The following is a 456,921-nucleotide window of genomic DNA, read 5'->3' as shown; positions in this document are numbered from 1 at the left end:
ACAGCTCCACGGCCTCGAAGCCCGCGGCCGCGGCTGCGGCCGGGCGCTCCAGGAGCGGGAGTTCGGTGAAGAGGATCGAGAGGTTCACATCGCAGCGCGTGGAGTCGAAGCCCATCCCGTGCGCCCCTTCCGTCCGGTGTTCCGTCCGGTGTTCCGGCCGGTGCGTTGCCATCCCTTACTTCCGCAATACGGAATCTGTTTTCTACTTACCGGAAGACTGGATCACCTGGCCGGGGACTGTCAAGAGGGATGTCCCCGAAAGCCGCTGACCAGCTAGGTTGAAGACGTGCGCCTGAGACTGGAATTCACCACCGAGCCCTTCGACCTGGACGTGCTGCCGGAGCACGCCGCGGTGGCCCGGGACGTCATCGGCTCGGCCGCACTGGAGAAGGTCGACGTCGGGCCGTTCGGCAACACGGCCGAGGGCACCGCCGACCAGGTGGTGGACGCCGTCGGCGATCTGCTGCGGCGCACCCTGGACGCGGGGGCCACCCGGGTGTCGCTGCAGATCAGCGTCATCGGTCATGAGGCGGCGGATCGATGACCGCGCCCGGCGGGCACCCGCACCCGTTCAGTGCGGCCATCACCCCGCTCGTCGCCGCCATGGGCGCGCAGATGGTGCCGCCCGGTGAGGCCCGCGGCGACGACGTCGTGCTGAGCTGGGAGGGCGAGGCGGTCGTCGCCGTACGCCTGCCGCACCTGGCCGACTCCCTCGACCACCTCCTGGCGGACCTGGAGCGCCGGCACGGCAGGGCGCTGGCCGAACTCGGCCGCAAGGAGAAGCAGACGGTCGTGCGCATCCTGGAGGAACGCGGCGCGTTCTCCGTGCGGCACGGGGTGGAGACCGTCGCCTCGGCCCTCGGGGTGAGCCGCTTCACCGTCTACAACTACCTGAACCGGGAGAACGCGGCGAGGGAGCGCGAGTAGCCGCTGTCCGTCGCACTTCCGGCCGTGTCGCGGCCGCCACGGGGCGGACTCTTTTCAACAAAGTGTTGACGCCGGTCGGGGCGCGCTCCTAGCGTGCTGCTGTGACCTCCCGTCCCTCCCCGGGCCTGGCCCGGTTCAACTCCGCCGACGCGGTGGAGGCGGCCGCCCTGCTGCGCGAGGTGTGCGCGAGCCGCTCCTGGGGCGCGGAAGTGGCCGCCGGCCGCCCCTACGGCAGCGCCGAGGCGCTGCTCGCCGCGAGCGACACGGCGACGGCCCGCCTGGGTACGGACGCACTGGCCGAGGCGATGGCCGGGCACCCGCCGATCGGCTGCCCGAAGCCCGGCGACCGGGTCTCTGCCCGCGAGCAGAGCGGCGTGCGGGACTCCCTGCGCGCGCGGCTGCTGGAGCTGAACCTCGCCTACCAGGAGCGGCACGGCCATGTCTTCCTCATCTGCGCCACCGGCCGGACCGGCGACGAGATGCTGGCCGCCCTCTCCGAGCGGATCGGGAACGACGCCGCCACCGAGCGCGGGATCGTCCGTGCCGAGCTGGGAAAGATCAACCGCATCCGGCTCGCCCGGCTCGTCGCGCCCTTCGAGGAGGCCCCCTCATGACGTCCGTGTCCACCCACGTCCTGGACACCAGCGCAGGCCGTCCCGCCGCGGACATCGCCGTCCACCTGGCGGTCCGCCCCGCCGGCGACGCCCCCTGGGTGCCGCACGGCGCCTCGGCGACGGACGCCGACGGCCGCTGCAAGGACCTGCCCGACCTGCCCGGCGGCACGGCCCAGGTCCGCCTGGAGTTCGCCACCGGGCCGTACCTCGCCCGCACCGCGGCCGGGGGCGGCGGGGCGTTCTTCCCGGAGGTGGCGGTCGTCCTCGCCGTGGAGCCGGGCGAGCACTACCACGTACCGCTGCTGCTCAACCCGTTCGGCTACTCCGTATACCGAGGGAGCTAGCACCGACATGTCGCCCACCCGCCTCGGCCAGAACCAGTACGGCAAAGCGGAGACCCGCGTCGTCCGGGTCTCCCGCGAGGGCCGCACGCACCACGTAAAGGACCTCAACGTCTCCGTCGCGCTGTCCGGCGCGATGGACGAGGTCCACTACTCCGGCAGCAACGCCAGCGTCCTGCCCACCGACACCGCCAAGAACACGGTGTTCGCGTTCGCCCAGCAGTACGGGATCGAGTCCGCCGAGCAGTTCGGCATCCTGCTCGCCCGGCACTTCGTCACCAGTCAGGACGCGATCGGGCGGGCCAGGATCCGCATCGAGGAGTACGCCTGGGAACGCCTCACCGAGGAGCACTCGTTCGTCCGCAAGGGCCAGGAGACCCGCACCGCCGAGATCGCCTTCGACGGCACGCGGTGGCAGGTCCTCGCGGGCCTGAAGGACCTCGTCGTCATGAACTCCACCGACTCCGAGTTCCGGGGCTTCGCCAAGGACCGCTGGACGACGCTGCGCGAGACCCGGGACCGCGTCCTCGCCACCGAGGTCGCCGCCCGCTGGCGGTTCCACTGGACCCGCGAGGAGGACCCCGCCCCAGACTGGGAGGAGTCGTACGCCGAGACCCGAAGGCACCTCCTGGAGGCCTTCGCCGGCACCTACTCGCTCTCCCTCCAGCAGACCCTGTACACGATGGGCGACCGGGTCGTCGAGCACCGCCCCGAGATCGACGAGGTGCGGCTGTCGCTCCCCAACAAGCACCACTTCCTGGCCGACCTCGAACCGTTCGGTCTGAAGAACGACACCCCCGACAGCGCGGTGTACTTCGCCGCCGACCGCCCCTACGGCCTCATCGAGGGCACGGTCCTGCGCGAAGGGGCAGAGCCCCGTATCCCGGTGACGGACTGAGAGGCCCGCCATGACCGCCGCAGCACAGCGCACCGTCATCGAGAACTGCGCCGTCGCCACCGTCGACGCGCACGACACCGAGTACGCCGACGGCCATCTCGTCGTCGCCGGCAACCGCATCGAGTCCGTCGGCCCGGGCCCCGCCCCCGCCGGACTGGAGGGCGTCGTCCGCAGGGTCGACGGCACCGGCCATCTGCTCACCCCGGGCCTGGTCAACACCCACCACCACTTCTACCAGTGGCTCACCCGGGGCCTGGCCACCGACCACAACCTCTTCGACTGGCTCGTCGCCCTCTACCCCACCTGGGCGCGGATCGACGAGCGGATGACCCACGCGGCCGCCCAGGGCTCCCTCGCGACGATGGCGCGCGGCGGCGTCACCACCGCCATGGACCACCACTACGTCTTCCCGCGCGGCACCGGCGACCTGTCCGGCTCCATCATCCGGGCCGCCGCCGCCATGGGCGTGCGCTTCACCCTCGCCCGCGGCTCCATGGACCGGGGCGCGTCCGACGGCGGCCTGCCGCCGGACTTCGCCGTCGAGACCCTGGACGGCGCGCTCGCCGCGACCGAGGCGACGATCGACGAGCACCACGACCCCTCCTTCGACGCCATGACGCGGATCGCCGTCGCACCCTGCTCCCCGTTCTCGGTCTCCACCGAACTGCTGCGCCAGGGTGCGGAACTGGCCCGGCGCAAGGGCGTTCGCCTGCACACCCACGGCAGCGAGACCGTGGAGGAGGAGCAGTTCTGCAAGGAACTGTTCGGCATGGGGCCGACGGACTACTTCGAGTCCACCGGCTGGCTCGGCGAGGACGTCTGGATGGCGCACTGCGTCCACATGAACGACGCCGACATCGCCGCCTTCGCCCGCACGCGGACCGGCGTCGCCCACTGCCCCTCCTCCAACGCCCGCCTCGCCGCGGGCATCGCCCGCGTCCCCGACATGCTCGCGGCCGGCGTCCCCGTGGGGCTGGGCGTGGACGGCACCGCCTCCAACGAATCGGGCGAACTGCACACCGAGTTGCGCAACGCCCTGCTCGTCAACCGCCTCGGGCCCCACCGCGAGGCCGCGCTGACCACCCGTCAGGCCCTGCGGCTGGGCACCCACGGCGGGGCCCAGGTCCTCGGCCGGGCCGAGGAGATCGGCTCGCTGGAACCGGGCAAGCTCGCCGACCTCGTCCTGTGGCGGATGGACACCCTCGCCCACGCCTCGATCGCCGACCCGGTCGCCGCCCTGGTCCTCGGGGCCGCGGCCCCCGTCACCCTCTCGCTGGTGAACGGCCGCCCGGTGGTGGAGGACGGCCGGCTGGTCACCGCCGACGAGGACGCCATCGCCCGCACCACCCGCGCCGAGGCCCGGCGACTCGCCCGCATCGCGGGCCTGACCGGCTGACACTCAGGGGCCCGGCGGGAATCGGGTGGAGCCGTTCGTACGGGCTCTGTTACGGTCCCGGTGCCGGCCGCGGGACTTCGGTGCGACTTCCGGAACCTGCCTCTGAAGCAATGATTCGCTGCTCGTGCCCCCATTCCCCGGCCGGCGTCCACGACCGGGGGGAGCACACGACATGGGCGAGCGGGGGGCGGCCGTCGCGGCCGAGGACGTGCTGCTGTTCGTCAACGCGGCGATCACGGCCACCGGTCAGCGCGAGTTCCGGGACAGCGCCGGACAGCAGCGGCTGTCCCTGGACTTCCTCCACGCGTACATGCTGGGGAACTACCGCGACCTGTACGCCGGGGTGCTCGCCCTGGACATCAACGACCACAACGCGGTTCTGATCATCCGCCGGCTGCTGGAGACCGCGAGCGAGGCCGACGCCGCACAGCGCCGCCGCGAGGGCCGGCTGATCGCCGCACGGCTGGCGCTGCTGCCGCCGCAGCGGGCGTACGGGCTCTTCGGGGCGCTGCGCCGGGCCGGGGTGAACAACCGGCGCACCCGCGCCATCGTCCGCGACTGGCTGGCCGCGCGCCCGGACCTCGCGTTCGACGCCGTCAAGTACCGCGGCGGCCTGCGGGAGACCCTGCGGCACACCCATCTCGTCCCCGCCGGCGACGAACTGGGCACGTTCGTCTTCCGGCCGCTGACCCGGGCCCGCTATGCCACGCCCCTGCTGGAGGCGTGGCGCCGTGCCCACTACGAGCAGGGGGCCCTGTACGACCTGCCCTACACCGTCGCCGAGGGCTTCGCCGCCAAGCACCGCATCCCCCGGGACGTCTTCCTGGAGCGCATCGCCCCGCGCATGACGCGCCTGGAGACCCTGCGCCTGCGGGAGTCCGCCCGGGAGCGCGGTGCCGCGCCCGTGCCGGGCGAACTGGACCGTATGCCGCTGACCCGGCTGGCCTCGTACGTCCTGGCACTGCCCCTCGACGAACGCCGGCGCCGTCGCGACGAGCTGACCGGCGCCCTGGAGGCGTCCGCGGTACGGCTGGCCGGACGGCACCGGGGAAGCTGGGGCCGGGTGACCGCCGTCCTGGACGACAGCTTCTCCGCCTCCGGCTCGGGCACCAAGCGCCGCCGTCCGCTGGCCGTCGCCCTGGCCTGCCACTATCTGCTCGCGGCCCTGGCCGGGCGCTACACCGGGCTGTGGACCTCCGGTCAGCAGGACGCGCTCCTGGTACATCCCTACGGTCCGACCCCGCTGGGACGGCGCGTGCTCGACGCCCTGGAGACCGCCCCCTCCCGGCTGGTGATCGTCTCCGACGGCTGGGACAACGCGCCCCCGGGCCTGGCCGCCGAAGTGCTGCGGGTGTGGCGCACCCGGCTCGATCCCGCCGGGCGCACCGCCGTCGTCCACCTCAACCCCGTTTACGACGCGGACGCGTTCGACGTGCGCCGGCTGTCGGCGACCGTCGCCACCGCCGGTATCCGCGACGCCGAGGACCTGCCCGCGCTCGTGGAGATCGCCCAGTTCGCCGAGGGCCGCACGGACCTGGCCGAACTCACCGCCTACCTGGACGCCCGCGCCGACCGCATGACGGCCGCCGACCCCCGGGAGCGTGCCCGGTGACCGCGATGGACCTGACCGGCCTGGAGACCCGTCCCTCCCAGGTATGGGGCGCGGTGCGGCTGGTGCCGCTGGTGCGTCCCGCGCCCGTGGAGGACCTGCGGCTGCATCCGCGGATCCTGGGCGACGGCCCCTCGGTGGTGAGCGTGGGCCCGCGCGCGGCCTACTTCTCGTACATCCCGCACGCCTTCGTCGCCGACTGGACCGACGACGGCACTCCGGCGGCCGCCTACGGCACGCACCTGGCCGCCGCGGCCGACGCGGCGGCGCCCGCCACCACCGCCCTGCGCTTCCACCGCAGGATGGCCCGCCGCGAGGAGAAGCACCGGCTGCGCTTCCTCCCGCTGCACATGGCCCTGGAGGGCTATCTGGCGCTGCACTTCGGCGGCCCCTCGTTCGCCTGGGAGGAGTGGTCGCACCGGGCGCTGCGCAGCGGCCTGTCGCCGCGCGCCGAGCAGGCGTACACCGGGGCCGAAATCCCCGGACTGGCCGACGCGCTGCGCGTCTTCGAGATCCACCCCGGGCAGTGCGGGGTGCTGTTCTACGTCGCCGACGCCCTGGCGGCCGTGTTCGTCGTGCCGCACCCGGACGACTACCGCGTGCTCCACCCCACCCTCGTGCAGGACCTGTACGGCGAACTCGTCCACCACTACGCGCTGCTGATGCCGCCGGTGCAGGAGTTCCGGGCCCACGTGGCCGACGAGGGCATCGACTCCCTCGCCGGGCTGCGGGCGGCGGCCGGGGAACAGGAGCGCGCCTGGGCCGCCTTCCACGACACGACGATGGCGGCACGGGCGGCGGAGCTGGACGGGACCTGGCGCAGGGTGCACCGGATGGGGCCCTTCACCCTCGCCCGCTTCCTGCCGGAGTTCCGGCCCCGGCAGGAGAACCACATCGGCGAGGCCATCACGGACGCCGCCGGCCGGACCGTCTACCTCAAGACGTTCCGGCTCTCGGAGAGCCAGGTCCGCCGCGGCCACCTCCTCGACCGCCTCGCCGCCCACGACTGGCATCTGGCGGACACCGCCGCCGGCCTCGGGATCGACGAGGCGGCCCTCGGCCTGCGGCTGGAGTCGGCCGGCTTCGGCTTCCTGCTCCGGCAGGACGTGCTCGACGGGTACCGCAAGCGGGCCGCGCCCCGCGGGCAGCGGAGCCGGCGGTAGGCGTCACCGGCCCCCGGCGCCCCGCCCGGCGTACAGTGACAAGGGAGTGCGGATCACCGCCCCGACGGTCCTGAGCAGGGAGAAGACCGTGCGGCTCCATGTCGGCCAGCGCCACGAACGGGTCATCTCACTGGTCCGCGAACGGGGCAGCCTGCGGGTCGCGGACCTCGCCGAGGAACTGGGCGTCTCCCCCGTCACCCTGCGCCGGGACGTCGAGACGCTCGCGACCCAGGGGAGACTGCGCCGTGTGCACGGCTCGGTCGTCTGGCCGTGCGCGGAGACCGGCGGCCGCGGTACCCCGGTCGACACCCCTGCTCCCGCTCCCCTTCCCGCCAAGGCCCGCGACGCCGAGGGCCTGGTGGCCGGGATGCTGGTCCCCACGCTCGACCACCCCTTCGACCGGATCGTCCAGGGTGCCCGGGACGCCCTGGAGGCGCGCGGCGGGCGGCTGGTGCTCGGACTCTCCGGCCACGCCGAGGGCGACGCCCAGCAGGCGGGACGACTGGTCGCCGCCGGCGCGGACGGAGTGCTGCTCGTCCCCGGCCCCGACGGCGACGGCCGGATCGCCGGGAGCGGGGTGCCCGTGGTCCTCGTGGAGCGGCAGGCACCGCCGGGCAGCCCCGCGGCCGACCTGGACCACGTCCGCTGCGACGACGCGCACGGCGCGGCGACGGCCGTGCGCCACCTGGCCTCGCTCGGCCACCGCTCGGTCGCGCTGGTGCTGCGGGACGCCGCCCGCGCGCGACAGCTGGCCGCCGGCCACGCCGCCGCCGTCGAGGCACTGGAGCTGACCCCGGCGCCCGGCTCGCCCTACAGCGCGCCCGCGCCGCTGCCGGAGGCCGAGCGGACCGCGCTGACGGCCGACCACCTGCGTGCGCTGGCCGAGGAGCACGGCGTGCGCGCGGTGCTCCTGCACGACGACCAGTTCGCGGTCGTGCTCGTTCCCCGGCTGCGGGCACTCGGTGTGCTCGTGCCCGAGGACCTGGCGATCGTCGTCCACGGCGACCGGGTGGCGGGCCTGGCCGACCCTCCGCTGACGGCCGTCGCACCGCCGGAGCGCGCCGTCGGCGAGGCCGCGGCGGCGCTGCTGCTGCAGCGGATCGCCGAGCGCGGCAGCGGCGACTCCCGGCCGCGCGGGCACCTCGACCTGCTGCCCTCCTTGCGGGTACGCGCCTCGTGCGGGGCGCTGCTCAGAGCCGCGGGTCGTGCGTGACGGCCAGCAGCGCCATGTCGTCGTTGCGGGGGCCGCCGGTGTGCAGATGGACGTCGTCCAGCAGCGTCTGGAGCAGTTCGACGGGGCCGTCGTAGCGCACCCCGGCCAGCCGTGCGACCGGGTCGTAGAAGGTGCCGTCGGCATTGCGTGCCTCGGTGACGCCGTCGGTGTGCATCAGCAGGGAGGCGCCGGGCGGGAAGGGCAGGGTGTCCACCGCGGCCACCCCGGTCTCCAGGCCCATGCCGAGGGGCAGGGCGTGCTGCGAGGGCTCGGCGTAGTGGACCCGGCCCTCGCGGAGCACCAGCGGCGGCGGATGACCCCGGTTGACCAGGCGCAGCTCCCCGTCCGGGGCGATCTCCGCCAGGACCGCCGTGGTGAAGCCCTCCAGCCGGTCCAGGCCCTCGCGCCGCTCGGACTCCCGCCACAGGGCGCGGTCCATGCGCGCGGCCAGCCCGGCGAGCGTCGGCTCCTCGTCGGCCGCCATGCGGAAGGCGCCCAGGACCACCGTGGCCGCCTCGACCGCGTCCATCCCCTTTCCGCGGACGTCGCCGATGACGCAGCGCAGCCCGAACGGCGTCTCCTGCACCGCGTACAGGTCGCCGCCGATGTCCGCGTCCTGCTCGGCGGCCTCGTAGCGGGCGGCGATCCGGAACGGCCCGGCGCGCTCCGGCGGCTCGGGCAGCACCGCCCGCTGCACCGCGGCCGCGATGCCCCGCGCGGAGCGCAGCCGCTCCTCGCGGACGTGCAGCACCCGGTTGATGAAGACAGCGACCGCCGCCACCGCCGTGATCGACAGCAGTTCGCTGACCCCGCCCGCCCCGTTGATGTAGCCGAAGTGGTTGAGGATGCCCGCGTCCGCCGCGATGGCCCCGAGACCGATCAGGCACGTGCCGCCCAGCGACATCAGCGGCGCGGCGATCATCGGGGCGACGGAGTAGAAGGCGGTCCCGCTGAACTCGGCGGGGGTCAGGTAGTCCACGAGGAAGCCACCGACGAGCAGCACGACGGGCAGCAGCCGGATGTAGCGGGCCACGTCCCTGCGGTCGTCGGTGCCGCCCTCGTCGACACTTCCCACGCGCGCGCTCCTGCCGTCCGTCCCGGCCCGCCGGGCTGTCGTCCCAGACTCCCCGGGTCCGTGCCACCCGGCCAGCGGTGGCCGCCCCTCGGGTGAACGGCCGTCCGCCGGGTGGCGCAGGCCGCACCCGACGGCCAGGCTGGTGGCCAGTACACCGGCACAGGGAGTCCGACGATGATCCGCACCGACGCTCTCAACGAGCCCGCCGTCCGCGCCTTCGTCACGGCGGTCAACGCAGGTGACCGCGAGGCCTTCCGCCGGGCGCTCACCGAGAACGCGACCATGTCGGACGACGGCTCCGACCGCGTCCTCGACGAATGGGCCGACCGGGAGATCTTCGACTCCCACGGCCACATGGACGTCCAGTCGCAGGACGCCGCGGGCCGCACCCTGATCGCCGACTACGGCAACGACACCTGGGGCGAGATGCGCACCAAGTGGCACTTCACCGTCGACGACGGGAAGATCAGCCGCTTCGACACCGGCCAGGCCTGAGGGGCCCGCCTCAGCGCGTCGCGTCCTCGTGGAAGACCAGGAGGTAGCGCCAGAACAGCAGCCGGCGCACCCGGCTGCCCGGCAGGAGGCGCTCCGCCTCGGCGCGGATCTCCGCCAGGGACATCGTGGGCGGCCGGACCGGCGCGCGAACGGCGGGGCGCGGGCGGCCGCGCAGCCGCTCCCAGACGGCGACGCAGAGCCGGGCGACGGCGTTGACCGGGACGGCGAGCAGGCTCACCGCCCGGTCGGCGGCGCTGCGTTCGCGGTAGCAGCCGAGGACGAGGAGCACTCCGTCGGGGGCGAGCGCGGCCCGCAGGGCGGTGACCGTGGGGAACGGCACGTGGTGCAGGCTCGCCAGGCAGGTGATCACGTCGTAGCGGCCCTCGGGCAGGCGCACGGCCGTCACGTCGGCGACCCGGAAGTCCACCCCGGGCGCCGCGCCGGCCGCCGCGACGGCCTCCTCGGAGACGTCGAGCGCCTCCACCCGCAGCCCCCGTTCCGCCAGTTCGCGTGCGAAGCGGCCGGTGCCGCAGCCCACGTCCAGCGCGGTGAGCGCGCCGGGCGGCACGTGGTTCAGCAGCAGCCGGTGGTAGTGGTCGTTGTGGTCGAAGGGCATGCCCGGACCCTTCCCCTGCCGCCGGTCGGGCGAACGGCGGATCGGCCGGCCGCGGGCGGACGGGCCCCGGCCCGTGCGGCCGGGACCCGGGGCCCGCGGCCGGTCAGTCGAGCAACTCGTAGGCGGGCAGGGTGAGGAAGTCGACGTAGGTCTCGTCGAGCGCGGTCCTCAGCAGCAGGTCGTGGGCCTGTTGCCAGCGGCCCGCCGCGAACGCCTCGTCGCCCGTCTCGGCACGGATGGCGGCCAGTTCCCGCCCCGCCACGGCGCGCACCAGGTCGGCGGTGGCCTTCTCGCCGTTGTCGGCGAAGACGACGCCCGCGTCGACCCACTGCCAGATCTGCGAGCGGGAGATCTCGGCGGTGGCGGCGTCCTCCATGAGGTTGAAGATGGCGACCGCGCCCATGCCCCGCAGCCACGCCTCGATGTAGCGGGTGCCGACCTGGACCGCGTTGCGCAGCCCCTCGTACGTGGGCTTCGCCCCGATCGAGTCGACGGCCAGCAGGTCGGCGGCGGTGACGTGGACGTCCTCCCGCAGCCGGTCCTTCTGGTGCGGCCGGTCGCCGAGGACCGCGTCGAAACAGGCGCGGGCGATCGGCACCAGGTCGGGGTGGGCGACCCAGGAGCCGTCGAAGCCGTCGCCGGCCTCGCGGTCCTTGTCGGCCTTGACCTTCTCGAAGGCGACCGCGTTGACCTCGGCGTCGCGCCGGGAGGGGATGAAGGCGGCCATGCCGCCGATGGCGTGGGCGCCGCGCTTGTGGCAGGTGCGGACCAGCAGTTCGGTGTAGGCGCGCATGAAGGGGGCGGTCATCGTCACGGCGTTGCGGTCGGGCAGCACGAAGCGCTCGCCCGCGTCGCGGAAGTTCTTGACGATGGAGAACAGGTAGTCCCAGCGGCCCGCGTTGAGGCCGGAGGCGTGGTCGCGCAGTTCGTAGAGGATCTCCTCCATCTCGAAGGCCGCGGTGATCGTCTCGATGAGGACGGTGGCGCGGATCGTGCCCTGCGCGATGCCCAGGTGGTCCTGCGCGAAGACGAACACGTCGTTCCACAGCCGGGCTTCGAGGTGCGACTCGGTCTTGGGGAGGTAGAAGTACGGGCCCTTGCCCTTGGCGAGCAGCCGGTGCGCGTTGTGGAAGAAGTACAGCCCGAAGTCGACCAGGGCGCCGGGGACGGGCTCGCCGTCGACGGTGAGGTGGCGCTCGTCGAGGTGCCAGCCGCGGGGGCGGGTGACGACGGTGGCGAGTTCGGCCTCGTCCTTCAGCGCGTACGCCTTGCCCTCGGGGGAGGTGAAGTCGATGCGCCGCTCGTAGGCGTCGATCAGGCTGATCTGCCCGCCGACGACGTTCTCCCAGGTGGGGGCGGAGGCGTCCTCGAAGTCCGCGAGCCAGATCCTGGCGCCGGAGTTGAGGGCGTTGACGGTCATCTTGCGGTCGGTGGGGCCGGTGATCTCCACCCGGCGGTCGGTGAGCGCGACCGGGGCGTCCGCGACCCGCCAGTCGCCCTCGCGGATGTGCGCGGTGTCCGGGAGGAAGTCCAGGGTGCCGGTCCGGGCGATCTCCGCCCGGCGCTCCCCCCGGCGGGCGAGGAGTTCGGCGCGGCGCGGCGCGAAGCGGCGGTGGAGTTCGCCGAGGAAGGCGAGCGCCGCGTCGGTCAGCACCTCCTCCGCGCGCTCGACGGGAGGCGCGGTGCCGGCGACGACGGCATGCGGGGAAGGCCCTGCTCCTGCTGCGGACATGAAGCTGATCTCCTCTGGCTGCGGCTGCTCCCGCCGCGCGGGGACGCGGCACGGCGGAGGTGCGGGCGGCCCGGATACCGGGCGGCTGCCGGGGCGCGGCGTGGCACGCGGTGCCGGGCCCGCCGGGAGTGGCCGCGGGGCGCCCTGGCCGACGGGCGCTTCTGCTGCGTGGAGCATAGTTTTTGCATTGCGGAACTTCAACGTTTTGTGGCACCGGGCGCGGGGGGCCGCGGCCCCCCGCCGAGGCGCCACAGGTCGTCCGGGGTGTCGATGTCGCCGGGGAGCGCGACGTCCGCGCACTCCACGAGGACGATCTCCGCCTCGTGCCGCCCCAGGTACGAGCGTGCCCCCTGGTCGCCCGCCGCACTCGCCGCGATCGCGGGCCAGTGGCCGGCGCCCAGCAGGATCGGATGCCCACGCCTGCCGCCGTACGCGGCCGCGGCCAGCGTCGCCGGCGAGGCGTACGCCGCCGCCACCCGCGCCACGGCCCGCGCGCCCACGCCTGGCTGGTCCACGAGCGTGACCACCGCGGCCCGCGCCCCCGTGCCCGCCAGCGACGTCAGACCGGCCCGCAGCGAGGAGCCCATGCCCTGCTCCCAGTCCGGGTTCCCGACCACCGTGCAGCCGTCGAGCACCGCCCGCGCCCGCACCTCGGCGGCCGCCGCGCCCAGCACGATGTGCACCGGGGCGCAGCCGCCCTCGCGCAGCGCCCTCGCGGCGTGCTCCACGAGCGGGCGGCCGCCGTACTCCAGCAGCGCCTTCGGCCGCCCGCCGAGCCGGCGGCCGCCCCCGGCGGCCAGCAGCAGCCCGGCGACGGCGGTGCCCGTTCCGCTCGAACCGTCCCGTTCCACACTCCCTGGATACCGTGGATGGCGGGCGAGGAAAAGGACCTCCCATGACGAACTGGCTCATTGCTGTGCGGCACGGCGAGAGCACCGCGAACGCGGCGTTCGCGCGCGGCGTCTCCCCGGAGGGCGTCCGGGACGCCGATGTCGGCCTCACCGATCGCGGCCGCGACCAGGCGGCGCGCCTCGCCGGGGAGCTGCTGGCGCTCGGCGACGGCACTCCCGGCACGGTGCTCTGCTCCCCGTACCGGCGCGCCCGGCAGACCCTCGACGTCCTCGACGCCGTCCACAGGGCCGCCGGTCACCCGCTGCCCCCGGCGTCCTACGAGCCCCGGCTGCGCGACCGCGGTACGGGCGCGCTGGAACTGCTCACGCCGCAGGCGGTCCGGGAGCGCTTCCCGCAGGAGGCCGCCCGGCGTGCGCGGGAGGGCGAGCAGGCCTACCGGCCGCCGGGCGGGGGCGAGTCGATGGACGACGTCGCCCTGCGCGTGCGGTCCGTGCTGGACGGGCTCCCCGCGGGCGGGGACGGCGCGCCGGTGCTGCTGGTCGCCCACGACGCCGTCGTGCTGATGATCCGTCATCTGCTGGGGCCGCCCCTGCCGGAGGAGGGAGCGTACGTCGCCAACGGCTCGTTCGCGCGCTGGGGGCACGGCGCCGGCGGGTGGCGGCTCGCCGACTGGAACCGAACGCCGCCCGCTGTTCGTTGAATGTCGGCAAGTCGTCTCGCGCGAGGAGAACTTGGGGCTGATTTCGCTGTCCGTATAGCGAGGGGAGCGCTCCGTCGCGTTTACTGTCCTCCCCGATGCGGCCCGGGTGGGGCCGGACCCGCACGGGTGCGTACAACGGGGGTCGAACAATGGGGGACACAGCAGTGGTCAAGGACATGGCGGCCCGTGCGGCCCTGGACGGGGACGGCGCCGAGGACCCGAGGGCGGCCGCGCTGCGTGCGGCGGTCTCCCACTGCCGTCGCGCGCTCGCCGCGTACCGCTCGAACTTACCGGACCGCCACATCGCGGAGGACGAGCTCGCCGCGCTGGCGTCCGCGGCCGCCGCCGGTGTTCCCGACGTCCCGCGGCTGCGCCGCGGGCTCCTGGTCGTCACCAGCGCCCTCGGCTCCGTCAGCGCCCTGTCCGCCGCCCTGACCGAGGTGCGGCGCGCGATCGAACTCTTCGGCGCCCCGCCTTCCGCCGACTGAGCCCGGCTCAGCCGAGTTCGGCCAGCCGCCGCGCGGCGGCGCCGCACCGGCTCTCGATCCACCCGGCGGACGCGGCCTCCGGCGGCATCACGATCACGCTCTCGACGCCGAGGGCGGCGTAGCCGGTCATCTCCTTGGTGAAGGTGTCCAGGTCCCCGTCGCGCAACGCGCTTCCCGCGTACAGCATCGTCTTGCGGACGGAGTCGTAGTCCCGGTCCGCCTCGTCGCAGTGCCGGCGCAGCACGTCCAGCTTGTGCGCGACATCGGCGTGCGAGGAGCTGAACAGATTGCACGCGTCCGCGTAACGGGCCACCAGCCGCAGCGTCTTGCGCTCCCCGCCACCGCCGACCATGACCTCGGGGTGCGGGGCGCTGACGGGCGCCGGGGTGCAGCGGGTCTCCGCGAGCCGGTAGTGCTTGCCCTCGAACGGGCCGTCGTCCTCCTGGTCCCACATCTGGAGGCACACGCGCAGCGTCTCCTCCAAGCGCTCGAAGCGCTCCGCGAGGGGCGGGAAGGGCACGCCCAGCCCCAGGTGCTCGCGCTCGTACCACGCGGCGCCCAGCCCCAGGGTGGCCCGGCCGCCGGACAGCACGTCGAGCGTCGTGGCGATCTTGGCCAGCAGCCCCGGGTGCCGGTACGTCGTCCCCGTGACCAGTACCCCGAGCCGCACGGAGGAGGTGCGGGCGGCGAGATAGCCCAGGGTCGTGTAGCACTCCAGCATGGCCGCCTCGGCGCCGCCGTTGTGCTCCATCTGGAAGTAGTGGTCCATCACCGACAGCCAGCCCACCCCGGCCGCCTCCGCGGCGGCCCCGGCCTCCGCCAGCGCCGGGCCCAGCGCGGCGGGTCCTTCCGGATGGTCGAACTTCGTGAGATGCACGCCCAGTTGCACGGTCACTCCCGCCTCGGGTCGTTGTCGCGGACCCGGACGACGCTAGTTGTTGGAGCGCACTCCAGGTCAAGCCCTCACGTGGGGTCCGCGGCACCGGCGAGGGCCGCGGACAGGGAGCGGGCCGCGGCCTGGAGGACGGGGACGATCTTCTCGGTGGCGGCGTCGGTGACGCGGCCCGCCGGTCCGGAGACCGAGATGGCGGCGGCGGTGGGGGAGCCGGGGACGGTGACGGCGAGGCAGCGGACGCCCATCTCCTGCTCGTTGTCGTCCACGGCGTAGCCCTGCGCGCGGATGTGCGCGAGTTCGGCGAGGAAGGCGTCCGGGTCGGTGATGGTCCGCTCCGTGGCGGCCGGCATGCCGGTGCGGGCCAGCAGCGCGCGCACCTCCTCGGGCGGGACCTGGGCCAGCAGCGCCTTGCCGACGCCCGTGGAGTGGGGCAGGACCCGGCGTCCGACCTCGGTGAACATCCGCATGGAGTGGCGCGAGGGGACCTGGGCGACGTAGACGACCTCGTCGCCGTCGAGCAGGGCCATGTTGGCGGTCTCGCCGGTCGCGTTCACCAGTTCGGCGAGACAGGGGCGGGCCCAGGTGCCCAGCAGGCGGGAGGCGGTCTCGCCGAGGCGGATCAGCCGGGGGCCCAGCGCGTAGCGCCGGTTGGGCTGCTGGCGGACGTAGCCGCAGTCGACGAGGGTCCGCATGAGGCGGTGGATCGTGGGCAGCGGCAGCCCGCTGCCGGTGGCCAGTTCGCTGAGGCCGACCTCGCCCCCCGCGTCGGCCATCCGCTCGAGCAGGTCGAAGGCGCGTTCAAGTGACTGGACGCCCCCGGCGCGGTCTGACGCCACGGTTCCTCCCCAGGCGGACGATGTGGTGGTGCAGCCTACCGGCGGTCGCGAGGCGGCGATCGTCGTCGGCCGCGTCCTTGTGCGGAGCGACGCAACGGCCGCTGCGGAAGCCGGATTCCGTTGTGCGGAATCCGTCAACCCTACTCCGGAAGCCCCCGGCCCGCGCGCCGTCCTCCCGTCCCGGGCGGCCGGCCGGGTCTTGACGGGTCGTACGGCTGGGCGGAGGATCTGATTCAACAGAACGTTGAATTTCCGTGCGACGCCGGTGGAACCAGGGGAAGGGGAACGGGTGTCCGAGGCCATTGCCGCGACCTCCCTGGTGCTGCGCTCGACGCGGGTAGTCACCCCCGAGGCCGAACGCCCCGCCGACGTGGCCGTGGCCGGCGGCAGGATCGCCGCCGTCCTGCCGTACGGGAGCGCGCCACCACCGGGCGCCCGCCTGGTCGACCTGGGGCACGACGCGCTGCTCCCCGGCCTGGTCGACACCCACGTGCACATCAACGACCCCGGCCGCAGCGAGTGGGAGGGCTTCGCGACCGCCACCCGCGCGGCCGCCGCGGGCGGCGTCACCACGCTGATCGACATGCCGCTCAACAGCGTGCCGCCGACCACCACCACCGCGCACCTGGACCTCAAGCGCGACACCGCGCGCGGCAGGGTGCACACCGACGTCGGCTTCTGGGGCGGCGCCGTCCCCGGCAACGCCAAGGACCTGCGCCCGCTCCACGAGGCCGGCGTCTTCGGGTTCAAGTGCTTCCTGCTGCCCTCCGGAGTCGAGGAGTTCCCGCACCTGGCGCCCGCGGAACTGGCGGAGGCGATGGCCGAGATCGCCCGCTTCGACGGGCTGCTGATCGTGCACGCCGAGGACCCCGCGCTCATCGACGGCGCCCCGCGGCCCACGGGCCGCGCGTACGCCGGCTTCCTCGCCTCCCGTCCGCGCGCCGCCGAGAACACCGCGATCGAGGGCCTGATCGCGCTCGCCCGCCGCCACGACTGCCGGGTGCACGTGCTCCACCTGTCCTCGGCGGAGGCACTGCCCATGATCGCCGCCGCCCGCGACGAGGGCGTACGCCTGACGGCCGAGAGCTGCCCGCACTACCTGACGCTCACCGCCGAGGAGGTGCCCGACGGCGCCACCCAGTTCAAGTGCTGCCCGCCCATCCGCGAGGCCGCCAACCGCGACGCCCTCTGGCAGGGCCTGCTCGACGGTGTCGTCGACTGCGTCGTCTCCGACCACTCGCCGTCCACGGCCGACCTCAAGCACCTCGGCACCGGCGACTTCGGCGCGGCCTGGGGCGGCATCTCCTCCCTCCAGATCGGTCTGCCCGCGATGTGGACCGAGGCCCGCAGGCGTGGCGCCTCGCTCGGCGACGTGGTGCGCTGGATGGCACAGGGCCCCGCACGCCTCGCGGGCCTGAGCACGAAGGGCGCGATCGCGCCCGGCTACGACGCCGACTTCGCCGTCCTGGCGCCCGACGAGAGCTTCACCGTGGACCCCGCCGCACTCCACCACCGCAACCCGGTCACCGCCTACGCGGGCCGCACCCTCCAGGGGGTCGTCCGCGGCACCTGGCTGCGCGGCGAACCCGTCGCGGGCGACGGCGCCCCGGCCGGGCCCTCCGGCCGCCTCATCGCGCGGGAGGACGCGTGAGCGCCGTGCCCCGGTACACCGGCGCCGCCCAGCCCTACCCCGGAGGGGACCCCTGGGCGGACTACCGCGGCGCCGACCTGCCGTTCACGGGGCTGCCCGACCTCGCCGACCGGCGCCTGGGAGCCGCCGTCATCGCCGCCAACGACGAGTTCTTCGCCGAGCGCGAGAACCTGCTCGTCCCCGGGCGCCCCGAGTTCCGGCCCGAGCACTTCGGCCACAAGGGGCAGGTCATGGACGGCTGGGAGACCCGCCGCCGGCGCGGCACCGGCGCCGACAGCCCGCACCCCGGCGACACCGACCACGACTGGGCGCTGATCCGCCTCGCCGCGCCCGGCGTCGTCCGCGGCCTGGTCGTGGACACGGCCCACTTCCGGGGCAACCACCCCCGGCAGGTCTCCGTCGAGGCCACCTCGGCTCCGCTGTCCGCCGCGCCGGACGACCTGCTCGCGGGCGGCGTGGAGTGGACCGGACTGGTGCCGCGCACGGATGTCGGCGGCCACGCCGCCAACGGGTTCGAGGTGGCCGTGGAGCGCCGCTTCACCCACCTGCGGCTCCGGCAGTTCCCCGACGGGGGCATCGCGCGGCTGCGCGTCCACGGCGAGATCGTCCCCGACCCCGCGTGGCTCGCGGCGCTCGGTACCTTCGACCTGGTCGCCCTGGAGAACGGCGGCGCCCCCGAGGACGTCTCCGACCGCTTCTACTCCTCGCCGGTCAACCCGATCCTTCCGGGGAAGTCCCGCCGCATGGGCGACGGCTGGGAGACCCGGCGCCGCCGCGACCAGGGCCACGACTGGGTCCGCTACCGGCTCGCGGAACGGGGCGTCGTCCGCGCCGTCGAGATCGACACCGGCTACTACAAGGGCAACGCCGCCGGCTGGGCCGCACTGCTGGGCCGCGACGGCGGCAGCGGCGAGTGGTTCACGATCCTGCCCCGCACCGCCCTGCAGCCCGACACCGTCCACCGGTTCCTGGTCGTCGCGCCCGCCGCGACCCATGTGCGGATCGAGACCTACCCCGACGGCGGCGTCGCGCGGCTGCGGCTGTGGGGCTGCCTGACGGACGCCGGCGCGGCGCGGCTCGCCCGGCGCTGGGAGGCACTGGCCTGACGCGGCGTCGGGGTCGGCGTGAGGCGGCCCATCCCGGGACCCACCGCAGATACGCCGAGGCCGCCCCGACCTGACGGTCGGTCGTGTCGGCGTGCCACGTCAGGGGTTGGCGGGCACCAGCCGCACCAGGCCCAGCGAGGTGCGGTCGCCGGCCTCCACCTCGACGGTGCGGACTGCCCAACGTCCGGGAGGCAGCGGGACGCAGGCATGTTGGGGCAGGCCGCCGCCGGGGTGTTCGACGCCCTGCGGACTGCCCGCTTCGGCCGAGTCCATGAGCACCGCGGACCCGTCGGTGTCCCATGTCCCGCACTGCTCCCACGTGATGGCCGGATCCGCGAGTACGGCCTCGGCCGCCTCGGTCAATTCGGCCTCGGAGTCGGCACCGAGCCAACGCAGGAAGGTCCGGTGTGCCGGGAGGTAACGCGTGGTGGCGGGCTGGTCGCCCAGGACCAACGCCACGGCGCCGTCCCGGCCGACGGGTATCACCCCCGCCAGGTCGTCCACGGCGCAGGCCCGGTTGTAGTCGTCAGGGACGTCTCCGTCGCCCACGACCGTCCCCGCTTTCGTGCAGCCGCCCCAGGCGGGCAGCGCGGAGACGGGCACGACGATCAGCGGACCGCCCGTCGACTCGACCCACTCGGGCCGGCGGCGGGTCCCGGCGGCGGCGTCGGGCGGGAACACGTTCATGGCGCAAGTGTGCCGCCCGCCACTGACAGCGCCGCTGTGAGCCCGGGCGACGTGCCCGCCGCACACGGAGCGGCCGGTCCTGGCCCCGGGGTGGCGTACCGCTCGGCCGCCCGCTCAGGGCGTGGTGCCGCGCGGCGCCGGCGTCTCCCTCGAACGTCGGCGCCGCGCGGGTCTGGTCAGCCCACCGGGGTGAGCCGGAAGGACTGGGCGGCGGTGCCGTTGCAGGTGTACTGCTGGATCCGGGCCCCGTCGGTGACGGAGGCGGCGGCGACGTCCAGGCACTTGGCGCTGTGTCGGGCGGTGAACACGTAGGAGCCGTCGGGCTGGAGCACCGGCTTCCACTGCTGGTTCGTGCCCGAGGACCACTGCCAGGTCTGCACCGGCACGGAGTCGCCCGTCGCCGACGCGCCTCCCGTGACGTCCCAGACCTGCTCCGTGGCGGTCGCGTTGCGGTTCGCCACCCGGTAGTAGCCGCTGTCGGTCGCGCGGAACTGCCACTGCTGGTTGGTCTGCCCGGCGACGCAGCTCCACTGCTGCACGACCGTGCCGTTGGCGGTGCCGCGGTCCTTGGCGTCCACGCACTTGCTCGAGCCGACGCCGGTCACCTGGTACCAGGCGGAGGTGCTGATCCCGTCGCCGCCGCCACCGTCGCCGGTCGGCGCGCCGGTCCAGGTGAAGGTCGTCGTGGCGCGGGCCGGCAGGCTGTACGAGAAGTGCTGCCCGTTCTCGCGGACGGTGACCTGCTGGGTGGACGACGAGGAGTTGTGGGTGACCAGTACCCGCTGCCCGTCGCTGTTGACGAACGCGGTGTTCCACACCGGGTCCGTGGCGTTGCTGCCGATCCGCACGGCGCCCGCGCGGACGAACTTCGTCAGCTGTCCCATCGTGTAGTACTCGACGGTGTCGTCGACCTGGCCGCTGCGCGCGTCCCCGTTGTGCACCGTGATCAGCCCGCTGCAGCTGTCGCAGCCGCCCGCGTGCGGGCCCCTGGCCTGGTCCAGCGCCAGTGACCACTTCACGTACGAGCGCGCGTAGTTGCGGGTGAAGCCGGTGATGTCGCGCAGGTCCTCGAGCTGCTGGTCGCCGACCCAGGTGCCGCCGGAGTGCTCGGTCTCGTACTGCGGGACGCCCGGGTACTGGCTCTGGATCGTGCTGCCCAGCGCGTAGTTCGGCGGGGTCGGCGTGTAGCCGTGCCAGGCCACGCCTCCGAACAGCGGGTCGCCGCGCAGCGCGGCGTCGGCGAGCTGGCCGGCGCCGGTGGTGTTCCAGTCGCCGTGGTTCCAGTCGTGGATCAGCGTCTTGGTGGTGATCCCGGCGGAGCGGAAGGCGGGGAAGAGGTGGTTCCTGGTGAAGTCCAGAAGCGTGGCCGCCGTCCACTCCATCGTGGGGTAGCTGCTGTTCGCGCCGCAGCACTGCGGTTCGTTCTGCACGGACACGTAGTCGATGTGGACGCCGCGCTGCTCGTACGCCTGGAGGTACTTCACGAAGTACTGCGCGTACATGTCGTAGAACTCCGGCTTCAGCTTGCCCATCTGGGTGAGCTTGCCGTTGTCCTTCATCCACGCCGGCGCCGACCACGGCACCGCCATGATCTTCAGGTCCGGATTGAGTTGGCGCGCCCGCTGGGTGAGCGGCAGGACGTCGGCGAGGTCCTTGGCTATGGAGAAGTCGGCCAGGTCGCAGCAGGTGTCGTCGTACGTGTAGTGGCTGCGGGCGATGTCGGAGGCGCCCATGGGGTTGCGCAGGAAGCCCAGGCCGATGCCGTCGGTGGGGGAGAAGAGCTTGCGCATGGTGTCGTCACGGGTGGCCGCCGACAGGGCGCCGGAGGAGTTCATCAGCCATGCGGCGCTGTCGGTGAAGGAGGCCCCGCCGCCCTCGAAGGGCTGGTAACGGGCGGCGGGGTCGACCGTGATGACCGTCCCGCCGCTGCCGCTGCCCGCTTCGAAGGCGGTCGGGGCCTGGGCCTGGAGGCCCTTGACGACCGTGCTGCCGTCCGAGGTCGTGGTCATGGTGACCTGCACGGCGGTGGCGGCCGCCGCGCTCGGACCGGTAGCGGTCAATACCGCGAAGGCCGCGGCGACCGCCGCCAGGACGGCGATCACTCGTCTGATGTGGGGGTGTTGTCGCATCGCGTGCTCCTTGTGGGGAAGGACATGGGGTGCGTGCGAGGGAGATCGGCGGGCGCGGGCGCGCCCCGGGGTCAGGCCGCGCTGCGGGCGCGGCGGCGGTGGGCGGCGATGATGTCGGCGTAGCGGCTGCCGCTGCCCTTGACGGTGCGCTTCTGGGTCTCGTAGTCGACGTGGACGAGCCCGAAGCGCTTGGCGTAGCCGTACGCCCACTCGAAGTTGTCCAGCAGCGACCAGGCGAAGTAGCCGGCCAGCGGGGCGCCGGCGCGCACCGCGCGGCCGCAGGCCGCCAGGTGCTCCTCCAGGTAGGCGGTGCGCTCGGGGTCGTGGACCTGGCCGTCGGGGCCGACGTGGTCCTCGTACGCCGAGCCGTTCTCGGTGACGTAGATCTTCCGCGCGCCGTACTCCTCGGTCAGCCGCATGAGCAGCTTCTCCAGGCCGTCGGCGTGCACCTCCCAGTCCATCGCGGTGCGGCGGACGTCCGGGATGCGCAGGGCGCTGGTGTGCGGGACCGGCCCGGTGGGGTCGTCGGCGACGATCTCACGGAAGTAGTAGTTGAGGCCCAGCCAGTCCAGCGGCGCGGCGATGGTCTCCATGTCGCCGTCGTGCACGGGCAGTTCGACCCCGTAGAGCTTCAGCATGTCCTCCGGGTAGCCGCGGCCGTGGATCGGGTCGAGCCACCAGCGGTTGGTGTGGCCGTCGGCGCGCAGCGCGGCGGCGATGTCCTCGGGCCGGTCGGAGGCGGGCTCGGAGGGGCTGAGGTTGTTGACGATGCCGATCTGCGCCTGCGGGACGGCGGCGCGCAGTGCCTGAACCGCGAGGCCGTGGCCCAGGTGCAGGTGGTACGAGGCGCGCACGGCGGCGGTCAGGTCGGTGAGGCCGGGGGCCATCACGCCCTGCAGGTGCCCGATCCACGCCGAGCACAGCGGCTCGTTGAGGGTCGCCCAGTGGGTGACGCGGTCGCCGAGGCGCTCGGCCACGACCGAGGCGTACTCGGCGAAGCGCAGCGCGGTCTCGCGCTCCGGCCAGCCGCCGCGGTCCTGCTGCGCCTGCGGGAGGTCCCAGTGGTAGAGCGTCGGGAAGGGCGTGATGCCCGCTTCCAGCAGCCCGTCGACGAGCCGGTCGTAGAAGGCCAGGCCCGCCGGGTTGACCTCGCCGCCGCCCTGCGGCATCACCCGCGGCCAGGCGATGGAGAAGCGGTACGCGTCGAGGCCCAGGCGCCGCATCAGGCCGATGTCCTCGGGCCAGCGGTGGTAGTGGTCGCAGGCGGTGTCGCCGGTGTCGCCGCCGGCGACCTTGCCGGGGGTGCGGGAGAAGGTGTCCCAGATGGAGGGCGCACGGCCGTCCTCGGCCACGGCGCCTTCGATCTGGTACGAGGCCGTCGCGGCGCCCCACACGAAGCCGGCGGGGAGCGCACTGAGGTCGGAGGTCACGGACTGCCTTTCGGAGGGGGGAACGGGGGCGCTCACTTGACGGCGCCGGCCGTCAGGCCTGCGACGAGGTAGCGCTGCAGCAGCAGGAACCCGGCGACCACGGGCACGCTCACCACGAGCGAGGCGGCCATGACCTGGTTCCAGTACACGTCGGTCTGCGTGGCGTAGCCCTGGAGACCGACGGCGAGGGTGCGGGTGGTGTCGTTGGTCATGACCGAGGCGAAGAGGACCTCGCCCCACGCGGTCATGAAGGCGTAGACGCTCACCGCGACGATGCCGGGCACGGCGGCCGGGACGACGACCCGGAACAGCGCGCCGAGCGGGCCGTTGCCGTCGACGAGGGCGGCCTCGTCGAGGTCCCGGGGGATCGAGTCGAAGTAGCCCGCCAGCATCCAGATGGAGAAGGGGAGCGAGAAGGTGAGGTAGGTCAGGATCAGGCCGCCGCGGCTGCCGTACAGCGCGATGCCGGTGGCGTTCCCGAGGTTGACGAAGATCAGGAACAGCGGCAGCAGGAAGAGGATGCCGGGGAACATCTGGGTGGACAGGATCGTCACCGTGAAGAAGCGCCGGCCCGCGAAGCGGTAGCGGCTGACCGCGTACGCCGCGAAGATCGCCACCGTGACCGAGGCGACGGTCGCGCCGGCCGAGACGATCAGCGAGTTCAGGAAGTAGCGGGCCAGCGGCACGGTGTGCCAGATGTCCGCGTACGGCCGCAGCGTGAAGCCGCTCGGGAACCAGCGGAACGGCCCCTGCACGTCCTGGAGGGGCTTCAGCGACGAGACCACCATCACGAAGACGGGGGCCAGCGCGAAGGCCGCCAGCAGGGTCAGCACGATCCGCCGCGTCCACACGAAGGAGCGGGGCGAGGCCATGGGGCTGCGGACGTCAGTCATCCTGCCTCCTCAGGGAGGTGACGAGCAGGTAGAGCGCCGTCACGACGAGCAGGAAGAGCAGCAGGAGCACGGACATCGCCGAGCCGGAGCCGAAGTTCCAGGTCACGAAGGACGACTGGTAGATGTGGATCGAGATCAGGTCCGCCGCGTCCGGCGCGGCCCGCCCGAACAGCACGTAGGGCGTGTTGAAGTCGTTGAACGTCCACAGGAACAGCACGAGCACCAGCACCAGGTTCACCGGCCGCAGCGAGGGCAGCGTGATCCGGCGGATCTGCTGCCAGATCCCGGCGCCGTCCATCGCCGCCGCCTCGTACAGCTCGCGCGGGATGTTCTGCAGCCCGGCCATCAGGCACAGGAAGGCGAACGGCCACTGGCGCCACACGGAGACGGTGACCAGCGCCCAGAAGCTGTTGTCGCCGATCAGCCAGAAGGGCTTGCCGGAGGTCAGGTGCAACTGGTCGTGCAGGACGTGGTTGATCATGCCGGTGTCGCGCTGAAACATGAACGACCAGGTGATCACCGCCGCGTAGACCGGCAGCGCGTACGGGACGAGGAAGACCCCGCGCAGCAGCCCCCGGCCCCGGAACGTGTCCTGCATGAGGATCGCGGCGGCGGTGCCGAACAGCCAGGACAGCGCCACCGCCAGCAGGGTGAACTCGCACGTCACGACAAACGAGTTGAGCAGGTCCTTGCCGACGGGCGCGCTGAAGTCCACCGCCACGCGGTAGTTGCCCAGGCCCTTCCAGGGCGCGGCCGACCAGTCGCTGATGAAGAACTGCGTGAGCTCCTTGAAGCTCATCACCACGCCGACCACCATCGGGATCAGGTGGATCAGCAGTTCCAGCGCGAGCGCGGGCAGCAGCAGCACGTACGGCAGGGAGCCGCGACGCACCCGCGCGGAGAGCCCGAACAGGCGACGGCGGGGCCTTCCCCCGGCGGCCCGCCGGCCGCCGGAGGAAGGAGACTTCGAGGTGTGCCGTACGGGCGGCACGGTGGTGGTCATGGGGTGCTCCGTGCTCACGAGGCCGGCATCTGCTGCTGGGCCTTCTCGAGGGCGGCCTTGACGGTGTCGGTGGTGACCGGGTGGCCGGCGGCGGCCTCGGCGAAGAGGTCCTTCATCGCGGTGCCGACGGTGGTCTCGAACTGGCTCTCGTTGGCGACCTGCGGGAGCGGCGCGGCGCTGTTGGCGAGCGCGTCGGCGAGCACCTTCAGGTCCGGGGAGGAGAAGGCCGGGTCGGACTGGGCCGCCTTGACCGGCGGGAGCGAGCCGTAGGTCCCGTTGAGGATCTTCTGCTCGTCGTCGCTGGTCATGAACTTCACGAACTTCAGCGCGCCGTCGACGTTCTTGGACTTCTTGAACACGGCGAGGTTGATGCCGGCGACCATCGAGTTGACGGCGGTGTCACCGGTGGCGCCCTTGGTCTGGAACGGCACCTGGGCGACGCCGTAGTCCTCGGGCTTCATGCCGTGGGACTTCAGCGAGGAGCCGGCGGCCTGCCACAGCAGCATGCCGGCCTTGCCGGTGGCGAAGTCGGCCACCGACTGGTTGGCCGCGTACTCGGCGTTGCCGGGGGCGGCGATCTTGTCCGCGGCGATGAAGTCGATGTACTGCTTGACCGCCGCGACCGCCTCGGGGGTGGTGAAGGTCGGCTTGCCGGAGGCGTCGAAGAAGTCGGCGCCGTGCTGCTTGCCGAAGACGAAGGCGTGGTGGACGTTCTCCGAGAGGTTGCCGCCCTCGACCGCGAGGCCGTACTTGCCGCCCTTGGTCAGCTTCTTGCCGTCCGCGACGAGCTCGTCCCAGGTGGCCGGCGGCGCGGCGATGCCCGCGTCGGCGAACATCTTCTTGTTGTAGTAGAGCCCGTACGCCAGCGAGTACAGCGGGACCGCGGCCGGGTCCTTGCCCTCGGCGCCGGTCGCGCCGAGCGCGGCGTCGACGAAGCGGTCCTTGCCGCCGATGGCGTCGAACGCCTTGGCGTCGAACGGCATCAGCGCGTTGGTGGCCTGGAGCGAGGCCGACCAGGTGTTGCCTATGTTGAGCACGTCCGGGCCCTGACCGGAGGTGGCGGCGGCGAGGATCCGGTTGAGGAGGTCGGACCAGGGGACCACCTCCAGCTTGACCTTGATGCCGGTCTGCTTCTCGAACTTCGCGAGCTCGGGCTCCAGGACTTCCTTGTCGTTCTCCAGGCTGCTGCCCTGGTTGCTGGCCCAGTAGGTGAGCGTCTTGGAGCCGCCGCCGCCGCTGCCGTCGGTCGAGGAGCCGCCGCCGCAGGCGGTGGCGGATGCGATGAGCGCGGCCGCGACCGCGGCGGCGGCTGTCGTACGGATGATGTGCATGACCGGGGACCCTCTCAGGGGGTGATGGCTTCGGGAGATGAAGAGCGTCACGCCTTAATTCAAGGCGTGATTTAACGTCTGAGAAAACCTGGCGTCAAGACTTGGCGCAGCGATAGATTCAGCCGGGGAGGGAACACCATGGCAGACCGAAGCAAGCGCACCGTCCGTGACCTGCGGCGGGGCAACCGTTCGTCGATCCTGCGCCACCTCTACTTCGAAGGCCCGCTCAGCCGTCAAGAGTTGGCCAGGGACACCGGCCTCAGCACGGGATCGATCAGCAACGTGGTCGCCGAGCTCATCGGGGACGGCGTGGTGGAGGAGGCCGGCTCGGTGGAGTCCGACGGCGGCCGCCCGCGTGTGATGCTCAAGGTGGCTCCCCGGCACGGCTTCGTCATCGGTGTCGACGTCGGCGAGACCGGCGTCCGGGTCACCCTCTTCGACCTCGCCCTGACCGAACTCTCCTCCACCGAGCGGCCGCTGGCCGACAGCGGCCACGACGTCGCCCTGGTCGTGCGGTTGATCCTCGAAGGGCTCGCGGCGGTCCTGGAGGACAGCCAGGCCGACCCCGCCCACGTGCTCGGCGTCGGCATCGGCGTGCCCGGCATCGTCGAGCAGGGCACCGGCGGCGCCGGCGCGATCGTGCACGGCCAGACCATCGACTGGGACGCCGTCCCGCTCGGCGCGCTGCTCGCCGAGGGCACCGGCCTCCCCCTCCACATCGACAACGGCGCCAAGACGCTCGGGCAGGCCGAGCTGTGGTTCGGCGCCGGCCGCGGCGCCCGCAGCGCCGTGATCGCCCTGCTCGGTTCCGGGGTCGGCGCCTGCGTCGTCGCCGAGGGCAAGCCCTACCGCGGCGCCAGCAGCAGCGCCGGCGAATGGGGGCACACGACCCTCCAGGTCGGCGGGCGCCTCTGCCGCTGCGGGTCCCGCGGCTGCCTGGAGGCGTATGTCGGCGCCGAGGCCCTCATCGACCGCTGGGGCGCGGACGCCCCGGCCGGGGTCAGCGAGGAGACGGCGATCGCCGCCCTGGTCACCGCGGCCGAGGCCGGCGACCGCACGGCGGTGGAGCTGCTCGACGAGACCGCGGAGTACCTCGGCGCGGGCATCGCCGACCTCGTCAACCTCTTCAACCCCGAGCGGATCGTGCTCGCCGGCTGGACCGGTCTGATGATCGGGCCCCGGCTGCTGCCCGCCGTCCGCGAGGCCACGGCCGCGTACGCGCTGCGCCACCCCTGCGCCCAGACCTCGATCGAGCTCGGGCTGCTCGGCCCCGACGCGGTCACGGTCGGCGCGGCCACCCTGCCGCTCGCCCGCTTCCTCGACGCCGGCGGCCGGGTGCCCGCCCCCGCCCCGCGGTCCGACGAGCAGGCGGAACCGAATCGTCCGGGCCGGTCGTTGTCAGGGACGTCCGCCTGAAGCAGCCCACCCCCAGAACGACCCGGAGACCGCGGTGACCCTCAAGCAGCAGATCGTCGGCAACGCCATGCAGATGGCCGTGTGCACCCTCGAACCCGGCCAGACCGTCTACTGCGAGGCCGGCAAGTTCCTCTTCAAGACCGCGAATGTGAGCATGGACACACGGCTCGCCGGGCCGGGCGGCAACGCGCAGCAGCAGGGCGGCGGGGGCGGCATGGGCGGCATGCTCCGCCAGGCCATGGGCACCGCGATGCAGGTCGGCCAGCGCATGCTCGCCGGCGAGAGCATCGCCTTCCAGTACTTCAGCGCGAGCGGCGGCGAGGGAACGGTCGGCTTCGCCGGGGTGCTGCCCGGCGAGATGCGGGCCCTGGAGCTGGACGGCTCGCGCGCCTGGTTCGCCGAGAAGGACGCCTTCGTGGCGGCCGAGTCCACCGTCGAGTTCGGTATCGCCTTCCAGGGCGGCCGCACCGGCATGAGCGGCGGTGAGGGCTTCATCCTGGAGAAGTTCACCGGCCGCGGCACGGTGATCATCGCGGGCGCGGGCAACTTCATCGACCTCAACCCCGCCGACTTCGGCGGCCGCATCGAGGTCGACACCGGCTGCATCGTCGCCTTCGAGGAGGGCATCCAGTACGGCGTGCAGCGCATCGGCGGGCTCAACCGCCAGGGGATCATGAACGCCGTCTTCGGCGGCGAGGGCCTGTCCCTGGCCACCCTGGAGGGCAACGGCCGCGTCATCCTGCAGTCCCTGACCATCGAGGGACTGGCCAACGCGCTGAAGAAGGCCCAGGGCGGCGACAAGCAGGGCCCGACCGGCGGACTGTTCTCCACCCACGCGGGCTGACACCGGCCCTCCCACCCTCCGGCAGGCGCCGTCGGCTCACACCACCCCGGCGGACTCCAGGACGTTGCGCAGCGCCCGGTCCAGGGCGGCCCGCACTTCCGCCGGGTCGCTGAGCGCGGCCGTCATCGCCGCGCCGTCACGCAGCATCATCAGCGTCACCGCGTCCTCCGCCGGGTGCGGGGTGCCCGCCTCGGCCAGCAGCCGCTCCGCCACTCCGCGCAGCCAGGTGCGGTGGGCGACGATGGCGTGCGTCACGGGGTCGTCCGGGTCCGGGTACTCGGCGGCGGCGTTGAGGAAGGGGCAGCCGCGGAAACCGGGCGCGCACAACTGGTCGCCCAGCGCCCCGGCCACCGCGAGCAGCGCCTCCTGCGCGCCGAGTCCGCCGAGGGCGCCCTCGGTGTACGAGCGGATCTGCCGGTCCGTTTCCTGGATGTAGCTGAGGACCAGCTGCTCCTTGCCCGCGAAGTGCCGGTAGAGCGTGGCTCGGGTGGTCGCCGCCTCGGTGACGATCCGGTCCATGCCCACCGCGTGGATCCCCTCGGCGTAGAACAGCCGGGACGCGGTCGCGAGGATGCGCTCGCGCGGCGGGGCGTCCGCGGGCACGGTGGCCTCGGAGGGGGCGAGCGGGGCGGCGGGCGGGGCGTTCATGTCCTTGACGTTAGCCGACGGCCACGCGTAGTGTCCCGGCAAGAACGAACGTTCTGTCTCACCCTTCGTCTTTCTGTGCCGCCCGGAGCCGTCCGTGGGCCGCCACCCCGGCCCGCACCGCCCCCGTGCCCGCCGTACGAGAGGACCCCACCCCATGGCCGTGCCCGAGATCGGCGCCCCCGCCCCCGACTTCACCCTCTCCGGGGTGCTGCTCACCGACGCCGGCGCCGAGCGCGCCGAGTACTCGCTGTCCGCGCAGCGCGGTGCCCCGGTCGTGCTCGCCTTCTACCCGGGCGACGACTCGGCGGTCTGCACCAAGCAGCTGTGCTCGTACACCTCCGACCTGGACCGCTTCCGCGACCTCGGCGCCACGGTGTGGGGGATCAACCTCAGCGACCTCGACAGCCACGAGCACTTCGCCCGCAAGCGCGACCTGCGCTTCCCGCTGCTCGCCGACACCGACCGCTCGGTGGTCAAGGCCTACGGCATCTCGCTGCCCGGACTCGGCCTGAAGCGCTCGGTGTTCATCGTCGACGCCGAGGGCATCGTGCGCTGGAAGCACGTGGCCCGCATCGGGCTCACCTACCAGGACACCGACGCCATCGTCGCTCAGCTGGCGGCCCTCGCCCCCCGCTGAGCCGCCCCGCGCCCCCCTTACGGGCGAGCGTGAAGCTGCGCTGTTGCCGAGCTTAAGAAAAGATCGATGGACTGAACGCCCGGAGCCGGGCAGATTGCTGTCTGCCCGGCGCACCGCGCGAGCAGGCGCCGACGGGCGCCGCCGCTCCGCCCCGGGTTCTTCCGTGCCCGGTCCGCGTCCCCCCGCGCGGACCGGGCCACATCGTCTGCCGGCAGGAGTCGCAAGAGTGAAGGCACTGGTGAAGGAGAAGGCCGAGCCCGGCCTGTGGCTGCGGGACGTCCCCGAGCCGGAGATCGGCCCCGGTGACGTCCTCATCAAGGTGCTGCGGACCGGCATCTGCGGCACCGACCTGCACATCCGTTCCTGGGACGGCTGGGCCCAGCAGGCCGTGAGCACCCCGCTGGTCCTCGGGCACGAGTTCGTCGGCGAGGTCGCGGCCATCGGCTCCGACGTCGCCGACATCAAGACCGGCGACCTCGTCAGCGGCGAGGGCCACCTCGTGTGCGGCAAGTGCCGCAACTGCCTCGCCGGCCGCCGCCACCTGTGCCGCAACACCGTCGGCCTCGGTGTCGGCCGCAACGGCGCCTTCGCCGAGTACGTGGCACTGCCCGCGTCCAACGTGTGGGTGCACCGCGTCCCCGTCGACCTCGACATCGCCGCGATCTTCGACCCCTTCGGCAACGCCGTCCACACCGCGCTGTCCTTCCCGCTGGTCGGCGAGGACGTGCTGATCACCGGCGCGGGACCGATCGGCATCATGGCCGCCGCCGTCGCCAAGCACGCCGGCGCGCGCAATGTCGTCATCACCGACGTCAGCGACTACCGCCTCGACCTCGCCCGCAAGATCGGGGTCAGCCTTGCCCTGAACGTCTCGGAGTCCACGATCGCCGAGGGCCAGCGCGAGCTCGGCCTGCGCGAGGGCTTCGACATCGGCCTGGAGATGTCCGGCCGCCCCGAGGCCATGCGCGACATGATCGACAACATGACGCACGGCGGGCGGATCGCGATGCTCGGCCTTCCGTCCCAGGAGTTCGCGGTCGACTTCGCCAAGATCGTGACCTCGATGATCACCATCAAGGGCATCTACGGCCGCGAGATGTTCGAGACCTGGTACGCCATGTCGGTGCTCCTGGAGGGCGGTCTCGACCTCGCCCCCGTGGTCACCGGCCGCTACTCCCACCGCGACTTCGACGCCGCCTTCGACGAGGCCGCCGGCGGCCGCTGCGGCAAGATCGTCCTCGACTGGACCGCCTGATTTCTCTGCGGCCCGGTTCGTCCGACCTCGGGGCGCCTGCTGCCGTCCGCGCCCCACACACTCGGGAGACCCCCATGTTCGAATCCGTCCGCGACGACCTGCGCGGCACCCTCGACGAGATCCGTGAGGCGGGCCTGTTCAAGCCCGAGCGCGTGATCGGCACGCCGCAGAACGCGTCCGTCGGCGTCACCTCCGGCGGCCGCCCCGGCGACGTCCTCAACTTCTGCGCCAACAACTACCTCGGCCTCGCCGACCACCCCGAGGTCACCGCGGCCGCCAAGGAGGCGCTGGACCGCTGGGGCTACGGCATGGCGTCCGTGCGCTTCATCTGCGGCACGCAGGAGGTCCACAAGGAGCTGGAGGCGCGGCTGTCGGCGTTCCTCGGCACCGAGGACACGATCCTCTACAGCTCCTGCTTCGACGCCAACGGCGGTGTCTTCGAGACCCTGCTCGACGAGCGCGACGCGGTCATCTCCGACGCCCTGAACCACGCCAGCATCATCGACGGCATCCGGCTGTCCAAGGCCCGCCGCCTGCGCTACGCCAACCGCGACATGGCCGAGCTGGAGGCCCGCCTGAAGGAGGCCGGCGACGCCCGCCGGCGCCTCATCGTCACCGACGGCGTCTTCTCGATGGACGGCTACGTGGCGCCGCTGAGCGAGATCTGCGACCTCGCCGACCGCTACGACGCCATGGTCATGGTCGACGACTCGCACGCCGTCGGCTTCACCGGCCCCGGCGGCCGCGGCACCCACGCGCTGCACGACGTGGTCGACCGGGTCGACATCATCACCGGCACCCTCGGCAAGGCCCTCGGCGGCGCCTCCGGCGGCTACGTCGCCGCCCGCGCGGAGATCGTCGCGCTGCTGCGCCAGCGCTCGCGCCCGTACCTGTTCTCCAACTCCCTCGCCCCGGTGATCGCGGCCGCCTCGCTGAAGGTCCTGGACCTGATCGAGGACTCCGAGGACCTGCGCGTCCGCCTCGCGGAGAACACCGCGCTCTTCCGCTCCCGCATGACCGAGGCAGGCTTCGAGATCCTGCCCGGCGACCACCCCATCGCGCCCGTCATGATCGGCGACGCCGCGGAGGCGGGCCGGATGGCCGACCTGCTGCTGGAGCGCGGTGTCTACGTGATCGGCTTCTCGTACCCCGTCGTGCCGCACGGCAAGGCCCGCATCCGCGTGCAGCTGTCGGCCGCCCACTCCACCGAGGACGTCGAGAAGGCGGTGGCCGCGTTCATCGCTTCGCGCGAGGCCCTGGCAGGATGAATGGGTGATTGACGCACGACGGCTGCGGACCCTGCGGGCCGTGGCGGACCACCGGACGGTGACCGCCGCGGCCGCCGCCCTGTACCTGACGCCGTCGGCGGTCTCCCAGCAGCTCGCCGCCCTGGAGAACGAGACCGGTCACCGGCTGCTGGAACGCGGCGGGCGGGGCGTCCAGCTGACCCCCGTCGGTGAGATCCTGCTCACGCACGCCAACGCCGTCCTCGCGCAGCTGGAACGGGCCGAGGCCGAGCTCGCCGCGTACACCTCCGGCGCGGCCGGAGAGGTCACCGTCGCCTCCTTCGCCACCGGCATCGCGCTCGTGCTCGCCCCCGCCATCACGGCGCTCGGCCGCTCCGCGCCCGGCATCCGGGTCCGGGTCCGCGACGCCGAGGGCGACGAGTCGCTGCCGATGGTGCTCGACGGCCGCGCCGGGATAGCCGTCGCGGTCGAGTACCGCGGCGCCCCGAGCGCCGACGAGCGGCTCGCCCGCGTCCCGCTGTACGCCGAGCCCTTCGACGCCGTCCTGCCCGCGGGCCACCCCCTCGCGGAAGCCGCCACCCCGGCCGTCCGCGTCGCAGACCTCGCCGACCAGACGTGGATCGGGCCCTACCCCGGCAACCCCTGCCACGACGTGGTCGTGCTCGCCTGCGAGTACGCCGGCTTCCAGCCGCGGCTGGAGCACTCCTCCGACGACTTCCGTGCCGTCGTGGCACTCGCCGCTGCGGGCGCGGGCGTCGCGCTGGTGCCGCGCAGCGCCCTGCGCGACATGGACCTGTCCGGGGTCGCCGTACGCCCCGTCCACGACGTCGTCGCCACCCGCCGTGTCTTCGCCGCCGTCCGCCGCGGTGCTGAGGACCACCCGCTGCTGCGCCCCGTCCTGGACGCCCTGCGCGCCGCCGCGGAGGACGCGGCTTAGGGTTCCGTCCCGCCCGGTGCGGCCCGCGGGGGCGACTCCGGCAAACACCGGACGCCCTCCGTGCCGCGGTGACATCATCGGCAGCGTCCGGGGGAGCAGGGGAGCAGGCGTCCGGGGACGGGGGAGACCATGTCGCGTGCCGAACGGATCGAGGAGATCAGGGCCCGGCGGGCCCGGCGGGCCGAATGGCTGGACGGGGCCCACGGCTGGGTGACCGACACCCTCGGCCGGCTGCGCGAACTCGACGCGCTCCGCACCGAGATGCTGGCCCTGGTGCCCGACGAGGCGCAGGACCGGCTGCTGGCCCTCGGCGCCGAACTGGGCGACCTGCTGGAGGAACTGCCCACCGAGGCCGCCGTCACGGAGGCCGCCGCGTCGCGGTTCCGGCGCGCCACCCTCAACGTCGGCGTCATCGGGCGGGCCCGGCAGGGCAAGAGCCGGATGATCAGGAGCCTGACCGGGCTGTCGGACCGCGAGGTGCCGACCGGCGACGGCGGCTTCTGCACCGGCGTCACCAGCGTGCTGCGCCACGAGGACGGCGCGCCCACCCGGGCGCAGGTCTTCCTGCACACCGAACGCTCCTTCCTGCACGAGGTGATCGCGCCCTACTACGCCGAACTCGGCCTGGGCCCCGCCCCCACCACCCTGACGGAGTTCGCCCAGCCCCTGCCGCCGGCGCCCGAGGGCGACGGCGCCGTCGAGGGCAGCCGCTACGGGCACCTGGCGGCCTTCCACGCCGCACTGCCGGAGTACCGCCACTACCTGACGACCAACTCGCCCTACCCCATCGGCCCCGAGCGCGTCCGCGAGTTCGTCGCGCAGTCCGACGAGCGCGACGAGCAGCGCCACCACGCCTTCCGCGCGGTCCGGCACGTCCGCATCACCACGCACTTCGCGCAGCAGGACTGGACCGGACTGTCGCTGATCGACCTCCCGGGCCTCGGCGACACCAACCTCCAGGACGCGCAGCGCATCGTGGGCGCCCTGCGCGACGAGATCGACGTGGTGGTCTTCGTCCGCCGCCCCGACCCGCTCGGCGACGGCCTCGACACCTACGACCACCAGCTCTACGACCACGTGCGCGAGGGACTGACCGGCGCCGAACTCGCCCGCTGCTCCTTCCTGGTGGTCAACCGGGTCAGCGGCCCCGCGGGCGACAACTCGGCCAACGCCCGCAAGATGGTGGACGAGTGGCTCCCGGCCTCCCGCTTCCAGGTCGCCGGGGCGCACATCGTGGACTGCACCCGGCCCGACGAGGTCGCCGCCATGACCGACGCGGTGCTCGACCACCTCGTGGCCCACCTCGACGAACTCGACGAGCGGCACCTGGCCGAGCGCGCCGAGAAGCTGGCCGAACTGCGCGAGCGCACCGCCCGGCTGGCCGCCCGCGCGGGCCGGCTCGCCGACCTGGCCCAGCCCTCGGAGATCTGGTTCCTGCCCTTCAACGGCCTGTTCGAGCAGACCTACGAGCAGATGGCCAACGCCCTGGCCGCCCTCGTACGGAGCCTGCGGGAGGACCGTGACCTGACCGACGGCCTGCTCGCGGACGCCGTCGAGGAGATCCTCGACGGTGCGCAGAACGACCCCGGCCATCCGTCGGTCGCCCAGCTCGTCGCCCGCGCCGACGCCGAGGGCGGCCTCAGCGTCGCCTACGGCAAGTACCTGAACGAGTCCCGCGCCCGGCTCTCCCGCCGCTTCCTGGAGTGCGACGTCGCGCTGCACGCCCGCACCGCCCGCATGCAGGACGAGGTCGCCGGTGTGCTGCGCGGCCCGGGCAGCCTGGGCGGGCTGGCCGGACTCGGCGGTGCGGAGGGCCAAGAGTTCCTGCTGCGCACTTCCGAGCGCATCCCGCGCGTGCGGCAGGAGGGCGGCAGCGAGATCCGCTACGCGCTGGCACTGCTGGCCGGCTTCACGCTGTCCTACCGGGGCATGCTCCAGCACCGGGTGCGCACCTGCCTGGACGGGCTGCACGCCGACAGCCCCACCATGCCCTTCCCGCACGACCGGTCGCCCAGCGGCCAGGAAGTGCTGGAGATGCTGGAAGTCGCCTACGACGAGGCGCTGTTCGCCTGCCGCGGCGAGCTGCACAAGGTGCTCGCCGAACCCAGCGCGGCGGTCTTCTCCCTGGTGGAGGAGTTCCACGACCGGGTGATCTCGGCGGCCGGGACCAAGGAGGAGTGGCGGGTGTTCTACCAGGACGTACGGGCCGAGATCTGGCCCGGCCGCTTCGCGGCCCTCGCCGAGGACGCGGCACACCTTCGGCGCTGGTCCGAGGCCGTCCGGCAGCTCGGGGCCCGCACCGCCGCCGGTACCGAGGGCGGCGCGGCCGCCGGGAAGGGGACCGCGGCATGAGCGAGTCCGGTCGCCACGTCCTCGACGTCGGCATGCTCGGCCCCTCGGGCGCCGGCAAGACCTCCCTCCTGGCCTCCATGTACGTCCAGTACGCCTCGGTCGCGGGGGCCACCGACCTCGACCTCACCCCGGTGGGGGAGACCGCCGCCAAGCTCACCGACGCGGTCTCGGTCCTGGAGTCGCTCTCCCGGTCCGTGCAGGTCCGCGGCGGCATCGAGCAGACCACGACCACCGACCTCCACCGCTACGAGATCGCCGTCGGCCGCAAGGGCCGCAAGGCGCGCTTCCGGATGTGCTTCACCGACTACGCGGGCGAGGTGCTGCGGGACCTCGACGCCGGCCCGGTGGGCCGCAAGGTGCGGGCCTCGCTCCTCAACAGCCCGGTCGTGGTCCTCGCCGTCGACACCCCCGCGCTCATGGCCCTGGACGGCGAGTACCACCAGCGCATCAACCTCCCGCACCTGATGTACGAGCGGATCAAGGAACTGCTCGTCGAGGACGAGCAGCGGCCGCGCCTGCTGGTCATCGTGCCGCTGAAGTGCGAGCGCTGGGTCACCACCCGACAGGGGACCGAGGCCCTGATGGAGCGGGTCCGCGAGGGCTACCGCCCGCTGCTGGACTACATCGCCCACCCGGATGTGCGCCCGCGCGTGGGCTGCGTCGTCACACCCGTGCAGACCACCGGCTCCATCGTCTTCTCCACGATCAAGGAGACACCGGGCGGCGGTGTGCAGTTCCACTACCGCAGCCGGACGCCGGGCGCGCCGTACCGGCCCGTCGACACCGACCAGCCCCTGCGGTACGCGCTGCGCTTCGTCCTGAGCGAGTACCGGCGCAGGCGCGGGTTCTGGCGGGAGGCGGTCGACGAGGTGTTCGGCACGGACGTCGCGCTCCAGGAAGCCGTCGCAGCGTTCGCGAAGTCGGGCTCCGAACGCGACGGGCTCCACGTGGTCCAGGACCACCCGCACCTGAGTCCCGCCGCCGGATCTCCCGGGGGCCGGGGGTGACCGTCGCCTGGGCCTTCCACTCCCGCGGCCGGCTCCCCGAGCAGGGCTACACATGGCTGCCCGCGGACGGGGCACGGGGCGCCGACCCCGAAGTGCTGCTGCGGGGCTGCGCCGGCCGCTCCGTCAACGACCTCGTGGACGACACCAAGGCCTCCCTCCTCCTCTACGCCCTCAAGGGCGGTGCGGGCGGCAGGCCGCTGTGGGTCCTGCTGCTGACCGGCCTGCGCTCCGGGGACGCCGTCGGCGACCACATGCTCCGGCCCATCCGGCTGCTGCTGCTCGGCACCGGCCCGGGCGTGGGGGAGAAGGCGCTGCCCCCGGCCGAACTGCTCGCGGTCGCACGGCTCTTCCTCACCGGCGGCATGCAGGAGGACCTGCCCGTCACCCACGGCCACCCGGCGGGTACCCCGGGCTTCGCCGTCGACGTCCCCGGCTGGGGCGCCCTGCTGGAACGCGCCCGTGCGTGCGCGCCGGAGGCGGTGCTGGTGCCGGGCCCGAACGAGATCCGGCTCCTCCCCGACTCCCCGGACGCGCGTGCGGCAGCCGCCGGCATGCTCATGGACCTCGAACAGCGCGGCGCGCAACCCGGGTTCGGCCTGGACGCAGCCCGGCTGATCGGTCCCGTCAACCGCCCGCTCCTGATCGTCACCTCTCTCCTCGGCAGCGAGTCGCTGCTGGCAGTCCGTCCCTGGTACGCCCTCGGCACGAGAGTGGGGCGGCCCGTCCACGCGGAGTGGGACCGGCAGAACGGCCAGTCGTTCCTCGAAGGCTCCGTCCGGCGGGTGACGGATGCCCTCGGCAGGACGGGCTTTGTGCTGACCCTCCTGACGCTGGTGGCCCTGGGCGCCCTCGGGGCGGTCATCGCGGTGATCGCCTGAGGCCCGGCCGGGCCCGCCGTGGCGGCGGTGGGCACGGCACGGGAGGCGCCGACTACAGGTCGAACTCGGCGGGCGCCAGGTCGAGCGCGTAGCAGGCCTCGCGGACGACGCCCTGCTCGGTTTTGTCGAAGTTGCCGTCGGCGCCGCCGATGACGATGCCGATCTGGACCACGGCACGCGCCTCGGCCGGCTTCTTCTTGGCCTTGGCGACCTCCTGGAGCACGCTGACCTTGCCGAACTCGAAGTCGGCGGTGAGCTTGTTCAGGTAGTCGTCGAAGCGCCGCTGCAGGTCGGCGGCGGGGAAGTTCTGCAGCACCTCGTTGGTGGCGATGAGCTGGGCGACCCGCGCCCGCTCCGACGGGTCGATGGTGCCGTCGGCGGCGGCGACCAGGGCGCACATCGCCATGCTCGCGTCGCGGAAGGCGCCGCTCTTGAGATCGTTCTTCTTGGCGACGAGCTGTGTCTGCAGGGAGGCAGTGGTGTCCTTGAGCCGGTCCCAGAAGGCCACGGGGTAACTCCTCGGTTTCTCTGTTCACGCGTCGGCGTGGGCAATGGGGCCAACGAAGCAGCGCTCCCGGAGGTGCCCGGTCGCGCGGCGGACCGTGAAGTCACCCGCCGGTCGTCGTGGCCGGGAAACACCGCCGGACCGGCGGACACCTCTCGGAGCGGCCGCGACCGGGTTACCGTGCAGAGATGGAGACGGTTGACCTGACAGCCCTCGGTGAGGCATTCACCGCCGACCCCTATCCGGTCTACGCCCGGCTGCGCGAGCTCGGCCCCGTGCACCGCGTGCGCACACCCGAGGGCGAGATGTGGCTGATTGTCGGCCACGATCAGGCGCGGGCGGCGCTGACCGATCCGCGGTTCGCCAAGGACGCTCGCGCGCTCGGCTGGATCCTGTACGACGAGGAGCTGCTGGGACGCCACATGCTCGTGTCCGATCCGCCCGAGCACACCCGGCTGCGCAAGCTCGTCGCCCGCGAGTTCACCGCCCGGCGGATCGATCAACTGGCAGCCCGGGTGCAGGAGATCACCGACGGCCTGCTGGACGCCATGACCAGCAGGCCCGGCGCCCGGGCGGACCTCGTCGAGTCCCTGGCCTATCCGCTGCCGATTACCGTCATCTGCGAGCTCCTGGGCGTGCCGGACCTGGACCGCGCGGCCTTCCGCGCGTGGTCGAACGAGGTGGTCGCGCCGACCGGCCCGGAGGCCGAGCGGGCGGCGTACGAGCAGCTTGCCGAGTATCTGGACGAACTGATCGAGGACAAGCGCTGCGCGCCCGGTGACGACCTGATGAGCGCCCTGATCCGCACGGTCGCCGAGGACGGCGACCGGCTGTCCCGCCCGGAGCTCAGCGGCATGGCCTTCCTGCTGCTCGTCGCGGGTCACGAGACGACGGTCAACCTCATCTCCAACGGTGTCCGCGCCCTGCTCACCCACCCGGACCAACTCGCCCTCCTCCGCGCCGACAAGGGACTTCTCGAAGGCGCAGTGGAGGAGATGCTCCGCTGGGACGGCCCCGTGGAGACCGCCACCTTCCGCTTCACCTCCGAGCCCGTGGAGATCGCCGGCACGGTCATCCCGGCCCGGGAGCCGGTACTCGTCGCCCTCGCCTCCGCCGATCGCGACCCGGAACACTTCGGCGAGCCCGACCGCTTCGACATCCGCCGCGACACGCGCGGCCACGTCGCCTTCGGTCACGGCCTCCACCACTGCCTGGGCGCACCCCTGGCCCGCCTCGAAGGCCGCATCGCCATCGGCTCCCTGCTCGAACGCTGCCCCGACCTGGCCCTGGACACCGACCTCGACGCCCTTCAGTGGCTGCCCGGGATGCTCATGCGCGGTGTCCGCTCGCTGCCGGTGCGCTTCGGCTGAGCGCCCGCGGCGGTCGCCCGGCCCCCGCCCCGTGGAGCGGCGGGTGTCCGTCCCCGCGTCGATCGTGCCCACCATGCCCGTTGTCCCCTTCCCGGCCTTCCGGCCTTCCGGCCTGCCTGTCCCGTCCGTCCCGTCCTGTCCGACCTTTCTGAATGGGCAAACCACCGTTCCGCTCCGCCGCGTTGCACGCCCGGCGGGAATTAACCCGATGCGGTGACACGGCGGGACTGGCAGGCTGCGCCGATGGACCGCCGACGGATCTCCCGCATCGCGCACAGCGACCACCCCGTAGCCGCCCCGCTCGACGACGCCTCGGTACGCGGCCTGCTCGACCGCGCGCTGCGCCGGGGCGACGAACGCGTACTGGACCTCGGATGCGGGGAGGGTGCCTGGCTGCTGCGTGCGCTGGCCGGCCACCCGGGGGTGACGGCGGAAGGCGTGGACACCGACGCGGCCGCCCTGGCCAAGGCGGCGCGGACGGCAGCGGACCTCGAGGTCGCCGGGCGCCTGGTCCTGCACGAGCAGGATGCCCGCCGGCACACCTCCGCCTCCCCCTTCGACCTCGTGCTCAGCGTGGGCGCGACCCACGCCTTCGGCGGCCTGTCCGCGACCCTGTCCGCGGTCCGCGAGCACCTGGCTCCCGGAGGGCATGTCCTCGTCGGCGACGGCTTCTGGGAGCAGGAGCCCGCGCCCGCCCTCGTCGAGATGCTGGGCGACTTCGACGACCTGCCCACCACCGTCGACCGCGTCGTCGCCGACGGCTGGACCCCCGTGCACGGCCACATCAGCACACGCCAGGAGCTGGACGCCTACGAGTGGTCCTGGACCGGTTCCCTGGCCGCCTGGGCGCTCGACCGCCCCACCGACCCCGACAGCGGCCAGGCCCTCGACGCGGCCGCCCGCCACCGCACGGAATGGCTGCACGGCTACCGGGGCACGTTCGGCTTCGTCACCCTCCTGCTGCGGCGCACCACCGCGTGAACCGGGGTCCTCACAGCCCGGCGAGGTCCGCCACCGTCCGCGCCTCCCGCAGCACGCCGGCGGCGTCCCCGACGTGTCCGTGCTCGGTGAGCCACAGCGCGGTCTCCACCCGCCTCGCGACCGCCCACGCCTCCAGCCGGGCCACGTCCTCACCGAGCGCGTCGGCGACCAGGGCGAACCGCCCCGCCAGCACCCGCCCCGGAGCGGGATGCGCGAAGGGGTCGTCGATCTGCTCCAGCAGCGGCCACGGGTCGTAGGCGGGGTCGCCGGCCATCGGCTTCGGGTCGATCGCGAGCCACGGGCGGCGTGTCGCGGCCAGGACGTTGCCCGGGTTGAAGTCGCCGTGGACGACGACCTCCCGGGACGCCGAACCGGGCAGTTCGCGCAGCAGCCTTACGCCGAGCGCGACGAGTCCCGGGTCGAAGGGCGGCCGGTGCCGCTCCATCCGTTCCTCCACGAGGCCGGCCCAGCCGGCGGTCACGTCCGCCAGCCGGTCGAACCCGCCGTCCACCGCCGTAGCGGCACCCCACAGCTCGGCCAGGACCCCGGCCCCGGTCAGCAGCCGCTCCTCGGCAGTGAGTCCGTCCGCCGCCCCGAGCCCGCCGCCGGGTGTGCAGCGCTCCAGCAGCAGGGCGTGCCGCCGGGCGTCGTGCCGGTGGACCCGTACCGCCCCGCGCCCGTCCCACAGCCGCAGGGCCGCCGCCTCGCCCTCGGCCTCCGGGTGGGGCCAGCCCACCTTGAGGACAGCCGGCGTTCCGTCCGGCAGCCACGCCTCGGCCGCCCAGGAGCAGCTTCCGCCGTCGTAGGACCGCCCGAGCCGCAGCGCCCAGCGCTCGCACATCTCCCCGACGAGGTCCGGCAGCCGGGCGAGCCACTGCTGCCCGCCCGGCAGACCGCTCACGTTCCGTACGAGCGGCAGGGACGCGGACATCGTCACAGGAGGCACGCACAGCATGCTGCCCGTCGCGGCGGGCGGCTTCAAGCCGTTCCGTCCGGACGACGCCCGGGCGCACCAGGGCGCGGCGACCGGCCCGGCGCCCTCAGCGCGCTGCTTCGATGTCGTTCCGCCCGCCCAGCCGGTCCTGCGCCTCCCGCCGGAAGCCGGCCACCAGGATGTGCAGGCTCACCACCAGCGCCCAGATGGGGAAGACCAGTTCGGCCCAGGCCACGCCGGGCACCACGAAGAGCAGCGTCAGGCCGACGAGGTAGCCCAGCAGCGCCAGCCAGCGCGGGAACGTGCCGAGGCGCAGCGCGACGGTGGACGCCGACAGGACGAACACGGCGGCCATCCGCATCGCGTACGTCGTCAGCAGGCTGTACGTGAAGTGCCCGCCGAAGTACCAGAGCTGGGGCTGCCGTACACCGGCCGCCGTGCCCGCGTCGGCCGTCGCCAGGAGGCTGCCGGCGCAGGCCGCCGCCCCGAAGAGGGTCGCCACGAAGATCAGCCCGCTGCCCTGGAACACGGTGGCGAGGAACTTGTCCTCGGCGTTCCCCACGTGCGCGCGCACCGCCCCGATGAACCACAGGAAGAAGATCCCGGCGAAGGGGATGAGGCCGAGCGCCGTGCGCACCGTGTGGCGCGAACTGCCGCTCAGCGGCCCGCCGCTCGACGCGTACTGCTGCCCCTCCGGGATGGCGACCCGCACCAGGACGATGGCCGCGCCGAGCAGGACCGCGAAGGCGATGCCCACCGCTCCGGCGGCTCGTGGTGTGCGCAGGGCCCGGACCGTATCTGACATCTGAGCCCTTCACGCACGTACGCACCCCGGCAACGACCTAGGACCAGCAAGCACCGCCGCGGTCCGTGGCGCCACCCGGCCCGGCCCGGGCGGGTGACAGGGCACGAGGGGGCCCGGAGCACCCCTCAGGAAGCCGGCCCGGCGGCCGCCGCCCCGGTCCCCGTGATCGCGGCGATCTCCGCGATCCGGACCGGCCGCCGTTCGGCACGCGAGACCTCGCATGCCTCCGCCACCAGGAGTGCTTCCAGCGCCTCCCGCCCGTCGCACGGATTCGCCGCCTTCCCGGCGACGACGCGCACAAAGGTGTCGATCTCGGCCCGGTAGGCGTCCCCGAAGCGGTCGACGAAGCCCGTCCAGGGATCCGGCACACCTGGTGCCGCGCCCGGCTCCACCGAGGTGACCGGCGTACGGGCGCCGACGCCGACCGCGATCTGGTCGAGGGAGCCGGCGAGCTCCATGCGGATGTCGTAACCGGCACCGTTGTAGCGCGTGGACGTGGCCGTCACCAAGGTGCCGTCGTCCAGCGTCAGCAGTGCCGCGGCGGTGTCGACGTCGCCCGCCTCCCGGAAGAAGTCGGCGCCGCCGTTGGCGCCCATCGCGTACACCTCGACGACCTCGCGTCCCGTCACCCACCTGGTGGCGTCGAAGTCGTGGATGAGGCAGTCGCGGTAGAGGCCGCCGGACAGCGGCACGAACTCCGGTGGGGGCGGTGCCATGTCGGAGGTCATGGCCCGCACCGTGTGCAGCCTGCCGAGCCGGCCTGTCCGCACGGCCGCGCGGGCGGCGCGGTAGCCGGGGTCGAAGCGGCGCTGGAAGCCCATCTGCAGGACGGTGCCCGCATCCTCCACCTCGCGCAGCGCGGCGACCGTGGAGGCCAGGTCCAGGGCGATCGGCTTCTCGCAGTACGTGGGGAGCCCGGCCCGGACCGCACGCGAGATGAGTTCCGCGTGGGCGGCGGTCGCGGAGGCGATGACGACGGCGTCGGCGCCCGCGGCGAACGCCTCGTCCACCGAGCCCGCCGCACGGGCGCCGGGGCCGAGCCGGTCCGCCGTTCCCGCGGCCCGCGCGGTGTCGGCGTCGGCGACGACGAGTTCGGTGACGTCGGGGTGCCCGTGCAGGGTCGCCGCGTGGAACGACCCGAGGCGCCCGACACCGACGAGGACAACGCGCATGAGCGGAGAGGCCTTTCTTCCGGGGACGGGCGGGCGGCGCGGGCGCGGCGGCCAGGGAGTAACCGCCGCGTCCGCGCCCGATCCGGGACCACCAGGGGGCGGCGCGACGCCTGTCCTGCCGCGCCGCCGTTCCTCAGCGGTAGAACGCGGGGCGCTCGACCAGCGCGACCTCGACCCGGCCGCCCTCGCTCTGCGAGCGGAGTCCGGCCTCGCAGACCGCTGCCGCCGCGTAGCCGTCCCAGGCGCTCGGCCCGGTGACCTCGCCGCGCCGGGTGGCGTCCACCCAGGCCTGGACCTCGCGGTCGTAGGCGTCGACGAAGCGCTCCACGAAGTCCTGGGCGATGGTGCCGCCCCAGCGGCCCGCCGTGTTGACGAGGAGGTCGTGGGCCTCGCCGATGCGCGCGCTGCCGCGCTCGCACACGGCTTCCGCCTGCACCTGGTAGCCGAAGCCGCAGTTGACGTTGATCTCGACGTCGGCGATCACGCCGCCGTCCGTCTCGAAGACCACCAGCTGCGGATCGTCCAGGCCCTTCGGCGCGTTGGAGGACGGGCGCGGGCGCAGCACGGTCACGGCGGTGATCTCCTGGCCGAGCAGCCAGCGGGTCACGTCCATCTCGTGCACGACCGAGTCGTTGATGAGGTTGGCGTTCGTGTAGCCGGGCGGGACGCTCGCATTGCGGTGCCGGTTGTGCACCAGCAGCGGGCGGCCCAGCTCGCCGCTGTCGAGAAGGGCCTTGAGCTTCAGGTACTCGGCGTCGTAGCGCCGCATGAAGCCGACCTGCACGCGCCGGTGGCCCAGCTTCTGCTCGGCCTCCAGGACGCGCAGTGCCGAGGCGGCGTCCGGGGTGAGCGGCTTCTCGCACAGCACGGGCAGGTCGTGCGCGAAGGCGGCGAGCAGCGCCGCCTCGTGGGCGGCGCCGGGGGAGGCGATGAGGACGGCGTCCACGTCGTCGGCCGCCATGGCGGCCGCGGGGTCGGTGTAGGCCGTGCAGCCCTCGATGCCGGCGGCGACGTTCTTGACCCGCTCGGCGTCGACGTCCACGACGGCGGTCACGCGGGCCCCGCTGATCACGTCGTTGATGCGGCGCACATGGTCGGCGCCCATCTTGCCGGTCCCGACGACCGCGACCCGGAGGGTTGCGTGCTGCGTCATGATGCGTGTCATCCCTTTCGTGCGCGGGGCGTCAGGCGCCGCAGGAGCGGAGGAAAGCGCGGGTGCGCTGGGCGATGGGCAGCGGGCGGTCGGGCTCGCAGGGGTACATGTCCTGCTCGACGATGGCGAAGAGGTCGACCCCGAGCCGCTGCGCGGCGGCCAGCACCGGCTCCAGGGCGGGGACACCGGCGGGCGGCTCGCACATGACGCCGCGCTGGACGGCCGGCCCGAACGGCACCTCGTTCTTGATCACGTCGGCCAGGATCTCCGGGTCGACCTGCTTCAGGTGCAGGTACCCGATGCGCTCGCCGTAGGTCTCGATCAGCTTGACGCTGTCGCCGCCGCAGTAGGCGTAGTGGCCGGTGTCCAGGCAGAGGTTGACCAGGCCGGAGTCGGTCGAGTCGAGGAAGCGGGCGACGTGCTCCTCGGTGTCGATGTGGGTGTCGGCGTGCGGGTGCACGACGATGTCCAGGCCGTAGGTGTCGCGCACCTGGCGCCCCAGGCGCTCCATGCCGGAGGCGAGGTGGCCCCACTGCTCGGCGGTGAGCTCGTGCGGTTCGATGATCTCGGCGGTCTTGTCGTCCCGCCAGAAGGACGGGATCACCACGAGGTGCCGCGCGCCCATGGCCTGCGTGAGGGCGGCGACCTGGCCGACGTGCTCCCAGGTGGCGTCCCAGACCGACGGACCGCGGTGCAGGGAGGTGAAGACGGTGCCCGCGGAGACCTTCAGGCCGCGGGCGGAGGTCTCCTCGGTGAGCCGGGCGGGGTCGGTCGGCAGGTAGCCGTACGGGCCGAGCTCGATCCACTCGTACCCCGACTGGGCGACCTCGTCGAGGAAGCGCTGCCACGGCACCTGCTGCGGGTCGTCGGGGAACCAGACGCCCCACGAGTCGGGCGCGGACCCGATGCGGATCCGGTCCAGGGCGGGGGAGGCGGCGGTCATGAGGAGGGCTCCTCTCACCGGTCGGCGGTGACCGGTCGGGTGGTTCGGAAGTGGTGCTCGGTGCTGCGACGGTGCGGTTGCCCGCGAAGCCCGCGGTCCCGCTGGCAGCTTCGCTGTCCGACGGGGTCACCGTCAAGAGTTAGTCCTGACATATGGACGTCATGTCAGGCGGTGGGGAGTCGAGGTCGGGCACCACGGCGGCCCGGGAGGGCGGCCCCGCACGAGGCGGGCCGCCCTTCTCCTCGGCGTCCAAGGGGCGTTCCCCGGCCCCGGCTCACACCTCCTTCGGGTCGTCCGGGGCTTCCGGTTCCGGCTGTTCCGGCAGTTCCTCCACGTCGACGCCGCGCACCTGGGACAGTTCGTGCCTGAGCGCCGCCAGCTCGGCGCCGCCGGCCATGTGGTGGGTCAGCTCCTCCAGGGTGACCTCGGAACGGCTCGCGCTCAGCTCGAGGGTGCCCAGCCGGAGCACGGTGAAGTGGTCGCCGACCATGTAGGCGTGGTGCGGGTTGTGCGTGATGAAGATGACACCCAGGCCCCGGTCGCGGGCGGCGGCGATGTACTTGAGGACGACGCCCGACTGCTTCACGCCGAGCGCCGCGGTCGGCTCGTCGAGGATCAGCACCCGCGCGCCGAAGTGGACGGCGCGCGCGATGGCGACGGACTGCCGCTGCCCGCCCGACAGGGTGCCGATGGGCTGGTCCAGGTCGTCCAGGACGATGCCCATCGCCCGCAGTTCCCCGTCGGCGGTCCGCTTCATCGCCGCGATGTCCAGGCGGCGTACCGGCCAGGGGCCGCGCGTCAGCTCCGAGCCGAGGAAGAAGTTCCGCCACACGGGCATCAGCGGGACGGTGGCCAGGTCCTGGTAGACGGTGGCGATGCCGCGGTCCAGCGCCTCGCGCGGGTTGTTGAGCCGTACGGGCTCGCCGTCGATGCGGAACTCGCCCTCGGTGTGCTGGTGCAGCCCGGAGACGATCTTGATCAGGGTGGACTTGCCGGCGCCGTTGTCGCCGAGCACGCAGGCCACCTGCCCCGGCCGGACTGCCAGGTCGACCCCGTGCAGGGCGCGGACGTTGCCGTAGCTCTTGCCCACGCCGGTCAGCTCGACGACCGGCGTTCCGGTGGCCTGCTCCCGCGCGGGCGCTTCGGTGGGAATGGGGGTCATGGGGTCCTCACCTCCTGGTCGCCGTGCGGCGGACCCACAGATTGACGAGGGTCGCGATCAGGAGCATCACGCCGAGGAAGAACTTGAACCAGTCCGGGTTCCAGTTGGCGTACACGATGCCCTGCGAGACCATGCCGAAGATGAAGGCGCCGATCACCGAGCCGATCGCGGAGCCGTAGCCGCCGGTCAGCAGGCATCCGCCGATGACCGCCGCGATGATGTACAGGAACTCGTTGCCGACGCCCTCGCCCGACTGCACCGCGTTGAACGAGAAGAGCAGGTGCATGCCGGTGAACCAGGCGCCGAAGCCGACGGCCATGAACAGGGCGATCTTGGTGAGGTGCACCGGGACGCCGACCGCACGCGCGCTCTCTGCGCTGCCGCCGACCGCGAACGTCCAGTTGCCGAACTTCGTCCGCAGCAGCACCCAGGTGGCCAGTGCCGCGAAGCCCAGCCACCACAGCACCGTGACCTTCAACTGCACCCCGCCGATGCCGATCTCGGAGGCGAAGACCTTTCTGGCCTGGTCGAAGCCGTCCATGTCGCTGATGGAGTCGGTGGCGACGTTGCCGGTGAAGATCTTCGTGACGGCCAGGTTGAGGCCCTGGAGCATCAGGAAGGTGGCCAGGGTGATGAGGAAGCTGGGCAGGCCGGTCCGCATCAGCAGATAGCCGTTGAGGGCGCCGACGGCCAGCGAGACCACGAGCGCGACGGCGACCCCGGTCCACACGTTCATGCTCAGCTGGAAACTGAACATGCTCGCCGTCAGCGCGGAGGTGGTGACCGCGACGCCGGCCGACAGGTCGAACTCGCCGCCGATCATCAGCAGGGCCACCGGCAGCGCCATGATGCCCATGACCGACGCCTGGTAGAGCACGGTGGCCAGGGAACCCGCCTCGCGGAATGACGGCGCGACCGCGAAGAAGAACAGGTAGACGGCGACGGCGGCGATCAGCGCGCCGATCTCCGGCCGGGCCAGGGCCCTGCGGAGCAGGGAGCGCCCGTTCGTCCGGCCGTCCGCCGAGGAGAGCGGCGCGGCGGGCGGCGAAGGGGGCGCCGCGGAGGCTGCAGCGGGGGACACCGGCCTCACCGGGTGCCCTTCGCGGCGAACGCCGCCACGGACTCGACGTTGTCCTTGTCGACGAACGCCGGGCCGGTCAGGACCGGGGAGACGCCGCCACCGCTGACGTTGCCGTTGGTCTTGTACAGCCACAGCGAGTCCACCGACAGGTAGCCCTGGAGATAGGGCTGCTGGTCGACGGCGAACTGCACGTCGCCGTCCTGGACCGCCTTCACCAGGTCCTTGTTGAGGTCGAAGGTGCCGACCTCGGCCTTGCTGCCGGCGTCCGCGACCGACTGGACGGCGGTGAGCGCGAACGGCGCGCCCAGGGTCACCACGTAGTCGATGTCGGAGCCCTGCTTGAGCTTCGCGGTGATGGTGGACTTGACCGACGGCATGTCCGTGCCGTTGACGTACAGGTTCTCCGTCGTCCCCTTGAAGGTCTTCTTCACGCCCGCGCAGCGCGCCTCCAGGGCGACATGGCCCTGCTCGTGGACGACGCAGACGGCGTGCTTGGCGCCGAGGTCGTTGAGCTTGTTGCCGAGTGCCTCGCCGGCGACGCTCTCGTCCTGCCCGAAGTACTCCAGCAGCCCCTGGTCCTTCCAGTCGTCCAGGCCCGCGTTGAAACCGACGACGGGTATGCCGGCCTGCTCCGCCTTGGCAACGGCGGACTTCATGGCGTCCGGCTTGGCGAGCGTGACGGCGATGCCGTCGACCTTCTGGTCGATGGCGTTCTGGATGAGGTTGGCCTGCGTGGCGGCGTTGGGGTCGGCGGAGTAGACGAGTTCGACGTTGTCCTTCGCCGCCGCGGCCTGGGCGCCCTTGCGGATGAGGTCCCAGAAGGTGTCGCCGGGGGCGGCATGGGTGACCATCGCGATCTTCATGCGGGGGGTGTCCGCCTTGCCGGCGGCGGCGTTGTCGGCGGACTCCTCGGCCTTCTTGCCGCCCGAGCTGCTGGAACAGCCGGCTGCGAGAAGGACCGCCGCGGCGGAGAGCGCCGCGACGGCGGAGATCCTGCGGGTTTTCCAAGAGCGTTCCATGTTCCTGCACCTCACTGCGGTGGGAGGGAGAAGGGGGGACCGGCCTGTTGCCCGTGGCGTTGCTGACGGGAGCAAACCCCTCGCCCGAGCCGCTGTCAAGGCTTTGTTAAGACATCAATTCATCTCGACGTAACGACACAGTAACGAGCCGGTAGGACGCCTCGACCTGTCCACGTTCGTATGTAAGGACATAGTGTTGACATCTCCCGGGTCCCGCGGTTAGACCTGAGGGGGCCGCGCGGCGGTCCGCTCGCGAGACGACGAGGAGTCCCTGCTCATGACCGAGCCGTACGACCTGATCACGATGGGCCGGATCGGGGTGGACATCTACCCGCTGCAGACGGGGGTGCCGCTGCCCGAGGTCGAGACGTTCGGCAAGTTCCTCGGCGGATCGGCGACCAACGTGGCGGTCGCCGCCGCCCGGCTCGGCCGCTCCACCGCGGTCGTCACCCGCACCGGCGACGACCCGTTCGGCACGTACTGCCACCAGGCGCTGAAGGAGTTCGGTGTCGACGACCGCTTCGTGACCCCGGTCGCCGGGCTGCCGACCCCCGTCACGTTCTGCGAGATCTTCCCGCCCGACGACTTCCCGCTCTACTTCTACCGGCTGCCCAAGGCCCCCGACCTGGAGATCCTCCCGGAGGAGCTGGACCTCGACGCGATCCGCGCCGCCCGGATCTTCTGGATGACCGGGACGGGACTGTGCGAGGAGCCCAGCCGCGCCGCCACGTTCGCCGCGCTGGAGGCCCGCGCCGGGAACGGCACCACCGTCTTCGACCTCGACTGGCGCCCCATGTTCTGGAAGGACCCCGCCGAGGCACGGCCCTTCTACGCGCGGGCGCTCAGCCACGCCACCGTCGCCGTCGGCAACCTCGACGAGTGCGAGGTCGCCACCGGCGTCCGCGAACCCCGCGCCGCGGCTGAGGCGTTGCTGGAGGCGGGCGTCGAACTCGCCGTCGTCAAGCAGGGTCCCAAGGGCGTGCTCGCCGCCCACCGCGACGGCACTTCGGCCGAGGTGCCGCCGGTCCCGGTCGAGGTGGTCAACGGCCTCGGCGCGGGCGACGCGTTCGGCGGCGCCCTGTGCCACGGCCTGCTGGCCGGCTGGGACCTGGAGCGGATCATGCGCCACGCCAACGCGGCCGGCGCCATCGTCGCCTCCCGGCTCGCCTGCTCCTCCGCCATGCCCACCGAGTCCGAGGTGCGGGACCTCCTCGACCGCCGCTGAGCGGCCCGCCCCCACCTGAAAGCCCCGAAAGCGAGCTCCCCTTGAGCATCAGCATCTCCGACCTGGTGAAGGTGCGGACCCGGCACCCCGAGGCGATCGCCGAGGCGGCCGCCCGCCGTGTCCGCCGCCCCCTGATAGGGGACAGCGGCCGGCTGATGATCGTCGCCGCGGACCACCCGGCCCGGGGCGCCCTGGCCGTCGGCGACCACGAGTTCGCCATGGCCAACCGCATGGACCTGCTGGAGCGCCTGTGCACCGCGCTCTCCCGCCCGGGCGTGGACGGCGTCCTCGGCACCGCCGACGTCCTGGAGGACCTGCTGCTGCTCGGCGCGCTGGAGGGCAAGGTCGTCATGGGCTCCATGAACCGCGGCGGCCTGGCCGGCGCCTCCTTCGAACTCGACGACCGCTTCACCGGCCACCGCGCCCAGGACATCGCCCGGCTCGGCTTCGACGCCGGCAAGCTCCTGCTGCGCATCGCCTACGAGGACAGCGGATCGCTGGCCACCATGGTCTCCACCGCCCGCGCCATCGACGACATGGCGGAGCGCGGACTGCCGGTCTTCGTCGAGCCGTTCATGTCCCGCCGCACCGACGGCCGGGTGCGCAACGACCTGAGCGCCGGGGCCGTCACCAAGTCCATAGCCATAGCGTCCGGACTCGGCGGCACCTCCGCCTACACCTGGCTCAAGGTGCCGGTCACGGAGAACGTGGACGACATGGCGGCCGTCATGGAGACCTCCACCCTCCCCGCCGTCCTGCTCGGCGGCGAGGTGGGCAAGGAACAGGACGTGCTGTACGAGAAGTGGCGCAAGGCGCTGCGGCTGCCCACCGTCCAGGGACTGGTGGTGGGCCGGTCGCTGCTCTACCCGGCGCAGGGCAGTGTGGAGACGGCCGTCGACACCGCCGTGGGCCTGCTGTGAGGACCGGACGAACCGTGAGAGAGGCGAGCCGCACGAGATGACCGGCACCGAGAACCACCTGGCCGCGGGCAAGGCCGCCGCCGGCCCGTACACCGTCGCCGTCCACCCGGAACAGGCCGGCTGGACCCACTCCTCGCTGCGGGTCCTGGAACTGCCGCCGGGCGGACGGCACGAGTTCGCCACCGGCGACAGCGAGTGGATCGTGCTCCCCCTGTCCGGTTCGTGCACCGTCGACACGGACGGCGAGAGCTTCCGGCTCGCGGGCCGCGAGAGCGTCTTCGCCGGGGTCACCGACTTCGCGTACGCCCCGCGCGACGCGCGGGTGGTCGTGGTGAGCGAGGCGGGCGGCCGGTTCGCGCTGACCGGCGCGCGCTGCGAACGCCGCCTGCCCGCCCGCTACGGTCCCGCTTCGGCCGTGCCCGTCGAACTGCGCGGCAGCGGCAACTGCAGCCGCCAGGTCAACAACTTCGGTGCCGCGGGGGTGTTCGAGTGCGACCGGCTGATCGCGGTCGAGGTGCTGACCCCGGGCGGCAACTGGTCCTCCTTCCCGCCGCACAAGCACGACGAGGACCGCGAGGGCGAGTCGCGGCTGGAGGAGATCTACTACTTCGAGATCGCGGCCGCGCACGGCCGGGAGGGCATCGGCTACCAGCGGGTCTCGCCCTCCGGCAACGGCCGCAACACCGATGTGCTGGCCGAGGTCCGCGACGGCGACGTCGTGCTCATCCCCGACGGCTGGCACGGCCCCTCCATGGCCGTCCCGGGCCACGACATGTACTACCTCAACGTCATGGCGGGCCCGGGCGCCGAGCGCGCCTGGCTGATCTGCGACCATCCCGACCACGCCTGGATCCGCGCCACCTGGCCGGAGCAGCCGGTCGACCCGAGACTGCCCCTGTACACGGCCCCCGCCGAAGACCGAGCCTCCGAGAGGTCCCGATGACCCAGTCCGTCCGCCGTCTCACGGTCGCCCAGGCCCTGGTGCGCTTCCTGTCCGCGCAGTACACCGAGCGTGACGGGGCCCGCCACCGGCTGATCGCCGGCACCTGGGGCATCTTCGGTCACGGCAATGTCGCCGGCATCGGCCAGGCGCTGCTGGAGCACCAGGACGTGATGCCGTACCACCAGGGCCGCAACGAGCAGTCCATGGTGCACGCCGCCGTCGGCTACGCCCGGCAGCTCAATCGGCTCTCCGCGCAGGCCGTCACGACCTCCATCGGTCCCGGCGCCACCAACCTCGTCACCGGCGCCGCGCTGGCCACGATCAACCGGCTTCCGGTGCTGCTGCTGCCCGGCGACTCCTTCGCCAACCGCATCCCCGACCCGGTGCTCCAGCAGCTCGAACACCCCTGGTCCGGCGATGTGTCCGTGAACGACGCGCTGCGCCCGGTCTCCCGCTGGTTCGACCGGGTCACCCGGCCCGAGGCGCTGATCCCGGCCGCCCTCCAAGCCGCGCGCGTGCTCGCCGACCCCGCCGAGACCGGTGCCGTCACCCTCGCCCTGCCGCAGGACGTGCAGGCGGAAGCGTGGGACTGGCCCGAGGAGTTCTTCGCCGAGCGGGTCTGGCACGTCCGCCGGCCGGCACCCGAGGCCGCCGAACTCGCCGCCGCCGCACAGGCCGTGCGCGGGGCGCGGCGCCCGCTGGTCGTCGCGGGCGGCGGCGTCCACCACAGCGAGGCCGAGGCGGCGCTGAAGGCGCTCGCCGAGGCCACCGGCATCCCCGTGGCGTCCACCCAGGCGGGCAAGGGCTCGCTGCGCCACGACCACCCCGCGGACCTCGGCGCGATCGGCCACACGGGCACCGCCGTCGCCGACGACATCGCCCGTACCGCGGACCTGGTCATCGGTGTCGGCACCCGCTGGACCGACTTCACCACCGCCTCCTCCACCCTCTTCGCGGCGCCCGGGGTGCGCTTCCTCAACCTCAACATCACCGGCTTCGACGCCCACAAGCTGGGCGCCCGTACGGTCGTCGGCGACGCCCGCGCCTGCCTGGAGGCCCTCACCGGCGCACTGGCCGGCCACCGTGTGGACGCGGAGTACGAGGACGAGTACCGCGCGGGCAAGGAGCGTTGGGAGCGCGTCGTGGACGCCGCCTACGCCGCGCCCGACGACTCCGCCCGGCCCACCCAGACGCAACTGCTCGGCGCCCTGGACTCCGTCGTCGGCGACGAGGACGTCGTCATCAACGCCGCCGGCTCCCTGCCCGGCGACCTCCACAAGCTCTGGCGCGCGCGCTCCCCGCGCCAGTACCACCTGGAGTACGGCTACTCCTGCATGGGTTACGAGATCCCGGCCGGCATCGGCGTCCGCATGGCCGCCCCGGACCGGCCGGTCTGGTCGCTGGTCGGCGACGGCACGTACCTGATGATGCCGACGGAGATCGTCACCGCCGTGCAGGAGGGCGTCAACCTCAACCTGGTCCTCATCCAGAACCACGGCTACGCCTCCATCGGCGGGCTGTCCTCCGAGGTGGGCGGTGAGCGCTTCGGCACCGCCTACCGCTACCGCGCCGCCGACGGCACGTTCACCGGCGACCCGCTCCCGGTCGACCTGGCCGCCAACGCCGCGAGCCTCGGCATGGACGTCCTGCGCGCCGGAACGGTGCGCGAGCTGCGCGAGGCCCTGGCCGCCGCCCGCGCCTCGGACCGGCCGACGTGCGTGTACGTCGAGACCGACCCGGCGCCGACCGCCCCTGCCGCGCAGGCTTGGTGGGACGTCCCGGTCGCCGAGACCGCGACCCGCGAGTCCGCGGTCGAGGCGCGCAAGAACTACGAGCGCCACCTCGCCGATCGCCGGCGCCACCTGTGACGGCCGCCCCCCCGCGCGCCGGCCACGGCAGACCCACCGCACACCCACCGGCCCCTGACCACCAGGCCACGGGCCCTTCGAGAAGGCGCGGACTCGCATGTTCGGACAATGTGATGTCAGAGTTTCCTGAGGCCGAGAGCGGCGGATACGCTCCCCCTGTGTCCAAAGCAGAGTCCGCGCCGCTCGAGTTCGAGGTGGACCGCTCGAGCCCGGTGCCGCTGTACTACCAGCTCGCCCAGCAGCTGGAGGGCGCCATCGAGCACGGCCGGCTCGCCCCGGGCAGTCTGCTCGGCAACGAGATCGAACTCGCCGGACGCCTCGGCCTGTCGCGGCCGACCGTCCGCCAGGCCATCCAGTCCCTCGTCGACAAGGGGCTGCTGGTGCGCCGCCGCGGCGTGGGCACCCAGGTCGTGCACAGCCAGGTCAAGCGCCCGCTGGAGCTGAGCAGCCTCTTCGACGACCTCCAGGCCGCCGGCCAGAGCCCCGCCACCCGGGTGCTGCGCAACGAGGCCGTGCCGGCCTCCGCCGAGGTCGCCGCCGCGCTCGGTGTCGCCGAGGGCGGCGAGGTCCGCGTCCTGCACCGGCTGCGCCTCACTCACGGCGAGCCGATGGCGCACATGTGCAACTACCTGCCGCCCGGGCTCATCGACCTGGACACCGCCCGGCTGGAGTCGACCGGCCTCTACCGGATGATGCGCGCCGCGGGCATCACCCTGCACAGCGCCCGCCAGTCCGTCGGCGCCCGCTCCGCCACCGAGGAGGAGGGCGAACTGCTCGGGGAGGAACCGGGTGCGGCGCTGCTGACCATGAGCCGCACGACGTACGACGACACCGGGCGCGCCGTCGAGTACGGCACGCACATCTACCGCGCCTCCCGCTACGCCTTCGAGTTCCAGCTGCTCGTCCGCGCCTGAGGGATCCGTCACGCCTGGGGCAGAGCATCGCTCCGCGTGACGGATACTGGGTCCTTTCCAGGATTCGGCAGGGAAGGCACCAGGTGGAGAGGGTGAACACCGGGAGGCGCGTGCTCGGCGCGCTACTGACCGTGGCCATCGGGGCGACGGTCGCGGGCTGCAGCAGCACCGGCGGCCTGCGCGCGGAGCGGCGCGCCAAGGAGGCCCGGGCCAACGGCTCGGCCGTCGACACCCCGCGGTGGAAGATCGCCATGGTCACCCATGCGGGGGCGGGCGACACCTTCTGGGACATCGTCCAGAAGGGCGCCAAGCAGGCCGCCGCCAAGGACAACATCACGTTCCTGTACTCCAGCAGCGACCAGGGCAAGGACCAGGCGCAGCTCGTCCAGACGGCCATCGACCAGCACGTCGACGGCCTGGTCGTCACGCTCGCCAAGCCGGAGGCCATGAAGGACGTCGTCCTGAAGGCGGAGAAGGCCGGCATCCCGGTCATCACCATCAACTCCGGCTCCGCGGAGTCCGAGGAGTACGGCGCCCTCGCCCACATCGGCCAGGACGAGACCATCGCCGGCGAGGCCGTCGGCGACGAGCTCACCACCCGCGGCAAGAAGCACGTCCTGTGCGTCCTGCACGAGCAGGGCAACGTCGGCCACGAGCAGCGCTGCGCGGGCGTGAAGAGCACCTTCAAGGGCACCACGGAGAACCTGTACGTCAACGGCACCAACATGCCCGACGTCCAGTCCGCCCTCCAGGCCAAGCTCCAGTCCGACCCCTCGGTGGACGCCGTCGTCACCCTGGGAGCGCCCTTCGCCGCCACTGCCGCCAAAGCCAAGGAGCAGGCCGGCAGCAAGGCGGAGGTCGACACCTTCGACCTCAACGCCCAGGTCGCCGCCTCCCTGAAGGCCGGCACCATCGGCTTCGCCGTCGACCAGCAGCCCTACCTGCAGGGCTACGAGGCGATCGACCTGCTGTGGCTCAACCGCTACAACGCCGACGTCCTCGGCGGCGGCAAGCCGGTCCTCACCGGGCCGCAGATCGTCACCAAGGACGACGCGGCGGCACTGGAGGACTACGCGAAGCGGGGCACCAGGTGAGCGCGGAGACCCTTCTGCCGCCGCGCGGGCTGACCCAGCGCCTGCTGGGCCGCCCCGAACTGGGCGCGGTGGTCGGCGCCGCGGCCGTCTTCGTCTTCTTCGCGGTCTGCGCCGACTCCTTTGTGCGGCCGGAGAGCATCGGCACCATCCTGTACGCGGCGTCCACCATCGGGATCATGGCCGTACCGGTCGCGCTGCTGATGATCGGCGGCGAGTTCGACCTGTCGGCGGGCGTCCTGGTCACCAGCTCGGCACTGGTGTCGTCGATGTTCAGCTACCAGATGACGGCCAACGCCTGGGTGGGCGTCGGCGTCTCCCTGCTGACCACCGTCGCCATCGGCTTCCTCAACGGCTACCTGCTCGTGCGCACGAAGCTGCCCAGCTTCATCGTCACGCTCGGCACCTTCCTGATGCTCACGGGCGCGAACCTCGGCCTGACCAAGCTCATCGACGGCACGGTCAGCACCAAGTCCATCGCCGACATGGAGGGCTTCTCCTCCGCCCGCGCCCTGTTCGCCTCGCACCTGACGATCGGCGATGTGGACCTCCAGGTGACCATCGCCTGGTGGGTGGCCCTGGTTGCGGTCGCCACCTGGGTGCTGCTGCGCACCCGCGCCGGCAACTGGATCTTCGCCTCGGGGGGCAACCCCGATGCGGCCCGCGCGGTCGGCGTCCCCGTCGCCCGCACCAAGATCGGGCTGTACATGGCCGTCGCCCTGTGCGCGTGGATCTCCGGGCAGCACCTGCTGTTCTCCTTCGACGTGGTGCAGTCGGGGGAGGGCGTCGGCAACGAGTTCCTGTACATCATCGCCGCGGTCATCGGCGGCTGCCTGATGACGGGCGGCCACGGCTCGGCCATCGGGTCGGCGGTGGGGGCGTTCATCTTCGGCATGACGAGCAAGGGCATCGTGTACGCGCAGTGGAACCCGGACTGGTTCAAGTTCTTCCTCGGCGCGATGCTGCTCCTGGCGACGCTGCTCAACGCGTGGGTGCGCAAGCGGGCGGAGGCGGCCAAGTGACCCCCCTGGTGAAGCTGACCGGCGTCGGCAAGTCGTACGGCAGCGTCCGCGCGCTGGAGGACGTCTCGCTGGAGGTCCACGCGGGGGAGATCACCTGCGTCCTCGGTGACAACGGCGCGGGCAAGTCCACCCTCATCAAGATCATCGCAGGGCTGCACCAGCACGACACCGGCACCTACGAGATCGAGGGCGAGGCGGTCCGCCACACCTCGCCGCGCGAAGCCCTGGACCGCGGCATCGCCACGGTCTACCAGGACCTCGCCGTCGTGCCGCTCATGCCGGTCTGGCGCAACTTCTTCCTCGGCTCGGAGCCGCGCGTCGGCCGCGGCCCCTTCAAGCGGCTCGACGTCGCCACCATGCGCGCCACCACCCGCGCGGAACTGCTGCGCATGGGCATCGACCTGCCCGACGTCGACCGGCCCATCGGCACGCTCTCCGGCGGTCAGCGCCAGTCCGTCGCCATCGCTCGGGCCGTCCACTTCGGCGCGAAGGTGCTGATCCTGGACGAGCCCACGGCGGCGCTCGGGGTCAAGCAGTCAGGCGTCGTGCTCAAGTACGTCGCCGCGGCCCGGGACGCGGGGCTCGGCGTGGTGCTCATCACGCACAATCCGCACCACGCCCACCTCGTCGGCGACCGGTTCGTCCTCCTGCGCCGCGGCACGGTGTCCGGCGCGTACACCAAGGACGGCATCTCCCTGGACGACCTCACCCGCGAGATGGCGGGGGGCAGCGACCTCGAAGCCCTGGCCCACGAGCTGCGCCGCCCCGCCGGCTGACGCACCTGTCCGCCCCCTGGCGCGCTGCGGGCGCACCGGCGGGGCAGAAGCACGGTGCGGGGGTCGCGCAGCGTGAGGGGCGGCCCCCCGAAGGGCCGCGCGCCCCCCACTTAGAATCACTGTGGACCCACCCCCGACCGCCGGAGAGACGAGCCTTGCGAGCGACCGAGCAGCAGCCCCGGACCGGAACCACGGCGGTGAACCGATGAGCACGTACCGTGAGCGCGCGTACCGCAGCGGTTCCGCGCGATCCTCCAGCAGCTCCACCCTTCTGAGCACCGTGGGACGGCGCGAGCGGCGTTCGCACCTCACCGCTCCGCGCGTGCCGACCGTCGGCATCGACATCGGCGGCACCAAGGTGATGGCCGGCGTCGTCGACGCGGACGGCAACATCCTGGAGAAGCTGCGCACCGAGACCCCGGACAAGAGCAAGAGCCCGAAGGTCGTCGAGGACACCATCACCGAGCTCGTCCTGGACCTGTCGGAGCGCCACGATGTGCACGCCGTCGGCATCGGCGCGGCCGGCTGGGTCGACGCCGACCGCTCCCGGGTGCTCTTCGCCCCGCACCTGGCCTGGCGGGACGAGCCGCTCAAGGACCGCCTCACCGAGCGCCTGCGCGTCCCGGTCATGGTGGACAACGACGCCAATACCGCCGCCTGGGCCGAATGGCGCTTCGGCGCGGGCCGCGGCGACAGCGACCTGGTCATGATCACGCTCGGCACCGGCATCGGCGGCGCGATCCTGGAGGACGGCCACGTCAAGCGCGGCCGCTACGGGGTGGCGGGCGAGTTCGGCCACATGCAGGTGGTGCCGGGCGGGCACCGCTGCGCCTGCGGCAACCGCGGCTGCTGGGAGCAGTACAGCTCGGGCAACGCCCTGGTGCGCGAGGCCCGCGAACTGGCGGCGGCGGACTCGCCGGTCGCGCACGGGATCATCGACCGGGTCGGCGGCCAGGTACGGGAGATCACCGGTCCACTCATCACGGAGCTCGCCCGTGAGGGTGACGCGATGTGCGTCGAGCTCTTCCAGGAGATCGGCCAGTGGCTGGGTGTCGGCATCGCCAATCTCGCCGCTGCCCTGGACCCTTCCTGCTTCGTCATCGGCGGCGGCGTCAGCGCGGCCGACGATCTGCTCATCGCCCCCGCCCGCGACGCGTTCCGGCGGCACCTGACCGGGCGTGGCTACCGCCCCGAAGCGCGTATCGTCAAGGCGCAACTCGGCCCCGAGGCCGGGATGGTCGGCGCCGCGGACCTGGCACGGCTGGTGGCCCGTCGCTTCCGGCGGGCCAATCGCCGCCGGGTCGAGCGGTACGAGCGCTACGCGAAGGTTGTCGGCAAGTGAGTAGTCCCCCTCAGAGGAAGCCGTCCCGCTGGGTGCAGTGGACGGTCGTCCCGCTGCTGGTCCTCGTGCCCGTCTTCTACGTGATCATCTCCGCGGAGCAGAGCCGCGACGGAGGCGAGCAGAAGCAGAAGCTGGCCGCGGCCACCACCCTCACCTACACGTGGCCCACCAAGGTGCAGCGCCGCATCTACGAGATGCCGATCCCTCCGCGATCGCGCCCCGTGGCGTTCCTGGAGACCAACGACTGGGCGGCCAGCTCGCTCTATGTGCAGTTCACCACCAGCCAGGGCGGCCTCGACACGTTCCTCGCCCAGGTGGGGAGCAGCCGCGCCGCGCTCAAGGACGGCGAGGTCACGGTGAGCCGCAAGCAGGCGAGCACCGTGCGCTGGGCCTTCGGCTCCGGGCAGCACTGGGCCGGTGTGCGGGTCCAGCAGCACGGCGACAAGCCCGACCACGACATCACGGTCGACCTGACGAGCCCGGACACGCCCGTCGTCTACGTCGTCTCCACCATGGACTTCGCCTGACGCGTGGGCCGTGGCCGGAAAAGGCCGGGCGGGGGGCGGTGGCACCGCTCGGCCGTTCGCTCGATAGCGTGACAATTGTGAGCGACGAGCAGACCCCGCAGACCCTCCAGTACCGCTTCGACGGCCCCGAGGACGCCCCGGTCCTTGTCCTCGGCCCCTCACTCGGCACCACTTGGCACATGTGGGACCGGCAGGTGCCCGAGCTGACGCGCCAGTGGCGCGTCCTGCGGTACGACCTGCCGGGACACGGCGGCGCCCCCGCCCAGCCGTCGGTGTCGACCGCCGAACTCGCCGACCGGCTGCTGCGCACCCTGGACCAGGCCGGGATCGAGCGCTTCGGCTACGCCGGCTGCTCCTTCGGCGGCGCCGTCGGCACCCAGCTCGCGCTGCGCGCCCCGCACCGTGTGGCCTCCCTGGCGCTGATCTCCTCGGCCGCCCGCTACGGCACCCCCGACGCCTGGCGGCAGCGCGGCGTGATCGTCCGCGCCAACGGGCTGGACCAGATCGCCCAGAGCGCCCCGGAGCGCTGGTTCGCCGACACGTTCCGCGGCGCGCAGACGGCCATCGTCGACTGGGCCGTGCAGATGGTGCGCAGTACCGACCCCGAGTGCTACGTCGCCGCCTGCGAGGCGCTCGCCTCCCATGACGTCCGTGCCGACCTGGACCGGATCGCCGTCCCTGCGCTCGTGCTGAACGGCGCCGAGGACCCCGTCACGCCCCCCGCGGACGCCCGGGCGCTCGTGGCCGGGATAACCGACGCGCGGCTCGCGGTCGTCCCCGGCGCCTCGCACCTGGTGCCGGTCGAGCAGCCCGGCGCGGTCACCGAGCTGCTGGTCCGCCACTTCGAGTCCGCCTGGGCCGAGCCGGCGGCCGGCTACACCATGGCCCCGGCCCCCGCCACGCCGACCGGGCCTGTCGCACCCGTGGCCCAGGCGCCGGCCCCGGCCGCCCCCGTCTCCGGCGGTGCACCGCAGGGCGCCGCGGGCGCCTACGGCGACGGCGACCGCATCCGCCGCGAGGTGCTGGGCGACGCCCACGTCGACCGGGCCGCCGAGCAGGCCGACGGCTTCGGCGTCGACTTCGAGGACTTCGTCACCCGCTACGCCTGGGGCGAGGTCTGGAACCGCCCCGGACTCGACCGCCGCACCCGCAGCGTGGTCAGCCTGACCGCGCTGGTCGCCGGCGGCCACCTCGACGACCTCGCCAGCCACATCCGGGCGGCGCTGCGCAACGGTCTGAGCCCCGCGGAGATCGAGGAAGTGCTGCTGCAGACCGCCGTGCACTGCGGCGTCCCGGCCGCGGGCGCCGCCTTCACGGTGGCGCGACAGGTGATCCGGGAGGAGACTCGCCCGGGGGAGTGAGACCGCGCGCGGCGCCCCGAACCCCATCACCTCCCGCACCAGGACGGGGCGCCCGGCCTCGGCCATGATGGCCATGCAAAGGATCACCGCCGCGGAGGAGAGTCATGAAACTGACGAAGAAGGGCCACGCCTGCGTCCGGCTGGAGAAGGACGGGCGGGCGCTCGTCATCGACCCCGGCGGCTTCACCGAGCCGGGGGCCGCGGCCGGGGCGGAGGCGGTCCTCGTCACCCACGAGCACGCCGACCACTTCAGCGAGGAGCAACTGCGCGCCGCACTGGAGGCCGATCCGGGATGCGAGATCTGGACGCTCAAGAGCGTCGCCGACCAGGTCTCCGCCGCATTCCCCGGCCGGGTGCACACCGTCGGCGAGGGTGACACCTTCAGCGCCGCGGGCTTCGACATCGAGGTGCACGGGCAGCTCCACGCGGTGATCCACCCGGACATCCCGCGGATCACCAACGTCGGCTTCCTGCTGGACGGCACCGTCTTCCACCCCGGTGACGCGCTCACCGTCCCGAGCCGTTCCGTCGAGACCGTGCTGCTGCCGGTGCACGCCCCGTGGAACAAGGTCTCCGAGGTGATCGACTACCTGCGCGAGCTCAAGCCGGCCCGGGCCCTCGACGTGCACGACGCCCTGCTGAGCGACCTGGGCAGCACCCTCTACGACCGCCTGCTCGGCCCCGGCGGCCCGGGTGTGGCCGGTGCCGAGCACGGCCGGCTGGCTCCCGGGGACAGCGTCGAGCTGGGCTGACGCCCGGCGCGGCGGCGGGCGGGACCGGTTGTCGGAGGCGGACGGTAGATTCGGTGCCATGCGCATCGCCACCTGGAACGTCAACTCCATCACCGCCCGCCTGCCGCGGCTGCTCGCCTGGCTGGAGCAGAACAGCCCGGACGTGCTGTGCGTCCAGGAGACCAAGTGCGCCGAGGCCCAGTTCCCCTTCGACGAGCTGCGCGCCCTCGGCTACGAGACCGCCGTCAACGCCACCGGCCGGTGGAACGGGGTGGCGCTGCTCTCCCGTGTCGGCCTGGCGGACGTCGTCGTCGGCCTGCCCGGCGGTCCGCTGTACGAGGACGCCGAGGAGCCCCGCGCGGTCTCGGCCACCTGCGGCGCGGTCCGCGTCTGGTCGGTCTACGTGCCCAACGGCCGCGAGGTCGGCCACGAGCACTACGCCTACAAGCTGCGCTGGTTCGAGGCGCTGCGCAGCGCCGTCGCCGAGGACGCGGCGGGCGAGCGCCCCTTCGCCGTCCTCGGGGACTACAACGTGGCGCCCACCGACGAGGACGTCTGGGACCCCGCGGTCTTCGAGGGGATGACGCACGTCACCCCGGCCGAGCGGGAGGCGCTGGCGAGCCTGCGCGAGGCGGGCCTGAGCGACGTGGTGCCCCGCCCGCTCAAGTACGACCGCCCCTACACCTACTGGGACTACCGCCAGTTGGCCTTCCCCAAGAACCGCGGCATGCGCATCGACCTGGTCTACGCGAACCAGCCCTTCACCAAGGCCGTCAGCGACGCCTACGTCGACCGCGAGGAGCGCAAGGGCAAGGGCGCCTCCGACCACGCCCCCGTGGTCGTCGACCTCGACGTCTGAGGGCTGCGGGGCATCCCCACCGCGAAGCGGCCGCCGTGGCGGCGCTGGAACTCCACCCAGCCGCCGGGCAGCCCCGGCGGGCACGGCAGGTGCAGGGTGACCGGGGCGGCCACCTCGCGCAGGTCCACCACCGGCGCCTCGTCCGGCAGTCCCGCCAGGACGGCGGCCAGTTCCGGGTCGGCACCCTGCCGGGCCTCGCCGGCCGGGGTGCCGCGCAGGTCGGGCCGGTAGGAGACGACGTGGGAGGCCTCGGCCAGCCGTTCCAGCACGCCGGCGTCGTCCGAGGGGCCGCGGCCGTCCGTGCCCTGCGCGCCCGTGCGCTCCAGGGCGGCCAGTCCCGCGCGCGCGAGCGCGGTCACCCAGGAGACCAGGGACGGCGCGACATAGGCCCAGGTCTCCTGGAACACCCCGGTCGCGGCGAACACGCGCCCCCAGGCACCGGTGACCGCGTCCACGTCGACGAAGAGCGTGTCCTGGCCCGCCTCGTGCAGCAGATGCGCCGAGCCCGGCGGCCCCACCGCCCAGCCGCCCGCGGTCAGTCCCTGTTCCGGCGCGAAGCGGTACTCCTCCCGCCCGCCGATCCTGACGGCCCGGACCCGGCCCACCAGGCGGCGTGCCTCCGGCGGCAGCGGCACGCCCCAGCCGTCGATCTCGCGCTCGCCGGCACCGGGGGTGAGCCGCACCGCTCCCGGCGCGCGTTCCGCCAGTTCCTCGAGCAGGCGCCAGGCGCGGTCGGCCGTCCGCAGTGCGGCCTCCCGTTCATCGGACATCCCGTGCCCTTTCTCGCACCGGGTTTTTCACGCTACGTATTGTGCGGCAACGGAACGTGTGCGGTGTGCTGTTGCCGTCCTCCGGCGGCCCCCGACGGATCCCGCCCGCACCGCGGTCGTGGAAGCGGGACGCGGCCCCTCCGGGCCGGGCGCGGTGCCGCGGGAATCACCCGACCGGAGTCGGATGCGGGCCATCCGGCGGATCGCTCCCCGGGGGGTGACACGCGTTCGAGGAGCGCTCGACACAGACTGTGCACGAGACTTTGATGAAGGCGTACTCCATCACCGCCCGGGTTTTCGCGCAGACGGCATACGCTGACCTGCATGGAGATCTCGTTCCTCGACAAGTGGCGCAAAAGGTACGGCGAGGTCGTGGGCACGGCCCTGACGGGGCCCGTCGTGGACGATCCCGAGGGCGTGGGTGAACTGCTGGCCGAATGCGAGCTGCTGCGGGCCCGTGCCGAGTCCGAGGGGGTCGTGCTCGACGACACCCCCAGGTCGCTGGAGAGCGTCGACCAGTTGCAGCCGCGCTGGCGCGACGATCCCGACGAGCTCACCTGGCTCGGCAACGACGCCGGGCTCTACCTCGGTACGGTCATCGTGCGCACGGTGCCGGGTGCCGCCTGGCAGATCTGGCCCAACGGCAGGCCCGTGGTGCTGCTCGCGTCCGGACGCGAACTGGATGTCGTCGAGGCGGGCCACGAGTGGGCCGAGGGCGGCACCCCGGAGCTGTCGCAGGTGTACGCGGAGGCCTCGGAGCCGTAGGCCCGCCGGTCCGGGACGTCAGATGACGCGTTCCGCCTCGCCGAGCATGGCCTCGAAGAAGCGCTCGAAGCCGTGGAGGACCGAGCCCGGCGGGGTGGCGGAGAGCCGGTAGACCATCGAGCCGCGCGCGTCGCCGGGCCGTCCGATGACGGAGACGAAGGTGAGGCCGTCGAGCCGGACCAGCCGCCACACGGGCGTGGTCCGGTACCGGTAGACCTCCAGGCGAATCGTTCCTTCTTCGGCGAGCGCGGCCAGCATGTCCTCCGCGAACCGCAGGCTCGACACGAAGAACCGAGCGGTCTCGCCGACCTCCTCCGCGATCCGCGCCACCGCCGGGCTCTCCGGGTGGAGCAGCAGCAGCCGCAGTCGCGGGACACCGGTACGGTCGCGGCTCGTCAGGGGGCCGCGCAGCAGTGAGTCGCCGAGCGCGACCAGCCCCAGGGCCCGGACACCCACCACGTCCACCGACTCCGCGCCCCCGGCCGCCTCGCGGATCTCGGCCGCCGCCTCGGACTTGGTCAGGGCCACGGCCGCGACCCGCGGATGGTCCGTCAGATCCCGTGTGCCGTAACCGGCGAAGCGCCGCGGGGCGAGCCCCAGGAGCATCCGTGCCTGGTCCGGCATCCGCAGCCCCTGCGCGATCCGCTCGAAGACGTCGAGCCGCACGACCGAACGGCGCCCGCGCACGATCTCGTTGACACGGCCCTGCAGCAGCCCGGTCGCGGCGGCGATCCGCGACTGGCTGGCACCCCCGTACTGCTGGGCGAAACGGAGGATCGCCCCGGCGTCACGGGCGCGCAGCGCCTCTTGGATCTCGTCGCGCTCCCACGCCCAGGAGGGTATCCCGACCCCGTCGCCGGAACCCGGTTCCGACATCCGCGCCTCCCGTCCACGCCGCGGCGGAACCGGCGTTACCAGCGGGTATGTCGTGGTGAGAATAGCGCGGGGGTATCGCGTGCACAGAGGCTTCACGGGAATGCTCGGCGCCAGCCACGAGACCTGTGAGGTGGACACATGCGGGAGAACCCGGCCCCGAGACCGCCCGTCCTGAGCCTCGCCGCCGCCCGCGGCCCGGACGCGCCGGCCGCCGCTTCCCCGGACCGCGTGAACACCCGGGAACGGCGCGCCGCACCGCCCGGCGCGCCGCGGGCCTGGGCGCCCCTCGGCGAGGTCTTCGTCCCGTGCGACGAGCTCGCGGCGGCCCATGCCCGGCGCCTGCTCTCGGCGGCCCTCGACACCTGGGGGCTCGGCCATCTGCTGGAGACCGGCGAGGCCGTCCTGGCGGAACTGGTCGGGAACGCCGTGCGGCACGCCGGGGGCCGCCACGTGGGCATCACGTTGTGGCGGAGGCTCTCCCTGGTCCACCTGTCGGTGCGCGACGGCTCGCGTGCGCTGCCGTGCCTGAGGCTCACCGGGCCGCCTCCCACCTGCCCGGAGGACGGCAGCGGACTGCAGGCGGTCTCCTCCCTCAGCTTCCGCTGGGGCACCGAGCTTCTCCCGGCCGGCAAGCGTGTCTGGGCCGAGATCGCCGTCTGACGGGGCGTCGGGAGGTGCATGATGAGGGCATGGACTCCCTGCAGCAGATGCCCAACATCGGAGCTGTACTGGCGGAGCGCCTCCGCCGTGTCGGCGTGACGGACGCCGACGAGCTCCGGCGCCTCGGGGCGGGACGTGCCTTCGCGATGATCCGCGGGGACCTTCCCGAGGACGCCCGCAGCCACACCCTGTTCGCCCTGGAGGGCGCGATCCGCGGCACCCGCTGGACCGCCATCCCCAAGCCCGAGCGGGACGCGCTCGCCGGAAAGGTCCTGGGGGAGGGGCACGCCGACGCCGCCGCGGGGAGCCAGTAGCGCCCAGTACGACGCCGCCCCCGGTGTGCGGCGGACCGGCCGCGGACCGCGCGCGGGGCGCCGCACGAGGCGGACGGCGCTCGGTGCACTTCCCGCACAGTCATTGACTTTCGCCTCGTCCCGCGTCGAGTCTGAACCGTCAGCGTTGACAGGGGGAGGGCCCGATGGCTGTCGGACGTGCGTCGATCCTGGGTGTCGCGGCGGCCGCCGTCGCACTCGTCCTCACGGCCGGGAGCGCGGTGCCGGCCGCCGCGCACGGGGGTGCCGGACACGGTGGCGGTCACGGGACGGGGCACGGGCACGGCCACCGCGCCGCCTATGTCGCGCTCGGCGACTCCTACACCTCCGGGCCGCTGATCCCCACTCAGGTGGATATCAACTGTGCCCGTTCCAATCGCAATTACCCCTCACTGGTGGCCGCACGGCTGCGTGGCGCGGACCTCACCGACGTGAGCTGCGGCGGTGCGACCACCGCCGAGATGTGGAAGGCGCAGGGCACCAATCCGCCGCAGCTGGACGCCCTGTCCCGCCGGACGTCCCTGGTGACGCTTCAGATCGGCGGCAACGACGTCGGTTTCGGGAGCATCATCCGGACCTGCGCCGGGGCCGCGCTCAGTGATCCCACCGGCAATCCCTGTCAGCGGTTCTACTCCTCCGGCGGCAGCGACCAGTTGCGCGCGGCGATCGACGCCACCGCGCCGAAGATCGACGCGGTGCTGGGCGCCGTCCACCGCCGCGCCCCGCACGCCCGTGTCGTGGTGGTCGGCTATCCGGCCCTGCTCCCCGACAGCGGTGTCGGCTGCCGGCCGGCGGTGCCCTTCGCGGACGGGGACTTCGCCTACCTGCGCGACACCGAGAAGCGTCTGAACGCGATGCTCGCCCGCCGCGCGAAGGCCGCCCACGCGACCTACGTGGACACCTACACCCCGACGGTCGGGCACGACATGTGCACCGCCCCCGGTGTGCGCTGGATCGAGCCGCTCACCCCCGCCGCACCGGCCGCCCCCGCCCACCCCAACGCGCTCGGCGAGCAGGCGATGGCGGCCGCGGTCCTGGCCCGTCTGCACGTCCACCGGTGAGGCGGTCCGCTCCCGCGGCCGGGCCGTCCGTCACATGATCATTCCGTGGCGGCGGCGGCCGCCGCGGGCGCGGCCTCCGGGCGGGCGACGGGCGTGGTGGCGGCCCTGGTGACGTCCGAGACGATCTCCACGACGTCCGGTCCGTACGCCTGCGAGTTGACGACCTTCAGCAGCAGGCAGAACGTCCCGTTGACGCCGTACTTGCGGGTGAGCCGGCCGTAGTGGCGCGCCAGGTAGCGCACCGCCGCCTGGTTGGTGACCGCGCGCTGGCCCGAGGCCAGGAAGACCGGGCGGCTGTTGCCGGTGTTCTCGTCGGCGGCGAGCCGGGCCAGCAGGACGTACTCGGTGGTGCCCTTGTCCATGCGGTAGGTCTCGCCGCCCACCGTCAGCGCGCCCTGGTCGGGGCCGTTCTTCTCCTTGGCGACCTCCACACCGGGCAGCATCGACCGCAGGTGGGCCGCCATGCGGTGATTGGAGACCGGGCCGCCGATGCAGAACTCGGTGCGTGCGCCGAAGCCCTGCCAGGCGGTGTCGTGCGGCAGGATCTCGGCGTTGGCGCGGCACTCCTTGATGAGCGCGGAGAGCTCGATGAGCGCGAAGACGTCGTGACGCGCCACGCTCCACTCGCGCGCGCCCGGGTCGCGGTTGACCACCAGCAGGCACTCGGAACCGGCGGGCAGGCCGAAGAAGCGCTGCTTGCGGCGGAGCCTGCGGCGCCACACATAAGTGCGCACGAACCATCCCAGTGCGGCGCTCAGGCCGCTCGCGGCCAGACCCAGCACGATATTGCGCACGTCGTCGCTCATGGCCCGGGATGGTAGTTGAGGTGTTCCTGACGAGGAACCCGGGGTCGGGTTACGCTGCCTGAACGGTCGCCCTAGTGGAGGTCCACGTATGCGTCGTCACGCCGCACGGATCCTGTCGCTGCTCACCGTCACCGCCACCGCGGCCCTGTCGGTCGCGGCGGCCCCGCCCGGCGGCCCGGCGGCTCATCACGGACCACCGGACAAGGCGCCGCTCGCCGTCGGCTACGGCGGCGCCGTCTCCAGCGTCGACGCCGACGCCTCGGCCGCCGGCATCGAGGTCCTGCGCCGCGGCGGCAACGCCGTGGACGCCGCGGTCGCCACCGCGGCCGCGCTGGGCGTCACGGAGCCGTACTCCTCCGGCATCGGGGGCGGCGGCTACTTCGTCTACTACAGCCCCAGGGACCACGAGGTCCACACGATCGACGGCCGGGAGACCGCGCCCCGCAGTGCCACCGACCGGCTCTTCGTCGAGAACGGGCAGCCGCTGCCCTTCGACGCCGCCGTCACCAGCGGCCTCAGCGTCGGCGTCCCCGGCACGTCCGCCACTTGGGACACCGCGCTCGACGCCTGGGGCACCCGGAGCCTCGGCGAGATGCTCGAACCCGCGGAGCGGCTCGCGCGCACCGGCTTCACCGTCGACGCCACCTTCCGCAGCCAGACCGAGGGCAACCTCGCCCGCTTCAAGGACTTCCCCGCCACCGCCGCTCTCTTCCTGCCCGGCGGACAGCTGCCCGCCGTCGGCTCCACCCTCAAGAACCCGGATCTCGCGCGTACCTACGAGGAGTTGGGCCGCAAGGGCGTCGCGGCCCTCTACGACGGCGAGATCGGCACCGACATCGTCAACACCGTCCGCAAGCCCCCCGTCGACCCCGCGGCCACCCGCGTCGTACGGCCCGGGGACCTCACGGCGCGCGACCTGGCGGCGTACCGGGCGAAGGTGCAGAAGCCGACCCGGGTCTCGTACCGCGGACGGGACGTGTACGGGATCGCGCCGTCCTCGTCCGGCGGCACGACGGTCGGCGAGGCGCTCAACATCCTCGAGCGCACCGGAAGCCTGTCGCGGCTGTCGGACGCCCAGTACCTGCACCGCTTCCTGGAGGCGAGCCGCATCTCGTTCGCCGACCGGGGGCGCTGGGTCGGTGACCCCGCCTTCGAGAAGGTCCCCACCGCCGGGCTGCTGTCGCAGCGGTTCGCCGACTCGCGCGCCTGCCTGATCAAGGACGACGCGACGCTGACCAGCCCGCTCGCACCCGCCGACCCCGCGCACCCTGCGGCCTGCGGCGCGGGCGGCACGGCCGCCCCCACCACCTACGAGGGCGAGAACACCACGCACCTGACGGTCGCCGACAAGTGGGGCGGCGTCGTGGCGTACACGCTCACCATCGAGCAGACCGGCGGCAGCGGCATCACCGTGCCCGGCCGCGGCTTCCTGCTCAACAACGAGCTGACCGACTTCTCGTTCGTGCCGGCGAACCCCGCCGTCCACGACCCCAATCTGCCCGGTCCCGGCAAGCGGCCGCGCTCCTCCATCTCGCCGACGATCGTGCTGAAGGACGGCAAGGTCGACTTCGCGCTCGGCTCACCGGGCGGTGCCACGATCATCACCACCGTCCTGCAGGTGCTGACCGAGCACGTCGACCGCGGCCTGCCGCTCGTCGACGCCATCGCCGCCCCGCGCGCGAGTCAGCGCAACACCGCCACCACGCAGGCGGAGGCGGCGTTCCTGGCCGGTCCCGCGGCGGCGCAGCTGAAGGCGCTCGGCCAGAACCTGGTGGAGGGCGCCGAGATCGGCGCGGCCACCGGTGTCCAGCGGCTGCCGGACGGCCGCTGGCTGGCCGCGGCCGAGCCGGTGCGCCGCGGCGGCGGCTCCGCGATGGTGGTCCGGAGCGACGGCCGCTGAGCGGGCGGCGACGGCACGTGCCGCGGCTCCCGCCGTGAGAGCGCGGCGGGGCCGCGCCGCACCGGTCGCGGCCCCGCCGGAGCGGGCCGGCCCCGCCGCTGAGGGGGTGGACCGGCCTCGGTCCCGCGCCGCGACGCGGCGGCCGCACTGCGCCGAGCGGGTCTGTCCGGTCGCGAAATCCGATCGGCTTCGTTGAGTAAAGGCGCCGGTATTGCCACAGTGGGCAGTGGGCCCTACGTTCTTCCCACCGCCGGATCTACGTGCGTAGACCAGCCCGCCGGTCCGGTGTTGCACCGCGTCAAAGGAGCTGTCATGCCCAATGTCGTACGAGCGGCGCTGGTTCAGGCGACGTGGACCGGCGACACCGAGTCGATGATCGTCAAGCACGAGGCGCACGCTCGTGAGGCCGCCGCCCAGGGCGCCAAGGTGATCGGGTTCCAGGAGGTGTTCAACGCTCCCTACTTCTGCCAGGTGCAGGAGGCCGAGAACTACCGCTGGGCCGAGCCCGTGCCGGACGGTCCGACCGTGCGGCGCATGCAGGCGCTGGCCGAGGAACTGGGCATGGTCATGGTGGTCCCCGTCTACGAGATCGAGCAGGACGGGTTCTACTACAACACCGCGGCGGTGATCGACGCCGACGGCTCGTACCTCGGCAAGTACCGCAAGCACCACATCCCGCAGGTCAAGGGCTTCTGGGAGAAGTTCTACTTCAAGCCCGGCAATCTCGGCTGGCCCGTCTTCGACACCGCGGTCGGCAAGGTCGGCGTCTACATCTGCTACGACCGGCACTTCCCCGAGGGCTGGCGCGCCCTCGGCCTGGCGGGCGCCCAGCTCGTCTACAACCCCTCGGCCACCCATCGCGGCCTGTCGGCCTACCTCTGGAAACTGGAGCAGCCGGCCGCCGCCGTCGCCAACGAGTACTTCATCGCGGCCATCAACCGCGTCGGCCAGGAACCGGAGTACGGCGACAACGACTTCTACGGCACTTCGTACTTCGTCGACCCGCGCGGCCGGTTCGTCGGCGAGCCCGCCTCCGGCAAGGAGGAGGAACTCGTCGTCCGTGACCTGGACTTCGACCTGATCCCCGAGGTGCGCCAGCAGTGGGCCTTCTACCGGGACCGCCGCCCGGACGCCTACGGCACCCTCACGGAGGCGTGATCGTTGATATGACCATGACCGAACGTTCGCAGCAGCACGCCGCGCTCCACGCCCGCCACAAGGCCGTCATGCCCCAGTGGCTGGCGACCTACTACGCCGACCCGATCGAGATCACCCACGGTGAGGGCCGCCACGTCTGGGACGCCGAGGGCCGGCAGTACCTGGACTTCTTCGGCGGCATCCTCACCACCATGACCGCCCACGCCCTGCCGGAGGTCACCGCGGCCGTCCGCGACCAGGCCGGGCGGATCCTGCACTCCTCGACGCTCTACCTGAGCACCCAGGCCGTCGAACTCGCCGAGCGCATCGCAGCCCTCTCCGGCATCCCCGACGCCCGGGTCTTCTTCACCACCTCCGGCACGGAGGCGAACGACACGGCGCTCCTGCTGGCCACCACCCTGCGCGGGTCCAACCAGATCCTGGCGCTGCGCAACAGCTACCACGGCCGCTCGTTCTCGGCGATCGGCATCACCGGCAACACCGCGTGGTCGCCGACCAGCCTGTCGCCGCTCCAGACGCTGTACGTGCACGGCGGCGTGCGCACCCGCGGCCCGTACGCGCACCTGTCGGACGCGGAGTTCATCGCCGCCTGCGTCGAGGACCTGGAGGACGTGCTCGGACAGGCCAACGGCCGGGTCGCCGCCCTGATCGCCGAACCCGTCCAGGGCGTCGGCGGCTTCACCTCCGGCCCGGACGGGCTGCTGGCCGCCTTCAAGCAGGTGCTCGACCGGCACGGCATCCTCTGGATCAGCGACGAGGTGCAGACCGGCTGGGGCCGCACGGGCGACCACTTCTGGGGCTGGCAGGCGCACGAGGGCTCCGGCCCGCCGGACATCCTCACCTTCGCCAAGGGCGTCGGCAACGGCCTGTCCATGGGCGGTGTCGTCGCCCGCGCCGAGGTGATGGACTGCCTCACCGCCAACTCCATCTCCACCTTCGGCGGCAGCCCCATCACCACCGCCGGCGCGCTCGCGAACCTCCAGTACCTCCTCGACCACGACCTCCAGGGCAACGCCCGGCGTGTCGGCGGGCTGCTGAAGTCCCGTCTGGAGGCCATCTCCGCCGGGCTGCCGGTCGTCCGCGAGGTCCGCGGCCGCGGACTGATGCTCGGCGTCGAACTCGCCGACGCCGCCGCCGTCGGCGTCGTCATGGAGGCGGCCCGCGAGGGCGGTCTGCTGATCGGCAAGGGAGGCCGCGCCGGTGACGCGCTGCGGATCGCACCGCCGCTGTCGCTGACCGTCGCCGAGGCCGAGGAGGGCGCGTCCATCCTGGAGGCGGCGCTGAAGCAGGCGCAGAGCGAAGTGGGCGGCGGAGCGGCCTGACGCCCCGTCCGTTCCCCGGTCCGGGTGGCGCGCCGCCGCCCGGACCGCTTCCATCGGGCCGATCCGCACCTGATGTGACGCCGCTTCATCTCCACGCGTCAGGGCGCGGAAGCCGCACCTATAGTGCCGCCCACGCCCGGTTCGTGGCATATTGTGAACGTTCGCCTTGGGGGCGGTCACCGGGAGGACGGCCGGCCCGACGATCGGCGGCAGCGGTATTGCCACCGTGGGTGACGGGTCGTACGTTCTTCCCACGGCCGGGGTCTACGTGCGTAGAGCCGTTCCGACATGGCATCGAGTCACCGGCGACCCCGCCCTCAGCCATGGAAGGAGTGGGAGCATGAGCCGCACCGTCATCCGCGGCGGACTGGTGGTCACCGCCGCCGACGAGATCCACGCCGACGTGCTCGTCGAGGGGGGCCGGGTCGCCGCACTCGCCGCCCACGAATCCGATGCCGCCCGGGGCTGGACGGAAGCCGCCGACCGGGTCCTCGACGCGACCGGGAAGTACGTCATCCCGGGCGGCGTCGACGCGCACACGCACATGGAGCTGCCCTTCGGCGGCACCCATGCCTCGGACACCTTCGAGACGGGAACGCGGGCCGCCGCCTGGGGCGGGACCACCACGATCGTGGACTTCGCCGTGCAGTCCGTGGGTGAGTCGCTGCGCGCCGGGCTCGACGCCTGGCACGCCAAGGCGGACGCCCAGTGCGCCGTGGACTACGGCTTCCACATGATCCTCTCCGACGTGAACGAGGACACCCTCAAGGAGATGGACATCCTGGTCGAGGAGGGCGTCACCTCCTTCAAGCTGTTCATGGCCTATCCGGGGGTCTTCTACAGCGACGACGGCCGCATCCTGCGCGCGATGCAGCGCGGCGCCGGCAACGGCGGCCTGATCATGATGCACGCCGAGAACGGCATCGCCATCGACGTACTCGTGGAGCAGGCGCTGGCCGCCGGGAAGACCGATCCCCGCTACCACGGCGAGGTCCGCCACGCGCTCCTGGAGGCCGAGGCCACCCACCGCGCCATCCGCCTCGCCCAGGTCGCCGGTTCCCCGCTCTACGTCGTCCATGTGTCGGCCGAGCAGGCCGTCGAGCAGATCGCCCTCGCCCGGGACAAGGGCCTTCCGGTCTTCGGTGAGACGTGTCCGCAGTATCTGTTCCTGTCGACGGACAACCTCGCGGAGCCGGACTTCGAGGGGGCGAAGTACGTGTGCTCGACGCCGTTGCGGCCCAGGGAGCACCAGGCCGCGCTGTGGCGTGCCCTGCGGACCGATGATCTCCAGGTGGTGTCGACGGACCACTGCCCGTTCTGCTTCGTGGGGCAGAAGGAGCTGGGCCGGGGGGACTTCTCGAAGATTCCCAATGGCCTGCCGGGGGTGGAGAACCGGATGGACCTGCTGCACCAGGCGGTGGTGGACGGTCACATCTCGCGGCGGCGGTGGATCGAGATCGCGTGTGCGGCTCCGGCGCGGATGTTCGGGCTGTATCCGCGCAAGGGGACGATCACGCCGGGGGCGGACGCGGACATCGTGATCTACGACCCCGCGGCGGAGCAGGTCGTGTCCGCCGCGACCCACCACATGAACGTCGACTACTCGGCCTACGAGGGCAAGCGGCTCACCGGGCGGGTGGAGACGGTGTTCTCCCGCGGCGAGCCGGTCATCGAGGGCCGCACCTATGTGGGGCGGGCCGGCCACGGCCGGTACACCCCGCGGGGCACCTGTCAGTACCTCGGCTGAGAGAGGCGTGTTGAGCCATGGAATTTGGACTCGTCCTGCAGACGGACCCGCCCGCCTCGGGCGTCGTGGAACTGATGAGGCGTGCGGAGCGCAACGGGTTCGCCTACGGCTGGACCTTCGACTCGGCGGTGCTGTGGCAGGAGCCGTTCGTCATCTACAGCCAGATCCTGGCGCGGACGGAGCGGCTGATCGTGGGGCCGATGGTCACCAACCCGGGCACGCGGACCTGGGAGGTGACCGCGTCCACGTTCGCGACGCTCGCGGACATGTTCGGCAACCGGGTGATCTGCGGCATCGGGCGCGGTGACTCGGCGATGCGGGTGGCCGGGCGCAAGCCCAACACCCTCGCCCGGATCGAGGAGGCCATGCACGTCATCCGCGAGCTCGCGGAGGGCCGGGAGGCCGACCTCGGCGGGCATGTCATCCACATCCCGTGGGTCAAGGAGGGCTCCCGGCTCCCCGTGTGGATGGCCGCGTACGGACCGAAGGCGCTGGCGCTCACCGGAGCAAAGGCCGACGGCTTCATCCTCCAGCTCGCCGACGTCCATCTCACCGAGTGGATGGTCAAGACGGTCAAGGACGCCGCCGTCGCCGCAGGGCGCGACCCGGGCGACGTGCGGATCTGCGTCGCGGCACCGGCCTACGTCACCGAGGACGACTCCCCGCAGGCGCTGGCGCACGCCCGCGAGCAGTGCCGCTGGTTCGGCGGCATGGTCGGCAACCACGTCGCCGACCTCGTCTCCCGCTACGGCCACCACTCCGGCGCGGTCCCCGAGGAACTGACGGAGTACATCAAGGCGCGGATGGACTACGACTACGCGGAGCACGGCAAGGCCGGAAACCGGCACACGGACTTCGTGCCCGACGAGATCGTGGACCGCTTCTGCCTGATCGGCACGGCGGAGCAGCACATCGAGAAGCTGACCGCCCTCAAGGCCCTGGGCGTCGACCAGTTCGCGCTGTACGACATGCACGACGCCAAGGAGGCCACGATCGACGCCTACGGCGCGACCGTGATCCCCGCCCTCACCGGCTGACCGGGGAACCGCGCACATGGAGGAGGCCGCGGCCCCCGCCCAGATCACGCACAGCGACGGCCGCGTCGAGCTGGCACCCGGCGCCGCCGTCCCGCACGGCCGGCACGCCAACGAGGACCTGCTGCCGGTCCCGCTGGCCCGACGCACCTGGACCACGTACAACTTCACCGCCCTGTGGGTCGGCATGGCCCACAACATCCCGTCCTGGACGCTCGCCTCCGGTCTGGTGGCGCTCGGCATGGACTGGAAGCAGGCGGTGTTCACCATCGCCCTGGCCAATGTCATCGTGCTCGCCCCGATGCTGCTCACCGGCCATGCCGGGCCCAAGTACGGCATCCCCTTCCCCGTGCTGGCCCGCGCCTCCTTCGGCGTGCGCGGCGCGAACCTGCCGGCACTGCTGCGGGCGGCGGTGGCCTGCGCGTGGTTCGGCATCCAGACCTGGATCGGCGGGCAGGGCATCTTCGTGCTGCTCGGCAACATCTGGGGAGGCTGGGCCGGCGCGGCACGGATCGGCGGCTACCCGTGGACGCTGTGGCTGTGCTTCGGGGTCTTCTGGGCGCTCGAACTGGCCATCATCTACCGGGGCATGGAGACGCTGCGCCGCTTCGAGAACTGGGCGGCGCCCTTTGTCATCGTCGGCGCCCTGGTCCTGCTCGGCTGGATCGCCGCGAAAGCGGGCGGCTTCGGGCAGCTGCTGGGCCAGCCGTCCTCGCTGGGCTGGGGGCCGGACTTCTGGCAGGTCTTCTTCCCCGCGCTCATGGGCATGATCGGCTTCTGGTCGACGCTGTCCCTCAACATCCCCGACTTCACGCGCTTCGGCGCGGGGCAGCGCGCCCAGGTCCGGGGGCAGACGCTGGGCCTGCCGACGACCATGACCCTGTTCGCCGTGCTGTCCGTGCTCGTCACCTCGGGCTCCGAGGCGGTCTACGGCAAGGCCATCTGGGATCCCGTCGAGCTGGCCGGCAAGGCCGACAGCGTTTTCGGCCTGCTCTACGCCCTGGTCACCGTCCTGGTGGCGACGATCAGCGTCAACATCGCCGCCAATGTCGTCTCGCCCGCCTACGACCTGTCCAACCTCGCCCCCAGGACCATCGACTTCCGCACCGGCGCCCTCATCACGGGCGTCGTGGGCGTGCTGATCTTCCCGTGGAAGCTGATCTCCACGCCCGAGTTGTACATCTACACCTGGCTCGGGGTCGTCGGCGGCATCCTCGGCACGGTCGCGGGCATCCTGATCGCCGACTACTGGGTCGTCCGGGGCACCCACCTCGCACTCGCCGAGCTGTACCGGTCCGGCGGGGGCCGCTACTGGTACCGCGCCGGCTGGAACTGGCGGGCGGTGGCGGCCTTCGCGGCGGGCGCGCTGCTGGCGATCGGCGGTTCCTACTCCAAGGTCGACGCCAAGGGCGCGAAGCAGGGGCCGTTCCCCGTCGACGGGCTGATCCCGGCGCTCCGCCCGCTCGCCGACTACGGCTGGGCCATCGGCCTCGCCACGTCCTTCGTGCTGTACACGCTCCTGATGTGGCCGGCCCGGCGGCGCGCGCGCACCGCGTGAGCGGCGCGGATGGCGTGAACCGGCCAATGCCACCGCGACTGCGCACGGCGCCGGGCGATCTGGTCTGATGGGGGAGTGATCGATGACGCACTCTTCAAGGCCGTGGAGGACGCCGTACGGGCGGTCGCCGAGGCGTCGGTCGTGCCGCGCTGGCGGCAGCTGACCGCCGCCGACATCAGCCACAAGACCGGCCCCGGGGACCTGGTCACCGTCGCCGACCGCGAGGCGGAGGCGCGGCTCACCGAACGGCTGCCGGCGCTGCTGCCCGGTTCCGTCGTCGTCGGCGAGGAGGCCGTGCACGCCGATCCCTCCGTCCTGCGCCGTATCGGCGGCGGTGACCCGGTCTGGATCGTCGATCCCGTCGACGGCACCGCCAACTTCGTCGCCGGCAGGCCCGAGTTCGCCACCCTCGTCGCCCTCGCGCAGGACGGCGAGGTGCACGCCTCGTGGACGTACGTGCCGTGCCTCGGTCTGATGGCCACCGCGCGGCGCGGCGCGGGGGCGCTGCTCAACGGCGAGCCGATCCGCACCGCCGAGAGCGCGGAGGGCGCCGCGCTGACGGTCGCCACCTCGCAGTTCTCCTTCCTGGACGAGCAGGAGCGGCGGCAGTTCGACGTGCTCGGCAGCGGCGGGGTCACGGCCCGCCAGTGCACCTGCGCCGGACTCGACTACCTGGAGGTCGCCCGTGGCGCCCTCGACGCCGTCGCCTTCACTTGGGAGTCGCCCTGGGACCACGCGGCCGGGGTGCTCCTGGTCGCCGAGGCCGGCGGGGCGGGGGTCACCGCCGCGGGGGAGCCGTTCCGGATCGCGGGCGGCAACGCCTTCCCGTTCTCCGTCGCGCGTGACGAGGCGACCGCGCGACGCGTCGTCGGCCTCATGGCGGGTGGCCGGTGAGCCGGGCGCGCGTCCTGGACGCGATCGTCGTCGGCGCCGGCCCCAACGGCCTGACCGCCGCGGTCGAACTCGCCCGCGCCGGGCTGTCCGTGGAGGTCTTCGAGGCCGGCGACCGGGTCGGCGGCGGGGCGCGCACCGAGGAACTGACGCTGCCGGGCTTCCTGCACGACCCCTGCTCGGCCGTGCACCCCCTCGGCGTGGGCTCGCCCGCCTTCAACGCCATGCCGCTCGCCGACCACGGACTGGAGTGGCTGCACCCGGAACTGCCGCTCGCCCACCCCTTCGACGACGGCACCGCGGCCGTCCTGGCCCGCAGCGTCGGCGCCACCGCCGCCTCGCTGGGACCGCGCGACGCGGGCACCTACCGCCGGCTGCTCGCCCCGTACATCGGCCGCTGGGACACCCTCGCCCACGACTTCCTGCGGCCCCCGTGGCAGGGGCTGCCGCGCGACCCGCTGGGCTTCGCGCGCTTCGGGCTCACCGGTCTGCCGCCGGTGGCGCTGCTGGCCCGGCGGTTCCGCGACCCGAAGGCCCGCGGGCTGCTCGCCGGCCTCGCCGCGCACACCGTCGCACCGCTCACCAGTCCGCTGACCGGCGCCATCGCCCTGATGTTCGCGATCGCCGGGCACGAGGTCGGCTGGCCCCTGCCGCGCGGCGGCTCCCAGAGCCTGTCCGACGCACTGGCCTCCTACCTGCGTGATCTGGGCGGCACCGTGCACACCGGGGTCATGGTGCGCAAGATCGACGAACTGCCGCCCGCGCGCGCCTACGTCTTCGACACCTCGCCCACGGCGCTCGCCCGGATCGCCGGGCTCGGCGACGCCTATCAGGGGTACCGCTACGGCCCCGCCGTCTGGAAGATCGACTACGCCCTGGACGGCCCGGTGCCCTGGACCGCCGCCGACGCGCGAAGGGCCGGCACCGTGCACCTCGGCCCGGCCTACGGCGAGATCGGCGACGCGCTCGGCCGGGCTGTCTCCGGCCGGGACCCGCACGTGCCGTTCCTCATCACCGCGCAGCCCAGCGTCGTGGACCCCGGCCGTGCGCCGGAGGGCAAGCACGTCTTCTGGGCCTACGCGCACGTGCCCAACGACTGGCCGGGCGACGCCACCGACGCCGTCGAGCGGCAGATCGAGCGCTTCGCCCCCGGCTTCCGCGATCTCGTTCTGGCCCGCGCCGTCAGCGGCCCCGCCGAAATGGCGGCCCGCAACCCCAACTACACCGGCGGCGACATCGCCTGCGGTGCTTTCACCGGCCTGCAGACCGCCTTCCGTCCCAAGCCGAGGTGGAACCCGTACACCACCGCCCGCCCCACCGTCTTCCTCTGCTCCTCCGCCACCCCGCCCGGGCCCGGCGTCCACGGAATGCCGGGCCACCACGCGGCCCGCGCCGTCCTGAAACGGCTGGGCGCGGCCGTCCCGCGCCGATGACCGGCTCCGCGGCCACGCCATGGACCCGTGCCGCGCTTGTCGGACGCAGCGATTAGCATCGCGGACATGGAACAGCGCGTATTGGGCAGGACGGGCCGCAAGGCGTCCGTCGTGGGTCTCGGCACCTGGCAGCTGGGTGCCGACTGGGGTGACGTGCGGGAGGAGGACGCGCTGGCGGTGCTGGACGCCGCGGTCGAGTCGGGCGTGACCTTCTTCGACACGGCCGACGTCTACGGCGACGGGCGCAGCGAGCAGCTGATCGGCCGCTACCTGCGCGAGCGCCCCGATGCCGGTGTCTTCGTGGCCACGAAGATGGGCCGCCGCGCCGCCCAGCTCCCCGAGAACTACGTGCTGGACAACTTCCGTGCGTGGAACGACCGTTCGCGCGCGAACCTGGGCGTCGACACCCTCGACCTCGTGCAGCTGCACTGCCCGCCGACCGCGGTGTACTCCTCGGACGCCGTCTTCGACGCCCTGGACACCCTCGTCGCGGAGGAGCGCATCGCCGCCTACGCGGTGAGCGTCGAGACCTGCGAGGAGGCGCTGACGGCGATCGCCCGCCCGGGTGTGGCCAGCGTGCAGATCATCCTCAACCCCTTCCGCCTCAAGCCGCTGGAGCGGGTGCTCCCGGCCGCCGCCGAGGCGGGCGTCGGGATCATCGCCCGCGTGCCGCTCGCGTCCGGCCTGCTGACCGGCCGGTACACCAAGGACACCGTCTTCGCCGCCGACGACCACCGGAACTACAACCGGCACGGCGAGGCCTTCGACCAGGGTGAGACCTTCTCCGGCGTCGACTACGCGACCGGGCTGGAGGCCGCCGCGGAGTTCGTGGCGCTCACGCCGCAGGGCGCGACCCCCGCGCAGACCGCGCTGCGCTGGATCATCCAGCAGCCGGGCGTCACCACCGTCATCCCCGGTGCCCGCTCGGTCGCCCAGGCCCGCGCCAACGCCGAGGCCGCGGCCCTTGCGCCGCTGTCGCAGACGACCCTGGACGCGGTGCGGGACCTGTACGACACCCGCATCCGCGCCCAGGTCCACCACCGCTGGTAGCCACCACCGGGGCTCAGTTCGCGCCCGCCTCCTGGAGGACGCCCTCCAGGAGTGCGGGCAGCGCGGTCCCGATCGGCTCGCGCACCACTTCGTCCGCGAGGTCGTCGTACGGCGTCGGCTCGGCGTTGACGATCACCAGCCGCGCACCGTGCTCGGCGGCGATCCCGGCGAGCGCCGCGGCCGGCTGCACCTGAAGGCTGGTCCCCACGGCGACGAACAGGTCGCAGCCCTTGGCGATCGCCATGGCATTCCCCAGCACCACCGGGTCGAGCCCCTGCCCGAACATCACGGTGGCGGTCTTCAGGATGCCGCCGCACTTCCCGCACGCAGGATCGTCCTCGCCGGCCCGGATCCGCTCCAGTGCCTCGGCCAGAGGGGTGCGGTCGTGGCAGCGTGTGCAGACGACCGAGCGCGCCGTCCCGTGCAGCTCCAGCACCTTGCGCTCGGGCAGCCCGGCCATCTGGTGGAGCCCGTCCACGTTCTGCGTGATCACCCGCACCGGCAGGCCCGAGCGCTCCAGCCGGACGATCGCCGCGTGCGCCTCGTTCGGGCGCGCCTGCAAGGTGGGGGTGTCCATGCGCATCCGCCACGACCTGCGGCGGATCTCCGGGTCGGACATGTAGAACTCGTACGTCACGAGCTTCTCGGCGTCGGGGTCGCGCGTCCACACACCGTTCGGGCCCCGGTAGTCCGGGATGCCGGAGTCGGTGGAGATCCCCGCACCCGTGAGAATCGCGACAAGCGGCCTCTTGGCGTTCATGCGGCGAGCGTACGCAGACCGTGCCGCACGCGGCCATCGTGTTTTCCGCGCCGCTCAGGCCAGCCGCTCCCGCACCTCCGCGACGAGGCCGGCGGCCTCCTCCACGGCGGCCACCGGATCGCCCAGCCCGGCCAGTACCGCCTCGGCGCGGATCCGGAAACCCGGCGGCGCCCCGGGCAGCGCCGCCGCGGCGGCCAGGGCGCCCTTCTCGTTCAGGCACCAGGCCCGGTGGTGGGCGTGCAGGGACTGCGTGAGCACGCCGACGGCGCGGGACAGGCACAGCGCGGCATGCAGGACGTCGCCCGCGGCCGCCGACTTGCGGGCGTTGACCACCAGGAAGTCCGCCTCCCACGCGGCGCCGGTCAGCGCGGCGCGCAGCGGCTCGGGGTACACCCGCGTGCGGTCGCGCAGCGCGGCCAGTTCACCGGAGGGGTCCGCCAGGACGCGGCCGAGTGCCACCTCGCCGGGGTAGACCGGCGACCAGAAGCCCAGCGGATGGCCGGGCTGGATGCCCACCTCGTAGCGGCCGGCCGCGCAGTCCTCCCAGACCCGCAGTACCCGGTCCAGGTCGCGCAGGATCCAGTCGACGCGGGCGCCGGCCACCGTCAGCCACGCCCCGCCGTTCACCCACGGGCCCCAGCCGCCCGGTCCCGCGACCTCCACGGGCCCGCCGGTTGCCTCGGCCGCGAGCGCGGCCAGTGCCGCCGTGCCGGGTGTGCCGCGGTAGTAGACGCCGAGATCCCAGTCGGAGTCCGGGCGGTGCGTACCGCGCGCCCGGCTGCCCCCGAGCAGCACGCCCACGACACCGGGGACACCGCACAGGGCCTCGGCCATGGCGCGCACAGGGGGTACGGGGACAAGCTGTTCGGGCATCGTGCGAGTGTAGGAGCCATACGGCGCGAGGAGTACGCAATTGTTCACCACCCGGCCCACCCTTCAGGGCACCTTCGGCATGGTCTCGTCCACGCACTGGCTGGCCTCGCAGTCGGCCATGGCGGTGCTGGAGAGCGGCGGCAACGCCTATGACGCCGCGGTCGCCGCCGGATTCGTCCTGCACGTGGTGGAGCCGCACCTCAACGGGCCCGCCGGCGAGGTGCCGATCGTCCTCGCCCCGGCGGGCGGCGAGGTGCGCGTGCTGTGCGGCCAGGGCCCGGCCCCGGCGGGCGCAAGCGTCGAGCACTACCGGTCGCTCGGCCTGGACCTCGTCCCGGGCACGGGACCGCTGGCGGCGGCCGTGCCGGGAGCCTTCGACGCGTGGATGGTGCTGCTGCGCGACCACGGCACGAAGCCGCTGGACGAAGTGCTGTCGTACGCCATCGGCTACGCCGAGCACGGGCACCCCGCGGTGGAGGCGATCGGCGCGACGGTGGAGTCCGTGCGCGCGATGTTCGAGACGGAGTGGACGACCTCTGCGGAGCTGTACCTGCCCGCGCCGCGCCCCGGCGAACTGCTCCGCAACCCGCAACTGGCCGCCACCTGGAAGCGCCTGCTGCGCGAGGCGCAGGCCGCTGGCGGCGGCCGCGAGACGCAGATCGAGGCCGCCCGGCGCGTCTGGCGCGAGGGCTTCATCGGTGAGGCCCTCGTGGACTTCGCGGCCCGCCCGGCCATGGACACCTCCGGCGAGCGGCACGCCTCCACCCTGACCGGTGACGACCTCGTCGCCTACGAGGCCCGCTACGAGGAGCCCGTCACCCACGACTGGAACGGCTGGACGGTCTGCAAGGCGGGCCCCTGGAGCCAGGGTCCCGTCTTCCTGCAGCAGTTGGCGCTGCTGCCCGGCCCGGCGGACCTGCCGGAGTACGGCACCGCGGACTGGGTGCACACCCTCGTCGAGGGCGCCAAGCTCGCCATGGCCGACCGCGAGGCCTGGTACGGCGACGCCGACCCGGACGGCATCCCCCTCGTGGAACTGCTCTCGCCCGCCTACAACGACGCCCGGCGCACCCTGATCGACCCCGCCAAGGCCTCGGACGACCTGAGGCCCGGCAGCCCCGGCGGGCGCATCCCGCGGCTGCCTGCCTTCCCGCTCCACGAGCCGGGCGCGGAGCCGGGGTTCGACGCGATGGGCGTCGGCGAGCCGACCGTCGCGCACAACGGGGCGACCCGGGGCGACACCTGCCACGTCGACGTCGTCGACCGCTGGGGCAACATGATCGCCGCCACCCCCAGCGGCGGCTGGCTCCAGTCGAGTCCCGCGGTCCCCGGCCTGGGCTTCGCCCTCGGCAGCCGCCTCCAGATGGCCTGGCTCGAACCCGGACTGCCCAACTCCCTCACCCCCGGCCGCCGTCCGCGCACCACCCTCACGCCGTCCCTCGCGCTGCGCGACGGCGTGCCCGTGATGGCCTTCGGCACGCCGGGCGGCGACCAGCAGGACCAGTGGTCACTGACGTTCTTCCTGGCGGTCGCCCTGCGCGAGGAAGTGCGCGGCGGCCTCGATCTCCAGGGTGCCGTCGACGCCCCCAACTGGCACACCGACAGCTTCCCGGGCTCCTTCCACCCCCGCACCATGCACCCCGGCAGCCTCACCGTCGAATCCCGCCTGGGCGAAGCCCTCATCGACGACCTGCGGCGCCGCGGCCACGACCTCACCGTCGCGGCCCCCTGGACCGAGGGCCGCCTCTGCGCCGTCGCCCGCGACCCGCGCACGGGCGTCCTGTCCGCCGCCGCCAACCCCCGCGGTATGCAGGGCTACGCGGTGGGCCGCTGAGGGTCCGCGCGCCGGCGTGCTCTCAGGCCCGCCGCCTCGGCGGGACGCCGTTGACGAGTTCGACGGGGGTGGAGGCCGCGGCCAGGGCGGCCAGGGCGGCGCGGACGCGGCGGTAGAGGCCGGGGGAGAGGTAGGCCTCGGCCTCGTCCGGGGTGGCCATGCGCCAGCCGGAGAGCTCCTCGGCCTGGAGGCGGACGGCCGCGAGCGACGCGTCGTCGAGCACGCCCCCGTCGAAGAGGAACGAGGCGAGCGGCGGCCGCCCCGGAACCCCCTGGATCCAGTCGACAGCGAGGAGTTCGCCCGGTTCGACGTCGAGACCGATCTCCTCCAGCGTCTCGCGCCGGGCGCCCTCGCGGGGCGTCTCCCCGTCGGCGGACTCGATGGTGCCGCCGGGCAGCACCCACTTGCCGTCCTCGCGGTAGGTGGTCTCAGCGATGAGGATGCGGCCGTCGGCGTCACGGAACAGGGTGCTCGCGCCGGCGAGGATCTTGGGGAGGCTCTCGATGTACGCGGAGAAGTCGGAGGTCGTCACGGGTCCCAACCTAATCGGCTACCGGCCGTTCCCAGGAGACCGGGTCGCCCCGCTCACCCCTCGCGCCGCACCCAGGGGGCGAACCTCTGGCCGGGAACGGCATCCGCGCGCCAGTGGCGCAGCACCGTTCCGGGCACGACATCGAGCCGTTCCGCGGCGACCAGGCACGAGGCCGGGCCGGGGGCGCCCGCTCCCCGGGCTGTCGTTGTCGCCTCACACCCTCAACAACGGGCCGGTGAAGACCGCTTCGAGGCCGTGGTGGTGGGTGAGGTCGTGGGCCGGCGGCGAGCCGGAACCGGCACCCCGCCGTCCGGCGCCGTGGTCACGTCCCGGCCGCGGCGACGGCCGCGTCCACCGCCGCCGCGAGGTCGGCAGCGGGAAAGCTGCCAGGGGCGCAGCGGGCCCGGGCGGCGCGGTTGAGGAGGTTGCGCAGGGTGTCGTTGACGGGGGTGGGCACGCCGTGGAGACGCCCGAGGAGGACGATCTCGCCGTTGAGGTGGTCGGCCTCGGCGGAGCCGGTCGCGCGGCTCAGGCTCTGCCAGGTCGAGCCGCCGCCCCGGGCGGCGCCCTCGACGGGGCGCACCGTGACGAGGTCGCCGCGCATCGCGGCCTGTTCGGCCTCGCTCGCGTACGCGATGCCCGCCGCGTCGAGTACCGCCTCGCCCTCGGCACGCGCCCGCCGGTGGAGGGCGCGCAGGGAGTCGTCGCGGCCGATGAGCGCCTCGACGGCGTTGCCCAGGTTCGTCAGCAGCTTGGCGTACTTCCACCGCATCACGTCCTCGGTGACCGGCGCGCGCAGGAACGGGGACGCCTCCAGGCCGGCGGCGATGCGCCGGACGGTGGCGTCAGTGCCGTGCGGGTAGCGGCCCAGGTGGAGCATGCCGGTGAGCGGTGCACAAGGGGCGATCACGACGCCGGGCTCCACGTGGGCCGACGGCAGCCACACGCACATGCCGTACACGTCGGGGAAGCGCCGCAGCGCGAGCCGTTCGTTGGCGACGCCGTTCTGCGCGAGCACCAGGGGCAGGCCCTGGCCCACCGGCGCCCAGGTGTCGAGCGCCGCGGCGGTGTCCTGGGTCTTGACCGCGAGGACCAGGACGTCGTCGTCGCGCAGGTCGAGCGCGTCCGGTCCGTCGACGACCGGGACGGCGAGGGAGAGCGTCGCATCGGGCGTGCGCAGGGTGAGCCCGTGGTCCCGCAGTGCCGCGCCGTGCGCGCCCCGGGCGACCATGACGACGTCCTGCCCGCTTTGGAACAGCCGCCCGCCGATGGATCCGCCGACCGCGCCCGCGCCGATGATGATGTACCGCACACGCGGACCCTACGGCACCAGGGCGAGGGTGCGGCGGGCGAGGTCGCCGATCGCCACGCCGTCGAAGCCGAAGACCGCGCTGCGCACCCGGTCGCGCAGCGGTTCCGTCCACTGCGGCGGGATCGCGGCGGCGCCGCACAGCACGCCCGCAACCGAGCCCGCCGTGGCGCCGTTGGAGTCGGTGTCGAGGCCGCCGCGCACGGTCAGCGCGATCGTGGACGTGAAGTCGCCCTGCCCGTACAGCAGTCCGGCGGTGATGACCGCGGCGTTGGGCACGACGTGGATCCAGTGCAGGTGCCCGGTCTCCTGCTCCAGGTCCGCCAGGGTGTCCGCCCAGCCGAGCCCGGCCTCGTGCAGCGCCATGGTGCGCCGCACCGTGCGCGACAGCCGGCAGCCGGGCGGGATCTCGGTCAGGGCCGCCTCCAGCGCGTCCCGCGCTTCCGGAGCCGTGAACGCCGCGGCGATCAGGGCCGCCGCCCACATCGCGCCGTAGACGCCGTTGCCGGTGTGCGACAGCACCGCGTCGCGCCGGGCGAGGGAGGCGGCGCGGCGCGGGTCGCCGGGGGAGGTCCAGCCGTACACGTCGGCGCGGATCAGGGCCCCGATCCACTCCTGGTAGGGGTTGTCGACGGTCGCGCTGAGCGGCGGTCCGATACCGGACGCGAGGTTGCGGTACGCGGCCCGCTCCGCGGTGAAGGTCTGGAGGTAGGGCAGCCGCAGCAGCCACAGCTCGCCGACGTCCTCGGTGGTGAAGCCCGCCCCGTGCGTCTCCAGCAGGTCGAGGCCGAGGATCGCGTAGTCGACGTCGTCGTCCCGCACGCTGCCGTCGATGCCGCCGCGCGTGCACTGCCGCCACTCGGGGCGCAGGTCGAACTCGGCGGGGTCGGGGGGCGGGGACAGCGCGGGCAGGTAGTCCGTCAGCGGCAGGGCGTCCGCCAGGCGCAGGTAGCGGTCGATGCGGTCCCTGGTCCAGTGGTCGCCGCGCTCCACGGGCTTGCCGAGCATGTTGCCGGCGATGCGGCCCAGCCAGCCGCCCAGGATCCTGTCCTGGAGGACGGGGGTTGGTGACGTCATGCTCCCGGTGTACCGGAATCCCACGGCTCCGGCGGGAAGCCCGCACTCCTGCCGTCGCGCGTCGCGCTCTTCCGACGCCCCGCCCGCCCCCAGGGGTGCGCTGGGACAATGACCGGGTGTCAGAAGCCTCCGGTGCCGCCCCCGCGACCGCCCCCGCACTGCTGCCCGACGACGAGCTGGAGGGGTCGTCCGTGGTCGCCAACAACACGATGAACCGCGAGCGCGGACTGTCCGGGGTGAACAGCTACGCCCGTGAACTCGGCTTCGATCCCGTCGGCGAGCTGCTCGCCCGTTCCGCCTCGCCTTCCTGGCTCGACCTGTGCAGCGGGGAGGGCCGGGCCCTCCGCGAGGCCGCGGCCGTGCTCCCGGCGACGGCGGTGCTGACCGGCGTCGACCTGGTGGGTCCCCTCGTCCCGGTGCCGGTACCGCCCGGGGTGGAGCTGGTGACGGCCTCGGCCGCGACCTGGACGCCGCGGCGGTCCTACGACCTGATCACCTGCGTCCACGGGCTGCACTATGTGGGCGACCGGCTCGGCCTGCTCGCCCGCGCGGCTTCCTGGCTCAGCCCCGGGGGTCTGCTGGTCGCGCACCTGGACCCCGCCTGGATCCGTCGCGCCGACGGTACGTCGGGCGGCCGCCAGGTGGCGGCGGCCCTGCGGTCGGCCGGCTTCACCTACGACGCCCGCCACCACCGGCTCACCCTGAGCGGACACCGGGTCGTCCGCCTGCCCTTCCGCTATCTCGGCGCGGATCCGCACGCCGGACCCGACTGGACCGGCCAGCCGTCCGTCGCCTCCTACTACGCCGCGGGGTCCCCGGGATAGGGTCCAAGCGGCGCGACCTGTGGCAAGGGAGATCAATGTGACGGACACACGGCGAGCGCGCGTACTGATCGCCGCGGACAAGTTCAAGGGCTCACTCACCGCCGTCGAGGTGGCCGAGCGGATCGGCGCCGGACTGCGCCGCGTCGCGCCGGACGCCGTCGTCGAGTCCGTACCCGTCGCGGACGGCGGGGACGGCACCGTGGACGCCGCCGTCGCCGCGGGCTTCGAACGGCGGTTGGTGGAGGTCACCGGGCCGCTGGGGGAGCCGGTCACGGCCGCCTACGCGCTGCGCGGCGACACCGCCGTCGTCGAGATGGCCGAGGCGTCCGGGCTGCGGCATCTGCCGCCGGGGGTCTTCGCGCCGCTGACGGCCACCACGTACGGCACCGGCGAGCTGCTGCGTGCCGCGCTCGACGCGGGGGCGCGCTCCCTGGTGCTCGGTGTCGGCGGCAGCGCCACCAACGACGGCGGTGCCGGGATGCTCGTGGCGCTGGGTGCGCGCCTGCTGGACGCACAAGGTGTGCCGGTGGCCCCCGGTGGAGCGGCGCTCGCCACCTTGGCGTCGGCGGACCTGTCGGGGCTCGACGCGCGCCTGGCGGACACCGAGGTGGTCCTCGCCAGTGACGTCGACAATCCGCTGCTCGGCCCGAAGGGCGCGGCCGCTGTCTACGGGCCGCAGAAGGGTGCCGGCCCCGAGGACGTCGCGACGCTGGACGCGGCCCTGGCCCACTTCGCCGAGGTGCTGGACGCCACCGAGGCCGCGGAGGCGCCCGGCGCGGGCGCGGCGGGCGGTGTCGGGTTCGGCGCCCTCGTCGGGCTGCGGGCGCGGTTCCGGCCCGGCGTGCAGGTCCTGATGGACATGCTCGGCTTCGCGCAGGCACTCGAGCGGGCCGACCTGGTGATCACCGGCGAGGGCTCCCTGGACGAGCAGACGCTGCACGGCAAGGCCCCCGCCGGTGTGGCGGCCGCCGCCCGCGCCCGGGACGTCGAGGTCGTCGCCGTGTGCGGGCGCCTGGCACTGCCCCCGGCCGCGCTGACCGCGGCGGGCATCCGGCGCGCGTACGCCCTCACCGACATCGAGCCGGACCCGGCGCGCTGTATGGCCGAGGCCGGGCCGCTGCTGGAGCGCCTCGCCGTCGACATCGCGCGCGACGTCCTGGTCTGAGCCGCCGCCGCACGCACGTGGGGCCCCGAGCCGTTCCCGGCTCGGGGCCCCACGGACGTTCGTCGTACGGCTACGGAAGCTGCGCCGCACGCGCCTCACGGCGGTTGTTGCGGATCGTGTTGACCCGGCGGGTCGTCGCGAACAGCGGGATGACCGCCGCCGCGATGATCTGCAGGGCCGCGCCCGTCTGCAGCAGCACGTCGCCACCGGGGACCGCGAAGGCCCAGCAGACCAGGCAGCCCATGCTGACCACGATCCAGGCGAGGGTCATCACCGCGAGCCGGCCGCGCGGCTTGGGGTACTCGACCCGGCTGACCATCAGCCACGCCACACCGACGATGGCCAGCACCGTCGGGATGAACGGCAGGTCCAGCAGCACCACCGAGATCACGGTCATGGCCCCGAAGGGGCTCGGCATGCCCTGGAAGATCCCCTCGCGCACCGTCGTGCACGAGAACCGGGCGAGCCGCAGCACGACCGCCAGCAGCACCACGACCGCGGCCACCGCCGACACCCGGCCGTAGGCGTCGTCGGAGATCAGACCCCAGACCACCACGAAGTAGGCGGGGGCCAGGCCGAAGCTGATGAGGTCGGAGAGGTTGTCGAGCTCCGCACCCATCGCCGAGCTGCGCAGCTTGCGCGCCACGAGCCCGTCGAAGAGGTCGAAGACCGACGCCATGAGCATCAGCAGCACGGCGGTGGCGGCGCTGTGCCGCGTCATGCCGCCGTCGGTGTTGCCCATGAGGTGCGGGACCAGGACTCCGGTGGTGGTGAAGTACACCGCCATGAAGCCGCAGATCGCGTTGCCGAGGGTCAGGCCGTCCGCTATCGACAGCCGCGTTGACAGCGGCATGTCATCGTCGTCGTCCTCGTCCACCGCGGCGACCCACGGTGCCTGCGCGTCGGGCTCAATCACGGTCAAGGCGAGTCACCCCGGCAACGGTGGTCTGGCCGACCTCGACGGCGGGCTCGACGCCCTCGGGAAGGTAGATGTCGACGCGGGAGCCGAACCGGATCAGGCCGATCCGCTCACCCTGCTCGACCTTCGCGCCCTGCGGGATGTAGGGCACGATGCGACGCGCGACGGCACCGGCGATCTGCACCATCTCGATGTCGCCGAGCTCGGTGTCGAAGTGCCAGACAACGCGCTCGTTGTTCTCGCTCTCCTTGTTGAACGCCGGAACGAATCCACCGGGGACGTGCTCCACCGACGTGACCGTGCCCGCGAGGGGGGCGCGGTTGACGTGGACGTTCAGCGGGCTCATGAAGATCGCGACGCGCGTGCGCCCGTCCTTCCACGGCATGATGCTCTGCACCACGCCGTCGGCCGGCGAGATCACGCGGCCCTGGGCGATCTCCCGCTCGGGGTCGCGGAAGAACCACAGCATGCCCGCCGCGAGGGCGGTGGTGGGGACGGCCACGGCCGCCCATCGCCCGGAGCGGCGGGCGCGAACGAGACTGACCGCCGCGGTGGCCACGGTCGGGAGGAGCCACGGCGATGCTCCGCGCGCGAGGCGTACGCCGGCCAGGCTGTCGCGTTTAGCAGAGGATTGGCTGTGGGGCATGGAAGACCTTCGTAGCGGAGGGTGCCGCAAGATGGTTCTGGGGACGGCGGCTTTCCGTGAATGGTATCGGCAGTGACGGGCAACTGGGCAAGCCAGTGGCGGAGTCAGTGGCCGGTTATTGATGACTGGGTGTGACCTTTGGCTCGCACAAAGTGTCACAACCCAGACATTCATCCCTGGATTCGGTACTCCTCGAGCAGCCGGCGTCCGATGATCATTTTCTGGATCTCGGCGGTGCCCTCGCCGATCAGCAGCATCGGCGCCTCGCGGTACAGGCGCTCGATCTCGTACTCCTTGGAGAAGCCGTAGCCGCCGTGGATGCGGAACGCGTCCTCGACGACCTCCTTGCAGTACTCCGAGGCCAGGTACTTCGCCATGCCCGCCTCGAGGTCGTTGCGCCGGCCCGCGTCCTTCTTGCGTGCGGCGTTGACCATCAGCGCGTGCGCGGCCTCCACCTTGGTGGCCATTTCGGACAGCTTGAACTGGATCGCCTGGTGCTGCGCGATCGGCTTGCCGAACGTCTGCCGCTGCTGGGCGTACGCGATCCCCAGCTCGAAGGCGCGCTGGGCCACGCCGCAGCCGCGGGCGGCCACATTGACCCGGCCGACCTCCACGCCGTCCATCATTTGGTAAAAACCGCGCCCGGTCTCGCCGCCCAGGACGCGATTTGACGGAATCTTCACATCCTCGAGGACGAGCTCGGTCGTGTCGACGCCCTTGTAGCCCATCTTCTCGATCTTCCCGGGCACGGTCAGGCCCTTCACCATCGGGTTCGGGCCGAAGCCCGGCTCCTTCTCGATGAGGAAGGTCGTCATGGACTTGTGCGGGGCCGTGCCCTCCGGCAGGCCCTCGTCCGTACGGCACAGGACCGCGACGAGGTTGGACGTGCCGCCGTTGGTCAGCCACATCTTCTGGCCGTTGATGACGAAGTCGTCGCCGTCGCGGACGGCCTTGGTGCGGATGGCGGAGACGTCGGAGCCCAGGCCCGGCTCGGACATCGAGAACGCGCCGCGCACCTCGCCGGTGGCCATCCGGGGCAGGAAGTGGTCCTTCTGCTCCTGCGTGCCGTGCTGCTTGAGCATGTAGGCCACGATGAAGTGGGTGTTGATGATGCCCGACACGCTCATCCAGCCGCGGGCGATCTCCTCGACCGTCAGGGCGTACGTGAGCAGGGACTCGCCGAGGCCGCCGTACTCCTCGGGGATCATCAGGCCGAAGATGCCGAGCTCCTTCAGGCCCTCGACGATGTCGGCGGGGTACTCGTCCTTGTGCTCCAGCTCGTTGGCGACCGGGAGGATCTCCTTGTCGACAAAGCTGCGGACCGTGGAGAGGATCTCCTGCTGGACGTCGGTCAGCCCGTCGGTCTGGGCGAGACGGCTCATCTGTCGTATCTCCTAGGAGTTCAGTGGGCGACGGACGGACGGCCGGGCTGCTCGCCGCCGCGCTCCTTGATGTAGGTGGCGGTCGGGACCATCACCTTCCGGCGGAAGACGCACACCAGGGTGCCGTCCTGCTTGTAGCCCTTGGTCTCCACATGGACGATGCCCCGGTCGTCCTTGGACTTCGACGGCCACTTGTCCAGCACCGTGGTCTCGCCGTAGATCGTGTCGCCGTGGAAGGTCGGCGCCACGTGCTTCAGCGACTCGATCTCCAGGTTGGCGATGGCCTTGCCGGAGACGTCCGGGACGGACATGCCCAGCAGCAGGGAGTAGATGTAGTTGCCCACGACGACGTTCCGGCCGAAGTCGGTGGTCCGCTCGGCGTAGTTCGCGTCCATGTGCAGCGGGTGGTGATTCATGGTCAGGAGGCAGAAGAGGTGGTCGTCGTACTCGGTGACCGTCTTCCCGGGCCAGTGCTTGTAGACAGCGCCGACCTCGAACTCTTCATACGTGCGGCCGAACTGCATCGCTACTGCGCCTCCGGGGTGTCGTGCTTGCTCGTACGGGTGACGTCCGCGGCGGTCACGCGGGGACCTCCAGCGGGTCCAGCGTGTTCGCCCTGCGGATCTCGTCCACGATCCTGCCGATGATCCCGGTGATTCCGAAGTCCTTCGGCGTGAACACGGCGGCGACGCCGCACTCGATCAGCTTGGCGGCGTCCGCCGGGGGGATGATGCCGCCGGCGATCACCGGGACGTCGTCCGCGCCCGCCCGGCGCAGCCGCTCCAGGACGTCCGGCACGAGCTCGGCGTGCGAGCCCGACAGGATCGACAGGCCGACGCAGTGGACGTCCTCGGCGACCGCCGCCGACACGATCTGCTCGGGCGTCAGCCTGATGCCCTGGTAGACCACCTCGAAACCGGCGTCGCGGGCCCGCACGGCGATCTGCTCGGCGCCGTTGGAGTGGCCGTCGAGCCCCGGCTTGCCGACGAGCAGCCGCAGCTTGCCGCCGCCCAGCTCCCGCGCGGTGAGCTCCACCTTGCGGCGCACCTCGGCCAGCGGCGTGCCCGCCTCGGCGGTGACCGCGACCGGGGCGCCGCCGACGCCCGTCGGCGCGCGGTACTCGCCGAAGACGTCCCGCAGGGCCCAGGACCACTCGCCGGTCGTGACGCCGGCCCGTGCGCACTCCAGGGTGGCCTCCATGAGGTTGGCGGTCCCCGCCGCGGCCGCCTTGAGGGCCTCCAGCGACTTCTGGGCGCGGGACTCGTCCCGGTTGTCGCGCCAGTCGTGCAGGGCGGCGACGACCCGGGCCTCGTTCTCCGGGTCGACGGTCATGACGGCGCCGTCCAGGTCGGAGGTCAGCGGGCTGGGCTCGGTGCCCTCGTAGCAGTTGACCCCGATGATCTTCTCCTCGCCGGACTCGATCCGCGCCCGGCGCTCGGCGTGCGAGGAGACCAGCTGCGACTTCAGATAGCCCGACTCGACGGCCGCCATGGCGCCGCCCATCTCCTGGATGCGCCCGATCTCGGCGAGCGACTGCTCGACCAGCTCGCCGACCTTCGCCTCGACGACATGGCTGCCGTCGAAGATGTCCCCGTACTCCAGCAGGTCGCTCTCGTGCGCCAGCACCTGCTGGATGCGCAGGGACCACTGCTGGTCCCAGGGGCGTGGCAGCCCCAGCGCCTCGTTCCAGGCCGGCAGCTGCACTGCGCGGGCGCGGGCGTCCTTGGAGAGCGTCACGGCCAGCATCTCCAGCACGATGCGCTGGACGTTGTTCTCCGGCTGGGCCTCGGTCAGGCCGAGCGAATTGACCTGGACGCCGTAGCGGAAGCGGCGCTGCTTGGGGTTCTCGATCCCGTAGCGCTCCTTGGTGACCTGGTCCCAGATGCGGGTGAAGGCCCGCATCTTGCACATCTCCTCGACGAAGCGCACGCCGGCGTTGACGAAGAACGAGATGCGCGCCACGACGTCGCCCATGCGCTCCTGCGGCACCTGGCCGGAGTCGCGGACGGCGTCCAGGACGGCGATCGCCGTCGCCATGGAGTACGCGATCTCCTGGACCGGCGTGGCGCCCGCCTCCTGCAGGTGGTAGCTGCAGATGTTGATGGGGTTCCACTTGGGGATGTGGCTGACCGTGTAGGCGATCATGTCGGTCGTCAGGCGCAGCGACGGCACCGGCGGGAAGACGTACGTCCCGCGCGACAGGTACTCCTTGACGATGTCGTTCTGCGTCGTCCCCTGGAGCTCCGTGATCGCGGCGCCCTGCTCCTCCGCGACGACCTGATAGAGCGCCAGCAGCCACATGGCGCTGGCATTGATGGTCATCGAGGTGTTCATCCCGTCCAGGGGGATGTCCTGGAAGAGCCGGCGCATGTCGCCGAGATGGGCGACCGGGACCCCGACCCGGCCCACCTCGCCGCGGGCGAGGACGTGGTCGGGGTCGTAACCGGTCTGCGTCGGGAGGTCGAACGCGACCGACAGGCCGGTCTGGCCCTTGGCGAGATTGCGCCGGTACAGGGCGTTGGACGCCTCGGCCGTGGAGTGCCCGGCGTAGGTCCGCATCAGCCACGGACGGTCCTTCTGACGCTCGCTCATGCTCGTTCCCGATCTCAGATGTTCCGGAAGCGGTTGATGGCGTCGATGTGCCGGGCCCGCATCTCCTCGTCGCGGACGCCGAGCCCCTCCTGCGGGGCCAGCGCGAGCACGCCGACCTTGCCCTGGTGGAGGTTGCGGTGCACGTCGTAGGCGGCCTGGCCGGTGTCCTCCAGGCTGTACGTCCGCGACAGCGTCGGGTGGATCTTCCCCTTGGCGATCAGGCGGTTGGCCTCCCACGCCTCGCGGTAGTTCGCGAAGTGCGAGCCGATGATGCGCTTGAGCGACATCCACAGGTAGCGGTTGTCGTACTCGTGGGTGAAGCCCGAGGTCGAGGCGCAGGTGACGATCGTGCCGCCCTTGCGGGTGACGTACACGGACGCGCCGAAGGTCTCGCGTCCGGGGTGCTCGAAGACGATGTCGACGTCCTCGCCGCCGGTCAGCTCGCGGATGCGCTTGCCGAGGCGCTTCCACTCCTTCGGGTCCTGGGTGTGCTCGTCCTTCCAGAACCGGAAGTCCTCGGCATTGCGGTCGATGATCGCCTCGGCGCCCATGCTGCGGCAGATCTCCGCCTTCTGCGGCGAGGACACCACGCAGATCGGGGTGGCGCCGCCGGCCAGCGCGAACTGGGTGGCGTACGAACCGAGGCCGCCGCTGGCGCCCCAGATCAGGACGTTGTCGCCCTGCTTCATCCCGGCGCCGTTGCGGGAGACCAGCTGCCGGTAGGCGGTGGAGTTGACCAGGCCGGGGGCCGCGGCCTCCTCCCAGCTGAGGTGCCGGGGCTTGGGCATCAGCTGGTTGGACTTCACCAGGGCGATCTCGGCGAGGCCGCCGAAGTTGGTCTCGAAGCCCCAGATGCGCTGCTCGGGGTCGAGCATCGTGTCGTTGTGGCCGTCCGCGGACTCCAGTTCCACGGACAGGCAGTGCGCGACCACCTCGTCGCCGGGCCGCCAGGCGTTGACGCCGGGGCCGGTGCGCAGGACGACGCCCGCCAGGTCGGAGCCGATGATGTGGTACGGCAGGTCGTGGCGCTTGGTGAGCGGGGAGAGCTTGCCGTACCGCTCGAGGAAACCGAAGGTGGACATCGGCTCGAAGATCGAGGTCCACACTGAGTTGTAGTTCACCGAGCTGGCCATGACGGCCACCAGGGCCTCGCCCGGGCCGAGCTCCGGCAGGGGCACGTCGTCCACGTGCAGCGACTTGCGGGGGTCCTTCTCGCTGCTCTCCAGGCCCTCGAACATGCCGGCCTCGTCCTTGCGGACGGTGACGGCACGGTACGACTCGGGGAGCGGCAGGGCCGCGAAGTCCGCGGCCGTGCTTTCGGACGCCATGATTGCGTCGAGGATGTCCTTCACAGTGATGCCTCCGGCGAAGCGCGACGTAGGGACGCTTGAGGGAACGTCGGGGGGTGCGGTGGGTCGTGCCGTCGGTTCGGCGGTTGTGCTGTTTCCGTGACGGTCGCACGGAACGAGCAAGAGCGCGTGGTGGCGCGGGTGGAGTGCCTGTGACGCAGGCGTCCGGGCCTTTGGGGGACAGACGGCGTGCGAAGGTTCACCGCACGCCGCCCGCCCGGACTGCTCTCACGGTATGGCACCGCGTGCCACTCGGCAAGACACTGGGTGCCAACATTTTTTCTCAAATGGCACCACGGCTGCACATCTGAGCGGCTTCGGGATGTCGGGAATGTCGGGGAATGTCGTCGCACGCAGGATGCGCTGGGTGCGCGGATGCGGGGCGGGGGGTACTTCACGGTCCCACCCGCCGGCCCGGGCGGCGAGTCGGGGCAGCCCCTCCGGAGGGCGGTGGGGATGTGGCACGGCGTGCCACCTCGCGTCCCGGGGGAAGGCCCGGGACGGCCGGGCCCGGCGCCTACGCGCCCTTCAGGGCCTTCTCGATGGTCCGCATCACTTCCGCGGGCGAGGCGTCGGTGCGCGCGACCGCCACGACCACCTCGCCCTGGTGGGAGGTGAGGATCGGGGCGGGGAGGGGCCGGCGGCCGATCCCCGCCCCGAAGGTCGTCCTGATCACATCGAAGGCGTGGTCGAGCTGCGCCTCCACGTCGCCCTTGCCGCCGGCCCGCAGCCAGCGCCGCAGCACGTGGTTGTGGGCGGCGACCACGGCCGACGCCGCGACCTCGGCCAGCAGCGGGTCGTCGTCGCCGTCGTGGTGGGCGCTCTCGTCGAAGTGGCCCAGAAGGTAACGCGTGAACAGGCGCTCGTAGCGGGCCACCGAGGCGATCTCGCGCTCGCGCAGGATCGGGATCTCCCGGGTCAGGCGGTAGCGCTCGACGGAGACCTCGGGCGCCTCCGCGTACATCCGCAGCACCTCGGTGATGCCTCGGCAGACCGTGTCCAGGGGGTGCTCGTGGGGCTCGGCGGAGTCCAGCACCTCCCCGACCCGCACCAGGGTGTCGTCGTGGTCGGGGAAGATCGCCTCTTCCTTGGAGCGGAAATGCCGGAAGAAGGTCCGCCGGGCCACGCCCGCCGCGGCCGCGATCTCGTCCACGGTCGTCGCCTCGTAGCCCTGGCTCGCGAACAGGTGCATCGCGGCGGCCGCCAGATCCTGGCGGACGCGATGGCGCTGGGCGGTTGCGGAGGACGTACGGGTGGGCTTCGCGGGCTGGGACATACCGCGAAAGTACTGCATTCCCGCCGACTCTTGGGCAGGGCCCGGCTTCCGCAGCCTGTGGGGCGGCCCCAGCAGGCCGCCCCAGCCGTCCGCAGGCTCAGCGCCGGGCATACTCGCGGAAGCCGCGGCCGGTCTTGCGGCCCAGGCACCCGGCCGACACCAGGTGCTCCAGGAGCGGCGCCGGCGCCAGGCCGGGGTCGCGGAACTCCTTGTGCAGCACCTGCTCGATCGCCAGCGAGACGTCCAGCCCCACGACGTCCAGCAGCTCGAACGGGCCCATCGGGTAGCCGCCGCCGAGCTTCATCGCCGCGTCGATGTCCTCCACCGTCGCGTAGTGCTCCTGCACCATCTTCACCGCGTTGTTCAGGTAGGGGAACAGCAGTGCGTTGACGATGAACCCGGCCCGGTCGCCGCAGTCCACGGCGTGCTTGCGGACCTTGCCGCAGACCTCGTGCACGGTCGCGTGCACGTCGTCGGCGGTCAGGACCGTGCGGACCACCTCGACCAGCTTCATCGCCGGGGCGGGGTTGAAGAAGTGCATGCCGACGACGTCGGCCGGACGGGACGTCGCGGTCGCGATGGCGACGACCGGCAGCGAGGAGGTGGTGGTGGCCAGGACCGCACCCGGCTTGCAGACCTTGTCCAGGGTCGCGAAGAGCTGCTGCTTGACCGCCAGGTCCTCTGCGACCGCCTCCACGGCCAGGTCGACGTCCGCGAACGCGTCCAGCGAACCCGCCGCGGTCACCCGGCTCACGGCCTGGTCCCGCTGCTCCTGGGTGAGCCTGCCCTTGGCCACCGACCGGTCCAGGGACTTGGTGAGCGCCGCGAGTGCCTTGCCGGCCTTCTCCTGGCCGCGGGCGGCCAGCACGACCTCGTAGCCCGCCTTGGCGAACACCTCGGCGATGCCGGTGGCCATGGTGCCGGAGCCCGCGACGCCGACCTGCCGCACGGGGCGCCCGGCCGCGGCGCCGTCGCCGGCGACGGGCGTCTCGGTGTCCGCCACGACCGTGGCGCTGCAGGGGGCCTCGTAGGTGTAGAAGCCGCGGCCGGTTTTGCGGCCCAGCAGTCCCGCGGCGGTGAGCTGCCCGAGGATCGGCGCCGGGGCGTGCAGCCGGTCGTGGGAGGCCGCGTACATGGCCTCCAGCACGGTCCGGGCGGTGTCGATGCCGATCAGGTCGAGCAGGGCGAGCGGGCCCATGGGCAGGCCGCAACCGAGCCGCATTGCCGCGTCGATGTCCTCGCGTGTGGCGTAGCGGGACTCGTACATGGCGGCCGCCTGGTTCAGGTAGCCGAAGAGCAGCCCGTCGGCGATGAAGCCCGGCCGGTCGCCGACCGCCACCGGCTCCTTGCCGAGGCCGCGGACGAGCGCGGTCACGCTCTCGGTGGCCTCCGGCGAGGTCAGCACGGTCGAGACCACCTCGACCAGCTTCATGGCCGGGGCGGGTGCGAAGAAGTGCAGGCCGAGGACCCGGTCGGGGCGCGAGGTGCGGGAGGCGAGCTCCGTCACCGACAGCGCGTTGGTACCGGTCGCGATGACCGTGTCGGGCTTGACGACGGCGTCGAGCCCGACGAGGACCTCGCGCTTGATCTCGAAGTGCTCGGTGACGACCTCGATCACCAGATCGGCGTCGGCCGCGGCCTGGAGGTCGGAGAAGGTGCGGAAGCGGGCCAGCACATTGCCGCGCTCCGGCTCCGTCATGCGCTCGCGCCGCACGGCGCGGGCGGTGGCTGACTCCAGGGAGTCGACGGCGCGGCGCGCCGCGGCCTCGTCGGTCTCGATGCCGATCACCTCGTGACCGGCGCGTGCCATGACCTCGGCGATGCCGGTGCCCATGGTGCCGAGGCCGACGACGGCGACAGTGCGGAAGGGACGTGGACGGTCCATCGCGGAACTCCAGTTGCTGAGGATCCGCGCCGTGCGTCTTCATGGCACAGGCGCGGGCGGGAGAGGAGTTGTGAGGAGCCGCGGGGTGCGTACGCGTGGGTGTGCGTGCCCGCGTGAAGATGCTGGCGCGCCCTGTCCCGGGGCTGCGCCGCGATGGTGCCGAACCGACGGCGGCGGCACACGGCGGCTGCGTCACCAGGCCGCGGTGTGCGTTGGTTAGAGGGTAACCGGCGAGTAACCAGCGCGCCAGCCCCCCGCCCATGTGATTTGCACCCCCGACAGATGAGCGCGCCATTAAGGTGAACATCGGGCGAGAGGGGACGCTGTGGACGACGCGGGGGACGGGCGTTTCGGGGAGCACCGCGCGGCGCGACGCGCCGGGGCCCTGTACGGGTCCCTGCGCTCCGGCGGCACCACCCTCGCCGAGCTGCGGGACCGGGGCGAGTCGCGCCGCGTCGTCGGACTGCTGTCCTTCGCGGCCCAGGGCGCCGCCGAGTCCCGCGACGCCTATGTGCGGCGCATGGCCGCGTCCAGGGACGCCGCCGCCATGGTGCGGCCGTGGCTCGGACCGGAGGAGCGGGCCCTGCTCGACGGGGTGACCGGCCGGTCACCCGGTGTCCCCGCCCTGCTCGGCATCCTGCCCGGTGGCACGGCGGACGAGCGCCGCTACGTCCTGGAGGCGCTGGCCGCCCGGCGCGCACCAGAAAGCGCCGCACCGCTCTTCGAGCTGCTCTGCGACGCCTGCGCGGAACACGGCACGCCCGCCTGGTACCCGGACCTGCTGGAGCGGACCATCGGCCGCGTCCTCAGCGGGGGTGAACGCCGGCACTGGCGCCTGACACCCTGCCCGGCCGACCTGCCCCGGGCGCCGGGAAGCGTGCCGCTGCTGCTCCGGTACACCGCCCACCCGGCGCCCCGGGCCAGGGCCCTCGCCCTCGATCTGCTCGGGTGCGCCGGGGAGCCGGCGCACCTCGGCCTGTTCGACGCGGCCGCCCGGGACCCCGAGGCGGCCGTGCGCGAGGCGGCGCTCGCGGCACTCGGCAGGACGGACCACCCCGGTGCGCGGGACGCGCTCGCGGGCGTCCTGACCGAGCCGTCGCGCTCCCTGGAGGAACGGGAGATCGCCGCCGTCGCGCTCGGCCGCGCCGGCGACCGCCGGGCCTTCGAGACGCTCTTCCTGCTCCTCAACCATCGCGACGCCTTCCGCAATGTCACCGCCGCGGACACCCTCGCCCGGCTCGGCGACCCGCGCACCGCCCGTGCCGCCGCCGCGCTCGCCACCAATCGGCTGCGCATCACCTATGCCCTCGCCGCGATCCGCCTCCTCGGGCGTCTGGGTGCTCCGGAGTCCGTGCCGGCCCTGACGTCCACCCTGCGATGGCTGCTGGACGAGGGGCGGTTCGGCCTCCAGGCAACGCGCGGCTGCGTGCAGGAGCTCGGCCGGCTCGGGGACGCGCGGGCGGTGCCCGCGCTGAGCCGGGCCGCCGGGGTGCCGGTCCTGCGCGCCCCGGCCGTGGAAGCCCTCGGCCGGATCCGTGGCCCGGCCGTGCTGGACCTGCTGCTCGCCGCGGCCGGCGACCCGGAGGAGCAGGTGCGGAGCGCGGCCGCGCGCGGACTGGCCCGCTACTGGGACGAGCCCCGCGCCACTGCCGCGCTCGCGGGGCTGTGCGCGCCGCCGTACCCGCGGCGGGTCGTCCGGGCCCTGGTGCGTTCCGGCGACCCGGTGGCGGCCTCGGCGCTGGCCAGGGCGCACAAGGAAGCGCCCAGTGCAGCGACGCGGAGGCTGGCGGGCTCGTTCAGTCCAGTTCCGCGGCGTAGCGCAGCTCCTTGAGGGGCACGTCGTCGTACATCTCGATCTGGTCGGTCCCGTCCGGGCCGAAACCGGCGCGTGTGTAGAAGCGCCGCGCGGGCTCGTTGTCGGCCAGCACCCACAACCGCAGCTGTCGGAAGCCGCGTTCGGCGGCGCGGGCCCGGACGGCTGCCATGAGGGCGCGTCCGGCGCCCTTGCCGATGTGGTCCGGGCGCACGTATATGGCGTACAACTCGCCGACCTCGCCGCCGTCCTGCTCACCGCGGTACGGGCCGAGCGCCGCCCACCCGGTCGGTTCGCCGCCCTCGGCGGAGACAAGGTTGTCGACCCGCCCATTGCCCTCGTCGAACCATCCCCGGCGGCGTTCGGCATCCGCCTCGGCGTCCATGGCGTCCAGGTAGGGCTGCGGGACGATCCTCGCATACGCCGCCCGCCAGCCGCTGACGCGGATCGCCGCCACGGCGTCGATGTCGTCGCGGGTCATCGTCCGTACTTCGTTCATGCACCGGACGCTATGCGCACGGAGGAGGTGCCGGCCAGCGGCATTTCTCACAGCAGCGTCAATTGTGTCGGCTCCGGCACCGGCTCGGCGGCGGCCGACTCGTCGGCGGGCGGCGTCGGTACGGCCCGCAGACGCCGGGCGGCACCTGCGCGGGAGGGGCCTATGCCGAACTCGTCGGCGAATTCGTGCACCATGCGCGTGATGCGCCGCTGGTACCAGGTCGGGGCGTAGGCACCGCTCTCGTACAGCGCCTTGTAGCGGGAGATCAGACGGGGGTGGTGCACCGACAGCCACGCCATGTACCACTCGCGGGCGCCGGGGCGAAGATGCAGCACGAGCGGGGTGACCGAGGTGGCGCCGGCCGCCGCGACGGCGCGGACGGTCTCCCGCAACTGCTCGGGGGAGTCGCTGAGATAGGGCAGCACGGGTGCCATCAGGACGCCGCAAGGGATGCCGTGGCCGTTCAGGGTCCGGCAGACGTCCAGCCGCCGCGCGGGCGCGGGGGTGCCCGGCTCCACGGTGTTCCACAGCTTCCGGTCCAGGAAGCCGACGGAGACCGCGACGGAGACCTCCGTGACGCGCGACGCCTCGACCAGCAGGTCCAGGTCGCGCAGGATCAGCGATCCCTTGGTGAGGATCGAGAACGGATTGGCGTGGTCCCGCAGGGCCGCCAGGATGCCCGGCATCAGCCGGTACCGTCCCTCGGCGCGCTGGTAGCAGTCGACGTTCGTGCCCATGGCGATGTGCTCGCCCTGCCAGCGCGGCGCCGCCAGTTCGCGGCGCAGCAGTTCCGGGGCGTTGACCTTGACGACGATCTGCGAGTCGAAGTCCAGGCCGGTGTCGAGGTCCAGATAGCTGTGCGTCTTGCGCGCGAAACAGTAGACGCACGCGTGGCTGCACCCGCGGTAGGGGTTGATCGTCCACTCGAAGGGCATCCGGGACGCCCCCGGCACCCGGTTGACGATGCTGCGGGCGCGCACCTCGTGGAAGGTGATGCCGCGGAACTCGGGCGTGTCGAATGTGCGGGTCACGGCGTCCATGCCGACGAGCGCGGGTGTGGCCGCCGCCGTGTCGCGGCTCAGGTTGTCCCACCTCATGCCGCCTCCTTTTGTTGCTCTGCCCCGAGAATAGAACACCTGAGCGAAAAACGTCGAGGGGTATCCGGAGGAGGTGTCGCCGGCGGTTGGCGGAGTACCGGAGCCGGGGAGTCCCGGTCCGGGCAAGAAGGCGGCGCTCGTGGGCATGGGCGGGCTCGGCCACGTCGCGTTCAAGAGCGCCGATGCGCTCGGCGCCGAGGTGACGGTGCTCTCGCCGTCACTGCGCGAGGACGTCGCCGCACGCTGGACCACGGCGGAGCCGTCGATCCGTGCCGAGGGGGTCAACGAGGCGTACGAGCGGGTCCTCGTCAGTGACGCGGCCGCGATCCGACGTAAGGGCGTTTCACGGCTCCGTGTACCTCAGCCCGCTGCGTGCTGTTCGAGGAGGGCGAGGTAGCGGCGGGCGAACAGATACGCGTCGCCCGGCCACCGGGCCGACAGATAGTGGCCGTCCTCGACGACGAACGCGTGGGTGTCGTCGTCCTCGGTTCCCCGCTGGGTCAGCACGCGGGGTCCCCGCTCGAACTGCGACGCCGGGTCGGAGAGCGCGTCGCGCACCTCGTCCTCCACGTACGCCGGATAGGTGCGGTAGTACCGGCCGAGGCGCCAGGCGGTCGTCCAATAGGCGGTACGTTCCATGTACTTGGGCAGGCAGGTGGTGCGGCGGTCGGCGAGGAGCCCGCGGCCCGTATCCAAGTCCTTGGTGCGGGCCAGCACGAGGACTCCGTGGCAGATCGCGCCGACCGGCCGGTCCAGTGCCCAGAACCGGGCCACCTGCTCCCGCAGTACGCCCGAGTCCAGGTACTGGCGCATCCCCGGCGCGTGCCCGCCGGGCAGCAGCAGCCCGTCGAACTCCGTGACGTCCGTGTCCTCCCAGCCCACCGGGTGCTCGAACGCGGCGCTGCGAGTCAGCTGTTCGTACCGGTCCTTGGCCTCCGCGGCGGCACCGAGCCGGCCGAACACCACCCCGTCCAGCAGCCGCGGGTCGGCCGCGGGCCGGGTGCCGGGCCGTTCGGTGGCGAGCACGACCTCGTGACCTGCCAGGGTGAGCACGTGCCACGGCACGGCGACCTCGGTCACGTCGAAGTCCCGGTCCGGGACCGGCATCCACACGCGCATGCGGGCATCATGCCAGGACCGCGCGCGTTCATGGGCGTGGACGCCACGGCCATGCGGAACAATGCTGTGCTGGAGCCTCGGCGGCTTTCCGGCAGTAAGCACGCCATGGGAATGCCCGAAAGGGAATCCCGGGGACAGGGGCATGGAATCCTGGCGCCAATGTCCCTCGGCTGAACCGGCCGGCTTGGGCACGGCATCCGTGATGTCCCAAGACGGGGGAGGGACGCCGCGGGCAGAACTCTGCCGGCCGTGTCCTGGCAGGCGGGAAGAGTCGTGCGTGTGCCATTGCGGTGCCGGAATATCCGCGCCACACCTTCTCCGTGAATGACCGCGGGTGCCGCAACCCGTGGACGGCCTCGGACGGTTGGTGCGGGCGATCACAAAGTCGCGCCGATTGAATTTCCGTGCCGTCCTCGAGCGTGGCGATGTTCAATTCTCGGACTTCGGAGAGGCGTGCGACGTACGTCGTCCCTTCCCGGCGCCTTCCTACTCTCCGGCCCATGAAGAGATCAGTTGTGAGTGGTGCTACCGCAGCCGCCGCGTCCCTGACGCTGGTTGTGGCCGCTGCCGTGCTCGGCGGGGGTCTCCCGTCCGCTGACATCGGCCTGGCCGCCGGCCGCGGTTCGGACAGCACGTCGTACCTTTTCGGAGGCTCCGGCAAACCCGGGAGCACGGCGGCGGTACGTGCCTACCGGGATCTGCTCGACCACGGCTCCGACGCGAAGATCCTCACCACCGCGCACCGGGGCCAGTGGCGAAAGGCCCCGGAGAACTCGCTGGCGGCGTTCAAGGCGGCCTACGACGACGGTGCCGAGATCATCGAGACCGACATCCAGCTCACGAAGGACGGCGTTCCCGTCCTGATGCACGACACCACCGTCGACCGCACCACCAACGGACGCGGCGCGGTCTCCGACATGACGCTCGCCCAGATCGAGCAGCTCCGCCTGCGCGAGGGACTTGGCGGCGGCCAGGCGGCGGTCACCGACCAGCAGGTGCCCACGCTGGAGGAGGCGATGGAACTCGCCAAGAATCGCGGGCTGATCAACCTGGACAAGGGCTGGCCGTTCCGGGAGCAGGTCTGGGACGTGCTCACCCGCACCGGCACCGTCGGCAACGGCCTCTACAAGAGTGACGCCCCGGTGCCGGAGGTCCAGGACTTCCTCGCCACCCACAAGGGCGCCCTCTACATGCACATGATCACGGACGGCAACCTGGGGGCCGTGGCCGCGTTCGGCGACGACCAGCCGGTGGCCTACGAGGTGAACTACGGCAGCGTCCAGGACGCCGTCGCCCGCAAGCCGTTCCTCGACGCCGTGGCCCGGCACAGCCGCGTCTTCAACAACACCATGTGGAACGGCCTGTCCGACCACATGACCGACGAGGCGTCGCTGACCGACCCGCTGCGCGGCTGGGAGGCCCTCGCGCGCAGCTTCGACACCACGATCTTCCAGACGGACGATGTGGAGAAGTTCGAGTCCTGGCTCCGCACCGGCGAGGGCGACCCCGTTCCGCACGGCGGCGTACGGGTCCAGGCCGAGAACTTCCTCCCCGGCCAGGACAGGGGCTACCACGACAACGACGGCGGGAACAATGGCGGGTTGAAGATGCGGCCCGGCGAGGACGTCGACATCGAGGACGCCGACGGCAACGTCCGGGTCGGCTGGATGCGCGGCGGCGAGTGGCTGACCTATGACGTGGACGTCCCGCGGACCGGGACGTACGCACTCTCCGTCCGGGCGTCCTCGCCGTACTCGCCCGCGGGCACCTACACCGTCTCCTTCGACGGCGGCGTCGAGAGCAAGCGGGTCGACATCCGCAACACCACGAGCCACAGCAAGGAGGTCCTGCAGCCCAGCGGTGTGCAGCAGCGGCTCACCGTCGGCCGTCACACCCTGCGGATCAGCCTTCCCCAGGACGCCTACCAGAACTGGAACCTCGACTACCTCCAGCTCGTCCCGGTCCGCCGCTGAAGCACTCCTGGCCGGCCCCCGTCCGGGGACCGGCCGCGACGCGGGCCCCCGGGTGCCCCGATGGGAGCCGCCGATTTCGCGGGGGCGCGCCCGTGGTGATTGGCTTGCCGTGACGGCACACGGATCACGGCAAGTCACCGGAGGACGGCGATGGCACAGGTCGAGGCCACCACCCAGCGCGAGATCGCGGCGAGCCCGGAGAGCGTCTTCGCGGCGCTCGCCGACTACGCGGGGACCCGGCAGCGGCTGCTGCCCGAGCAGTACAGCGAGTACGAGGTGCGGGAGGGCGGGAGCGGCGCCGGCACCCTGGTGCACTGGAAGCTCCAGGCGACGGAGAAGCGCATCCGCGACTGCCTGTTCGCGGTCACCGAGCCGACCGCCGGGCAGCTCGTCGAGACCGACCGCAACTCCTCGATGGTGACCACCTGGACGGTCACCCCGGCCGGCGAGGGCCGCGCCAAGGCCGTGGTCAGCACCACTTGGACCGGCGCGGGCGGCATCGGCGGCTTCTTCGAGCGCACCTTCGCGCCCAAGGGGCTCAACCGCATCCAGGACGCGGTGCTCGCCCGCCTGGCCGCCGAGACCGAGAAGTAGCCGGCGGGAGCGAACCGCTGTGCCGGGCCGGCGCCGGGCGCTCAGTGCGCTCCGGCGCCGTCCCGGATACCGGGCCGGTAGCCCAGGCAGCGGGAGGCTTCCTCGGCGGCCTCGACGACACCAGGGGCGAGCCGTCCCACATCTGCCGGGGTGAGCCGCTGGGTCGGCGCGCCGATACCGAGGGCGGCCACCACCTCGCCGGTGCTGCCGAAGACCGGCGCGCTGATCGAGGCCGCGCCGATGTCGCGCTCCTCGAAGGTGGCGGAGAAGCCCGTTCTGCGGATCTCCTCCAACTGGTCGTCCAGCAGGTCGATGTCCACCACGGTGCGCGGTGTGTGGCGGGTGAGGCCGTGGCCGACCGCGTCGCGGCGGGCCGTGGGGTCGAAGGCCATGAAGACCTTCCCCGCAGAGCCCGCGTGCAGGGACATCACCATGCCCACCGCGAACATCCGCATCACCACATGGTGCGTCTCGGCGAGCGAGACGACGGTGCGGTGCGCGCCGTCCCGCACATAGAGGCAGGCCGTCTCCCCGCTCCGGTCGCGGAGTTGCTGCAGCGCGGGCCGGGTGAGCCGCACCAGGTCGAGGCCGAAGGTGCCCGGCGCCGCCCACTGCACGAAGTGCAGCCCGATGCGGTAGACGTCCCCGTCGCGGTCGAGGAACCCCTCCCGCAGCAGGTTGTGCACCAGGCGCTGGCAGGTGCTGCCCGGCAGGCCGGTGGCCCGGGTGATCTCCTGCAGATTGAGTTCGGGCCGCTCGATGGTGAAGCACTCCAGGATCTGGCGGATCTTCTGCAGGACCAGCAGTGGCGCGGTCCCCGCCTTCTCGCTCATGGGTATCACCGCGTCTTCCGGGCCGGACGTCCGTCGCGTACGACGGCTACCGTATGTCAGCCGGCCGTCCCCGCCGTCGCGGTGCCCAGGCACAGAGGCACCGGTGCGGAGGACACGGCGGCGAGCGCGGAGTCGAGCCGGTGGCCGAGGAGGATCCGCAGTTGCTCGCGCACCGCGGTGAGGCGGCCGACGTCGATGCCGGTGGCGATGCCCGCGTGATGACAGAGATGGACCAGGTCGTCGGTCCCCAGGTTGCCGGCGGCGCCCGGGGCGAAGGGGCAGCCGCCGATGCCGCCGAGCGCCGCGTCGAAGCGGCGCACGCCCAGCCGGAGCGCCTCCCACACGTTCGCCGGCGCCATGCCGTACGTGTTGTGCAGGTGGAGCCCGACGGGGAGTTCGGGCAGCGCCTCCCGCACGGCGGTGACGGTGCGGCGGATGTGCAGGGGACCGGCCGCCCCTATGGTGTCGGCGAGATGGAGCACGCGGATGCCGAACCCGGCCAGCCGGCGGGCCGCTGCGACCACCGTGGCCGGGTCCGTCTCACCGTCGTACGGGCAGACGAACGCGGTCGCGATCGTGGCCTCCAGGCGCACACCCGAGGCCGTCAGGATCTCGACGGCCGGAGCCAGCCGGTCCAGGGCCGCGTCCCGGGGCACACCGGCGTTGGCGAGGCTGTGGCCGTCGCTCGCGGAGACCGTGAGCCGGACGTCGCGCGCCCCGGCCTCGACCGCCCGCCGCGCGCCCCGTTCGTTGAACACCAGGGTGTGCAGGGCGACCGACTCGCCGGGCCGCACCCGGGCGAGCAGGAGGCTGGTGTCGGCCATTTGCGGCACCTTGTCGGGGCGGACGAACGATCCGGCCTCCAGTGAGGTCACCCCGGCGTCCAGCAGGCCGTACGCCAGGCGCAGTTTGTCCGCGGTGGGAATCACGACGGGCTCGTTCTGGAGGCCGTCACGGAGCAGGACGTCCGTGATCAGCACATGGTCGGGGGTGCCGGGCATTCACACCACCCCCAGGTCGCGCAGTTCCTGCCGGCGGCCCGCCCCTATGCCGAGTTCGGCCAGGACGGCGTCGGTGTGCTCGCCCAGGTCGGGCCCGAGCCAGCGGGTGCGGCCGGGCGCCTCGGCGAGTTTGGGGACCACGCCGGGGAAGGCCACGTCCTGGTGCCATCCGGGGGCTATGGCGACCCGATGGCGTTCGAGCATGCCGCGTGCCGCGAAGTGCGGGTCCTTGGCGATCTCGGCCGCGGTGAGGATCGGGCCGCAGGGGACGTCTCCGGCGTCCAGCCGCATCAGGACCTGCTCGTGCGGCAGTCCGGCGGTCCAGGCCGCGATGGCCGCGTCGAGCTCGGCGACGTGCCGCACCCGGCCCGCGTTGTCCGCCAGGCGCGGGTCGTCCGCCAGGCCGGGCCGGCCGATGACGGTCATCAGCCGCCGGAAGACGGCGTCGCCGTTGCCGCTGATCACCACGTAACGCCCGTCCTGGCACGCGTAGGTGTTGGAGGGCGCGATGCCCGGGAGCGCGCCACCGGTGCGCTCCCGCTCGATCCCGAAGGCGTCGTAGTCGGGCGTCAGGGACTCGGTCAGGGAGTACACGGCCTCGTACAGGGCGACGTCCACGACGTCCCCGCGCCCGGTGGCGGCGCGGCGGTGGAGCGCGGCCAGGGTGCCGACGACGGCGTACAGGCCGGCCACGGAGTCGGCGAGGCTGATGCCGAGCCGGGTGGGGGGCCGGTCGGGATACCCCGTGAGCTGGCGCAGCCCGCCCACCGCCTCCGCGACCCCGCCGAAGCCGGGACGGTCGCGGTACGGCCCGGTCTGCCCGTAGCCGGAGATCCGGGCCAGCACCAGACCGGGGTTGGCGCCGCGCATCCGCTCCTCGCCCAGGCCCCAGCGCTCCAGGGTGCCGGGGCGGAAGTTCTCCAGCACCACGTCGCAGCGGCGGACCAGCGCGAGGGCGATGTCGCGGCCTTCCGGGCGCCCCAGGTCGAGCGTGAGCGACCTCTTGTTGCGGTTCATCGCGCGGAACAGCAGGGAGGTGTCGCCCTCGTGGAGCCGCCACCGGCGCAGTTCGTCGCCGCCGCGCGGCCGTTCGACCTTGACGACGTCGGCCCCGAGATCCGCCATCAAGCGGCCGGCCGAGGGGGCGGCGATGAAGTTGCCCATCTCCAGGACGCGCAGCCCCGCGAGGGGGCCGGGCGCCTCTCCATGACGCGCAGACGATTCGGGCATCTGCGATCACCTCGCAACCCATATCGTGATGTCAACTTCCAGCATGTGGGTCACGAGGCTTCCCGTCAAGAAATCCGTTATATCGCTTCAAATGGGTGCTTACTGAGCTGACAGGACGGGGTATACGGGGTGCCGGCCCATGCATGCGCAATGGATCGCGCAGCGGAGTACTCTCATGATGAGATGCCGTCTCACAGAGAGCCGGTTGTGGACGAGCCCGCCTCCGCACCACGACGGGGCGCCTGGCCGTACTCGCCTTCCCCGGCACCGCGTGTGCAAGGAGCGAGCGGATGTCGCAGATCCCCGTACTGGTCAACACCGGCGTCGCGATCGTCGCCATTGTGGTGCTGATCGTCCGCTTCCGCGTGAACCCCGTGATCTCCCTCGTGGTGGGTTCGCTCTACCTGGGGCTCGCGACCGGGCTCGGGCCCGACAAGACCGTCAGGACCATCACCACCGGCTTCGGCAACATCATGGCCGAGGTGGGCCTGCTGATCGCCTTCGGTGTGCTCATGGGCTCGCTCCTGAAGGAGATGGGTGCCATCGAGCGGCTGGTCGAGCACCTGCTGAGACTCTTCGGCCCCCGGCGGCTGCCGCACTCCATGGCGCTGACCATCGCCACCCTCCTGCAGGCGATCTACCTCGACGTGCTCCTGGTGATCTGCGCGCCGCTGGCCCGCACCGCCTCCCGGCGGATCGGGCCCTGGGGGCCCGCGCGCATGGCCGCCGCCCTGGCGATCGGCCTGGAGAGCGGAATCGTGCTCATGGTGCCGGGTGTCGGGGCGCTCGCCCTGGCCGCCCTGCTGCACGTACCGCTGGGAACGATGCTGCTGTGGGGCCTGGTCCTGGTCGTCCCGACCGTCCTCATTTCCGTGTCGATCATGACGTTCTTCTTCCGGCGGGGCTTCTGGAACAGCGCCACCGACGAGAACACCGCCATGGAGCCCGTTGCGCCCGAACCCCCGAGGACGGCGGAGAGCGAAGCCAAGGAGGACACCAAGGACACCAAGCGGACGGCATGGCCGGTGAGGGTGCGGTCCTTGCCGACGGTCGCCCTCGTGGGCGCCGTCCACGGACCCGGCCGTCCGAGGACGGCGGGGCCGGTCCGGCCCCCGGTGAGCCGGTCAGGTACTTGTCCGGCCGCCGACGCCGAGGGGGCTTCGGTCCCGGTGTCCGCTGACGGTCCGGGCCTGTTCGTCCGCTTCGCCCCGCTCCTGGCCGCCCTGCTGATGATCGCCATCGGCGCGGTCTTCGACGCGCTCGGCGTCAGGAACGCCGTCCTGTCCTTCATTGCCAACCCCGTGGTGGCTCTGCTCACCGGACTCGTCGGTACGGTCCTCGTCGGCAGGGCCGCCGTGGGCCGCGAAGGCGTGGAGCGCGCCGTGGTGCGCGGGTTCAAGGACAGCGGCCAGATCCTCATCCTCACGGCCGTCGGCGGTTCGCTGGCCGCAGTGGTGGCCGCGAGCGGTCTGGGCCACATCCTGCGCGGCTACTTCACCACCGGTGACGTGGCGCCCCTGCTGCTGGTCTGGGCCGTCGCCGCCGTGCTGCACATGGCCATCGGCTCGGTCACCATCTCCGCCATCACGGCCGCCGGCATCCTCGCCCCGATCTCGCCCGCCCTCGGGCTCGACCCGGTTCTGGTCGCGCTCGCCGTGGGCGCCGGCTCGCTCTTCGCCGTGCACGTCACCAGCAACACCTTCTGGCTCCTGCAGTCGCTGATGGGGCAGACCACCCGGGGCACGCTCAAGACGTGCACGGTCGGCGTCTCGGTCGCCTCCGTCGTGGCCGTCCTGCTGCTCCTCCCGCTGAGCCTGCTCCTGTGACGGCGGTCCGCCGACAACCGTGCGCCGACCACCGTCCGCGTCCGGCGACCGCCGCCCCATGGGCACGGGCCTGCGAGTTGGTCACTTGAACGGGTGGTTCTGCACGTCCACGGCGCATTCCCGGGCCTTTTGGTCGTTGTCGAAAGGTCAGGCGCGACGAGGGGAGTGGACACGGCGATGGGCGGCACGATGGCGACGACTCTGACCGATCGGAGCGAACCCCTTGCCGACAAGCCCGGCGCCGGAGCGGGCGGGGGCGCGGACGACGGCGCGTCCTCGGGCCACGGGATTCCCGCCGCCGACCTCACGCCCCGCAGGGTGCGGCTGGTCTTCCTGGGGCTCATGCTGACCCTGCTGCTCGCGGCGCTCGACCAGATGATCGTGGCGACCGCGCTCCCCAAGATCGTCGGGGAACTGCACGGGCTGGACCGGATGTCGTGGGCCGTGACGGCCTATCTGCTCGCCTCGACCATCGGGCTGCCGCTGTACGGCAAGCTGGGCGACCTCTTCGGACGCAAGATCGTTTTCCAGTTCGCCATCGTCGTCTTCGTCATCGGCTCCGCGCTGGCCGGCTGGTCGCGCACCATGAACGAGCTCATCGCCTTCCGCACCGTGCAGGGCATCGGCGGCGGCGGCCTGATGATCGGCGTGCAGGCGATCATCGCGGACATCGTCCCGCCCCGGCAGCGCGGCCGCTACATGGGCCTGATCGGCGCCGCGTTCGGTCTGGCGTCGGTGGCGGGACCGCTGCTCGGCGGCTTCTTCACCGACCACGCTTCGTGGCGCTGGTGCTTCTACATCAACGTGCCCTTCGGACTGCTGACCCTCGCCATGATCGCCGTCGTGCTGCGGCTGCCCCGGCCCGCGGTGCGGCCGAGGCTGGACGTGCTGGGGGCGCTGCTGCTGGCCGTGGGCTCCACCTGCGCGGTCCTGCTGACGAGTTGGGGCGGCAGCACCTACGCGTGGGACTCGGACGTCGTGATCGGACTGGGCGCCGGAGCGGCGCTCTGCGCGGTGCTCTTCGTGGTGGTGGAACGGTTCGCTGTGGAACCGGTCATCCCCCTGCGGCTGTTCCGCGACGGGATCTTCACGGTGTCGGCCCTCATCGGCGCCGTCACCGGCGTCGGGCTCTTCGGTGCGGCCAGCTACCTGCCCACCTTCCTGCAGATGGTGAACGGGGTCAGCGCCACCGAGTCCGGGCTGCTGATGCTCCCCATGATGCTGGGCGTCGTCCTGGCCTCGGTCGTCTCCGGACAGCTCATCAGCCGCACCGGCCGCTACAAGGTCTTCCCCCTGCTCGGTGGAGCGCTGTCGGTGCTCGGCATGTGGCTGCTCTCGCGGCTGGACATCGACACCCCGCGTGCCGAGTACAGCGTCTACATGGCGGTCCTGGGACTCGGCATCGGCCTGGTGCTGCCCGTGCTGATCCTGGCCGTGCAGAACTCGGTGCGCCCTGCTGACCTTGGCGCTGCCACCAGCGCCAACAACTACTTCCGGCAGATCGGCGGTTCGGTCGGCGCCGCCGTCTTCGGCACCCTGTTCGCCAACCGCCTCGCGGACCGGCTGGCCGAGGGTCTGCCGCGCGGCTCCGCACTGCCCGACGCGCAGTCGATCACACCGCAGATGGTGCACGCGATGCCGGCCGCGTTGCGCGACGCCTATGTGCAGGCGTACGCCACCGCGATGCCGCGCATCTTCCTCTACCTGGTGCCCGTCCTGGCGACCGGATTCCTGCTCGCCTTCCTCCTGAAAGAGAAACCCCTGGTGACCCAGCACGTCCCCACCGCCCGCAAGGCCGACCTCGCAGGTGTCCCGGTGTGCGGAACGGTCCAGCACGCCGACGGCAGCACCGTGGGGCGGGCCGCGCTCACCCTCATCGATGTGACCGGGCGTCAGGTCGGTCGCGGCGCCACAGGGGACGACGGCCGGTACGCGCTGAGCACACCGGGCGGCGGCAGTTATGTGCTGATCGCGGCGGCCGGGGGACACCAGCCGCAGGCCGTGAGCGTCACCGTCGGCGAGCGTGCGGTGGAACTGGACGTCGTGCTCGGCGGCGCCGGGCGGCTCGCCGGGATCGTGCACACCGCCGACGGCACCCCGGTGCGCGAGGCGACGGTGACCCTCACGGACGCCGGGGGCGACGTCGTGGCCAGCACGCGGACCGGCCGCGACGGCGACTACACCCTCACCGAGCTGATCGCCGGCGAGTACACGCTCGCGGCCAACGCCCCCGCGTACCGGCCCGCGGCGCTCCCGGTCTCCGTCCAGGCCGCCCGGGAGACCCGGCAGGACGTCGAACTCGCGGGTGGCGCGATGCTGCGCGGCACCGTGCGCGCCCCCGGCGGGCGGCCGGTGGAGGACGCACGGGTCACGCTCCTGGACGCGGCGGGCAATGTCCTGGACACCGTCACAACCGGGGCGGACGGCACCTTCCGCTTCGTGGACCTGGCCGCGGGGGAGTACACGGTGATCGCCTCCGGCTACCCGCCGGTGGCCACCGTCCTCCGCCTCGCGGGCGGCGGACGCGCCGAGCGCGACGTGCTCCTCGGCTACGAGGACTGACGCGCGGGTTCCTTCGTCAGTGACGTTCTGTCAATTTCACATTGGAGTACGCAAGTTTGCCGCAATGACGCGCGCGGCACCCGGTGGCGGTCGTACCGTGGTGGCGGAGCCGCAGATCATGCGCGGGGCGCCGACCACGCCCGGCCGCGATCGGTGTCCGGCACCACAGGGGAAGGAGCCGAAGCGCGTCATGGAACGTCGCACCCCGCTCGGGGAGGGCAGCCGTCCGGCGCTGCCGCCGCAGCGTACGGGCCTTTCGGGACGCATTCCGCTCGCCGTGGTCGTCGTGGACCGCGACGGGCTGGTCTCCCACTGGAGCACAGGTGCCCGCAAACTCTTCGGCAGCACACGCGAGCAGGCGATCGGCCGCTCCGCCATCGACCTGCTGCCGGTCTCCGGTGCCCTCGGCGACGGCGCGGGCGGTCCCTACGGCACGGACACCGTCAGCGGCGCCGCCTACGGGCCCGGTTCCCTCGGCCCCTACGAGGGTCCCGACCTCGACGCCTCACTGAGCGGTGAGACCTCCTACCCCACCGCGGGGCGCGCACGTCTCAACCGCAGCCATGACACCGTTGTCGACGACGCCCCGGTGGACGTGCTCTGGTGGTCCTACCCCCTGGTCGGGCCGGGGCCCGAGACGCTCCTCGTACTCGCCGCCGACGCAGCCCAATTGCATGTCGAGGCCGGTCAGGAGGCAGAAGCCGGCGGCGAGTTCGAGCGGATCGCCCCCGGCTTCGCCCTGCACACCGAATTCCCCGGCGCCGAGGGACTCGCCAAGCGGCTGCCGGAGATCCTGCCCAGCATGGGCGTCGCCGAGAGCGGCCGGATCGTCTCCCAGGTCCTGGAACTCGGCTACCCCGTCCTGGAGATCAGCCGGCACGACCGCGTCCCGGTCACCCCCGACTGGGGCGTGCCCCGCAGGGCCGAGCGCCGCGCCGACGGGCTGCGCGCCGCCCGCGAGGCCGCCGCCGACCCGCGGGCCGCCGCGGCCGAGGACGTGGAACCGGACATCGAGTACGCAGCCGTCCGCGAACGCCTGGAGTTCCTCAACGAGGTCAGCGGCCGCATCGGCAGCTCCCTGGACCTGTCCCGCACGATCCAGGAGGTCAGCGCCGCCGTGGTGCCGCGCTTCACGGACGTGGCGGCCACCTATCTGCGCGCACAGGTGCCGGCGGGCGAGGGCTTCCCCGACGGGCCGCCGGACGTCACGACCGTGTGGTACCAGGTCGCCGTGGAGCACACCGACGAACCCGGCCGCTGGGACGACGTCGTGCCGGTCGGCGAGTCGACCACCTTCCCCGAGCACACCCCCTTCTTCCAGTGCATGACGAGCGGCCAGCCGGTCCTCGTGCCCAGGATCACCGAGCCCATGGGCGAGGAGATCGCCGCGCAGTTCGAGAAGCGCGACATCCGGCCGCTCATCACCGGCCGGTCGATGCTGGTGGTGCCGCTCAAGGCGCGTGACGTGGTGCTCGGCTTCGTGATCCTGCTGCGCCACCGCGAGCGGCCGCCGTTCAACGACATGGACCGTGTGACCGGCGCCGAACTGGCCGCCCGGGCCGGTCTCGTGCTCGACAACGCCCGCATGTACACGTATCAGGAGAACATCGCCGACACCCTCCAGGCCGGCATGCTGCCGCAGATCACGGCACGCATGCCCGGCTGCGACGTGGTGACCCGCAGCCGGCCGGGCAACGGGCGGGGACGCGCCGGCGGCGACTGGTTCGACGCCATCAAGCTCCCCGGCTCCCGGGTGGCGCTGGTCGTCGGCGACGTCATGGCGCACGGACTCCACGCGACCGCCATGATGGGGCAGTTGCGCACCGCCGTGCAGACCATGGCCGCGCTGGACCTGCCGCCCGCGCAACTGCTGCGCAGCCTCGACGACCTCGCCCAGCGGCTCGGCGAGAACTACCTGGCCACCTGCTCGTACGTGGTGTACGACCCGGTCCACGGCGAACTGTCGATCGGCAACGCCGGACACACCCCGCCCGTGCTGGTGCGTGCCGGGGACGGCCGCGCCGAGCTGCTGGACGTGCCCACGGGCGCGCCGATCGGCATCGGCGGCGTGGCCTTCGAGACGGTCCGGGTGCCGGTCGCGCCGGGGGACCGGCTGCTGCTGTGCACCGACGGACTGGTGGAGGCGCGCGACCAGGACACGGGCACGGGACTGGCGGCGCTGTGCGAGAGCGCCACACGCGAGGCCTCCTCGATGGACGACGCGTGCGACACGGTCATCCGCGCGCTGGGCCGGCCCGGCGGCCGCACGGACGACACCGCCCTGCTGATGGCCCGCCTCGGCGGCATCGCACGGGAGGACGTCGTCACCTGGCAGCTCGCCCTCGACACGCGCGAGGTGCGACGGGCCCGTGCGCTCACGCGCGACACCCTGGAGCGCTGGGGCGCGCCGGAGGCCGCCGAGACCGCCGCGCTGCTGGTCGGCGAGGTCGTCACCAACGCCGTACGGCACGCGCACACGCGCCACGTCGAACTGCGGCTGGTGCGCGCGGACGCGTTGCTGTGCGAGGTCACCGACGACGACCACGCCCTGCCCGTTCTGCTCGGCTCGGGCCCGGAGGAGGAGCGGGGCCGCGGGCTGCGCATCGTCAGCCGGCTGGCGCGGGAATGGGGCGCGAGCCGCACGGCGCAGGGCAAGACGGTCTGGTTCGAGCAGCAGCTGCCGTGCCGGAGCGCCGCCGCGCGGACGTGACCGACGTGACGGATGTCGGGGCACGACACGCTCGCCAGGCTCGGTTCCTCCCGCGGCCGGGACGGGCCGGCGATGCCGGCCGGGGCCGATCGGGGGTTGCCGCGGGAAGTTTTCCACAGGCCGGGTGGGGGCCTGGTGTGCGCCGATGACCTTGCGTAACGTTCCGTGGCATGAAGATCCTGATCAGCGCGGACATGGAAGGCGCCACCGGGGTGACCTGGCCCGGTGACGTCGTGCCCGGCAGCGGGCAGTGGGAACGCTGCCGGCACCTGTTCACCTCGGACGTGAACGCGGCGGTCGCCGGCTTCTTCGACGGCGGGGCCGACGAGGTCGTGATCAACGAGGCGCACTGGAGCATGCGCAATCTGCTGCTGGAGCAACTGGACGAGCGGGCCCAGTTGCTCACCGGCCGCCACAAGGACCTGTCCATGGTGGAGGGCGTCCAGCACGGTGACGTGGACGGGGTGGCCTTCGTCGGCTACCACACGGGCGCGGGAACGGAAGGCGTGCTCGCCCACACCTACCTCCCCAACTCCATCACCGGTGTGTGGGTCAACGGCGACCGGGCGAGCGAGGGGTGGCTGAACTCCCTGGTCGTCGAGGAGTACGGGGTGCCGGTCGTCCTGGTCACCGGCGACGACCGCACCGCGCTGGACGCCCACCGCTACGCGCCGTCGGCGCGGACGGTGGCCGTCAAGGACTACGTGTCGCGCTACGCGGCGGTGTGCCGGCCGCCGGCCCGTACCGCGGCGGACATCCGGGCGGCGGCCAAGGACGCGGTCGGCGTCGCGGTACGGCACGAACCGGCCCAGGCCGGGCCGTTCGCGATCGAGCTCGAACTGGACGCGGAGCACCTGGCGGGCGCGGCGGCCATCGTGCCCGGCGTCGAGCGCACGGGTGAGCGCCGCGTCGCGTACACCTCACCGACCATGTACGAGGGGATCCGCTGCTTCAAGGCCGTGACCACCCTCGTCTCGTCAGCAGTGGAGGAGCAGTATGGCTGACACCCAGGCACTCGACGAGGCGGTCCGCTTCACCTCGGAACTGATCCGGATCGACACCACCAACCACGGCGGCGGGCAGGGCAACGAGCGTCCGGCGGCGGAGTACGCGGCCGGGCTGCTCGCCGAGGCCGGCGTCGAGGCGGCCGTCCTGGAGTCCGCTCCCGGGCGGGCGAACGTGGTGGCGCGCATCGAGGGCACCGGGGCGGGCGCCGACGGCGCCCTGCTGGTCCACGGGCATCTCGACGTCGTGCCCGCGCAGGCCGAGGACTGGAGCGTGCACCCCTTCTCCGGGGAGGTGCGCGACGGGGTGGTCTGGGGCCGCGGCGCCATCGACATGAAGAGCACCGTCGCCATGGTGCTGGCCACGGTGCGCTCGTGGTCACGCGAGGGCGTGCGCCCCGCACGGGACATCGTGCTGGCGCTGACCGCCGACGAGGAGGACAGCGCGGCCTACGGATCGGGCTTCCTCGCCGACCGGCACCCCGGGCTCTTCCACGACTGCACGGAAGGCATCAGCGAGTCGGGCGGCTTCACCTTCCATGCCGGACCCGGCAAGCGCATCTACCCCGTCGCGGCCGGGGAGCGCGGCACGGCCTGGCTGAAGCTGACCGCGGACGGCAGGGCCGGCCACGGCTCCAAGGTGAACCGGACCAACGCCGTGACGCGTCTCGCCTCGGCCGTCGGCCGCATCGGTGAGCACCACTGGCCGGTGCGGATCACCCCCACCGTCCGGGCCGCCCTGACCGAACTGGCCGCGCTCTACGGCGTCGAGCCCGACTTCGCGGACGTGGACGGCCTGCTCACCAAGCTCGGCACCGCGGCCGCGCTGGTCGAGCCGGTTATCCGCAACAGCGCCAACCCGACGATGCTGGAGGCCGGGTACAAGATCAACGTCATTCCCGGCCATGCGACCGCCCACGTCGACGGACGCGTGCTGCCGGGCGGCGAGGAGGAGTTCGCGGCCACCATGGACGAACTCACCGGCCCGGACGTGCGGTGGGAGTACCACCACCGGGAGATCCCCCTGGAAGCTCCCGTCGACAGCCCGGTCTTCGCGGCGATGCGCGAGGCCCTGGTGCACTTCGACCCCGGGGCACACGTCGTGCCCTTCGTGATGGGCGGCGGGACCGACGCCAAGCAGTTCTCCCGCCTGGGCATCACCGGGTACGGCTTCTCCCCGCTCCGGTTGCCCGAGGGCTTCGACTACGCGGGCATGTACCACGGCGTCGACGAGCGCGTTCCCGTCGACGGCCTGCACTTCGGCGTCCAGGTCCTGGACCGGTTCCTGCTCGGCGCGCACACCCCGGCCACCGGAGGAGAACGATGAACCCGACACCGCGCACCGCACCGTACGGTGCCTGGGAGTCGCCGGTCGACGCCCGCACCGCCGCCGCCCACGACGGCCGCCCGGAGTTCCCCGGCTTCGTCGGCGAGGAGGTGTGGTGGACCGAGCCCCGCCCCGCGGAGGGCGGCCGGCGCGCACTGGTGCGCCGGCTCGCCGACGGCCGCACGGAGTCACCGCTGCCCGCGCCGTGGAACGTCCGCACCCGCGTCATCGAGTACGGGGGCCGGGCCTGGGCGGGCACGACGGTCGCGTCCGGTCCGCTGATCGTCTTCGCCCACTTCGCCGACCAGCGGCTCTACGCCTACGAGCCCGGGTCGGCCGACGCGGTGCCCCGGCCGCTGACCCCCCTCTCCCCGGTGGGCGACGGCCTGCGCTGGGCCGACCCCCAGATCCACCTCGACCGCGGTGAGGTCTGGTGCGTACTGGAGGAGTTCACCGGTGACGGCCCCGTCGACGTGCGGCGAGTGCTCGCGGCCGTGCCGCTGGACGGCTCCGCCGCGGAGTCCCGGGACGCCGTGCGCGAACTGTCCGACGACACACACCGCTTCGTGACCGCGCCCCGGCTCTCCCCGGACGGACGGCAGGCCGTCTGGATCGCCTGGGACCACCCGCGCATGCCCTGGGACGGCACCGAGCTCATGCTCGCGGAGGTCGCGGCCGACGGCACCTTCGGCGCCGCGCGCTCGGTCATCGGCGGACCCGCCGAATCGGTCGCGCAGGCCGAGTGGGCTGCGGACGGGACGCTGCTGGCCGCCACCGACCGCACGGGCTGGTGGAATCTGCACCGGGTCGACCCCGCCACCGGCACGGCCGTCAACCTCTGCCCCCGGGAGGAGGAGTTCGCCGGGCCCGCCTGGCAGATGGGGGCACGCTGGTTCGCGCCGCTGGACAGCGGCACGGTCGCCGTGCTCCACGGGCGCGGGGCGCAGCGGCTCGGGATACTCGAGCCGGCCACCGGTGAACTCGCCGACGTGCCGGGCCCGTGGAGCGAGTGGACCAGTCCCCTCGCGTCGTCCGGGACGCGGGTCATCGGTGTGGCGGCCTCGGCGCGCACTTCCTTCGAGGTCGTCGAACTCGACACGTGCACGGGCCACAGCCGCGTCGTCGGCGCCGCCCACGAGGACGTCGTGGACCCGGCGTTCGTGCCCGAACCCGTCGAGCGGGTCTTCACCGGGCCCGGCGGGCGGGAGATCCACGCCCAGGTGTACCCGCCGCGCAACCCCGGTTTCGCGGCGCCCGAGGGCGAACTGCCGCCCTACGTGGTGTGGGTGCACGGCGGGCCCACCAGCCGCACCCCGCTCGTGCTCGACCTGGAGATCGCCTACTTCACCTCCCGCGGCATCGGCGTCGTCGAGGTCAACCACGGCGGCTCCACCGGCTACGGGCGTGCCTACCGGGAAAGGCTGCGGGGGCAATGGGGCCTTGTCGACGTGGCGGACTGCGCCGCCGTCGCCGAGGCGCTGGCCGCCGAGGGCATCGCGGACCGGGCCCGGCTCGCCATTCGCGGCGGCAGCGCCGGCGGCTGGACCAGTGCGGCGTCGCTGACGACCACCGACGTCTACGCGTGCGGTGTCATCCGGTACCCCCTGCTCGACCTCACCGGCTGGGCCGCGGGCGGTGAGACCCATGACTTCGAGTCGCAGTACCTGGACTCGCTCGTCGGCGCGTGGGCCGAGGTCCCGGACCGCTACCGCGAGCGGTCGCCGATCACCCACGCCGACCGGCTCACGGCGCCCTTCCTCCTCCTGCAGGGCACAGACGACGTGATCTGCCGGCCCGTGCAGTGCGAGCGCTTCCTCGACCGCGTCGCCGGGCGCGGAATCCCGCACGCCTACCTGCTGTTCGAGGGCGAGGGTCACGGCTTCCGGCGCGAGGACACGCTCATCACCTCACTGGAGGCCGAACTCGCCCTCTACGGGCAGGTCCTCGGCTTCACCCCGCCCGGTGTACCCCCTCTGGAGCTCGGCAAGTGACATCTCCCCGTCCCCCGCGTCCCCTCGCCCCCCTGGTCCGTCCGCGCCGGCTCGTACCGGGCGACCGCGTCGCCGTCGTCGCCCCCAGCGGGCCGGTGCCCGCGGAACGGCTGGAGGCGGGCCTGGCCGTCCTCCGTGACTGGGGGCTCGACCCGGTGGTGGCACCGCACGTGCTGGACCGCCGGCCCGGATTCCCCTACCTCGCGGGGGAGGACGCCGCCCGGGCCGAGGACCTCCAGCAGGCGTGGTGCGACCCCGGCGTGGCCGCCGTCCTGTGCGCACGCGGCGGCTACGGGGTCCAGCGGATGACCGACCTGCTGGACTGGGACGCCCTGCGGGCGGCCGGCCCGAAGGTGCTGCTCGGCTTCAGCGACATCACCGCGCTGCACGAGGCCTTCGCCCTCCGGCTGGGCCTGGCCACCCTGCACGGCACGATGGTCGCGGCCCAGGCGTTCATCAAGGACGAGCCGACCCGCGACCACCTCCGGGCGACGCTTTTCGCGCCGGAGACCGTGCGGGTGCTCGGGTCCGCCGACGCGTGCACGCTCGTCCCCGGTACGGCACGCGGGATCACGGTCGGCGGCTGCCTCTCCCTGCTGGCCGCGGGGATCGGCACCCCCGACGGCCGCTCCGAACTGACCGGCGGCATCCTGCTGCTGGAGGACATCGGTGAGGAGCCGTACCGCATCGACCGCATGCTGACGCAGCTGCTCCGCTCCGGCCTCCTGGACGGCCTCGCCGGCATCGCCCTCGGCTCCTGGCAGGACTGCGGCCCCTACGAGCGGGTCCGCGAGGTGCTGCGCGACCGGCTGGGCGGGCTGGGCGTACCGGTCGTGGAGGAACTCGGGTTCGGCCACGGCGACAGGAGCCTCACCGTGCCGCTGGGCGTGCCCGCCGTGCTCGACGCGGACGCCGGCACGCTGACCCTGGAGGTGCCCGCCCTCGACCGGTGACGGCTGCGCCGGGGCCGCGCGGCGGGGGCCGGTGCGGCGCCGCTCCCAGATGCCCCGGAAGCTTACGAACCCCTGACGGCCGCGCGCGTCCGGGCGGGGCCGGGCCTGCCAGGACCTACGGTCGACAGCATGCTGGTACTTGTCACGGGCGGCGCGGGCTTCATCGGCTCCCACATCGTCACCGCCCTCCTCGAAGACGGCCACGGAGTCAGGATCCTGGACCGCGCGGACGGCCCCGCGCCCGAAGGGACCGAGCTGCTGCGCAGCGACGTCCGCGACCCCGCGGCCGTGGCCGAAGCGCTGCGCGGCGTCGACGCCGTGTGCCACCAGGCCGCCATGGTCGGCCTCGGCAAGGACTTCGCCGACGCTCCGGACTACGTGGCCTGCAACGACCTCGGCACCGCGGTGCTGCTGGCGGCCATGGCCGGGGCCGGCGTGCGCGAACTGGTGCTCGCGGGCTCGATGGTGGTCTACGGGGAGGGCCGCTACACCTGTGAGCGGCACGGCCTCGTCCGCCCCGGTCCGCGGCGGCCGGAGGACCTCGCCGCGGGGCGCTTCGAGCCCCCGTGCCCGCAGTGCGGCGAGCCGTTGCGCCCCGGTCTCGTCGAGGAGGACGCCCCCGCGGACCCGCGCAACGTCTACGCGACCACCAAGCTCACCCAGGAGCACCTGGCCGCCTGCTGGGCACGCGCCGTGGGGGGCCGGGCGGTCTCCCTGCGCTACCACAACGTCTACGGCCCGGGCATGCCCCGCGACACCCCCTACGCCGGAGTCGCCGCGCTCTTCCGCTCCGCCCTGGCGCGCGGCGAGGCCCCCCGCGTCTTCGAGGACGGTGGCCAGCGGCGGGACTTCGTGCACGTCCGTGACGTCGCGGCGGCGAACGCGACCGCTCTTGCGACTGTTCGCGCCGCCGGGGACTCCGGTGGCGCCGTCGGTACGCTGCGTGCCTACAACGTGGGCAGTGGCGAACCCCGCACTGTTGGCGATCTGGCCCGTGCGCTGTCGGTGGCGTGTGGCGGGCCGGAGCCGGTGACTACTGGTGAGTACCGGCTCGGCGACGTTCGGCACATCACGGCTTCGTCGGCCCGGTTGCGGGACGAGCTCGGGTGGACGCCGGGCGTCCGGTTCACTGACGGGATGGCGGAGTTCGCCGCGGGGGCGTGAGCCGCACGGTGCCGGCTGCCACGTCCGCGATGCCGCGGCGGCGAACGCCACCGCTCTCGCGGTGTCCGCGCACTGTTGGCGATCTGGCCCGTGCGCTGTCGGTGGCGTGTGGCGTGTGGCGGGCCGGGACCGGTGACCACTGGTGAGTACCGGCTCGGCGTCGTTCGGCACATCACCGCTTCGTCGGCCCGGTTGCGTGACGAGTTCGGGTGGACGCCGGGTGTCCGGTTCGCCGACGGGATGGCGGAGTTCGCCGCGGGGGCGTGAGCCGCACGGTGCCGGCGGACCTTCACCCCGCCAGGGGGAGCACCACCTCGAAGCGGCAGCCGCCGGGGACGTTGCGCACCGCCGCCCGCCCGTCGTGGGCCTCGACGATGCCGCGCACGATGGCGAGCCCGAGACCGGCTCCCGCGGGCGGTGTGCGCGCATCGGTGCCGCGCCAGCCCGTGTCGAAGACGCGCGGCAGGTCCTCGGCCGGGATGCCGCCGCAGCCGTCCGTCACCGACAGCACGACAACGTCCTCCGCGCGGTGCGCCGCGACCGCGACGGTCCCGTCGGCCGGGGTGCGGTGGATGGCGTTGACCAGCAGATTCGCCAGGACGCGGGTCATCTCCCGGCCGTCGACCTCCACCGGCACCGGGTCGCGGACGCCGGCATGGCCCCCGACGAGCAGCACCCCGTGCTCGCGGGCGAGGGCGTCCGCTCCGGCGAGGGCGTCGTCCACGAGGTCGTGGACGGACATGCGGGTCGGCGCGAGGGCGAGCACGCCCGCCTGGATGCGGGAGAGTTCGAAGAGGTCGCCGACCATGCCGGAGAGCCGTTCGACCTCGCCGCGGATCCGGCGGTGGTAGCGGGCCGGGTCGTCCACGACCCCGTCCTCAAGGGCCTCGGCCATGGCCCGCAGACCGGCGAGCGGGGTGCGCAGGTCGTGCGAGATCCAGGCGACGAGCTCGCGCCGGGAGGACTCCAGGGCGCGTTCGCGCTCGCGGGAGGCGGTGAGTTTGGCGCTTGTGGCGGCCAGTTCGCGCCCGAGGGCCGCGAGTTCGGCGGTGGGTGCCGCGGCGGGCGCCGAGAAGCCGCCGCCGTCCCCGAGGACGCGGGTGGCCTCGGTCAGGGCACGGCTGCCCGCGACGACCCACCGCCCCAGCAGCAGCGCGACGGTCAGGGAGACGGCCGCCGCGATGGCGCAGACGGTCGTGACCACGCCCAGGTCGTGCGAGGACAGGAACATCGCCCAGGCGACCGACAGCGTCCCGGCGAGCATCGCGCCCACCGCCACGGAGGCCACCACCGCGAGGGACAGGGCCAGCGAACGGCGCCGCAGCAGACGCAGGGCGAAGGCGCCGAGCAGTCCGGCGGCGGCCGCGCCGAGGGCGGCGTATGCGGCGATGAGCAGCAGGTCATGCATCGGCGGGCTCCGTGGCGGACGCGGTGGGCGGGTCGAAGCGGTAGCCGACGCCCCAGACGGTACTGATCAGCCGGGGCCGGGCCGGGTCGTCCTCGATCTTCTCGCGCAGCCGGCGCACATGGACGGTGACGGTCGACAGGTCGCCGAACTCCCACCCCCACACGCGGTGCATGAGCTCCTCGCGGCCCACGACCCGGCCGGGGTGCTGGAGGAAGAACGCCATCAGTTCGAACTCCCTCATGGTGAGGGCGAGTTCGACGCCGTCGCGGGTCGCGCGGCGGGCGGCCGGGTCGAGGGTGAGCCGCCCGGACCGCAGCAGCGCGCCGGCGCCGGGGCCGCCCCCCGCACCGGCCGCGGCCTCGCGGCGGGTGCCCGCGCGGCGCAGCACCGATTCGACGCGCAGCACCAGTTCGCGCGGGCTGAACGGCTTGGTGACGTAGTCGTCCGCGCCGACCTCCAGACCGAGGATGCGGTCGTCCTCGTCGCCGCGCGCCGTGAGCATGACGACCGGCACCTCGCCGTGGTCGGCGCGGATGCGGCGGCACACCTCCAGCCCGTCCAGGCCGGGCAGCATCAGGTCGAGGACGACGAGGTCGGGCCGGGCGGCCGCGGCGCCGGCGAGCGCCGCGTGGCCGTCCGCGGCGCGGTCGACGACGAAGCCCGCGCGGACGAGGTAGCCGGTCACGACCTCGGCCACGGTGGGGTCGTCGTCCACCACGAGGACACGGGCGGGGGATGCGTCGCTGGTCACGCCCCGAGTGTCGCACCGGGCAGGTGCCGGACGGGTGGGCCGGTGGCCCCCACAGGGGGGACGTCCGTGTTTCGTAAGGACTGCATGTCCGAAATGCCCGGTCCGTGTTCGTAGGGTGAGGGAGGTGACCGACACCTTCCCCTCGCACCCCTCGCAGGTCGATGTGATCCTGCCCTGCCTCGACGAGGCCGCCGCGCTCCCGTGGGTGCTGGAGCGTGTTCCGGCCGGCTGGCGGGCCGTCGTCGTCGACAACGGCTCCACCGATGGATCGGCCGCCCTCGCCGAGCGCCTCGGTGCCACCGTCGTGCACGAGCCGCGCCGCGGTTTCGGCGCCGCCTGCCATGCGGGGCTGCTCGCCGCGACCGCCGACGTCGTCTGCTTCAGCGACTGCGACGGCTCCCTCGACCCCGCCCTGCTGCCTTCCGTCGCCGGCCCCGTCCGCGACGGCGAAGCGGACCTCGTGCTGGCCCGCCGCCGCCCCACCCGGGCGGGCGCCTGGCCGCTGCACGCCCGGCTCGCCAACCTGGAGCTCGCCCGGCTGATCCGCCGCCGCACGGGCCTGCGTCTGCACGACCTGGGGCCCATGCGCGCCGCCCGCCGGGAGGCACTGCTCGGGCTCGGCCTCACCGACCGGCGTTCCGGCTACCCGCTCCAGATGCTGGTCCGGGCGGCGGACGCGGGCTGGCGGGTGCGGGAGACCGAGGTGCCGTACCTGCCGCGCACGGGACGCTCCAAGGTCACCGGCACGTGGCGCGGCACCTGGCACGCGGTGCGCGACATGCGCGCCGTGCTGGCGGAACCGCCGGGTCCGCCGTCGCCCCCGTCCGTGCCCGGGCACCCGGAGGCGCCCCTCGCCGGCTCCCCGGCGGGGGAGCGGCGATGACGGCGCGTCCGCACGGGGACGGCCCTCCATCCCCACCGGCCCACGTCCGCCCTGCCACCGGACCCACCACCCTGCTCGTCATCGCCAAGGAACCGCTGCCCGGCCGGGTCAAGACCCGGCTCACCCCGCCCTTCACGCCGGAGCGGGCCGCCGCCCTGGCCGCCGCCGCGCTCGCCGACACCCTGCACGCCGTGCTCCGGGCCCCCGCGCGACACCGCGTGCTGGTCCTGGAGGGCCGCCCCGGACCGTGGCTGCCGCCGGGGATCGAGGTGGTCCCGCAAGTGCCGGGCGGTCTGGACGAACGCCTCGCGGCGGCGTTCGCCGGCTGCGACGGGCCCGCGCTGCTGGTCGGCATGGACACCCCGCAGATCTGCCCGGAGCTCCTCGCGCCCGCGCTGGCCGCCGACGCCTGGGCGGACTGCGACGCCTTCCTCGGCCCGGCGGCCGACGGCGGCTTCTGGGCGCTCGGCCTGGCAGTGCCCGACCCCCGCCTGCTGCGAGGGGTGCCGATGTCCACGCCGCGCACGGGCGCGTTCCAGCGGCAGCGGCTGCTGGACGCGGGCCTGAGGGTGCGTCACCTGCCGGTCCTGCGGGACGTGGACACCGCCGCCGACGCGCTCGCGGTGGCGGCCGCCGCGCCCGGCACCCGGTTCGCGGCGGAGCTGGGCCGGTGACGGCGCCGTCGATCGCGCCCGTACCGCGCGCCGGTTCCGCCGGCACGGGCGCGACGGCCTGGGTCGACGACCCGTACGCCCATGCCCTGCGCACCGGGCGCGGCCCGCTCTTTCTGCGCCGTTCCGACGGCTGGCTGCTGCCGCTGGAGGTCGAACGGTGGTGCGCCGAGCCGGACGCGGCCGACTCCGCCCTGCTCGGCCGCTGCCGCGGGCCTGTCCTCGACATCGGCTGCGGCCCGGGCCGTCTCGTCGCGGCACTCGGCGGGCGCGGCCTGCCCGCCCTCGGCGTCGACGTCTCCCCGGCGGCGGTCGCCCGGACCCGTGGCGCGGGCGGAACGGTACTGCGCCGTTCCGTCTTCGACCGCCTGCCCGCCGAGGGCCGCTGGCGCACGGCCCTGCTGGCGGACGGCAACATCGGCATCGGCGGCGACCCCGCCGCCCTGCTCGCCCGGGTCCGCGAACTCCTCGCCCCGGGCGGCTCCCTGCTGGCCGAGGCGGCCCCGTACGACGTCGACGAGCGCCTCACCGTCCGGGTGGAGGACGCCGGCGGCCGCCACGGCGGCGACTTCCCCTGGGCCCGGCTCGGCACGGCGGCGCTGCGCCGGACGGCGGAGGCCGCCGGCTGGACCACGGCGGGGGAGTGGGCGGTGGGCGGGCGATTCTTCATGGAGCTGACGCGCTGAGCCCCGGGGCCCGCGCGCGGGCGGGACGTCGCGTCAGGAGGGCTGCGCCGCCGACAGCGCGGTGACCGTGACGACACCGTCGCACTCGGCGAACACGCCGTCGTCCAGGGCGACCTGGTGGCGGCCCGCACCGCCCGGGAGGCCCAGCACCATCGTCGGGTACTGCACGGGAGCCTCGCCCGACGCGCAGTAGCCGTCCCCCTCGCCCTGGACCTGGTGGAAGGTCAGTTTCACCCACACCCGGCCGCCGGGCGCGACCGTGACCGGCGCGGAGGTGCCGCTGTTCTCGACTGTCAGCGGCACGTTGAGCTCCGGTGAGCCGTTGGCCGCTCCGGCGACCGTGGGGAATCCCTGGACCGTGCAGGCGGATCCGGAGGTGTTCGTGAAGCCCACGATCGCCGCCCCCGTGCCCGTTCCCTGCGGGCGCTGAGCCGCCTGGCGTGCCGGGCCCGCCTCCAAGGCCGTGTCCCCGCACGGGGATTCCGCCGGCGCGGCGGAGGTCGGGGAGGCCGGGGAGGCGGCGGATGCCGACGGGGTCGAGGATGCGGAGGGCACGGGTGAGGCCGAGGACACCGGCGACGCCGCCGATGCCGAGCCCGTCGGGGCGGACTGGGCGGGCGGAGTCACCGTGCCGTCGTCCCCCCGGCATCCGGTCAGCAGTACCGCCGCCGCGCAGGCCAGCACCGCGGCCACCGCCGTGCCGCGCGTCTTCGTGTGCTCCATGACGTCCCCCTGTGGTTCGGCCGCCCGGCTCGCCGCCCGGCGTTCGGCTCGGAACACGCGGCCGGCGGCGGGGGCGGTTTCGGGCCGTACGCGGCTGATACGTGATGGTGACGTACCGCGGTCATGTCGTCACATTCCGGGATCTGCGGCCGGCCCGCTCACGGCGGCGGCGCAGCCGCCCCAGCAGCAACCGGCCCGCCGTCACGACCGCCACCCCGCCCATCGCCAGGCCCCAGTTGCGCACGTAGTCCAGCGGCAGCACCGACGGGTTCACCCCCTGCCCCTGCCGCAGCATCACCGGGAGCGCCACCGCCGTGAGGCAGCCGGCGGTGATCAGCGCGGCCCGCAACGGCCTGCGCGCACGCGGCGGGAGGAGCGCGCCGGCGGCGAGGACGAAGGGGACGAGCACACCGTCGTGCAGGAGGACCGCGGCCGCCAGCCAGCTCAGCACGCCCGCCGGGGAACCGACCTGGCGATCCGTCAGCAGCAGTACGGCGCCGAGCGCCATCGCCGCCACGCCGGCGGCGCCCAGCGCACCGCGCAGCAGTCGTGACGGGGTCACGGCAGCAACACCTCCAGCCGGGCGACCCACTTGGTCTGCAGCACGCCGGGCCGGTTCGGGGCGATGATCCGAGCCGGATGGCCGTGGTCGGGGGACAGGGGGGCGCCGTTGAGGGCGACCGCCAGCAGCGTCAGGGGGTCGCGGGCGTAGGAGGCGCCCATCTCGGTCACCGCGTAGGCGCCGTCGCGCTCCAGGGAGACGACGCGCAGGCGCGCGTCCGGCGGGGCGCCGGCGCGGTCCAGCAGGTCGCGTACCCGGGCGCCGGTCCAGTGCGCGTTCCGGCTCCAGCCCTCGACGCATGCGATCGGGAGAACGGCCGAGTGCCGTGCCAGCGCCCGCAGTTCGGCGAGGCTCAGCTCGTACGGTCGCGGGCCCGCCACCTGGAGCCGCCAGCCGGCCGTCAGCTCCCGGGTGATGCCGGCCGCCGCCGCGGTGCGGTTCACCGGCAGTCCCTGCGGGCCGTGTCCGGGGCTGCGCGGGGCGAAGAGGGCGGCGCGGCCGAGCGGGGTCAGGGACTGGCCGACGGTCGTCAGGGTCACCGCGCCCGTGGCGACCGCCACGGCCGTGACGAAGGACCGCCGGTCGGGGCCGTCGTCCGCGGGCAGTTCCCGCGTGCCGGACGACCGCCGCGTCCAGTGCGCGGCGACGACCGGTGCCTTGACCGCCAGGTGCAGCAGCAGCGCGCCGACGGCGACCCAGGCCAGGGCCCAGTGCGCGGGGCGGAAGTTCCACGGCCAGGGGTACCACTGCACGGTGTTGAGCAGCCCCGTCACCAGTTGCAGCAGCACGCTGCCGACCAGCACGCCGACCGACAGCCGTTCCAGCGCGTGCGCGAACGAGCGCACCGCGGGCCGGGCGAACAGCCGCGGGTAGACCGTCCACAGCTTGGCGAGGAGCAGCGGAAGGGCGGCGATCCCGCTCGCCACGTGCAGTCCCTGGGTCAGCCGGTAGCCCCACACGGGACGGCTGGGCAGGGCGTCGGCCGCCCACGACGGCGGTTGCTGGAGCCAGTGGCTCACCAGCCCGGTGACGAAGCAGACGGTGATCGCCGCCCCCAGGGCGCGGCCGACCACCGTCGCCGTCCGCGGGTCGTGCAGCCGCCCCGTGAACACCGGGGACGGCGGGGTCTTGGGCAGGGGGAGCCCCGGGGGAAGGCGAAGGCGAAGGCGTCTCATGCGTCCCATCACACCGCCCGGGACCCCCACGGAAGGGCCTTCGACTCCTTACGGAATACGGACGGACGGCCGCGCGTGATCGCCCGCACCGCCGTGACCTGCGACGGTGGGTCCGTGGGTACCCGCGCTGCCACCGCTGTCACTGCCGCCACCGCCGTCCTGCTCGCCGCCCTCACGGCGGCCGTCGCCACGGCCGTCCAGCACGACACGCCCGGCCGCACGCTGCTGCGCCAGGCCGTCGCCTGGGCGCTGTTCGCCGCCGCTGCCGTCGCCGTGCGCAAGGTGCCGGTGCGGCGGGCCGTCGTCCTGGTCGCCGCGGGCGGCGCGGCGCTCGCCCTGGCGGGGCTCGCCGGGCCCCCGGGCACCAGCGACGACATGTACCGCTACGTCTGGGACGGCCGCGTGCAGGCGGCGGGCATCTCCCCGTACGCGTACGCCCCTTCGGCGCCCGAACTCGGCGCGCTGCGCGACCCGTGGCTCTTCCCGCCGGACGGCGCCTGCCGTGCCTGGGACGAGCACCCGCTCCCGGGCGGCGGCTGCACGCTGATCAACCGCCCCGCGGTGCACACGATCTACCCGCCGGTCGCCGAGGGCTGGTTCCTCGCCGTGCACGCCCTCTCCCCGGACGGCGCGCGCCACAAGGCCGTGCAGACCGGCGGCGCGCTCCTGGCCACGGGCACCACCCTCGCCCTGCTCCTCGTGCTGCGGAGACGAGGCGGCGACCCGCGGCGTGCCGCGCTGTGGGCCTGGTGCCCGCTCGTGCCGGTCGAGGCCGTCGACAACGCCCATGTGGACACCCTCGGCGTGCTGCTGCTCGTCTTCGCCCTCGGTGCCGGCGGAGCCAGGCGCGGCGCGCTTCTCGGCGCCGCCGTCGCCGTCAAACTGCTGCCGGTCCTCGCTCTGCCGGGGGCGCTGTCGGGGGTGCTCTCCCGGGGGCGCGGGCCGCGCGAGGCAGCCCGACTGGTGCTGGCCGCGGTGCTCGTCGTCGCCCTCGCCTACCTCCCGTACGTCCTGGCCTCCGGTGCCGGCGTCCTCGGCTACCTGCCCGGCTACCTCCAGGAGGAGGGCTACGACTCGGCGCACGTACGGCGTTTCGCGCTGCTGCGCCTCGTCCTGCCCGACACCGCCGCGGGGTTCGCCGCCGCGGCCGTGGTCGGGCTCGCTGCCCTGTACGTGCTGCGCCGCGGCGACCCCCGGCGCCCCTGGAGCGGAGCGCTGCTGGTGACGGGCACCGCGCTGCTCGTCACCTCGCCCTCCTACTCCTGGTACGCGCTGCTGGTGGTCGCCCTGGTGGCCCTCGACGGCCGGTGGGAATGGCTGTCGGTCGCCGCCGCGGGTGCCGTGCTCTATCTCGCCGGGGGCCCCGCGCAGCAGGCGGTCTGCTACGGGACCGCGGCCCTGGCCGTCGTCGCGGGTGCGTTCGTACGACGGGCGATGGAACGGCGCCCTCCCGGGCAGAAGGAGGAATACGACTCGACCGGGGAGGATCCGACCCATGCATTCCGACCGGATACCGCGCGCGTCCGCCGCGGTCCTCGCACTGTCCGTCGCCGTGTCGCTCTCCGCGTGCAGCGGCTCCGGTGACGCCGGGGGGCAGCGAGGGCGCGGCCGCCCGTCCGGCGATCACCGTCACGCCCGCTTCCGGCGGGCAACCCGTTCCCGTCGACCGCAAGGTGACCGTCCGCGTCACCTCGGGCCGGCTGGACTCCGTCCGCGTCACCGCCCCCGGCCCCGGGGCGCTGTCCGGCGCCCTCGCCTCCGGCAAGGACGGCTGGACGTCCACGGGGCACCTCGCGCCGGGCGTCACCTATGACGTCGTCGCCCGCGCCACCGGTGACGACGGCAAGGCGCTCACCCAGCACGTGCGCTTCACCACCGCCGAGGCCGACCGCACCTTCGTGGGGGAGTACCACCCCGACAAGGGCACCACCGTGGGCGTCGGCATGCCCGTCTCCATCGTCTTCAACCGGCCCATCCGCGACCGCGCGGCCGTCGAGCGGAAGCTCGCCGTCACCGCGTCGCCCGCCGTCGACGGCTCGTGGAGCTGGATGAAGGACTGGAGCGGACGCGACCGCGTCGACTGGCGGCCCCGCGCCTTCTGGAAGGCCGGCACCGACGTGACCCTGCGGATGAACCTCGACGGCGTCGACGCGGGCGGCGGGGTCTACGGCACCCAGAACCGCGTGGTGCACTTCCGGATCGGGCACGCCGTCACCACCACCGTCGACACCTCCCGCAAGACCCTCACCCTCAGCCGCGACGGCAAGGTCGTGCGGACGCTGCCGGTCTCGGCCGGCAAGCCCGGTTACGAGACCTGGAACGGCACGATGGTCGTCCTGGAGAAGACCCCCGGCATCACCATGAACTCCCGTACCGTCCGCATCTTCGGCCCCGAGGCCTACAACCTCAAGGACGTCAAGTGGGACGTCCGCCTGACCACCTCGGGCACCTTCACGCACGCCGCCCCCTGGAACGACGGCAAGTTCGGGAAGGTCAACGGCAGCCACGGCTGCGTCGGCATGAGCACCGCCGACGCCAAGTGGTTCTACGAGCAGGTCGGTATCGGGGACCCGGTCACCGTCGTGCACTCCACGGACACCGTGCAGCTGAACAACGGCTACGGCGCCTGGAACGCCGACTGGGACGACTGGCGAGCCGGCAGCGCCCTGTGACGGAAGGGCGGCGGACCGGCGGACTGCCGGGGCCCGGACCCGCCCGGACACGGCGGAGCCCGCGCGGCGTGCGCGGGCTTCGTCGACGACCTACGAGGTGGGACTCCCTTCGCCGGCATGGTCCGGATCAGGTGCTAGGGGTCGCTCTCCGGTCCTTGCCTCTTCCCTGACCTTCAAGCCTCTCAGCCCGGCCGTTGAACCCGGTCGCGGGGGAAGTGGGACCTTCCCTGTCCGCCGCCGGTGCTACCGAACTCCCTCGCTCGCCCCGTAGGCCTTCTCCAGGTTAGTACCGTTCGCCGTGGAGCACTAGCGGCAAATGCCCCGATTTCATGATTTTCAGGCGTCAATACGTACGTACCTGCTCAGACGCGGTCGAACGGCTCCGCGTAGCGGAACGCCCCGCTGACCGACGGTGTGTACGCGGCCAGCGGCCGCACCTGGAAGTAGGGGCCCCAGGCCGGAACCGGCGGCAGGATCCGGTAGTCCGTGCTGGCCCGGAAGCCGAAGCGGCCGTAGTACGCGGGGCTGCCCAGCAGGGCCACCAGCGGCTCCCCGAGCGCGTCCGCCGCGCCCAGCACGCTGTGGACCAGGGCGAGCCCGACCCCGCGCCGCTGGTGCCCCGGCGCCACGCTCAGCGGGCCGAGCGCCGCCACGGGAACCTCGTCCACATGACCGCGCGTGCACAGGACATGCCCGACGACGCCGCCCTCGTCGTCCGTCGCCACCAGCGACAACGGGGGCAGCCACGCCCCCGACTCCCGCAACTCGGCCACCAGCGTGGCCTCCACCGGCACCTCCGTGCCCGGTTCCGCCCCCTGTTTCGCGAAGGCGGCCGCCGTGACGGCGTGCACGGCGGCCAGGTCGTCTGAGGTCTCCCGTCGGATCAGCACCCGGGCAGTCTCCGGTCCGCGCGCCCGCCGGGCAACCCGTTTTCCCCGCCGGACGCGGCGCGCGGACGGTGTGCGAGCCCTCAGCCGCCGCCGACGACCAGCCCGCGCGGCCCGCCGCCGGGGACCGCGCCGGGGAAGGGGCCGCGCAGCAGGCCGACGAGCCCCTGGGCGAGGTCGTCGCGCCAGCAGAGGTAGTCGTGGCCGCCGTTGTACTCGTGGTGGGCGACCTCGTAGCCCTTGGCGCTCAGGGCGTCGCGCAGCCGGTGCCCGGCGGCCGGGACGCCCCACTCCTGGAGGCCGGCCGACAGGTGGAAGCGGACGGGCCTGCGGGCCAGCGCCCGGACGCGCCCGGTGAGCCATTCCTCCGGGCACGCCCCCTCGCGGCGGGCCGCCGGCCACCAGAACGCGCCCGACTGGGCCAGGACGTTGCCGAAGCGCTCCGGCCGCCGCAGCGCGGCATAGGCCGCGGCCAGACCGCCGAGCCCCTGGCCCGCGACGACGGTCCTGGACGGGTCGCCGGAGACGGGCCAGCGACGGGCCGCCCAGGGCAGCAGTTCATGCGTCAGGAAGGCCACGAAGCGCTCGGCGCAGGCGAGTTCGCGGCGCCGGGTGTCGCTGTCGAGCGCGTCCGGCAGGAGGGCGATCAGCGGCGGCAGCCGGCCCGCGTGGACGAGTCCGTCGAGCAGCTGGGAGATGCCCAGTTGCTGCCACACGTCGCCGTCGAGCAGGACCACGACCGGCAGCCCGGTCAGGTCCTCGTGGCCGGCGGGCGCGTACGCCCACACCCGCCGCCAGTTGTGCAGGTGCCCGCTGCGCAGCGTGTGCACGGACAGCTCGCCCGCCCTGGCAGCGGGGTGGGCCCGGTCGCCGCCGAGCGGGACGGGGGCCGCGGGGAGCGCCACGACGGAGAGCGGTTCGGCGCCCCAACGGCTCGGGAAGACCGTGCGGTTGAGGGGATCGCGCCGGGGATGCCGGCGCAGCCTGCGCAGGTACGCCTGTCTCGCCCCGGGCGCGGAGCAGCCCTCCGGGCCGTCCCCGGTGCCCTCGTCGCCCTCAGCGCTCCCGCCGCTGCCGTCGGAGTCGGCGTCGTCAACGCACAGCGCGTACGTGGCCCGCCAGTCGGCCCGCATCCGTATCGTCCAGTGCCACACGTCCGTTCCCGGGACGCGGGACATGAGGTTGCCCGCCAGGTCCTCCGGGTCCGCCACCTGGTTGGGCAGCACGAGCACCGTGCGTGTCGCGGCGGTGCCCCGCCACAGGAAGGTGACGGCGGCATGCCCCGGGTCACCGGCGACGGCCTCCACCAGCGGCGTTCCCTCCGCCTCCACGGCCCGCCAGAAGTCCCGCTCCCGCTCCGGGCGTTCGGCCAGTGCCGCGATCCGCGCGCTGCGGGCGCGCTCCACCGGTGCGGGCCGGGGGAAGCGCGGCGCGCGCAGCGACGCGCCGGACGGCGGGCTCCACAACGCGGACAGCATGACCGGCAAACCCTCCTGGACGTCTCCGACGGCAAAGGTCATTTAAAGTCACGTTCCCCTCGACCTGAAGTCGCCGTGAGGCCTGTCGCACCGGGACCAAACCCCTGTCGGCGCGGCCCGATCCGGGGTTCCATGTCCTCACCTGCCCCTTGGCGCCGAAGAGAGGGAGCCTCTTGGCCACCACCGTGCGACGCAGCACCCTCACCCTCCCCGCAGCCCCGCTCGGCCCGGAGAACCCGCTGCCCGCCCTGCTCGCCCCGCGCGAACTGCACGCGCCGGAAGCGTTCGACGAGGCCGAGAGCACCGCGCTCCCGCCCGCGATGGCCCGCCGTCTCGCCTACGGGCACCTGCGCACGCTGCTGCCCGTACCGCGGCTGGACGGCTACACCCGCGAGCGCACACCCACCGCCCTGGACACCCTCGTCATCGAGAACGACCGCCTGCGCGCCACCGTCCTGCCCGGGCTCGGCGGCCGCCTGTACTCGCTGCACCACAAGCCGACCGGCAGGGAACTGCTGCACGCCAACCCCGTCCTGCAGTTCGCCGACTTCGGGCTCGCCGGGGCCTGGTTCTCCGGCGGCGTCGAATGGAACCCGGGTGCCACCGGCCACACCACGATGACCTGCGCCCCGATGCACGCCGCCCGCGTGACCGCGCCCGACGGCGGCGAGATGCTGCGCCTTTGGGAGTGGGAACGGCTGCGCGACCTGCCGTACCAGGTCGACCTGTGGCTTCCCGACGGCTCCGACTTCCTCTATGCCGGCGTCCGTGTCCGCAATCCTCACCACCGGACCGTTCCCCTCTACTGGTGGTCCAACACCGCCGTGCCCGAGACACCCGGCACGCGTGTCCTCGCCCCCGCCGGCCACGCCTGGCACTTCGGTTCCAACCGGACACTGCACCGGGTACCCGTTCCCGACGAGCCCATCGCCTCCGAGCACCCGGCCGACTGGTTCTACGACCTGGCCGACGGCGCCCGGCCCTGGATCGCCGCGCTCGGCGCCGACGGACGCGGCCTGATCCAGACCTCCACCGACACCTTGTGCGGCCGCAAGCTCTTCGTCTGGGGCCGCGGCCGCGGCGGGCGCCGCTGGCAGCGCTGGCTCGCCGGGGACACCGGGGAAGCCAGGGCCGACGGCTACCTGGAGATCCAGGCGGGCCTCGCCCCCACCCAACTGGAGCACCTGCCGCTCATCGCGGGCGGCGCCGTCTCCTGGCTGGAGGCCTACGGACCCCTCGACACCGCGCCCGACGCCGGAACGGACACCGTCGAGGCCCATCTGGAGGCGGTCCTCCCGCGCGAGCGGGTGCGCGCCGCGTACGAGGCGTGGCTCCCGGCCGCCGACGCCGCCCCCGATCCCGGAGCCCCGGAGGACATCCTCGCCACCGGCTCCGGCTGGGGCGCCCTGGAGGTCCTGCGCGGCCGGTACGACCTGCCCGGCACGCCCTTCGACCCGGGCACCATGGGCGAGCAGCAGAAGCCGTGGCTGGAACTGCTCCTCGCGGGCGTCTTCCCCAAGGCCCCCGGCGACGACGCGCTCCCGGGCCCCGCGCTCGTCTCGCCGGAATGGCGCGAACTCCTGGAGACCGCGGGCACGTACGACGGCAACGAGTGGTACCTGGACCACCATCTCGGCCTGGCCCAGTGGGACGCCGGCGACCGCGCCCAGGCCGTCCGCAGCTGGGAGCGCTCCGCCGCCCGCACCGGCTCCTGGCTGCCGCTGCACTGCCTCGCCGCCGCCGACCGGGCCGACGGCAACCAGGCGCGCGCCGCGGAGCGTTACCTCGCCGCCGTCCGCGCCCAGGCCGCGGGCACCTGCCCGGAGGGTGTCCGCGCCGCCCTCGCCCGCGAGGCGGTCCCCGCGCTCCTCGAGGCCGGACGTCCCGGCGACGCGGCCGCCGTCCTCGGCGCCCTCCCCGACGACGTCCTCGCCCGCGGCCGGTTCCGCCTCCTGCACGCCCAAGTCCTGGCCGCCCAGGGTGACATCGCGGGCGCCCGCGCCGTCTTCGACGCCGGCTTCACCGTGGACGACCTGCGGGAGGGCGAGGACTCCCTGCACCTGACCTGGCAGTCCCTCACCGGCGGCGCCGAACCGCTGCCCGAGAGTTACGACTTCCGCATGGCCCCCTGAAAACCGTTGGCCTGCGGCGCACGGCACGTCCCACAGTGGTGACTCCCGATCACCACCACGGAGGGGGAAGAACGTGTCGACACTGCGGGTCACCGCCGAACGGCTCACGGTCCACGACCACCCGAACGCGGACGCCCTGGAGCTCGCCCAGGTCGGCCTCTACCGGGCGGTCGTGGCCAAGGGCGTGTACCGGACAGGGGACTTCGCGCTCTACATCCCCGAGCAGTCCGTGCTGCCGGACGCCCTGATCGCCGAACTCGGCCTGACGGGAAGGCTCGCCGGCGCCGCCGCCAACCGTGTCAAGGCGGTCCGGCTGCGTGGCGAACTCTCCCAGGGCATCGTGTGCCGCCCGGCCGCGCTCGACGGCACGGACCTGGCCCGCGCCGCCTCGGACGACGCCGACTTCGCCAGGGTGCTCGGCATCACCAAATGGGTCCCGCCGATCCCGGTGTCGATGAGTGGCGACGTGGAGTCGGCACCGGACCTGCTGCCGTGGGTCGACATCGAGAACCTCAAGCGCTACCCCGGCGTCTTCGCCCCCGGCGAGCCGGTCGTGATCACGGAGAAGCTGCACGGCACCGCCTGCGCCCTGACGTTCCTGGCGGCGACCGGGCAGGTGCTGGTCACCTCCAAAGGTCTCGGCGCCCAGCGGCTGGCCCTCAAGGAGTCCCCGCACAACCTGTACTGGCGCGCCGCGCACGGCCACGGCCTGCCCGCCGCCGCAGCGGCGCTGGCCGCCCGGCTGGGGGCCACGCGGGTCGGGCTCTTCGGCGAGGTCTACGGCTCCGGCGTCCAGGATCTCGGCTACGGCGCCGACGGGCGGCGCGCCGTCCCCGGCTACGCCGCCTTCGACGTCGCCGCCGAGATCGACGGCACCGTGCGCTGGCTGGACCCGGCCGACCTGCTGCCCGACGGCACGCTGCCCCTGGTGCCCCGGCTCCATGCGGGCCCCTTCGAGCTCGGCCTCGCGCTGGAGCTGGCGCGGGGCACGGAGACCGTGTCCGGACGCGGCCTCCACCTGCGGGAAGGCGTCGTCGTGCGTGCGGCCCCTGACCGTCACAGCCCCGTGCTCGGCGGCCGTGCCATCGCCAAGGTCGTGAGCGACGCCTACCTCACCCGCAAGGGCGGCACCGAATTCGAGTGAGCGGCACGCATGTCCGCCCCGTCGCTGGGCAGGCGCAGCCCCCGAGTCACTTCACACAGCGCACGCATGAGAAGGGAACGGCCATGACCGACTTCAGCGCCCCCAACGGCGCCCAGCCGCCGGCACAGCGCGCCCTGCACGAGATCGCCACGGGCGGTGACAACGCCTCCGCGCTCAGCACCCTCGCGGCCAGTGACGTGCTGCTCCCGGTCCCCGGGCCGCCGGAGGAGGCCGCGGGCGGCGGCGACGCGGAGCAGCAGACGATCAGCCTGCCCGTGTTCGAGCAGGAGGACGGTACGAAGCTCGTGCCGGTCTTCACCTCGGAGGTGCGTCTCGCCCACGCCCTGCCCGACGCCAGGGGCTACCGGATACTGCCTTTGTCCGCGCTGAGCAGCGGCTGGCCCTCGGACGAACTCACGCTCTCCATCGACGCGGGCTCTCCGGACACCCTCACCATCAAGGGCGAAGGCGTCAGGGCCCTGGCGGGTCTGTCGGGTTGAGGCGTTCGGCGCGGCCCCGAGGCATGGCGTCGCCCCGTCCGGCCGTGGCCGGGCGGGGGCGACACCGCGTCGAGGCTCCGTCACATCGGGCGGTAGACCGTCAACGCCTCATTGACCTTGTCGACGACCAGTCCGCCCGGGGCGGGGGCCACTTCGCCGTCCGCGGCGAACCGGGTCCCCGGGCCGATGCCGCCCAGGCGCACCCGCCGCAGCAGGGCCGTGGTCGAGCCGGTGACGGCGGCGGCGAGCAGCCGGGTCCTGGCGTAGGGGCTGCCGGGCACGATGCGGACGTCGAGCTGCCCGTCGGCCAGGTTGCGGCGGCGGACGGGGGCCGGCCCGAGACTGCGGTACGCGCCGTTGCCGGCGAAGAGCATCCACACCGAGTGGCGGCGGCCGTTGATGTCGACGTCGAGCGGGCTGGAGGTGCGCAGCACGTGGATCGCGGCGAGTATGCCGGCCGGCCAGCTCCCGACACGGCGGGACCAGCGCTCGCGGTAGCGGACGAGGTCGGGGTAGACCCCGATGCTGAACGTGTTGAGGAACAGCGACGGCCGGTCGGCGCCGCCGCCGCTGTCGCCGTCCAGCGGCGTGATGCGGGCGACGTCGGCGGAGATGGCGGTGCCCGCCTCGACCGCGCGGGCCGCGTCGTCGATCGACTCGATGGCCAGGTCCATCGCGAAGTGGTTGTACGTGCCGCCGGGGGAGACCATCAGCGGCACCCTGTGCCGCAGGGCGATCTCCGCCGCGAGGCGGACGCTGCCGTCGCCGCCGTGCACGCCGAGCGCGCCGCCGGCCTCGGCGGCCTGGCGGGCGGCCTTCTCCAGCATCTCCGCGAGGTCGTCGTCCTCGGAGCACTCCTCGACCACGGCCTCCGGCAGCGCGGCCCGCAGCCGGTCCGCGGGCATCCCTAGCAGCGGCGGCGGCCCGGAGACCTCGTTGACCACCGCGTACAGTCCGCGCCCGCCCGGGAGGGCGGGCGCATCGGCCTGCGGCGTGGGCGGTACGGCGAGGTCCCGGCCGGTCGGCACCAGACCGCGCACGGCCAGCGCCGCGCCCGCGCCGAGCGTCATACCGGCGAGCACGTCGCTGGGGTAGTGGACGCCCGTGTAGACCCGGGAGAACGCCACCGACCAGGCGAGCGGTGCCACGACCGCCCCCCAGCGGGGCGACTCGACGGCCACCCCCGCCGCGAAGGCGACCGCGGACGCCGCGTGACCGGAGGGGAAGGACGTGCTGCCCGGCTGCCGGGACAGGCGCCGGATCACCGGGACGGAGTCCAGCACCGGGCGGGCGCGGCGCACCGCGCCCTTGCCGACGGTGTTGACCACCGCCGAGGCGAGGGCGAGCGACCCCACGCCGCGCAGCGCGGCCCGCCGTCCCGGGCGGCCGCCCACCGCCGCAATGCCGGCGGCCACGCCGAACCACAGCGCGCCGTGGTTGGCGGCGCGGCTCAGCCGGGGCAGCACGCGCTCGGCGGCGGGCCACTCCCGTGTCGCGACGCGCAGGAACAGCTCCCTGTCCCATGCGCTCAGCTTCGGGCGCACATCGACTCCCTCCTGATCGGTTCCACTGCCGGGGTGTGTCCGGGGTCAGGCCTGCGGGCCCATCCCCAGCGTCCTTACGACGTCCTGGACGTTGGAGTACCGCCGGTTGTCGCCCGGCAGGCCGTCCACCAGGTCGGTGAGCGGGTCGGGCGCGTGGTGGTCGCGCAGCGTCCGCAGCAGGTCGCCCCGGCGTGCCGGGAAGGTCTTGCGGGTCAGGTGGCGGGCCAGTTCGAACCGCAGCGACGGGCCGTCGGTGGCGCCGGACAGGACCGGGCCGTTGACCACCGCGAGGTCGTCGTCGGCGGCGGGCTCGGGGTCGTGCCACTCCTCGGCGCGGGTCGGGTGCCCGGAGCGCAGCAGTCCGCGCAGTTCGTGCTTCATCTCGTCGTCCCGGTGGACGCTCAGGCGGTCGCTTCCTCGTTGCACGATGGCTCCTTTCCTCGGGGGCCGGGTACTTCCTCGTCTACCCGTTCGCGGCGTTGAATGCCCGCTGAATACGGTACGAAGCGGATGAATCGGGTCTTCCTGGGTACCAAACGTGCGAGGCCACCGGCAGCGAAAGGAAGGTGCGCGGCCCATGAGCCCTTACCGCGGCGGGGTCGACCCCGCAGAGCTGGACGAACGGCAGTTGGTGCACGAGCTGGAGTCGGTCCACCGCACCCGGCACGAGACGCTGCTGTACGGATCCTCGTCGGCCCTGGACGCCCACAACTCGCGCATGGTGGCGCTCGAAGGGGAGTTCCTGCGCCGCCACCCGCAGCGGATGGTCGCCCCCGGCCGCACCCGCGCCGGGGCACGGGCCCGGATCCTGCAGATGCCGGCCCAGCCCACGTCCGCGCAGTAGCCGTCGCCGGGGCACCGGGAGCCGGGGCGTGCGGCGGCCGAACAGCCGCCGCACGCCCCGCGTTCGTTCCCTCACCACCGGTACCAGCGCGAGCCGCCGGAACCGCCGCGGGCCACGAACCCGAGCAGCCACAGCACCAGCACGACCAGGGCGACCCACCAGAGCACCTTGACGGCGAAACCCGCCCCGAAGAGCACCAGGGCGAGGAGCAGGACGAGCAGAAGCGGGACCATCGGAACACCTCCTGGAATCCGGTTGCCCCGGGCGGCCGGGGATACGCCCTGCGATTCGCGCGCCGGGGGCGCGCGAGGCCGGCACCGCGTGCGAGGCTGGCGGAAGGCCCGACCCCACCACCGGAGGTACGGATGCAGCGGACGTCCCCGCCCGCCCCGGCCGGCCGCGCCGTGCCGTACGCCGTCGCACGCCCCGACCCGGGGCTGCCGGTCCCGGCGTACTGGGCCGAGCGCATCGCCGCGGGGCTGCCGGGCCGCGCCGCCGCCGGGCCGCCGGGCGGCGGTGCCGAGGTACGCGCCGCCGCGGCGGGCCACTGGGACCGCCGGGGACTGCCGACCGACGCCGCGCAGACCGCCGCCGGGCCGGGCGCGGAGCCGCTGCTGCTGGCCCTGCTGGCGGCGATCGGCGGGGACGTCGTGGTGGCCCGGCCGTCCGCCGCCTGGCACGCGCCGCCGGTCCGGCTGCTCGGCCGCACCCCGGTGGCCGTGCCGACCCCGTCGGTCGGCGGCGGCGCCCCCGACCCCTTCGCGCTCCTGGAGGCCGTGCGCCGGGCCCGCGAGGACGGCGCGGATCCGCGCGTCGTGGTCCTGGCGGCCGCCGACGACCCCAGCGGCACGGTGACCCCGCCCGAACTGCTGCACGAGGTGTGCGAAGCGGCGGAGGAGGCCGGCCTGCTGCTCGTCTCCGACGAGACGTACGGCGACACCGTGCACCGGCCGCACGGGACGACGCTGCTCTCCCCGGCCGAGATGCTGCCCGCGCGGACGGTCGTCCTCAGCGACCTCGGCGCCGCCCTCGCCCCGCCGGGCTGGCCCGCGGCCGTTCTCCGCTTCCCCGCCACGGAGCGGGGCATGAGCCTGCGCACCGCGGTCCTGCGGCACTGCGCCGAACTGGGCGCCCTGCTGCCGGGACCGGTCGCGGAAGCGGCCGCCAACGCCCTGTCCGAGCCCGCCGCCGTCCGCGCGCACCTGGCCGCGGCCAACCGTCTGCACGCCGCCGTGGCGCGGGCCGCCTACGACGTGGTGGCCGGGGCCGGGGCCCTGTCCCGCCCCCCGGAGGCGGGCTTCCACCTGTACGCGGACTTCGGCCCGCTGCGTTCCGGACTCGCCGCGGCCGGCGTCACCGACGCGGCCGGCCTCGAAGCCGTCCTCACCGAACGCCTCGGCCACCCCGCCCCCGGCGGCCACCGCTTCGGCGACGACCCCGCGGCGCTGCGCGTCCGCATCGACACCGGCCCCCTCCACGGCGGTGACGACGCGCAGCGCCGTGCCGCCCTGGATTCCCCCTCACCGGTGGCGCTCCCGCACGTCGCCGCCCGTCTCGCCGCTCTCGCGTCGGTCCTCACCGCGCTGGGCGGGACGGCCCGCTGATCCGGGGGCGCGACAGCCCCGCGCCGCCGTGCGTCCGTATCGCCGACGGCGGCCACCCGGCGGAGCGGGCCGAGGGAGCCGAACAGGCGGGCAAGGCCCGGTCGGCCGTTCGCTGGACAACCCCACCTTCACCCTCTGACCGGTCGCGAATTCTCTGGCGTGCGATCCGGCCACAAAAAGTAATGCGAGGGTCGAGAAATTCGCCCGGCTGCTCCGGGCGCCGCCGTGGTGCGCGGCGTGGCCCGCTCACGCGGGGGCGCAGTCGGCGCCGGACCTGGGGCGCCGTGAGCACCGCTTCGGCGACGACCTCGCGGCCCTGCGGCCGCGTAACGACACCGGCTGCTCCGCGGTGGCGACGACGCGCAGCGCCGCAGCGCACCGCGCACGGGCGCCGTCAGTGCGCCGACGCGTCGTGGGGGTCGGCGGTGTCGGGGTGGGGGCGCAGGCGGCGCCAGATCTGGGGGGCGGAGGCCACGGCGAAGGTGAGGGCGACGGCGACGACGACGCCCTGCCAGGGTTCGGGGAAGAGCGAGCCGCCCAGGATGCCGATGAGCTGGTACGCGGCCGCCCAGGCCAGGCACGCGGGGATGTCGCCGCGGGCGAAGCGGCGCGGGGGCATCTCCGCGAGGAGGCAGGCCAGCATGACGGGGATGCGCCCCGCCGGGATCAGCCGGGACAGGACGAGGACGGCGACCCCGTGCTCGTCCAGCCGGCGCTGCGCGTCGGCCAGGCGTGCGGGGTCGGCGCGCTCCTGGAGCCGCCGCAGCCAGCGGGAGCCGCCCCGGGAGCGTACGCCGCGGTGGCCGAGCCAGTACAGGGCGATGTCGCCGAGGAAGGCGGCGCCGGAGGCGACGACGAAGACCAGCGCCAGGGAGAACGGTGCCGTCTGGTGGAAGGCCACGACGGCGGCGCCGCTGACCAGGGCTCCGGTCGGCACGACGGGCACGAGGGAGCCCAGGACGACGAGCAGGAAGAGCGAGGGGTAGCCCACGGCCTGCCGGGCGGACTCCGTGGAGGTCTGCTGGGCCAGCGTCACGAGGCCGTTCAGGCCGCTCACCGGGCCGCCTCCAGCCGCAGGCTCTGCCCGTGGTCCAGCCGGTGCACGGCCACTCCCGGCGCGAGGTCCCCCGCGAGGCGGGCGAACTCGTCGCCGGGGGAGTGGAATTCGTGGGGGCGTACGGCGTCCATGCCGATCGGCCAGTACGTCCCGTAGTGGATCGGCACCGCCGCGCGCGGTGCCAGCCGGGCGAGGGCTTGGGCGGCGCGCGCCGGGTTCAGGTGGCCGTCGCCGAGGAACGGTCCCCAGCCGCCGACCGGCAGCAGGGCGGCGTCGCAGGGCCCGACCTCCTCGGCCATGGCGTCGAAGAGCCCGGTGTCCCCGGCGAAGTAGGTGCGCTCCTCGCCCTCCAGCACATAGCCGAGCGCGGGCGAGCGCTCCGGCCCGTAGGGCAGCCGCCGGCCGTCGTGCGCCGCGGGCACGGCGCGCACGGTGAGCTCGCCCACCCGTACCTTGTCGCCGGGGGCGACCTCGGTCACGTCCAGCCGCAGGTCGACTGCGAGCCTGCGCAGGCGGGGCACGGCCGCGGAGGCGCCGCGCGGCACCAGGACCCGGGTGCCGCGGGAGAGCCGGGCCAGGGACCCGGTGTGCAGATGGTCGGCGTGCAGGTGCGAGACGAGCGCCACGTCCGCGAGCGCCGCCCCGGGCGGCGGCACGGCCCCGCGCCGTCTGCGCAGGTGCGCGAGGCGTGGGACGAGGAGCGGATCGGTGAGCACCCGCACCCCGGAGTCCCGTACGGTCACCGTCGCATGACCCCACCAGGTGATCTCGACCGCCACGCCCGCCTCCTCGCCTCGCCCCGAGCCTATGCTCCGGCGCGCCCGCGATGCGCCGGAGGGGTTGTGTCAGGCTTGGGGGTGTCGCAGGCCGTTCGGACGTGAGGTGAGGTGGGCCGTGCTGCATCGGTGGCGGGCCGCCGGATACACGGTTGCGCGCGTGCTGCTGGTCTGGGCGGTGTCGACGGCGACGATGGCCGCGCTGGCCGGGATCCTGCCGGATTTCCGCATCCAGTCGCCGGGCGGTGACAGCCCGACCCGGATCGCGATCACCGCGGCGGTCGCGGCGGGGGCGTTCGGTCTGCTGGGCGCCCTGGTCTGGCCGGTGCTGGTGCGTGCGGTGCTGCTGGTGCCGGCCTTCGTGCTCGGGCTGCTGGTGTTCTTCCTCAACGGCTCCTTGCTGCTGATCGCCTTCCGCTTCACGCCGGACTGGCAGGGTGACATCAGTCCTGCCACGGCCGTTGTGATCGCCGCCGTGATGTCGGCGGCTTCCTCGGGCACCAGTACGGCCCTCGCGATGCGCGACGACGCGGCGTACGGGCGCCGGCTCGCCCGGCTGGCCGGGCGCCGCAGGCGGCCGCGGGGCGGGGGCGACGGGGCGCCGCGGGCGGAGCAGGAACCGGGCTTCGTCTTCGTGCAGCTGGACGGTGTCGGGCACGACGTGCTGCGCGAGGCGGTGCGGCCGACGTCCACCAGGGGCGGCCGGTTGCGGCCGCCCGCGATGGAGACCGTGGCGCGGTGGCTGGACAGCACTCATCGCCTCGTGCCGTGGATCACGGACTGGAGCAGCCAGACCGGGGCGAGCCAGCTGGCGATCCTGCACGGTTCCGACACGGATGTGCCGGCGTTTCGCTGGTACGAGAAGGAGACGGGGCAGGTGATGGTCTGCAACCGGCCGTCGTGTGCCGCCGAGCTGGAGCGGCGCGCGGTCGCCCGCACCGGCAGGCCCGGTCTGCTCGCCCCGGACGGCGCCAGCCGCGGCAACCTTTTCAGCGGGGGAGCCGAGCAGCTCGCCCTCGTGATGTCGGTCTCGACCCGGCGGCGGCGCTTCTCCGCGGACCGGCGGGCGATGGCCCGTGCCCTCGCGGCCTCGGCGGCCGCCCGGGTCTCCCGCGGCTTGGGGCGGGACGCGGCCGCCGTCGCGGCGCGGGCCGCCCGGGTGGGGGAGACCGGCTCGCGCACCGGCTACTTCGCGTACTTCTCCGACCCGGCCAACGCGGTGCGCACGGCCGCGTCCTTCGTGGCCGAGGTGGTGCGGGAGATCGGGGAGTCCGTTGCCGCCCGGCTGCGCGGCGACCGTCCGCGGGTGCGGCGCGGCGGGTTGTACCCGTTCCTGCGGGCCTTCGCGACGGTTGTCGAACGCGATGTCGCCGCGGCGGCGGTGGTCGGCGACATGCTCGCGGGGCGCACTGCCGTCTATGCGGATCTGGTCGCCTATGACGAGGTCGCCCACCATTCGGGCCCGCGGAGCCGGGACGCCATACGCGTGCTGCGGCGGCTGGACCGGGTCGTGCGGATGATCGCGGACGCCTCGCGGTACGCCCCCCGCCCCTACCGGCTGGTGCTGCTGTCCGACCATGGGCAGAGCCATGGGGAGACTTTCGAGAGCGCCTACGGCCTGACTCTGAAGGACCTGGTCCGGGCCGGGTGCGGGCTGCCGGTGCGGCGCCGGGCCCGGCGCACGGTGAGCGGGGCCGAGGCGCGTGCCGCGGCGCGCGCGGCGCTGAACCGCCCGGAGGGGGGCCGGCACACCGAGGAGGAGCACGCGACCGCGGGGCCGTCGACGGACCCGATCGTGCTGGCTTCCGGCAACCTCGGGCTGATCTCCTTCCCGGATCTGCCCGGCCGTGCGGACCGGGCCCGGATCGAGGCCCGCCATCCGGCGCTGCTGAGGACCCTCGCCGAGCATCCGGGCATCGGCTTCCTGCTGGTCCAGGACGCCGCACGCGGGCCGCTGGTGCTGGGTCCGGGAGGCGGGGAGCACGAGCTGGACAGCGGCCGTGTCACCGGTCCCGACCCGCTGGCGCCGTTCGGGCCGCACGCGGTCGCGGCCGTACGGCGCACGGCCGGGTTCCCGCACGCGGCGGACGTCATGGTCAACTCCGCCTACGACCCGGTGACGCGCGCGGTGCACGCGTTCGAGGAGCAGGTGGGCTCGCACGGCGGGCTGGGCGGCGACCAGAGCCGCGCGTTCCTGCTGCATCCCTACGAGCTGGAGGGGCCGGGCCCCGACGAGCGGCTGGTGGGCGCGCGGGCGGTGCACGGGCTGTTCGGCGACTGGCTGCGCCGCAAGGGCACCCTGCCCGCCCCGCGCGAGGAGGCCCCGGACGCGGCCGGGCCCACGGTGCACGCCGCCGCCGGAACTCCGGGCGCGGAGGCGGGCGCGCCGGACGCGCGCAGGATCACCGGCTGAGCCGCGGAGGGCCGGGACATCCGTCCGCCCGTGATCTCTTTCGGGTCCTCCTCGCGACCCCTTGCGAGCGCCTTGCCCGGCCCGTTCCCGCTGCCGATGCGCCCCTTGAGGTCCGACGGGCGGGACGCGCCGGGCGGACGGGTGATTGACCGGGCGGTCCGCGTGCTGGACGCTTTCCCGCGGTTGCACCGGTACCGCGCGCGGCGCGGAGCCCGCGGAGGGGCGGCATGACGTACTACGAGGACCTGAGTCCGTACGGCTATTTCACCGAGACGATTCCGTCCGAGGTCTCCGCGCGTGCCGTCGGGTGGCTCGACCCGGCCCACCCCTTCCCCCGCGCCGAGCCCGACGAGGTCTTCGCGGACCGGCTGTTCGCGCTCTGCCGCGACCACCGCTTCGCCATCACGCACGGCTGGTACGGCTGCGGGCTGTGCCGTCGGCGCTTCCTGGGGGGCGCGCGGCGGGCCCACCCCGTCACCGTGGCCCGGGGACGGGAGCGGATCCTGGTGGGCCATGGCGAGGTCCGTGTCCGGTCCGGCGACGCGGACACCTGGCTCATCGCGCCGGACATGGTCGCCCACTACGTCCTGGTCCATCACTACGCGCCGCCCGAGTCCTTTGTGGAGGCGGTGCTGGCGGGCCGCGTCGTGGCGCACTCGCTGTGAGGGCGCGGCCGGGCGTCAGGGGCTGATCGCCAGGACGACGTAGGCCGCCAGCAGGGCGAGGTGCAGGCCGCCCTGAAGGGGGGTGGCCCGGCCGGGGACCACCGTCAGTGTCCCGACGGCGACGGTGATCGCCAGCAGCACCATGTGTGTGGCGCCGAGCCCCAGCACCAGGGGGCCGGGCATCCAGAACGAGGCGACGGCCACTGCCGGGATGGTGAGCCCGATGCTCGCCATCGCGGAGCCGAGGGCGAGGTTGAGGCTGGTCTGCACCCGGTCCCGGGCGGCGGCGCGCACCGCGGCGATGGTCTCCGGCAGCAGTACCAGCAGCGCGATGACCACGCCCACGAAGGAGGAGGGCAGTCCGGCGACGGCCACACCGTGCTCGATCGTGGGGGCTTCCACCTTGGCCAGGCCCACCACCGCGATCAGCGCGACGGCCAGCAGCGCGAGGCTGAACAGTGCCGCCCGGGTGGTGGGCGGCACGGAGTGCTCGTCGTCGGTGACGACGTGGCCGGCGGAGGTCACCGGCAGGAAGTAGTCGCGGTGGCGGAAGGTCTGGGTGGCCACGAACAGCCCGTACAGCACCAGGGAGGCGAGCGCGGCGAAGGCGAGCTGGGTCGTGGAGAACCGCGGTCCCGGCGCGCTGGTGGTGAAGGTCGGCAGGACCAGGCTGAGGGTCGCCAGGGTCGCCACGGAGCCCAGGGCCGCCCCGGTCCCCTCGGGGTGGAAGACCGCGACGCGGCGGCGCAGCGCGCCGACCAGCAGGCACAGCCCCATGATGCCGTTGCAGGTGATCATGACTGCCGCGAAGACGGTGTCCCGGGCGAGCCCCGCGCTCTTCGGGCCGCCGTCCGCCGTCAGTGTGAGGATCAGCGCCACCTCGATGACCGTCACCGAGACCGCCAGCACCAGCGAGCCGAACGGCTCGCCCACCCGGTGCGCCACCACCTCCGCGTGGTGCACGGCCGCGAGCACCGCGGTCGCGAGGAACAGGGCGACCACCACGACCACCGCCACGGGCAGTGAGCGCTTCCAGGTGAGGGCCAGCACCACGACCGAGAGCACCGGCACGACGACCGTCCAGTGCAGGACGGCCGGACGGTAACGGGCGATCATGGGCTGAGTCTGACACCTCGTCAGGCAGGGCGCGACGCGGGCGCGGCCGGGCCCGGCGGGCCACCGGTCACAGGGCCTGCTCGGCCCAGATCGTCTTGCCGGTCGCGGCCTGCCGCGTCCCCCACGCCTGCGTCAGCTGCGCCACGAGCAGCAGACCGCGCCCGCCCTCGTCGTCCGAGCGGGCCCGGCGCAGGTGCGGGGCGGTGTTGCTGCCGTCGGAGACCTCGCAGATCAGGGAGCGGTCGCGGATCACCCGCAGCTGGACCGGCGGCGACCCGTGCCGGATGGCGTTGGTGACCAGCTCGCTCACCACTAGCTCGGTGACGTGCACCGCGTCCTCCATGCCCCAGGAGCGCAGCAGTTCGGCCGTGGCCTGCCGGGTCTCGGCGACGTGCGCGGGGTCGAAGGGTACGTCCCAGACGGCGACCTGGGCGGTGTTCAGCGCCCGGGTGCGGGCCAGCAGCAGCGCCACGTCGTCGACCGGCCGGTCGGGCGGGAGCGACTTCAGGATCGTGTCGCAGGCCGACTCGATGGACGGCGCCGGAGCGGCGAGCGCGGTGAGCAGCCGGGCCAGGCCGGCGTCCAGGTCGAAGTCCCGGCTGTCGATCAGACCGTCCGTGTAGAGGGCGAGGATGCTGCCCTCCGGCAGCTCCCGTTCCGTCGCCTCGAAGGGCAGCCCGCCGACGCCCAGCGGAGGGCCCGCCGACACCGGGACGACCTCCACGGTCCCGTCGGGCAGCCGCAGCACGGGCGACGGGTGCCCGGCGCTGGCCATCGAGCACCGGCGCGAGATGGGGTCGTACACCGCGTACAGGCAGGTCGCGCCGACCTCGGTGCTGGTCGACCGGCCGTGGTCCTCGCGGGTCTCGTCCCCCGAGTTCAGGTGGACGACGAGATCGTCGAGGTGGGTGAGCAGCTCGTCGGGCGGCAGGTCCACGTCCGCCAGGGTCCGCACCGCCGTCCGCAGCCGCCCCATGGTGGCCGAGGCGTGGATGCCGTGGCCGACCACGTCGCCGACGACCAGCGCGACCCGGGTGCCGGACAGCGGGACGACGTCGAACCAGTCGCCCCCCACGCCCGCCTGCGAACCGGCCGGCAGATAGCGGGACGCGACCTCCACCGCGGGCTGGTCGCCCAGCCGCTGCGGCAGCAGGCTGCGCTGCAGTGCCAGGGCGGTGCCGTGTTCGCGGGTGAAGCGGCGCGCGTTGTCGACGCAGACCGCGGCACGCCCGGCCAGCTCCTCGGCGAGCGTCATGTCGTCGTCGATGAAGCCCTCCGGCCGGGTGCCGCGGGCGAAGATCGCCACGCCCAAGGTGACCCCGCGGGCCATCAGGGGCACCGCCATCACCGTGTGGATGCCGTGCTCGCGCACCTTGGCGTCGCGCCGCGTGTTCTGCGCCAGCCACAGCGAGAAGTCGACGTGCCCGGCCTGGCTGAGCACGGACCGGCCCTCGGCCAGGCAGCGCGCCGGCGGGGAGAACTCGGGGTAGGTGTCCACCTCGCCCAGCTCCACCGCGGCGACCGGCGTCTCGTCCGTCCGCGAGCGGTGCGCGACGCGGCGCAGCACCACCGCGCTGTCCACGGGACCCGGCGAGGGCTCGTCGCCCTGCAGCACGGAGTCCAGCAGGTCCACGCTCACGAAGTCGGCCAGCCGCGGCACGGCCAGCTCGGCCAGTTCGTCGGCGGTGCGGACCACGTCCAAGGTGGTGCCGATGGCGGCGCCCGCCTCGTTGAGCAGGACGAGACGCTGCCGCGCCCAGAACTGGGCGGTGCTGTCGAACGCCGCCACCGCCACGCCCCGGACCCGCCCGCGGGGGTCCCGGATCGGCCACATGTCGGTGTTCCAGGCGTAGTCGCGCATCGAGACCGGATCGCGGGTGGAGCACTCGTAGTGTGTGGCCCGACCCGTCTCCGCGACCTGGCGCAGGTGGTCGCCGTATCCGTGCCCGGTCTCCTCCTCCGGGACGATCGCCTGGTACGGGGTGCCGCGCAGCGTCCCCTGGGGCACGTCCCCCATGGCCTCCCGCGCCGTCCCGTTGAGCCGCCGGTGGCGCAGGTCGCTGTCGTGCACGGACATGGACGCCGGGGACTGGTCGAACGCCCACAGCACCAGGGCCTCGTCGGACGCCTCCGGAACCGCGGTGACCACACAGCCGCTCGGCTCCCCGTCGCCGTCGAGGGCGGGGCTGACCCGGACCTCCAGGTCCAGCAGCCGGCCGTCCCGGTGGCGTACGGCGGCGGCGCTGCGCCACTCCCGGTCGAGCACCAGGACCGCCGGGGCGAAGATCTCCGCCACCGGGCGGCCCACGGCCTCGGCGGACGCGTACCCGAGCAGCAGGCGTGCCCCTTCGCTCCACGCGGTGACCGTCCCTTGCGCACCGACGACCACCACGGCCGTGCCGGCCGGGTCCCCGGGGCCGCCACTCGCGTTCATCGTCGCCGATCACACACCCGTCGAAGTCTCCTTACCCCAGAGTGCGCGCTCGGCGGGAGGCCATCAAATCGGTGGGACTCCCGAGACCGGGGCCGGTCCGCTGTCGGTGGCGGCACCGATACTGCTGCCATGCGCGCCAGCCGGCTGGTCTCCCTCCTCCTGCTCCTCCAGGCACGCGGCCGGCTCACCGCCCAGCAGCTGGCCGACGAGCTCGAGGTGTCCGTCCGCACGATCTACCGCGACGTGCAGTCGCTGCACGAGGCCGGCATACCGCTGTACGGCGACGCCGGCCCCGAGGGCGGCTACCGGCTCGTCGACGGCTACCGCACCCGGCTGACCGGACTGACCGCCGAGGAGACCCGGGCCTGGTTCCTCGCGGCGCTGCCCGACCCCGCCGCGCAGCTCGGGCTGGGCGAGGCCGCGGCGGCGGCCCGGCTGAAGTTCAGCGCCGCCCTGCCGCCCGCGCTGCGGGAGTCCGCCGAGCGGATACGCGAGCGCTTCCACCTCGACGCGCCCGGCTGGTACAGCCCCGGCGAGGAGACCCCCCACCTGGCCGCCGTCGCCGACGCGGTGTGGAACCGGCAGGCGGTACGGGTGCGCTACCGCCGCTGGCGCGAGCCCGCCGAGACCGAGCGCCGCCTGGAGCCGTACGGCCTGGTCCTCAAGGCCGGCCGCTGGTACGTCGTCGCGCGCGGGGCGGGCGGCCTGCGCACGTACCGCGTCGACCAGATCCTCGCCGTCGACGTCCTCGGCGAGGCCTTCGAGCCCGAACCCGGCTTCGACCTGACGGCCTACTGGCGGGCCTACCTCGCCGACTTCCACGCCCGGCTCCACCAGGGCGAAGCCCTGATCCGGGTCTCCCCGCGCGGCGCGGAGCGCCTGCCCTCGCTGCTCTCGCACGCCGTCGCGCGAGCGGTCGCCGAACGCGGCGAACCCGACGCCGACGGCTGGGTCCGCGCCCTGGTGCCGATCGAGTCCGTCGGCCACGCCCACGGCGAATTCCTCCGCCTCGGCCCCGACCTCGAAGTCCTCGAACCCGTCGCACTGCGCGCCCTGCTCATCGGCTCGGCACGCGGCCTGGCCGCTTTGTACGGGGCCGGCTGAGGGCGCTGTACCGGCGGGGGTCCCGGCGGGGGCGGTTCTGCGGGGTTGTGCGGTGCGGGGTCGTGGAGGCGGGGGAGCCGACGGCGACGGTGGCGGTTCGTCCGGCATCGCTGGCCACGTCGCCGTTCAGGCCGGGTGCGGGTCGGCAGAGTTCGCCGCGGGGTGGTGGTGAGGCTTGGGGGAATGCTCCGTCCTGCGGGCTGTACCGCCAGAAGGCGCGCTTCGCGGCTCAGGCCGGATGCCGGTCCGCGGGGGTGGCGGTGCGGTTCCGGGCCGGATGCCCGGTTGTGCGGGCCGTGCGGTGCGGGGTCGTGGAGGTGGGGGAGCCGACGGTGAAGCCTGCGGCGGTTCCGGCGCGGGCAGCGGCCGTGGCGGTGCCGAGCATGACGGCGACGGTGGCCGCGGCCCCGAGTCCTTGGCGGCATCGAAGGCGCGCCGCTGGGCCGGGTACGGGCCGGCAGAGTTCGCCGCGGGGTGGTGGTGAGGCCTGGGGAGTGCTCCGTTCTGCGGGCTGTGCCGCAAATTCTCGGCCGGTGGCGACACTGGGTGCGCGATCCTGCGGGCCGTGCCGCAGTCCTCAGGCCCTGGCGATTCCGAAGGCGCACTTCGCGGCTCAGGCCGGATGCCGGTCCGCGAGGTCCGTCGCGGGGGTGGCGGTGAGGGCGGGGGCGGGATGCGCGGTGCTGCGGGCCGTGCGGTGCCAGGTCGCGGAGGCGACCGAGGCGAGGGCGCTGACGGCGGCGACGGCGGCGAAGCCCGCGGCGGTTCCGGCGCGGGCGGTGACCGTGGCGGTGCCGAGCATGACGGCGACGGTGGCGGCCAGGCCCCAGCCGTTGGCCACGCCGAAGGCGCGCCCCACGCGGTGCTCGTCCACCGAGGCCATGAGCAGCGTGCGGGACGCGATGCGGGCCTGTCCGAAGAGGAACGCGCCGAGCGGTACGAGCAGGAGCAGTCCGGGCACGCCGAATCGCGGTTGGACCGCGAACAGGATGTTGCAGAGCAGGAAGCCGGCCAGCGCGAGCCGCAGGTCGCCGAGGCGGGCGCCGGTGATCCGGTAGGCGGCGGCCGCGACCAGGAAGCCGGCGCCGCCGAGTGCGTCGACCACGCCCACCACCGCCGGCCCCCGGTGCAGATCGGCGATGACGAGGACCGGCATGAGCGCGTTGAAGACGGTGACGACGACGCTGCCCTGCGCGTAGAGCATGATCACCGGGCCGAGCGGTGGGCGGACGGGCGCGTCCGGGGACGGGGCACCGGCCGCCGCGGCCTTCGGGGTGAGCGCCGGCCGTCCGGCGCGCCCGGTCGCCAGTACGAGCACCGCGGAGACCGCGAAGGTGGCCCCGTTGAACACGCACAGCGGGGTGGGCCCGAAGAACTGGAGGGCGATGCCGCCGACCGTCGCCGACAGCAGCATCCCGCTCTGCAGGGCCATCTCGTAGTGCGCGTTGAACCGCCGCAACTCCCGCGCCGGCACCCTTTCCTTGACGAGTGCGGCGCTGACCGGCACGAACAGTGCCGCGATCACCGCGAGCACGAAGTTGCTGCCGTAGACGACCGCGTTCCGCGGGCCGCCCAGCGCCAGCCCCAGCGGCATCGCGAGCGCGGCCAGTGCGCTGAGGGCGTCGCAGGTCACCCAGAGCGTCCGCCGGTCGAAGCGGTCGGCCAGCCGTCCGAACAGGGGGGAGAGCACCGCCTGCGGCACGGCGACGGCGATGAAGAGCCATCCCACGTCCAGTACCGACCCCTGGGCCCGCACGATGAGCAGGGCGGCGGCGATCAGTTGGATGTTGTTGCCGAGCGAGGTGACGAAGACGGCGGGCAGCAGCAGGGCGTGCGTTCGGTGGGTGCTCACACGTACCCATGGTGCGGAGGGTCCCTGACATCCTCTGTCAGTGAGGGGCGCGCCGCGTATCCTCGGTGCGTGCCTCGCCGTTCGAACAAGCCGCGCCGCCTGGTCGCCGACGGACGCGTGTACCAGTGGTCGATGAGCCACCGCCACCGAAGTGACGACGACGGCCGCGCCGTGGACTGCTGTCAGACGCTCACGCTGTTCCCGCAGCCGGCCGGTTCCGGCGGTCCGCTGCGCATCGTCTTCGCCTCGGGCCCCGACCGGTACGTGCCGGGCGGGGCACCGCTTGGCTCCGGGGACGTGGGTTTCATCCGGGGTGCGGGTCTGAACCTGCACGAACCCGGCGCCGTCCGGGCGTTGCTCGACGTGGCACTGGCCCGCGGGTGGCAACCGGACGAGCGGGGGCCGATCGACGTCGACGGCTGGTCCCTGCTGGAAGCGGCAGCAGCCGTGCGCGCGCGGGACGCGGGTGGCCCCGGGGGCCCGTGACGGGGGTTCAGGCCTCGTCGAGGCGGGGCACCCGGCCTGTTCGTGCCGCGGCGAATTCCTTCACCCTCGCCTCGGCGGCGTCCCACGCCGCCCGGTCCCCGTCCGGTTCGTGGCGGCGCAGCGGCTGGGTGGCGGCGACGAGGGCGCGCAGGGCCGGGAGGCCGTCGCCGACGAGGCCGTGGGCGCGGGCCTGGACGAGGATGTTGCCCAGGGCGGTCGCCTCGGCGGGTCCCGCGACGACGGGCAGGCCGGTGGCGTCGGCGGTGAGCCGGCACAGCAGTTCGTTGCGTGAGCCGCCGCCGACCATGTGGACATGGGTGATCTCGCGGTCGGCGAGCGCGGCGGCCTGCCGCAGTGTGCGCCGGTGGGCGAGGGCGAGGCTCTCCAGGATGCAGCGGACGACGGCGCCGGGGCTCTCGGGCGGCCGCTGACCGGTGCGCAGGCAGAAGTCGCGGATGCGGGCGGGCATGTCGCCGGGCGGCAGGAAGGCGGGGTCGTCGGGGTCGACGAGGGCGGCGAACGGCCGTGCCGCGGCGGCCTGGTCGAGCAGCGCCGCCAGGGACGGCGCGCCGGCCGGCTGCGCGGCCCAGGTGCGCCGGCACTCCTCCAGCAGCCACATGCCCATGATGTTGCGCAGGTAGCGGATGGTGCCGTCGACCCCGCGCTCGTTGGTGAAGTTGGCGGCGCGGGAGGCCTCGGAGAGCACGGGCGCGTCCAGTTCGAGGCCGGCCAGCGACCAGGTGCCGCACGAGATGTAGGCGAAGCCGGGCTCCGTGGCCGGGACGGCGGCGACCGCGGAGGCGGTGTCGTGCGAGGCGACGGTGACCACCGCGGTCGTCTCCGGCAGCCCGGTGGCGGCGGCGACGTGGGGGAGCAGGGTGCCCGCGGGGTCGCCGGGCGCCCGCAGCGGCGGCAGCAGCCCGGGCGCGAGACCGACCTGTTCGGCGAGCTCAGCCGACCAGGTGCCGGTACGGGCGTCGAACAGGCCGGTGGTGGAGGCGTTGGTCTCCTCGGCGCCGATCGTGCCGGTCAGCCAGTGGGTCAGCAGGTCGGGCACGAGCAACAGGGTGCGTGCGGCCGCCAGTTGTGCGGTGCCGGACGCGGCGGCGAGCTGGTAGACGGTGTTGAAGGGCAGGTGCTGCAACCCGGTGACCTGGTACAGCCGCTCCGCGCCGATCTCCTCCCGTACGCGTTCCGCGACGGTGTCGGTGCGGGCGTCGCGGTAGTGGAACGGGTTGCCCAGCAGGGCGCCGTCGGCGTCGAGCAGGCCGTAGTCGACGGCCCAGGTGTCGATGCCGACCGAGGTGACGTCGTCCGGCTGCCCGCCCGCCCGGCGCAGTCCGTCCAGCACGCCCTGGAAGAGGGCGAGCGCGTCCCAGTGCAGTCCGCCGGGCAGGCGCACCGGCGTGTTGGCGAAGCGGTGCACCTCGGTGAGGGAGAGGTCGTCCCGCGCGACCCGGCCGAGGATGACGCGGCCGCTGGTGGCGCCGAGGTCGATGGCGGCGAATGGCACGTGGGGGTCCTCGGGGTGGTCGTGGGGTGGGGGGACAGCAGGACAACAGGGCGGCGGGGCACGGGAGCCGGGTCCCGCGGGTGCGTCCGCGGTACCCGGCTCGCCGCCGCCCCCGGGTCAGCGCAGGAAGGCCGCCGCCACTCCGGCGTCGACCGGGACGTGCAGACCCGTGGTGTGGGTGAGGTCGCCGCCGGTGAGGGCGAAGACCGCGTTCGCGACGTGCTCCGGGAGCACTTCGCGCTTCAGGATGGTGCGCTGGGCGTAGAACTCGCCGAGCTTCTCCTCCGGGACGCCGTACGTCGCCGCGCGCTGGGCGCCCCAGCCCGAGGAGAAGATGCCGGAGCCGCGGACCACGCCGTCGGGGTTGACGCCGTTGACGCGGATGCCGTGCTCGCCGAGTTCGGCCGCCAGCAGCCGCACCTGGTGGGCCTGGTCGGCCTTGGTGGCGGAGTAGGCGATGTTGTTGGGCCCGGCGAACACCGCGTTCTTGGAGGCGATGTAGACGATGTCGCCGCCGAGCTTCTGCCGCGCCATGACGCGGGCCGCCTCGCGCGAGACGAGGAAGGAGCCGCGGGCCATGATGTCGTGCTGGAGGTCCCAGTCGCGGGCGGTGGTCTCCAGCAGGGGCTTGGAGATGGAGATGCCCGCGTTGTTGACGACCAGGTCGACGCCGCCGAAGGCGAGCAGCGCATGGTCGAACGCCGCGGTGATCTGCTCCTCCTGCGTGACGTCGACGGTGACGGCCACCGCCTTGTCGGGGCCGCCGAGTTCCGCGGCGACGTCCCGGGCGCCGTCCGCGTTCAGGTCCGCGACGACGACGCAGGCGCCCTCGGCGGCGAGGCGGTGGGCGATGGCCTTGCCGATGCCCGAACCGGCGCCGGTGACCAGGGCGATGCGGCCGGCCAGCGGCTTGGGCCTCGGCATACGCCGCAGCTTGGCCTCCTCCAGCGCCCAGTACTCGATGCGGAACTTCTCCGACTCGGGGATCGGCGCGTACGTGGAGACCGCCTCGGCGCCGCGCATCACATTGATCGCGTTGACGTAGAACTCGCCCGCGACGCGCGCGGTCTGTTTGTCCTTGCCGTAGCTGAACATGCCGACGCCCGGGACGAGCACGATCGCCGGGTCGGCGCCGCGGATCGCCGGGGAGTCGGGGCCCGCGTGCCGGTCGTAGTAGGCCTGGTACTCGGCCCGGTAGGCGGCGTGCAGTTCCTCCAGGCGCGCCACGGCCTGATCCAGCGGGGCCGTCGGGGGCAGGTCGAGCACCAGGGGCCGCACCTTGGTGCGCAGGAAGTGGTCGGGGCAGGAGGTGCCGAGCGCGGCCAGGCGGGGGTGCTCGGCGTGCGCGAGGAAGTCCAGTACGGGCGCGGAGTCGGTGAAGTGGCCGACCTGGGGCCGGTCCTGGGAGGCGACGGCGCGCAGCACCGGGGCGAGGGCGGCGGCGCGGGCGCGCCGTTCGGCCTCCGGCAGCGGTTCCCAGCCCGGCAGCGGGGCGCCGAAGGGCTCCTCCTTGCCGTGGCCGGCCAGGTACTCCTCCGCGGTGCGGATGATCCACAGGGCGTTGGCCTCGCACTCCTCGGACGTGGCGCCCCAGGCCGTGATGCCGTGGCCGCCGAGGACGACGCCGACCGCCTCCGGACTGGCCTCCTTGATCGCGGCGATGTCCAGGCCGAGCTGGAAGCCGGGACGGCGCCACGGGACCCAGGCGACCTTCTCCCCGAAGCACTCCCGGGTCAGCTTCTCGCCGTCGGCGGCGCAGGCGAGCGCGATGCCGGAGTCGGGGTGCAGGTGGTCCACGTGGGCGGCGTCGACGAGGCCGTGCATCGCGGTGTCGATGGACGGCGCCGCACCGCCCTTGCCGTGCAGGCAGTAGTCGAACGCGGCGACCATCTCGTCCTCGCGCTCCGGCCCGGGGTACACGGCGGTCAGGGCGCGCAGCCGGTCCAGGCGCAGGACGGCGAGGCCGGACTCGGTGAGCGTGCCCAGGTCGCCGCCGGAGCCCTTGACCCACATCAGCTCGACGGGGCCGCCGGTGACGGGGTCGGTCTCGGTGGCCTTGGCGGAGGCGTTGCCGCCCGCGTAGTTGGTGTTGCGGGGGTCGGCGCCCAGGCGGTGGGCGCGCTCCAGGAGAGCGGCGACTTCCGGGTGGGTGGCGGGTGCCATGCGGGTGTCCTTCGGGGAGGTGGGGGTCGGGAACGTACGCCGGACGACAGGCCCTACGCGCCCCATCCGGCCTGGGTGCCGCCGACGCGCTCGGCGACGATGCGCTGCTGCCACCCCGAGGCGTGGTAGGCCGCGACCGGGTCGGGGGCCAGGCCGCGCTCCTCGCGCACCTCGCGCAGCAGCGGGCGCACATCGGTGTTGTAGGCGTCCATGAGCACGGCGTTGGCGGCCAGCACGTCGCCGGACCGCTGGGCGGTGAGCAGGGCGTCGCGGTCGACCAGCAGCGCCTTGGCGGTGGCCTCCTGGACGTTCATCACCGAGCGGATGACCGCGGGGATCTTGGCCTCGATGTTGTGGCACTGGTCGAGCATGAAGGCGACGCCCGTCTCCGGTGCGAAGCCGCCGTTCTGGGCGACCTCGTGCAGGATCCGGAAGAGCTGGAAGGGGTCGGCGGCGCCCACCATCAGGTCGTCGTCGGCGTAGAAGCGGGAGTTGAAGTCGAAGCCGCCGAGCTTCCCCTGGCTCAGCAGGAGGGCGACGATGAACTCGATGTTGGTGCCGGGCGCGTGGTGGCCGGTGTCGACGACGACCTGCGCCTTGGGGCCGAGCCTGAGGCAGTGGGCGTACGCGGTGCCCCAGTCGGGGACGTCGGTGGTGTAGAAGGCGGGCTCGAAGAGCTTGTACTCCAGCAGCATCCGCTGGTCGTCGCCGAGCCGCCCGTACACCTCGGCCAGGGCTTCGGCCAGGCGCTCCTGCCGGCCCACGATGTCGTCCTGGCCGGGGTAGTTGGTGCCGTCGGCGAACCACAGCTTGAGGTCGCGGGAGCCGGTGGCGTCCATGATGTCGACGCACTCCAGCAGGTGGTCGACGGCCTTGCGCCGGATCGCGGCGTCCGGGTGGCAGATGCTGCCGAGCTTGTAGTCGTCGTCCTGGAAGGTGTTGGAGTTGATCGCGCCGATCTCCAGTCCGCGGTCGGCGGCGTGGCGGCCGAGGGCGGCGTAGTCGTCCACCTTGTCCCAGGGGATGTGCAGGGCGACGACGGGGGCGACACCGGTGAACTCCTGGACCTTTCCGGCGTCGTCGAGCTTCTCGTAGGGGTCGCGGGGGACGCCGGCCTGGGCGAAGACCTTGAACCGGGTGCCGGAATTGCCGTAGCCCCACGAGGGCGTCTCGATCCGCTGGGCAGCGAGTGCGGCCTTGACGGCAGGGAAGTCAGGCATGGTCACCTCTTGAGGTCCAGGGAATCGCTCATCAGTGAATCGATTCATTCCGCTGCGAAGCTATCCATGCCCTCACCGTGGCGTCAAGGGGTGTGCGGTGCCCGCGGGCCCGTTATTGAATCGTGTCATCACGGAGGTTGTCGCTGATGGCGCGGCGCGGCCCGCCCCTTTACCGGGGTGCTTGGAGAGGCCGCAGGTCAGCTGGGGACTGCGGCGACTCTTGACGCACGCGACGGGCAGAGCTAGCTTCCCGGCAACTCCGTTGAAACATTTCATGTCTTGGAGGGCGCAATGACGCACCCCGAACCGGAGACGACTCCGGTGCTCGCGCTCGAGGGGGTGAGCAAGTCCTTCGGTGCCGTCCGTGCTCTGCGCGGCGTCTCGCTCCGGCTGTACGCCGGCGAGGCCCACGCCCTCGCGGGCGAGAACGGCGCCGGAAAGTCGACACTGATCAAAGCACTCGCGGGAGTGCACCGGCCGGACACGGGCACGGTGCTGCTCGACGGCGAGCCGGTCGAGTTCCACGGCCCGGGGGACGCCCGCGACGCCGGGGTCGCCGTCATCTACCAGGAACCGACCCTCTTCCCCGACCTGTCGGTGGCGGAGAACATCTACGTCGGCCGTCAGCCGCGCCGCTCCTTCGGCCGCGTCGACCACCGGGCGGTGCGCCGCTCGGCCGCCGCGCTCTTCGAGCGCCTGGGCGTCGACCTCGACCCCGACCAGCCCGCGCGCGGACTGTCCATCGCCGACCAGCAGTTGGTGGAGATCGCCAAGGCGCTCTCCTTCGACGCCCGCGTCCTGATCATGGACGAGCCGACCGCCGCGCTCACCGGCAGCGAGGTCGCCCGGCTCTTCGGAGTCGTCACGTCGCTGCGCGAGCAGGGCGCCGCCGTGCTCTTCATCTCCCACCGCCTGGAGGAGATCTTCGCGCTGTGCCAGCGGGTCACGACCCTGCGGGACGGCGCCTGGATCGCCAGCGAGCCCGTCGACGGGCTGACCGAGGACGACCTCGTGCGCCGCATGGTCGGCCGCGACCTCGACGAGCTCTACCCCAAGCAGGCCACCGAGATCGGCGAAGTGGCCCTGAGCGTGCGGCGGCTGACCCGCGAGGGCGTCTTCACCGACGTCTCCTTCGAGGTCCGCCGCGGTGAGATCGTCGGGCTGGCCGGACTGGTCGGCGCCGGACGCAGCGAGGTCGCCCGCGCCGTCTTCGGCGTGGACGGCCGGGACGCCGGCGAGGTCGTTGTCAACGGCCGTACGCTGCGCGCCGGCGCGCCGAGCCTGGCCATGGCCGCCGGCGTCGCGCTGGTCCCCGAGGACCGCCGCGCCCAGGGCCTGGTGATGGACATGTCCATCGAGCGCAACATCGGCCTCACCGGCTTCGGCGCCACGTCGAAGGCCGGTCTGATGAGCCGCAGCGCCGAGCGCAGCCGCGCGGTGGACTGGGCGGTACGGCTCCAGGTGAAGTACGCGCGCCTGGCCGACGTCGTCGGCACCCTGTCGGGCGGCAACCAGCAGAAGGTCGTGCTGGCCAAGTGGCTCGCCACCGCGCCGCAGGTGCTCATCGTGGACGAGCCCACCCGCGGCATCGACGTCGGCACCAAGGCGGAGGTGCACCGGCTGCTGTCCCGGCTCGCCGGCGAGGGCGTCGCCGTCCTGATGATCTCCTCCGACCTGCCGGAGATCCTCGGCATGGCCGACCGCGTCCTGGTGATGCACGAGGGCCGGCTGACGGCCGAGATCCCCCGGTCCGAGGCGACCGAGGAGACCGTGATGGCGGCGGCCACCGGCCGCGCGAGGAGGGCGGCGTGACCGTGACCGCAGACACCGTGCAGCCGGTCGCCGAGGACGCCCCGGCCGCGCCCCGGCGCTTCCTGGACCGGGTGCTCAGGCTCCGCGCGCTCGCCGTGCTCGGCGTGCTCGTCGTGATGCTGGCGGCGACCCAGATCTACAACTCCGCGTTCCTGTCCCAGCAGGGCGTCAAGGACCTCCTGCTCAACGCCACCATCCTGGTGCTCGTCGCCGTCGGCCAGGCCATGGTCGTGATCACCCGCAATGTCGACCTGTCGGTCGGCTCCGTCCTCGGTATCTCCGCCTTCGCCGCGGGCAGTTACCTGCACGGCGGCGGCAACCCGCTGGTCGCCGTGCTGCTGGCGGTCGCGCTCGGTGTGCTCTTCGGGGCCCTGAACGGCCTCCTGGTGAGCCTCGGCCAGGTCCCCGCCCTGGTGGTCACCCTGGGCACCCTCTACATCGTCCGCGGCATCGACTCCATCTGGGTCGGCTCCCGCCAGATCACCGCGGGCGACCTGCCCGGCGGCTTCACCGACTTCGGGCACGACGGCGTGTGGGTGGTCCCGTACCTGGCGCTGCTGACCGTCGCCGTCCTCGTCGTGGTCGGCTACTACCTGCGCAGCTACCGCGGCGGGCGCGACATGTACGCGCTCGGCTCCAGCCCGGAGGCCGCCCGGCTCGCCGGTGTCCCGGTCCGCAAGCGCATCCTGATCGCGTACGTGGTCTGCGGGGCGCTCGCCGGACTGGCCGGCGCGCTGTACCTCGCCCGCTTCGGCAACGTCGACTCGGGCACGGGCAGCGGCTACGAACTCACCGTCGTCAGTGCCGTCGTGGTCGGCGGTGTCGCCTTCACCGGCGGCTCCGGCACCGTCTACGGCGCCGCGCTCGGCGCCCTGCTGCTGACCTCGATCAACAGCGTCCTGCCGTCCATCGGCGTCAGCTCGGTGTGGGTGCTGGCCATCGACGGCGTCCTGCTGCTGCTCGCCATCGCCGTCGACCGGATCCTGGCGCTGCGGGTGGCCGGCGTCCTCCGCAAGCGGGCCGCACAGATGAGGAGTGCCCACCATGCCTGAGACCACCAAGGCCGCCGCCCCGGCCCCGGTTCCGGCCGCCGCGCCCGGCACGGGCCATGGCTCCCGCTTCGGCGGCGCGGTCCGCTGGGACACCGCGGTGGGTGCCCTGCTGATCGTGCTGCTGATCTGCTCCTTCTCCTTCGTCGGCAACTTCGGCAACGCGCTGAACGTGTCGTTCCTGATCGGCAACACCCTGCCGATCGCGCTCATCGCCTTGCCGATGACGATGCTCGTGGTCTCCGGCGAGATCGACCTGTCCGTCGGCTCGACGGCGGGCCTGGCCGGCGCGGCCATGGGCGCGATGTGGAACGGCGGCATGGCCATCGAGACGATCATCCCGCTGTGCCTGCTGCTCGGCGCGGTGTGCGGCCTGGTCAACGGCCTGCTGGTGACCCGGCTCGGGCTGCCCTCACTGGCCGTCACCATCGGCACGCTGGCCGCCTACCGCGGCATCGCGCAGATCGTCCTCGGCGCCGACTCCGTGACCGACTTCCCGCAGAGCTACCTCGACTTCGGCTCCGGCCGGATCGACGGGACCTTCGTCCCGTACGCGGCGATCCCCTTCGCCGTGCTGCTGCTGATCGCCGTCGTCGTCCTGCACGCCACCCCCTTCGGCCGCTCGCTGTTCGCGGTGGGCGCATCCGAGGAGGCCGCCCGGTTCGCGGGCGTACGGGTCAAGCGGGCCAAGCTGGCCATGTTCGTGACGACCGGGGTGGTCTCCTCGCTCACCGGCGTCTTCTGGGCCCTGCACTACGCCAGCGCCCGGTACGACAACGCCACCGGCCTGGAGCTGTCCGTCATCGCGGGCGTGCTGCTCGGCGGCATCGACTTCGACGGCGGCAAGGGCACCCTCGGCGGCGCGATCGCCGGTGTGTTCCTGCTCGGTGCGGGCCAGAACGTGATGAGCCTGCTCAACGTCTCCGCCCAGTCCCAGATCGTCGTCACCGGCGTGCTCCTGGTGATCTCCGTCCTCGCCCCGAGGATCGGCCGCCAGATCGCGCAGTCCCGGGCCCGCAGGAGGGCCGCCGACCGGGCACCGGCCGTGCTCGCCCCGTCCTGACGTCACGTCACTTCGATTCCGGGGCACCCCACTTCACCGCCCCGGCGTTCCTCGGCATGTCCTCCCCCCGCACGTCATCACCATCCCCCGTGTTCCGGTACCCGCGTCCGGCAGCGAAAGGATCACCATGTCCAGCAGAACCCTCACCCGTCGCGCCACCGTCGTCCTGGCCCTCACCACGGCGGTCGCCCTCGGTGCGACCGCCTGCGGGGGGACCACCAAGAACTCCTCGAAGGACAGCGACAGCAGCAGCAGCGCCGCCGCCCCCAGCCAGGCCGCCAGCGCCGACCCGGGCGCGGCCACCAAGACCGGCCTGACGGTCGCCTTCCTGCCCAAGCAGGTCAACAACCCGTACTTCACCATCTCCGACAACGGCGGCAAGCAGGCCCTCGACGCGCTCGGCTCCACCTACAAGGAGGTCGGCACCAGCAGCGGCACCGACACCGCCGGCCAGGTCTCGTACGTCAACACCCTGACCCAGCAGCAGGTCAACGCCATCGCCGTGTCCGCCCAGGACCCGGGCGCCCTGTGCACCGCGCTCAACCAGGCCCGCAAGAACGGCATCAAGGTCGTCACGTACGACTCGGACACCAAGCCCGAGTGCCGCGACCTGTTCGTGTCCCAGGCCAGCTCCGAGGACCTCGGCCGCACCGAGGTGCAGCTGCTCGCCGAGCAGATCGGCTACAAGGGCGAGATCGCGATCCTGTCGGCGGCCCAGACCGCCACGAACCAGAACACCTGGATCGACTTCATGAAGGACGAGCTGAAGGACCCCAAGTACAAGGACGTCAAGCTGGTCAAGGTCGCCTACGGCAACGACGACGCCCAGCAGTCCTTCCAGCAGACCCAGGGCCTGCTGCAGCAGTACCCGAACCTGAAGGGGATCATCTCCCCGACCACCGTCGGCATCAAGGCCGCCGCCCAGTACCTGTCCGGCTCGAAGTACAAGGGCAAGGTCAGGCTGACCGGCCTCGGCACGCCCAACGACATGCGGTCGTACGTCAAGGACGGCACCGTCGAGGCCTTCGAGCTGTGGGACCCGGCCAAGCTCGGCTCGCTCGCCTCCTACGCCGCCGTGGCGCTGGCCTCCGGCCAGATCAGCGGCGCCGAGGGGCAGACCTTCAAGGCCGGCGACCTGGGCAGCTACACCATCGGCAAGGACGGCGTCGTGGTGCTCGGCAAGCCGACCGTGTTCACCAAGGACAACGTCGACCAGTTCAAGTTCTGAGAGCGCCGGCGTGACGGACAGGGCACGGGCCGTGGGGATCAAGGACGTCGCCCGGGAGGCGGGAGTCTCCGTGGGCACGGTCTCCAATGTGATCAACCGGCCGGACTCGGTTCCCGAGGGGACCCGTGCCCGGGTCCAGCGCGCGATCGCCCGGCTCGGGTACGTGCGCAGTGAATCGGCCCGTCAGCTGCGGGCGGGCCGCAGCCGCATCATGGCCCTGCTCGTCCTCGACATGGCGAACCCGTTCTTCGTCGACGTGGCGCGCGGCGCCGAACGGGCCGCCCGGCAGGCGGGCTTCGGCGTGATGGTCTGCAACAGCGCCGAGAGCCCGCAGGAGGAGGCCGCGTACCTGTCGCTCTTCGCCGAGCAGCGGGTACGGGGTGTCCTGGTGACGCCCGCCGACGCCGGGACCTCCGGGAACCTGGCCGCCTTCCGGCGCCACCGCATCCCCTTCGTGCTGGTGGACCGGGTGTCGGCGGTCGCCGACGGATGCTCGGTGTCGGTGGACGACGTGGCGGGCGGCCGGCTGGCGCTCGCCCACCTGCTGGCGGCCGGGCACCGCCGCATCGCGTACGTCAGCGGACCCGCCCACCTCCAGCAGGTCCGCGACCGCCGCACGGGCGCCCTGGCCGCGATCACCGAGGCCGGGGCGCCCGCGGAGGTCCTGCGGGAACTGCCCACCGAACGGCTGGACGTGGCCTCCGGCCGCGACGCGGGCCACCGCCTCCTCGGCCTCGCCGAGCGCCCCACCGCCGTGTTCTGCGCCAACGACCTGCTCGCCCTCGGCGTGCTCCAGGCGCTGTACGCGGCGGGGGTCGGCGTGCCCGGCGAGATCTCCATCGTCGGCTACGACGACATCGAGTTCGCGGCGGCGGCCGCCGTACCGCTGACCTCGGTACGGCAGCCCGCCGTCACCATGGGCGCCATGGCCGCCGGGATGCTCCTTGAGGAGACCGACCCGCAGGGCCGCGACCACCGGCACCGCCAGGTCGTCCTCCAACCCGAACTCGTTGTCCGCGACTCCAGCCTGGTCAGACGCTGACACGTGCCCGCCGTGGCCCTCCCGGGTGCCCGGGCCGCGCTGCGGCGGGCCCGAGTCCTCTGCTCGCCCTGCGGGCGTCGGCCGCTTGACCTCGGCGTGCCGCCCGCGCCGTGGCCGTCGCCTTCGCGGTTGACCGGGCCGTTGCGGCGGGGCGGCGTGCCTCCTCGCCTCGTGGTCGGCCCGTTGGACGCCTGGGTGGGCCGCCGGCGCTGCGGCCTTCGGCTTCGCGAGCGTCCGGGCCGTTGCAGCGGGGCCGCGTTCCTGCTCGCTCCGGGCGGCCGTTGCCGGGTGCCGGGCCTTCACCTTTGCGGAGGCCTGGGCCGTTATTGACGGCGGGGCCTGCGGTGGCGCCGCGCTCCTGCCCGCTCCGCGGTCGTCGCTGGACTGCCGTGGCTGTGCCGAGGACGGCCTGCCTCCGCTGGGCGGCCTGCCGCGTGCCGCGCCTTTCCCTGCGGGCACCGGGGGACGGTCCTGACCTTGGGGGTGTCGGGTTCCTGCTTGCTTCGGGCCGTCGTTGCCGGGTGCCGGGGGCGGCCTGGCTGTGGGTGTCGTGCTTTCACCTTTGCGGTTGCCCGCGCCGTCATGGGCGGCGGTGACCGGCCACTGTGGTGCTGCGCTCCTGCTCGCCTCGCGGGTGCCGAGGGCGGCCCTGACGTGAGCGGGCCGCCTGTGCTGTGGCTTTCGCCTTCGCGGGCGTCCGGGGCGCCGTGCGACGAGGCGGATGCCTGCTTGTTCGGGCCGCCGGTGCCGGGGCCGGCCTGGGCTTGCAGGGGCAGGCTGCTGCGTGCGGCGGGGGCCTGCGGTGGCGCAGCGTTCTGGCCTGCGGGCGCGACCGGCCGTCGTGCGGTGGCGAAGGCACCTGAACTGGGCGGGCCGCTGCGGCGGCCCGGGTCAGTGGCCTGTGGTCAGGGCGAGTGCGCACAGGTGGGACCAGTCGAGGCGGGCGCCGGTGATGGGGACGCCCGGGCGGTTGCGGGGGAGGCGCACGCGCAGGGCGCCCGGCCGGATTTCGCAGTGCAGAGGCACGGGGAGGAGCAGCGCCTCGCCGTCGACGCCGGCCTCGATCGCCGGGGCGTCCGCGGTGACGACGACCTGGCGTGCCGTCAGGGCACTGAGTCCCGGGGCCTGCGGCCCCATCAGCAGGGCCGCCGCCTGGGCCGCGTTGTCGACGGTCACCCCGAGCACCCCGAGCATGCCCGTGTCCAGCCGGTCCCTGCGGCCGAGCCCCGCGGGGTCGCCGGTGCGATAGGGGTTGTTGCTCACCAGGACGGCCTGCGGCTCGTGGAGCACGGTCGCGCCCGCCCGCGCGGTGAGCCGGCTGCCGGTGCGCCGGGTGAGCAGGTCGGGCAGCATCTCCAGGATCGTGCCGACCTTGTCCTCGCGGTAGGCCGGGCTCTGCACGACGGCGGCGTAGGCGCCGAAGGAGACGTTGTTGACGAAGGGCCGGCCGTCCACGGAGCCCAGGTCGACGCGGAGTTCCACGCCGTCGGTGAGCGCGTCCAGGCAGGCGGCCGGATCCTCCCGGTCGAGCCCCAGGTCCATGGCGAAGTGGTTGCGGGTGCCCGCACTGATCACCAGGAAGGGCAGCCCGCGCTCCGCGGCGACGGCCGCGACCAGTGCCTGCGTGCCGTCGCCGCCCGCCACGCCGAGCAGGTCGGCACCCTCGTCCGCGGCCGCGCGGGCGAGCGCGGCCACGTCCTGCGGATGGTCCGGGTCGAGCAGGGTCACCCGGGCGCCCAGGGCCTCCGCCTTCTCCTTCAGGCCGAAGCGTGCGACCTTCCCGCCGCCGGAGCGCGGGTTCATGATCAGGAACGGGCGCCGCGGCGGGGGAGCCCGCCGTTCGCGGACGCGCCGTTCCTCCTGACCGGCCCTGTGCACCGCGGCACGCCCGCAGCTCAGCGCCAGGATCCACAGGGCGAGCGAGGTGAGCACCACCCAGAGCAGGTCCGCGTGGGCGTAGTAGAGGAGCACACCCACCGGTGCCGCCACGGTCAGGGCCACGGCCAGCACCCTGACCGCTCCGCGCCGGGTCAGCACCCACCAGACGCCGGCGGCCGTGACCCCGGTGCCGGCCAAGGCCACGGCGACCAGCAGGAGGCTCTTCAGTCCGGCGACGACGACCGGCAGGACCAGTGCCGCGGCCCCGGCGGCCAGGGCGAGGCGGGCGAGCCGGCGCGGTGCGCGGCGGACGGGGGAGGCGGGACGTTCCATGGACCGACCCTGCCACCGCCCGGCGCCGGTGCGCCGTCGCCGCCACGCCGCGAACGGCGGTATTTCGTGGTGGCGACGGCGCACCGGGCCGCGGTCCTCAGGCGGTGCAGGTGAGCACGCCCGCCGCCTCCTTGGCGGCCAGCACGCGCAGGACGCTGTCGTGCACCCGGGTGCGCACCGCCGGTTCGTGCCGCATGGCGTAGCGGATGCCCTCGGCCATGGCGGGAATGCCCGTCGGCTGCACCGTCAGCACGAGGTCCCCGCCGGCCCGCAGGAAGGCGAGCCCGCGCTTGCCGACGGCGAGGGACTGCGCGGAGGCCGCCTTGCCGAGGTCGTCGGAGATCACGACCCCCTTGAAGCCGAGGTCCTTGCGGAGCATCCCGCTGATGACCACGGAGGAGTACGCCGCCTGGTGCGCGGCGTCGATCCGCTTGTAGATCGCCGTGGAGATCATCACCAGTGCGGCTCCGGCCCCGATACCGGCCTTGAAGGGGGCGACGTTCGCGCCGGTGCGGGTCAGGGTCGTGTCGGTCACCCCGGCGGTGACGTCGGTGTTGCCGCGCACACTGCCCAGGCCCGGGAAGTGCTTGGGCGTGGTGAGCACCTTGGAGCGGGTGGCGCCCTGGACGTAGGCCGTGACGTGCGGGGAGACCACGGCGGAGGTCGATCCGAACTGCCGGCCGTACTTGCCGATCGGGGCGTTGGCGGTGCCCAGCGATGCGGGCACGATGTCGGCGACCGGCGCGAGGTTGACGTTCACCCCGGCGCTGCGCAGCTGGGCCGACCAGGTCGCGGCCTGCTGCCGCAGGTAGGTGGTCGTGTACTTGCCCTGGGTGACCCCGCTGGGGATGGTGGAGAAGCCGGGGCCCTTGAGGACCTGTACCTGGCCGCCTTCCTGGTCCGTGGCGACCAGCAGTCCGACCCGCTGTCCGGCGACGGTCTGCCGCATGCCCTGCAACTGGTCGGCGAAGGCCCGGATCTTCGTCACCCCCGCGGTGCTGCGGCCCGCGAGCATCACCGAGCCGACGGCGTAGGTCTTCATCGCGTTGAGGTCCGCTTTGGGCGTCGTGGGGAGTACGGCCGCGCCCATGAAGAGCTGGCCCACCCGCTCGGTGTCGTTCATGGCCGCCTCGACGCGCTGGGCGCACGACGGGGTGCTCGCGGCGGCGGTCCTGGCGGACATCGCGCGGGCCGTTCCGGAGCTGTCGGGGGAGCGGTGGGCGTCGCAGGCGGCGACGGCCAGTGTCGTCGCGAGGAAGGCGAGGGAGGCGCGGGAAGCGAAGTGGCGGGAAGTCACATCTACAGCAAATATCTGTGGGTATCCGCCATGTCAAACGCTGCCAGGCGATCGGGGGACGGTATGACGCCGGTCTATGTGGCCGTGGTGGGCCCTGGTACCGCCGGGGACCGTGAGCGCACGCACGCCCGGCGGGTGGGCGAGCTGCTGGCGCTGCGGGGCGCGGTGGTGGTCTGCGGCGGCCTCGGCGGTGTGATGGAGGCGGCGTGCGAGGGCGCCCGGGCGCACGGCGGCGTCACCGTCGGGCTGCTGCCCGGCCGGGACCGTGCCGAGGGGAACCCCTTCCTGACGGTCTGCCTGCCCACCGGGCTCGGCGAACTGCGCAACGGGCTCGTCGTGGCCGCCGCCGACGCGGTCGTCGCCGTGGGCGGGAGCTGGGGCACCCTGAGCGAGGTGGCGCTCGCGATGCGCACCGGCAGGCCCACGGTGGTCCTCGCCGGCTGGGACGTCGCCGCGGACGCCGGGGACGGGATCCCCCTGCGCGCGTCGAGCCCGGAGGAGGCGGTCCGGGCGGTCGTGGACGCGCTGCCGGACGGCAGGGGCGGGTTCGCCGCAGAGGGCTGAACTCCCCATCTGCAAAGAGGAATTGCCTGGAGCGCACCTCTTTGGGACGGGGTCCGCCACGGATCAGTGACTGAGTGGCTGTACCACTCCTTGCGGTCCACGGCCCCCGTGGGCCACCCTGGTCGGGCCCGGTCCGTGCCCGCCCCCGCATGCCCGTTCCCCTCCACGGTTCGTTCTCCCCCCACTCCGGTCCGTGCCCCTCCGCGTGTCCGCGGGGCGGCCCACCGAAGGACCGGCGCGCCCCCCTCCCGTCCCCTCGCCATGCCGTGCTGCCCGGCACGGCGGCTGACGACCGAACAGGATTCGGAATGTCCCTTTCTCGTCGAAGGATGCTGACGGTGACCGCCGCGAGCGTGGTGGCCGCCGCCGTCGATCTGCGCGGCCCGCTCGGCGTGGCCCTCGCCGCGACGGCGGTCGGCGACAGCGCCGCCTCCGTCCTGTCCACCGTGGACCGGACGCTGCAGCGCGGCCCGGACCTCGGCCGCGGTTACCGGGGGATCGTCGCCGGGCCCGGCGAACCCCACCTGATCCGGCGGGACCTGGCCGATGTCGCCGCGCCCGCGGTGACCCGGTCGCTCGCCGCCTTCGCCCAGATGTCCGACCTGCACATCGTCGACGACCAGTCGCCGCTGCGCGTGGAGTGCCTGGACCGCCTGGCCGACTACGGTCCGCCGCACTACAACTCGTACCCGACGGAATCCGCCTACCGGGCCCACGAGTTCCTGTCGACGCAGACCACCGACGCGATGTGCCGGGCGATCAGACGCACCGGCCGCGGCCCGAGAACGGGTGCCCCGCTGGCCTTCACCGTCGTCACCGGCGACGCCGTGGACAACTGCCAGTACAACGAGGCCCGCTGGTACATCGACCTGCTCGACGGCAACAGCGTGCGGCCGGACTCCGGCAACCTCGCCAAGGACGAGAGCGTCGCCGCCGGAGCGTTCGGCGCCGACGTCCACTACTGGCACCCCGAGGTACGGCAGTCTCCCCCCGACAACAACGACCTGGCCGGCTTCCCCCTGGTCACCGGGCTCCTCACCGCCGCCCGCCGGCCCTTCGCCGCCACCGGTCTCGGCATGCCCTGGTACGCCGCCTACGGCAACCACGACGGGCTCGTCCAGGGCAACGTCCCGCCCGACACGCTGCCGTTCGACCCGCTGAAGGCCATCGCCACCGGCTCCACCAAGCTGACCAAGGTCGAGGGCGTGCCCGACGTCCTCGACAACGGACTCGGCTACTACGTCGAACTGCTGACGGACATCCTCACCGGCGACTTCACCCTCGCCACGGCGAAGGTCACCGCCGACTCCGCCCGCCGGCTGCTGTCCCGGAGCGAGTTCGTCGCCGAGCACTTCCGCACCAGCGGTACCCCCGCGGGCCACGGCTTCACCTCCGGCGCCGACCGCGCCTACTACGCCGTGCCCTCGGCGCCGGACGACCTCTTCCAGTACCTCGTCCTGGACACCACCAACGCCGGGGGAGGGGCCGACGGCGCCCTCGACGAGGAGCAGTGGGCATGGCTGGAAGGGCGCCTGAAGGCCGTCTCCTCCCGGTACGAACTGGCCGACCCGGGCGGCACGGGGCCCGGGACCGTCGTGCAGCAGCCGGGTGTCCGCGACAAGCTCGTGGTCGTGTTCTGCCACCACACGCTCGACTCGATGGACAACACCGACGACGACGCGCCCTACGGCGGCGACGACCTGCGCGCCCTGCTGCTGCGCTTCCCCAACGTGGTGCTGATGGTGGACGGCCACACCCATACCAACACCGTCATTCCCCACCGGCCCGCCTGGCCGGCCTCGCTCAGCGGCGGCTTCTGGGAGGTCAACACCGCCTCGCACATCGACTGGCCGATCCAGAGCCGGATCCTGGAGGTGGCCGAGGGCAACGGCACCCTGTCGATCTTCACCACGATGATCGACGCGGACGCCCCGGTGTCCTACGGCGGCGACACCGGCTCCCCGGCCGCGCTCGCCTCCCTCGCCCGCGAACTGGCCGTCAACGACATCCAGGCGGTCGCCCGCGGCATCGACAAGCGGCGCGGCACGGCCGACGCGCGCAACACCCAACTGCTCGTCCCGCTGCCCTTCCCGCTCCCCGCGGGCCTCGGCACGCCCGCCGCCGACTGGCCGTACCTGGCGCAGGGGCAGAGCGGCAGCCGGGTCAAGGCCGCGCAGTACCTGCTGAACGCGCGCGGGGCGGCGCTCGCGGTGGACGGGGTGTTCGGTACGGCGACGGCGGCCGCGGTGCGGACGTTCCAGGGCGCCCGCGCCCTGCCGGTGGACGGCGTCGTCGGATCCGCGACGTGGCAGGCGCTCGTTGTGGCGCCGCTGGCACAGGGCGACGCCGGGGCCGCCGTGTCCTCGGCCCAGTCGCTGCTCAACACCCACGGGGCGGCGCTTGCTGTGGACGGGGTGTTCGGTACGGCGACGGCCGCCGCGGTGCGGACGCTCCAGGGCGCCTGCGCCCTGCCCGTGGACGGTGTCGTGCGGTCGGCGGGCTGGCTGCGGCTGCTCGCGCCGTGAGACCGCGGGGGCGGCACCCCGTCCCGGGTGCCGCCCCCGCGGAGCGCGGTCAGCCCAGCTGGGTGTGGAGGAACTCCAGCGTGCTGCGCCAGGCGCGGTCCGCCGACTCGGCGTGGTACGCCTCGGGACGCTGGTCGTTGAAGAACGCGTGGCCGGCCGGGTAGGTACGGAAGTCGGCCTCGACACCGGCCTGTTCGCGGATGGCGTCGCGCAGCGCGACCAGGGCGGCCGGGGGGACGCTCTCGTCCGTCTCCCCGAAGTGCCCGAGGACCTCGGCCTTGAGGCCGGTGAAGTCGGGCAGTTCGCCCTGGACGACACCGTAGAAGGGGACCGCGGCGCTCACCCGGGGGTCGCTCGCGGCCTGGTAGAGCACGAATCCGCCGCCCATGCAGAAGCCGACGGAGCCGACGTGCTCGGAGGTCACCTCGGGACGCGCGAGGAGGTAGTCCACGGCGCCGGACAGCAGCTCCACGCCGCGCGCGACGGGCAGCGCGCGCATCATGCGCAGCGCCTCGCCGGAGTCGTGGGCGACGTTGCCGCCGTACAGGTCGGGGGCGAGGGCGACGAAGCCCTCCTTGGCCAGGCGTTCGGTGACGTCGGCGATGTGGTCGTTCAGGCCCCACCATTCCTGGATCACGATCACGCCCGGACCGCGCCCGGCGGGCGGCAGCGCCAGGTAGCCGTGCGCGGTGGCTCCTGCGCTGGTGAAGGTGACGTTCTGACGGACGGGGGAACCGGTCTGCTGCGGAGTCTCGGCCATGGGATCACGCTATGCCCGGCGACTCGATCGTACAAATTTAAAGCACACGCAAAGTGGGGCGGACCGGCCCCCTGGCACCGGGCCGGGAGGGGCTGACGTGCAGGGGGGAACGGAGTGCCCCGATCGGGGTACTCAGTTCCTTATGAGGGGGATCGTTCCCCGTCCAGCGAGGACTCGATCTCGCGCACCACCCGCCACATCGGCGTGCGCCGCCGGGTGATCACCACCACGACGTCGTCCTCGGCCTCCGCCGGCCCCCCGGCCGCGGCGCCCTCGGGGTTCCAGCCGCGGCGCACGTAGTCCAGCGCGTGGTCCACCGCGGCGAAGGCGTCGCCCTCGCCGCCGGAACGCAGCCACGAACGCAGGCCGTTGTTGTGCGCGGCGACTACCGCGGCGGCGATGACGTCGGCCCGCAGCTTGCCGTCGGGCCGGTCGGCGAAGCGCGCCCCGAGGTACTCGGCGAGGGCCCGCTCGTAGCGCCAGACCACGGACAGCTCGTACGCCCGCAGCCCGGGCACCTGCTTGGTCAGGCGGTAGCGCTGCACGGAGAAGGTGGGGTTCTCGGCGTACATGTTCAGCACGAGGCGGGCGGCGCCGCAGGCCTTGGACACCGGCTCGTCGGTGTCCGCGCTCCCGTCCAGGAACTCGGTCATCTCGGCGAGCGCGCGTTCATGGTCGGGAAAGACCACGTCTTCCTTGGAGGGGAAGTAGCGGAAGAACGACCGGCGTCCGACGCCCGCCAGGGCGACGATGTCGTCGATCGTCGTCGCCTCGTAACCGCGTTCCAGGAAGAGCTGGAAGGCCGCGGCGACGAGGGCGTCCCGCATCGGGGGCTTCGTGGTCATGGTCCGAAAATCTAGCATCGGGGGCTTACGGATGGCACTGAGTGTGCATAATTGAGGGTACTCGATGCCATGGGCGCCGTACACGGACTGGAGTGACCGATCGTGAGCCAGGAATTCGACCTGTTCCGGACGTCGGAGGAGCACGACATGCTCCGTGACGCGGTGCGTTCGCTCGCGGAGGCGAAGATCGCCCCGTTCGCGGCGGAGGTGGACGAGGCGGGGCGGTTCCCCGAAGAGGCGCGGGAGGCGCTGGAGGCCAACGACCTGCACGCGGTGCACGTGCCCGAGGCCTTCGGCGGCGCCGGCGCGGACGCGCTGTCCACGGTGATCGTGATCGAGGAGGTGGCGCGGGTGTGCGCCTCCTCCTCGCTGATCCCGGCCGTGAACAAGCTGGGATCGCTGCCCGTGCAGCTGTCGGGCTCCGAGGAGCTGAAGACGACGTACCTGGGCGCGCTGGCACGCGGCGAGGGGATGTTCTCCTACTGCCTGTCCGAGCCGGAGGCCGGCTCGGACGCGGCGGGGATGAAGACCCGCGCGGTGCGCGACGGGGACTTCTGGGTGCTCAACGGCGTGAAGCGCTGGATCACCAACGCGGGGGTGTCGGAGTTCTACACCGTGATGGCGGTGACCGACCCGGACAAGCGCTCCAAGGGGATATCGGCCTTCGTGGTGGAGAAGGGCGACGAGGGTGTGTCCTTCGGGGCCCCGGAGAGGAAGCTCGGCATCAAGGGGTCGCCGACGCGTGAGGTGTACTTCGACAACGTGCGCATCCCCGCGAACCGCATGATCGGCGCGGAGGGCACCGGCTTCGCCACCGCCATGCGGACCCTGGACCACACGCGGGTGACGATCGCCGCGCAGGCGATCGGCATCGCGCAGGGCGCCCTCGACTACGCCAAGGGGTACGTCAAGGAGCGCAAGCAGTTCGGCAAGGCGATCGCGGACTTCCAGGGCATCCAGTTCATGCTGGCGGACATGGCGATGAAGCTGGAGGCGGCCCGGCAGCTGACGTACGCGGCCGCGGCGAAGTCCGAGCGCAACGACGGGGACCTGACGTTCTTCGGCGCGGCCGCCAAGTGCTACGCGTCGGACGCGGCAATGGAGATCACCACCGACGCGGTGCAGCTGCTCGGCGGTTACGGGTACACGCGGGACTACCCCGTGGAGCGCATGATGCGCGACGCGAAGATCACCCAGATCTACGAGGGCACCAACCAGGTCCAGCGCATCGTCATGGCCCGCAACCTGCCGTAAGCACCCAACCGAGAGTGTGAGGGGACATCAAGTGAGCTTGAGGATCGTTGTAGCGGTGAAGTACGTGCCCGATGCGACGGGGGATCGTCATTTCGCGGGGGATCTGACGACGGATCGTGATGCGGTGGACGGGCTGCTGTCGGAACTGGACGAGTATGCGGTGGAACAGGCGCTGCAGATCGCTGAGGCGTCGGGGGACGCTGAGGTGACGGTGGTGACGGTGGGTCCTGAGGATGCGAAGGACGCGCTGCGCAAGGCGTTGTCGATGGGTGCGGACAAGGCGGTGCATGTCGAGGACGAGGGCTTGCACGGGTCTGATGTGCTGGCGACGTCGCTGGTGCTGGCGAAGGTGGTCGAGCACGTGGGGTTCGATCTGGTGGTGACGGGGATGGCGTCGACGGACGGGACGGCGGGTGTGGTGCCGGCGTTGGTGGCGGAGCGGTTGGGTGTGCCGCAGGTGACGTTGCTGTCGCAGGTGGCGGTCGCCGGTGGGACGGTGTCGGGGCGCCGGGACGGTGATGTGGCGTCGGAGCAGGTGGAGGCGGCGTTGCCGGCGGTGGTGTCGGTGACGGACCAGTCGGGTGAGGCGCGGTATCCGTCGTTCAAGGGGATCATGGCGGCGAAGAAGAAGCCGGTGGAGTCCCTGGACCTGTCCGATCTGGGGATCGATGCGGGCCAGGTCGGTCTGGCGGGTGCGTGGACCGAGGTTGTGGAGGCGGCGGCGCGTCCGGCGCGTTCGGCCGGGACGATCGTGAAGGACGAGGGCGAGGGCGGCAGGCAGCTCGCGGAGTTCCTCGTGAGCCAGAAGTTCATCTGATCCGCTTGTCCGTCTGTTCTGCGAGGAGTTCGAGTTTCCATGGGTGAAGTCCTGGTCTTTGTGGACCATGTCGATGGTGCGGTGCGTAAGCCGACGCTGGAGTTGTTGACGATCGCGCGTCGGCTGGGTGAGCCGGTGGCGGTGGCGTTGGGTGCGGGTGCTGGGTCGACTGCGGGTGTGCTGGGTGCGCATGGTGCGGTGCGGGTGCTGGTGAGTGAGGCTTCGGAGTTCGCGGAGTTCTTGGTGGTGCCGAAGGTGGACGCTTTGGAGGCGGCCGCGAAGGTGGTGGGTCCGGTGGCGGTGCTGGTGGCGTCGTCGGGTGAGGGCAAGGAGGTCGCGGCGCGGTTGGCGTTGCGGCTGGGGTCGGGTCTGATCACGGACGCGGTGGATGTGGTGGCCGGTGATGGGGGTGCGGTGGCCACGCAGTCGGTGTTCGCGGCGTCGTTCACGACGCGGTCGCGGGTGACGTCCGGCGTGCCGGTGATCACGGTGAAGCCGAACTCGGCGCCGGTGGAGGCTGTCGGGGCGGCGGGTGCGGTGGAGGAGCTTGCGGTGACCTTCGGTGCGCTGGCTACGGGTGCGCGGGTGGTGTCGCGGACGGCGCGGGAGGCGACGGGTCGTCCGGATCTGACGGAGGCGGCGATCGTGGTCTCGGGTGGTCGTGGTGTGGGGGGTGCGGAGAACTTCTCCGTGGTCGAGGCGTTGGCGGATGCGTTGGGTGCGGCGGTGGGTGCGTCGCGTGCGGCGGTGGATGCGGGCTGGTATCCGCACGCGAATCAGGTGGGTCAGACGGGTAAGTCGGTGTCGCCGCAGTTGTATGTGGCGGCGGGTATTTCGGGTGCGATTCAGCACCGGGCGGGGATGCAGACGTCGAAGACGATCGTGGCGGTGAACAAGGATCCGGAGGCGCCGATTTTCGAGTTGGTGGATTTCGGGGTGGTGGGTGACCTGTTCCAGGTGGTGCCGCAGTTGACCGAGGAGGTCACTGCCCGCAAGGGCTGATCTTCGTTTCCCCGCGGGCGGCTCCCTCACGGCCCGCCGCGACGGAGCCCCGTGGCGCCACCCGGCACCACGGGGCTCCGCACGTATGACCGGGGTCACAAGAACGCGCGCGCGGATCCGGACAGTACAGGGAGTGATATCGAGATCCCTCGCCGACCGCACGCCGCCCGTGCCACGCGCGGGCGGGCCGCTCGTGCCCGCGCCCCGCACCGCCGTCCCCGCGCCGCGCCCCGCCCGGGCGGGCAAGGGCCACGCGTGGCGTCCGGACATCCAGGGACTGCGCGCCGTCGCGGTCACGATGGTGGTCCTGGCGCACGCGCAAGTGCCGCACCTGGCGGGCGGCTACGCCGGCGTGGACGTCTTCTTCGTGATCTCCGGCTTCCTCATCACCACGCTCCTCCTGCGGGAAGTGCTCGCCACCGGCACCGTCTCCCTGCGCGCCTTCTACGCCCGGCGGGCGCTGCGCCTGCTGCCCGCTTCCACGATCGTCGTCCTCGCCACGGTCGCCGGCGCGTGGTTGTTCCTGTCGAAGATCCGCTTCGCCGAGTACGCCGGTGACGCGCTGGGCAGTTCGCTGTACGCGGTGAACTTCCGGCTGGCCGTCCACGGCACGGACTACTTCGCCCAGAGCGCCCCGCCCTCGCCCTTCCAGCACTTCTGGTCGCTCGCGGTGGAGGAGCAGTTCTACCTGCTGTGGCCGCTGCTCCTGCCCGCCGCCGCGCGCTTCACCCGGCGCCGGCGCGGGCTGGCCCTGCCGCTCGCCGCGCTCTGCCTGCTGTCGTTCGGGCTGAGCGTGTGGACGACGCGGAGCTCGCCCTCCTGGGCGTACTTCGGCTTCCACACCCGGGCCTGGGAGCTCGGCGCGGGGGCCCTGACCGCCCTGGCCGCGGTCCGGCTGCGCAGACTGCCCGCGCGGTGGGCGGCGCCGATGACGTGGGCGGGGCTGGCCGGTGTCCTGCTGTCCGCGGTGGTGTTCGACGCGGACACCCCCTTCCCGGGCCACCACGCCCTGCTGCCGGTGCTCGGTGCCGTACTCGTCCTGGCGGGCGGCTGCGCGCCGGCACCGCAGTGGGGTGCCCGCGCGCTGCTCGCCCGGCGGCCGCTGACATGGCTGGGCGGACTCTCGTACGGCTGGTACCTGTGGCACTGGCCGCTGCTGGTGATCGTCCCGGTGGCGCTGGGGGTACCCGCGGACCCGCTCCTCGGGGTCGGTCTGAGCGCCCTCGCCCTCCTGCCCGCGTGGCTGACGCTCCACCTGGTCGAGAACCGGGTGCGCTTCCACCCCGCGCTGCTCAGGCGCCCCGCTCGCGGGCTCGTGCTCGGCGCCGCGCTGACGACGGGCGCCGTGGCGACCGTCCTGGTCGCGTCTGCCTTCCCGCCCGCCGTCGACTCCGGCGCGCCCGCGGTCGCCCTGAGGCCCGCGCTCACCGCCGCCCCCGACCCGGGCGGGCGGCTCGCGGAGCTGCTGGACGGCGCGGCGACGAGCCTGCCCGGCAACCTGCGCCCGGCGCTGGCGGACATCACGTCCGCACGGTCGGCGGTCTACCAGGACGGCTGCCACGTCAACTACGCCAGTACCGCGGTGTCGCCGTGCGTGTACGGCGACACGTCCGCGGACCGCACCGTGGTCCTCTTCGGTGACTCCCACGCGGCGCAGTGGTTCCCCGCGCTGGACCGGCTGGCCAAGGCCCGCCACTGGAAGCTGGTCTCACTGACCAAGGCCTCCTGCAAGGTGGCCGAGGTGACCACCGTCAACGGGGGCGGCCCGTACCGCGCCTGCGACCAGTGGCGGGCCAAGGCCCTCGCCCGGATCCACGCCCTGCACCCGGCGCTGGTCGTCGCCTCCTCCTCCGACGCCGGTACTCCGGACCGGCGGACGGACGACCCGCTGCGGCAGTGGACCGCCGGCTTCGCGGCCACCTACCGCGCGCTCGCACGGGACGGCACCCGCGTCGTCGCCCTCCTCGACACCCCGTGGCCCCGGGCCGACGCGGTCGACTGCGCGGCCACCCGCCCCCTGCACCTCGAACGCTGCACCAACCACCTGCCCGGCGCGGTCCGCGACCCCCTCCGCGGGGCCGCGATCCGCGCGGCCGCCCGTACGACCGGCGGGACCGTCCTCGACCCCACCCGCTGGTTCTGCACGGACGCGGGCGCCTGCCCGGTCGTCGTGGGCGACGTCTTCGTCTACCGCGACGAGAGCCACATGGCCGACGCCTACGCCGAGGCCATCGCCCCCGTCCTCGGCGACCACCTGCCGCTACCTCCGAGGTAATCGACGCCTCCGCGCCGTCCCGGCAGGGTGGACGTACCGGCGGACGGGCCGCGCACTCCACCCCGTCCGCCGGGCCCACCACAACGAGCGGGAGGAAAAGGCATGGAGCAGAACCGGTACGAGACCGCGGTGGCCCGGTACTTCGAGGCATGGAACGCCGGAGGCCCCGGGAACGCGGAAGCACGGGCCAAGGCCGTGGCCGCCGCGTGGACGGAGGACGGCCGCTACACCGACCCGCTGGCCGACGCCACCGGCCACGAGGCCATCGACGCGCTCATCGGCGGCGTGGCGGAGCAGTTCCCCGGCCTGGTGTTCACCCTCACCGGCAGCGTGGACGGCCACCACGACATCGCCCGGTTCTCCTGGGAGCTGGGGCCGCAGGGCGCGCCCGCGGGAACCGCACCGGTGGCCGGGTCGGACGTGATCACACTGGCCGAGGACGGCCGGATCCGCTCGGTCAGCGGCTTCCTGGACCGGATTCCGCAGGGCTGACGGGCGGCGTTCCCGCCCTGAGGGCGGCGGCGGTCTCCGGGTCGGCGGGCAGGAACGTCTCGATCGCCAGCTCGGAGACCGTGATGTCCATGGGGGTGTTGAAGGTGGCGGCCGTCGAGAGGAACGACAGCTCCCGGCCCCCGTGGGCGACCCGCAGCGGCAGCGCCAAGGGGACGTGCGGGCCGTCCGGCGCGGGCGGGTCCGGGTGCGCGCCGTCCACCGGATAGGCCGCCAGCTCCTCGTGCAGCCGGCGCAGCGGCGCGTAGCCGCTCATCGTGATCTGGCGCTCGACGCGCTCCAGCAGATGGCCGCGCCACTCGCGGAAGTTGAGGATGCGCGGGGCGAGACCCTGCGGGTGCAGGGTGATCCGCAGGGCGTTCATCGGAGGCCGCAGCAGGTGCCCGGCGACACCGTCGAGGAGCAGGCCGACCCCGCGGTTGGCGGCCACGACGTCGTACATGCCGTCCAGGACCAGCGCCGGGTACGGGTCGTACGCGGCCAGCAGCCGGTCGAGGCCGTCCCGCAGCGGGCTCATGGCGGGGTCGCGCAGCGGCGTCTCGGGGAAGGAGGGAGCGTAACCAGCCGCCACCAGCAGGGCGTTGCGCTCCCGCACCGGTACGTCCAGGTGCTCCGCCAGCCGCAGCACCATGGCCTGGCTGGGACGCGAGCGGCCGGTCTCGATGAAGCTGATGTGCCGGGCCGAACTGTCGGCCCGCAGCGCGAGTTCCAGTTGGCTGATCCGGCGCCGTTCGCGCCAGCCGCGCAGCAGGGCGCCCACCCCCGCGACGGACGGGCCGGGGCCGGCGGTGGTCGTCGTCATGCGCCGACCGTAACGCAGGTGCGCGGCGCGGGCGGTCGTGCTGTGATGCGTTGATGGAGCGGGAACCGCGGATCGACATCGGCGAGCACGAGGGGCCGACGCCCTGGGCGGACCGGGCGTGGCGGCACGACGCCCTCGCCTGGGCGGAGCAGGCCATCACCGCCCGCGGTCTGCGACCGCGGGCGCGGGAGGAGTGGCTGGCCCGGCTGCGTCCCTGGTCGGTGGTCGTGCGCATCCCCACCGCCTCGGGGGAGACGGTGTGGTTCAAGGCGAACCCCCCGGGTTCCGCCTTCGAGCCCGCGCTGACCAGGGCCCTGCACGGGTGGGTGCCGGGCCGGGTGCTGGCGCCGCTGGCGGTGGACACCGGGCGCGCCTGGGCGCTGCTGCCGGACGGCGGGCCGCTGCTGGCCGGCACCGCGGACCGGCCGGGGGGCAGCCCCTACTACTGGGAGGCCCCGCTGCGCGCGTACGCCGCCCTGCAGCGGGCCACCGCGCACCGCGCGGAGGAGATGGCCGCACTGGGAGTGCCCGACCTGCGGCCCGCGCGGCTGCCGGAGCGGCTGGACGAGCTGATCCACCGCACCGACGCGCCCGCCGACGTCCGTGCCGTCCGCCCGCGGTTCGCGGACTGGTGCGCGGAACTCGACGGGTCCGGCATCGGCGCGGCACTCGACCACGCCGATCTCCACGACGACCAGGTCTTCCACCGCGGCGACGCCTATGTCTTCTTCGACTGGGGCGACGCGGCCCTCGCCCACCCCTTCACCAGCCTGCTCGTGACCGCCCGGATGGCGCACCGGCGGCACGGCGCGGACGGCCCGGAGGTGGTGGCCCGGCTGCGCGACCGCTACCTGGAATCCTGGGGCGGCGAGGGCCACGACCTGCCCGCGCTGCGCCGGCTGGCGAGCCTGGCCTGCCGGGTCGGCGCGGTCGGCCGCGCCCACACCTGGGGCCGGGTCTTCCCCGCCACGGGCTCCGGCACCGCCACCGGAACGGTGCCGGTCGAGCGGATGACGCTGTGGCTGAAGGAACTCCTCAACGAGCCGCCTCTGTAAGGGAATCCGGGCCCTTGGCGAGGGCGACCGGCCGGAAGACCGGATCGGGCCGAGGCCTGTCCTGGTCCGGCAGGGCCGCCGGCCGCCCGGCCGGTGAGGCGGCGTCCCCCGCGCCCAGCACGAGCGCGGTGGCGAAGTGGCCCGCGGCGATCCGTGCGGCGAGCTCGCGCGGGGTCCGGCCCTGTCCGTGGCCGGTGAAGCGGGCCTCCCCGGCGGGACGCAGGCCGTGCGCCGCGGCGTGCCGCAGGACCGGCCCCTCGGCGTCGTACGGCTCGCGCCGCCGGAAGGGTCCGAGCAGCGCGTCGATGTCGCTGCCCACGTCGTGCCCGGCGTCCTTGTCGACGGTGGTGACCAGCACCCCGCCGGGCCGCAGGACCCGCGCGCATTCCGCGACCACGTCCGTCGCGAACGGCAGCAGATGCAGCACCCAAAGCGTGGACACGGCGTCCAGCGACCCCGTCGCGAACGGCAGCCGGCGGACGTCGGCGACCATGATGCCCGGCCCTGCTCGGGCCCTGGCCATCCGTGCCATGGCGGTCGCGCCGTCCACCCCCGGCACCCGCAGCCCGGGACGTGCGTACCGCTGCGTCACCAGGCCCGTCCCGCACCCCGCGTCGAGCAGCGTGCGCGCCTGCCGTGGCACCAGCCCCAGCACCGCCTCGGCGGCGGCCCGGGCCCGCGGTGTCCCGCCCCGGGTGGCGTCGTACCGGGCGGCCTCCCTCTCGTGGTCCAGCATGACCGCAGGCCAGGCCGGTGCCTCAACCCCCTTCACGGCGCGGGGGGTTACCGAAGCCAGGGCGCTTGGGCGACTGCCGGGAACGGCAGAGGCGGCGGACCGGTCACCGGTCCGCCGCCCTTGTGCCGTGCGGGGCGAGGCCTATGTCAGTTGAAGACCATCGGGTCGGGGCCCAGGCGGCCGTCGTTGTCGAGGGCGTCGATGGCCGCCAGGTCCTCGGCGTCCAGCTCGAAGCCGAAGACGTCGATGTTCTCCTTGATCCGCGCGGGGGTCACGGACTTGGGGATGACCACGTTGCCGAGCTGGAGGTGCCAGCGCAGCACGATCTGGGCCGGGCTCTTGCCGTGCTTGGCGGCCAGCGCGGCGAGCGCGGGCTCGTCGAGCAGGCCGCGGCCCTGGCCGAGCGGCGACCAGGCCTCCGTGGCGATGCCGTGCGCCGCGCCGAAGGCGCGCAGCTCGGCCTGCGGCAGATTCGGGTGCAGCTCGATCTGGTTGACGGCGGGCGCGACGGTGCCCTCGTCGAGGACGTGCTGCAGCTGCGCGACGGGGAAGTTCGAGACGCCGATCGCCCGGGCCCGGCCGTCGGCGTGGATCTTCTCCAGGGCGCGCCAGGTCTCCAGGTACAGGCCGCGCGCGGGGCTCGGCCAGTGGATCAGGTAGAGGTCGACGTAGTCGAGGCCGAGCTTGTCCAGGGAGGCGTCGAAGGCGCGCAGCGCGTTGTCGTGGCCCAGATCGGTCTTCCACAGCTTGGTGGTGACGAACAGGTCCTCACGGGCGATGCCGGAGGCGGCGATGGCGCGGCCGGTGCCCTGCTCGTTGCGGTACAGCGCGGCGGTGTCGATGCTGCGGTAGCCGGCCTCCAGGGCCGTGGCGACCGCGACGGCCGCCTCGTCGTCCGGCACCTGCCAGACGCCGAAGCCGAGCTGGGGCATCGTGATGCCGTTGTTGAGGGTGATGTCGGGGACCGTGCTCACAGGCGGCTGATCCTTAGGTTCTCGTTCGGTATACACGTAACGTGGGTGCCAACGATCGCATCCCGGCAGGCATTCCCGCGACGTCCCCGGTCAGTGCCGGTACAGGGCCTCGATCTCCCGCGTGTACGTCTTCTCTATCGCCTTCCGCTTCAGCTTCAGCGACGGCGTGAGCAGCCCCTCCTCCTCGGAGAACTGGCCGGCCAGGATGCGGAAGGTACGGATCGACTCCGCCTGCGAGACGAGGGTGTTCGCGGCGACCACCGCCCGGCGGATCTCGGTCTCCAGGTCGGCGTCGTGGATCAGCCGGGCGATCGGCAGCTGCGGCTTGCCCCGCATCGTCAGCCAGTGCCCGACGCCCTCGGGGTCGAGGGTGAGGAGCGCGGCGATGAACGGACGGTCGTTGCCGACCACGACGCACTGCGACACCAGCGGATGGGACCGCACCCGGTCCTCCAGCACCACCGGGGAGACGGACTTGCCGCCGCTGGTGACCAGGATCTCCTTCTTCCGCCCGGTGATGGTCAGATAGCCGTCCTCGTCCAGCGCGCCGAGGTCGCCGGTGGCCAGCCAGCCGTCGTGCAGGACCTCCGCGGTGGCCTTGGGGTTGTTGAGGTACTCGGTGAACACCTGGCCTCCGTGCACCCACACCTCGCCGTCGTCGGCGATGTGCACGGAGGTGCCGGGGATGGGCAGCCCGACCGTGCCGAAACGTGTCTGCTCCGGGGGGTTGGCCACGGCGGCGGCCGTCGTCTCGGTCAGTCCGTACCCCTCGAAGATCCGCACGCCGGCGCCGTCGAAGAACAGCCCGAGCCGCCGGTCCATCGCCGACCCGCCGGAGAAGGCGTGCCGGACCTTGCCGCCGAGGGCCGCGCGCACCTTGCCGTAGACGAGCTTCTCGTACAGCTGGTGCTGCATCCGCAGTCCGGCGCTGGGGCCGGGGCCGGTGCCGAAGGCGCGCGCCTCGGTGGCCTCCGCGTGCCGTACGGCGATCTCGACGGCCTTCTCGAACGGCCCCAGTTTGCCGTTTGCCTCGGCTTTGCGGCGCGCGCCCTGGAAGACCTTCTCGAAGACGTACGGGACCGCGAGCACGAAGGTCGGCTTGAAGGAGGCCATCGCCGGCAGCAGTTCGGCGGCGGCCAGGTTCGGCTGGTGGCCCAGCCGCACCCGGGCACGCACCGCCGCGACCTCCACCATGCGGCCGAAGACGTGGGCGAGCGGGAGGAAGAGCAGGGTCGAGGCCTCGTCGCCGGGCCGGGAGTGGAAGACCGGCTCGTACTTGGCGATGACGTTGTCGGCCTCGGCCATGAAGTTGGCGTGGGTGATCACGCAGCCCTTGGGGCGGCCGGTGGTGCCCGAGGTGTAGATGACGGTGGCCGGGCCGTCCGGGGTGACGGCCATGCGGTGCCGGTGGACCAGGTCGTCGTCGACGTCGGCGCCGTCCCGGGCCAGTTCGGTGAGCGCGTCGGAGTCCAGCTGCCACAGCCGGGCCAGCCGGGGGAGTTCGTCGACGACCGCGCCGATGGTCATCGCATGGTCCTCGTGCTCCACGACGCAGGCCACCGCGCCCGAGTCCTGCAGCATCCAGCGCACCTGCTCGGAGGAGGACGTCGGGTAGATCGGCACCGGCTGGGCGCCGATCGTCCACAGCGCGTAGTCCAGCACGGTCCACTCGTAGCGGGTGCGGGACATCAGGCCGACCCGGTCGCCGAAGCGGATGCCGTGCGCCAGCAGGCCCTTGGCCACGGCGAGGACCTCGTCCCGGAAGCGGGCGGCGGTGACGTCCTCCCACTCGGCGCCCTCGGGACCGGTCCGGCGGCCGAGCACGACACGGTCCGGCTCCTCCGCGGCGGCGGCGAACACGGAGTCCGCCAGACCGCCGACCTGGGGTGCCGTCACCAGTGGGGGAATGGTGAACTCGCGCAACGTCGCTCCTCGGCCGCTCGGGCGGTTGCAGAAGCTACCCGATGGCGCGGCGGGGCGGGAGGGGTGCGAAAACCGTGTGTGAGGGTCTGCGGAGAGGCCCTCACACGCCGGTGACGAGCGGATTCCCTGTTACCGCAAGGAACATGGGGCCGGGAGGGAGCGTCCGGACGGATCGGGCGCCGTCCGGATCTGCACCAAATCCCCGCGCGGGTATCACCCTCGCTCTACAGCGCCCACCGGCTCCGGAACGGGTCGTTCCGGTGCTGCCGCCTGCGGCTTCGACCGTACGAGGACAAGCACGACCGCGCCCGCGACCAGCCCCGCGATGCCGGCGGTCACGGCGGCCGCGTCGAGCCCCGCGGCGAAGGCGGCGTGCAGCGCGTGGTCGGCCGCCGGCCGCTGCGCCTCGGGCACCCGGGCCAGCAGTTCCCGTGCGCCGCCGCCCGCGAGCACCCGCGCGGTGGCGTGCGGGGCGGGGACGCCGGAGTCGCGCAGCGAGTCCTCCATCCGCCCGGTGAGCAGCGTGCCGAAGACGGCGACCGCCAGCGCGTAGCCGAGCTGGCGGAAGGTGTTGACCGCGCCGCCCGCCATGCCCGCGCGCCGCGGCGGTACGGAGGCCAGTGCCGCGCCCGCGATCGCCGGGTTGACCAGGCCCACGCCGAGGCCGGCCACCACCAGGCCCACGGTCAGCGAGGCCCAGCCGGAGCCCGCGTCCAGCACCGCCTGCGCCAGCGCCCCGGCGCCGATCAGCACCAGGCCGCCGCCGATCACCAGCCGGTACGGCGCCCCGTGCAGGAGCCGGCCGCCCACCGCCGAGGCCACGAACGCCGCCAGCGCCAGCGGGATCAGGACCAGGCCGCCGCGCACCGGGCTCAGCCCCAGCAGGGTCTGCAGCCACAGCGAGGTGTACGCCAGGACGCCGAACGCCGTACCGGCGAGGGCGAACGCGCCGACCATGACGGCGGTGAACGAGCGGTCCCGGAAGAGCGCGAGGTCCAGCATCGGGTGCGCGGACCGCCGTTCCACGAGCACGAAGACCACCAGGGCCGCCGCCGCGCAGGCGAACGTCGTCGCCGTGCGCGCCGAGGCCCAACCGGCCTCGTCCGCGCGGATCACCGCGAAGGTGGTGAGCCCGGCGAAAGCGGTGAAGGACGCGGTGCCCGGCCAGTCGATCCGCGCGCCGCCGTGGCCGCCCTTCGACTCGCCCACCACGCGCAGCGTGAGCGCGATGGTGACGACGCTCACCGGCAGGTTGACAAAGAAGATCCACCGCCAGTCCAGTCCCTGCGTCAGCAGGCCGCCCAGCACCGGGCCGAGCGCCGCCGCCGCGCCGCTGACCGCGCCCCACACGCCGAGCGCCACCGAGCGGTCGCGTCCCTGGTAGGCCGCGCCGATCAGCGAGATCGTGGTGGCGAACATCGCCGTCGCGCCCACACCCTGCACGGCGCGCATGGCCACGAGCCAGCCCGCCCCGGGTGCCAGGCCGCAGGCGAGCGACGCGGCGGCGAACAGCGCCGTCCCCACCACGTACATCCGGCGGCGCCCGATGACGTCCGCCGCCGAACCGGCGCCGAGCAGCAGGGCGGCCAGCGCCAGCGCGTATATGTCGATCATCCATTGGAGGTCGGACAGCGAGGCGTTCAGCGCGTCCGCGATGTCCGGGAGCGCGACGATCACGATCGTCACGTCGATCAGCAGCATGAAGGTGCCGAGACAGACCGCGACCAGCGGTCCCCACTTGCGCATGGATTTTCCCTTTTCCTTGACGTCCCCCGCGGTCCCTCGACGGGGACCCTCTTCCGTACCATCGCCAAGGACGGCCCGGTTCCTCCAGCCACGAGCCGTGATGCGCCGGATTCCGACATGAGGAGAGAAAAGATGGGGGATTCCCACATGCTCGACGAGCTCGACCTGCGCCTGGTGCACGCCTTGCAACTCGACGGACGGGCCCCCTTCAGCCGCCTCGCGGACGTGCTGGGCGTCTCCGACCAGACCGTGGCGCGCCGCTACCGTCGCCTGCACGCCGACTTCGGGATGCGCGTGCTGGCCCTGCCCGAGCAGGAACTGCTCGGCAGGACCCGCTGGGCGCTGCGGCTGCGCAGCACGCCGGAGGCGGCCGAGTCGCTCGCCAAGGCGCTGGCCCGGCGCGCGGACACGGCGTGGATCTCGCTGATGGCGGGCGGCACGGAGGTCATGTGCGTCACCCGCTCGCGCAGCCACGACGAGCACGACGCGCTGCTGCTGGGCCGGCTGCCGCGCACCCCGAGCATCGTGGAGATCGGCGCCCACAGCATCCTGCACACCTTCTACGGCGGCGCGCTGGGGTGGTTCGCCAAACGGGAGGCGCTCACCGCCCAGGAGGCCGATGCCCTGCGGCTGCCCCCGCCGGACCTGCCGGAACCCGGCACCGTCGTCCTCGACGCCGCCGACGAGGCCCTGTTCGCCGCCCTGGCGCGGGACGGGCGCGCCACCTACCCCGAACTGCACCGGGCCACCGGGCTGTCGGAGTCCGCCGTCAAGCGCCGGCTGGAGCAGTTGCGCGGCTCGGGCGTGCTCTACACCGACGTGCAGCTGGACACGGCGTGGATCGGCCACGGCACCCGGGCGGTGTTCTGGATCACCGCGGCCCCGGCGGAGCTCCACTCGGTCGGCACGGCGCTGGCCGCCCACCGGCAGACCGCTTTCGTCGCGGCGACCACCGGCTCGTCCAACATCGTCGCCATCGTCATCTGCCGGGACACCGCGGAGATGTACCGCTATCTGAGCGAGCAGGTCGGCGCGCTGGAGGGCGTCCGGCATGTGGAGACCGTGCCCTACCTGCGCCTGGTGAAGCAGATCACGACGGAAGGGATCCACTGAGGGACCCGCTGAGGGATCCGTCGAGGATCGCCGCCGCCAGCGCGTCCGCCGCCTCCCTGGCCGCGGGCCGCCGCGATCCGTGCAGCAGGACGAAGTCCACCCCGCCGAGGTCCGGCAGCCCCGCGCGGGACGGCACCCGCACCAGACCGGGCGGGAGGAGTCCCTCGGCGTGTGCCATCACCCCGAGACCCGCGCGGGCCGCGGCGACCAGCCCGCTCAGCGAGCCGCTGGTGCACGCGATCCGCCACGACCGGGCGTGCCGTTCCATGACCTCCAGCGCCCGGGCCCGGGTGATCGCCGGGGCGGGGTAGAGGATCAGCGGGACCGGCCGCCGCGCGTCGAGCCGGAACCGCTCCGCGGCCACCCACACCAGCCGGTCCCGCCACACCAGTTCACCGTGCGTGTCGCCGGCCGCGCGCTTGCCGAGCATCAGGTCCAGCCGTCCGGCGGCCAGCCGCCGGTGCAAGGTGGCCGACAGCTCGACCGTCAGCTCCAGGTCGACCTCGGGATGCTCGCGCCGGAACGCCTCCAGGATCTCCGGGAGCCGGGTCAGCACGAAGTCCTCCGACGCGCCCAGCCGCAGCCGCCCGCGCAACCGGGTGCCCGCGAACCAGCCCGCCGCCCGCTCGTTGGCCTCCAGGATCGTGCGCGCGAAGCCGAGCATGGCCTCGCCGTCCTCGGTCAGCTCCACGCTGTGCGTGTCGCGTGCGAAGAACTGCCGTCCCGCCTCCTCCTCCAGCTTCCGCACGTGCTGGCTCACGGTCGACTGGCGCAGGCCGAGCCGCCGGGCGGCCTGCGTGAAGCTCAGCGTCCCCGCGACCGTGACGAAGGTCCGCAGCTGCACCGGGTCGAACATGCCCCCAGACTAGCGATGTCCATCGCGAAACGTGATGACAGTCAGTGCGGTCAATGCCATTTACGATCGACCGCGCGGCGGGCAAACTGGCGAGGCCACGTCCGTGCACCGATGAGGAAGTCCATGCGCCGCCTGCGTTACCCGTCCTGGCTCCCCCTGGACCCCTACATCGCGGCGCTGCTCGGCACCGTACTGCTCGCGGCCCTGCTGCCCGCCCGGGGCGCGGGCGCCCATGTGGCGGGAGGGGCCTCCACCGCGGCCGTGGCGCTGCTCTTCTTCCTGTACGGGGTGCGGCTGTCCACCCGCGAGGCGATGGACGGGCTGCGCCACTGGCGGCTCCACACGACCGTACTGGCCTGCACGTTCGTCCTCTTCCCCGTCCTCGGCCTGGCGGCCCACGTCCTGGTGCCGTACCTGCTGACGCCGCAGCTGTGGACCGGACTGCTCTTCCTGTGCCTGGTGCCCTCCACCATCCAGTCCTCGATCGCCTTCACGTCCCTCGCGCGCGGCAACGTCGCCGCCGCCATCTGCGCGGGCTCCTTCTCCAGCCTCGCCGGTCTCGTGCTCACCCCGCTGCTCGCGGCGGTGCTGCTGGGCGGCAGCGGGGCGGGCTTCTCGATGGACTCGGTCCTCGGGATCGTGGTCCAGCTGCTCGTGCCCTTCGCCGCGGGACAGGTGCTGCGCCGCTGGATCGGCGGCTTCGTCCTGCGGCACAAGAAGGTGCTCGGCCTGGTCGACCGCGGCTCCATCCTGCTGGTCGTCTACGCCGCCTTCAGCGAGGGTGTGGTCGGCGGCATCTGGCACCTGGTGACGCCCCTGCGCCTGCTCGGGCTGCTGCTGTCGGAGGCCCTGCTGCTGGCCGCGATGCTCGCGCTGACCTCGTACGGGGCGCGGCGCCTCGGCTTCGGCCGGGCGGACCGGATCACCATCGTCTTCGCCGGGTCGAAGAAGAGCCTCGCCGCCGGACTGCCCATGGCGACCGTGCTGTTCGGCGCGCAGGCCGGCCTCGCGGTGCTCCCGCTGATGCTCTTCCACCAGATGCAGCTCATGGTCTGCGCGGTGATCGCCAAGCGCTGGGGACGCCAGGCGGAGGCGGCCGCGCCCGCGGCGGACACTGCGGCGGGCACGGTGCCCGTACGCGGCGTCCTGGTGCGCAGTTCCGCGCCGGCGCGCGGGGACGAGGCCCCCTGACGCGGCGCGTTCCCGGCCTCGGGACTGGTGGGCTCGCATGTCGAAGTCTCGTATGTGCGTCGCTGACGTCGGCAGCTCCATGACGCCGAGTGAGCCGTCCGAGGCGGTCAATCGCGGTGGGATGATCGCGCGGTGAGCGAGACGAGGGTGTCGGCCGCGGAGGCCGTTGAGGCACATGTCCGGGCGTTCTTCGAGGGCCACTCCGTGGATGTCGTCGATTGCGACCTCGGGCCGGAACGGCGAGAGGTGTTGCCTGATTTGCGGGTACTCGTTGTGGGGCCCGGTCCCCGCAGCGACAGCTGGGCCTATGTGACCGCCGGGTGCTGGGCCGTGATGGAGAAGGACGGTCACGGCCTTGAGTTCGTCATGACGGCCCACGTCCGCGACCAGCGGTTCATCGAGGTCATGGCGATGATCGCCTACTACCACTGCGGAGGGCATCAGCTCGACCTGGAGCACAGCCTGCCGATCGGTGAACCGTGGGTGCCGGGTTCAACCTGCGATCACCTGCTGATCAGCCTTCCCTATCTCCACGGACCCGACCTTGAACACTGTCCCGTTCCCGGGGGCCACGCGCGCATCCTGTGGAGCCTGCCCGTAACGACAGCTGAGATAGAGTTCCGCGGGCGTCACGGGCACGAGGCGTTGGAGAAGCTCTTCGACGAGGCGGGAATCGTCCCCACCGATCCTTTCAGAGCGTCGGTTGCCTGAGTGTTCGTCCTCCGGCGGTCACCGATCGTGGTCGCCAGGAGCGATCGGCTTCAGGTTCCGCCGGCATAGGTGACCAGCCGGGTGGCGGTCGTGTCGCGATAGCCGAGTGTCTTCGCGACGGCGGGGCCAGGGCCGGCAGGACCCGGCCGCGGGAGCGGGTGGAGGCGGCTGGAGATGCAGCGGTCCTCCTTGAAGACGACCGGGTCCTCGATCCCGGCCTCGGCCAGGGACGAGGTTCTGACGGTCGATCGACTGCCGGTCGGCTGAGCGCCCGCTCCCGGTCGCCCGCCCGCAACTGGCGGTGGAGCCTCCACGCGAAGAATCGCCGCCTCCGGCGGGGCCCCTGGCGAGCTGCGCCACCGCCGTGACGGTCAGGGCACGGCCGCGGCGTGCACGGCTCAGTCCTGCCGGCAGATCACGAAGCCGGGGTAGGGGTGGTTGCCCCGGCGCTCGCCGATCTCGTCGATCGCCCGCCGGATCTCGTGGAGCTGGCCGACCGTCATCTCCAGCGGCGGTTCGTCCGGCTGGTAGGTGGTGCGGATCGGGTAGTCCACACCTGGGTCGCGGCTCATCTCGATGTGGCAGCCCAGCACATGGCTGACCGGGCGCTCCGCGGCGAAGGCGATGAGCCGGTCGACGGTGCGGACGAAGGCGGCCCAGTCGGCGATGTACAGGCGGCCCGGGTAGACCGTGTCGCCGGTGAGCAGGAAGCCGGTGCGGGGGTCGTAGTAGGTGACCGAGGCCTCGTGGTGGCCGGGCGTCGCCAGGCACTCCAGGACGCGGCCGCCGAGGTCGATGCGGGCCACCGCGTCCGGGTCCGCGTCGAAGCCGAAGAACGGCCACGCGCCCTCGCGCCCGGCCGGGACGACGACGGTGTCCGGGCGGTCCGCGAACTGCCCGTCGCCCGCGACGTGGTCGCCGTGCGCGTGCGTGTGCAGCACCAGCAGCCCGTACCCGTCCCGCGGATGCCGCTCCCGCCAGGCGTCGACCAGCTCGTCCACGACCCGGCGCAGCGGGAAGAACGCGGCGGACTCGGTGGCCCCGGTGTCGATCAGCACCGCCCGCTCCTCGCCGAAGAGCAGGAAGAGGAAGGGCGCTTCGTAGTGGACCGCCTTGTTCTGCCGCAGCACGACGGTGTCCTCGGAGTACGCGAACACCTGGATGTCGGGGTCGGTGTTGTGCTTCGCGGACGGGGACCCGTGGATCCATCGCACGTCCAGGGGCTGTGTCGCGGGGGTCATCCGGCTCCTCGTTCCTCGGCGGCGTCGCGGTCCCGCCGGGCAGTGCCCGGCGAGCGGCAGCGTACGTGCCCCGTCCGCGGCGGTCGCGGTCCCCCCGGCCGGCCGGGCGCCGTTTTGTGCGACCGCCCGGTCGGGAGGGACACTGTCCCCGTGACCTCAGAGGGCTCGGCGGAACGGTTCCTGCACCACATCGGCGTCTTCGCCGCCGACCACGAGGCCAGTCGCGCCTTCTACACGGCCGCGTTGGCGGCCCTCGGCGTGTCCGTCGGCCACGAGGCGGACGGGGTCGTCGAGTACTGGCACCCGGACCGCGACACCCCGTCGCTCTCCCTCGAACGGGCGGACGGGCAGCCCACCCGAGGCGCCCACATCGCCTTCGCCGCGTCCGACCGGGCGGCCGTCGAGGCCTTCCACGCCGCCGCGGTCTCCGCCGGCGGCACCTCGCGGCACGCCCCGCGTCACTGGCCCGAGTACCGCGCGTACTGCGCTTTCGTCAGCGATCCGGACGGCAACAACATCGAAGCCGTCCACAAGGAGGTGGCTTCCTGATGGCCTCGCGCCTCGTGCTCGTGCGGCACGGACAGACCGAGTGGTCCAAGAGCGGCCAGCACACCGGCCGTACCGACATCCCGCTGACCGAGGAGGGGCGGGAGGCGGCGCGGCTGCTCGGCAAGCGCCTCGCCCGCGCCCCCTGGCACGACTTCCCGGGCGCCCGGGTCCGCACCAGCCCGCTCCAGCGCGCCCGCGAGACCTGCGAGCTGGCCGGGTTCGGCGACCGCGCGGAGTCCTGGGACGCGCTGCGCGAGTGGGACTACGGGGAGTACGAGGGCCGCACCTCGCCGGAGATCCGCGAGGAGCGGCCGGGCTGGGTGATCTGGCGGGACGGCGTCGTGGGCGGTGAGACCTCCTGGCAGGTCGCCAACCGCGCCGACGAGGTCGTGGCCTGGGCCAAGTCCGAGGACAGCGACGCCGTGGTCTTCGCGCACGGCCACTTCCTGCGCACCCTCGCCGCCCGCTGGCTGCGTCTGGACCCGATGCGGGGCATGGTGCTGAGCCTGGCGCCCGCGTCGCTCTCCGTCCTCGGCTGGGAGTACGGCGACCCCGCGATCACCCTGTGGAACGACACCGCGCACCTGCAGTGAGGCCCGGCCGCCTCAGCGTGCCCACGGCGGGCTGAGGCGCGAGCCGTCGGCAAGGGACGCCTCCAGCCCGGTGCTCGTGGTCACCCAGAGCACGGCGGGCTCGTCCGCCGGGTTCTCCAGGACCAGGGAGCATCCGGCGGGCGCGATGGCCACGTCGCCGGGGGAGAGGTCGTGGCGGTCCCCGTCCAGGGAGAGCCGAGGTGTGCCGCCGAGCACCAGGAAGACCTCCTCCCGGCTGATGACGTGCGCGGGTCCGGCGGTGCGCGGCGGCACCTCGCCGCGCCAGGCGCAGATCTCCCGGCTGCCGGTGGCGGTCGCGGCGTACGAGACGAAGCGGACGCCGTGCAGATCGTGCACATGGGCGTCGGAGGCACGGACGACGGGCATGGTGGACTCCTGTCGATATGGGCAAGCAGCTTGCGCAAGTGACTTGCTCATATGTTCAAGCTGCTTGCGCACTGTGTCAAGGTGATCCCATGAACGACGAGGAGGCCCTGGCCACGGCCCTGGGCGTCAACCTGCTCGCGGCGGCGGGCGCGCTTACCGCCGCCATCCACGACGGCGTCGTCGCCCGCGGCTACACCGACCTGCGCCCCGCCCACGGCTTCGCCTTCGCCCGCATGGCCGCGGGCGGTGCCACCGTCACCGAACTCGCCGCGCATCTCGGCGTGACCCGCCAGGCCGCCGGTCAGCTCGTCGACGAACTCGTCGCCAAGGGCTACGCCGAACGCCGCCCGCACCCCGACGACGCCCGTGCGCGGCTCGTCGTCCTCACCGGCCGGGGCCACGACTGCACCCGCGCCGCCGAGGCCGCCGCCGCCGACGCCGTCCGCCCCTGGACCGGCGTCCTCGGCCGCGACCGCCTGCGCGCCCTGGCCGAGGACCTGCACCGCGTCGCCCCGAACGGCCCGGTCCGGCCCACGTGGTAGCCGCGGCGGAGGCGGCACGCCGCACCGGCGGGGAGCCCGGCCGGTGAACGCCCGCGAGGAACGCGACCCCGCGGCCGCCGCGCACCGGGCCGTGCTCGACCATCTGCTCGGCCTGGTCGCCCGGTCCCCGCTCGGCGACCTGCTCGTGCTGCGCGGCAGCATGGTCATGCCCGCCTGGGTCGGCGCCGCCGCCCGCGAGCCGGCCGACCTCGACTGGATCGTGCCGCCCTCCCTGGCCGTGCCGGTCGATCCGCTCCACCCCCACCCGTACGTCGACGAGTTGGCGACCGTCCAGCAGTGGCCCGAGGCGGCCGACGGCGCGGCTGGCCCCGAGATATGGGCGGACGAGGAGTTCGGCACCGGCGGACTGCGGGCCCGCGTCCCGCCCGAAGGGCTGCGCTGGATCACCGATCCGGAACCCGACCCCTCCGACGGCCCGCCCGGCGAACTGCTGGAACTGGTGCGGAGGCACCCCGAAGCCGCCCCCGGCGTGCGGCTCGACGCGAACGGCGCCGGCCACGACGGCAACTGGACGTACACGGAGTACGACACTCCCGGCGTGCGCCTGGTCGTCCCCTGGCACGCCGACGGACTGCCCCCGGGCGAGGTGCGCCTCGACTTCGCCCGCGACGAACGGATGCCGGAGGCGCCGGTGCTGACCGCCGTGCCGCGCGGCGACGGCGGCCCCCCGGCGGTGGTGCGCACCGCGAGCCGCGAACTCTCCCTCGCCTGGAAGCTGCTGTGGCTCCAGGCCGATGCCGCGGCAGAAGGCCGCGCGCAGGGCAAGGACCTCTACGACGCGGTCCTCCTCGCCGAAGGGCCCGGCATCGCCCTCTCCCCGCGCCTGCTGCACCAGGTGATGCGCCGGGAGCCCGGCCACCCCGCCGCGCAACCGCGTCTCGCACGGGTCGCGCCGCACTCCGTCGACTGGGACGCCTTCCGCGCCGCCCACCCCCGGGTCGGCGGCACCGCCGCGCAATGGCTGGACCGCCTGGGACGGGCCCTGGACGCCATGCCGGACGCGGACGGCTGACACTCCCCTCCCGCGACCGGTCCGGCCCTACGCTGTCCTCGGGGCCGTCACCAACGGAACGAAGGGCCGGGACCACCGTGGCAGCAGCACCCGAGACCGACCCGGTGTACCTCACCTACCAGCGCGGCGCCCTCCACGACCTCCCGGACGCGCCGGATGCCTACGACACCGTGCTCGCGCGCGTCGCCGAGGAGGCGCTGGCGCGCATCACCGAGGACGGCAACCTGGAGCGCCCCGGCTGCGTGCTCGACGTCGGAGACACCTCACTGGGCGTCACCTCGCTGCTGGCGCTCGCCTTCCGGCGCTCCGGCGGCGCCCTGGAGCACCTTGCCGAACCGGTCCGGCGAAGCCTCGCGTTCCACCTGCGCGAACGCGTCTACGTGCACGACAACCCGGGCTACCCCAACCTGCGGGTCCGTGACTCCGCTGTGCCGTACGCCCGTTACTCCCTCGGCGACGGCGAGCACCCGCTCGGGGACTGGCCCAGCACCGTGTGGGCGCTGCTCCAGGCCGTCAACATCCTGGACGCCGCCGACGGGCTGCTCGACGCCGCCCACCGCGCCGCCCTCACCGAACTGGCCCGCGGCTACTGGCGCCGGCTCACCGAGATCACCTTCTTCAATCCCCAGGACGCGACCAACCAGGCCATCGGCTGCGTCGTCGGCGGCCTTATGCTCGCCCGCCACCTGCCCGCGGCGGCCGGTGCGGCCGTACGCGCCACCGCCATGCAGCTGTACGAACGCGAGGTGCGCGCCCGCCGCCTCCCCGACCGGGGCGCGCTGCTGCCCGCGGAGCACGGCGGCGCGTACGACAACAACTACGGCCCGATCTCGCTGTCCTTCCTCGCGCAGGCCCACCGCGTCAGTGGCGAGGAGGTCTTCGCCACGGACGGCGACGAGATCGCCCGCTACATCGACGCCCGCCTCTCCTCCGGCGGCTACGACGTCGGCGGCCCCCGCTACAGCGAGCAGCACTGCGGCTTCGAAGCCGTCCTGGGGCTGCGGTACTTCAGCCGCCGCGTGCGCGCCGACCTCGGCCGCTACCTCGGCGACACCCGCTGGGCACGGCACGCCGCCGGCCCCGACGGCGCGCTCGACGGGCACTTCGCCTTCATGCTGGTCTGGCAGACGCAGGACCCGCCGGGCTGGCACCGCGCCCCGCGCGAGGGCGCCGTGCGGCACCAGTTGCGCCGCGAGGGCGTCAGCGTCTCCTTCGACGACCGCCTGACGCCCGCCGTCGTCGAGGCGGGGCGCACGGTGCTGCTGCCCGCCGCCGTGAGCCGCCAGCACGGCATCGGCCCCGCCGAGGACGGCTTCCTGCTCACCCGGCCGTTCGGCCGGGTCCGCGTACGGGACGCGGCCGCCGCGCCCGGCCTCACGGCGAAACTGGTCACCAAGCCCGTGGTCACCAGGGACGGGGACCTGGTCCACACCCGGTCCCTGTACGTCACCGACGGCGTGCGCCTGTGGCTCGTCGTCGCCGTCGACCGCCGCCCCGGCGAGCCCTACCTGCTGGCCGGCCTCCCGTACGCCACCGCGCACGGCGACCGCCTCGCCAAACTCCGGCACGCCGCGGGCGTGGACTTCGCGGCGAAGGGCCTGCGGCACACCACCGACGGCGCGCTCGTCATCGGCGGCATGGCCGTCGCCGGCGCGGCCGGACTCCGCCTCACGACACCGGACTTCCCCGGGGCCGACGGCACCGCGTACTTCAACAGCCCCACCACGATCGGCCTCACCCAGGAGCAGGCCGCCTTCCGCCTCGCCGCCGACCCCCGCGGCTTCGGCAACCCGGACGAGGGCTGGCGCCACATCACCGCGACCACCGCCATCGAGGCCCCCGCCGTCCCGCGGGGCCCGGACGGCCTCCACCTGTTCGCCGTCCGCTACGGTCCGGCCGCCACGGCGGCGGAGCCGTTCGAGCCGTCCTTCGAGCCGGCCGGGGCCGATCTCGTCGTGCGGGCGGAGGAGTTCACGGCCGTCGTGGGTCCGCCGTCGGGCGACCACGCGGGCGAGCCGACGCTGCGCCTGCGGGGCCGCTGAGGCGGCGCTGCCGACAGGGCCCGGGCGGCCTGCACGTGTTTGCCGTCCGCTCCGGTCCGGCCGTGGAGCCGTTCGCCCTGCGGGTGGGGGAGTCCACGGCTGTCGCCGTGCCGACGGCGGGTCGGTCCCGGGCCGTCATGACGTTCCCCGCAGGCACACCGGCGTCCGGTGCATGTCGGCGCGGGCCCTCCACGGGGCCCGGACGACCTCCACCTGTCAACCGTCCGCTGTGCTCCGGCCGTCACGGCGGCCGTGGAGCCGTGGGCCGCGTTCCTCGGTCTGGTGGGGGGAGTTCCCGGCTGTTGGCGGGCCGCTGTCGAGGGATGACGCGGGCGAGCCGACGTTGCGTCTGCGCGGCCGTCGACGCGCCGCCGCTGGGTTGCCGAGGCTTCCTCGCGGGCGCACCGGCGACCGGCAAGCTACGGGGGCGGCCTGCACGTGTTCGCCGTCCGCTACGGTCCGGCGCGCACGGCCGATGAGGCGTGGCGGGGGCCGCTTTTGCCGTGCGGGTGAGGGAGTTCAGGCCCGCCAAGGGCTTCCTTCGGGCACACCGGCGTCCGGCAGGGTCTGGGCGGCCTGCACCCGTTCGCCCGTTCGCTGTCCGCTGCGGTCCGGCGGTCGCGGCCGGTGAGGCGTGGCGGGCGGGGGAGTTCACGGCCGTTCGGACGCAGGTCGAGAGCCGGTGGCCGTCGGGGGGCCATCCACCGTCAGGCGGCCTCCCACAGGCACACCAGTGTGCGGTCGGTGTCGGCGCCGGCCGTGCGGAAGGCGGACTGCTGGAGGAACCCCAGGAGGTCGGGGGAGCCGGCGGTCCAGGCGTCGGCGAGGTGTTTGGCGACGTCGGGGCGGCGGATCAGCTCCGCGGTGGCGCCGGTGCACAGGACCAGCACGTCGCCCGGGCGGGTGTGCACGGACTGGTGGCGCAGTTCGCACCCCGCGGGCAGGGCGCGGCCGGGTGCCCACGCGGTGGCCTCGGAGAGCTCCAGCACCGGGTGCCAGGCGCCGTCGCGCAGCAGGAACGCCACGCCGGTGCCGGTGCCGAGGACGAGGTGGCGGCGGACGGGGGTCTCGCCGAGCGGGGAGAGCACCGCCAGGACGTCCGCCGACACGTCCCCGGTGTCGGCCTGGTGGCGGTGGCCGAGCCGTTCGAGGCTGTTCGCCGTGCCGCGGAGGGCCGTGCGCAGCAGGTCGGTCACCGTCTCCGGCGACGCGTCGTCCGACAGGGCGGTGTCCAGCGGCTTGGCGAAGGCGTCGAGTTGGGTGCCGAGCGACTCGCACAGCAGCTCGGCCGCGGTCCGTGACCACAGGCCCAGCGGGTTGCCCGCGGCGACCGCCGACAGCAGCGTGGGACGGGGGAACTCAGGGAGGGTGCGGGTCAGGAAGGCGTCGCGCCGGAACCTCTGGTCGGCGCGGTGGCGCCCGCCCCGCAGCGAGCCGCCCCGTACGTGGAGCGACCCGAGGTCGGCGCCGTCGACGACGGTGTCGTGGACGGCGTCCCGGCCCAGCGCGAGGCCGCCGGGCACGGCGGGCGGGAAGGGGCCCGGGCCGAACTCCGGGGCGGGGCCGATCCGTACGACCCGTTCGGGGCCGGGGACCTCGACGCGGACGATCCGCTCGGGGCCCGGTATCTCGACCTTGACCATGCGTTCCGGGCCCGGGACCTGGACGACGCGTTCGGGGCCGGGGACCTCGACGCGGACGATCCGCTCGGCCACCTCCGCGGGGCCCACGCGGGGACGGCGGCGTCGCACCGTCCACAGCAGCAGCGCGTTGCCGGCCAGGGAGAGGCTCAGGACGACGTAGACGAGGGTTTCCACCGTGGTTCCTCCTGGAGTGCGCGGAGCGCGAGGGCGGTGAGCGGGGCGCAGGACGCGGCGAGGAAGCGGGCGCGCAACTCCGCCGCGTAGGAAGGGTCGAGCAGGCGCACGGGGTCCGGCGGGGAGGCGGCCCGGCCCGGGCCCGCCGCGCGGGCGAACCCCTGCCGCGCGGAGCGCAGGGCGGCGGCGTAGCGGAGCGTGGACAGCCTGGCCACGGTCCCGCCGGCCGACGCTGTCCACGGGCCGAGGACCCGGTCGGCGAGGTCGGTCAGGCCCGCGGCGGTCCGCTCCCGCCCGGTCCCGGCGGCCGCGGCGTGCCCGGGCAGCACGGGCACCACGGTGAGGGACGCCGCCGCCTCGCCGAGCACGCGGCGGGCCGCCGCGGCCGACCACTCGCGCAGGCGCGGCCGCGCGCCCACCCCGAGCGCGTCCGCGCCCAGGACCAGCACCGCCGTACGGTCCGCGCCCACGGCGGCCACCGCCGTGGGGAGGATGTGGCGCAGGGCCCGGAGCCGGGCCCCGAGCCGCGTGCCGGACGCCGCACCGCGCGCGGCCGGCTCCAGTTCCCCGTACTCCACCGCCACCAGCACGGCGTGCGCCTGCCGCACGACGCGCTCGGCCGCGCGGTCCTCCCCGTCCGGGGCCGCGGGTCCGACCGCGGCGTCCAGCAGTTCGTGGCGCACGAGCGGTCCGGGTCCTGCCGGGCCGCCCGCGGTCGCCGCGTCGAGAGCGCCGTCGAGCACCGCGCGGAACCCGGCGGGCAGTGGTGCCGCGCGCACCAGGGCGATCCGGTGGCCCACCGCGTCCGCGGAGGCCGGGTCGCGCCCGACGTCCCCGGCGAGCGCCGGTCTGAGGCCGGCCCGCTCCCCGGTCGGGGTGGCGCCGAGGACCCGGGCCACATCGGCGGCCCAGGACGGCGGCGGGGGTTCCGGCAGGTGCCGGGGCGCCGGTGCGGGCATGTCAGCCGTGCCCGCGCGGGGTCCAGATCACCCGTCCCGGCCGCAGCACGGCTTCGCCCTGACGGGTGATCACATACGGCAGCCGGACCCACCACAGGACCTCCGCGGTGTCGCCCCGCCCGTACACCGTGATCGAGTCCTGGACGAGGCTGTCCAGGTTCTCCTTGGTCTGGTAGTTGGCGAAGCCGCCGCGCTGCTCGGCGCCCTCGCCCTTCAGCAGGGTCGCCACCTGCTCGACGGCCTCGCGCCGCCGCTTCTCCCACCAGCTGTCGCGGGGCGGGACGGGGTCCGGCACGATCTGCGCGAGGATCTCGTCGAGCTGGACCAGGGTCGCGACATGGGCCTCCCGGTCGGGGCCCGCGGCGCGGCTGGACGACTGCCGGCGCAGCGTGCGCAGGCACCGGTGCAGATGGGTCTTCCAATTGGCGACCCGCGCCCGGTCGAGTTGCCGGACCCCTTGGTCCCCCGCCGGCTGGTCGATGAGCGCCAGGCCGCCGCATCCCGAGCGCGTGCTCTCGTCGACGACGGCGACGAGCTGCGCCGCGCCGGCGACCAGCCGGCACAGCGCCCCGGTCTCCTCAGGGTTCTCCGTGTGGGGCGGCGACGCGTCCTGCGGGTCGACGGAGGGCGCCAGCAGGCCGACCAGTTCGCGCCACAGCGACGGCAGGCCGTCGCCCGCCGCCTGCCCGGTGCGGGGGATGCCGACGGCCTCCAGCACGTCGTCCCAGCCGGGCAGCAGCGCGTCCCCGGGGGAGCGGACGCCGAGCAGCTTCTCCAGGTCCAACAGCGGCGAGGCGGCGTCGTGGGGGTTGACGCGGAGCGCGTCCAGGCGCAGTCCCCGTGCCAGCGCCTCCGGCGTGCCGGGGTTCCGGAGGCGTTCCTTCGCCACCTTGGTCTGGAGGCCCGGGAGTTCGGGGTGGAACCGGGCGGGACGCCCCTTCCCCGCCGGGCTCTCGGGCCACCAGGTCTCGGTCAGCCTCCGCAGCTCGGCCTCGCGGCCGTCCGGCGGGGAGGCCGCCGCGGCGCGCGAGGCGGTCCGTGCCGGTGTCCGCCGCGGTGCCGGGTCCTCGGGTGTCGCCGCCGCCGGGGCCTTCGCCGCTGGCGGCGAAGGCGGTGGTTCCTCGGGCCGGGTCGCCCTGCGGTGCTGGAACGCCAGGACCGCCAGCTGCAGTTCGTCGAGGTGCCGGACGAGCGTCATCAGGGCGATGCGGCGGGCGTGCTCCGCCGGGTCCGTTCCCCCGCAGAGCGCGTGCAGGCTCGTGGTGGCGCTGTGCAGCCACGCCAGCGCGTTCTTCTCGTCCTCCTCGTGCTCCAGCGCGGTCAGGGCGCCGGCAAGGCCCTCGGCCGCCCGGCGTACGGCTTCTGCGGTGTCGTCCGGCATGCGGACCGCCTTCCTTGGCTCGGCCGCCCGTCCGGCGTCCGCTCGCGACAGCGGTTCAGTGCTCGCCACTGAAGGGGTTCCAGTCGGGGTAGAGGCTTTCCAGGTCCTGGCGCATCGGCGCGGTGTAGACCGCCCCGGGGTGCTCCTGCATCGCGCGGATGGTCTTGAACGTCAGGTACGGGGGCCGGCCGCCGTGGACCCGCAGCCTCCCGCGGCTGTCGAGGCTGAGGAAGTGCTCCGTGCCGGACCGGCGGCCCGCCGGGACGGGCACGTTGCCGAGCGTGTGCGCCCGCCCGTCCCCGTCCACCACCTCGATCACGTACTCGCCGGAACCGGCGAGGGGCGCGAACGGGACCAGCAGCCCCGGCAGTGCCTCGGCGGAGGCGGCCGGGTCGTGGTCGGTGTGGAAGGTCTCGGGCAGCCGCTCCGCGAGTGGCGCGCCGTCGTCCTGCCAGGGCCGGACGAGCTCGACGGACTCGGTCCGCTCGCCCTGCCGGTTGACCCCGTGCAGCCGGACGGTGCCGAGCAGCGCGGTGAGATGGCCGTCGACGCCGAAGGCCGCGTGCCGCGTGCCGACGAGACCGGTGCCCCGGCCGTCCGCCGGGCCGACCACGAGGTGCGCCCGGCGGCCGTGGCAGAAGTGGATGCCGGGTTCGAGGCGTTCGTCGATCTCCAGTTGCATGCGGATGCCGGGCTTGACGCCCTCCGACAGCCGGCCCCACCACAGGTCCTCGTCCAGCTGGACGTCCTCGGCCAGCGCGGTGCGCAGCACCGAGAAGGAGCCCCAGCTCATGCTGACCCGCCCGTTGAGCGGCCGGTGCAGGTCGAGCACCCGGCTCGGGGCGCGCCAGTCCGAGCGCACGGCGAGCCGTTCGCCCGCGAGCGACTGGTACGGGGTGCCGACGGTGAAGACCTTCTCCAGGTCGTTGTTGGCGTCCACGAGGCTGAAGTCGCACGGCAGGGTGGGGCAGATGTCGCCCACCACGATGTCCACCGAACTCGTCCGCGGCGCGCCGCCGGTGCCCTCGGCCCACTGGTGCCTGGCGGCACGGCTGCGGGCGTGCGCCCAGGCCGCGCCGATCGAGGTGGCCTGCTTGGCGAAGGGCGCCTCCACCTCGATGGCGGCCGGATTGCGGAACAGCGGCTTGTCGTTGGGGAGACTGCGCGGCGCGATCTCGTCGGCGACGGACTCCCGGGCGACCGGCATGGAGGTGCTGCGCCCGGAGAGGATGATGCGGTCCAGCGTGAGGGAGTCGTCGAGCGCGAAACGGCTCTGGACGAGCTCCACCGCGATGGTGGCGGCCTCCCGGAAGACGGGGCCGGCGAGCCGGTCGAACTGCGCCTTGCCCAGGGTCAGCACCTCCGGGTCCTCGATCTGCTCGACCAGGTCCAGGACATCGGGGCCCGAGCCGTCGCCGGTCAGCCCGGAGAGCCACTTGATGACGTCGGGGCGCAGCGCGCGCCACGAGTCGGCGCCCTCCTTGCCCAGGTGGATCTTGGCGTCCTCAGCCGCCGACCACAGCGCGTGGAAGACCGGGTTCTCCCGGGTGTCGCCCCGCTCCCACCCGGTCGGCAGCACATTGGCCAGCGCGGACCTGACGGTCTCCGGGGCGAGTTTCTTGGGCAGTTCGGAGCCGGAGAGGTGGGAGAGCACGGCCGTGGCCAGGCTCGGCGCGCCCGCGGAGCCGGTCAGCAGCGACTCGGGGATCAGGTCCAGCAGCTGCCGGTAGGTCTCCGACCCCTGGGCGCCGCCCGCCTCCTGGGCCTCGTACGCCTGCCGCACCAGGCGGTCGATGAGCGTGGCCTTGAGCAGGTAGTACACCCTCAGCGTGAGGTAGTCGCCGCCGAGGTCGGGGTGGCCGGTGGAGCCCAGCACCTCCGGGCGCAGCTCGTAGCGGCGCCCGCGCGTCCTGGCCTCCTCCTCGGTCAGCTCACCGCTGTAGTCGGTGAGGGTGAGGCCGAGCAGGGCGATGTCGGTGGTGCCGCCGCCGATGTCGACGACCAGCATGGTCTGCTGCCAGGTCGGCCACGCCGCCCCGGGCACCGGACGGGCCGCGGCGCGCAGGGCCTCCACGCCGGAACCGGTGTTGCCGGAGAAGTCCCGCAGCACGAAGAACAGTCCGGCGGCCACCCCTTCGTCGTAGCCGACGTAGACCTGGCTCAGGCCGGCCTTCGACTGCAGCAGGTTCTCCAGCCGCCGCTGCACGTCCGGCGCCGTCGTCGTCGGATAGGTGACGACGATCTCGGTGAGGTGCCGGGCCTCCTGGGTCTGCGGGTGCCGGGTCCTGGTCTCGGCGGCCTCGATCAGCCGGACGAAGGCCAGGGCGATCAGGTCGTCGGAGTGGTGGGCCACTCCGTCGCCGAGCCGCGGCACCGGGACCTGCACCGGGCGCCGCAGCATCCGCTTGAGTCCGCGCAGCGACCCGGAGTGCTGGTCGGACAGGTGCAGGGCGCCGTTCCTGACGTTCAGCGCGCTGGGCACCTCGTAGGTGTCCGTGGTCTCCCCGAAGTTGATCCGCTCCAGGCCGAGCCGCTTCAGGGGCGGCACGCGGAAGGCCCGGTTGTAGGCCCGGAACAGGCGCGGCACCAGCCAGTCGCCGTGGTCCGCCGTGCGGGCCAGCCGCTCCAGTTCCTGCGCCGTGCGCTCGATCAGCCGGCGGTCGGGGCCCTCGCCGCCGACGGTGAGCAGTTCGACCAGATGGGCGCAGGTGCGTTCGTCCTGCGGCCGGTCGGACAGGACCACCGCCGCGATCTCGTCCGCCGACTTCGGCCAGTCGGGCGGTGTCCTGTGCCCGGCTGTGGTCACGGCGGCCGGGCGGGCGTCCCGGCGCAGCGTGGCGGCGAGTTCGACCGCGAGGGCGCGGCCCTGGTCGGGGTCGATCCGCCAGGTCGTGTTCTCCTCGCCGTTGTAGAGGGTCGCGGTCGAACTGGTGTTGCCGAAATCCACCGAGGCGAAGTGGACGAAGACCGGACGGTCCCCCACGTGCCGCGGAATGCCGTCCAGCAGGGGTGCCGCGGCGGGCGGCCCGTCCTCGGTGCTGAAGGTCAGCTCCACGGAGGCGAAGTCCTCGCCGGGAGCGCTCTTCTCGTCGCGGAAGGCCAACTTCCAGCTCACGGTGACCCGTACGTCGCCCGGGGGCGTGCCGGCCGGCCGCACCACCTCCGCGGGGATGCTGAAGGCCGGGATCACCACCTGGCGGCCGTAGACCGGGTGCTTGCCCGTGAGGACTCCGCAGACCCAGTTGTTCTCCAGCCACTGGCGCAACGGCACGGGCCCGCCGCCCGTCTGCACCACCGTCAGGTCCTGCGGGTACCCCAGCATGGCGTTGGCCGAGTCCAGCGCCACCGCGGGCAGGGGGTAGCGGCCCTCCTGTTCGACGCTGGTGAACGCCTGGTCGATGCCGTTGAGCCCGGGCACCGGTTCGAACGTGATCTGCAGGATGCTCACTTCTCGGCCTCCCAGCGGCGCAGGACGGCACGGAGCGACTGCCGGGCGCCGTGTTCCTGCTCCTCGTCCTTCGCGCCGCCGCCCCGGGCGGCCGCGCTGATCATCTGTGCCACCTGGAGCGAGTCGGGCACGGCCTTCGCGTTCTCCTGGACCATGCCGATCATCTGGGCCAGGGCCGCGGCGAGCATGTCCGCGAACGCCGCGGCCGTCTGCTCGTACACCGACGCGACCAGCCGGTCGCGGAACAGGGCGACGGCGTACTGGCTGCTCTCCGCGTTCCGCCGCTCGGGGGAGGGATCGTCCCGGTACTCGTGGCTCCACGGCAGGACGTGGTCCTGGAGCTGCGGGAAACCGCCGACGGGTGCCTCGGTCCGCGCCTCGGCCCGCTTCCGTGCGCCGCGTTCGGCGGCCGAGGCGAGCGCCGAGGTACGGGCCAGCACCTTCAGCTGGGTCACCCGGAACGACGGGGTCGTGGCCCGGTCCGGCAGCTCGGCGAACAGGCTCTCCAGCCGTACGGCGGTCTCCTCCTCGGCGAGCCACGCGACCGACTCGCCGAACGCCTCGTCCTGTTCCGCGGCCCACGCCGCCGCCCACAGGGTCAGCTGCTCGAACGCGTCGTCGTACAGCGAGCGCACGGTCTTCTCGTACTGCTCGTGGAAGGCGGCCGTGGTGTCCGCCTGGCGCTCCCGGGTGCGGCCCCTGAGGTTGTCCAGGAATTCGTGCCGCTCCTCCTCCGGCAGGGCGTAGACCCATTCCGGGACGTCCTCCGGGTCCGTCCTGGGGGCCTTGGCGACCACGCCGTCCTGGAGGGTCGCGTACAGCTCGCCCCACAGCGGCCAGGTGAAGACCTGGGCGACCGCGCGCTCCTCCAGCCGGGCCAGCACCGAAGCGCCGCCGTCCCGGCGGGCCTTGGCCGGGTTGCGCAGCTCGTGCAGGCCGGTCATCAGCCGCTCCGCCGCGGTGCGCAACTGCTCGAACCGCTGGATGATCCGGGCGTGTTCCGGGCTGCCGGCGGCCACGCCCCGGGCGCCGGCCCGCACGTCCACGGTGCGCCAGGCCCGGTGGGTGCGCAGGAACTGCTCCTTGATGGTCTGCCGCTTGAGCCGGGCCCCGTGCTCCTCGATGTGGCGCGCCAGCAGCCCGCGCAGCGCCAGCAGACCACCGTCACGGGCGTACTCGCCCAGCTGGTCCACCCAGTGGTGGCCGGGATCGGCGGCGGCGATGCGTCCGGCGAGCCGCCCCCACGCCAGGCGCTTCCTGCCGAGGGCGGCGATCTCCTCCTCGCTGGGCGAGGCCAGGTCCCGCAGGGTGCAGTCGAGTCCGGTGCCCTCGGTGGTCAGCGCGGTGAACACGGAGAACGGCTGCATCCGGTCGCGCCGCTGGAACAGCAGCTTGGCCGCGTCGGTGCGCAGGGAGTACAGGTCGTCGGAGTGCTCGGTGACGGTCTCACCCGTCGCGGCGACGCCGTCGGGCAGCTTTGGGACGTCCGCGCAGTCCCACTTGTTGAAGGCGACGAGGATGGAGTCGCGCAGCGCCGCCTGGTCGGGCCGCTGGGTCTCCATCATCCCGTAGAAGCTCGCGGCCAGGTCGGAGCCCATGAGGTCGCCGCGTGCCACCACCAGGATGGTCTCGACGTTCTTCAGCTGCGACTGGCACAGGTAGTCGTCCCGCCGGCCGGCCGCACCCAGGCCGGGGAAGTCCAGCAGCACCGCCCCGCCGTCGCCGGACTCGACGGGCGCCCAGGTGCCGGGGCGGACGGCGACGTCGAGGTTGATCCTGCGGATGAGGGGCGGGACGAGCCTGCGCCGGTCGGCCTCCTGCCGGCCCTCGGGGTCCGGCCGCAGAAGGCGGGCCAGCACCGCGGCGTCCAGCCGTTCCCGTGCGGGGGAGCGGCCGGGATAGGGGGCCCCGGGTGTCTCGGGGCGTCCCATGTCGGCCAGTTTCAGCGCCTCCTGGGCCGGCAGGGTGTGGGTGGTGCCGAACAGCGACGGCTCGGTGCTCAGCACGGCGTCGCTCAGCGCGTGCAGTTCCCTGACGCGGCCGCGTATCTGCTCGTTGTCCTCCGGACCGGCCCACAGCGCGCCGCGGGCCCACGCGTCGAACCGCTGCCAGGTGCGCGGATCCCGCCAGGCGGGCAGGTCGGACGGGTGCGCGGCCGTGGGAGTCCCGGAGCCGGCGAGGGCCGCGAGGAACTCCTGCAGGGGACGGCGGTCGACGGCGGGCTTGGACCGCTTGAGGTCGTCCGCCAGCTTCTCGGCCATGTACGTCAGGCAGGCGGCGAGTTCGGCCGGGCCGAGCAGTTCCACGGTGGCGTCGGGGCCCAGCGCCGTGGGGACGCCGTCCGGGCCGGGGCGCAGCCGCAGCGCGGTGACCTGCGCCGTGGCGGCGCGGCGCGCGACCGGCAGGAGGTCGGGCTTGCCCAGGATCGCGCCGACCACACTGGACTTGCCGGCGGTGAACTCACCGACCACACCGATCGTCACCGGGGTGGTGGCCACGGCCTCCAACTCGTTCGTGTGCTGTCCGGCGTCGGTGAAGTCGTCCAAAGCGTCGTCGGGGATGTCCGGCCAGTCCTCGACGGCCTGGCGGACCTCCCGGACGAATCGCAGCGCCTGTGCGGGGTCGTCCCATGTCACCTGCGTTCTCCTCAACGGTCGTGCTCGGCGCCGGTGTCCCGCGCGAGGGGTCCGGCGGTGGCTGGTGGGCGGGGGAGGCGCCGGCTCCGGGCCGGCGCTCAGGCGTTGTAGAAGAAGACCTCCATGCGCAGGGCACCGGAGGAGCCGCTCAGATCGATGTAGCCGCGGTAGAAGGCGGCGTCGCGGGGGAGTAGCCGGTGGTGGCCCCGCAGTATCGCCTCGGCCGCCGCGTCGGCGTAGCGGGAGCTGCGGTCGGAGTCGGCCGCGCAGCCGGCGCATCCGCCGTCCGAGCCCCAGACGAAGATCATCGCGCCGCGCCGTCTCTCGCCGGCCAGGACCCGGTCCACCTCCTTGTTGATCCGGCGCCGCGCCGCCTCCCGGGCGCTGCCGGAGCCGCGCAGGTCGTCCGCCACGTCCTGGCTGACGAGCAGTTTCAGGCGCTTGCTGACCGGGTCCATGCCGATCCTGTTGGGGGGCGCCGCAGCGGACGGCGCGGCGGACGGTGTGGCCGAGGGCGCGGCGGAGGCCCGGGCGGCCGGTGCGGGTGCCGCGTCCTGGACGGTGTGGACGGTCTGGCCGCCCAGCACGATCAGTACGAGGACGAGCAGCAGGTCGGCGAAGAGCCATCCGGCCAGGTGCGTCACCCCGGGGCCTCTCATGCCGCGCCGTCCGTTCCGTCGTCCCGCGCCGCGTGGCCGGGGGAGCGGCGCAGGAGCACCGTGCCGCCCCGCAGCGGCGGTTGACCCCCGTCGGGGACCTGGGTGTCGTCCGACGGCTGCCGGTCCGCGGGCACGGCGGGGACGTGGGGGACATGGGGCACGGCGTCGGCGGGAGGTTGCCACTGCGGGTCCGCGGGGTGGCCTGGCGCGGTGGCCGCGACAGGCGGCTCACGGAGGGCGCCGACCGTGCCGTTGAGCCGGCCGACGGCCTCGGTCAGGGCGGCCAGGGCGCTCTCCACGCCGCCGCCCGCCTCGTGGAACCGTCTGCTGAGTTCCACCGCCGCGGTGGCGATGGCGAGTTCATAGGTGCGGGCGATGCGGTCGGCGCCCTCGCCGAGCGTGTACTCCAGCCACTCCGACAGCCCGCCGCCGGCCGCGCCCAGCCGGCTGCTGGAGCGGTCGAGCGCGGCCGCGGCGACCCGTACCTCGTCCAGCAGCCGGGTGAGCGAGGCGCCTGCCTGGGCCGAGGCGTTGCCGACCAGCTGCCGGCCCTGCTGCGCGGTCACTTCGAGTGCCTTCTCGACCTGGCCCCCGATGTCCGCCATGCGCTGCGTGGCCGCGTCGGACAGGGCGGCGACCGTGCGGACCGCCTCGTCGCCCAGCGTCGTGACGCGCTGCGCCGAGGTCTCCGACGCCCGCCGGATGTCGTCGGCCGTCGCGCCCGCCGCCGCGGCCAGTTCCGTGCGCGCCCGCTCGATGTCCTCCGTGACCAGCCGGCCCATCGCCTCCGCGGCCACGGTGGTGCGTTCGGTCGTGGCGGCCATGCGGTCGCCCGAACGGTCCAGCCGGGCCGCGGCGACGTCGAGCGCGCCGGCCGCCGAGGAGAGCTTCTCGATGTCCTGCTGTGCCGTGCGCAGCAGCGCGACCGTGGTGTCGGTGACCTTGCGGCTCTCGGCGTGGGTGCGGTTCGCCGCCTCCAGCAGGGTGGTGAGCCGGGCGGCGGCGCCGCTCAACTCGGCGGCGAACCGGGCGGGTGTCTCCAAGCGCAGCGGCAGCAGGTGGAGTTGGGTCTCCGTGAGCAGCGGCAGCAGCTGGTTCGCGGCCTCCTGCACGGCCGCCTCCGCGGTCCCCTCCTGGCCGCGGCGCAGCAGGCCGGACGCGAGGGTCACCACCACGAGGAGGCCGAGGGACGCCAGTGTCCACCACACCTGCGCGCCGAAGGTGAACGCCCCGCTGAGATGGCCCGCGAAACCGTCCTGCCACAGGTCGAGGAAGGTACGCCCGTCGGCGATGCGCCGTCCTTCGCCGGTGGCACGCAGCTCCTGGTAGGCGTGGGTCGCCCGGCTCAGCCCGTACCAGGTGACCACCAGCGGGAGGAAGACCAGCAGGGAGGGGAGCAGGCCCAGGACGGAGCGCACCCGCGCCTCGCGTGCCGACGGAGCCGGCACGCGGTACGTGTCGGGGCGGCCGAACAGCATGAGCAGGTCGAGCTGGGCCCAGGTCGCGGCGTCCGCCTCCAGCACGGGCCCGGGGTCGCCGCTCCGCCGGCCCGCTCGCGGGGGTGTCCGGCCCGCCTGCCGGTCGACGGCGGCGGCGAGGCCCAGCAGCCCGGACCGGTGGACGGTCAGGGCGGGCAGCGCGGCCGCGGCCCGCAGTCGGTCGCCGAGATTTTCCGGCAGCGTGGTGTGACGCACAGTATTGTCCCCCCGTCAACGAGGCCGGTTTGCGCCCTTTGGTGCCTCGCTGAGGGGACAAGTGTGAAGGCGGCGTGGAGGACAAGGCAAGGCATAGACCGAAAAAGCCCTTGAATGCCATGAGTTGCCTGTTTGCCAGGACAGTTCCCCCGGCCCGGTGGCGACAGCGGGTCCGCCGTGAGTGTCATCGGCCCCTCCGGCCGTACGTGCCGTGGGCGGGCCTGCCGCTTCGAGCGGTGCGGGAGCGGCGGGATGGCTAGCATGCGGGGAGAACATGATCGCGCGCGAAGGAGGCGGGTCCACCATGGCGGACGACCGTACGATCCCGGGCATCGACCCCACGGCCAAGCCGAGCGGCGAGGGCTGCGCCGACTGCGGCGCGGGGCAGGGGCCTGGCTGGTGGCTGCATCTGCGGCGCTGCGCCGAGTGCGGCCGGATCGGCTGCTGCGACTCCTCGCCGTCCCAGCACGCCACGCGGCACGCCCGGGAGGCGGGACACCCGTTCATCACCAGCTTCGAGCCCGGTGAGGACTGGTTCTGGAACGTCGACACGGAGGAGTACTACGAGGGGCCCGCCCTGCCCCCGCCGACCTCCCGCCCGGAGTCCCAGCCCTCCCCGGGCCCGCACGGCAGGGTGCCCGAGGACTGGCGTCAGCAACTGCACTGACGCGGTGCCTGGGGCGCGGGCACGGTAGCCGTAAGGCTCCCTCGTGGACGGCGTGGCCGGGCCGCATGGACGATGCGACAACTCCCCCGGGCAGAGGGCCGGGGGAGCGTCGAGGGTCGGGGGCACCTCCCAGCGGTAGCTGGGGGCCTACGCGTCCTCCGGCAGCCGCACCCGCGCCAGCTGCCGCGACTGCGCCACGAGACGGCCGGCCGAGTCCCAGACCTCGGCGTCCTCCTCCATGTAGCCGTCGGCGAAGTTGCGCGTGGAGTGCTTGAGCCGCAGCCAGCCCGGCGCGGGCCGGGCCCGGACATGGGCGGTCAGTTCCAGGGTGGGGGCCCAGCCGCCGATGCCCAGGTCGAAGCTGGCCGGCGGGAGCGTGTCGACGGCCAGCAGCAGCATCAGCGGATCCGGCTCACGTCCGTCGGGCAGCCGCAGCCAGCCCTGGATCAGGCCGCGTCCGGACGGGGCCCCGACCGCCCAGCCGACGGTGTCCGGGTCCAGCCGCAGTTCTATGCGGTCCAGCATCGGCGCGATCTTCAGGAAGTCGGGCGGCGCCAGGTCGGTGCCGGCGCACCGCTCCGGGGGCGGCATCTGCGGGGGCGTCGCGGAGGTCCGTACGTCACCCGCGTGGTCGTGGCCGTCCAGGTCGCCGTAGGTGGCGATGGCGCGCAGCCGCTCTTGGCCGTCCTGCACGACCGACGCCGTCCCGGTGGAGACCGTGCGGCCGCGGCGGAGCGTCTCGGTGCGGACGGTGACCGGGCCGGGGTGCGAGGTCGACAGGTAGTAGGCGCTGATCGAGAACGGGTCGCGGTGCCCGCGGTCGTCCCCGCCGAGTTCGGCGGCGAGCGCCCGCCCGGCCAGGGCCAGCAGCAGGCCGCCGTTGATGCCCATGCCGATGCGCCAGCCCTCGTGGAGCTCGCCGTCCCGGAGCGAGGGGTCGTCCGGGCGGGGGGTCAGGGCGGTCTCGCGGTCGAAGCCGTAGGTCTCGGTCATCGTGGGCGTTCCTTGAGGTCGTACGAGGTGAACAGGGCGTCCAGCGCCGCGTCTGCGGACGGCGCGCCGGTCGCGAGGGCAAGGGAGCCCCACAGCCAGAGTTGCACCAGGCCGTGCAGTCCCGACCACAGGGCGCCGGTGAGCGCGCGGGAGTCGGCCTCGGGGTGCCAGCCGTCCGCCTGGGCGGCGCGTACGAGTACGAGCAGCCGGTCGTCGAAGGCCGACAGGCTCACCCGGCTCAGTTCCTTGTCCTGGGGGTCGAGCAGGTCGTGCCGGAACATCAGCGCGAACATGGCGGGCCGCTCCAGTGCGTAGGCCACGTAGCCGCGGGCGCCGGCCCGCAGCCGCGCCCGCGCCGAGGCCCCTTCGGGACAGTCCCGCACCGCGGCCTCCGCCGAGGCGTTGAGCTCCCGGAATCCGGCCGTCGCCACGGCCGACAGCAGTGCCGCGCGGTGCGGGAAGTGCTTGAGCGGGGCGCCGTGCGACACCTCGGCCCTGCGGGCGATGGCCCGCAGGGTCAGCCCCTCGACGCCGTCCTCGTCGAGGACGGCGAGCGCGGCGCCGAGCAGCCGGGCGCGGGGGTCGGTGGCCGTGGCGGGCATGGCGGACATGGTGGACAGTGTCCACCGCGTGGTAGACGCTGTCTACCCCCGGCGGACCGGCGGAATCAGCCCCGGCCGGCCACCGGCGCGGGCAGGGCGATCCGCTCCTCGCCCGCGTAGACGTTCATGGAGGTGCCGCGGAGGAAGCCGACGAGGGTGAGGCCCGACTCGGCGGCCAGGTCGACGGCGAGGGAGGACGGGGCGGAGACGGCGGCCAGGACGGGGATGCCGGCCATGACCGCCTTCTGGGCGAGCTCGAAGGAGGCGCGGCCGGAGACCATCAGGATCTTCCCGGCGAGCGGGAGCAGGCCCTGCTGGAGCGCCCGTCCCACGATCTTGTCGACGGCGTTGTGGCGGCCGACGTCCTCGCGGACGTCGAGCAGTTCGCCGTCGGCCGTGAAGAGCGCGGCGGCGTGCAGACCGCCGGTCCGGTCGAAGACCTGCTGGGCCGCGCGCAGCCGGTCGGGGAGGGCGGACAGCAGGGCCGGTTCCAGCCGGAGGGGGGAGGGGTCGGCGATGGGCCAGCGCGCGGTCGTGCGGACCGCGTCGAGGCTGGCCTTGCCGCACAGGCCGCAGGAGGACGTCGTGTAGACGTTCCGCTCCAGGGTGATGTCGGGGACAGGGACACCGGGCGCGAGCCGCACGTCGACGATGTTGTACGTATTCGACCCGTCGACGGTCGCGCCCGCGCAGTAGACGATGTTCGCGAGTTCCTCGGCACTGCCGAGCACGCCCTCGCTGACGAGGAATCCGGCGGCCAGGGCGAAGTCGTCGCCCGGTGTGCGCATCGTGATGGCGAGCGGCTTGCCGTTCAGCCGTATCTCCAGCGGCTCCTCGGCGACCAGGGTGTCCGCCCGGTGGTCGATGGCGCCGTCCCTGATCCGCAGTACGCGGCGCCGTTCGGTGACCCGTCCCATGTCGATCAGTCCCGGTTCTGTCCGTGCGGGCGGCCGGTTCGGCCCTTGGTACAGAGGTTGCCACGCGCGGGCGCGGTGGCGCGCGGCGCGGGTGCTCGTAGATTGTCTACAACATTCAGCGAGGTGGTCAAGTGCCGTGTGCGCGGGGGCGCGGGGGTCAGAACACGTCCACGACGCTGCCGACGGTCAGGTAGAGGGCGCCGGCGAGCAGGGCGAGGGTGAGCAGGCCCAGCGCGGTGATGCCGGTCAGCCGGGCGTACCAGCCGGTGCCGGAGACCACGTCGGGGTGGTCCGGGTCGTACGTGATCTCCACGCGCCGCGCGTCGCCCTCGACCTTGCGGCCGGAGCCCCGGTAGTCGTGCACGACCCCTTTGAGGTCGGTGAAGCGGTAGACCGTCACCGCCGACTGCTCGCTGTCCGCGGGCTCCTCCTTGCGGTCGAACACGGCGACCACCGTGATGCCGCGCCGACGCAGGGCCAGGCCCTTGTCCAGTTCCGAGACGAACCCGTACAACGCGCCGCCGCCGATCAGAAAAGGCAGGAAACCGAGGCCCCAGCGGAGCGCCTGTCCTCCCTCGCCGTCGACGAGCAGCCAGACCAGACCCGTCAGCCAGCCCAGCGCCACGAGCAGGAACACGATCCCCCCGGCGGCCTCGGCCGCGGTGGCCTCCTCGGCGGGCTTCGCGTCGTCGCGCGCGGGACGGGACTTGGTGGAGGTCACCTCCACCAGGGCCGTGCCGTCCTCCCGGGGTTCGTGGGCGTCGCGCGGCGGGATCGCGGCGTTGACGGCCGCGGCGAACGCCGTCACGGCACGGGAGTTGTGGTGCGTGACGGAGTGCACGGTCGCGGGCCCGCCCGCGGTGGTGAGGACGATCTCCGCGGTGCTGCCCTGCGGGCCGGCCGCACGGACCTCCTCGATCGCGGCGACCGGGATGCGGCGCCGCTCGTGCCCTTCGCTCACGTGCACGTCGTCCCCGTCGAAGCGGGCGGTCACACCGCCCCCTCGCAGGACCAACTCCGGCTGCTCGGCGGCGGATACCTCGCTCGTCACGGGATCACTGTATTGGCCGGTCGCGCAGCGCGGAACAGCCTCGCGGCCATGGTTTGACGCGCGGTGCCGCAACTGGGTACAACCGTGCGAATCCGCTGTGCCGTACGCCGACAGGGGCTGTCACTCGTGAGTACCACGGACGCCGATCAGGGGACCCAGCCCCCGGTCACCACCTGCTACCGCCACACCGACCGCGAATCGCACGTCCGCTGCACGCGCTGCGACCGCTTCATCTGCCCGGACTGCATGCGGGAGGCGTCCGTCGGCCACCAGTGCCCGGAGTGCGTCCGCGAGGGCAACCGCGGTGTCCGCGAGGCCCGTACGGCCTTCGGCGGCAGGATCGCGACCTCGGACGTGCCCGCGGTGACGTACGCGCTGATCGCGCTGAACGTCGCCCTGTACGTCGCCGAGTTGATGCGCCCGGACATCGTCGTCCGGCTGGACGCCCTCGGGTCGGGACTGCTCGGTCCCGACGGGAACAGCTACGTCTACCGCGGCGGGCCGGTCCCCCCGGGCTTCCGGGCGATCGGTGTCGCGCACGGCGAGTGGTACCGGCTGATCACCTCGTCCTTCCTCCATCTCGCCCCGACCGAGGGGCACTTCGGGATCACCCACATCCTGTTCAACATGGCCGCGCTCTGGAACATCGGCCGGGTCGTCGAGGGCCAGCTCGGACGCGTCCGCTACCTGGGGCTCTACCTGCTCGCCGCCCTCGGCGGCGGTGTCGCCACGTACGTGCTCGCCCCGTACACGCCCGCGCTCGGGGCCTCCGGGGCCGTCTTCGGGCTGGGCGCCGCGTACTGGATCCTGAGCCGGCGGCTGCGCTACGACCCCCTCGGCGGCAACCAGCTGATCGTGATGCTGCTGGTCTGGATGGTGATCTCGGCGGCCATCACGTCCTGGCAGGGCCATCTCGGCGGCCTGCTCACCGGCGGCGTGTTCGGGCTGGTCATCGCCCGTGCCCCGGCCCGTCACCGGACCCTCGTCCAGGTGGTGGGCGCGGTCGCTACGCTGGCCGTGCTGGTGGTGCTGGTGACGGTCAAGACCGCCCAACTCACCGGCGCCGCATAAGGGAAGGCCCGCGTCCCAGATGTGAAGAGGGTCACGCGCCGGGGCGGTGTCCTCAGCGGGCCCCACCCCCGGTAGACTGTAGACGAAAGCCAATCATCCCCGGAAAGGCAGGGGGCCGAGATGCTGTCCACTGGGCTGTCACAGGGATCAGTGCCCAAACTGGAGCGTCCAGGACCCCTGCGCGAGCGGGTGTACGAGGCACTGCTCGAACTCATCATCACCCGGGCGCTGAGCCCCGGCCAGCATCTGGTGGAGACCGAACTCGCCGGCCACCTCGGCGTGTCCCGCCAGCCCGTGCGCGAGGCCCTGCAGCGGCTCAACACCGAGGGCTGGGTCGATCTGCGCCCGGCCCAGGGCGCGTTCGTCCACGAGCCCACCGAGGAGGAGGCCGACCAGCTGCTCGTCGTCCGTGCGCTGCTGGAGACCGAGGCCGCGCGCCTGGCCGCCGCCAACGCCGGCGCCGAGGGGCTGGAGCGGCTGGACGAGCTGTGCCGGACGGGCGAGGCCGCGGTCGCGGTGGACGACGTCGACGCCGTCGTCGCGGCGAACGCCGCCCTGCACGCCTACGTGATGGAGCTGGCCGGCAACGCGGTCCTCGCCGAACTCTCCCGGCAGGTCGACCGGCGGGTGCGCTGGTACTACACCCCGGTCGCCCGGCAGCGCGGCATGCAGTCCTGGATCGAGCACCGCGAGCTGATCGACGCCATCGCCGCGCGCGACGCCGCGCGGGCGAGCGAGGTCATGCGCGGCCACACCGAGCAGACCCGCACCTCCTACCACCACCGCGCCGACAAGGACTGAGCGCGGCGCCCCGCGGGACCGGACCGGCCCGCGGGACCGGCTCGCGAGGTCAGAACAGCGCGTTGCCCTCGAAGTAGCCGAGCCTCTCCCGGTACAGCTCCAGATTGAGGCCGTTGGGGTCGCGGATGTACAGGCTGTTGTCCACGCCCCGGTCCGGCCCGAGGTACTCGGTGCCCGCCGCGTCCAGGCGCTCCTTCGCCGCGTCGAACTGCTCCGCCGTCACCGACAGCGCCATGTGCTGCAGACCGCCGATGGTCTCGTGCTGCTCGGGGTGCTCGTGGCCGGGGAAGTCGAAGAAGCCCAGCAGGTTCCCGTGACCGATGTCGAAGAAGAAGTGGCTGGAGCCCGCGTAGTCGCGGTTCTCGACCAGTTCCACCAGCGGGAAGCCCAGGAACTCCTGGTAGAAGCGGATGGTCTCCTCGACGTCGCGGCAGATGAACGCCACGTGGTGCACCCCCGCCGCTGTCGTCTCCGGCCGCTTGCCGGGTTCGCGCAGATAGGCCGCGCGCAGCTCCTCCCGCCGCGCCCGAACCGCCTCCAGCTCCTTGCCCTGCGGCTCACCCATGTCCGTCCCGCCTTTCAGCCCCGCCGATAATCCAGTGCGCCGGAAGATATACCCGATTACCCTCCCGCCATGGTGACCTTCGACCGACTGGCGGCCTTCGCCCTGGTATCGCTGGTGCTGGTGCTCATCCCCGGCCCCAGTGTGCTGTTCGTCATCGGCCGCGCGCTGGCGCACGGCCGCCGCGTCGCGCTGACCTCCGTGGCCGGCAACACCCTGGGCTCCTACGTCCTCGTCCTGGCCGTCGCGTTCGGCGTCGGCCCGGTGGTGGAGCGCTCGGCGCTGCTGTTCGCCGCGCTGAAGCTCGCCGGCGCCGCGTACCTGGTGTATTTGGGGGCCAAGGCGCTGCGGCACCGCAAGGCGCTCAGCATGGCCGCCGCGGAGGCGGGGGCGGCGCGTGGCGCGCTGCGCACACTGGCCGAGGGCTTCGTCGTCGGGGTGTCCAACCCCAAGACGATGGTCTTCTACGCGGCCGTCCTGCCGCAGTTCGTGGATCGCGCCGCCGGGCACGTCACCGTGCAGATGCTGCTGCTCGGCCTGGTCTTCAACGTCATCGCGCTGGCCTCCGACAGCACCATGGGCCTGGTGGCCTCCGCGGCCCGCTCGTGGTTCGCGCGCTCGCCGCGCCGGCTGTCGATGGTCGGCGGTGCGGGCGGCCTGGCCATGATCGGCCTGGGTGTCACGGTCGCCGCGACGGGGCGTACCGACTGATCACCGCGGCGCTGGATAGGCTGGGCGGATGAACGAAGGACACGCGGACGACGCGGCCGCGCTGGAGCGCCTGCGCCACCTGCGCGGCAGTATCGACAACCTGGACGCGGCCCTGGTCCACCTGCTCGCGGAGCGCTTCAAGGCGACGCAGCAGGTGGGCGAGTTGAAGGCCGCGTACCAGATGCCGCCCGCCGACCCGCGGCGCGAGGCCGAGCAGATCGCGCGGCTGCGGCAGATGGCCGAGGAGGCGCACCTCGACCCGGCCTTCGCGGAGAAGTTCCTCAAATTCATTGTCGAAGAGGTCATCCGGCACCACAAGGCGATCGCGGCAGACCGCTCCGGATGACCTCCGCGTGGGCCTCAGCCGTGAGGTTCCACGGCTGAGGCTCCCGTCATGCCGTTCTTGCCGTTCTTGCCGTCCGGCGACCGGACGCCGCCGGGGTCACCCGGTGCCCGGTGGGCACCTCAGACCATCTCCCGGCTGATGGGCTGGGGGTTCGGCCGGATGTCCTTGGCGCGGGGACGGCCCGGCTGCCGCAGCAGCAGCGACAGACCACCGGTGAACAGGCCGATGCAGCCGGCCAGGATGAAGGCGCCGCCATAACCCCAGGCGTCCACGACGATCTTGCCGACGCCCGCCCCGACGAGGCCGGAGACCAGCTTGGAGCTGTAGACCAGGCCGTAGTTGGAGGCGTTGTTGTTCTCCCCGAAGTAGTCCGCGGTCATCGCCGCGAACAACGGGAAGATCGCGCCGCCGCCGAAGCCCGAGATCATCGACGCCAGCAGGAACAGCGGCATGCTGCCCATCGAGCCGGAGAAGTAGACCGCGAACTGCGCCAGGCCCAGCACCACGCAGACGAAGGTCAGCGTCTGCCGGCGCCCGTACCGGTCGGAGATCCAGCCGATGACACCGCGGCCGGTGCCGTTGACGATGGCCTTCAGGCTCATGGCGAGGGCCACGATGCCGCCCGCGAAGCCCATCTCGTCACCGAAGTCGACCTGGAACGAGATGCCGAAGATGTTCACGCCCGCCGTGCAGAGCAGGCAGAACCACATCAGCGGCAGGACACCGGTCTTGACGGCCTCCATCGGGGTGTACTGCTTGACCGCGGGCGGGTTCTTCTCCAGCGCCCGGCGCACCCGGGGGTCGTCGGAGACCGCGAGCGGGTCGATGTGCGCGGGCCACCAGTTCTTCGGCGGGTCCTTGAAGAAGAAGCCGCTGACGGCGACGGCGAGCGCCAGCCCGATACCCACCACGATCAGGACGTTCCCGTAGTTGTCCAGGTCCATGTAGTTCTTGAACAGGAAGATGAAGGGCACCGACCCGTAGGCGAAACCGCCGTTGACGAAGCCGGTCTTGCCGCCCTTCCGCTCCGGGTACCACTTGCCGACCATGTTGATGCAGGTCGCGTAGACGAAACCGGCGCCGCCGCCGCCGAAGAAGCCGAAGCCCAGGTACGCCCAGAAGACATTGGGCGCGTGGGCCAGCGACAGGTAGCCGAGCAGGGTGCCGCCGGCGCCCAGCACCATGGCGGCGCGGGCCGACAGGGTGCCGTTCTCCCGCATCTTGCCGGCCGGGAAGGCCACCGCCGCCTGGAAGAGGATCCAGACGCCCAGCAGCCAGAAGATGTGCGCGCCGTGCCAGTTGTGCGCGTCGGCGAGCGTGTCCTCGGCGGAGGTGAACGCGTACTCCGAGGAGCTGATGGCCATCATGGCGACCCACGGCAGGATCACCATGGTCCACCGGGGCCGCCCCATGATCTGCCGGTCGGTTTCGCCGATCCGGTACGTGCGGCCGTTGCGGTCCGTCACCTCCGTGTATGAGCTGGGTGGTTGAGACGATGTCGATGACGCCATTGTCGTTCCCCTTGCCTCGTAAGAGCCGGGCCAGCGCCCCCTGGACGGTTCTCTTGTGGTGCTTCCGGGGCGGGCGGTCCGGTCGCGTGTCACGGGACCGGTGCCGCCCCTTGTGCTCCGCTCGCAAGCGGGAGCGACTGCCCGGTACGACGTCGTCCGGGCAGGATCAGTGGCGGGCCGACTGCGCGGCCCGGGCGCGGCGGCTGGGCCGCGCTCGCGGAGGGACGTGCGCGCCGTCCCGTCCGCCTACGGCGGCGTACCGCCGGTGATGTTCCTGGCGAGGGGTGCCGCGCGTGACGGCGCGGTGGGAGAAGTACCGGCGGCGGGTGCGGAGTTGCCCTCGTACATGGCGAGCGGGGTCCTTCCGTTCGGGGCCGGTGGGTGGGTCCTTGGTGCGATTCCGTTCAGCAGTCTGTACATTGCATACAGCCGACGAATACTGTATGCAGACGTTTATCCCTCATCGGCCGTCCGGTGTCCAGAGGTGTGCACCGGATTCTCCGCCGACTCCAGTCAGGGCAGGTGCGTTTGACGATGGATCTGTTCGAGTACCAAGCACGGGAGCTCTTCGCGGACCACGGCGTCCCCGTGCTCGACTCCTCCGTGGTGGACGAACCCGCCGCGGCCCGCGCCGCGGCCGAGCGCCTGGGCGGCCGGGTCGTGGTGAAGGCCCAGGTCAAGACCGGCGGCCGGGGCAAGGCGGGCGGTGTGAGACTCGCCTCCGATCCCGCGGACGCGGAGGACAAGGCCCGCGCGATCCTCGGTATGGACATCAAGGGGCACACCGTCGGCACGGTCATGCTCACCGAGACCGCCGACATCCAGGACGAGTTCTACGTCGCCTATCTGCTCGACCGCACGGAGCGCACCTTCCTCGCCATGGCCTCCGCCGAGGGCGGCATGGACATCGAGGAGGTCGCCGCCACGCGCCCCGGGGCCCTGGCCCGCGTCCCCGTCGACGCCGACGAGGGCGTCACGGAGGAGAAGGCCCGCGAGATCGCCGCCGCCGGCGGCCTGCCGGACGAGGCCGTGCCCGTCCTGGTCGCCCTGTGGGAGGTCTTCACCGAGGAGGACGCCCTCCTCGTCGAGGTCAACCCGCTGGTACGGACCGAGGACGGCCGCATCCTCGCCCTCGACGGCAAGGTGTCCCTCGACGACAACGCCCGCTTCCGCCACCCCGCCCACGCCGCCTACGAGACCCCCGGCGAGGGCGACCCCCTGGAGGCCGCCGCCCGGGCGAAGGGCCTCAACTACGTCAAGCTCGACGGCACGGTCGGCGTCATCGGCAACGGCGCGGGCCTCGTCATGAGCACCCTCGACGTCGTCGCCCACCACGGCGGCGCCCCCGCCAACTTCCTCGACATCGGCGGCGGGGCCTCCGCCCAGGTCATGGCCGACGGCCTCGGCGTCATCCTCTCCGACCCCGACGTCACCTCCGTGCTCGTCAACGTCTTCGGCGGCATCACCGCCTGCGACGCCGTCGCCGACGGCATCGTGCAGGCCCTCGGCCTGGTCGACCTCACCAAGCCCCTCGTCGTGCGCCTCGACGGCAACAACGCCGAGCGCGGCCGGGCCGTGCTCGCCGCCGCGGCGCCGTCGCTGGGGCCCCTCGTACAGCAAGTGGACACCATGGACGGCGCGGCCGCGCGGGCCGCCGCGCCCGCAAGGAGCTGATCGCGATGGCCATCTTCATCGACCGCAACAGCAAAGTGATCGTGCAGGGCATGACCGGCTCGGAGGGCATGAAGCACACCCGGCGCATGCTCGCCTCGGGCACGGACGTCGTCGGCGGCGTCAACCCGCGCAAGGCCGGCACCCATGTGGAGTTCGACGGGCGCATCATCCCGGTCTTCGGGTCGGTCAAGGAGGCGATCGGCGCCACGGGCGCGGACGTCAGCGTCGTCTTCGTCCCGCCGCCCTTCGTCCGCGCCGCCGTCGACGAGGCGGCGGACGCCGGGACCCCCCTCGTCGTCGTCATCACCGAGGGCGTCCCCGTGCACGACACCGTCGCCTTCCGGGCCCGCGCCACCGCGGCCGGGACGCGCGTCATCGGCCCCAACTGCCCCGGCCTGATCAGCCCCGGGCAGTCCAACGCGGGCATCATCCCCGCCGACATCACCACCGCGGGCCGCATCGGACTGGTCTCCAAGTCCGGCACCCTCACCTACCAGCTGATGTACGAGCTGCGCGACCTCGGCTTCTCCACCGCCGTCGGCATCGGGGGCGACCCCGTGATCGGCACCACCCACATCGACTGCCTGCGCGCCTTCCAGGACGACCCCGACACCGACCTCATCGTGATGATCGGCGAGATCGGCGGCGACGCCGAGGAGCGGGCCGCGGCCTACATCTCGCGCCTGGTCACCAAGCCCGTCGTCGGGTACGTCGCGGGCTTCACCGCCCCCGAGGGCAGGACCATGGGCCACGCCGGCGCCATCGTCTCCGGCTCGGCGGGCACCGCCCGGGCCAAGAAGCAGGCCCTGGAGGCCGCGGGCGTCGCCGTCGGCAGCACGCCCTCGGAGACCGCGCTCATCGTCCGCGGGCTGCTGTGATGACGGGCACCGAGGACCTGCTGGTCCGCCGCCACGACGTCGGCGCCGCCCTGATCCCCCTCGACCCGAGGAAGCGCGAGCCGCAGACCCGGGTCGCCATCCTCGCCTGCATGGACGCCCGGCTCGGTGTCGAGGCGATGTTCGGCCTGCGTGCGGGCGACGCCCATGTCATCCGCAACGCGGGCGGGTGCGTCACCGACGACGCGCTCCGCTCGCTGCGGCTGAGCCAGATACGGGAGGGCACCCGCGAGATCGTGCTGGTGCACCACGAGGACTGCGCCGCGCTGAGCGACCCGGACGAGGACCTGCGCGTCTGCATGGCCCGCGTCGAGGGCAACCCGCAGCTGCCGCACACCGAGGCGCTGCGGGGCTTCCTCTACACGCGCAGCGGCGCACTGAGGGAGGTGCGTCCGGCGTGAGCCGCGCCCGATGACCGATGAGCGCAGACCGCGGCACCGTGCGCCCCGCGACCCCCCCCGGGGGGAGGGCGGCGTACGGTGCCGCGGCCCTGCGGATACGCAGGTGAAACCCGCCCCGAATCCTTGGTATCGTTGTCCTTGTCGCCGCGGGGATGCCCCGCGGTCGGACACCCGGTCCGGGTGGCGGAATGGCAGACGCGCTAGCTTGAGGTGCTAGTGCCCTTTATCGGGCGTGGGGGTTCAAGTCCCCCCTCGGACACAGCAGACGTAGCGAGGAAAGTGCCGGCAGGGAGTGATCCCGGTCGGCCTTTGTGCTTTCCGCGGGCGTGCCGCGGCGACGGGGACGCCGTGCGGGGCGGCCGGTTCCCCGGCTGCCCCGCACGGCGCGGAGCGTCATCGCCCCGTCGCCGGCCGTGTCCCTCAGAGCGCCTCCGGCAGCGGTGCCGCGCCCATCCCCTGGTGCACGCGGTCGAGGAGCGCGGCGTACGCGGCGATCATGCGGGTGCGGCTGAAGCGCTCGCGGCTGAGGGCCATCGAGGCGCCGAATTCCGCCCGGCGGGCCAGGGCGTCGGCCCAGGCCTCCCCGATCGCCTCGGGGTCCTGCGGGGTGATGATGCCGTGGCCGGCCACGATCGCCGCGGTGTCGCCGACGTCGGTGGCGACCGGGACGGCGCCGCACATCATGCCCTCGATCAGGCACAGCGGCGCCGCCTCCCCCGAGGAGGACGTCAGGGCCACCACGTCGGCGGCCGCGTAGACCGTCTCCATGTCGCCCCGCACACCGAGCAGATGGAGCCCGCGGGGGAGCCGCGCCCCGTCGCCGAAGGCGTCCGCGATGTCCGCGCGCAGCGCGAGGTTGGCCTCGGTCATGCCCGCGCCGCACATCAGGACGTGCCCGTCCGGCTCGCGCCGCAGCCACGCCTGCGCGGCCCGCAGGAACAGCGGGACGTTCTTCATCGTGGCGTAGCGCGCGGCGAAGACGACCACCGGCGCCTGGTCCGGGATGCCCAGCGCGGAGCGCAGCAGCACCCGCCGCGCGGGGTCGGGGCGGAAGCGCAGCAGGTCGACACCGTTGGGGATGACATGCAGTAGCTCGCCCGGGATCCCGGCGGCCTCGTACGCGACGCGCGTGGACTCGGCGCAGCACACGCAGGCCGCGATCCTCCCGTTCGCCACGGCGGCCTTGAGCTCGTCGAGGGCCTGGCCCTGGTTCTCCGGGTCGGAGCGGTGCAGGCAGACCACGACCGGCCGCAGCGGCAGGCCGGCCTGGTTGAGCAGTTCCAGGGGCTGCTCCTTGAGCGACAGGATGACGTCGGCGGCCGCCGTCGCCCTGGCGGTGGCGGCCAGTTCCGGTCCGGTGAAGGCCGTCGGGCCCCCGGTCGGCCCGAAACTGCGGCCCAGGGAGGTGACGTCCACCCCGGCCGCCGTCAGCGACCGGTAGCAGGCGTCGTTCTCCATCGGCTGGCGGGTCGCCTCCCGATGCACCTCGCCGTGCATGCTGAGCACGCTGTGGTGCTGACCGCCCTCGCGCAGTCCGAGGACGACGTCGCTGTGCAGGATCCGGGCCCCACCGGAGAAGAAGCCCTCATAAACGGAGAGCACACGCAGTCCGTGCGTCACGCGCACACCATCACCCGCCTTGCAGAAGTTCTGAACGACCCCCGTGATCTGCGGGTTAGCCGATATCTGGGGGGATGGAGATGACGCGGTCCTGAACACGGCCCTTCGCCTGGACGTACGATCGGTTGTCTGCGACCCAACAACCTGAGCCAGGGTCTATACGGTACAAGTCGGGCCCCGGCGAGGTCACCCCGGCTGCGCGAACTTCGGCGGGTTTGCCCGGATGTACGGGCGGCCCGCGCCGGGCCGGGCCGCCGGAGGCGTCGACCGGCGGGTGAGCGGGCACGGGCATTCCGGTAGGAATCGCGCATACGCCGCACATATACTGCCAACGGACAGGAAACCTCCGTGATGAGCAGCCGGACAGTCACAGGACACGACCGCGAAGCGGTCCCCTCCCCGGCGCTGGGCGGCGATCTGGCGGCGGTGGTCTACCGTGCGCTCCGCGACGCCGCGCAGCGGCTCGACGGTGTGGCGGCGGCCGTCTACCTCCTGACCGCGGACGGCGGCGAACTCAAGGCGGCCATGATCGGCGGCAGCTCGCCCTCGGTGTTCACGCTGCCGGGGCACATGACGCTGGACGCCCCCTACGCCTCCTCGCGTGCCCTGGCCACCGAAGCGGTCGTGGTCCTGACCGATCCGGACCCCCAGGTCGAGGACCGGTCCGATCCGCCGCTCGACCTGCCGCACTACCCCTTCGCCGTCGCCGCGACCCCGCTCGTCTGCGAAGGAGTGCGTTTCGGCGCGCTGTCCGTCCTCCGGCCGGAGAACCGCGGCGGCTACGACGCCGCCGACCGCGCGCGGCTGGCGGCGCTCGGCGACCGGCTCGCGCAGACCTTCGCGGCGCTGGCCGAGCGGGGCACGGCGATCGTGCCGGGCCACATGCCCGCGGTGGTGCCCATCGACCGCGCCGCACGCACCGACGTGGTGGACGAGACGGCGGGGGACGTGCTGTGGGGGGTGCGCGGCGTCGCCGGCTCCGTGGGGCTGAGCCTCATGTACCCGCTGCGACGGCTCTCCGAGATGGTCAACCAGGCCACGACCCTGGACCAGCTCGTCGGGGCGGCGGGCTTCTGCGTCATGGCGCCGTTCCGGGCCAGGGCGCTCGTGCTGGCGTCCGTCGGCCGGGGGCGCCTCTGGGTCGTCGGGCACAGCGGGGACTCCGCGGACCTGGCCCGGCGGATCCACGGCAGCGGGCTGCACACCGCGCAGCCCGCGGCGGAGGCGGTCCGGCGGCGGACACTGGTCGTCGCCGGGGGTTGCGCTCCGCTCGCGGCCGGCCCGCTCCTGCCCGACGACGGGTCCCCCTCCGCGGCCTACCTCCCGCTCGTCGGGAACCGGCACGTCATCGACCTCCCCTTCATCGGGAAGGACGACGTCGTCGGCGTGTGCTGCCTGGAGTTCGCCGGCCCGCGCCGCTTCTCGCCCGAGGAGCGGGCGGTGCTGGCGATGATGGCGGGCACGCTGGGCCCGGCCGTCGAGCGGGTGGAACTGGGCCGCAAGCGGCACGCACTCGCCGAGACCCTGCAGAAGCGGCTGCTCCCGCCGGTGCTCTCGGAATCGCCCCAGCTGACGACGACGGCCCGCTACGAGCCGGCCGTCGCCGCGTCCGAGGTCGGCGGCGACTGGTACGACGTGATCGACCTGCCGGGCCGCCGTGTCGTGCTGGTGGTGGGCGACGTGGAGGGGCACGCGATGGAGAGCGCCGCCCTCATGGGCCAGTTGCGCGGCGCGGTGGTGGCGTACGCGACCGAGGGGCACAAGCCGGCGGCGGTGATCGACCGGACCGGCAGACTGCTCGCCCGGCTCGGCACCGACCTGCTCGCCACCTGCTGCGTCATCGCCCTGGACACCGCCGACGGCGTGGCCGAGGTGGCCCTCGCGGGCCATCCACCGCCGCTCGTCATGGGGCCCGACGGAGGTGTCGCCGTCCTGGAGGCCCCCTCCAACGTGCCGCTCGGTGTCGCCGTGGGCGGTGCCTGCCGGGCGCGGGAGCACACGGTCGTGCCGGGGTCGGTGCTCATGCTGTACTCGGACGGGCTGCTGGACGCGTGCGTGCCCGACCCCACCGCCGCCGCGGCCGGCTTGTTCCGTACCGGCGGCTGCATGGCGGGGGACAACCTCGAAGAGCTCGCCGACGGCGTCGTCGCCGAGATGCCGGGGTTCGACCAGCGGCGCGACGACGCGGTACTGCTGCTGGCCCGTTTCGAGGGCGCCGACGTCCGCGACGGCTCCCGGACGGGTCATCTCCACCTTCAGGAGCACGACCTGCTGGGCGTCAAGGCGGCCCGGGGCTTCGTGCACGACTCGCTGCGCGCGTGGGGCCTGGAGGAGATGACGGAGGACCTCCAGCTCGTCGCCTCCGAGGTCGTGACGAACGCGCTCATCCACGCGGGAAGCGACGTCGACGTACGGCTGCGGGCCTTCCGCGACAACATCCGCATGGAGGTCCGCGACTCCGACAGCGACCCGCCCGTCCCGTCGGCCTTCTCCCTCACGGAGGAGGGCAGTTCCCAGGCGGAGTCCGGACGCGGCCTCTTCCTCGTGGACGCGCTGACCAGGGCGTGGAACAGCTCCCCGAACGGGCGCGGCAAGACGGTCTGGCTGGAGATGGCCATCCCTGGCGCCTGAGGGGCCGCCCAGGGGCGGCAGAGGCCCCTCGTGCGCTCCTGGGGCGGTGCCGCCCGTCAGCGGCGCCCTGGGCGGCCTGTGCGGCCGTCGACGGCGGCGCCGAGTGCGACTTGGGGGCGGCGTCGGCCAGTCGGGCGGGCGCTTCGAGACGTGGGCGTACTCGGGGCCCGGCCGGTCACCGGGAAGTCCCGCGAGGGGAGGCCGCGACCGGGGCAACCGGTACCGGGCGGAGCGCTCCGCGGCGCGAGCACGGCGTCCGGTCCCGCACCCCGCCCCGGGCCGCACACCGCTGTCGGACCGCGCTGTTACGGTCCCCGGTCATGGCGGCAGACGACGGCATCGCATGGATCGGCGCACGGTGGCCCGACGACGACGCCGACCCCCTCCTCGGGGTGCAGGCGGGTCTGGTGTTCGCGGAGGGCATCGCACCGCAGGACCTGGCGGTGGTGTTCGGCGCGGTTCCGTGGGAGATGCCGGAGCCGGTGGGCGCGGAGGCCAAGGCGGTCTGGGACCGGACCCACCCCTGTACACGGGTCCCCGACGAGCCGTTGCTGACCGTCTACGGCAAAGAGGGCGAGTGGTCGTTCCTCGCCGGGCACTTCGACTACCTCGTCCCGTTCCGCGAGGACTTCGCGCTGCCGCGCGGGACCGGTCGGGCCGTACTCCTCTACAACATCGCCGCCAAGGGCATGAGCCTCATGGCCTGCTTCGAGGGCGGCCGGGAGGTGTGGCACGGCGAGATCCCCGGCGGGTCCGGGAGCCGGCAGGGGGCAGGGGAGCCGGCCTTCCTCGACCAGGCCGTGAGGGAAGCCTGCCGGGGGGAGGGCGGTCACCGCTCCGGGGACTGGCGGAAGCGGTTCCTCGGGAGCCTGGGGACCGCGTTCGGCTTCTCCGTGTGCCAGGAGACCTTCGACGCGGGCGGATATCCGCTGGCCGCCGTCCACTTGTCCTGAATCGCGGGGCCTCCCCGCCCGGCCCCGCGGGGTGCCCGTACGGGCAAATATTTGCCGGCGCGGTCTGGACATCCGTCACGCCTGCCGCGACCATGAAGGAACTCCATACGGTATGCAATCTACAGTCCAGGAGTCAGTCAGTCGGTCGGGTCGGTGTGGACAGGTGAGGTGGGGACGGCGATGAGCAGGGCACTCGAAGGCATTCGTGTTCTGGACATGACGCACGTGCAGTCCGGGCCGTCGGCGACGCAGTTGCTGGCATGGCTGGGGGCCGACGTGATCAAGCTGGAGGCGCCGGGGGGTGACATCACCCGCAGTCAGCTGCGCGACCTGCCGGACGTGGACAGCCTGTACTTCACGATGCTCAACGCCAACAAGCGGAGCATCACCCTGAACACCAAGACGCCGCGCGGCAAGGAGCTCCTGACCGAGCTCATCGGCCGCAGTGACGTGATGGTGGAGAACTTCGCCCCGGGCGCCATCGACCGGATGGGCTTCACCTGGGAACGCATCCACGCGATCAACCCGCGGATCGTCTACGCCTCCATCAAGGGCTTCGGCGAGGGCCCCTACACCGACTACAAGGCGTACGAGGTCGTCGCGCAGGCGATGGGCGGGTCGATGGCCACCACCGGGTTCGACGACGGCCCGCCGATGGCGACCGGCGCGCAGATCGGCGACTCCGGCACCGGCATGCACGCGGTCGCCGGCATCCTGGCCGCCCTGTACCAGCGCACCCACACCGGACGCGGCCAGCGGGTGCAGGTCGCCATGCAGCACGCGGTGCTCAACCTGTGCCGCGTCAAGCTCCGCGACCAGCAGCGCCTGGCCCACGGTCCGCTCGCGGAGTACCCCAACGACGACTTCGGCGACGAGGTGCCGCGGTCGGGCAACGCCTCCGGCGGCGGCCAGCCCGGATGGGCCGTCAAATGCGCGCCCGGCGGCCCCAACGACTACGTGTACGTCATCGTCCAGCCGACCGGCTGGCCGCCCATCGCCGAACTCATCGGCCGCCCGGAACTGGCGCGGGACCCCGAGTGGGCCACCCCCCAGGCGCGGCTGCCGAAGCTCGCCAAGATGTTCCAGCTCATCGAGGAGTGGACCAGCACGCTGCCCAAGTGGCAGGTCCTGGAGCAGCTCAACGGCCACAACATCCCGTGCGGGCCGATCCTGTCCACCAAGGAGATCATCGAGGACGCCAGCCTGCGCGCCAACGAGATCGTCGTGGACGTCCCGCACCCCCAGCGCGGCTCGTACACCACCGTGGGCAACCCCCTCAAACTCTCCGACTCGCCCACCACCATCACCCGCTCACCCCTCCTCGGTGAGCACAACCACGACATCTACATCTCCGAACTCGGCATCGACGAGGCCGAGTTGCCCGACCTCAGGGCGCAGGGCGTGATCTGACGGCGACCGCGATCCGCAGGTACCGGGGCAACAGCAGAAAGGCACAGGCCAGAACGTGAGCACCATCGAGGACCCGAGCGACGAGCATCTGGAGGTGACGCCGCCCAAGATCTGGGCGACCGGACTGCCTGCCGTGACCCACGCGATCCAGTACTCCCTGGGCCAGACCACGGTCCGGCGGACGGCGCTGACCCTGCTGAACATCAACCAGGCCAAGGGTTTCGACTGCCCCGGCTGCGCGTGGCCGGAGCCGGACCCGGCACACCGGCACCTCCAGGAGTACTGCGAGAACGGCGCCAAGCACATCAGCGACGAGGCGACCTCGCGCCGGGTCACCGCTGACTTCTTCCGCGCACACCCGGTGTCCGAGCTGGACGGGAAGTCCGACCTCTGGCTCAACCAGCAGGGCCGGCTCGCCGAGCCCATGGTCAAGCGGCCCGGCTCGGACCACTACGAGCCGATCGGCTGGGACGGCGCCCTGGACCTGCTCGCGGGTGAACTGCGCGCCCTGGACTCCCCGGACGAGGCGCTGTTCTACACCTCGGGCCGGGTCGGCAACGAGGCCGCCTTCCTGCTCCAGCTCTTCGCCCGCGCCTACGGCACCAACAACCTGCCCGACTGCAGCAACATGTGCCACGAGTCCAGCGGCTCCGCACTCAACGAGACCCTGGGCATCGGCAAGGGCAGCGTCTCCCTGGAGGACATCCACGGGTCCGACCTGGTCTTCGTCGTGGGCCAGAACCCGGGCACCAACCATCCGCGGATGCTGTCCGCGCTGGAGGAGACCAAGCGGCGCGGGGGTCAGGTCGTCGCGGTCAACCCGCTGCCCGAGGCCGGGCTGATGCGGTTCAAGCACCCCCAGAAGGCCCGCGGCATCCTCGGCCGCGGGACGGCCATCGCCGACCAGTTCCTGCAGATCCGGCCCGGCGGCGACCTCGCGCTGTTCCAGGCGCTGAACCTGCTCCTGCTGGAGGCCGAGGACGCCGCGCCCGGGACCGTGCTGGACCACGCGTTCATCGACACCCGCTCCACGGGCTTCGCCGAGTTCGCCCGGCACGCCCGCAAGACCGACTGGGACGACGTCCGCAAGGCCACGGGGCTGACCCGCGAGGAGATCGAGCAGGTCCACGAGCGGGTGCTGAACAGCAGGAGCGTCATCGTCTGCTGGGCGATGGGCCTGACCCAGCACAAGCACGGTGTGCCCACCATCCGCGAGGTCGTCAACTTCCTGATGCTGCGCGGGAACATCGGGAAGCCGGGGGCGGGCGTGTGCCCCGTGCGCGGCCACAGCAATGTGCAGGGCGACCGCACCATGGGCATCTGGGAGCGGATGCCGCAGGCCTTCCTGGACGCGCTGGAGCGGGAGTTCGGCTTCACTGCGCCCACCCGGCACGGCTGGGACACCGTGGACTCCATCAGGGCCATGCGCGACGGACGGGCCAAGGTCTTCGTCGGCGTCGCCGGCAACTTCGTCCGGGCCGCACCCGACAGCGAGCTGACCGAGGCGGCGCTGCGCAAGTGCCGCCTCACCGCGCACATCTCGACCAAGCTCAACCGCTCCCACACGGTGTGCGGCGAGACGGCACTGATCCTGCCGACCCTGGGCCGCAGCGACCGGGACGTCCAGGGCGGCGTCGAGCAGTTCGTCACCGTCGAGGACTCGATGAGCCAGGTACACGCCTCGCGCGGGCGGCTGGAGCCCGCCTCCCGCACGCTGCTCAGCGAGGTGGCGATCGTCTCGCGGCTGGCCGCCCGGACCCTCGGCGACAGCCCGTCCCTTCCCTGGGCGGAGTTCGAGGCGGACTACGGCGCCATTCGGGAGCGCATCTCCCGGGTCGTGCCCGGCTTCCACGACTACTCCGCCCGGGCGGCCGAGCCGGGCGGCTTCGCGCTGCCGAACCCGGTCAACCACGGGACGTTCCCCACCCCGAGCGGCAAGGCGGTCTTCACGTGCAACGACTTCGCGATGGTGCAGGCCCCCGAGCGGCACCTCGTGCTGCAGACGCTGCGCTCGCACGACCAGTGGAACACCGTCCCGTACGCGATGAACGACCGCTACCGCGGCATCCACGAAGGCCGCCGCGTCGTCCTGGTGAACCCCGCCGACCTGGCGGCCCTCGGCCTCGCCGACCGTGACCTCGTCGACCTGGTCGGCGTGTGGCACGACGGGGTGGAACGCCGCGCCCGCGGTTTCCGGGTGATCCCCTACCCGACGACTCCGGGGTCGGCCGCCGCGTACTACCCGGAGACCAATGTCCTGGTGCCGCTGGACAGCGTGGCCGACATCAGCAACACCCCGACATCGAAGGGAATCGTGATCCGGCTCGAACCGTCCGGCATCCCGGCACGGGTCCCTTCACCCCGACGACCGGAATGAGGCAGCCCAGCATGTCGACGTCGACGCAACCCTCCGCGCAGTCCTCCGGCGGCCCCCGCGACCCGGAGACGGTCACCGACCGCCTCGTGGCGTCCAACCGGGAGTACGCCGCCGGGTTCACCGATCCGGGCATGGGGGCCCGCCCCGTCCTGGGCGTGGCCGTCGTGGCCTGCATGGACGCGCGGATCGATCTGCACGCCGCCCTCGGCCTCGCACTGGGCGACTGCCACACCATCCGCAACGCGGGCGGCGTGGTCACCGACGACACGATCCGCTCCCTGACCATCAGCCAGCGGGCCCTGTCCACCCGCAGCGTCGTGCTGATCCACCACACGGGCTGCGGCCTCCAGACCCTGACCGAGGACTTCCGGCACGAACTGGAGCGGGAGGTCGGGCAGCGCCCGGCCTGGGCCGTGGAGGCGTTCCAGGACGTCGACCAGGACGTCCGGCAGTCGATGCAGCGGGTGCGGACCTCACCGTTCCTCCCGCACACCGACGACGTCCGGGGCTTTGTCTTCGACGTGTCGACCGGGCTGCTGCGGGAGATCGGCCCCCAGGCCGACGCGCGGCCCTGAGCCGACCAGGTGTGCGCGCGGGCCGGCGGACGGCAACCGGCCGGGCCGCCCGGCGACGGGCCCCGGCACACGGCCCGCGCGCACGGTGGCGGGGCCGGCCGGCGCGGATGTGCTCCGCGGCGGCCGGCCCCGTACGACCGGGAACCACGACTCCCGTACACCGACCGGCCCCCAGCGGGCCGGAATCCACTCCCGAGGGGGCACCCCGTGCCGTACCGCACCGCTTTCTCCCACGTCCTGAGCAGCGTCATCGAGCCCTCCGCCGAGCGGACCGGCACGGAGGGCAGGTTTCCGCGCGGCGCGGTGACGGCCCTGGGCCGTGCCGGGCTGCTCGGACTCACCGTCTCCGCGGACCTGGGCGGCGGTGGCCTCGGCCTGTCCGAGGCGGCCGAAGTGGTCGCGCGGATCGCCCGGGTGTGCCCGGCCACCGCGGCGGTGCTCCAGTCGCACTACGCGGCGGTCGCCGTCCTGGAGGCGCACGGCAGCCGCTGGATCCGCGGCGAGATCGCCGCCGGCCGCCACCTCGGCAGTCTCGCCCTGACCGAGGGCGCCCCCGGGGAGCGGGTCCCCCCGAACGGGCCCTGGACCCCGCGCTCGACGGCGTCCCGCACCGGTGACGTGGTGGCCCTGAGCGCCCGCAAGCGCGAGGTGGTCGCCGCCGGGGAGGCCGACAGCTACGTCTGGTCCTCCCGGCCGCTCGCCGCGGAGGACGGGATGACGCTCTGGACCGTGCCCGCGCACGCCCCCGACCTCTTCGTCCCCGCCCGCACGGACGGGGCGGGACCGTACGGCAGCGCCACCTCCGGCGTCGTCGCCGACCCGGTCCTCGTCCCCGCGGACGCGATGCTGGGGGAGGACGGCGGTGGGCTCGGCATCGTGCTGGGCACCGTGCTGCCGTGGCTGCTGGAACTGCGGGAGGCCCTCGGCGATACCGCCGTCCACCCCTCCGTGGCGGTCGTGGCCGCCGCGGGCCCGGACCGGCGTCCCGCCGGCGCCCTCGCGTCCTGACGGGCCCGGTGTTCAGCCGCGGCCGGACGCCTTGCCGGCGACGGCCCTGCGGAACTCACCGGTGCGCTGGGTGTGCTTGCGCATGATCTCGCTCGCGCGGTCCGCGTCGCCCTTGGCGATGGCCTTGATGAGGGAGGCGTGCTCGTTCCAGGCCTCCTTGCCGCGGGGTTTGGCGATGGGGGTGTAGTACCAGCGCACCTTGCGGCTCACCTGCGAGATCAGCTCGGCCAGTACGGCGTTGCCGGCAACGGAGGTGATGAAGGCGTGCAGCGCGATGTTGGCCGCCACCAGGCGCTCGATGTCGCCGCCGGCGAGGGCGTCGACGCCGTCCTGGTGCAGCTCCCACAGGTGTGCGACGTCCTCGGGTGTCGCGTTGCGGGCGGCGAGTTCGGCCGAGTACGTCTCCAGGACGCCCCGGACGCCCAGCAGTTGGCCGGCTTCCTCTTCGGTGGGGGAGTGGACGAAGGCGCCTTGTGCGGGGCGGAGGTCGACCCAGCCGTCGGTCTGGAGGCGTTGGAGGGCTTCGCGGACGGGCTGGCGGCTGACGCCGAGGTGTTCGGCGAGTTCGGCCTCGACCAGGTGCTGGCCGGGTGTCAGGGTGCCGTTGATGATCAGTTCGATCAGCGCGTCGTAGACGGCCTGGCGCAGCGGCGCAGGGCGGGCGACGCGATGACCGGCCGCCGCCGTCAGGGCCTCGCGCATCGTTCCCCCGTTCTGCCGGCGAGCCTGCGGGGCCGACGGCTCTGCCAGTGGAGTCCGCCGAGAGGGGCCTGGACGGCGGCGCCTGAGTATACAGGTTTTGGTATGCAACATGGCGTGTGCTGCCGGTCTGCGGAGGTGTGTTGACCCTGCGTCAGAGTGTGCCGGGCAGCGGTGACGGACCGATAAAAGTGCGACGGCATTCTGTATGCAGAAGCTTGTATGCGTTATCGTTCCTGGGAGTACCGCCAGCACCGCCTGAAAACCGAAGCGGCTCTGTACGTCGGTCACGGACCCCGCGCATCCGCAGGAGAGGTCAAGGGGCCCGCATGTGTGTGCATCGAATGTGCCGTACGGCAGTTGAGCGTCCCGCGCCCGGACTCCCGCGCGCCGCGAAGGCGGAGCGGTCATGACGCCGGGGAGCACCGACGGGACCGACGGGACCGACGTGTCCGTCGAGCAGGTGGTCCGGGCGGCCGCCGCCGACCACCGGGGTGACCGGGGGCCGCTGCTGCCGATCCTGCACTCCGTCCAGGCCGAGTTGGGCTGCGTGCCGCAGGAGGCCGTCCCGGTGCTCGCGGACGAGCTCAACCTCTCCCGGGCCGACGTCCACGGAGTGGTGACCTTCTACCACGACTTCCGGCGCGAGCCCGCGGGACGCACCACCGTGCGGATATGCCGCGCCGAGGCCTGCCAGGCCGTCGGCGCCGAGGACCTGATGGACTGGGCCCGCGAGGCCGGACTGAAGCCGGGCGGCACGACCGCCGACGGCTCGGTGACCGTCGAGCAGGTCTTCTGCCTCGGCAACTGCGCCCTGGGGCCCTCGGTCGAGGTGAACGGCCGGCTGTACGGACGTGTGGGCACGGCCCGGCTGGGCTCCCTCCTCAAGGGGACGGTCCGATGACAGAGCGCGCTTCCGACCCCACCGTGACGATCTGGGTCCCCCGCGACTCGGCGGCCCGGTCCGTCGGCGCGGACGAGGTCGCCGACGCACTGCGCCACGCCGCGGCCGAACGGGAACTGCCCGTCGAGATCGTGCGCAACGGCTCCCGCGGCATGCTCTGGCTGGAACCGCTCGTGGAGGTGGCCACCCCCGCCGGCCGCGTCGGCTACGGACCCGTCGCCCCCGAGGACGTCGAGGAGCTGCTGACCGCCGGCCTGCTGGAGGGCGCCGACCACCCGCTGCGCCTCGGCATCGTGGACGAACTGCCCTGGCTGGCACGGCAGAAGCGGGTCACCTTCGCCAGGATCGGCGTGACCGACCCCCTGTCGGCCGAGGACTACCTCGCCCACGGCGGACTGGAGGGGCTGCGCGCGGCGCTGGCCCTCGCCCCCGCGGACGTGGTCACCGAGGTCACCGACTCCGGACTGCGCGGCCGCGGCGGCGCGGGATTCCCCGCCGGGATCAAGTGGAAGACCGTCCTCGGCTGCGCCGACGAGCTGAAGTTCGTCTGCTGCAACGCCGACGAGGGCGACAGCGGCACCTTCGCCGACCGCATGGTCATGGAAGGCGACCCGTTCATGCTCATCGAGGGCATGACCATCGCCGCGCACGCGGTCGGTGCCCGCGAGGGCTACCTGTACATCCGCTCGGAGTACCCCGACGCGGTGGCCACCATGCGCGCGGCCATCGACATCGCGCGGGACCACGGATGGCTCGGCAAGGGCGTCCTCGGCTCCGCGCTCGACTTCGACCTGCACGTGCGGGTCGGCGCCGGCGCGTACATCTGCGGCGAGGAGACCTCCATGCTGGAGAGCCTGGAGGGCAAGCGCGGCACGGTGCGCGCCAAGCCGCCGATCCCCGCCATCGAGGGCCTGTTCGGCAAGCCGACCGTCGTCAACAACGTCCTCACCCTCGCCACCGTGCCCGTCGTCATGTCGCACGGCGCGAAGGCGTACCAGGAGCTCGGCGTCGACCGCTCGCGCGGCACCCAGGTGTTCCAGCTCGGCGGCAACATCGCCCGCGGCGGCATCGTGGAGACCGCGTTCGGCATCACCCTGCGCGAACTGGTCGAGGACTACGGCGGCGGGACGTTCTCCGGGCGCCCGGTGCGCACGGTCCAGGTCGGCGGGCCGCTCGGCGCCTACCTGCCGACGACGATGTTCGACCTGCCGATGGACTACGAGGCCTTCGCGGCGGCGGGCGCCATGCTCGGGCACGGCGGCGTCGTCGTCTTCGACGACAGCGTCGACATGGCCGCGCAGGCCCGCTTCGCGATGGAGTTCTGCGCCGAGGAGTCCTGCGGCAAGTGCACCCCCTGCCGCGTCGGCTCCGTCCGCGGCGTCGAAGTGATCGACAAGATCGTGGCCGGTCACCAGCGGGACGAGAACCTCGCCCTGCTGGAGGACCTGTGCGAGCTGATGACCGACGGCTCGCTGTGCGCGATGGGCGGTCTGACCCCCATGCCGGTGCGCAGCGCCATCGCCCACTTCCCCGACGACTTCCTCGCTCGTGACACCGGCCACGGGAGCCGGAACAGGCAGCCCAGCGGCGCCAGGACGGAGGGTCCGGCATGACACTTCTCAAGGAACCCGACTTCGGCACACCCGAGCGGCCCGGCGCGGCGACGGTGTCGGTGGAGGTCGACGGGATGCCGGTGACCGTGCCCGAGGGCACGTCGGTGATGCGCGCCGCCGCGCAGGCCGGCATCGACATCCCCAAACTCTGCGCCACCGACAGCCTGGAGCCCTTCGGCTCCTGCCGGCTGTGCGTGGTGGAGATCGACGGCCGCCGCGGCACCCCCGCCTCCTGCACCACGCCGGTGGCCGACGGCATGCAGGTGCGCACCCAGACGCCGAAGGTGGAGAAGCTCCGCCAGGGCGTCATGGAGCTCTACATCTCCGACCACCCGCTGGACTGCCTCACCTGCCCGGCCAACGGCGACTGCGAACTCCAGGACATGGCCGGGGTCGTCGGACTGCGGCAGGTCCGCTACGGCTACGAGGGCGAGAACCACCTCGACGCCCCCAAGGACACCTCCAACCCGTACTTCGACTTCGACGCGTCCAAGTGCATCGCCTGCTCCCGCTGCGTCCGCGCGTGCGGCGAGGTCCAGGGCACCTTCGCGCTGACCATCGAGGGGCGCGGCTTCGACTCCAAGGTCTCCGCCGGCGCGGGCGAGAGCTTCATGGACTCCGAGTGCGTTTCCTGCGGGGCCTGCGTGCAGGCCTGCCCGACCTCCACGCTCCAGGAGAAGTCGGTGGTCGAACTCGGCATGCCGACCCGCTCGGTGGTCACCACCTGCGCGTACTGCGGCGTCGGCTGCTCGTTCAAGGCGGAGCTGCGCGGCGACGAGCTGGTGCGGATGGTGCCGTACAAGGACGGCGGGGCGAACGAGGGCCACTCCTGCGTGAAGGGCCGCTTCGCGTTCGGCTACGCCTCGCACCCCGACCGGGTCCTCAAGCCCATGGTGCGCGAGAGCATCACCGACCCGTGGCGCGAGGTCGAGTGGGACGAGGCCATCGGCACCGTCGCCCGGCGGATGCGCGAGCTCCAGCAGCGGTACGGATCGGGCTCGATCGGCGCCATCACCTCCTCGCGGTGCACCAACGAAGAGGTGTACGTCGTCCAGAAGATGGTGCGTGCCGCCTTCGGCAACAACAACGTGGACACCTGCGCCCGGGTCTGTCACTCCCCGACGGGATACGGGCTCAAGCAGACCTTCGGCGAATCGGCGGGCACCCAGGACTTCCGTTCCGTGGCCGAGGCCGACGTGATCATGGTGATCGGCGCCAACCCCACCGACGGGCACCCGGTGTTCGCCTCGCGGATGAAGCGCCGGCTGCGCGAGGGCGCCAAGCTCATCGTGGTCGACCCCCGCCGCATCGACCTGGTGCGCTCACCGCACATCCAGGCCGAGCACCACCTCCAGCTGCGGCCCAGCACGAACGTCGCCGTCGTCAACGCCATGGCCCACGTGGTGGTCACCGAGGGCCTGGTCGACCGGGCCTTCGTGGCCGAGCGGTGCGAGGACTTCGACGAGTGGGCCGAGTTCATCGCCCGCCCGGAGAACAGCCCCGAGGCGGCCGAGGAGATCTGCGGGGTGCCGGCCGAGGAACTGCGCGCCGCGGCGCGGCTGTACGCGCAGGCACCCAACGGGGCCATCTACTACGGCCTCGGCGTCACCGAGCACAGCCAGGGCTCCACCATGGTCATGGGAATGGCCAACCTCGCGATGGCGTGCGGCAACCTCGGCCGGGACGGCGTCGGGGTCAACCCGCTGCGCGGCCAGAACAACGTGCAGGGCTCCTGCGACATGGGCTCCTTCCCGCACGAACTGCCCGGCTACCGGCACGTCTCCGACGACGCGGTGCGCAAGGTCTTCGAGAACCTGTGGGGCGGCACCCTCCTCGCCGAGCCCGGGCTGCGGATCCCCAACATGTTCGACGCGGCGATCGACGGCACCTTCCGCGGCCTGTTCGTCCACGGCGAGGACATCGCCCAGTCCGACCCCAACCTGGGGCACGTCACCGCCGCGCTGGCGGCCATGGAACTGGTCGTCGTGCAGGACCTGTTCCTCAACGAGACGGCCAAGTTCGCGCACGTCTTCCTGCCCGGCGCGTCCTTCCTGGAGAAGGACGGCACCTTCACCAACGCCGAGCGCCGGATCAACCGGGTGCGCGCGGTGATGAAGCCGAGGACGGGCAAGCACGAGTGGCAGATCGTGAGCGAGATCGCCACGGCCATGGGCTACCCCATGGCGTACGACCACCCGAGCCGGATCATGGACGAGATCGCCGCGGTCACGCCCACCTTCACCGGGGTCTCCTTCGAGCTGCTGGACAAGCTCGGCAGCGTCCAGTGGCCTTGCAACGAGGCGGCGCCGGAGGGCACGCCGATCATGCACGTGGACGAGTTCGTACGGGGCAAGGGCAGGTTCGTGGTCACCACCTTCGTGCCGACCGCCGAGCGCAGCACCCGGCGCTTCCCGCTGGTCCTGACCACCGGCCGGATCCTCAGCCAGTACAACGTGGGGGCGCAGACCCGCCGCACCGGCAACGTGGCCTGGCACCCCGAGGACGTGCTGGAGATCCACCCGCACGACGCCGAGGTCCGCGGCATCACCGACGGCGCCATGGTGACGCTGGCCAGCCGGGTGGGGCGGACGACGCTGCGCGCGGAGATCTCCGACCGCATGCCGACCGGGGTCGTCTACACCACGTTCCACCACCCGGTCACCGGCGCCAACGTGGTCACCACCGAGAACTCGGACTGGGCGACCAACTGCCCGGAGTACAAGGTGACCGCCGTGCAGGTCGCCCTCGCGCGGCCGCCGCGACACGAGGACGCCGAGCCCGCAGCCGACAGCCTGCTCACGGTGGGGGACTGAGATGGCCGCGGGAGTGCCGTCGGAACGGAGAATGGCGAACGACATCGCCGCGAACCTTGTGCACCTGCCCGGGGAGCGGGCCGCCGAGGCCGTCGCGGGCCACATCGGCAGGTTCTGGGACCCGCGCATGCGTGCCCGGCTCTTCGCGTACGTCGACGCCGGGGCGGACGGCCTGGACCCCTTGGTGGTGGCCGCGGTGCGGCTCATGCGCTGACCTGGTGCGGGACCGGTTCCCGGACGGCGGAGGAGGCCCCCTCCGCCGTCCGGGAACCGGCTGTGGGCGGACTCACAGGCGGCCGCCCCCGAGCTGCGGCGGGGCCGGCGGGCGTCCTGTGCTAGGGTTGCCGTAGTTGCAGTTGTGGTACCCAAGGATCTTTATGCGCCTGGTGGGAGTGACTTCTCCTTCAGGCGCATTATTTGTTCTCCGGCATCTCCGGATGGGGCCTCTGCCTACTGAGGGAGAAAAGTCATGGCACAGGGAACCGTGAAGTGGTTCAACGCCGAAAAGGGTTTCGGCTTCATCGAGCAGGACGGCGGCGGCCCTGACGTCTTCGCCCACTACTCGAACATCGCGACCCAGGGCTTCCGTGAGCTCCAGGAGGGCCAGCGGGTCTCGTTCGACGTCACCCAGGGCCAGAAGGGCCCGCAGGCGGAGAACATCGTCCCCGCCTGATCGCCTGACGCGTATCTGCTCACCGGGGTCCGCACCGTCTGGTGCGGACCCCGTTTTGCGCTGGTTCCAGGAAGGCAGTAACCGCATGTCCCGCAGGCCCCAGAAGCCGGTCCGGCGCACGTCGCCGTCCGCATCGTCCGCAGCGTCGGCGCCGCGGGAGTTCCGGCTGCCGGAAAGCACCACCCCCGCCCTTCCCCCCGTCGAGGACTTCGCCGCCCTCGACATGCCCGCGGGGCTGCTGAAGACCCTCACCGCGCAGGGCGTCACCGACCCCTTCCCGATCCAGGCCGCCACGCTGCCGAACTCGCTGGCCGGCCGGGACCTCCTGGGCCGCGGGCGGACGGGCTCCGGCAAGACCCTCGCCTTCGGGCTGGCGCTCCTGGCCCGCACGGCGGGACTGCGCGCGGAGCCCAAGGCGCCCCTCGCCCTGGTGCTGGTGCCCACCCGCGAGCTCGCCCAGCAGGTGGCGGACGCCCTGACCCCGTACGCGACGGCCGTGAACCTGCGGCTGACCACGGTGGTCGGCGGGCTGTCCATGACCCGGCAGGCCGCCACGCTGCGCCGCGGCGTCGAGGTCCTCGTGGCCACCCCGGGCCGGCTCAACGACCTCGTGGACCAGGGCGCCTGCCTGCTCGGCGACGTGCGCATCACCGTGCTGGACGAAGCCGACCAGATGACCGACATGGGCTTCATGCCGCAGATCACCAAGCTGATCGAGCGCGTACGCCCCGACGGCCAGCGCATGCTCTTCTCGGCCACCCTGGACGGCAACATCGACCGCCTGGTGCAGCGGTTCCTGACCGACCCCGTGGTGCACTCCGTCGACCCGTCCGCGGGCGCGGTGACCACCATGGAGCACCACGTGCTCCACGTCCTGGACGAGACCGACAAGAAGGCCGTCACCACGCGCATCGCGGCACGCGACGGCCGGGTCATCCTCTTCCTCGACACCAAGCGGGCCGCCGACCGCCTCGCCAAGCGGCTGCTGTCCGTCGGCGTCCGCGCGGCGGCCCTGCACGGCGGCCGCTCCCAGCCGCAGCGCAACCGCACCCTGGAGCAGTTCAAGACCGGCCTGGTCACCGCGCTGGTCGCCACGAACGTCGCGGCGCGCGGCATACACGTGGACGACCTCGACCTCGTCGTGAACGTCGATCCGCCCACCGACCACAAGGACTACCTGCACCGCGGCGGCCGCACGGCCCGCGCCGGCGGTTCCGGCAGCGTGGTCACGCTCGTGCTGCCCGAGCAGAAGCGGGACGTCACCCGGCTCATGTCGGACGCGGGCATCCGCCCCCGGACGGCCCGCATCACCTCGTCCGACGCGGCGCTGACCACCATCACCGGCGCGCGCGAGCCGTCCGGCGTGGCCGTCACCATCGAGGTCCCCGAGCCGGCCGCCCCGGCCCCGCGCACCGAGCCTGGCAAGCGGCCCAGCCGCCGGCGCCGCAGTGGCGGCGGCGCCGCCGCGACCGGCACTGGCACGGGCACCGGCGGGCAGGGCGGGGACCGCCGCAGGGCGGGAACCCGCGGTGCCGCGACCGGATCGGCCCCCACGGGCGGCGGGACCCCGCGGGGCCGTGACCGCCGTACCGGCTCCGGCACGGCGAACGGCACCGCCCGCCGTACGGCCTCCGGCGACGGGCAGGGCGGTACGGGTGGCCGCCGCGGTGGCCAGGGCGGCCGCGGAGGCCAGGCCGGCCGCCGCACCTCCGCGAACTGAGCGGCCGGGCTCAGGCCCGGCGGCCCGGAAGGCGGGTCCCGCACGGCGGAGAGCCGCCCTCGTGCTCGGCGTTGTCGGCGTGAGCGGGCTGCTCGGCCGAAGCGGCAACTCCCCCCGGCCCGAAGGCCGGGGGGAGTTGCCGTGCGTGAGGGCCCGTGACGACCCGGCTCGGGCCGCCGGGCTCAGGCCCGGCCGCCCCGAATCACGACGGGCGACCGCCGAACTGCCAGGGGTGCACCTCGATCGAGGCGTACCGGTCCGGGGTCAGGACGGCGCGTGCCGTCCCCGGGTCCGGTGCCCGCAGCAGGGCCGCCGTGCCGAGCCAGGCGCCGCCGTCGTCGGACAGCAGCGGCCCGTAGGCGATCAGGTCGTCGTCCCGGCCGGGCGGCGGGGTGAGGTCGGCGGCTTCCCCCGCGCCGAGGCCGAGCACCAGGTACCGGCTTCCACCGGTCCTGCCGCCGGGGAACTCCCACATGGTGCGCCCCAGCAGGTTGCGCCACCGTCGCAGCAGCACGTCCCGGTAGACGCCGGCCTGGTAGTTCGGCTCGTCGAAGGCGAACGCCCGGGCGGCGGCCGCGTCGGGCAGGTCGAGGATGTGCACGCTCCCGGTGGGTGTGTCGAGGTCGTCGGCGAGCGTCGGTCCGCGGGCGATCATCTCCTTCGACCACTGGTCCATGTAGGACCAGTGGTCCTCCAGCAGCGCGTCGCGCAGCGCCAGGGATCCGGACCGGTCGCGGTGGTAGCAGAGAAACTCCATGCGCAGAGGGTCCCGGCAACAAGGTCCCCGGGTCGAGCGGGTTTCGCCGCGCGGTACGCCCGTTAACTCTGATCGACCGTCAATTCGGCCCCCTGCCACGGCTCCGCACGCCCGCGTGCGGCCGTGCGCGCGTGATTCCGCAGGTCCGCCGCCCGAATCCCCGGGAGTGGGCGGGCCGTTGGCCGTCCGGGGGCGGGCGCCGATGGTAATGCGGTAGTCAATCTTCCCGACATCCTCTGGACACACGCTTCCGCGGATCCATACCGTATGCAATCTCCAGTATGTAATGCATCGCACAACGACCGGCTGACCAGCGACAACTGGACGCCCGGGCGCGGCTTTGCCGTGTGCCGCGGGGGTCCATGGATGTGCCACCGACCATGCGCCGCAAAGCCCGGGATGCCGCCCCGGACCCCGGCGGACGGACGGCGTACCACCGGCACGGCCGCGTGCCGGGCGTGCCGCAGGGATGGGAATCCGTACCACCCCGCCGCATGAGAAGAGATAGGCCCAGGGAGCGCACGCCAGGTTCTTTTCACGCAAGGGAAGGCACACATGTCAGCAATACCTGAGGTGGCTCCTGCTCCCTATCGGGAAGTCACCGACGTGAACGGCCGCGTGTACCGGATCGGCGAGACCGACCGGTCCATCCTGGGCAGGCCCCGGGCCTGGATGGTCTGGCTGCCGTGGTTCGCGATGATGGGTGTCAGCGTCTTCGAGTACGGCTACAGCTCCGCGGAGTCGACGCTGGAGACCGCCCACGGGTGGACGCTCACCGAGGCGTTCTGGATCGCGAGCATCTGGGCGGTCTTCCAGGCCGGCGTGGCGTTCCCCGCCGGGCGGCTGAGGGAGACCGGGGTCCTGCCGGCCAGGACGGCCATGCTCGCCGGCGCGCTGCTCTCCGGCCTCGGACTGTCGGCCGTCGCCCACTTCGGCAACCCCGCCGTCGTGATCCTCGGCTACTCCGTGCTCGGCGGCACCGGTGCCGGTCTGGTCTACGCGACCTGCATCAACATGGTCGGCAAGTGGTACCCCGACAACAAGGGCGCCCGCACCGGGTTCGTCAACGGCGGCTTCGCCTACGGGACCCTGCCGTTCATCTTCGTCTTCAGCTACTGGTTCCACCCCGGGAACTTCAAGCTGGTGCTCGACCTGATCGCCGTGTTCATGGTGATCGTCGTGGGCGTGTGCGGCATGTTCTTCAAGGACCCGCCGAAGAGCTGGTGGCCGCAGGACGTGGACCCGCTGAACCGGGGCACGACCGAGGACTCCGCGCGCGTCGCGAAGCGGCTGGCCAAGAACCCGCCGGCGAAGGCCCAGTTCACCCCGATGCAGGCGATCAGGACCGGGCAGCTGCCGCTGATGTGGTTCGCCCTGGTGTGCATCGGCGGTGTGTCGCTGTTCGGCATCAACTTCCAGGTGCCGTTCGCCAAGAGCCTCGGGTTCGGGCCGCTGGTGGCCGCCTCGTCCGCCGGTGTGCTGGCCGTGGTCAACGGCGTCGGCCGGGCGGCGGTGGGCTGGCTGTCCGACACCCTGGGCCGCAAGCGGACGCTGACGCTGGTGCTGGTCGTCGCGGGCGTGGCGCAGTTCGGCGTCCTGTGGTCGGGCCAGGCCCACAACGAACCCCTCTTCCTGTTCTTCGCGTTCGTGAACGGCTTCGGCGGCGGCGCCTTCTACCCGCTGTTCGCCGCGCTCGTACCGGACTACTTCGGTGAGAACAACAACGCGCAGAACTACGGCCTGGTCTACAGCGCCAAGCTGTTCGGCGGTGTGTTCGGCGGCGGCCTGGCCGCCTCGGTGATCAGCGCCTGGGGTTACACCGGTGGTTACAGTCTGGCCGGAGGCATCGCCTTCCTGTCCGCGGCGATCACCTTGTTCCTGCGCCAGCCGAAGCCCTCGCACGCACAGGACACGCCCGCCGTGCAGGAGACCGCGGGCGGCCAGGCGGCCCAGCCGTCCCCCGCCGAGGCGAGCAGCGGCTGACCGTTCCGGTACCGGAGGGGGCGCCCGCCCCGGCGCCCCCTCCCGCATGACGTGCGCGGGCGAACGGAGCCCGGCCCGGTCCAGCGGCAGTTCCGCGCCGGGTCGTCCGCGTCACGGGAGCGGGGCCGGCCGGTGGGGTGCGCTCCCTGCTTCGTCCGGCCCCGCCCCATCTCCCCTGATGTAGAGGGGGGATGGGGCGGCTGTGCGTCACCCCTTGCGGGCACCGGCGGCGGCGATCTGCCGGCCGTAGAAGTCGGTGGTGCGCTGGGTGTGACGGCGCATCAGTTCCTCGGCCCGTTCCGCGTCGCCCTCGGCGATGGCGTCGATGAGGGCGGCGTGCTCGTTCCAGGCATCCTTGCCACGGGGCTTGGCGATGGGCATGTAGTACCAGCGCACGCGCCGGTCGACCTGCGGGATCAGTTCCGCCAGGACCTTGTTGCGGGACAGCTCGGTGATGAAGCCGTGCAGGGCGGCGTTGGCCTCGACGATGCCCCGCGCGTCGTCCGCCGCCAGGGCCGCGATCCCGGCCTCCTGGAGCTCCCACAGCCTGGCCACGTCCTCCCCGGTCGCGTGCAGCGCGGCCCCGTGGGCGGAGTGCGTCTCCAGGACGGCCCGCACGCTGAGGAGTTGGGCGGCCTCTTCCTCGGTGGGGGAGTGGACGAAGGCGCCTTGTGCGGGGCGGAGGTCGACCCAGCCGTCGGTCTGGAGGCGTTGGAGGGCTTCGCGGACGGGCTGGCGGCTGACGCCGAGGTGTTCGGCGAGTTCGGCCTCGACCAGGTGCTGGCCGGGTGTCAGGGTGCCGTTGATGATCAGTTCGATCAGCGCGTCGTAGACGGCCTGGCGCAGCGGCGCCGGCCGGTTGATCCGGACGGTGGCGGCTGCGGCGGTGCGTGTGTCGCGCATGGGCCCCCTCATCGGACTGCGGTTCGTGACGGAGCCAGGATACAGGTTTTAGTATGCAATCTACGTACAGTCTTGTCCAAGCCTTCGTCAGCGAAAGGCGGTTGACGCGGGGCAGGGCAAGGCAGGGCGCAGCGCTGCGGGCGGGGCGGGGAGGCCACGGCCTCCCCGCCCCGCCCGCACCGTCGTGCGGAGCGCCCGTCAGGCGTGCGTGGGCTGCTCGGCCGTACGGCCGCCCGGCCGCGCCGCCGCGGACCCGGCCTCCGGTGCGCTCAGCGCGCGCAGGATGTTCTCCACGCTCTGCTTCGCGTCCCCGAAGAGCATGCGGCTGTTCTCGCGGAAGAACAGCGGGTTCTGCACGCCCGCGTACCCCGAGGACATGGACCGCTTGAAGACGACGACCTGCCCGGCCTCCCAGACCCGCAGCACCGGCATGCCGGCGATGGGGCTGGACGGGTCCTCCTGCGCCGCCGGGTTCACCGTGTCGTTGGCGCCGATGACCAGCACCACCGAGGTGTCGGTGAAGTCGTCGTTGATCTCGTCCATCTCCAGCACGACGTCGTAGGGCACTTTCGCCTCGGCCAGCAGCACGTTCATGTGCCCGGGCAGCCGCCCGGCCACCGGGTGCACGCCGAACCGCACCCGCACCCCGCGCTCGCGCAGCGCCTGGGTCAACTCCGCCACCGGGTGCTGTGCCTGGGCCACCGCCATCCCGTAGCCCGGGGTGATGATCACCGAGGTGGCGTTCTCCAGCAGCTCCGCGGTCTCCTCGGCGCTGGTCTCGCGGTGCTCGCCCTGCTCGGCCTCACCGCTCGGCGCCGCCTCGATGCCGAATCCGCCGGCGATCACCGAGAGGAAGGACCGGTTCATCGCCTTGCACATCACGTACGACAGGTAGGCACCGGAGGAGCCCACCAGCGCGCCGGTGACGATCAGCAGGTTGTTGTTGAGCAGGAAGCCCGCCGCAGCGGCCGCCCAGCCCGAGTAGCTGTTCAGCATCGAGACCACGACGGGCATGTCGCCGCCGCCGATGGACGCGACCAGGTGCCAGCCCAGTGCGAGCGCCAGGACCGTGACGGCGATCATCAGCCCCAGGCTCGGGCTGACCGCGAACCAGACCGTCAGCCCCACGAAGACGGCCAGCGCGCCGAGGTTGAGCGCGTTCTTCCCCGGCAGCGTCAGCGGACGGGACTTGATCCGGGCCGACAGCTTCAGGAACGCGATGATCGAGCCGGTGAAGGTCACCGCGCCGATGAAGATGCCGATGAACACCTCGGCGTGGTGGATCCGCAGCAGGTCGGCGGCGATCCGGGTCTGCTCCGCGCCGTGCGCCTCGACCTCCAGGTAGCTGTTCCAGCCGACCAGCACCGCGGCCAGGCCGACGAGGCTGTGCAGGACGGCGATGAGCTCCGGCATCTGCGTCATCTCGACCTTGCGGGCCCGCCACAGGCCCACGGCGCCGCCGACGGCCGTGGCGGCCACGATGAGCAGGACGGCGCCGGCCGATATGTCCCGCGCGGCGACGACGACGGTGGCGACGAGCGCCAGCGCCATCCCGCCGATGCCGTAGGCCACCCCGGCGCGGGAGGTGCGGTGCTGGGAGAGCCCGGCCAGGCTGAAGATGAACAGCAGTGCGGCGACGATGTCGGCGGCCTGTGCGGCCGTTGTTGCGGTCATCGGACCTCAGCCTTTCGAGAACATGCCGAGCATGCGGCGGGTGACGGCGAATCCTCCGAAGATGTTCACGGTGGTCAGCGTGATCGCCACGAGCGACAGCACGGCGACGAGCACCCCGTCGTGGCCGATCTGCAGCAGCGCGCCGACCACCACGATCCCGGAGATCGCGTTGGTGACCGACATCAGCGGGGTGTGCAGGGCGTGATGGACCTTGCCGATCACGTAGTAGCCGATGACCACGGCGAGCGCGAACACCGTGAAGTTGCCGATGAGCTGCGCGGGGGAGAACGCGACGAGGAAGAACATCGCGAGCATGCCGAGCCCGACGAGCCCGTAGCGGACGGCCGGGGTCAGACGGGGCTCCTTGGCCTGCGGGGCCGCCGTCACCGGAGCCGCGGCCTGCTGGGCGGGCGCGGCGGCCGACACCTGCACGGGCGGCGGCGGCCAGGTCTTCTCGCCGTCCCGCACCACCGTCACCGACCGCTGGACGACGTCGTCGAAGTCCACCGTCAGCCGCCCGTCCTTGCCGGGCGTCATGAGCCGGAGCAGGTTGACCAGGTTGGTCCCGTACAACTGCGAGGCCTGGGCGGGCAGCCGGCCGGCGAGGTCGGTGTAGCCGATGATCGTCACGTCGTTGCCGGTGACGATCGCCTTGCCGCTGACCGTGCCCTCGACGTTGCCGCCCTGCGCCGCGGCCATGTCCACGATGACGCTGCCGGGCTTCATGGCCGCCACGTCCGCGGCCGTGATCAGCCGGGGCGCCGGGCGGCCGGGGATCAGCGCGGTGGTGATGATGATGTCCACGTCGGCGGCCTCCTCGTGGTAGATCTCGGCCGCGCGCCGGTCGTACGCCTCGGACGTGGCCTTGGCGTAGCCGTCGCCGCTCGCCTGCTGCTCGACCTCCACGGCGAGGAACTCACCGCCCAGCGAGCGCACTTGGTCAGCGACCTCGGGCCGCGGGTCGGTGGCCCGCACCACGGCGCCCAGGCTGCCGGCCGCGCCGATCGCCGCGAGCCCCGCCACCCCCGCACCGGCCACCAGGACCTTCGCGGGCGGCACCTTGCCCGCCGCGGTGACCTGGCCGGTGAAGAAGCGCCCGAAGACATGGGCGGCCTCGATCACCGCCCGGTACCCGGCGATGTTGGCCATCGAGCTGAGGACGTCCATGGACTGGGCCCGTGAGATGCGCGGCACCGCGTCCATCGACAGGACGGTGATCGGCCGCCGCGCGAGCTCGTCCAGCAGGCCGGGGTTGACGCCCGGTCCGATCAGCCCGACGAGGGTGGCCCCGTCGCGCAGCTTGGCCGTCTCCTCCTGCGAGGGCGGGTTGACCTTCAGGACGACGTCCGCCCGCCAGGCGTCGCCGATCCGTGCGCCGGCCTCGGTGTAGGCGTCGTCGGAGAAGCCCGAGGCCGTTCCGGCCTCCGACTCCACGACGACCTCGTAGCCGATGGCCAGGAGCTTGCGGACACTGTCCGGTGTGGCCGCCACGCGGGTCTCCCCGGCGGTGGACTCGGTGACGACACCGATCTGCTGTGGTGGTGAATCCGACATCGCTCTCCTGTTCCGTCCCTTCCGACTGACTTGACCGGTGCCGTTGTCAGTTGAGCCGTGCGCCGTGCTGTGCCTGTTCCTGTTCCTGTTCCTGTGCCGGCCGACCCGCTCTGACGTGGGCCTTCACCACGAGCCGCCGGCGGACGTGCCCAGCGGTGCGTTCCGCTGCGACCGCGTGCCGGCCTCGGTGCGCGGTGGCGCGCGGCACAGCGTGTGCGGCGAAGGCTTCCCCCGCTGGGTGCCCGGCCAACCAGCCGGGGGTGTGAGTTGTGCCGCCTTGTGGGGCGTTGGAGCCGACCCGACGGGGCGCCGGACCGCGGTGGGGCCCTGCGTCGCCCCGCGGCGACCGGCGTTCGCGCGTGCGCCTTTCCGTAGGGGGACTGTACATCGCGAGACAGCACTGCATACAGTATTCATTCCCGCTCGAATCGAGAGGAGCCGCCGTGAGAATTGCAGTCCTCGGAGCCGGTGCGATCGGCGCCTACTGGGGCGCGGCACTGCACCGTGGTGGCGCCGACGTCCACCTGATCGCCCGGGGTGAGCATCTGCGGGCCATACGCGCGGACGGAGTCCGGGTCCTCAGTCCGCGAGGCGACTTCGTGGCGCGGCCCCACGCCACCGACGACCCGTCCGAGATCGGTCCCGTGGACTACGTCTTCCTGGGGCTGAAGGCACACGCCTACCCGACCTCCGGATCACTGGTCGCCCCCCTGTTCGGCGACAGCACCGCGGTCGTGGCCGCCCAGAACGGCATCCCGTGGTGGTACTTCCACAAGCTCCCCGGTCCCTACGAAGGGCGCCGCATCGAGGCCGTCGACCCGGACGGCGCCACCAGCCGCGTGCTGCCGCCGGAGCGGGCGATCGGCTGCGTCGTCTACCCCGCCACGGTCATCGAGGCCCCCGGCGTCATCCGGCACCTGGAGGGCACCCGCTTCTCCATCGGCGAGCCGGCGGGCGGGGTCTCCGACCGCTGCACGGCCCTGAGCGAGGCCATGATCGCCGGTGGCCTGAAGAGCCCGGTGGAGCCGAACCTGCGCGACGACATCTGGATCAAGCTGATGGGCAACGTCGCGTTCAACCCGATCAGCGCCCTGACCCGGGCGACGATGGTCGAGATCTGCCAGCACCCGCACACCAGGCGGCTGGTCACGCAACTCATGGAGGAGACCCTCGACATCGCCGCCAGGGTCGGCAGCACCCCGGACATCTCCATCGAGAAGCGGCTGCGCGGCGCGGAGGGCGTCGGGCACCACAAGACGTCCATGCTCCAGGACCTGGAGGCCGGCAAGCAGCTGGAACTCGACGCCATCGTCACGGCGGTGGTGGAGATGGCCGACATCTCCGGCGCCGAGGCACCCACCCTGCGCACCGTCCACGCCGCCACCGACCTGCTGGCCCAACGGGCAGCGGCGGGCTGGGAGATCGACGACACCGCCCAGAAGGCGGCGCCCGCGTAACCCCGGGCGCCGCGCGGCGGCCCGCGACCCCGGTGCGACCGCGCCGGGGCCCGGGCCGTGCGGGCGGCCGCACCGGGCTCGGTAAGCTGGCCGCGCCGGACGCCCCTCGCATCCGGCGTGTCCGTCCCCGGCCGGCCCGGGGACGTGTCCCACGTCCGGGGCGTCGACCAGGCACCACTGACGGCCTTGCGACTCCAGCAGGAAGCGCCGGCGCGGCCACGGCCCCAGGCAGAGAGGAGTCGTTCATGCTGTTCCGTCAGCTGGAGTACTTCGTGGCGGTGGCCAGGGAGCGGCACTTCGCGCGGGCGGCCGAGTCCTGCTACGTGTCCCAGCCCGCGCTGTCGGCGGCGATCGCCAAGCTCGAACGGGAACTCAACGTCACGCTGATCAACCGCGGCCACAACTACCAGGGCCTCACCCCGGAAGGCGAACGCCTCGTCGTGTGGGCCAAGCGCATCCTGGCCGAACAGGAGGCGTTCAAGGCCGAGGTGGCCGCCGTCCAGTCGGGCATCACCGGCACCCTGCGGCTGGGCACGGAGCCCACGGCGTCGACGACGCTCGTGCTCCCCGTCGCCGCGTTCTGCGCGGCGCACCCGCTGGCCAAGGTGCAGGTGCGCTCCCGGCTGTCGACCACCGAGCTGCACCGCCAGCTGCTCGCCTTCGAACTCGACGCCGCGATCGCCCACTTCGCCCCCGACGACCGCGAGAATCTCCAGGTGATGTCGCTGTACGAGGAGCGGTACATGCTGCTCGCGCCCAGCGACCAGCTGCTGTCCCCGTCCGACACGATGCGCTGGGCGGACGCCGCCCAGATGCCGCTCGCCCTGCTCACCCAGGACATGAGGATCCGTCAGGTCATCGACACTGCCTTCGCCGAGAGCGGGGTCGCGGTGACCCCCCAGGTGGAGACCGACTCCGTCGCGGCCCTGTACGCCAGCGTGGGGGCCGGCGCGTGCGCGAGCATCGTGCCGCACACATGGCTGCGGGCGATGCCGCCGCTCGGCAGGATGCGCGCCGTCCGCCTGGTCGAGCCGGACGCCAGGGCGCGGGTGTCGGTCGCCATCCACGCCGCGACCCCCGGCTCCGTCGCTGCCCGGGCGTTCATGACCGCGGCGGCGGGTCTGTCGCTGGACGAGTTCTTCGACGAGCCGCTGCCGGCCGAGCACCGCGTCAGGTGAGTCCGGGCCCGCGGGGCCGGTCCGCGTACAGGGCGTGCACCGCCGGCCGGTCGAGCCCGCCCTTGGCGGTGTGCGGGAGCGAGGCGACGACGGCGAGCCGGTCGGGCACCTCGAAGGCCGCCAGCCGGGTGCGGCAGTACCGCAGGATCTCCTCGGGCCCGACGCTCTCGCCCCGCGACAGGACCACGGCCGCGCCGACGCGCTCACCGTACGTCGCGTCGGGCACGGCGAACACGGCGGCCTCGGCGACCCCGGGACAGCCCGCCAGGACGTCCTCGACGCGCTCGGGCGAGATCTTCTCGCCGCCCCGGTTGATCAGGTTCTTGATGCGCCCGGTGAGGAAGAGGTAGCCGTCCTCGTCGAGCGTGCCGAGGTCGCCCGTGCGCAGCCATCCGTCGCCGAAGCCGCGCTCCGTCCCGTCCGGGTCGGCGAGGTAGCCCCGGGCGACAGTGGCGCCGCGCACCCACACCTCGCCCTCGGCGCCGGCCGGGCAGGGGCGTCCGCCGGGGCCGACGACCCGCAGTTCCACCCCGGTCGCGCGGCCGACCGAGCCGTGCTTCAACTTGCCGTGGTGCGGCAGCGGTTCGCTGGCCGCCTGGTGCGTGGACTCCGTCATCCCGTACGCCGACAGCAGCGGCGCACCCAGCGCGCGCTCCAGCGCCCGCTGGGTGGCCGCGTTGAGGGGCGCGCTGCAACTGCGCACGAACTTCAGCGGCGGCCGGTACGACGCCGGCTGCGGGCCCGCCTGGTCGACCGCCGACCGGTCCAGAAGGATCTCGTGGATGGTGGGGACGGCGGTGAACCACGTGGCGCCCGCCGCCCGCATGTCGTCCCAGAACGTGTGCGCGGAGAACCGGCCGCGCGCCGGCAGCAGCACACTGCCGCCGCTCGCCAGGGAGGACAGGAGCGCGGCGAGCAGCCCGTGGCCGTGGAAGAAGGGCATCACCGCCACGGTCGCGTCACCGGGCCCCAGTTCGTAGGTGGCGCAGATGTTCCGCACGGACGCGGCGACGTTGGCGTGCGTCAGTGGAACCATCTTCGCGCGGCCGGTGGTGCCCGGCGTGAACAGGACCAGCGCGTCGTCGTCGGCCAGTTCGCGGGCCGCGCCCCGGCCGTCCGCGGGCGCGGGCGCACCGGCGTCGAGCGCGGCCGACACCGCCCCGGCGCGGGACACCGCCACGCGCAGGGTCCACGCCGGCACGCGCACCCGCCCGACCGGAGCGGCCCCACCCTCGTACGGACCGACCAGCAGCGCCCGCACCCCGAGCGCCTCCAGCCGGGCGGACACCTCGGCCTCCGGCAGCGCGGGGTCCACGGGCGCGACCACCAGCCCCGCGCGCGCCCCGGCCAGCAGCGCCACGACGAACTCGACGGTGTTGGCGCACAGCAGGCCGACCACGTCCCCGCGGCGCAGCCCCCTGCCGCCGAGCCGGCCCGCCACGTCGTCGGCGAGGGCGGCGAGCGCACCGTACGACAGCTCCACCCGGTCCCCGGTGACGACCAGCGCGCGGGCGCGCGGGCGTTCGCGGAGCTGACGGTCCAGCAGACCGCCGAGGCCGGTGACCGCCGGCGGCCGGTACCGCTGCGGGTCGCGCACGGGTGCTGCGGCCGGAACGGTCATGACCGCACCTCCTTGGCGCCGGGTCGTTGAGCCAGGTCTGTCGAGCCACGTCTGCGAGCCCGGTCGCGTGCGCCGTCTCCTCAGCGAGACTGGGCGGGGTGCCCGGCACACGTCCAATACGCGCTGGTGAACGGTCGATAGCGGACGTCTATCAAGGGTGCTCCGGACCCCCGCGGCATGCGTTGATAGACGCCGCTTATGGGCTGGTCGCCGATAGGTCTTGGACGCGGGCGGGCGCGCTGCGGATGGTGAGACGAGTAGCCGCACCGGCATGACCTGCCCAAGGAGGACCTCGGACCATGACCGCCCCCTCACCACTGGAGACCGTGGCGACCGCCGACGTTCCGGCCGAGCTCACCGACGGGTACCACCTGGTCGTCGACGCGCTCAAGCTCAACGACGTCGACACCATCTACGGGGTGGTCGGCATCCCGATCACCGACCTGGCCCGCCTCGCCCAGGCGCAGGGCATCCGCTACATCGGCTTCCGCCACGAGAGCAACGCGGGACACGCGGCGGCGGCGGCCGGCTACCTCACGAAGAAGCCGGGCGTGTGCCTGACGGTGTCCGCGCCGGGCTTCCTCAACGGGCTGGTCGCCCTCGCGAACGCCACCACCAACTGCTTCCCCATGGTGCAGATCTCCGGCTCCAGCGAGCGCCACCTCGTCGACCTCAAGCAGGGCGACTACGAGGAGATGGACCAGCTCGCCGCCGCCCAGCAGTTCTGCAAGGCCGCCTACCGCGTCAGCCGCGTCGAGGACATCGGCCGCGGCATCGCCCGCGCGCTGCGCACCGCGATCTCCGGGCGCCCCGGCGGTGTCTATCTCGACATACCCGCCGCGGTGCTCGGCTCCATCATGAACGCCGACGAGGGCGCGAGGACGGTCAGCCGCCTCGTCGACCCCGCGCCGCGCCAGATCCCCGCGCCCGAGGCGGTGGACCGCGCCATCGAGCTGCTGGCGGGCGCGCAGCGGCCGCTGGTGGTGCTCGGCAAGGGCGCCGCGTACGCGCAGGCGGACGACCAGGTACGGGAGTTCATCGAGTCCACCGGCATCCCCTACGTGCCGATGTCGATGGCCAAGGGCCTGCTGCCCGACGACCACCCGCAGTCGGCCGCAACCGCCCGTTCGCTGGCGCTGAAGAAGGCCGACGTCGTGATGCTGGTCGGCGCCCGCCTCAACTGGCTGCTCAACCATGGCGAGGCACCGCAGTGGAACCCCGACGCGAAGTTCATCCAGGTGGACATCGAGCCCCGGGAGATGGACAGCAACCAGCCCATCGCCGCCCCGCTCGTCGGTGACATCGAGTCGGTCCTCGACGCGCTCGCCGAGCGGACCAAGCCCGGCCAGATCGCCGCCCCCACCGCCTGGCGCGAGGAGCTGGCGGCGCGCTCGGCGCAGAACGTCGCCAAGATGGCCGAGCGCCTGAAGGCCGACCCGCACCCCATGCAGTTCATGGGCGCGCTGAAGGCGGTGCGCGACGTGGTGCGCGAGCGCCCCGAGACGTACATCGTCAACGAGGGCGCCAACGCCCTGGACATCGCGCGCAACGTCATCGACATGCACGTGCCGCGGCACCGCCTGGACAGCGGCACCTGGGGCGTCATGGGCATCGGCATGGGCTACGCCATCGCCGCCGCCGTCGAGAGCGGCGCGCCGGTCGTGGCCGTGGAGGGCGACAGCGCCTTCGGGTTCAGCGGCATGGAGCTGGAGACCATCTGCCGCTACAAGCTGCCCGTGGTCACCGTGATCATGAACAACGGCGGTGTCTACCGGGGCGACGACGTCAACCCCCTCGACGACGCCCCGTCCCCGACGACCCTGATGTCCGCCGCCCGCCACGAGCTGATGATCGAGGCGTTCGGCGGCAAGGGCTACCGCGCGACCACCCCCGCCGAGGTCACCGCCGCCCTCACCGAGGCCCTGGCCTCGGGCGGCCCGGCCCTCATCGACTGCGTGATCGACCCCTCGGCGGGCACCGAGAGCGGCCACATCTCGCACCTCAACCCGAAGGGCATCACCGTCGGCAACATCGTGCCGGCGAAGAAGTGAGCGCCCGAACCCCCGAGTCGTCCAGCTCCCGCACAGCCCATGCCCGCTCAGCGAACATTCACCAGAAGGAAGCCACCATGAGTGACAAGCCGCTCGCCGGAATCAAGGTGATCGACTTCACCGGGGTCCAGGCCGGTCCCGCGTGCACGCAGATGCTCGCCTGGTTCGGCGCCGACGTCATCAAGGTCGAGCGCCCCCAGGGCGGCGACGTGACGCGCAACCAGCTCCGCGACATCCCCGACCTCGACGCGCTCTACTTCACGATGCTCAACAGCAACAAGCGCTCGCTGGCCATCAACACCAAGACCGCCGAGGGCAAGGAGGTCATGGAGAAGCTGATCCGCGAGGCCGACATCCTGGTCGAGAACTTCGCGCCGGGCGCCATGGACCGCATGGGCCTGGGCTGGGACCACATCCATGAGCTCAACCCCCGCCTGATCTTCGGCTCGGTCAAGGGCTTCAACGACGACTCGTCCTGGAACGACCTCAAGGTCTACGAGAACGTGGCCCAGGCCGCCGGCGGCGCCGCCTCCACGACGGGCTTCTGGGACGGCCCGCCGACCATCAGCGGCTCCGCCCTCGGCGACAGCAACACGGGCATGCACCTGCTGATCGGCCTGCTGACCGCGATCATCCAGCGCAACGCGACCGGCCAGGGCCAGAAGGTGTCGGTGTCCATGCAGGACGCCGTCCTCAACCTCACCCGGGTCAAGCTCCGCGACCAGCAGCGCCTGGAGAAGGTCGGCTACCTGGAGGAGTACCCGCAGTACCCGAACGGCGAGTTCGGCGACACGGTGCCGCGCGGCGGCAACGCGGGCGGCGGCGGCCAGCCCGGCTGGATCCTGAAGTGCAAGGGCTGGGAGACCGACCCCAACGCCTACATCTACTTCACCATCCAGGAGCAGAACTGGAAGCGGACCGCCGAGGCCATCGGCCGGCCCGAGTGGGTCGAGGACCCGGAGTACACGACCGCCAAGGCCCGCCAGTCGCACATCTTCGAGATCTTCGCCGAGATCGAGAAGTGGCTGGCCGACAAGACCAAGTACGAGGCCGTCGACATCCTCCGCACGTGGGAGGTGCCCTGCGCGCCCGTGCTGAGCATGAAGGAGCTGGCCGCCGACCCCGACATGCGCAAGAGCGGCACGATCGTCGAGGTCGAGCAGAAGGAGCGCGGCACCTACCTGACCGTGGGCAGCCCGATCAAGTTCTCCGGCTTCAAGCCCGAGATCATCGGCGCCCCGCTGCTCGGTGAGCACACCGACGAGGTGCTGGCGGACCTCGGCTACGACGCGGACGCCATCCGCGCCCTGCACGAGGGCAACGTGGTCGTCTGACCCCCTCCGTACGGCAACGGTGCCCCGCACGCGACGCGCGTGCGGGGCACCCGTGCTCGGGGCGCGACAACGCGTGCGTGCTCAGACGGCCGTGGGGGAGGGACGGTCGGCGCACCGTGTACGGACGGTGTACTAACCTTCGGTCCCGTGAGAAGCCATCTGCGCCTCTGGATCGCGTTGGCGCTGTTTGCCGCCGGTCTCATCGCCTTGGTGGATCGGCTCGCACCCTCGGCGCACGTCTTCATGGTCCTGCGCGACTGGTGGCCCCTCGCCCTTGTGGCCCTCGGACTCGGCGGCGCCCTCCGGCTTCTCATCGCCACCAAGAACGTTCTCCGCGGCCCCGTGGCCGTGGCCTTGGCGGGCGCGCTGCTGCTCCTCCTGACCCGTGATCCCCTCCCCGATGCCGTCCGCCCCTACTTCTGGCCGCTGGTCCTGCTCCTGGCGGGCGCCTTCATGCTCGCGGGCATGGCGGCCACCGCGCCCGCTACGGAGGGGCTGCTCGTGACGCGGTTGCTCTCGGTGGCGGAAGCACGGAGAGTGATGTGGCCGCGGGGGGTGTTCTCGCTCGCTACGGTCACGGCGGTGGCGAGCGGGTGCGTGATCGACCTGCGGGAGGCGCGGTTGCAGGAATGCCGTGTCGACGACAGGGTCTGGTGCGAGGCCCGACTCGATGTCACGGCGGTGCTGAGCGGCGTCGACGTTGTTGTACCGGCCGACTGGGACATACGGATCGAGCGCTACTCGGCGCGATGGCGCCAGCAACCGCCGGTGGCCGATCCTCCGATTCCCGAAAGTCCGACTTTGCACATCAAGGCTCTGTCGCTCTTCGGCGGTATCGAAGTCCGCAAGGCCGAGAACATGTCAGGAGCTTCCTGAGTCCTCGCTACCGGTGTCGTACTTGACCGGGCCGGGCAGAGGTTCCTCGTCGCTTCTCGACCACAGAGCGGTGAGTTCGCCGTTGAGAACCCGCTCCTCCTCCGTGCCGGCCGGAAGCGCGATCCGCATTTCCCGCAGGAGCTTCAACCGGTAGACATCGACGACGGCCGCGATCGTGTTCCCGTACGTTGTGGCAGCGTGGACGGCGGACCGGTAGGCGAACCACGACAGGACGGCGAATGCCAACGGAAGCACCAGCCACCAGGCGTGGTTCAGCAGCAGTCCGGTCGTGACGACCGAGGTGAGGCCGAACGACAACGACAACCGGGCGGCGGTGTCGAGTTCGTTGCGGCTCCTGGAAACCGTCTGGAGGACCTCGGCGGGCAGGACGTGGTAGAGGCGCGGCCAGGTCAGCAGCGCATTGAGCCGGTAAGGCCTGCCGGCCCGTTCCTCCGCCGCACGCAGCCGGTTGCCCAGTGAGGTGGGCAGGACCGGCGCTCGATGCGGCATGTGGGTGAGCCGGAACCGCGCGCTCTCCGCACGCGGATCCCCGTAGTCCAGATGATCGTGCTGCCAGGTCAGCCTCGACCGGCGGTTGGCGTGCACCCAGGTGCCCAGCCTGGCCAGCGGCCCGAGAGGGCCCGTCGAGCTGACGTAGCCCTCCAGCAGCCGGATGGAGGCGAGTTCGAGCGGCTGGAGTAGCAGGCCTGAGACCAGTGCACCCACGGATGCGAGGACTGCGCCGGGCCAGCCGTAGGAGCGGGCGTTGTCGACGAGCCTGTCCAGGGCGGGGGCGTGAGCCGGGGCGCCCGAAAGAATCAACGACACCACGACGGTGAGGAGCAGGGCGGAGGGGAGGATGTTGACGAACTTCAGCCGCGGGGTGAGGTCGGCGTCGGCCACCCCGAGCGCGCTCAACTGACTCACTGGTGGCCCCCCTTGTGTCCGTCCTCGGGACAGCAGAAATGCTCGGGCGTGTGTGTACGCGGGTCGTACGGCGTGTTCATGGGCTTCTCCGCCGTGCACCGCTCGACCGGGCACTGCACATCTTTGTCGCGGTCCGTCCGGTCAGCACGGTGGCGATGGCCCGAGCCGTGGACCGTGCAGCGCTGAGTGCTCCTGGGGTGGAGCGGCAGGAACCGTGCCCAGCGGCACCCCGGAGCTCGGCACACCCACAGGTACAGGTTTCCGTCTGGCCACTGATGCCCCGGCAGATAGGCATCACCCGAGAACATGCGCTGCATGGACAGCAGGAACCACACAGCCGCGATGGGCCCGGATCTGTGTGACCGCATGAGTCCCCCTGCGAGGCAAGGACGAGAGACCAGGAAGCCCGAGGACTAGAAGGTAGAGCCTGTGAGGGGCGTGCGTCGAGAGAATGAAGGAACAGGTCGGCACCCCGTCGCGATCGGACAGGACAGGGCGTGCCGAAGACCGTCGGCGCTCTCTGGCGAGCGTCGACGGGGGGTCTGACCCGGCGCTGTGCCGTACTGCGGCGTCAATCCCCCCTGGCGGCCGCCACCTGGCGGTACAGCTCCTTCTCCTTGGCGCGCCGCGCGGTGACGTCCCGGATGACCGCTCCGACCCAACCCGGCTGCCCGTCCGCGTCGTTCAGCAGCACCACGCTGAACTCGATCGACAGCTTCCTGCCTCCGGCGCCGACCGCGGGGACGGCGAGCAGGTCGTCGTCCCCGTACCGGGTGGTGCCGGTGGCCATGGACTTCTGGAAGCCGTCCCAGTGCCGCTGCTGGTGCCGCTCGGGGATGATCACGTCCAGGCTGCGGCCGATGACCTCGGCCGCCGGGAACCCGAAGATCCGTTCCGCGCCGTGGTTCCAGTAGCGGATGAGTCCTTCGCGGTCGATGATCACTACGCCGTCGGGTGCGCGGGCTGTCATGCCCAGCACCACCTCGGGGTCCAGATGCTCCATGTCGCCTCCGGTGTCGCGCCGTTGGGTTGATCGTATGCAGGATACTGTCGCCCCTGCCTCTCCGGTATCGGGGCGCAGCCTCCGAATACGCTTGTCGCGTCAAGCAAGTTCATGTTTGAATGATCCCGGATCCGGCAAATGGGGCCTGGGGCATGCCGGTTCGGCGTGCGGCTTCCTCGCCGGGCCGAAAGCCATGGGCCCCATATCCACGACCCGTTCGGCCACGTGTGCCAGCGTGCGACCGCGGCCGGGAGGCGTGGGCGCCCGCATACGTCCGGTCTGCACCTGCTTGGAGCTCGACATGCCTGAAAAACTGACGCGCGGGTTCGCTGTCACGGACCGTGATGCCCGGTGTCCGTTCGACCCCTCCGAGCGACTCGCGGAGATGGCGCGGCATGAAGGGCCCACACGGCTCCGCATGGTCGAGCGGGAGTACGGCGAGGTCGACGTGCTGATGTTCTCCCGTTACGCCGACGTCCGGGCGCTCTACAACGAGCCGCGTCTCGACCACAGCTTCATTCCCGCGCCGGACGGAGCCATGGACAGTGTGCTGCCCGGCTTCTTCCCCCGCTTCCGCGGCGCGGACCACGCCCGTCTGCGCCGTATGGTCGCCGGTTCCTTCACGCCCAAGCGGGTCGAGCAGCTGCGGCCCAGGATCGCGGCCATCGTCTCGGAGCTGCTGGACGAGGTGGAGGAAGCCGGCCCGGGAGTCGATCTGCTCGAGGCGTACGCCCTCCCGCTGCCCTCCATCGTGATCGGCGAGATACTCGGCATCGACAGCTCCGAGCACCGGAACTTCAACCGGCTGTGCGCGGGCATCGTCGACTTCTCGCTGCCGCCCGAGGAGGCCTTCAAGAACCTCATGCGCCTGAGCGACTACGTCGGCGACCTGGTGGCGCAGAACCACCGGAATCCGACCGACGGCCTGATCGGCGCCCTGGTGGCGCAGCGTCACGGCGAGGTCGCCGACGAGGAGATCGTCGGCATGGTCAGCGCGCTGGTCGTCGCCGGCCATGAGACGTCCGCGGCGACGATCGCGCTCAGCACCCTGGCGCTGATGCAGCAGCCCGAGCAACTCGCCGTTCTGCTCGACGACTCCCACTCCACGGCCGACGCCGCCGAGGAACTGCTCCGCTACATGAGCGTCTCGGGCGGCTTCCCCCGCATGTCGACCGAGGACGTCACCGTCGGTGAGCACGTCGTGAAGGCGGGCGAATGGGTCCTGGCCTCGCCGCTGAACGCCAACCGCGACCCGGAGGTGGTCCCCGGGGGCCCGAACACCCTCGACCTGACCCGGGAACCGATCCAGATCATGACCTTCGGGTCCGGCATCCACCAGTGCCCGGGACAGCACCTGGCCCGAGCGGAACTGCAGATGGCGCTGACCCCCCTCTTCCGCAGGTTCCCGGGGCTGCGGCTCGCGGTCCCCGCCGAGGAGCTCTCCTTCCACCGCTTCGGCCCGAACGTCTACACCCTGGACGCCCTGCCCGTCGCCTGGTGAGTCCCAGCCCGCATTCTCGAAGGACGATTCATGATCATTACGGTGGAAGAGGACAAGTGCGTCGCCGGCGGCCAGTGTGTCGTGGCCGCACCTGAGGTCTTCGACCAGCGGGAGGACGACGGGGTCGTGATCCTGCTTCAGGAGAAGCCTCCCGCAGCGGAGTTCGACCGGGTGCGCACAGCCGCGACGATCTGCCCCGCCGCCGCCATCCGGCTGGCGGAGTCGCTGCACCCGTGACCGCCGACGTGCTGGTGATCGGCGCGTCGGTCGGCGGGCTGACGACCGTGGAGGCGCTGCGCAGCAGAGGCTTCCGCGGCACGGTCCAGGTCGTGGGGGCGGAGACCCACCTCCCCTACGACCGGCCGCCGCTCTCCAAGAAGGTCCTCTCGGGGGCCTGGGGAGAGGAGCGGGTGCGCCTGCGCGACCGGCGGGAACTGGACCGGCTGGACGCCGAGTTCCTGCTGGGCTGCCGAGCCGTGCGCCTGGACGCCGAGGCGCACGCCGTCGTCCTCGAGGACGGCCGCACGCTCGACTACGGTCGGCTCGTCCTTGCGACCGGCCTGACACCGCGTGCCTTGCCGGGCACCGGGGCGCTGCGGGGCGCGTGGGTCCTGCGCACCCTGGAGGACTGCGCCGGGCTCCGCGCGCAGTTGCTCGCGGCTCGCGATGTGGCGGTCATCGGGGCGGGAGTGCTGGGGTGCGAGGTCGCCGCGACAGCGCGGGAGATGGGCCTGAACGTCACCTTGATCGACCCGAACCCGGCTCCGATGTGGCGTCAGGCAGGTCCGGCCGTCGGCCGGGAGCTGTCCCGGCTCCACGCCGAGCGCGGTGTACGGCTGCTGATGGACACGCGCGTCAACGGGCTGCTCGACGACCAGGGGCAGGTCGTCGGCGTCGCTACGGAGGGCGGCGGGACGGTTCCCGCCGATGCGGTGGTGGTGACCATCGGCTCGGTTCCCACGACCGACTGGCTCGTCGGCAGCGGCCTCGTCCTGGACGACGGCATCGTCTGCGACGAACGCGGCCGGGCCGCGGCCGGCGTCCACGCCGTCGGCGACGTGGCCCGCTGGTCGGACGGTCGGACCGGCGTCGGTCCCCGTCTGGAGAACCGGGCGAACGCCGTGCAGCAGGCCGTGTTCGTCGCCGGGGACATCACCGGCGCCCAGGACGGCCACCGGTCGGTTCCGTACTTCTGGACGGACCAGTACGACGTCAGGATCCAGGTCTTCGGCGCGCTGCCCGACGACGCGGACGTACGGCTGATCGAGGGCTCCGTGGAGTCCCGGAAGTTCGCCATGGTCGCGGAGAAGGACGGACGGGCTGTCGGCGTGGCCGGCTGGAACAGCGCCAAGGCGGTCATGGCGGCCAAGAACGCCTACCTGGGCTGACGTCGTGAACCGGCCGTGCGCCGGTGCGCCGGCCGTTCCGGCGGCGGCGGCCGCGACGCGCCGGGGGAGCGCCGGGTCCGCCCGTCGTCCCCCGGCGCGACGCGCCCGCGGCCGCCTAGGTGATCAGGCCCCGACGAAACGGCGCTTGTACGCGCCGTAGACGTGCGGCAGCAGGAGGCCGGGCTCCGCGTTGATCACCTCGGGAATGACGGGGATCGCGGAACCGACCATCGTCTCGGGGTGGTAGGTCCGGTCCTCCGCCGGGTCCGGGCGCATCTCCATCACCAGACTGGGCTTGCCCTCGACCTTGACGCGCCAGCCCGAGGTGATCGGGACGCCCGGGATGTCGTCGGAGACGGCCCAGCGCACCTGCACGGTGATCCGGATCTGGTCGGGGTCGACCGGAACACCCGCGTAGGTGAGCGTGACCACGGCGACGGTGCCCTCGGCGATGAGCCCTGCCGCGATCTCGATGTCGCGATGCGCGGGCGTGAGCTCCGTGCTCATCTCGACGGTCTTCAGCTCCATGTCCAGGGAGTGCGCCACGTTGTGGGTCAACTGGACGAAGAGGTGGTCGAGTTGCTGCTTGAGGGCCGTGCCCTCGTGCCAGTCCTCCAGCTTCGCGCCGAAGTTGACCGCGGTGAAGACGATCTCCGGTCCGTCGTCGGCCACGGAGTAGGTCTCGCGGATGTGGAGGGACTCCACGTCCGCGCACAGGCCCGTGATGGTCGGGGCCAGCCGGGAGGCGATGAAGTTCGGGTTGAGGCCGGCGCCGGTGAAGGTCGAACCGCCTTCGCGGCACGCCTCCTCGAACTTCTCCGCGTAACCGGGTATCGCGGACGGCATCGAGTGCTGGCCCGTCACGGAGATGACGTTCTTGCCCGACCGGAGGAGGTCGGCGATGTCCTGGTCGTTGGCGTCCATCTCGTCCGGGCGCAGGCGGGTGCAGAAGAGCACGACGTCCGCGTCCGTGCGGAGCAGTTCCTCGCGATCGGTGGTCGCGAGGACGCCGATCGGCTCGATGCCCGCGATGACACCGGCGTCGACGCCGTCCTTCGCGGGACTCCAGACCTTGCAGCCGACCAGTTCGAGATCGCGATGGCGAGCGACAGCGCGAATGAGGGCCTGCCCGTTGTCGCCGGCACCCCACTGAATGACCTTATATGTCAATTTTTCTCCCACGGTAGGCAGTGCTCGAACGTCCCGGGCAAAGGGGGATGTCGCAACACTGGCGAACGCCAAAGCGAGGTCAACTCCGGACTTCCCGCCTGGTCGTTGACTGGTCAAGCATATCGGGTGCCGGGCATCCTGTGCTGGAGGCGGCAGGCGGGGCGGTCGCGAAGCCGGGCCGGAAACCACGTGACGCGGAGCGCCCGATCGCCGAAAATCCATGGCGTGGCCACCATGAACGCCGACGCGAGCAGCCGTGACCCGTCCTCCCCCGAAACCTCCCCGACCGCGCCGATCGGACGGGCCTTCGGTGCGATCCCGCCCACGGGACTGGTCCTGCTCGGCATCGTCAGCGTCCAACTCGGCTCGGCACTGGCCAAGAACCTCTTCGACGCGGTGGGCAGCTTCGGAACCGTCGCCCTGCGCCTGTGCTTCGCGGCGGCGGTGCTGCTCGCGGTCTGGCGGCCCTCGCCGCGCATGAGCCGCCGCACCTGGGCGGTGGTGCTCGGCTACGGCGTGACCCTCGGCACGATGAACCTCTGCTTCTACCTGTCGCTGGCCCGGATCCCACTGGGGATCGCGGTGACCGTCGAGTTCCTCGGCCCGCTCACGGTGGCGCTGGCCGGGTCGCGGCGATGGCTGGACGCCCTGTGGGTGCTGCTCGCGGCAGGCGGTGTCCTCCTGCTGACGGACGGCAGTGGCGGCCTCGACCCCCTCGGCGTGCTGTTCGCCCTCGCCGCGGGAGCGTGCTGGGGACTGTACGTCCTGGTAGGCGCGGCCCTGGGCCGCCACACGACGGAAGGCGGCGGCCTGGCCCTGGGCATGGCCGTCGGGGCCCTGGTCGCCCTGCCGTTCGGCGTCGCCGACAGCGGCGCGGCGCTCGTCCAGCCGTGGGTCCTGCTCGCGGGGCTCGGCGTGGGACTGCTGTCCTCGGTGATCCCGTACTCGCTGGACCTGGAGGCCCTGCGCAGGATGCCGCCGCGCGTCTTCGGCATCCTGATGAGCCTCGAACCGGCGATGGCGGCCCTCATCGGCCTGGTCGTCCTCCAGGAGTCACTGCGCTGGACCCAGTGGATCGCGGTGGTGTGCGTGGTGGCCGCGTCGGCGGGCGCCACACGGGGCGCCCGCGCGGACACCTGACCGGAGGCCGGGCGAGGCGGCGGGTCAGGGTGCCGCCTCGGGCGGCCCCTGGTGCCGTGCCGTCATGCGCACGCTGCTCATTGCGCGTTCAGCACCGCCGGGACGTTGACCTCGAAGTGGATGGACTCGTACATGCTGTAGTCGCTGTACTCCTTCATCCCGAGCGCTTCGCGGACCTGGTCGGCGGACAGTCCCTTGCCCTGGGCCTCCCGCGCCAGGCCGGTCAGCTCCTCGAGGTAGGCGATCGAGTGCAGGACGTCGGCACGGCGCATGGGCCGGCCGTGGCCCGGCACGATCAGGGTGCCGTCGTCGAGGAGCTCGTAGAGGCGGCGGTAGGTGGCGAGCGCCTCGTCGGCCCGCCCCTCCAGCAGCCACGGGAAGGCCGGGGGAGGGGCCTGCAGCATGTTCCCGACGAAGACGACGTTGTCCTCACGCATGCGGACGACCAGGTCGCCGTCCGTCTGGGCGAAGCCGATGTGCTCGATGTCCACATGCTTGCCTCCCAGGTCCACGGAGCAGGCCCCGGACACCGCGATGTCCGCCGAGCGGGAGACCACCTCCTCGATGCCGACGTTCGCGCCGAGCAGGTCGATCATGAAGGCGCGGTCCTGCTCGAAGCGCTCGTCGATCGCACGCTTGGTCGCCTCATGGTGGATGATCACCGTCTGCGACGGGAAGGCGAAATTCCCGAAGCAGTGATCGCCGTGGAAACTGGTGTTGACCAGGAACCGGATGGGCAGCGAGGTCACTGCGCGCACCGCGCCGATGACCTGGGACGCCAAGCGGCCGTTGCTCAGTGATTCGACCACCAGCACTCCCGAATCGCCGACGACGAAACCGGCGTTGGTCGCGGTGTGGTCGGTTTCCTCGACATCCGCCGCCATGACCGCGTACACGCCGTCGGCGAGTTCGCGCCGGTGCATCCGCACTTCGGCGATGTCGAAGGGCCTGCTCTTCTGCTGCATGGTTCTTTTCTCTTCCGGAAGACTGGCCGGTTGGTCCCATTTGTCTCATGGTCGGGCGGCGGTTGCATCCTGCCCCGGCGCGCATGTCCGTCGACGTCAGGTGAGGACCTTGTCGAAGACCTCGTTGAGGGCTTCGGTCGAGCTCGGGTGGGTGTAGATCGCGTCGCGGAGCTGCGTGGCCGTGATGCCGTGCCGCATGGCCAGCGCGACGGTGTTGACGATCTCCTGCGCGTCGATGCTGAGCAGGGCGGCCCCGAGGACGAGGTCGGTGTCCGGGTCCACGATGAACTTCATGACGCCGCGGGTCTCCTCGACCGTGTAGGCGCGGGGCATGGCCACGATGTCCGCGACCCTCTCCCGCGAGACCTTGATGTCCAACCCCCGCGAGCGCGCCTGGCTCTCGGTGAGTCCCACCGTGGCCAGCGGGGGTGTGATGAACAGGGTGTGGGGCACTGCCCTGCGGTCGCTCGTGGAGCGCTTGCCCTCGCCCAGAAGCTGGTCCAGGACGATGCGCGCGTCGTCCAGGGAGATGTAGGTGAACTGCTCACCTCCGTTGACGTCGCCGAGTGCGTAGATGTGCGGCCGGCTGCTGCGCAGGAACTCGTCGACCACGATCGCGCCGCTCGGCGCGGTGCGGACACCGGCGGCGTCGAGCCGGAGGCCGTCCGTGACGGGCCGGCGCCCGGTGGCGGGCAGCAGGGCGGAGGCCTCGACGGTGTGGGTCCGCCCGTCCTTCTCGTAGACGACGGTCGAGACGGCGCCGCTGTCCCGCACCTCGGTGACGTTCGCGCCGGTGACGACGCGGATACCGTCGCCGGTGAGGATCTCCTCGACGGCCCCGGCGATGTCCTCGTCCTCCCGCGGCAGGAGCCGGTCGGCAGCTTCGAGGACCGTCACCTCGCTGCCGAAGCGCCGGTAGATCCCCGCGAACTCGAGGCCGAGGTATCCGCCTCCCAGGACCACGAGACGCTCGGGCAGGTTCTGCGTGCGGGTGAGCTCCGTGCTGGAGACCAGATGGGAGCTGCTCGCGAGGCCGGGAACCGGGGGGATCACCGGCTCCGACCCGGTGTTGACCAGGATCGTGGGGGCGGTGACGGTGATGACGTCCGGTCCCTCCCCGACAGCGACGGTGTACGGGTTGATGAACCGGGCCGCGCCGGTGATGACCGTCGCGGTGTCCCTGCCGTTGAGGGCCTCGAAGTTGCCGGCGCGGAAAGCGCTGGTCAGCGCACGGACGCCGGCGACCGAGCGGGCGAAGAACTCCTGCGCGTGGTCCCCCGGGCGTTTGGTCCCGGCGTAGTGGACGAGCATCTTCGTCGGCACGCAGCCGACGTTCGGGCAGGTCCCGCCGTACATGTTCTCGGACCGCTCGACCAGGACCACCCTGCGGCCGGCCCCGGCGAGCGCGTGAGCGGCGGTCTTGCCCCCCTTGCCGAAACCGATGACCAGGACATCCGCGGTGAGTGCTGTGGTGATCTCCATGCGTCGAGTCTGCGATCCGGCCACCGGGGCAAATAGACTCGGCCGTCTCACTGTCCTGCCCGAAAGTCTCACCGTGGACTCAGTCAGCCGACTGCTGCGCCTGGCCCGGCTCAGGGCCGACCTCGACAAGCACTGCCTGCTCGGGGCCGGCACCAGGATGGAGGTGCCGCCCCACGGCGAGCTGGAGGCGCCCTTCCACGTGCTGCTGGAAGGCACCTGTCAGCTGCAGGTGGGCACGGTCCTGCTCGACCTGCGCCCCGGGGACGTGGTGATGATCCCGAGCGGCACGCCGCACCGGGTGATCACCGAGGGCGAAGGCGACCAGGTGGGGACGGCGGAGACGCCCGGCGACGTCTTCACGACCACCCGCAGCGAGCACGGCGGGGAGCCCGTCATCGACCTGTTCTGCGGGCACTACACCTTCGACGCCGGCACGGGCGCACTGCTGTTCGCGAGCCTGCCCGACCCCGTGCACGTCTCCTTCGGGCAGTCGGCGGAGAGCGACGAGGTGCTGCGCATGCTCAGCGCCCTGATGCGCGGTGAGGCGCGCCGCGAGGGCGAGGGCACCGCGGCGATCCTCTCCGCCCTGTGCACCGTGCTGCTGGCGATGGTGCTGCGCACCGCGCGCGGCGACACCACACGGACCACCCTGTGGACCGCGGCGGCCGACGGCCGCATCGCGGCGGCCGTCGAGGGCATGCTCAACGACCCCGGAGCCGACTGGACGATCGAACGGCTCAGCCGCACGGCCGCCATGTCCCGCGCCACCTTCCTGCGCCACTTCACCCAGGAGACCGGAACGACCGTGGGCGCCTTCCTCACCCGCGCACGGCTGATGACCGCGGCGGAACTGCTCACCGCCACCGACGCGACCGTCGCGAGCGTCGCCGGGCAGGTCGGCTACTACTCCGAGTCCGCGTTCTCACGGGCTTTCCGGGCCCACCTCGGCACGACACCCGCCCGCTTCCGGCGCGAGCACACCCGTCCGGCCTGAACGTGTCCGCGGTCGCTTCCCCAGACCGCGCCTCCCGGGTCACGCGATGGCCGGGTCCGACTCCTCCTGCACGGTCCAGGCCGGGCCCTGCGGAAGCGCCCGGCTCGCCGCGGCGACCCCGCGCAGCGGCAGCTGGACGACCGCCGCCGACGCCAGGGCGCACAGCAGCCAGGTGACGAACCAGGGCAGCCCGTCGGGCCCGAACCAGAGGACGGGCGCGGCGATCACGGCCGCGAGGAGGGCGCCGCCGAGGATGAGTCCGTGCACCCGCGCGGAGAACTTCGCGGTGCGCGGCACCCGGCGGACGGCGCGGTCCGAGGCGTCGGAACGGGCGGCGCCCTTGAGGTAGGGGCGTGCCTCGTCCGGGTCCGTGAGACCCACGACCGTCTCACCGCCGTCCGTGACGAACGCCGCGGGCAGTTCGTCGTCGATCAGCTTCCACCGTTCCGGCCAGCAGAGCCAGCCGTCCTGGCCGCCGAGGCGCAGGACCGCCCGGCCCAGCTCCTCGTTGTGCCCGGCGAGTCTGATCTCCTGGTCGCCCTCCTTCAGGACGATCCAGTGGAACTGCGTGACGTCCAACTCGCCCGGCTTGTCACCGCGCTTGAGGTAGCGCATCCGCACCGGCTCCCCGACCCGGACGCGCACGGCGTGCAGCCCGCCCCGGCCCGCGTCCTCGGACAGCACACGCATCTTGGCGCGGACGTCGCCCTGCCTGGTCCGGCGGCGGGCGAACTGGAGCGTCTTCGCCGTCAGGACGAGGACGAGGATGATCAGCACGCCGGAGAGCACCCCGCCGGTCCCGGCGGCCAGCCGCGTGAGGAAGAGCGGCGTGACGATGAGGAGCACGGCCCCCGTCGCGCGCCCGGCGTCCCGGGCCGGCATGGGCAGTTTGCGCGGCACGGGCGGCGGTGCGGACGGCAGCGGGGCGGAGGGCGCCAGGCCCAGAGGCGGCGCCAGGCGGCAGGCGACCGCCCAGGCCCCGGCGGCGACCGCGGACGCCCCGAGCGCCGTCAGGATGTCCCACCGCGGGGCGGGCGCGTCGTAGCGTACGAAGACCAGTGCCAGGGCGACCGCGGCGCACACGAGGGCGGTAGCGCCGAAGCCGCGGGTCAGCAGGGTGGAGCGTCGCATGGGCGTCCTTCGCCGGAAGTCGAGCCGGAGTGGGGCACCGTCTCACGAGGATGGGCGTGCGCCGACGGCCTCCCGGGCCGGTTGCGTGGGGCAGGGCACTCGGGCGGCCGTGCGGTGCTCCAGTGTCGTCCGTGATCCACTGTCACGTAAAGCGCGGACGCCGCTGCGTCGTTACGTCGTTCGCGGGGCCGGTCGACGAGGGCGAGGAGCGGATGGGCGGCCGATGAGCGACAACTACCTGACGGTGATCCCGACCGACCCGTACTGGCAGCCGGGCAAGGACGCGGCGGATCGCGCTGCGGCAGCGTTGTCGCGGATGCTTCCCGACGACGATGCCCGGCGCGGCCTGGCCACCGCGTGGCACGACAGCGTCGAAGTCGTCTGGTGCGGCTCCCACCTGACGAGCATCTCCTGTCCGCACTGCGGTGCGGAGTGCCCCTCCGGTTGGTGGGGCGAGGCTGTCTCGGAGCGCTACGACGAGGGCTTCCCGACGCTCGTGACGACCCTTCCCTGTTGTCAGGTCGACACGTCGCTCAACGACCTGGTGTACGACTGGCCGATGGGGTTCGCGCGGTTCCGGATCGAGGTGCTGTACCCGAACCGGTCCTGGCTGACCGACGCCGAACTGGCCACCGTCGCGGACGCGCTCGGGCATCCGCTGCGGCAGGTCGTCATCCGTGTCTAGCGCGGCGCGGCAGCGCGGAGACCGTGCCTATGGACGGTTCGTTCCAGGCCTGAGCCCTCGTCGGGCAAGGCGTAGGGGAACGGGACGGCGTCGTGACGACCGGCACGTTCTCGTACCTCCGCCAGCATGGCAGCAGGCTGCCACACGGTCACGTCCGGGATCTCAGCACGTCGACCTCGCAGCCCGGCGCGAACGGGTCGAAGCCGTGCTCGACCAGCCAGCGAACCCCCAGCAGGCTTCTCAGCGACCACCACGCGCGGATCACGTCGAGGTCGACGTCCGTGCCGTAACCGGCGACGACGTCGCCGAGGTGTTCCTCGTGTCCGAGCGTCAGGGTGGCGAGGTCGAACAGGGCATCACCCGGGCCCGCCTCGGACCAGTCGATGATGCCGGTGACCTCGTCGCCGTCGACGAAGACGTGCTCGATCTGCAGGTCGCCGTGGGTGAACACCGGGGTCCACGGCCGGATCGCGGCCTCGGCGACCTGGCGGTTGCGGGTGACGAGGCCGGCGGGCAGGACGCCGTTCGTCACGAGCGACGCGCACTCGGCGTCGAGTTCCGCCGCCAACTCGTCGGGGCTCCGGCGGCGCCGGCCGGACCAGGGCGGCAACGGGGCCTCGTGCAACCGCCGGACGGCGGCACCCGCCGCGGCCCACGCCGCCGGCGACGCGGTCGACGGCTCACCGAGACGGCCGAGCACCGTCCCCGGGACGGCGGCGATCGCGAGCACGGGCGGCTTGCGCCACAGGACCTCTGGCGTCGGGACTGGTACCAAGGCCATCGCCTGGACCTCGACGTCGGTGCGCGCCCGGTCGGTGTCCACCTTCAGGAACACGTCGCCGACCCGCAGGGTCGCGCGCTCGGAGTGGGCGACGACGACTTCGACCTCATCCATGGGCGCCCAGCATCCCGGGAGGATCGGCGATGTCGCCGGGCTTGTGTGCGCACTCTCGGTCCGGTGGCGACCACAGCACCCTGACCCGGTCGGCGGCGATGTCGTACCCGAGCAGTGGTTCCGTGCCGCCGCCCTCGGGGAACAGCGGTACCGACGTGCCCAGCCGCCGTCCGATCGCGGTCAGAAACCCGCACAGGAGGTCCAGCCGCTCCTGTCCCTGGAGTTCCCGGACGTCGACGTCGAAGTCGATCTGCTCGTCCCCGAGGAACCGGAAGATCGCACAGACCTCAGGATGCGGCCACACCCGCAGGCTGGGGCACTCGGCGTCGGGCGAACGGGACAGTACGGCCTCGGCCCGGGGCAACGGCAACATCTCGGCGCCCTCGAAGTACTCGAAAGCCCAGCCCCGTTCGCGGATCAGGTCGAGCACGGCCTGCCAGTCCGCCGCCGTCGCGTCCTTGATGAACACGTCGGGGAGGTAGCCCCAGTCGGCCGGATCGAGCAGCCACGCGACGTCGTCCCACAGCAGATCGCCCATCTCACCATCCTCCCAAGGCGGACCCGTAAATCAGAGGCCCCGGCGTACCCCTGGAAGGGGTCGTGCGCGGCCTCGGCCGGGGTGCGGCCGGCTTCTCGGCTGTCCCGTGACTCCCAGGGCCAACCGTATGCGGGCAGGCGGTCACCCGCCTCTGCGTGCCCTTTGTAAAGCGGCTCTGACCTGCGGCTTTCCCGTTAATCGCCTAGGCTTGGCGGCACTGTTGGACACGGTCGCAGGGGGATTTGGTGACTGAGGACGCCAAGAGGTACAACGCAAGCGACATCACGGTGCTGCACTTGTGGGAGGCCGTTCGGGCGCGGCCCGGGATGTACGTCGGCTCGACCGGCGAACGGGGCCTGCATCAGGCGGTGTTCGAGGTGGTGGGCCTGGCGGTGAACGAGGTGCTGGCCGGCCGGGCCACTTCCGTCCACGTCGCCCTCGCGCCGGACGGCGGCGTGAGCGTCGCCGACGACGGGCCGAGGCTCCCCGTCGAGCTGGAAGCTCCGCTGACCAGCATGCATGCCAGGATGGGATCCGGCGGTCGCGTCCACGCGGAACTGGACATGGTCGGAGTGGGGCCCTGCGTCACCAACGCCCTGTCGAGTCGTCTGACGGCCGAGGTGCGGTGCGACGGGACCCGTTGGGTCCAGGAGTACGTGCATGGCGTCCCGGTAGCCCCGCCCACCGCCGTGGGGGAGGCGATGGGCAGCGGGACCACCATCACCTTCTGGCCGGACGCGGACATCTTCCAGACCGTGGAGTGCTCGTTCACGGTGTTGGCGGACCGATTCAGAGAACTGGCCTTTCTGAACCGGTGCCTGGCGATCTCCTTGACCGACGCGCGCGTTCCGGGCGAACCCCGATCGGAGCGCTTCCGGTTCCCGGGCGGGGCGCGGGACTTCGTCGCCTTCCTCGACGCGCCGAGGCGGAGGCCCGTACACCCCGACGTCATCGCCTTCGAGTGGGAGGACGAGCGCATGGAGGGGCGGGCGGAGGTAGCACTGCGGTGGTGCGCCTCTGACGAAAAGCTGCTGCGCAGCTTCGCCAACAGCCGGCCCACATCTGAGGGTGGCACGCATGTGGTCGGCTTCCGTGAGGGGATGGCGGCCGCGCTCCACGCGTACGCCCGGGAGCGGCGACTGCTGTCGCCGACGGATCCCGACCTCGGCGCCGCACGCATCGGCCAGGGTCTCACGGCGGTCGTGTCGGTGAAGCTGGCCAGGCCGGAATTCCCGGGTGCCACGCGCAGCCTGCTGGGCAATGCCGCGGTGTCCGCGTGCGTCAGGGAGGCCGTCCGGGAGCACCTCGGCGGCTGGCTGGAGGGCCACCCGGAGCAGGCCGCGGCCATTGTCAGCCGGCTCCTCCAGGTCGCCTCCCGGGGCTGAGCCATCGATGGGCATCCGCGAACGCGAACGCAAGGTGCACCGGTCGCTGCGGCGGGCCGGCCTCGAAGTGATTCCGGACGCCGTGCCGGAGGGCACGATGCCGTTCGTCGTCGGATACGAGGCCGAGGACGTGGACGGTGCCTTCTCCCACCGGTACGACACCCCTCGGCTCGTGGAACGCCTCAATCAGGACTGGTACGACCTCGCCGTCTCCTCGGGCCTCCTCGACCGGCGGCGTGAATTCCTCGTCCAGCTCCCGCAGGGCGCCCGGACCCACCAGGCCGTCCTGCGGGACATGCACAGCGACAGCGGCGACGTCCGGCTGCCCGCGTGGACCCGGGTCCGGCTGCTCGCGCACTGGGACATCATGGGGCGCGGCGCGTCATCGGCCTTCCTCGGCGTACGCGCGGGCCACCCCGGCTTCGCCATGATGGCGCTCGACAGCAGCGTGTACCTCCAGGCCTCGACGGGCGAAACCGGCGTCGACGTACTGGCGGTGCGCCACCCCCACCGCTCGCAGAACGTCCTGCGGCACCTGGAGTGGATGACGGAACAGGACAGCCCCTACGTCAACCGCGAGTTCAAGCAGCGGACCGCGGAATGGCTCGCGGGCGGGAGGACATGAGCGAGGTGTTCGACTTCGGGATCGACGGCTACCGGCCCGACTGGCTGAACGGCCACCCATCGGTCGCGGCACGCCACGGCGCACGATTGGCGGCGCTCATCGGCCGCTCGCTGGCCCGCGCCTGGCTGGTCTGGGACGTCCAGGACGACGAGTGGTTCGCCGACTGCCCGGTCCTGCTCGACTTCACCGGGGACCAGGTGGAGATCAACCACCAGAAATTCGACGACGTCTCGATCACCTGGAATTCGGCGGACCCCCATCAGCCGGTCGTCCGGCCCGATTTCGATCTTCGGTGGCACCACGACGCGCGCGGCGAACTCCAGGCCCTCCAGGGCCAGATCCTTCAGGACGTACAGCTCCTCGAATGGACCGGGACCGACATGGCCCTGGGGACAGTCGCCGTCGGCTTCCGCTTTCCGCGCGGCCAACTCACGGTCTTCAACGCCCTCGATGAGAACGGGCTGCTGTTCGGGCCGCCGGATGCGCGCTACCGGTGTCACCCGGTGCGCTGAGGCCCCCGGCCCGATCGTGCCGACGCCGCGCACCCGCGCCTGGCGGAGTGCGCGCGTCGGTCGTCGTCCCGTACGTCAGCCCGCGACGGAGCAGTTCCTCCAGGCGGCGATCAGGGCGTCCGGGATCTGCAGGATCTCGGCGCAGCCGTGCGGGCTCGCGGGGAAGCCGTCGGAGGCGAAGTAGCTCCAGTCGCTCCCCGTGGTGGCGCGGAAGTACTTCATGGCGCTGCCCTCGTCCTGCAGGTTCACGAGCTCACCTTCGTTGGCCCCGGACGTGGGGTCGAACGGGGTGGCGGCGTAGCGGACGGTGCCGCACTGGCCGTAGAAGAACCGGCCGGGCGCGGGCGCGATGTGGACGAAGCGGGGGTAGCTGCGCTGGTAGGCCCGCGTCACCGCGGCCTTGACCTCGCCGCTGACGGCCAGATTGCGGCAGCCGGGGACGGAGGCAGGCGCCTGCGGGACCTTGACCGGGGCGGTGGTGTGCTTCGACGTCGGCGGGGGAGTCGCAGGCCGTGTCGATGTCGACGCCGAGGCCGTGGCGGCCGCGCTGGAGGACGACGCCGAAGGCGAGGGCTCACTGGAAGGGTCCGCCGTGGCGGAGGCCGAGGACTGCGGCGAGGCCGAAGCGGTCGTGCCGGCGGCGGAGTCGGACCCGGACCCGGAGGAATCGGTGCACCCCGAGAGCAACAGGGTGCAGCCCAGCAGCGCGGCCGCTATCGAGGCACTTCTGATTCCGGACAACTCGAGTCTCCTCCTCGGTCGGCAAAGCTCATGTGCGTGGAGCCGCTGCCGCTCTCCGACGGCGCACCGCTCGCCATCCATCACTCCCGCAGCACTGCGGAGGGTTGCACAGGAGTCTGTGTCCATGGTTTCGATTTGGTATAGGCGCCAGGTGTGGCGACGTTGCGCCCTGCTGCGCGATGGCCCTCGTCCCCACCAGGGGGCGAGCAGGGCCATCGACGGCGCATCCGTATGCGCTGAGCGTCGAGGCCCTGGCGCGGCAGGGTCGAGGCGGAGGAGCCGGCGGAGTCCGTGCCGGTCTTCGTCTTGACGGCCGCTCTGGCGGCAGGCATCGGGGCAGCAGGCGACCACTGAAGGTGCTGTTGAGCCTGGAAGCCATTAGCTGGCGTGGGCATGGCGAGAGCGTGACCGCTGAGACATGGCGTGTTCATGCTTGATTCATATGGTTAACGCTTCAGCCCCCAATCCTCGCGATCATGAAATCTCTGAAGACCCTGCGCCTGACCGTGCCCATGGGACTCGCCGCCCTCATGCTCGCCATCACGGGCTCTATGTCCACCGCGTCCGCGACGACGACCCGATGGGTGTACCAGAACGTCTACGAGGGCAACTGCCTCACCTACTCCGACACGACCAGCAACGTCTGGTCGGGCCCCTGCAGCGGGTCAACCGTCGCCTGGTACTGGGGCGATTCGTATACCGACTACATCACCAGGGTCACCTACCGCCAGCTGAAGACCTGGTACCGCAACGACGAGCGGTGCCTCACCACGGACTTCAAGACAGACACGAACGCCGTCTGGACGAGCCCCTGCAATGGCATCTACGACAGCGGGCAGATGTGGAACGGCGACAACAACGAACTCACGGTCGGAGGCGGATTGTCTCCGAACTACCTGCGCACCTCGGGCAACGGTGACGCCGTCTACTCCACCCCCTGGGGTCAGTCCGGCATCGAGCTCGACCGTTGGGAGTGGAATGGCACGCACAACTGACCACTCCACGAGGTGACGAAGGCCCTCACCCACACAGGGAGCGAGGGCCTTCTGCTTTCCCCTGCCGCACCCCCACAAGCCGGCGTCCGCGCTGCCGAGAATCGCTGACCTGCTGCATTCGCAGCGACCCGTCATCGTCAAGGGACGCTCGATTCGCCTCAGTGAAGCGCCGTACAGGGCAACGGCGATGCAGGTGGAGCCGGATGAGGGCGAGAGGGTGAAGGGCGGGCGGAGGTGGTAGCCGGGCACGTACGTCGGCGGCCGCCACCGGGGCGACGGCCTTGTGGAGCCGCTCGCTCGGGGCCGTCTGCTCGCTGCAGGCGCCAGGAGGCGCAGGGAGCGGTGGCGAGGCCGGCCGCCGTCACGCGGTTCATGACCCGCTCCCCGCGGCCGCTCCGTCCTCACGACAGTCGAAGCACCAGCCGTCAGGCGGGAGCGACGGCGACGGCTTCTCGCAGCGCTCTGCGCGTCCGCATCTGCTGTACCGAGGCCGCGGCGGGCCGCCCCCGGTACGGCCGTCAGGAACGCCTCCTGCAGCCGTGCCGCCCCGACGTTCGAGCGGTCCGCCGCCTCCCGCTCGCGGGTCCGGCAGGGCTCACACCGCAGCGCCGCGGGGGCGAGAAGCGTGACCGCTTCTCGCCCCCGCACCACGGACCGCTCCGCGCTCAGTAGGAGAACTGGCGGATCTGCCCGTCGTACGCGCCGTACGTCCAGCCCGTGCGGGTCGCCGGGTCCAGCTGGACGGAGTTCATCACGCCCCCGTGGACCAGGGGACCTCCGTGCCCGTTGATCTGGAAGCCGGTCAGCGTCTTCACCACCGCGCCCGTTGTGGTGTCGATGACGAGCAGCTGGCCGGTGGCGTTGTTGTCCGTGACGACGGCGGTGCCGGAGCCGGCGTAGCTCGTGCCCTCCGGCGCCGTGAACGCCGCGACCGCGAACTTGTTGACGCCGTCCACCGCCATGCCCGTGGCGGGGCCGCGCCGTACGGCCACCGGGTCGTCCGACTCACCGGTGGCCACGGACAGCGAGCCGAGGACACTGGTGGGCACGATCTTGGTGCTGATCGCGGTGGCCGACAGGTTGTAGAGCGTGCCGGCGCCGTCGGAGCCGAAGCCGTTGCTGCAGCCGGACATGGTCCCGACGAGGCTCACGCTCCGGGCCTGCGTGTCCACCCGCGGGATCTGCACGCCGCCCAGGCAGAGGGCGATGGGAGCGCCCTTCGCGAGGTAGACGTCGCCGGTGGAGGAGTCGATGTCCAGGAGGCTGTACGAGCCCTTGGCGACGCCCGGCAGATCGGCGGGGAGAGGCTCGGCGGTGGTGCCGTCCGCGAGGTCGACGGGCAGCACCAGGTCGGCGTTGTCGGCGACGGCCCGCAGCAGCAGCGCGCCGCGGGAGCGGGCGGCGTCGACGCGTCCGACGACGAAGCGGTAGTCGGCCGCGGCGAGCGCGGTCCGTCCGACGAGGGTGCCGGTGGCGGTGTTCCAGGTCTCCACCTGCACGTCGCCGTCCGGCGTCGCCTGGTGGACGGCGAGGGCGCGGTGCGTGGTGGGTGCCACGCCGAGGACCTCGTAGTCGGACGTGTCACCGGCGTCCGAGGCGACGACCGGGCCGTAGGCGCCGGTCCGGGTGGAGTAGTGCCGGAGCTCGGTGGCGCCGGAGACGGTCCGCAGCGCGGCGATCGAGTCGTCGCCCGCGGCGGCGAAGGACAGCACCGTGCTGCCCGCCGGCGCGGGACCGTCGTCGACTTCGAGGGTGGAGACGGGCGAGGCCTGGCCGACGACCCGGTGCCGGCTGTCGAGGGCCATGACGCGCACGCCGTAGACGGTGGACGTGGACAGGCCCAGCCGCAGGGCGTCGAGGTCGACGGTGCCCTTGGCGGCGGGCAGGACGCGGTGGGCGCTGGAGGGGGAGTCGACGCCGTCGTCGTCCAGGGCCGTGCCGTTGGCGTTGGTGAAGGTGTTCAGCGAGTTGTGCAGCGTCGGGGCGGGCGCGGCGAACTCCACCTGCGCGTACTTCGCCCCCGGGACGTCGCGGACGTCGTACCGCAGGGTGAAGCCGGCCTTGGCGCGGGTGACCACGGCGCTGTGTCCCGCGGCGCCGTCGCGTCCCGCGACCAGCGGCGCCCGCGGGCGCTCTTCAGCTGTGCCGCCGTCGACGCGGACCGGCGCGAACTCCCCGTACGTGACGAGGTTCGGGTTGCCGCCGAATCCGGACTGCGCGATGCCGATGCCGTACAGGCCGCCGCCGGCGGCGAACGCGTCGGCGGGGACGGTGACCGTGCCGGATTCGGCGGTCAGCGCCTGGTGCCAGGCGGCGCTGAACAGGGGCGCGAGGGCCGGGTTCCAGTGGCCGACGGTGGAGACGACGAGCTGCGGGTCGCGGAGGCCCGCGACGCCGGACAGGTCGTAGGAGACGGTGACCGCATGGCCGGCCTTCACCACCTCCGGGGCCTTGGGCGCGGTGCTCTCCACGTAACGGCCGTCGCTGGGGCCGACGGTGAGGGTGCGGCGTACGGTGGCCTGCGTGTGGCCGCCGGTGAGCACGCGGTAGGTGACGGTGACCGTGCGGTCGGCGTCGGAGACCACCGGGAGGCCCGCGGCGTTCAGCAGCTCCGTCGGCGTCACCCGGATCGCAGGGCCGGCGGAGGTCCAGGTCTTCGCGCCCACGCTGAGCGTGTACGTGGGATCCGCCCCCTTGGGCAGCCCGGTGACGTCGGCGGCGAAGGTGACCGGGCCCACCAGGCCCATGCCGTTGCCGCCGGAGGCCATGTCGCCGAGGTCGATGCGGTTCGGGTCGGTCGTCTCCAGGAACTGCCCGCCCAGGCCCGCGTTGGTGACCCGGTGGGCGACCGACAGCCGGACGGCGGCGGGCCGGTCGCCGCGGTGCCCGAGGACGTCCTCGACGGCGGCGGTGACGTCGATCTGCCGGCCGACGTTGAGCTCGCGGTCGATCTGCGCCGGGGTGGCGACCTCACGGCCGGTCCGCTTCAGGACGTCGCGTACCTGAGCGGGCGTCAGGTGGTGTCCGGCGATCCCGGCGGCCTGGAGGACCACGGCGGCGGCCGCGGCGATCTCGGGCGCGGACGCGGACGTACCGCCGTTGAGGACGGGCGTGACGGACTGCGCGTCGCCCCGCTCGGGGTGGGTGAAGGCGACGATGTTGTCGCTGGGCGCCGAGAGGTCGATGCGGGTGCCGAAGCCGGAGGAGAAGGTGCCGAAGCCGCTGATGCGGGTCTCGGCGGTGGTGGCGTGCCCGGTCCGGGAGGCGAGGGTGTCGTCCAGGGTGGTGCCGCCGGCCGCTATCGCGCCGCTGTCGGGAACCTGCGACGGCGTGGTGGAGTACGCCACGTCGTCGATGTCGGTGGCGGACCGGTCGTTCTTCGCGGTGTCGGTGGGCGTGCTGCCGCCGTCGGGGCCGACAGCGGCCGGGGTGTACAGGCGGGTGCCGTCGTTGGAGGAGATCACCACCACGACGTGGTCCTTCTGGACGATCGAGGCGACGACGGACCGGATGTACGGGTCGTCCTCCAGGTAGCGCCCCGGGAAGCCCTGGGCGTCGGTGCCGAAGCCGAGGCTGGCGGTGATGACGTCCGGCTTGGGCGACTGGTGGGCGGCGGCCAGGAGCGCGGTCGCGATCTGGTCCATCGTCGGCTGCTGGGGGACGACCAGCCGGTAGTTGGCGCCGGGGGCCACGCCGAGCAGGTCGGTGTAGTCGCTGCCGGTACGGCCGGGGCGCTGCCGGTCGTGCGCCAGCGGCGCCATGACGCTGAAGTCCAGCAGGACTTCGCCGAGGCCGGGGTCCTGGTCCTTGGTGGACGCCGAACCGCTGAGGCTGCCGTCGGGAGCCGCGACGTAGGCGGGGATCAGCGGCATGGAGGGGAGGTCGAGGTAGCGCTGACCGCCCTGGAGCACGGTGGTCGGGCCGTGGCCCTGGACGTAGGCGTCACCGGCGTCGGCCATGGCCTGGTCCGTGAGGTCGCCGATGGAGACGTTGGTGACGGTCCGGCCGGCGCCGGGCTGCTGCCCGTAGCGGCCCTGGAGGATGTCGAAGGCGCCGACCGCGTTGACCCCGCCGGCGTTGAGGAAGGCCTGGGCGGAGTCGGTGAGGGCGAAGTTGGCGGGCACGGCGCCGGGCGCGGCGGCCTTCGCGCGCTTCGCCGACGTCACGGCTGTGGCGGGCAGTTGCCGCCCGCCGGTGTTCATGGTGTTCACGTACCGGTTCGGCTCGGCGCCGATGATGCCGGGCGTGCCCTGGAGGGCGCGGGCGACGGCGGCGGAGTCGCGGTCGCCGGTCCGTACGAGGTGCGCGACAGGTCGGCGGCCTCGTCTCCCAGGCGCATGCGGGCCGAGGTGGTCATCGACGCGGCGGCGGAGGCGGACAGCGAGGGGAGGAGCGGCTGGAGCGAGGTGGCACCGACCGCGGTCAGCTTCTGGTTCAGCGCGGCGCTGCTCGTCCCGGGGGCGAGGGCACGGGCCCGGTTGCCCGGCAGCGTCCGGCCGGTCACCGCGGTCTGAGGGGAGAGGGTCACCAGCACCTGCCCGGGGACGACGCCCGCGCGCTGGGCGGGCAGCGCCTTTTGCGGCGAGCTGTCACCGAGGGGCGTACGGGCGGAGTCCTCGCCCGGGGAGGCGGGAGCGGCGGAGGCCGGGAGCGCGGCGGTGAGGGCCAGGAAGACGACGGACGTGACGGATATGGCACCGAGCCGCCGTCTGCCGTGCGATGGGGCACGCGACATGGAACACCTTTTCAGCGGGGCGAGGTGTGCGGGGGACACACCGCGGCACGCTGACGCCCACCTCAACGCAGGGCAGCGCGCTCGCTGCTGGAAGATGTCAAGTGAGGCGGACGAGACACAAGGTGGGGAAGGTGGCCTACCTCCGCCAGGTGGCCGGTTGGTGCCACAAAGGTGCGGGAGACGGCATGGAATTTAACGTACTGGGGTTCACGGCGGACACGGAGCGCGTGTACACGGCGCTGGTGGGGATGCCGCGGAGCACGGCGGCGGAGGTCGCGGAGGCGTGCGGCCTGACCGCGCCGGCCGCGGGGAGGCTGCTGTCCGGCCTGGTCAGGGACGGCCTGGCGGTACGCAGCGCGGGGCGGCCGCCGACGTTCTCGGCGGCGGCGCCGGACGTCGCGGTCGGCGCGCTGATCCAGGAGCGGGAGCAGCAACTGGGCGACGCGCGGGCGCTGGTGCAGCGGCTGGTCGAGACGCACCGGGAGGCGGGCAGGATCAGCCACCCGGACATGGCCGCGGAACTGCTGACGGACCGCGAGGACATCAGCAGGGCGGTGTACCGGCTGACGGCCGGGGCGCAGCGCGAGGTGTGCGCCTTCGACCGCCCTCCGTACGTGGACCGGCCCGGCAGCAACCTCGACGCGCAGTTGGAGCGCCAGCGCACGGGGGTGGTCCACCGGGTGATCTACGACCGCGAGGCGGTGGCCTGGCCGGGCAGACTCCAGGCGGACATCATGCCGAGCATCCGGGCGGGCGAACAGGCCCGGATGCGGCCGGAGTTGCCGCTGAAGCTGGTGCTCAGCGACGGCCGGGCCGCGATCATCCCGTTCAGCCTGGCGCCGGGCGGCCAGTCCGCGGCGTACCTCATCCACCCGTCGCCGATGCTGGTGGCGCTGCAGTCGCTGTTCGAGGCGCAGTGGGAGCGGGCGATCCCGCTGGGGGAGGGGCCGGTCTCGGCGGAACCGGGGCAGCCGGACGCCGAGACGCGGGCCCTGGTCGGCCTGCTGGCCTCGGGGCTGACGGACGCGGCCATCGCCCGTACGCAGGGCTGGAGCGCCCGGACCACGCAGCGGCGCATCCACCGCCTGATGACGGAACTCGGCGCGGCCACCCGCTTCCAGACGGGCCTGGCGGCGGCGCGGCGGGGGTGGCTCTGAGCGGCGGGCGAAACTCCCTTGCCCCTCCCGCACGCCCGGCGTTATCGTCAATGTGACGTTTAGGAGGTCACCGCGTGGTTCTCGCGGACATGGTCACCCGGCTCCAACAGCCCCTGTTCACCCTGCTCGACACGCCCGTCAGCTGGGTGGAGGTGCTGGGCTTCGGCAGCGGAGCGCTCTGCGTATGGCTCGTGGCCCGCCGGCACATCGCCAACTGGCCGATCGGCATCGCGAACAACCTCTTCTTCATCCTGCTCTTCGCCGGCGCCGGGCTGTACGCGGACGCCGCCCTCCAGGTCGTCTACGTGGCGCTGGCGGTGTACGGATGGTGGGCCTGGGTCGCCGGGGCCTCGGGGCACCTCGCCATCAGCCGCACGGACGCCCGCACGTGGCGCATCCTGGCCGCCGCGACGGTGGCCGCCACCGGGCTCCTGACCGTGCTGCTCGACCGGGCCACCGACTCGACGGTGCCGTTCTGGGACGCGCTGACGACGGCGCTGTCGCTGGCGGCGACGTACGGCCAGTGCCGGAAGAAGGTCGAGTCCTGGTACCTCTGGATGGCCGCCGACGTCGTCTATATCCCGCTCTACGCCTACAAGGGCCTCTACCTCACGTCGCTGCTCTACGCGGGCTTCCTGCTGCTGTGCGCGGTGGGGCTGCGGGCCTGGCTGGCCGAAGCCGGAGCAGCCCGGAAGGAGGCGCTGGCATGAGCGAGTTCGACCACGGGCTGGTGCTGGGCAAGTTCTACCCGCCGCACGCGGGCCACCACCACCTGGTCCGCAGCGCGGCGGCGCGATGCCGCCGGCTGACGGTGCTGGTGTGCGCCTCCGCGGTGGAGTCGATCCCGCTGGCGGACCGGGTGGCGTGGATGCGCGAGGTCCACCCGGAGTCGGGCATCGAGGTCGTCGGCGCGGTCGACGACATACCGGTCGACATCACGGACCCGGCGGTGTGGGACGCCCACATGGCCATCTTCCGCGCGGCCGTCCCGGACCCGGTGGACGCCGTCTTCACCTCCGAACCGTACGGGGAGGAGTTGGGCCGCCGCTTCGGCGCGACGCCGGTGACGGTGGACATCGCCCGCACGACCCACCCGGTCTCGGGCACGGCCGTCCGCAGGGACCCGGTCGGCTGCTGGCGTTTTCTGGCGGCTCCGGTGCGGGCGGGGCTGGCCCGCAGGGTGGTCGTGGTGGGCGCGGAGTCGACGGGCACGACGACGATGGCCCGGGCCCTGGCGGAGCACTACCGGGCGCGGGGCGGGGTGTGGTCGGGGACGCGGTGGGTGCCGGAGTACGGCAGGGCGTACTCCGAGGAGAAGTACGCAAGCCTCCTGGCCGCCAGCCCGAACGCGCTGTTCGCCGACGTCACCTGGACGTCTCCCGACTTCGAGCTGATCGCGGAACGCCAGCTCGCGGACGAGAACGCGGCGGCACGCGCCGGCTCCCCGGTCCTGTTCTGCGACACGGACCCCCTGGCCACGACGATCTGGCACGAACGCTACATGGGCACCCGCAACCCCCAGGTCGAATCCATCGCCGCCCGCGCCAACCACCACCTGTGGCTCCTCACGGACGACGCGGGCGTCCCCTTCGAGGACGACGGCCTCCGCGACGGCGAACACGTGCGCACATGGATGACGGACCGCTTCCGCGAGGAACTGACCCGCAGGGGCCTCCCGTACGTCCTCCTGACGGGCCCGCACGACGAACGCCTGCGCACGGCAGTGACAGCCGTCGACACGCTCCTCACGACCGGCTGGCACTTGGCCGCCCCCCTCCCGGAGCGCGGGCGGCCCGACGGGCCGTAGTGACCCTCATGTCACCCGGGGCGGACCGAGGTGAGCTGGTCCGCGGTCCGGCGCCGCGCGGCGTGGGACATCGGGCGTCATCAAGGAACGACGCTGCGGAACTGACGCAGGGACGCCGCGAGATCCGATCGGCCCGCGTCGTCGTCCCGGAGGCGGTGCAGTTCCGCAGCGGCGAACTCCTCGGCTGCCCGCAGGACCTCGGCGAAGAGTTCTTCCGACCGGGTCGTGCCGATGTGTGTGTGTGTTTCCGCTGGAGATCGCGATCCCCCGACGTGTCGGCCTGAACCGGATCGTGAACGACGAGCCGGTTCCGACGAAGGTCATCTGCTTCCCGGTGCTCCGCAGGACGGCCAACTGATCCAGCAGGAGCGACAGCGCCAGGTGAATCATCATCCCCTGGTCCGGGGAGTGGCCTTGGGAAGCCGCGGTACCGGAGTCCCCCGTGACGACGATGTCACCCAGGTCGAACCCGCACGGATCCCCCTGATCCGGGCGGCGGGAGCTCCGACCGGCGTTGTCAGTGATCCCCAGGAGGTTCAGTGCCGTCCCGCCGATGTGGCGCGGAATTCCCCCATGCTGCACAGGAGGTGGCGCGTTGTCGGTTGGGGAGAGGTCGATCACCGCGCGGGTGAGGGCACCTGCCCGTTCGTCGAACTGGCCGACGGACGCCTGCAAGGCGTCGCGTCGAGCGGCTCGGACATCGAGCGGGTCCACGTCTCGTCAATCGCCGCCGGCACGGCTCGTAGTAGTCCCGCACGAGCCGCCGGAACAGCATGAGGATGCCGAGCGTCTGCTCGACGATCCACGCTGTCGACCGGATGGGAGGGGTGGGCGGTCGAACGCGTCTTCCGCCTACCCCCCGCATCCGGAGCGCGGACCGGGCTCATGCCTTTCGGCAGGTGTCACCCGTTGTTCCGCCCGGCTCCGCGTGCGTCACTTGCCGGGGTGGAACGCGTTGATTTCTTCGATGATGCGCTGCGGAGCCTCTTCCGTCAGCCAGTGCCCGGAGCCGGCCACCTCCACGCCGGTCGCGGAGGGCGAGGCGCCCTGCGCCCCGGCGAGCATCACGTTGAGGTATCCCTCCTCGCTGATCATCCTCACGGGAATGGTCAGCGGCTTCTGCTGCAGTCGCTTGTTGTCGATCTCGTCCTGGTTCCAGTAGCGGTAGAACTCGAACCCACCGTGGAGCACCTGCGGCCGCGAGTAGGTGCGGACGTATTCCTTGACGGCACGCGGCGACGGAACGGCGTGAGGCGAGTGCGAGAACGTCGGGTAGAAGTAGCCGAAGAACTGCTTCTCACGGCCGGTCACGAGCTGCTCGGCCAGCGGTGACTGCTGGTTGAACAGGAAGTGGAAGGACACGTTGCTGAAGTCGGCGAAGCGCAGGTTCTTGCCCACCAGGGGGAAGTCGATCATGAAGAGCCCGCTGACCTGCTGACGGTATGTGGCGGCGAGGGGGTAGGCGACGCCGGCGCCGATGTCATGGGCCACGAGCTCCACACCGTGGCGCTTGCCGATCCGGTCGAGGAGATCGTGCACGTAGGTCGCCATGGTCGCGGCGGCGTAGTTCGACGGCGCTCCGGTCGAGTCCCCCAGGCCCGGCAGGTCGACGGCGATGACCGTCCTCCCGGGAAGGAGCTTCGGCATGATCCCTCGGTACGCGTACCAGTTCTCGGGCCAGCCGTGCAGCAGGACCGTGGTCTGCGGGCCGTTGCCGCCGATGACGTAGTGCATCTGTATTCCGTCGACGGTGGTGAAGCAGTGACGGAATTCCCTGTTGAACGCTGCGTCCTTGCGGGTTGCGGAGTCGTAGCCACGGCTCTTCGCCCGCTCCGGAGCTGCGCAGGCCGGCGCGTGGGATGCGGACGACTTTTCGCCGGCGGCGGCGTTCGCAAGGTTCGGGAGGATCAGGGCGGAGAGGGCCACGAGGCCAGCCAGGAACCCCAGGAGTCTTGTCTGATTTTTGTGCACGAAAGTACCTCGGTGTTTGCTGTTCTGCCCGGCCGCTGAGGCGGTGGGCGCTTGCGCACCACTCAAAACCGCGGCCCGATTGACGCACCGGCCTACCGACGTGGGCGCCGGTCCTGTATCGCGGTCATAGCCCTGGGGTGCGCCGTCAGGTGGGTGCTGCCCATGCGGGGGCGCCGATCATGGCGCCTGGGGCTGGGTGATCGTCGAAGCCGCTTCATTCTTGACCGGCTCGTCCATAACGCTAAACCATATGGACGAATCGGTCAAGAACGTGGACTGGCCGCATGGCACGCCCTCGAAGTTCGATGAGCAGAACACCGCCCTGGAGCGGTTCCGGTCCGGCGGGTGCACCGGCACGCGCATGGACGACCTTGCTGAAAGCCGGCTCGGGTGTTCTGCCCGTGCCGGGCCCGGGTCGTTTGCCGGGGCCCTGGGGGCGGACAGTGCCAGAGGTGCGTCGTCCGGCGGTTCGGTCGACGCGATCGTGCGGTGTCCCGGTCTGCGCCAGGGGCGGTGGGTACCGGCGCCAGGGTGTGCGTGATCTCGCCGTGAACGCTGCGCGTGACGGCTGGATGCCCCGCACATCGCGCCGGGAGCGCCGCCCGGTCTGGCACGCGCAGGCGTCCGGGGTGTCCACGACGGGTCGGTCCGGCCGACAGCGTCTTCACCGCCGGGCAGGCCGTCATCCGCCGATTCGCCGTGGGCCGGTCTTGCCCGTGGGCCCCTGAGCCGTACGCTGTGCCGCTGCCGTCCGTCACCACCCCGCTCGACGCAGTGGGGCCGGCCCGTCGCCGGGCCGGCCCCACTGTGTTCTGCGAGGGCGCCTATCGCCTGGTCAGGACCACGTCGGCGGTGACGGCGTCGCGACCGCGCGTTCGCACGGTGCGCTCGGCGGTCCGGTAGCCCTCGGCGCTCACCGTGAGGGAGACGGCGGGTCCGGCGTCCGGGAGCCACAGGTGGTACGTGCCGTCGACCCCGGTGCTCAGCGTGTGCGCGCCGGTCCCGGTCCCGACCCGGACCGTGGCTCCGGCCAGCGGGGTGTTGCCGCCGTGTTGCCCGGCGCCGCTGACGGTGCCGCTCAGGTGCGTCCACCCGGGAGGCGCCACCACGGTCATGGTGACGGGAACGGTGACGGAGGCGTACGGCCCGTCGCTGTCGATGATCAGCCGTGCCTGGTGCACGCCCGCGTCCGCCGGCCCCATGTCGCCGGCGTCGACGGTGACGGTCAGTTCCGCCGTCCTGCCCGCGCCGACCGAGGTGGAGCCCGCCTTCGCCGCCAGCCACGTCACGTCCCCGTGGGGGGCGTCGTAGCCGGGCAGTTCGAGGGCGGAGGTCTGCATCAGCCTGTCGGCGCTCAGGCCGCCGAGGACGGACCAGCCGGGTGCTCCGGCCGCCGCGTACAGCGGCTGCGGCAGGTTCGGCAGTGCGCTCCACGCGTCTGCGGCCGGATCGTAGGCGTAGGCCTCGTTGGTCACTGCTGCGGCCCCGACGAGTACGCCGCCGGCGGCCATGAGCCGGCCTCCTCCGCTCGCCGTCGCGGCACCCCAGAAGTCGACCGGCGGGTCGGCGATCGGCGTCCAGCGGCCCGCGGCACGGTCCAGGGCGTAGCCGACGGCTGTGGCGTGCGGAGGCTGCCCGTCGCCCTGGTGGACACCGCCCGCGCAGTACAGCGTCCCGTCGACGGTTCCGCAGCTCTGCCAGGAGGTCGGCAGAGGGTAGGCCGGGCCCGGGGACCACGTGTCGCCCGCCGGGTCGTAGACCTGGACGTCGCGCGTGCCGCAGGAGAGGCTGGTGCATCCGCCGATGACGTAGAGCCGGTCGCCGACCGCTGCCGCGGCCGAATTGCCGTACGCCTTGGGTGCGTCGGCGATGCGCGACCAGGTGTCGCTCGCCGGGTCGTAGACCTCGCCCCCGGCGATCGGTGTGCCTGCGCGGTTCTTGCCGCCGACGACGTACAGCTTGCCGCGGACGAAGCCGTAGGCCGCGCCGCTGCGCTTGGTGACGGCCGGGGCGAGGTCCTTCCAGGTCGCCGTGGCCGGGTCGTAGGAGTGCAGGGCGGTGGTCCACTGCCCGTCGGGGGTCTGGCCGAGTCCGGTGTAGAGGATGCCGTCGTACGCGGCCGCGATCCCCCCGGTCATGGGCTGCGGGAGGTCCGCGAGCGGCTGCCACGCCTGCCCGGAGGTCGCCCCGGTGGTGCGGTCGGCCGCCGTGGCGGTGGCTGTCGCGACGCCGAGCGGATCGGGCCTGGCCGCGGTCCGTTCCCTGAGGGCGCCGGACATGCGGGCCGGGGTGCCTGCGACGGCCTGCTCCCCGACGGCGAGGGAGGCCGGGGCGCCGCCGGTGTTGCGCACGTTCACGGTGACGGTCTTCTTCCCGCCCCAGGGGACGGTGACGCCCACCGCACCGGGGGTGGCCTTCAGCCGGGACGGGCGCAGGGCGAAGTCTGCGGCGGTGACGGCGTCGGCCTTGACCGTCACGGCCGATGTCCCGGTCGGATAGCCGAAGGCCGGCAGGGCGGCGGTGAATTCCTGGCGGCCGGTGCGGGAGGAGAAGGCCCAGTACAGTCCGTCGCCGACGGCCGGGTCGTCCGGTGTGGCGATGCTGTGGCCGCTGTCTTCCGGGGCTTTCGCTGCGGAGACGGTCGCGCCGACCACCGCGGCACTGGTGTTGGCGTCCGTCACTCGGCCTGTGAGCAGCCCGCCGGGCACGGTGACCAGCGAGCGGGTGCCGACGGCGATGTTGTCCAGCTGCCAGATGCCGGTCAGGGAGCCGGCGAAGTGGAAGCGCAGCCGCACCGAGGACTTGCCGGCGTAGGCGGTGAGAGGCACCACTTGGTGGGAGGGGCCTTCCACGACGTCGGTGTGGTGCCAGAGGTTCTGCCAGTGGTCCCCGTTGTCGGTGCTCACGTCGATGTCGGCGGTGGGGTCGTTGAAGCGCCACAGGCTGGGCAGCGCGGTGTCGAACTCCAGGGCCGGCCGGGTCTGCGCCGAGAAGTCGTAGGTGGGGCTGATCAGTTCGGTGTCGACCTCGCCCCAGCCGAGGGCGTAGTCGTCGACCTGGGCGAAGCCGCCGTTTCCACCGGTCTGGTTGCCGCGGGTGAGCGGGTCGTCGAATCCCCAGCCGCCGGCGTCGGTGTGGTTGACGATGCTCCACCCGGCCGGCTTTGCGGCGGTGTCGAAGGACTGGTAGCCGCCGCCGTGGTAGTCGACGGCGTAGCCGGGTGGGAGGGTGCCGGAGCCGACCAGCGGGAGCGTCAGGTCGGCGGTCCTCGGGGACGATCCGAGCACGACCTTCGTGTCGGCCGGCCGGTAGCCGGGGTAGAGGGCGGTGGCGTGCAGTGTGTATGTCTTGCCGCGCTCGAGGCGGACGGAGTAGCGGCCGGTGCTGGGGTCGGTGTGGACGGTGCCGGGTACGCCGTCGACGGTCAACCGGGCGTAGAGGCCCCAGCCGTGTCCGCCGCCGTCCCGGACGGTCCCGGAGACCGTGGTGGTCGGCACGGCGGCGAGCGCGGCGTTCCTGGTCAGCTGAGTGCCGTCGGTGAGGGTGACCGTGCCCAGGTCCTTGTCGGAGTAGCCGAAGGCGTTGACCCTCAGCGGGTACGGGCCGGTGGGCGCCGCCAGGGACCACTTTCCGTCCGCGCCGGTGACCGCCGAGAGTGCGCCCAGCCGTACCGTCGCCCCGGACACCGCCTTGCCGGTGGCCTTGTCGGTGACCTTGCCGGTCACGGTGCCGTGCGGGCCGGGGCGGAAGGCGCCGACGCCGTGCGGCGTGCCCAGGCCCGTGGGCCCGTCGTAGCCGGGTCCGGCGGTGCAGCTGTTCGCGGGCTCGCACGCGGGCGCGGTGTCCGGGCCGCAGGGCGCGTCGTCGGAGCAGTGGGCGTTGCTGCCGGTGGTCACGTCGTTGAGCGCGCCGGGAGTGCGGTACGGGTATCCGGCCGGGTAGGTGCCCTCGACGGGCGTCCCGGCCAGCGCGTACAGACCGGTGATGATCGGGGCGGAGGCGCTGGTACCGCCGTAGACGGCCCATCCGCCGCCGGAGTAGGTGTTGTAGACCGCCACGCCGGTGTCGGGGTCGGCGACCGCGCTGACGTCGGCCACGGATCGCTTGTCGCAGCCGGTGCCGGTCTGGAACGCCGGCTTGGGCTGGTACGCGGAGCACCCCGAGCCTGTGCCGCTCCACACCGTCTCCGTCCAGCCGCGGGCACCGGTGTCGCTTCTGCTGAGCGAGGTGCCGCCGACCGAGGTCACGTACGGGGAGGACGCCGGGTAGCTCAGGCCGTGGCCGTCGTCGCCGGAGGCGAACACCACGGCGGTTCCGGGATGGTCGAAGTACGCCGCGTCCAGGGCGCCGAGGTCCGGGCCGTCGTAGTAGGCGCCGTAGGAGTTGGAGACGTAGCGGGCGCCCATGGCCACCGCCGTGTTGACGGCGGAGCCGAGCTCGTCCGTGGCGGAGCTGTCGGCCTCGACGAGGAGGATGTGCGCCTTCGGTGCGACGGCCGAGACCATGTCGAGGTCCAGGGATATCTCGCCGGCCCAGCCGTCGTTGGGTTGCGGGTAGTCCGTGCCGCCGCGCTGGTCCACCTTGCGGAAGCAGCCGTTGTCGGCCGTGCAGGGCGGCAGGTCGTACTGGGCCCGGTAGGCTGCGAGGTCCTGCTCGGCCGTCGGGTTGTCGTAGGCGGCCACGATCGCGATGGTCGCCCCGGCGCCGCCGTCCGCGGGCAGGTCGTACGCAGAGCGCAGGTCGGCCGGACCGAACCCCTCGGGTGCGGCGGACCGGGCGCCGCGAGCGCTGCCGGTGTCCGCTCGGCGTACCGCGAAGCAGCTGAAGTGCCCGGGCTGCGGGGTGCCGCAGAGTGACTGCGTCGCGGCCTCGGCGTCATCGGCGACGGCGGGGCTCTGGTGCGGCACTTGGACCGCGAGGGCGGCCAGCAGCAGGGCCGCGGCCGTGCCGGTGGTCTGTCGCCACCGGGGTCGCGATGGCCGGGCGGGGGCACCCCTCAAGTATGCGGCGAGGGGGCGTGGGAGACGGGGCACGAGCACAGGGCGACTCCGGTGGAGGGCGGAGTGGACAGGGCAATTCCGATAACGTTGCCGGGCGGGTGACGCGTTGCCGGAAGAAAGATCGCGTGCCTTCGACGACCGGGTCAATGGACGGAGTTGGCGACTTGGCGCCGCGTGTCGTGTTCACGCCTTCTCGACCACCGCCCTACCGCGGCGACGTACGTCACCATCGGTGGCCGCGCGGGTCACCCGGCCGCAACGTGCGAGGGGCCGAGCGGTAATCCCGTCGGCCGCCCTGTCCACAACCGGGTGACGCCTGAATCCTGTTGTGCGTGAAGTCCGCGGCGCTGTTGTCGCCGGCGCTGGGCGGGAGCCTCATCGAGAGCGGCCGCCCTCGAACCGGTCGCGGTGCCCGGGCGGCAGGTGCCGAGCCATAAGTAGGACAGATGAGGACGAGGGGGATCGCCATGTTCCAGTACCGGTGCGCACAGTGCCGCACGACGTCGCCGGCGGCCCACAGCCGCCATGAGCCGAATTCGAGCTGAATCGGGAGTAGGTGAAGAAAGCTGCCGCGTCGCATTGAGAGGGGCCCGCTGCGCGATCGGCGAGGGCCCGCCGCGTTTTCCCAGCCGCCCCGGGAGCCATTCGCGTCCGCCGTGCGTCCCTTTGCGTAGGGATGTACGGGAGGGGACGCGTGCCAGAGAACGGGACACCGAGACAAACGAGACTGCGTCTGGCCAGGCAGCGTCCGGGCCCCAGCCGCGTCCGCGCCCGCGAGCGCGCAGAGGAACTGGACTTGGAGGCCGCACGGCCGGGCCGGCGCCTCAGCCTACTCACCCTCGGCGCGGTCGTCACGATCGTGGCAACCCTTGGAAGTCTGGTGACGACCGGCATCGGAACGCTGTGGAGCGCACGTGTCGCCGAAGATCAGCTTTTGCAGTCACGGGAGCAAGACGAGGACCGCCGGAAAGCCGACGATGACGCGGCTCGGGAACAGGCATCTCGCATCGCGTTCTGGATCAGACGGTCGAGCGACGGCGAGACGCTGCACCTGATGAACAGGTCTCCGGATCCCGTGACCGACGTGCACGTCACCTTCGGCGTCTGGGCCCGGAAAGAGCCTCGGGAGGCGAACTACCGTCTGTTGCTGTCGAACCTGCCACCATGCTCGGACACGTTGATTCAAAGCGCTTCGTTGGGCTACGCGATCGACCTAACGCCCAACATGCTGACGTGGGCCCTTCCGCTCAATCCAAAGAGGGGGAAGACCCCGTACAGGCCGTTTGTCGATGATGTGTGGTTTTTGGGGAACAGGATCGGCATGGATTTCACGGATCGCGCTGGCATCAGATGGACCCGGACAACAGAGCAGCCCCTCAACCCGGGCGCCTTGGAACCACCCGCCTTGCTGAAAGTGGCCGGAAGGGTGATGGGTGAGCCCCCGGTGCAGCCCGTCACTTCCTGCGGAGGTGAATCGAAGCAGTAGCGCCACGAATACGAGGGCCAGCGGCTGCGGGGTACGTAGGCCCGCGCCGTCCGGACACTGCATCGGCATGGCCGCCGGCCCCGTGCCATGGAGCGTACCGGCGGCGCCTCAACTGGTGCGAATCCGTGCGTGATCTGAAATACCGGCACTGACCTGCGAATTCGCTCACGACGCCCGGTTTCGGGTGGATCCTATGATGTCCGCCGACATCCGGAGGATCTTCATCAAAGGGGCGACCTTGATCGGTGCCGTTGACCTCGCCCTGCTGGGATTCGCGGGCTACCGCGGCACCCAGCTGCTCGTCCATGACTCCATCCTCGACCCGGCTTGCGACCGGGTGTTCGCCTGGCAGCAGGCCCGCCCCGACTCCAAGCGGCGCGACTTCGTCGTCACCCTGATCAGCTGCGTGTACTGCACCGGCTGGTGGGTCGCCGGTGCTCTCCTCGCCACGTACCTCCTTGCCACCGGCCGGTTCGATGACGTGCCGCTCCTGGTCCACGGCATCGAATGGCTCGCCGTCGCCGGCCTCGCAGTGCTGATGAACCGCGTGGATGACACCCTCGGCCGGGTCGCCCAGTGACCACGCCAGGGAGGGCCCTCACCGCGGCGTCGTCCCGGTACGTCGCCCGCAAGATCCGCGGCAAGGGCGCAGGCACCGACCAGTCGTGGCAGGTCCGCGCCTGGCAGATGTACCGGACCGTGCCCGAGGTGCGGTTCGCCGCCGGATGGATCGGCAACGCCATGTCCGGCGCCCTGCTGTACGCCGGGCGGCGCGCCGACGACGGCACGATCGAGCGCGCGCCCGACAACCACAGGGCCAGCGAGATCCTGGCCCAGATCGCCGGAGGCCCCGGTCAGGCCAAGATGCTCGGCACGTTCGGCCGGCACCTGACCGTCGCGGGCGAGGGCTGGATCGTCGTCCGCCCCAACGCCGACGTCCTCAGCCCCGACAGCCCCGAGGACGGCCACGACTGGCGCGTGCTGTCCGTCCGCGAGGTCCGCCCCCAGTCCGGGAAGCTCATCGCCGAGATCGACGGCGAGGAAGTCGCCATCCCCGAAGGCGACGCGGAAAACCTCGACCCGGACGCCCCTGTGGCGATCCGCGTGTGGGAGGCCGACCCCGAGCGCGCCATCGAAGCGGACTCCCCGGTGCGGTCCTCCCTGGACCTGCTGGAAGAACTCCAGCTGCTGAACGCCGCCGTGAAGGCCATCGCCCGCAGCCGGCTCACCGGCCGTGGCATCCTCCTCGTTCCCAAGGGCACCCGCTTCCCGACCCCGGGCACGCAGGGCGACGCCGAGGACGACCTGATCGAGATCCTGATGACGGTCGCCGAGACCGCCATCAAGGACCCCGAGTCCGCTGCCGCGACCGTGCCGATCGTGCTGGAAGTCCCCGCGGACACCATCAGCGACTTCAAGCTGCTGACGTTCGAGTCCGACTTCGATGAGCTGGCGCTCAAGCTCCGCGAGGAGGCCGTGCGGCGCTTCGCGACCGGCCTGGAGATCCCCGCCGAAATCCTCCTCGGCATGGGCGACGTCAACTACTGGGGACAGTGGGCGCTCACCGAGGAAGCGATCCGCCTCGGCATCGAACCCAAGCTCGGCACCGTGGCGTTCGCCCTCACGCAGCAGTGGCTCCGCCCCCTGCTGGAAGCGGAGGGCGTGGAGGACTGGCACCGGTGGCCGGTCTGGTTCGACAGCAGCCCCCTGCGGGTGCGCGGCAACCGCTCTGAGACCGCCTTGCAGGCCTACGACCGGGGCGGACAGCAGATGTCCACCACTTCGGGAGGCACCACCGTCTGGCGCTGTTCGATTGCGGAGGCATGATCACCCGACAGGTCGGAGGTTGAGCGTCGGCGTCGGCGTCTTCTGCCGGCTGATCAGAAGAGGCGTGCGCGTGTCCTGCGTGAGGTTCTCAAGATCTCGCGCAGCCACTGGCTGCGGACGGCTGGTAGCCGGACCAGGGTGTGCCAGAAGATTCCCGGGTCGGGTCTGAAGCGGATGCAGGGGTGCGGTGCGGGTGGATCGTCGCGTAGGACGCCGTCGGGCATGACGCCCGACGCGGGGGCGGGCAGGTGCGGCTCGGGGAAAGCCAGACACATCCACACCCCGAACGGAAGGGGCACCGGGGGTGCCGAGGCGGCCGGGCTGGGCGGGGCCCAGGTCTTCCCCGTCTGCGGATGGACCGGCACGATGAGGATGTCGACGTCGGCGTCGGGGGCGGGCAGCCCCGGTCCGGCCAGGACGGCGCGCCGCGCCGGCGGACCTGCGGGCAACAGGGTGTCGAGGAAGCGTTGGAACATCTCCTCGGCCAGGCCGTCCGGGACGGTCACCGACCGGCCCCCTGACGCCGTCAGCAGATGGGCGAGCGCTCGGCCGGCCGCCGCCTCCCACCGCGGGCTCCAGGACCACCAGTGGTTCAACCCCAGCCGTGGTCCGTCCCAGGCGGTGATCGGCTCGAACGGAGGCGTGCGCTTTCCCTGCGCTGCCAGCTCCGCCCAGGAGAGCGGTGCGGCATCGGTGCCGTCGACTCGGCGGCGGCGCACCGCGCCGGGGGCGAGCCACACCGCCTGCCAGAGCGAGCAGTCGTCGATCCTGCTCGCCACGGGCAGGCCGCACGTCTCGCAGGCCACGTTGGGGCCGTCAGCGCCGTCGAGGCCGCAGCAGTAGCCACCGCACTTCTCCGGGATCAGCACGGTGCCGCGAACATCTCCAGGCGCGATGACGATCGCGCCCGGCGCGCCGTCAGACAGGACGTGGACCGGCGCGTAGATGCCGCGCGCAGCCAGCTCGTCCGGATCGATCTCCTCCGACCTCCGCCACGGAGGCCCCCAGGGCTCCGGCTCCACGGCGAACGTGCCCGACTCCATAAGGACCGGGAGCTGAATCCCGTTCCCGTACTTCTGATGGGCGTGGACCGGCAGGACCACCTGGGACAGCGGGGCGGTCAGCTCGGCGCCGCACCCCTCACACACGAAGACGAACAAATGCCCTCCGCTTGAAAAACAGCATCGTCGCAGCTTGGCGGCGGCCGAGCCATGGAGTTTCCCGTCCGCCGCGGGGCTCGAGCGCCGCCACGACGTCGACAACGGGCTCCAGCGCCGACGACGGCATCCGCCCTGCGGCCACCGCTCGGACCACACCTCACGCAGCGTTCGAATCCTCGGTGCGTCGTTCCGCCTCCCGAAGTGGTGAACATCTGCTGTCCGTTCTCATGAACGGAGCCAGCCGAGGAGGTCGAGCGCATCCAACAGCAGGGCCTGTGGTGGGCGAACTGGATGACCGGCTGCTCTGCCGCGCCGGACGCTCCGTAACGGCTCTGCGTATCCTGGTCGGCGCGGGCGCGGGGCTCGACGCCTGGAGGGGCTGTGCGTCTGCGCACGCTGGTCGTCGACGCCTGGAGCTGGCTCAACTACAGGCTGGTCATGGTCGATCCGGACCGTCCCGCGAACAGTGCGGCCTTTCCCGAACTTGCCAGCTCCTGGGTGCCCGCCGCTGATCTGCGGCGCCTGGCCGCGTACAAGCTCCTCGCCGTGTATGACGACAACCAGGCCGGGCAGCTCGCCGCCGTCGCCTTCAACTCGGCCGATCTGCTGGAGTTCCTGCGGCGCGCCGGTCTCGATCCCGACACGGTCGACATCACCGAACCCGAGCTCGTTGACTGGCGCGACGGCGGCCCCGGAACCTGGGCTTGAGCAGCCCCGCCCGAGGTGCGTGCGCGGTGTACGAGCGGGGCTGCCTTTCAAGGGTGCGCGCTGCCCAAACCGGCTGCATCCTGACGGGTCCGCGCGGTCCGACACGTCAAGCCCCTGCCGCCCCGATGTTGCCAGGCGCTGTCAGCGCCGGACTTCCATGCCGAATTGATGCAGCAGGCCACTGTTGAGCTCGTATGCACATGCCCGGAGGGCTGCATCGCCGGCGTTGGGCGCCAGAACGCTGGATGCAGGCCGAAGCTTTTTCGGATGGCGCGTTTCCTCCACTTGCTTCATTCGTCCGAAGTCCAGGTCGAATGGGACGAGCCGTCGGTTGGTTTCCGTCGCCAATACGGTTGCTGCCATCTCGATCGGAGCATCCGCGGAACGGTGAAGGCGGTGGGTGTCCGCCAACACCACCGCTTCGTCCACGACAAGGCGCAGGTTATTCGCGTCGACAGGAAGGCCGTAGCCAGGCGTAGGCAAGTTGGCACTGAGGTCGACACCCACCACGACCCATCCGTCGTGGTGCAGTTCAACCAGGATTCCACCGCTACTTGTGGCACGTTCTGGCACGAGGAAGTTGCTACTCGCCCACCGTCGGAAACCGACGCTCAGGTAGTCGCCGATACGGTTGGAGAGGATAAGAGCCCGGGCGATACCCGCTCGGTCGGGGGCCTCCATAGCTTTCCGGAATCCCGCATTGGCCTCGACTTGGGTTGGTGCCGGGACCGGGCGGGTGAGCATCGTGGCCACTACTACCCACGCGTGTGCCTCCCGAGCTTCGCCGAGAATGACGTCGGATGCCTCCGAAAGGCGTTCTTTCAGCAGAGTGTCGGGGGCCGAGGTGGAGGAGCCGGCCGAGCCGGTGGAGGTCGTCGACCTGATGGCGGCGCTCGAGGCGAGCATCGCGGCGGCGCGCCGGGAGTAATGGGGCACGCCGCCGCGTGGTCGCCTGCCGATAGCCTCCGCCGTCGGCAGCGCTGTCAAAAGGACGTATGTCAGATCGTGTCCGCGTCAATTACGAAGCGGTACCGCACGTCGCCTTCCCGCAGTCGTTGGTACGCCTCGTTGATCTGCTCGGCACGGATCAGCTCGATCTCAGCGCCGAAGCCGTGCTTGGCGCAGAAGTCCAGCATCTCCTGAGTCTCCGCGATGCCGCCGATCGCTGAACCCGCGAGGGCCCTTCGGCCTGCGATCACGGAGAATAGGTTGAGAGAGATCGGCTCCTCGGGAATGCCTACGTTCACCAGGGTGCCGTCGGTCTTCAGCAGGGACAGGTAGGCGGCGAAGTCGAGTGGCGCCGAGACGGTGGAGAGGATGAGGTCGAAGGTGCCCTCCAGATCCGCGAAGGTCTGCGGGTCGCTGATGGCGCGGTAGTGGTCCGCTCCCAACTTCAGGCCGTCGTCCTTTTTGCGCAGGGACTGCGAGAGGACGGTTACTTCGGCGCCGAGGAAATGGGAGATCTTCACGGCCAGGTGGCCGAGGCCTCCCATGCCCAGGACTGCCACTCTCACTCCGGGGCCGGCGCCGAAGTGCCGAAGGGGTGAATAGGTGGTGATGCCGGCACACAGCAGCGGCGCGGCGACGTCAAGCGAGAGTGCGTCGGGTATACGGACCACGTAGTTCTCGTCGACGACGATGGTCCGGGAGTAGCCGCCGTAGGTGGGTCGGCCGTCCTTGCCGATCGCGTTGTACGTGCCGACCATCCCGCCACGCGTGCAGTACTGCTCGTTGCCGGCTCTGCAGTTGTCGCAGGTGCGGCAGGAGTCGACCATGCAGCCGACGCCCACACGGTCGCCGACCCGGAACTTGGTGGCGCCGGGGCCGACTTCCGAGACGATGCCTGCGATTTCGTGACCGGGCACCATGGGGAAGATGGAGTCGCCCCAGCCCTCGTCGACCTGGTGGATGTCGGAGTGGCAAATGCCGACGTACTTGATATCGATATGAATGTCGAACTCGCCCACTGTACGACGCTCGATGGTGGTGCGCTCCAGCCGAGATTTGGGAGCGAGCGCGGCATAGGCCGTTGTGGTGGTAGTCATGCTGAGATTCCTTGGAATTTGGGCGTTGTTGACAGCCGAATGGAGCAGACCTGGTCACGGCTACGCAGATCCTGAGGCGGGCGGAACAGGGCAATCGAGAGGCGGCAGCGCGTGGGCCCTCAGACGTGGCCGGAGCCGCGTACGTGCGGAACTCGGCCCCGCCCCCGGCCATGAAGCGAGGCTGGATCCCACTCGCCGCTACGACTGGATGAGACTGGCCGGCTTGAATGGCACTGAAATCGGCAGGAGTTCAGTGCCACTCTTGCGAGGATTCTGCTTACACGGCCATTGCGGCGAGTGACAGTTCCCACAGACGCTCGGCGGCGTCCGGGTCGACCGCGTACGGGGCTACGCCGCCGGGGGACTTGCCCACAGCCTCGGCCGACAGTTTCTCGCCCTCGTTGTTGTCCTCGAAGTAGCGGCCGCCGATGCCTTCCAGCTGGGGTGAGGTCGCGACCAGGACGCTCGTCGCGGCGCCCTGAGTGACCGTCTTGAACCGGAACGGCGCGCCCTGGAAGGTGCCGAATTCCCCGGCCGCGGCGGCTTCGCGCAGCTGTGCGAGTTGTTCCGGCTCCATGTAGCGCGTCAGGTTCGTCCCCAGGATCACTCCGGGGTGCACGGCGTTGGCGGTGATCCCGTCGGCTGCCCAGCGGTTCGTCGCCCCGACCGCGAAGAGGATGTTGGCGGTCTTGGACTGCCCGTAACCGAGTCGCGGGTCGTAGGGGCGGGAGGTGAAGTTGATGTCGTCGAACTCGACGGGTGAGGCATGGTGGCCGCGGGAGCTCAGCGACACGATGCGCGCGCCGCCGGCCGATGCGAGCGCGTCGTGCAGGCCGAACGCGAGCGCGAAGTGGCCGAGATGGTTGGACGCGAACTGCAGCTCCCAGCCATCGGGTGTGCGGTCGAGTGTGGGCGGCTGCATGACGCCGGCGTTGTTGACGAGGATGTGCAGGGGCCCCGTCCATGCACTCGTGAAGGCGCTGATCGACGCGTTGTCGGTGAGGTTGACCCGGCCGACATGGACGGCGTCGTTGCCGGTGGCCTTGCGTATGTCGGCCGCGGCCCGCTCGCCGGCGTCCGTATCACGGACCGCGAGGGTGACCGAGGCGCCGGCACTGGCGAGAGCGCGTGCGGTCTCGGTACCGAGGCCCGAAGCGGCGCCGGTCACGACTGCTTGCTTGCCGGAAAGGTCGACACCTTCGACGACCTCGGCGGCCGTCGACTCTTCTCCGAAGGGGGTTTGGATGCGCTGGGTGAATTTCATGGTCTCAATCCTTGTCAGTGGGGTGATCAGGGATGCGGAGCTCGGTCGATTTTGGTTCGGATTACATCTCGGCGGTTCCAGCAAATTGCGGCCCGTTTGCCGGTGAGAATGCGACTGCGACGCTGGGGACCCCTTCGTCCGAGCCCTCTGGAGAAATGTTTCGGCGCCCCTGAATCCATCGGTTTCCGTGGGCTCTTTCCTCAGGTCGAATTTCCTGGGAAGAGCAGTCCAGAATTGTGGCGTCGGGGCGTCCGTGCACCCACTCTCTAGAGTAGACGAACGGTCGCCTATTGCACGCTACCAGAACCCTTGCCGAGCGAGACCAAATGTGATGTTCACCCCATATAGCGCTTCCGCCGCATGTCGCCGCGCGACTTCAGCAGGCAAGGGGGCGCCTTCGGCGCGGTCAAACCCCCACCGGCCCCGTCGTCACCGTCGATCCGGCCGACGCCGCCGCCCGCTGGCACACCGCCGCCCCTCGACGGCCTGACCTGCGGCTGCGACCAGTGCGCTCAGGGGCTGCCGGCTCGCTGAGCAGGAAGGGCGAACGGGTCTGGGTCCGCATCTGTGTATGATCCAGAAATAGGCGACCGGTCGTCTGTTGTGCCCAGTGCGCACTCATGGGGGTCGAGGCTGCAGCGACCTCTTTTTTCTGGGTGGCCGCCATGGCGCGGCATCGGCACCGCCACCTCGACGTGCGCACGAACGGCCCTCGACTTTGGCCGTCCATCGGCCGGTGCACGGCATCCCGACTATTTCGAAGCGAGACCATGGCAAAGATCATTGTCACCTCGAATCCGCTGCAGGGGCACTTCGCTCCCCTCGCGGCGATCGCATCGGACCTCGTCACGCGTGGTCACGAGGTGCTCTTCTACACAAGCGCCCGGTTCGAGGAGCAGGTCCGGCGGACCGGGGCGCGTTTCACCCCGTTCGCGGCAGAAGTCGACCTCGACACGCGCGATCTGGCCGCGCTGTACCCCGAGTACGACGAGCTCTCGCCGTTCGAGCAAGCGAACTTCAACAACAAGCACCTGTTCTTCGAACCGGCTCCGCTCCACGACGCGCGCCTACAGGAACTGCTCGTCGACTTCCCGGCCACCGTGGTCATCGGTGAACTGTCACTCCTGGGGACACTGCCCATGGCTCTGCGAGCTCCCCGGCACCAGCGCCCCCTCCTGGTGCAGATCGGCATTTCGGCGCCCACCTTCGAGAGTGCGGACGCCGCTCCCTACGGTCCTGGCCTGCCGCCGCCCACCACCGACGAGGAGCGCGCCGCATACTCCGACCTGCGTGCCCGGACACGGGAGATGTTCGGCGAGGTCCAGAAGTACGGCGAAGAGCTCTTCCGCTCGATAGGCGTCGATTTTCCCGACTTCTTCCTCAACGCATGGGCCACCGTCCCGGACTACTACCTCCAACTGACCGTGCCCTCCTTCGAGTACCCGCGCGGCGACGCCCCGAAGGGCTTCCGCCTCATCGGCCCGGTCCCGTCCGGGACCAGTGCCGTTTTCGAGCGTCCCGACTGGTGGCCGGAGCTGTCCTCCGGCCGACCGGTGGTCGTCGTCACCCAGGGAACCCTGGCGAACCACGACCTGTCCGAATTGGTCGTCCCCACCATCCGGGCCCTGGCGGACACCGACGTCATGGTCGTCGCTGCCACCGCTCGTCCCGACGGGCCCGACATCGTGCGGGCCATGTTGGGCGGCGACGTCCCCGGCGACGTACGCCTCGCGGGCTTTGTGCCCTTCGATGAACTCCTGCCGCTGTCCGACGTCCTCGTCACCAACGCCGGCTACGGCGGCGTGCACACGGCACTGCGCCATGGCGTACCCCTCGTCGTCGCCGGGCAGACGGAGGACAAGCCAGAGGTTGCCGCACGGGTGGAATGGAGCGGCACAGGCGTCAACCTGCGCACCGGCCGCCCGGACGTTGCAGCAGTTCGCGCCGCCGTCGAGGCCGTGCTCCATCAGCCGCGCTACCGCGATCGCGCCCGGGCGCTGCAGAGTGAAATCCTGGCATCCCGTCCCTTCGAGCGCATCGCCGAGATCGTCGAGCAGGCCTAGCCAGGTAGTCCATTACTGACACTCCTCGGCACTGGGACCCATTCCCCCATCTGCACTCAGTGTCGAGGTGATGCGTCAGGGCCGGGCGACGGTACGGCGATGGTGCGGCCGCGGTACGCGTCGAGGCTTGCGAGGGCCACGAACGCCAGGACGGCGGCGATGCCGAGGGCGGCGGTGATGAGGCCGGCGAGGATCGTCTGAGCATGCGGCTGCTCCTGGCGGCCGGCGAGGTAGTCCTTGAACTCGGCCACGACGGCGCGGTCCTGGTCGGTGAGCCGACTACCGGGGATGCGGCAGGGGCCATCAGCGCCTCCGTCCGGGGTGGTTGTTGCCTCCGCGGGATCGGGACTTGACGTTGGCCTCGCTGAGGAGGCGGTGGGCGGCGCCGTACGAGCAGCCGAAGTCGGCCGCGACGCTACGGACGGAAGCGCCTGCGTTGTAGAGCTCGGCGGCGCGCTGGCGGGCGGCGGCACGGTCGGTGAACTGGGTCTTGGCCACGGGTGTTGCTCCTTGGGTGGTGGGCGGGTCCGTGAGGGAGCGCCAGGCCGGGCGGTCCGGCCGGCGGGTCGGGGTGTCGCAGGGGCAGGTGCGGAACGCGGCGAGGGACTCGCGGAGGCGGCGGGAGAGCTCGGCGAAGGCCTCGCTCATGCGCTGCATGGCCTCGGTGAAACCGGTGATGACCAGCGTCGCGGGGTGCGGGGGGAGGGCCTGCTGGAAGCGGTCGGCGGCCTCGGCCGCGGAGGGCGTGGGGCCGGTCACCAGCGGGCTCCGACGCGGAGGGTGTGCCAGCGGGTCCTGCTGGTGCAGAACGGGGCGTGGTGGGTGAGGGTGACCTGCCAGCACTCGGCGTGGTCGACGATGCGGCGGGTCTCCTTCTGTCCTGTGATGACGTCCCGGCAGGTGCGGCGATTGGTCTTGCGGTCCGGCCTGCAGAGCCTCATGGGCTTGTCGACCTGCACGGTGGTCGGCGGGACGGGGCTGTAGACGGGCCACCAGCGGCAGTCGCAGGCGCCGTGGTGGTCGCCGGTGCAGTCGGGCTCCCAGCGGACGGTGACGGGGAGCGGCCCGAGGTGGCCGTCGTGGACCCAGGCGTCATCGGCCGGGGGCTTGCCGCAGGCCTGGTGGAGGATGGAGATGCCGCCCTCGTCGACCTCGAAGGGGGACGGGCCTTCGGGCTCGACGCAGTCGCAGGCGGCGAGGCGCCCCTCCTCGGCGACCTCGACGGCGGCGGCCTCAGGCGCTCGAGGAACCGGAAGCCGAGGGGTTGCGCGGCCTCGACGCGGAGGGCGTCGATGACGGGCTGGATCGCCTGCTGCGTTGCGGCGAGGATCGCGGCCGGAGTGGCGTGCTGGCCCCACTCCTCGATCTCGCGGGCGAGCCGGGCGAAGACGAGCTCTGCGGGGTGCTCGTCCGCCGGCGGGGGGCCGACGGTGAGGGCGATGTGAGAGTCCTCCGTCTCCTGGACACCTCGGCGGTGACGGGGACCGGCCCCATGAAGAGCGTGTCGACGCTCGGCCAGCCCTTGTCGACCTCGCCGCCGCACGCGGCGTGGCGGAGCACGGGCTCGCTGCCGGTGAGCTCGAGTAGGTTCCGGACATCGGTGCCGGCGCAGGAGCAGGCGGGCAGCGGCTCGGGCGGGGTCCTCAGGGTCGTGCCGACCTCGACGGCGGTGAGCCTGCGGCTCCTGCTGGAGGGGGCGGTGCGGCAGGTGAGGCCCTCGGCCGCTCCCGCGGCGGGCTGACGACGAAGATTCACCTGGCGGCGGAGGGGAAGTGCCGCCCGCTGTCGATGGTCATCACGCCGGGACAGCGGGCGGACCGCACCCAGTTCGAACCGGTCATGGAGAAGATCCGCGTGCCCCGCAAGGGACGCGGTCGTCCACGTCGCACCCCCTGCAGCGTGAGCGCGGACGGGGCATACAACAACAGCAAGATCCGCGCCTCCCTGCGCAGTCGCGGCGTCCGGCACGTGATCCCGGAGAAGAAGGACCACAAGGCCGCTCGCCTGCGCCGGGGTTCACGCGGCGGGCGGCCTAGTGATGTCGATCCGGCGCGGTACAAGAAGCGCAACACGGTGGAGCGGGCGATCAATAAGTTGAAGCAGTTCAGGGCCGTGGCCACGCGGTATGACAAGCACGGCTACGTCTTCCTGGGAAGCGTCACCGCGGCGGCGCTCATGATCTGGCTGCGCACATAGCCGCTCCCCGGTTCTGGGGGTTGAGGAACGTCGGGACGAACGTCGTCATACCAGGACCGACGCTCTTCATCGCCCGAGGTACCGGGAGCCGGCCCGGGGCACCTGAAAAACTTCGGGTAGGTCTGTCGAATTCGCGTCCCCCGTCCGACGTAGAGGCGTACCGACCAGACACACAGCAAGGGAGACTCGTGATGGCCCAGTACGCGATCCTCATCTTCGACAACCCCGCGGCCGGCGACTACACCCCCGACCAGCAGGCGGCGAGCAGGCGGCACGCCGACGACCTCATCGACTCCGGCGCCATGATCACGGCGTACGCGCTGCAGTCCGCCGACACCGCCACCTCGCTGCGCGGTGATGTGGTCACCGACGGTCCCTTCATCGACTCCAAGGAGGTCATCGCCGGCGTCTGCATCATCGAGGCCCCCGACCTTGACGCCGCCCTGGAGTTGGCGCGTCGCAACCCCGCCGTCCAGTGGGGCCGCGGCGGTGTCGAGGTGCGGCCCGTCGCGGGCGGCATCCCGCCCCTGGCCCGATGACGGCTGAAACGGACGCAGGACATGCGGTCGCCGACGCGCACCGGCGCGAGTGGGCCTTCGTGCTCGCCGCGACGGCGCGCGTCGCCCGCGACCTGGACCTGGCCGAGGAGTGCGTGCAGGAGGCGTACGCCGCGGCGCTGTCGGCCTGGGAACGCGACGGGATCCCAGGCAACCCCGCGGCGTGGCTGACCACCGCGGCCAAGCGCCGGGCGATGGACGCGATCCGCCGCGAGCGGACGTTCCGCTCGAAGCTGCCGCTGCTGGTGGAGCCGGAAGAGGCCGTCGACGAGCTCGCCCTGGGCGAGCTGGGCGAGCAGAAGGAGGAGCAGGTCGTGGGCCCGGAGGGTGTCGTACCCGACGAACGGCTGCGGCTCATCTTCACCTGCTGCCATCCCGCGCTCGCGCAAGAGGCGCAACTCGCGCTCACATTAAGGCTGGTGTGCGGGCTGCCGACAGCGGACGTCGCCCGGGCGCTGTTGGTGTCGGAACAGACGATGGCTGCCCGGATCTCCAGGGCGAAGAAGAAGATCTCCGCCGCCCGTATCCCTTACCGGGTGCCGCGCCCGGCTGAGCTGCCGGACCGGCTGACGGCCGTGCTGGGCGTGATCCACCTGCTGTTCACCGCCGGGCACACCGCCCCATCAGGCCCCGCGCTCATGCGCACCGACCTGGCCGACCGCGCATTGCACCTGGCCCGCACCCTGCACGACCTCATGCCCGACGAGCCCGAGGTCCGCGGGCTGCTGGCGCTGCTCCTGGTCACCGACGCCCGGCGCGCGACCCGGACCGCCGCCGACGGCCGGCTGCTGCGGCTCGAGGAGCAGGACCGCTTTCTGTGGGACCGCGCCACGCTGGCCGAGGCGCACGAGTTGATCGTGGCCGGGCTGCGCGGCGGCCGCGCGGGACGCTATCTGCTGCAGGCGGCGATCGCCTCGCTGTACGCCGAGGCACCGACGTACGAGGAGACGGACTGGCCACAGATCGTGGCCCTCTACGACAGGCTGCTGTCGCAGTGGCCCTCACCGGTCGTCGCACTGAACCGGACGGTGCCGGTATCGATGGCTCACGGACCGGCGGTCGCGCTGGCGCAGGTAGAGGCGCTGGAGCAGGACGGCCGGCTCTCCCGGTACCAGTACCTGCCGGCGATCAAGGCGGACCTGCTGCAGCGACTCGGCCGTACAGACGAGGCCGCAGCCGCATACCGGCAGGCGCTGGAGCTGACCGGCAACGAGGCGGAGCGCGCGTTCCTCACCGCACGCCTCACCCGTCACCAGACCAGCCCCATGTAAGGGAAGTTCGTTGACGTCGGCGTAGCGCACTCGCTGCACCTCTTCTCGAGATTGCCAGGGTGGCGCGAAAGTGCACATAGTGGCCCGCCAAACTCATCGGTCATGGCCAGGTGAGGTCGAGGAGATGGCCTAGAAGGATGGGGGTTCCCGGCTTCAGCCTCGAACGGCATGTGTTGGGTGGGGACGGGACGCCTTACACGTTCTCGGGCGTCGGTTTTCCCATCCCCGCCCGCCGAACCGGACGTGCCCGTTGGCCGAGCATCCGGCTCTCCACGTGATCGGCTGGATCAGGCGAGGTACTCGCTGACCTGACCGACGAAGGCCACATCGTCGTGGCTGGTCCGGCGGAAGCGAGTCCCGTCCGGATCTACCTCGTCGATGTTGCAAGGCGTGCTGATCTGCGCTCTGCGGAAGCGGTAGCGCTCGACCCGCACCTTCGCCGGGTTGTATGAGGACGAGACCGCCCTCCGTGATGCGAACGGCCCCGTAGTAGCGGCGCCGCAGTTGCTTCCAGGCCGGATGCAGCGGATGAGCCTCCACCACGCGTACCGGCCGAGGTAGGGGAACGTCCGCTTCGAAGCGCCGCAGCGGAAGTATGCAGCGCAGCCCCGAAGGACCGGGTTGATCGTCCGCAGCACCTCCTCCAACGAGAGCGACGTGGTACTTCGCCCGTCAGCTTTTTGATTTTGTGCATCACCGACGCCAAGGCCAGCTTGGACGGGATGGTGAGTACGACGCGCCGGCCGTCGCCAAAGGTCCAATGCGCGGGCGGCGGCGGCTCTGACGAGCCGCCGCCGACACGGCCTCCGGCCGTGCGAAGGTGGGCTGTCGGCGGAGCGTGCTGGAGCGACGCCTCCTCTCGCCGGATGCGGACGCGGGGCAGAACGGCCCGCGACGGCCTCGACGAAACCGGGCCCGGGGGCCCACCGCGCCAGGGGGCAGCGGCGGGCCCCCGGCCGCCATCACTGTCGCCGCAGTTGCCGCGCCTCAGTCGAAGACGGGACCGGAGGTGCGGGTGCGCTTCATCTCGTAGAAGTCCGGTATGGAGGCGAGGACGATCGAGGCGTCCCAGAGGCGCCCTGCCTCTTCGCCCTTCGGGGCGGGGCTGACCACAGGGCCGAAGAACGCGGCCCTGCCACCGTCCTGACCGGGCAGGGCGACGACGGGGCTGCCGACGTCCTCGCCGACCAGGTCGACGGCTTGCTGGTGGGAGGCGCGCACCAGGGCATCGAAGGTATCGGTGTCGCCGGCGTCCGCGAGGCTCTCGGGCAGGCCGGCGTCGCGCAGCGCGGCCGCGATTGTCGACTTGGTCCGGGGCTGCTGGTGCAGGTGGAAGCGGGTGCCCATGGCGGTGTACAAGGGCCCCGTCACCTCGGGCCCGAAGGCCTGCGAGGCCGCTGTGAGGACCCGGACCGGCGCCCATGCCAGGCCCATGAGCTCGCGTATGCGCTCCGGCAGTTGGTCGAGGCGGTCCTCGTTGAGCACGGCCAGGCTCATTACGCGCCAGGTGACGTCGACCGTCCGGATCCTCTCGACCTCGAGCATCCAGCGCGAGGTCAGCCAGGTCCAGGGGCACACCGGGTCAAGCCAGAAGTCGACGGCCGTACGGGGGCGGGATTCGTTCACAGGAGGGTCCAAACTCGGTCGCGGGAACCCTGGCGGAGGGGCCAGGGAGATGTCGGGGTCACGGTGTTCACCGGGCGGCGGGGAAATCGGTGGAGACCGTGAGGTCGGCCCAGGCCGCGAGGTCCTCGCCCAACAGCCGCTGACCCTCTTCGACCAGACGCAGAGCGTCTGTGCCGAGGACGAGGTGGACCGGAGGGTTGTCGGCGTCCAGGACCCGCAGCAGCGCGCGGGCGGCGCGGACCGGATCACCGGCCTGGTTGCCGCTCTTGGCCTGCCGGGCGGACCTGATGGGGTCGAACAGCGTGTCGTAGTCGGGGATGCTGCGCGGCACGCGGGTCATCGAGCGGCCGGCCCAGTCGGTGCGGAACGAGCCGAGCGCGAGGGAGGTGACGTGGATGCCGAAGCCGGCGACCTCCTGGGCCAGGGATGCGGCGATCCCCTCCATGGCGAACTTGCTCGCGCCGTAGAACGCGACTCCGGGGAGGGCGGTGAGCCCGGCCATGGACGAGAGCGTCACGATGTGCCCGCCGCGGCGCCGGCGCATGTGGGGCAGGACCGCCTTGATGACGGCGACGCTGCCGAAGACGTTGACCTCGAACTGCCGGCGCAGGTCCGCCATCGTCGACTCCTCGACGGTGCCCTCGAGGCCGTAGCCGGCGTTGCTGATCAGCACGTCGACGGGGCCGATGTTCCGTTCCACCTCGTCGACGAGGGGGACGACGGCCTGCTCGTCCGTCACGTCCAGCAGCCTGGCACTGGCACGCCCCGGGGCCAGAGCCTCGAACTCGGTGATCCTCTCCGGTGCTCGGACCGTGCCGACGACCCGGTGGCCGGCGGCGAGTGCCTCCTGGGCGAAGGCGCGGCCGAGGCCACCGCTGACACCGGTGATCAGAAACGTCTTGCTCTGGCCCTGAACGCTCATGGTGTTCCTGCTCCGAGGGAGGTGATGAGACGTAGTAGATGATCGGTCTACTACACGTACGATAGGCGACCGGTCGGGGTGCGTCAAAGCTGCGGGCCCCATCCACCCTCTTGGTTTCGTTCCGGAGGTGGGACACGTCCCGGATATGAGAGACCCCGCCCCCACGTCCGTCGACGCCCGCCTCGCCGAGCTGCGCGACGAGCGCGGCTGGTCCCGCACCGGCGTCACCCCGGTGTTCCGGGTCAACGGCGGCAGCAGACGTCACCTGTCAGTGGCCGCTCTGTGCTGCTACAAGCCGGGCAAGCGGCCGCGGTTGGTCTTCCGGCACACCGGTGACCGGCGGGTCGACGGCCGCAAAGGCTTCTCCTGGAAGGACTTACGAGACCTGCTCACCGCCGCCCACAGCAAGCTCGGCGGACCGATCGTGCTGGTCTGGGGCAACGTCGGCCTGCACCTCAGTCGCGCGATGCGCGCCTGGACCACGGCCCGGGACTGGCTCACGGTGTTCCAGTTGCCGGCCTATGCACCCGACCTCAACCCCGTGGAGGGGATCTGGTCCAGCCTGCGGCGCAGCGGCCTGGCGAACATAGCCTTCGCCGACTACACGCAACTGGTCAGCGCAGTCCGCCGGGGCTTACGCCAGATCCAGTACCGGCCCACCATCATCACCGGCTGCCTCATCGGCACCGGCCTCGCCACAAGCCCCGGCGACATCACGCATTAATCCTCAGTAGACGGTGGAGAACACCGTCCACTGGTGTCGAGATGTGACCTTCAACGAGGACAAGTCCCAGGTCAGGACCCATAACACGCCCTCAGTCCTCGCCGCCGTCCGCGACCTGATCCGCGGTGCGCTCAAGCTTGCCGGGTACGTCAACACCGCCGGCGGCCGCCGGGCCCATACCGAAAGCGTCCTCGTCCTCAGCCTCTACGGCATCACATGATCAAACCGGATGACCCGGGTAAACGCCGGGGCCCTGTGGAGAAAGTCACCCTCCTTGGGTGAGCTCAGGGACGGGAACGTCGCCACGCCGGGAGACGCGGATGTTGCCGGCGTGTGCGACGGATGATGCTTCGACCCGGTCTTAACTCCCGGGCCGACCGCCCTGGGGGAGACGGCGGGTTCCCTTCCCGGGACGGGAAGGGGCGGGCGGCCCTCCCGTGCACGAGCCCCCTGTCACGCGCACGAGACAGAATTCGCGTGCACCCTCCGCGACAGCGGCGGCCTCGGGGGCGCTCTGGCCCAGTTCCAGCGCAGGGTCCACACAAGGAAAGCTGCCGCGTTCGCGCGCACCCACTCTGTGGCCTTCGGCTACTACGGCGCTGTGCTCTGTCAAGGCACCATCGAGGAGGCGTGCGCGACCTGGAACCGCGCCCTGGACACCATGGATGGAGTCCGCTCCGGCCGCGCCCGCCAGCCCGCCGTCACCATGCGGTCCGCACTGTCGCCGTACCAGCAGCGCGGCGTGCGGGCCGTGAAGGAGACTGACGCTCGCGCGGCCCGGTTCCTGGCCGATGCTGCCTGACAGCCGATGAGAGGGAGACCTGACCGACTCGTTCGAGGTACAGCCCATCGCCACCGTGGTCGGCGGCCGCACCGACGTCGCAGACGATTACTGGGGAGGCGTCCTGTCGATCATCCGTCTCGACCCGAGCTTCCCGGCAGAGACGCTTCAGGGGATCGACGCCTTCTCCCACCTGGTCGTCACCTGGTGCTTCCACCTGGCCTCACCCGGCGACGTGGCGCTGCACGCCCGCAGCCCCCGCAACAACCCGGCATGGCCGCCCACGGGCACGTTCGTCCACCGCAATCACCGCCGACCGAACCAGCTCGCCGTGTCCTTCCCGCGTCTGGTCAAGGTCGACGGCCTGGACCTGCACTTCACCGACCTGGACGCAGTCGAAGGAACTCCGATCGTTGACTTGGCCCCCTACTTCCGTGCGATGGGCCCGCAGGGGCCCACCCATGAGCCGGAGTGGCCCGGCGAGATGCTGGCGGACTATTGGGCTGCGCCACGGAGCTGACGCCCGCAAGGTTCGCCTACCAGTACTCCGACCTGGCTAGGACAGGCCCCAGATCGCGACCGTAGTGCGTGGTCTGCCGGGTGGCGGCAGCGGGCGGCTTGGTCTTGGTGGCTGCGGCGCGCTGGCGCGTAGGGTGCCGGGATGATCGCGATGCCGGAGGAGTTCGCACGGAGCACCGTCGACCGCGAGGGGGAGGTCGGGGCGGCGTGGCTCGCCGAGCTGCCCGGGATCGTCGAGGAGTTGCTGGGGCGCTGGGGGTGCGTGCCGGATGGTGGGGTCATGCACGGGGGCGTCGGTGTCATCGTTCCGGTAAGGCGGCGGGCTGAGGACAGCGTCGTGCTGAAGGTGTCGTTTCCGCATCCCGGCAATGTTCATGAGCCGGATGCGTTCGTTGCGTGGGGCGGACGCGGCGCTGTCCTGCTGCATGAGCGCGACGACGAGCGGTTCGCGATGCTGCTGGAGCGGGTTCAGCCGTCGACCCTGGCGGAGGTCGAGGACGGCGACGAGGTGGTGACGGTCGCGGGGCGGCTCAATCGCCGCCTCGCCATCCCCGCACCGCCCGGCCTGCCCCGGCTGTGTGAGCTGGCCGATGCCTGGGAAGAGCAGTTGTGCAAGGACGCCGAGGAGCTGACGCATGCATGGCCGCGCCGGGTGCTGGATGCCGCCGTGGCGACCGTTCGGGAGCTGGGTCGGTCCCAGCCGGACACCCTCATCCATGGCGACCTCCATGCCCTTCATTAGGCAAGGCGACTGTCGGGTCCAAAGTTGTCGGAACTTTGGTCCATGGATCTCAGCTGTTGTGATGCCCGGTGACGACCCATCTCTCCACGTCCTTGAGGTCGATCACCCCAAAGTCTCCTGCCGAAGATCCGGCATGCGCCGGGCCGAACCTCGGGGAGGCGGTCCGCGTCCTCCGCGAACAGCCCCCGCGCGGGGCGGGCGCATCCGGTCGGGCAGTGCGGTCACGGCTTCGCCGTAGCGGTGCGTCGGGTTCGGAAGGCGGCGCGCGGCGGGGCTTTCCTACTCGGCCGGCAGACGGAGCATCGGTTCGAAGGCCGCGTCCTCCTCGCCCTCGACCGAGGGAAGGAAGCCGTCCGGGACGGTGCGGGCTGCCGTGGTGAGGAGGCGGGCCAGGACCTCGGGCTCGGTCGCCGGGGGGAGGCGGAGGGCGGCGAGGAGGCGGTAGCGGACCTCGGGGTGGTCCGGGTTGTCCTCAAGGTAGTCGGCGTTGAGCGCGGGGGGACGGAAGCCGGCCAGGGCGTCGTGCCAGGAGGGGAGGACGATGGCCAGGGTCAGGGCCTCGGCGAGGGACTCCGCGATGAGGGAGGCCCGGCCCTCGGAGTCGGTGTAGAGGACGGGGCGGACGCGGTCGGAGCCGGCCGGGCCGCAGAGGTAGTGGGTGCCTCCCGCGTTGCAGCCTGCCACGGGCTCCACCGGGAGACCGGCCGGCAGGGCGATCGACTCGATGGGGTCGGTCCGCGTGAGGTCGAACTCGCCGTCGCAGGCGAGGTACGCCTCGACCTCGGGGTCGGCGGCGATCCGGCGGAGCAGGGCCTCGTCGGAGAGGGCGGCCGGGTTGAGGCCGTGGGCGGCTTCGGGGGTCAGGGGGTGGCCCGCGAGGACGTGGCGGACGGTGTCGAGGGGGACGGGCCGCCCGTAGTCCTCCTCGAAGTGCGCCTGGACGGTCTCAGGGGAGCGGTCGGTGAGGAGGCGGAAGAGGTGCCCGGAGCCGTCCGGGTCCGGGCTGTCCGAGGGGAACTCGATGCCCGAGCCGGTGCGCCAGGCGCTGCCGCCGGTCTCCCACCACAGGCAGGCGGTGACCCGCGGGGCGCCGAGGCCCTCGTCGACAAAGGCCGGGTCGTCCAGGAGCGGGCGCAGCGCAGCGGGCACCTCGTCGATGACACCGGGCCAGACCTGTTCGTCGTCCGTGCCGTACGGGCTCATCTCCGACTCGTGGTCGAAGCCGCGGACGAGCACACCGGCCGGGGTGAAGACGACGGAGAAGTCGTCACCCGAGCCGTTGTCCATCAGGGCCGCCTCCGTCCCAGGCCCCCAGGTGGTGGAGAAGGAGTAGCGGGAGAACCGCGGGTCGCGGCAGATCGCCTGGTCCAGCACGGCCAGCGCGCGCAGGTGCGCGCGGAGCTCGGCGGGGTCCGGGAGGAGGGCGGCGGTCGTGTGCACGGTGTCCATGGGCTCATGTAAGCAGCCGGCACTGACATCCAGGGCGGTGGATCGGTCACACCCTCTCTCACGCAGGGAACGAAAAGCCCAGCTCACGCAGGCGGGGCAAGCACACTGCGAGGCATTGCTCCACAGACGCAGCATCGGTTCGCACAAGGACGTCCTCGCGCAACGGCGCTCCACTGGCGACGAAGGTCCAAGGCTTGCCCCTCTCTGCCATCCGCTCGGCGTCGGCCTTGAACAGCACCGTTAGGCCCTGTTTAGCCAGTGCTTCCATAATCGCGACGACGTCCACCGGCACTCTCCCCTCCTGAAGCGCTTCGAACGCGCCATCGGACGAACATACTCACTCCGGGCCGGTCCCTGGACACCGCCCGCATGACCCAAAGTGACCGATCGGGGCGCTCTGAGCTGGAATACGCGACACCGCAACATGCGAGCTCACCAGTCAAGCCCGAGTACCCGCGAGGTCCCCGACGCCGTGGCCCGACGCTGCCCAACCTGACCGCACGGTGGAGTGTGCCGAGCTTCAGCCGGGAATTCGTCCAGTTCCTCGCGGACCCGGAAGCCGGGTGACCTGTTGCGCCGCTGCGAGTTCTTCGCGGGTCTGCTCCAGCTCCAGGGACAGCTCGGTGGCAGCGCGTACCAGTGCGTGAACCCGTTCTCGCTCCGCTGCGAGTTCTGCCTTGATCTTCGCCAGGGCTTCGCGCAGCACGATGTTCTCGTCGGCCATGCTCTGAACGACCCTGCGGAGTGAAGTTCTGCGCTTTGGCCCGTGCCGGGAACTCGTCCACGAGCTACTCGGCCTCCTCACCACGGCCTGCACCGAGATGACCCAGCTCACCGCCCTCATCCGCGACTTCGCCGCCCTCCTGACGCCCGCAAGCCGCAACGACTCCAAGCTCACGGAATGGATCGCCCAGGCCCGCTGCGTAGGACTGCCCCACCCGCACAGCTTCTGCAACGGCCTGGAACTCGACCGTGCCGCTGTCAACGCCGGCCTGGCCCTCCCCTGGAACAAGGGCCGCACCGAAGGCGTCAACACCCACACGAAACGGATCATGCGACAGATGCACGGCCGAGCAGGATTCGAACTCCTCCGCCACCGCATCCTGCTCAGCACATAGGCACCCACCGTCACCACCGACTACGGAACAGAGCCCGATCGGCTGTGCAGGTATTGCGTGGTGCCGACCTCACCCGGTCGCAGGAAATGGGCAGTCGGGGGCGTCCAGCCAGAACCGGTGGTCTCCGTTCGGAGGGACCATGAGCCCGAAGCGGTCCAGGCCCGGTGCGCCGGCGCCCTGCCACTGCATGATGTGCTTCTCGACGTCGTCCCACAGCCGGGCAGGACCGCCCTGTCGGACCCGCCACGTGTCCCCTACGCGGTAGAGCAGCGCCCACGCGCCGGCCTCTACGTCCAGGAGGACGTCCCCGGCCTCGCCGAGTTGCAGGCGCTGCGCCGCGACGAGACGAAGGACGCCTCCGGTCACCGGCGCGAGCGCGCAACAAAGGGGCGGGGGCGTCCTCTCCGCCGCGGTGGGGAGGACGGGCGCCGAGTGCGGGCCCGCGCACCCCTGCCCTCCATGGGTGCTCGGGATCACGAAGCGGCGGGCGGATATCGAGCAACCCAGGGAGGCAGGGCAGCGGCGACGGCGCGGTCAGACCAGGCTGTCCTTGTAGTAGAAGCTGGCCTTCCTGTTGCTGTCGGTGTCGGAGGCACTGCTGGCGAAGCCCATGACCAGGCGGCACTTGGTCGTGTCGGCGGTGTTCGGTATCTGGATCGCGAGCCCTTCGGGTTCGCGGAAGAGCAGGCTGGTTCCGGCCTTGGTGAGTTCCCGCTGCTTCGTGGTGCCGGTGTTCCAGTCGACGGAGGTGATGTACGTGTTGCCGGGCGAAGGGTTGCTGTCGGAGTAGGAGTTGCCGTCGATGAGGTAGAGGTACTGGCCGAGGCTGGTGAAGCCCTGGAAGGTGCCCAGGCCCGCGGGCTGGGTCATGGTGGCCAGCGGGGTGAAGGTGCCGGCGGTGAAGGTGGCCAGGTCGTAGAGGTTGTACTTGAAGGTGGATCCGGTGCTGCCGGGGCGGTGGCGGACGGCCAAGCGGCTGTTGACCGGGTCGATGGCGATGGTGGTCCGGTCGGCCCCCGCGACCGGGCTGTACTTGGTGAGCTGGGGCGACGTCGGGGTGAGCACGGCACCGTTGGCGAACTTGAAGCGGGCCAGTCGGGTGCCCCAGCCGATGTACTGGCCGGTGGCGGAGTCGAGCGCCTGGACGGAATCCGTCTCGGTCCACAGGTAGGCACTGTTGCCCGAGGGCTCGGCGGCGATGGAAACGCCGTGGCCGAAGCCCTTGAGGTACATGCGGCCGATGATGGCGCCGGTGAGGTCCAGCCGGGTGACGCACAGGTCGCCGTTGGCCTCGCGTTCGGTGCCGGTGTAGGCCCGCGACTCACCGGGAAGTTGTCGACCGCCCTGGACCAGGCCCACGGCATACAGGTGCTTGTTGGTGTTGTCGAAGGAGAACGACTGCAGGACGCGGGTCTCTTGCAGCCAGATCTCGCGGAAGAGTTCGTCCGACGCGTCGGTCAGGTCGAATCGCGCCGAGGCGCTGACCGCACTGGCCGTGCCCCCGGACAGGGCGACGGCGGCGGATCCGAGTGCGGTTACGCCGAGCGCACCGCCGGTCCACTTGATCAGCTGTCGGCGGCTCAGTACCGGACTCGTTTCGCTCACGGCGCTTCCCAACCCCTTGTGGCTCGATGCGGGGGCGATTGAATCACCCGCCAGCGGGCCCGCGCCAGTGCAGTATCGATGAAAAGCACAGGTCAGGGACCTGAAGGAGTCGAAAGTGGTGCAGGTCACAGGCTTCTTCGGGGTGGGTGGTGTCGTCTGATCGCTATTGCCGGTTTTATTGATCTTCCCCTTGAGTTAACCAGCCGTTATGGTCGGCCCTCGCCGGCGCGACCCCGCGCCGGTTTTGTGTGCGGGGTGGGAGTTTCATGTCCTGGCGTGGGAAGCGCTTGGTGCTGGCGGTGTCCGGTGCCCTGGTCGCCGCTGTGTTGTCGGGTGTTCCTGCGGTGGCGGCGCCCGCGGCGCCCGCGGCGGCCAAGGCGAAACCTCCCGTGAACGTGCCGGTGCAGCGGGCGGGTACGGCGCCGGCGGACCGCTCCGATCTCACCCTGGGCGAGCCGGTACGCCTCACGTGGCCCAAGGCGACGGCGGCGCGGGTGCACCTGGGCGGGCTGAAGGCCGGCGAGGCTCTGGCGGTTGCGCCCTCCGGCGCGGTGGTGAAGGCCGGTGGCACCAGCTCCGACGCGAAGGCCGCCGTGGTGTCCGTCGCTCCTGCTCCCGAGCCCGACCTCGTCAAGGACGGCCTTGACTCCGGCGCCGTCGTTCCCGGTCTGCGGAACGGCCCGGTGACGGTACCGGCACCACGGGACGTCGATGTGCAGGTCCTGGACCGCAAGTCCCTGGCCGAAGCCGGGGGCCTCGGCCTCGGCGTCCGGCTGACCCGCAGTGACGGTCTGTCCCAGTCCGGCGCGGTGCAGGTGACGCTGGACTACTCGGGATTCAAGTACGCCTACGGTGGTGACCTCGCCTCCCGTTTGAGACTGGTGCAGCTGCCCGCGTGTGCCCTGAGCACACCGCGTGCCAAGGGCTGTTCCGCGCACAAACCGGTGTTCGTCAAGGCCCGCAACGACGTCGAAGCCGGCACGATGACGGCCACGGTCCAGGCCGACGGCGATCCGGCCGGACACCCGATGGGCGAGCTCGTGCCCGACTCCCTCGGGGCTGCGGCCAAGGCGGCGTCGACGAGTACGGGGTCGGTCTACGCCGTGGCGTCGACATCGTCGTCCGATGCCGGCGACTACCGCGCATCGACCCTGAGCCCGTCAGGCTCATGGAATGTGTCCGTCGGCTCGGGTGCGTTCAACTACAACCTGCCCATCCAGGTCCCCAAAGCCCCCACCGGCTCCACGCCCGGGCTGAGCCTGAGCTACAACTCGCAAGCGGTGGACAGCCTGACCTCGGCCGCCAACACCCAGGCCTCATGGGCCGGTCTGGGCTGGGACCTGAACGTCGGCTACGTCGAGCGGCGGTACCGCGGATGCAGCACGGACGGCCTCACCGGAGTCGGTGACCTCTGCTGGGACTCCCCGAACTCGAGCGCGGAGCCGGACGGCGCCATCTACGTGATCAACCTGAACGGTGTGACGTCCGAGCTGGTCCAGGACGGCACCGGAACCGGTTCGTACCATGTGAAGGACGACCCGGGCTGGCGAGTGCAGCATTTGACGGGCGGTCATGGCGCGGATGACGAGTACTGGGTGGTTTCCCAGCAGGACGGCATGCGCTACTACTTCGGCTGGGGCCGCTCCGAGCGAACGGACCCGGACCCGAACTGGGACCGTTACACGCATTCGGTGCTGACGGTGCCCGTGGTCGGCAACGACCCCGGAGAACCCTGCTACAGCCAGCGCCCCGAGCCGTGCACGCAGGCCTGGCGCTGGGGCCTGGACCGGGTCGTTGATCCCCACGAGGTGGAGAACGCCTACTTCTACGAGAAGCAGCAGAACCACTACCGGTCCTGGGCCAACGCCGACAAGGCGCGTGCCTATGACGCGGCCGGCTATCTGGTGCGTATCGAGTACGGCTGGGCCTCGGACATCGCGGGAGCGCAGCTGCCCGCGAAGGTCGAGCTCACCCATGTGGGGCGTTGCGTGGACCGCATGGCCGAGAAGGACCCGCTGGCGAACGATCCTGATCCGTGCCCTGCACTGTCGTTGCATCCGGAGGCGTACCCGGACGTGCCGACCGACCTCCTGTGCGACGGTACGGCCGCCGACGACAACTGCCGAAGCATCACGGGACAGACGGCGTCCCCCACGTTCTTCACCACGGACATGCTGTGGGACATCAAGACCTTCGTCCGGGACGACGACTCCTCGACGTGGGACCCCGCGATGCAGTACCAGATGAAGTACGGGCTGCCGAACCCCGAGGGCACGATCGGCAAGACCCTGTGGCTGGACTACGTGGAGCGCAAGGGCTACGGCGACGGCAAGGACCTCACCCTGCCGACGATCAACTTCAACGGTGAGTGGCGGGACAACCAGCTCGGCGACCACGTGCTGAACTTCCGCCGGGTCACCCAGGTCCACGGGGACCTCGGCTCGTTCGTCGACGTCGACTACCTCAACTACGACGCCGACCCGAACGGCTGCGACATCGCCGACCCGCCCAGCGAGTCGTCCAACACCCAGGACTGCTTCAAGCAGACCTGGACCCCCGAGGGGGCGACGTCGGCAAGCAGCGGCTGGTTCAAGAAGTACCTCGTCCACAAGGTCAGCGTCGACCCCGGAGTCGGCAAGGGCGCTGATGACGACGGCGACCCGGTGATGACCACCACCTACGACTACAAGGGCAAGCCGGCCTGGGCCTTCCCGAACGACCCGCTCACCAAGGACGACGACGAGTCCTGGACCGACTGGCGCGGCTACCAGCAGGTCGAGGTCTTCACCGGCACCAAGGACAACGCCGCCTCCACCTACTACTGGCTCTACCGCGGCCTGGACGGCGACCGCACCTCGAAGACCGACCCGTCCGCCACGCGCAGCGTGAACGTCACCGACGGCGACAGCGGCAGCGCCGACGTCCCCGACCGCGCCTGGCTGAACGGCAAGACCCTGGAGTCCAGCCGGCGCGACGGCACCGGACAGTCCCACGAGCGGGTCTGGCACACCTACTGGGCGCACACCACCGCCACCTACGAGGGCCTGCCCGACGCCCGCTTCGTCCGCGACGCGAAGACCACGACGGACGAACTGACCTCCTCGGGCTGGCGCGAGCACGTCGTGAACGACGAGTACGACGACACAGACCCGGTCAGCACCACCTACGGACTTCCCCTGCGCACCAACGACTGGGGCCTGGTCGACACCGACGACAACCGGTGCACCACCTACGGACGCGCCTACAACACCGATTACTTCCCGGACTCGCAGGTCCAGCGCTGGATGGTGCTGCCCGACGAGACCAGGCACTACACCGCGGACTGCGCCGCTCGCGGCGCCGCCAACCAGGACTCCTACACGGTCAAGCTCTACGACGGGGCCACGTCCGTCGCGTCCGACAAGCCGACCGACGGCAACGTCACCACGGACCGCTCGTACACCGACGCCACGCACTACCGCGACGTCACCAGCACCTACGACGGCGGTGGCCGGGTCCGGTCCACCACCGACGGGATCGGCAGCGCCAGCAGCGACCCCACCGTCAAGGCCAACCACACCACGACCACCACCTACACCCCGGCCACCTCCTGGCCGACCGGCGGCGTGAAGGCCACCACCCCCGACCCGGATGGTTCCGGGCCCGGGACGAAGATGAGCACCACGACGTGGTCCTCGCGGCTGTGGGGCACCCCCTACAAGATCTTGGACGCCAACGGTGTGTACACCCGGGTCGATTACGATTCCGTCGGCCGCGTCTCCAAGGTCTGGAAGCCGACCGAGATGGCCGGTTACGACGCCGGCACGACCCCTTCGATGAGATTCACCTACACCATCTCCATGGGCCCGAACTCCGAGGGCGTGCCGAACCTGGTCCGCAGCACCGACACGCCACCCCGCGTTCTCAGCGAGAGCCTGCAGTCAGGTGGCACGTACCTCACGTCCTATGCCTATGCCGACGGCTTGGGCCGCGCCCGCGAGACGCAGTCCCCCGCCGGAACAGGGACCGGCCGCACCGTGGTCTCCACCCGCTACGACACCTCCGGCAACGTCACCGGCACCTCTGCGGCGTTCTACAACTCCGGCAACGCGGGCACCGGCATGGTCTACCCCACAGTGGACTCCCTGCCCTCGTACACCGATCTCGTGATCGACTACGCCGGCCGCACCACCCAGTCGCGGATCCTGGTCAAGGGCGACGCCCAGATCCAGGGTCAGAGCGTCACCAACTACCACGGCGACTACACCACTACCGTGCCCGCTGTCGGCGAGCGCACCAATACCTACACCGACGTGTTCGGTCAGACGTCCAAGGTCGTGGAGTTCGGTCCGTCGACCTACACCACGAACTACGAGTACGACCGCAGTGGCCACCCCACCAAGATCACCGACGCCAAGGGCAACGTCACCACGTACACCTACAACTGGCTCGGCGAGCGTCTCACGACCACCGAGCCGGACACGGGAGCGACGTCCAGCACCTACGACGGCAACGGCAACCTGCAGTCCGCGACCGACGGCGGCAACGTCACCGTCGACTACGCGTACGACAACCTGAACCGGCCGCTGACCACCAGCGCCGGCGGCACGGTGCTGACCGCCCGGACCTACGACACCGCCACCCTCGGAGCCGGCAAGCCCGCGACGGCGACGTCGTACTCGGGTGGGAAGGCCTACACCACCACAGTCGACAGCTACGACGCCCGGGGCCGCCAGACCGGCGTCACCGTGACCATCCCCGACGACGGGAACGGGTTGGCCGGCAGCTACTCGACCACCTACGGCTACGACGCGGCCGACCACCGGACCAGCGTCGGGTACGCCCGAACCGCCGGCCTGCCGACCGAGACAGTGACCACCGGGTACGACGACAACGGTATGCCCGACACACTCACCAGCGGTCTCGCCACCTACGTCAACGCCACCGACTACGACGCCATCGGGCGCCTGACCGGGCGCACCTACGGCACCACGGGATCCACCGGCACCACGGCACGCCGCAGCTACGCCTACGACGATGCCACCAACTGGGTCACCAACATCACCACGACCACCAGCAGCCAGACACCGTCCGTACAGAACGACACCTACACCCGAGACGCAGCAGGCCAGATCACCGATGTCGCCGACAACGTCACCGGCCAGCGCGAGTGCTTCACCTACGACGAGCTGAACCGCCTCACCCGCGCCTGGACGACGCAGGCCGGCGGCGGCTGCGCGGGCGCCTTCAGCCCCGACCTCGCCGGCAGCCTCGCTCCGTACCAGCAGGACTACACCTACGACGGCATCGGCAACCTCCAGAAAGTCACCGACACCACGGCGACCGGCAGTACCGTCCGCGACTACGTCTACCCCGGCTACTCCGCCGACCAGCAGTCCTACACTCCCGGCGCGGCCCGTCCTCACGCGGTCACCGGCATCAAGACCAGTTCCGGTACCGAGACCTACGACTACTACGGCGCGGGACAGATGAAGACCCGGACCGTGGGCGGCGTCACTACCAGCTACCAGTGGGACGCCCTCCACCGGCTGAGCAAGGTCACCGGGCCGGTCAACAGCAGCTACGTCTACGATGCCGACGGCAACATCCTGCTGCGCAGCAACACCAGCGAGAGCGTCCTGTACCTGTCCGGTCAGGAACTGCACAAGCGCGGCACCAGCGGTCCCGCAGCCACCCGTTACTACACCGCGGGCGATGCGACCGTCGCCATGCGCGTCGGCGACGGCACGACGAACGGCTCACTGACCTGGCTGATGTCCGACGGACAGGCCTCCACCCAGCTCATGGTCCTCGCCGCCACCGGCGTCGTCACCCGGCGCCGCTACAAGCCCTTCGGGGAGCAGCGCTCCACCGGCCTGCCTGCGGCGACCGACCGCGGCTTCCTCGGCAAGCCCGAGGACGACTCGACGGGTCTGTCCATCCTCGGTGCCCGCATGTACGACCCGGGACTCCACCGCTTCCTCAGCCCCGACCCGCTCAACGCCCAGTACTCTCCGCAGGATGTGAACGGGTACAGCTACTCGGCCAACAATCCCGTCAATTTCAGTGACCCCACCGGACTGACCAGGTGCGACGTCGACCCGTCCTTCTGTCACGCGCACACTCCTCCTCCCGCGCCTGTGTACGGAACTGGCCATGACGCCCCTAACGACATGAAGAACACAGGTTCCTGGGGATCCAAGTCGGATGACTTGGGAATCAAGGACCGCATGAACTATGCACGGCTCGGGGAACTGGTCGGGTGGTGGTATGCGACGCTTTTGACCACGGCCGCGGACATGACCCAGCACTACCTCGGAAATTCCGGGGATCCGTACACGCTGAAGCAGGGCGACATCAAGAAGCTGTTGAGCCTGGACACGGGGAAGCAGGCCATCACCGCTGCTCTCAAGGAGTTGGACAGCAAGATGACGTCGGTTCCCGAAGGGGAGACGGTGGGAGTCGACAGCAAGTGGAAGGACGCCTCGGTGGGTTTCCGGGAGGATCCCGACCTTTATTTCGCGATGCGCGGCTACCAATTCAGGATCACCGGGACCGGCCACAACGAAAAGGCCAAGGGAGGGGACAAGGCCGTCATTGATTACTCCGTCGAGTTCCGTAAGGCCTACAACTTCGACTACGGCGAGAGGGTGGGACCCTACGACTTCGGTGACTTCGCTCGCCTCCATGATGTGGGTATTGCGCGCGAATACGTGATCACGGGACGGAGCAGCGCGATGACGTACGAAACGGGTGGGGGCCTCCCCGCGATGGAGTCCGGCCGTACGGACAGCATCTGGCACGGTCCGATGCGGTGAGCTCCGCTGAGCTTGCCGCGCAGGACAGCCAGCCCCGCCGGTGGGAAAGTGAACTTCTGGTGCGAAATCGTATCTCTTCGAAGCTGTACATCACCTCCTTTGCCGCGTTGGCGGTCCTGGGGTTCGGGTATGTCTCGGTGTTTGGCGTGCACGCACCTTCCTGGGCGGGGGCGGGGGAGTCGTGCACCCGCTCCGGCCGGGCGGAAGCCGCCGGCACAGCCCACGACTGGGGTGTGGTACTTCCGGGCGAAGCCTCCGACGTGTTCCGATGCACGGAGGGGACCGGCGGCAGGACGGCAGGCCAAGCCCGGTTCGTCTTCGCCATGCCCGCGTACCGGGTTCCGGAATACTTCGACTCCATGGGCATCGAACCCCTGCCCCGGTTTGACATCCGAGACCTCTTCGATGACTTTTCTCGGTCGGCCGGCCGCGACACGAAGGATATCCAGAAGTATCAGGCAGGCACGGTATCCAAGGGACACTTCACCCTCTCCGTACTGATCGACGAGGGAAACTCCGACAGCGTCGCCGTGTACGTACATTCGGTCTCCTCCGGATGACCGCAGGATATTGCCGGCCGTTGTGGACGCACCTGCTCGCTCGTGGAATGCGGGTTTCAGCACGGCGGCCCGCCGTCACTCCTCGCCCGTAGCCGGGGAGTGACGGCGGGCCGCCGACAGTGCCCTACGACAGGCGGAAGTAGTCGATGTTGAAGCCGCCCGTTTCGCAGAAGAGCCTGACCGTCTGGTCGCCCGCCGCGAGAGTGACCGGGACGTGGACCGACTGGTACGAACCCCAGCCGCCCGTGTTCGGGACCGACGCTGTGGCCAACGTCGTGCCAGCGGCGTCGCGGAAGGAGAGGGCGTTCGGGACCGTCGCGCCGCCGCCCGTGGCGACGCGGAGTTCCAGGTCGTACGTGCCGGGCTTCGGGACGTCGACCCCGTAGTCGAGCCAGTTGCCCGCCGCTGTCCAGCCCACGTTCGCGCCGCCGCTCGCCGCCGGGTTGGACTCGATGAAGTTGGCGCCGCCCGTCGTCCAGCCGTGCTGGGCCGCGTACGACTCCGCCTCGACCCGGACCCCCACCGGTGCGCTGTGCGGGCGCACCGTCACGTGCAGGGTTGCCTTCGTGCGCGCCGTCCCGTCGGTGACGTACACCGACACATCGTGCTCGCCCGCCACCGTCGGGTTGACCGTCACTACTCCCGTGGCGGCGTTGACCGTGATGCCGTCCGGGAGGTCGGTCGCGTAGAAGGCGAGCCGGTCGCCGTCGCGGTCGGTGGCCTTGAGGGGGACCTGCAGCGTGGCGTACTGGTCCGCCACCACATCCGGCACGGGGGCCACCACCGGCGCCCTGTTGTACGTGTTGCGGGGGACGTGCTGCTTCCACTGGTACGTGGCGTACGAGTGCGCCGGGACCTTCACCGCGAACGACGTGCCGGCCAGTACCACCCGCACCGTGGAGTCCGTGCTGTTGGTGTTGCCCAGGACCGCCGTGAACCGGTCGGTGCCGTGCCGGTAGACGACGTTGCTCACGCCGTTCGCCGTCGTGCTCGACTCCAGCCGGACATCGCCCGGCGTCAGGTACTTGGCGAACTGCCCCATGGCGTACAGCTCGTCGCGGACGGTGAAGTCCTTGGTCGTGGTGTTCACCTTGACCAGGCGGTCGGGCCACTTGGTGGTCGCGGCGACCTCGTCCCAGTCGATGTTGTTGTCCCGGGCAGGCGTCCAGTGGAGCGTGCCGCCGTCCTGGTCGGTGGTCTGCGCCCACAGGACGTACGAGCTCGCGTCGAGGCGGAAGTAGTTCAGGATCGTGGCCGCGGACAGGTCGCTGGTCTCCGTCATGTGGACCGGCTTGCCTGTCTGCTCGAACGCGTCGCGCATCACCGTCGGGTCGCCCCAGTAGGGGTGGAAGGCCACGGCGTCCGTCGCGTTGAGGACCTGCCGGCCGGTCACGGAGCCGTCCGGGGCGTCGTTGAAGATGCGGTAGTAGTTCTTCGTCGCGGTGCTGTTCGGGTCGCGCCAGTCCCAGAAGTTGAAGTCGTGGACGTACAGCCCGGTGTTGAGATCGGCCTTGTGCAGCGCCTTCTTGATCGCGAGGGCGAGCTTCTGCTGCTGCGCCACGCTGATGTCCATCGCCGGGTAGACGACGTCCATGCCGGGCTCGTTCAGCAGCGTCAGGGCGTCCACGCGGATGCCGTGACGGGCGTACGCCTGGACGAACTTGACGTAGTAGCGGGCGAAGACATCGATGCAGTCGTCCCGGAGCTTGCCCACCTGGTAGTAGTCCGTCGTGCTGCCGGGCTTGAGCGCGACCTCGCCCGTGAACTGGTTGTTGGTCTTCATCCACGCCGGGGCGCTCCACGCGGACCCGAAGAAGGTGGCCTTCGGGTTGTAGCGCTGGATCAGCTTGATGGTGTCGATGATGTGCAGGTCGATGTCGCGCTGGATGGAGAAGTGCTTCAGCTGGAAGTCGTCGGTCACGCCGGGCGGAAGGTCGTCCTCGGACCAGAACGGCAGGTGCTCGATGAGGTCCGGGCTGCCGATCGTCAGGCGGAAGCGGTTGAGTCCGGCTCCCGTCTTCGGGTCGACGAGCAGCCGGACGGCCTTCTCGCGCTCGGCGGGGGTGAGCTTCCACAGGTTGGAGACGCTGGTCTCGTCGAGCGAGAAGCCGATGCCCGAGTACTTCTGGCGGGTGGTGCTCGGGTCGACGACCACGGTCGCGTCGGCGGGAGCGCCCGGGCTCACCGCCGGCAGCGACTGCCATGGGTGGTCGGCGCCCGTGGAGTAGGTGCCCGTCACGGAGGGGCCGTGGTGCGGGACGGCGGCCGGGGCCGCCGACGCCGTGCCGACGAGAACGACCAAGGTGAGAGCCGCGGCTGCCCCTATGAGGGAACGTCTCACGATGTCCTTCCTTCCTGGTGCGATACGGAGGCCGTACGCGGTCCCGCCCTGTGGGCGGTGTCGCACGGCCCCTGACGGTCAATCGACTGCTGCCTGCCCCGGGTCTCCCGAGTTCCCGGGCGGACATGAGGACGATGCGGTCGCGCGCAGTGTCCGCTCGGCCCGTGCGCGTGCTGCCGGGCCGGACGGCGTACGGGGAACCTCTCCTCCCTCCGCGTTCCTCGGGACGCGCCCAGATCGAAACAGTCTTGTCGGGGTTCAGTCAAGACATGAACAAAGGCGTGAAGAAAGTCCCTGCGTCCTTCTGCGGCGGGGTGCGGGAGGCACGCGGGCCGGCCCGCGCTGTGGGAGGTTGCTGCCGAGGCTTCACGCGTCCTCGTAAACCGGGGCAGGGCATCGGCGTCGGTGCGGACACGGGAGTGTGCCCACGTGACACCGCCGGGCGCCGCGACCAACAGAGGCCACGTGGCGTCCGGCGCGCCAAGAAGCGCAGGTCAACTCCCTTATCCACTACCGGCACCGGCCGCGATCCGGGGATCATGAAACGCATGTCGAACACCTCACGGCGTCACGTACTCGCCGCCTTCGCAGCCTCTGCCGCCGCCGTCCCGCTCGGCGGCCTGACCGCTGCCCCCGCACGCGCCGCCCAGCCGGCTGCCGCCGCCCCGACCGCGGTCCAGCCGCTGCCCCTGCCGTCCGGACCGGCCTCCGGCCAATCAGCCGTGACCCTGCCGCCGCTGAACGCCGACTACTTCATCCGTGAGACGCTCGCCGCGCACCTCACCGCAACCGTGCTGCCGGGGGCCCCGGCCCGCACCGAGGTCACCTCCGGCGGGCGGCGCGTGGCGCTGCTGACCCACGGGGCACGCACCGTTCTGCTGCCCGGCCCGCAGCGCACCTTCACGGAGAACAAGAAGCCGTTCGCGGACGACTTCCAGCGCACACTGCCCGACCCGGCACTGCCGCAGGACCAGCGCGTGTACTGGGGCGGATCCCCCGGTGGCGGCGCCTGGTCCACCCTCGGACCCGCCGACAGCGACTACGCGGTGGTGCCGGGAACGGGCGTCATCACCCTCACCACCGACTTCGCCAGCCGCCACGCCAGCGTCCGCGACGACCAGATCAGCGACGTGGACGTGCGCACGGTCGGACGGTTCGACAAGGTGCCCACTGGGCAGGCCTGCTCCTTCGCCCTCTCCTTCGGCTACCAGGACACCCACAACAACTACCGGGCCCGGCTCTCCTTCCTCACCTCTGGCGCGGTCGAGCTGAGGGTCGAGAAGGAGGTCGCCGACACCGTCACCCAGCTCGCACCGGCCGTCTCCCTCGCCACCGGTGTACCCGCGGGCACCGACTGGACAATCCGGGTCCGCCGCGAGGGCACCCGGATACGCGCGAAGGCATGGCGTACGGCCTCGACGGAACCGTCCGACTGGGCCTTCGACGTCGCCGACCCCACCTTCGGCAAGGGCCGGGTCGGCCTGCGCGCACTCGCCAACGACGGCTGCACCAACCTGCCGGTCAGACTGCTCGTCAGCCGGTTCCAGGTTGACGCCGCCAACTGGGCGGCCCCGCCCGCCGTCACCCACGGCGACTGGGTGCGCGTGCTCCCGGAACCCTTTGACGGCACCTGGACCCCGGAGCTGGAGAAGACCGTCCGGGAGTGGTCCGGCTCCACCGCCCCGGACGTCCTCGCCTACGCGGCCATGTTCCTCGCCGGCGCGCCCGCGGTGGTCGCCGGCGCCGACCCGGCCGAGGGGAAGCAGGTCCTGGGTGAGTCGGGCTACGGCTACCTCGACCCGCAGGGGAACCGCTACGAGGGCGCCGACTTCCACGAGTACATGAACACCGGCTGGACCTTCCCCGACGGCACCCACACCGGCCCGTCCGCCAAGCAGGTCGGCAACCTCGACTGCTCCGGCTACACGCGCATGGTCTACGGCTACCACATGGGCGTGCCACTGGCCGCGGGTGAGGACACCTCCCACTCCCGCATACCTCGCCAATCCAGATCCATGGCCGACTACGCGCCTGGCGTCCGCATCGACCGGACGGACGGCACGAATCCGCCGGCCGCCGAGGGCCTCCAGCCCGGCGACCTCGTACTGTTCAACGCCGACTCCGGTGACGACACCACGACGCCGACGGTGGACCACGTCGGCATCTACCTCGGCAAGGACACGGACGGCGGAAGGCGCTTCCTCTCCAGCCGAAAGACGATCAACGGACCCACGATGTCCGACCTGGGAGGGGCCTCACTCCTGGACGGCACGGGCACCTACGCCCGGGCCCTCCACACGGTCCATCGCATCTGACGCGGCGCGACGGTACGAGGGACGCCCCCCGCCGCCATCGGCACGAGTACGCGCCAGGGGCCGGGGGCCTCCCTTGAGCCTCGCGTAGCGAGGGCGGGATCGCGGTCGGTCACGGTGGGTTCCCGCGCCGTTACTTCCGGCCGGCCGCGTACACCTCCACCGGCGGTGGGGGCGCCGGGAGCCGGAGGGGCGCCGGCGCGGGGTCTGGGTTCGTGCCAGGTGCCGTCGCGGAGCATGCCGGGCCCGGAGACCGGAGGCCCCTTGGATGCCTCGGGGCGGGCGAACAGCGGGCCGATGGCCTCCGTCCAGGTCGACCGTGGAGAATGGCCGGGCCGCTCCGGGCCGTCGTCCGAGGCCGAAGCGGGGACAGCGATCGCGGTTGACGAGAGGCCCGGCGACATGGGTGCACCACCATTGCTCGAACTCAGCGGCGTCAGCCGGGTCTACGGCAAGCGCACCGCGCTGGCCACCATGAACCTGCGACTCCGGGCCGGGAAGTGCGTCGCGCTGCTCGGCCACAACGGCTCCGGAAAATCGACCCTGCTGCGCATAGCGGCCGGCCGGGACAAGCCGAGCACCGGCACCGTGAAGTTCGACGGCAGGCCCATGAACGAGAACGACCCGGCGGTCCGGGCCCGGGTCGCGGTCGTCGGCGACACCGCGGCCTGTTACCCCGACCTCACCGTGCGCGAGCACCTGCAGCTGGTGGCGGTGGCCCACGGCGTGGAGGACGCCGGCGACTGGATCGGCCACGTCCTTGCCGAGCGCAAGCTGACCGACCACGCCGACGCGCTGCCCGGGGCGCTCTCCTCCGGGCAGCTCCAGTCACTCCTGCTGGCCTCCGCGATGGTCCGGCCGCGCGACCTGCTGCTGCTCGACGAGCCGGAACAGCGGCTGGACCCCGGCGCGCGGCGGCAGCTGGCGGACCTGATCAAGAAGGAGACGGCGGAGGGTGTGGGAGTGCTCCTGGTGACCCACCACGGAGAACTGGCCCGCGCGGTCGCCGACCAGGTGCTCGTCCTCAGCGACGGCAAGGTGGTGGCCGACGGCCACCCGGACAAGGTGCTCGCCACCGGGACCGACGGACTGACCTGGCTGGCTGAGAGCCCGGACGGTGCCCGGTGACGACCCTCGCAGAAGAGACCGGCGAGCGCTCCGCGGCCTGGTCCGACGAGGACGACTGGACCCGGGAGACGCTGCGGCTCGTCCGCGACCTGCGCACCCCGCACCGCCGCAAGAAGGCCGGCCAGATCGGCTACACCGTGTACTGCGTGGCGCTGCTCCTCGCGGTGTGGGGCGGGCTGCCGAGCCTGGGACTGTTCCTCGAGAAGTCGATGGGCGCCGACTACTCCGGCCACGGACCGGCGATCCTGGCCGCGCTGCCTGCCGGGTCCTGCGCGCTGGGGCTGGGGTGGCTGCTCGTCGCCGCCTGGGACGCCCAGTGGCGCGGGCCGGTGGTACCGCCGCGCGAGACCGTGGACTGGCTGCTGGCCCAGCCGGTGGACGCCGGCCGGGTGCTGCGGCCGTGGTTCTGGGGAGCGGCCGCGATCTCCGGTGGAGCAGGGCTGCTCGTCTCGGCCATCGGCACGATCGCGCTGGGCCTGACGGTCGGCGTGGGGCTGCCGGCCGCATTCGGCTGGTGCCTGCTCGGCGGCGTCGGCCTGCCGCTGCTGGCGACCGCGCTCGCCACCGCGGTGGAGGGCAGCGAGCGGGTGGCCCGCTGGGCCCGGCTGGCCACCCCGTACGTCGGCATGGCCGTGCTCGCGCTGGCGGCGCAGACCGTGATGGCGGTCAACGGTCACCGGCTGCCGGGATTGGAACGGGTGGAGCTGTGGTCCGGGCCCTGGGGCTGGGCCGGGCTGGCCGCACTGGCCCCCACACCGTCCGCGCTGCCCGGCGGCCAAGTCGGGGGCGTCCTGCTGGCGGTCGTGGTGGCCGGCGCGCTGGTCGCGGCACACCGCTACGCCGGGTCGCTGGCGCTGTCCGCGGTACGACGGCGTTCGCGCACCGCGACCGGGGTGATGGCCGCGCTGCGCACAGTGGAGTTCCGTACCGCGCGGCAAGTGGTCGCCGGGGTCACCGGCGGGGGCCGATCGGCACGCTGGCGGCTGCCGGCTCCCCGCTGGGCGCAACTGGCCGTACCGTGGCGCGACAGCCTCGCACTGCTGCGCGCCCCGGGCCGCCTGGGCCGCGCCGTGGTGCTGGGCGTACTGGCCGTGCTGGGCGCGGTGCTGGCCGCCTCGGCGCACGGCGGCACGGGCGTGACGGCGGCGCTGGCCGCACTGATCTTCGGCTACTGGTCGCTGACCCAGCTGATGGAGCCGGCCCGGCTGGAGACCGACGACACCCGGCGCGCGTCCTGGGCGCCCTACCCCTATCGGGACCTGATGCTGCGGCACACCGCGGTGCCCGTCGCGCTGGGGCTGGTGGGCACGCTGGTGGCGGCCGGGGTCCTGGCCGCGGAGGGCGCGGGGGCCCGCGCGCTGCTGGCGCCCGCCCTGGTGCCCGCGCTGGTGGGCGCTTCGCTGGTGAACGCCTGCCGGGGTGCGACCAAGCACCATCTGCTGATGTCGTCGGCCCAGTCTCCCGCCGGCAGCCTGGGCCCGGTGCTGTTCCTGGGCTGGTACGGCTCCGGGATGCTCGCGGCGGTGGCCCTGCTGGTCGTCCCGTTCCTGACCGCGCTGCATTCCGGCTCCGCCGCATCGATCGTCACCGCTGTCGCGGCAAGCGGCTTCGTGACCGTGATCATGGTGCGCTGGGCGGTCACGCGGATCGGGAACCTGACGGCGCCCTTGGCGGACTGACGGGGGTGATGCCGGTGGCTTGTGCCGTCACTTGCATCCCTCACATGTGGGGGCCGGCCGGTGACAGTGCCGGGGCTAGAGCACGGTGCCCTCCAGACACCGCCGGTCCTCTACCAGTTGCGGGCCCGGTAGCTTCTCCTGCCACGGCAGCACCGGCCCGATCGATACCCAAAGGGGTCTGGTGGGCTGGCTTCGGCTCGCTCGCGGGGCCGGATTCCGCTCACAACCGCCTGCCTTGCGACGGCGGCCAATGCCGGTGCGCACTGGCCGACAAGACGCCTTGGATGTTCGTACGCCGGCAGCGCCGCGGCGGCACCGTCGCGTGGGTGGCGGCCACCTGCCGCTCACCCATGTCGCTACGCCACAGGAGGGCGAGAAGCACAAGGCGATGAAGGAGCGGATCGCTCGCACCGCGTCCCGAAACGGGCTCCAGGTGCAGACCGAGGCCCGGTCCGCAGACGGAAAGGTGATCACCGACGTACTGGTGACCGGAGCCGGCGGAAGTGTCGGATGGGAAGGGCAGTACTCCCCCCCCCTCAGCGCCAGCACCGTACGTCGCCGCTCCGCCAACGCCAGGGCCCTGAACATCGCTCCGCTGTGGGTGACCGGGGACGAGACCTCCGCCCTGATCGACCGAGTGCCCTGGGCCCGCGTGGACAACGTGCCCTGGCAACGCATCGCCTCCCCCCTGACCATGATGATTCTTGGTGGCGTACGGCGCCTGCAGATCTGGAAGTGCACCCCCGTCAGCAAGCGCACCTGCCCAGAAGCCGGTCACCCCTGCGGAAGGTGGCACAGCGGCTGGTTCCTGCCCGCCCTGTGCATCCCACAGGAACGCGCCACCTCCCTGGACGAACTCGTCGTCACCAGCGCGTACGGCGAACACCTCGCCGTACGCGCCCGAAACCGGCACGACCCCAAGCGGATCTCCTACCTGTGGGCCCTCGCCCGAGATGGACGGCAGTGGCAAGAGATCACCGGCGAGAGCGACAGCCCGCCCGAGTCCGAACCGGACGACGAGCCAGTCACCTACACCGAGCAGGACCGCGACAGTTCCTGCCGCTACGGTGAAGAGCGACACGGGACCAGCGCTCCCCGTCCCCGGCGCGAAATGGCTTCAGCCATCGGCCTGCACACCTTCGACGAGGCCCACGACGCCACCCACCGCCAGCCGAGCCGCCCCATTCAGCTCCGGCTGACTCCTCGCGAGCGCTCAGTGGTTGCCACCCAGCAGTGTCCGCCCTGGGAGATCGGCCCATGCATGCTGCGTGCCGCCCCCATCCATCGCTACGGACCACGCAGTCCCCTCGTCTGCACACCCTGCTGCTCCAGCTCCCCGTTTCTCTGCCAGGCGGACTCCGACGCTGGGTGGGTGGCCCCTGTCCAAGCCCATTGCGGCAGTCGAAGGTGGTCAGCCACTCGATGCGAGCTGTACGAGGCGGGTTCAGAGGAGGCACGACTCGAAATCACCCTGACACGGCCATCATGTACACATCACCCGGGGAGGCGCCTTTCCAGGGATGCGTGGCCCGCCCGGGACGGTCCGGGATCGTATACAGCGGGCGGAGCCGTAGATCGCCGCGGCAAGCAGAGTAGGTCACCCGACCCGGACCGAGGTATCTCGCTCAGCGGCCCCCCTTCGCCGGGTGATCCGGGTGGGGCGCTCTCCGGCCCGCAGTCGGTTCGACGTGCCATCGGCAGTCCATTGGAAGGAAGTCGACTCCTTATCGGGGAGTGCGTACCGATTACCGGACGGTAATTCATTGCTGGTGGTTCGTCAATAAACACGGGTAGCTGGGATTTTGTGGCACCAAGATAAACAACATGCAACATCAAAATTTCTTTATTCAATTTCACTTGTTTATCTGTCAACCTTTGGCCGGGCTATGGATCAGTAGCCGTTGTTGCACGGACTGGCGCGCGCACCGCACAGCGGGCGCCAGCCTGTGCGCTCGTGAGTAAGGTCTGGCACTGGTGGAGATATCCGATCCCCTGTGGGCGCGGTTGTTGCGTCCGCTGGCCGGGGGTGTCGCGGGACTCATGGCGCTTGGTGCGCTGTCGGTCGCCGCATCCCCGGCATCCGCTTCCGAAGGTCCCGGTACGTCTGTGGTCGCTTCGGGTGACGGTTGGTCCGTCACCCAGGCCGCGGGTGGCTATGCCGTGTCGCTGACGCTGGACACGGCACTGCCCATGAGGGACGACGCCCCCGAATTGCTGGCTGACGGTGTCGACCTCGGTCCGGCCACGGAGTCCGCCGATGGGCGCACGCTCACGGTCACCACTCCCGACAGTTCGCCGGCCACGGCCAAGTCGATCACCTGGCAGTGGTCCAGCGGGGGTGACAGCACTGCCACCGGCCCGACAACGTTGCCATCGGCGGCCGGACAGGCCAAGGCCCTGAAACGGCTCTCGGCGGTCCCGAACGGCATCGGCGGTTCGGGACCCACCTCCGGGGACCCGACGACCAACGGCACGTCCCCGTACACGATCGCCGACTACAACTTCGGCGCGCAGTCGATCCCGTTGGCGGACATCGGCGGTATCCGAGGCGAGCTGGAAGGCCGTATCTACCTGCCCACCGGCACAGGCACCCACCCGCTGGTGGTCTTCGTGCACGGCCGCCACAGCTCGTGCTACAACCTCACGACGCTCAGGGGCGCCAGCGGTTGGCCCTGCCCCGACGGCACCGCCCCGGTCGTGAGCTACGCCGGGTACGACGCCGCGGGCAAGGCACTCGCCGCGGACGGCTACACCGTCGTGTCCATCTCGGCGAACGCCATCAACGCCAACGACAACCAGCTCTCTCCGGACGACGGCGCGATCACCCGCGGCCAGCTGGCCCTGGACACGCTGACCATGCTCAAGAAGGCCAACCAGGGTGAGTCCGTCAGCTACCACGACGCGGCGACCGACCAGGACGTGACGCTGGACCAGGCGCTCACCGCCGGCCAGGCGACCTACCCGGCCGGCGCCATGACCGCCGCGCAGCTCGTCGGCACCATGGACTTCAGCAGGATCGGGCTCATGGGCCACTCGCGAGGCGGCGAGGGCGTGGTGACCGCGGGTACCCTCAACGCGGGACTGGCGAACCCGTGGAACATCAAGTCGGTCTTCGCCCTCGCCCCGATCGACTTCACTCGCGCCACCCTGCCGGACGTCGTCACCACGACACTGCTGCCGTACTGCGACGGTGACGTGTCCGACCAGCAGGGTCAGCACTTCTACGCCGACTCGCGGGACAACACGTTCTCCGACGACGTCCAGCGTTCCGACATCTGGGTCATGGGCGCCGACCACAACTTCTTCAACACGTCGTGGACCCCGCCCTTCCCGGCAGGCTCGGACGACTGGTCGAGCTCCAACGACGCCGTCTGCGGCACGAGCAGCACGGCTCTGGCCTCGGGCAAGAACATCCGGCTCACGGCCGAGCAGCAGAACCAGGTCGGCGCGGCCTACATCTCCGGCTTCTTCGAGCTGACCCTCGGCGGACAGACCCAGTTCCAGGGGATGTTCGACGGTTCGCAGCTGGAGCCGCCGTCCGTGGCGGACTTCGCCGACGTGCGTACCGTGGCCGAGCAGCCCTCGTCCCTGCGCGAGGACATCGCCTCGTTCAAGACCACCAGCCCGCTGATCGGCACCACGACCGGGGCCACGGCCACGGTCTGCGCCAACAAGTACGGCCGCACCGTTCCCGAACCCCTGCCGTACTGCACCAACCCCGGGAGCACGCTCACCAATCAGCAGGTGCCCTACTGGACTCCCGCGTCCTTCGCACCGAACGTCCCGCTGAATCCGATGACGCACCTGACCTGGACGACGGCCGCCGGAGCGCTCGGCGTGACCATCCCGGCCGCACAGCGGAACGTGTCCGGTTACGAAGAGATGACCGTGAGCATGTCCCCGGACGAGAGCGTCACCACCGGGACGGACATGACGCTGAGTGTGACCGACGCCTCCGGTCGCACCTGGAGCGACCTGGTGTCCGACCTCAACAGGTGGGGCGTCACCAGGATGCCGTCCAGCACGTCGACCAGCCTCAACAAGATCGTGCTGCAGCAGGTGCACGTGCCCACCGCGACCCTGGCCGCGGCGGGTCTGGACCTCAAGCACGTCACGAAGGTCACGTTCACCGCGGCCGTCGGCGCCGACGCCGTGACCACCGGTGGCGTGTACCTGTCGGACCTGGGCTTCGACAGCAAGGGCGTGGGCACCCCCGACCCCCGCACGCGGACCACGGTGAACGTCGCGTCGACCGCCGCGGAGGAAGGCAGCGGCCCGGACACGGACGATGTCGCGGTCTACCTCTCGCAGCCGAGCACGACGCCGGTCACCGCGTACCTGACCGTGGTGGGTTCGGCCACGGGCAAGGTCGGCCTCGCCATGCAGCCCGTCACCTTCCAGCCCGGCACGACCTGCCAGGCGGTGACGGTCCCGGTGACGGGCGACACCGTGGCCGGAGCGACCCCGACCACCGCGTACAAGATCGGGGTGTCGAACTCCACCAACGCGGTCCTGGGCAGCCAGGACTTCGGCACCCTCACGGTCCGCGAGGACGACGGCGTCACGGGCACCACGTCCGCCGTGCCCCCGGTCGGTGCCCAAGGCAGCGTCTGCGCCGAACACCAGGCACTCTCGCAGCCGGGGACGCTGGCGGTCAGTGACAGCAAGCCCGCTCCGGGCGCCACGGTCACGGTCGGCGGCTCGGGCTACCGCAGCGGCGAGAGCGTGGCCTTCACGCTCGCTTCCACGTCGCTCGGCAGCGCCGTCGCCAACAGCGACGGTAGCGTCTCGTTCCAGGCCGTGCTGCCTGCCGACCTGGCCTACGGCGGCACCACCGTCACCGCGGTCGGAGCAGGCTCGGGCTACACCGGGACGGCTGACATCGATGTGCTCGCCACGACATCGACGACCCTGAGCCTGAACCCGGCCGCTCCTGGCATCAACAAGGCGGTCGCGCTGAAGGCGGCCGTCACCGGCGACGGAGCCGACGGCGGAGTGGTGACTTTCCGCGACGGAACCACCGTCCTCGCGCAGGGCACGGTCACCGGCGGGACGGCATCGTTGTCCGTACCGGCCGGATTCAAGGCAGGGACGCACAGCTTCACCGCGTCCTTCGAGGGAACCGCCACCGCGGACACCTCGGCCTCGGACGCCGTGCAGCTCGTCCTGACCAAGGGCCAGAGCGCCATTGCCGTGTCGCTGCAGCAGACCTCCACCACCTACGGGCACGCGGTCTCCGGGATCTTCGCGGTGGCGGGTGCCGACAGCGGCACGGTGAAGGTCAGTTACGGAACCGGCTCGCTGTCCGCGAAGGTCGGCGCCTCGGGCTCCGGCAGGTTCACGCTGCCGGCGTCCCTGTCCGTCGCCAGCCACACGGTGTCCGTACAGTTCACCGGCACCGACGTCGTCGCCCCCAGCGGTGTCACGACGCAGAAGCTGAAGGTCGCCAAGGCGAAGTCGGCCACGACGCTCACGCTGTCCCGGACCAAGGCGACGCACGGCAAGACCGAGAAGGTCCGGGTGGTGGTGGGCGGGCACAGCGGTGCCGCCTATCCGACCGGCACGATCACGGTGACCGCCAAGGTCGGCAATACGACCGCAACCACCAAGGTCACCCTGACGGCAGCCGCGAAGGGCGCTCACAGCTTCACGATCAAGCTGCCCAACAAGAAGGGAACAGCGACGGTCACGGCCGTCTACGGCGGGAACGGCAACTATGTCAGCAGTACTTCGGCGCACAAGAAGCTCACGCTGACCTGATCCGGGTCGGCTGACGCGGTGGGGGGAGGGGCCGACCGGGTCCCTCCCCCACTGGCGTCGAAGCCGGACTCGCCAAGTCGTCCCCGCCCGCCAGGTCGGCCGTCGTGCTTGCGGAACAGGTCCGGTCCGTGTGCGAAGCAGCCTCCCAAGTGCTCGCGGGGTGGGCAAACCGCCCTCCGGTGGGAGAGGCCCAAGCCTCTGCTGGTGACGCTCGGTGCGGCCGGCTGTCGAGGCCCGGCAGTCGGCCGCCGCCCCCGTTCACCCCCGCCGGGGCAGGCTCCAGTGGTGCGGTGCGATCAGCTTGCGTACGGCGGGCTCCGGGCCCCACGAACCGGGCGCGTACAACTCCACGGGCGGCGGGTTCTCCAGCAGCGGGGCCGATGCCTCCCACAGGCGCTCGATGCCGTCGGAACGCGTGAACAGCGACTGGTCGCCCAGCATCGCGTCCAGGATCAGGCGTTCGTAGCCGTCGAGCGCGTGCATCGAGTTGAAGGACTCGGCGTAGCTGAAGACCATCTCCGCTTCGCGCAGGCGCATCGCGGGGCCGGGGTCCTTCGCCAGGAAGCAGGCCGTGATGCGGCCGGGGTCGTCGAAGTCGATCATCAACTCGTTGCTCCGGACGCCGGCGCCCGCCCGTGCGGCCAGCGGGAACATGCGCAGCGCCGGTTCCCGGAAGCCGAGCGTCACCACGTGCCGCGCCTCGCCCAGCGACTTGCCCGAGCGCAGGTAGAACGGCACCCCGGCCCAGCGCCAGTTGTCGATGCCGACGCGCAGCGCGATGAAGGTCTCCGTGTCGGACTTCGGGTCCACGCCGGGCTCGGAGCGGTATCCCTCGTACTGCCCGCGGACGACATGGGCCGGGTCGACGGGCTTGAGCGACTGGAAGACCTTCTCCTTCTCGTCCCGCATGGAGTGCGCCTCGAGCGCCGTGGGGGGCTCCATCGCCACGAATCCCAGGAGCTGGAACAGGTGCGTGACGATCATGTCCCGGAAGGTGCCGGTGCCCTCGAAGAACTGCGCGCGGCCCTCGATGCTGATGCTCTCCGGCACGTCGATCTGCACATGGCTGATGTGGTCGCGGTTCCAGATCGGCTCGAAGAGGCCGTTGGCGAAGCGGAGGGCGAGGATGTTGTCGACCGACTCCTTGCCGAGGAAGTGGTCGATGCGGAACACCCGAGACTCGTCGAAGACCGCGTGGATCGACGCGTTCAGCGCTCGGGCGGAAGCGAGGTCCGTACCGAAGGGCTTCTCCACGATGATCCGGCCGTTCTCGGCCAGGCCGCTCGCCCCGAGCGTCTCCACCACGGAGACGAACGCGCTCGGCGGCACCGCCAGGTGGAACAGGCGCCGCGGGCTGGCCCCGATGGCCTTCTCGGCCTCCTGCACGGCCGCGAGCAGCGGCCCGGCGGCTCCGGGATCGCACGCGCCGAAGGAGAGCGTGGACTCGAACTCCCGCCACGCCTTGCCCTCGGGCTTGGACCGGCCGAACTCCGCGACCGCATCCCGCGCGTGCTTGCGGAAGTCCTCGTCGCTCATCGTGCTCTGGGCCGGAGCCGAGCCGACGATACGGTAACGGGCAGGCAGCAGCCCCGCCTTGGCCAGGTGGAACAGCCCGGGCAGCAGCTTGCGGCGGGCGAGGTCTCCGGTCGCGCCGAACAGCACCACCACGTGGTCGTCGGGCACCGGGCCATGACTCGGCGAGGGGGAGTGGCGGGTCATCGCGCCCTCACCCGGTCTTCTCGACGTGGCCGCCGAACTCGCCGCGCATCGCGGACAGCACCTTGTCGCCGAACTCGCCCAGTCCGCGCGACGCGTACCGCTCGGCGAGCGCGGCGCTGATGACCGGGGCAGGGACGCTCTCGTCGATCGCCGCCTGGACCGTCCAGCGGCCCTCACCGGAGTCCGAGACCCGGCCGGTGAACGAGTCCAGTTGCGGCGAGCGGGCCAGCGCGTCGGCGACGAGGTCGACCAGCCAGGACCCGACCACCGAGCCTCGGCGCCACACCTCGGCGACCTCGGCCACGTCGATCTCGTACGGGTACGCCTCGGGCTCGCGCAGCGGCGCGGTCTCGGCGTCGACGGTCCGGTGGCCCAGCCCTGCGTCCGCGTGCCGGATGATGCTCAGGCCCTCGGCGATGGCGGCCATCATCCCGTACTCCACCCCGTTGTGGACCATCTTCACGAAGTGGCCGGCGCCGCTAGGCCCGCAGTGCAGATAGCCCTCCGGCGCGGTCCCGTCGGACCTGGTCCTGCCCGGTGTGGGCTCGGCGTTCCCGCGGCCGGGGGCGATGGTGCGGAAGATCGGGCCCAGCCGCTCCACCGGCTCGTCCTCGCCGCCGATCATCAGGCAGTAGCCGCGTTCGAGCCCCCAGACGCCGCCGGAGGTGCCGCAGTCCACGTAGTGGATCCGCTGCGGGGCGAGCTGCTTGGCGCGGGCCATGTCGTCGCGGTAGTACGAGTTGCCGCCGTCGATGACGGTGTCGCCGGGCTCCAGCAGAGGCGCGAGTTCGTCGAGCGTCGGCTGCACCACCCCGGCGGGCAGCATCAGCCAGACGTTGCGCGGCGTCTCCAGCTTCTCCACGAGCTCCTGGAGGGAGCCGGCGCCCGTCGCGCCCTCCTTCTCCAGCTCCAGCACGGCATCGCGGCTGAGGTCGTGCACGACGCACCGATGGCCGTCGCGCATCAGCCGGCGCACGAGATTCGCGCCCATCCGGCCGAGCCCGATCATGCCGAGCTGCATGGGTGAGTCAGTGGCCATGGTCGGTCTCCCCGTTCGTCAGCGGCGGCCTGCGCGGGCCGGACGTGGGTCTCGCGGTCGATGCCTGTGCGGGCGGCCGTGTTCCGGACGCCCGAGGCGGAATCTACCTATTCGGGGTGTTTGGTGCTCAGGGGATACCCGTCCCGGGACGGCGGTTCGCGGTCGGGCCCGGCCCGCGATCCCCCTCCGCGCCGGGGGTTCCCCTCTGCCGAGTGAGGTCCGGGCCGCGCTGCGCCGTACCGGTGACGTGTGACCACGCAAAGACTCGCGCCGAGCGCCGAGCGCCGTCGGCGTCGGCGTGGGCGGGTACTCCGGTGCGCGGTGGGTGTCCCGGCCCGATGTGACGGCGGCGGGAAGCTTGCGCCGCGCGTGGCGCCGGGTCCGTCCGGACGGACCCGCTCGGGCTGATTCCGGCGGGCATCAGCGGCGCGGTTCCGCGGCCCGTTTTTCAGCTGGGCCGGGCGGGCGATTTTCGGTTCTTCAAGGTCGGCCCGCCGTGGTTGGTGCGGCAGTCTGCGGATACAGCACCGCGAGGATCCGTTCGAAGCGTGCCGTCATGTCGTCGGCGCTCTGCTCGGGGTGGTGGCGCCACCAGGCGACTGCGGCGCTCACGGTCCCGTACCACAGGTGCGTGGCGAGGTCGGTGTCGAGCGCCTCGCCCGCCTCCGAGGAGCCGAGGAACTCGGCCACGCCGACCGCTCCGAGGCGGTTCAGCTCCTGTCGGTAGACGGCAGCCGCCGCATGGAGGGGCCCGTCGGCCGGCAGCGTCGTGTCATAGACGAGAGCCCAGTCGTCGACACGGGGCTCCAGCCTCCGGAAGATGGCCTCGAGAGTGCGCGCGGCACGCGTGATGTCGGACGGACCCTCCTGCGCCGCAGCGACGGCTTCGACGAGGCGGGATCCGGCGTACTCCAGGCACATCAAGTAAAGGCCGTCCTTGGAACCGAAGTACTCGTAGATCATGGGCTTGCTGATTCCGGCACGCGCTGCCACCGCGGCGGTCGACCCGCGTGCGTAGCCCTTGGCGCCGAACTCGTGTGCCGCCGCGTCCAGGATCAGCCTCTCCCGGTCGGCGCGGGGCATCCCCTTTGTCCCGGCCGTGCGGGCGGCCTTCTCCTCCTTGTCCATGGGCCCATCCTATGCGAAAGTGACCGACGGGTAATTTACCCGGCGTTCAGATCGGGGGTGCGGCATTGGGCAGCAAGACGCGGTCGTGGTGGGGATGGGGAAACGTCGAGGACGCGGTGACGGGCGCGGAGCGTGCGGAGATCACCCGGCGTACCGCGGAGATGCTGCCGGGCGCCGACCTGACGGTGCACGAGGCCCCGCCGATCGAATCGTTCGAAGTGCGGGCGAGCCGCGTCCAGGCGCCGCCGGCTCTGGCGTCGATCGCGTCCGCCGATGTGCGCGACCGGCTCGCGCACAGCCACGGGCAGGCGTTCCGCGATGTCGTGAGAGCGCTGCTGGGGCGCCTGCCCCACGTGCCGGACCTCGTGGTGCGCCCGACCTCCGAGGGACAGGTCGTCGATCTCCTGGACTGGTGCAGTGACGCCGACATCGCAGCCATTCCCTTCGGCGGTGGTTCCTCGGTGGTGGGAGGCGTCGAACCGAGGGTGGGAGACGCCTACGCCGGGGTGGTCAGCTTGGACATGGGAGCGATGGACCAGGTCCTGGAGATCGACCGCACCAGCCGGGCCGCGCTCGTCCAGGCCGGGGTCCTCGGCCCTCACCTGGAGGACCAACTGCGGCCCCAGGGCTACAGCTTGAGGTTCTTCCCCCAGTCGTTCGAGTTCTCCACCCTCGGCGGCTGGCTGGCCACCCGCGCCGGCGGCCACTACGCAACGAACCTCACCCGCATCGACGACCTGACCGAATCGTTGCGGGTCGTCACTCCCAGCGGGGTCCTCGAGTCCCGCCGTCTGCCGGGCTCGGGGGCCGGACCGTCCCCCGACCGGATGTTCCTCGGCTCGGAGGGAGCGCTCGGCGTCATCACCCAAGCCTGGGTCCGTCTCCAGGACCGGCCGCGGTGGCGTGCGGGAGCCTCGGTGGGCTTCGCCGACCACAACGCGGGCGTGCGCGCGGTGCGCGCCCTGTCGCAGTCCGGCCTGAACCCCGCCAACTGCCGCCTCCTGGACCCCATGGAGGCGTTCATCAACGCCGCCGCCCCGACCGCCGTCCTGGTACTCGGCTTCGAATCCGCCGACCACCCCGTCAACGCCTCGATGGAACGCGCGCTGGACCTGTGCAGGGACCATGGCGGCAGCCTGGCCGAGGAACCGCGCTACGCCGACACCGCGGAGCAGGACGCACGGACCGGGGCCGCCGACACCTGGCGCAACTCCTTCTTGCGCATGCCCTACCAGCGGGACGCTCTCGCCGCTCAGGGCATGATCGTGGAGACGTTCGAGACGGCCTGCACATGGGACCGGTTCGACACCCTGCACGCCGCCGTCGACGCCGCTGCCCAGGACGCGATGCGCCAGGTCGGCGCAGAAGGTGTCGTGACCTGCCGCTTCACCCACGTGTACCCCGATGGTCCGGCCCCGTACTTCGGTGTCTACGCCGCAGGGAAGTGGGGCAGGACGGTCGAGCAGTGGGACGAGATCAAGCAGGCGGTCTCCGAGGCGCTGATCAGCTGCGGGGCGACCATCACCCATCATCACGCGGTGGGGCGCGACCACCGCCCGTGGTACGACCGCCAGCGCCCGAACCTGTTCGCCGCCGTCCTGCAGGCCGGCAAGACGGTCCTCGACCCGGCCGGAATCCTCAACCCCGGCGTTGTCATCGATCCATCGGGTTCCAGCCGCGATGCGCACGGCCCACGTGCCTGCAACGCGCCCGGCAGATGATCGTCGCGCCGCCGTCGGTTCTGGCGGACACCACCCGGGCTTCCCTGCGGAAATGCATTCTGGATCATGTACGTTGAACGTTGCTGAACTCGGCCGGGTGACGTCGGGGCCGTGCGCGCGCATCCACGTCATGCAGACCTGCCGCCTGCGACGGCCGGGCGGTGCGCCGGGCCGGGCGGTGGCCGGACCTCTCATCAGCGCCTCCGACAGCACCCCGCGGGCCCGGTGCCCGTTCACCAGCCGGGATAGCGGCTCAACCAGTGCTCGTCCCAGCCCCCGGTGTACTCGCCGCCGCTGGGTGCGTCGGTGAGCTGAGCGAGGAGGTCGCGGGCCAATGTGTCCAGGACCCAGGCCAGTTCGTGGCGGCTGACCAGGTCGACGGGCAGGGCCTCCACACCGTGCGCCGCACCGAGCAGCGCGCCGGCCACGCAGGCGACGGAGTCGCCGTCCGGGGCCCCGGCGGCGAAGCGCAACGCTTCACCCACCTGCTCGCGCCGGGGGAAGGAGGCGGCGACGTAGACACCGCCGAGCAGGGCCGAGGGGGCGGTGGCGTCGGGTGCGAGCCGCGCGAGGCGCTTGGCGTCGCCCCGGTGGGCGACGGCCTCCCGAAGTGCCGCCTCGAGCATGTCGAGTTCCTTGCCCGCCGGGCCGCGCTCGTCCCCGCGGAGCGCCTGGAGGCCGTCACTCAAGGCCTCTCGCACCTGCCCGCCCGTCAGGCAGTGCCCGGCAAGCACCGCCGCGTGGGCCGCCGCGGACTGCGCGGCCGGGTCGCCGTGGGTGAGGGCGGCGATCTCGCGGGCCCACTGGGCCGCCCGTTCGGAGCCTTCCGCCGCGTCGAGCACCGCGAGGGGGAGGGTACGGGTCAGCGCGTGGCAGCCGCGGCTGTTCGTCGTCGGCCGCTTCACGCCGCCCTGCTCGATCTTGGCGAGGGCGGCCACGGTCGCCGGTGCCGAGCCGCGTCGTTCCGCCAGGACGGGTACGTGGGCGAGCCAGCCGTCGGGCCACACCCCTTCGCCCGACCCCCGTCGCTCGGCCTCCAGACCTTGCAGCGCGGCCCACCTGCCGTAGGCGTGCCAGACCACCGACGGCGGGTGACAGATGCCCTTGTGGTCGCCGCGGACCAGTGCGCGGATCGTGCCCTCGACGGTGAAGCACGCCAGTTGGGTGCTGACGCCCGCCCGCAACGGGCCTTCGGCCGGCAGCTTGCTCCCGGCACGGCCCACCGTGTCGCCCACCGCGAGACCGAGCAGCAGTCCGCGTACCCGGGACACCGACTCCTTCGACGTGAGCAACCCCCGCCGCCGCTCCCGCTCCGCGTCACGGCCCGGGTGCGGCTCCACGGACCTCAGGTCGGCAGTGACACCGTCCGACCGGTCCGGCACGCGCTCCTCCAGGACCCGCTGCCGGCGGGCCTCCTGATCGTCCAGGACGGCCTGCGACTGCTCGGGGGTGACATCCTCGGGGTGGACGATCCACTCGATGCCCCACGTCCGTGTCCTCCCGGTGGCGGCGGACCCGGTCGGCCGGGGGCCGTCGCCGCCTTCGGTCCTGCCACTCGTCCCTGTCGGGCCGGCGGTCCCGGCGGTCAGTTCGTGGACCGCGTCCTGGAGTTCGGGGTGCGCGTGGAGGTGCCAGCCGCCGGTGAGTGCCGTGCGCAGGTCCCGCAGCGCGGTCTCCGCGTCGATGCCCTTGGCCAGGTGGCTGTAGACGGCGGCGACGGCCGGGGTGCGGCTCTGCCCGGCGAAGCAGTGGAGCAGGACCCGCTTGCCCTCCTGGCGCAGGCGCAGGACCTCGCGGGCGGCCTGGTCCACGACGTAGTGGAGGTTGGCGTTCGAGCCCTGGCTGTCCACCAGCCAGACGCGGACCTGCTCGACGTCGGTGCCCGTCCCCGGCAGGAGCGGTGCCGTGCCGATGCGGCAGAGCGAGACCACGGCGTCGACGTCTACCGGCCCGGCACCCTGGGCGAGGGCCAGGTTGCCCAGGACCACGCCGGGGTCGTGGGGGTGGGGTACGGCGAAGCTGCTGTGGTCGCCGGACGGCAGGTGCGGCGACGAGGGCCAGCCGAGCTTGTCGTCGCTCCCGCCCCGGGCGGTGAGCGCGGCCAGCCGGACCAGGTCGGGCGCGGTGAGGCCCGGCCAGCCGTTGACGGCCTGCTGCCACTCCAGCGGGACGCCCGAGCAGCCCCAGCGCGCGCCGAGCAGGGCGCCCGCGATGGCCGCGACGGTGTCGGTGTCCGTGCCGGCCCGTACCGCCGCCTCCAGAGCCAGTTGCAGGTGCTGGGCGGGGAAGCCGCCCTCGGCGAGCCTCAGTTCGGGGACCGCGGTGCGGGTGACGGCCGACCAGGCGGCCTGGAGGGCGCCGACGACCCAGCCGTTGTTGCCGAAGTGGCGCGGCGGATGGGCCTCTGCCTCGTCCAGCCGCTCGGCCCACGTCGCCCGGCGCTCGGCAGGGAGCAGGTCCAGGCCCTCGCGTACGCCGTCGAACGTGCCGTGCAGCACCGCCGTGCGGATGCCGGAGCACCACAGCACGCAGGCGTCGGCGCAGTCGGGGTCGGGGTGGGTGAGGGCGCTGACGGCGACGGCGGCCTCGGCCATCGCGGCGGCGTCGCCGAGGTGGGCGAGGGCGACGATCCCGGTCCGCATCAACGAGCCGTTCCCCGCGCTGCGGAGGTTGCCGGCGGTGTACTCCCGGGCGGCCTCCCGCATCGCCGTGCCCGCCGAGCCGGGTGCCCGGGCGGCGGTGCTCAGGATCACGCTGGTCTGGTTGCCGACGTCGCTGGCGCCCTCGCTCAGCCAGCCCTGGAAGTTCGCGGCGATCGCGTCCAGGGCTTCGGGAGTGCGCAGATCCGCTCCGGTCGCCGCCACCTCGGCGATGCAGACCTGCATCTGGGTGTCGTCGGAGTACTCGCCGGGCTCGTACGGTCCGAGGCCGCCGCCGATCATCCGCGGCTGCTGGTCCTCGCGCAGCGTCGGCTTGAACTCGTACGGCACGCCCAGCGCGTCGCCCACGGCCGCGCCGAGCAGCACCCCGGCGGCCCGGTCCAAGACCCGCGCGTCCAGATGGGAGTCGCTTACGGGGGCGTGCGCCATGGGTGTCCTCCAGGTCGTCGGGCGGTACACGCAGGACGGGCCGCGGTCCTGATGTCGCGTCAGCCTCGCACGCCGAGGACTTATCGTCAATGGGACCTTATGGGGTGTCGATCGGGGCCTCAAGGGGCCGACGAACGAACCGTTTTGGACCGCCGTCCCCGCCCGCCCCAGCGGACCATTCCGCTGCTTGTTTACTTTTGCTTTAACGCCGTTCATCTGCGCCGCTCAGGATCCGCCATGGGCATGTCGTGGGTCTTTCCCGACGTGCCCTTTACCTTGCATCGATCGGGAGGGGCAGTTCGTGAAGCGGCCAACACAGTGGCGCAGACGGCCACATGGCGGATCCGGGGGATCGGGCGGCCGGCGGCTGCTCGGGGCGGCGCTCGCCTCGCTGCTGCTCGTGAGCGGGAACCTGACCGCGGCGTACGCCGCCGACTCCGCGCCGGAGCGCAGCGCGTCGGCCGACGCCCCGGCCTTGCCGGTCCTCACGCCCGGCGACGGCACGTACCTGGAGGGCACCCGGAAGCTCGTGGCCACGCCCACGGCCGCCGGTGACTCCATCCGCAGGATCACCGTCGACGGCAAGGGCATCGACGCCGAACCGACGATCGGCGTGTCCCGGCTGAGCTTCGACGTCGGGTCGAACTCCACCGAGGCCCGCTACCACAACCACATCCTCGTCAACGGCGACTACCGCGCCGACATCGGCGACCTCGTCAACCAGCGCGGCACCGTCGAGATCCCCAACGACCGCCTGCACAAGGGCGAGAACACCGTCGAGTTCTTCGCCGGCACGGTCGACAGCTCGTGCGGCACCAACTTCGACGACTTCGTGCTCTCCGACATCGGCCTCGACCTGCTCGGCGAGGTCGCGGACGGCGAGGAGAACGAGTACACGTACTCCTTCGGCGACGGCAGCTGCGGCAGCAACACCACGCTGCTGACGAAGGCGAAGCTGAGCTTCTTCGTCCTGGGCGACCCGCAGGCCACCACCGGCCTGTCCGCGGACGTCGACACCACCGGGCTGTCCAACGGCGAGCACGTCATCGGCGCGCGGACGGTCTCGGGCGAGTCCGTCAAGAACACCGTGACGGTCAACAACGCCCCGGCGGGCGCCCCCAAGCTGCTGCCCACGGACGGCACGCTGGTCAAGGGCCTCCAGCCGGTCTTCGCGAACTTCCCCGCGGGCGCCGAGGGCGACACCGCGGCGCTGACTGTGGACGGCAAGGTGCCCGCCACGGCCGCGCACCTCGGCAACGGCGCGGCGACGTTCTCCTTCGACGTCGGGTCGAACTCGATCGACGACAGGTACGACAACTTCCTGCTTGTCAACGGCAAGCGCATCGACCTCGGCGGCACCTGGGTGAGCCAGCGGGTCGACATCGCGGTCCCGGCGCGCTTCCTGGTCCCCGGTGACAACACGATCACCGTGGTCACCAGCGCGTACAAGGAGACCTGCGGCAACAACCGCGACGACTTCGACATCTCCGGGCTCGCGCTGACCCTCGACGGCGGCACCGTCACCGGCCACGGCATCGCCGACTCCTACGCCATGGGCGACGGCAGCTGCGGCAACAGCGCCACCCGCCTGCGCGAGGCGGACCTGCACTGGACGATCGACGCCCCGGCCGTGCACGCCGAGCCGACCCTCGGCGCGGGCAACGCGACCCTCGGCTTCACCGTGGGCACCAACTCGATCGAGGCCCGCTACCAGAACCACCTGCTGGTGAACGGTCAGAAGCACGTTCTCGACGGCGACTTCGTCAGTCAGCGGGTGAACCTGGCGCTCCCCAACGAGTGGCTCGTCCCCGGCTGGAACACGATCGACTTCGTCACCGGCACGTTTCCGACGTCCTGCGGCGACAACCGCGACGACTTCGCCGTCTCCGACATCACCCTCACCCCGGCGAGCGGCACGGCCACCGGCCGCATGCTCAAGGGCTCGTACAGCCTGGGCGACGGCAACTGCGGCGACAACGTCAACCCGCTGACCGAGATCGACCTCGAGTTCTTCGTCGACGGCCCCGCCCAGGGCCTGCGCGCCGACCTCGACACTGCGGAGATCGCCGACGGCACGCACACCCTGGCCGCGACGTCGAAGACCGGCAGGACCGCCACCCGTGTCCTGGTCACCGACAACTCCGCACCCGAGATCGCCTCCAGCGTCCCCGCCGCCGGGCAGCGAATCACTTCCTCGGTCGTCCTCGACGTCCGCCTGAAGGACCTCTCCGCCGTCGTGACCGGGCCGGTCGTCACCCTCGACGGCAGGCCGGTCCAGCTTGGTGCGGCGGTGGGCCCCGGCCTGTCCGCCGGTGAGCACACGCTGGCGGTGTCCGCCACCGACGGCGTCGGCAACAGCGCGAGCCGCGAGGTGAGGTTCACCTCCGCGGGCATCCCCGACGTCCCGACCGGCCTCTCCCCGGCGTCCGGCACGACCGACGCGGGGGGCAGCGTCCAGCTGTCGGCGAAGGTCGCCGAGCCCGACGGGGGCGAGGTGATGGCGACGTTCTCCGAGACCGAGATCGTCACGCCCGACCACGTCTACCAGGGCACCGCCCCCGCCGTTCCCACCACGCTCAAGGTCGACGGCGAGCAGAAGCTGAAGGCCACCGGCATCGAGCCCGCCGACGGCGCGACGATCGACGCGCCGGCCGGTGACGCCGTCACCTACCAGCGGTTCGACGTCCGGGCCAAGGACCTCGTCGACGCGCCCGTGCTGCGCTGGGAGGGGACCATCGACCCCGAGCGGCTGGCGGCGCTGCGCGTGTGGAACTCCGCGACCGAGCGGTGGGACGTCCTGACCAGCGCCCGCGGCGCCGTCAAGGGCGACACCGTGCTGACCGCGGCGGTCGACCGGAAGTATGTCGACGGCACCAAGGTGCACGTCATGGTGACCGGTGAGGACCCGTTCGCCGACGACATCGACGCCGGCGACCCGAACACCTTCGCCGACCCCGACTCCTACGACTTCTCGATCGTCCACTACACCGACACGCAGTACCTCTCCGAGGGCGCGGTCGAGCAGGAGACGGCCGAGGAGCGCGCGGTCTGGGAGAAGGCGTACGGCGACGTCTCGCGCTGGATCGCCGACAACAAGGACAAGCGCAAGATCGCCTACGTCGCGCACACCGGCGACCTCATCGAGAACAACATCCGCAAGCCCGCCGACGAGGCAACGCAGCGCCAGGTCACCGGTGAGCTGGAGCTCTCCTCGAAGCAGCAGAAGATCCTGGACGACGCCGGCGTGCCCAACGGCGTCATCGCGGGCAACCACGACAACCAGTCGGGCACCGAGAACGGCCCGGGCGCCATCTACAACAAGTACTACGGCCCCGACCGCTACCAGGCGCTGTCCAAGGGCTGGGAGCACGCCGAGTACGGCGGCCCCTGGCGCGAGGGCGACAACCAGAACCACTACGACCTGTTCTCCGCCGGCGGCCTCGACTTCGTCGTGGTCGGCCTGTCCTACGGGGTGACGCGCGAGGAGGCCGAATGGGCCGACTCGGTCTTCAAGCGCTTCCCCGACCGCAACGGCATCCTGCTCTCGCACGACTACCTCGCACCCAGCAGCAACCCCAACGGCCGCGGCGCCCCGTTCTCCGCGCCCGACGGCTCGATGCTCTACAAGACCGTGGTCCAGGACAACCCGAACGTGTTCCTGATCCTCGCCGGTCACGAGCACGGCGTCGGCACCAACATCAAGCCCCGGGTCGGCGAGGTCGCGCACGACGTCGTGGAGCTGCTGGCGGACTACCAGTTCTACACGGTGTCCGCGGACCGGCTGGGCCTCACCGAGATCGGCGGCTACAAGCCCGACGACCAGCTCCAGTTCGGCGCGAGCTTCTTCCGGATGCTCCAGTTCGACGTCAAGCGCTCCCAGCTGACCGTCGACACCTACTCGCCGCTGCTCGACGAGTTCGGCGCCACCGAGTACGACACCGACCACCGGTACGACGGCACCGAGGACAACATGGTGCTGCCGGTCGACCTCAGCAGCCGCAGGACGACCTTCAGGACCGACTCGCTGGCGCTCTACAACCCCGTGAGCGTCATCGGCGAGGCCAAGGCCGCCTCCGGCGGGGTCGCCTCGGTGACCTGGCGGGACCTGGAGCCGGACACGACGCACGCGTGGATCGTCACGGCGCGCTCCACCGGCGGCGGCGTCACCGGCTCCGAGCCGGCCGTGTTCGTGACCAAGGACGCCAAGGGCAGGGCCGGTTCGTGGGGGCCGGAGGACTCCGCGTACCCGTGGTTCGGCCCGTCCGCGTCCCGCGGGTGACGTGCTGACCGGCTGACCGCCCGCCGTCCCGGACCCGACCCGGTCCGGGACGGCGGGCGCGCCGCTTCCACCCCCTTCGACCACGAGAACCGGGATCCCCATGCGTTCCGCCGCTCCGCGCCTGCCCGCCGCGCTCCTCACCGTCGTCGCGGCGCTCCTGACCCTGCTCGCCGCCGGCCTCGCCCGCCCCGCCCCGGCCGCCGCGCACGACGCGACCACGACCGCGTACGTCGAGGTGACGGGCACCGGCACCGATGTCCGGGCGGAACTCGACCTCGAGTACGACCTCCTGATGAAGTCGGCCTGGCTGTACGAGGAGGCGTACGGCGCGAAGGACCGCGCCGAGCAGCTGCGCCAGCTCAAGGCCAACGCCCAGGCCGTGAACGCGTACGTCACCGGGCGCTTCGCCCTCGCCCACGACGGCACCGCCTGCGCACCCCGGCCGGCCGGGGACGCCCGCGTCCACACCCGCGGCAGCCGCCCGTTCGCCGTCCTCACCCTGGCCTACGACTGCCCCGCCGGCGCGGACGGCACCTACACGGTCTCCAGCGCCCTGTTCCCCGACGCCGAGAGCTTCGTCCACAGCACGGAGACGATCGTCCACTACGACATCGACGGGCAGCGCGGCTCCCAGGTGCTCACCGCCGCCGAGCCGACCCTGACGACCGGGGGACACCACCAGTCCCGCCAGATCGCGGACTTCTTCCTGCTCGGCATGGAACACCTGCTGTTCGGCCTGGACCACATCCTCTTCCTGCTGTCCCTGCTCATCGGCGCCCGCGGCCTGCGCGACGTGCTGCTCGCGGCGACCGCCTTCACCGCCGCGCACAGCGTCACCTTCCTGCTGGCGGCCATGGGCGTCGTCACCGTGCCGGCGGCGGTCGTCGAACCGGTCATCGCCGCCTCGATCGCCGCCATGGCGTGCGCGGGCATTTTTCTGCGGGACCGCGAGGGCACCGGGCGCTGGCGCCTGCCGGTGGTCTTTCTCTTCGGCCTGGTGCACGGCCTCGGTTTCGCGGGGGCGCTCGGCATCGACGAGAGCTGGTCCTGGGAACTGCTGCTGTCGCTGCTCAGCTTCAACGTCGGCATCGAGGCGGTGCAACTGGGCGTCATCGCCGTGGTGTTCCCGCTGCTGGTGCTCCTGCGCAGGACCCCCGCGCACCGCTGGGTCCTGCCCGCGATGACCGCGCCGATCGTGATCGTCAGCCTGTACTGGTTCTGGGACCGGGTGACCGCCGTCCCGTCGTGACCGCGGGCGCGGGATTGGTGAATCGCCATTCACCCGATAAGGTGAATCGCGATTCACCGTCCCGTCGCCTCGTCTGGAGACGCCCCCATGGCCCAGCCCGCCCCGGTTCCCGACACGACCAGGACCGGGCCCGTGCCGGGCGGCCTGCGCAAACGGCTGACCGTGCCGGTGCTGGCATTCGGCGGCATCCTCATGGCCGTCATGCAGACCGTGGTCGTCCCGCTGCTGCCGGACCTGCCGCGGCTCACCCACTCCTCGGCGGGCACCGTCTCCTGGATGGTCACCGCCACCCTGCTGTCCGGCGCCGTGCTCACCCCGGTGCTCGGCCGCGCCGGCGACATGTACGGCAAGCGCCGCGTGCTGACCGGCGCCCTGGCCCTGATGACGCTCGGCTCGGTGATGTGCGCCCTGTCCTCGCAGATCTGGGTGCTCATCGCGGCCCGGGCCCTGCAGGGCGCCGCGGCCGCCGTCGTCCCGCTGTCGATCAGCGTGCTGCGCGACGAACTGCCGCCCGAGCGGCGCGGATCCGCGGTGGCGATGATGAGCTCCACGGTCGGCATCGGCGCCGCCCTCGGCCTGCCGCTGGCCGCGCTGGTCGTGCAGTACGCGGACTGGCACACCATGTTCTGGCTCACCAGCGCCCTGGGCGCGCTGGGTGTGGCCGGTGTCTGGTGGGCGGTCGCCGACGCGCCGGGACGGACGCGCGGCCGGTTCGACGTCGTCGGGGCACTCGGGCTGGCCGCCGGGCTGATCTGCCTGCTGCTCGGGGTGTCCCAGGGCGGGCAGTGGGGGTGGGGCAGCGGCCGGATCGTCGGCCTGTTCGCCGCCGCGGTGGCCGTCCTCGTGCTGTGGTGGCTGCACCAACTGCGCGCCGCGCAGCCGCTGGTCGACCTGCGCCTCGCCTCCGGCGCGCGGGTCGGGCTCTCCCATGTGGCGGCGATGCTCACCGGCTTCGCCTTCTACGCCAACTCGCTGGTCACCGCGCAACTGGTGCAGGCGCCCAAGGCCACCGGGTACGGCCTCGGCCTGACCGTCTTCGAGACCGGTCTGTGCCTGCTGCCCGCGGGCCTCACCATGCTGCTGCTGTCGCCGGTCTCGGCCCGCATATCCGCCGCCCGCGGTCCGCGGATCACACTGGCCCTCGGCGCGGCCGTCATCGCCTTCGGCTACGTGATACGCGTCGCGGACAGCCGCGACCTGTGGGTGATCCTGGTCGGGGCCACCGTGATCTCCAGCGGCACCACACTCGCCTACTCGGCGCTGCCCACCCTGATCCTGCGGGCCGTGCCCGCCGAGCAGAGCGCCTCCGCCAACGGCGTCAACGTCCTCATGCGCACCATCGGCCAGGCCGCCTCCAGCGCGGCGGTGGCCGCGGTGCTCGTCCACCACACCAGCCCCGTCGCGGGGGTCCCCGTGCCGACGCTCGCGGGCTACCAGGTCGCGTTCGCCATGGCCGGCTTCGTCGCGGTCGTCGCGATCGCCGCCGCGCTGTCGATCCCCGGCGACCGTGCGCCGCGCGGGGACCGGAACACAGCCGGGACGGCGGAGCAGGCGCCGAACGCGACCCTGGAGGACGCGTGAGCGCCCACGACGCCGCCGCCGACTCCGGTGCGGGCGGGCGCCGCGACGCGGAGGCGACCAGGGCCGCGATCCTGCGGGCCGTGCGCTGGTTCCTGGCCCGCCAGCCGCACGCCGACATCACCTTGAAGGCGGTTGCCGAACGGGCGGGCGTCAGCCCGCCGTTGGTCCTGAAGTACTTCGGCAGCAAGGAGGCCCTGTTCGCCCGGGTGCTGTCCTTCGAGAGCGACGCCGATGCCCTCCTCGACGCGCCGCTGGACCGGCTGGGCCACCACATGGTGCGCCATGTGCTGGAGACCCAGCGCCACGACGGCACCGACCCCGTGCTGCGGATCGCGTTCGCACCGCTCCACGGGGACTCCGGGGACGTCCTGCGGGCCAACTTCCGCGCGCAGGTGACCGATCGGCTCGCCCAGCGGCTGACCGGCCCCGACGCCGGGCTGCGCGCGGAGCTCGCGCTGGCCGTGCTGCTCGGCTTCGGCGTCATGTACGGCATCGCGCGGGGCCCGGCGATGCGGGAGTCCGGCACCGACGACCTCGTCGCGCGGTACGGGCCGTTGGTGCAGGGCCAGTTGACGCCGGACGCCGGACGCCGGACGACGACGTGAGGCCCGGACGGCCGCCGGCACCTCGCCGGCGGCCGTCCGCGTCCGTGCCGTGACGGGTCAGCGGCGGCCGAAGATGCCCTTGGCCGAGCCGAGGCGGAGGAAGACCGTCTCGCCGGTGGCGTCCGCCAGGCCGTCGTTGTCGGTCACGGCGTAGACCTCGCCGTCACCGCCCACGGTCAGGCCCTCCAGCTTCTCCTGCGTCCAGCCCTTCGTCGCGCGCAGGTCGGGCAGCACGTCGTGGGCGAGCTTCTTCTGCAGCACCGGCACCGTGCCCGCCGGGGCGGCGGACCCCGGCATGTCGACCGTGTAGATCCGCTTGACCGCGGCGGCCGGGCCGTTGAGCTTGTCGCGCTCGATGAGGGCGAGCTTGTCGCCCACCGCGGTGATCTCGGACAGGCCGATCCAGTCACCGGGGACGGTGGTCGTGCCGATCCGGTAGCCGTACCAGCTCCAGGTGCCGGCCTGGACGTCGTACCGGCCGATCCTGACGACCCCGGCCGGGTCGCCCTTGACCTCGCGCTGCAGCGTCACCCAGACCACCTCGTGCCCGTGCCGGTCGGTGGTGGCGGTGACGCCCTCGAAGCCCTGCTTGGCCAGGCCCGCGGCGACATCCGCCGGGAGCGCGACGACCTGCCGGGTCACCCCGTCGCGGTCGAGCCGCACCAGCTTGTTGCCGTCGCCGGTCGCGCCCTCGACGGCGAGCCAGAAACCGCCCTGGGGACGGGCGAAGATGCCCTCGGCGTCGTAGCCGACCGGCTTGCCGTCCGCGTCCTTGACGGTGAGCGCCCTGGTGACGACCGCGGGCGAGCACGAGGTGTCGACGGTCAGGATCCTGGTGACGGCGTACGCGGCGTCGGTGACCGTGTACAGCTCGTGCGACCGGCCGGGCACGGCCGACAGCGCGCCCAGCGCGCCCCAGCCGATCGGCGCGCCGGTGGAGTCCGTGGCGGAGACGACGGTCGGGAACGACGGAGTGCCCTTGCCCAGTCGGAACAGGCTCACCGAGGCCCGTACGTTGACCGAGGCGTCGTCCTCCTCGCTGGAGACCGCGAGCAGGTCGCGCGACGGGATCGGCAGCAGCCCCTCGGGGCCGTTGGTCGCCGGCAGCACCTGGCGGAAGACCGGGGCCGTCGGGCGGCTCAGGTCGTAGACGGCGACGAAGTTGCTGCGCTCGGAGCCCACGAACGCGTAGCGCACCCCGTGGAAGGTGGCGACGACCACGCCCTCCGGCTCGGTGCCCTTCTTGCCCGCGCGGTCCTCGGTGTGCAGGCCGTGGCGGACCGCGATCCGCTCGAAGCTGCTGCCCGCGTCCCAGGCGACCTTGCCGGTGCGGCTGTCGAAGACCGACCAGCCGCGGGTGCCGCCCTTCCAGTCGCCCTCGTTGGCGGTGGCCAGGTAGCGGTCGTCGATCCAGTTGATCGCGTCGGGCTCGCGCCGGACGTCGGTGATCGAGCCGGTCTGGTCGATCACGCCGTCCTTGACGGTGTCGATGCCGCGGACGCTGGCCGTGCCGGCGCTGAAGGCCTTGGTGATGCGGCCGGTCGGCAGGTCGATCAGGACGATGCCGTTGTTCTCCTGGAGGGTCACCGCCAGCTGGTTGCGGCCGTTGACGGTGACGTACTCCGGCTCCGGGTCCGTGAGTTCCGCGATCCCGGCGCCGGCCAGCGCGGGCAGCGCGCTGCCGTCGGCGCGGGTCAGGGGGACGGCCCGGGTGCTCCAGTGCTGCGGCGCGGAGCCCTTGAGGTCGACGATCTGCACGAACCCGGCCGGGGCCTGGGGCAGGTCGCCCTCGTCGCCGCCGGGCGGCGTCGCCTCCTCGTCGCGCTCGTTCTCGATCGCGATCGCGGCGTACCGCTTGTCCTTGGAGATGGTGACGGAGTCCGGCTGACCGCCGAGGTCGATGCTCCTGACCCGCTTGCGGTCGCGCAGGGATATGACGTCCAGGCGTCCCGAGGGGCTGGTGTAACTCGCGCTGGTGTTGACCACGACCAGGACGTACTGGCCGACGACGGCCACCGAGGTCGGCTCGTCCTCGGCGTTGCCGAGCCCGGCCAGCGACAGCGTGCCGAGCCCGCGCGGGCTGTCCGGCCTGCTGATGTCCAGGAAGCCGATGCGCTTGGCCAGCGCGTCGGTGTAGACCAGGGTCCGGCCGTCCTCGCTGACCGCCGAGATCTCCGCGACGGTCGCCGTGGCCGGGTCCTCGCCGGCCGGGCGGTTCTGGAACACCGGGTACGTGGCGGTGCGGTGGAAGACCGGCGCCTGGTGGTGCGGCTTCTGGTGCGCGTCCGCCTGACCTGCGGTCGCCAGCGTGCCGGCGGCGACTGCCATGGTCGCGAGCACGGCGTAGGTTCTCTTCGGTGGCATTGTCTCTCCGTAACGCAGCGGGCACAGAGACCAGATGCTCACATCTGTGGGCAATCAACGGGTAAACAAACGGCAAAGACCCGCGGCCCGGATCCAGCCTCCGGGCGGTGCGCCGCCCCGGAGGCGGCGTCACCCCGGGACCCGGATGGCATGCCCACGGACGTCATGTTCCGGCCACCGAGACCTGATCCCTTGATGAGGTCTTATGGGGCCGGACGTCCTTAACCTGACAGCCCGCCGGGCGCCGACCGATTCGGTCCGCCGTGGCGCGGGGGAGTCTGGGGGGATCCGGCCGTGTCTGTCACCACGGAACGTCTTGTCGTCGCGTCGGGAATCACTGAAGCCGAGCCGAGTGACCCGGAGTTGGTCCGCAGCGCCGGCCGGGGCGACGAACGGGCCTTCGGCCTGCTGGAGGCCCGGCACCGGGCGACTCTGGCGCGGTGGTGCGCGGCCCGCACCCGCACAGCCGCTGAAGCCGAGGACCTGCGGCAGGAAGTACTCCTGCGGGCCTGGCGCGGGGCCGCCGGCTTCCTGGGGCACTGCGACGTCCGGACCTGGCTCTACCGGATCGTCGTGAACGCCGCCGCCGACGAGGCCCGGCGCAGGGCCCGCCGGCCCCGGGAGACCGTGCTGCCCGCGACGGACGGTGCCGCCCTCCTGGCGTCGGCGGTGTCCGCCCCGGAACGCACGGTCATCGAATCGGTGGATGTGGCCCGTGCCCTGGCCTGCCTGCCGGCCCACCAGCGAGTGGTGGTCACGTTGATCGACCTGATCGGCTGCACCACGGCCGAAGCGGCGTCGGTGTGCGGTGTGGGCGAGCCCACGGTACGCAGCCGGCTCAGCCGCGGCCGGCGGCAGCTGCGCGCGCTGATGACGAACACCGCGCGGGAGCACCCGGAGACGCCGGGGACATGAGAGCCCCGCCCGCCGCTCCCCGTCCGACGAGGATGCGCACCACCCGTCAGGAGAGGCGGCATTGTGGGAAGATGGGCGGGATGTGCGCATCTTACTGACCCTCACCATTCCCTTGCGCTATTTTCCCCGTGCAATCACAAACCTCGGGGGAGGGGCGGCGCATGTACGAGGGCGGCGGCCGGTGCTGGCCGAGGGGCAGTCTCATGTCCAATCTGAGCGGACCGGATCGCGACGCGCTGCTCAGGCTCGGCAGTTTCCGCAGATACGCCCCGAGTGAGGCGCTGATGGTCGAGGGCGGGCTGGACTCGACGGTGGCGCTGCTCCTGGACGGCTGTGTCAAGGTCACCGTCGGGGCCGAGGAGGGCAGCACGGTGCTGCTGGCCATACGGGCCCCCGGCGACGTCGTCGGTGAACTGGCCGCCCTGGACGGAAGACCGCGTTCCGCAACCGTGGTCGCCGCCCGGGGAACCTCCGCCCGTGTCATCGGAGGGGCGGCCTTCCGGGCCTTCCTGCGTGAACGTCCCGACGCGGCGGGCGAGATGCAGCGTTCCGTCGTGGCGAAGCTGCGCGACGCGATCCGCTACCGCATCGACACCGTCGGCGGACCGGTGCCCGTCCGGCTGGCCCGGACACTCGACACCCTGGTGCGTGCCTATGGGCGTCCGACGGCGCAAGGACTGCGGATCGACGTACCGCTCAGCAACGCCGACCTGGCGGCCCTGGCGGGGGTCTCCCCGGCGAGCGTGCAGCGTGCCCTGCGGGCGTTGCGCACGTCCGGCGCGGTGACCACCGAGTACCGCAGCGTCGTGGTGCGGGACGTGACGCTGCTGCGCGCCGCGGCCGCGGGGCAGGCCCGCCCCGATACCGCGGAACTCGCCTCGTGACCGGGGACCACGGCCCGCAGCAGCGTCGGCTCTGCCTGGTCGTCGACATCGAGGCGTACAGCGGGCGGCCCTACACGGCTCAGCAGCGGGCGCAGTCGAAGCTGGCGCAGGCACTCGACCACGCCTGTGAGCGGGCGGGACTGAGCCGCCGTTCCTGCGATCTGCAGGACCGCGGCGACGGGCAGTTGCTGCTGCTCCCGCCCGGCACCGACGAAGGTCGCGCGATACCGGGGCTGGTCCTGGGGCTGCGGGACGCGCTGTTCACGCTCAACGCGCGGGGTACCGCCGACGAGACCGTGCGGCTGCGGGCCGCGCTGGCGCAGGGCTCGGTGCAGCGCGCTCCGCTGGGCTTCGTGGCCTATTCCGTGGAACTCGCCTGCCGCCTGCTCGACTCGGCCAGCCTGCGCAGCGCTCTGGCGAAGGCGCAGGGGAGCGACATGGCGCTGGTCGTGGCCGCTGATCTGTACACGGACGTCTTCGCGACCGGCGCGGGAGGTGTCCCGACGTCGGCTTTCCGGCGGGTCCGGATCGAGATACCGGAGAAGCGGTTCTCGGCCGACGCGTGGGTCAGCGCCATGGCGCGTGGTGTTCCCGTCCCGCTCGGCCCCTCGGGAGCACCGCGGGCCGTTCCCCGGTACGGCAGCGGACGGGCCGCGAAGCTGGTCGGCGGCGCCCTTCTGGGAGGCGCGGGACTGGCCCTGCTGCTCGCCGACGGCGACACGGCGGCACACTTCGGCCTCGACGGGCGTCCAAACGATGAGGAACAGCACACGGAGCAGCACGCAGAAGAGCACACGGAACATCTCACGGAGCACCACCTCGCGGAAGAAGGGGACATCCCCATGAGCTACCCCGACGACGACTCCGGGCAGACCTGGGACGACGGCCACCTCACCGGGGACGACGTCATCGAGTCCGCGGACCACACCGGCTACACCTCTGTCTCCGACTACGTCGCAGGGGAGAACGGTTACGAACCCGATCCCCACCACACCGGCGACGACGGCAGCGGCTGGTGACCGCCGTGACGGCACCGTCCTGGACGCGGCCGCGTCCCCAAGGGGCACGGAAGAGACACCGGCCGGGTCGAAGGAGCCTCGCATGAACGCCTCCGACCGGCATCCTCAGGCCCCTGCCGTCATCCGGTACGTCCACCGCAGCGCCGACCTCGTCGAGCGGCTCGGCGCGGCCCCTCGGGCCGCGGCGCTCCGGGCGGAAGCCGTCGGGGCGGGGCTGGCTCCGTCCGCCGTGGTGGTGGGGGGGGAGAAGAAGCGCGGCAAGAGCTCGCTGATCAACGCCCTGCTGGAGCGTCCGGATCTGCTGCCCGTCGACGCGGACGTGGCCACGGCGGTGCATCTGTCGGTCCGTCACGAGGCTGCCGACTGCGCCCGGGTGCTCAGCGACGAGCACCCCGGCGGCCTGGAGATCCCTCTGGACCGGCTGGCGGAGTTCGCCGCCGTCGACCCGGAGACCCGGGACAGCCTGCACCCGGAGGTGACGGGCGTCGCGGTCGGGGTCCCCGCCCCCCTGCTGGAGGGCGGCCTCACCCTCATCGACACCCCGGGCGTCGGCGGTCTGGTCTCGGGCCACGCCGCCATCACCATGGCCACCTTGGCGAGAGCCGACGCGCTGCTGTTCGTGGTGGACGGCTCCACCGAACTCACCAAGTCGGAACTGGCTTTCCTGGAGAAGGCCGTCCAGCAGGTCGCCACAGTGGTGTTCGTCCTCACCCAGATCGACACCTACCCGCACTGGAAGTCGGTCCTCGCGCGCAACCACGCCCTGCTCGCCCAGCACGCACCCGCGTTCGTGCGTGCTCCGTGGTACCCGGTGAGCAGCCGCTACCGGCTCGACGCGATCCGGGCCCGGCAGCGCGGGGACGAGCCGTGGGCCGACGAGCTCCACTCGCGCAGCGGTTACCGGCCGCTGGAGGAGGAACTGCGGCAGGACATCGTCCGGCGCGCCGAACGCGACCGGCTCGCCACGGCGCTGGAACTCGCGCGCGCGTCCCTGGGCGAGCGGGACAGCGCACTCGCCCTGCGGGAGAAGGAACTGGGCGCAGGCCCGGCCGGCGACAGCGAACTGCGGGCGCAGCACGAGGCGTTGGAACGCCTCTCCGTGCCGGACGCGCGGTGGCGGCTGCGGCTGTCCACCCGGGTGGAGTCCGCGGACAACCGGCTGCGGGCGAAGGTCGCCCAGGCGCTGCGGGACATCCGGCGCGTGGTCGACGTCCAGGTCGCGGAGGGCGGCGCGGAGCTGCCGCACACCGTGGCGCGCACCGTCCGGGACGGTCTGGACGGACTGCGGCTGGAACTGGAGAACGAGGCCTTCCGGGAGTGCGGTCTGCTCGCCGCCCAACTTGCGGAGGACTGCTCGGTCCAGGGACTGGAGGTACTCACTCCCGCGCTGGGAACGGAGGGCTGGCGCGAGGCGCCCCTGGAGGGCCGGGTGGCCGGCACGGAGATCGACCTCCGGCAGGCCGGCGAACGGGCACGGAGGATGGTGGACACGCTCGCCGGATCCGCGGACCGGCTGCCCGTGCCGAGCGCTCCGACGAACTGGCTGGACCGGCTCACCGGCCGGCAGGCCGCACCCCGGAGCCCCGCCGAGTTGGTGTGGCGGGCGGTGGGCGAAGCCACGGCGGCCTACCGTGCCGCGAACCGCGTGACGAAGGTGGCGGTACCGCTGGGGCTGGCCGCCGGAGTGGTGGCCCTCGGGGCGGCGGTGTGGAAAGTCCGTACGGCGCAGCGGACCGACATCGCCCGGCACCAGGCCCGGGGCGAGGCGGCACGGCGCCTGGAGTCCTGCGCCGACGAACTGCCCCCGATGGTGACGGACATGCTGCGCGCCGTCGAAGCGGACCTGGTGCGCCAGGCCGAAGGGGGGATTGCGGAGCGCCGCGACGAGGTAGGCCGGGCCCTGGTGGCGCTGCGGGAGAACCGGGCTCGCCGTGAGGAGGAACTCGCCCCCCGGCGGCAGGAAGTGCGGGCCCTCCGCGAGGAGGTGGGCGGTCTGCTCGCGGAGGGGCGCGAACTTCGCCAGGAACTGGACGCATGAATGCCGAGGTGTCACCGGGGCCCGCCGTCGGCGGCCCGGGGACGGCCGGCCCGCTCTGCGGGGAACTGCTGCAGCTGTGCCGGGGAGCGGGACTGCGGCTCGGCCCCGGGGCCGCCAGGGCAGGTGTGCAGGCCGTGTCGGAACAGCTCGCCGGACGGGGCTGCCGTCACGGGCCCGACGGGGACGACTGCGTGACGCGGGCGGCGCAGCGGTTGGCCGTGGTGCTGGAACTCGGCAGCGACGACGTGGAACGCCGGGTGCTCGCCGGTCTGCGGCAAGGCCTGCGGGCGTTGGAGATCCACGGGTGCCACGGGCCCGGGCCGCAGCCGGGGTGAGCGGTGCGGCCGCCCCACGCGGGGCGGCCGGGCTCAGTGCCGGGCGTCGAAGACAAACGCCTCGCACAGTTCGCGTGCCGTCCGGGCGTGCCGCTGAGCCGGCCGGGACGGCGCGGTGAACTCCAGTCGGCGCCAGTGCGCCGCCTGTTCAGCGGCAGCGGCCGACAGTGCGGCGGGCGTGCTGCCGGGAGCGAGTCCCAGGCAGGCCGGGGCGGTGGCGCCGGTGGCGAGCGCGACCAGGGATGCGACGTCCGGTTCGGACAGTGCCAGACGTTCACCGGCCAAGTCGGCCAGGGCGGTCGCCAGTTCCTGCTGCCGCATCAGCGGATGCCGTCGTACGGCGTCGATCCCGGCTCGCAGTGCGTCCAGCCCCGGCCACGCCGCGGGAGGCGCCTGCCCGGCGGCGGCCCCGGTCTCCAGGACACCGAGGGCCGCCGCCGCCCGCAGGCGGTCCGCGGCGTAGACGAAGCGCCGGCCCATGTGGTCGAGGAGCGGGTCGATACCGGAAGCCCTGCGCAACTCGCCGAGCAGCGCGCGCGTGCCGGGCACGCCGCTCGACACCGCCGCGACGGCCGTGGCGATTCCGTAGCGTCCCAGCAACGTGAAGACGCGCTGCCGCTGGTCGGCGGAGAGCGGGCCGTCGGCCCAGCGGAGGAAGTCGTCGGGGGAGTACAGCGCCCGGTCGAGCGCCACGGAGTCGCTGGCGGCGAGCCGCCGCACCAGCGCCGTATCGCGCTCGGTGAATTCGTCGCCCATCGCGGTCTGCGCCAGCAGCCCGGCGACAGGGACGACCTCAGTGACCATGCCGGTGAGCCGCCGGGTGTACGTGGCTGCCACCCGCCGTGCGCCGGGCCAGGGATCGCCGACTCCGCTGCCGAGCTCGTCCACCCGGCTGAGGACGCCGACGACATTGAGGGCGGTCATCCGGGCGTCGGCCTTCATCCGCAGCGCCTGCAGGGCCTCCGCGTCCCCGGCACCGGGATGCGGCATCACGTACAGCAAGGCGTCGGCCTGCGCGAGAGCGCGCATCGCCACCTCGTCCAGGCCGCTCAAGGTGTCCATGCCCGGGGTGTCGACCAGGGTGTAGTCGTCGGCACCCAGACTGTCGGTCACCTCGACGACGATCTCCTCGATCTCCTCACGAGGCGAGCCAAGCCGTGCGGGATCGCGCGGAATGCCCCCGCCGGGGGCACTCGGCACGTGATAAACGCGGCCGTCGGCGCGGCGCACCTCGACGCGGTTCTGCACGCCACGGCGGAACCAGGCGACCAGCATCGTGCACTCGGTCGCCGCGGTGGCCGCGAGTCGCCGCCCCAGCAGGGCGTTGACCAGGGTGGACTTGCCGGCGTTCATCCGCCCGCCGACCGCGATCCGCAGGGTCCGCTCACCGAGCCGCTGCCGTACGGCGGCGACGGCATCGACGGCCGGCCCCGGAGGCAGCATCGGCTCGGTGGCGTCGCACAGCCGCAGGACCCGGGCGCACAGTTCCCCGTTCCCGTTCCCGGGCAGGTGCCCGGGGCTGTTGAGGTTCCCGGTACGAGTGCCGGGGTCGGCACCGGCGTTCACGGCCGTCCTACCGCAACGGGTGGCGCGGTGGATTCCTGAGCATCCTTGAGAGCCTTGATCAGTTCTCGTGCGGGCTGCTCCAACGGTTCCAGCTCCGCCAGCCGCCGCTGTGCCTCCTGCGCGTGGCGCAACTGCCTGCGGTACTCGCTCTCCACGCCGTCCAGGGTGGAGATGAGACTGTTCCACAAGGTCGCCCTCGTCCCCGCCGCGGCACTCAGGCGGCGACTGGTGTCCACCGCGGAACGCAACTCGGCGACCCGGCCCGACACATGCTGCGACATGCACCAGAGCACCGGGACGTGCACCCCTCGCGGGTTCGCCCCGCAGGAGACCGCCACCGTGGCGCCCGCCACCCGAGGGGACGTGGCCATCGCCGCCTGAAGGGCCGCCATCGGAGCGGTCGCACGGGCCCAGGCGGCAGATCCCGATATCAGGTCCGCCTTGGTGTAGGCGATCACGACCGGCGTGTCCCGGGTGCGTTCGCTGATGGCCTGCTGGAGCAGTACCGTCAGCCGGCGCACCTCGCGGCGGCTGGACTCGGCGCCGGCCAGCCGGGCCGCATCAGCGAAGACCACGAGAGCGTCCGCCTCAGCGAGCTCGGCGAGAACCGCGGCCGTCTCCTCGTTCCCCGCCCTGTCGTTGAGGGCACCGCCGCGGTAGTCGTTCCAGGTGAAATCGGCGATCCGTTGATGCCGGTGGGTCAGGACGAAGGAATGCGCGTCCCGGCGCGAGGAGGGCGGCGGGTAGACGCCGCGGCGGACGGCCCGGGCGACCCTCGTCAGTTCGCCGTCCCGCTTGTCGTCGGTGGCGCGCACCCGGAAGTCCCGGTACCCGGAGCGCATCAGCTCGTACATCATGGCGATGTAGGTGGTCTTGCCGGCGTTGCTGTGCCCCAGCATCACGATCTTCACTGCGGTTCCCGTTCTGCCGGGGAGTCCAGCCGGGCCGACAGGTCGCGGCTCCGGGCAAGGAGGTCGTTGAGGGAGTCGACACGGCGACGGGTCCGCTCGCGCTCCCGGGCGAGCTGCTCGGACGCCGTCGACAGATGCTTCTGGTGCAGGGCCAACTCCTCCTCCAGGGCGACCCGCTGGGCCGCGAGCCGTTCGGTGAGCTGTTCGGCGAGCCGGTCGGTGATCTCCTCCACGGAACTGCTGATCTGTGGAGGGATCTCCGTGGTGAGTTCGGCGATCAGCCGATTGGTGTACCGGATCGCGTCCCCGCGGGCCCGGGCCATCTCCTGGCGCCGCTTGCGGCGGCCGCTCAGCAGGGCCACCATGCCGAAACCCGCGGCCAGCGGGGCCACGACGCTCGCGGTGAAGAGCATCGTGATGCCCGCGGCCAGACCGCCCGCACCCCAGGCAGGCATCACCCGCTCGACGAAGCCGAGCACGCCGCCGTTCATGTCGTCGCTGTGCACCACGGCAGGCAGTGCCTCCAGCCGTCGCGGCCGGGTGAGGGCCAGTTCGGCGCCCGGCTCCCCGTCCGCGGTGCCGCCGCACACCTGCTCCATCGCGGCGGCGAGCTCGGCGGTGCCGCGCCGCGCCGCGGTGTCCAGGTCCAGCCAGATCGCCTCGACGCCGGCCTGGAGGTCCCGCGGCAGTTCGGCGGCCAGGACCGCGGGCGGCGAGGCCGCCATCTTCTCCTCCGCCAGCTGCCGAAGGTCGTTGACGTTGCGCTGGAAGCCGAGGCGCAGCCGGCGCTCCAGGTCACGGCTGGACCGGGTGAGCGTCCTGCGCCATGCAGCGTCCTCTCCCTGCAGCGCCCGCAGCGCGTCCCGCCGCCTCTGCACCTCTTCCTGGAGGGCGGGGTCCTGTTGCAGTGATCGCAGCCGGCGCTCCTGAGCGGCGGCCAGGGGCGCGACAGCGGAGGTGACGGTGTGGAGGCAGTTCTCCAGCCGCAGTTCGGTCGAGCGGGCGGCGATACGGTCGGTGAGTGCATCCAGGAGCGGCGGAAATCCGCTGAGACCCAACCGCTGCGCGGCGACCGGGTCGTCACCGTCGCCGGCAGCGGCGGCGAGGTCGGCATCCTCCTTCGCCCGGCTGCTGACGGCGAACCAGGGTGCGTGGGCGTAGCGGGCGGCGTGCTCGGCGAGCAGCCTCCGGTTGCGCTCCAGCACCTCCTCCCAGCGGCCGTACTTGTCCGTCTGGGTCAGGACGAAGACCACCTCGGTGATGCGTTCGGTGGCCCGCTCGAGGAAGCGCAGCTCCGAAGCGGTCAGCTCGCTCTGGCCGTTGACGACGAAGACCAGGGCGTCCGCGCGGGCCAGCGTCGCCATGGTGATGCGCGCGTGGCCGGAGACCAGACCGCCCACACCGGGTGTGTCGATCAGGACCAGCCCCGATGCGAGCAGTGACGAGGGAACCCCCACCTCGACGTGACGCACGTCGTGCCGGTAGGGCTCCTGGCTGAGGGGGTCCAGGGCTGCGTACTCGCCGATCGCGGCGACCGGGATCGGATGCCCCGCGGCGTCGTCCTCGAGGAAGGCGACGGCCTGCGTCTCGGCCGCATGGCGGACCACGAGGTGCACTCCGGTGGCGACGTCGACCTCGACCGGCAGTAGTCCGGGACGGCCGACAAGGGCGTTGATGAGGGAACTCTTGCCCCGCTTCTTCTCGCCCACCACGACAAGGACCGCCGCCCCGCCACGTACCCTTGCGGCCTCCGTGCGGACGGCCTCGGCGAGTTCGGGCGGGACGACCGCGTCCTCCGGCGTGTATCCCTCCGGCTCGTCCGGTTCCCGCCCGTCGCCGGTGGAGCGGGCGGCGCGTTCGAGGAGGCCGGCGGCGTCCGCGGCCAGGCGCAGCACCGCGGACTGGAGCGGGTGCCGCGATGTCCCGTCCGGCGGCTGCGGAGCTGCGATGGTCATCCGGAATCTCCTGCCGAGGGGGTGGGGCCGGAATCGGGGCGGGTACCGTCCTCCGAAACGTCGTCGGTGCTCTCGGGAACGGAGGGCGGGTCGGCCGCGTACTCCCGCTGCGGAACGGGCCCTTGGGCCGCGGCAGGTGTCGCCGTCTCGCGCGGAGGCGGGGGATCGTCGTCGAACCCACCGAAGTAGCCGTCGTAGGAGGCGGTCTCGGCCTCGACCTCGCGGGCCCTTCCGAACATCGGTGGCGCCGGCGGGGACGGGGCTCCGCGGGGCGGCTCGGGAGCGTCCTGGCCACGGCCGGCAGCGGGCCCGGCGGGTAACCGGGGGCCGGTGTCCTCGTACCCTCGTGGTGGCCGCTCCCGCTCGCGGGAGCCGGATCCGCCGGACGCCGGCGGATCCGGCGACCAGTGCCCGGGTTCCACGGAGGACCCGTCCGGGCGCTCGTACGGCTGCTCGACGCGGCCGGCACCGGCAGGGTCGTCGTAGGCGCTCTGCCGCCGCAGCCCGCCCCGGGCCGGAGGCCGCTGGGGCGGTTCCCCGGCGCCGAAGCCCTTGCGGAACTCGTCGACGACGTTCTGGACGACATCGTTGAACGGAGCGAAGAACGAGGACCGTCCGGAAGCCGGGGCATCAGGAGCGTTCTGCCGCTCCGGCGCGGCCGACGGACCGGTGTCGGGCCTCTGCTTCCTTCGCAAGGAGCGGTGCGGGCGCTGGTGACGCCCCGGGTCCTGACGGCTGCCGCTGTGTTCCGCGGTGGCGGTGGGCGACGTGGACGGAGGCGGGACGGGCTGCCGCTCCCGCCGGTAGTGCGTGATGTCGTCACTGCACAGGTGGGTCAGCGAGGCGAGGTTGGCGTCTCGTGCCTCACTCCAGCCGGTGACCAGCACCACGCGTTCCAGCGGGCGTTCCAGCGCCGCCGCCCACAGCTGCCCGGCGGCGGCGCCGGGCAGCAGATGAACGGTGTACGACTCCGTCGGCAGCCACGCCGACGCGGTTCCGGCCGGGGACGCCGCGGGCGTCTGCGGCACCGTGCTGTCCGGGCCGCCGTCCTCCCCGCCCGCCTCGCCCGAGGCGGCGGGGACGGCGGAGGGCGAGGGCGCCCAGGGCGCGGGCCGAGGCCGGCTCGTCCGGGTGTCGGCGGCACGAGTGGACCGTGCGAGCCACGTGAGGCCGGTCCACTCGCGGTACACCGGACCGGCCCACGCCGCGAACCCCCGGCGCAGGGCGTCCAGGGAGGGCACGGCTTCGTACCGGTCCGGGGTGTGCCATCCGACGAACCCGTACAACGGGCGGCCGTGCTCGTCCTGGTTCATGTCGTCGGCCACCAGCGACAGCCGGCAGGCCGCGCCCACCAGCAGCCCGTGCGCCCCCCGGCTCAGCACGAACCGGGGTGCCGGCTCCAGCCGCTTGCCTCCGGCCACCGTGGCCCGCACCGCCCGGCCCACCGGGCTGTTCTCGCCGAGGCCATCGGGATGGGCGCGCCACCAGCGGTCCACATGGTAGGTGCGTCCGTACACGACGGCGGACCAGCCACCCGGCTTCGCTTCGCTGTCGTCCATGCCGTCAGCCCTCCTGCAGCTTCCCTGAGCGGTAGATGGGCATGTGGCGTAGCTCCATCGCGAGCAACTCCGCCCGCCTGCGGGCCTCCCGCACTTCTTCCTGCATGTTGTCGAGTTCCCCCTGCCATTCCCGCAAACGGTTGCTGCCCTCTTGGATCTGACTCCGCTTGAAGAGCCCGCCGAATGCTCCGGAGCTCAGTCCCGCCAGTTCCCGGCTCTGATCGTCGATCTGACCGCTGATCTGCCGGATCTGCTGCTCGTGGCGGGTGATGCCCTCGGTGAGGTAGTGCAGCAGCGCGAAGATGACCGGGTTGTGCAGGTTCTTGGGGTTGATGCTCCCGGGGTCGACGGTGGTCTCCCTGGCGCCGTTGAAGGTTCCGAGCTGGACCGGACAGAGCATCGCCGAGACCCCCTCGGACACCGCCACGGGCACGAGGTTGCCGAGGTTCTTCGCGGCGATGGTCAGCGCTTCGCGGGTCGACATGCCGGTGACCTTGCTGAGCAGGTCGGCCTTGGTGACGACGACCACGAGCGAGGGAGCGGGCTCGCCGGCCTCCAGCCGCTCGCCGATGACCCCGTTGATGGCACGGGAGAAGCGGGCGATCTTCATCGGGTCGGCGGCCGGGTTGAGGTTGGGCTGGGCACCGTCGGCGATCCACCGGGCGACATGCTGCCCGTCCAGGATGAGCAGGACCGCGTCCGATGCCGCGATGCGCGACCGCAGCATCGCGACATCCGCGGGCGAGTCCTCACGGTTGCCGCGCTGCGTTCCGGCGCCGCCCCGGAAATCCATGCAGTCGATCTCCAGCAGCGGCAGCACGCCGTGCAGAAAGCGGAAGTCGAAGCCGGTGGGGACCTCGGCCGTGGGCTGGGGCAGCGTGCCGTCCTCGCACAGCTCCTCCCATGCCTCTGCCAGGTCGAGGTCCACATCGGGATCGGAGGCGTACAGGAAGTAGCCCTTGATGCCCGACGACAAGGTGGCGTACATGCCGTGCAGAAAGGTCGTCTTGCCGGAGCCGGTGGCTCCCAGCATGGTCAGGGTGATACGGGGGACACGCATGGGTGTTGTTCCTCTCCTCCGTCGGCGGAACCGGTGACGATCCGCCCGATGCCGGCGCGGGCGGTCAGAAGCAGGCCACGTCCTCCAGGAGCCCCCCGAGGCGTTCGGCAGGCGCCACCAGCGGCTGCAGGCGCGCGAACTCGGCCTGCGCCTCCAGCTGGTGACGGGCGCTGATCGAGGCCCACGACGGTTCGCCCTTCCACCAGCTGCTCAGGCGGTCCCCGATGGTGTCCCGGGCCGCCGCGTCCCGCGCCGCGGCGAGCCGTCCGTCGACCGACTCCTGGAGCTCGATCCCCCGGCCGACGATGCCGAAGTGCAGGCTCCACAGCACGGGCACGGCGACATTCACCGGATCCGGCCCACAGGACAGCGGCACAACCGCGCCGTGGATGTGCTGAGTTGCCGCAATCCCGTCGATCAGCTGCTGAAAGGGGGCGATCAACCGGTCCAGCACACCCTGGTCGTCCAGGTCGACCAGATCGCACTTGGTGAGGGCGAGTACGAGGGGCGTGAGGGCCTCTCCACGGGCTTCGAGGGCCCGCTGGACATGCACCGTCATCCGCCGTACTTCGCCGGCCGCCGCCGAGTGGGTTATCAACCGCTGTGCGTCGACGAAGAGGATGATGCCCTGCGACTGCTTCAGATCCTCGTGCAACTGCCCCGCCTGGGTGCTGCTGCCGGCCCGCTCCTTCAGCGCCCCTCCGCGGTAGTCGCGCCAGCGGAAGGGGAAGATGTCACGCCCGTCGTGCTGCAGCACAAGGTCGAACACGGCCCGCTGGTCGCTGGCCGGTGGGTAGCGGCCCTCGAGCACCGCCTCCGCCGCGCGCATGAGGACGCGATGGGCGTAGGGGTCCTCCGCGCGCAGGCTCAGTCCCTCGACGCCCTCGCGCATGACGGCGTACATCAGCGAGACGTATGTGGTCTTGCCCGCTGCGCTGTGGCCGAGCATCACAATGTCCATACGAGTCCCCCGTGAGGTACGGAAGCCGCGTGCCGAAGACAGCGGCACCCTCGTTGGACGGCGGTGAAGGCCGGATTGTGCCCTACGGGCCGAAATTGTTCGCGGGCGGGGCCGATCGACGGCCGACGGGGGCCCGCGGGTCCCTCAGAGCTCGAAGAACGGGTCGTCAGGGTTGAAGGTGGACGGGCTCTTCGAGCGGGCAGCGGCCCCGGGGACCGGGCCGGCAGGCGTCCTGGTCGCTCCCGGCCCCGCCGCGACGGCCGGCGGCCGCGCCAGTGCGCCGAGCACCACGGTGGCCGAGGGGTCGGGGGCCAGCAGCGGCAGCAGACCGGTGCGCTCCGCGATCAGCTCGGACACCCGGGGCGTGCGGCCCGCCCCACCCGCGACGATCACCGCGTGCAGGTCCCCGGGCGTGTGCCCCGACTTCTGCAGGGTCTCGGCGAGCACATCGAAACTGCGCTCCAGAACCGGTTCCGCGGCGGCCCGGAACTCGTGGCCGCGAACCAGGAACGGTTCCGGGTAGCCCGGTACGGGCACGTCGACGCCGGCGCTGCTGGACAGCGCCTCCCGCGCCGCGACCAGACTGCGGTGCAACTCTGCCCGCTGCTGGGCCGCTTCGGGGGAGACGGCTTCCCACAGGTCCTGCCACAGACCCGGGTCCCGGTCCAGCACACGTTCGGCCAGCAGTTCGCGCAGACAGTCGTCGAGGTCGTCGCCGCCGAGATGGGGATCGCCGCCGGTGCGCACGACGGTGAACCTGGCGCCGTCCCAGGCCAGGACGGCGGTCTTGAGAGTGCTGCCGAGGTCGTACACCGCCAGATGGGCGCCCACGCGCAGGTCCCCCGGACGTGCGGAGTCCGGGAGCCCTGGGCCGGCCGCATGGTGGTGGGCGGCGGCGACGGGCTCCGGCAGGAACTCGGGCTTGGTGATCCCGGCCGCGCCCGCGGCGGCGCCGAGCCGCGCCAGTTGCGTCGGCGTCCAGTGGGCGGGATGGGTGAGCACCGTCCGGCCCGGCGCGGTGCCGCCGTGCCGGACCCGCGCCTGCTCCAGCACCTGGGACAGCAGTGCGGTCACCAGGTCGGCCGTGACGACCGCGGTGCTGCCGAGCAGCACCCGCTCCTGCTCCACCAGGGCTCGTTTCGCGGCCCGTTCGGCGCGCTCCGGCCGGCGTGCGGCGGCCTCGGTCGCGGCCTCACCGAGCAGCATCCGGCCGTTGTCGTCCAGGCAGACGAGCGAGGGCAGGAAGGTGCCGCCCCCTGTTCCGAGTGGGACGACCGCGGGTGTCGGGCGCGCGCCGTCGTCCGCCGTCCCCGCCGAGGCCGCCGCGATGCGGTGCGTGCCCACGTCGATCGCCAGTGACCAGTCCCCCGCGTGCGCAGTCATTCTCGGCACGTCCCTCCGCCGGCAGTCGTTCGCCCGGGCTCGTTCCCGCCCACGGCGTTCAGGCCGAGATCATAGGACCGCTGTGCCCTGCGGAACGAGGGTACTGGTCCCGAAATGCGAACCGCCCGGATCCGGCGGCGGGGCACCGACGGCCTTGCGCGGGGGCTGCGCCGCCGCTTGTGCCGTGTGTTCCGTATCTGGCTCAATGTGTACCAAGAGGTGCCTCTGGGGGGAGGATCAAGGTGAGTCCTGGGCACGTTTCCGCCCGGCGGAGGGGCTCACCAATGGTGCCCGCCGAGTCGTGGGCGGCAGGGACCCTGCTGGCTGAACTGGACCTGCTGGAACCGAACGCCCCGGGGGCGGCCCGCTCTTCCCTGGAGCGGATCGGGACGCCGCGCGTCTACGCGCGCGGTGAGACCATGCTCATGGCCGGCGCCCGGGACACCTTCGTCCTGCTGCTGCTCGACGGTCACGCGAAAGTCACCACCGTGGACGGCTCGGGTACGGACGTCCTGGTGGACATCCGGGCGGCGGGGGACGTGGTCGGGGAGATCGCGGCTTTCGACGACCGGCCCCGTTCCGCCACCGTCGTCGCTGCCCAGCAGATGTACGCGCGGCGGATCTCGCAGGATCAGTGGCTGCGGTGGGTGACCGGGAGCAGGGTCGCCGAACTGGCCGTCAGCCGGAGCCTGGCACACCGCAGCCGCGTCGCGGTCAGACGCCGCACCGAGTTCGTCCGGGGTCCGGTCATTGCGCGCCTGGCCCGCGCGGTCCTGGACCTCACCGAGCAGTACGGGCTTCCGCTGCCCGAGGGGCTCCTGGTCAGACCGGGACTCACCCAGGCGGAGTGGGGCGGGCTCATCGGTGCCAGGGAGCGGCGGGTCCACCAGGCCCTGCACGAGTTGGCGCGGGCGGAAGCCCTTGCCTTCGGGCGGTGCAGGATCGTCGTGCGCTCGGTTCCGGCCCTCCGCCGCTTCGCCGCGCTGGCCGCGGAGGAGTGGTGAGCGCGCTCCGCGTGCTCCGGTTCGCCCTCGCATCATCGGGCGCGGCAAAGCGAGTTGTCGCGAACCCGCACTGAGACCGGTTACGGGACGCGCTGTCGCGCTGTACTGGCCAACGACGGACGGCCGGTGCGGCCGTTGCCGGCTCCCCGGCCGTCCGTCACGACGCAACGGCCACTCCTCTCGTGAGGCAACACATGCGCGCCATTCCCGTCACCGTGCTCGGCCCGCACAAGTCGGGCAAGACCGTCTACCTCGCCAGCCTGTTCCGTCGCCTCGCCCTGCAGCGGGACGACATCGGATTCTTCGTTCAACTGCCCTCCGACCAGGGCCAGAGACTCAACAACGTGTACAACGAGATCGTCAGTCCCGGCGCCTGGCCCGACCCCACCCTGCTGTCCGACGTGTCGGAGTGGGAGTTCACCTGCGCGATCCGCACCCACGCCGACAAGGTCTTCCGGCCCTTCGCCATCACCTACATGGACTTCGCCGGCGAGCACCTGACCAGCGGCAAGAGGACCGAGGCCCACGCGCGTGTCTGGAAGCGGGTCGAGGAGTCGGAGTTCCTGCTCGTCCTGCTGGACGGGGCCAAGGTGCTGCGCTGCTTCGAGGGCGACTATCGCGTGGTCGACGAACTCGTCCAGGTCTTCAACGTGGTGGCGGGCAGCAAGGCCGTGGTGCACTTCGTCGTCACCAAGTGGGACCTGCTGCAGACGGCAGGGCACACCGTCCGCTCAGTGATGGACCAGCTCATGAAGCACCCGGACTTCCACGACTGCGTCGAAACCCGGCTCAGGCAGAGCGACACCAGCGGCCGGCTGCGCGTCATCCCGGTCAGTTCGGTGGGGGCAGGCTTCGCGGTGCCGGACGGCGAGGCCATGGTGAAGCAGGGCGGGTTCCCCCGGCCCCTGAATGTCGAGGTGCCGCTGATGGCGGTCCTGGTCGACCTGTTCGACCGCCACCTGAACGAGATGGCCGCCGAGGGCTCGGTCGCCGAGGGGGCCGCCCAGGAGCAGCGACAGGCCCAGAAACTGAAGTGGATCAGGACGATCCAGGGGCAACTTCCGGTGGTGAAGGCCCTGCTGGGCGCCAGGGCCGTGAAGACGCCCGCGCTGAAGGTGCTCCAGGAGACCATGCTCGGCCCGTTCATGGACTTCGTCGGCCGGCAGGTGGACGAGTACGGTCAGCGCGTCGAGCACGATGTCGCGGCGCTGCGCGCGGAAGCGCTCCAGGCCCGTTCCGAGCAGGAGGCCCTGTCCCGTCTGATCCACCTGTTCGAGGCGGCTCTGGCGGAGTTCGAGATCGGCCACCCGGGTTCACGCCTGCGCAAGGAGGCGGCGTGATGGCCACCGACCGTCACGAACCGGAGCAGGGCTGGCCCTTCGCGATCACCCGCTCGGTCAGGACGGGCTTCCAGATCGTGGTGGCCCCGGACTTCCTCGTCGACTCCGGGCAGCACGACCTGCTGGCCGACGCGGCGGGCGGCGAGGTGTCGGACGATGCCGTCTACCGGCGCGAGTACCGCGATCGGGGCAGCGACCGGCTGTGGCTGCTGTACCGGGTCGTCTACCTGAAGGGCGACGACGTCGGTCAGGGCGACGACTTCGACCGTCACGACCGGCGGACCCCCCTGATCGAGGGGGTTGTCTGCCGGACCCGGCCCGGGATCGCACCCACCGATGAACTCTTCGCGTCACTGCACGCGTTGTGCACACCGACCCTTCGCCGGTTCTACCTGGAGGATTCCGAGATCTTTCCGGTGCACGGGCGCGGACCGATCGACCTGCCGGAGGCGGGGCGCACCCTGCAGGTGGAGGAGCAGAACCCGTACGAGTCGGAAAGGAATCTTGAAGCGGCCCTCCGGGGCCGCCACCCACAGCCACGTCCCCTTCCCACCGGTGAGGCGTACGAAGGAGCCGGCGACGCCACCGGACTGGCCCGTCCTGGCGGCGCGGCTGGCGGTGGGGCTGGCCCTGTACGTCACGGGGCGGACGCTGGTCATGGTGGTCAAGGCGCTGGCCAAGGCCGGCGAATCGACGCGGAACCCGTCACGGACCACAGCGGCGGCCGACGTCGTGGCGGACCCTCCGCGCTGATCACCGGCCTGGCCGTCGTGGTCGTCGTGCTCCTGATCGTCCTGCTCGTCGTCGGACTCTCCTGAGCGGACGGATTCGGTGGGGACACCGAATCCGTCCAGGAGCCCCTGGGCCTCACACCAGGTTGATGTCGGTCCCGACGCGCTCCCGCGGGGCGTCGTCGAGGAAGCCGCCCGACTGGTGCTGCCACAGCTTCGCGTAGGCGCCCTCCGAGGCGAGCAGGTCCAGGTGGGTGCCCTGCTCGACGATGCGCCCGCGGTCCAGGACGACGAGCCGGTCCATGCCGGCGACCGTGCTCAGGCGGTGCGCCACCACGAGTGCGGTGCGCCCCTCCATGAGCCGCCACAGCGCCTCCTGGACCAGGACCTCGCTCTCGGAGTCCAGGGCACTGGTCGCCTCGTCGAGCAGCAGGATCGGCGCGTCGCGCAGGATCGCCCGGGCGAGGGCGACCCGCTGGCGCTGCCCGCCGGAGAGCTTGACCCCGCGCTCGCCCACCATGGTGTCGAAGCCCTGCGGCAGCGCGTCGGCGAACTCCGTGACGTGCGCCGCCTCGGCCGCCCGCCGGATCTCCGCCTCCGTGGCCTCCGGCCGCGCGAACGCGATGTTCTCCCGCAGCGTGCGGTGGAACATCGCCGGGTCCTGCGGCACATAGGCGATCAGGCTGCGCAGGTCGGCCTGGCGCAGGCTGCTGATGTCCTGGCCCCCGACGAGGATGCGGCCGGACTCGATGTCCTTCATCCGCAGCAGCAGCCGCGTCAGCGTGCTCTTGCCGCCGCCGGACCGGCCGACGAGGCCGATCTTCTCCCCGCTGGACACCGCCAGGTCCATGCCCTGGAAGAGCGGCTCCGCGCCCGCGTGGGCGAAGGTCACCTCCTCGAAGCGGACCTCGGCGGACCGGTGCGAGGGGTGCCGCAGCGGTTCCGGCGACGCCGGGTCGAGCACCGTCGCCGGGGTCATGAGCAGTTCGGTGAACTGCGCCGCCTCCGTCATCGAGCTCTCCAGGCGGCGGTAGATCTGGTTGAACTCGAACATCATGCGGGTGGCGTTGCTGTAGTACGTGAAGGCCACCACGATCGCCTCCACATTGTGCGCGCCGCTGTGCCCGCTGCTGCCGAGCGTGATCGCGAGCAGCAGGCCCAGGCCGTTGGTCAGCACGGACAGCGGCGCGACGAGCGTGTCGATGCGCAGGTTGCCGTAGTCCCACGACCGCAGGGTCAGCCGCCGCGACTCCGCCACACGCGACCGGTGCTCCGCCGCCTCGCGCTCCTCGGCGGCGAACGCCCGGACCGTGTCCATGTTCGTCAGGCTGTCCGCGACATGGCCCGAGACCCGGGCCACCGCCGCCTCGCGCTGGTTGACGAGCGCTTGGCGGCGCCGGATCAGCGGGGTCACGCACAGCGCCGTCAGCGCGATCATCGTCACGAGGCCGACCACGAGCAGCGGTTCGTACCGCCACAGCACCACCGAGCCGAACAGCAGCGGCACGAGGGTGCCGACGATCTGGAAGGTGACCGTGTCGACGACCTCCTCGAACCGGGAGGCGAAACTCAGCACCCGCTTGGTCAGCGACCCGGCGAAGTTGTCGTGGAAGAACGCCGCGTCCTTGGCGAACAACTCGTCCATGCCGACCACGTACAGATGCTCGATGCCGAGGGCGTCCAGGCGGTTCAGGCAGTGCAGGCCGATCCGCCACAGGGTCTCCGCCAGCAGCAGCGCGCCGGCGAAGGCGAGGACGTACGGCAGTGCCGTCGCGAAGCCGATGGCGGTCCCGTCGGCGACCCGGCCGACGAGCTTGGCGACGACCAGCGGCGCCAGGTAGTTGATGCCGACGTTGCCGAGCGCCGGCAGGAGCATCGCGGGCACCGTCAGGAGCCGGAGCCGGGACAGTTCCCTTCCGTAATAGCGGAGCGCGAGCATGACCGAGCCCCGGCCCGGTGCACTCGCGTGTGCTTCAGACAGTCCCATCACAACCCCGTGTCCCTGGTGTCGTACTGCGGCTCACGGCATGCCGTTCCACGGGCCGTGCCGAGCCTGGTTCCGGTTCGAGCGATCGCCCCGACGGAGGAGGTGCGGGGGAGGGGAGTCTCCCGCGCCGGAATCCCCGGCGTCCAAGGATTTTTCCCGTATGGACTACTTTCGGCCCCCGGTGCGGCGACGCCCGTCGACCGCCGTGAGGACGAGCCAGCCCCCGGCGGCGCCGATCGCGTACCAGTGCAGATCGGGCGCGTTGAAGGTGGTGCCGAGCACCAGGCGGGCCACGGTGCTCCGCGCGGAGAGCTCCGCCGGCACGTCGCTGAGCTGGAGGAACTCGACCGCCCAGCTGAGGGCCAGCGCGCTGCCGGCGGCCACGCGCGGGGAGACCCGCGGCGCCACCAGGACGACGAGCGCGACCAGCAGCAGGGTGTACAGCGCGTCCCCGCCGTACTTCGCCACGTCCCCCGCCGCCACGGCCCGCAGCCCCAGGCCCGCGCCGACGGTCGCCACCGCGGCAGCGGCCGCCGCCGGACGGGTCGAGCGGGCGCGTGTCCTTGACGGCCGGGGCCCCAACAGGCCTCTGGCACCCGGGGTGTTCACGAGCGGGGCGTCCACTCGCTCGCGAGCAGGCCGAGGACGGCCTCGTCCGCGTACCCGCCGTACACCCAGGCGGCGCGCCGCAGTGTCCCCTCGCGCACGAAGCCCGCGCGCGTCGCGGCCGCGATCATCGGGGCGTTGTCCGCGAGGGTCTCGACCTGGAGGCGCTGCAGGCCGCGGACGGTGAATCCGTACCCGCACAGCGTGTGCAGCACATCGGTGCTGAACCCGCGGCCGCGGAACGCGGGGCGCAACGAGATGCCGAGGTGGGCCGACCTGTTGTGCAGATCGATTCCCCAGACCAGGGCGGCGCCCGCCAGTTCCCCGGACTCCAGCTCCACCACGGAGAACAGGGCCACGCTGTCCGACGGTTCCGCCACCGCGAAGGGCGACTGCCCCGAGCCGGGCGGGACCGGCTGCCAGGGGCGGGAGACGGTGCGCGCGTGGGTGGCCACGTCGTTGTACAACTCGGAATGGAGAACCGCTACGTCGCTTTCCTGCCGGGCGCGCAGCCCGGTCTTCTCACCATGGATCACTTACGTATTGCTATCCGAGGGGAGGCGGCCGATCAAGCGCGCGGCAGCGCACACAGGGCAAAGGCAAAGGCAAGGAGATCACCCGCTCCTTGCCACTTTCACCTTATAGCGCAGCGGGGGCCTTGCGGCAAGGCCCGGGTGGTGCCGCAGAATCTCCGGCCGAGGCCAGGACCTGCCTCATGTGGGGGATTTCGTGATCGACGTGGTGGACGTGATCGTCGCCGGCGGCGGCCCGACCGGCCTGATGCTGGCAGCGGAACTGCGCCTGCACGGGGTGCGCGTGCTCGTGCTGGAGAGGGACGCGGAGCCGCCCGCGTTCGTCCGCGCGCTCGGCCTGCACGTGCGCAGCATCGAAGTGCTCGACCAGCGCGGTCTGCTGGACCGCTTCCTCCCGCTGGGCAAGCGGCACGCCGTCGGCGGCTTCTTCGCCGCCGTCACCAAACCCTCGTCCGAGGGGCTGGACACCGCCCACCCGTACGTCCTCGGCATCCCGCAGCCCGTCACCGACCGCCTGCTGGCGGAGCGTGCCGCGGAACTCGGCGCCGACATCCGCCGCGGCCGCGAACTGACCGGCCTGAGCCAGGACGATCACGGGGTGACCGTGGAACTGGCCGACGGCACCCGGCTGCGCTCGCGCTGGCTCGTCGGCTGCGACGGCGGCCGCAGCACGGTGCGCGGGCTGCTCGGCGTCGGCTTCCCCGGGGAGCCCACCCGGGTCGAGACGCTGCTGGGCGAGATGGAGGTGACCGCGACGCCGGACGAGGTGGCCGCCGTGGTGGCCGAAGTCCGCACGCGTCAGCTGCGGTTCGGCGTCGGGCCGATCGGGGACGGGCTGTACCGCGTCGTGGTGCCCGCCGCGGGACTCGCCGCCGACCGCTCGGTCCCGCCGACCCTCGACGAGGTCAGGCGGCAGCTGCGGGCGGTCGCCGGCACCGACTTCGGCGCGCACTCGCCGCGCCGGCTCTCCCGGTTCGGCGACGCCACCCGGCTCGCCGAGCGCTACCGGACCGGCCGGGTGCTGCTCGCCGGCGACGCGGCCCACGTCCACCCGCCGACCGGCGGGCAGGGCCTCAACCTCGGCCTCCAGGACGCGTTCAACCTCGGCTGGAAACTGGCCGCGGAAGTCAACGGCTGGGCACCGCCGGGGCTGCTCGACAGCTACCACACCGAACGGCACCCGGTGGCCGCCGCGGTGCTGGAGAACACCCGCGCGCAGATGGAGTTGCTGTCCCCCGAACCGGGCCCGCGCGCGGTCCGCCGACTGCTGTCGGAACTGATGGACTTCGACGAGGTGAACCGCTACCTGATCGAGAAGATCACCGCCATCGCGGTCCGCTACGACTTCGGCGAGGGCCATGAACTGCTCGGCCGCAGGCTGCGCGACGTCCCGTTGGGGCAGGGTCGCCTCTACGCACTGACGCACGGCGGCCGCGGACTGCTGCTCGACGGCACCGGCCGGCTCTCGGTCGACGGCTGGGCCGATCGCGTCGACCGTGTCCCCGGCGCCAGTGCGGAACTGGACGTGCCCGCGGTGCTCCTGCGGCCGGACGGCCATGTGGCGTGGGTGGGCGAGGACCAGGAGGAACTGCTCCGCGTACTGCCCCGCTGGTTCGGCGCGGCCGCGGGCTGAGCGCACGGAGGGCCGGGAAGGGCACGGACCGTCGCCCTGCCGGAGGCCCGTGGACGGTGACCGGTCTGAACCACTGGTCCCGGGCCCGGTCCGCCAAGATTCGCCGCGCCGTCAGCGAACTGCCACCGGCCATTCCTCCGGGCCCCTTCTCATGGCCCGGACGGACATTCATGCGCCATGCGTGCAGATATGACGGGACATACATGACCAGAATGACAGGGCGGGCCCGTACGGCGGCCGCGTCCCTCGCGGTGACGATCACGATGAGCGTGATGGTCCTGGGCGCCGGGGTCACCCAGGCGGACGCGGTCGAGCGGGTGCGGCTGGCGGAGGACGTGACCGTCGCCCCGGGCATCACGTACCAGGCCTTCTCGGTGGCCGCCTCGCACGGCAAGGTCACCGGTCACGTGATCACCGCCGACCTGAGCGACAGCCGGGTCTCGGTCGGGATGCTGACCCCCGGCAAGGTCGCGGCGCGCGCGAAGCTCTCCCAACTGGTCTCGGCGCAGGGTGCGGTGGCCGGCGTCAACGCCGATTTCTTCAACATCGACGAGACGCAGCACCCCGGCGTGCAGGCCACCGGTTCCGCGGTCGGCCCGGCCATCGACAACGGTGTGGCGCTCAAGTCCGCCGTGCCGAACGGCCAGCGCTTCGGACCGGGCCTGGCGCCCGGCACGTCCACCCGTGATGTCATCGGCGTCGACTACAAGAACCGCGCCCACATCGACTCGCTGACCGTCGACGGCTCCATCAAGGGGCACCGGGACAAGGAGCTCGGCCTCGACGGGTTCAACCAGTACGCGATCCCGGTCGGCGGCATCGGCGCCTTCACCTCCCAGTGGGGCGACGTCTCGCGCAAGCGGGCCACGTGCGGCACCGACACCCTGCGGGCCGGCGCGTGCAGCACGGACGTCTACGAGGTGACCGTGCGCAACAACCGTGTGGTGTCCGGCTCGGACACCATCGGGGCAGGCGCCGTCGACGCCGACTCGGTGGTCCTCGTCGGCCGTGAGGCCGGCGCGGCGGAGCTGCGCTCGCTCGAGATCGGTGAGCACATCCGGGTCGACGAGGACCTGGAGTCCGCGGGCGGCAACCGCCTGAAGTTCGCGGTCGGCGGCGCCCCGGTGCTGCGCGACGGCAAGCCGCTCGCGGGCCTGGACAACAAGGCCGTGGCGACCCGGACCGGTGCGGCCTTCGGCGACGACGGCCGGACGCTGTACCTGCTGGTGCTGGACGGCACCGCGGAGAGCGGCGCCGGTCTGACCATCGCCGAACTCGCGGGCGTTTTCCAGAGCGTGGGCGCCGACAACGGTGTCAACCTGGACGGCGGCGGTTCCTCCACCCTCGTGACCCGTGACGAGGTGACCGGCAAGCCGGTCGTCCGCAACCACCCGACGGGCGGCGCCGAGCGCCCGGTCCCGGAGGGCATCGGGCTCTTCTCCCGCGCCTGAGCCGGGCGGCTCGGGCGGCGTCGCGGACGCCGCCCGGGCCGGGCCCGTCAGTCCTCCAGCCGGACCGGCATCAGGAGCGAGAGGGTGTCCTCCGCGTCGGGCCTGCGGATCGCCACCGGAGCGGTCGGGGCGCCGAACTCCAGGATCAGCCGGTCCCGGGCTCCCGCGGCCAGCGCGTGCAGCAGGAAGTCCCGGTTGACGGCGACGTCGCCCGTGTCCGTACGGTCCTCGCCGTCCTCTACGACCCGCACCGTGCCGTCGTCCGTCAGCGAGAGCACGACGATGTCGAAGGACACGCCGTCCTGGTCGCGCACCTCGCTCGCGCGGACGGGCCCGGCCTCCACCGCCGCCCGGAAGGCCGCGACGTCGACGAGGGCGCGCCGCCCCGCCGGGACGCGGACGAGTCGGCGGTAGTCGGGGAAGTCGTGGTCGAGGCGCCGGCCTGCCGCCTGGCGGTCCCCGGCCTCCAGGGCCACGCGGTCGCCGTCCACGGTGAGTCCCACGGACCCGCCGTCGTTCAGCAGCGCCCGCATCGCGTCGGCGAGCGGGGACGGCACGACCACCTGCGTGCGCGGTCCGTCGTGCCCGGTGGCGCCGGTCTGCGCGACCGCCATCCGGTACCGGTCCGTGGCCACGACGCGGAGCGTTCCGTCCTCGATGTCGAACAGGACTCCGCCGAGCATCGGCAACTCGGGGTCGGTACTGACGGCGAAGCGGACCGCGTCCAACGCGGCGGCCAGTTCGGGCGCGGGTACGGCCAGCCGGGCGGCGGCGGGGGCACTGGACGAGGTCATGGGGTTCTCCCTGCGTTCGAGAAGGGCTCGGACCGCGGAGAACTCGACACGCGCGTCGGACAGCGTCCGTTCGAGACGGCGCAGATGCGCCGCGAGCAACTGCCGCACCAGGTCGGTGTCCTGGCCCGACCAGCCGGCCAGCACCAGCCGGATGTCCGCGAGTGGCATCCCTGCCCCGCGCAGCCGCGCCAGCAGCCGGGCCTCGTCCAGCTGTTCCGCGTCGTACCAGCGGTAGCCGCTCACGGGATCCACCCAGGCCGGGACCAGCACGCCGGCGCGGTCGTAGAACTGCAGGGCGCTCACGCCCAGTCCGCTGTCCCGGGCCAGCTCACCGATACTGCGCATCTCGCTCTCCACACCCGGAACCCTGGGCCCTTCACCAAGTCGAGGGTCAAGCGCCGCCCCTCCGGGACCGAACGGGGACGGTCCGCACCGTCCGGGGCGCCCATTCACGGCGAATTCACCGGGTGAGTCTACCCGCGTAGTGGTGAGTGTGTTGTCATGAACGCGATCAAGTCTGGGTATTGCGGTCGTCCCATGACGCCGACTCGCCCGCCGGCCCCGGCACCTCGCAGGCGCCGGCCGCCCGACGTTCCCATGCTCCCCCGATCGAGGAGAGAAGGCTCATGAACACCGGAGAACACGCACCCCGCGGCCTGGACCGGCGCGCCCTGCTCCGCGGCGCGGCGGGCCTGACGGCCGCGGCCGGCATGGCGGCGGCCGTCAACCTGGCATCGGCGACCCGCGCCTCCGCGTACGGGTGGACCCGCACCCTCCAGCAGGGCGCGGCCGGCGCCGACGTCACCGAGCTCCAGATCCGCGTCGGCGGCTGGGCCGCCGCCGGCGCCGGCCAGACCTTCGTCGCGTGGGACGGCGACTTCGGCCCCGCCACGGCCGCCGCGGTCAGGCGTTTCCAGTCCGCCTACGGCCTCCCGGCGGACGGCATCGCCGGCCCGCAGACCCAGAGTGTGCTCAACAGCCTGGAGAGCGGCGACGGTTCGACCGCGCACTTCGAATGGAGCGAGTTCCAGTCCAACGACGGCACGGGCTTCGGCAGCGGCAAGGTCGGCGCCACGCAGGTGAAGGAGAACGTGCGCCGGCTCATGTACAAGCTGGAGGCGCTCCGCAAGAAGGCCGGCAACAGCGCGATCACCGTCAACTCCGGCTTCCGCAGCGTCGCCCACAACGCCTCCGTCGGCGGCGCCTCGAACAGCATGCACGTCTACGGCGTCGCCGCGGACATCGTGGTCGCGGGCCACTCCACCCTCCAGGTCTACCGGATCGCCGAGACCTGCGGCTTCTCCGGCCTGGAGGCCTACACGCACTCCTGGCAGCACGTCGACAGCCGCGTCCAGTACCCCTCCTACGGCTCCGGCTCGTGGTGGTGGGAGAGCGGCACCGTCTGACAAGGGGCCGGGGAAGTGAACGGCAGGTCCTCCACAGGGAGTCGGAGGGCCGTTCACCTCGCGGTCACAGCTCCGCCAGGGGGCCCCACGGAGATCGTGGCCGTTCCCGACCCCGCCCCCAGGGGCGTCAGGCGCCGGGCCGCAGCCGGTCGAGGACCGAGCGGAGCTGGTCGCGGTCGAGCTCGTACACCGTCTCGCCCGCCCGCGGGTCGCGTGCCTGGAGCACGTGGAACAGCGGGGCGTACGGACCACCGAGGTCGACCAGGGTCGCCGAGGCCCCGCGAACGGCCCGCTCGGTTCCCGGTGGGCCCGTCAGGTCGATGCGGCTGAGGACCCCCGGGGTCACCCAGACCGGGACGGACGCGAGGTGGCCGAAGAGCTGGAGGTGGAAGTGGCCGCACAGGACGAGTTGCACGTCCGTGCCGCGCACGGCGTCCGCCAGCTCTTCCGCGTTCTGCAGGCCCACGGCCTGCTGCACCTCGACGTCGAGGGTGACCGGCGGGTGGTGGAGGACCACCACGGACCCGTGGGGCGCGGGCGTGGCCAACACCTCGCGGAGCCAGTCCAGCTGGCGGGCGCCGACCCGTCCGGGGGCCTTGCCGGGGACGAGTGAGTCGAGGGTGATGAAGCGGTGGCCGTCGATTGTGCTCACGGCCGCCCGCTCGCCCTCCGGGGAATCCACGACGGCCGAGGCGCAGTCGTCCCCGTCGGCGCCGATGTGGCCGCTCCCCAGGATCTTGGCGAAGGCGCCGCGCTCGTCGTGGTTGCCGGTGCAGAAGACCACCGGGGCCCGCTTGCGGGAGGCGAACGCGCACACCATCTCGCGCGCCACGGTGTACGCCTCCGGTGAGCCGTCGTCGGCGACGTCCCCGCTGACGACGACGGCTCCGACGCCGGGCACCGCTTCCAGGTCGGTGAGCATCCTGCGCAGCGACTCCCGGGCGTTGATGCCGCGGGCGTTCGGCGCGTCGTCGGGGCCGATGTGGATGTCGGACAGGTGAAGGATCCGCATTCCGGCCACGCTACAGAGCCCCTGACGTGACGTCACCGGCCCGTAAGCGCGCTTTTGGGTCGTGTCACCGGGGCGCGCGGGAGGGGGTGGCGTCCGTCGCCCGGTTGTCCTCTTGCGTCGTCAAGAAGTTAGGGTAAAGGAGTGTCCCCCGCAGAGCAGTCACCGCCGCCGCAGCCACTTCGCCCCCTCAGCGCGAGCGAGGAAGCCTTCGTGCGCGAGCTGAGCAGGGTGATGCTCGTGCTGCCCCGCGTGGTCGACAACGACCTGGTGCGCGAGGCGGGGCTGCCGCTCTCCGAGTACACGTCGTTGATGCACCTGTCCGAGGCCCCGGACGGCCAGTTGCGGATGAGCGAGCTCGCGGACGCGTGCAACCTCTCCCTCAGCGGCGTGACGCGGGTCGTCATCCGGCTCGAGAAGCAGGGCTGGGTGGAGCGGGTCAAGTGCGCCGAGGACGGCCGCGGCTGGAACGCCGTGCTGACCGACACCGGCCTCGCCCGGCTGGAGCAGGCCTGGCCGACGTTCCTGTCGACCGTGCGGCAGCACCTCGTGGACCACTTCGACGGCCATGACCTGGCCCCCCTCACGGCCGCGCTGCGGAACGTCGCCGTCGAGGGCGCGGGGCACAACGGCTGATCTCCCGCGGGACTCCCGGTAAGGACCGGTCCTCCGTCCCCCTTCCCGTTCATTCGTCACCTGCTTGACAGGTGACATCGGCGTCGGCCATGCTCGTCACCAGTCAGACCGGTGACACACCTCCTCACGGAAAGATGGATGACGACGATGGACCTGAAGCTCGAAGTGCTCGTTCTGCCCGTCTCCGACGTCGACCGCGCCAAGCACTTCTACGAGGAGGCCATGGGCTTCCGGCTGGACGTCGACTACGCCGACGACAAGGGCTTCAGGGTCGTGCACCTCACGCCCCCCGGATCGCAGTGCTCGATCCTCTTCGGCGACGACGTGACCACCGCGGCCCCGGGCTCGGCCCAGGGCCTGCACATCGTCGTCACCGACGTCGAGCAGGCCCGGGCCGAGCTCGTGGAGCGCGGCGTCGAGGTCAGCGAGGTCTTCCACGACGCGGGCGGCGTCTTCCACCACGCCGGCGACAAGGACCGCGTCACCGGACCGCACCCCGAGCGCGCGAGCTACGGGTCGTTCGCGGCGTTCAGCGACCCGGACGGCAACGCATGGGTGCTGCAGGAAGTGACCACCCGCCTCCCCGGCCGCTGAGCGGACTGTCGCGACACCGGAAAGACAACAGGAGACCCGATGACCGAGACCGAGACCGCGACCGGGACGTCCCGCACTTACGACGTCGTCGTCATCGGCGCCGGCCCGGTCGGCGAGAACGTCGCCGACCGGACCCGCGCCGCGGGCCTGAGCACCGTGATCGTGGAGAGCGAACTCCTCGGCGGCGAATGCTCGTTCTGGGCGTGCGAACCCAGCAAGGCGCTCCTGCGGCCCGTGCTGGCGCGCGCCGATGCCCGACGGATACCGGGCCTGCGGCAGGCGGTCGAAGGCCCGCTCGACGTGGCCGCCGTCCTCGCGCACCGCGACGCCATGGCCAACCACTGGCACGACGACGACCAGGCCGACTGGCTGGCCTCCGTCTCCGTCGACCTGGTCCGCGGCCACGGCCGGATCGACGGCCCCCGGCAGGTCGTGGTGCGCACCCCCGACGGCGGGACCGTGCGGCTGCACGCCCGCCACGCGGTCGCCGTGTGCACCGGCACGGGCCCCGCGCTGCCCGACCTCCCGCACCTGGACCAGGCCCGGCCGTGGACCAGCCGGGAGGCGACCAGCGCCGCCCAGGTGCCCGGCCGGCTCGCCGTCGTCGGCGGCGGGGTGGTCGCCGTCGAGATGGCGACCGCCTGGCAGGGCCTCGGCTCGCAGGTCACCCTGCTGGTCCGGGGGAACGAGGGGCTGCTCCCGCGCATGGAGCCGTTCGCGGGCGAGATGGTCGCCGACGCCCTCCGGGAGGCGGGCGTCGACGTACGCCTCGGGGCCTCGGTCACCTCCGTGGCACGGGAGGAGGGCGCCGGCGGGGAGGTGGGCGTCAGCCTCGCCGACGGCGGCACGCTGGCCGCCGACGAGATCCTGTTCGCGACGGGCCGGGCCCCGCGCACCGAGGCGATCGGGCTGGAGACCGTCGGCCTCACCCCCGGGGACTGGCTGACCGTCGACGACACCTTCCAGGTCACCGCCGTCACCGGCGGATGGCTCTACGCCGTCGGCGACGTCAACCACCGCGCCCTGCTGACCCACCAGGGCAAGTACCAGGCCCGGATCGCCGGCGCCGTGATCGCGGCGCGGGCAAAGGGCGAACCGGTGGACGCCCGCCCCTGGGGCCCGCACACCGCGACCGCCGACACCGTGGCCGTGCCGCAGGTGGTTTTCACCGACCCGGAGGTCGCGGCGGTCGGCCTGACCACGCAGGAGGCCCGGCGCACCGGACGCCGGGTGACCGTCGTGGACCACGACTTCTCGGCGGTCGCCGGTGCGCACCAGTACGCGGAGGGATACCGCGGCAAGGCGCGCATGCTGGTCGACACCGAGCGCGGCACCGTGGCCGGGGTCACCTTCGTCGGCCCCGGCGTCGGCGAACTGCTGCACTCGGCCACCGTCGTGGTGACCGGCGAGGTGCCGGTGGACCGGCTCTGGCACGCCGTCCCCCCGTTCCCGACCATCAGCGAGGTCTGGCTCCGCCTCCTGGAGACCTACCGCGGATAACGGCTCCCCTTCCGGGGTCCTCCGGCTGAGGTGGTGCCGCGCACGCGCGGTGCCCGTCGGGTGGGGTGCCGCGCTGTTGCCGCGGGTCGATGCCGGCCCCCGCCCGGGTTCTCCGTGCCGGGCGGGGGCTTCGGGGTTCCCTGACAGTCCGGGGAGGGCTTTGGGGCCCTGCCGTGGCGAGGCGCCCGGCGCCGCTCTGGTTCCGGCTGCTGGGCGGAGGCTTCATGCGGAGTGGGATGCCCGGCCGGGGCCCGGCGGAGCTCCGCGCACGTGGCTTCCCGCCGGGTGGGGCGCCGCCCGCGGGCCGGGCGGGCGCCCGAGGTCTGCCACGGGTGGGCCCCCGCAGGGGAGAGGCGAACGAACCGGGGTCAGGCGATGCCGGCCGGCTCCGCGTCGTCGTCCGTGCTGAACTGCGTGCGGTGGAGTTCCGCGTAGCGGCCCCCCGCCGCCAGCAGTTCGGTGTGCGTGCCGCGTTCGACGATGCGGCCGTCCTCGACCACCAGGATCAGGTCGGCGGCCCGCACGGTCGACAGGCGGTGGGCGATGACGACGGCGGTGCGGTCCTCCAGGGCCTCGTTCAGGGCCTCCTGGACCGCCGCCTCGGAGGTGTTGTCGAGGTGGGCCGTGGCCTCGTCGAGGATGACGACCCGCTGCCCCGCCAGGAGCAGCCGGGCGATGGTCACGCGCTGCCGCTCGCCGCCGGAGAGCCGGTACCCGCGCTCGCCCACCACCGTGTCCAGCCCGTCGGGGAGTTCGGTCACGAGGTCCGCCAGCCGGGCCCGGCGCAGGACCTCCCACAGCTCGTCCTCACCGGCCTCCGGCCTGGCCAGCAGCAGGTTCGCGCGGATCGTGTCGTGGAAGAGGTGGCCGTCCTGGGTGACCATGCCGACCGTGGCGCGGATTGAGGCCGCGGTCAGGTCGCGCACGTCGACACCGCCGACGCGCACCGCGCCCTCGTCGACGTCGTACAGCCGCGGCAGCAGCTGCGCGATGGTCGACTTCCCCGCGCCCGACGAGCCGACCAGCGCCAGCGTGCGGCCCGCCTCGGCGCGGAAGGAGATGCCGCGCAGCACCTCGCCGCCCGCGCGGGTGTCGAGGCTCGCGACCTCCTCCAGGGAGGCGAGCGAGACCTTGTCGGCGGACGGGTAGCCGAAGCGCACGTTCTCGAACTCGACCGCGAGCGGTCCCTCCGGCACCTCGCGGGCGTCCGGCTTGTCGGCGATCAGCGGCTTCAGGTCGAGGATCTCGAAGACCCGCTCGAAGCTGACCAGGGCGCTCATGGTGTCGACCCGCGCGCCCGCCAGGGCCGTCAGCGGGGCGTAGAGGCGGGTGAGGAGCAGGGCGAGCGTGACCACGGAACCGGCTTCGAGGGCGCCGGTGAGCGCGTAGTGGCCGCCGAGTCCGTAGACCAGCGCCAGCGCGAGGGCGGAGACCAGGGTGAGCGCCGTGATGAACGCCGACTGCGCCATGGCGGTGCGCACCCCGATGTCCCGTACGCGGCGCGCCCGTTCGGCGAACTGCGCGGACTCGTCGGCGGGCCGGCCGAAGAGCTTGACGAGCGTCGCGCCGGGGGCGGAGAAGCGCTCGGTCATCTGGGTGCCCATCGCGGCGTTGTGCGCGGCGGCCTCCCGCTGGAGGCGGGCCATGCGGGTGCCCGTACGCCGTGCCGGTACGACGAATACCGGCAGGAGCACCAGGGCGAGCAGGGTGACCTGCCAGGACAGGGCGAGCATGACGCCGAGCGTGAGCAGCAGGGTGACCAGGTTCCCGACGACCCCGGACAGGGTGTTGCTGAACGCCCGCTGGGCGCCGATCACGTCGTTGTTGAGCCGGCTGACGAGCGCGCCGGTGCGGGTGCGGGTGAAGAAGGCGACGGGCATGCGCTGGACGTGGTCGAACACGGCGGTGCGCAGGTCGAGGATCAGGTTCTCGCCGAGGTTCGCGGACAGCCAGCGGTTCAGCAGCCCGAGACCGGCCTCGGCGAGCGCGATGACGGCGATGAGCACCGCCAGGGTGGGGACCCGTCCGGAGCGGTCGCCGGAGACGATCGCGTCCACGACGCGTCCCGCCAGGATCGGCGTCGCGACCGCGAGCAGCGCGGTGACCACGCTGAGCAGGACGAACCACGCGATGTGGCGGCGGTGCGGCCGGGCGAACGCCGCGACGCGCCGCAGTGTGTCGCGGGCCAGGGGGCGACGGTCCGTCGTGGCGTTCATGACGCTGTGCAACTGCATCCAGGCGGTGGTCTCCATGCTCATGTACGGACCGTAGAACCTCGACCGCCGTCGAGGTCAAGAAAACGGCCGGAAGGAGTCCCTCCGTACGGGGGCGCGGGTCCGACGGGCCGAGGGCCCCGGGCTCACGCCGAGGGCACCCGGCGCGTGGCGTCGGCGCCCCAACTGGCCAGCAGGCGCAGTGACTCCGCGGCCGGCGACCCCTGCTCGGCGTGGAACGTCACGAGGGTCATGTACGCGTCGTCCGCGAGCCGGAACTGCTCGAAATTCAGCTGGAGGTCACCGACCAGCGGATGGTGCAGGCGCTTGACGCCGTGGCTCTTCTCCTTGACGTTGTACAGCGCCCACAGGCGGCGGAACTCCTCGCTCCTGACGGAGAGCTCACCGACCAGGGCGGACAGTTTCGCGTCGTCGGGGCAGTGGCCGGCGTCCATGCGCAGCGCGCACACGATGTCGATCGCCTTCTGCTCCCAGTCGACGAACAGATCGCGGTACTCGGGACGCAGGAACACCAGCCGCGCCCAGTTGCGCTCGGCGGGGGGCAGCTCCGACCAGTCGCCGAAGAGGGCGGCCGCCGCGCGGTTCCAGGCCAGGATGTCGGAGCGCCGTCCCACGATGTACGCCGGGACGCCCTGCATCGAGTCCAGCAGCTGCCACAGCGCCGGCCGGGCCTGCGGCTGCCGCGCCACCGGCTTCTTCTTGTGCGGCTTCGGCTTCACCAGATGCGTCAGGTGCGCGTACTCGGCGTCCGTCAGATGCAGCGCGCGGGCGACGGCGCCCAGCACCTCCGCGGAGACGTTGCGGCCGTTGCCCTGCTCCAGGCGCGTGTAGTACGCGACCGACACCCCCGCGAGCTGGGCCAGCTCCTCGCGGCGCAGACCGGGCACCCTGCGGTGCCGTCCGGCGACGGGCAGCCCGACGTCCTCCGGCTTCAGCCGGGCGCGCCGGGTGCGCAGGAACTCGCTCAGCTCGTCCCGCCGGGTCAGCGGCCGGCCGGCGGTTCCTTCGGGTTGCTGCTCCATACCACCAGTATCCGCGCCGTGAGCTGGTCGTACGCAGGGCAGCCTGACCCCGCCAGTAGTAGGCACGGCAGTCGTACGAAAAAGCGTGTGAACGCTGGTCCGCGCGGCTTGGGGCAGGCTCGGAGGTGCTGGAAGTCGTGCCCGCAAGGCAAGGCACCGGGCACGCAGACCACGAGGAGAAAACCCCCGCATGACGACTGTTGCTGCATACGCCGCGCCCGCACCCAAGGCACCACTGGAGAGGACCACCATCGAGCGGCGCGCGGTCGGCGAACACGACGTCCTGATCGACATCAAGTTCGCCGGTATCTGCCACTCCGACATCCACCAGGCCCACGACGGCTGGCGCCCCGGCATCTTCCCGATGGTCCCCGGCCACGAGATCGCCGGCGTCGTCTCCGAGATCGGCCCCGGCGTGACGGCGTTCGCCGTGGGCGACCGCGTCGGCGTCGGCTGCATGGTGGACTCCTGTGGGGAGTGCGCGAACTGCAAGGACGGAATGGAGCAGTACTGCACCGACGGCGGCCCGGTCTGGACGTACAACGCCACCGGCAAGGACGGCCTGCCCACCCACGGCGGCTACTCCGAGAAGATCGTCGTCCGCCAGGACTTCGTCGTCCGCATCCCGGACGCGCTGCCGCTGGACGTGGCGGCCCCGCTGCTGTGCGCCGGCATCACCACGTACTCGCCGCTGAAGCACTGGAACGCCGGCCCCGGCAAGAAGGTCGCCGTCGTCGGCCTGGGCGGTCTGGGCCACATGGGTGTGAAGATCGCCCACGCGCTCGGCGCCGAGGTCACCGTCCTGTCGCAGTCCCTGCGCAAGAAGGACGACGGTCTGCGCCTGGGCGCCGACCACTACTACGCCACCGCCGACGAGGAGACCTTCGGGAAGCTGGCCGGCACCTTCGACATCGTCCTGAACACCGTGTCGGCGGGTCTGGACTTCTCCGCCTACGTGTCGCTGCTGCGCAGGGACGGCGCGATGGTCAACGTCGGCCTCCCCGAGGAGTCCGTGCACCTCGACCTGAAGGCCCTGAACGGCCGGCGCCGGGTGATGACCAGCTCCAACATCGGCGGCATCGCCGAGACCCAGGAGATGCTCGACTTCTGCGCCGAGCACGGCCTCGGAGCCGAGATCGAGGTGATCCCCGCCGACCGGATCAACGAGGCCTTCGAGCGCGTCGAGGCCGGCGACGTGCGCTTCCGCGTCGTGATCGACACGGCGACCATCTGAGGCACCGGCAGGACCGCCTCCGGGACACCGCGGTACGTTGGCTCGCTCAACCGGCCGCGGCGTCCCGGCCCTCCGCGGAGTCCGGCGGGGCCGGCGGGATCCGCAGCGCGACCGTGGTCCCCTCGCCCGGCGCGCTGCGCAACGTCAGACGGCCGTTGATGAGATCGGCGCGCTCGCGCATCGCGGACAGCCCCATCCCGCGCTGGTACGGCGCCGGCCGGTCGGAGGCGCGCGCGGGGACGGGCCGGCCGCCGGCGGTGCGCCCGGACATGCCGCAGCCGTTGTCGGTCACGGTCAGCCGGGTCGCGCGGCCGTTGCCCTCCACGGTCACCACGATGCGCGTCGGCTCCGCGTGCTTGACGGCATTGGTGATCGCCTCCTGGACGATCCGGTACACCTGCGCCTGCGTCTCGGGCGCCATCCGCCCGCAGAGCGCGTCGCCGTGGGAGGCGACGTGCAGGTCCGTGCGGATCCCGAAGGTCTCGGACGTGTGCCGGCACAGCGCCTGGAGGGCCGGTTCGAGGCCGAGTTCGTCGAGCACCACCGGGCGCAGGTCCACGATCAGGTGCCGCAGGGAGACGATCTGGTTGCCGACCAGGGCCCGCGCCTGCTCGATGGCGCTGCTCATCGCGGCGGGCCCGCCGTCCGCGGCGGCGGAGGACAGCACGACCTGCACCGCGCCCAGCTCCTGGAGGGTGTCGTCGTGCAGTTCGCGCGCCCATCGTCGGCGCTCGCGCTCCTCCCCGTCGTGGCGGGCGCGCACCCGCTCCCGTCTCAGCTGCGTCTCACGGCGCGACGAGGCCCGGCTGGCGATGATCGCGTAGCCCGCCAGGAGCAGCGGGAACACGTGCAGCAGGTTCAGCAGCGGCTCCTGCGCCACCCGGACCATCCCGGCGACCGTGAGCATCAGCGCGACGGCGGTGGCGATCAGCAGCCAGATCCGCTGGCCGGCGGCGCACAGCGGCAGCATCAGCAGGTACGACGCGGCCGCGACGAGCGACAGCACCAGCTCCCAGGACACCGACCGGTCGGTGACCTCCATGACGACCGCGGCCGCGAGCGAGGCGGTGCCGAGCACCTCGAAGCCCAGGCGCAGCGCGGCCCGTCCCGGCCCGGTCACGGTCAGGCCACCAGTCCGCGTTCCCGGGCCACGGCGATCAGTTCGGCGCGGCTGTCCTTGCCGAGTTTGTCGCGGAGCCGGGAGCGGTGCGTCTCCACGGTGCGCACGGAGACGTAGAGGCGCCGGGCGATCTCCTGGTTGGTGTGGCCGAGCGCGAGCAGGGTGAGCACCTCGGTCTCCCGGTCGGTCAGCGGCTCCTCGCCGTGGTTCGGGAAACCGAGGTTCTCGACGGCCAGCCGCGCCCCCAGCGACGGCTGCACGTACGTCGCACCGCCGGCGACCTGGCGCACGGCGGCCAGCAGTTCGTCGGCGGCGGCCTCCTTGAGCAGATAGCCGGCCGCCCCGGTGCGCAGCGCCTCGCGGGCGTAGGCCGGGTCCTCCTGCATCGTCAGGACCAGGATCCTGGTGCCGGGGGAGGCCGACAGCAGGCCCGGGATGGTCGGCAGGCTGGACCGGCCGGACATGGTCAGGTCCAGCACCAGTACGCGGGGGTGGTGCTCGCGCACGGCGTCGAGGGTCTCCGGGACGGTCGCGGTCTCCGCGACGACGTCGAAGGCCGGGTCCGCGGCCATCAGCAGGCGCATTCCTGCCCGGACCACGAGGTGGTCGTCGGCAAGCACCACCGTGGTCGCGGCGGAAGGGTGCCTGCCGTCGGGGCGGCGGGGGACTTCCATAGGTGCAACGGTAGATCCGCGCCGGGGAAGGGGCAGCCCGCGCCGACGGCGTTGCGGGAGACCCGCAGTCAGGACTGCGGGCCGCCACGGATGACGACTGCGGACCCGGCGGGATGCGGTGGGACCGCCGCCTTGGCAGGCTCGTAGACAACGACTGAAAGCCGTCACAGCCGACGTACCCGTCCAACCGAGGCAACCGACATGTACCGCGTCACCGACCAGCCCCCGTTCGTCCCGCCGGACCAGCCCCAGTCGTACGAGGCGGCCCAGCAACTCGCCGACGCCGCCGTGCCCGCGGTGGCCGACTACGCCGCCGTGGAGGTCTCCGACGCCACGGTCAGCGAACGGGCGGCGATGTCCGGGCTTCCCGCGACGGTGCTCGACTTCCGGCGCGGTGCCTTTCGCGCGGTCCGCCCCGACGTGATGCTCCACGCGTACGAGGTCGGGGAGGTCAGCGAACTGCCGCCGCGCACCCCTTATCGCGCGTCGCTGGTCGACCTGCGGCCGCGCATCGTGCTCAATCTGCACTCCAGGACCGCCTGGCTGCTGCGCGACCCGGTGCGCGCCCGGCTGATGCGCGGCAGCCGCACGCACTCGGTCCTCGTGGTGCCCCTCGACGTCGGAGGTGTGCTGCTCGGGCTCGCGGCCTTCTACCGCACGGCGGGGTCGCCGGCCTTCTCCCAGGCCGATCTGCGGGAGGCGGGGCGGCTGGGCCGCCGGGCCGCCCTGCTCCTGGACCACGAGCGGCGCCGCCTCGTCCACGAGGCCGCCGCGCGGATCCTCCAGGAAGCCCTGCACGAGTCGGACGCACCGGCCGTCAGCGCGCTCGACGCGGTGCGCGGGCACGTCCCGGAGTCGTCGGCGCCCGGGTCCTGGATCGACGTCGTCCCGCTCCCCAGCGCCCGGGTCGCCCTGGTCACGGGCACGGCCGGGGGCTCGGGGGTCACCGCCACGGCCGGCATGAGCCAGGTCAGGGCGGCGATCCGGGCCCTGCTGCTGCTGGACATGAACCCCGGGGAGGTCATCGCGCGGCTGGGCCGCCGCGCGGGGGCCGCCCGCACCCCCGTGCACTGCCTGCTGGCGGTGTACGACCCCGTCACCCGCCGCTGCACGACCGCCTCCGGCGGTGACGCGGGCGCCGAACCGGCCTTCCCCGCGGAGATGTCCCCGCCGGACCGGGCAGGGGCGGAGGAGTGCGCGCCGCTGGCCGCGGCTCCGGTGGCGGAGTTCGACGTGCCCTCCGGGAGCATCCTGCTGCTGAGCTGCGGCACGGACGACGGGACGGGCTCGGCGCCCGTGATCCGCATCCTGCCGCCGACGGGCGACGACCCCGAGGACGCCGTGGACACCGCCGTCTCGGTCGGCCTGGCCGCCGGCGCGGGCGGCCGTTCCGAGCCGGTGCTCCTCGCGGCCCTCATCCGCACCCTGGACCCTGCGGACGTCGCGACGTGGGAGGTCCCGAACGACCCCGCCGCCGTCTCCGCCGCCCGGGCCTGGGCCGACGGCCAGCTCACCCACTGGAGCCTGCCGGAGCTGTCGTTCACCACCACGCTGGTGGTCAGCGAACTCGTCACCAACGCGGTCCGCTACTCCAGCGGCCCGATCCGGCTGCGCCTCATCCGCGACCGGGCGCTCATCTGCGAGGTCTCCGACGTCTGCAGCTCCGCCCCCCATCCGCGCCAGTCCACCCCCAGCGACCAGAACGGCCGGGGCCTGTCGATCGTCGCGCACCTCACGGAGGCCCAGGGCACCCGCTACACGGCGACGGGCAAGACGGTGTGGGTGGAGCAGAACATCCTTCCCGAGGCGGCCTGATGGCCCGTCCCGGCCGCCGGCGGCCGCCCGGAGCGGGCGGCAGCCGCCGCCCCCGCCCGCCCAGGGGACCCGGGCGGCCCACGGCGCGCGGCCGGTGCGCCGCGTACGGGTGAGCCGCTGCCGGCCACGGGGTTCCCGTGGCCGGCAGCGGCCCGAAGGTGCGCGCCGGGTCAGCCGCTGGTGACCGGCTCGGCCTCGGCCGTGGTCTGCGCCAGGGCCGGGGCGTCCGAGGCGCGGACGACGCCCGCCGTGGCGTGCCGGCCGTGGAGGGCCGGGACGAGGAGAGCGGCGAGAGAAGCGCCGAGGAGCAGGACGGCGAGCAGGGCGAAGCCGTGGGTGTAGCCGGAGGCGTAGGGGAGGCCGGAGGGCTGGAGGCGGCTGGTGACCAGGACGCTGGTGACGGCGGCGCCGATGGAGCCGCCGATGGTGCGGATGTTGGCGTTCATGCCGCTGGCGGCGCCGGTCTGCTCCGGCGGGACGCTGCGGACGATGAGGTTGGCCATGGAGGCGAAGGCGAGGCCGATGCCGAGGCCGAAGATGCCGGCCGAGGTGGCGACCTGCCACTGCTGCTCGTGCCAGGCGGCGAGGATGCCGCAGGCCACCGCGCCGAGCGCGGCACCGGTGATGAGGAGGCGCTTGGCTCCGACGACCGGCTCGAGGCGGCCGCTGAGCACGCCCGAGAAGAACATCGCGATCAGCATCGGCAGCATCAGCAGGCCCGCCGAGGTGACGCTCGCCCCGAAGCCGTAGCCCGCGGAGCGCGGGGTCTGGACGAAGCCGGGGAGGAAGGACCAGAGCGCGTACATACCGGCGCCGAAGAGGAGACCGGCGGCGTTGGTCGTCCACACCGCGCGCAGACGCATGATGCGCAGGTCGATCAGCGGGTGGCGGGAGCGGGCCTCGGCGAGCAGCCAGAGGGCGAAGAGCACCACCGCGGCGGCGAACAGCCCGATCACGCGGACCGAGGTCCAGCCCCAGTTGCCGGCCTGGCTCAGCGGCAGCAGCAGGGCCACCAGCCAGCCGGACAGGAGGGCGGCGCCGAGCCAGTTGACGCGTCCCTCGGCGCGGCTGGGCGACTCGGGGACGTAGCGGAAGGCTATGAGCGCGGTGATGGCGACGATGACGACCGGGATCCAGAACAGCCAGCGGTAGTCGAGGGCGGAGACGATCGGGCCCGCCGCCACGATGCCGACGCCGCCGCCCGCCGCGATCACCGCGGACAGGTTGCTGATGCTGGGGCTGACCCGGCTCGCCGCGAACTCGTCGCGGATGATGCCGAAGGACAGCGGGAAGAGGGCACCGCCGATGCCCTGGACGACGCGGGCGATGATCAGGACGCCGATGGTCGGGGCGAGCGCGGCGAGCAGGCAGCCGAGGGTCAGCACGACGAGGACGCCGACGAGGGTGCGCTTCTTGCCGACGAGGTCGCCGAGGCGGCCCAGGATCGGCGTGAAGATCGAGGCGGACAGCAGGTACGCCGTCATCACCCACGTCGCGGTGGACTGGGACGTGTGCAGCGCGTGCTGGACGGTCGGCAGGGCCGGGGCGATCAGCGACTGCAGCATGGAGAACACGCCCGCACCGGTCGCGAGGACCGCGAAGGTGAGGCGGGTGGAGCGTCGGGGCATGAAGGAGCCTCTCCGAATCCGGACAGGGCACGGCCGGGTGCGGATGCGTCCGGCAGCGATGTGAGCGGGCTGGTGGTACGGGATGGGCGGGCGGGGTGCGGGCCGCGTCGGGCGCGCCGGCGTCCGCCGGATGTCAGGGGACGGGCTTGCGTCGGTGCAAGGCCCGTAACGGGGCAGATCGATGCATATCGAGGCGCTGCCGGCGTGTGTGGTGACACGTGTCGTCGGAAGTGCGCCCCCTGCTGTTAAAGTGGAGGTACGCCTCCACTGTAGCGGAGGCTCACCTCCACTTCAAATGTTCCGGCCGGGGAGGCAGAAGTGACGGCGCAGCCGTTTCCCGTCAGCGAGATCGTCGCGGCCCAGCGCCCGCACCGCAGGGACGCCGCCCGCAACTACGACGCCCTGCTGGCGGCCGCCCGCGAGGCCTTCGCCGAGAACGGCGCCGAGGCCTCGCTGGAGGACATCGCCCGCCGCGCCGGTGTGGGCATCGCCACGCTCTACCGGAACTTCCCGACCCGCCGGCACCTCTTCGAGTCCGTCTATGCGGACGAGGTCAACGACCTGTGCCGCGTCGCCCAGGACGTCGCCGTCCTGGAGCCCTGGGAGGCGCTGACCTCCTGGCTGCGCCGCTTCGTCGACTACACCGTGACCAAGCGGGCCATCCGCGAGGCCCTCAACAACGAGTCCGACGTCTTCCTGGCCTGCCGCGACTCCATGTACCAGGCCGGCTACCCGCTCCTCGAGCGCGCCCAGAAGGCCGGCGAGGCCCGCACCGACTTCTCCTTCGACGACCTGCTCCGCATGGTCTCGGGCATCAGCTCCACCGCCTTCCCCGACGAGGGCCAGCGCGACCGCGTCCTGGGCGTCGCCCTGGACGGTGTCCGCACCGCGCGCTGAGGTGGGCTCAGTGCAGAACCGTCATCGATCTCGACGGCGACGCCTTGGAAGCCGCGGCCAAGGTGCTGGGCACGTCCACGAAGCGGGACACCGTCAACACCGCCCTGCATGAGACCGTCGCCCGCAACCGCCGGCTGAACGCCCTGCGCGATCTGCGGGATTTCGCGGACGAGGGCGCCCCCGACGTCGACCTCCTGCTGGTCAAACGTACCCGTCGCGCTGGGTACCGCCCGGTGAGTCCGAGGAGCGGGAGCAGCGGACGGGGGCCGGGCTGATCGCTCTGTGCGGCCTCACCGCCAAGGTGAACATCGCCGTGCCTGCCGCGGAGGAGGCGGGACTCGCCATGGTGCACGACGACCGTGACGTCGAAGCCGCGCACCACCGGGCGGCCCGTCCGGACACTCGGCCGCACGTAGCCGGCGGCCCCCGGCCGGCAAGCGGAACGGCGAGATCCGGACAAGTACGGCCGGAGGCGCCGGGGGTGGCCCCCTCCGCCGGGCACGGCGGTCCCCGCGAGGCCCGGCATGCCGTCATCCCCTCTGCCGTGCGGCCCGGTTGACCGCGCTCACCAGGGGTTTTCCGGTCGCGGGATCAAGAGGAAACGGGAAACCCCTGTCCGCGACGGCCCGTTGGAGGCCACCGTGAGGGCCGACGCGAGAGCGAGGCGGCCCGAGGCGCCGCCGCCCGAGGGGGGATCACCACATGAGAGCACGACGCTGGGGAGGCGGGCTGGTCGCCACCGTGCTGACCGCACTGCTCCTCGCGCTCCTGCCGGCCGCCGCCGCCCATGCGGAGGGAACCGGGGAGCAGAACTGGTGCGCGCTGCAGGGCATCGGCTCCGACGAGGCGCACCGCGCGGCGGACGCGGCCTGCCAGGAGTGGCGCAACCGGACGCTGTACACGTGGGGCGGCGGCCACGGTCCCGCGCCGGGCGCGAGCTACGGCACGCTCGACTTCCACGATCTGGCGGAGACCTGGAACGACCCGTTCACCCGCGGCTTCGACTGCTCGGGCTTCGTGCGCTGGGCCTGGTACAAGGCCGTCGGCCGGGACATCCTCGGCGGCGGCACCGCCCAGGACATGTACATCGGCGCGGGGCGGACGTACCAGGCGGTCCACGGCAGCGGCGGCGGCAAGCCGGCCGTCTCCGACCTGGAGCCCGGGGACATCGTGTTCACCGGGGTGGGCGGCACGGTGGGCAGCATCAGCCACGTGATGCTCTACCTCGGGGGCGGCTACGTCGTCGAGGCGTACCAGTCGCAGCACCCGGTCCGGGTCATCGACATCAACGCGCGCATCAGCGACAACCGCCTGGTCGGCGTCGCACGCATGCCGCAGGGCAGCCCGTTCACCGAGCCGCCCGGCTACGACGGGACGCTCCAGGTGACCTGGGGCACCGATGTCGCCGTGCGGCAGCACCCCAACAAGACCGCCGCGCTCGTGACCAGGCTGTCGGGCCCCGACCTGGTGTACGCCACGTGCCAGCAGCACGGGGAGACCGTCACCGCCGAGGGCTACACCAACGACGCCTGGACGTACCTGTCCAACCGCGGCGGCTGGATCAGCAACATCTACCTCAGAGGCCCCGCCTGGCTGCCCGAGGTGCCCACCTGCTCCGGCTCGGCCTACGACCCGCAGACCGGGTCCGGCGGAGGGGGCGACGTCGCCCAAGGCGGCGCGTACAGCACCTGGGGCACGGATGTGGCGATCCGCTCCGAACCGTCCACGACCAGCGGCAGCACGGTGGCGCGGCTGAGCGGCCCGACGAGTGTCGCCGTCAGCTGCCAGACGCACGCCCAGTCCGTGACGTCCGAGGGGTACACCAACGACGCGTGGTCCTACCTCCCGCAGTACGGGGGCTGGGTCACCAACATCTACATGCGGGGTGACGCCTGGCTGTCCGGCGTCCCCGCCTGCGACGGCAAGGGCACCTCGACCCCGGCGGGGGCGAGCCCGTACCGCACCTGGGGCACCGGGGTCGCGATCCACAGCTACCCGGCGGCGGGTTCGGCGGTGGTGGCGCGGCTGGCGGGCCCGACGAACGTCGCGGTGTCCTGCCAGAAGTACGCCGAGTCGGTCACGGCCGAGGGTTACACCAACAGCGCCTGGTCGTACCTGCCGGAGTACCAGGGCTGGATCACCAACATCTACATGCAGGGTGACGCCTGGCTCTCCGGTGTGCCGAGCTGCGGGGCCCCGGGCGGCGCGATCTGAGGTCCCCTCCGACCGGGATGCCGCGCGGTCACCGCCGCGCGGGCGTCCCGACCGCCACGGGCCGGCGTCGTCCCACCGCTCACGGGGGTGGTGGGCCGACGCCGGCCTGTGGCCGGTTCTCGCCCGTGCGCGTCCCCGCCGCGGCGCCCCCGGGAACCGCGCCCCGCCCGCCGTCCCTCCTGATCCTGCGGAAGGGCCCACCGGCGGAGCCGCCTGGTGGCAGGCAACGGCGTGCACCACGCCGTACGCGGCGGGGAGCCGATGGACCGGACACCAGACGAGCCGGCCGTACCCACGGCGCCGAACAGGGCGTTCGGTCCGGCCTTGCGCGAACTGCGGCTGCAGCGCGGCCTGTCACTGGCCGCGCTGGCGCGCCGCACGCACTACAGCAAGGGGTACCTGAGCAAGATCGAGACGGGCGGCAAGCCGGTCAACGCCGATCTCGCCCGGCTCTGCGACGAGGCGCTGGACGGCGGGGGCGGTCTGCTCGCCCTGCTGCCGTCCGTGCCGCCGCCGGGCGACGACGCCGCGGCGCCCTGCCCCTATCCCGGGCTGTCCGCGTACGGCACCGAGGACGCGGTGCGGTTCTTCGGGCGCGAACGGGCCGTCGCCGAACTCCTCGAACGCCTCCGACTGCGCGTCGGCAAGGGGCCGTTGGCCGTGGTCGCGCCTTCCGGGGCGGGGAAGTCCTCGCTGCTGCGGGCCGGTCTGGTGCCCGGTCTGGCCGGGGGACCGTACGGGCACTGGCCGGTGGTGGTGTGCACGCCGACCGCCCGGCCGCTCGACGCCCTGGTCCACGCGCTGCACGGCGTGCCGTCCGGGGGCGGGCTCGACGGCCTGACGGGGCAGGCACCGGCCGCCGCCCGTGCGGCCGCCCTGGTCGCGGCCTTCGGACCCGGCGCCGAGGGCGCCGGCCTGGTCGTCGTGGTGGACCAGTTCGAGGAGACCTTCACCCTCTGCGACGACGAGGCCGAGCGGCGCGCCTTCGTCGCCGCGCTCACCGGCATCGCGGCGTCCGGCGACGTCGCGGTCGTCCTGGGGATCCGCGCCGACGTCACGGGGCGCTGCCTGGAGCATCCCTCCCTCGTGCCGGTCGTCAGCGACGGCCTGTTCGCGCTGGGCGCCATGAGCCCCGGGGAACTGCGCTCGTGCATCGTGCGGCCCGCCGAGGAGGAGGGCACGGAGCTCGAACCCGGCCTGGTCGAGGTGCTGTTGCGGGACCTCGGTGCGCAGACGCCGGGCGGTGCCGGGCGCGAGGACGACGCCTTTTCCGGCGGTCCCGCGGGCACGCTCCCGCTGCTCGCCCACGCCCTGATGGCCACGTGGCGGCAGCGTTCGGGCCGCACCATGACCGTCGCGGCCTACCTCGCCGCCGGCGGCATCCACGGGTCCGTCGCGACCGCCGCCGAGGCCCTGTTCACCGCGCTGTCGCCCGCGGAGCAGGAGGCCGCCCGGCGGCTTCTGCTGCGGCTGGTGCGGGTCGGCGAGGACAACGAGCAGTCCCGGCGGCCCCGCGGCACCGCGGACCTCCTCGACGGACTGCCGGACGCCGATGCCGCCCGCGCCGCACTGGACGCCTTCGTCGCGGCACGGCTGCTGACCGTCGGCGCCGACCATGTGGAGATCGTCCACGAGGCGCTGCTGCGCGCCTGGCCGAGGCTGCGGACCTGGGTGAACGCCGCCCGCGCCGACCTGCTGCTGCACCAGCAGCTCACCGCGGCCGCCCGCGAGTGGGATCGCGAGGGCCGCGACCCCGGGCTGCTCTACCGCGGCACCCGGCTGGCCGCCACCGCCGAGTGGGCGGCCGGGCCCGGCCCCCGGCCCGGTGAACTCAGCCCGGTCGAGGACGCCTTCCTCACCGCCTCCACCGGCGAGGAGGACCTGCGCCGCCTGCTCGTACGCCGCCGGGCCCGGCACCAGGGGATCGGGGTCGCCGTGCTGGCCGTCCTGCTCGTCCTCGCGGTGCTGGCCGGCGGCGTGGCCGTGGAGCAGCGGCTCGCCGCCGACCAGCAGCGCGCCACCGCGCTCTCGCAGGCCATGGCCGCGCGCTCCGCCGAACTGGCCGTCGGCCGCCCCGAGGCGGCGATGCTGCTGGCCGACGCCGCCTACCGCACCGCGCCCACCACCGAGGCCCGCGGCGCGCTGCTCAGCACGCAGGCCGACGCCTTCGCCGGGCGGCTCACCGGGCACACGGGCGCCGTCAACGCGGTCGTGTTCTCCCCGGACCGGCGGCTGCTGGCCTCCGCCGGCTCCGACCGCACGGTGCGGCTGTGGGACGTCGCCTCCCGGACCGCCGCGGCGGTGCTCACCGGGCACCACGGGCCCGTCCGCTCGGTGGTCTTCTCGCCCGACGGCCTGCTGCTCGCGTCCGCGAGCACCGACGGCACCGTCCGGTTGTGGTCCGTGCCGCGCCGCCGCCTTGTCGCCGTCCTGACGTCCCATCAAGGCGCGGTGCGGGCCGTGGCGTTCGCACCCGACGGGCGCACGCTGGCATCGGCGGGCGGTGACGGCGGGATCAGTTTGTGGGACGTCGCCACGCGCCGCAGGACCGCCGTGCTCAGCGGCCACACCGACGAGGTCCTCGCGCTGGCCTTCCGCCCCCGGGGCGCGCTGCTCGCCTCGGCGGGAGCCGACCGCACGGTGCGGTTGTGGAACACCCAGGACGCCCGGAACACCCGGACGAGTCGGAGCGTGGCCGTCCTGCGCGGCCACAGCGGCGACGTGCTCGCCCTGGCGTTCAGCCCCGACGGACGCACCCTCGCCAGCGGCGGCGCCGACCGCACCGTGCAACTGCGGGACGTCGCCACCCTGCGCCGCACGGCGACGCTCACCGGCCACGACGACGACGTGAACGGCCTCGCCTTCGGGCCCGGCGGCCGCACCGTCCTGTCGGCCGGCGGCGACGGCACCGTCATCCGCTGGGACACCCGCACCCACCTGCCGGTCGGCACCCTCACCGGCCACACCGACTACGTGCTCTCCGTCGCCGTGGCCGCCGGCGGCGACCTGGTCGCCAGCGCCGGCTTCGACCGGACCGTCGTCCTGTGGGACCTGCGCCGCAGCACCCTGGCCGCCTCGCCCGTCACCGAGGTGTGGAAGGCCGTCTTCAGCCCGGACGGGCATTCCCTGGCCTCGGCGGGCGGCGACGGCAGCGTACGGGTCTGGGACATGGCCCGCCACGTGCTCGCGTACACCCTGACCGGTCACATCGGCCCGGTCTACGACGTCGCGTTCAGCCCCGACGGACGGTGGCTGGCCTCGGCGGGCGGGGACCGCACGGTGCGGCTGTGGGACACCCGGACGCGGCGGAGCGCGGCGGTCCTGAGCGGCCACCTGGGTGCCGTGTTCGCCCTGGCGTTCAGCCCCGACGGGCGGACCCTGGCGACCGGTTCCGCCGATCGCACGGTCCGCCTCTGGGACATTGCCGCACGACGCCAGGCGGCCGTCCTCACCGGGCACACCGACTTCGTGAACTGCGTCGCCTTCAGCCCGGACGGCCGCCTGCTGGCCACCGGCAGCGACGACCTGACGCTGCGTGTGTGGGACACCGGCACCCGGCGCGCCGCGGCGGTCCTCACCGGGCACACCGGCTCCGTGCGGGGTGTCGCCTTCGCGCCGGACGGGCGGACGCTCGCCAGCAGCGGCAACGACGGCAGCGTGCGGCTGTGGGACGTGCGGCACTCCCGCCCGGCGGGCGTCCTGACCAGCCACACCGGCTCCGTGCGGGGTGTCGCCTTCGCGCCGGACGGGCGGACGCTCGCCAGCAGCGGCAACGACCGCACCGTCCGGCTGTGGGACCCGGCGGCACGACGGCTCACCGCCACGCTGACCGGGCACACCCGGGCGGTGTGGAGCGTCGCCTTCAGCCCGGACGGCGCGACCGTGGCCAGCGCGGGCAACGACGGCACGATCCGGCTCTGGGACCCCGACGTCCGCCATCGCACCGCCCTCCTGTGCCGCCTCGCGGGCCCCTCGGACCGGCAGCGCTGGCAGCACCTGCTGCCCGGCTACGCCTGGCCGGGCGCCTGCGGGAGCTGACGGGGCGAAGGCTGCGGCGGGACGGCGGCGGGACGGCGGCGGGACGGCGGCGGCAGAAAACCCGGTGACCCGGTCGCCCGCCGCCCGCTACGCTCGCCCTCGATCACGCGCCGCCCCGACACCGCGGCGCGTTCCGTGCCGAACGAGGGGAGCCGGGCCGTGCGTTGCCGCACCGCAGCCGTCGTTCCCCCGTCGGGCCACGAGGTGATCCTGGTGTCCTCCGCGGCCCGGTGCCCGCTGCGCGGCCGGCACCGGACGCCCGCGACGACTTTCTGATCCCCCCGGCAGGACCGCGGCCTTCGCCGCGCTTGTCACCGCGGGGCCACCCGCGCCCCGCTGCCGGGGCGCGCCGTCCGGGAATCGCGCCGCCCACCACCCGATCATCTGATCGTCCGAAAGGCAACGGGCCATGCGCACCGTCCGACCCCTGACCGCCGTCCGCGCCGTCCGCAATCTGGGCATCCTCGCCCACGTCGACGCGGGCAAGACCACCGTCACCGAGCGGATCCTGTACCTCACCGGCGCCACCCACAAGCGCGGCGAGGTCCACGACGGCACCACCGTCACCGACTTCGACCCGCAGGAGCGGGACCGGGGCATCACCATCTTCGCCGCGGCGGTGAGCTGCGACTGGGACGGCCACCGGCTCAACCTCATCGACACACCGGGCCACGTGGACTTCTCCGACGAGGTGGAACGCTCGCTGCGCGTGCTCGACGGTGCCGTCGCGGTCTTCGACGCCGTCGCCGGTGTCGAGCCGCAGAGCGAGTCGGTGTGGCGGCAGGCCGACCGGCACGGCGTGCCGCGGATCGCGTTCGTCAACAAGCTGGACCGGGCCGGGGCCGACCTGGACACGGCGGTCGCGTCGATCGCCGAACGCCTGGGCGTCGTCCCGCTGGTGGTGCAGCTGCCGGTCGGGCGCGAGGACGGCTTCACCGGGGTGGTGGACCTGCTGCGCATGCGCGCGCTGACCTGGCCGGCCGGCGCAGGGGCGTACGAGGACGGCGAGGTGCCCGAGGCGCTGCGCGAGGAGGCGCGGCGCCGGCGGCGGCTGCTGGAGGAGACGGTGGCCGGGCTGCACCCCGCCGCGCTGGAGGAGTTCTGCGCGGACGGCGCGGTGGCGGAGGCGACCCTGCGCGCGGCGCTGCGCGACCTGACCCGTACCGGGGAGGGCGTGGTCGTGCTGTGCGGATCGGCTTACCGCGACCGCGGCGTCGAGCCGCTGCTGGACGCCGTGGTCGCGTACCTGCCGTCGCCGCTGGACGTCCCGCCGGTGCGCACGGCGGCCGACCCGCGACTGCCCTTCGCCGGGCTGGTGTTCAAGGTCGCCGCGACCGCGACGGGACGGCTGACGTATCTGCGCGTGTACGAGGGCACGATCCGGAAGGGGGACACAGTGCTGGACGCACGGGCCGGGCGCACCGAGCGCATCGGCCGCATCCTGCGGGTCCAGGCGGACCGGCACGTCGACGTCGACCGCGCGGTGGCCGGCGACATCGTCGCGGTCGTCGGCGTGAAGGCCGCCGGCGCCGGTGCGACGCTCTGCGACCCGGCGGCGCCCCTGGTCCTCGAACCGCCAGGGACGGCCGAGCCGGTCGTCACCGTCGCGGTCGAGGCGCGCCGGAGCGGCGACACCGACCGGCTGGCGACGGCGCTGGCCAGGCTGGTGGAGGAGGATCCGTCGCTGACGGTCCGCACCGACGCCGAGACCGGCCAGACCGTGCTGTCCGGCATGGGCGAACTGCACCTGGAGGTGGCGGTGGAGAAGGTCCGCCGCGCCCACGGGCTGGAGGTCGCGGTCGGCCGCCCGCGGGTCGCCCACCGGGAGACCGTCGTGCGCGGTGTGACGGGGTGGGTGCACCGGCACGTCAAACAGGACGGCGGCGCCGGCCAGTTCGCCCACGTGGTGATCGACGTCGAGCCCCACGAGGACGACTTCGTGTTCGCCTCGGCGGTCACCGGCGGCCGGGTGCCGAAGGAGTACGTGCGCGCGGTCGAGGCCGGCTGCCGGGACGCCCTCGCCGAGGGGCCGCTCGGCGGTCACCGGGTCACCGGCCTGCGGGTCGTGCTCACCGACGGGGCCACGCATGTGAAGGACTCCTCGGAGGCGGCCTTCCGCGCGGCGGGCCGGTTCGCGCTCCGCGAGGCGCTGCGGGCGGGCGGGACGGCCCTGCTGGAGCCGGTGGCCGAGGTCACCGTCACGGTGCCCGGCGAGGCCGTCGGCGGGGTGCTCGGTGACCTGGCCGCCCGCCGCGGCCGCGTCACCGGCCAGTCCGTCCGGGCGGGCACGGCCGTGCTGACCGCGACCGTGCCGCTGGCCGAGCTGTTCGGCTACGCGACCCGGCTGCGCAGCCGTACCCAGGGCCGCGGCACCTTCACGGCCCGGTCCGGCGGCTGGGCCCGGGTGCCGGACGGCGTGCGGTAGCCGGCGCGAAGCCGTCGCGGCCGGTCCCGCTCCCGCTCCCGCACGTCGCGGGAGCGGGACCGGCCGCCGGGTGCGCCGTCCCGGTGCGCGGGGAGCCGCCCAACCCGTGGCGCGATGCTTCCCGTTGGCCGGTCGGCGACATGCGCGCACGGTGACGACTGCGGCAGGATGGTGAAGATCGCACACGGACGAGTGATGTCCGGTGCGGTCCTTCGACGTCCCCAGAACGATAAGGCGACCAGTGACGACACAGCACGCACCCCGTCCCGCGGGTGGATCCGTACGCACGGCGGGAGCGGGCCGGTGAACCGCGCGCTGACGATGCACGACCTGATGGTCGCCGGCGCCTGGGTCGCCGCGGGCGCGGTGGCGGCGCTCGCGCTGCGGGTGGCGCTGCGCTGGATCGGGGAACGGGCCACCCGCACGCGGTGGGACGGGGACGACATCGTCGTCACCGCGCTGCGCACGGCCGTCCCGTGGGCCGTGCTGGCCGCCGGCGCCTGGGCGGCGGCGGCCGCGCTCCCGCTCCAGCACGCGGTGGACCGCACGGTCAACCAGGTCCTGGTCGCCCTGCTGATCCTGGCCGCCTCGGTCGCCGCCGCCCGCATGGTGGCCGAGACGGTGCGGTCCGTCGCGCAGTCGAGGTCCGGTGTGGCGGCCTCGGCGACGATCTTCGTCAACATCACCCGCGTCGCGGTGCTGGCCATGGGCGGCCTGGTCCTGCTCCAGACGCTCGGCATCTCCGTGGCGCCGCTGATAACGGCCCTGGGTGTCGGCGGTCTCGCGGTCGCCCTGGCGCTCCAGGACACCCTCGCCAACCTCTTCGCCGGCGTGCACATCCTCGCCTCCAAGACCGTGCAGCCCGGCGACTACATCCGGCTGAGCAGCGGCGAGGAGGGCTATGTCGTCGACATCAACTGGCGCAACACCGTGGTGCGGCAGCTCTCCGACAACCTGGTGATCATCCCCAACGCCAAACTGGCCGGGGCCATCGCCACCAACTACCACCAGCCCGAGCAGCAGATGTCGCTCATCGTGCCGGCGGGTGTCGGCTACGGCAACGATCTGGAGCACGTGGAGCGGGTGACCGTCGAGGTCGCCGGCGAGGTGATGGCCGGCGTCGAGGGCGGTGTGCCCGCGCACGAGCCCGCGGTGCGCTTCCACACCTTCGGCGAGTCCCGCATCGACTTCAACGTGATCCTGCGGACCTCGGAGTACGGCGAGCAGTACCGGATCAAGCACGAGTTCCTCAAGCGCCTGCACCGCCGCTACCAGGAGGAGGGCATCGAGATCTCCTACCCCACCCGCACGGTGATGCTCCGTCAGGAGGAGAGCGGCAAGGGGACGGCGGAGGTCGCCCTGCCGAGGCAGCGCGACACCACGCAGGCGCCGGGTCAGCGCATCTGAGGCTGCCGGGCCGGGTGGCGCGCCCCTCCCGGGGCGAAGTCGCAGAGCCCGTCGATCAGTTCGATGGCGCTGTCGGTGAGGGCGGCCGCCTCGCAGGCGTCGTCGCAGGCCACCAGTTCGCGGCCGATCTCCGCGATGGTCGTGGTCAGCGCGATGAGCAGCGTGCGGTCGCCCGGCTCCTCCCTGCTGGTGCCGAGCAGGGTCGCGTTGTGGTGGATCCAGGTCCGCAGGTTCCGGCGGCCCATCACGTCGAAGCCCGGCGGGGTGTCGCCGGTGTAGAAGAGCTTGGCCATCTCGCGCCGGGCCCAGGTGTGTTCGAGGTAGGCGCGGGTGCCGGTGAGGAAGAGCGCGCGGGGGTGGCTCTCACCGGACGCGCGGCGCCGGGAGACGGCCTGCGCGGCGGCGTGCGCCTGGGCGGCGCGGAAGTCCTCCCAGAGCGCGAGGAAGAGGTCGGCCTTGCCGTCGAAGTGGTGGTAGAGGCCGCCCACGCTGGCGTCGGCGCGGCGGACCACCTCGGCGATGCCGGCGGCCGTGTAGCCGGCCTCGCCGAAGACCTCCCGCGCGGCCTTGAGCAGGGCCTGGCGGGTGGTCTCGGCGCGGCTGGGCGTCCGGGCCGGCGCGGTCGCGGGTGCGGCCGCCGGCCCGGACCCCCGGTCCGCGGGGGCGTCAGGGGAATCGCCGGTCGGCGGCTCGTCGCCCTGTGTGTCGCCCATCCCTGGACCTCTCGTCCGTCACTGCCTGGTGGGGCAGAACACTACCCTTCGGTCCGATCGGTCCCTTCGGTCAGGATGCCGGTATCCCGTCCGCGGGCGCCTCGGGCTGAGCGGTGGTGTACTCCGTGATCGGGCCGGTCCCGCTGTCGGTGACCAGCGGTGTGCCCTCCAGGCCGATCTCCGACCCCTTCAGCGTGCCGATCTGCACCCCGGTGTAGCCGGCGTGGGAGTCGGCGCTGTAGCGGAACGGGACCAGGCCGGGGCCGGTGAAGCCGCCCTTCTCCACGGCCTTGACCAGCGACTCGCGCGTCGGGTCCTTCCCGGCGCCCTTCAGGGCCTGCACGAAGGTGTAGGCCATGGACATCCCGAACTCCACGTTGCCCTCGAAGGGCGTCTTCGGGATGTACTTGTCGTGGATCGAACGGAACAGCTTGATCCAGCTGTTGGAGGTGTCCGTGGTCGGCGGCATGTAGGTGTCGGTGATGATGCCGTCCATCAGCGCGGCGACGTCGGCGGTGCCGCCGGCCTTCTTCACGTACGCGTCGAGCAGGCCGCCCAGCGTGGTCGGGTCGGAGCCGACGTTGGTCACCACCAGCTGCGGGTTGTAGCGGAGCTTGACCGAGGTCAGCTTGAACAGCGCCGTATAGCTGGGGATCGTGAACAGCACGACGACGTCGGCCTTCGAGCCCGCGATCGCCGCGACCTGCGGGCTGATGTCGGTGCCGCCGGGCTGGTAGCTCTGCCGGCTGACGACCTGGTCGGCCGCGATGAACTGGTCGAGCCCGGCGACGCCGTCCTTGCCGAAGTCGTCGCCCTGGTAGAAGTACGCGACCTTCTTGCCCGCGAAGTGCTCCTTGATGTACTGGCCGAGGATCTTGCCCTCGACGACGTAGTCGGGCTGCCAGCCGAAGGTCTGCGGGTGCTTCTTCGGTTCGTCCCAGCAGCGGCAGCCGGAGGAGACGAACAGGTCGGGCACGCGCTGGGCGTTGAGGAAGTCCACGACCTTGGTGTGCGTCGGGGTGCCGAGGCCGCCGAGCATCGCGAAGATCTTGTCCTGCAGGACGAGTTCCTTGGTGATCTTCACCGTCTCGGTCGGGTTGTACGCGTCGTCGCGGTACCGGAAGTCGATCTTGCGGCCGTTGACCCCGCCGTGGTCGTTGACGTAGTCGAAGTACGCCTTCGCGCCCTGCGAGACGTTGCTGTAGCCCGGCGCCGCGGGGCCGGTGAGCGGCTGGTGGCTGCCGATGACGATGCTGTCCTTGGTGACGCCGGGCGCCGAACCGCCGCCGGAGTCGCCACCGCACGCGGTGAGGGCGAGTGCGAGGACGGCGAATGCCGCCGTGGCGCGCAGGTGCAGGCGTGCGCGGAGTGCGGTGCGGAGACTTCTTCTCATGGTCCCTCCTGGAACCGAACCGGATTCGGTGGGTGATGGACGGATGTGCGGGGTCGTGCCGTGAGGGGGAGCGGTCAGGACGGCGCGCGGCGCGCCGCCCGCAGCCGCCGGGCCAGCCGGACCAGGGCGCCCTGGATGCCCTGCGGGAAGACGAGCATCGACAGGACGAGGACGAGACCGAACAGGGCGAGCGGCAGGTTCGCGTAGAAGCCCCGCGACAGGTGCAGCGCGTCCGCCACGTCCCCGGTCCAGGTGGGGAGCAGGACGAGCACGATCGAGCCGTAGACGGCGCCCGCGAGGCTGCCCAGCCCGCCGAGCACCGCCCCGGTCAGCAGTGACAGCGACAGCGCCAGCGGGAACGCCCCCGGTGCCGCGAGAGAGCTGACCACCGCGAGCAGGCCGCCGCCCAGTCCCGCGCAGGCCGCGCTCACGACGAAGGCGAGCACCCGCAGCCGGGCCACGGGGATGCCCGCGAGGGCCGCCGCGTCCTCGTCGTCCCGGATCGCGCGCCACGACCGGCCGATCCGGCTGCGGCCGAGGTCCGCGAGGAGCACCAGGACCACCACCGCGCACAGCAGGCAGATCCACGCCTGCCAGCGCTCCAGCGGGAAGTACGGGCCGAGCGCCGCGGGCGGCGGGGGAGTGGCGACCACCAGGCCGTTCTCGCCGCCCAGCAGGTCCGACAGGTGGCGGTAGTTGGCCAGCGAGGGCAGGCCGACCGCCAGCGTCAGCGTCGCGCCCGCCAGGTACGGGCCCTGGAGGCGGGCCGCCGCCGTGCCGACGAGGGCACCGACCGCGGCGGTGACCGCCGTTCCGGCCACCAGGGCCACGAGCAGCGGCCAGCCGAGGTTGGTGAGGAACAGCCCGGTGCCGTACGCGCCGACCGCCATCAGGGCGCCGTGGCCCAGCGAGATCTGGCCGTTGAGCCCGGTCAGCACCGTCAGGCCGGCGACCGCGCACACATAGGTGGCCACACTGGCGATCTGGAGGTCCTGGAACGGCGGCACGGCGGCGGCGACGGAGCAGAGCACGAGCAGGGCCACCGCGCCGGTCACCAGGTGCCGTACCAGGGTCCGGTCGAGTGCCGGGCGCAGCCAGGCCGGGCCGCTCAAGGGGGACTTCGCGGCGGAGGGCTCCGCCGTGCCGGTCGTGTCAGCCGTGTCAGTTGTGTCAGTGGTGTCTGCCATCGTCCCTCAAACCCGTCGCACGGAGGTACGCGAGAACAGCCCGTTCGGCCGCACCATGAGCACCGCCATCAGCACCACCAGGGCGCCCAGCAGGGCCACTTCGGAGCCCAGGTAGCCCGAGACGTAACTCAGCGTCAGCCCGACCACCAGCCCGCCGACCACCGCGCCCGGCGGGCTGTCCAGCCCGCCCACGACGGCCGCGGCGAAGCCGAAGACCAGCACCGCGTCGAACTGGTTGGGCCCGACGAAGGTGGTCGGCGCGATCAGCACGCCGGCGAGCGCGCCGACCGCGCCGGCCAGCGCCCAGCCCAGCGTCAGCACCCGCCCGACCCGCACACCGAACATCCGCGCCACCTCCGGCGCGAAGGCCGCCGCGCGCATTCGCAGCCCCACCGGCGTGGCACGGAACAGGACCACCAGCAGCCCCATGACGACCAGCACGGCGCCGATGGTGAACAGGTCCGACGGCGACAGCAGCAGCCGCGCGCCGCCGACGCCGAACCCCTGGATGCCCAGCAGCGGCGGATAGGAGCGCGGCGAGCCGCCCCACACCATCCCGGCGACCGCCTGGAGGAACAGCAGCAGGCCGAGGGTGACGATGACCGCGTTCATCGGCGGGGCGTTCTCCACCGGCCGCACCAGCAGCCGTTCCACCACCGCGCCCAGCAGGAAGCCCGCGGCCAGCGCCGCCAGCAGCCCGGCCCAGTAGGAGCCCGTCGCGTGGATGACGCCGAGTGCCACGAAGGTCGTGATCATCAGCATGCCGCCCTGGGCGAAGTTGACGATCCGCGTCGCCCGCCAGATCAGCACCAGGGAGAGCGCGACCGCCGCGTAGACGATGCCGCTGCTCACCCCGCCGAGTGTCAGATTGATGAAATACATTCAGAACCCCAGGTAGGCGTGGCGGAGGTCGTCCGCGGTGGCGAGACGGGCGGCCGCGTCGGCGGCGACGACCCGTCCCAGGTTCAGCACGACACCGTGGTCCGCGACGGACAGCGCGCTGCGCGCGTTCTGCTCCACGAGCAGCACGGTCAGCCCCCGCCGGTGCCGCAACTCCCGCAGGACGGCGAGGATCTGGGCGGTGACGCGGGGCGCGAGGCCGAGCGACGGCTCGTCGAGCAGCAGCAGCCGCGGCCGGGTCATCAGGGCGCGCCCGATGGCGAGCATCTGCCGTTCGCCGCCGGAGAGCGTCTCGGCGGGCCGGGCCCGGCGCTCGGCCAGCGCGGGGAAGAGGCCGTACACCTCGTCGAGCCCCTCGCCGAGCCGGGCCCGGCGCTCGGCGCGGCCGCGCCAGAGGCCGCCCAGGCGCAGGTTGTCGTGGACGCTCAGCTCGGTGATCACCCCGCGGCCCTCGGGCACATGGGCCAGTCCGCGGCGTACGGCGTCCTCCACGGGGAGGCGGGTGATGTCCTCGCCGTCCAGCACGATGCGGCCGGCGCGCGGGCGGACCAGCCCGTGGACGGCGCGCAGCAGGGTGGTCTTCCCGGCGCCGTTGGCACCGAGGACGGCGGTGATCGAGCCCTGGTCCACCGTCAGCGAGACCTCGTCCAGGGCACGGACCACGCCGTAGCGGACGGCCAGACCGTCGATCTCAAGCACGGGAGGACTCCTCTCGGGTGCCGGGCGCGGCGGGCGCGCCGGACGCGGCGTCCCCGGCCGGCTCCGTGACCTCGTCGCCGAGGTAGGCCTCGGTGACCAGGGGGTCGTCCCGCACCTCGTCGGGTGTGCCCTGGGCGATGGCCCGGCCGAAGTCCAGGACCAGGACCCGGTCGCAGACGCTCATCACCAGGTCCATGTGGTGCTCCACGATGACGACCGCCATCCGCTCGCGCAGGCCGCCGATGATCTCGCCGAGCCGGCGCATCTCGGCCTCGGAGAGCCCGGAGGCGGGTTCGTCGAGCAGCAGCAGTCGCGGCTCCCCGGCCAGCGCGCGGGCCAGCGCCACCTGTTTCTGCACGCCGTAGGGGAGTTCGCCCGGCAGCCGGGTCGCGACGTCCTCTGCCCCGAGTTCGCGCAGCACCGCCAGGGAGCGGTGCCGCAGCAGGCGTTCGTCGCGGTCGGAACGGGGCAGCCCGAGCAGCGCCGAGGCGAAGCCCGCACGGGCGTGCCGGGTGGCGCCCACCATCACGTTCTCCAGCACGGTGAGCCGGGGGAACAGCCCCAGCCCCTGGAGCGTGCGGGCGATGCCGAGCCGGGCCAGCTGGTGCGGGCGCGGCCAGGACACCGGGCGGTCCTGCCAGTGCAGGGTGCCGGTGGCCGGGCGCACGAAACCGCAGACGGCGTTGAACAGGGTCGTCTTTCCGGCGCCGTTGGGCCCGATGACGCCGAGCACTTCACCGGGCCGGACCGACAGGGACACCGCGTCGAGCGCGGACAGACCACCGAAGGAGACTCCGAGGTCGTCGATCCGCAGGAGGCTTTCCACCAGTCACCCTTCCTAGGGGAGTTCGGCGGGGCGGGAGAAACGGGAGAAACAGCAGAAGGGGGGCAGGAGGCGGGCAGCCACCAGAACCAGAACCAGAATCGGATTCGGTCGTGTTCAGGCGTCGCCGGGGACCGTGGACCGGCGGGGCCCACGGCACGTGATCCGGTCAGGCGGGCCGGGGCGCCGCGGTCCCCGGCCGCCGGCCGGGCACGGCGCGGCGGGGTGCGGACGGGTGGTGCCGGGTGTCGCCGAAGTACGTCATCACGTGGTCTCCAAGCGGGCAGGGCCGGTACGTCCCGGGGCGCTCCGGGGTGGCCGCACGATACCGACTGGTCGGCATGTCGGGAAGAGGTGCTGCAGGTCACGGTTTTGAAGCGGTTCCGGTTCAACTGCCGTGGCACGGCGCTCAGTCGGTGGTCACCGGTGATCAGGCGGGCTCAACCGTGTCCGGGGGAGGCTCAGACGGACCGCGGCGGCACCGTCAGCTCGCTCCACACCTGCTTGCCGCCGCTGAGCGGCACCGTGCCCCAGGTCGTCGACACCGCCTCGACGAGGAGGATGCCGCGCCCGCCCGTGTCCTGCCAGCTGACGACCGCGGGCTTGACGGGAGTGCGCGGAGAGGAGTCGCCGACCGCGATGCGCAGCCGGTCGCCGATGAGGGCGAGGTCGAGCCGGACCTGCCCGTCGGTGTGGACCAGGGCGTTGGTGACGAGTTCGGAGACGACCAGCAGCGCGGTGTCCACCTCGTCGCGGGGCAGCCCCCACGCACGCAGGGTGCGGCCGGTGAAACGCCGGGCGTGCGAGGCGGCGTCGGGCAGCCGCCACACCGTCCAGCTCTCGCGGACGGGCCGGACCGCCATGCCGTCGTAGCGCATGAGCAGCAGGGCGATGTCGTCGCCGCGGGTGGCGCCGTCCAGCAGCGCGTCGGCCATCAGCCCCAGATGGCCCGGGTCGGTGGCGGAGAGCGACGCGGCCAGCCGCCGCATGCCGTCGTCGTAGTGCAGTTCGGCGGACTCCACCAGCCCGTCGGTGGTCATCGCCAGGACGGTGCCCGGGCGCAGGCGCAGCGGGATCAGCGGGAACTCGGCGTGCGCGCTGACACCGAGCGGCGGCCCGCCGTCGCCCTCCACCGTCTGCGTCGTGCCGTCGGGCAGCCGCAGGACCGGGGGCAGGTGCCCGGCGCGGACGCACCAGCCGCTGCCCGCCTCCATGTCGACGGACACGTAGCAGCACGTGGCGAACAGGTCGGTCTCCATGCCCATGAGCAGCCGGTTGGCGTGCGAGACGACGACGTCGGGAGGGTGCCCCTCCACCGCGTACGCGCGGATCGCCGTGCGCATCTGGCCCATGAGCGTGGCCGCGCCCGCGTTGTGCCCCTGCACGTCGCCGATGACCAGGGCGACGTGGTGGTCCTGAAGGTGGATCACGTCGTACCAGTCGCCGCCGACCTCCAGGCCGCCGGTGGTCGGCAGGTAGCGGGCGACGGCGGTTCCGCCGGGCAGTTCGGGCAGGCGGCGGGGGAGCAGGGTGCGCTGGAGGGTGGCGACGAGTTCGTGCTCGGCGTCGAAGGCCCGCACTCGGACCAGCGCCTGGCCCGCCAGGCCGGCCGCGGCGGTCAGCACGGCCCTTTCGTCGGGGGCGAATTCGTGCGGGGAGTCCCAGCCGATCAGGCAGCAGCCGACCACCCGCCCCGCGGCCGGCAGCGGCAGCACGGCCAGCCCCCCGGTGCCCACCCCGGCCAGAGCGGGTTCCAGGGGCGTCCCCGGCGGGCAGAAGGCGATCCTGCCCTCGCGCAGCGCGGTCGCCAGGGTCGGCATCGAGCGGGTCGGCGCGTCCGGCCACTCGGTGCGCCACTCGCTGCGCCACACGTCGGGCCAGGCGCTCTGGTCGGCCGGGTCGAGCACGGTCACCACCAGCCGGTCGGTCTCCACCTCGGCCAGCGCGATCCGGTCCGCGTTGAGCGGCCCGCGCAGAGCCGTGGCCACGACCTGGCTGACCTCCTGGACCGTCGAGGCGTTCGACAGGTCGGTCGCCAGTTGCTGGATCCGGCCCACGTCGTTGACGCCGGTGCGCAGCCGGGAGGTGTCGCCGACGGTGCCCACCAGCCGCGCGGGACGCCCGTCCTGCGCGAACACCACGTGCCCGCGCAACCGCAGCCAGCGCAGTTCGCCCGAGGGCCGGCGGATACGGAACTCCAACTCGCGCTCACCGGTCGCCATGTGACCGGGTTCGACCACGGACATGACCGTCGGCAGGTCCTCCGGCACCGTCAGTGCCAGCAGCGTGTCCACCCGTCCGTCGAAATCCGCCGGCGCCAGGCCGAACAGCGTCAGCACTTCGTCGTTCACCCGGATCCGCCCGGTGTCCATGGCGAGGTCGAAGTCGTGGGCCGGTCCGCCGGGCTGGGCTTCCGACGTTTCCGGCGGTCCGGGCGGGGGCGCTTCCCGCGGGGAGCAGGCGGCGGCCGCGGCGTACAGCTGCAGGCACTGCCGGTCCTCGGCGTCGAAGCCCGCCGGGTCGTCGGTGACGGCGACCAGGCAGCCCGCGCCGCGCTCCTCGGACCGCACCGGCAGCGCGATCAGCGGCACGTCGAACGGGGCCGCGCCGTCGGGTGGTTCGCCCTCGGCCGCGGTGCCGTACGGGTCGGGGGTGCCCGAGGTGGCGACGACCGGCCGGCCGCGCCGGACCGCGGTGGCCACGGGCGAGGGCCCGTCCGCCGGATAACCGTCCCGCAGGCCGTACAGCGTACGAGGAACGCCGGCCGACGCCACCAGGCGCAGCTCCTCGCCGCCCTCGGCGGGAAAGTAGACGGCGACCAGCGTCGCGCCGGTGAAGACCAGGGCCTGCTCGACGACGGATCTCAGGCGTCCCACCTGGTCAGGACCGGATCGGAGCGTCTTGAGCGCGAGCTCGGCCGACAGCGTCCGAACTCTGCGTCCCTTCGCGCCGTCCCTGACCACCTCGTCATTACACCGTCTCCGGGGCGCCCGCGCAGCCCGTGTGCGCGGAATCGTCACGCCCGGGAGCCGGGGGCGACGAGTCCGTCCCGCAGCCGCTCCACGGCGGCATCGGGCAGTCTCAGGCCGTGCCGCACATAGCCGGTGACATCCCCCCAGTCCTCGGCCACCGTGCGCAGCGCCGCCTCCAGGTAGCGCGGGCGCACCTCGACGACGGCCTCCGCGATCTCCGGGTCGCCGCCGGCCGCCACGAAACGCCGCAGTCCGGGGCCGAAGGCCTCGCGCACCGCGGGATTGACCGACAGGAACTCCCGCTCCACAACGGCGGGATCCGCGCCGAGCAGGGTCAGCAGGACCGTGCTCGCCCACCCGGTGCGGTCCTTGCCCGCCGTGCAGTGGAAGAGCACCGGACGCGCCTCGGGGTCCGCCGCGGTCTCCAGCAGCGCGCAGTACGCGGAGCACGCGCGCGGAGACCGCACCATCCGCTCGTACGCCCGTGCCATCAGCTCCTCGGCCCGGCCCCCGCCGAGCTCCTGGTGCGCCCCCGAGGGGTCGTCGAGCAGGGCCGGCAGCCGTGCGGCGGGCAGGTCGGGGCTGTCGCCCAGGACGTCGGCGACGAACAGCCGGGCGCCCTCGGGAAGGACGTCGGGGGCGCCGGCCCGCTCGTCGTGGGTGCGCAGGTCGACCACCGTACGGATACCGAGACCCGCGACGTCCGGGTCCGCCCCGGCGTCGTAGCGGTCGAGCGGGCCGGAGCGCAGCACCACCCCGGGGCGCACGACCCGGCCCGGGCCCGCGCCGGCCAGCGGGATCCCGCCGAGATCCCGCATGTTGACCACGGTCCCGGCGTCGATGGCGCTCCCGGTAGCCATGTGCTCATGGTGCGCCGGGCGCGCCGCCCGCGCGATTCAGCGCCCGGGGAAGGTGTAGGTGTAGCCGGCCGCGTCCAGGCGGTCGAGCAGGGTTTCGAGGGCCTGGACGGTCTGCGACCGGTCGCCGCCGCCGTCGTGCATCAGGATGATCCCGCCGGGCTTGAGCTCGCTGTTCACGTTCTTGAGGATGGAGTCGACGCCGGGCCGGCGCCAGTCCTCGGAGTCGACGGTCCAGCCGAGCGGGCGCAGGCCGTGGCCGGCGGCTATCGCGCGGATCGCGGGCGAGAAGTCGCCGCCCGGGGCGCGGTAGTACCAGACCCGGTCGCCGTGGCCCGCGGCGCGCGATATCTCCTGCTGCGCGTCGACGATCTCGTGGCGGTTGTAGGCGGCGGACTTGCCGCTCTGCGCCTCGTCGTGGTGGACGGAGTGGTCGCACAGGCGGTGGCCGGCCGCGCTGATCCTCTTGACCAGGTCCGGGTGCGCGGCGGCGTTGGGGCCTATCTCGCAGAAGGTGGCCTTGGCGTGGTGCGCGGCGAGGACCTGGAGGACCTTCAGGGTCCACGTGGGGTCCGGGCCGTCGTCGAAGGTCAGCGCGACCGACTTCCCGCCGCCCTCCGCGCCGTGCTGGATGGACTGGTCGACCCGGCCGGCGCCCGGTGCGTGGGCCGGGGTGCCGGCGGTCGTGCGGTGCGCGGCCGGCGGGGTGGCGGGCCGGGCGGGGGCGGGCGCGGTGTGCGGGTGCGACGGGTGTGCCCGATGGGCCGGAGCGGTCGCGCGGTGGTGCGTGGGCTTGGCGGGGGCCGCGGTGCGGGGAGTGCCGGCGGTGGGCGCGGGCGCCTTGGCGGCCGGGGAGTGCGGGACCGACGGGGCGGACGGTGCGGACGGGGTCGCCGGGGAAGGCGTGGCGGTCGCGGTGGGTGCCGCCTTGGCGGGCGCGGCGGCCGCCGTCTGGGACATGTGCTGGGTGCCGCAGGCCATCACCGAGGCTCCGGCGATCGTCACCGCCAGGACGCCGAGCGTCCGGTTCGCGCGAGTCGTCAGTGCCACGGGGATACCTCCTGGTGCCGTTCGGACGCATGCGCCGCATGCGTGGATCAGCACTCCACCGTAGGGGGCGCATCCGTCGCTGACCTCGGACTTTGGTCCGTCCTGAAGTCCTTTGCGGAAAGGACGTAGGTCCCTGCCGCCACGGGCGCCCGCAACCGGTCGCCTCCTGGCGGAAGTGATCAGTCGTGCGCCCGGAGCGCGCATTCCCGGTCACCCGGGCCGCCGTCCCGGGCTCGGCCGGAACCTTTGGCCACGGATGCCGGAGGCGTGCCGGCTCATCCGCCGTGGGACGACGCAGATGTGACGGGCCGGACACCGCGCACATGTTGCGCGGCCGAACCGCGCGGGTGATCGTTGCACACGGGGAAGTCCGGCCTGCACGAGCATCCGTCAGTGGTCCAGACAGGGGTTGCCGCATGACCAGTTCACACTTCGACGTCGTCGTCCTGGGCGCGGGCCCCGGCGGGTACGTCGCGGCCATCAGGGCCGCCCAGCTGGGGCTGCGGACCGCGATCGTCGAGGAGCGCTACTGGGGCGGCGTGTGCCTCAACGTCGGCTGCATCCCGTCGAAGGCGCTGCTGCGCAACGCCGAACTGGCCCAGATCTTCACCCAGGAGGCCAAGACCTTCGGCATCCGGGTGAACGGCGAGGTCACCCTCGACTACGGCGCGGCCTTCGAGCGCAGCCGCAAGGTCGCGGACGGCCGGGTCAGGGGCGTCCACTACCTGATGAAGAAGAACGACATCACCAAGTTCGACGGCCGCGGCACCTTCACCGACGACCACACCCTCCAGGTGGCCCTCAACGAGGGCGGTTCGCAGACCGTCACCTTCGACCACTGCATCATCGCCGCCGGGGCCACCACCCGGCTGCTGCCCGGTACGTCGCTCAGCGAGCGGGTCGTGACGTACGAGGAGCAGATCATGACGGAAACGCTCCCGCGCAGTGTCCTGATCGCGGGGGCGGGCGCCATCGGCGTCGAATTCGCCTACGTCCTGCACAACTTCGGGGTCAAGGTGACCCTCGTGGAGTTCCTGGACCGCGTGGTGCCGCTGGAGGACGAGGAGGTCTCGGCGGAACTGGCGCGCCGCTACAAGCGGATGGGCATCGACGTGCTGACCTCCACCCGGGTCGAGGCGATCAACGACTCCGGCGACACGGTCAAGGTCATGGTCACCACGGGCGGCCAGCGGCAGACCCTCCAGGCCGACAAGGTGCTCCAGGCCATCGGCTTCCAGCCGCGCGTCTCGGGCTACGGACTGGAGCAGACCGGGGTCCGGCTGACCGAGCGCGGTGCCATCGACATCGACGAGTACTGCCGTACGAACGTCCCGCACATCTTCGCCATCGGCGACGTCACCGCCAAGCTGATGCTCGCGCACGCCGCCGAGGCCATGGGCATCGTCGCCGCGGAGACCATCGGCGACGCGGAGACCATGCCGCTGGACTACGTGATGATCCCGCGCGTGACCTTCTGCCAGCCGCAGATCGCCAGTTTCGGCTGGACCGAGGCGCAGGCCCGCGAGCGCGGCTTCGACGTCCGCGTCGCCAAGTTCCCGTTCTCCGCCAACGCCAAGGCGCACGGTCTCGGGGACTCGGGCGGCTTCGTCAAGCTCGTCGCCGACGCCACCCACGGCGAACTCCTGGGCGGCCACCTCGTCGGCCCCGAAGTCACCGAGCTCCTGCCGGAGTTGACGCTCGCCCAGAAATGGGACCTGACGGCGGCGGAGCTGGCCCGCAACGTCCACGGGCACCCCACCCTCGGCGAGGCGGTCCAGGAGGCGCTGCACGGCCTCGCGGGCCACATGATCAACCTGTGAGCCCGCGGGCGACCGCCGTCAGCCGGACGCCCCCACCCGGCTGAGCACCGGCGGGTGGATGGCTCCCGCGGTGGCGGAGAGCGGCATCCCGGTACCGCCCCAGCGCAGGGCGACGATCTCGGCCGCGATGGACACCGCGACCTCCTCGGGCGTACGCGCGCCGAGGTCGAGCCCGATGGGGGAGCGCAAGCGGGCCAGCGCCTCGGCGGGGACCGGCGTGTCGCGCAGGCGCTTGAGGCGGTCCTCATGGGTGCGGCGGCTGCCCATCACGCCGATGTACGCGGCGGGACGCGTCAGCGCCTCCTCCAGCAGCGGCACGTCGAACTTGGGGTCGTGGGTCAGGACGCAGATGACCGTGCGATCGTCCGTCTCGGTGCCGCCGAGATAGCGGTGCGGCCAGTCGACCACGACCTCCACGCCCTCCGGGAAGCGCCGGGGCGTCGCGAACACCTTCCGCGCGTCGCACACCGTCACGCGGTAGCCAAGGAACAGCCCCATCCGCGCCACCGCGGCGGCGAAGTCGATCGCGCCGAAGACGAGCATGCGCGGGGGCGGGGCGAAGCTGTGGAGGAAGACGCGGACGGCGTCCTCGCGCCGCTCGCCGCGCGGGCCGTAGTGCCGCAGCCCGGTGACGCCCTGGGCCAGCCCGCCGCGGGCGTCGTCGGTGACCGCCGCGTCCAGGCCCTCGGTGCCGAGGGTGCCGGCGACTGCGTCGGGCCACACGGCGAGCGAGGCCCCGCGCGGGGCGGGTCCGTCCAGCACGGTCGCGGTCACCACCGGCCGGTGCGCCGCGACGGACGCGGCCACCGCACCGAAGGCCGGATCGGTGGCGGGGGACACCGGCCGGACGAGCAGGGTCAGCTCGCCGCCGCAGGTCAGCCCTACCTCGAAGGCGTCCGCGTCGCTGTAGCCGAAGGTCTGCACCTGGGGCTCGCCGGACTCCACGACCTCCTTGGCGAGTTCAAAGACGGCGCCCTCCACGCAACCGCCGGACACGCTGCCCACGACCTCGTCGCCCGGCCCGACGGCCATGGCCGCGCCCGGACCGCGCGGCGCGCTGCGGCTGACGTCGACGACGGTCGCCAGGCCGAAGGGGGTCCCGGAGGCGTACCAGCGGCTCAGCGCCGGGAGGATCTCACGCACTGACGGCTCCTCTCGCTGGGCTGTGCAGGTTGTCCGTCCGTTGTGCCCGATATGCGCAACTGTAGGTCGGGCCCCGAGGGGGTGCACAGCGCCGGGGCGGCGCGCCGCCGAGTGCGTGAGTCCCCCGCCCTCCCTCCCGTGTGCCCCGTGAAGTCACGCGCCCCGACGCAAGTCGTGTGGGGGTCGGGTTCGGGGCCTCCGGGGCTGCCATTCTGGACAGCACATTTAGGTGCCTCAGGTACCCGCCTTGAGCACTCCGGGTCACGCACCCAAATATGCTCCAGTGTCCAGAACGCCACCCCTCCAACCCCGCCCCCTCCGTGAGCTCTCGCGCCTGATCCCCGGTGGGTGGTCTGAAGCGGCACCGTGCTCGGGCACGCGTTGGCGCCGCGCCAACGACCTGCTCCGCCGTCACCGCCCACGGCACCCCCACCGGCCGTAAGTCGCCCCAACGACCCCGGGAGGGGGTGCGCCGGGGTCCGCCCGCAGGGGACGAGCGGCGACCGCGGCACACGATGTACGGGGGTAAACCGCGAGCCCCGAGGACGGACTCCGGAGCGGCGCCGACCCCCCACAGCACACGTGCGGGGCCCGCACTTACCGTGCCGGGCACTCGGGAGGGAGGGTGGGGAAAGAGCCAAGCGGCACCGTGCTCGGGCCGCAAGGCCCGCACGCGGCGTAGATTCGGAGGCGTGTTGCGCATCGAGGACGGCCGGACGGGCGGGACCGTGGAGTTGGAGCCGGGACGCCGGGCTCCGCTGAGGGTCGTGGCCTGCGTGCCCCGCGGCAGCGGTGCCCAGGCCGCGCGGGTGATCGTGACCACCGACGTGCTCGTGCGGACGGTCGAGGCCACAGGGGGGCAGGTGCTGCTCGCCGTGGTCGGGGCGGAGGACGCCGGCTTCGGCGGGGCGCTCGGAGCCGCCCCCGCGGCGATCCGGGTGGCGACCGTGTCCGAGGCCCAGGAGGGCCTGGCGGGCAGGGTGGCGGTGCGGGTCGTGGCCGTGGGCGACACGGACGACCCCGGCGACGAGGGTGAGGGCGTGCGCATGGATGTCGGCCCCGTCTCCGGGGGCATGTCCCCGGGGCTGGACCTCCGGCTGGCGCTGATGGGCCGGGACCGCCGGGTGCCCCTGGAACTCGCGCCGCCGGCGCTCGGCACGGCCGCCGCGCGGCTCGCCCGCTGGCGCCGGGATGTCGCCCTGTGGGCCGAGGAGCCCTCCAGGCCGATGTGCGCGCAGCACGTCGAGCGCATGCGGGCGGCGCTCTCCCGCGACCTGGACACCCCGGCCGTGCTGGAAGCCCTCGACTTCGTCGGGGCGCAGACGGAACTGCCGCCCGGTTCGCGGTTCGAGACCTTCGCGCACATGGACCGCTTCCTGGGCCTGGAGCTCACCCGTGAGATCGGCGGGGTGCGGCCGTGACCCGGCATCTCGTCCTGCTGCGGCACGCCAAGTCCGCCTGGCCCCCGGACGTCCCCGACCACGACCGTCCGCTCGGCGCCCGCGGTCGCCGTGACGCGCCTGCCGTGGGGCGCTGGCTGCGTGAGAACAAGCACATCCCGGATCTCGTGGTGTGCTCCACCGCCGTGCGCACCCGGGAGACCTGGGAGCTGGCCGCCGACGCCCTCGGCGGCCGCGCAGAGCCGCGGGTCGCGTACGACGAGCGGCTCTACGCGGCCACCGCCCGCGCCCTGCTCGACGTCCTGCGCGAGACGCCCGACGGCGTCCGTACCGTCCTGCTCGTCGGGCACAACCCCGGCGTCCAGGACCTCGCTCTCCGGCTCGCGGGCGGCGGCGCGTCGGAGGCCCTGCTGCGGGCCGCCGACAAGTTCCCCACGTCGGCTCTCGCGGTCCTCACCGCCGCCGGTCCCTGGCCGGCCCTGGACCAGGCCCACCTCGACGACTTCGCGATCCCTCGCGGCTGACGGATGTGCGTATGATCACATCGCGGCTGTCGCCGCGAGCGCCGCGGTCGTGGCGGCGGAGAGACGGTCGAGGTAGCGCGGCGAGAGGGGTGCGCGGAGGACGGCGAGGCGCCAGTAGAGGGGGCCCGCGATGAGGTCCAGGGCGAGCTCGGCGTCGGTGCCCTGCGGCAGCTCGCCGCGGGCGATCGCGCTGTCGATGATGCCGGAGGCGATGCCTCGCTGGGTGTCCCTGAGCGCTGTCTGGAGGGCTTCGGCGATCTCGGGGTTGCGGGAGGCCTCGGCGAGCAGATCGGGGATGATCTGGGAGGCGACGGGGTGCCGCAGTGCCCGTGCGGTGACCTCCAGCAGCACGCGGATGTCGGTCAGGAGCGAACCCGTCGCGGGGGCGGGGACGCCGAGTGCGGCGACCGCGGACACGACGTCGAGGACGAGCGGTAGCTTGGAACGCCAGCGGCGGTAGACGGCGGCCTTGCCCACACCGGCGCGGCGGGCGATGCCCTCGATCGACATCCGGCCGTAGCCGACCGCCGCCAGCTCCGCGAAGACCGCAGCACGGATCGCCTCCGTGACGTCGTCACGGAGCACGGCGGCCCCGGCGGGGGCGCGGCGGGATGGGGCGGTGTCCGATGCCATGGGCGGCAGCCTACGCGACGTCGCGACGGAACGGTTGCGTTCCAGCGCTCGGGTGGTCTAACGTCTCGATCACGACGGTACGGTGTCGTTCCGGTTTAGCGTTAACCCCCCACCCCGCACCCCCTCCCTCGAAAGAAAGCGCCGCCCCCGTGAGCCTTGACATCGAGTCCTCCTCCGCGGCCACCGCGCCGCCAGGCACGCTGACGCTCCCCCCCGGCGAACTGGCGGCCAAGTACGGCCTCTCGGTGAGCGGAGCCAGGCCAAGCCTGATCCAGTACGTACGGCAGCTTTGGGGGCGCCGTCACTTCATCATTTCGTACGCCACGGCCCGTGTGTCGGCGCAGTACACCCAGGCCCGCCTCGGCCAGCTGTGGCAGGTGCTGACGCCGCTGCTCAACGCGGCCGTCTACTACCTGATCTTCGGCCTGCTGCTCGGCACCGACCGGGGCGTGGACAACTTCATCGCGTTCCTCGTCACCGGCGTCTTCGTCTACACCTTCACCCAGTCCTCGGTGATGGCCGGCGTCCGCGCGATCGCCGGCAACCTGGGCCTGGTGCGCGCCCTGCACTTCCCGCGCGCGAGCCTGCCGATCGCCCAGACGCTCATGCAGCTGCAGCAGCTCATGATGTCGATGCTCGTGCTGTTCGCCATCGTGCTGATGACCGGCGAGGTGCCGCGGCCGTCGTGGCTGCTGGCGGTGCCGGCGCTGCTGCTCCAGTCGGTGTTCAACGCGGGCCTCGCGATGGTCGTGGCGCGCATCGGCAGCAAGATGACGGACCTCGCGCAGCTGATGCCGTTCATCCTGCGCACGTGGATGTACATGTCCGGTGTGATGTACAGCATCAGCCACGTCGCGGCGCACGCCCCTTACGTGGTCAAGGTGCTGCTGGGTATCAACCCGGCCGCCGTCTACATCGACCTGATGCGTTTCGCGCTGATCGACAGCTTCACCGCGGACCAGCTGCCGCCGCACGTCTGGCCGGTCGCGCTGGGCTGGGCCGTCGTGATGGGCGTCGGCGGCTTTGTGTACTTCTGGAAGGCAGAGGAGCGGTACGGCCGTGGCTGACGAGCGCATTCCCACCGTGATCGTGGACGACCTGCACATCGTCTACCGGGTGCACGGCGCCGGCGCGGCGCGGGGCAGCGCCGTGAACGCGCTGTCGCGCATCATCCGGCGCAAGGGCAACCCGAACGTGCGCACGGTGCACGCCGTGCGCGGTGTGAGCTTCACCGCGTACCGCGGCGAGTCGATCGGACTGATCGGCTCCAACGGCTCGGGCAAGTCCACCCTCCTCAAGGCGGTGGCCGGCCTGCTGCCCGCGGAGAGCGGCAAGGTCTACACGCAGGGCCAGCCGTCGCTGCTCGGCGTCAACGCCGCGCTGATGAACGACCTGTCCGGCGAGCGCAATGTCCTGCTCGGCGGCCTGGCCATGGGCATGACCCAGGACGAGGTCAGGCAGCGCTACGACGAGATCGTCGAGTTCTCCGGCATCAACGAGAAGGGGGACTTCATCTCCCTGCCGATGCGGACGTACTCCTCCGGCATGGCGGCCCGGCTCCGGTTCTCCATCGCGGCGGCCAAGACGCACGACGTGCTGATGATCGACGAGGCGCTGGCCACCGGTGACAACAGCTTCCGCAAGCGCTCCGAGGCCCGGATCCGCGAGCTGCGCGAGGAAGCCGGAACGGTTTTCCTCGTCAGCCACAACAACAACACGATCCGGGACACCTGCACGCGCGCCATCTGGCTCGAGCACGGCACCCTCCGCATGGACGGTTCGACCTCGGACGTGCTGAAGGCGTACGACGAGTTCACCAAGGCCAAGAAGTGACGCCGCCCGGCGGGAGCCGGGCGGCGGTGCCAGACTGAGGGCGGAAGCGGGAGGACGGCACAGGGCAGCAGGCCGTAGCGAAGGAGCCCGTCATGCTCACGACTCACTACGCCCACGGGGCCCCGAGCTGGCTCGACCTCGGATGCAGCCATCCCGGCGCGTCCGCCGCGTTCTACAGCGGGCTCTTCGACTGGGACATACGGCCCCTGGGGCCGGAAGCGGGCGGCTACGGGTTCTTCCAATTGGACGGGAGAACCGTGGCCGCCCTCAGTCCGTCCGCCGACGAGAGCTCGCCCCCGGCCTGGATGCTGTTCTTCCAGGCGGACGACGCCGACGCCACCGCCAAGGCCGTCGAGCAGGCGGGCGGCACGGTCCGCTTCGGGCCCTTCGACGTGTTCACCAACGGGCGGACGGCGGGCTTCACCGATCCCGGCGGCGCGGACTTCTCCGTCTGGCAACCGGGCGAGACCCGGGGCCTGGACCTGGTCACCGAACCCGGCAGCCTGTGCTGGGCGGAGCTGTTCGTGCCCGACCCCGCCGCGGCCATCGCCTTCTACGGTTCCGTCCTGGACTGGCAGGCGCAGGAGGTCCCCTTCGGCGACTCCGGCTACACGGTGTTGTCCACCTCGGACGGGAGCACCACCCTCGGCGCCGTCGTGCGGATCACCGACGAGATGGGGGCGGCGGGCGTCGTCCCGCGCTGGCTGCCGTACTTCGAGGTCACCGACTGCGACGCGGTGGTGCGCTCGGCGGACCGGCTCGGCGGCTCGGTGGTCATGGCCCCGCAGCACACCGAGGGCGTCGGCCGCTTCGCGCACCTGGCGGATCCGGGGGGCGCGGTGTTCGCCGTCATCGCCAGCCAGCCGCCGCGCTCCTGACGGTCCGTCGGGCGGTGTGACCGGGGCGCCCGCGGAGCTGTTCCCGCTGGTCGGGGGCGTTGTCAGTACCCCCTGCAAGACTGTGCGCGACCAGGGAAACACCCTCCGTCGAAGGAGCACCCCATGCTCAGCACAGACTTCCTCCCCGGCGCGCCCAACTGGCTCGACCTGGGAGCGCCGGACAGCAAGGCCGCCGCCGCGTTCTACGGCGAGGTGTTCGGCTGGGAGTACGTCTCGGCCGGACCGGACGCGGGCGGCTACGGCATGTTCAAGATCGGCGAGCGGACCGTCGCCGGGATCGGCCCGGGCGACCCGGACGCCGGCTCGGCGGCCTGGGAGCCGTTCTTCCGGACCCAGGACGCCGAGGCCACGGCCAAGGCGGTGGAGCAGGCCGGCGGCACGGTCCGCGCTCCGGCCATGGACGTCTTCGACCAGGGCCGCATGGCGGTCTTCGCCGACCCGGCCGGGGCGCACTTCTGCGTCTGGCAGCCCGGGGCGAACCAGGGCATCGACGTCGTCAACGAGCCCGGCAGCCTGTACTGGACCGAGCTGTACACCGCCGACGTGCCCGCGGCGCTCGACTTCTACCGGAGTGTCTTCGGCTGGAAGACCGACGACATGAGCAACCCCGGATTCACGTACGTGGTGGTCTCCCCGGGCGCCGGCGACGACAACGCGGGCCACGGCGGCGTGGGGCTGCTGGAGGAGGCGCAGCTCGCCGCGGGCACGACCGCGCACTGGCTGCCGTACTTCACGGCGGCCGACGTCGACGCGACCGTGGCCAAGGCCGTGGCGGCGGGCGGCACCCTGCGCGTGCCCGCGACGGACATGCCGGGTGTCGGCCGCTTCGCCCAGATCACCGACCCGCAGGGCGCCGTGTTCGCGGTCATCACGCCCGCCGCCGACAGCGCGTTCTGAGGCCCGGGCCCGGCTACTCCGGGGGCGTCGGGGTGTCGTGCGCGGAGAACATGGCCTGGATGTCGAGCTCCAGCTTGATGGTCGGGCCGACCACCGCGATACCCCGCGCCAGCATGTTCTGCCAGTTCAAGGTGTAGTCCTCACGGTGCAGTTCGGCGCTCGCGAGGGCCGCGCAGCGCAGTTCCTCGCCGTAGCCGCCGGTCGCCAGGCCCAGGTAGTTGGTGTCCAGGGAGACCGAGCGGCTGGTGCCGTGCATCGTCAGATGGCCCTGGACGGTCCACTTGTTGCCCGTGCGGTGCAGGAAGCGGTCGCTGGCGAAGTGGATGAAGGGGTAGGCGGCGACGTCCAGGAAGTCCGCCGAGCGCAGATGGTTGTCCCGGGTGCGGTTGCCGGTGTTGATGCTCGCGGCGTCGATGCTGATCTCGACCTGCGAGTCCTCCATGCGCTCGGCGACCCGGATGCCGCCCTCGAAGCGGTCGAAGCGGCCGTGCACATGCGCCATGCCCACGTGCTTGGCGATGAAGCGGATCGCGGTGTGCGGGGGGTCGAAGAGCCAGGTGCCGGGGGGCGGCAGCTCCAGCCCGGGGGAGGGGGCCAACTGGATGCTGCCGATGGGCGATTGCAGCCCCTCGGCTATCTCCACCGTCCCGCGGTAGGGCTGCAGGCTGTCCGCGGAGACGACGACGGTGTACTGCCCGGGCGGCAGCGTCGCGAGGAAGGTGCCGTAGGGGTCGCTGGTCGCCTTCACCCGCACGCGTCCGCTGCCCAGTTCGGTCACCACGATCTCGGCGCCGTTCATCGGCTGCCCGAGGGGGTCCAGCACTTGGCAGCTGATCAGTCCCGCGCCTCTGGCGATCGGCGGTGCCAGCACCGCCGCTTCCGTACCGTTGCGTGCCGAACGATTGCGCCGAAAGAGTGCGATGGCCATGGCTTCACCTTAGATGGCCGATCTCCGCAAGTGCGAATCGCCATTCCGGATCGTGGCACGCTCCCTCAGCCCTGGGGCGCGCTGCCGTCCTCCTGGGCGGCGAGCCAGTGCCGGCGGCCCAGATGGATGAGGAACAGCTCCTTGCGGGCGGTGCGTTCGATGCGTTCCGCGGCCGCGGGGTCGTCCGCCGGCGCCTCCATGAAGGCGATCGCGGTCATCAGCATGCGGTCGACGTAGAGTTCGGCCAGCATGCGCACGTCCTCGGTGCGCCAGCCCGCCGAAATCGGCTGCGCCGCAAGGGCGGTGGCCACCTCCTCGGCGAACTGCGCCATCTCGGCCGCTATGGCCTCACGGACCGCGGTGACGCCGCCGTGGCGCTCGCGCGCGATGAACCGGAAGTGCGGCCGGTGCTCGTGCACATGCCGTGCCATCAGGCGCACGGAGCGGGCGATGACCTCCCCGGCGTCGTCCTGCTCGGCCAGGATCGCCTGGATCATCGCGTGCAGGCTGCTCAGCGACTCGCCGACCAGCGCCACCCCGAGGTCGCTCATGTCGCGGAAGTGGCGGTAGAACCCCGCGGGTGCGACGCCCACTTCGCGCGTGACGGCGCGCAGTCCCAGGCTGCTCAGGCTCTGGTTCTCCAGCAGGCGCAGGCCCGCGTCGAGAAGGGCCTGCCGGGTCTGCTGCTTCTGGGCCTCGCGGACCCCGAGGGTGTGACTCATGTCATCCAGTAAACAGCTGTTCGCTGAGTTTGGCGACACTAGACTACGGATTCAGTGAACAACTGTTATTCCAACTGTTCACTCAAGCGCCACCTCGCCCCGCTCCGCCCGTCCGCGGCACGTACCGCCGCGGCATCGCAGTCATCGAGAAAGGCAGCGCCTCGTGACGTTCCTCGTCGCCCTGGTCGCCTTGGGGATCCTCCTGGGCACCGTCTCCTGCACCTCGTTCCCCGTGTTCCTTACCGCCGCCGGCGCGATCGCCGCCTGGCTGCTCGTCTTCTCGGTCCGCGAACGCCTCTCCCACCACCGCCACCGCTGACTCCACGTCTCCCAGGGGGGATTCGACCCATGGACTCCTACGCACCCACTCGCCGCGACGTACGCCCCAAGGACGGCTCGGACGGCGCCGACGGCATGGCCGTCGCCTCGTTCGTCCTCGGACTGGTCGGCCTGCTCGCCTTCAACATCGTGCTCGGCCCGTTCGCCCTGGTCCTCGGCGGCGTCGCCCTGGTGCGCGGCACCAAGCGTCCCGTGCGGGCCATCATCGGGCTCGTCCTCGGCGCGGCCGACCTGATGGTGCTGGTCGTACTGCTCACCATGAACAAGGGGCTGCTGCTGCCGTTCGGCTCCTGACACCCCGTCGGCCCGCGCCCGCGATCCCGCGGGCGACGGCCGGCAGCACGCCGGCGTCGCCGGACGCCGGCACGGCGCCGTTCCCCGCGCCGGTCCGTGCGGCGCCTCGGTCGTTCCGTCGTCGACGCGGAACTCGCGCACCGCGCGGAAGCCCACCGCCGCCCCGGGGTCGAAGCGGGCGGCCCCGCCCAGGTGGAACGTCTCGGCGGGGGCGCGGTCGGCCCATCGCCCCCGTCAGGTCCCACGTCGCCAACTCCGAGATCTCCGGGCCGAGTTCCTACCCGGCGGCCGCCCGCCCGACGGACATCCCGATCGGGGACCGCGGCACTCCAAGGAACCGGGCAGGGCGGCGCCGGCGTGGGCCGTGAGCAGCCTTTCGTGATCGCGTACGCCGCGTGCTTCGGGACGGCGGTCACCCTGCTCGGGCACGCCGGGATCGACTCCTGATCTCCCTCGCCCCGGCCGGCGGCGGCCCGTTCCCGCTGGGAGTCGCGTTGCGGATCGCCCTGCCCCGGGTTGTGAAGCCGCAGGCCCGCAAGCCGGCAGGCCCGCAGGCCCGCAAGCCGGCAGCCCCCAGCCTCAGCCGCGGGTCCAGCCCGTCTCCGGCCAGTAGCCGTACTGGGGGCGGCCCTTGACGCCGCTGGTGCGGAAGGGCCGGCCCCCGTCGTCGATACGGACCGTGCCCGTGCGCCCGCCCGAGGTCCAGTCGGCCTCCAGGTACCAGTCGCAGTCGCAGCCCTGCGTCCGGGCGTCCACCCGCAGCACCAGCGGATCCCGGCCGGAGACCTGGTACGGCAGACGGACCGCGGGGACGGTCCGCTCGCCGTCGAAGCCGTCCTGGGGACGGGCGAGGGGGCGCGCGATGTCGAGGTCGACGGCGTACACGGCCGGGGTGAGGGCACCTCCGCAGCCGTTGTCCATCGCGTACGAGGACCAGCGCAGCGGGACGCGCCGCTCCACCACCCGCACGTGCAGCGCCTGCACCACCACCGGCGCCGCGCCCCTGCCGCGCAGCGTGGTCTCGACGATGGTGGTGCCCCCGTGCACGGCGTCGAGGGCGGTCGCCCAGGCCCGGGCATCCTGTGCGACGGGCGGCGGCGGGACGTCGGCGGGGGGACGGTCGATCAGATAGCGGTGGTCGCAGCCGTTCTCCCACACGTGCGACCGCACACTCCACGTCAGCGGCCCGGCCGGTACGTCCGGGCCGGCAGGCGTGGAGCCCCTGGGCGTTCCCGACGGTGAGGGCCGGCGGGACGGCCCGCCCGACGACGGAGCGACCGAAGGAGCGGAACGGGTCCCGGTCGCCGAGGGCGTCGGCGACGGGCGGCCGCTGGGCACCCCTTCCGTCACGGGGGCCGAGGCGCGGGCACTGCCGCTGCCGCCGGTCGCGGAAGGCGCCGTGCGGGCCGCAAGGGGACGGCCGTCTCCCGCGGCGTCGGTCATCGCCAGCGCGGCGCCGGTGAGCACGAGCGCGGCCGCGGACACCACGACCGCCGGGCGGGACAGCCGGCGGCGCCACGAACCGCGCCACGAACCGCGGCGCGGAGGCAGGCGCGGAGGCTCCCCTGAGACGGGCACCGGGCCCTCCACCGCGGCCTCCTCGGGCCCATCGGGTACATCGGGCTCATCAGGCGCTTCCTGCGGCATGTCCGCGGGCTCCGCACCGCCGCCCCGGTTGCCGGTCCGCCGCGCCGCGTCCGCCATCACCCACCGGCGGTGCAGCTCGACCAGTTCCTCCGGCCCCGCCCCGCACAGCCGCGCCAGGCGCTCCACGACCGCGTAGTCCGCCGGAACGGCGTCGCCGTGGCAATAGCGGTGCAGGGTCGACGTGCTGACGTGCAGTCGGCCCGCCAGCTGCCCGTAGCTCAGCCCCGAGGCTTCCTTGAGGGCGCGCAGACGTTCCGCGAACTGCCCGCTGCCCGCCGCCGTACCGGCCATCCCCGTGCCCCCGCCGTCGTCCCGCGTTCCCGGCACCCGTTCCAGGGCGCTCCCCTCTCCCCAGGCCAGGGTACGCGGAACCGTTCCGGCGTCCCGGATGACGCGGCATCCGTTGCCGGGCCGCGACCGTCCCGCGCAGCCTGGTGCACATCGCCGCCGTCGCTCCGGCGCCGGCGGCACCACGACCGAGAACCACACCACAGACAACGGGGACGCATCGTGTACCAGCACTCACTGACCCGCCGCGCCGTCGTGGCGGCCGTCGCCGCCACCGCACTGCTCGGCCTCGGGGCGGCCGAGGCGGAGGCCGCCGCGCCGGCGCCGAAATTCCTGGCGCCCAAGGAACTGCCGCCGCACCCCTCTTCCCCCTGGTACGGGGGCCGGGTCACCCAGGGCCTGCCCGACTACCCGGTCTTCTGCCTGGAGCGCGTCCTGCCGTCCCGCGGCGCCGCGTACCGGGAGTTCGGCACCGAGTTCGACACCGGTGCCGTCCAGCTCACCTTCACGGCGAAGAACACCGCGGCCGCCCGCGACCTGGCCACCCGGCTCCGTACGTCCGTCCGCGGCTGCGCCGCCCGCTTCGAGCGCCAGAACCCGCAGGGCGAGGCCGACTGGAAGGACTACGGCCCGCTCGGCGTGGCGAACGGTGCGCACGTCTACGGCGTGCACACCGCGCCCCCCGAGTCCGAGCACGGTGTCGCGCTCTACGGCATCGGGCGCGACGGCCGGACCGTGACCGTCGTGAAGTGGAGCCAGATGGGCACGCTCAAGCAGGCCCCCGTCAAGGCCTTCAAGAAGACCACCACGAGGGCCGTCGCCAAGCTCTACGGCTGACCCGGCCGGCCGAGCGGCACGACGGCACGCGGAACGCGGCGGCGGGGCACCGGGGGGAGCCCCGCCGCCGTCGCGTCCGCGCACCGGCGCCCGACGGCCCGTCAGCGGCCATCCGCAGTAGCGGCGTCACCGATCCGGGCTGCGTACGGCGCCCTTCTGCGCCGGTTCCCGGGACGGGGGTCCGGGAACTGCGACCATCCGTTCAACCGCCGTACCCGGCACGGGATCCCTCCCGGTCCGCGCCGCGGCGGCCATCGCACGGGTCCGGGCCGCCGCGTCGAATGGCAGGGGCTGATCACCATGAGGGTCGTCGTGCTCCTGGGCCTGGTGCTCACACTGGCCGGCGGCCTGGACTACGTTCGGCGCCGGTACCCGGTGGCCTTCTGGCTGCTGGTCGGCCTGCCGCTGACCTGGGGCCGGTTCCTGGCCACGTACGGTTCCACGATGGTCGCCTGCGGGCTGGCCCTGCCCCCGTCCCGGCTGCGGGCGTTCGCGGTGTGGGCCGCCGGCCGCGGGCAGGCCCGGCCGGTGCCGCCGAGGATCCGCCGGGTCAGCGGCTCCCTCATCGGACTGCGGGTCCGGCTGCGGCTCCCGCCGGGGCTGGAACCGGCCGACGTGGCCGCCGCCGCCGGCCGGCTGCGGCACGCCTGGGGTGTGCACGCCCTCAGCGTGGTCCCGGTCAGGCCCGGGGTGGTGGAACTGCGCATGACCGGCTACGACGTGCTGCGCGAGGTGCGCATGCCGCGCCGTCTCCCGTCCGGCCCGATGGTGGTCCCGGTCGCGCTGCGCGAGGACGGGACGACCTTCGTGCGCGACTACCGGCAGATCCCGCACACGCTGACCCTGGGCGCCAACCAGTCGGGCAAGACGGTGTACCAGCGCAACCTGATCATGAATCTGGCCAAGCTGCCGGTGGCGCTGGTCGGCATCGACTGCAAGCGCGGCGTGGAGCAGGCCCCCTACGCGGCCCGCCTGTCGGCCCTGGCCACCGACCGCGAGCAGGCGTCGAAGCTGCTGGAGGCCCTGGTGGTGGAGATGGAGGATCGTTTCGACCTGCTCAAGGACCAGCAGGGGGCGGCGCTCACGGAGCCCGAGGAGGAGGTCGCGTCTGACATCTGGGGGCTTCCCGCCTACGTCCGGCCCTTCCCGGTCGTCGTCCTGGTCGACGACATCGCCGAGCTGTTCCCGAACGCCACGACGTTCGACGAGGAGACCCGGGACCGCATGGTCGCCAACCTCATCCGGCTGGCGCAGCGGGCCCGTCCGGTCGGCATCTACCTGGAGATCTGCGGGCAGCGGTTCGGGCCCGAGCTCGGCAAGGGCGCGGGGCTGCTCCGTGCCCAGCTCACCGGCCGGGTGGTGCACCGGGTGAGCCGGCAGACCGCCGAGATCGGCCTGGCCGACTTCGCGCCCGAGGCCATGGCGGCCGCGACGTCGATCGCCCGGGACCGGGCCGGCGTGGCGGTGGCCGGGGACGTCTCCGGCGGCTGGTCCCACATCCGCACCCCGCTGGTGTCGATCGCCGAGACCGCCGCCGTCTGCCGCGCCTACGCCCATCTGGTGCCCGACCTGCCGGCCCTGGACCCCTTCCGGCCGTACGCCCCGGATGCCGATGGGGACCCGGGGTACCCGGAGGGGCCGGACGACCCGCCGACGCTGCCCAGGCCCCGGCCGGGACCGGAGTAGCGGCCGCGCTCCGGGCGTGGCGACCGGGCATCCGAACCGCCGCCGTACACCAGTTCCGGCAGGATGGGCGGCATGGAACATGTACTGGGAATCGGCGGATACTTCCTGCGGGCCGACGACCCGGAGGCACTGAGCGCGTGGTACCGCGACTGCCTGGGTCTGGACACCGACCAGCACGGCCTGTGGCGCCAGGAGGCCGGGGCGACGGTGTTCGCTGCCTTCGAGTCCGGGACCGACTACTTCGGGTCGCGCACGCAGCAGACCATGCTCAACTTCCGGGTCCGCGACCTGGACGCGATGCTCGCGCAGTTGCGCGCCAAGGGGGCCGACGTGGCCCAGGAGACCCAGTCCATGGACGGCATCGGCCGGTTCGGCTGGGTCACCGATCCCGAGGGCACCCGCATCGAGCTGTGGCAGCCGGCCTGAGCCCGCACGGGCCCCTCGGCGCGGCCGCGGGAAATGGATTTGGTCCTGGGGCCGACACCCCGTAGGGTGGTGTTCACCGACGCGGGGTGGAGCAGCTCGGTAGCTCGCTGGGCTCATAACCCAGAGGTCGCAGGTTCAAATCCTGTCCCCGCTACTGAAACGGAAGGCCCGGTGCGCAAGTACCGGGCCTTCCGCGTTTTCGCGCTTCACCACGGGTGCGTGCGGCGTCACCTCCTGCTCACGGGGTGGTACGGCGGTACGTCACGCCCCGGCTGGTAGTGCGGGCCCTGCCGGATGTGGCGGACGACCACCACCAGGTCGGTCGCGGCGGCCAGCGCCAGCACACCGAAGAAGATCGCCCAGCCCATCTGCCCGAGGATCGAGAAGATCACCGTCCCGGCGATCGCCCAGACCAGTCCGAAGACGGCCAGCCCCAGTCTCATCCGCAGCGCGCTGCGGGCTTGCAGGGGCTCGCTTCCGGTACGTCCCAGATGCATGGAAACCACTCCTCACCGGAGACGTACCCGCGTACGCTCGTGTCATGACATGGCGACATTGATCGACAGGGAAGTCCCCGGAGTCCTTCCTCGCGCGCAGGCTGTACGCCTACGCCCTGTTCGAGGACCTCATCCCGCTCTACCCGGTGTACGCGGTGCTCTTCGCCGACTCCGGGCTCTCCGAGGCCGGGATCTCCTCGCTCTTCGCCCTCTGGTCCTTCACGGCGTTCGCGCTGGAAGTGCCGTCCGGGGTGTGGGCGGACCGCTTCTCGCGGCGCACCCTGCTCTTCGTCGCGCCGCTGCTGACCGGAGCCGGCTTCGCCCTGTGGACATTCCTGCCCGGCTACACCTCGTTCGCGGCCGGATTCGTGCTGTGGGGCGCCGGTAGCGCGTTGCGTTCGGGGGCGTTGCAGGCACTGGTCCACGAGGGGCTGAGCGGGGTCGGCGCGGCCGGTGCGTACGCGCGGCTCATCGGCCGCTCACAGGCGATCGGCACCACGGCCGCGCTGGCGGCGACGGCTGCGGCCGGACCGCTGCTGGCGGCGGGCGGGTACCTCGCGGTGGGGGTGGCCAGCATCGCCGTGACGGTGCTCACCGCGCTCGCCGCTCTCCGGCTGCCCGAGCGGCGCCGGGAGGCGTCGCACGACGAGGCGGCCTACGGCGCCCTGCTGCGCGACGCGCTCACCGAGGCTCGGCAGGAGCCCGGGGTCGCACGGATGCTCGCCGTGGTGTCGCTGCTGGCGGGCGCGGCCGCGCTGGACGAGTACGTACCGCTGCTGGCGCGGGCCACCGGCGTGGACGCGCCCCTGGTGCCGCTGCTCGTACTGCTGGTCACCGCGGGGGCCACCGCGGGCGGCTGGCTCGCCGGACGCGGCATGCGCTGGGCCCCGGCGGCCCCGGCGGCGGCCGGGCTGTGCCTGGCCGTGGGCGCGGGGACGTCGGGCGTCCATCCGGTGGGCCTGGTCGCCGTGGCGATGGCGTTCGGGGCCTTCGACTGGGCGGCTGCCGCCGCCGACGCCCGCCTCCAGGAGCTGCTCGGCGACCGCACCCGGGCCACCGTGACCTCCCTGGCCGGACTGGGCTCGGAGGCCGCCGCCCTGCTGCTGTTCGGCCTCTGGGCGCTCGGCTCGCGCTGGGCGGGGCCGGGGCCGCTGTTCGCCGTGGCCGGACTGCCGTTCCTGGCCGGGGCCCTGCTGCTGTGGCGGTGCAACATTTCCAATGGTCCACCGCGTCAGTGAAGTGAAGGCGCGCCGGAAGACGATCACGACCACGGGACGGTACATGCACGACGAACGCACGGAGGACTACCTGGAGTTCGCCGCCACCCGCGCGGCGCACCTCTTCCGTTCGGCCTGCCTGCTCACCGGCGGCGACACGCACCTGGCCGAGGACCTCGTCCAGGAGACCCTCGGCAAGATGTACCTCACCTGGCGGCGCATCGCCCGCATCGGCAATCCCGCCGCCTACGCCCAGACCGTGCTCGTCCGTACGTTCCTCACCCATCAGCGGCGGCGCAGCAACCGCGAGTCGCCCATAGGCGATGTGCCCGACATCCCCGCGGGCACCTCGCCGGACGGCGACACGACGCTGCTGCGGCTGACCCTCCTCGACGCCCTGGCCCGGCTGTCCCCCAAGGACCGCGCGGTGCTGGTGCTGCGCTACTGGGAGGACCGGAGCATCGAGGAGACCGCGGAAGCCCTGCGGCTCACCTCCGGCACCGTGCGCACGCGCTCGTTCCGCGCGCTCGCGCGGTTGCGCGAACTGCTCGGCGACAGTCTCGCGGACCTCGCGTCCGCCCGCTGATCCCCCACCGGTTCACGACTTCCCGCTCTCCCACGGACGGTGACATCCCCATGCCCTTCGAAGACGACCTCGGTGCCGCACTGCGCAGCACCGGCGACAGCTTCAGCACCGACAACCGCTCCCTCGTCGCCGGGGGCCTCGCGCGCGGCCGGACCCTCCGGCGCCGCCGCGCCGCCGTGAGCGGTGCCGTCGTCGCGGTGGCGGCGGTGGGCGTCGCCGTCGCGCTGGTCGTGCCGGGCGGCGACTCCCGGCAGGCCGTCCCGGCGACGCGGACACCGGCGAAGGCATCGGCCACGGCGGAAGTGCCGACGCCGGCGCCGACCGCCAGTCCCCGGGCCCCGGAGGTCTCCGACCAGGAGATGGTGGACCTGCTCAAGGCCCTGCTGCCGCCGGGGAGCGTGACGGGCGAACGGGCAAGGGGCACCCATGCCTTCGAGGGGGGCGATCCCGCCCCGTACGCGGAGGTCGTCTTCGACGACGGCAAGGGCGCCTCCACCGTCTCCGTCGACCTGAGCTGGGTCATGGGCAACCAGCAGCAGGACAACGAGTGCCCGGACACGTCCTTTATGAAGAAGGGCACCAAGTGCACCCGCACCGAACTGGGGGACGGGCTGGTGCTGACGGTCCTGCAGGGCTGGGAGTACCCGGACGAGCGCGAGGGGCCGAAGAACTGGCGTGCCGTCCTGACCACGCCCAGGGGCGGGCAGATCGGGGCGAGCGAATGGAACGCGGCCGCGGAGAAGGGCTCCCCGCAGACCCGGCCCGATCCGCCGCTGACCCCGGCGCAGTTGGGCGCACTCGTGCGCTCGCCCCGTTGGGACAAGGTCTTCGACGCCTTCCCTCCACCGTCCTGAAGGCCGCGCCGGGGCGGTGCGGTCCCAACTGGCTGCCTGTGGTGCCGCGTTGCGGGGGGCCTGCCCACCGCGGCCGCCCACGACGTCGGGCACGGCGCGCACCGCGGGCCCACTTGGGCCTGCCGCCCCCGCGGTGGCCGGACTCTCGGGGCAACCATGTGCAACCCCGAGGTTGCGTATCGGGTCGATGTCGTGCAACCATGGAGTTGCACGTAAGGTTGTCGTCGATGGAGGTACGGCCATGAGCACGCAGACCCAGGACCGGATCGAACGCGAGATCAGCATCGGAGCGCCCGTCGAGCGGGTGTGGGAGGTGCTGACCCGTCCGGAGCACATCGGCCGCTGGTTCGGCCAGGACGCGGGCGGCAGTGGCGAGCCTCGGTCCATGGACCTGCGCCCGGGCGGCATCATGCGCCTGGACCACGGCGGGGACATCTATCCGACGCGGATCGTGAGCGTCGAGCCGCCGCGCTACTTCGCCTACCGCTGGGCCAGCGCCTTCCCGGGCGTGGAGGCGGCGGAGGACAACTCCACGCTCGTCGAGTTCACCCTCACCCCCGAGAGCGAGGGGACGCTGCTGCGGGTGGTCGAGAGCGGCTTCGCGACCCTCGACATCCCCGAGGACCGCGTCGCGCAGGCCGGGTACGAGAGTCACTCGGAGGGGTGGACGCAGGTCCTGGCCGGATTCGCCGCGTACACGGAGAAGCTGCCCGTATGACGGAACGTCAGGCGGGCGGCGAGGAGGACGTCTTCGCCGCGCTGGCCGATCCGATGCGACGGCGCATCCTGGACGCCATTGCCGGGCACGGTGACACGACCGCCACCGTGCTCGCCGCCGAACTCCCCGTCACACGCCAGGCGATCGTTAAGCACCTGGCCGTCCTGGACCAGGCGGGGCTGGTCGCCGGACGCCGCGCGGGGCGCGAAATGCGGTACGCCGTGCGGCCGGAGCGGCTGATCGCGGCGGCGCGGTGGATGGACCGCGTCGCCGCCCAGTGGGACGCGCGGCTCGGCGCCATCAAACGCCTGGCCGAGGAACCCGGCGCCGGACCCCCGGTGTAGCCTGTGCGCCGTGAACGGGGAGAGACCGCCTGACGTGTTCTCCGGCCGCATCGGCGACGGCCGGATCAACTGGCGAGTGGGCTCGCTGCTCGTCGTGGTGAACGTGACGCTGCTCGCGCTGGGCGTGGGCTCCACCTTCTGGTTCTTCGGCCAGGACATCGGCATCGCGGGGCTGTCCGTGGCGCTGCCCGCGATGAGCCTGTGCACCTTCCTGGTGCTGTTCACTGACTCGCGCGATGTCCGCACCGCCGTGATGTCCGCCTTCACCGTGCTCTACTTCGGCTTTGTCGCGGCCTCGTTCAACAGCGAGGTCGCGCGGGCGATGGCGGACAAGACGGGCTTCCTGGACGACGTCTACGACAGCTTCAACACCTTCATGATCGTGATGGTGGGCTTCTACTTCGGCGGCAAGGCCGCGGAGAAGGTCGTGGAGAAGAAGGTCGCCGCCGCCCTCCCGCTGCCCGGACAGCCTCCCGCGCCGGGCAAGGGCGACCCCGGCACCGGCACCGGTACCGTCACCCCGCTCCAGGCGCCCCCGGCGGCGTTGGACGGCACGCGGCTCTGAGCGTCACCCCGGGATGATCAGGTCGATGCCGTAGGCCGCGACTGCCAGGCACGCGGCGAAGCACAGCGCCGCCGCGCCGAGGGCGACCTTGCGGTGGACGTCACGCGTTCCTTCCGGCGGGGGCGTTCCCCCCGATCCGTCGCCGGCGCGGCCCCAGGCGGCGATGCCGAGCGAGAACATCACGACCACCAGGATCGTGATGCCCAGGCCGGCCCCGAACACCGAGGCGAGATTGCCCCACTTGATGTCCACGCGTCGCTCCTCGCCGCTCAGACGGCCGACCGCTGCGCGGCCTCCGGCACCCTCGGGCGCTCCTCGTTCACGTTGTCGGGGGTGACCGGCCGCCGGCGGGACAGGACGTAGAAGCCGGTGGCGGCGGCCAGCGCGGTGCCCGCGACGAGCGCGACCCCCACGTTCCCGTGGCCGGCGACCCAGGCGGCGACACCGCCCACGGCGGCCGCCGCGGGCAGCGTCAGCACCCAGGAGACGGCGATGCGCCCGGCCACGCCCCAGCGCACCTCGGCGAGTCTTCGGCCCAGTCCCGCGCCCAGGATGCTGCCCGTGCAGACCTGGGTGGTCGACAGCGCGAAACCCATGTGCGACGACGCGAGGATGACGGACGTCGCGCTGGTCTCGGCCGCGAAACCCTGCGGGGCCTGGATGTCGGTCAGCCCCTTGCCCATCGTCCTGATGATGCGCCAGCCGCCCACGTACGTCCCCAGCGCGATCGCCAGCCCCGCGCTCAGCACCACCCACCACGGCGGTCCCGCGCCGTGCGCGAGCACCCCGGCGGAGATCAGCGTCAGGGTGATGACGCCCATCGTCTTCTGGGCGTCGTTGGTGCCGTGGGCCAGCGCCACGAGCGAGGCCGAGCCGATCTGGCCCGCGCGGAAGCCGCGGCCGACCTCGCGGTTCGACGTCCGCCGCGTGATCACGTAGGCGAGGTAGGTGGCCAGCAGGGACACCGCGCCGGCCACGACCGGTGAGGCCACGGCCGGGATGACGATCTTCTCCAGGACCTCGCCGACGCGGACGGCGGAGCCCCCGGCGCCGACCCAGACCGCCCCGATCAGCCCGCCGAACAGGGCGTGCGAGGAACTGGACGGCAGCCCCACGAGCCATGTGAGCAGATTCCACAGGATCGCCCCCACGAGCCCCGCGAAGATCATCACCGATGACACCTTGCTGTCGTCGACGATGCCGTTGGAGATGGTCTTCGCGACCTCCGTGGACAGGAAGGCGCCGAGCAGGTTCAGCGCCCCGGCGATGGAGACGGCGACCCGGGGGGTGAGCGCGCCCGTGGCGATCGAGGTCGCCATGGAGTTGGCGGTGTCGTGGAATCCGTTGGTGAAGTCGAATGCGAGAGCCGTGACGATGACCACCACGAGCAGGAACGTGACAGAGCCCACTGGGGACCTCCCGCCCGGCTGCCGCGCGGCGGCCCGGGCCCTTCGTGCAGATGTCGCGTCGGGATTCCACGCTAAGCCGCGGGCCCTCGGGGCGCACCGCCCGCGCGGCCATACGGGGACCGCGCCCACGTCCCGGTGCCCGGGTGCGGGGCCGGGTGGGATGTCAGTGGCTGCTCCTACGCTTCCGGTCATGAGCAGATGGATGGGGAACACCCAGGTCCTGGCAGAACAGGCGGCTCACTTCGAGGTCCTCGCCGGGCGCGGCGATCTGCCGGAGCTGTCGCGCGCCGTCATGCGGGCGGCCTGCAACAACGGCTCCATGACCGGTGTCGGCTCCCGGAACATGGAGCTCCTGCGGGCGCTGGCCGACAGGGACCGGCTGGAACTCGGCGGCATGTGGGCCCGTTGGTACGGCCACGTGGAAGAGGACTGGTCGGCCGAGGAGTTCAGGCGGGATCGGGAGTACCTCCGCGCGGAGCTGCTCACGGTCGCCTCCGGAGTCGTCCGCGACCTCGACGGTGGCCTGCTGGCCGCTGAACGTCAGCGAGAACTCGGCCGGTTGAGGGACCAGTGGCTCGTCTGGTCGGGCCACCGGATCTGGGAACTGGCCGAGGCGGAACTCGCGGCCGGGCGTACTCCCGACACCGCCGTCCTGGCCGCCTTCCGGCGTACCGGCGCGGCGGCGAACGTGCCCGCTCTCCGGCGCGCCGGTGCGGCGGCCAACGGCTCGGAACCCGGACTGCGGAACCTGCTGAACCACTTCCCCGGCCCGGCGCTCAATCCGGGTGAACCGTGGGCCGACGCGGCCCTCAGCGAAGCCGCCGCCGGAGGAGAGCCGTGGCAGCGGCTGCTGGAGCACGCGGCCCCCGCGACGGCGGGCGCGCCGTCGGTGAAGTGGCGGCGGGCCGGATCGGCCCTGCTGGACGCCGTGGGCCCGGAGGAGGCGCGACGGGCGATGCACCGGTGGTTGGAACTGGCTCACCGGGACCGGACCGTCCCGCTGCTCGGCCATCCGCACCTCCCGTTCGACGTGAACACGTCTTTCGACCCCCACAACTCGCACGTGCTGCGTGGACTGGCCTGGATGCTCTCCTTCCTGCCCCCGCGGCCGGACACCGCCCGCGCGCTCGCCGGCCTCGTCGAGACCTCCTTGGACCACCGGTCGGGCAACGCGCCCCGAGCGCTCCACGTGGCCGAGGCGGGCGTCGTGGCGCTGGGCCTGCTCGGGGACAGTGCGGCGCGGCGCGAGTTGGAGACGCTGAGCGAATGGGTCACGCACGAGGGCGCGTCCCGCCGATTGGGCAAGGCGCTCGCGACGTCCAGCGGGTAGGCCACGGCGAGGAGGGCGCGCATCGCCACGACGCGCGGGCCCGGGCGTGCGCCGCGGCGTGACGTCGACCGGCCGGCGTCGATGGCCACGCAGTCGTCCCGGCCGAGCACCAGCGGTGCCGACGCGCCGCCGCGACCGAACGGGTGGCTGCCACCGAGCCTGGGCGGAGCGGCGGTTCCGCGAAAAACCGATGGCGGCCGCCGGAGCCGCGAGGGCACCATGCCCGCATCATGGACACCACCCCGACCACCCCGGCCCCGCACCGCCGGATCAGAGCCGCCCACACCGAGGACACCGTGACGGTGTATCAGGCGTACCGTCCCGAGATCGGCGACTATGCCGCACGGCACGGCCGCTTCCCCGAGAGCTGGAGCCGGTCGCGCATGACGTGGATCAAGCCGTCGTTCCTGTGGATGATGTACCGCAGCGGATGGGGCGGCAAGGACGGCCAGGAACGCGTCCTTGCACTCGACATCAGCCGCGAGGGCTTCGAGTCCGCGCTCCGGGGTGCCTGCCTGTCCCACTACGACCGCAGGGCCTACTCCGACCGCCAGGCCTGGGCCGAGCGGCTGCGCGCCACCTCGGTCCGCGTCCAGTGGGACCCCGAACGCGACCTCGCGCTGCGCCCGCTGCCGTACCGGTCCCTGCAACTCGGCCTCACCGGGCGGGCGACGAGGGACTACGCCGACCACTGGCTCCGCGCGGTCCGGGACGTCACCGGCCTCGCGCACGCTGTCCGCGACCTGGTCCGCTCGGGCGACACGGCGGGCGCGACCGCCCTGCTGCCGGACGAGCCGGCGTACCCGCTCGACGCGGCGACCGCCGCGGTGATCGGCGCGACACCGTAGGTCAGCGCGCGTCCAGCTCCGCGATGAGCCGCTTCGGCGCGATGACGCGGTAGCTCTCCTCCACCCACTCGCAGAGCACGTCCGCTGCGGGTGCGCCCCCGGCGAGCGGGACGGAGACCCAGCCCGCCCTGCCGAGGCCGTAGCCGCTGGGCTCGGCGCCGGGCCCGGACAGCGCGTGCTCGTGGACCTCGGGGTCCTTGAGCTTCACACCGATCCGGGGCGGATGGCTGCCGTCACCGACGCCGAGGAAGACGAAGACCTTCTTGGCGGCCTTCACCACGCTCTCGCCCCAGGGGAACTCCTCCCCGGCCCCCGGCAGGGCGAGGGCGAACGCGCGCACCTCCTCCCGAACGGCGAGCGGATCGCGGGCGGCGGTCACGGGGCCTCCTCCGGGCGGTCGGGCGGCGTCAGCCCGATCGTAGGCCCGGGGGCGCGGTGCCGTTAGGATCACCGGCAATGCCCGGACGTAGCGCAGAGGCAGGCGCACCTTCTCCAAAAAGGAATCACGCCGGTTCGATTCCGGCCGTCCGGGCAGTCCGCGCGGGTCTGTAGCGCAGAGGCAGGCGCACCGCCTTGCTCAGGCGAACACGCCGGTTCGATTCCGGCCGGACCCCCGATAGGATCATCGGCAATGCCCGGACGTAGCGCAGAGGCAGGCGCGCCGCCCTGTCAAGGCGGAGACGCCGGTTCGATTCCGGCCGTCCGGGCAGTCCGCACGGGTCCGTAGCGCAGAGGCAGGCGCACCGCCCCCTCAAGGGCGGAGACGCCGGTTCGAATCCGGCCGGATCCATCTCAGGGAAACACGAACGGGCGGGCGCAGTGGGGGAGACCGGCGGGGACGGGGCCGTCATCGGCGAGGCCGAACTCGCCGCGTTCGACGCGGTGGTGGGCAGACTGCGCGCGCTGCCGGTCGACGACCCGGTACGGCTGCGCGCCGAGCAGGTCGCCGCCTCGTTCACGCGGGACGGGCGGCTGCGCCGCCGCAGGACCCGGCGCGAGGAACGGAGCGCCGCGGACGCCGAGGTCGTCGCGGCCACCGCCACCGGAGCCCTGGCCCGGCGCGAGGACGCGCCCCTGGACACGGACGACGCCGGCCCCGCGGGGGAGTTCACCCGGCCGCGCCGCTGCTACGTGTGCAAGGCGCACTACCGGCAGGCGGACGCCTTCTACCACCTGCTGTGTCCGGACTGCGCCGCCGACAACTCCGCCCACCGCCGGGCGCGCACGGACCTCACCGGGTGCCGGGCGCTGCTCACCGGCGGACGGGTCAAGATCGGCTTCCAGCTGGCCCTGATGATGCTGCGCGACGGTGCCGAACTCCTGGTCACCAGCCGCTTCCCGCAGGACACCGCCCGCCGGTTCGGCGCCGCCCCCGGCAGTGCGGACTGGCTGCACCGCCTGACCGTCGTCGCCGTCGACCTGCGCGACCCGCGCCAGGTCGTCGGCCTGTGCGAACGGCTGCGGGAGACCGGCGAGCCGCTGGACATCCTGGTCAACAACGCGGCGCAGACCGTGCGCAGACCGCCCGCCGCCTACGCCGCCCTCACCGCGGGGGAGTGGCTGCCGCTGCCGGCCGGGCCGCGGCCCCGAGCGGTGCTGACCGCCCCCGGATTCGGCGCGGCCCCCGCCCTGCCCGCCGCGAGCGGCCCGGTGGCCGAACTGGTGCTGGCCGAGACCGACGAGGCCGGTCTGCTGCCCGACACCGCGCCGCGCAACTCCTGGTCGGCCGAGCTCGGCGGGCTCGACCCGGCCGAGCTCCTGGAGACCCAGCTCGTCAACGCCGTCGCCCCCGCGCTGCTGTGCGACCGGCTGCTGCCGCTGCTGCTCGCCTCGCCCCGGCCGCGCCGCTACGTCGTCAACGTCACCGCTGTTGAGGGCCGCTTCGCGGTCCGCAACAAGACGGCCGGCCACCCGCACACCAACATGGCCAAGGCCGCCCTCAACATGCTCACCCGCACCAGCGGTCCGGCCCTGGCCGGGCACGGGGTCCACATGTGCAGCGTCGACACCGGCTGGATCACCGACGAGAATCCGCATCCGAAGAAGCACCGGCTCGCCGGCGCCGGCTTCCGTACCCCGCTGGACATCGTGGACGGCGCGGCACGCGTCTACGACCCGATCGTGCGCGGCGAGGCCGGGCACCCGGTGTCCGGCGTGTTCCTCAAGGACTACCGGGAAGCCGAGTGGTGACATGACGGACGACCAGCAGCCGCACGCGGGCGTCCCTGAGGTCGTGCCGCGTCCGCGCACCGACCTGGAACCCCTGCTGGGCTGGCTGCGCGGCGGCGAAGCCGTGGCGCGGCGAACCGACTTCGAGGCCGGGACCGCCCTGCCCGACGGCCGGCTCGACCTGTGCAAACAGGCACTCGGCGCCGAAGGTGCCGCGGCCGTCGCCGAGGCGCTGCGCCAGGCCCCGGCCACCGGCGCCGTCCGCCACTTGCTGCTCGGCACCGACGGGCTCGGCGACGCGGGCGCCGCCGCCGTCGCCGAACGCACCGCGGGCACCGGCGTGGAGACGCTCTACCTCGGCTGCAACGGGATCACCGCGGGCGGCGCCTGCACCATCGCCGACAGCCTGCGGGCCTCGCCGCAGGCGGTCACCGGGGTGTGGCTCAAGCGCAATCCGCTCGGGCCGGGCGGCGGGCCGGCAGCGGCCGGACTCGTGGAGGCGGCGCGCTCGCTGCGCACCCTGGACCTGGTGCAGACCGGTCTGGACGTCGCGGGGCTGGCGGTCCTGGTGGACGCGTTGCTCGTCGCCGCCGGGGGCGGGCGGGGCATGGAGCGGCTCTTCGTCGGCGGCAACACGCTGGGGCCGGCAGGGGCGGCCGTGCTCGCCGACCTGATCACCCGGGGCGTGATCGGCGAACTGTACGTCTCCGCGGCGCGCCTGGGCGACGAGGGCGGCCTGATCCTCGCCGAGGCGTTGCGCCGGGCACCCCACGGCAGGCTCACCCGGCTGTCCGCGGCGAGCAACGGCATCGGCCCGCGGGGCACCGCGGCGCTGGTCGCCGCCGCGGCCGCCGCCGGCGTCGAACTGCTGGACCTGGGCCGGGTGCGCGCCGCCGCCGTCCTCGGTGCCGCGGACAACCGCGTCGACACCGGGGCCGCCGAGGCCATCGCCGCCGCCCTGGCCGCCGCGCCGCACCGGCTCGGCCACCTCGTCCTGGCCAACACCGGCATGCGCAGCCGCGAGGCGCACCGCCTGCTCGACGCGGCGCCCGGCGCGGCCACTCCCACCCGCTACGTGCTCGGCAAGGGTGTCGCGACCAGCGTCCGGCAGCGTCTCGACGCGCTCAGCGCCCACCTGCCCCACCCCGCCGTTCCCGACGCCGTGGCCGCCGTCCGCAGCGTCCACCGCACGCCCCGCTGAGCCCCGCCTGCCGGCACGTCAGCGGGGTATGCGGGCGAACGTCTCGATCCAGAAGCGCTGCGCGTCCTCCGGGGCACCGACGAGATAGGTCGAGCGCAGCTTCGGCGGCAGCAGGGCCACCAGCCGGGTCACGACCTTGCGGTAGCGCTTGAGCTGCGACAACTCGGCGTTGGCGATGACCTGGTGGACGAGGTCGCTGTCGTTGTTGCCCTCGCCGGACTCCTCGCGGGCACCGCGCAGCCGCGCCTCCCAGCCCTCGACGTCCTCCGCCAGTTCGCGCAGCCCGGTCACCTGACGCCACGCCAGCCGGTCCACCAGCGCGGTGAGCGGCACCGGCGCGTACTCCCCGTCGCCGAGGTAGACCGTCGCCATCTCCAGCGGCAGACCGCGCTGATGGAGCTTGATCAGCCGCTCGATGGTGCGCTTGGTGATCCACGCGCGCCCGTCCTCGTCGATGTCGTGCTTCCACCACTCCAGCACGGTCTCCGCGACCGCGCCGTAGCGGGAGATCAGCCACTCGTTGGCGGGGATGTCGCCCGGCTCGACCGTCAGGGACGCGGTGAACCGGGTGGCCTGGGCGATGTTGTTCCGCGACACGAGCAGCTTGCGGCCCAGGTGGTAGGGCGGGTTCTGCACGGCGATCTGCGCCCGCAGGTTCTGGATCGGGCGACCGGCCAGCGACCACTCCTGCGTGATCTCCATCAGTTTGGCGAAGGCCGCCTTGTCCTTCGGCCGGTTGTACTCGTCCCAGACGACGGCCTTCGGCTCGGCCCCGGTGAAGACCGCCGCCAGCAGGTTCTCCAGCGACCCGTCCCGGCCCGGGATGGGCGCGCACAGGTCCTCGACGTTGGTGACCGGCAGCGAGAAGTAGAGCGGGTCGCGGCCAAGCCCCTCGCGCAGCGTCTCGCGCACCAGCTCGGTCTTGCCGCAGCCGGGCGGCCCCTGGAGCAGCACCGTCCACCGGTTGCGCAGCGCCGCGCGCACCACGGAGCGCACCGGGTCCGGGACCGTCGCCGGGTTGGGGACGCCGAGCGCCTTGGCGATCCGGTTCAGGATCTCGGCCGTCCGGTCGGGTCCGGGAGTGCCGTCGGCCCGCGGCTCGGCCAGCCGCAGCCGCTCCCCGTTGAGCAGCGGCAGCCCCCAGCGCAACGGGAACCCCTCGCGCGCGTTGGCCAGGATGTGGTCGAGGGTGCGCGGGGACAGCAGCTCGCGGACCGCGGGGCCCAGGGACGCCCACACACCGAAGACCCCGGACAGGTCGCGGTCCCGGTACTTCGCGGCCAGCTTCGTCCGCCAGGACGTGTCGTTGGCGGTGACGCGGACGGTGACCATGCGGTCCAGCAGCGCCAGGTCGCCGCGCCGGCTCGCGGTCTCCGCCAGCGACTCGTTGTCGCTGAGGAACACCCCGATGCAGCCGAGCGCCCGCAGGTCGTACTCACCGAGCGTCCAGTTGCAGGCGATCTGCATCAGCTGCGACTGGATCGTCTCGCCCGCCTGCAGCGAGTCGTCGATGAGCAGCACAAACGGCCGCCCCGGCTTCAGCTGGCTCATCACCAGCTGACGCAGCACCAGGTCGCCGGTCTCCTGGTCGCGGACGGGCGCGTTCGCCAGCAGGTCGTCCGGGGTGAGGTTGGCGGCGGGGACGAAGACCAGCTCGGTGTCGGGGTACGCCTCGGCGATGTGGGAGAAGAACGTCGAGGTCTTGCCGATGCCGTGCTCGCCGAAGACCTGACCGGTCTGCCGCATGTCGATCATCGCGTCGATGAAGGACTCCAGCCGCGACCGGCCGGTCCAGCCCTCGGGCGGCCCGGGATACGTGGCATTGGCCCGCCAGGGCCGGGGGCCGGCCGTGGCGGTCGCCGCGGTGGTGGTGGTCATGTCGCTCCTGTCGTGACGCGGTGGCAGGCCATGGGCGGGGTGTGGCCGTCCGGCCAGTCGTCGCCGCCCTGGGTGATCAGCCAGATCCATTTGTCCGGTTCGGCCGGCGTGATGTGCGGGGCGAAGCCGTCGGTCAGCACGATCACGGCGTCCGGACGCTCCTCGAAGCGGCGGCCCCGCACTTCTGTGCGTCCCTCCACGTAGTCGGCGACGGCCTGGAAGCTCGTGCCCCCGCCGCCGTAGACCCGCTCGCCCGGCGCGAAGGGCATCACGACGCCGTCGAAGGACAGCCAGTGCGCCTCCACACCCTCGATGCGGCCCACGAGTTCGGTCAGCCACGCCACGACGGAGGCCGGCATGGACCCCGAGGTGTCGTAGGCCACGACGAGCACCTTGTCGCGCACCGGACCGCGCCGCGACAGCATCGGGTCGTGCCCGAGCGCGGCCAGCAGGGCGCCGCGCTTCTTCGGGTACACCAGCCGCTCGCCCTCGCGCAGCTTCGAGGCGACCACGTCGACCAGCCACCGCTGCCACCAGTCGACCTGCCGCGTCCGCACGGTCTCGCCGCGCAGCGCGCCGGCCCCCAGGTTCCCCCACAGCCGCGAGGTGCGCTCCGAGGCGTCCTGGGTGCGGTCCATGAGGTCGAGCAGTTCGCGCTCCGCGCCGGTGTGGCCGCGGCGTGCCGCCAGCAGGGAGTTGAGCAGGGCCGAGGACACCATCCCGTCGACGGTCTCCTGGTCCGCCGGCACTCCGGGCCCGTCCATGTGCACACACCACGCCGCGACCGCCGGCACCGGCGGGCGGGCCATCCGCTTGAGCTCGGTGTAGACGCTCATGTCGGTCGCGGTGAACTCCTCGTAGGGCAGCGGCGTCAGCCCTTGCTCCCGCAGGTCGCCCTCGTACGCGGCGTGGACGGCGCGGGGGTCGACGCCGGTCGGCTCGCCGTCGAGCAGCGGCAGCGTGTCGCGCTCCAGCCGGACCATCGCGACGTGGTTGATGGACACCTCGGCGGCCAGGGCGAAGACCGGGTCGTCCCGCAGTTCCTGCTCGGTGAACAGATGCCGCTGCACCACGTGCCGCGACTCGTGGAAGAGGACGAACTTCACCCCCTCCAGGCCGAGTCCCACGAAGAAGTCCGGGTTGAACAGCAGCAGGATCGTGCCGTCCCCGGAGGCGACCACGGCCGCCGTGTCCACCGCCGTCGTAGGGATCTGGTGCCGGCACTTGGCGTACAGCCAGGACGCGACCGCGGACTGCGTCAGGCCGAAGTCCAGCAGCGCCGCCTCCTTCAGCCGCCGGGCCTCCGCCACGACCTCCGGATCCGCCGGACGCCAGCGCTCCAGCGCCCGCCGGTCCTCGAGCCCGACGGTGAGCCGTCGCGCGGCTGTGCCTGCCCCGTACGCCATGACCGCCCCCCGTGCACGACCTCGGCACCCCCCCGGATGCCCCTGTGATCAGTGGTACCAGAGCCCACCGACAACGGGCCATCGACTTCTCACGCGGCGTCGCCCGCGATCGCCCGCGCCGTCGTCACCAGCTCCGGCACCGTCCCCGTGAACGTCGGCAGCAACTGTGCGAGCACGGCCCAGGCCTCGGTGTTGCCGCCCAGCTCCGCCCGGACGAGGGGCCGCAGCGCCGCGTGAGCCTCGGCGAGGCGGCCGGGGAACGCCCAGCGGCCCATCGCCAGGACCGACAGGGCCTGCGGCGCCGGCCGCGTCGTCGTCGCGTACGCCGCCGGGCCGTCCACGATGCCCGCGGTCCTGAGCCGATGCGTGAACTTGCGGTGCGTGCCGAACCGCGCGCGCACCTCCGGCGGGCAGTCGGGCCGGACGGACAGCGCCCAGCGGGCGTAGCCGGGCAGCGGCCGGACGGCGTCCGCGGCGGCCACCACCGGCCAGTCCTCGCGCCCCACCATGCGCGCGGCGACGCGCCCCTGCCCCATCGACCCCACCTCGCGCAGTACGGCCGTCAGTTCCTCGGGACCGGACGCCAGGCGAACCTCCGGCGGAGCGAACCGCGACAGGGCCCTGTCGACCTTGACAGGCCGGGTGCGGCCGGGGCCTTGAGGGACGCCGCGGAGGATGTCGTGCCGTACCCGGTCGTCGATCCGGGCATGCTCGTAGACCAGCACATTGACGTCCGGATCGTCCTGCTGGAGCATCCACCACACCACCGAGGAAGGCAGGTCCCGCAGGCCGTACTGCCATCCGTAGCCCTTCGGGGGCCGGCCGCCCGCCGAAGGGTCCTCCTTCGGGAGGCCCGTGCGCAGACGTATCCGCGCCGCCTGCTCCCGGTCCACCAACGCCAGCAGGAAGCCCAGTCCGCCGGTCTGATCCACCTCGATCGCCATGCCGGGATCGTCCCACCGGCCACCGACAGCGGGCGAGTCAAAAACCGCTGCGCAACGCCCCGTCCAGGACCGTCGACCACTGGCGGACGATGCCCGCGCGGCGGGTGCTGTCGTCGCTGAGCAGATGGGCCAGTCCCAGGCCGCGGGCCATGTCCAAAGTGGCCTGGACGGTCTCGCGCACACCCGGCACGGACTCGTCGGCGCCCAGCATCTCCACCGCCAGACGGTGCGCCTCACGGCCGATCCGGGCCTCCAGGGCCCCGACGCGCGGCCGCAGTTGCTCCTCGTTGGCCGCCGCGACCCACAGGTGCAGCGCGGCACGGAAGATCGGGCCGGTGTAGAGGTCGACGACCAGCTCGACCACGGCGCGCGTGCGCGGGACGCCCTGGTCCGGCAGTTCGAGTGCCCGCTCGCGCAGCGCCGTCAGCCACTGCTCGGAGACGAACCCGATCGCCCCGGTGAACAGGTCCTCCCGGGTGGGGAAGTGGTGCTGCGCCGCGCCCCGGGAGACCCCGGCGTGCTCGGCGACGACGGCGACCGTGCTGCCCGCCCAGCCGCGATCGGCCAGGCAGGCGACGGCCGCCTCCAGCAGCCGCTGCCGGGTGGCGCGGCTGCGGTCCTGCTTGGGCACCCGGGCGCTCACAACGCCCACGGCGCCGCCCGCCGTTCGAGAAGGGCCCGCATCCCTTCGGCGGCCTCGGGGGAGCCGAACAGCCGTGCCGAGCGCTCTGCCAGTGCGTCCGCGTCCCGGTCGAAGGCCCGCAGCACCTCCGCCGAGGTCAGCGCCTTGGACTCCGCCAGCCCTTGGGGCGAGCCGGCGCGCAGGCCCGCGAGGATGCCGTCCAGCGCCTCCTCGGGCGCCGTGACCAGGCCGATGCGTACGGCCTCCGCCGCGTCGAAGACCTCTCCGGTGAGGTAGTAGCGGGCCGCGGCCCTCGCGTCGAGGCGCGGCAGCACCGTCAGCGAGATCACGGCGGGCGCGAGGCCGAGCCGCGCCTCTGTGAAGGCGAAACCGGCCCCCGGGCCCGCCACCGACAGGTCGCACGCCGCGAGCAGCCCGAGGCCGCCCGCGCGCACATGCCCGGTCACCTTGGCCACGACCGGCTTGGGCAGCTCCACGACCGACCGCAGCAGTGCGACCATCCGGCGCGGGCCCTCCGGGGACGTCGCCTCCTTGAGATCGGCCCCGGCGCAGAAGGTGCCACCGGTGTGCGTCAGCAGCACCGCGCGGGTCGCCGGGTCCTTGCCGGCCCGCGCGAGCGCGTCGGACAGTTCGTCCACCATGCGCGCGGAGAGCGCGTTGCGGTTGGCGGGGGAGTCCAGGGTGAGCGTGGTGATCCCCCGCTCGTACGCGGCGCGCACCACGGGTGCCGTTTCGCCGGCCATCAACTGCCGCCCCTTTCGCGGGCGCGGAGCTCGCGCCGCAGGATCTTTCCGCTCGCGGCACGCGGTATCGCGTCGGTGAACTCCACCCGCCGCACCTTCTTGTACGGGGCGACCTGTGCCGCCACGTGCGCCATCACGTCGTCCTCGGTGAGGGGGCCGCCCTGCTGCGGGACGACGTACGCCTTGGGGATCTCGTTGCCGTCCTCGTCCAGGACGCCGATGACGGCCGCGTCGGCGACCCGGGGATCGGTGAGCAGCACCGCCTCCAGCTCGGCCGGCGGCACCTGGTAGCCCTTGTACTTGATCAGTTCCTTGACCCGGTCGACCACATGGAGCCAGCCGCCCTCGTCGACCCGTCCGACGTCGCCGGTGTGCAGCCAGCCGTCCTCGTCGACGATCGCGGCCGTCTCGTCGGGCCGCCCCAGGTAGCCCTTCATCACCTGGGGGCCGCGGATGTGGATCTCCCCGGTGCCGTCCGCCCCGGTGCCCGCCTCGCCGTCCAGCGGGACGATGCGCATCTCGGTGCTGGGGACGAGCCTGCCGACCGTCCCCGCGGGCGCGTCCCGCACGTCCAGCGGCACCACATGGGTGCCCGGCGACAGCTCCGTCATCCCGTACGCCTGGAGGAGGGGCGGCAGCCCGAGCCGCTCCGAGCAGGCCCGCGCCAGATCGGCGTCCAGGGGCGCGGCCGAGCACAGCACGTACTCCAGGGAGCTCAGATCGTGCCCCGCCACCGCCGGGTGCTTGGCGAGCGCCAGCACAATGGGCGGGGCCACGTACAGGCCCTGCACCTGGTGCGTCTCGATGGCGGTGAGGAACTGCTCCAGGTCGAAGCGCGGCAGCACGACGACGGTCGAGCCCTTGCGCAGGGGGACGTTCATCAGCGCGGTCAGGCCGTAGATGTGGAAGAACGGCAGCACCGCGAGGATGCGGTGGCCGGGCTCGGAGGCCAGCATCGGGTCGAGCTGGGCCAGGTTCGTCGCGATGTTGCGGTGGGTCAGCATCACGCCCTTGGGGACGCCGGTCGTGCCCGAGGAGTACGGGAGCGCCGCCAGGTCCTCGGCCGGGTCGAAGGAGACCTGGGGCTCGGGCGCGGTGGAGGCGAGGAACTCCAGCACCGAGCGGTGCCCTTCGGCGGTGTCGCAGACGAAGATCTCCCGGACGCCGCCCGCCTGTTCCGCCGCCTTGCGGGCGGTCTCCAGCAGCGGCGAGACGGTCACGATCCACGCGGCGCCGCTGTCGCGCAGCTGCCGCGCGAACTCCTCGGCAGTGGCGAGCGGATGCACCGTGGTGACGGCCGCCCCGGCGCGCGTGGCCCCGTAGAAGACCGGCGGATAGGCGACGGTGTTGGGGCTGTGCAGCGCCAGGACGTCACCTTTGCGCAGCCCGGCCTCCGCCAGGGCGGCGGCGATGCGCCGTGTGAAGGCGTCGAGCTGCGCATAGGTGAGGGTCGTGCCGTCCACGCCGTCGATCAGCGCGGGCCGTTCGCCGAACTCGGCGGCCCGGCCGAGCACGGCCTCGTGGATCGGCAGGTCGACGGCGGGAACCGCGGGGTACTCGCTGTGGAACACGGCCGGCTGTGCCATGACCGCTCCCCCTCCTCGGTAGGACGTGCTCAGTAGGACTTGGGCAGGCCCAGCGTGTGGTGCGAGACGTAGTTGAGGATCATCTCCCGGCTGACGGGCGCGATGCGGCCCACACGCGACGCCGTGAGCATCGACGCCAGACCGTACTCGGTGGTGAGGCCGTTGCCCCCCAGCGTGTGCACGGCCTGGTCCACCGCCCTCGCGCCCGCCTCTGCGGCGGCGTACTTCGCCATGTTGGCGGCCTCGCCCGCGGCCGCGTCGTCCCCGGCGTCGTAGAGGAAGGCGGCCTTCTGCATCATCAGGCGGGCCAGTTCGAGTTCGATGTGCGCCTGCGCCAGAGGGTGGGCGATCGCCTGATGCGCTCCGATGGGCGCCTGCCACACCTGCCGTGTGCGGGCGTAGTCGACGGCCTTCTCCAGCGCGTGCCGGCCCATGCCGATCGAGAAGGCGGCGGTCATCACGCGTTCGGGGTTGAGCCCCGCGAAGAGCTGGAGCAGGCCCGCGTCCTCGTCGCCCACCAGGGACTCGGCCGGCAGCCGCACATCGTCCAGGAAGAGCTGGAACTGCTTCTCCGGGGCCGTCAGTTCCATCTCGATCTGCCGGAACTCGAAGCCCGGGGTATCGCGCGGGACGACGAACAGGCAGGGCTTCAGCCGGCCCGTGCGGGCGTCCTCGGTGCGGCCCACGACGAGCGTGGCGTCCGCGATGTCGACGCCGGACACGAAGACCTTGCGCCCGGTGAGCAGCCAGTCCGAGCCGTCGCGGCGCGCGGTGGTGGTCAGCCGGTGCGAGTTGGAGCCCGCGTCGGGCTCGGTGATGCCGAAGGCCATGCGGACGGACCCGTCGGCCAGCCCCGGCAGCCACTGCCGCTTCTGCTCCTCGGTGCCGAAGCGCGCGATCACCGTGCCGCAGATCGCGGGGGAGACGATGAGCAGCAGCAGCGGGCAGCCCGCAGCGCCCAGCTCCTCCAGGACGATGGCCAGTTCGGCCAGCCCGCCGCCCCCGCCGCCGTACTCCTCCGGCAGGTTGACGCCGAGGTAGCCGAGGGCGGCCGCCTCCTGCCACAGCTCGTCGGTGTGCTTGCCCTCGCGGGCGGCGGCGGCGAAGTAGCCGCGCCCATAGCGGCGCCCGAGATCGGAGACCGCCTTGCGCAGGGCGCGCCGTTCCTCGCTCTCCACCAGGGCGTTGTCAAAGGTGCCTGCCGGTCCGCTCGCAGCGGTGATCCCGCTCATGCCGAGCCCTCCTCCTGAACGACGGCGAGTACGGTCCCGACGTCGACCTGGCGGCCGACCTCGGCGTGCAGTGCGGTGAGCACGCCGTCCGCCGGGGCGGCGACGCGGTGCTCCATCTTCATGGCCTCCAGCCACAGCAGCTGCTGACCGGCCGCCACCTTGTCGCCGACCGCCACCTCGGCGATCCGGACGACCGTGCCCGGCATCGGCGCCAGCAGTGAGCCCGGCGCGATCCTGTCCACGGGATCGGGGAAGCGCGGCAGCGCGGTCAAGCGGTGCCCTCCCGTGGGACTGTCGACGTGCACCTCGGCCCCGTACGCGGTGACCTCGAAGGCCCGGCGGATGCCGGAGACCTCCAGGACGACCTCGTGCGCGGCCGCGGACAGCAGCCGCACGTCCGGGTGGCCCTCGGCGGTCAGGCCGCCGCGTCCGAGGCGGTAGCGGACCTCGTGCTCCGTCCCGTCGGGCTCGGCGCGGTACGTCTTGCGCTGCGGTGCCGACGGCACATTGCGCCAGCCGCCCAAGGCGTGCCGTCCGGACGCGTCGGCCAGCGCGGCGGCCAGCGCGGCAAGACGCACCGTGCCGGGGTCGGCGGGGGCGGCCGGGCCGAGCCGTCCGAGGAACGCCGTGGACAGCCGCCCGGCCGCGAAGTCCGGGTCGCGCAGCACCCGCACGAGCAGGTCGCGGTTGGTGACCAGGCCGTGCACGCGGGCCCGTTCCAGGGCGCCGGCGAGCTGCCGCAGGGCCCGTTCGCGGGTGGGGGCGTGGACGATCACCTTGGCGAGCATCGCGTCGTAGTGCACGCCGACGCGGTCCCCGTCCGTGAAGCCGGCGTCCACGCGCAGCCCGGGCATCGCGGGCAGCGCGAACCGGTGCAGGACGCCGGTCTGCGGCTGCCAGTCGCGCGCCGGGTCCTCCGCGTACAGGCGGGCCTCCACGGCGTGCCCCGTAGGGCGCGGGGGAGTGGCCGGCAACCGGCCGCCCTCGGCGATGTCCAGTTGCAGGGCGACGAGGTCGACCCCGAAGACGCACTCGGTCACGGGGTGCTCCACCTGGAGGCGGGTGTTCATCTCCAGGAAGTACGGGCGGCCGTCCGCGGAGACCAGGAACTCCACCGTCCCCGCGCCGGTGTAGTCGATGGCCCGCGTCGCCGCCTCGGCGGCCTCGTGCAGGGTGCGGCGCAGCCCGTCGCCGATGCCGGGGGCCGGGGTCTCCTCGACCACCTTCTGGTGGCGGCGCTGCACCGAGCAGTCGCGCTCGCCCAGCGTCCACACGGTGCCGTGCGCGTCCGCCAGCACCTGGACCTCGATGTGGCGGCCGTCCTCGACGTACGGCTCCAGGAAGACCTCGTCGTCGCCGAACGCGGACAGCGCCTCGGCGCGGGCGGCGGCCATCTCCGCTTCTAGGGCGGCGGCTTCGCGTACGACGCGCATGCCGCGTCCGCCGCCGCCGGCGGCCGCCTTGACCAGGAGCGGCAGGTCGTCGGGACCGGCCTCCAGCACCGGGACACCGGCGGCGGCCATCAGGCGCTTGGCGCGGGTCTTCGAGCCCATCGCCTCGATGGCCTCCGGGGCCGGGCCGATCCAGGTGAGGCCCGCGGCGATCACGGCCCGGGCGAACTCGGCGTTCTCCGACAGGAATCCGTAACCAGGGTGCACGGCGTCGGCACCGGCCGCCAGGGCGGCCTTCACGATCAGGTCGCCGCGCAGATAGGTGTCGGCCGGGGCATCGCCCGGCAGGCGCACGGCGGCGTCGGCCTCCCGTACGTGCGCCGCCCCCGCGTCCGCGTCCGAGTGCACGGCGACCGTGGCGATGCCCAGGTCGCGGCAGGTGCGGAAGACGCGGCGGGCGATCTCGCCGCGATTGGCCACCAGCACTGATGCGATCACGGTCACGCTGCCCCTCACATCACTCACATCCGGAAGACGCCGAAGCCGCCGCGCGCGCCCTCGACGGGTGCGCTGTGGATCGCCGACAGGCACATGCCGAGCACCGTGCGCGTGTCGCGCGGGTCGATCACCCCGTCGTCGTACAGCCGCCCCGACAGGAACATCGGCAGGGACTCGGACTCGATCTGCTGCTCCACCATGGCGCGCAGGCCCGCGTCGGCCTCCTCGTCGAAGGGCAGGCCCCTGGCCGCCGCCGACTGCCGTGCCACGATCGACAGCACGCCCGCGAGCTGCTGCGGACCCATGACGGCCGACTTCGCGCTCGGCCAGGCGAACAGGAAGCGCGGGTCGTAGGCGCGGCCGCACATGCCGTAGTGCCCGGCGCCGTAACTGGCGCCCATGAGCACGGAGATGTGCGGGACCCGCGAATTGGACACCGCGTTGATCATCATCGCGCCGTGCTTGATGATGCCGCCCTGCTCGTACTCGCGGCCCACCATGTAGCCGGTGGTGTTGTGCAGGAACAGCAGCGGGATGTCGCGCTGATTGGCGAGCTGGATGAACTGCGCCGCCTTCTGCGACTCCGCGCTGAACAGCACCCCTTGTGCGTTGGCGAGGATGCCGACGCGATAGCCGTGCACCTGGGCCCAGCCGGTGACCAGGCTCGTCCCGTACAGCGGCTTGAACTCGTCGAACAGGGAACCGTCGACGACGCGGGCGACGACCTCGCGGGGGTCGAAGGGGGTCTTGAGGTCACCGGGGACGATGTCCAGCAGTTCGTCCTCGTCGTGCAGCGGCGGGTCGTAGGCGGCCTCCGGCGCCGGGCCCTGCTTGCGCCAGCCCAGCCGGGCCACGACCCGGCGGGCGGTGCGCAGCGCGTCCGGCTCGTCCAGGGCGAAGTAGTCGGCCAGCCCGGAGACCCGGGCGTGCATGTCGGCGCCGCCCAGCGACTCGTCGTCGCTCTCCTCGCCGGTCGCCATCCTCACCAGCGGCGGGCCGCCGAGGAACACCTTGGAGCGCTCCTTGACCATGACGACGTGGTCGGACATGCCGGGCACATAGGCGCCGCCCGCGGTCGAGTTGCCGAACACGACGGCCACGGTGGGGATGCCGGCCGCCGACAGCCGCGTGAGGTCGCGGAAGAGCGCGCCGCCCGGAATGAAGATCTCCTTCTGGCTGGGCAGGTCCGCCCCGCCCGACTCCACCAGGTTGACCAGGGGCAGCCGGTTGGCGAGCGCGATCTCATTGGCGCGCAGCGCCTTCTTGAGCGTCCACGGGTTGCTCGCGCCGCCGCGCACCGTCGGGTCGTTGGCGGTGATCACGCACTCGGTGCCCTCGACGACGCCGATGCCGGTGACCAGCGAGGCGCCGACGGGGTAGTCGCTGCCCCACGCCGCCAGCGGCGACAGCTCCAGGAACGGCGTGTCCGGGTCGAGGAGCAGCTCCACCCGCTCGCGGGCGGTCAGCTTGCCCCGGCCGCGGTGCCGTTCCACGTACTTGGGGCCGCCGCCGGCGAGCGCCTTCTCGTGCTCGGCCTCGACCCCGGCGAGGCGCTCCAGCATGATCGCCCGATTGTCCCCGGTCATTTCGTCGCCCCCTGCCGCGGATCGCGCGGCTTGCGTCCTTCGCCGGGCGGCCCGGCGAAGGCCTGCGCGATGTCCAGCCAGCGGTCGGCATCGGCGCCTTCCGCCCGCAGCGCCAGGTCGTCGCGGTGCCGGCGCCGGGTGGCCAGCAGGCACAGGTCGAGGGCGGGGCCGCTCACGCGCTGGACGGCGTCCTCGGGCCCGAACGTCCACAAGGTGCCGTCCGGGGCGGTCAGTTCCACCCGGAACTCCTCGGCGGGCGGCGTGAGCCCGTTGACGGCGTGGGCGTAGTCCCTGGCCCGTACCGCGATCCGTGCCACGTGCCGCAGCCGCGCCGTGGGCTTCCGGCGCACCCCGAGGGCGTCCGCGACGTCCTCGCCGTGCGCCCAGCTCTCCATCAGCCGGGCCGAGGCCATCGAGGCCACCCCCATGGGCGGCCCGAACCAGGGGAGGCGCGCGCCGGGCGGCTGTGCCCGCAGGGCTTCCTGGAGGGCGCTCCGGCCGGCGCGCCAGCGCTCCAGCAGCTCGGCGGGCGGCAGCGCCGCGCCCTCCTCCGCGCCTTCGTCGACGAAGGTGTCGATCGCGGACGCGGCCTTGCCGACCTCGGCCCCGAAGCCGGCCGGATCGGTCGCGGCGAGCAGCGCCTGCCGGTCCGTCCAGGCCAGGTGCGCGATCTGATGGGCGACGGTCCAGCCGGGAGCGGGTGTGGGCGTGGCCCAGGCGGACGCCTCCAGCGGGGCCACGAGGGCGTCCAGACCCTCGCTCTCGTCCCGCAGGTCGTCCAGTACGGGTGTGGGGTCGGACACGGGTCCCCCTGGTTGACGCGGCGTCAGCGAAGCCGTGGTGCGTCACAGGCTGGCACCGTCCGCAGAAACAATCAAGCGTGCTTGCATGATTTTCTGACGGGGGCAGCCGGAAAGGGAACGGGGCCGCCCCGCACGACGGCGGGACGGCCCCGGGGAGCGGGACGCGGGGCTAGGCGCGGGCGGCCCGCCGCGCCAGGAGGGCGTCACGGCGCTCCTCGAACTTGCGGGCCTGGCAGTCCAGCTCGCCCATGAAGAAGCCCAGTTCCTCCTGCGCCTTCAGGCCCTCCGGGCCCAGCCCCGCGACCTCCAGCACCTTCAGGTGCCGCAGCACGGGCTGCAGGACGTCGTCGTGGTGGATGCGCAGGTTGTAGACACCGCCGATCGCGATCCGCGCCGCCGACCGCTCGAAGCCGGGCATGCCGTGGCCCGGCATGCGGAAGCCGACCACCACGTCGCGGATCGCCCGCATCGCCTGGTCCGGCGCCAACTGCAGGGCGGCCGCGAGCAGGTTGCGGTAGAAGACCATGTGCAGGTTCTCGTCGGTCGCGATGCGCGCCAGCATGCGTTCGCACATCGGGTCACCGGACTCCCGGCCGGTGTTGCGGTGCGAGATGCGCGTGGCCAGCTCCTGGAAGGCCACGTACGCGACCGAGTGCAGCATGCTGTGCGCGTTGTCGGACTCGAAGCCCTCCGACATGTGCTGCATGCGCAGCCGCTCCAGTTGCACCGGGTCCACGGCACGGGTCGTCAGCAGGTAGTCCCGCATGACGATCGCGTGCCGGCCCTCCTCGGCGGTCCAGCGGTGCACCCAGGTGCCCCAGGCGCCCTCGCGGCCGAAGAGCGTGGCGATCTCGTGGTGGTAGCTCGGCAGGTTGTCCTCGGTCAGCAGATTGACCACCAGCGATATCCGGCCGATCTCGGTGACCTTCGACTGCTGCGGCTCCCAGGCCTCGCCGCCCATGACCCCGTCGTAGTCCCGGCCCTGACTCCACGGCACGTACTCGTGGGGCATCCATTCCTTGGCCGCCTTCAGATGCCGGTTCAGCTCGGTCTCGACGACCTCTTCGAGGGCGTAGAGCAGCCGGGTGTCACTCCACACGTCCGATCCGGTGTTCTGGGGCGGGGCAATGGTCACGCTGCGCTCCTGGCGGTTTGCTGAGGGTACCTACGGAATCGTAAGTTACGAAACCGTAGGTTACGCGCCGCCCACATGGCAACCCGCCCTACGTGTCCACTCCCCGAACCCGCACCGAGAGGCAGGTCACGCAGCCCTCGAGCTTTTCGAACTCCCCTATGTCGACAAGTACGGGCGTATAGCCCATTGCGGCGAAAATCTCCGCGCTGCGCGGCGCGCTCGCCGCCATCAGCAGCTTCCCGTCTCCCAGAAGCACCACATGGGAGCCCGATTCCTCCGGGACCGGAAGGAAGTGCGGGAACACCTCGGGCGCGTCCACCAGCGGCGGATGGCCCACGACCGTGCCGTCCGGGAGCGCGGTGACGGCCGACTTCAGATGCAGCACCTTGGTGACGGGTACCGCCACCACCCTTGCCCCCAGCGGCTCGAACGCGGCGCGCAGTTGGCGCACGCCTTCCGCGTTCGTCCGGCCCCCGGTACCCACGTAGACCGTGTCCCCCGTCTTGAGGACGTCGCCCCCCTCCAGGGTGCCCGGCGCCCGCACCTTGGTGACGGACATTCCGAGCCCCGCCACGACCTCCTCGGCCCCCGGCGTCTCCGGGCGGCGCGGCAGCGCGCCCGGCCGCGCGATGAGCGCCGCGTCGCGGAACAGCACCATGGTGTCCTCCACGAACACCGCGTCCGGGCACGCGTCCGCCGGCGGGACCTCCACGGTCTCCCACCCGTGCGCCCGCAGCGCCGCCCCGTACGCCTCCCACTGGCGCAGGGCCCGTTCCCCGTCCACCGGCGACCGTTCCACGTGCGTCACGATCCCCTCCGCCAGACGCGGACCCGGACGCCGTACAAGTGCCCTGCGGTGCGGCATGGTGAGTCTCCCCTCGCGGTGGCAGCGGCTTACCGAAGGTGATGCTCCCTCACCCGGCGTCGCCCGCCCAGGGCGGGCGGACGGGTCGCGCCGGCGGATCCGCCGCCCCGGACGCGGCCGGCCGGGACGGACACGGGGGGCGATAGCATCGGCGGTCTGATGAGTGCCACTCTTGTCGTCAAAGACCTCGCCGCAGGCCACGGGGACCGCGTCCTCTTCTCGGGCCTGGACCTCGTCGTCGCGCCCGGCGACGTGATCGGGCTCGTCGGTGCCAACGGCGCCGGCAAGTCGACGCTGCTGCGTCTGCTGGCGGGCCTGAGCGCGCCCGAGGACGGGCAGTTGCGGCTGAACCCGCCCACCGCCACCGTGGGCCATCTGCCGCAGGAGCCCGAACGGCGGGCCGACGAGACGGTACGGGACTTCCTGGGGCGCCGCACCGGGGTCGCCGCCGCACAGGCCGCCCTGGACGCCGCGACCCAGGCGCTGATGGACGAGGCACCGGGCTCCGACGACGCCTACGCCGACGGCCTGGAGCGCTGGCTGGCCCTCGGCGGGGCGGACCTGGACGAGCGGGCCGAGGAAGTGGCCGCCTCACTGGGCCTGACCGTCGGCCTCGACCTGCCGATGACGGCACTGTCCGGCGGCCAGGCCGCCCGCGCGGGCCTCGCGTCGCTCCTGCTGAGCCGCTACGACGTCTTCCTCCTCGACGAGCCGACCAACGACCTCGACCTGGACGGCCTGGAGCGCCTGGAGGCGTTCGTCACGGGCCTGAAAGCCGGCACCGTCGTGGTCAGCCACGACCGCGAGTTCCTCGCCCGCACCGTCAACCGGGTCGTGGAACTCGACCTCGCGCAGCAGCAGGTCAACACCTATGGCGGCGGCTATGCCTCCTACCTGGAGGAACGGGAGACCGCCCGCCGGCACGCCCGCGAGGAGTACGAGGAGTACGCCGACACCAAGGCGAGCCTGGAGGCTCGCGGGCGCATGCAGCGCAACTGGATGGAGCACGGCGTCCGCAACGCCCGGCGCAAGGCGACCGACAACGACAAGATCAGCCGCAAGCTGCGTACGGAGTCCACGGAGAAGCAGGCCGCCAAGGCGCGGCAGACCCAGCGCATGATCGAGCGCCTGGACGTGGTCGAGGAGCCCCGCAAGGAGTGGGAGCTGCGCATGGAGATCGCCGCCGCCCCGCGCGCCGGCGCGGTCGTGGCGACGCTGCGCGGCGCCGAGGTGCGCCGCGGGGACTTCACCCTCGGTCCCGTCGACCTCCAGATCGACTGGGCGGACCGGGTCGCCATCACCGGTGCCAACGGCTCCGGCAAGTCGACGCTGCTCGCCGCGCTCCTCGGACGCCTGCCACTGGACGCGGGGGCGGCCTCCCTCGGCCCCGGAGTCGTCGTCGGCGAGGTCGACCAGGCGCGCAAGCTCTTCTACGGCGACCAGGCCCTGCTGGACGCCTTCGGCGCCGAGGTGCCCGACATGCCGCCCGCCGATGTGCGCACGCTGCTGGCGAAGTTCGGCCTGAAGGCCGCCCATGTGATGCGTTCCGCCGCCACCCTCTCCCCGGGCGAGCGCACCCGGGCCGCGCTGGCCCTGCTCCAGGGCCGCGGCGTCAACCTGCTCGTCCTGGACGAGCCGACCAACCACCTCGACCTGCCCGCCATCGAGCAGCTGGAGTCGGCGCTCGCCTCGTACAACGGCACCCTGCTGCTGGTCACCCACGACCGCCGCATGCTGGAGGCCGTGCACACCACGCGCCGCATCCAGGTGGGGGCCGGACGGATCACGGAGAACTGACACCCCGCGTCGCTGCCCCGTTCCGAGGACCCTCCCGTGGGAAGATCACCGGAGCGGACGGGGTTGAATGGGCGGTCTGTGATCCCTTACCCGTCCCCCGACGAGGAGTTCGAATCGTGAGCATCTACGACATTCCGCTGCGCACGCTCTCCGGTGAGTCCGCGTCTCTCGCCGACCACGAGGGCAAGGCGCTGCTGATCGTCAACGT

Annotated in this window: 385 protein-coding genes, 6 tRNA genes and 6 pseudogenes (2 of these 397 cut by a window edge); 219 read left to right on the top strand and 178 right to left on the bottom strand. The window is 72.6% G+C overall.

Going from position 1 to position 456,921, the window contains the following annotated elements:
- Nucleotides 1-115 carry the 5' end (the start) of a TIM barrel protein gene (locus ACIP9H_RS02455; RefSeq protein ID WP_360909048.1) on the bottom strand. Its footprint begins 734 nt before the window's first position, so the window shows 115 of its 849 coding nt (coding positions 1-115); it begins with the start codon at nucleotides 113-115; its stop codon lies off the left edge, out of view.
- Between the two features lie 171 nt (nucleotides 116-286).
- On the opposite strand from ACIP9H_RS02455, the gene ACIP9H_RS02450 reads away from it, so the two are divergent.
- From ACIP9H_RS02450 to ACIP9H_RS02410, 9 genes are all read left to right on the top strand, one after another.
- Nucleotides 287-544, top strand: coding sequence for a hypothetical protein (locus ACIP9H_RS02450; RefSeq protein WP_401593465.1), 258 nt, complete (start codon nucleotides 287-289; stop codon nucleotides 542-544).
- Nucleotides 541-927, top strand: a complete 387-nt coding sequence (locus ACIP9H_RS02445) for a helix-turn-helix domain-containing protein (RefSeq protein ID WP_401593468.1) — start codon at nucleotides 541-543, stop codon at nucleotides 925-927. The genes ACIP9H_RS02450 and ACIP9H_RS02445 overlap by 4 nt, the downstream gene beginning before the upstream one ends.
- Before the next feature lie 101 nt (nucleotides 928-1,028).
- Nucleotides 1,029-1,541 (top strand): 2-oxo-4-hydroxy-4-carboxy-5-ureidoimidazoline decarboxylase, encoded by a 513-nt coding sequence (gene uraD / locus ACIP9H_RS02440; protein WP_401593471.1) that lies wholly within the window; start codon nucleotides 1,029-1,031, stop codon nucleotides 1,539-1,541.
- Nucleotides 1,538-1,885, top strand: a complete 348-nt coding sequence (gene uraH, locus ACIP9H_RS02435; RefSeq protein ID WP_401593474.1) for a hydroxyisourate hydrolase — start codon at nucleotides 1,538-1,540, stop codon at nucleotides 1,883-1,885. Before uraD ends, uraH begins: the two co-directional genes overlap by 4 nt.
- Nucleotides 1,886-1,892: 7 nt before the next feature.
- A complete protein-coding gene (gene pucL / locus ACIP9H_RS02430; protein ID WP_401593477.1) occupies nucleotides 1,893-2,780 on the top strand; it encodes a factor-independent urate hydroxylase in 888 nt (295 codons plus the stop codon).
- Between the two features lie 10 nt (nucleotides 2,781-2,790).
- Nucleotides 2,791-4,176, top strand: coding sequence for an 8-oxoguanine deaminase (locus ACIP9H_RS02425; RefSeq protein ID WP_401957023.1), 1,386 nt, complete (start codon nucleotides 2,791-2,793; stop codon nucleotides 4,174-4,176).
- A gap of 172 nt (nucleotides 4,177-4,348) precedes the next feature.
- Complete coding sequence (locus ACIP9H_RS02420; protein ID WP_401957020.1) at nucleotides 4,349-5,788, top strand: hypothetical protein; 1,440 nt, start codon at nucleotides 4,349-4,351, stop codon at nucleotides 5,786-5,788.
- Complete coding sequence (locus tag ACIP9H_RS02415) at nucleotides 5,785-6,948, top strand: ARPP-2 domain-containing protein (RefSeq protein ID WP_401957017.1); 1,164 nt, start codon at nucleotides 5,785-5,787, stop codon at nucleotides 6,946-6,948. Before ACIP9H_RS02420 ends, ACIP9H_RS02415 begins: the two co-directional genes overlap by 4 nt.
- A gap of 88 nt (nucleotides 6,949-7,036) precedes the next feature.
- Nucleotides 7,037-8,161, top strand: a complete 1,125-nt coding sequence (locus ACIP9H_RS02410) for a substrate-binding domain-containing protein (protein WP_401593704.1) — start codon at nucleotides 7,037-7,039, stop codon at nucleotides 8,159-8,161.
- Here ACIP9H_RS02410 and ACIP9H_RS02405 read toward each other — a convergent pair.
- Nucleotides 8,139-9,236: a PP2C family protein-serine/threonine phosphatase gene (locus ACIP9H_RS02405; RefSeq protein ID WP_401957015.1), complete on the bottom strand. Its 1,098-nt coding sequence runs from the start codon at nucleotides 9,234-9,236 to the stop codon at nucleotides 8,139-8,141. The two genes, ACIP9H_RS02410 and ACIP9H_RS02405, sit on opposite strands and share 23 nt — an antisense overlap.
- A gap of 174 nt (nucleotides 9,237-9,410) precedes the next feature.
- Here ACIP9H_RS02405 and ACIP9H_RS02400 point away from each other — a divergent pair, with 174 nt between their 5' ends.
- Nucleotides 9,411-9,731 carry a nuclear transport factor 2 family protein gene (locus ACIP9H_RS02400; protein WP_401957013.1) on the top strand — a complete coding sequence of 107 codons (321 nt, stop codon included), beginning with the start codon at nucleotides 9,411-9,413 and terminating at the stop codon, nucleotides 9,729-9,731.
- Nucleotides 9,732-9,741: 10 nt separating this feature from the next.
- Here ACIP9H_RS02400 and ACIP9H_RS02395 read toward each other — a convergent pair whose 3' ends face one another.
- The 3 genes from ACIP9H_RS02395 to ACIP9H_RS02385 all read right to left on the bottom strand — a co-directional run bounded on the left by ACIP9H_RS02395 (nucleotide 9,742) and on the right by ACIP9H_RS02385 (nucleotide 12,930).
- A complete protein-coding gene (locus ACIP9H_RS02395) occupies nucleotides 9,742-10,347 on the bottom strand; it encodes a class I SAM-dependent methyltransferase (RefSeq protein WP_401957011.1) in 606 nt (201 codons plus the stop codon).
- 103 nt (nucleotides 10,348-10,450) lie between these two features.
- The gene (gene aceB / locus ACIP9H_RS02390; RefSeq protein ID WP_401593490.1) at nucleotides 10,451-12,079 is read right to left on the bottom strand and encodes a malate synthase A; all 1,629 of its coding nucleotides are present in this window, start codon (nucleotides 12,077-12,079) and stop codon (nucleotides 10,451-10,453) included.
- 197 nt (nucleotides 12,080-12,276) lie between these two features.
- On the bottom strand, nucleotides 12,277-12,930 hold the full coding sequence (locus ACIP9H_RS02385; protein ID WP_401593493.1) for an NTP transferase domain-containing protein: 654 nt from the start codon (nucleotides 12,928-12,930) through the stop codon (nucleotides 12,277-12,279).
- Nucleotides 12,931-12,974: 44 nt separating this feature from the next.
- Between ACIP9H_RS02385 and ACIP9H_RS02380 the strand changes: the two genes are divergently transcribed.
- A complete protein-coding gene (locus tag ACIP9H_RS02380; RefSeq protein WP_401593495.1) occupies nucleotides 12,975-13,631 on the top strand; it encodes a histidine phosphatase family protein in 657 nt (218 codons plus the stop codon).
- A 176-nt stretch (nucleotides 13,632-13,807) separates the two neighbouring features.
- On the top strand, nucleotides 13,808-14,119 hold the full coding sequence (locus tag ACIP9H_RS02375; protein WP_360909192.1) for a DUF5955 family protein: 312 nt from the start codon (nucleotides 13,808-13,810) through the stop codon (nucleotides 14,117-14,119).
- Nucleotides 14,120-14,126: 7 nt separating this feature from the next.
- Here ACIP9H_RS02375 and ACIP9H_RS02370 read toward each other — a convergent pair whose 3' ends face one another.
- Nucleotides 14,127-15,008, bottom strand: coding sequence for an LLM class F420-dependent oxidoreductase (locus tag ACIP9H_RS02370; RefSeq protein WP_401593498.1), 882 nt, complete (start codon nucleotides 15,006-15,008; stop codon nucleotides 14,127-14,129).
- Between the two features lie 74 nt (nucleotides 15,009-15,082).
- Nucleotides 15,083-15,850 (bottom strand): IclR family transcriptional regulator, encoded by a 768-nt coding sequence (locus ACIP9H_RS02365; protein ID WP_401957008.1) that lies wholly within the window; start codon nucleotides 15,848-15,850, stop codon nucleotides 15,083-15,085.
- A gap of 289 nt (nucleotides 15,851-16,139) precedes the next feature.
- Here ACIP9H_RS02365 and allB point away from each other — a divergent pair, with 289 nt between their 5' ends.
- Both allB and alc read left to right on the top strand, forming a co-directional pair.
- Nucleotides 16,140-17,501 (top strand): allantoinase AllB, encoded by a 1,362-nt coding sequence (allB, locus tag ACIP9H_RS02360; RefSeq protein ID WP_401593504.1) that lies wholly within the window; start codon nucleotides 16,140-16,142, stop codon nucleotides 17,499-17,501.
- Complete coding sequence (gene alc, locus ACIP9H_RS02355; protein ID WP_401957005.1) at nucleotides 17,498-18,607, top strand: allantoicase; 1,110 nt, start codon at nucleotides 17,498-17,500, stop codon at nucleotides 18,605-18,607. The genes allB and alc overlap by 4 nt, the downstream gene beginning before the upstream one ends.
- A gap of 99 nt (nucleotides 18,608-18,706) precedes the next feature.
- Here the strand turns inward: alc and ACIP9H_RS02350 are convergent, their stop codons facing one another.
- From ACIP9H_RS02350 to ACIP9H_RS02325, 6 genes are all read right to left on the bottom strand, one after another.
- Nucleotides 18,707-19,294, bottom strand: coding sequence for an Imm21 family immunity protein (locus ACIP9H_RS02350; protein WP_401957002.1), 588 nt, complete (start codon nucleotides 19,292-19,294; stop codon nucleotides 18,707-18,709).
- A 176-nt stretch (nucleotides 19,295-19,470) separates the two neighbouring features.
- Nucleotides 19,471-21,423 carry an RICIN domain-containing protein gene (locus ACIP9H_RS02345; protein WP_401956999.1) on the bottom strand — a complete coding sequence of 651 codons (1,953 nt, stop codon included), beginning with the start codon at nucleotides 21,421-21,423 and terminating at the stop codon, nucleotides 19,471-19,473.
- A 71-nt stretch (nucleotides 21,424-21,494) separates the two neighbouring features.
- Nucleotides 21,495-22,853 (bottom strand): GH1 family beta-glucosidase, encoded by a 1,359-nt coding sequence (locus ACIP9H_RS02340; protein WP_401593513.1) that lies wholly within the window; start codon nucleotides 22,851-22,853, stop codon nucleotides 21,495-21,497.
- 32 nt (nucleotides 22,854-22,885) lie between these two features.
- Nucleotides 22,886-23,746, bottom strand: coding sequence for a carbohydrate ABC transporter permease (locus tag ACIP9H_RS02335; protein WP_401593516.1), 861 nt, complete (start codon nucleotides 23,744-23,746; stop codon nucleotides 22,886-22,888).
- Complete coding sequence (locus tag ACIP9H_RS02330) at nucleotides 23,739-24,749, bottom strand: carbohydrate ABC transporter permease (protein ID WP_401593519.1); 1,011 nt, start codon at nucleotides 24,747-24,749, stop codon at nucleotides 23,739-23,741. Before ACIP9H_RS02330 ends, ACIP9H_RS02335 begins: the two co-directional genes overlap by 8 nt.
- A 14-nt stretch (nucleotides 24,750-24,763) precedes the next feature.
- Entirely contained in the window at nucleotides 24,764-26,080 is a 1,317-nt protein-coding gene (locus ACIP9H_RS02325; RefSeq protein ID WP_401593522.1) for an ABC transporter substrate-binding protein, read from the bottom strand.
- A 138-nt stretch (nucleotides 26,081-26,218) separates the two neighbouring features.
- Between ACIP9H_RS02325 and ACIP9H_RS02320 the strand changes: the two genes are divergently transcribed.
- Nucleotides 26,219-27,496: an ROK family protein gene (locus tag ACIP9H_RS02320; protein ID WP_401956994.1), complete on the top strand. Its 1,278-nt coding sequence runs from the start codon at nucleotides 26,219-26,221 to the stop codon at nucleotides 27,494-27,496.
- A 34-nt stretch (nucleotides 27,497-27,530) separates the two neighbouring features.
- Nucleotides 27,531-28,340 (top strand): AIM24 family protein, encoded by an 810-nt coding sequence (locus ACIP9H_RS02315; protein ID WP_401593526.1) that lies wholly within the window; start codon nucleotides 27,531-27,533, stop codon nucleotides 28,338-28,340.
- A gap of 36 nt (nucleotides 28,341-28,376) precedes the next feature.
- On the opposite strand, the gene ACIP9H_RS02310 is transcribed toward ACIP9H_RS02315, so the two are convergent.
- Nucleotides 28,377-28,988: a TetR/AcrR family transcriptional regulator gene (locus tag ACIP9H_RS02310; RefSeq protein ID WP_401956990.1), complete on the bottom strand. Its 612-nt coding sequence runs from the start codon at nucleotides 28,986-28,988 to the stop codon at nucleotides 28,377-28,379.
- A 154-nt stretch (nucleotides 28,989-29,142) separates the two neighbouring features.
- On the opposite strand from ACIP9H_RS02310, the gene ACIP9H_RS02305 reads away from it, so the two are divergent.
- The 7 genes from ACIP9H_RS02305 to ACIP9H_RS02275 all read left to right on the top strand — a co-directional run bounded on the left by ACIP9H_RS02305 (nucleotide 29,143) and on the right by ACIP9H_RS02275 (nucleotide 37,301).
- A complete protein-coding gene (locus ACIP9H_RS02305) occupies nucleotides 29,143-29,625 on the top strand; it encodes a peroxiredoxin (protein ID WP_401593531.1) in 483 nt (160 codons plus the stop codon).
- Between the two features lie 226 nt (nucleotides 29,626-29,851).
- A complete protein-coding gene (gene tdh, locus ACIP9H_RS02300) occupies nucleotides 29,852-30,880 on the top strand; it encodes an L-threonine 3-dehydrogenase (RefSeq protein ID WP_401593534.1) in 1,029 nt (342 codons plus the stop codon).
- A 74-nt stretch (nucleotides 30,881-30,954) separates the two neighbouring features.
- Nucleotides 30,955-32,148 carry a glycine C-acetyltransferase gene (locus ACIP9H_RS02295; RefSeq protein ID WP_401593536.1) on the top strand — a complete coding sequence of 398 codons (1,194 nt, stop codon included), beginning with the start codon at nucleotides 30,955-30,957 and terminating at the stop codon, nucleotides 32,146-32,148.
- A 4-nt stretch (nucleotides 32,149-32,152) separates the two neighbouring features.
- The gene (locus ACIP9H_RS02290) at nucleotides 32,153-33,064 is read left to right on the top strand and encodes a LysR family transcriptional regulator (RefSeq protein ID WP_401956986.1); all 912 of its coding nucleotides are present in this window, start codon (nucleotides 32,153-32,155) and stop codon (nucleotides 33,062-33,064) included.
- A gap of 129 nt (nucleotides 33,065-33,193) precedes the next feature.
- Nucleotides 33,194-35,416, top strand: coding sequence for a hypothetical protein (locus ACIP9H_RS02285; protein ID WP_401956983.1), 2,223 nt, complete (start codon nucleotides 33,194-33,196; stop codon nucleotides 35,414-35,416).
- Nucleotides 35,413-36,423 (top strand): hypothetical protein, encoded by a 1,011-nt coding sequence (locus ACIP9H_RS02280; RefSeq protein ID WP_401956980.1) that lies wholly within the window; start codon nucleotides 35,413-35,415, stop codon nucleotides 36,421-36,423. The genes ACIP9H_RS02285 and ACIP9H_RS02280 overlap by 4 nt, the downstream gene beginning before the upstream one ends.
- Entirely contained in the window at nucleotides 36,420-37,301 is an 882-nt protein-coding gene (locus tag ACIP9H_RS02275; protein ID WP_401956977.1) for a hypothetical protein, read from the top strand. Before ACIP9H_RS02280 ends, ACIP9H_RS02275 begins: the two co-directional genes overlap by 4 nt.
- A 52-nt stretch (nucleotides 37,302-37,353) precedes the next feature.
- Here ACIP9H_RS02275 and ACIP9H_RS02270 read toward each other — a convergent pair whose 3' ends face one another.
- A complete protein-coding gene (locus ACIP9H_RS02270; protein WP_401593547.1) occupies nucleotides 37,354-37,809 on the bottom strand; it encodes a tellurite resistance TerB family protein in 456 nt (151 codons plus the stop codon).
- 185 nt (nucleotides 37,810-37,994) lie between these two features.
- Between ACIP9H_RS02270 and ACIP9H_RS02265 the strand changes: the two genes are divergently transcribed.
- Together ACIP9H_RS02265 and ACIP9H_RS02260 are read left to right on the top strand one after the other, a co-directional pair.
- Nucleotides 37,995-39,176 carry a cytochrome P450 gene (locus tag ACIP9H_RS02265; RefSeq protein WP_401593550.1) on the top strand — a complete coding sequence of 394 codons (1,182 nt, stop codon included), beginning with the start codon at nucleotides 37,995-37,997 and terminating at the stop codon, nucleotides 39,174-39,176.
- 243 nt (nucleotides 39,177-39,419) lie between these two features.
- Nucleotides 39,420-40,157, top strand: a complete 738-nt coding sequence (locus ACIP9H_RS02260) for an SAM-dependent methyltransferase (RefSeq protein ID WP_401956972.1) — start codon at nucleotides 39,420-39,422, stop codon at nucleotides 40,155-40,157.
- 10 nt (nucleotides 40,158-40,167) lie between these two features.
- Here the strand turns inward: ACIP9H_RS02260 and ACIP9H_RS02255 are convergent, their stop codons facing one another.
- The 8 genes from ACIP9H_RS02255 to ACIP9H_RS02220 form a co-directional block, all read right to left on the bottom strand.
- Nucleotides 40,168-41,112: an aminoglycoside phosphotransferase family protein gene (locus ACIP9H_RS02255; protein ID WP_401957134.1), complete on the bottom strand. Its 945-nt coding sequence runs from the start codon at nucleotides 41,110-41,112 to the stop codon at nucleotides 40,168-40,170.
- A gap of 85 nt (nucleotides 41,113-41,197) precedes the next feature.
- Nucleotides 41,198-41,896 (bottom strand): hypothetical protein, encoded by a 699-nt coding sequence (locus ACIP9H_RS02250; protein ID WP_401956970.1) that lies wholly within the window; start codon nucleotides 41,894-41,896, stop codon nucleotides 41,198-41,200.
- 125 nt (nucleotides 41,897-42,021) lie between these two features.
- On the bottom strand, nucleotides 42,022-43,068 hold the full coding sequence (locus tag ACIP9H_RS02245; protein ID WP_401956968.1) for a Gfo/Idh/MocA family oxidoreductase: 1,047 nt from the start codon (nucleotides 43,066-43,068) through the stop codon (nucleotides 42,022-42,024).
- 133 nt (nucleotides 43,069-43,201) lie between these two features.
- Entirely contained in the window at nucleotides 43,202-44,221 is a 1,020-nt protein-coding gene (locus tag ACIP9H_RS02240; protein WP_401593563.1) for a Gfo/Idh/MocA family protein, read from the bottom strand.
- A gap of 31 nt (nucleotides 44,222-44,252) precedes the next feature.
- Nucleotides 44,253-45,164 (bottom strand): sugar phosphate isomerase/epimerase, encoded by a 912-nt coding sequence (locus ACIP9H_RS02235; protein WP_360908964.1) that lies wholly within the window; start codon nucleotides 45,162-45,164, stop codon nucleotides 44,253-44,255.
- A gap of 274 nt (nucleotides 45,165-45,438) precedes the next feature.
- Nucleotides 45,439-46,326, bottom strand: a complete 888-nt coding sequence (locus tag ACIP9H_RS02230) for an ATP-binding cassette domain-containing protein (protein WP_401956963.1) — start codon at nucleotides 46,324-46,326, stop codon at nucleotides 45,439-45,441.
- Between the two features lie 7 nt (nucleotides 46,327-46,333).
- Entirely contained in the window at nucleotides 46,334-47,416 is a 1,083-nt protein-coding gene (locus ACIP9H_RS02225) for an ABC transporter permease (protein WP_401593570.1), read from the bottom strand.
- Nucleotides 47,413-48,426 carry a sugar ABC transporter substrate-binding protein gene (locus ACIP9H_RS02220; protein ID WP_401956960.1) on the bottom strand — a complete coding sequence of 338 codons (1,014 nt, stop codon included), beginning with the start codon at nucleotides 48,424-48,426 and terminating at the stop codon, nucleotides 47,413-47,415. The genes ACIP9H_RS02225 and ACIP9H_RS02220 overlap by 4 nt, the downstream gene beginning before the upstream one ends.
- Nucleotides 48,427-48,703: 277 nt before the next feature.
- On the opposite strand from ACIP9H_RS02220, the gene iolC reads away from it, so the two are divergent.
- The 13 genes from iolC to ACIP9H_RS02155 all read left to right on the top strand — a co-directional run bounded on the left by iolC (nucleotide 48,704) and on the right by ACIP9H_RS02155 (nucleotide 62,005).
- Nucleotides 48,704-49,651 carry a 5-dehydro-2-deoxygluconokinase gene (gene iolC / locus ACIP9H_RS02215; protein ID WP_401956958.1) on the top strand — a complete coding sequence of 316 codons (948 nt, stop codon included), beginning with the start codon at nucleotides 48,704-48,706 and terminating at the stop codon, nucleotides 49,649-49,651.
- A 41-nt stretch (nucleotides 49,652-49,692) separates the two neighbouring features.
- On the top strand, nucleotides 49,693-50,571 hold the full coding sequence (locus ACIP9H_RS02210) for a deoxyribose-phosphate aldolase (RefSeq protein WP_401956956.1): 879 nt from the start codon (nucleotides 49,693-49,695) through the stop codon (nucleotides 50,569-50,571).
- Between the two features lie 37 nt (nucleotides 50,572-50,608).
- Nucleotides 50,609-51,514 carry a 5-deoxy-glucuronate isomerase gene (gene iolB / locus ACIP9H_RS02205; protein WP_401956954.1) on the top strand — a complete coding sequence of 302 codons (906 nt, stop codon included), beginning with the start codon at nucleotides 50,609-50,611 and terminating at the stop codon, nucleotides 51,512-51,514.
- Complete coding sequence (gene iolD, locus ACIP9H_RS02200) at nucleotides 51,511-53,382, top strand: 3D-(3,5/4)-trihydroxycyclohexane-1,2-dione acylhydrolase (decyclizing) (protein ID WP_401956951.1); 1,872 nt, start codon at nucleotides 51,511-51,513, stop codon at nucleotides 53,380-53,382. Before iolB ends, iolD begins: the two co-directional genes overlap by 4 nt.
- A 158-nt stretch (nucleotides 53,383-53,540) precedes the next feature.
- Nucleotides 53,541-54,296 (top strand): GntR family transcriptional regulator, encoded by a 756-nt coding sequence (locus ACIP9H_RS02195; RefSeq protein ID WP_401593585.1) that lies wholly within the window; start codon nucleotides 53,541-53,543, stop codon nucleotides 54,294-54,296.
- An 83-nt stretch (nucleotides 54,297-54,379) separates the two neighbouring features.
- On the top strand, nucleotides 54,380-55,390 hold the full coding sequence (locus ACIP9H_RS02190) for a sugar ABC transporter substrate-binding protein (protein WP_401956949.1): 1,011 nt from the start codon (nucleotides 54,380-54,382) through the stop codon (nucleotides 55,388-55,390).
- Nucleotides 55,387-56,409 carry an ABC transporter permease gene (locus tag ACIP9H_RS02185; RefSeq protein WP_401593590.1) on the top strand — a complete coding sequence of 341 codons (1,023 nt, stop codon included), beginning with the start codon at nucleotides 55,387-55,389 and terminating at the stop codon, nucleotides 56,407-56,409. The genes ACIP9H_RS02190 and ACIP9H_RS02185 overlap by 4 nt, the downstream gene beginning before the upstream one ends.
- Nucleotides 56,406-57,185 (top strand): ATP-binding cassette domain-containing protein, encoded by a 780-nt coding sequence (locus tag ACIP9H_RS02180; RefSeq protein WP_401956941.1) that lies wholly within the window; start codon nucleotides 56,406-56,408, stop codon nucleotides 57,183-57,185. The genes ACIP9H_RS02185 and ACIP9H_RS02180 overlap by 4 nt, the downstream gene beginning before the upstream one ends.
- Nucleotides 57,186-57,390: 205 nt before the next feature.
- Nucleotides 57,391-58,527, top strand: a complete 1,137-nt coding sequence (locus ACIP9H_RS02175) for an ROK family glucokinase (RefSeq protein WP_360908943.1) — start codon at nucleotides 57,391-57,393, stop codon at nucleotides 58,525-58,527.
- A complete protein-coding gene (locus ACIP9H_RS02170; protein ID WP_401593597.1) occupies nucleotides 58,524-59,054 on the top strand; it encodes a hypothetical protein in 531 nt (176 codons plus the stop codon). The genes ACIP9H_RS02175 and ACIP9H_RS02170 overlap by 4 nt, the downstream gene beginning before the upstream one ends.
- Nucleotides 59,055-59,131: 77 nt before the next feature.
- Complete coding sequence (locus ACIP9H_RS02165) at nucleotides 59,132-60,415, top strand: alpha/beta fold hydrolase (protein WP_401956937.1); 1,284 nt, start codon at nucleotides 59,132-59,134, stop codon at nucleotides 60,413-60,415.
- Nucleotides 60,416-60,519: 104 nt separating this feature from the next.
- Entirely contained in the window at nucleotides 60,520-61,167 is a 648-nt protein-coding gene (locus ACIP9H_RS02160; protein ID WP_401593603.1) for an MBL fold metallo-hydrolase, read from the top strand.
- Between the two features lie 58 nt (nucleotides 61,168-61,225).
- Complete coding sequence (locus ACIP9H_RS02155) at nucleotides 61,226-62,005, top strand: exodeoxyribonuclease III (protein ID WP_401593606.1); 780 nt, start codon at nucleotides 61,226-61,228, stop codon at nucleotides 62,003-62,005.
- On the opposite strand, the gene ACIP9H_RS02150 is transcribed toward ACIP9H_RS02155, so the two are convergent.
- Nucleotides 61,930-62,775 (bottom strand): hypothetical protein, encoded by an 846-nt coding sequence (locus tag ACIP9H_RS02150; protein WP_401593608.1) that lies wholly within the window; start codon nucleotides 62,773-62,775, stop codon nucleotides 61,930-61,932. The two genes, ACIP9H_RS02155 and ACIP9H_RS02150, sit on opposite strands and share 76 nt — an antisense overlap.
- Before the next feature lie 324 nt (nucleotides 62,776-63,099).
- Between ACIP9H_RS02150 and ACIP9H_RS02145 the strand changes: the two genes are divergently transcribed.
- Nucleotides 63,100-63,540, top strand: a complete 441-nt coding sequence (locus tag ACIP9H_RS02145) for a DUF6278 family protein (RefSeq protein WP_401593611.1) — start codon at nucleotides 63,100-63,102, stop codon at nucleotides 63,538-63,540.
- Between the two features lie 18 nt (nucleotides 63,541-63,558).
- Here ACIP9H_RS02145 and ACIP9H_RS02140 read toward each other — a convergent pair whose 3' ends face one another.
- Nucleotides 63,559-64,416: an XRE family transcriptional regulator gene (locus ACIP9H_RS02140; protein ID WP_401593614.1), complete on the bottom strand. Its 858-nt coding sequence runs from the start codon at nucleotides 64,414-64,416 to the stop codon at nucleotides 63,559-63,561.
- Nucleotides 64,417-64,554: 138 nt separating this feature from the next.
- Between ACIP9H_RS02140 and ACIP9H_RS02135 the strand changes: the two genes are divergently transcribed.
- From ACIP9H_RS02135 to ACIP9H_RS02125, 3 genes are all read left to right on the top strand, one after another.
- Complete coding sequence (locus ACIP9H_RS02135) at nucleotides 64,555-65,076, top strand: ATP-binding protein (protein WP_401956932.1); 522 nt, start codon at nucleotides 64,555-64,557, stop codon at nucleotides 65,074-65,076.
- A gap of 29 nt (nucleotides 65,077-65,105) precedes the next feature.
- Entirely contained in the window at nucleotides 65,106-65,390 is a 285-nt protein-coding gene (locus ACIP9H_RS02130; protein ID WP_401593619.1) for a TfoX/Sxy family DNA transformation protein, read from the top strand.
- Between the two features lie 164 nt (nucleotides 65,391-65,554).
- The gene (locus ACIP9H_RS02125) at nucleotides 65,555-66,469 is read left to right on the top strand and encodes an SGNH/GDSL hydrolase family protein (RefSeq protein WP_401956929.1); all 915 of its coding nucleotides are present in this window, start codon (nucleotides 65,555-65,557) and stop codon (nucleotides 66,467-66,469) included.
- Nucleotides 66,470-66,507: 38 nt separating this feature from the next.
- Here the strand turns inward: ACIP9H_RS02125 and ACIP9H_RS02120 are convergent, their stop codons facing one another.
- Entirely contained in the window at nucleotides 66,508-67,275 is a 768-nt protein-coding gene (locus tag ACIP9H_RS02120; protein ID WP_401593623.1) for a hypothetical protein, read from the bottom strand.
- 88 nt (nucleotides 67,276-67,363) lie between these two features.
- On the opposite strand from ACIP9H_RS02120, the gene ggt reads away from it, so the two are divergent.
- The 9 genes from ggt (at nucleotide 67,364) to ACIP9H_RS02075 (ending at nucleotide 79,368) form a co-directional block, all read left to right on the top strand.
- Nucleotides 67,364-69,175 carry a gamma-glutamyltransferase gene (gene ggt, locus ACIP9H_RS02115; RefSeq protein WP_401956926.1) on the top strand — a complete coding sequence of 604 codons (1,812 nt, stop codon included), beginning with the start codon at nucleotides 67,364-67,366 and terminating at the stop codon, nucleotides 69,173-69,175.
- A gap of 312 nt (nucleotides 69,176-69,487) precedes the next feature.
- Nucleotides 69,488-70,333 carry a nitrilase-related carbon-nitrogen hydrolase gene (locus ACIP9H_RS02110; protein ID WP_401956924.1) on the top strand — a complete coding sequence of 282 codons (846 nt, stop codon included), beginning with the start codon at nucleotides 69,488-69,490 and terminating at the stop codon, nucleotides 70,331-70,333.
- Nucleotides 70,334-70,347: 14 nt separating this feature from the next.
- Nucleotides 70,348-71,655, top strand: coding sequence for an aspartate aminotransferase family protein (locus ACIP9H_RS02105; RefSeq protein ID WP_401956921.1), 1,308 nt, complete (start codon nucleotides 70,348-70,350; stop codon nucleotides 71,653-71,655).
- Between the two features lie 340 nt (nucleotides 71,656-71,995).
- The gene (hydA, locus tag ACIP9H_RS02100) at nucleotides 71,996-73,402 is read left to right on the top strand and encodes a dihydropyrimidinase (protein ID WP_401956919.1); all 1,407 of its coding nucleotides are present in this window, start codon (nucleotides 71,996-71,998) and stop codon (nucleotides 73,400-73,402) included.
- A 17-nt stretch (nucleotides 73,403-73,419) separates the two neighbouring features.
- Nucleotides 73,420-74,439, top strand: coding sequence for a TIGR03842 family LLM class F420-dependent oxidoreductase (locus ACIP9H_RS02095; protein ID WP_401956916.1), 1,020 nt, complete (start codon nucleotides 73,420-73,422; stop codon nucleotides 74,437-74,439).
- 16 nt (nucleotides 74,440-74,455) lie between these two features.
- Nucleotides 74,456-75,994: an NCS1 family nucleobase:cation symporter-1 gene (locus tag ACIP9H_RS02090; protein ID WP_401956913.1), complete on the top strand. Its 1,539-nt coding sequence runs from the start codon at nucleotides 74,456-74,458 to the stop codon at nucleotides 75,992-75,994.
- A gap of 75 nt (nucleotides 75,995-76,069) precedes the next feature.
- On the top strand, nucleotides 76,070-76,888 hold the full coding sequence (locus ACIP9H_RS02085) for an inositol monophosphatase family protein (protein ID WP_401956910.1): 819 nt from the start codon (nucleotides 76,070-76,072) through the stop codon (nucleotides 76,886-76,888).
- Entirely contained in the window at nucleotides 76,885-78,318 is a 1,434-nt protein-coding gene (locus ACIP9H_RS02080) for a phytoene desaturase family protein (RefSeq protein ID WP_401956907.1), read from the top strand. Before ACIP9H_RS02085 ends, ACIP9H_RS02080 begins: the two co-directional genes overlap by 4 nt.
- Before the next feature lie 66 nt (nucleotides 78,319-78,384).
- Complete coding sequence (locus ACIP9H_RS02075; RefSeq protein ID WP_401956904.1) at nucleotides 78,385-79,368, top strand: aldo/keto reductase; 984 nt, start codon at nucleotides 78,385-78,387, stop codon at nucleotides 79,366-79,368.
- Between the two features lie 13 nt (nucleotides 79,369-79,381).
- Here ACIP9H_RS02075 and ACIP9H_RS02070 read toward each other — a convergent pair whose 3' ends face one another.
- The gene (locus ACIP9H_RS02070; RefSeq protein ID WP_401593648.1) at nucleotides 79,382-80,128 is read right to left on the bottom strand and encodes an SIR2 family NAD-dependent protein deacylase; all 747 of its coding nucleotides are present in this window, start codon (nucleotides 80,126-80,128) and stop codon (nucleotides 79,382-79,384) included.
- Between the two features lie 54 nt (nucleotides 80,129-80,182).
- Nucleotides 80,183-81,001, bottom strand: a complete 819-nt coding sequence (locus ACIP9H_RS02065; protein WP_401593650.1) for a nucleotidyltransferase domain-containing protein — start codon at nucleotides 80,999-81,001, stop codon at nucleotides 80,183-80,185.
- A gap of 40 nt (nucleotides 81,002-81,041) precedes the next feature.
- Here ACIP9H_RS02065 and ACIP9H_RS02060 point away from each other — a divergent pair, with 40 nt between their 5' ends.
- Nucleotides 81,042-82,835: a gamma-glutamyltransferase family protein gene (locus ACIP9H_RS02060; RefSeq protein ID WP_401956901.1), complete on the top strand. Its 1,794-nt coding sequence runs from the start codon at nucleotides 81,042-81,044 to the stop codon at nucleotides 82,833-82,835.
- A gap of 22 nt (nucleotides 82,836-82,857) precedes the next feature.
- On the opposite strand, the gene ACIP9H_RS02055 is transcribed toward ACIP9H_RS02060, so the two are convergent.
- The 3 genes from ACIP9H_RS02055 to ACIP9H_RS02045 all read right to left on the bottom strand — a co-directional run bounded on the left by ACIP9H_RS02055 (nucleotide 82,858) and on the right by ACIP9H_RS02045 (nucleotide 85,753).
- Nucleotides 82,858-83,367, bottom strand: coding sequence for an NUDIX domain-containing protein (locus ACIP9H_RS02055; protein ID WP_401956898.1), 510 nt, complete (start codon nucleotides 83,365-83,367; stop codon nucleotides 82,858-82,860).
- Between the two features lie 322 nt (nucleotides 83,368-83,689).
- On the bottom strand, nucleotides 83,690-84,679 hold the full coding sequence (locus ACIP9H_RS02050) for a ketopantoate reductase family protein (RefSeq protein ID WP_401593657.1): 990 nt from the start codon (nucleotides 84,677-84,679) through the stop codon (nucleotides 83,690-83,692).
- 9 nt (nucleotides 84,680-84,688) lie between these two features.
- Nucleotides 84,689-85,753 (bottom strand): ADP-ribosylglycohydrolase family protein, encoded by a 1,065-nt coding sequence (locus tag ACIP9H_RS02045; RefSeq protein ID WP_401593660.1) that lies wholly within the window; start codon nucleotides 85,751-85,753, stop codon nucleotides 84,689-84,691.
- Nucleotides 85,754-85,869: 116 nt separating this feature from the next.
- Between ACIP9H_RS02045 and ACIP9H_RS02040 the strand changes: the two genes are divergently transcribed.
- Complete coding sequence (locus tag ACIP9H_RS02040; protein WP_401956894.1) at nucleotides 85,870-86,577, top strand: class I SAM-dependent methyltransferase; 708 nt, start codon at nucleotides 85,870-85,872, stop codon at nucleotides 86,575-86,577.
- Nucleotides 86,578-86,614: 37 nt separating this feature from the next.
- Nucleotides 86,615-87,742 carry a glycerate kinase gene (locus tag ACIP9H_RS02035; protein ID WP_401593665.1) on the top strand — a complete coding sequence of 376 codons (1,128 nt, stop codon included), beginning with the start codon at nucleotides 86,615-86,617 and terminating at the stop codon, nucleotides 87,740-87,742.
- A 70-nt stretch (nucleotides 87,743-87,812) separates the two neighbouring features.
- Here the strand turns inward: ACIP9H_RS02035 and pssA are convergent, their stop codons facing one another.
- From pssA to ACIP9H_RS01995, 8 genes are all read right to left on the bottom strand, one after another.
- The gene (gene pssA / locus ACIP9H_RS02030) at nucleotides 87,813-88,664 is read right to left on the bottom strand and encodes a CDP-diacylglycerol--serine O-phosphatidyltransferase (RefSeq protein WP_401593668.1); all 852 of its coding nucleotides are present in this window, start codon (nucleotides 88,662-88,664) and stop codon (nucleotides 87,813-87,815) included.
- Nucleotides 88,651-89,307 carry a phosphatidylserine decarboxylase gene (locus ACIP9H_RS02025; RefSeq protein WP_360908886.1) on the bottom strand — a complete coding sequence of 219 codons (657 nt, stop codon included), beginning with the start codon at nucleotides 89,305-89,307 and terminating at the stop codon, nucleotides 88,651-88,653. Before ACIP9H_RS02025 ends, pssA begins: the two co-directional genes overlap by 14 nt.
- Nucleotides 89,308-89,477: 170 nt before the next feature.
- Nucleotides 89,478-90,689, bottom strand: a complete 1,212-nt coding sequence (locus ACIP9H_RS02020) for an acyl-CoA dehydrogenase family protein (protein ID WP_401593671.1) — start codon at nucleotides 90,687-90,689, stop codon at nucleotides 89,478-89,480.
- 20 nt (nucleotides 90,690-90,709) lie between these two features.
- Complete coding sequence (locus tag ACIP9H_RS02015; RefSeq protein ID WP_360908882.1) at nucleotides 90,710-91,213, bottom strand: MaoC family dehydratase; 504 nt, start codon at nucleotides 91,211-91,213, stop codon at nucleotides 90,710-90,712.
- Between the two features lie 55 nt (nucleotides 91,214-91,268).
- Nucleotides 91,269-93,281 (bottom strand): protein meaA, encoded by a 2,013-nt coding sequence (locus tag ACIP9H_RS02010; RefSeq protein WP_401593673.1) that lies wholly within the window; start codon nucleotides 93,279-93,281, stop codon nucleotides 91,269-91,271.
- A 14-nt stretch (nucleotides 93,282-93,295) separates the two neighbouring features.
- Complete coding sequence (gene ccrA / locus ACIP9H_RS02005; RefSeq protein ID WP_401593676.1) at nucleotides 93,296-94,633, bottom strand: crotonyl-CoA carboxylase/reductase; 1,338 nt, start codon at nucleotides 94,631-94,633, stop codon at nucleotides 93,296-93,298.
- A gap of 514 nt (nucleotides 94,634-95,147) precedes the next feature.
- Nucleotides 95,148-95,906: a TetR/AcrR family transcriptional regulator gene (locus ACIP9H_RS02000; protein WP_401956887.1), complete on the bottom strand. Its 759-nt coding sequence runs from the start codon at nucleotides 95,904-95,906 to the stop codon at nucleotides 95,148-95,150.
- 97 nt (nucleotides 95,907-96,003) lie between these two features.
- Nucleotides 96,004-97,791, bottom strand: a complete 1,788-nt coding sequence (locus ACIP9H_RS01995) for a 3-hydroxyacyl-CoA dehydrogenase family protein (RefSeq protein ID WP_401956884.1) — start codon at nucleotides 97,789-97,791, stop codon at nucleotides 96,004-96,006.
- Nucleotides 97,792-98,116: 325 nt separating this feature from the next.
- Here ACIP9H_RS01995 and ACIP9H_RS01990 point away from each other — a divergent pair, with 325 nt between their 5' ends.
- Nucleotides 98,117-99,622, top strand: a complete 1,506-nt coding sequence (locus tag ACIP9H_RS01990; protein ID WP_401956881.1) for a HEAT repeat domain-containing protein — start codon at nucleotides 98,117-98,119, stop codon at nucleotides 99,620-99,622.
- Here the strand turns inward: ACIP9H_RS01990 and ACIP9H_RS01985 are convergent.
- A complete protein-coding gene (locus tag ACIP9H_RS01985) occupies nucleotides 99,588-100,103 on the bottom strand; it encodes a GNAT family N-acetyltransferase (protein ID WP_401956879.1) in 516 nt (171 codons plus the stop codon). The genes ACIP9H_RS01990 and ACIP9H_RS01985 overlap by 35 nt on opposite strands.
- 47 nt (nucleotides 100,104-100,150) lie before the next feature.
- Entirely contained in the window at nucleotides 100,151-101,200 is a 1,050-nt protein-coding gene (locus ACIP9H_RS01980) for an Rv2578c family radical SAM protein (RefSeq protein ID WP_401956876.1), read from the bottom strand.
- A 115-nt stretch (nucleotides 101,201-101,315) separates the two neighbouring features.
- Here ACIP9H_RS01980 and ACIP9H_RS01975 point away from each other — a divergent pair.
- Nucleotides 101,316-101,429 (top strand): annotated as a pseudogene (locus ACIP9H_RS01975) (alcohol dehydrogenase); the annotation flags it as partial.
- A gap of 131 nt (nucleotides 101,430-101,560) precedes the next feature.
- On the opposite strand, the gene ACIP9H_RS01970 reads toward ACIP9H_RS01975, so the two are convergent.
- On the bottom strand, nucleotides 101,561-102,319 hold the full coding sequence (locus ACIP9H_RS01970) for a type 1 glutamine amidotransferase domain-containing protein (protein ID WP_401956874.1): 759 nt from the start codon (nucleotides 102,317-102,319) through the stop codon (nucleotides 101,561-101,563).
- Nucleotides 102,320-102,819: 500 nt separating this feature from the next.
- Here ACIP9H_RS01970 and ACIP9H_RS01965 point away from each other — a divergent pair, with 500 nt between their 5' ends.
- Nucleotides 102,820-104,292, top strand: a complete 1,473-nt coding sequence (locus ACIP9H_RS01965; protein WP_401956871.1) for a glycerophosphodiester phosphodiesterase family protein — start codon at nucleotides 102,820-102,822, stop codon at nucleotides 104,290-104,292.
- A 150-nt stretch (nucleotides 104,293-104,442) separates the two neighbouring features.
- Nucleotides 104,443-104,886, top strand: coding sequence for an SRPBCC family protein (locus ACIP9H_RS01960; RefSeq protein ID WP_401593699.1), 444 nt, complete (start codon nucleotides 104,443-104,445; stop codon nucleotides 104,884-104,886).
- A gap of 41 nt (nucleotides 104,887-104,927) precedes the next feature.
- Here ACIP9H_RS01960 and ACIP9H_RS01955 read toward each other — a convergent pair whose 3' ends face one another.
- The 3 genes from ACIP9H_RS01955 to ACIP9H_RS01945 are packed head-to-tail and all read right to left on the bottom strand — an operon-like array spanning nucleotide 104,928 to nucleotide 107,950.
- Complete coding sequence (locus ACIP9H_RS01955) at nucleotides 104,928-105,719, bottom strand: IclR family transcriptional regulator (protein ID WP_401956868.1); 792 nt, start codon at nucleotides 105,717-105,719, stop codon at nucleotides 104,928-104,930.
- 56 nt (nucleotides 105,720-105,775) lie between these two features.
- Nucleotides 105,776-106,720: a hydroxymethylglutaryl-CoA lyase gene (locus ACIP9H_RS01950; RefSeq protein ID WP_401956866.1), complete on the bottom strand. Its 945-nt coding sequence runs from the start codon at nucleotides 106,718-106,720 to the stop codon at nucleotides 105,776-105,778.
- Nucleotides 106,721-107,950, bottom strand: coding sequence for a CaiB/BaiF CoA transferase family protein (locus tag ACIP9H_RS01945; RefSeq protein ID WP_401596666.1), 1,230 nt, complete (start codon nucleotides 107,948-107,950; stop codon nucleotides 106,721-106,723). It lies immediately after the preceding gene.
- A gap of 290 nt (nucleotides 107,951-108,240) precedes the next feature.
- Here ACIP9H_RS01945 and ACIP9H_RS01940 point away from each other — a divergent pair, with 290 nt between their 5' ends.
- From ACIP9H_RS01940 to ACIP9H_RS01900, 9 genes are all read left to right on the top strand, one after another.
- On the top strand, nucleotides 108,241-109,776 hold the full coding sequence (locus tag ACIP9H_RS01940; protein WP_401956863.1) for a GntP family permease: 1,536 nt from the start codon (nucleotides 108,241-108,243) through the stop codon (nucleotides 109,774-109,776).
- 177 nt (nucleotides 109,777-109,953) lie between these two features.
- A complete protein-coding gene (locus ACIP9H_RS01935; protein WP_401956860.1) occupies nucleotides 109,954-112,338 on the top strand; it encodes an MFS transporter in 2,385 nt (794 codons plus the stop codon).
- 190 nt (nucleotides 112,339-112,528) lie between these two features.
- Nucleotides 112,529-115,048 carry a SpoIIE family protein phosphatase gene (locus ACIP9H_RS01930; protein ID WP_401596674.1) on the top strand — a complete coding sequence of 840 codons (2,520 nt, stop codon included), beginning with the start codon at nucleotides 112,529-112,531 and terminating at the stop codon, nucleotides 115,046-115,048.
- Between the two features lie 170 nt (nucleotides 115,049-115,218).
- Complete coding sequence (locus ACIP9H_RS01925; protein ID WP_401596677.1) at nucleotides 115,219-116,052, top strand: M55 family metallopeptidase; 834 nt, start codon at nucleotides 115,219-115,221, stop codon at nucleotides 116,050-116,052.
- On the top strand, nucleotides 116,045-117,379 hold the full coding sequence (locus tag ACIP9H_RS01920; RefSeq protein ID WP_401596680.1) for a M20/M25/M40 family metallo-hydrolase: 1,335 nt from the start codon (nucleotides 116,045-116,047) through the stop codon (nucleotides 117,377-117,379). Before ACIP9H_RS01925 ends, ACIP9H_RS01920 begins: the two co-directional genes overlap by 8 nt.
- Nucleotides 117,376-119,370 (top strand): prolyl oligopeptidase family serine peptidase, encoded by a 1,995-nt coding sequence (locus ACIP9H_RS01915; protein WP_401596683.1) that lies wholly within the window; start codon nucleotides 117,376-117,378, stop codon nucleotides 119,368-119,370. The genes ACIP9H_RS01920 and ACIP9H_RS01915 overlap by 4 nt, the downstream gene beginning before the upstream one ends.
- The gene (locus tag ACIP9H_RS01910) at nucleotides 119,367-120,323 is read left to right on the top strand and encodes an LD-carboxypeptidase (RefSeq protein ID WP_401596686.1); all 957 of its coding nucleotides are present in this window, start codon (nucleotides 119,367-119,369) and stop codon (nucleotides 120,321-120,323) included. Before ACIP9H_RS01915 ends, ACIP9H_RS01910 begins: the two co-directional genes overlap by 4 nt.
- Before the next feature lie 129 nt (nucleotides 120,324-120,452).
- Entirely contained in the window at nucleotides 120,453-121,487 is a 1,035-nt protein-coding gene (locus ACIP9H_RS01905) for an NAD-dependent epimerase/dehydratase family protein (RefSeq protein WP_401956854.1), read from the top strand.
- Nucleotides 121,488-121,619: 132 nt separating this feature from the next.
- Nucleotides 121,620-121,754: a hypothetical protein gene (locus ACIP9H_RS01900; protein WP_401956851.1), complete on the top strand. Its 135-nt coding sequence runs from the start codon at nucleotides 121,620-121,622 to the stop codon at nucleotides 121,752-121,754.
- Between the two features lie 22 nt (nucleotides 121,755-121,776).
- On the opposite strand, the gene ACIP9H_RS01895 is transcribed toward ACIP9H_RS01900, so the two are convergent.
- Nucleotides 121,777-122,895: a sensor histidine kinase gene (locus tag ACIP9H_RS01895; RefSeq protein ID WP_401956848.1), complete on the bottom strand. Its 1,119-nt coding sequence runs from the start codon at nucleotides 122,893-122,895 to the stop codon at nucleotides 121,777-121,779.
- The gene (locus ACIP9H_RS01890; RefSeq protein ID WP_401596694.1) at nucleotides 122,888-123,646 is read right to left on the bottom strand and encodes a response regulator transcription factor; all 759 of its coding nucleotides are present in this window, start codon (nucleotides 123,644-123,646) and stop codon (nucleotides 122,888-122,890) included. Before ACIP9H_RS01890 ends, ACIP9H_RS01895 begins: the two co-directional genes overlap by 8 nt.
- Nucleotides 123,647-123,770: 124 nt before the next feature.
- Between ACIP9H_RS01890 and ACIP9H_RS01885 the strand changes: the two genes are divergently transcribed.
- The 3 genes from ACIP9H_RS01885 to ACIP9H_RS01875 are packed head-to-tail and all read left to right on the top strand — an operon-like array spanning nucleotide 123,771 to nucleotide 125,886.
- Complete coding sequence (locus ACIP9H_RS01885) at nucleotides 123,771-124,529, top strand: glycosyltransferase family 2 protein (RefSeq protein ID WP_401956846.1); 759 nt, start codon at nucleotides 123,771-123,773, stop codon at nucleotides 124,527-124,529.
- A complete protein-coding gene (locus ACIP9H_RS01880) occupies nucleotides 124,526-125,203 on the top strand; it encodes a DUF2064 domain-containing protein (protein ID WP_401956844.1) in 678 nt (225 codons plus the stop codon). Before ACIP9H_RS01885 ends, ACIP9H_RS01880 begins: the two co-directional genes overlap by 4 nt.
- Nucleotides 125,200-125,886: a class I SAM-dependent DNA methyltransferase gene (locus tag ACIP9H_RS01875; RefSeq protein ID WP_401956841.1), complete on the top strand. Its 687-nt coding sequence runs from the start codon at nucleotides 125,200-125,202 to the stop codon at nucleotides 125,884-125,886. Before ACIP9H_RS01880 ends, ACIP9H_RS01875 begins: the two co-directional genes overlap by 4 nt.
- 33 nt (nucleotides 125,887-125,919) lie before the next feature.
- On the opposite strand, the gene ACIP9H_RS01870 is transcribed toward ACIP9H_RS01875, so the two are convergent.
- From ACIP9H_RS01870 to ACIP9H_RS01860, 3 genes are all read right to left on the bottom strand, one after another.
- Complete coding sequence (locus ACIP9H_RS01870; protein WP_401956839.1) at nucleotides 125,920-126,609, bottom strand: DUF4232 domain-containing protein; 690 nt, start codon at nucleotides 126,607-126,609, stop codon at nucleotides 125,920-125,922.
- Between the two features lie 121 nt (nucleotides 126,610-126,730).
- The gene (locus tag ACIP9H_RS01865; RefSeq protein WP_401956837.1) at nucleotides 126,731-127,171 is read right to left on the bottom strand and encodes a hypothetical protein; all 441 of its coding nucleotides are present in this window, start codon (nucleotides 127,169-127,171) and stop codon (nucleotides 126,731-126,733) included.
- A complete protein-coding gene (locus ACIP9H_RS01860; RefSeq protein WP_401596707.1) occupies nucleotides 127,168-128,346 on the bottom strand; it encodes a molybdopterin-dependent oxidoreductase in 1,179 nt (392 codons plus the stop codon). The genes ACIP9H_RS01865 and ACIP9H_RS01860 overlap by 4 nt, the downstream gene beginning before the upstream one ends.
- Nucleotides 128,347-128,460: 114 nt before the next feature.
- Here ACIP9H_RS01860 and ACIP9H_RS01855 point away from each other — a divergent pair, with 114 nt between their 5' ends.
- The gene (locus tag ACIP9H_RS01855) at nucleotides 128,461-129,930 is read left to right on the top strand and encodes a glycosyltransferase 87 family protein (RefSeq protein WP_401956834.1); all 1,470 of its coding nucleotides are present in this window, start codon (nucleotides 128,461-128,463) and stop codon (nucleotides 129,928-129,930) included.
- Entirely contained in the window at nucleotides 129,927-131,018 is a 1,092-nt protein-coding gene (locus ACIP9H_RS01850; protein WP_401956831.1) for an Ig-like domain-containing protein, read from the top strand. Before ACIP9H_RS01855 ends, ACIP9H_RS01850 begins: the two co-directional genes overlap by 4 nt.
- Nucleotides 131,019-131,380: 362 nt before the next feature.
- On the opposite strand, the gene ACIP9H_RS01845 is transcribed toward ACIP9H_RS01850, so the two are convergent.
- Nucleotides 131,381-131,908, bottom strand: coding sequence for a GNAT family N-acetyltransferase (locus ACIP9H_RS01845; protein ID WP_401596714.1), 528 nt, complete (start codon nucleotides 131,906-131,908; stop codon nucleotides 131,381-131,383).
- An 80-nt stretch (nucleotides 131,909-131,988) separates the two neighbouring features.
- A complete protein-coding gene (gene fes, locus ACIP9H_RS01840) occupies nucleotides 131,989-133,425 on the bottom strand; it encodes an enterochelin esterase (RefSeq protein ID WP_401956828.1) in 1,437 nt (478 codons plus the stop codon).
- A 131-nt stretch (nucleotides 133,426-133,556) separates the two neighbouring features.
- Between fes and ACIP9H_RS01835 the strand changes: the two genes are divergently transcribed.
- From ACIP9H_RS01835 to ACIP9H_RS01825, 3 genes are all read left to right on the top strand, one after another.
- The gene (locus ACIP9H_RS01835) at nucleotides 133,557-135,515 is read left to right on the top strand and encodes a DUF5107 domain-containing protein (protein WP_401956825.1); all 1,959 of its coding nucleotides are present in this window, start codon (nucleotides 133,557-133,559) and stop codon (nucleotides 135,513-135,515) included.
- Nucleotides 135,516-135,588: 73 nt separating this feature from the next.
- Nucleotides 135,589-136,659 carry an RNA ligase (ATP) gene (locus ACIP9H_RS01830; protein WP_401596722.1) on the top strand — a complete coding sequence of 357 codons (1,071 nt, stop codon included), beginning with the start codon at nucleotides 135,589-135,591 and terminating at the stop codon, nucleotides 136,657-136,659.
- Nucleotides 136,660-136,742: 83 nt separating this feature from the next.
- Complete coding sequence (locus ACIP9H_RS01825) at nucleotides 136,743-137,159, top strand: SseB family protein (protein ID WP_401596725.1); 417 nt, start codon at nucleotides 136,743-136,745, stop codon at nucleotides 137,157-137,159.
- Nucleotides 137,160-137,239: 80 nt separating this feature from the next.
- On the opposite strand, the gene ACIP9H_RS01820 is transcribed toward ACIP9H_RS01825, so the two are convergent.
- Nucleotides 137,240-138,703, bottom strand: a complete 1,464-nt coding sequence (locus ACIP9H_RS01820; RefSeq protein WP_401596728.1) for a bifunctional phosphatase PAP2/diacylglycerol kinase family protein — start codon at nucleotides 138,701-138,703, stop codon at nucleotides 137,240-137,242.
- 45 nt (nucleotides 138,704-138,748) lie between these two features.
- Nucleotides 138,749-139,129: a DUF2795 domain-containing protein gene (locus tag ACIP9H_RS01815; RefSeq protein WP_401596731.1), complete on the bottom strand. Its 381-nt coding sequence runs from the start codon at nucleotides 139,127-139,129 to the stop codon at nucleotides 138,749-138,751.
- Nucleotides 139,130-139,280: 151 nt separating this feature from the next.
- Here ACIP9H_RS01815 and ACIP9H_RS01810 point away from each other — a divergent pair, with 151 nt between their 5' ends.
- Entirely contained in the window at nucleotides 139,281-139,547 is a 267-nt protein-coding gene (locus ACIP9H_RS01810) for a DUF6158 family protein (RefSeq protein ID WP_401596734.1), read from the top strand.
- Nucleotides 139,548-139,618: 71 nt separating this feature from the next.
- On the opposite strand, the gene ACIP9H_RS01805 is transcribed toward ACIP9H_RS01810, so the two are convergent.
- A complete protein-coding gene (locus ACIP9H_RS01805) occupies nucleotides 139,619-139,780 on the bottom strand; it encodes a hydrophobic protein (protein WP_360916690.1) in 162 nt (53 codons plus the stop codon).
- A 132-nt stretch (nucleotides 139,781-139,912) separates the two neighbouring features.
- Between ACIP9H_RS01805 and ACIP9H_RS01800 the strand changes: the two genes are divergently transcribed.
- A complete protein-coding gene (locus ACIP9H_RS01800) occupies nucleotides 139,913-141,151 on the top strand; it encodes an aminotransferase class I/II-fold pyridoxal phosphate-dependent enzyme (protein WP_401956820.1) in 1,239 nt (412 codons plus the stop codon).
- 394 nt (nucleotides 141,152-141,545) lie between these two features.
- On the opposite strand, the gene ACIP9H_RS01795 is transcribed toward ACIP9H_RS01800, so the two are convergent.
- Nucleotides 141,546-142,199, bottom strand: coding sequence for a DedA family protein (locus ACIP9H_RS01795; protein ID WP_401957131.1), 654 nt, complete (start codon nucleotides 142,197-142,199; stop codon nucleotides 141,546-141,548).
- Between the two features lie 5 nt (nucleotides 142,200-142,204).
- The gene (locus tag ACIP9H_RS01790) at nucleotides 142,205-142,987 is read right to left on the bottom strand and encodes an MBL fold metallo-hydrolase (RefSeq protein WP_401596739.1); all 783 of its coding nucleotides are present in this window, start codon (nucleotides 142,985-142,987) and stop codon (nucleotides 142,205-142,207) included.
- Nucleotides 142,988-143,144: 157 nt separating this feature from the next.
- Between ACIP9H_RS01790 and ACIP9H_RS01785 the strand changes: the two genes are divergently transcribed.
- The gene (locus ACIP9H_RS01785) at nucleotides 143,145-145,397 is read left to right on the top strand and encodes a phage holin family protein (protein ID WP_401956817.1); all 2,253 of its coding nucleotides are present in this window, start codon (nucleotides 143,145-143,147) and stop codon (nucleotides 145,395-145,397) included.
- Nucleotides 145,398-145,624: 227 nt separating this feature from the next.
- A complete protein-coding gene (locus ACIP9H_RS01780) occupies nucleotides 145,625-146,062 on the top strand; it encodes a hypothetical protein (RefSeq protein WP_401596744.1) in 438 nt (145 codons plus the stop codon).
- A 15-nt stretch (nucleotides 146,063-146,077) separates the two neighbouring features.
- Here ACIP9H_RS01780 and ACIP9H_RS01775 read toward each other — a convergent pair whose 3' ends face one another.
- Complete coding sequence (locus ACIP9H_RS01775; protein ID WP_401596747.1) at nucleotides 146,078-147,178, bottom strand: calcium:proton antiporter; 1,101 nt, start codon at nucleotides 147,176-147,178, stop codon at nucleotides 146,078-146,080.
- Between the two features lie 67 nt (nucleotides 147,179-147,245).
- Entirely contained in the window at nucleotides 147,246-149,612 is a 2,367-nt protein-coding gene (locus ACIP9H_RS01770; protein ID WP_401596750.1) for a SpoIIE family protein phosphatase, read from the bottom strand.
- A 129-nt stretch (nucleotides 149,613-149,741) separates the two neighbouring features.
- On the opposite strand from ACIP9H_RS01770, the gene ACIP9H_RS01765 reads away from it, so the two are divergent.
- Nucleotides 149,742-150,716 carry a helix-turn-helix transcriptional regulator gene (locus ACIP9H_RS01765; RefSeq protein ID WP_401956814.1) on the top strand — a complete coding sequence of 325 codons (975 nt, stop codon included), beginning with the start codon at nucleotides 149,742-149,744 and terminating at the stop codon, nucleotides 150,714-150,716.
- A 229-nt stretch (nucleotides 150,717-150,945) separates the two neighbouring features.
- Here ACIP9H_RS01765 and ACIP9H_RS01760 read toward each other — a convergent pair whose 3' ends face one another.
- Entirely contained in the window at nucleotides 150,946-151,101 is a 156-nt protein-coding gene (locus ACIP9H_RS01760; RefSeq protein ID WP_401596755.1) for a hypothetical protein, read from the bottom strand.
- A 228-nt stretch (nucleotides 151,102-151,329) separates the two neighbouring features.
- A complete protein-coding gene (locus tag ACIP9H_RS01755) occupies nucleotides 151,330-152,568 on the bottom strand; it encodes an MFS transporter (protein WP_401596758.1) in 1,239 nt (412 codons plus the stop codon).
- Nucleotides 152,569-152,637: 69 nt separating this feature from the next.
- Between ACIP9H_RS01755 and ACIP9H_RS01750 the strand changes: the two genes are divergently transcribed.
- Complete coding sequence (locus ACIP9H_RS01750; RefSeq protein ID WP_401596761.1) at nucleotides 152,638-153,054, top strand: hypothetical protein; 417 nt, start codon at nucleotides 152,638-152,640, stop codon at nucleotides 153,052-153,054.
- Between the two features lie 7 nt (nucleotides 153,055-153,061).
- Here the strand turns inward: ACIP9H_RS01750 and ACIP9H_RS01745 are convergent, their stop codons facing one another.
- The 3 genes from ACIP9H_RS01745 to rhaI all read right to left on the bottom strand — a co-directional run bounded on the left by ACIP9H_RS01745 (nucleotide 153,062) and on the right by rhaI (nucleotide 157,950).
- Complete coding sequence (locus ACIP9H_RS01745) at nucleotides 153,062-154,567, bottom strand: rhamnulokinase family protein (RefSeq protein WP_401596764.1); 1,506 nt, start codon at nucleotides 154,565-154,567, stop codon at nucleotides 153,062-153,064.
- Between the two features lie 117 nt (nucleotides 154,568-154,684).
- Nucleotides 154,685-156,730 carry a bifunctional aldolase/short-chain dehydrogenase gene (locus ACIP9H_RS01740; RefSeq protein ID WP_401596767.1) on the bottom strand — a complete coding sequence of 682 codons (2,046 nt, stop codon included), beginning with the start codon at nucleotides 156,728-156,730 and terminating at the stop codon, nucleotides 154,685-154,687.
- Nucleotides 156,731-156,783: 53 nt separating this feature from the next.
- A complete protein-coding gene (rhaI, locus tag ACIP9H_RS01735; RefSeq protein WP_401596770.1) occupies nucleotides 156,784-157,950 on the bottom strand; it encodes an L-rhamnose isomerase in 1,167 nt (388 codons plus the stop codon).
- Nucleotides 157,951-158,241: 291 nt separating this feature from the next.
- Between rhaI and ACIP9H_RS01730 the strand changes: the two genes are divergently transcribed.
- From ACIP9H_RS01730 to ACIP9H_RS01710, 5 genes are all read left to right on the top strand, one after another.
- Nucleotides 158,242-159,762, top strand: coding sequence for a sugar ABC transporter ATP-binding protein (locus ACIP9H_RS01730; RefSeq protein ID WP_360916734.1), 1,521 nt, complete (start codon nucleotides 158,242-158,244; stop codon nucleotides 159,760-159,762).
- Nucleotides 159,759-160,814 (top strand): ABC transporter permease, encoded by a 1,056-nt coding sequence (locus ACIP9H_RS01725; RefSeq protein WP_401596772.1) that lies wholly within the window; start codon nucleotides 159,759-159,761, stop codon nucleotides 160,812-160,814. The genes ACIP9H_RS01730 and ACIP9H_RS01725 overlap by 4 nt, the downstream gene beginning before the upstream one ends.
- The gene (locus ACIP9H_RS01720; RefSeq protein ID WP_401596775.1) at nucleotides 160,807-161,874 is read left to right on the top strand and encodes an ABC transporter permease; all 1,068 of its coding nucleotides are present in this window, start codon (nucleotides 160,807-160,809) and stop codon (nucleotides 161,872-161,874) included. The genes ACIP9H_RS01725 and ACIP9H_RS01720 overlap by 8 nt, the downstream gene beginning before the upstream one ends.
- Nucleotides 161,875-162,001: 127 nt before the next feature.
- Nucleotides 162,002-163,102 carry a rhamnose ABC transporter substrate-binding protein gene (gene rhaS, locus ACIP9H_RS01715; RefSeq protein WP_401596778.1) on the top strand — a complete coding sequence of 367 codons (1,101 nt, stop codon included), beginning with the start codon at nucleotides 162,002-162,004 and terminating at the stop codon, nucleotides 163,100-163,102.
- A gap of 10 nt (nucleotides 163,103-163,112) precedes the next feature.
- Entirely contained in the window at nucleotides 163,113-164,144 is a 1,032-nt protein-coding gene (locus tag ACIP9H_RS01710; protein ID WP_401596781.1) for a LacI family DNA-binding transcriptional regulator, read from the top strand.
- Nucleotides 164,145-165,035: 891 nt separating this feature from the next.
- Here the strand turns inward: ACIP9H_RS01710 and ACIP9H_RS01705 are convergent.
- Nucleotides 165,036-166,355: a diacylglycerol/lipid kinase family protein gene (locus tag ACIP9H_RS01705; protein ID WP_401596783.1), complete on the bottom strand. Its 1,320-nt coding sequence runs from the start codon at nucleotides 166,353-166,355 to the stop codon at nucleotides 165,036-165,038.
- 97 nt (nucleotides 166,356-166,452) lie between these two features.
- Nucleotides 166,453-167,652 carry a glycoside hydrolase family 3 N-terminal domain-containing protein gene (locus tag ACIP9H_RS01700; RefSeq protein ID WP_401596786.1) on the bottom strand — a complete coding sequence of 400 codons (1,200 nt, stop codon included), beginning with the start codon at nucleotides 167,650-167,652 and terminating at the stop codon, nucleotides 166,453-166,455.
- A gap of 63 nt (nucleotides 167,653-167,715) precedes the next feature.
- On the opposite strand from ACIP9H_RS01700, the gene ACIP9H_RS01695 reads away from it, so the two are divergent.
- Nucleotides 167,716-168,216: a TIGR00725 family protein gene (locus ACIP9H_RS01695; RefSeq protein ID WP_401596788.1), complete on the top strand. Its 501-nt coding sequence runs from the start codon at nucleotides 167,716-167,718 to the stop codon at nucleotides 168,214-168,216.
- Nucleotides 168,217-168,554: 338 nt separating this feature from the next.
- A complete protein-coding gene (locus ACIP9H_RS01690) occupies nucleotides 168,555-170,741 on the top strand; it encodes a TIGR03767 family metallophosphoesterase (RefSeq protein WP_401596791.1) in 2,187 nt (728 codons plus the stop codon).
- A gap of 49 nt (nucleotides 170,742-170,790) precedes the next feature.
- On the opposite strand, the gene ACIP9H_RS01685 is transcribed toward ACIP9H_RS01690, so the two are convergent.
- Both ACIP9H_RS01685 and ACIP9H_RS01680 read right to left on the bottom strand, forming a co-directional pair.
- Nucleotides 170,791-171,501: a dienelactone hydrolase family protein gene (locus ACIP9H_RS01685; RefSeq protein ID WP_401596794.1), complete on the bottom strand. Its 711-nt coding sequence runs from the start codon at nucleotides 171,499-171,501 to the stop codon at nucleotides 170,791-170,793.
- Nucleotides 171,502-171,641: 140 nt separating this feature from the next.
- The gene (locus ACIP9H_RS01680; RefSeq protein ID WP_401596799.1) at nucleotides 171,642-172,328 is read right to left on the bottom strand and encodes a TetR family transcriptional regulator; all 687 of its coding nucleotides are present in this window, start codon (nucleotides 172,326-172,328) and stop codon (nucleotides 171,642-171,644) included.
- A gap of 120 nt (nucleotides 172,329-172,448) precedes the next feature.
- Here ACIP9H_RS01680 and ACIP9H_RS01675 point away from each other — a divergent pair, with 120 nt between their 5' ends.
- From ACIP9H_RS01675 to ACIP9H_RS01655, 5 genes are all read left to right on the top strand, one after another.
- On the top strand, nucleotides 172,449-173,600 hold the full coding sequence (locus ACIP9H_RS01675) for an acyl-CoA dehydrogenase family protein (protein WP_360916765.1): 1,152 nt from the start codon (nucleotides 172,449-172,451) through the stop codon (nucleotides 173,598-173,600).
- 31 nt (nucleotides 173,601-173,631) lie between these two features.
- On the top strand, nucleotides 173,632-174,417 hold the full coding sequence (locus tag ACIP9H_RS01670) for an electron transfer flavoprotein subunit beta/FixA family protein (RefSeq protein ID WP_401956803.1): 786 nt from the start codon (nucleotides 173,632-173,634) through the stop codon (nucleotides 174,415-174,417).
- 39 nt (nucleotides 174,418-174,456) lie between these two features.
- On the top strand, nucleotides 174,457-175,419 hold the full coding sequence (locus tag ACIP9H_RS01665) for an electron transfer flavoprotein subunit alpha/FixB family protein (protein WP_401956800.1): 963 nt from the start codon (nucleotides 174,457-174,459) through the stop codon (nucleotides 175,417-175,419).
- Nucleotides 175,420-175,552: 133 nt separating this feature from the next.
- On the top strand, nucleotides 175,553-177,694 hold the full coding sequence (locus tag ACIP9H_RS01660) for an acyltransferase family protein (RefSeq protein ID WP_401584781.1): 2,142 nt from the start codon (nucleotides 175,553-175,555) through the stop codon (nucleotides 177,692-177,694).
- 102 nt (nucleotides 177,695-177,796) lie between these two features.
- A complete protein-coding gene (locus ACIP9H_RS01655) occupies nucleotides 177,797-178,186 on the top strand; it encodes a nuclear transport factor 2 family protein (RefSeq protein WP_401584784.1) in 390 nt (129 codons plus the stop codon).
- On the opposite strand, the gene ACIP9H_RS01650 is transcribed toward ACIP9H_RS01655, so the two are convergent.
- The gene (locus tag ACIP9H_RS01650) at nucleotides 178,152-179,006 is read right to left on the bottom strand and encodes a helix-turn-helix domain-containing protein (RefSeq protein WP_401584787.1); all 855 of its coding nucleotides are present in this window, start codon (nucleotides 179,004-179,006) and stop codon (nucleotides 178,152-178,154) included. The genes ACIP9H_RS01655 and ACIP9H_RS01650 overlap by 35 nt on opposite strands.
- 53 nt (nucleotides 179,007-179,059) lie before the next feature.
- Between ACIP9H_RS01650 and ACIP9H_RS01645 the strand changes: the two genes are divergently transcribed.
- The gene (locus ACIP9H_RS01645) at nucleotides 179,060-180,061 is read left to right on the top strand and encodes an aminoglycoside phosphotransferase family protein (protein WP_401584789.1); all 1,002 of its coding nucleotides are present in this window, start codon (nucleotides 179,060-179,062) and stop codon (nucleotides 180,059-180,061) included.
- On the opposite strand, the gene ACIP9H_RS01640 is transcribed toward ACIP9H_RS01645, so the two are convergent.
- From ACIP9H_RS01640 to ACIP9H_RS01625, 4 genes are all read right to left on the bottom strand, one after another.
- A complete protein-coding gene (locus ACIP9H_RS01640) occupies nucleotides 180,042-180,797 on the bottom strand; it encodes a class I SAM-dependent methyltransferase (RefSeq protein ID WP_401584792.1) in 756 nt (251 codons plus the stop codon). The genes ACIP9H_RS01645 and ACIP9H_RS01640 overlap by 20 nt on opposite strands.
- 146 nt (nucleotides 180,798-180,943) lie before the next feature.
- Nucleotides 180,944-181,771: an aldo/keto reductase gene (locus ACIP9H_RS01635; protein WP_401584795.1), complete on the bottom strand. Its 828-nt coding sequence runs from the start codon at nucleotides 181,769-181,771 to the stop codon at nucleotides 180,944-180,946.
- Nucleotides 181,772-181,861: 90 nt separating this feature from the next.
- On the bottom strand, nucleotides 181,862-183,694 hold the full coding sequence (locus ACIP9H_RS01630; protein ID WP_401584798.1) for an AMP-dependent synthetase/ligase: 1,833 nt from the start codon (nucleotides 183,692-183,694) through the stop codon (nucleotides 181,862-181,864).
- Between the two features lie 213 nt (nucleotides 183,695-183,907).
- Nucleotides 183,908-185,440 (bottom strand): MFS transporter, encoded by a 1,533-nt coding sequence (locus tag ACIP9H_RS01625; protein WP_401584801.1) that lies wholly within the window; start codon nucleotides 185,438-185,440, stop codon nucleotides 183,908-183,910.
- 132 nt (nucleotides 185,441-185,572) lie between these two features.
- Here ACIP9H_RS01625 and ACIP9H_RS01620 point away from each other — a divergent pair, with 132 nt between their 5' ends.
- A complete protein-coding gene (locus ACIP9H_RS01620) occupies nucleotides 185,573-186,553 on the top strand; it encodes an Lrp/AsnC family transcriptional regulator (RefSeq protein WP_401584803.1) in 981 nt (326 codons plus the stop codon).
- On the opposite strand, the gene ACIP9H_RS01615 is transcribed toward ACIP9H_RS01620, so the two are convergent.
- The gene (locus ACIP9H_RS01615) at nucleotides 186,531-187,409 is read right to left on the bottom strand and encodes a LysR substrate-binding domain-containing protein (RefSeq protein ID WP_401584805.1); all 879 of its coding nucleotides are present in this window, start codon (nucleotides 187,407-187,409) and stop codon (nucleotides 186,531-186,533) included. The two genes, ACIP9H_RS01620 and ACIP9H_RS01615, sit on opposite strands and share 23 nt — an antisense overlap.
- A gap of 123 nt (nucleotides 187,410-187,532) precedes the next feature.
- Here ACIP9H_RS01615 and ACIP9H_RS01610 point away from each other — a divergent pair, with 123 nt between their 5' ends.
- Both ACIP9H_RS01610 and ACIP9H_RS01605 read left to right on the top strand, forming a co-directional pair.
- On the top strand, nucleotides 187,533-188,600 hold the full coding sequence (locus tag ACIP9H_RS01610) for a bile acid:sodium symporter family protein (RefSeq protein WP_401584807.1): 1,068 nt from the start codon (nucleotides 187,533-187,535) through the stop codon (nucleotides 188,598-188,600).
- 132 nt (nucleotides 188,601-188,732) lie between these two features.
- Nucleotides 188,733-189,311: a suppressor of fused domain protein gene (locus ACIP9H_RS01605; protein ID WP_401584810.1), complete on the top strand. Its 579-nt coding sequence runs from the start codon at nucleotides 188,733-188,735 to the stop codon at nucleotides 189,309-189,311.
- A gap of 398 nt (nucleotides 189,312-189,709) precedes the next feature.
- Here the strand turns inward: ACIP9H_RS01605 and ACIP9H_RS01600 are convergent, their stop codons facing one another.
- On the bottom strand, nucleotides 189,710-190,552 hold the full coding sequence (locus tag ACIP9H_RS01600; protein ID WP_401584813.1) for an MBL fold metallo-hydrolase: 843 nt from the start codon (nucleotides 190,550-190,552) through the stop codon (nucleotides 189,710-189,712).
- A gap of 150 nt (nucleotides 190,553-190,702) precedes the next feature.
- Between ACIP9H_RS01600 and ACIP9H_RS01595 the strand changes: the two genes are divergently transcribed.
- Both ACIP9H_RS01595 and ACIP9H_RS01590 read left to right on the top strand, forming a co-directional pair.
- Nucleotides 190,703-191,101, top strand: a complete 399-nt coding sequence (locus ACIP9H_RS01595) for a VOC family protein (protein WP_401584815.1) — start codon at nucleotides 190,703-190,705, stop codon at nucleotides 191,099-191,101.
- Nucleotides 191,101-191,694 carry a histidine phosphatase family protein gene (locus ACIP9H_RS01590; protein WP_401584818.1) on the top strand — a complete coding sequence of 198 codons (594 nt, stop codon included), beginning with the start codon at nucleotides 191,101-191,103 and terminating at the stop codon, nucleotides 191,692-191,694. The genes ACIP9H_RS01595 and ACIP9H_RS01590 overlap by 1 nt, the downstream gene beginning before the upstream one ends.
- Before the next feature lie 12 nt (nucleotides 191,695-191,706).
- On the opposite strand, the gene ACIP9H_RS01585 is transcribed toward ACIP9H_RS01590, so the two are convergent.
- Nucleotides 191,707-192,081: a cupin domain-containing protein gene (locus ACIP9H_RS01585; RefSeq protein ID WP_401584821.1), complete on the bottom strand. Its 375-nt coding sequence runs from the start codon at nucleotides 192,079-192,081 to the stop codon at nucleotides 191,707-191,709.
- 89 nt (nucleotides 192,082-192,170) lie between these two features.
- On the opposite strand from ACIP9H_RS01585, the gene ACIP9H_RS01580 reads away from it, so the two are divergent.
- From ACIP9H_RS01580 to ACIP9H_RS01570, 3 genes are all read left to right on the top strand, one after another.
- Complete coding sequence (locus tag ACIP9H_RS01580) at nucleotides 192,171-192,623, top strand: MarR family winged helix-turn-helix transcriptional regulator (protein ID WP_401584824.1); 453 nt, start codon at nucleotides 192,171-192,173, stop codon at nucleotides 192,621-192,623.
- A gap of 43 nt (nucleotides 192,624-192,666) precedes the next feature.
- Nucleotides 192,667-193,656: a nucleotidyl transferase AbiEii/AbiGii toxin family protein gene (locus tag ACIP9H_RS01575; protein ID WP_401584826.1), complete on the top strand. Its 990-nt coding sequence runs from the start codon at nucleotides 192,667-192,669 to the stop codon at nucleotides 193,654-193,656.
- 104 nt (nucleotides 193,657-193,760) lie between these two features.
- On the top strand, nucleotides 193,761-195,698 hold the full coding sequence (locus tag ACIP9H_RS01570; RefSeq protein ID WP_401957128.1) for a hypothetical protein: 1,938 nt from the start codon (nucleotides 193,761-193,763) through the stop codon (nucleotides 195,696-195,698).
- Nucleotides 195,699-196,405: 707 nt separating this feature from the next.
- Here the strand turns inward: ACIP9H_RS01570 and ACIP9H_RS01565 are convergent.
- The 7 genes from ACIP9H_RS01565 to ACIP9H_RS01535 all read right to left on the bottom strand — a co-directional run bounded on the left by ACIP9H_RS01565 (nucleotide 196,406) and on the right by ACIP9H_RS01535 (nucleotide 208,292).
- A complete protein-coding gene (locus tag ACIP9H_RS01565) occupies nucleotides 196,406-197,515 on the bottom strand; it encodes a protein phosphatase 2C domain-containing protein (RefSeq protein WP_401584829.1) in 1,110 nt (369 codons plus the stop codon).
- The gene (locus tag ACIP9H_RS01560) at nucleotides 197,488-198,474 is read right to left on the bottom strand and encodes a hypothetical protein (RefSeq protein WP_401584832.1); all 987 of its coding nucleotides are present in this window, start codon (nucleotides 198,472-198,474) and stop codon (nucleotides 197,488-197,490) included. Before ACIP9H_RS01560 ends, ACIP9H_RS01565 begins: the two co-directional genes overlap by 28 nt.
- 1 nt (nucleotide 198,475) lies before the next feature.
- Nucleotides 198,476-199,855 (bottom strand): hypothetical protein, encoded by a 1,380-nt coding sequence (locus ACIP9H_RS01555; RefSeq protein WP_401584835.1) that lies wholly within the window; start codon nucleotides 199,853-199,855, stop codon nucleotides 198,476-198,478.
- Between the two features lie 55 nt (nucleotides 199,856-199,910).
- Complete coding sequence (locus ACIP9H_RS01550) at nucleotides 199,911-203,303, bottom strand: hypothetical protein (protein WP_401956788.1); 3,393 nt, start codon at nucleotides 203,301-203,303, stop codon at nucleotides 199,911-199,913.
- Entirely contained in the window at nucleotides 203,300-205,939 is a 2,640-nt protein-coding gene (locus ACIP9H_RS01545) for a dynamin family protein (protein ID WP_401956786.1), read from the bottom strand. The genes ACIP9H_RS01550 and ACIP9H_RS01545 overlap by 4 nt, the downstream gene beginning before the upstream one ends.
- A gap of 98 nt (nucleotides 205,940-206,037) precedes the next feature.
- Complete coding sequence (locus ACIP9H_RS01540) at nucleotides 206,038-206,598, bottom strand: hypothetical protein (RefSeq protein ID WP_401956784.1); 561 nt, start codon at nucleotides 206,596-206,598, stop codon at nucleotides 206,038-206,040.
- Nucleotides 206,595-208,292: a hypothetical protein gene (locus ACIP9H_RS01535; protein WP_401956781.1), complete on the bottom strand. Its 1,698-nt coding sequence runs from the start codon at nucleotides 208,290-208,292 to the stop codon at nucleotides 206,595-206,597. Before ACIP9H_RS01535 ends, ACIP9H_RS01540 begins: the two co-directional genes overlap by 4 nt.
- A 304-nt stretch (nucleotides 208,293-208,596) precedes the next feature.
- Between ACIP9H_RS01535 and ACIP9H_RS01530 the strand changes: the two genes are divergently transcribed.
- A complete protein-coding gene (locus ACIP9H_RS01530) occupies nucleotides 208,597-208,959 on the top strand; it encodes a UBP-type zinc finger domain-containing protein (protein ID WP_360898836.1) in 363 nt (120 codons plus the stop codon).
- Nucleotides 208,960-209,106: 147 nt separating this feature from the next.
- Here ACIP9H_RS01530 and ACIP9H_RS01525 read toward each other — a convergent pair whose 3' ends face one another.
- From ACIP9H_RS01525 to ACIP9H_RS01510, 4 genes are all read right to left on the bottom strand, one after another.
- Nucleotides 209,107-209,952, bottom strand: a complete 846-nt coding sequence (locus tag ACIP9H_RS01525; protein ID WP_401956779.1) for a thioesterase family protein — start codon at nucleotides 209,950-209,952, stop codon at nucleotides 209,107-209,109.
- Nucleotides 209,949-210,563: a TetR/AcrR family transcriptional regulator gene (locus ACIP9H_RS01520; protein ID WP_401956776.1), complete on the bottom strand. Its 615-nt coding sequence runs from the start codon at nucleotides 210,561-210,563 to the stop codon at nucleotides 209,949-209,951. The genes ACIP9H_RS01525 and ACIP9H_RS01520 overlap by 4 nt, the downstream gene beginning before the upstream one ends.
- Before the next feature lie 56 nt (nucleotides 210,564-210,619).
- Nucleotides 210,620-211,471 carry a formate dehydrogenase accessory sulfurtransferase FdhD gene (gene fdhD, locus ACIP9H_RS01515; protein WP_401584852.1) on the bottom strand — a complete coding sequence of 284 codons (852 nt, stop codon included), beginning with the start codon at nucleotides 211,469-211,471 and terminating at the stop codon, nucleotides 210,620-210,622.
- A gap of 157 nt (nucleotides 211,472-211,628) precedes the next feature.
- A complete protein-coding gene (locus ACIP9H_RS01510) occupies nucleotides 211,629-212,522 on the bottom strand; it encodes a hypothetical protein (protein WP_401956773.1) in 894 nt (297 codons plus the stop codon).
- A gap of 126 nt (nucleotides 212,523-212,648) precedes the next feature.
- Between ACIP9H_RS01510 and ACIP9H_RS01505 the strand changes: the two genes are divergently transcribed.
- Nucleotides 212,649-213,593, top strand: a complete 945-nt coding sequence (locus tag ACIP9H_RS01505) for a rhomboid family intramembrane serine protease (RefSeq protein ID WP_401584856.1) — start codon at nucleotides 212,649-212,651, stop codon at nucleotides 213,591-213,593.
- Between the two features lie 120 nt (nucleotides 213,594-213,713).
- Complete coding sequence (locus tag ACIP9H_RS01500) at nucleotides 213,714-214,394, top strand: GntR family transcriptional regulator (RefSeq protein WP_401584859.1); 681 nt, start codon at nucleotides 213,714-213,716, stop codon at nucleotides 214,392-214,394.
- Nucleotides 214,395-214,443: 49 nt separating this feature from the next.
- Here the strand turns inward: ACIP9H_RS01500 and ACIP9H_RS01495 are convergent, their stop codons facing one another.
- Nucleotides 214,444-214,959, bottom strand: coding sequence for a VOC family protein (locus ACIP9H_RS01495; RefSeq protein ID WP_401584862.1), 516 nt, complete (start codon nucleotides 214,957-214,959; stop codon nucleotides 214,444-214,446).
- 69 nt (nucleotides 214,960-215,028) lie between these two features.
- On the opposite strand from ACIP9H_RS01495, the gene ACIP9H_RS01490 reads away from it, so the two are divergent.
- Together ACIP9H_RS01490 and ACIP9H_RS01485 are read left to right on the top strand one after the other, a co-directional pair.
- Nucleotides 215,029-215,667 carry a LysE family translocator gene (locus ACIP9H_RS01490; RefSeq protein ID WP_360898860.1) on the top strand — a complete coding sequence of 213 codons (639 nt, stop codon included), beginning with the start codon at nucleotides 215,029-215,031 and terminating at the stop codon, nucleotides 215,665-215,667.
- A gap of 28 nt (nucleotides 215,668-215,695) precedes the next feature.
- On the top strand, nucleotides 215,696-216,013 hold the full coding sequence (locus ACIP9H_RS01485; RefSeq protein ID WP_401584865.1) for a chorismate mutase: 318 nt from the start codon (nucleotides 215,696-215,698) through the stop codon (nucleotides 216,011-216,013).
- Nucleotides 216,014-216,132: 119 nt separating this feature from the next.
- Here ACIP9H_RS01485 and ACIP9H_RS01480 read toward each other — a convergent pair whose 3' ends face one another.
- Nucleotides 216,133-217,524 carry an OFA family MFS transporter gene (locus tag ACIP9H_RS01480; RefSeq protein ID WP_401584868.1) on the bottom strand — a complete coding sequence of 464 codons (1,392 nt, stop codon included), beginning with the start codon at nucleotides 217,522-217,524 and terminating at the stop codon, nucleotides 216,133-216,135.
- A 534-nt stretch (nucleotides 217,525-218,058) separates the two neighbouring features.
- Here ACIP9H_RS01480 and sucC point away from each other — a divergent pair.
- From sucC to ACIP9H_RS01460, 4 genes are all read left to right on the top strand, one after another.
- Nucleotides 218,059-219,198 (top strand): ADP-forming succinate--CoA ligase subunit beta, encoded by a 1,140-nt coding sequence (sucC, locus tag ACIP9H_RS01475; protein ID WP_401584871.1) that lies wholly within the window; start codon nucleotides 218,059-218,061, stop codon nucleotides 219,196-219,198.
- Between the two features lie 5 nt (nucleotides 219,199-219,203).
- The gene (gene sucD, locus ACIP9H_RS01470; protein ID WP_401584873.1) at nucleotides 219,204-220,076 is read left to right on the top strand and encodes a succinate--CoA ligase subunit alpha; all 873 of its coding nucleotides are present in this window, start codon (nucleotides 219,204-219,206) and stop codon (nucleotides 220,074-220,076) included.
- Nucleotides 220,076-220,495, top strand: a complete 420-nt coding sequence (locus tag ACIP9H_RS01465; RefSeq protein ID WP_401584876.1) for a beta-class carbonic anhydrase — start codon at nucleotides 220,076-220,078, stop codon at nucleotides 220,493-220,495. The genes sucD and ACIP9H_RS01465 overlap by 1 nt, the downstream gene beginning before the upstream one ends.
- Nucleotides 220,496-220,669: 174 nt before the next feature.
- A tRNA-Leu gene (locus ACIP9H_RS01460) sits at nucleotides 220,670-220,754 on the top strand.
- Nucleotides 220,755-220,915: 161 nt separating this feature from the next.
- Here the strand turns inward: ACIP9H_RS01460 and ACIP9H_RS01455 are convergent.
- Nucleotides 220,916-222,097 (bottom strand): glycosyltransferase, encoded by a 1,182-nt coding sequence (locus tag ACIP9H_RS01455; protein ID WP_401585621.1) that lies wholly within the window; start codon nucleotides 222,095-222,097, stop codon nucleotides 220,916-220,918.
- 369 nt (nucleotides 222,098-222,466) lie between these two features.
- Here ACIP9H_RS01455 and ACIP9H_RS01450 point away from each other — a divergent pair, with 369 nt between their 5' ends.
- From ACIP9H_RS01450 to ACIP9H_RS01425, 6 genes are all read left to right on the top strand, one after another.
- Nucleotides 222,467-224,746 carry a SpoIIE family protein phosphatase gene (locus tag ACIP9H_RS01450; RefSeq protein WP_401584879.1) on the top strand — a complete coding sequence of 760 codons (2,280 nt, stop codon included), beginning with the start codon at nucleotides 222,467-222,469 and terminating at the stop codon, nucleotides 224,744-224,746.
- Between the two features lie 320 nt (nucleotides 224,747-225,066).
- Nucleotides 225,067-225,699 (top strand): hypothetical protein, encoded by a 633-nt coding sequence (locus ACIP9H_RS01445; protein WP_401584882.1) that lies wholly within the window; start codon nucleotides 225,067-225,069, stop codon nucleotides 225,697-225,699.
- Between the two features lie 180 nt (nucleotides 225,700-225,879).
- Entirely contained in the window at nucleotides 225,880-227,109 is a 1,230-nt protein-coding gene (frc, locus tag ACIP9H_RS01440) for a formyl-CoA transferase (protein ID WP_401584884.1), read from the top strand.
- Between the two features lie 55 nt (nucleotides 227,110-227,164).
- Nucleotides 227,165-229,486: an FdhF/YdeP family oxidoreductase gene (locus ACIP9H_RS01435; RefSeq protein WP_401584887.1), complete on the top strand. Its 2,322-nt coding sequence runs from the start codon at nucleotides 227,165-227,167 to the stop codon at nucleotides 229,484-229,486.
- A gap of 11 nt (nucleotides 229,487-229,497) precedes the next feature.
- Entirely contained in the window at nucleotides 229,498-230,061 is a 564-nt protein-coding gene (locus ACIP9H_RS01430; RefSeq protein ID WP_401584889.1) for a beta-class carbonic anhydrase, read from the top strand.
- Between the two features lie 207 nt (nucleotides 230,062-230,268).
- Entirely contained in the window at nucleotides 230,269-231,069 is an 801-nt protein-coding gene (locus ACIP9H_RS01425; RefSeq protein WP_401584891.1) for an acyl-CoA dehydrogenase family protein, read from the top strand.
- 12 nt (nucleotides 231,070-231,081) lie between these two features.
- Here ACIP9H_RS01425 and ACIP9H_RS01420 read toward each other — a convergent pair whose 3' ends face one another.
- A complete protein-coding gene (locus tag ACIP9H_RS01420) occupies nucleotides 231,082-231,771 on the bottom strand; it encodes a GntR family transcriptional regulator (RefSeq protein WP_401584894.1) in 690 nt (229 codons plus the stop codon).
- 406 nt (nucleotides 231,772-232,177) lie between these two features.
- Here ACIP9H_RS01420 and ACIP9H_RS01415 point away from each other — a divergent pair, with 406 nt between their 5' ends.
- The 6 genes from ACIP9H_RS01415 to ACIP9H_RS01390 all read left to right on the top strand — a co-directional run bounded on the left by ACIP9H_RS01415 (nucleotide 232,178) and on the right by ACIP9H_RS01390 (nucleotide 239,491).
- Nucleotides 232,178-232,672 carry an NAD(P)H-dependent oxidoreductase subunit E gene (locus tag ACIP9H_RS01415; protein ID WP_401584897.1) on the top strand — a complete coding sequence of 165 codons (495 nt, stop codon included), beginning with the start codon at nucleotides 232,178-232,180 and terminating at the stop codon, nucleotides 232,670-232,672.
- Nucleotides 232,669-234,285, top strand: coding sequence for a formate dehydrogenase beta subunit (locus tag ACIP9H_RS01410; protein WP_401584899.1), 1,617 nt, complete (start codon nucleotides 232,669-232,671; stop codon nucleotides 234,283-234,285). Before ACIP9H_RS01415 ends, ACIP9H_RS01410 begins: the two co-directional genes overlap by 4 nt.
- A complete protein-coding gene (gene fdhF, locus ACIP9H_RS01405; RefSeq protein WP_401584901.1) occupies nucleotides 234,282-237,098 on the top strand; it encodes a formate dehydrogenase subunit alpha in 2,817 nt (938 codons plus the stop codon). The genes ACIP9H_RS01410 and fdhF overlap by 4 nt, the downstream gene beginning before the upstream one ends.
- Before the next feature lie 31 nt (nucleotides 237,099-237,129).
- Entirely contained in the window at nucleotides 237,130-237,312 is a 183-nt protein-coding gene (locus ACIP9H_RS01400; protein WP_360898909.1) for a formate dehydrogenase subunit delta, read from the top strand.
- 255 nt (nucleotides 237,313-237,567) lie between these two features.
- Nucleotides 237,568-237,771, top strand: a complete 204-nt coding sequence (locus ACIP9H_RS01395; RefSeq protein WP_030069301.1) for a cold-shock protein — start codon at nucleotides 237,568-237,570, stop codon at nucleotides 237,769-237,771.
- A gap of 85 nt (nucleotides 237,772-237,856) precedes the next feature.
- Complete coding sequence (locus ACIP9H_RS01390) at nucleotides 237,857-239,491, top strand: DEAD/DEAH box helicase (protein WP_401956761.1); 1,635 nt, start codon at nucleotides 237,857-237,859, stop codon at nucleotides 239,489-239,491.
- Between the two features lie 202 nt (nucleotides 239,492-239,693).
- Here the strand turns inward: ACIP9H_RS01390 and ACIP9H_RS01385 are convergent, their stop codons facing one another.
- The gene (locus ACIP9H_RS01385; RefSeq protein WP_401956759.1) at nucleotides 239,694-240,248 is read right to left on the bottom strand and encodes a YciI family protein; all 555 of its coding nucleotides are present in this window, start codon (nucleotides 240,246-240,248) and stop codon (nucleotides 239,694-239,696) included.
- A 555-nt stretch (nucleotides 240,249-240,803) separates the two neighbouring features.
- Between ACIP9H_RS01385 and ACIP9H_RS01380 the strand changes: the two genes are divergently transcribed.
- Nucleotides 240,804-242,231, top strand: coding sequence for an OFA family MFS transporter (locus ACIP9H_RS01380; RefSeq protein WP_401584908.1), 1,428 nt, complete (start codon nucleotides 240,804-240,806; stop codon nucleotides 242,229-242,231).
- Between the two features lie 207 nt (nucleotides 242,232-242,438).
- On the opposite strand, the gene ACIP9H_RS01375 is transcribed toward ACIP9H_RS01380, so the two are convergent.
- From ACIP9H_RS01375 to ACIP9H_RS01365, 3 genes are all read right to left on the bottom strand, one after another.
- On the bottom strand, nucleotides 242,439-243,134 hold the full coding sequence (locus ACIP9H_RS01375; RefSeq protein ID WP_401584911.1) for a GntR family transcriptional regulator: 696 nt from the start codon (nucleotides 243,132-243,134) through the stop codon (nucleotides 242,439-242,441).
- Between the two features lie 198 nt (nucleotides 243,135-243,332).
- Nucleotides 243,333-244,808, bottom strand: coding sequence for a Re/Si-specific NAD(P)(+) transhydrogenase subunit beta (gene pntB, locus ACIP9H_RS01370; protein ID WP_401584913.1), 1,476 nt, complete (start codon nucleotides 244,806-244,808; stop codon nucleotides 243,333-243,335).
- Between the two features lie 6 nt (nucleotides 244,809-244,814).
- Nucleotides 244,815-246,362, bottom strand: coding sequence for a Re/Si-specific NAD(P)(+) transhydrogenase subunit alpha (locus ACIP9H_RS01365; protein WP_401584916.1), 1,548 nt, complete (start codon nucleotides 246,360-246,362; stop codon nucleotides 244,815-244,817).
- A 443-nt stretch (nucleotides 246,363-246,805) separates the two neighbouring features.
- On the opposite strand from ACIP9H_RS01365, the gene ACIP9H_RS01360 reads away from it, so the two are divergent.
- Both ACIP9H_RS01360 and ACIP9H_RS01355 read left to right on the top strand, forming a co-directional pair.
- Nucleotides 246,806-247,819, top strand: coding sequence for a 2-dehydropantoate 2-reductase (locus tag ACIP9H_RS01360; RefSeq protein ID WP_401956754.1), 1,014 nt, complete (start codon nucleotides 246,806-246,808; stop codon nucleotides 247,817-247,819).
- 245 nt (nucleotides 247,820-248,064) lie between these two features.
- Complete coding sequence (locus tag ACIP9H_RS01355) at nucleotides 248,065-248,997, top strand: LysR family transcriptional regulator (RefSeq protein ID WP_401584921.1); 933 nt, start codon at nucleotides 248,065-248,067, stop codon at nucleotides 248,995-248,997.
- Here the strand turns inward: ACIP9H_RS01355 and ACIP9H_RS01350 are convergent.
- Complete coding sequence (locus tag ACIP9H_RS01350) at nucleotides 248,990-250,618, bottom strand: FadD7 family fatty acid--CoA ligase (RefSeq protein WP_401584924.1); 1,629 nt, start codon at nucleotides 250,616-250,618, stop codon at nucleotides 248,990-248,992. The two genes, ACIP9H_RS01355 and ACIP9H_RS01350, sit on opposite strands and share 8 nt — an antisense overlap.
- Nucleotides 250,619-250,917: 299 nt before the next feature.
- On the opposite strand from ACIP9H_RS01350, the gene oxc reads away from it, so the two are divergent.
- The 3 genes from oxc to ACIP9H_RS01335 all read left to right on the top strand — a co-directional run bounded on the left by oxc (nucleotide 250,918) and on the right by ACIP9H_RS01335 (nucleotide 254,879).
- Nucleotides 250,918-252,669, top strand: a complete 1,752-nt coding sequence (gene oxc, locus ACIP9H_RS01345; protein WP_401584927.1) for an oxalyl-CoA decarboxylase — start codon at nucleotides 250,918-250,920, stop codon at nucleotides 252,667-252,669.
- Nucleotides 252,670-252,746: 77 nt separating this feature from the next.
- Nucleotides 252,747-254,003 carry a formyl-CoA transferase gene (frc, locus tag ACIP9H_RS01340; RefSeq protein WP_401584930.1) on the top strand — a complete coding sequence of 419 codons (1,257 nt, stop codon included), beginning with the start codon at nucleotides 252,747-252,749 and terminating at the stop codon, nucleotides 254,001-254,003.
- A gap of 147 nt (nucleotides 254,004-254,150) precedes the next feature.
- Entirely contained in the window at nucleotides 254,151-254,879 is a 729-nt protein-coding gene (locus ACIP9H_RS01335; protein ID WP_401956749.1) for a hypothetical protein, read from the top strand.
- Here the strand turns inward: ACIP9H_RS01335 and ACIP9H_RS01330 are convergent.
- Entirely contained in the window at nucleotides 254,865-255,806 is a 942-nt protein-coding gene (locus tag ACIP9H_RS01330; protein ID WP_401956746.1) for a hypothetical protein, read from the bottom strand. The two genes, ACIP9H_RS01335 and ACIP9H_RS01330, sit on opposite strands and share 15 nt — an antisense overlap.
- Before the next feature lie 571 nt (nucleotides 255,807-256,377).
- Nucleotides 256,378-256,809 carry a PAS domain-containing protein gene (locus tag ACIP9H_RS01325; protein WP_401956743.1) on the bottom strand — a complete coding sequence of 144 codons (432 nt, stop codon included), beginning with the start codon at nucleotides 256,807-256,809 and terminating at the stop codon, nucleotides 256,378-256,380.
- Between the two features lie 385 nt (nucleotides 256,810-257,194).
- Here ACIP9H_RS01325 and ACIP9H_RS01320 point away from each other — a divergent pair, with 385 nt between their 5' ends.
- The 3 genes from ACIP9H_RS01320 to ACIP9H_RS01310 are packed head-to-tail and all read left to right on the top strand — an operon-like array spanning nucleotide 257,195 to nucleotide 259,698.
- Nucleotides 257,195-258,310: a cytochrome P450 gene (locus ACIP9H_RS01320; protein WP_401956740.1), complete on the top strand. Its 1,116-nt coding sequence runs from the start codon at nucleotides 257,195-257,197 to the stop codon at nucleotides 258,308-258,310.
- A 30-nt stretch (nucleotides 258,311-258,340) separates the two neighbouring features.
- Nucleotides 258,341-258,547, top strand: coding sequence for a ferredoxin (locus ACIP9H_RS01315; RefSeq protein WP_401956738.1), 207 nt, complete (start codon nucleotides 258,341-258,343; stop codon nucleotides 258,545-258,547).
- On the top strand, nucleotides 258,544-259,698 hold the full coding sequence (locus ACIP9H_RS01310) for an NAD(P)/FAD-dependent oxidoreductase (protein WP_401956735.1): 1,155 nt from the start codon (nucleotides 258,544-258,546) through the stop codon (nucleotides 259,696-259,698). Before ACIP9H_RS01315 ends, ACIP9H_RS01310 begins: the two co-directional genes overlap by 4 nt.
- Nucleotides 259,699-259,821: 123 nt before the next feature.
- Here ACIP9H_RS01310 and ACIP9H_RS01305 read toward each other — a convergent pair whose 3' ends face one another.
- Complete coding sequence (locus ACIP9H_RS01305; RefSeq protein WP_401584943.1) at nucleotides 259,822-260,868, bottom strand: hypothetical protein; 1,047 nt, start codon at nucleotides 260,866-260,868, stop codon at nucleotides 259,822-259,824.
- 234 nt (nucleotides 260,869-261,102) lie between these two features.
- Between ACIP9H_RS01305 and ACIP9H_RS01300 the strand changes: the two genes are divergently transcribed.
- Nucleotides 261,103-262,008: an EamA family transporter gene (locus ACIP9H_RS01300; RefSeq protein WP_401585624.1), complete on the top strand. Its 906-nt coding sequence runs from the start codon at nucleotides 261,103-261,105 to the stop codon at nucleotides 262,006-262,008.
- Between the two features lie 77 nt (nucleotides 262,009-262,085).
- On the opposite strand, the gene ACIP9H_RS01295 is transcribed toward ACIP9H_RS01300, so the two are convergent.
- Entirely contained in the window at nucleotides 262,086-262,973 is an 888-nt protein-coding gene (locus tag ACIP9H_RS01295; RefSeq protein WP_401956732.1) for an MBL fold metallo-hydrolase, read from the bottom strand.
- A 96-nt stretch (nucleotides 262,974-263,069) separates the two neighbouring features.
- Nucleotides 263,070-264,455 (bottom strand): FAD-dependent oxidoreductase, encoded by a 1,386-nt coding sequence (locus tag ACIP9H_RS01290; RefSeq protein ID WP_401956729.1) that lies wholly within the window; start codon nucleotides 264,453-264,455, stop codon nucleotides 263,070-263,072.
- A 73-nt stretch (nucleotides 264,456-264,528) separates the two neighbouring features.
- Between ACIP9H_RS01290 and ACIP9H_RS01285 the strand changes: the two genes are divergently transcribed.
- On the top strand, nucleotides 264,529-265,449 hold the full coding sequence (locus ACIP9H_RS01285; protein ID WP_401584951.1) for a cupin domain-containing protein: 921 nt from the start codon (nucleotides 264,529-264,531) through the stop codon (nucleotides 265,447-265,449).
- A 39-nt stretch (nucleotides 265,450-265,488) separates the two neighbouring features.
- Here ACIP9H_RS01285 and ACIP9H_RS01280 read toward each other — a convergent pair whose 3' ends face one another.
- Entirely contained in the window at nucleotides 265,489-266,580 is a 1,092-nt protein-coding gene (locus ACIP9H_RS01280; protein ID WP_401956726.1) for a hypothetical protein, read from the bottom strand.
- 223 nt (nucleotides 266,581-266,803) lie between these two features.
- Here ACIP9H_RS01280 and ACIP9H_RS01275 point away from each other — a divergent pair, with 223 nt between their 5' ends.
- Entirely contained in the window at nucleotides 266,804-267,265 is a 462-nt protein-coding gene (locus tag ACIP9H_RS01275; protein WP_401584956.1) for a hypothetical protein, read from the top strand.
- 148 nt (nucleotides 267,266-267,413) lie between these two features.
- On the opposite strand, the gene ACIP9H_RS01270 is transcribed toward ACIP9H_RS01275, so the two are convergent.
- Both ACIP9H_RS01270 and ACIP9H_RS01265 read right to left on the bottom strand, forming a co-directional pair.
- Nucleotides 267,414-268,160, bottom strand: a complete 747-nt coding sequence (locus ACIP9H_RS01270; RefSeq protein ID WP_401956723.1) for a phosphotransferase family protein — start codon at nucleotides 268,158-268,160, stop codon at nucleotides 267,414-267,416.
- Nucleotides 268,153-268,698, bottom strand: a complete 546-nt coding sequence (locus ACIP9H_RS01265) for a hypothetical protein (protein ID WP_401956720.1) — start codon at nucleotides 268,696-268,698, stop codon at nucleotides 268,153-268,155. Before ACIP9H_RS01265 ends, ACIP9H_RS01270 begins: the two co-directional genes overlap by 8 nt.
- A gap of 245 nt (nucleotides 268,699-268,943) precedes the next feature.
- Between ACIP9H_RS01265 and ACIP9H_RS01260 the strand changes: the two genes are divergently transcribed.
- The 3 genes from ACIP9H_RS01260 to ACIP9H_RS01250 are packed head-to-tail and all read left to right on the top strand — an operon-like array spanning nucleotide 268,944 to nucleotide 271,220.
- A complete protein-coding gene (locus ACIP9H_RS01260) occupies nucleotides 268,944-270,083 on the top strand; it encodes a DNA gyrase subunit B (RefSeq protein ID WP_401956717.1) in 1,140 nt (379 codons plus the stop codon).
- 7 nt (nucleotides 270,084-270,090) lie between these two features.
- On the top strand, nucleotides 270,091-270,708 hold the full coding sequence (locus ACIP9H_RS01255) for a hypothetical protein (RefSeq protein WP_401956715.1): 618 nt from the start codon (nucleotides 270,091-270,093) through the stop codon (nucleotides 270,706-270,708).
- A complete protein-coding gene (locus ACIP9H_RS01250) occupies nucleotides 270,705-271,220 on the top strand; it encodes a hypothetical protein (protein ID WP_401956712.1) in 516 nt (171 codons plus the stop codon). The genes ACIP9H_RS01255 and ACIP9H_RS01250 overlap by 4 nt, the downstream gene beginning before the upstream one ends.
- 75 nt (nucleotides 271,221-271,295) lie before the next feature.
- On the opposite strand, the gene ACIP9H_RS01245 is transcribed toward ACIP9H_RS01250, so the two are convergent.
- On the bottom strand, nucleotides 271,296-271,961 hold the full coding sequence (locus tag ACIP9H_RS01245; protein WP_401956710.1) for a hypothetical protein: 666 nt from the start codon (nucleotides 271,959-271,961) through the stop codon (nucleotides 271,296-271,298).
- A 476-nt stretch (nucleotides 271,962-272,437) separates the two neighbouring features.
- Here ACIP9H_RS01245 and ACIP9H_RS01240 point away from each other — a divergent pair, with 476 nt between their 5' ends.
- The gene (locus ACIP9H_RS01240) at nucleotides 272,438-272,956 is read left to right on the top strand and encodes a hypothetical protein (RefSeq protein WP_401584974.1); all 519 of its coding nucleotides are present in this window, start codon (nucleotides 272,438-272,440) and stop codon (nucleotides 272,954-272,956) included.
- A 665-nt stretch (nucleotides 272,957-273,621) separates the two neighbouring features.
- On the opposite strand, the gene ACIP9H_RS01235 is transcribed toward ACIP9H_RS01240, so the two are convergent.
- Together ACIP9H_RS01235 and ACIP9H_RS01230 are read right to left on the bottom strand one after the other, a co-directional pair.
- Nucleotides 273,622-277,158 carry a S8 family serine peptidase gene (locus tag ACIP9H_RS01235; RefSeq protein WP_401957124.1) on the bottom strand — a complete coding sequence of 1,179 codons (3,537 nt, stop codon included), beginning with the start codon at nucleotides 277,156-277,158 and terminating at the stop codon, nucleotides 273,622-273,624.
- A 5-nt stretch (nucleotides 277,159-277,163) separates the two neighbouring features.
- Complete coding sequence (locus tag ACIP9H_RS01230; RefSeq protein ID WP_401956707.1) at nucleotides 277,164-277,691, bottom strand: hypothetical protein; 528 nt, start codon at nucleotides 277,689-277,691, stop codon at nucleotides 277,164-277,166.
- Nucleotides 277,692-277,876: 185 nt separating this feature from the next.
- Here ACIP9H_RS01230 and ACIP9H_RS01225 point away from each other — a divergent pair, with 185 nt between their 5' ends.
- The 3 genes from ACIP9H_RS01225 (at nucleotide 277,877) to ACIP9H_RS01215 (ending at nucleotide 280,655) form a co-directional block, all read left to right on the top strand.
- Complete coding sequence (locus ACIP9H_RS01225; RefSeq protein WP_401956705.1) at nucleotides 277,877-278,848, top strand: helix-turn-helix domain-containing protein; 972 nt, start codon at nucleotides 277,877-277,879, stop codon at nucleotides 278,846-278,848.
- Nucleotides 278,849-278,922: 74 nt separating this feature from the next.
- On the top strand, nucleotides 278,923-279,558 hold the full coding sequence (gene pnuC, locus ACIP9H_RS01220) for a nicotinamide riboside transporter PnuC (RefSeq protein ID WP_401956703.1): 636 nt from the start codon (nucleotides 278,923-278,925) through the stop codon (nucleotides 279,556-279,558).
- On the top strand, nucleotides 279,555-280,655 hold the full coding sequence (locus tag ACIP9H_RS01215; protein WP_401584984.1) for an AAA family ATPase: 1,101 nt from the start codon (nucleotides 279,555-279,557) through the stop codon (nucleotides 280,653-280,655). The genes pnuC and ACIP9H_RS01215 overlap by 4 nt, the downstream gene beginning before the upstream one ends.
- 933 nt (nucleotides 280,656-281,588) lie before the next feature.
- Here the strand turns inward: ACIP9H_RS01215 and ACIP9H_RS01210 are convergent.
- The gene (locus ACIP9H_RS01210; protein ID WP_401584987.1) at nucleotides 281,589-282,389 is read right to left on the bottom strand and encodes an alpha/beta fold hydrolase; all 801 of its coding nucleotides are present in this window, start codon (nucleotides 282,387-282,389) and stop codon (nucleotides 281,589-281,591) included.
- A gap of 1,061 nt (nucleotides 282,390-283,450) precedes the next feature.
- Nucleotides 283,451-287,533, bottom strand: coding sequence for a carboxypeptidase regulatory-like domain-containing protein (locus ACIP9H_RS01205; RefSeq protein WP_401956699.1), 4,083 nt, complete (start codon nucleotides 287,531-287,533; stop codon nucleotides 283,451-283,453).
- Nucleotides 287,534-288,320: 787 nt separating this feature from the next.
- Between ACIP9H_RS01205 and ACIP9H_RS01200 the strand changes: the two genes are divergently transcribed.
- From ACIP9H_RS01200 to ACIP9H_RS01190, 3 genes are all read left to right on the top strand, one after another.
- A complete protein-coding gene (locus ACIP9H_RS01200) occupies nucleotides 288,321-289,112 on the top strand; it encodes a hypothetical protein (RefSeq protein ID WP_401956697.1) in 792 nt (263 codons plus the stop codon).
- Nucleotides 289,113-289,350: 238 nt separating this feature from the next.
- Nucleotides 289,351-289,692: a DUF1360 domain-containing protein gene (locus tag ACIP9H_RS01195; RefSeq protein WP_401956695.1), complete on the top strand. Its 342-nt coding sequence runs from the start codon at nucleotides 289,351-289,353 to the stop codon at nucleotides 289,690-289,692.
- Nucleotides 289,689-290,939 (top strand): hypothetical protein, encoded by a 1,251-nt coding sequence (locus ACIP9H_RS01190; protein ID WP_401956692.1) that lies wholly within the window; start codon nucleotides 289,689-289,691, stop codon nucleotides 290,937-290,939. The genes ACIP9H_RS01195 and ACIP9H_RS01190 overlap by 4 nt, the downstream gene beginning before the upstream one ends.
- Nucleotides 290,940-290,992: 53 nt before the next feature.
- Here the strand turns inward: ACIP9H_RS01190 and ACIP9H_RS01185 are convergent, their stop codons facing one another.
- The gene (locus ACIP9H_RS01185) at nucleotides 290,993-292,099 is read right to left on the bottom strand and encodes a hypothetical protein (protein ID WP_401956690.1); all 1,107 of its coding nucleotides are present in this window, start codon (nucleotides 292,097-292,099) and stop codon (nucleotides 290,993-290,995) included.
- A 381-nt stretch (nucleotides 292,100-292,480) separates the two neighbouring features.
- On the opposite strand from ACIP9H_RS01185, the gene ACIP9H_RS01180 reads away from it, so the two are divergent.
- Complete coding sequence (locus tag ACIP9H_RS01180; protein ID WP_401956687.1) at nucleotides 292,481-292,807, top strand: hypothetical protein; 327 nt, start codon at nucleotides 292,481-292,483, stop codon at nucleotides 292,805-292,807.
- Between the two features lie 141 nt (nucleotides 292,808-292,948).
- Here ACIP9H_RS01180 and ACIP9H_RS01175 read toward each other — a convergent pair whose 3' ends face one another.
- The 3 genes from ACIP9H_RS01175 to ACIP9H_RS01165 all read right to left on the bottom strand — a co-directional run bounded on the left by ACIP9H_RS01175 (nucleotide 292,949) and on the right by ACIP9H_RS01165 (nucleotide 296,116).
- Nucleotides 292,949-293,488, bottom strand: a complete 540-nt coding sequence (locus ACIP9H_RS01175; RefSeq protein WP_401956685.1) for a hypothetical protein — start codon at nucleotides 293,486-293,488, stop codon at nucleotides 292,949-292,951.
- A 317-nt stretch (nucleotides 293,489-293,805) separates the two neighbouring features.
- On the bottom strand, nucleotides 293,806-294,852 hold the full coding sequence (locus ACIP9H_RS01170; RefSeq protein WP_401956683.1) for an NAD(P)-dependent alcohol dehydrogenase: 1,047 nt from the start codon (nucleotides 294,850-294,852) through the stop codon (nucleotides 293,806-293,808).
- Between the two features lie 277 nt (nucleotides 294,853-295,129).
- Nucleotides 295,130-296,116 (bottom strand): SDR family NAD(P)-dependent oxidoreductase, encoded by a 987-nt coding sequence (locus ACIP9H_RS01165; protein ID WP_401956680.1) that lies wholly within the window; start codon nucleotides 296,114-296,116, stop codon nucleotides 295,130-295,132.
- 620 nt (nucleotides 296,117-296,736) lie between these two features.
- Here ACIP9H_RS01165 and ACIP9H_RS01160 point away from each other — a divergent pair.
- Nucleotides 296,737-298,179, top strand: a complete 1,443-nt coding sequence (locus ACIP9H_RS01160; protein WP_401956678.1) for a glycosyltransferase — start codon at nucleotides 296,737-296,739, stop codon at nucleotides 298,177-298,179.
- Nucleotides 298,180-298,235: 56 nt separating this feature from the next.
- Here ACIP9H_RS01160 and ACIP9H_RS01155 read toward each other — a convergent pair whose 3' ends face one another.
- The 3 genes from ACIP9H_RS01155 to ACIP9H_RS01145 are packed head-to-tail and all read right to left on the bottom strand — an operon-like array spanning nucleotide 298,236 to nucleotide 299,537.
- Nucleotides 298,236-298,430 (bottom strand): hypothetical protein, encoded by a 195-nt coding sequence (locus ACIP9H_RS01155; protein ID WP_401585018.1) that lies wholly within the window; start codon nucleotides 298,428-298,430, stop codon nucleotides 298,236-298,238.
- A gap of 52 nt (nucleotides 298,431-298,482) precedes the next feature.
- A complete protein-coding gene (locus ACIP9H_RS01150; protein ID WP_401585021.1) occupies nucleotides 298,483-298,938 on the bottom strand; it encodes a helix-turn-helix domain-containing protein in 456 nt (151 codons plus the stop codon).
- Nucleotides 298,935-299,537: a hypothetical protein gene (locus ACIP9H_RS01145; protein WP_401585024.1), complete on the bottom strand. Its 603-nt coding sequence runs from the start codon at nucleotides 299,535-299,537 to the stop codon at nucleotides 298,935-298,937. The genes ACIP9H_RS01150 and ACIP9H_RS01145 overlap by 4 nt, the downstream gene beginning before the upstream one ends.
- Here ACIP9H_RS01145 and ACIP9H_RS01140 point away from each other — a divergent pair.
- The 4 genes and pseudogenes from ACIP9H_RS01140 (at nucleotide 299,525) to ACIP9H_RS01125 (ending at nucleotide 302,203) form a co-directional block, all read left to right on the top strand.
- Nucleotides 299,525-299,920 (top strand): hypothetical protein, encoded by a 396-nt coding sequence (locus ACIP9H_RS01140; RefSeq protein WP_401585026.1) that lies wholly within the window; start codon nucleotides 299,525-299,527, stop codon nucleotides 299,918-299,920. The two genes, ACIP9H_RS01145 and ACIP9H_RS01140, sit on opposite strands and share 13 nt — an antisense overlap.
- Nucleotides 299,890-300,375 (top strand): annotated as a pseudogene (locus tag ACIP9H_RS01135) (IS5 family transposase); the annotation flags it as partial. The gene ACIP9H_RS01140 and the pseudogene ACIP9H_RS01135, both read left to right, overlap by 31 nt.
- A gap of 191 nt (nucleotides 300,376-300,566) precedes the next feature.
- A complete protein-coding gene (locus tag ACIP9H_RS01130) occupies nucleotides 300,567-300,914 on the top strand; it encodes a YciI family protein (protein WP_401585029.1) in 348 nt (115 codons plus the stop codon).
- Entirely contained in the window at nucleotides 300,911-302,203 is a 1,293-nt protein-coding gene (locus ACIP9H_RS01125; RefSeq protein ID WP_401956675.1) for an RNA polymerase sigma factor, read from the top strand. The genes ACIP9H_RS01130 and ACIP9H_RS01125 overlap by 4 nt, the downstream gene beginning before the upstream one ends.
- Before the next feature lie 287 nt (nucleotides 302,204-302,490).
- On the opposite strand, the gene ACIP9H_RS01120 is transcribed toward ACIP9H_RS01125, so the two are convergent.
- The 4 genes and pseudogenes from ACIP9H_RS01120 to ACIP9H_RS01105 form a co-directional block, all read right to left on the bottom strand.
- Nucleotides 302,491-302,637, bottom strand: coding sequence for a hypothetical protein (locus ACIP9H_RS01120; RefSeq protein ID WP_401957139.1), 147 nt, complete (start codon nucleotides 302,635-302,637; stop codon nucleotides 302,491-302,493).
- A 93-nt stretch (nucleotides 302,638-302,730) separates the two neighbouring features.
- Nucleotides 302,731-302,964: pseudogene (locus ACIP9H_RS01115) on the bottom strand (group II intron maturase-specific domain-containing protein); the annotation flags it as partial.
- Nucleotides 302,965-303,190: 226 nt separating this feature from the next.
- Complete coding sequence (locus tag ACIP9H_RS01110; RefSeq protein WP_401956672.1) at nucleotides 303,191-303,829, bottom strand: DsbA family protein; 639 nt, start codon at nucleotides 303,827-303,829, stop codon at nucleotides 303,191-303,193.
- 67 nt (nucleotides 303,830-303,896) lie between these two features.
- Nucleotides 303,897-304,751 (bottom strand): oxidoreductase, encoded by an 855-nt coding sequence (locus ACIP9H_RS01105; protein ID WP_401585037.1) that lies wholly within the window; start codon nucleotides 304,749-304,751, stop codon nucleotides 303,897-303,899.
- Between the two features lie 145 nt (nucleotides 304,752-304,896).
- On the opposite strand from ACIP9H_RS01105, the gene ACIP9H_RS01100 reads away from it, so the two are divergent.
- The 5 genes and pseudogenes from ACIP9H_RS01100 to ACIP9H_RS01080 form a co-directional block, all read left to right on the top strand.
- Nucleotides 304,897-305,475: a transposase gene (locus ACIP9H_RS01100; protein WP_401585040.1), complete on the top strand. Its 579-nt coding sequence runs from the start codon at nucleotides 304,897-304,899 to the stop codon at nucleotides 305,473-305,475.
- Between the two features lie 10 nt (nucleotides 305,476-305,485).
- A pseudogene (locus ACIP9H_RS01095) lies at nucleotides 305,486-305,695 on the top strand (ISAs1 family transposase); the annotation flags it as partial.
- Nucleotides 305,696-306,076: 381 nt separating this feature from the next.
- Nucleotides 306,077-306,277 carry a hypothetical protein gene (locus ACIP9H_RS01090; protein WP_401585042.1) on the top strand — a complete coding sequence of 67 codons (201 nt, stop codon included), beginning with the start codon at nucleotides 306,077-306,079 and terminating at the stop codon, nucleotides 306,275-306,277.
- 55 nt (nucleotides 306,278-306,332) lie between these two features.
- Nucleotides 306,333-306,776, top strand: a complete 444-nt coding sequence (locus ACIP9H_RS01085) for an SAM-dependent methyltransferase (protein ID WP_401585044.1) — start codon at nucleotides 306,333-306,335, stop codon at nucleotides 306,774-306,776.
- A gap of 141 nt (nucleotides 306,777-306,917) precedes the next feature.
- Nucleotides 306,918-307,505 (top strand): annotated as a pseudogene (locus ACIP9H_RS01080) (aminoglycoside phosphotransferase family protein); the annotation flags it as partial.
- A gap of 291 nt (nucleotides 307,506-307,796) precedes the next feature.
- Here the strand turns inward: ACIP9H_RS01080 and ACIP9H_RS01075 are convergent.
- The 3 genes from ACIP9H_RS01075 to ACIP9H_RS01065 form a co-directional block, all read right to left on the bottom strand.
- Nucleotides 307,797-308,966: a hypothetical protein gene (locus ACIP9H_RS01075; RefSeq protein WP_401585047.1), complete on the bottom strand. Its 1,170-nt coding sequence runs from the start codon at nucleotides 308,964-308,966 to the stop codon at nucleotides 307,797-307,799.
- A 58-nt stretch (nucleotides 308,967-309,024) separates the two neighbouring features.
- The gene (locus ACIP9H_RS01070; protein ID WP_401585049.1) at nucleotides 309,025-309,252 is read right to left on the bottom strand and encodes a hypothetical protein; all 228 of its coding nucleotides are present in this window, start codon (nucleotides 309,250-309,252) and stop codon (nucleotides 309,025-309,027) included.
- Nucleotides 309,253-309,486: 234 nt separating this feature from the next.
- Nucleotides 309,487-309,690 carry a hypothetical protein gene (locus ACIP9H_RS01065; RefSeq protein WP_401956666.1) on the bottom strand — a complete coding sequence of 68 codons (204 nt, stop codon included), beginning with the start codon at nucleotides 309,688-309,690 and terminating at the stop codon, nucleotides 309,487-309,489.
- Nucleotides 309,691-309,754: 64 nt separating this feature from the next.
- Between ACIP9H_RS01065 and ACIP9H_RS01060 the strand changes: the two are divergent.
- Nucleotides 309,755-310,084, top strand: a pseudogene (locus ACIP9H_RS01060) (transposase); the annotation flags it as partial.
- A gap of 69 nt (nucleotides 310,085-310,153) precedes the next feature.
- Here ACIP9H_RS01060 and ACIP9H_RS01055 read toward each other — a convergent pair.
- Both ACIP9H_RS01055 and ACIP9H_RS01050 read right to left on the bottom strand, forming a co-directional pair.
- The gene (locus ACIP9H_RS01055) at nucleotides 310,154-310,450 is read right to left on the bottom strand and encodes a hypothetical protein (protein WP_401585053.1); all 297 of its coding nucleotides are present in this window, start codon (nucleotides 310,448-310,450) and stop codon (nucleotides 310,154-310,156) included.
- Between the two features lie 168 nt (nucleotides 310,451-310,618).
- A complete protein-coding gene (locus tag ACIP9H_RS01050; protein WP_401585056.1) occupies nucleotides 310,619-311,689 on the bottom strand; it encodes a Tat pathway signal sequence domain protein in 1,071 nt (356 codons plus the stop codon).
- A gap of 266 nt (nucleotides 311,690-311,955) precedes the next feature.
- On the opposite strand from ACIP9H_RS01050, the gene ACIP9H_RS01045 reads away from it, so the two are divergent.
- Together ACIP9H_RS01045 and ACIP9H_RS01040 are read left to right on the top strand one after the other, a co-directional pair.
- Nucleotides 311,956-318,486 (top strand): RHS repeat-associated core domain-containing protein, encoded by a 6,531-nt coding sequence (locus ACIP9H_RS01045; RefSeq protein ID WP_401585059.1) that lies wholly within the window; start codon nucleotides 311,956-311,958, stop codon nucleotides 318,484-318,486.
- Nucleotides 318,483-319,046 carry a hypothetical protein gene (locus tag ACIP9H_RS01040; RefSeq protein WP_401585062.1) on the top strand — a complete coding sequence of 188 codons (564 nt, stop codon included), beginning with the start codon at nucleotides 318,483-318,485 and terminating at the stop codon, nucleotides 319,044-319,046. The genes ACIP9H_RS01045 and ACIP9H_RS01040 overlap by 4 nt, the downstream gene beginning before the upstream one ends.
- 124 nt (nucleotides 319,047-319,170) lie before the next feature.
- Here ACIP9H_RS01040 and ACIP9H_RS01035 read toward each other — a convergent pair whose 3' ends face one another.
- Nucleotides 319,171-321,387, bottom strand: a complete 2,217-nt coding sequence (locus ACIP9H_RS01035; RefSeq protein WP_401956662.1) for a carbohydrate-binding protein — start codon at nucleotides 321,385-321,387, stop codon at nucleotides 319,171-319,173.
- A gap of 548 nt (nucleotides 321,388-321,935) precedes the next feature.
- On the opposite strand from ACIP9H_RS01035, the gene ACIP9H_RS01030 reads away from it, so the two are divergent.
- The 4 genes from ACIP9H_RS01030 to ACIP9H_RS01015 all read left to right on the top strand — a co-directional run bounded on the left by ACIP9H_RS01030 (nucleotide 321,936) and on the right by ACIP9H_RS01015 (nucleotide 332,266).
- Nucleotides 321,936-323,702, top strand: a complete 1,767-nt coding sequence (locus tag ACIP9H_RS01030) for an NlpC/P60 family protein (RefSeq protein WP_401956660.1) — start codon at nucleotides 321,936-321,938, stop codon at nucleotides 323,700-323,702.
- 399 nt (nucleotides 323,703-324,101) lie between these two features.
- Nucleotides 324,102-324,827 carry an ABC transporter ATP-binding protein gene (locus ACIP9H_RS01025; protein WP_401956657.1) on the top strand — a complete coding sequence of 242 codons (726 nt, stop codon included), beginning with the start codon at nucleotides 324,102-324,104 and terminating at the stop codon, nucleotides 324,825-324,827.
- On the top strand, nucleotides 324,824-326,506 hold the full coding sequence (locus ACIP9H_RS01020; protein WP_401956655.1) for a hypothetical protein: 1,683 nt from the start codon (nucleotides 324,824-324,826) through the stop codon (nucleotides 326,504-326,506). The genes ACIP9H_RS01025 and ACIP9H_RS01020 overlap by 4 nt, the downstream gene beginning before the upstream one ends.
- A 2,160-nt stretch (nucleotides 326,507-328,666) precedes the next feature.
- On the top strand, nucleotides 328,667-332,266 hold the full coding sequence (locus ACIP9H_RS01015) for an Ig-like domain repeat protein (protein WP_401585076.1): 3,600 nt from the start codon (nucleotides 328,667-328,669) through the stop codon (nucleotides 332,264-332,266).
- Nucleotides 332,267-332,524: 258 nt separating this feature from the next.
- Here the strand turns inward: ACIP9H_RS01015 and zwf are convergent, their stop codons facing one another.
- From zwf to ACIP9H_RS01000, 3 genes are all read right to left on the bottom strand, one after another.
- Nucleotides 332,525-333,985 (bottom strand): glucose-6-phosphate dehydrogenase, encoded by a 1,461-nt coding sequence (zwf, locus tag ACIP9H_RS01010; RefSeq protein ID WP_401585078.1) that lies wholly within the window; start codon nucleotides 333,983-333,985, stop codon nucleotides 332,525-332,527.
- Nucleotides 333,986-333,992: 7 nt separating this feature from the next.
- Complete coding sequence (gene gnd / locus ACIP9H_RS01005; RefSeq protein ID WP_401956652.1) at nucleotides 333,993-335,024, bottom strand: phosphogluconate dehydrogenase (NAD(+)-dependent, decarboxylating); 1,032 nt, start codon at nucleotides 335,022-335,024, stop codon at nucleotides 333,993-333,995.
- A gap of 480 nt (nucleotides 335,025-335,504) precedes the next feature.
- The gene (locus ACIP9H_RS01000) at nucleotides 335,505-336,152 is read right to left on the bottom strand and encodes a TetR/AcrR family transcriptional regulator (protein ID WP_401585084.1); all 648 of its coding nucleotides are present in this window, start codon (nucleotides 336,150-336,152) and stop codon (nucleotides 335,505-335,507) included.
- A 65-nt stretch (nucleotides 336,153-336,217) separates the two neighbouring features.
- Between ACIP9H_RS01000 and ACIP9H_RS00995 the strand changes: the two genes are divergently transcribed.
- A complete protein-coding gene (locus tag ACIP9H_RS00995) occupies nucleotides 336,218-337,873 on the top strand; it encodes an FAD-binding oxidoreductase (RefSeq protein ID WP_401956649.1) in 1,656 nt (551 codons plus the stop codon).
- 233 nt (nucleotides 337,874-338,106) lie between these two features.
- Here the strand turns inward: ACIP9H_RS00995 and ACIP9H_RS00990 are convergent, their stop codons facing one another.
- Nucleotides 338,107-340,962, bottom strand: a complete 2,856-nt coding sequence (locus ACIP9H_RS00990; RefSeq protein WP_401956646.1) for an ADP-ribosylglycohydrolase family protein — start codon at nucleotides 340,960-340,962, stop codon at nucleotides 338,107-338,109.
- Nucleotides 340,963-341,263: 301 nt separating this feature from the next.
- Here ACIP9H_RS00990 and ACIP9H_RS00985 point away from each other — a divergent pair, with 301 nt between their 5' ends.
- The 4 genes from ACIP9H_RS00985 to ACIP9H_RS00970 all read left to right on the top strand — a co-directional run bounded on the left by ACIP9H_RS00985 (nucleotide 341,264) and on the right by ACIP9H_RS00970 (nucleotide 348,676).
- Nucleotides 341,264-345,241 carry a metallophosphoesterase gene (locus tag ACIP9H_RS00985; protein ID WP_401956643.1) on the top strand — a complete coding sequence of 1,326 codons (3,978 nt, stop codon included), beginning with the start codon at nucleotides 341,264-341,266 and terminating at the stop codon, nucleotides 345,239-345,241.
- Between the two features lie 100 nt (nucleotides 345,242-345,341).
- Nucleotides 345,342-346,490: a HupE/UreJ family protein gene (locus tag ACIP9H_RS00980; RefSeq protein ID WP_401585094.1), complete on the top strand. Its 1,149-nt coding sequence runs from the start codon at nucleotides 345,342-345,344 to the stop codon at nucleotides 346,488-346,490.
- Nucleotides 346,491-346,577: 87 nt separating this feature from the next.
- A complete protein-coding gene (locus tag ACIP9H_RS00975) occupies nucleotides 346,578-348,071 on the top strand; it encodes an MFS transporter (protein ID WP_401585096.1) in 1,494 nt (497 codons plus the stop codon).
- Nucleotides 348,068-348,676 carry a TetR family transcriptional regulator gene (locus tag ACIP9H_RS00970; protein ID WP_401585099.1) on the top strand — a complete coding sequence of 203 codons (609 nt, stop codon included), beginning with the start codon at nucleotides 348,068-348,070 and terminating at the stop codon, nucleotides 348,674-348,676. The genes ACIP9H_RS00975 and ACIP9H_RS00970 overlap by 4 nt, the downstream gene beginning before the upstream one ends.
- A gap of 57 nt (nucleotides 348,677-348,733) precedes the next feature.
- On the opposite strand, the gene ACIP9H_RS00965 is transcribed toward ACIP9H_RS00970, so the two are convergent.
- Nucleotides 348,734-351,040 carry an esterase-like activity of phytase family protein gene (locus ACIP9H_RS00965; protein ID WP_401956640.1) on the bottom strand — a complete coding sequence of 769 codons (2,307 nt, stop codon included), beginning with the start codon at nucleotides 351,038-351,040 and terminating at the stop codon, nucleotides 348,734-348,736.
- 294 nt (nucleotides 351,041-351,334) lie between these two features.
- On the opposite strand from ACIP9H_RS00965, the gene ACIP9H_RS00960 reads away from it, so the two are divergent.
- The 5 genes from ACIP9H_RS00960 to ACIP9H_RS00940 all read left to right on the top strand — a co-directional run bounded on the left by ACIP9H_RS00960 (nucleotide 351,335) and on the right by ACIP9H_RS00940 (nucleotide 356,231).
- Entirely contained in the window at nucleotides 351,335-351,955 is a 621-nt protein-coding gene (locus ACIP9H_RS00960) for an RNA polymerase sigma factor (protein WP_401956638.1), read from the top strand.
- Between the two features lie 203 nt (nucleotides 351,956-352,158).
- Complete coding sequence (locus tag ACIP9H_RS00955) at nucleotides 352,159-352,839, top strand: Crp/Fnr family transcriptional regulator (protein ID WP_401585107.1); 681 nt, start codon at nucleotides 352,159-352,161, stop codon at nucleotides 352,837-352,839.
- Nucleotides 352,836-353,858 (top strand): hypothetical protein, encoded by a 1,023-nt coding sequence (locus ACIP9H_RS00950; RefSeq protein WP_401956635.1) that lies wholly within the window; start codon nucleotides 352,836-352,838, stop codon nucleotides 353,856-353,858. Before ACIP9H_RS00955 ends, ACIP9H_RS00950 begins: the two co-directional genes overlap by 4 nt.
- An 82-nt stretch (nucleotides 353,859-353,940) precedes the next feature.
- A complete protein-coding gene (locus ACIP9H_RS00945; RefSeq protein ID WP_401956632.1) occupies nucleotides 353,941-355,896 on the top strand; it encodes a dynamin family protein in 1,956 nt (651 codons plus the stop codon).
- Nucleotides 355,893-356,231 (top strand): hypothetical protein, encoded by a 339-nt coding sequence (locus ACIP9H_RS00940; RefSeq protein WP_401585116.1) that lies wholly within the window; start codon nucleotides 355,893-355,895, stop codon nucleotides 356,229-356,231. The genes ACIP9H_RS00945 and ACIP9H_RS00940 overlap by 4 nt, the downstream gene beginning before the upstream one ends.
- Before the next feature lie 33 nt (nucleotides 356,232-356,264).
- Here ACIP9H_RS00940 and ACIP9H_RS00935 read toward each other — a convergent pair whose 3' ends face one another.
- The 7 genes from ACIP9H_RS00935 to ACIP9H_RS00905 form a co-directional block, all read right to left on the bottom strand.
- Nucleotides 356,265-357,797: a dynamin family protein gene (locus ACIP9H_RS00935; RefSeq protein ID WP_401956629.1), complete on the bottom strand. Its 1,533-nt coding sequence runs from the start codon at nucleotides 357,795-357,797 to the stop codon at nucleotides 356,265-356,267.
- Nucleotides 357,794-358,708 carry a hypothetical protein gene (locus ACIP9H_RS00930; protein WP_401585123.1) on the bottom strand — a complete coding sequence of 305 codons (915 nt, stop codon included), beginning with the start codon at nucleotides 358,706-358,708 and terminating at the stop codon, nucleotides 357,794-357,796. Before ACIP9H_RS00930 ends, ACIP9H_RS00935 begins: the two co-directional genes overlap by 4 nt.
- Nucleotides 358,705-360,663: a dynamin family protein gene (locus tag ACIP9H_RS00925; protein ID WP_401956626.1), complete on the bottom strand. Its 1,959-nt coding sequence runs from the start codon at nucleotides 360,661-360,663 to the stop codon at nucleotides 358,705-358,707. The genes ACIP9H_RS00930 and ACIP9H_RS00925 overlap by 4 nt, the downstream gene beginning before the upstream one ends.
- Entirely contained in the window at nucleotides 360,660-362,222 is a 1,563-nt protein-coding gene (locus tag ACIP9H_RS00920; protein WP_401585128.1) for a hypothetical protein, read from the bottom strand. Before ACIP9H_RS00920 ends, ACIP9H_RS00925 begins: the two co-directional genes overlap by 4 nt.
- Nucleotides 362,223-362,226: 4 nt before the next feature.
- Entirely contained in the window at nucleotides 362,227-363,282 is a 1,056-nt protein-coding gene (locus ACIP9H_RS00915) for a hypothetical protein (RefSeq protein ID WP_401585131.1), read from the bottom strand.
- Between the two features lie 64 nt (nucleotides 363,283-363,346).
- Entirely contained in the window at nucleotides 363,347-364,243 is an 897-nt protein-coding gene (locus ACIP9H_RS00910) for a hypothetical protein (RefSeq protein WP_401585134.1), read from the bottom strand.
- A 144-nt stretch (nucleotides 364,244-364,387) separates the two neighbouring features.
- The gene (locus ACIP9H_RS00905) at nucleotides 364,388-365,626 is read right to left on the bottom strand and encodes an Hsp70 family protein (RefSeq protein WP_401585137.1); all 1,239 of its coding nucleotides are present in this window, start codon (nucleotides 365,624-365,626) and stop codon (nucleotides 364,388-364,390) included.
- A 284-nt stretch (nucleotides 365,627-365,910) separates the two neighbouring features.
- Here ACIP9H_RS00905 and ACIP9H_RS00900 point away from each other — a divergent pair, with 284 nt between their 5' ends.
- From ACIP9H_RS00900 to ACIP9H_RS00890, 3 genes are all read left to right on the top strand, one after another.
- Nucleotides 365,911-366,630, top strand: coding sequence for a Crp/Fnr family transcriptional regulator (locus tag ACIP9H_RS00900; protein ID WP_401585140.1), 720 nt, complete (start codon nucleotides 365,911-365,913; stop codon nucleotides 366,628-366,630).
- A 194-nt stretch (nucleotides 366,631-366,824) separates the two neighbouring features.
- Nucleotides 366,825-367,970 carry a hypothetical protein gene (locus tag ACIP9H_RS00895; RefSeq protein WP_401585143.1) on the top strand — a complete coding sequence of 382 codons (1,146 nt, stop codon included), beginning with the start codon at nucleotides 366,825-366,827 and terminating at the stop codon, nucleotides 367,968-367,970.
- A complete protein-coding gene (locus ACIP9H_RS00890) occupies nucleotides 367,970-368,788 on the top strand; it encodes a hypothetical protein (RefSeq protein ID WP_401956620.1) in 819 nt (272 codons plus the stop codon). The genes ACIP9H_RS00895 and ACIP9H_RS00890 overlap by 1 nt, the downstream gene beginning before the upstream one ends.
- 49 nt (nucleotides 368,789-368,837) lie before the next feature.
- On the opposite strand, the gene ACIP9H_RS00885 is transcribed toward ACIP9H_RS00890, so the two are convergent.
- From ACIP9H_RS00885 to ACIP9H_RS00875, 3 genes are all read right to left on the bottom strand, one after another.
- Nucleotides 368,838-370,688 carry an ABC transporter ATP-binding protein gene (locus ACIP9H_RS00885; protein WP_401956617.1) on the bottom strand — a complete coding sequence of 617 codons (1,851 nt, stop codon included), beginning with the start codon at nucleotides 370,686-370,688 and terminating at the stop codon, nucleotides 368,838-368,840.
- A 165-nt stretch (nucleotides 370,689-370,853) separates the two neighbouring features.
- Nucleotides 370,854-371,207, bottom strand: coding sequence for a DUF2809 domain-containing protein (locus tag ACIP9H_RS00880; protein WP_401956614.1), 354 nt, complete (start codon nucleotides 371,205-371,207; stop codon nucleotides 370,854-370,856).
- Between the two features lie 86 nt (nucleotides 371,208-371,293).
- The gene (locus tag ACIP9H_RS00875; protein WP_401956611.1) at nucleotides 371,294-371,830 is read right to left on the bottom strand and encodes a GNAT family N-acetyltransferase; all 537 of its coding nucleotides are present in this window, start codon (nucleotides 371,828-371,830) and stop codon (nucleotides 371,294-371,296) included.
- A 202-nt stretch (nucleotides 371,831-372,032) separates the two neighbouring features.
- Between ACIP9H_RS00875 and rox the strand changes: the two genes are divergently transcribed.
- On the top strand, nucleotides 372,033-373,460 hold the full coding sequence (gene rox, locus ACIP9H_RS00870) for a rifampin monooxygenase (RefSeq protein WP_401957121.1): 1,428 nt from the start codon (nucleotides 372,033-372,035) through the stop codon (nucleotides 373,458-373,460).
- Between the two features lie 203 nt (nucleotides 373,461-373,663).
- Nucleotides 373,664-374,911 carry a phosphodiester glycosidase family protein gene (locus ACIP9H_RS00865; protein ID WP_401956608.1) on the top strand — a complete coding sequence of 416 codons (1,248 nt, stop codon included), beginning with the start codon at nucleotides 373,664-373,666 and terminating at the stop codon, nucleotides 374,909-374,911.
- A 47-nt stretch (nucleotides 374,912-374,958) separates the two neighbouring features.
- Here ACIP9H_RS00865 and ACIP9H_RS00860 read toward each other — a convergent pair whose 3' ends face one another.
- A complete protein-coding gene (locus ACIP9H_RS00860) occupies nucleotides 374,959-376,050 on the bottom strand; it encodes a MerR family transcriptional regulator (protein ID WP_401956605.1) in 1,092 nt (363 codons plus the stop codon).
- A 281-nt stretch (nucleotides 376,051-376,331) separates the two neighbouring features.
- Here ACIP9H_RS00860 and ACIP9H_RS00855 point away from each other — a divergent pair, with 281 nt between their 5' ends.
- Complete coding sequence (locus ACIP9H_RS00855) at nucleotides 376,332-377,111, top strand: D-Ala-D-Ala carboxypeptidase family metallohydrolase (protein WP_401956603.1); 780 nt, start codon at nucleotides 376,332-376,334, stop codon at nucleotides 377,109-377,111.
- Nucleotides 377,112-377,238: 127 nt separating this feature from the next.
- Here the strand turns inward: ACIP9H_RS00855 and ACIP9H_RS00850 are convergent, their stop codons facing one another.
- Nucleotides 377,239-378,123: a metallophosphoesterase family protein gene (locus tag ACIP9H_RS00850; protein WP_401956601.1), complete on the bottom strand. Its 885-nt coding sequence runs from the start codon at nucleotides 378,121-378,123 to the stop codon at nucleotides 377,239-377,241.
- 210 nt (nucleotides 378,124-378,333) lie between these two features.
- On the opposite strand from ACIP9H_RS00850, the gene ACIP9H_RS00845 reads away from it, so the two are divergent.
- The 3 genes from ACIP9H_RS00845 to ACIP9H_RS00835 all read left to right on the top strand — a co-directional run bounded on the left by ACIP9H_RS00845 (nucleotide 378,334) and on the right by ACIP9H_RS00835 (nucleotide 380,850).
- On the top strand, nucleotides 378,334-378,756 hold the full coding sequence (locus ACIP9H_RS00845) for a MarR family winged helix-turn-helix transcriptional regulator (protein WP_401956598.1): 423 nt from the start codon (nucleotides 378,334-378,336) through the stop codon (nucleotides 378,754-378,756).
- A 147-nt stretch (nucleotides 378,757-378,903) separates the two neighbouring features.
- Nucleotides 378,904-379,350, top strand: coding sequence for a VOC family protein (locus ACIP9H_RS00840; RefSeq protein ID WP_401957118.1), 447 nt, complete (start codon nucleotides 378,904-378,906; stop codon nucleotides 379,348-379,350).
- 39 nt (nucleotides 379,351-379,389) lie between these two features.
- Nucleotides 379,390-380,850, top strand: a complete 1,461-nt coding sequence (locus ACIP9H_RS00835; protein ID WP_401585167.1) for a dihydrolipoyl dehydrogenase family protein — start codon at nucleotides 379,390-379,392, stop codon at nucleotides 380,848-380,850.
- A 368-nt stretch (nucleotides 380,851-381,218) separates the two neighbouring features.
- On the opposite strand, the gene ACIP9H_RS00830 is transcribed toward ACIP9H_RS00835, so the two are convergent.
- Both ACIP9H_RS00830 and ACIP9H_RS00825 read right to left on the bottom strand, forming a co-directional pair.
- Nucleotides 381,219-383,108, bottom strand: a complete 1,890-nt coding sequence (locus tag ACIP9H_RS00830) for an ABC transporter ATP-binding protein (protein WP_401585170.1) — start codon at nucleotides 383,106-383,108, stop codon at nucleotides 381,219-381,221.
- Nucleotides 383,109-383,209: 101 nt separating this feature from the next.
- Nucleotides 383,210-384,106: a helix-turn-helix domain-containing protein gene (locus tag ACIP9H_RS00825; protein WP_401585173.1), complete on the bottom strand. Its 897-nt coding sequence runs from the start codon at nucleotides 384,104-384,106 to the stop codon at nucleotides 383,210-383,212.
- 190 nt (nucleotides 384,107-384,296) lie between these two features.
- Here ACIP9H_RS00825 and ACIP9H_RS00820 point away from each other — a divergent pair, with 190 nt between their 5' ends.
- Nucleotides 384,297-385,340, top strand: a complete 1,044-nt coding sequence (locus ACIP9H_RS00820) for an NAD(P)-dependent alcohol dehydrogenase (RefSeq protein ID WP_401585175.1) — start codon at nucleotides 384,297-384,299, stop codon at nucleotides 385,338-385,340.
- 46 nt (nucleotides 385,341-385,386) lie between these two features.
- Here ACIP9H_RS00820 and ACIP9H_RS00815 read toward each other — a convergent pair whose 3' ends face one another.
- Both ACIP9H_RS00815 and ACIP9H_RS00810 read right to left on the bottom strand, forming a co-directional pair.
- On the bottom strand, nucleotides 385,387-386,460 hold the full coding sequence (locus tag ACIP9H_RS00815) for a sensor histidine kinase (protein WP_401585178.1): 1,074 nt from the start codon (nucleotides 386,458-386,460) through the stop codon (nucleotides 385,387-385,389).
- 2 nt (nucleotides 386,461-386,462) lie between these two features.
- Nucleotides 386,463-387,134 carry a response regulator gene (locus ACIP9H_RS00810; RefSeq protein WP_401585181.1) on the bottom strand — a complete coding sequence of 224 codons (672 nt, stop codon included), beginning with the start codon at nucleotides 387,132-387,134 and terminating at the stop codon, nucleotides 386,463-386,465.
- 201 nt (nucleotides 387,135-387,335) lie between these two features.
- Between ACIP9H_RS00810 and ACIP9H_RS00805 the strand changes: the two genes are divergently transcribed.
- A complete protein-coding gene (locus ACIP9H_RS00805) occupies nucleotides 387,336-388,949 on the top strand; it encodes a SpoIIE family protein phosphatase (RefSeq protein WP_401585184.1) in 1,614 nt (537 codons plus the stop codon).
- A 170-nt stretch (nucleotides 388,950-389,119) separates the two neighbouring features.
- Here ACIP9H_RS00805 and ACIP9H_RS00800 read toward each other — a convergent pair whose 3' ends face one another.
- Nucleotides 389,120-390,577 carry an MFS transporter gene (locus ACIP9H_RS00800; RefSeq protein ID WP_401956592.1) on the bottom strand — a complete coding sequence of 486 codons (1,458 nt, stop codon included), beginning with the start codon at nucleotides 390,575-390,577 and terminating at the stop codon, nucleotides 389,120-389,122.
- Between the two features lie 318 nt (nucleotides 390,578-390,895).
- On the opposite strand from ACIP9H_RS00800, the gene ACIP9H_RS00795 reads away from it, so the two are divergent.
- The 6 genes from ACIP9H_RS00795 to ACIP9H_RS00770 all read left to right on the top strand — a co-directional run bounded on the left by ACIP9H_RS00795 (nucleotide 390,896) and on the right by ACIP9H_RS00770 (nucleotide 401,558).
- Nucleotides 390,896-391,474, top strand: a complete 579-nt coding sequence (locus ACIP9H_RS00795; RefSeq protein WP_401585190.1) for a TetR/AcrR family transcriptional regulator — start codon at nucleotides 390,896-390,898, stop codon at nucleotides 391,472-391,474.
- Nucleotides 391,471-391,749 (top strand): type II toxin-antitoxin system VapB family antitoxin, encoded by a 279-nt coding sequence (locus tag ACIP9H_RS00790; RefSeq protein WP_401957115.1) that lies wholly within the window; start codon nucleotides 391,471-391,473, stop codon nucleotides 391,747-391,749. The genes ACIP9H_RS00795 and ACIP9H_RS00790 overlap by 4 nt, the downstream gene beginning before the upstream one ends.
- A 427-nt stretch (nucleotides 391,750-392,176) precedes the next feature.
- Nucleotides 392,177-393,688: an NlpC/P60 family protein gene (locus ACIP9H_RS00785; protein ID WP_401585193.1), complete on the top strand. Its 1,512-nt coding sequence runs from the start codon at nucleotides 392,177-392,179 to the stop codon at nucleotides 393,686-393,688.
- Between the two features lie 216 nt (nucleotides 393,689-393,904).
- The gene (locus tag ACIP9H_RS00780) at nucleotides 393,905-397,726 is read left to right on the top strand and encodes a helix-turn-helix domain-containing protein (protein ID WP_401956588.1); all 3,822 of its coding nucleotides are present in this window, start codon (nucleotides 393,905-393,907) and stop codon (nucleotides 397,724-397,726) included.
- A gap of 409 nt (nucleotides 397,727-398,135) precedes the next feature.
- Nucleotides 398,136-400,151 (top strand): elongation factor G, encoded by a 2,016-nt coding sequence (fusA, locus tag ACIP9H_RS00775; RefSeq protein WP_401956585.1) that lies wholly within the window; start codon nucleotides 398,136-398,138, stop codon nucleotides 400,149-400,151.
- 303 nt (nucleotides 400,152-400,454) lie between these two features.
- Nucleotides 400,455-401,558 (top strand): mechanosensitive ion channel family protein, encoded by a 1,104-nt coding sequence (locus tag ACIP9H_RS00770; protein WP_401956583.1) that lies wholly within the window; start codon nucleotides 400,455-400,457, stop codon nucleotides 401,556-401,558.
- On the opposite strand, the gene ACIP9H_RS00765 is transcribed toward ACIP9H_RS00770, so the two are convergent.
- The 9 genes from ACIP9H_RS00765 to ACIP9H_RS00725 all read right to left on the bottom strand — a co-directional run bounded on the left by ACIP9H_RS00765 (nucleotide 401,546) and on the right by ACIP9H_RS00725 (nucleotide 412,152).
- On the bottom strand, nucleotides 401,546-402,271 hold the full coding sequence (locus ACIP9H_RS00765) for a TetR/AcrR family transcriptional regulator (RefSeq protein ID WP_401585204.1): 726 nt from the start codon (nucleotides 402,269-402,271) through the stop codon (nucleotides 401,546-401,548). The two genes, ACIP9H_RS00770 and ACIP9H_RS00765, sit on opposite strands and share 13 nt — an antisense overlap.
- Before the next feature lie 70 nt (nucleotides 402,272-402,341).
- Nucleotides 402,342-403,664, bottom strand: coding sequence for an ABC transporter substrate-binding protein (locus ACIP9H_RS00760; RefSeq protein ID WP_401956581.1), 1,323 nt, complete (start codon nucleotides 403,662-403,664; stop codon nucleotides 402,342-402,344).
- Nucleotides 403,665-403,738: 74 nt separating this feature from the next.
- Nucleotides 403,739-404,851: a branched-chain amino acid ABC transporter permease gene (locus ACIP9H_RS00755; RefSeq protein ID WP_401956578.1), complete on the bottom strand. Its 1,113-nt coding sequence runs from the start codon at nucleotides 404,849-404,851 to the stop codon at nucleotides 403,739-403,741.
- A 6-nt stretch (nucleotides 404,852-404,857) separates the two neighbouring features.
- The gene (locus ACIP9H_RS00750) at nucleotides 404,858-405,703 is read right to left on the bottom strand and encodes a branched-chain amino acid ABC transporter permease (protein ID WP_401585213.1); all 846 of its coding nucleotides are present in this window, start codon (nucleotides 405,701-405,703) and stop codon (nucleotides 404,858-404,860) included.
- Between the two features lie 30 nt (nucleotides 405,704-405,733).
- Nucleotides 405,734-406,450 carry an ABC transporter ATP-binding protein gene (locus ACIP9H_RS00745; RefSeq protein WP_401956575.1) on the bottom strand — a complete coding sequence of 239 codons (717 nt, stop codon included), beginning with the start codon at nucleotides 406,448-406,450 and terminating at the stop codon, nucleotides 405,734-405,736.
- Nucleotides 406,443-407,276, bottom strand: a complete 834-nt coding sequence (locus tag ACIP9H_RS00740; RefSeq protein WP_401956572.1) for an ABC transporter ATP-binding protein — start codon at nucleotides 407,274-407,276, stop codon at nucleotides 406,443-406,445. The genes ACIP9H_RS00745 and ACIP9H_RS00740 overlap by 8 nt, the downstream gene beginning before the upstream one ends.
- A 458-nt stretch (nucleotides 407,277-407,734) precedes the next feature.
- Nucleotides 407,735-410,236: a SpoIIE family protein phosphatase gene (locus ACIP9H_RS00735; RefSeq protein ID WP_401956569.1), complete on the bottom strand. Its 2,502-nt coding sequence runs from the start codon at nucleotides 410,234-410,236 to the stop codon at nucleotides 407,735-407,737.
- Between the two features lie 53 nt (nucleotides 410,237-410,289).
- Nucleotides 410,290-411,105 carry a tyrosine-protein phosphatase gene (locus ACIP9H_RS00730; protein WP_401956566.1) on the bottom strand — a complete coding sequence of 272 codons (816 nt, stop codon included), beginning with the start codon at nucleotides 411,103-411,105 and terminating at the stop codon, nucleotides 410,290-410,292.
- Between the two features lie 36 nt (nucleotides 411,106-411,141).
- The gene (locus ACIP9H_RS00725) at nucleotides 411,142-412,152 is read right to left on the bottom strand and encodes a polysaccharide deacetylase family protein (RefSeq protein ID WP_401956563.1); all 1,011 of its coding nucleotides are present in this window, start codon (nucleotides 412,150-412,152) and stop codon (nucleotides 411,142-411,144) included.
- A 416-nt stretch (nucleotides 412,153-412,568) separates the two neighbouring features.
- On the opposite strand from ACIP9H_RS00725, the gene lpdA reads away from it, so the two are divergent.
- A complete protein-coding gene (lpdA, locus tag ACIP9H_RS00720; RefSeq protein ID WP_401956561.1) occupies nucleotides 412,569-413,972 on the top strand; it encodes a dihydrolipoyl dehydrogenase in 1,404 nt (467 codons plus the stop codon).
- Nucleotides 413,973-413,990: 18 nt separating this feature from the next.
- On the opposite strand, the gene ACIP9H_RS00715 is transcribed toward lpdA, so the two are convergent.
- The gene (locus ACIP9H_RS00715) at nucleotides 413,991-415,115 is read right to left on the bottom strand and encodes an XdhC family protein (protein WP_401956558.1); all 1,125 of its coding nucleotides are present in this window, start codon (nucleotides 415,113-415,115) and stop codon (nucleotides 413,991-413,993) included.
- 692 nt (nucleotides 415,116-415,807) lie between these two features.
- Between ACIP9H_RS00715 and ACIP9H_RS00710 the strand changes: the two genes are divergently transcribed.
- Nucleotides 415,808-416,536, top strand: a complete 729-nt coding sequence (locus ACIP9H_RS00710; protein WP_401956555.1) for a hypothetical protein — start codon at nucleotides 415,808-415,810, stop codon at nucleotides 416,534-416,536.
- The gene (locus ACIP9H_RS00705; RefSeq protein ID WP_401585239.1) at nucleotides 416,533-417,039 is read left to right on the top strand and encodes a SixA phosphatase family protein; all 507 of its coding nucleotides are present in this window, start codon (nucleotides 416,533-416,535) and stop codon (nucleotides 417,037-417,039) included. Before ACIP9H_RS00710 ends, ACIP9H_RS00705 begins: the two co-directional genes overlap by 4 nt.
- 15 nt (nucleotides 417,040-417,054) lie before the next feature.
- Here ACIP9H_RS00705 and ACIP9H_RS00700 read toward each other — a convergent pair whose 3' ends face one another.
- Nucleotides 417,055-417,672 carry a TetR/AcrR family transcriptional regulator gene (locus ACIP9H_RS00700; protein WP_401585241.1) on the bottom strand — a complete coding sequence of 206 codons (618 nt, stop codon included), beginning with the start codon at nucleotides 417,670-417,672 and terminating at the stop codon, nucleotides 417,055-417,057.
- A gap of 161 nt (nucleotides 417,673-417,833) precedes the next feature.
- On the opposite strand from ACIP9H_RS00700, the gene ACIP9H_RS00695 reads away from it, so the two are divergent.
- The 4 genes from ACIP9H_RS00695 to ACIP9H_RS00680 all read left to right on the top strand — a co-directional run bounded on the left by ACIP9H_RS00695 (nucleotide 417,834) and on the right by ACIP9H_RS00680 (nucleotide 421,301).
- A complete protein-coding gene (locus tag ACIP9H_RS00695) occupies nucleotides 417,834-418,739 on the top strand; it encodes an ABC transporter permease (protein ID WP_401585634.1) in 906 nt (301 codons plus the stop codon).
- Nucleotides 418,732-419,505 carry an ABC transporter ATP-binding protein gene (locus ACIP9H_RS00690; protein ID WP_401585244.1) on the top strand — a complete coding sequence of 258 codons (774 nt, stop codon included), beginning with the start codon at nucleotides 418,732-418,734 and terminating at the stop codon, nucleotides 419,503-419,505. Before ACIP9H_RS00695 ends, ACIP9H_RS00690 begins: the two co-directional genes overlap by 8 nt.
- A gap of 92 nt (nucleotides 419,506-419,597) precedes the next feature.
- Nucleotides 419,598-420,383 carry a VOC family protein gene (locus ACIP9H_RS00685; protein WP_401956551.1) on the top strand — a complete coding sequence of 262 codons (786 nt, stop codon included), beginning with the start codon at nucleotides 419,598-419,600 and terminating at the stop codon, nucleotides 420,381-420,383.
- Nucleotides 420,384-420,506: 123 nt separating this feature from the next.
- Entirely contained in the window at nucleotides 420,507-421,301 is a 795-nt protein-coding gene (locus ACIP9H_RS00680; RefSeq protein WP_401585249.1) for a VOC family protein, read from the top strand.
- Nucleotides 421,302-421,314: 13 nt separating this feature from the next.
- Here the strand turns inward: ACIP9H_RS00680 and ACIP9H_RS00675 are convergent, their stop codons facing one another.
- Both ACIP9H_RS00675 and ACIP9H_RS00670 read right to left on the bottom strand, forming a co-directional pair.
- A complete protein-coding gene (locus ACIP9H_RS00675; RefSeq protein WP_401585251.1) occupies nucleotides 421,315-422,229 on the bottom strand; it encodes a YceI family protein in 915 nt (304 codons plus the stop codon).
- Between the two features lie 65 nt (nucleotides 422,230-422,294).
- Nucleotides 422,295-422,951 carry a TetR family transcriptional regulator gene (locus tag ACIP9H_RS00670; RefSeq protein WP_401956546.1) on the bottom strand — a complete coding sequence of 219 codons (657 nt, stop codon included), beginning with the start codon at nucleotides 422,949-422,951 and terminating at the stop codon, nucleotides 422,295-422,297.
- 163 nt (nucleotides 422,952-423,114) lie between these two features.
- Here ACIP9H_RS00670 and ACIP9H_RS00665 point away from each other — a divergent pair, with 163 nt between their 5' ends.
- Both ACIP9H_RS00665 and ACIP9H_RS00660 read left to right on the top strand, forming a co-directional pair.
- The gene (locus ACIP9H_RS00665; protein WP_401585256.1) at nucleotides 423,115-423,270 is read left to right on the top strand and encodes a hypothetical protein; all 156 of its coding nucleotides are present in this window, start codon (nucleotides 423,115-423,117) and stop codon (nucleotides 423,268-423,270) included.
- A gap of 29 nt (nucleotides 423,271-423,299) precedes the next feature.
- A complete protein-coding gene (locus ACIP9H_RS00660) occupies nucleotides 423,300-423,584 on the top strand; it encodes a DUF4190 domain-containing protein (protein ID WP_401585259.1) in 285 nt (94 codons plus the stop codon).
- 579 nt (nucleotides 423,585-424,163) lie between these two features.
- Here the strand turns inward: ACIP9H_RS00660 and ACIP9H_RS00655 are convergent.
- Complete coding sequence (locus tag ACIP9H_RS00655) at nucleotides 424,164-425,522, bottom strand: helix-turn-helix domain-containing protein (RefSeq protein ID WP_401956542.1); 1,359 nt, start codon at nucleotides 425,520-425,522, stop codon at nucleotides 424,164-424,166.
- A 219-nt stretch (nucleotides 425,523-425,741) separates the two neighbouring features.
- Between ACIP9H_RS00655 and ACIP9H_RS00650 the strand changes: the two genes are divergently transcribed.
- From ACIP9H_RS00650 to ACIP9H_RS00635, 4 genes are all read left to right on the top strand, one after another.
- On the top strand, nucleotides 425,742-426,356 hold the full coding sequence (locus ACIP9H_RS00650) for a hypothetical protein (RefSeq protein ID WP_401585265.1): 615 nt from the start codon (nucleotides 425,742-425,744) through the stop codon (nucleotides 426,354-426,356).
- A gap of 300 nt (nucleotides 426,357-426,656) precedes the next feature.
- On the top strand, nucleotides 426,657-428,042 hold the full coding sequence (locus ACIP9H_RS00645) for an FtsK/SpoIIIE domain-containing protein (RefSeq protein WP_401956539.1): 1,386 nt from the start codon (nucleotides 426,657-426,659) through the stop codon (nucleotides 428,040-428,042).
- Nucleotides 428,043-428,114: 72 nt separating this feature from the next.
- Entirely contained in the window at nucleotides 428,115-428,468 is a 354-nt protein-coding gene (locus ACIP9H_RS00640; protein ID WP_401956536.1) for a VOC family protein, read from the top strand.
- A gap of 80 nt (nucleotides 428,469-428,548) precedes the next feature.
- A tRNA-Met gene (locus ACIP9H_RS00635) sits at nucleotides 428,549-428,622 on the top strand.
- Nucleotides 428,623-428,695: 73 nt separating this feature from the next.
- On the opposite strand, the gene ACIP9H_RS00630 is transcribed toward ACIP9H_RS00635, so the two are convergent.
- Nucleotides 428,696-428,965, bottom strand: coding sequence for a DUF6343 family protein (locus ACIP9H_RS00630; RefSeq protein ID WP_401585273.1), 270 nt, complete (start codon nucleotides 428,963-428,965; stop codon nucleotides 428,696-428,698).
- A gap of 146 nt (nucleotides 428,966-429,111) precedes the next feature.
- Between ACIP9H_RS00630 and ACIP9H_RS00625 the strand changes: the two genes are divergently transcribed.
- The 6 genes from ACIP9H_RS00625 (at nucleotide 429,112) to ACIP9H_RS00600 (ending at nucleotide 433,249) form a co-directional block, all read left to right on the top strand.
- The gene (locus ACIP9H_RS00625) at nucleotides 429,112-430,203 is read left to right on the top strand and encodes an MFS transporter (protein WP_401956533.1); all 1,092 of its coding nucleotides are present in this window, start codon (nucleotides 429,112-429,114) and stop codon (nucleotides 430,201-430,203) included.
- A 43-nt stretch (nucleotides 430,204-430,246) separates the two neighbouring features.
- Nucleotides 430,247-430,768, top strand: coding sequence for a SigE family RNA polymerase sigma factor (locus ACIP9H_RS00620; protein ID WP_401585279.1), 522 nt, complete (start codon nucleotides 430,247-430,249; stop codon nucleotides 430,766-430,768).
- Nucleotides 430,769-430,818: 50 nt separating this feature from the next.
- Entirely contained in the window at nucleotides 430,819-431,622 is an 804-nt protein-coding gene (locus tag ACIP9H_RS00615) for a hypothetical protein (protein WP_401585282.1), read from the top strand.
- Nucleotides 431,623-431,863: 241 nt separating this feature from the next.
- Complete coding sequence (locus ACIP9H_RS00610) at nucleotides 431,864-432,340, top strand: SRPBCC family protein (RefSeq protein WP_401585284.1); 477 nt, start codon at nucleotides 431,864-431,866, stop codon at nucleotides 432,338-432,340.
- Nucleotides 432,337-432,684: an ArsR/SmtB family transcription factor gene (locus ACIP9H_RS00605; RefSeq protein ID WP_401585287.1), complete on the top strand. Its 348-nt coding sequence runs from the start codon at nucleotides 432,337-432,339 to the stop codon at nucleotides 432,682-432,684. The genes ACIP9H_RS00610 and ACIP9H_RS00605 overlap by 4 nt, the downstream gene beginning before the upstream one ends.
- Before the next feature lie 10 nt (nucleotides 432,685-432,694).
- Nucleotides 432,695-433,249, top strand: a complete 555-nt coding sequence (locus tag ACIP9H_RS00600) for a hypothetical protein (protein WP_401585290.1) — start codon at nucleotides 432,695-432,697, stop codon at nucleotides 433,247-433,249.
- 3 nt (nucleotides 433,250-433,252) lie between these two features.
- Here the strand turns inward: ACIP9H_RS00600 and ACIP9H_RS00595 are convergent, their stop codons facing one another.
- Nucleotides 433,253-433,501 (bottom strand): hypothetical protein, encoded by a 249-nt coding sequence (locus ACIP9H_RS00595; RefSeq protein WP_401585293.1) that lies wholly within the window; start codon nucleotides 433,499-433,501, stop codon nucleotides 433,253-433,255.
- Nucleotides 433,502-433,518: 17 nt separating this feature from the next.
- Entirely contained in the window at nucleotides 433,519-434,658 is a 1,140-nt protein-coding gene (locus ACIP9H_RS00590; protein ID WP_401585295.1) for an anion permease, read from the bottom strand.
- 190 nt (nucleotides 434,659-434,848) lie between these two features.
- Here ACIP9H_RS00590 and ACIP9H_RS00585 point away from each other — a divergent pair, with 190 nt between their 5' ends.
- Nucleotides 434,849-435,988 (top strand): hypothetical protein, encoded by a 1,140-nt coding sequence (locus ACIP9H_RS00585; RefSeq protein WP_401585298.1) that lies wholly within the window; start codon nucleotides 434,849-434,851, stop codon nucleotides 435,986-435,988.
- Between the two features lie 230 nt (nucleotides 435,989-436,218).
- On the top strand, nucleotides 436,219-436,836 hold the full coding sequence (locus tag ACIP9H_RS00580) for a DUF4291 domain-containing protein (protein ID WP_401585301.1): 618 nt from the start codon (nucleotides 436,219-436,221) through the stop codon (nucleotides 436,834-436,836).
- Nucleotide 436,837: 1 nt separating this feature from the next.
- On the opposite strand, the gene ACIP9H_RS00575 is transcribed toward ACIP9H_RS00580, so the two are convergent.
- Entirely contained in the window at nucleotides 436,838-437,215 is a 378-nt protein-coding gene (locus ACIP9H_RS00575; RefSeq protein WP_401956527.1) for an MmcQ/YjbR family DNA-binding protein, read from the bottom strand.
- Between the two features lie 81 nt (nucleotides 437,216-437,296).
- Between ACIP9H_RS00575 and ACIP9H_RS00570 the strand changes: the two genes are divergently transcribed.
- From ACIP9H_RS00570 to ACIP9H_RS00545, 6 genes are all read left to right on the top strand, one after another.
- Nucleotides 437,297-437,368: transfer RNA gene (locus ACIP9H_RS00570), tRNA-Trp, on the top strand.
- Between the two features lie 10 nt (nucleotides 437,369-437,378).
- Nucleotides 437,379-437,450: transfer RNA gene (locus ACIP9H_RS00565), tRNA-Ser, on the top strand.
- A gap of 21 nt (nucleotides 437,451-437,471) precedes the next feature.
- Nucleotides 437,472-437,543: transfer RNA gene (locus ACIP9H_RS00560), tRNA-Asp, on the top strand.
- 10 nt (nucleotides 437,544-437,553) lie between these two features.
- Nucleotides 437,554-437,626: transfer RNA gene (locus ACIP9H_RS00555), tRNA-Glu, on the top strand.
- 29 nt (nucleotides 437,627-437,655) lie between these two features.
- Entirely contained in the window at nucleotides 437,656-439,026 is a 1,371-nt protein-coding gene (locus tag ACIP9H_RS00550; RefSeq protein ID WP_401585306.1) for an SDR family NAD(P)-dependent oxidoreductase, read from the top strand.
- 1 nt (nucleotide 439,027) lies between these two features.
- A complete protein-coding gene (locus ACIP9H_RS00545; RefSeq protein ID WP_401585308.1) occupies nucleotides 439,028-440,206 on the top strand; it encodes a ribonuclease inhibitor in 1,179 nt (392 codons plus the stop codon).
- Between the two features lie 18 nt (nucleotides 440,207-440,224).
- Here the strand turns inward: ACIP9H_RS00545 and ACIP9H_RS00540 are convergent, their stop codons facing one another.
- From ACIP9H_RS00540 to ddaH, 12 genes are all read right to left on the bottom strand, one after another.
- Nucleotides 440,225-442,084 carry an AAA family ATPase gene (locus tag ACIP9H_RS00540; RefSeq protein WP_401585311.1) on the bottom strand — a complete coding sequence of 620 codons (1,860 nt, stop codon included), beginning with the start codon at nucleotides 442,082-442,084 and terminating at the stop codon, nucleotides 440,225-440,227.
- Nucleotides 442,081-443,490 (bottom strand): hypothetical protein, encoded by a 1,410-nt coding sequence (locus ACIP9H_RS00535; protein ID WP_401956523.1) that lies wholly within the window; start codon nucleotides 443,488-443,490, stop codon nucleotides 442,081-442,083. The genes ACIP9H_RS00540 and ACIP9H_RS00535 overlap by 4 nt, the downstream gene beginning before the upstream one ends.
- Nucleotides 443,491-443,579: 89 nt before the next feature.
- A complete protein-coding gene (locus ACIP9H_RS00530; RefSeq protein ID WP_401956520.1) occupies nucleotides 443,580-444,434 on the bottom strand; it encodes a hypothetical protein in 855 nt (284 codons plus the stop codon).
- 37 nt (nucleotides 444,435-444,471) lie between these two features.
- The gene (locus ACIP9H_RS00525) at nucleotides 444,472-445,065 is read right to left on the bottom strand and encodes a TetR/AcrR family transcriptional regulator (RefSeq protein WP_401956517.1); all 594 of its coding nucleotides are present in this window, start codon (nucleotides 445,063-445,065) and stop codon (nucleotides 444,472-444,474) included.
- 8 nt (nucleotides 445,066-445,073) lie between these two features.
- Nucleotides 445,074-445,820, bottom strand: a complete 747-nt coding sequence (locus ACIP9H_RS00520) for an enoyl-CoA hydratase family protein (RefSeq protein ID WP_401956514.1) — start codon at nucleotides 445,818-445,820, stop codon at nucleotides 445,074-445,076.
- Nucleotides 445,820-447,406, bottom strand: coding sequence for a 4-coumarate--CoA ligase family protein (locus tag ACIP9H_RS00515; protein ID WP_401956512.1), 1,587 nt, complete (start codon nucleotides 447,404-447,406; stop codon nucleotides 445,820-445,822). The genes ACIP9H_RS00520 and ACIP9H_RS00515 overlap by 1 nt, the downstream gene beginning before the upstream one ends.
- A 29-nt stretch (nucleotides 447,407-447,435) precedes the next feature.
- A complete protein-coding gene (locus ACIP9H_RS00510) occupies nucleotides 447,436-448,638 on the bottom strand; it encodes an acyl-CoA dehydrogenase family protein (protein ID WP_401585327.1) in 1,203 nt (400 codons plus the stop codon).
- On the bottom strand, nucleotides 448,635-450,527 hold the full coding sequence (locus tag ACIP9H_RS00505) for a biotin carboxylase N-terminal domain-containing protein (RefSeq protein WP_401585330.1): 1,893 nt from the start codon (nucleotides 450,525-450,527) through the stop codon (nucleotides 448,635-448,637). The genes ACIP9H_RS00510 and ACIP9H_RS00505 overlap by 4 nt, the downstream gene beginning before the upstream one ends.
- 23 nt (nucleotides 450,528-450,550) lie before the next feature.
- Nucleotides 450,551-452,113: an acyl-CoA carboxylase subunit beta gene (locus ACIP9H_RS00500; RefSeq protein ID WP_401585332.1), complete on the bottom strand. Its 1,563-nt coding sequence runs from the start codon at nucleotides 452,111-452,113 to the stop codon at nucleotides 450,551-450,553.
- Complete coding sequence (locus ACIP9H_RS00495) at nucleotides 452,110-452,916, bottom strand: TIGR03084 family metal-binding protein (RefSeq protein WP_401585335.1); 807 nt, start codon at nucleotides 452,914-452,916, stop codon at nucleotides 452,110-452,112. The genes ACIP9H_RS00500 and ACIP9H_RS00495 overlap by 4 nt, the downstream gene beginning before the upstream one ends.
- A 169-nt stretch (nucleotides 452,917-453,085) precedes the next feature.
- Entirely contained in the window at nucleotides 453,086-454,051 is a 966-nt protein-coding gene (locus tag ACIP9H_RS00490) for an acyl-ACP desaturase (RefSeq protein ID WP_360899312.1), read from the bottom strand.
- Between the two features lie 88 nt (nucleotides 454,052-454,139).
- A complete protein-coding gene (gene ddaH / locus ACIP9H_RS00485) occupies nucleotides 454,140-454,916 on the bottom strand; it encodes a dimethylargininase (protein WP_401585338.1) in 777 nt (258 codons plus the stop codon).
- A gap of 159 nt (nucleotides 454,917-455,075) precedes the next feature.
- Here ddaH and ACIP9H_RS00480 point away from each other — a divergent pair, with 159 nt between their 5' ends.
- Nucleotides 455,076-456,713, top strand: a complete 1,638-nt coding sequence (locus ACIP9H_RS00480) for an ABC-F family ATP-binding cassette domain-containing protein (protein WP_401585341.1) — start codon at nucleotides 455,076-455,078, stop codon at nucleotides 456,711-456,713.
- A 116-nt stretch (nucleotides 456,714-456,829) separates the two neighbouring features.
- Nucleotides 456,830-456,921, top strand: the beginning of a protein-coding gene (locus ACIP9H_RS00475; protein WP_401585344.1) for a glutathione peroxidase. Its footprint extends 397 nt past the window's final position; only the first 92 of its 489 coding nucleotides appear in the window; it begins with the start codon at nucleotides 456,830-456,832; its stop codon lies beyond the right edge, outside the window.

Origin of the sequence: Streptomyces sp. NPDC088732, assembly GCF_044751205.1 — a bacterium.
GTDB lineage: Bacteria > Actinomycetota > Actinomycetes > Streptomycetales > Streptomycetaceae > Actinacidiphila.
This window is presented reverse-complemented; position numbering and strand designations above follow the sequence as displayed.

What these genes read in the sequence shown, in the direction of transcription:
- ACIP9H_RS02445 (WP_401593468.1), top strand. Translation starts at nt 541, where the DNA reads ATGACCGCGCCCGGCGGGCACCCGCACCCGTTCAGTGCGGCCATCACC.
- uraH (WP_401593474.1), top strand. Translation starts at nt 1,538, where the DNA reads ATGACGTCCGTGTCCACCCACGTCCTGGACACCAGCGCAGGCCGTCCC.
- pucL (WP_401593477.1), top strand. Translation starts at nt 1,893, where the DNA reads ATGTCGCCCACCCGCCTCGGCCAGAACCAGTACGGCAAAGCGGAGACC.
- ACIP9H_RS02425 (WP_401957023.1), top strand. Translation starts at nt 2,791, where the DNA reads ATGACCGCCGCAGCACAGCGCACCGTCATCGAGAACTGCGCCGTCGCC.
- ACIP9H_RS02420 (WP_401957020.1), top strand. Translation starts at nt 4,349, where the DNA reads ATGGGCGAGCGGGGGGCGGCCGTCGCGGCCGAGGACGTGCTGCTGTTC.
- ACIP9H_RS02400 (WP_401957013.1), top strand. Translation starts at nt 9,411, where the DNA reads ATGATCCGCACCGACGCTCTCAACGAGCCCGCCGTCCGCGCCTTCGTC.
- ACIP9H_RS02395 (WP_401957011.1), bottom strand. Translation starts at nt 10,347, where the DNA reads ATGCCCTTCGACCACAACGACCACTACCACCGGCTGCTGCTGAACCAC.
- aceB (WP_401593490.1), bottom strand. Translation starts at nt 12,079, where the DNA reads ATGTCCGCAGCAGGAGCAGGGCCTTCCCCGCATGCCGTCGTCGCCGGC.
- ACIP9H_RS02380 (WP_401593495.1), top strand. Translation starts at nt 12,975, where the DNA reads ATGACGAACTGGCTCATTGCTGTGCGGCACGGCGAGAGCACCGCGAAC.
- ACIP9H_RS02375 (WP_360909192.1), top strand. Translation starts at nt 13,808, where the DNA reads ATGGCGGCCCGTGCGGCCCTGGACGGGGACGGCGCCGAGGACCCGAGG.
- ACIP9H_RS02350 (WP_401957002.1), bottom strand. Translation starts at nt 19,294, where the DNA reads ATGAACGTGTTCCCGCCCGACGCCGCCGCCGGGACCCGCCGCCGGCCC.
- ACIP9H_RS02345 (WP_401956999.1), bottom strand. Translation starts at nt 21,423, where the DNA reads ATGCGACAACACCCCCACATCAGACGAGTGATCGCCGTCCTGGCGGCG.
- ACIP9H_RS02335 (WP_401593516.1), bottom strand. Translation starts at nt 23,746, where the DNA reads ATGACTGACGTCCGCAGCCCCATGGCCTCGCCCCGCTCCTTCGTGTGG.
- ACIP9H_RS02330 (WP_401593519.1), bottom strand. Translation starts at nt 24,749, where the DNA reads ATGACCACCACCGTGCCGCCCGTACGGCACACCTCGAAGTCTCCTTCC.
- ACIP9H_RS02325 (WP_401593522.1), bottom strand. Translation starts at nt 26,080, where the DNA reads ATGCACATCATCCGTACGACAGCCGCCGCCGCGGTCGCGGCCGCGCTC.
- ACIP9H_RS02320 (WP_401956994.1), top strand. Translation starts at nt 26,219, where the DNA reads ATGGCAGACCGAAGCAAGCGCACCGTCCGTGACCTGCGGCGGGGCAAC.
- ACIP9H_RS02310 (WP_401956990.1), bottom strand. Translation starts at nt 28,988, where the DNA reads ATGAACGCCCCGCCCGCCGCCCCGCTCGCCCCCTCCGAGGCCACCGTG.
- ACIP9H_RS02305 (WP_401593531.1), top strand. Translation starts at nt 29,143, where the DNA reads ATGGCCGTGCCCGAGATCGGCGCCCCCGCCCCCGACTTCACCCTCTCC.
- ACIP9H_RS02295 (WP_401593536.1), top strand. Translation starts at nt 30,955, where the DNA reads ATGTTCGAATCCGTCCGCGACGACCTGCGCGGCACCCTCGACGAGATC.
- ACIP9H_RS02285 (WP_401956983.1), top strand. Translation starts at nt 33,194, where the DNA reads ATGTCGCGTGCCGAACGGATCGAGGAGATCAGGGCCCGGCGGGCCCGG.
- ACIP9H_RS02280 (WP_401956980.1), top strand. Translation starts at nt 35,413, where the DNA reads ATGAGCGAGTCCGGTCGCCACGTCCTCGACGTCGGCATGCTCGGCCCC.
- ACIP9H_RS02265 (WP_401593550.1), top strand. Translation starts at nt 37,995, where the DNA reads ATGGAGACGGTTGACCTGACAGCCCTCGGTGAGGCATTCACCGCCGAC.
- ACIP9H_RS02260 (WP_401956972.1), top strand. Translation starts at nt 39,420, where the DNA reads ATGGACCGCCGACGGATCTCCCGCATCGCGCACAGCGACCACCCCGTA.
- ACIP9H_RS02255 (WP_401957134.1), bottom strand. Translation starts at nt 41,112, where the DNA reads ATGCTGTGCGTGCCTCCTGTGACGATGTCCGCGTCCCTGCCGCTCGTA.
- ACIP9H_RS02250 (WP_401956970.1), bottom strand. Translation starts at nt 41,896, where the DNA reads ATGTCAGATACGGTCCGGGCCCTGCGCACACCACGAGCCGCCGGAGCG.
- ACIP9H_RS02245 (WP_401956968.1), bottom strand. Translation starts at nt 43,068, where the DNA reads ATGCGCGTTGTCCTCGTCGGTGTCGGGCGCCTCGGGTCGTTCCACGCG.
- ACIP9H_RS02240 (WP_401593563.1), bottom strand. Translation starts at nt 44,221, where the DNA reads ATGACGCAGCACGCAACCCTCCGGGTCGCGGTCGTCGGGACCGGCAAG.
- ACIP9H_RS02235 (WP_360908964.1), bottom strand. Translation starts at nt 45,164, where the DNA reads ATGACCGCCGCCTCCCCCGCCCTGGACCGGATCCGCATCGGGTCCGCG.
- ACIP9H_RS02230 (WP_401956963.1), bottom strand. Translation starts at nt 46,326, where the DNA reads ATGACCCCCATTCCCACCGAAGCGCCCGCGCGGGAGCAGGCCACCGGA.
- ACIP9H_RS02220 (WP_401956960.1), bottom strand. Translation starts at nt 48,426, where the DNA reads ATGGAACGCTCTTGGAAAACCCGCAGGATCTCCGCCGTCGCGGCGCTC.
- iolC (WP_401956958.1), top strand. Translation starts at nt 48,704, where the DNA reads ATGACCGAGCCGTACGACCTGATCACGATGGGCCGGATCGGGGTGGAC.
- iolB (WP_401956954.1), top strand. Translation starts at nt 50,609, where the DNA reads ATGACCGGCACCGAGAACCACCTGGCCGCGGGCAAGGCCGCCGCCGGC.
- iolD (WP_401956951.1), top strand. Translation starts at nt 51,511, where the DNA reads ATGACCCAGTCCGTCCGCCGTCTCACGGTCGCCCAGGCCCTGGTGCGC.
- ACIP9H_RS02175 (WP_360908943.1), top strand. Translation starts at nt 57,391, where the DNA reads ATGAGCACGTACCGTGAGCGCGCGTACCGCAGCGGTTCCGCGCGATCC.
- ACIP9H_RS02160 (WP_401593603.1), top strand. Translation starts at nt 60,520, where the DNA reads ATGAAACTGACGAAGAAGGGCCACGCCTGCGTCCGGCTGGAGAAGGAC.
- ACIP9H_RS02155 (WP_401593606.1), top strand. Translation starts at nt 61,226, where the DNA reads ATGCGCATCGCCACCTGGAACGTCAACTCCATCACCGCCCGCCTGCCG.
- ACIP9H_RS02150 (WP_401593608.1), bottom strand. Translation starts at nt 62,775, where the DNA reads ATGTCCGATGAACGGGAGGCCGCACTGCGGACGGCCGACCGCGCCTGG.
- ACIP9H_RS02145 (WP_401593611.1), top strand. Translation starts at nt 63,100, where the DNA reads ATGGAGATCTCGTTCCTCGACAAGTGGCGCAAAAGGTACGGCGAGGTC.
- ACIP9H_RS02140 (WP_401593614.1), bottom strand. Translation starts at nt 64,416, where the DNA reads ATGTCGGAACCGGGTTCCGGCGACGGGGTCGGGATACCCTCCTGGGCG.
- ACIP9H_RS02135 (WP_401956932.1), top strand. Translation starts at nt 64,555, where the DNA reads ATGCGGGAGAACCCGGCCCCGAGACCGCCCGTCCTGAGCCTCGCCGCC.
- ACIP9H_RS02130 (WP_401593619.1), top strand. Translation starts at nt 65,106, where the DNA reads ATGGACTCCCTGCAGCAGATGCCCAACATCGGAGCTGTACTGGCGGAG.
- ACIP9H_RS02125 (WP_401956929.1), top strand. Translation starts at nt 65,555, where the DNA reads ATGGCTGTCGGACGTGCGTCGATCCTGGGTGTCGCGGCGGCCGCCGTC.
- ACIP9H_RS02120 (WP_401593623.1), bottom strand. Translation starts at nt 67,275, where the DNA reads ATGAGCGACGACGTGCGCAATATCGTGCTGGGTCTGGCCGCGAGCGGC.
- ggt (WP_401956926.1), top strand. Translation starts at nt 67,364, where the DNA reads ATGCGTCGTCACGCCGCACGGATCCTGTCGCTGCTCACCGTCACCGCC.
- ACIP9H_RS02110 (WP_401956924.1), top strand. Translation starts at nt 69,488, where the DNA reads ATGCCCAATGTCGTACGAGCGGCGCTGGTTCAGGCGACGTGGACCGGC.
- ACIP9H_RS02105 (WP_401956921.1), top strand. Translation starts at nt 70,348, where the DNA reads ATGACCGAACGTTCGCAGCAGCACGCCGCGCTCCACGCCCGCCACAAG.
- hydA (WP_401956919.1), top strand. Translation starts at nt 71,996, where the DNA reads ATGAGCCGCACCGTCATCCGCGGCGGACTGGTGGTCACCGCCGCCGAC.
- ACIP9H_RS02095 (WP_401956916.1), top strand. Translation starts at nt 73,420, where the DNA reads ATGGAATTTGGACTCGTCCTGCAGACGGACCCGCCCGCCTCGGGCGTC.
- ACIP9H_RS02090 (WP_401956913.1), top strand. Translation starts at nt 74,456, where the DNA reads ATGGAGGAGGCCGCGGCCCCCGCCCAGATCACGCACAGCGACGGCCGC.
- ACIP9H_RS02075 (WP_401956904.1), top strand. Translation starts at nt 78,385, where the DNA reads ATGGAACAGCGCGTATTGGGCAGGACGGGCCGCAAGGCGTCCGTCGTG.
- ACIP9H_RS02070 (WP_401593648.1), bottom strand. Translation starts at nt 80,128, where the DNA reads ATGAACGCCAAGAGGCCGCTTGTCGCGATTCTCACGGGTGCGGGGATC.
- ACIP9H_RS02065 (WP_401593650.1), bottom strand. Translation starts at nt 81,001, where the DNA reads ATGCCCGAACAGCTTGTCCCCGTACCCCCTGTGCGCGCCATGGCCGAG.
- ACIP9H_RS02045 (WP_401593660.1), bottom strand. Translation starts at nt 85,753, where the DNA reads ATGACGTCACCAACCCCCGTCCTCCAGGACAGGATCCTGGGCGGCTGG.
- ACIP9H_RS02025 (WP_360908886.1), bottom strand. Translation starts at nt 89,307, where the DNA reads ATGCCCCACAGCCAATCCTCTGCTAAACGCGACAGCCTGGCCGGCGTA.
- ACIP9H_RS02020 (WP_401593671.1), bottom strand. Translation starts at nt 90,689, where the DNA reads ATGAGCCGTCTCGCCCAGACCGACGGGCTGACCGACGTCCAGCAGGAG.
- ACIP9H_RS02015 (WP_360908882.1), bottom strand. Translation starts at nt 91,213, where the DNA reads ATGCAGTTCGGCCGCACGTATGAAGAGTTCGAGGTCGGCGCTGTCTAC.
- ACIP9H_RS02010 (WP_401593673.1), bottom strand. Translation starts at nt 93,281, where the DNA reads ATGAGCGAGCGTCAGAAGGACCGTCCGTGGCTGATGCGGACCTACGCC.
- ACIP9H_RS02000 (WP_401956887.1), bottom strand. Translation starts at nt 95,906, where the DNA reads ATGTCCCAGCCCGCGAAGCCCACCCGTACGTCCTCCGCAACCGCCCAG.
- ACIP9H_RS01995 (WP_401956884.1), bottom strand. Translation starts at nt 97,791, where the DNA reads ATGGACCGTCCACGTCCCTTCCGCACTGTCGCCGTCGTCGGCCTCGGC.
- ACIP9H_RS01985 (WP_401956879.1), bottom strand. Translation starts at nt 100,103, where the DNA reads ATGAACGAAGTACGGACGATGACCCGCGACGACATCGACGCCGTGGCG.
- ACIP9H_RS01980 (WP_401956876.1), bottom strand. Translation starts at nt 101,200, where the DNA reads ATGAGGTGGGACAACCTGAGCCGCGACACGGCGGCGGCCACACCCGCG.
- ACIP9H_RS01970 (WP_401956874.1), bottom strand. Translation starts at nt 102,319, where the DNA reads ATGCGCGTGTGGATGCCGGTCCCGGACCGGGACTTCGACGTGACCGAG.
- ACIP9H_RS01965 (WP_401956871.1), top strand. Translation starts at nt 102,820, where the DNA reads ATGAAGAGATCAGTTGTGAGTGGTGCTACCGCAGCCGCCGCGTCCCTG.
- ACIP9H_RS01960 (WP_401593699.1), top strand. Translation starts at nt 104,443, where the DNA reads ATGGCACAGGTCGAGGCCACCACCCAGCGCGAGATCGCGGCGAGCCCG.
- ACIP9H_RS01955 (WP_401956868.1), bottom strand. Translation starts at nt 105,719, where the DNA reads ATGAGCGAGAAGGCGGGGACCGCGCCACTGCTGGTCCTGCAGAAGATC.
- ACIP9H_RS01950 (WP_401956866.1), bottom strand. Translation starts at nt 106,720, where the DNA reads ATGCCCGGCACCCCCGACCATGTGCTGATCACGGACGTCCTGCTCCGT.
- ACIP9H_RS01945 (WP_401596666.1), bottom strand. Translation starts at nt 107,950, where the DNA reads ATGCCCGAATCGTCTGCGCGTCATGGAGAGGCGCCCGGCCCCCTCGCG.
- ACIP9H_RS01940 (WP_401956863.1), top strand. Translation starts at nt 108,241, where the DNA reads ATGTCGCAGATCCCCGTACTGGTCAACACCGGCGTCGCGATCGTCGCC.
- ACIP9H_RS01935 (WP_401956860.1), top strand. Translation starts at nt 109,954, where the DNA reads ATGGGCGGCACGATGGCGACGACTCTGACCGATCGGAGCGAACCCCTT.
- ACIP9H_RS01930 (WP_401596674.1), top strand. Translation starts at nt 112,529, where the DNA reads ATGGAACGTCGCACCCCGCTCGGGGAGGGCAGCCGTCCGGCGCTGCCG.
- ACIP9H_RS01925 (WP_401596677.1), top strand. Translation starts at nt 115,219, where the DNA reads ATGAAGATCCTGATCAGCGCGGACATGGAAGGCGCCACCGGGGTGACC.
- ACIP9H_RS01920 (WP_401596680.1), top strand. Translation starts at nt 116,045, where the DNA reads ATGGCTGACACCCAGGCACTCGACGAGGCGGTCCGCTTCACCTCGGAA.
- ACIP9H_RS01915 (WP_401596683.1), top strand. Translation starts at nt 117,376, where the DNA reads ATGAACCCGACACCGCGCACCGCACCGTACGGTGCCTGGGAGTCGCCG.
- ACIP9H_RS01905 (WP_401956854.1), top strand. Translation starts at nt 120,453, where the DNA reads ATGCTGGTACTTGTCACGGGCGGCGCGGGCTTCATCGGCTCCCACATC.
- ACIP9H_RS01895 (WP_401956848.1), bottom strand. Translation starts at nt 122,895, where the DNA reads ATGCATGACCTGCTGCTCATCGCCGCATACGCCGCCCTCGGCGCGGCC.
- ACIP9H_RS01880 (WP_401956844.1), top strand. Translation starts at nt 124,526, where the DNA reads ATGACGGCGCGTCCGCACGGGGACGGCCCTCCATCCCCACCGGCCCAC.
- ACIP9H_RS01870 (WP_401956839.1), bottom strand. Translation starts at nt 126,609, where the DNA reads ATGGAGCACACGAAGACGCGCGGCACGGCGGTGGCCGCGGTGCTGGCC.
- ACIP9H_RS01860 (WP_401596707.1), bottom strand. Translation starts at nt 128,346, where the DNA reads ATGAGACGCCTTCGCCTTCGCCTTCCCCCGGGGCTCCCCCTGCCCAAG.
- fes (WP_401956828.1), bottom strand. Translation starts at nt 133,425, where the DNA reads ATGACCTTTGCCGTCGGAGACGTCCAGGAGGGTTTGCCGGTCATGCTG.
- ACIP9H_RS01825 (WP_401596725.1), top strand. Translation starts at nt 136,743, where the DNA reads ATGACCGACTTCAGCGCCCCCAACGGCGCCCAGCCGCCGGCACAGCGC.
- ACIP9H_RS01810 (WP_401596734.1), top strand. Translation starts at nt 139,281, where the DNA reads ATGAGCCCTTACCGCGGCGGGGTCGACCCCGCAGAGCTGGACGAACGG.
- ACIP9H_RS01805 (WP_360916690.1), bottom strand. Translation starts at nt 139,780, where the DNA reads ATGGTCCCGCTTCTGCTCGTCCTGCTCCTCGCCCTGGTGCTCTTCGGG.
- ACIP9H_RS01800 (WP_401956820.1), top strand. Translation starts at nt 139,913, where the DNA reads ATGCAGCGGACGTCCCCGCCCGCCCCGGCCGGCCGCGCCGTGCCGTAC.
- ACIP9H_RS01780 (WP_401596744.1), top strand. Translation starts at nt 145,625, where the DNA reads ATGACGTACTACGAGGACCTGAGTCCGTACGGCTATTTCACCGAGACG.
- ACIP9H_RS01775 (WP_401596747.1), bottom strand. Translation starts at nt 147,178, where the DNA reads ATGATCGCCCGTTACCGTCCGGCCGTCCTGCACTGGACGGTCGTCGTG.
- ACIP9H_RS01770 (WP_401596750.1), bottom strand. Translation starts at nt 149,612, where the DNA reads ATGAACGCGAGTGGCGGCCCCGGGGACCCGGCCGGCACGGCCGTGGTG.
- ACIP9H_RS01765 (WP_401956814.1), top strand. Translation starts at nt 149,742, where the DNA reads ATGCGCGCCAGCCGGCTGGTCTCCCTCCTCCTGCTCCTCCAGGCACGC.
- ACIP9H_RS01760 (WP_401596755.1), bottom strand. Translation starts at nt 151,101, where the DNA reads ATGCTCGGCACCGCCACGGCCGCTGCCCGCGCCGGAACCGCCGCAGGC.
- ACIP9H_RS01740 (WP_401596767.1), bottom strand. Translation starts at nt 156,730, where the DNA reads ATGGCACCCGCCACCCACCCGGAAGTCGCCGCTCTCCTGGAGCGCGCC.
- rhaI (WP_401596770.1), bottom strand. Translation starts at nt 157,950, where the DNA reads ATGCCTGACTTCCCTGCCGTCAAGGCCGCACTCGCTGCCCAGCGGATC.
- ACIP9H_RS01730 (WP_360916734.1), top strand. Translation starts at nt 158,242, where the DNA reads ATGACGCACCCCGAACCGGAGACGACTCCGGTGCTCGCGCTCGAGGGG.
- ACIP9H_RS01720 (WP_401596775.1), top strand. Translation starts at nt 160,807, where the DNA reads ATGCCTGAGACCACCAAGGCCGCCGCCCCGGCCCCGGTTCCGGCCGCC.
- rhaS (WP_401596778.1), top strand. Translation starts at nt 162,002, where the DNA reads ATGTCCAGCAGAACCCTCACCCGTCGCGCCACCGTCGTCCTGGCCCTC.
- ACIP9H_RS01705 (WP_401596783.1), bottom strand. Translation starts at nt 166,355, where the DNA reads ATGGAACGTCCCGCCTCCCCCGTCCGCCGCGCACCGCGCCGGCTCGCC.
- ACIP9H_RS01695 (WP_401596788.1), top strand. Translation starts at nt 167,716, where the DNA reads ATGACGCCGGTCTATGTGGCCGTGGTGGGCCCTGGTACCGCCGGGGAC.
- ACIP9H_RS01685 (WP_401596794.1), bottom strand. Translation starts at nt 171,501, where the DNA reads ATGGCCGAGACTCCGCAGCAGACCGGTTCCCCCGTCCGTCAGAACGTC.
- ACIP9H_RS01680 (WP_401596799.1), bottom strand. Translation starts at nt 172,328, where the DNA reads ATGCGGGACGCCCTCGTCGCCGCGGCCTTCCAGCTCTTCCTGGAACGC.
- ACIP9H_RS01665 (WP_401956800.1), top strand. Translation starts at nt 174,457, where the DNA reads ATGGGTGAAGTCCTGGTCTTTGTGGACCATGTCGATGGTGCGGTGCGT.
- ACIP9H_RS01655 (WP_401584784.1), top strand. Translation starts at nt 177,797, where the DNA reads ATGGAGCAGAACCGGTACGAGACCGCGGTGGCCCGGTACTTCGAGGCA.
- ACIP9H_RS01650 (WP_401584787.1), bottom strand. Translation starts at nt 179,006, where the DNA reads ATGACGACGACCACCGCCGGCCCCGGCCCGTCCGTCGCGGGGGTGGGC.
- ACIP9H_RS01645 (WP_401584789.1), top strand. Translation starts at nt 179,060, where the DNA reads ATGGAGCGGGAACCGCGGATCGACATCGGCGAGCACGAGGGGCCGACG.
- ACIP9H_RS01640 (WP_401584792.1), bottom strand. Translation starts at nt 180,797, where the DNA reads ATGCTGGACCACGAGAGGGAGGCCGCCCGGTACGACGCCACCCGGGGC.
- ACIP9H_RS01625 (WP_401584801.1), bottom strand. Translation starts at nt 185,440, where the DNA reads ATGCGCAAGTGGGGACCGCTGGTCGCGGTCTGTCTCGGCACCTTCATG.
- ACIP9H_RS01620 (WP_401584803.1), top strand. Translation starts at nt 185,573, where the DNA reads ATGGGGGATTCCCACATGCTCGACGAGCTCGACCTGCGCCTGGTGCAC.
- ACIP9H_RS01615 (WP_401584805.1), bottom strand. Translation starts at nt 187,409, where the DNA reads ATGTTCGACCCGGTGCAGCTGCGGACCTTCGTCACGGTCGCGGGGACG.
- ACIP9H_RS01610 (WP_401584807.1), top strand. Translation starts at nt 187,533, where the DNA reads ATGCGCCGCCTGCGTTACCCGTCCTGGCTCCCCCTGGACCCCTACATC.
- ACIP9H_RS01600 (WP_401584813.1), bottom strand. Translation starts at nt 190,552, where the DNA reads ATGACCCCCGCGACACAGCCCCTGGACGTGCGATGGATCCACGGGTCC.
- ACIP9H_RS01590 (WP_401584818.1), top strand. Translation starts at nt 191,101, where the DNA reads ATGGCCTCGCGCCTCGTGCTCGTGCGGCACGGACAGACCGAGTGGTCC.
- ACIP9H_RS01585 (WP_401584821.1), bottom strand. Translation starts at nt 192,081, where the DNA reads ATGCCCGTCGTCCGTGCCTCCGACGCCCATGTGCACGATCTGCACGGC.
- ACIP9H_RS01580 (WP_401584824.1), top strand. Translation starts at nt 192,171, where the DNA reads ATGAACGACGAGGAGGCCCTGGCCACGGCCCTGGGCGTCAACCTGCTC.
- ACIP9H_RS01560 (WP_401584832.1), bottom strand. Translation starts at nt 198,474, where the DNA reads ATGCCCGCACCGGCGCCCCGGCACCTGCCGGAACCCCCGCCGCCGTCC.
- ACIP9H_RS01555 (WP_401584835.1), bottom strand. Translation starts at nt 199,855, where the DNA reads ATGCCGGACGACACCGCAGAAGCCGTACGCCGGGCGGCCGAGGGCCTT.
- ACIP9H_RS01540 (WP_401956784.1), bottom strand. Translation starts at nt 206,598, where the DNA reads ATGAGAGGCCCCGGGGTGACGCACCTGGCCGGATGGCTCTTCGCCGAC.
- ACIP9H_RS01530 (WP_360898836.1), top strand. Translation starts at nt 208,597, where the DNA reads ATGGCGGACGACCGTACGATCCCGGGCATCGACCCCACGGCCAAGCCG.
- ACIP9H_RS01525 (WP_401956779.1), bottom strand. Translation starts at nt 209,952, where the DNA reads ATGACCGAGACCTACGGCTTCGACCGCGAGACCGCCCTGACCCCCCGC.
- ACIP9H_RS01520 (WP_401956776.1), bottom strand. Translation starts at nt 210,563, where the DNA reads ATGTCCGCCATGCCCGCCACGGCCACCGACCCCCGCGCCCGGCTGCTC.
- fdhD (WP_401584852.1), bottom strand. Translation starts at nt 211,471, where the DNA reads ATGGGACGGGTCACCGAACGGCGCCGCGTACTGCGGATCAGGGACGGC.
- ACIP9H_RS01500 (WP_401584859.1), top strand. Translation starts at nt 213,714, where the DNA reads ATGCTGTCCACTGGGCTGTCACAGGGATCAGTGCCCAAACTGGAGCGT.
- ACIP9H_RS01495 (WP_401584862.1), bottom strand. Translation starts at nt 214,959, where the DNA reads ATGGGTGAGCCGCAGGGCAAGGAGCTGGAGGCGGTTCGGGCGCGGCGG.
- ACIP9H_RS01490 (WP_360898860.1), top strand. Translation starts at nt 215,029, where the DNA reads ATGGTGACCTTCGACCGACTGGCGGCCTTCGCCCTGGTATCGCTGGTG.
- ACIP9H_RS01485 (WP_401584865.1), top strand. Translation starts at nt 215,696, where the DNA reads ATGAACGAAGGACACGCGGACGACGCGGCCGCGCTGGAGCGCCTGCGC.
- ACIP9H_RS01480 (WP_401584868.1), bottom strand. Translation starts at nt 217,524, where the DNA reads ATGGCGTCATCGACATCGTCTCAACCACCCAGCTCATACACGGAGGTG.
- sucC (WP_401584871.1), top strand. Translation starts at nt 218,059, where the DNA reads ATGGATCTGTTCGAGTACCAAGCACGGGAGCTCTTCGCGGACCACGGC.
- sucD (WP_401584873.1), top strand. Translation starts at nt 219,204, where the DNA reads ATGGCCATCTTCATCGACCGCAACAGCAAAGTGATCGTGCAGGGCATG.
- ACIP9H_RS01465 (WP_401584876.1), top strand. Translation starts at nt 220,076, where the DNA reads ATGACGGGCACCGAGGACCTGCTGGTCCGCCGCCACGACGTCGGCGCC.
- ACIP9H_RS01450 (WP_401584879.1), top strand. Translation starts at nt 222,467, where the DNA reads ATGAGCAGCCGGACAGTCACAGGACACGACCGCGAAGCGGTCCCCTCC.
- ACIP9H_RS01445 (WP_401584882.1), top strand. Translation starts at nt 225,067, where the DNA reads ATGGCGGCAGACGACGGCATCGCATGGATCGGCGCACGGTGGCCCGAC.
- frc (WP_401584884.1), top strand. Translation starts at nt 225,880, where the DNA reads ATGAGCAGGGCACTCGAAGGCATTCGTGTTCTGGACATGACGCACGTG.
- ACIP9H_RS01430 (WP_401584889.1), top strand. Translation starts at nt 229,498, where the DNA reads ATGTCGACGTCGACGCAACCCTCCGCGCAGTCCTCCGGCGGCCCCCGC.
- ACIP9H_RS01420 (WP_401584894.1), bottom strand. Translation starts at nt 231,771, where the DNA reads ATGCGCGAGGCCCTGACGGCGGCGGCCGGTCATCGCGTCGCCCGCCCT.
- ACIP9H_RS01415 (WP_401584897.1), top strand. Translation starts at nt 232,178, where the DNA reads ATGACGCCGGGGAGCACCGACGGGACCGACGGGACCGACGTGTCCGTC.
- ACIP9H_RS01410 (WP_401584899.1), top strand. Translation starts at nt 232,669, where the DNA reads ATGACAGAGCGCGCTTCCGACCCCACCGTGACGATCTGGGTCCCCCGC.
- fdhF (WP_401584901.1), top strand. Translation starts at nt 234,282, where the DNA reads ATGACACTTCTCAAGGAACCCGACTTCGGCACACCCGAGCGGCCCGGC.
- ACIP9H_RS01400 (WP_360898909.1), top strand. Translation starts at nt 237,130, where the DNA reads ATGGCGAACGACATCGCCGCGAACCTTGTGCACCTGCCCGGGGAGCGG.
- ACIP9H_RS01395 (WP_030069301.1), top strand. Translation starts at nt 237,568, where the DNA reads ATGGCACAGGGAACCGTGAAGTGGTTCAACGCCGAAAAGGGTTTCGGC.
- ACIP9H_RS01390 (WP_401956761.1), top strand. Translation starts at nt 237,857, where the DNA reads ATGTCCCGCAGGCCCCAGAAGCCGGTCCGGCGCACGTCGCCGTCCGCA.
- ACIP9H_RS01385 (WP_401956759.1), bottom strand. Translation starts at nt 240,248, where the DNA reads ATGGAGTTTCTCTGCTACCACCGCGACCGGTCCGGATCCCTGGCGCTG.
- ACIP9H_RS01380 (WP_401584908.1), top strand. Translation starts at nt 240,804, where the DNA reads ATGTCAGCAATACCTGAGGTGGCTCCTGCTCCCTATCGGGAAGTCACC.
- ACIP9H_RS01375 (WP_401584911.1), bottom strand. Translation starts at nt 243,134, where the DNA reads ATGCGCGACACACGCACCGCCGCAGCCGCCACCGTCCGGATCAACCGG.
- pntB (WP_401584913.1), bottom strand. Translation starts at nt 244,808, where the DNA reads ATGACCGCAACAACGGCCGCACAGGCCGCCGACATCGTCGCCGCACTG.
- ACIP9H_RS01365 (WP_401584916.1), bottom strand. Translation starts at nt 246,362, where the DNA reads ATGTCGGATTCACCACCACAGCAGATCGGTGTCGTCACCGAGTCCACC.
- ACIP9H_RS01355 (WP_401584921.1), top strand. Translation starts at nt 248,065, where the DNA reads ATGCTGTTCCGTCAGCTGGAGTACTTCGTGGCGGTGGCCAGGGAGCGG.
- ACIP9H_RS01350 (WP_401584924.1), bottom strand. Translation starts at nt 250,618, where the DNA reads ATGACCGTTCCGGCCGCAGCACCCGTGCGCGACCCGCAGCGGTACCGG.
- oxc (WP_401584927.1), top strand. Translation starts at nt 250,918, where the DNA reads ATGACCGCCCCCTCACCACTGGAGACCGTGGCGACCGCCGACGTTCCG.
- frc (WP_401584930.1), top strand. Translation starts at nt 252,747, where the DNA reads ATGAGTGACAAGCCGCTCGCCGGAATCAAGGTGATCGACTTCACCGGG.
- ACIP9H_RS01325 (WP_401956743.1), bottom strand. Translation starts at nt 256,809, where the DNA reads ATGGAGCATCTGGACCCCGAGGTGGTGCTGGGCATGACAGCCCGCGCA.
- ACIP9H_RS01320 (WP_401956740.1), top strand. Translation starts at nt 257,195, where the DNA reads ATGGCGCGGCATGAAGGGCCCACACGGCTCCGCATGGTCGAGCGGGAG.
- ACIP9H_RS01315 (WP_401956738.1), top strand. Translation starts at nt 258,341, where the DNA reads ATGATCATTACGGTGGAAGAGGACAAGTGCGTCGCCGGCGGCCAGTGT.
- ACIP9H_RS01300 (WP_401585624.1), top strand. Translation starts at nt 261,103, where the DNA reads ATGAACGCCGACGCGAGCAGCCGTGACCCGTCCTCCCCCGAAACCTCC.
- ACIP9H_RS01295 (WP_401956732.1), bottom strand. Translation starts at nt 262,973, where the DNA reads ATGCAGCAGAAGAGCAGGCCCTTCGACATCGCCGAAGTGCGGATGCAC.
- ACIP9H_RS01290 (WP_401956729.1), bottom strand. Translation starts at nt 264,455, where the DNA reads ATGGAGATCACCACAGCACTCACCGCGGATGTCCTGGTCATCGGTTTC.
- ACIP9H_RS01280 (WP_401956726.1), bottom strand. Translation starts at nt 266,580, where the DNA reads ATGCGACGCTCCACCCTGCTGACCCGCGGCTTCGGCGCTACCGCCCTC.
- ACIP9H_RS01275 (WP_401584956.1), top strand. Translation starts at nt 266,804, where the DNA reads ATGAGCGACAACTACCTGACGGTGATCCCGACCGACCCGTACTGGCAG.
- ACIP9H_RS01270 (WP_401956723.1), bottom strand. Translation starts at nt 268,160, where the DNA reads ATGGATGAGGTCGAAGTCGTCGTCGCCCACTCCGAGCGCGCGACCCTG.
- ACIP9H_RS01265 (WP_401956720.1), bottom strand. Translation starts at nt 268,698, where the DNA reads ATGGGCGATCTGCTGTGGGACGACGTCGCGTGGCTGCTCGATCCGGCC.
- ACIP9H_RS01255 (WP_401956715.1), top strand. Translation starts at nt 270,091, where the DNA reads ATGGGCATCCGCGAACGCGAACGCAAGGTGCACCGGTCGCTGCGGCGG.
- ACIP9H_RS01250 (WP_401956712.1), top strand. Translation starts at nt 270,705, where the DNA reads ATGAGCGAGGTGTTCGACTTCGGGATCGACGGCTACCGGCCCGACTGG.
- ACIP9H_RS01240 (WP_401584974.1), top strand. Translation starts at nt 272,438, where the DNA reads ATGAAATCTCTGAAGACCCTGCGCCTGACCGTGCCCATGGGACTCGCC.
- ACIP9H_RS01235 (WP_401957124.1), bottom strand. Translation starts at nt 277,158, where the DNA reads ATGAACACCGGCGGGCGGCAACTGCCCGCCACAGCCGTGACGTCGGCG.
- ACIP9H_RS01230 (WP_401956707.1), bottom strand. Translation starts at nt 277,691, where the DNA reads ATGTCGCGTGCCCCATCGCACGGCAGACGGCGGCTCGGTGCCATATCC.
- ACIP9H_RS01225 (WP_401956705.1), top strand. Translation starts at nt 277,877, where the DNA reads ATGGAATTTAACGTACTGGGGTTCACGGCGGACACGGAGCGCGTGTAC.
- ACIP9H_RS01215 (WP_401584984.1), top strand. Translation starts at nt 279,555, where the DNA reads ATGAGCGAGTTCGACCACGGGCTGGTGCTGGGCAAGTTCTACCCGCCG.
- ACIP9H_RS01210 (WP_401584987.1), bottom strand. Translation starts at nt 282,389, where the DNA reads ATGCACTACGTCATCGGCGGCAACGGCCCGCAGACCACGGTCCTGCTG.
- ACIP9H_RS01175 (WP_401956685.1), bottom strand. Translation starts at nt 293,488, where the DNA reads ATGGAGGCCCCCGACCGAGCGGGTATCGCCCGGGCTCTTATCCTCTCC.
- ACIP9H_RS01170 (WP_401956683.1), bottom strand. Translation starts at nt 294,852, where the DNA reads ATGACTACCACCACAACGGCCTATGCCGCGCTCGCTCCCAAATCTCGG.
- ACIP9H_RS01165 (WP_401956680.1), bottom strand. Translation starts at nt 296,116, where the DNA reads ATGAAATTCACCCAGCGCATCCAAACCCCCTTCGGAGAAGAGTCGACG.
- ACIP9H_RS01160 (WP_401956678.1), top strand. Translation starts at nt 296,737, where the DNA reads ATGGGGGTCGAGGCTGCAGCGACCTCTTTTTTCTGGGTGGCCGCCATG.
- ACIP9H_RS01130 (WP_401585029.1), top strand. Translation starts at nt 300,567, where the DNA reads ATGGCCCAGTACGCGATCCTCATCTTCGACAACCCCGCGGCCGGCGAC.
- ACIP9H_RS01125 (WP_401956675.1), top strand. Translation starts at nt 300,911, where the DNA reads ATGACGGCTGAAACGGACGCAGGACATGCGGTCGCCGACGCGCACCGG.
- ACIP9H_RS01105 (WP_401585037.1), bottom strand. Translation starts at nt 304,751, where the DNA reads ATGAGCGTTCAGGGCCAGAGCAAGACGTTTCTGATCACCGGTGTCAGC.
- ACIP9H_RS01100 (WP_401585040.1), top strand. Translation starts at nt 304,897, where the DNA reads ATGAGAGACCCCGCCCCCACGTCCGTCGACGCCCGCCTCGCCGAGCTG.
- ACIP9H_RS01075 (WP_401585047.1), bottom strand. Translation starts at nt 308,966, where the DNA reads ATGGACACCGTGCACACGACCGCCGCCCTCCTCCCGGACCCCGCCGAG.
- ACIP9H_RS01065 (WP_401956666.1), bottom strand. Translation starts at nt 309,690, where the DNA reads ATGGCCGACGAGAACATCGTGCTGCGCGAAGCCCTGGCGAAGATCAAG.
- ACIP9H_RS01045 (WP_401585059.1), top strand. Translation starts at nt 311,956, where the DNA reads ATGTCCTGGCGTGGGAAGCGCTTGGTGCTGGCGGTGTCCGGTGCCCTG.
- ACIP9H_RS01030 (WP_401956660.1), top strand. Translation starts at nt 321,936, where the DNA reads ATGTCGAACACCTCACGGCGTCACGTACTCGCCGCCTTCGCAGCCTCT.
- ACIP9H_RS01025 (WP_401956657.1), top strand. Translation starts at nt 324,102, where the DNA reads ATGGGTGCACCACCATTGCTCGAACTCAGCGGCGTCAGCCGGGTCTAC.
- zwf (WP_401585078.1), bottom strand. Translation starts at nt 333,985, where the DNA reads ATGACCCGCCACTCCCCCTCGCCGAGTCATGGCCCGGTGCCCGACGAC.
- gnd (WP_401956652.1), bottom strand. Translation starts at nt 335,024, where the DNA reads ATGGCCACTGACTCACCCATGCAGCTCGGCATGATCGGGCTCGGCCGG.
- ACIP9H_RS01000 (WP_401585084.1), bottom strand. Translation starts at nt 336,152, where the DNA reads ATGGACAAGGAGGAGAAGGCCGCCCGCACGGCCGGGACAAAGGGGATG.
- ACIP9H_RS00990 (WP_401956646.1), bottom strand. Translation starts at nt 340,962, where the DNA reads ATGGCGCACGCCCCCGTAAGCGACTCCCATCTGGACGCGCGGGTCTTG.
- ACIP9H_RS00980 (WP_401585094.1), top strand. Translation starts at nt 345,342, where the DNA reads ATGCGTTCCGCCGCTCCGCGCCTGCCCGCCGCGCTCCTCACCGTCGTC.
- ACIP9H_RS00975 (WP_401585096.1), top strand. Translation starts at nt 346,578, where the DNA reads ATGGCCCAGCCCGCCCCGGTTCCCGACACGACCAGGACCGGGCCCGTG.
- ACIP9H_RS00965 (WP_401956640.1), bottom strand. Translation starts at nt 351,040, where the DNA reads ATGCCACCGAAGAGAACCTACGCCGTGCTCGCGACCATGGCAGTCGCC.
- ACIP9H_RS00955 (WP_401585107.1), top strand. Translation starts at nt 352,159, where the DNA reads ATGTCCAATCTGAGCGGACCGGATCGCGACGCGCTGCTCAGGCTCGGC.
- ACIP9H_RS00945 (WP_401956632.1), top strand. Translation starts at nt 353,941, where the DNA reads ATGAACGCCTCCGACCGGCATCCTCAGGCCCCTGCCGTCATCCGGTAC.
- ACIP9H_RS00940 (WP_401585116.1), top strand. Translation starts at nt 355,893, where the DNA reads ATGAATGCCGAGGTGTCACCGGGGCCCGCCGTCGGCGGCCCGGGGACG.
- ACIP9H_RS00925 (WP_401956626.1), bottom strand. Translation starts at nt 360,663, where the DNA reads ATGACCATCGCAGCTCCGCAGCCGCCGGACGGGACATCGCGGCACCCG.
- ACIP9H_RS00920 (WP_401585128.1), bottom strand. Translation starts at nt 362,222, where the DNA reads ATGGACGACAGCGAAGCGAAGCCGGGTGGCTGGTCCGCCGTCGTGTAC.
- ACIP9H_RS00915 (WP_401585131.1), bottom strand. Translation starts at nt 363,282, where the DNA reads ATGCGTGTCCCCCGTATCACCCTGACCATGCTGGGAGCCACCGGCTCC.
- ACIP9H_RS00910 (WP_401585134.1), bottom strand. Translation starts at nt 364,243, where the DNA reads ATGGACATTGTGATGCTCGGCCACAGCGCAGCGGGCAAGACCACATAC.
- ACIP9H_RS00905 (WP_401585137.1), bottom strand. Translation starts at nt 365,626, where the DNA reads ATGACTGCGCACGCGGGGGACTGGTCACTGGCGATCGACGTGGGCACG.
- ACIP9H_RS00900 (WP_401585140.1), top strand. Translation starts at nt 365,911, where the DNA reads ATGGTGCCCGCCGAGTCGTGGGCGGCAGGGACCCTGCTGGCTGAACTG.
- ACIP9H_RS00895 (WP_401585143.1), top strand. Translation starts at nt 366,825, where the DNA reads ATGCGCGCCATTCCCGTCACCGTGCTCGGCCCGCACAAGTCGGGCAAG.
- ACIP9H_RS00890 (WP_401956620.1), top strand. Translation starts at nt 367,970, where the DNA reads ATGGCCACCGACCGTCACGAACCGGAGCAGGGCTGGCCCTTCGCGATC.
- ACIP9H_RS00885 (WP_401956617.1), bottom strand. Translation starts at nt 370,688, where the DNA reads ATGGGACTGTCTGAAGCACACGCGAGTGCACCGGGCCGGGGCTCGGTC.
- ACIP9H_RS00865 (WP_401956608.1), top strand. Translation starts at nt 373,664, where the DNA reads ATGACCAGAATGACAGGGCGGGCCCGTACGGCGGCCGCGTCCCTCGCG.
- ACIP9H_RS00860 (WP_401956605.1), bottom strand. Translation starts at nt 376,050, where the DNA reads ATGCGCAGTATCGGTGAGCTGGCCCGGGACAGCGGACTGGGCGTGAGC.
- ACIP9H_RS00855 (WP_401956603.1), top strand. Translation starts at nt 376,332, where the DNA reads ATGAACACCGGAGAACACGCACCCCGCGGCCTGGACCGGCGCGCCCTG.
- ACIP9H_RS00850 (WP_401956601.1), bottom strand. Translation starts at nt 378,123, where the DNA reads ATGCGGATCCTTCACCTGTCCGACATCCACATCGGCCCCGACGACGCG.
- ACIP9H_RS00840 (WP_401957118.1), top strand. Translation starts at nt 378,904, where the DNA reads ATGGACCTGAAGCTCGAAGTGCTCGTTCTGCCCGTCTCCGACGTCGAC.
- ACIP9H_RS00835 (WP_401585167.1), top strand. Translation starts at nt 379,390, where the DNA reads ATGACCGAGACCGAGACCGCGACCGGGACGTCCCGCACTTACGACGTC.
- ACIP9H_RS00830 (WP_401585170.1), bottom strand. Translation starts at nt 383,108, where the DNA reads ATGAGCATGGAGACCACCGCCTGGATGCAGTTGCACAGCGTCATGAAC.
- ACIP9H_RS00825 (WP_401585173.1), bottom strand. Translation starts at nt 384,106, where the DNA reads ATGGAGCAGCAACCCGAAGGAACCGCCGGCCGGCCGCTGACCCGGCGG.
- ACIP9H_RS00820 (WP_401585175.1), top strand. Translation starts at nt 384,297, where the DNA reads ATGACGACTGTTGCTGCATACGCCGCGCCCGCACCCAAGGCACCACTG.
- ACIP9H_RS00810 (WP_401585181.1), bottom strand. Translation starts at nt 387,134, where the DNA reads ATGGAAGTCCCCCGCCGCCCCGACGGCAGGCACCCTTCCGCCGCGACC.
- ACIP9H_RS00805 (WP_401585184.1), top strand. Translation starts at nt 387,336, where the DNA reads ATGTACCGCGTCACCGACCAGCCCCCGTTCGTCCCGCCGGACCAGCCC.
- ACIP9H_RS00800 (WP_401956592.1), bottom strand. Translation starts at nt 390,577, where the DNA reads ATGCCCCGACGCTCCACCCGCCTCACCTTCGCGGTCCTCGCGACCGGT.
- ACIP9H_RS00785 (WP_401585193.1), top strand. Translation starts at nt 392,177, where the DNA reads ATGAGAGCACGACGCTGGGGAGGCGGGCTGGTCGCCACCGTGCTGACC.
- fusA (WP_401956585.1), top strand. Translation starts at nt 398,136, where the DNA reads ATGCGCACCGTCCGACCCCTGACCGCCGTCCGCGCCGTCCGCAATCTG.
- ACIP9H_RS00765 (WP_401585204.1), bottom strand. Translation starts at nt 402,271, where the DNA reads ATGGGCGACACACAGGGCGACGAGCCGCCGACCGGCGATTCCCCTGAC.
- ACIP9H_RS00760 (WP_401956581.1), bottom strand. Translation starts at nt 403,664, where the DNA reads ATGAGAAGAAGTCTCCGCACCGCACTCCGCGCACGCCTGCACCTGCGC.
- ACIP9H_RS00755 (WP_401956578.1), bottom strand. Translation starts at nt 404,851, where the DNA reads ATGGCAGACACCACTGACACAACTGACACGGCTGACACGACCGGCACG.
- ACIP9H_RS00730 (WP_401956566.1), bottom strand. Translation starts at nt 411,105, where the DNA reads ATGGCTACCGGGAGCGCCATCGACGCCGGGACCGTGGTCAACATGCGG.
- lpdA (WP_401956561.1), top strand. Translation starts at nt 412,569, where the DNA reads ATGACCAGTTCACACTTCGACGTCGTCGTCCTGGGCGCGGGCCCCGGC.
- ACIP9H_RS00700 (WP_401585241.1), bottom strand. Translation starts at nt 417,672, where the DNA reads ATGGCATCGGACACCGCCCCATCCCGCCGCGCCCCCGCCGGGGCCGCC.
- ACIP9H_RS00685 (WP_401956551.1), top strand. Translation starts at nt 419,598, where the DNA reads ATGCTCACGACTCACTACGCCCACGGGGCCCCGAGCTGGCTCGACCTC.
- ACIP9H_RS00680 (WP_401585249.1), top strand. Translation starts at nt 420,507, where the DNA reads ATGCTCAGCACAGACTTCCTCCCCGGCGCGCCCAACTGGCTCGACCTG.
- ACIP9H_RS00675 (WP_401585251.1), bottom strand. Translation starts at nt 422,229, where the DNA reads ATGGCCATCGCACTCTTTCGGCGCAATCGTTCGGCACGCAACGGTACG.
- ACIP9H_RS00670 (WP_401956546.1), bottom strand. Translation starts at nt 422,951, where the DNA reads ATGAGTCACACCCTCGGGGTCCGCGAGGCCCAGAAGCAGCAGACCCGG.
- ACIP9H_RS00660 (WP_401585259.1), top strand. Translation starts at nt 423,300, where the DNA reads ATGGACTCCTACGCACCCACTCGCCGCGACGTACGCCCCAAGGACGGC.
- ACIP9H_RS00655 (WP_401956542.1), bottom strand. Translation starts at nt 425,522, where the DNA reads ATGGCCGGTACGGCGGCGGGCAGCGGGCAGTTCGCGGAACGTCTGCGC.
- ACIP9H_RS00645 (WP_401956539.1), top strand. Translation starts at nt 426,657, where the DNA reads ATGAGGGTCGTCGTGCTCCTGGGCCTGGTGCTCACACTGGCCGGCGGC.
- ACIP9H_RS00640 (WP_401956536.1), top strand. Translation starts at nt 428,115, where the DNA reads ATGGAACATGTACTGGGAATCGGCGGATACTTCCTGCGGGCCGACGAC.
- ACIP9H_RS00630 (WP_401585273.1), bottom strand. Translation starts at nt 428,965, where the DNA reads ATGCATCTGGGACGTACCGGAAGCGAGCCCCTGCAAGCCCGCAGCGCG.
- ACIP9H_RS00620 (WP_401585279.1), top strand. Translation starts at nt 430,247, where the DNA reads ATGCACGACGAACGCACGGAGGACTACCTGGAGTTCGCCGCCACCCGC.
- ACIP9H_RS00615 (WP_401585282.1), top strand. Translation starts at nt 430,819, where the DNA reads ATGCCCTTCGAAGACGACCTCGGTGCCGCACTGCGCAGCACCGGCGAC.
- ACIP9H_RS00610 (WP_401585284.1), top strand. Translation starts at nt 431,864, where the DNA reads ATGAGCACGCAGACCCAGGACCGGATCGAACGCGAGATCAGCATCGGA.
- ACIP9H_RS00605 (WP_401585287.1), top strand. Translation starts at nt 432,337, where the DNA reads ATGACGGAACGTCAGGCGGGCGGCGAGGAGGACGTCTTCGCCGCGCTG.
- ACIP9H_RS00585 (WP_401585298.1), top strand. Translation starts at nt 434,849, where the DNA reads ATGAGCAGATGGATGGGGAACACCCAGGTCCTGGCAGAACAGGCGGCT.
- ACIP9H_RS00580 (WP_401585301.1), top strand. Translation starts at nt 436,219, where the DNA reads ATGGACACCACCCCGACCACCCCGGCCCCGCACCGCCGGATCAGAGCC.
- ACIP9H_RS00545 (WP_401585308.1), top strand. Translation starts at nt 439,028, where the DNA reads ATGACGGACGACCAGCAGCCGCACGCGGGCGTCCCTGAGGTCGTGCCG.
- ACIP9H_RS00540 (WP_401585311.1), bottom strand. Translation starts at nt 442,084, where the DNA reads ATGACCACCACCACCGCGGCGACCGCCACGGCCGGCCCCCGGCCCTGG.
- ACIP9H_RS00535 (WP_401956523.1), bottom strand. Translation starts at nt 443,490, where the DNA reads ATGGCGTACGGGGCAGGCACAGCCGCGCGACGGCTCACCGTCGGGCTC.
- ACIP9H_RS00530 (WP_401956520.1), bottom strand. Translation starts at nt 444,434, where the DNA reads ATGGCGATCGAGGTGGATCAGACCGGCGGACTGGGCTTCCTGCTGGCG.
- ACIP9H_RS00520 (WP_401956514.1), bottom strand. Translation starts at nt 445,820, where the DNA reads ATGGCCGGCGAAACGGCACCCGTGGTGCGCGCCGCGTACGAGCGGGGG.
- ACIP9H_RS00515 (WP_401956512.1), bottom strand. Translation starts at nt 447,406, where the DNA reads ATGGCACAGCCGGCCGTGTTCCACAGCGAGTACCCCGCGGTTCCCGCC.
- ACIP9H_RS00510 (WP_401585327.1), bottom strand. Translation starts at nt 448,638, where the DNA reads ATGAGCGGGATCACCGCTGCGAGCGGACCGGCAGGCACCTTTGACAAC.
- ACIP9H_RS00500 (WP_401585332.1), bottom strand. Translation starts at nt 452,113, where the DNA reads ATGACCGGGGACAATCGGGCGATCATGCTGGAGCGCCTCGCCGGGGTC.
- ddaH (WP_401585338.1), bottom strand. Translation starts at nt 454,916, where the DNA reads ATGCCGCACCGCAGGGCACTTGTACGGCGTCCGGGTCCGCGTCTGGCG.
- ACIP9H_RS00480 (WP_401585341.1), top strand. Translation starts at nt 455,076, where the DNA reads ATGAGTGCCACTCTTGTCGTCAAAGACCTCGCCGCAGGCCACGGGGAC.